The sequence below is a fragment of the Labrys sp. F242 genome, from assembly GCF_057813875.1.
In genome coordinates this window covers 1,468,569-1,921,466 of record NZ_JBVASG010000001.1, presented here as the reverse complement: position 1 = coordinate 1,921,466, position 452,898 = coordinate 1,468,569, and the positions used below count along the sequence as shown (strand labels likewise).

The 452,898-nt window shown below is 62.6% G+C and carries 412 protein-coding genes, 5 tRNA genes and 7 pseudogenes (1 of these 424 cut by a window edge); 166 read left to right on the top strand and 258 right to left on the bottom strand.

Annotated features, from left to right (window positions below; translation table 11 throughout):
- The 10 genes from ACZYTC_RS08990 to coaD all read right to left on the bottom strand — a co-directional run.
- Positions 1-764, bottom strand: the start of a protein-coding gene (locus ACZYTC_RS08990) for an ABC transporter ATP-binding protein (RefSeq protein ID WP_488989368.1). It extends 1,030 nt beyond the left edge of the window; only the first 764 of its 1,794 coding nucleotides appear in the window; the start codon lies at positions 762-764; its stop codon lies off the left edge, out of view.
- Positions 765-1,104: 340 nt separating this feature from the next.
- A complete protein-coding gene (gene msrQ, locus ACZYTC_RS08985) occupies positions 1,105-1,734 on the bottom strand; it encodes a protein-methionine-sulfoxide reductase heme-binding subunit MsrQ (protein ID WP_488989367.1) in 630 nt (209 codons plus the stop codon).
- Positions 1,734-2,675, bottom strand: a complete 942-nt coding sequence (msrP, locus tag ACZYTC_RS08980) for a protein-methionine-sulfoxide reductase catalytic subunit MsrP (protein ID WP_488989366.1) — start codon at positions 2,673-2,675, stop codon at positions 1,734-1,736. The genes msrQ and msrP overlap by 1 nt, the downstream gene beginning before the upstream one ends.
- Before the next feature lie 126 nt (positions 2,676-2,801).
- Positions 2,802-4,049 (bottom strand): CDF family Co(II)/Ni(II) efflux transporter DmeF, encoded by a 1,248-nt coding sequence (gene dmeF, locus ACZYTC_RS08975; protein ID WP_488989365.1) that lies wholly within the window; start codon positions 4,047-4,049, stop codon positions 2,802-2,804.
- The gene (locus ACZYTC_RS08970) at positions 4,046-4,321 is read right to left on the bottom strand and encodes a metal/formaldehyde-sensitive transcriptional repressor (RefSeq protein ID WP_434956418.1); all 276 of its coding nucleotides are present in this window, start codon (positions 4,319-4,321) and stop codon (positions 4,046-4,048) included. The genes dmeF and ACZYTC_RS08970 overlap by 4 nt, the downstream gene beginning before the upstream one ends.
- A gap of 184 nt (positions 4,322-4,505) precedes the next feature.
- A complete protein-coding gene (gene tgt, locus ACZYTC_RS08965) occupies positions 4,506-5,660 on the bottom strand; it encodes a tRNA guanosine(34) transglycosylase Tgt (protein ID WP_488989364.1) in 1,155 nt (384 codons plus the stop codon).
- Complete coding sequence (gene queA, locus ACZYTC_RS08960) at positions 5,654-6,712, bottom strand: tRNA preQ1(34) S-adenosylmethionine ribosyltransferase-isomerase QueA (RefSeq protein WP_441771715.1); 1,059 nt, start codon at positions 6,710-6,712, stop codon at positions 5,654-5,656. The genes tgt and queA overlap by 7 nt, the downstream gene beginning before the upstream one ends.
- Before the next feature lie 140 nt (positions 6,713-6,852).
- On the bottom strand, positions 6,853-7,323 hold the full coding sequence (locus ACZYTC_RS08955; RefSeq protein ID WP_434956421.1) for a peptidylprolyl isomerase: 471 nt from the start codon (positions 7,321-7,323) through the stop codon (positions 6,853-6,855).
- Between the two features lie 96 nt (positions 7,324-7,419).
- Complete coding sequence (locus ACZYTC_RS08950) at positions 7,420-7,962, bottom strand: peptidylprolyl isomerase (protein WP_434956422.1); 543 nt, start codon at positions 7,960-7,962, stop codon at positions 7,420-7,422.
- A 52-nt stretch (positions 7,963-8,014) separates the two neighbouring features.
- Entirely contained in the window at positions 8,015-8,533 is a 519-nt protein-coding gene (coaD, locus tag ACZYTC_RS08945) for a pantetheine-phosphate adenylyltransferase (protein ID WP_434956423.1), read from the bottom strand.
- Positions 8,534-9,105: 572 nt separating this feature from the next.
- Here coaD and ACZYTC_RS08940 point away from each other — a divergent pair.
- Positions 9,106-9,387, top strand: a complete 282-nt coding sequence (locus tag ACZYTC_RS08940) for a hypothetical protein (protein WP_434956424.1) — start codon at positions 9,106-9,108, stop codon at positions 9,385-9,387.
- Between the two features lie 143 nt (positions 9,388-9,530).
- On the opposite strand, the gene gyrA is transcribed toward ACZYTC_RS08940, so the two are convergent.
- On the bottom strand, positions 9,531-12,188 hold the full coding sequence (gene gyrA, locus ACZYTC_RS08935) for a DNA gyrase subunit A (RefSeq protein WP_441771912.1): 2,658 nt from the start codon (positions 12,186-12,188) through the stop codon (positions 9,531-9,533).
- Positions 12,189-12,634: 446 nt separating this feature from the next.
- Positions 12,635-13,357, bottom strand: coding sequence for a class I SAM-dependent methyltransferase (locus ACZYTC_RS08930; protein ID WP_488989363.1), 723 nt, complete (start codon positions 13,355-13,357; stop codon positions 12,635-12,637).
- A 218-nt stretch (positions 13,358-13,575) separates the two neighbouring features.
- Here ACZYTC_RS08930 and ACZYTC_RS08925 point away from each other — a divergent pair.
- Positions 13,576-14,533 (top strand): IS630 family transposase gene (locus ACZYTC_RS08925; protein ID WP_454817430.1). Its coding sequence is split into 2 segments (ribosomal slippage): positions 13,576-13,926 and positions 13,928-14,533, totalling 957 coding nucleotides; the frame shifts between segments, so codons are not numbered across the junction.
- 12 nt (positions 14,534-14,545) lie between these two features.
- On the opposite strand, the gene ACZYTC_RS08920 is transcribed toward ACZYTC_RS08925, so the two are convergent.
- Entirely contained in the window at positions 14,546-15,520 is a 975-nt protein-coding gene (locus tag ACZYTC_RS08920; RefSeq protein WP_488989362.1) for a quinone oxidoreductase family protein, read from the bottom strand.
- Between the two features lie 157 nt (positions 15,521-15,677).
- Positions 15,678-16,448, bottom strand: a complete 771-nt coding sequence (locus ACZYTC_RS08915) for a CDP-alcohol phosphatidyltransferase family protein (RefSeq protein WP_434956427.1) — start codon at positions 16,446-16,448, stop codon at positions 15,678-15,680.
- Between the two features lie 231 nt (positions 16,449-16,679).
- Between ACZYTC_RS08915 and ACZYTC_RS08910 the strand changes: the two genes are divergently transcribed.
- The 9 genes and pseudogenes from ACZYTC_RS08910 to ACZYTC_RS08870 all read left to right on the top strand — a co-directional run bounded on the left by ACZYTC_RS08910 (position 16,680) and on the right by ACZYTC_RS08870 (position 23,979).
- Positions 16,680-17,654 carry a TerC/Alx family metal homeostasis membrane protein gene (locus ACZYTC_RS08910; RefSeq protein WP_488989361.1) on the top strand — a complete coding sequence of 325 codons (975 nt, stop codon included), beginning with the start codon at positions 16,680-16,682 and terminating at the stop codon, positions 17,652-17,654.
- Between the two features lie 26 nt (positions 17,655-17,680).
- Positions 17,681-17,827 (top strand): hypothetical protein, encoded by a 147-nt coding sequence (locus ACZYTC_RS08905; RefSeq protein WP_434956429.1) that lies wholly within the window; start codon positions 17,681-17,683, stop codon positions 17,825-17,827.
- 226 nt (positions 17,828-18,053) lie between these two features.
- Positions 18,054-18,518, top strand: coding sequence for a 30S ribosomal protein S6 (gene rpsF, locus ACZYTC_RS08900; RefSeq protein WP_434956430.1), 465 nt, complete (start codon positions 18,054-18,056; stop codon positions 18,516-18,518).
- A gap of 2 nt (positions 18,519-18,520) precedes the next feature.
- The gene (gene rpsR, locus ACZYTC_RS08895) at positions 18,521-18,760 is read left to right on the top strand and encodes a 30S ribosomal protein S18 (RefSeq protein ID WP_434956431.1); all 240 of its coding nucleotides are present in this window, start codon (positions 18,521-18,523) and stop codon (positions 18,758-18,760) included.
- Positions 18,761-18,981: 221 nt separating this feature from the next.
- Positions 18,982-19,986: a DUF2232 domain-containing protein gene (locus ACZYTC_RS08890; protein WP_488989360.1), complete on the top strand. Its 1,005-nt coding sequence runs from the start codon at positions 18,982-18,984 to the stop codon at positions 19,984-19,986.
- 19 nt (positions 19,987-20,005) lie between these two features.
- Positions 20,006-20,500, top strand: a pseudogene (gene rplI / locus ACZYTC_RS08885) (50S ribosomal protein L9); the annotation flags it as partial.
- A 232-nt stretch (positions 20,501-20,732) separates the two neighbouring features.
- The gene (locus ACZYTC_RS08880) at positions 20,733-22,238 is read left to right on the top strand and encodes a replicative DNA helicase (RefSeq protein ID WP_441771721.1); all 1,506 of its coding nucleotides are present in this window, start codon (positions 20,733-20,735) and stop codon (positions 22,236-22,238) included.
- Between the two features lie 193 nt (positions 22,239-22,431).
- Positions 22,432-23,538, top strand: a complete 1,107-nt coding sequence (gene alr, locus ACZYTC_RS08875; RefSeq protein ID WP_434956434.1) for an alanine racemase — start codon at positions 22,432-22,434, stop codon at positions 23,536-23,538.
- A 54-nt stretch (positions 23,539-23,592) separates the two neighbouring features.
- Positions 23,593-23,979 carry a VOC family protein gene (locus ACZYTC_RS08870; protein WP_441771722.1) on the top strand — a complete coding sequence of 129 codons (387 nt, stop codon included), beginning with the start codon at positions 23,593-23,595 and terminating at the stop codon, positions 23,977-23,979.
- A 16-nt stretch (positions 23,980-23,995) separates the two neighbouring features.
- Here ACZYTC_RS08870 and ACZYTC_RS08865 read toward each other — a convergent pair whose 3' ends face one another.
- The gene (locus tag ACZYTC_RS08865; RefSeq protein WP_441771723.1) at positions 23,996-24,310 is read right to left on the bottom strand and encodes a polyhydroxyalkanoic acid system family protein; all 315 of its coding nucleotides are present in this window, start codon (positions 24,308-24,310) and stop codon (positions 23,996-23,998) included.
- 206 nt (positions 24,311-24,516) lie between these two features.
- Between ACZYTC_RS08865 and radA the strand changes: the two genes are divergently transcribed.
- The 5 genes from radA (at position 24,517) to ACZYTC_RS08840 (ending at position 29,443) form a co-directional block, all read left to right on the top strand.
- Positions 24,517-25,920 (top strand): DNA repair protein RadA, encoded by a 1,404-nt coding sequence (radA, locus tag ACZYTC_RS08860; RefSeq protein WP_488989359.1) that lies wholly within the window; start codon positions 24,517-24,519, stop codon positions 25,918-25,920.
- Between the two features lie 240 nt (positions 25,921-26,160).
- Positions 26,161-26,799 carry a CvpA family protein gene (locus ACZYTC_RS08855; RefSeq protein ID WP_488989358.1) on the top strand — a complete coding sequence of 213 codons (639 nt, stop codon included), beginning with the start codon at positions 26,161-26,163 and terminating at the stop codon, positions 26,797-26,799.
- An 83-nt stretch (positions 26,800-26,882) separates the two neighbouring features.
- Entirely contained in the window at positions 26,883-27,053 is a 171-nt protein-coding gene (locus ACZYTC_RS08850) for a hypothetical protein (protein ID WP_441771725.1), read from the top strand.
- Between the two features lie 14 nt (positions 27,054-27,067).
- Complete coding sequence (gene purF / locus ACZYTC_RS08845; RefSeq protein WP_488989357.1) at positions 27,068-28,540, top strand: amidophosphoribosyltransferase; 1,473 nt, start codon at positions 27,068-27,070, stop codon at positions 28,538-28,540.
- 162 nt (positions 28,541-28,702) lie between these two features.
- Positions 28,703-29,443 carry an SDR family NAD(P)-dependent oxidoreductase gene (locus ACZYTC_RS08840; protein ID WP_488989356.1) on the top strand — a complete coding sequence of 247 codons (741 nt, stop codon included), beginning with the start codon at positions 28,703-28,705 and terminating at the stop codon, positions 29,441-29,443.
- Between the two features lie 57 nt (positions 29,444-29,500).
- Here the strand turns inward: ACZYTC_RS08840 and der are convergent, their stop codons facing one another.
- The 3 genes from der to ACZYTC_RS08825 all read right to left on the bottom strand — a co-directional run bounded on the left by der (position 29,501) and on the right by ACZYTC_RS08825 (position 32,724).
- Positions 29,501-30,907 (bottom strand): ribosome biogenesis GTPase Der, encoded by a 1,407-nt coding sequence (gene der / locus ACZYTC_RS08835; RefSeq protein ID WP_434956443.1) that lies wholly within the window; start codon positions 30,905-30,907, stop codon positions 29,501-29,503.
- A 2-nt stretch (positions 30,908-30,909) separates the two neighbouring features.
- On the bottom strand, positions 30,910-31,569 hold the full coding sequence (locus tag ACZYTC_RS08830) for a tetratricopeptide repeat protein (RefSeq protein ID WP_488989355.1): 660 nt from the start codon (positions 31,567-31,569) through the stop codon (positions 30,910-30,912).
- A gap of 279 nt (positions 31,570-31,848) precedes the next feature.
- Positions 31,849-32,724 carry a DUF2167 domain-containing protein gene (locus tag ACZYTC_RS08825; protein ID WP_488989354.1) on the bottom strand — a complete coding sequence of 292 codons (876 nt, stop codon included), beginning with the start codon at positions 32,722-32,724 and terminating at the stop codon, positions 31,849-31,851.
- A gap of 179 nt (positions 32,725-32,903) precedes the next feature.
- Here ACZYTC_RS08825 and ACZYTC_RS08820 point away from each other — a divergent pair, with 179 nt between their 5' ends.
- Complete coding sequence (locus tag ACZYTC_RS08820) at positions 32,904-34,382, top strand: AMP nucleosidase (RefSeq protein ID WP_434956446.1); 1,479 nt, start codon at positions 32,904-32,906, stop codon at positions 34,380-34,382.
- A 55-nt stretch (positions 34,383-34,437) separates the two neighbouring features.
- On the opposite strand, the gene panB is transcribed toward ACZYTC_RS08820, so the two are convergent.
- Entirely contained in the window at positions 34,438-35,259 is an 822-nt protein-coding gene (gene panB, locus ACZYTC_RS08815; protein WP_441771728.1) for a 3-methyl-2-oxobutanoate hydroxymethyltransferase, read from the bottom strand.
- 586 nt (positions 35,260-35,845) lie between these two features.
- Between panB and ACZYTC_RS08810 the strand changes: the two genes are divergently transcribed.
- A complete protein-coding gene (locus ACZYTC_RS08810; RefSeq protein ID WP_441771729.1) occupies positions 35,846-37,267 on the top strand; it encodes a hypothetical protein in 1,422 nt (473 codons plus the stop codon).
- A 122-nt stretch (positions 37,268-37,389) separates the two neighbouring features.
- Here the strand turns inward: ACZYTC_RS08810 and ACZYTC_RS08805 are convergent, their stop codons facing one another.
- Positions 37,390-38,754, bottom strand: coding sequence for an Nramp family divalent metal transporter (locus ACZYTC_RS08805; RefSeq protein WP_441771730.1), 1,365 nt, complete (start codon positions 38,752-38,754; stop codon positions 37,390-37,392).
- A gap of 225 nt (positions 38,755-38,979) precedes the next feature.
- Between ACZYTC_RS08805 and mntR the strand changes: the two genes are divergently transcribed.
- The 3 genes from mntR to ACZYTC_RS08790 all read left to right on the top strand — a co-directional run bounded on the left by mntR (position 38,980) and on the right by ACZYTC_RS08790 (position 43,236).
- A complete protein-coding gene (gene mntR / locus ACZYTC_RS08800; RefSeq protein ID WP_434956450.1) occupies positions 38,980-39,435 on the top strand; it encodes a manganese-binding transcriptional regulator MntR in 456 nt (151 codons plus the stop codon).
- A gap of 4 nt (positions 39,436-39,439) precedes the next feature.
- Positions 39,440-40,216 carry a hydroxypyruvate isomerase gene (hyi, locus tag ACZYTC_RS08795; RefSeq protein ID WP_488989353.1) on the top strand — a complete coding sequence of 259 codons (777 nt, stop codon included), beginning with the start codon at positions 39,440-39,442 and terminating at the stop codon, positions 40,214-40,216.
- 161 nt (positions 40,217-40,377) lie between these two features.
- Positions 40,378-43,236 carry a phosphoenolpyruvate carboxylase gene (locus ACZYTC_RS08790; RefSeq protein WP_441771732.1) on the top strand — a complete coding sequence of 953 codons (2,859 nt, stop codon included), beginning with the start codon at positions 40,378-40,380 and terminating at the stop codon, positions 43,234-43,236.
- Positions 43,237-43,332: 96 nt separating this feature from the next.
- Here ACZYTC_RS08790 and ACZYTC_RS08785 read toward each other — a convergent pair whose 3' ends face one another.
- The 3 genes from ACZYTC_RS08785 to ACZYTC_RS08775 form a co-directional block, all read right to left on the bottom strand.
- Positions 43,333-43,536 (bottom strand): heavy-metal-associated domain-containing protein, encoded by a 204-nt coding sequence (locus ACZYTC_RS08785; RefSeq protein WP_441771733.1) that lies wholly within the window; start codon positions 43,534-43,536, stop codon positions 43,333-43,335.
- An 89-nt stretch (positions 43,537-43,625) separates the two neighbouring features.
- Positions 43,626-44,471 (bottom strand): protein-L-isoaspartate O-methyltransferase family protein, encoded by an 846-nt coding sequence (locus tag ACZYTC_RS08780; RefSeq protein ID WP_441771734.1) that lies wholly within the window; start codon positions 44,469-44,471, stop codon positions 43,626-43,628.
- 278 nt (positions 44,472-44,749) lie between these two features.
- Positions 44,750-44,825 (bottom strand) — tRNA-Lys (locus tag ACZYTC_RS08775).
- Between the two features lie 213 nt (positions 44,826-45,038).
- Between ACZYTC_RS08775 and gnd the strand changes: the two genes are divergently transcribed.
- The 5 genes from gnd to sseA all read left to right on the top strand — a co-directional run bounded on the left by gnd (position 45,039) and on the right by sseA (position 50,695).
- The gene (gene gnd / locus ACZYTC_RS08770) at positions 45,039-46,031 is read left to right on the top strand and encodes a phosphogluconate dehydrogenase (NAD(+)-dependent, decarboxylating) (protein ID WP_434956456.1); all 993 of its coding nucleotides are present in this window, start codon (positions 45,039-45,041) and stop codon (positions 46,029-46,031) included.
- 3 nt (positions 46,032-46,034) lie between these two features.
- Positions 46,035-47,555, top strand: a complete 1,521-nt coding sequence (zwf, locus tag ACZYTC_RS08765) for a glucose-6-phosphate dehydrogenase (RefSeq protein WP_434956457.1) — start codon at positions 46,035-46,037, stop codon at positions 47,553-47,555.
- Complete coding sequence (gene pgl, locus ACZYTC_RS08760) at positions 47,552-48,277, top strand: 6-phosphogluconolactonase (RefSeq protein WP_434956458.1); 726 nt, start codon at positions 47,552-47,554, stop codon at positions 48,275-48,277. Before zwf ends, pgl begins: the two co-directional genes overlap by 4 nt.
- 69 nt (positions 48,278-48,346) lie before the next feature.
- On the top strand, positions 48,347-49,840 hold the full coding sequence (locus ACZYTC_RS08755; protein WP_488989352.1) for a tetratricopeptide repeat protein: 1,494 nt from the start codon (positions 48,347-48,349) through the stop codon (positions 49,838-49,840).
- Positions 49,841-49,849: 9 nt separating this feature from the next.
- Complete coding sequence (sseA, locus tag ACZYTC_RS08750) at positions 49,850-50,695, top strand: 3-mercaptopyruvate sulfurtransferase (protein ID WP_488989351.1); 846 nt, start codon at positions 49,850-49,852, stop codon at positions 50,693-50,695.
- A gap of 104 nt (positions 50,696-50,799) precedes the next feature.
- Here sseA and ACZYTC_RS08745 read toward each other — a convergent pair whose 3' ends face one another.
- Positions 50,800-51,951: a septal ring lytic transglycosylase RlpA family protein gene (locus ACZYTC_RS08745; RefSeq protein WP_488989350.1), complete on the bottom strand. Its 1,152-nt coding sequence runs from the start codon at positions 51,949-51,951 to the stop codon at positions 50,800-50,802.
- Positions 51,952-52,747: 796 nt separating this feature from the next.
- Here ACZYTC_RS08745 and ACZYTC_RS08740 point away from each other — a divergent pair.
- Genes ACZYTC_RS08740 through ACZYTC_RS08725 form a run of 4 tightly spaced genes read left to right on the top strand, consistent with a single transcriptional unit; the run spans position 52,748 to position 61,865 of the window.
- The gene (locus tag ACZYTC_RS08740) at positions 52,748-54,133 is read left to right on the top strand and encodes an efflux transporter outer membrane subunit (RefSeq protein WP_434956462.1); all 1,386 of its coding nucleotides are present in this window, start codon (positions 52,748-52,750) and stop codon (positions 54,131-54,133) included.
- Between the two features lie 60 nt (positions 54,134-54,193).
- A complete protein-coding gene (locus ACZYTC_RS08735) occupies positions 54,194-55,576 on the top strand; it encodes an efflux RND transporter periplasmic adaptor subunit (protein ID WP_488989349.1) in 1,383 nt (460 codons plus the stop codon).
- Positions 55,573-58,761: an efflux RND transporter permease subunit gene (locus ACZYTC_RS08730; RefSeq protein ID WP_488989348.1), complete on the top strand. Its 3,189-nt coding sequence runs from the start codon at positions 55,573-55,575 to the stop codon at positions 58,759-58,761. The genes ACZYTC_RS08735 and ACZYTC_RS08730 overlap by 4 nt, the downstream gene beginning before the upstream one ends.
- The gene (locus ACZYTC_RS08725) at positions 58,758-61,865 is read left to right on the top strand and encodes an efflux RND transporter permease subunit (protein WP_488989347.1); all 3,108 of its coding nucleotides are present in this window, start codon (positions 58,758-58,760) and stop codon (positions 61,863-61,865) included. The genes ACZYTC_RS08730 and ACZYTC_RS08725 overlap by 4 nt, the downstream gene beginning before the upstream one ends.
- On the opposite strand, the gene ACZYTC_RS08720 is transcribed toward ACZYTC_RS08725, so the two are convergent.
- The 3 genes from ACZYTC_RS08720 to ACZYTC_RS08710 form a co-directional block, all read right to left on the bottom strand.
- Positions 61,862-62,542 (bottom strand): haloacid dehalogenase type II, encoded by a 681-nt coding sequence (locus tag ACZYTC_RS08720; protein WP_488989346.1) that lies wholly within the window; start codon positions 62,540-62,542, stop codon positions 61,862-61,864. The two genes, ACZYTC_RS08725 and ACZYTC_RS08720, sit on opposite strands and share 4 nt — an antisense overlap.
- An 82-nt stretch (positions 62,543-62,624) precedes the next feature.
- Positions 62,625-62,798, bottom strand: a complete 174-nt coding sequence (locus ACZYTC_RS08715) for a hypothetical protein (RefSeq protein ID WP_488989345.1) — start codon at positions 62,796-62,798, stop codon at positions 62,625-62,627.
- Positions 62,795-63,430: a class I SAM-dependent methyltransferase gene (locus ACZYTC_RS08710; protein ID WP_488989344.1), complete on the bottom strand. Its 636-nt coding sequence runs from the start codon at positions 63,428-63,430 to the stop codon at positions 62,795-62,797. The genes ACZYTC_RS08715 and ACZYTC_RS08710 overlap by 4 nt, the downstream gene beginning before the upstream one ends.
- A gap of 386 nt (positions 63,431-63,816) precedes the next feature.
- Between ACZYTC_RS08710 and ACZYTC_RS08705 the strand changes: the two genes are divergently transcribed.
- Positions 63,817-66,618 (top strand): aminotransferase class I/II-fold pyridoxal phosphate-dependent enzyme, encoded by a 2,802-nt coding sequence (locus ACZYTC_RS08705; protein WP_441771745.1) that lies wholly within the window; start codon positions 63,817-63,819, stop codon positions 66,616-66,618.
- 25 nt (positions 66,619-66,643) lie between these two features.
- Here the strand turns inward: ACZYTC_RS08705 and ACZYTC_RS08700 are convergent, their stop codons facing one another.
- From ACZYTC_RS08700 to ACZYTC_RS08675, 6 genes are all read right to left on the bottom strand, one after another.
- Positions 66,644-67,864, bottom strand: a complete 1,221-nt coding sequence (locus ACZYTC_RS08700; RefSeq protein ID WP_488989343.1) for an ROK family transcriptional regulator — start codon at positions 67,862-67,864, stop codon at positions 66,644-66,646.
- Positions 67,865-68,102: 238 nt separating this feature from the next.
- The gene (locus ACZYTC_RS08695; RefSeq protein ID WP_488989342.1) at positions 68,103-68,864 is read right to left on the bottom strand and encodes an SDR family NAD(P)-dependent oxidoreductase; all 762 of its coding nucleotides are present in this window, start codon (positions 68,862-68,864) and stop codon (positions 68,103-68,105) included.
- A gap of 22 nt (positions 68,865-68,886) precedes the next feature.
- Positions 68,887-69,831 carry an ABC transporter permease gene (locus ACZYTC_RS08690; RefSeq protein ID WP_488989341.1) on the bottom strand — a complete coding sequence of 315 codons (945 nt, stop codon included), beginning with the start codon at positions 69,829-69,831 and terminating at the stop codon, positions 68,887-68,889.
- Positions 69,832-69,834: 3 nt separating this feature from the next.
- Positions 69,835-71,337 (bottom strand): sugar ABC transporter ATP-binding protein, encoded by a 1,503-nt coding sequence (locus ACZYTC_RS08685; protein ID WP_488989340.1) that lies wholly within the window; start codon positions 71,335-71,337, stop codon positions 69,835-69,837.
- Between the two features lie 11 nt (positions 71,338-71,348).
- Complete coding sequence (locus tag ACZYTC_RS08680; RefSeq protein WP_434956473.1) at positions 71,349-72,308, bottom strand: ABC transporter permease; 960 nt, start codon at positions 72,306-72,308, stop codon at positions 71,349-71,351.
- 123 nt (positions 72,309-72,431) lie between these two features.
- Positions 72,432-73,523: a sugar ABC transporter substrate-binding protein gene (locus ACZYTC_RS08675; protein WP_488989339.1), complete on the bottom strand. Its 1,092-nt coding sequence runs from the start codon at positions 73,521-73,523 to the stop codon at positions 72,432-72,434.
- A gap of 194 nt (positions 73,524-73,717) precedes the next feature.
- Here ACZYTC_RS08675 and ACZYTC_RS08670 point away from each other — a divergent pair, with 194 nt between their 5' ends.
- Positions 73,718-74,011: a PqqD family protein gene (locus ACZYTC_RS08670; RefSeq protein WP_488989338.1), complete on the top strand. Its 294-nt coding sequence runs from the start codon at positions 73,718-73,720 to the stop codon at positions 74,009-74,011.
- Positions 74,012-74,115: 104 nt separating this feature from the next.
- Positions 74,116-74,205: transfer RNA gene (locus tag ACZYTC_RS08665), tRNA-Ser, on the top strand.
- 66 nt (positions 74,206-74,271) lie between these two features.
- Here ACZYTC_RS08665 and ACZYTC_RS08660 read toward each other — a convergent pair.
- The 4 genes from ACZYTC_RS08660 to ACZYTC_RS08645 form a co-directional block, all read right to left on the bottom strand.
- Positions 74,272-74,712, bottom strand: coding sequence for a lipid-binding SYLF domain-containing protein (locus ACZYTC_RS08660; RefSeq protein WP_434956476.1), 441 nt, complete (start codon positions 74,710-74,712; stop codon positions 74,272-74,274).
- 787 nt (positions 74,713-75,499) lie between these two features.
- Positions 75,500-75,997 carry a hypothetical protein gene (locus ACZYTC_RS08655; RefSeq protein WP_434956477.1) on the bottom strand — a complete coding sequence of 166 codons (498 nt, stop codon included), beginning with the start codon at positions 75,995-75,997 and terminating at the stop codon, positions 75,500-75,502.
- A 99-nt stretch (positions 75,998-76,096) separates the two neighbouring features.
- Entirely contained in the window at positions 76,097-76,684 is a 588-nt protein-coding gene (locus tag ACZYTC_RS08650; RefSeq protein WP_488989337.1) for a TetR/AcrR family transcriptional regulator, read from the bottom strand.
- A gap of 114 nt (positions 76,685-76,798) precedes the next feature.
- Entirely contained in the window at positions 76,799-77,440 is a 642-nt protein-coding gene (locus ACZYTC_RS08645; protein ID WP_488989336.1) for a TetR/AcrR family transcriptional regulator, read from the bottom strand.
- Positions 77,441-77,552: 112 nt separating this feature from the next.
- Between ACZYTC_RS08645 and ACZYTC_RS08640 the strand changes: the two genes are divergently transcribed.
- The 4 genes and pseudogenes from ACZYTC_RS08640 (at position 77,553) to ACZYTC_RS08625 (ending at position 79,738) form a co-directional block, all read left to right on the top strand.
- Entirely contained in the window at positions 77,553-78,392 is an 840-nt protein-coding gene (locus tag ACZYTC_RS08640) for an oxidoreductase (protein ID WP_434956480.1), read from the top strand.
- Positions 78,393-78,565: 173 nt separating this feature from the next.
- Complete coding sequence (locus tag ACZYTC_RS08635) at positions 78,566-78,898, top strand: Imm53 family immunity protein (RefSeq protein WP_488989335.1); 333 nt, start codon at positions 78,566-78,568, stop codon at positions 78,896-78,898.
- Positions 78,899-78,910: 12 nt separating this feature from the next.
- Positions 78,911-79,120, top strand: a pseudogene (locus tag ACZYTC_RS08630) (transposase); the annotation flags it as partial.
- A gap of 417 nt (positions 79,121-79,537) precedes the next feature.
- Entirely contained in the window at positions 79,538-79,738 is a 201-nt protein-coding gene (locus ACZYTC_RS08625; RefSeq protein WP_434956482.1) for a hypothetical protein, read from the top strand.
- Between the two features lie 208 nt (positions 79,739-79,946).
- Here the strand turns inward: ACZYTC_RS08625 and ACZYTC_RS08620 are convergent, their stop codons facing one another.
- The 3 genes from ACZYTC_RS08620 to ACZYTC_RS08610 all read right to left on the bottom strand — a co-directional run bounded on the left by ACZYTC_RS08620 (position 79,947) and on the right by ACZYTC_RS08610 (position 81,929).
- Positions 79,947-80,270, bottom strand: a complete 324-nt coding sequence (locus ACZYTC_RS08620) for a hypothetical protein (RefSeq protein WP_434956483.1) — start codon at positions 80,268-80,270, stop codon at positions 79,947-79,949.
- Positions 80,271-80,415: 145 nt separating this feature from the next.
- A complete protein-coding gene (locus ACZYTC_RS08615; RefSeq protein ID WP_488989334.1) occupies positions 80,416-81,246 on the bottom strand; it encodes a YggS family pyridoxal phosphate-dependent enzyme in 831 nt (276 codons plus the stop codon).
- A gap of 50 nt (positions 81,247-81,296) precedes the next feature.
- Positions 81,297-81,929 (bottom strand): FMN-binding negative transcriptional regulator, encoded by a 633-nt coding sequence (locus ACZYTC_RS08610; RefSeq protein WP_434956485.1) that lies wholly within the window; start codon positions 81,927-81,929, stop codon positions 81,297-81,299.
- A gap of 99 nt (positions 81,930-82,028) precedes the next feature.
- On the opposite strand from ACZYTC_RS08610, the gene pdxR reads away from it, so the two are divergent.
- The 3 genes from pdxR to ACZYTC_RS08595 all read left to right on the top strand — a co-directional run bounded on the left by pdxR (position 82,029) and on the right by ACZYTC_RS08595 (position 85,487).
- Positions 82,029-83,489, top strand: a complete 1,461-nt coding sequence (gene pdxR / locus ACZYTC_RS08605; RefSeq protein ID WP_488989333.1) for a MocR-like pyridoxine biosynthesis transcription factor PdxR — start codon at positions 82,029-82,031, stop codon at positions 83,487-83,489.
- 78 nt (positions 83,490-83,567) lie between these two features.
- Positions 83,568-84,296, top strand: coding sequence for a class I SAM-dependent methyltransferase (locus ACZYTC_RS08600; protein WP_434956487.1), 729 nt, complete (start codon positions 83,568-83,570; stop codon positions 84,294-84,296).
- Between the two features lie 102 nt (positions 84,297-84,398).
- On the top strand, positions 84,399-85,487 hold the full coding sequence (locus tag ACZYTC_RS08595; protein WP_488989332.1) for a PLP-dependent cysteine synthase family protein: 1,089 nt from the start codon (positions 84,399-84,401) through the stop codon (positions 85,485-85,487).
- Positions 85,488-85,624: 137 nt separating this feature from the next.
- Here ACZYTC_RS08595 and ACZYTC_RS08590 read toward each other — a convergent pair whose 3' ends face one another.
- From ACZYTC_RS08590 to ehuR, 11 genes are all read right to left on the bottom strand, one after another.
- Complete coding sequence (locus tag ACZYTC_RS08590; protein ID WP_488989331.1) at positions 85,625-87,010, bottom strand: aspartate aminotransferase family protein; 1,386 nt, start codon at positions 87,008-87,010, stop codon at positions 85,625-85,627.
- Between the two features lie 30 nt (positions 87,011-87,040).
- Positions 87,041-88,531 (bottom strand): NAD-dependent succinate-semialdehyde dehydrogenase, encoded by a 1,491-nt coding sequence (locus ACZYTC_RS08585; RefSeq protein WP_488989330.1) that lies wholly within the window; start codon positions 88,529-88,531, stop codon positions 87,041-87,043.
- A 127-nt stretch (positions 88,532-88,658) separates the two neighbouring features.
- Positions 88,659-89,435 (bottom strand): ectoine/hydroxyectoine ABC transporter ATP-binding protein EhuA, encoded by a 777-nt coding sequence (gene ehuA / locus ACZYTC_RS08580; protein WP_434956491.1) that lies wholly within the window; start codon positions 89,433-89,435, stop codon positions 88,659-88,661.
- Entirely contained in the window at positions 89,432-90,124 is a 693-nt protein-coding gene (gene ehuD / locus ACZYTC_RS08575) for an ectoine/hydroxyectoine ABC transporter permease subunit EhuD (protein ID WP_149255167.1), read from the bottom strand. The genes ehuA and ehuD overlap by 4 nt, the downstream gene beginning before the upstream one ends.
- Positions 90,121-90,786 (bottom strand): ectoine/hydroxyectoine ABC transporter permease subunit EhuC, encoded by a 666-nt coding sequence (gene ehuC / locus ACZYTC_RS08570; protein WP_434956492.1) that lies wholly within the window; start codon positions 90,784-90,786, stop codon positions 90,121-90,123. The genes ehuD and ehuC overlap by 4 nt, the downstream gene beginning before the upstream one ends.
- Positions 90,787-91,118: 332 nt before the next feature.
- Positions 91,119-91,970: an ectoine/hydroxyectoine ABC transporter substrate-binding protein EhuB gene (gene ehuB / locus ACZYTC_RS08565; protein WP_481274342.1), complete on the bottom strand. Its 852-nt coding sequence runs from the start codon at positions 91,968-91,970 to the stop codon at positions 91,119-91,121.
- 65 nt (positions 91,971-92,035) lie between these two features.
- Positions 92,036-93,052 carry a N(2)-acetyl-L-2,4-diaminobutanoate deacetylase DoeB gene (doeB, locus tag ACZYTC_RS08560; protein WP_488989329.1) on the bottom strand — a complete coding sequence of 339 codons (1,017 nt, stop codon included), beginning with the start codon at positions 93,050-93,052 and terminating at the stop codon, positions 92,036-92,038.
- The gene (doeA, locus tag ACZYTC_RS08555; RefSeq protein ID WP_488989989.1) at positions 93,049-94,227 is read right to left on the bottom strand and encodes an ectoine hydrolase DoeA; all 1,179 of its coding nucleotides are present in this window, start codon (positions 94,225-94,227) and stop codon (positions 93,049-93,051) included. The genes doeB and doeA overlap by 4 nt, the downstream gene beginning before the upstream one ends.
- A 7-nt stretch (positions 94,228-94,234) precedes the next feature.
- Positions 94,235-95,227: an ectoine utilization protein EutC gene (gene eutC / locus ACZYTC_RS08550; protein ID WP_488989328.1), complete on the bottom strand. Its 993-nt coding sequence runs from the start codon at positions 95,225-95,227 to the stop codon at positions 94,235-94,237.
- Entirely contained in the window at positions 95,224-96,204 is a 981-nt protein-coding gene (eutB, locus tag ACZYTC_RS08545) for a hydroxyectoine utilization dehydratase EutB (RefSeq protein ID WP_488989327.1), read from the bottom strand. The genes eutC and eutB overlap by 4 nt, the downstream gene beginning before the upstream one ends.
- An 86-nt stretch (positions 96,205-96,290) precedes the next feature.
- Positions 96,291-97,751, bottom strand: a complete 1,461-nt coding sequence (gene ehuR / locus ACZYTC_RS08540; protein ID WP_488989326.1) for a MocR-like ectoine utilization transcription factor EhuR — start codon at positions 97,749-97,751, stop codon at positions 96,291-96,293.
- Between the two features lie 64 nt (positions 97,752-97,815).
- On the opposite strand from ehuR, the gene ACZYTC_RS08535 reads away from it, so the two are divergent.
- The 4 genes from ACZYTC_RS08535 to ACZYTC_RS08520 all read left to right on the top strand — a co-directional run bounded on the left by ACZYTC_RS08535 (position 97,816) and on the right by ACZYTC_RS08520 (position 100,917).
- Positions 97,816-98,295, top strand: coding sequence for an Lrp/AsnC family transcriptional regulator (locus ACZYTC_RS08535; RefSeq protein WP_434959641.1), 480 nt, complete (start codon positions 97,816-97,818; stop codon positions 98,293-98,295).
- Between the two features lie 25 nt (positions 98,296-98,320).
- Positions 98,321-99,232, top strand: a complete 912-nt coding sequence (locus ACZYTC_RS08530; protein ID WP_441771764.1) for an agmatinase — start codon at positions 98,321-98,323, stop codon at positions 99,230-99,232.
- Positions 99,233-99,297: 65 nt separating this feature from the next.
- Positions 99,298-100,089, top strand: a complete 792-nt coding sequence (locus ACZYTC_RS08525; protein WP_488989325.1) for a dienelactone hydrolase family protein — start codon at positions 99,298-99,300, stop codon at positions 100,087-100,089.
- A 111-nt stretch (positions 100,090-100,200) separates the two neighbouring features.
- Entirely contained in the window at positions 100,201-100,917 is a 717-nt protein-coding gene (locus tag ACZYTC_RS08520; RefSeq protein WP_488989324.1) for an SAM-dependent methyltransferase, read from the top strand.
- Between the two features lie 57 nt (positions 100,918-100,974).
- Here the strand turns inward: ACZYTC_RS08520 and ACZYTC_RS08515 are convergent, their stop codons facing one another.
- Complete coding sequence (locus ACZYTC_RS08515; protein ID WP_441771766.1) at positions 100,975-101,622, bottom strand: TetR/AcrR family transcriptional regulator; 648 nt, start codon at positions 101,620-101,622, stop codon at positions 100,975-100,977.
- A 106-nt stretch (positions 101,623-101,728) separates the two neighbouring features.
- Between ACZYTC_RS08515 and ACZYTC_RS08510 the strand changes: the two are divergent.
- From ACZYTC_RS08510 to ACZYTC_RS08495, 4 genes and pseudogenes are all read left to right on the top strand, one after another.
- A pseudogene (locus ACZYTC_RS08510) lies at positions 101,729-101,836 on the top strand (GFA family protein); the annotation flags it as partial.
- A gap of 48 nt (positions 101,837-101,884) precedes the next feature.
- Positions 101,885-102,289, top strand: coding sequence for a hypothetical protein (locus tag ACZYTC_RS08505; RefSeq protein WP_488990019.1), 405 nt, complete (start codon positions 101,885-101,887; stop codon positions 102,287-102,289).
- Positions 102,279-102,575 (top strand): DUF6958 family protein, encoded by a 297-nt coding sequence (locus tag ACZYTC_RS08500; protein WP_441771767.1) that lies wholly within the window; start codon positions 102,279-102,281, stop codon positions 102,573-102,575. The genes ACZYTC_RS08505 and ACZYTC_RS08500 overlap by 11 nt, the downstream gene beginning before the upstream one ends.
- Positions 102,576-102,693: 118 nt before the next feature.
- The gene (locus tag ACZYTC_RS08495; RefSeq protein ID WP_434956502.1) at positions 102,694-103,008 is read left to right on the top strand and encodes a hypothetical protein; all 315 of its coding nucleotides are present in this window, start codon (positions 102,694-102,696) and stop codon (positions 103,006-103,008) included.
- On the opposite strand, the gene ACZYTC_RS08490 is transcribed toward ACZYTC_RS08495, so the two are convergent.
- Both ACZYTC_RS08490 and ACZYTC_RS08485 read right to left on the bottom strand, forming a co-directional pair.
- Entirely contained in the window at positions 102,962-103,888 is a 927-nt protein-coding gene (locus tag ACZYTC_RS08490; protein ID WP_434956503.1) for a DMT family transporter, read from the bottom strand. The genes ACZYTC_RS08495 and ACZYTC_RS08490 overlap by 47 nt on opposite strands.
- A 292-nt stretch (positions 103,889-104,180) precedes the next feature.
- On the bottom strand, positions 104,181-104,612 hold the full coding sequence (locus tag ACZYTC_RS08485) for a hypothetical protein (protein ID WP_434956504.1): 432 nt from the start codon (positions 104,610-104,612) through the stop codon (positions 104,181-104,183).
- Between the two features lie 294 nt (positions 104,613-104,906).
- On the opposite strand from ACZYTC_RS08485, the gene ACZYTC_RS08480 reads away from it, so the two are divergent.
- Entirely contained in the window at positions 104,907-105,797 is an 891-nt protein-coding gene (locus tag ACZYTC_RS08480; RefSeq protein WP_488989323.1) for a LysR family transcriptional regulator, read from the top strand.
- 6 nt (positions 105,798-105,803) lie between these two features.
- Here the strand turns inward: ACZYTC_RS08480 and ACZYTC_RS08475 are convergent, their stop codons facing one another.
- Entirely contained in the window at positions 105,804-106,781 is a 978-nt protein-coding gene (locus tag ACZYTC_RS08475) for a glutathione S-transferase family protein (protein WP_488989322.1), read from the bottom strand.
- 223 nt (positions 106,782-107,004) lie between these two features.
- Here ACZYTC_RS08475 and ACZYTC_RS08470 point away from each other — a divergent pair, with 223 nt between their 5' ends.
- A complete protein-coding gene (locus tag ACZYTC_RS08470) occupies positions 107,005-107,430 on the top strand; it encodes a DUF1801 domain-containing protein (RefSeq protein WP_488989321.1) in 426 nt (141 codons plus the stop codon).
- Positions 107,431-107,437: 7 nt separating this feature from the next.
- Here ACZYTC_RS08470 and ACZYTC_RS08465 read toward each other — a convergent pair whose 3' ends face one another.
- On the bottom strand, positions 107,438-108,067 hold the full coding sequence (locus tag ACZYTC_RS08465; RefSeq protein WP_434956508.1) for a LysE family translocator: 630 nt from the start codon (positions 108,065-108,067) through the stop codon (positions 107,438-107,440).
- 184 nt (positions 108,068-108,251) lie between these two features.
- Between ACZYTC_RS08465 and ACZYTC_RS08460 the strand changes: the two genes are divergently transcribed.
- Both ACZYTC_RS08460 and ACZYTC_RS08455 read left to right on the top strand, forming a co-directional pair.
- On the top strand, positions 108,252-108,557 hold the full coding sequence (locus ACZYTC_RS08460) for a hypothetical protein (RefSeq protein ID WP_488989320.1): 306 nt from the start codon (positions 108,252-108,254) through the stop codon (positions 108,555-108,557).
- Positions 108,558-108,590: 33 nt separating this feature from the next.
- The gene (locus tag ACZYTC_RS08455; protein WP_488989319.1) at positions 108,591-109,196 is read left to right on the top strand and encodes a histidine phosphatase family protein; all 606 of its coding nucleotides are present in this window, start codon (positions 108,591-108,593) and stop codon (positions 109,194-109,196) included.
- 244 nt (positions 109,197-109,440) lie between these two features.
- Here the strand turns inward: ACZYTC_RS08455 and ACZYTC_RS08450 are convergent, their stop codons facing one another.
- Positions 109,441-109,785 (bottom strand): RidA family protein, encoded by a 345-nt coding sequence (locus ACZYTC_RS08450; protein ID WP_434956511.1) that lies wholly within the window; start codon positions 109,783-109,785, stop codon positions 109,441-109,443.
- Between the two features lie 195 nt (positions 109,786-109,980).
- On the opposite strand from ACZYTC_RS08450, the gene ACZYTC_RS08445 reads away from it, so the two are divergent.
- Both ACZYTC_RS08445 and ACZYTC_RS08440 read left to right on the top strand, forming a co-directional pair.
- The gene (locus ACZYTC_RS08445) at positions 109,981-110,265 is read left to right on the top strand and encodes a hypothetical protein (RefSeq protein ID WP_441771774.1); all 285 of its coding nucleotides are present in this window, start codon (positions 109,981-109,983) and stop codon (positions 110,263-110,265) included.
- A gap of 139 nt (positions 110,266-110,404) precedes the next feature.
- Positions 110,405-110,848 (top strand): response regulator transcription factor, encoded by a 444-nt coding sequence (locus ACZYTC_RS08440; RefSeq protein WP_434956513.1) that lies wholly within the window; start codon positions 110,405-110,407, stop codon positions 110,846-110,848.
- A gap of 224 nt (positions 110,849-111,072) precedes the next feature.
- Here ACZYTC_RS08440 and ACZYTC_RS08435 read toward each other — a convergent pair whose 3' ends face one another.
- On the bottom strand, positions 111,073-111,444 hold the full coding sequence (locus ACZYTC_RS08435) for a hypothetical protein (protein ID WP_488989318.1): 372 nt from the start codon (positions 111,442-111,444) through the stop codon (positions 111,073-111,075).
- Positions 111,445-111,744: 300 nt separating this feature from the next.
- Between ACZYTC_RS08435 and ACZYTC_RS08430 the strand changes: the two genes are divergently transcribed.
- On the top strand, positions 111,745-112,512 hold the full coding sequence (locus tag ACZYTC_RS08430) for an SDR family oxidoreductase (RefSeq protein WP_488989317.1): 768 nt from the start codon (positions 111,745-111,747) through the stop codon (positions 112,510-112,512).
- A 66-nt stretch (positions 112,513-112,578) separates the two neighbouring features.
- Here the strand turns inward: ACZYTC_RS08430 and ACZYTC_RS08425 are convergent, their stop codons facing one another.
- On the bottom strand, positions 112,579-113,499 hold the full coding sequence (locus ACZYTC_RS08425) for a phosphotransferase family protein (RefSeq protein WP_488989316.1): 921 nt from the start codon (positions 113,497-113,499) through the stop codon (positions 112,579-112,581).
- 74 nt (positions 113,500-113,573) lie between these two features.
- Positions 113,574-114,482: a LysR family transcriptional regulator gene (locus ACZYTC_RS08420; RefSeq protein ID WP_488989315.1), complete on the bottom strand. Its 909-nt coding sequence runs from the start codon at positions 114,480-114,482 to the stop codon at positions 113,574-113,576.
- A gap of 176 nt (positions 114,483-114,658) precedes the next feature.
- On the opposite strand from ACZYTC_RS08420, the gene ACZYTC_RS08415 reads away from it, so the two are divergent.
- Both ACZYTC_RS08415 and ACZYTC_RS08410 read left to right on the top strand, forming a co-directional pair.
- On the top strand, positions 114,659-115,621 hold the full coding sequence (locus tag ACZYTC_RS08415) for a ring-cleaving dioxygenase (RefSeq protein WP_488989314.1): 963 nt from the start codon (positions 114,659-114,661) through the stop codon (positions 115,619-115,621).
- Between the two features lie 62 nt (positions 115,622-115,683).
- Entirely contained in the window at positions 115,684-116,304 is a 621-nt protein-coding gene (locus ACZYTC_RS08410; protein ID WP_488989313.1) for an alpha/beta hydrolase, read from the top strand.
- Positions 116,305-116,394: 90 nt separating this feature from the next.
- Here ACZYTC_RS08410 and ACZYTC_RS08405 read toward each other — a convergent pair whose 3' ends face one another.
- From ACZYTC_RS08405 to tetR, 3 genes are all read right to left on the bottom strand, one after another.
- A complete protein-coding gene (locus tag ACZYTC_RS08405; protein ID WP_488989312.1) occupies positions 116,395-117,381 on the bottom strand; it encodes an NAD-dependent epimerase/dehydratase family protein in 987 nt (328 codons plus the stop codon).
- Between the two features lie 87 nt (positions 117,382-117,468).
- Positions 117,469-118,011, bottom strand: a complete 543-nt coding sequence (locus ACZYTC_RS08400) for a helix-turn-helix domain-containing protein (RefSeq protein ID WP_441771779.1) — start codon at positions 118,009-118,011, stop codon at positions 117,469-117,471.
- Positions 118,008-118,622, bottom strand: a complete 615-nt coding sequence (tetR, locus tag ACZYTC_RS08395; protein ID WP_488989311.1) for a tetracycline resistance transcriptional repressor TetR — start codon at positions 118,620-118,622, stop codon at positions 118,008-118,010. Before tetR ends, ACZYTC_RS08400 begins: the two co-directional genes overlap by 4 nt.
- Positions 118,623-118,815: 193 nt before the next feature.
- On the opposite strand from tetR, the gene tet reads away from it, so the two are divergent.
- On the top strand, positions 118,816-119,997 hold the full coding sequence (gene tet / locus ACZYTC_RS08390; protein ID WP_441771781.1) for a Tet(A)/Tet(B)/Tet(C) family tetracycline efflux MFS transporter: 1,182 nt from the start codon (positions 118,816-118,818) through the stop codon (positions 119,995-119,997).
- Between the two features lie 7 nt (positions 119,998-120,004).
- Here tet and ACZYTC_RS08385 read toward each other — a convergent pair whose 3' ends face one another.
- The 9 genes from ACZYTC_RS08385 to ACZYTC_RS08345 form a co-directional block, all read right to left on the bottom strand.
- Positions 120,005-121,594, bottom strand: coding sequence for an N-acyl-D-amino-acid deacylase family protein (locus ACZYTC_RS08385; RefSeq protein WP_488989310.1), 1,590 nt, complete (start codon positions 121,592-121,594; stop codon positions 120,005-120,007).
- Positions 121,595-121,889: 295 nt separating this feature from the next.
- Entirely contained in the window at positions 121,890-122,900 is a 1,011-nt protein-coding gene (locus ACZYTC_RS08380; protein WP_488989309.1) for a succinylglutamate desuccinylase/aspartoacylase family protein, read from the bottom strand.
- Between the two features lie 20 nt (positions 122,901-122,920).
- A complete protein-coding gene (locus ACZYTC_RS08375) occupies positions 122,921-123,265 on the bottom strand; it encodes a RidA family protein (RefSeq protein ID WP_488989308.1) in 345 nt (114 codons plus the stop codon).
- A 49-nt stretch (positions 123,266-123,314) separates the two neighbouring features.
- Positions 123,315-124,619 (bottom strand): alanine racemase, encoded by a 1,305-nt coding sequence (locus ACZYTC_RS08370; protein WP_488989307.1) that lies wholly within the window; start codon positions 124,617-124,619, stop codon positions 123,315-123,317.
- Between the two features lie 2 nt (positions 124,620-124,621).
- Positions 124,622-125,566: an amidohydrolase family protein gene (locus ACZYTC_RS08365; protein WP_488989306.1), complete on the bottom strand. Its 945-nt coding sequence runs from the start codon at positions 125,564-125,566 to the stop codon at positions 124,622-124,624.
- Positions 125,563-126,516, bottom strand: a complete 954-nt coding sequence (locus ACZYTC_RS08360; protein WP_488989305.1) for an ABC transporter permease — start codon at positions 126,514-126,516, stop codon at positions 125,563-125,565. Before ACZYTC_RS08360 ends, ACZYTC_RS08365 begins: the two co-directional genes overlap by 4 nt.
- Positions 126,513-127,475 (bottom strand): ABC transporter permease, encoded by a 963-nt coding sequence (locus tag ACZYTC_RS08355; RefSeq protein ID WP_488989304.1) that lies wholly within the window; start codon positions 127,473-127,475, stop codon positions 126,513-126,515. The genes ACZYTC_RS08360 and ACZYTC_RS08355 overlap by 4 nt, the downstream gene beginning before the upstream one ends.
- The gene (locus ACZYTC_RS08350) at positions 127,472-128,980 is read right to left on the bottom strand and encodes a sugar ABC transporter ATP-binding protein (RefSeq protein WP_488989303.1); all 1,509 of its coding nucleotides are present in this window, start codon (positions 128,978-128,980) and stop codon (positions 127,472-127,474) included. Before ACZYTC_RS08350 ends, ACZYTC_RS08355 begins: the two co-directional genes overlap by 4 nt.
- Before the next feature lie 30 nt (positions 128,981-129,010).
- Positions 129,011-130,081: an ABC transporter substrate-binding protein gene (locus ACZYTC_RS08345; RefSeq protein WP_441771790.1), complete on the bottom strand. Its 1,071-nt coding sequence runs from the start codon at positions 130,079-130,081 to the stop codon at positions 129,011-129,013.
- 283 nt (positions 130,082-130,364) lie between these two features.
- On the opposite strand from ACZYTC_RS08345, the gene ACZYTC_RS08340 reads away from it, so the two are divergent.
- Positions 130,365-131,153, top strand: a complete 789-nt coding sequence (locus ACZYTC_RS08340; protein WP_488989302.1) for an IclR family transcriptional regulator — start codon at positions 130,365-130,367, stop codon at positions 131,151-131,153.
- A gap of 7 nt (positions 131,154-131,160) precedes the next feature.
- Here ACZYTC_RS08340 and ACZYTC_RS08335 read toward each other — a convergent pair whose 3' ends face one another.
- The 3 genes from ACZYTC_RS08335 to ACZYTC_RS08325 are packed head-to-tail and all read right to left on the bottom strand — an operon-like array spanning position 131,161 to position 133,610.
- Positions 131,161-132,033, bottom strand: a complete 873-nt coding sequence (locus ACZYTC_RS08335) for a LysR family transcriptional regulator (protein ID WP_488989301.1) — start codon at positions 132,031-132,033, stop codon at positions 131,161-131,163.
- 29 nt (positions 132,034-132,062) lie between these two features.
- Positions 132,063-132,578, bottom strand: a complete 516-nt coding sequence (locus ACZYTC_RS08330; RefSeq protein WP_441771792.1) for an AmiS/UreI family transporter — start codon at positions 132,576-132,578, stop codon at positions 132,063-132,065.
- 15 nt (positions 132,579-132,593) lie between these two features.
- Positions 132,594-133,610: an alpha/beta fold hydrolase gene (locus tag ACZYTC_RS08325; RefSeq protein WP_488989300.1), complete on the bottom strand. Its 1,017-nt coding sequence runs from the start codon at positions 133,608-133,610 to the stop codon at positions 132,594-132,596.
- Positions 133,611-133,891: 281 nt separating this feature from the next.
- Here ACZYTC_RS08325 and ACZYTC_RS08320 point away from each other — a divergent pair, with 281 nt between their 5' ends.
- A complete protein-coding gene (locus ACZYTC_RS08320) occupies positions 133,892-134,662 on the top strand; it encodes a helix-turn-helix domain-containing protein (RefSeq protein ID WP_488989299.1) in 771 nt (256 codons plus the stop codon).
- On the opposite strand, the gene cydC is transcribed toward ACZYTC_RS08320, so the two are convergent.
- On the bottom strand, positions 134,648-136,318 hold the full coding sequence (gene cydC, locus ACZYTC_RS08315) for a thiol reductant ABC exporter subunit CydC (protein ID WP_488989298.1): 1,671 nt from the start codon (positions 136,316-136,318) through the stop codon (positions 134,648-134,650). The genes ACZYTC_RS08320 and cydC overlap by 15 nt on opposite strands.
- A complete protein-coding gene (cydD, locus tag ACZYTC_RS08310) occupies positions 136,315-138,093 on the bottom strand; it encodes a thiol reductant ABC exporter subunit CydD (RefSeq protein WP_488989297.1) in 1,779 nt (592 codons plus the stop codon). Before cydD ends, cydC begins: the two co-directional genes overlap by 4 nt.
- A 266-nt stretch (positions 138,094-138,359) precedes the next feature.
- Here cydD and ACZYTC_RS08305 point away from each other — a divergent pair, with 266 nt between their 5' ends.
- From ACZYTC_RS08305 to cydX, 3 genes are read left to right on the top strand one after another with little or no spacing between them, the layout of a single operon-like run.
- Positions 138,360-139,943 carry a cytochrome ubiquinol oxidase subunit I gene (locus ACZYTC_RS08305; protein WP_481272254.1) on the top strand — a complete coding sequence of 528 codons (1,584 nt, stop codon included), beginning with the start codon at positions 138,360-138,362 and terminating at the stop codon, positions 139,941-139,943.
- A gap of 21 nt (positions 139,944-139,964) precedes the next feature.
- Positions 139,965-141,113 carry a cytochrome d ubiquinol oxidase subunit II gene (cydB, locus tag ACZYTC_RS08300; protein WP_434956541.1) on the top strand — a complete coding sequence of 383 codons (1,149 nt, stop codon included), beginning with the start codon at positions 139,965-139,967 and terminating at the stop codon, positions 141,111-141,113.
- A 12-nt stretch (positions 141,114-141,125) separates the two neighbouring features.
- The gene (gene cydX / locus ACZYTC_RS08295; RefSeq protein WP_434956542.1) at positions 141,126-141,269 is read left to right on the top strand and encodes a cytochrome bd-I oxidase subunit CydX; all 144 of its coding nucleotides are present in this window, start codon (positions 141,126-141,128) and stop codon (positions 141,267-141,269) included.
- Positions 141,270-141,289: 20 nt separating this feature from the next.
- Here cydX and ACZYTC_RS08290 read toward each other — a convergent pair whose 3' ends face one another.
- Positions 141,290-142,795, bottom strand: a complete 1,506-nt coding sequence (locus ACZYTC_RS08290) for an MFS transporter (RefSeq protein WP_488989296.1) — start codon at positions 142,793-142,795, stop codon at positions 141,290-141,292.
- Between the two features lie 108 nt (positions 142,796-142,903).
- Between ACZYTC_RS08290 and ACZYTC_RS08285 the strand changes: the two genes are divergently transcribed.
- Positions 142,904-143,452, top strand: coding sequence for a TetR/AcrR family transcriptional regulator (locus ACZYTC_RS08285; RefSeq protein WP_434956544.1), 549 nt, complete (start codon positions 142,904-142,906; stop codon positions 143,450-143,452).
- Between the two features lie 4 nt (positions 143,453-143,456).
- Here ACZYTC_RS08285 and ACZYTC_RS08280 read toward each other — a convergent pair whose 3' ends face one another.
- Positions 143,457-144,893, bottom strand: a complete 1,437-nt coding sequence (locus tag ACZYTC_RS08280) for an MFS transporter (protein ID WP_488989295.1) — start codon at positions 144,891-144,893, stop codon at positions 143,457-143,459.
- A gap of 520 nt (positions 144,894-145,413) precedes the next feature.
- On the opposite strand from ACZYTC_RS08280, the gene ACZYTC_RS08275 reads away from it, so the two are divergent.
- Genes ACZYTC_RS08275 through ACZYTC_RS08265 form a run of 3 tightly spaced genes read left to right on the top strand, consistent with a single transcriptional unit; the run spans position 145,414 to position 146,980 of the window.
- Positions 145,414-146,022 carry a superoxide dismutase gene (locus ACZYTC_RS08275; RefSeq protein ID WP_488989294.1) on the top strand — a complete coding sequence of 203 codons (609 nt, stop codon included), beginning with the start codon at positions 145,414-145,416 and terminating at the stop codon, positions 146,020-146,022.
- 41 nt (positions 146,023-146,063) lie between these two features.
- Positions 146,064-146,666, top strand: coding sequence for a flavin reductase family protein (locus tag ACZYTC_RS08270; RefSeq protein WP_488989293.1), 603 nt, complete (start codon positions 146,064-146,066; stop codon positions 146,664-146,666).
- Complete coding sequence (locus ACZYTC_RS08265; RefSeq protein WP_488989292.1) at positions 146,645-146,980, top strand: tetratricopeptide repeat protein; 336 nt, start codon at positions 146,645-146,647, stop codon at positions 146,978-146,980. The genes ACZYTC_RS08270 and ACZYTC_RS08265 overlap by 22 nt, the downstream gene beginning before the upstream one ends.
- Before the next feature lie 19 nt (positions 146,981-146,999).
- On the opposite strand, the gene ACZYTC_RS08260 is transcribed toward ACZYTC_RS08265, so the two are convergent.
- Positions 147,000-148,265, bottom strand: a complete 1,266-nt coding sequence (locus ACZYTC_RS08260; RefSeq protein WP_488989291.1) for an MFS transporter — start codon at positions 148,263-148,265, stop codon at positions 147,000-147,002.
- Positions 148,266-148,373: 108 nt separating this feature from the next.
- Here ACZYTC_RS08260 and ACZYTC_RS08255 point away from each other — a divergent pair, with 108 nt between their 5' ends.
- Together ACZYTC_RS08255 and ACZYTC_RS08250 are read left to right on the top strand one after the other, a co-directional pair.
- Positions 148,374-148,832: a winged helix-turn-helix transcriptional regulator gene (locus ACZYTC_RS08255; RefSeq protein WP_488989290.1), complete on the top strand. Its 459-nt coding sequence runs from the start codon at positions 148,374-148,376 to the stop codon at positions 148,830-148,832.
- Between the two features lie 75 nt (positions 148,833-148,907).
- Positions 148,908-149,954: a MerR family transcriptional regulator gene (locus ACZYTC_RS08250; RefSeq protein ID WP_488989289.1), complete on the top strand. Its 1,047-nt coding sequence runs from the start codon at positions 148,908-148,910 to the stop codon at positions 149,952-149,954.
- On the opposite strand, the gene ACZYTC_RS08245 is transcribed toward ACZYTC_RS08250, so the two are convergent.
- Complete coding sequence (locus tag ACZYTC_RS08245; protein ID WP_488989288.1) at positions 149,943-150,608, bottom strand: GntR family transcriptional regulator; 666 nt, start codon at positions 150,606-150,608, stop codon at positions 149,943-149,945. The genes ACZYTC_RS08250 and ACZYTC_RS08245 overlap by 12 nt on opposite strands.
- Positions 150,609-150,848: 240 nt before the next feature.
- On the opposite strand from ACZYTC_RS08245, the gene bioB reads away from it, so the two are divergent.
- Genes bioB through ACZYTC_RS08220 form a run of 5 tightly spaced genes read left to right on the top strand, consistent with a single transcriptional unit; the run spans position 150,849 to position 155,930 of the window.
- Positions 150,849-151,829, top strand: a complete 981-nt coding sequence (gene bioB / locus ACZYTC_RS08240; RefSeq protein ID WP_488989988.1) for a biotin synthase BioB — start codon at positions 150,849-150,851, stop codon at positions 151,827-151,829.
- The gene (locus ACZYTC_RS08235; protein ID WP_488989287.1) at positions 151,826-152,989 is read left to right on the top strand and encodes an 8-amino-7-oxononanoate synthase; all 1,164 of its coding nucleotides are present in this window, start codon (positions 151,826-151,828) and stop codon (positions 152,987-152,989) included. Before bioB ends, ACZYTC_RS08235 begins: the two co-directional genes overlap by 4 nt.
- Positions 152,990-153,013: 24 nt before the next feature.
- Positions 153,014-153,670, top strand: a complete 657-nt coding sequence (gene bioD / locus ACZYTC_RS08230; protein ID WP_441771808.1) for a dethiobiotin synthase — start codon at positions 153,014-153,016, stop codon at positions 153,668-153,670.
- Complete coding sequence (locus ACZYTC_RS08225; protein WP_488989286.1) at positions 153,664-154,941, top strand: adenosylmethionine--8-amino-7-oxononanoate transaminase; 1,278 nt, start codon at positions 153,664-153,666, stop codon at positions 154,939-154,941. The genes bioD and ACZYTC_RS08225 overlap by 7 nt, the downstream gene beginning before the upstream one ends.
- Positions 154,938-155,930, top strand: a complete 993-nt coding sequence (locus ACZYTC_RS08220) for a beta-ketoacyl-ACP synthase III (protein WP_488989285.1) — start codon at positions 154,938-154,940, stop codon at positions 155,928-155,930. The genes ACZYTC_RS08225 and ACZYTC_RS08220 overlap by 4 nt, the downstream gene beginning before the upstream one ends.
- A gap of 17 nt (positions 155,931-155,947) precedes the next feature.
- Here ACZYTC_RS08220 and ACZYTC_RS08215 read toward each other — a convergent pair whose 3' ends face one another.
- The 6 genes from ACZYTC_RS08215 to ACZYTC_RS08190 all read right to left on the bottom strand — a co-directional run bounded on the left by ACZYTC_RS08215 (position 155,948) and on the right by ACZYTC_RS08190 (position 161,609).
- The gene (locus ACZYTC_RS08215; RefSeq protein WP_488989284.1) at positions 155,948-156,424 is read right to left on the bottom strand and encodes a DUF4279 domain-containing protein; all 477 of its coding nucleotides are present in this window, start codon (positions 156,422-156,424) and stop codon (positions 155,948-155,950) included.
- Positions 156,425-156,441: 17 nt separating this feature from the next.
- The gene (locus ACZYTC_RS08210) at positions 156,442-157,152 is read right to left on the bottom strand and encodes a riboflavin synthase subunit alpha (RefSeq protein WP_488989283.1); all 711 of its coding nucleotides are present in this window, start codon (positions 157,150-157,152) and stop codon (positions 156,442-156,444) included.
- Positions 157,153-157,286: 134 nt separating this feature from the next.
- Positions 157,287-158,456 carry an ABC transporter ATP-binding protein gene (locus ACZYTC_RS08205; protein WP_488989282.1) on the bottom strand — a complete coding sequence of 390 codons (1,170 nt, stop codon included), beginning with the start codon at positions 158,454-158,456 and terminating at the stop codon, positions 157,287-157,289.
- A gap of 14 nt (positions 158,457-158,470) precedes the next feature.
- Entirely contained in the window at positions 158,471-159,295 is an 825-nt protein-coding gene (locus tag ACZYTC_RS08200) for a carbohydrate ABC transporter permease (protein ID WP_434956560.1), read from the bottom strand.
- A complete protein-coding gene (locus ACZYTC_RS08195; RefSeq protein WP_488989987.1) occupies positions 159,288-160,142 on the bottom strand; it encodes a carbohydrate ABC transporter permease in 855 nt (284 codons plus the stop codon). The genes ACZYTC_RS08200 and ACZYTC_RS08195 overlap by 8 nt, the downstream gene beginning before the upstream one ends.
- 192 nt (positions 160,143-160,334) lie before the next feature.
- Entirely contained in the window at positions 160,335-161,609 is a 1,275-nt protein-coding gene (locus tag ACZYTC_RS08190) for an ABC transporter substrate-binding protein (RefSeq protein ID WP_434956562.1), read from the bottom strand.
- Between the two features lie 289 nt (positions 161,610-161,898).
- Between ACZYTC_RS08190 and ACZYTC_RS08185 the strand changes: the two genes are divergently transcribed.
- From ACZYTC_RS08185 to ACZYTC_RS08175, 3 genes are all read left to right on the top strand, one after another.
- Positions 161,899-162,939: a questin oxidase family protein gene (locus ACZYTC_RS08185; RefSeq protein WP_488989281.1), complete on the top strand. Its 1,041-nt coding sequence runs from the start codon at positions 161,899-161,901 to the stop codon at positions 162,937-162,939.
- A complete protein-coding gene (locus tag ACZYTC_RS08180) occupies positions 162,939-164,129 on the top strand; it encodes an amidohydrolase (RefSeq protein WP_488989280.1) in 1,191 nt (396 codons plus the stop codon). The genes ACZYTC_RS08185 and ACZYTC_RS08180 overlap by 1 nt, the downstream gene beginning before the upstream one ends.
- 88 nt (positions 164,130-164,217) lie before the next feature.
- A complete protein-coding gene (locus ACZYTC_RS08175; protein WP_488989279.1) occupies positions 164,218-165,009 on the top strand; it encodes an APH(3') family aminoglycoside O-phosphotransferase in 792 nt (263 codons plus the stop codon).
- Positions 165,010-165,039: 30 nt separating this feature from the next.
- Here the strand turns inward: ACZYTC_RS08175 and ACZYTC_RS08170 are convergent, their stop codons facing one another.
- From ACZYTC_RS08170 to ACZYTC_RS08145, 6 genes are all read right to left on the bottom strand, one after another.
- Positions 165,040-165,639 (bottom strand): YdeI/OmpD-associated family protein, encoded by a 600-nt coding sequence (locus tag ACZYTC_RS08170; RefSeq protein WP_488989278.1) that lies wholly within the window; start codon positions 165,637-165,639, stop codon positions 165,040-165,042.
- Positions 165,640-165,658: 19 nt separating this feature from the next.
- Positions 165,659-166,267, bottom strand: coding sequence for a 2'-5' RNA ligase family protein (locus ACZYTC_RS08165; RefSeq protein ID WP_488989277.1), 609 nt, complete (start codon positions 166,265-166,267; stop codon positions 165,659-165,661).
- Between the two features lie 139 nt (positions 166,268-166,406).
- Positions 166,407-166,820: a GFA family protein gene (locus ACZYTC_RS08160; protein WP_441771818.1), complete on the bottom strand. Its 414-nt coding sequence runs from the start codon at positions 166,818-166,820 to the stop codon at positions 166,407-166,409.
- Between the two features lie 15 nt (positions 166,821-166,835).
- Complete coding sequence (locus ACZYTC_RS08155; protein WP_434956569.1) at positions 166,836-167,303, bottom strand: SRPBCC family protein; 468 nt, start codon at positions 167,301-167,303, stop codon at positions 166,836-166,838.
- A complete protein-coding gene (locus ACZYTC_RS08150; RefSeq protein WP_434956570.1) occupies positions 167,300-167,629 on the bottom strand; it encodes an ArsR/SmtB family transcription factor in 330 nt (109 codons plus the stop codon). The genes ACZYTC_RS08155 and ACZYTC_RS08150 overlap by 4 nt, the downstream gene beginning before the upstream one ends.
- 183 nt (positions 167,630-167,812) lie before the next feature.
- On the bottom strand, positions 167,813-168,562 hold the full coding sequence (locus tag ACZYTC_RS08145) for an SDR family oxidoreductase (RefSeq protein ID WP_488989276.1): 750 nt from the start codon (positions 168,560-168,562) through the stop codon (positions 167,813-167,815).
- 96 nt (positions 168,563-168,658) lie between these two features.
- Between ACZYTC_RS08145 and ACZYTC_RS08140 the strand changes: the two genes are divergently transcribed.
- Both ACZYTC_RS08140 and ACZYTC_RS08135 read left to right on the top strand, forming a co-directional pair.
- Positions 168,659-169,576 (top strand): AraC family transcriptional regulator, encoded by a 918-nt coding sequence (locus ACZYTC_RS08140; protein ID WP_488989275.1) that lies wholly within the window; start codon positions 168,659-168,661, stop codon positions 169,574-169,576.
- Positions 169,577-169,777: 201 nt separating this feature from the next.
- Positions 169,778-170,659: an AraC family transcriptional regulator gene (locus ACZYTC_RS08135; protein WP_488989274.1), complete on the top strand. Its 882-nt coding sequence runs from the start codon at positions 169,778-169,780 to the stop codon at positions 170,657-170,659.
- Positions 170,660-170,743: 84 nt separating this feature from the next.
- Here the strand turns inward: ACZYTC_RS08135 and ACZYTC_RS08130 are convergent, their stop codons facing one another.
- Entirely contained in the window at positions 170,744-171,154 is a 411-nt protein-coding gene (locus ACZYTC_RS08130) for a RidA family protein (RefSeq protein WP_488989273.1), read from the bottom strand.
- 139 nt (positions 171,155-171,293) lie between these two features.
- Positions 171,294-172,190 (bottom strand): LysR family transcriptional regulator, encoded by an 897-nt coding sequence (locus ACZYTC_RS08125; protein ID WP_488989272.1) that lies wholly within the window; start codon positions 172,188-172,190, stop codon positions 171,294-171,296.
- A 263-nt stretch (positions 172,191-172,453) separates the two neighbouring features.
- Here ACZYTC_RS08125 and ACZYTC_RS08120 point away from each other — a divergent pair.
- A pseudogene (locus ACZYTC_RS08120) lies at positions 172,454-172,615 on the top strand (SDR family NAD(P)-dependent oxidoreductase); the annotation flags it as partial.
- 364 nt (positions 172,616-172,979) lie between these two features.
- On the opposite strand, the gene ACZYTC_RS08115 reads toward ACZYTC_RS08120, so the two are convergent.
- A complete protein-coding gene (locus ACZYTC_RS08115) occupies positions 172,980-176,090 on the bottom strand; it encodes an efflux RND transporter permease subunit (RefSeq protein WP_488989271.1) in 3,111 nt (1,036 codons plus the stop codon).
- Positions 176,087-177,202, bottom strand: coding sequence for an efflux RND transporter periplasmic adaptor subunit (locus tag ACZYTC_RS08110; protein ID WP_488989270.1), 1,116 nt, complete (start codon positions 177,200-177,202; stop codon positions 176,087-176,089). The genes ACZYTC_RS08115 and ACZYTC_RS08110 overlap by 4 nt, the downstream gene beginning before the upstream one ends.
- A gap of 84 nt (positions 177,203-177,286) precedes the next feature.
- On the opposite strand from ACZYTC_RS08110, the gene ACZYTC_RS08105 reads away from it, so the two are divergent.
- Positions 177,287-177,892: a TetR/AcrR family transcriptional regulator gene (locus ACZYTC_RS08105; RefSeq protein WP_488989269.1), complete on the top strand. Its 606-nt coding sequence runs from the start codon at positions 177,287-177,289 to the stop codon at positions 177,890-177,892.
- 437 nt (positions 177,893-178,329) lie between these two features.
- Here the strand turns inward: ACZYTC_RS08105 and ACZYTC_RS08100 are convergent, their stop codons facing one another.
- From ACZYTC_RS08100 to ACZYTC_RS08085, 4 genes and pseudogenes are all read right to left on the bottom strand, one after another.
- Positions 178,330-178,803 (bottom strand): methyltransferase family protein, encoded by a 474-nt coding sequence (locus ACZYTC_RS08100; RefSeq protein WP_434956579.1) that lies wholly within the window; start codon positions 178,801-178,803, stop codon positions 178,330-178,332.
- Between the two features lie 82 nt (positions 178,804-178,885).
- Positions 178,886-179,291, bottom strand: a pseudogene (locus ACZYTC_RS08095) (antibiotic biosynthesis monooxygenase family protein).
- Between the two features lie 25 nt (positions 179,292-179,316).
- Complete coding sequence (locus ACZYTC_RS08090) at positions 179,317-180,210, bottom strand: NAD(P)/FAD-dependent oxidoreductase (protein ID WP_488989268.1); 894 nt, start codon at positions 180,208-180,210, stop codon at positions 179,317-179,319.
- A gap of 43 nt (positions 180,211-180,253) precedes the next feature.
- The gene (locus ACZYTC_RS08085; protein ID WP_434956581.1) at positions 180,254-180,406 is read right to left on the bottom strand and encodes a hypothetical protein; all 153 of its coding nucleotides are present in this window, start codon (positions 180,404-180,406) and stop codon (positions 180,254-180,256) included.
- An 81-nt stretch (positions 180,407-180,487) separates the two neighbouring features.
- Here ACZYTC_RS08085 and ACZYTC_RS08080 point away from each other — a divergent pair, with 81 nt between their 5' ends.
- Positions 180,488-181,135: a TetR/AcrR family transcriptional regulator gene (locus tag ACZYTC_RS08080; protein ID WP_488989267.1), complete on the top strand. Its 648-nt coding sequence runs from the start codon at positions 180,488-180,490 to the stop codon at positions 181,133-181,135.
- 995 nt (positions 181,136-182,130) lie between these two features.
- Here ACZYTC_RS08080 and ACZYTC_RS08075 read toward each other — a convergent pair.
- On the bottom strand, positions 182,131-182,907 hold the full coding sequence (locus ACZYTC_RS08075) for an SDR family oxidoreductase (RefSeq protein ID WP_434959642.1): 777 nt from the start codon (positions 182,905-182,907) through the stop codon (positions 182,131-182,133).
- Positions 182,908-182,945: 38 nt separating this feature from the next.
- Complete coding sequence (locus tag ACZYTC_RS08070) at positions 182,946-183,275, bottom strand: nuclear transport factor 2 family protein (protein WP_434956583.1); 330 nt, start codon at positions 183,273-183,275, stop codon at positions 182,946-182,948.
- A gap of 136 nt (positions 183,276-183,411) precedes the next feature.
- Between ACZYTC_RS08070 and ACZYTC_RS08065 the strand changes: the two genes are divergently transcribed.
- The gene (locus tag ACZYTC_RS08065; RefSeq protein ID WP_488989266.1) at positions 183,412-184,311 is read left to right on the top strand and encodes a LysR family transcriptional regulator; all 900 of its coding nucleotides are present in this window, start codon (positions 183,412-183,414) and stop codon (positions 184,309-184,311) included.
- A 120-nt stretch (positions 184,312-184,431) separates the two neighbouring features.
- Here the strand turns inward: ACZYTC_RS08065 and guaA are convergent, their stop codons facing one another.
- The 6 genes from guaA to ACZYTC_RS08035 form a co-directional block, all read right to left on the bottom strand.
- The gene (guaA, locus tag ACZYTC_RS08060; RefSeq protein ID WP_488989265.1) at positions 184,432-185,982 is read right to left on the bottom strand and encodes a glutamine-hydrolyzing GMP synthase; all 1,551 of its coding nucleotides are present in this window, start codon (positions 185,980-185,982) and stop codon (positions 184,432-184,434) included.
- A gap of 212 nt (positions 185,983-186,194) precedes the next feature.
- Positions 186,195-187,499, bottom strand: a complete 1,305-nt coding sequence (locus ACZYTC_RS08055; RefSeq protein ID WP_488989264.1) for an RsmB/NOP family class I SAM-dependent RNA methyltransferase — start codon at positions 187,497-187,499, stop codon at positions 186,195-186,197.
- Positions 187,500-187,502: 3 nt separating this feature from the next.
- Complete coding sequence (locus tag ACZYTC_RS08050) at positions 187,503-187,925, bottom strand: MAPEG family protein (RefSeq protein ID WP_488989263.1); 423 nt, start codon at positions 187,923-187,925, stop codon at positions 187,503-187,505.
- A complete protein-coding gene (guaB, locus tag ACZYTC_RS08045) occupies positions 187,925-189,421 on the bottom strand; it encodes an IMP dehydrogenase (RefSeq protein WP_441771832.1) in 1,497 nt (498 codons plus the stop codon). Before guaB ends, ACZYTC_RS08050 begins: the two co-directional genes overlap by 1 nt.
- 227 nt (positions 189,422-189,648) lie before the next feature.
- Positions 189,649-190,866: an LL-diaminopimelate aminotransferase gene (locus ACZYTC_RS08040; RefSeq protein ID WP_434956589.1), complete on the bottom strand. Its 1,218-nt coding sequence runs from the start codon at positions 190,864-190,866 to the stop codon at positions 189,649-189,651.
- 134 nt (positions 190,867-191,000) lie between these two features.
- On the bottom strand, positions 191,001-191,378 hold the full coding sequence (locus tag ACZYTC_RS08035) for a hypothetical protein (RefSeq protein WP_488989262.1): 378 nt from the start codon (positions 191,376-191,378) through the stop codon (positions 191,001-191,003).
- A 165-nt stretch (positions 191,379-191,543) separates the two neighbouring features.
- On the opposite strand from ACZYTC_RS08035, the gene ACZYTC_RS08030 reads away from it, so the two are divergent.
- Both ACZYTC_RS08030 and ACZYTC_RS08025 read left to right on the top strand, forming a co-directional pair.
- The gene (locus ACZYTC_RS08030) at positions 191,544-193,373 is read left to right on the top strand and encodes a PHA/PHB synthase family protein (protein WP_488989261.1); all 1,830 of its coding nucleotides are present in this window, start codon (positions 191,544-191,546) and stop codon (positions 193,371-193,373) included.
- A 139-nt stretch (positions 193,374-193,512) separates the two neighbouring features.
- A complete protein-coding gene (locus tag ACZYTC_RS08025; RefSeq protein WP_434956592.1) occupies positions 193,513-195,177 on the top strand; it encodes an L-lactate permease in 1,665 nt (554 codons plus the stop codon).
- Positions 195,178-195,219: 42 nt separating this feature from the next.
- Here ACZYTC_RS08025 and ACZYTC_RS08020 read toward each other — a convergent pair whose 3' ends face one another.
- The 4 genes from ACZYTC_RS08020 to ACZYTC_RS08005 form a co-directional block, all read right to left on the bottom strand.
- Entirely contained in the window at positions 195,220-196,005 is a 786-nt protein-coding gene (locus tag ACZYTC_RS08020; RefSeq protein WP_441771834.1) for an inositol monophosphatase family protein, read from the bottom strand.
- A gap of 53 nt (positions 196,006-196,058) precedes the next feature.
- Positions 196,059-197,190 (bottom strand): peptide chain release factor 2 gene (gene prfB / locus ACZYTC_RS08015; protein WP_441771835.1). Its coding sequence is split into 2 segments (ribosomal slippage): positions 196,059-197,120 and positions 197,122-197,190, totalling 1,131 coding nucleotides; the frame shifts between segments, so codons are not numbered across the junction.
- A 195-nt stretch (positions 197,191-197,385) separates the two neighbouring features.
- The gene (locus ACZYTC_RS08010) at positions 197,386-199,800 is read right to left on the bottom strand and encodes a penicillin-binding protein 1A (protein ID WP_434956595.1); all 2,415 of its coding nucleotides are present in this window, start codon (positions 199,798-199,800) and stop codon (positions 197,386-197,388) included.
- 258 nt (positions 199,801-200,058) lie between these two features.
- Positions 200,059-201,369 carry an N-acetylmuramoyl-L-alanine amidase gene (locus tag ACZYTC_RS08005; RefSeq protein WP_441771837.1) on the bottom strand — a complete coding sequence of 437 codons (1,311 nt, stop codon included), beginning with the start codon at positions 201,367-201,369 and terminating at the stop codon, positions 200,059-200,061.
- A gap of 811 nt (positions 201,370-202,180) precedes the next feature.
- Between ACZYTC_RS08005 and ACZYTC_RS08000 the strand changes: the two genes are divergently transcribed.
- The 5 genes from ACZYTC_RS08000 (at position 202,181) to ACZYTC_RS07980 (ending at position 208,523) form a co-directional block, all read left to right on the top strand.
- Positions 202,181-204,889, top strand: coding sequence for an Rne/Rng family ribonuclease (locus ACZYTC_RS08000; protein ID WP_488989260.1), 2,709 nt, complete (start codon positions 202,181-202,183; stop codon positions 204,887-204,889).
- Positions 204,890-205,141: 252 nt separating this feature from the next.
- Positions 205,142-205,921, top strand: coding sequence for an NAD kinase (locus ACZYTC_RS07995; RefSeq protein WP_434956598.1), 780 nt, complete (start codon positions 205,142-205,144; stop codon positions 205,919-205,921).
- 5 nt (positions 205,922-205,926) lie between these two features.
- Positions 205,927-206,529, top strand: coding sequence for a hypothetical protein (locus ACZYTC_RS07990; protein ID WP_488989259.1), 603 nt, complete (start codon positions 205,927-205,929; stop codon positions 206,527-206,529).
- 30 nt (positions 206,530-206,559) lie between these two features.
- Positions 206,560-207,081 carry a CoA-binding protein gene (locus ACZYTC_RS07985; protein ID WP_488989258.1) on the top strand — a complete coding sequence of 174 codons (522 nt, stop codon included), beginning with the start codon at positions 206,560-206,562 and terminating at the stop codon, positions 207,079-207,081.
- A 155-nt stretch (positions 207,082-207,236) separates the two neighbouring features.
- On the top strand, positions 207,237-208,523 hold the full coding sequence (locus ACZYTC_RS07980; protein WP_434959643.1) for an O-acetylhomoserine aminocarboxypropyltransferase: 1,287 nt from the start codon (positions 207,237-207,239) through the stop codon (positions 208,521-208,523).
- Here the strand turns inward: ACZYTC_RS07980 and ACZYTC_RS07975 are convergent.
- On the bottom strand, positions 208,502-209,593 hold the full coding sequence (locus ACZYTC_RS07975; RefSeq protein WP_488989257.1) for a COX15/CtaA family protein: 1,092 nt from the start codon (positions 209,591-209,593) through the stop codon (positions 208,502-208,504). The genes ACZYTC_RS07980 and ACZYTC_RS07975 overlap by 22 nt on opposite strands.
- Positions 209,594-209,904: 311 nt before the next feature.
- Here ACZYTC_RS07975 and ACZYTC_RS07970 point away from each other — a divergent pair, with 311 nt between their 5' ends.
- Positions 209,905-210,195: a DUF2842 domain-containing protein gene (locus ACZYTC_RS07970; RefSeq protein WP_488989256.1), complete on the top strand. Its 291-nt coding sequence runs from the start codon at positions 209,905-209,907 to the stop codon at positions 210,193-210,195.
- Positions 210,196-210,211: 16 nt separating this feature from the next.
- Here the strand turns inward: ACZYTC_RS07970 and ACZYTC_RS07965 are convergent, their stop codons facing one another.
- On the bottom strand, positions 210,212-211,078 hold the full coding sequence (locus ACZYTC_RS07965) for a LysR family transcriptional regulator (protein ID WP_434956603.1): 867 nt from the start codon (positions 211,076-211,078) through the stop codon (positions 210,212-210,214).
- Between the two features lie 94 nt (positions 211,079-211,172).
- Between ACZYTC_RS07965 and ACZYTC_RS07960 the strand changes: the two genes are divergently transcribed.
- On the top strand, positions 211,173-212,183 hold the full coding sequence (locus ACZYTC_RS07960) for a zinc-dependent alcohol dehydrogenase family protein (RefSeq protein ID WP_441771844.1): 1,011 nt from the start codon (positions 211,173-211,175) through the stop codon (positions 212,181-212,183).
- 26 nt (positions 212,184-212,209) lie between these two features.
- Here ACZYTC_RS07960 and ACZYTC_RS07955 read toward each other — a convergent pair whose 3' ends face one another.
- The 11 genes from ACZYTC_RS07955 to ACZYTC_RS07905 all read right to left on the bottom strand — a co-directional run bounded on the left by ACZYTC_RS07955 (position 212,210) and on the right by ACZYTC_RS07905 (position 220,862).
- Positions 212,210-212,740: a DsbA family protein gene (locus tag ACZYTC_RS07955; protein ID WP_441771845.1), complete on the bottom strand. Its 531-nt coding sequence runs from the start codon at positions 212,738-212,740 to the stop codon at positions 212,210-212,212.
- Positions 212,740-213,009, bottom strand: a complete 270-nt coding sequence (locus ACZYTC_RS07950) for a DUF1467 family protein (RefSeq protein ID WP_434956606.1) — start codon at positions 213,007-213,009, stop codon at positions 212,740-212,742. The genes ACZYTC_RS07955 and ACZYTC_RS07950 overlap by 1 nt, the downstream gene beginning before the upstream one ends.
- Before the next feature lie 33 nt (positions 213,010-213,042).
- Positions 213,043-213,408, bottom strand: coding sequence for a TfoX/Sxy family protein (locus ACZYTC_RS07945; RefSeq protein WP_441771847.1), 366 nt, complete (start codon positions 213,406-213,408; stop codon positions 213,043-213,045).
- A 24-nt stretch (positions 213,409-213,432) separates the two neighbouring features.
- On the bottom strand, positions 213,433-213,807 hold the full coding sequence (gene sufA / locus ACZYTC_RS07940; protein ID WP_441771848.1) for a Fe-S cluster assembly scaffold SufA: 375 nt from the start codon (positions 213,805-213,807) through the stop codon (positions 213,433-213,435).
- A 121-nt stretch (positions 213,808-213,928) separates the two neighbouring features.
- Positions 213,929-214,195 carry a hypothetical protein gene (locus tag ACZYTC_RS07935; protein ID WP_441771849.1) on the bottom strand — a complete coding sequence of 89 codons (267 nt, stop codon included), beginning with the start codon at positions 214,193-214,195 and terminating at the stop codon, positions 213,929-213,931.
- A gap of 82 nt (positions 214,196-214,277) precedes the next feature.
- Entirely contained in the window at positions 214,278-214,661 is a 384-nt protein-coding gene (locus tag ACZYTC_RS07930) for an SUF system Fe-S cluster assembly protein (protein ID WP_434956608.1), read from the bottom strand.
- A gap of 11 nt (positions 214,662-214,672) precedes the next feature.
- Entirely contained in the window at positions 214,673-215,917 is a 1,245-nt protein-coding gene (locus ACZYTC_RS07925) for a cysteine desulfurase (protein WP_434956609.1), read from the bottom strand.
- Between the two features lie 116 nt (positions 215,918-216,033).
- Positions 216,034-217,356 carry a Fe-S cluster assembly protein SufD gene (sufD, locus tag ACZYTC_RS07920; RefSeq protein WP_488989255.1) on the bottom strand — a complete coding sequence of 441 codons (1,323 nt, stop codon included), beginning with the start codon at positions 217,354-217,356 and terminating at the stop codon, positions 216,034-216,036.
- 2 nt (positions 217,357-217,358) lie between these two features.
- Positions 217,359-218,105 (bottom strand): Fe-S cluster assembly ATPase SufC, encoded by a 747-nt coding sequence (sufC, locus tag ACZYTC_RS07915; RefSeq protein WP_434956611.1) that lies wholly within the window; start codon positions 218,103-218,105, stop codon positions 217,359-217,361.
- 54 nt (positions 218,106-218,159) lie between these two features.
- A complete protein-coding gene (gene sufB / locus ACZYTC_RS07910; protein WP_488989254.1) occupies positions 218,160-219,632 on the bottom strand; it encodes a Fe-S cluster assembly protein SufB in 1,473 nt (490 codons plus the stop codon).
- A gap of 54 nt (positions 219,633-219,686) precedes the next feature.
- Positions 219,687-220,862 carry a cysteine desulfurase family protein gene (locus ACZYTC_RS07905; protein WP_488989253.1) on the bottom strand — a complete coding sequence of 392 codons (1,176 nt, stop codon included), beginning with the start codon at positions 220,860-220,862 and terminating at the stop codon, positions 219,687-219,689.
- Positions 220,863-221,212: 350 nt separating this feature from the next.
- Here ACZYTC_RS07905 and ACZYTC_RS07900 point away from each other — a divergent pair, with 350 nt between their 5' ends.
- Together ACZYTC_RS07900 and ACZYTC_RS07895 are read left to right on the top strand one after the other, a co-directional pair.
- On the top strand, positions 221,213-221,872 hold the full coding sequence (locus tag ACZYTC_RS07900; protein ID WP_149255056.1) for an alpha/beta hydrolase: 660 nt from the start codon (positions 221,213-221,215) through the stop codon (positions 221,870-221,872).
- A 77-nt stretch (positions 221,873-221,949) separates the two neighbouring features.
- Positions 221,950-222,432, top strand: a complete 483-nt coding sequence (locus ACZYTC_RS07895) for a GNAT family N-acetyltransferase (RefSeq protein WP_488989252.1) — start codon at positions 221,950-221,952, stop codon at positions 222,430-222,432.
- A 243-nt stretch (positions 222,433-222,675) separates the two neighbouring features.
- On the opposite strand, the gene ilvD is transcribed toward ACZYTC_RS07895, so the two are convergent.
- The 23 genes and pseudogenes from ilvD to ACZYTC_RS07780 all read right to left on the bottom strand — a co-directional run bounded on the left by ilvD (position 222,676) and on the right by ACZYTC_RS07780 (position 247,715).
- Positions 222,676-224,517: a dihydroxy-acid dehydratase gene (gene ilvD / locus ACZYTC_RS07890; protein WP_434956615.1), complete on the bottom strand. Its 1,842-nt coding sequence runs from the start codon at positions 224,515-224,517 to the stop codon at positions 222,676-222,678.
- 132 nt (positions 224,518-224,649) lie between these two features.
- Positions 224,650-225,846, bottom strand: coding sequence for a patatin-like phospholipase family protein (locus tag ACZYTC_RS07885; protein WP_488989251.1), 1,197 nt, complete (start codon positions 225,844-225,846; stop codon positions 224,650-224,652).
- Between the two features lie 36 nt (positions 225,847-225,882).
- Positions 225,883-227,553: a ribonuclease J gene (locus ACZYTC_RS07880; RefSeq protein ID WP_441771856.1), complete on the bottom strand. Its 1,671-nt coding sequence runs from the start codon at positions 227,551-227,553 to the stop codon at positions 225,883-225,885.
- A 287-nt stretch (positions 227,554-227,840) separates the two neighbouring features.
- Positions 227,841-228,596 carry a biotin--[acetyl-CoA-carboxylase] ligase gene (locus ACZYTC_RS07875; protein WP_149255050.1) on the bottom strand — a complete coding sequence of 252 codons (756 nt, stop codon included), beginning with the start codon at positions 228,594-228,596 and terminating at the stop codon, positions 227,841-227,843.
- A 13-nt stretch (positions 228,597-228,609) separates the two neighbouring features.
- On the bottom strand, positions 228,610-230,040 hold the full coding sequence (gene nuoN, locus ACZYTC_RS07870) for an NADH-quinone oxidoreductase subunit NuoN (RefSeq protein ID WP_434956619.1): 1,431 nt from the start codon (positions 230,038-230,040) through the stop codon (positions 228,610-228,612).
- Between the two features lie 14 nt (positions 230,041-230,054).
- Positions 230,055-231,554, bottom strand: coding sequence for an NADH-quinone oxidoreductase subunit M (locus tag ACZYTC_RS07865; RefSeq protein WP_434956620.1), 1,500 nt, complete (start codon positions 231,552-231,554; stop codon positions 230,055-230,057).
- Positions 231,554-233,677 (bottom strand): NADH-quinone oxidoreductase subunit L, encoded by a 2,124-nt coding sequence (gene nuoL / locus ACZYTC_RS07860; protein ID WP_488989250.1) that lies wholly within the window; start codon positions 233,675-233,677, stop codon positions 231,554-231,556. The genes ACZYTC_RS07865 and nuoL overlap by 1 nt, the downstream gene beginning before the upstream one ends.
- A 4-nt stretch (positions 233,678-233,681) precedes the next feature.
- Positions 233,682-233,990, bottom strand: a complete 309-nt coding sequence (gene nuoK, locus ACZYTC_RS07855; protein ID WP_068282543.1) for an NADH-quinone oxidoreductase subunit NuoK — start codon at positions 233,988-233,990, stop codon at positions 233,682-233,684.
- A gap of 3 nt (positions 233,991-233,993) precedes the next feature.
- Positions 233,994-234,602, bottom strand: coding sequence for an NADH-quinone oxidoreductase subunit J (locus ACZYTC_RS07850; RefSeq protein WP_434956622.1), 609 nt, complete (start codon positions 234,600-234,602; stop codon positions 233,994-233,996).
- A 103-nt stretch (positions 234,603-234,705) separates the two neighbouring features.
- A complete protein-coding gene (gene nuoI, locus ACZYTC_RS07845; protein ID WP_068282998.1) occupies positions 234,706-235,224 on the bottom strand; it encodes an NADH-quinone oxidoreductase subunit NuoI in 519 nt (172 codons plus the stop codon).
- Positions 235,221-236,270 (bottom strand): NADH-quinone oxidoreductase subunit NuoH, encoded by a 1,050-nt coding sequence (gene nuoH / locus ACZYTC_RS07840; protein ID WP_434956623.1) that lies wholly within the window; start codon positions 236,268-236,270, stop codon positions 235,221-235,223. Before nuoH ends, nuoI begins: the two co-directional genes overlap by 4 nt.
- Before the next feature lie 9 nt (positions 236,271-236,279).
- Positions 236,280-238,358, bottom strand: coding sequence for an NADH-quinone oxidoreductase subunit NuoG (gene nuoG, locus ACZYTC_RS07835; protein WP_488989249.1), 2,079 nt, complete (start codon positions 238,356-238,358; stop codon positions 236,280-236,282).
- Between the two features lie 276 nt (positions 238,359-238,634).
- Entirely contained in the window at positions 238,635-239,936 is a 1,302-nt protein-coding gene (nuoF, locus tag ACZYTC_RS07830) for an NADH-quinone oxidoreductase subunit NuoF (RefSeq protein WP_441771858.1), read from the bottom strand.
- A 123-nt stretch (positions 239,937-240,059) separates the two neighbouring features.
- Positions 240,060-240,770 (bottom strand): annotated as a pseudogene (nuoE, locus tag ACZYTC_RS07825) (NADH-quinone oxidoreductase subunit NuoE); the annotation flags it as partial.
- A 155-nt stretch (positions 240,771-240,925) separates the two neighbouring features.
- Complete coding sequence (locus tag ACZYTC_RS07820; RefSeq protein ID WP_434956626.1) at positions 240,926-242,113, bottom strand: NADH-quinone oxidoreductase subunit D; 1,188 nt, start codon at positions 242,111-242,113, stop codon at positions 240,926-240,928.
- A gap of 86 nt (positions 242,114-242,199) precedes the next feature.
- Entirely contained in the window at positions 242,200-242,811 is a 612-nt protein-coding gene (locus ACZYTC_RS07815; protein ID WP_441771859.1) for an NADH-quinone oxidoreductase subunit C, read from the bottom strand.
- A gap of 11 nt (positions 242,812-242,822) precedes the next feature.
- A complete protein-coding gene (locus tag ACZYTC_RS07810; RefSeq protein WP_149255038.1) occupies positions 242,823-243,410 on the bottom strand; it encodes a NuoB/complex I 20 kDa subunit family protein in 588 nt (195 codons plus the stop codon).
- Positions 243,401-243,766 carry an NADH-quinone oxidoreductase subunit A gene (locus tag ACZYTC_RS07805; protein WP_441771860.1) on the bottom strand — a complete coding sequence of 122 codons (366 nt, stop codon included), beginning with the start codon at positions 243,764-243,766 and terminating at the stop codon, positions 243,401-243,403. The genes ACZYTC_RS07810 and ACZYTC_RS07805 overlap by 10 nt, the downstream gene beginning before the upstream one ends.
- Positions 243,767-244,246: 480 nt before the next feature.
- A tRNA-Asp gene (locus ACZYTC_RS07800) sits at positions 244,247-244,323 on the bottom strand.
- Positions 244,324-244,418: 95 nt separating this feature from the next.
- On the bottom strand, positions 244,419-245,096 hold the full coding sequence (locus ACZYTC_RS07795; protein ID WP_441771861.1) for a COG3904 family protein: 678 nt from the start codon (positions 245,094-245,096) through the stop codon (positions 244,419-244,421).
- Between the two features lie 130 nt (positions 245,097-245,226).
- Positions 245,227-246,645 carry an AtzE family amidohydrolase gene (locus tag ACZYTC_RS07790; RefSeq protein WP_488989248.1) on the bottom strand — a complete coding sequence of 473 codons (1,419 nt, stop codon included), beginning with the start codon at positions 246,643-246,645 and terminating at the stop codon, positions 245,227-245,229.
- Positions 246,642-246,833, bottom strand: coding sequence for a DUF4089 domain-containing protein (locus ACZYTC_RS07785; RefSeq protein WP_434956631.1), 192 nt, complete (start codon positions 246,831-246,833; stop codon positions 246,642-246,644). The genes ACZYTC_RS07790 and ACZYTC_RS07785 overlap by 4 nt, the downstream gene beginning before the upstream one ends.
- Before the next feature lie 75 nt (positions 246,834-246,908).
- Positions 246,909-247,715 carry a glycosyltransferase family 2 protein gene (locus ACZYTC_RS07780; protein WP_441771862.1) on the bottom strand — a complete coding sequence of 269 codons (807 nt, stop codon included), beginning with the start codon at positions 247,713-247,715 and terminating at the stop codon, positions 246,909-246,911.
- 410 nt (positions 247,716-248,125) lie between these two features.
- Here ACZYTC_RS07780 and ACZYTC_RS07775 point away from each other — a divergent pair, with 410 nt between their 5' ends.
- Positions 248,126-249,199, top strand: a complete 1,074-nt coding sequence (locus tag ACZYTC_RS07775) for a class I SAM-dependent methyltransferase (RefSeq protein WP_434956633.1) — start codon at positions 248,126-248,128, stop codon at positions 249,197-249,199.
- A gap of 28 nt (positions 249,200-249,227) precedes the next feature.
- On the opposite strand, the gene ACZYTC_RS07770 is transcribed toward ACZYTC_RS07775, so the two are convergent.
- The 7 genes from ACZYTC_RS07770 to ACZYTC_RS07740 form a co-directional block, all read right to left on the bottom strand.
- Positions 249,228-249,671 carry a GNAT family N-acetyltransferase gene (locus ACZYTC_RS07770; RefSeq protein ID WP_434956634.1) on the bottom strand — a complete coding sequence of 148 codons (444 nt, stop codon included), beginning with the start codon at positions 249,669-249,671 and terminating at the stop codon, positions 249,228-249,230.
- On the bottom strand, positions 249,671-250,669 hold the full coding sequence (gene glpX / locus ACZYTC_RS07765) for a class II fructose-bisphosphatase (RefSeq protein ID WP_488989247.1): 999 nt from the start codon (positions 250,667-250,669) through the stop codon (positions 249,671-249,673). The genes ACZYTC_RS07770 and glpX overlap by 1 nt, the downstream gene beginning before the upstream one ends.
- 89 nt (positions 250,670-250,758) lie before the next feature.
- A complete protein-coding gene (locus ACZYTC_RS07760) occupies positions 250,759-252,084 on the bottom strand; it encodes a homoserine dehydrogenase (protein ID WP_488989986.1) in 1,326 nt (441 codons plus the stop codon).
- Between the two features lie 124 nt (positions 252,085-252,208).
- On the bottom strand, positions 252,209-252,352 hold the full coding sequence (locus tag ACZYTC_RS07755; protein WP_488989246.1) for a hypothetical protein: 144 nt from the start codon (positions 252,350-252,352) through the stop codon (positions 252,209-252,211).
- Positions 252,349-253,266, bottom strand: a complete 918-nt coding sequence (locus tag ACZYTC_RS07750) for an alpha/beta hydrolase family protein (protein WP_488989245.1) — start codon at positions 253,264-253,266, stop codon at positions 252,349-252,351. Before ACZYTC_RS07750 ends, ACZYTC_RS07755 begins: the two co-directional genes overlap by 4 nt.
- Before the next feature lie 86 nt (positions 253,267-253,352).
- The gene (locus tag ACZYTC_RS07745) at positions 253,353-254,117 is read right to left on the bottom strand and encodes an RlmE family RNA methyltransferase (protein WP_434956638.1); all 765 of its coding nucleotides are present in this window, start codon (positions 254,115-254,117) and stop codon (positions 253,353-253,355) included.
- Positions 254,114-255,307, bottom strand: coding sequence for a Ppx/GppA phosphatase family protein (locus ACZYTC_RS07740; protein ID WP_441771865.1), 1,194 nt, complete (start codon positions 255,305-255,307; stop codon positions 254,114-254,116). Before ACZYTC_RS07740 ends, ACZYTC_RS07745 begins: the two co-directional genes overlap by 4 nt.
- Before the next feature lie 22 nt (positions 255,308-255,329).
- On the opposite strand from ACZYTC_RS07740, the gene ACZYTC_RS07735 reads away from it, so the two are divergent.
- Positions 255,330-256,523 carry a bifunctional 2-C-methyl-D-erythritol 4-phosphate cytidylyltransferase/2-C-methyl-D-erythritol 2,4-cyclodiphosphate synthase gene (locus tag ACZYTC_RS07735; protein WP_434956640.1) on the top strand — a complete coding sequence of 398 codons (1,194 nt, stop codon included), beginning with the start codon at positions 255,330-255,332 and terminating at the stop codon, positions 256,521-256,523.
- Positions 256,524-256,550: 27 nt separating this feature from the next.
- Entirely contained in the window at positions 256,551-257,060 is a 510-nt protein-coding gene (locus tag ACZYTC_RS07730; RefSeq protein WP_441771866.1) for a CinA family protein, read from the top strand.
- Here ACZYTC_RS07730 and ACZYTC_RS07725 read toward each other — a convergent pair.
- Positions 257,057-257,527, bottom strand: coding sequence for a type II toxin-antitoxin system RatA family toxin (locus tag ACZYTC_RS07725; protein WP_441771867.1), 471 nt, complete (start codon positions 257,525-257,527; stop codon positions 257,057-257,059). The genes ACZYTC_RS07730 and ACZYTC_RS07725 overlap by 4 nt on opposite strands.
- 157 nt (positions 257,528-257,684) lie before the next feature.
- Here ACZYTC_RS07725 and ACZYTC_RS07720 point away from each other — a divergent pair, with 157 nt between their 5' ends.
- Entirely contained in the window at positions 257,685-258,599 is a 915-nt protein-coding gene (locus ACZYTC_RS07720) for a bifunctional helix-turn-helix transcriptional regulator/GNAT family N-acetyltransferase (RefSeq protein ID WP_488989244.1), read from the top strand.
- Between the two features lie 39 nt (positions 258,600-258,638).
- Here the strand turns inward: ACZYTC_RS07720 and lipA are convergent, their stop codons facing one another.
- The 9 genes from lipA to ACZYTC_RS07675 form a co-directional block, all read right to left on the bottom strand.
- A complete protein-coding gene (gene lipA / locus ACZYTC_RS07715; RefSeq protein WP_434956644.1) occupies positions 258,639-259,598 on the bottom strand; it encodes a lipoyl synthase in 960 nt (319 codons plus the stop codon).
- A gap of 129 nt (positions 259,599-259,727) precedes the next feature.
- A complete protein-coding gene (gene lpdA / locus ACZYTC_RS07710; protein WP_441771869.1) occupies positions 259,728-261,167 on the bottom strand; it encodes a dihydrolipoyl dehydrogenase in 1,440 nt (479 codons plus the stop codon).
- Between the two features lie 79 nt (positions 261,168-261,246).
- Complete coding sequence (locus tag ACZYTC_RS07705) at positions 261,247-261,792, bottom strand: hypothetical protein (RefSeq protein WP_488989243.1); 546 nt, start codon at positions 261,790-261,792, stop codon at positions 261,247-261,249.
- Positions 261,789-263,153: a pyruvate dehydrogenase complex dihydrolipoamide acetyltransferase gene (locus ACZYTC_RS07700; RefSeq protein ID WP_488989242.1), complete on the bottom strand. Its 1,365-nt coding sequence runs from the start codon at positions 263,151-263,153 to the stop codon at positions 261,789-261,791. The genes ACZYTC_RS07705 and ACZYTC_RS07700 overlap by 4 nt, the downstream gene beginning before the upstream one ends.
- 10 nt (positions 263,154-263,163) lie before the next feature.
- Positions 263,164-264,540, bottom strand: coding sequence for a pyruvate dehydrogenase complex E1 component subunit beta (locus ACZYTC_RS07695; RefSeq protein WP_434956648.1), 1,377 nt, complete (start codon positions 264,538-264,540; stop codon positions 263,164-263,166).
- A gap of 56 nt (positions 264,541-264,596) precedes the next feature.
- On the bottom strand, positions 264,597-265,655 hold the full coding sequence (pdhA, locus tag ACZYTC_RS07690; RefSeq protein WP_434956649.1) for a pyruvate dehydrogenase (acetyl-transferring) E1 component subunit alpha: 1,059 nt from the start codon (positions 265,653-265,655) through the stop codon (positions 264,597-264,599).
- A 264-nt stretch (positions 265,656-265,919) separates the two neighbouring features.
- Positions 265,920-266,234, bottom strand: coding sequence for an FtsB family cell division protein (locus ACZYTC_RS07685; RefSeq protein WP_434956650.1), 315 nt, complete (start codon positions 266,232-266,234; stop codon positions 265,920-265,922).
- Between the two features lie 186 nt (positions 266,235-266,420).
- On the bottom strand, positions 266,421-267,701 hold the full coding sequence (gene eno, locus ACZYTC_RS07680) for a phosphopyruvate hydratase (RefSeq protein WP_434956651.1): 1,281 nt from the start codon (positions 267,699-267,701) through the stop codon (positions 266,421-266,423).
- 97 nt (positions 267,702-267,798) lie between these two features.
- On the bottom strand, positions 267,799-268,329 hold the full coding sequence (locus tag ACZYTC_RS07675; RefSeq protein WP_434956652.1) for a hypothetical protein: 531 nt from the start codon (positions 268,327-268,329) through the stop codon (positions 267,799-267,801).
- A gap of 141 nt (positions 268,330-268,470) precedes the next feature.
- Between ACZYTC_RS07675 and queF the strand changes: the two genes are divergently transcribed.
- Complete coding sequence (gene queF, locus ACZYTC_RS07670) at positions 268,471-268,932, top strand: preQ(1) synthase (protein ID WP_441771873.1); 462 nt, start codon at positions 268,471-268,473, stop codon at positions 268,930-268,932.
- A gap of 166 nt (positions 268,933-269,098) precedes the next feature.
- Here queF and kdsA read toward each other — a convergent pair whose 3' ends face one another.
- The 5 genes from kdsA to ACZYTC_RS07645 all read right to left on the bottom strand — a co-directional run bounded on the left by kdsA (position 269,099) and on the right by ACZYTC_RS07645 (position 275,055).
- Positions 269,099-269,932 carry a 3-deoxy-8-phosphooctulonate synthase gene (gene kdsA, locus ACZYTC_RS07665; protein ID WP_434956654.1) on the bottom strand — a complete coding sequence of 278 codons (834 nt, stop codon included), beginning with the start codon at positions 269,930-269,932 and terminating at the stop codon, positions 269,099-269,101.
- A gap of 176 nt (positions 269,933-270,108) precedes the next feature.
- Entirely contained in the window at positions 270,109-270,984 is an 876-nt protein-coding gene (locus ACZYTC_RS07660; protein ID WP_434956655.1) for a VOC family protein, read from the bottom strand.
- Between the two features lie 94 nt (positions 270,985-271,078).
- Positions 271,079-272,707, bottom strand: coding sequence for a CTP synthase (gene pyrG / locus ACZYTC_RS07655; protein WP_441771875.1), 1,629 nt, complete (start codon positions 272,705-272,707; stop codon positions 271,079-271,081).
- A 125-nt stretch (positions 272,708-272,832) separates the two neighbouring features.
- Positions 272,833-273,237 (bottom strand): preprotein translocase subunit SecG, encoded by a 405-nt coding sequence (secG, locus tag ACZYTC_RS07650; protein WP_434956657.1) that lies wholly within the window; start codon positions 273,235-273,237, stop codon positions 272,833-272,835.
- A 111-nt stretch (positions 273,238-273,348) separates the two neighbouring features.
- The gene (locus ACZYTC_RS07645) at positions 273,349-275,055 is read right to left on the bottom strand and encodes a lysine--tRNA ligase (RefSeq protein WP_488989241.1); all 1,707 of its coding nucleotides are present in this window, start codon (positions 275,053-275,055) and stop codon (positions 273,349-273,351) included.
- A 156-nt stretch (positions 275,056-275,211) separates the two neighbouring features.
- Here ACZYTC_RS07645 and ACZYTC_RS07640 point away from each other — a divergent pair, with 156 nt between their 5' ends.
- Positions 275,212-275,847 carry a MarC family protein gene (locus ACZYTC_RS07640; RefSeq protein WP_441771877.1) on the top strand — a complete coding sequence of 212 codons (636 nt, stop codon included), beginning with the start codon at positions 275,212-275,214 and terminating at the stop codon, positions 275,845-275,847.
- 139 nt (positions 275,848-275,986) lie between these two features.
- Here ACZYTC_RS07640 and ssb read toward each other — a convergent pair whose 3' ends face one another.
- Positions 275,987-276,478, bottom strand: a complete 492-nt coding sequence (gene ssb, locus ACZYTC_RS07635) for a single-stranded DNA-binding protein (RefSeq protein ID WP_149255008.1) — start codon at positions 276,476-276,478, stop codon at positions 275,987-275,989.
- 419 nt (positions 276,479-276,897) lie between these two features.
- On the opposite strand from ssb, the gene ACZYTC_RS07630 reads away from it, so the two are divergent.
- On the top strand, positions 276,898-277,338 hold the full coding sequence (locus ACZYTC_RS07630; protein ID WP_434956661.1) for a hypothetical protein: 441 nt from the start codon (positions 276,898-276,900) through the stop codon (positions 277,336-277,338).
- A gap of 263 nt (positions 277,339-277,601) precedes the next feature.
- On the opposite strand, the gene ACZYTC_RS07625 is transcribed toward ACZYTC_RS07630, so the two are convergent.
- Positions 277,602-279,143: a hypothetical protein gene (locus tag ACZYTC_RS07625; protein WP_434956662.1), complete on the bottom strand. Its 1,542-nt coding sequence runs from the start codon at positions 279,141-279,143 to the stop codon at positions 277,602-277,604.
- Positions 279,144-279,676: 533 nt separating this feature from the next.
- Here ACZYTC_RS07625 and ACZYTC_RS07620 point away from each other — a divergent pair.
- Positions 279,677-279,805: a YgdI/YgdR family lipoprotein gene (locus ACZYTC_RS07620; protein ID WP_245197435.1), complete on the top strand. Its 129-nt coding sequence runs from the start codon at positions 279,677-279,679 to the stop codon at positions 279,803-279,805.
- An 841-nt stretch (positions 279,806-280,646) separates the two neighbouring features.
- Here the strand turns inward: ACZYTC_RS07620 and ACZYTC_RS07615 are convergent.
- Both ACZYTC_RS07615 and ACZYTC_RS07610 read right to left on the bottom strand, forming a co-directional pair.
- Positions 280,647-281,594, bottom strand: a pseudogene (locus ACZYTC_RS07615) (helix-turn-helix domain-containing protein); the annotation flags it as partial.
- A 327-nt stretch (positions 281,595-281,921) separates the two neighbouring features.
- Complete coding sequence (locus tag ACZYTC_RS07610; RefSeq protein ID WP_488989240.1) at positions 281,922-282,290, bottom strand: helix-turn-helix domain-containing protein; 369 nt, start codon at positions 282,288-282,290, stop codon at positions 281,922-281,924.
- A 547-nt stretch (positions 282,291-282,837) separates the two neighbouring features.
- Between ACZYTC_RS07610 and ACZYTC_RS07605 the strand changes: the two genes are divergently transcribed.
- The gene (locus ACZYTC_RS07605; RefSeq protein ID WP_488989239.1) at positions 282,838-283,602 is read left to right on the top strand and encodes an outer membrane protein; all 765 of its coding nucleotides are present in this window, start codon (positions 282,838-282,840) and stop codon (positions 283,600-283,602) included.
- Between the two features lie 5 nt (positions 283,603-283,607).
- Here the strand turns inward: ACZYTC_RS07605 and ACZYTC_RS07600 are convergent, their stop codons facing one another.
- Both ACZYTC_RS07600 and ACZYTC_RS07595 read right to left on the bottom strand, forming a co-directional pair.
- The gene (locus ACZYTC_RS07600) at positions 283,608-283,889 is read right to left on the bottom strand and encodes a hypothetical protein (RefSeq protein ID WP_488989238.1); all 282 of its coding nucleotides are present in this window, start codon (positions 283,887-283,889) and stop codon (positions 283,608-283,610) included.
- Positions 283,890-284,011: 122 nt separating this feature from the next.
- Positions 284,012-284,102 (bottom strand) — tRNA-Ser (locus ACZYTC_RS07595).
- A gap of 355 nt (positions 284,103-284,457) precedes the next feature.
- Between ACZYTC_RS07595 and mazG the strand changes: the two genes are divergently transcribed.
- From mazG to ACZYTC_RS07555, 8 genes are all read left to right on the top strand, one after another.
- A complete protein-coding gene (gene mazG, locus ACZYTC_RS07590; protein WP_434956665.1) occupies positions 284,458-285,300 on the top strand; it encodes a nucleoside triphosphate pyrophosphohydrolase in 843 nt (280 codons plus the stop codon).
- 143 nt (positions 285,301-285,443) lie between these two features.
- Complete coding sequence (locus ACZYTC_RS07585; protein ID WP_441771881.1) at positions 285,444-286,247, top strand: DeoR/GlpR family DNA-binding transcription regulator; 804 nt, start codon at positions 285,444-285,446, stop codon at positions 286,245-286,247.
- Positions 286,248-286,758: 511 nt separating this feature from the next.
- The gene (gene glpD / locus ACZYTC_RS07580) at positions 286,759-288,288 is read left to right on the top strand and encodes a glycerol-3-phosphate dehydrogenase (RefSeq protein ID WP_488989237.1); all 1,530 of its coding nucleotides are present in this window, start codon (positions 286,759-286,761) and stop codon (positions 288,286-288,288) included.
- A gap of 50 nt (positions 288,289-288,338) precedes the next feature.
- A complete protein-coding gene (gene glpK / locus ACZYTC_RS07575) occupies positions 288,339-289,835 on the top strand; it encodes a glycerol kinase GlpK (protein WP_488989236.1) in 1,497 nt (498 codons plus the stop codon).
- 60 nt (positions 289,836-289,895) lie between these two features.
- On the top strand, positions 289,896-290,615 hold the full coding sequence (locus tag ACZYTC_RS07570) for an MIP/aquaporin family protein (RefSeq protein ID WP_488989235.1): 720 nt from the start codon (positions 289,896-289,898) through the stop codon (positions 290,613-290,615).
- Between the two features lie 511 nt (positions 290,616-291,126).
- Positions 291,127-293,073 (top strand): SGNH/GDSL hydrolase family protein, encoded by a 1,947-nt coding sequence (locus ACZYTC_RS07565; RefSeq protein WP_488989234.1) that lies wholly within the window; start codon positions 291,127-291,129, stop codon positions 293,071-293,073.
- Positions 293,074-293,338: 265 nt separating this feature from the next.
- Positions 293,339-293,587 (top strand): YMGG-like glycine zipper-containing protein, encoded by a 249-nt coding sequence (locus tag ACZYTC_RS07560; protein ID WP_105862915.1) that lies wholly within the window; start codon positions 293,339-293,341, stop codon positions 293,585-293,587.
- 197 nt (positions 293,588-293,784) lie between these two features.
- Positions 293,785-294,303, top strand: coding sequence for a hypothetical protein (locus ACZYTC_RS07555; protein WP_488989233.1), 519 nt, complete (start codon positions 293,785-293,787; stop codon positions 294,301-294,303).
- A 13-nt stretch (positions 294,304-294,316) separates the two neighbouring features.
- Here ACZYTC_RS07555 and ACZYTC_RS07550 read toward each other — a convergent pair whose 3' ends face one another.
- From ACZYTC_RS07550 to ACZYTC_RS07525, 6 genes are all read right to left on the bottom strand, one after another.
- Positions 294,317-295,039 carry a class I SAM-dependent methyltransferase gene (locus ACZYTC_RS07550; RefSeq protein WP_434956673.1) on the bottom strand — a complete coding sequence of 241 codons (723 nt, stop codon included), beginning with the start codon at positions 295,037-295,039 and terminating at the stop codon, positions 294,317-294,319.
- The gene (gene hflX, locus ACZYTC_RS07545; RefSeq protein ID WP_441771886.1) at positions 295,032-296,393 is read right to left on the bottom strand and encodes a GTPase HflX; all 1,362 of its coding nucleotides are present in this window, start codon (positions 296,391-296,393) and stop codon (positions 295,032-295,034) included. Before hflX ends, ACZYTC_RS07550 begins: the two co-directional genes overlap by 8 nt.
- Positions 296,394-296,443: 50 nt before the next feature.
- A complete protein-coding gene (gene hfq, locus ACZYTC_RS07540; protein WP_068290859.1) occupies positions 296,444-296,701 on the bottom strand; it encodes an RNA chaperone Hfq in 258 nt (85 codons plus the stop codon).
- Between the two features lie 229 nt (positions 296,702-296,930).
- Positions 296,931-297,791, bottom strand: coding sequence for a D-amino-acid transaminase (locus ACZYTC_RS07535; protein WP_488989232.1), 861 nt, complete (start codon positions 297,789-297,791; stop codon positions 296,931-296,933).
- Between the two features lie 123 nt (positions 297,792-297,914).
- Positions 297,915-299,510: a CYTH and CHAD domain-containing protein gene (locus ACZYTC_RS07530; protein WP_434956676.1), complete on the bottom strand. Its 1,596-nt coding sequence runs from the start codon at positions 299,508-299,510 to the stop codon at positions 297,915-297,917.
- Positions 299,511-299,679: 169 nt separating this feature from the next.
- Entirely contained in the window at positions 299,680-300,417 is a 738-nt protein-coding gene (locus tag ACZYTC_RS07525) for an SDR family oxidoreductase (RefSeq protein WP_441771887.1), read from the bottom strand.
- Positions 300,418-300,816: 399 nt separating this feature from the next.
- Here ACZYTC_RS07525 and ACZYTC_RS07520 point away from each other — a divergent pair, with 399 nt between their 5' ends.
- From ACZYTC_RS07520 to ACZYTC_RS07500, 5 genes are all read left to right on the top strand, one after another.
- Positions 300,817-301,935 carry a lactonase family protein gene (locus ACZYTC_RS07520; protein ID WP_488989231.1) on the top strand — a complete coding sequence of 373 codons (1,119 nt, stop codon included), beginning with the start codon at positions 300,817-300,819 and terminating at the stop codon, positions 301,933-301,935.
- Between the two features lie 164 nt (positions 301,936-302,099).
- Positions 302,100-303,551, top strand: a complete 1,452-nt coding sequence (locus ACZYTC_RS07515) for a xylulokinase (protein ID WP_488989230.1) — start codon at positions 302,100-302,102, stop codon at positions 303,549-303,551.
- Positions 303,552-303,612: 61 nt separating this feature from the next.
- Positions 303,613-304,530, top strand: a complete 918-nt coding sequence (locus tag ACZYTC_RS07510; protein ID WP_488989229.1) for a sugar ABC transporter substrate-binding protein — start codon at positions 303,613-303,615, stop codon at positions 304,528-304,530.
- The gene (locus tag ACZYTC_RS07505) at positions 304,527-306,080 is read left to right on the top strand and encodes a sugar ABC transporter ATP-binding protein (RefSeq protein WP_441771891.1); all 1,554 of its coding nucleotides are present in this window, start codon (positions 304,527-304,529) and stop codon (positions 306,078-306,080) included. Before ACZYTC_RS07510 ends, ACZYTC_RS07505 begins: the two co-directional genes overlap by 4 nt.
- Positions 306,077-307,006 (top strand): ABC transporter permease, encoded by a 930-nt coding sequence (locus tag ACZYTC_RS07500; protein ID WP_441771892.1) that lies wholly within the window; start codon positions 306,077-306,079, stop codon positions 307,004-307,006. Before ACZYTC_RS07505 ends, ACZYTC_RS07500 begins: the two co-directional genes overlap by 4 nt.
- 146 nt (positions 307,007-307,152) lie before the next feature.
- Here the strand turns inward: ACZYTC_RS07500 and ACZYTC_RS07495 are convergent, their stop codons facing one another.
- Together ACZYTC_RS07495 and ACZYTC_RS07490 are read right to left on the bottom strand one after the other, a co-directional pair.
- A complete protein-coding gene (locus ACZYTC_RS07495; RefSeq protein WP_488989228.1) occupies positions 307,153-308,529 on the bottom strand; it encodes a glucoamylase family protein in 1,377 nt (458 codons plus the stop codon).
- Between the two features lie 102 nt (positions 308,530-308,631).
- Positions 308,632-310,467, bottom strand: a complete 1,836-nt coding sequence (locus ACZYTC_RS07490; protein ID WP_441771894.1) for an ABC transporter ATP-binding protein/permease — start codon at positions 310,465-310,467, stop codon at positions 308,632-308,634.
- A gap of 188 nt (positions 310,468-310,655) precedes the next feature.
- Between ACZYTC_RS07490 and ACZYTC_RS07485 the strand changes: the two genes are divergently transcribed.
- Both ACZYTC_RS07485 and ACZYTC_RS07480 read left to right on the top strand, forming a co-directional pair.
- Positions 310,656-311,441 carry a DeoR/GlpR family DNA-binding transcription regulator gene (locus ACZYTC_RS07485; RefSeq protein WP_441771895.1) on the top strand — a complete coding sequence of 262 codons (786 nt, stop codon included), beginning with the start codon at positions 310,656-310,658 and terminating at the stop codon, positions 311,439-311,441.
- Positions 311,434-312,618 (top strand): MFS transporter, encoded by a 1,185-nt coding sequence (locus ACZYTC_RS07480; protein ID WP_434956686.1) that lies wholly within the window; start codon positions 311,434-311,436, stop codon positions 312,616-312,618. The genes ACZYTC_RS07485 and ACZYTC_RS07480 overlap by 8 nt, the downstream gene beginning before the upstream one ends.
- Here ACZYTC_RS07480 and cls read toward each other — a convergent pair.
- A complete protein-coding gene (cls, locus tag ACZYTC_RS07475; protein WP_434956687.1) occupies positions 312,613-314,064 on the bottom strand; it encodes a cardiolipin synthase in 1,452 nt (483 codons plus the stop codon). The genes ACZYTC_RS07480 and cls overlap by 6 nt on opposite strands.
- Before the next feature lie 188 nt (positions 314,065-314,252).
- Positions 314,253-314,534, bottom strand: a complete 282-nt coding sequence (locus tag ACZYTC_RS07470) for a YMGG-like glycine zipper-containing protein (protein WP_105862901.1) — start codon at positions 314,532-314,534, stop codon at positions 314,253-314,255.
- A gap of 375 nt (positions 314,535-314,909) precedes the next feature.
- On the opposite strand from ACZYTC_RS07470, the gene ACZYTC_RS07465 reads away from it, so the two are divergent.
- Together ACZYTC_RS07465 and ACZYTC_RS07460 are read left to right on the top strand one after the other, a co-directional pair.
- Positions 314,910-315,809: a sugar kinase gene (locus tag ACZYTC_RS07465; protein ID WP_434956688.1), complete on the top strand. Its 900-nt coding sequence runs from the start codon at positions 314,910-314,912 to the stop codon at positions 315,807-315,809.
- Positions 315,810-315,884: 75 nt separating this feature from the next.
- Positions 315,885-316,424: a DUF1697 domain-containing protein gene (locus tag ACZYTC_RS07460; RefSeq protein ID WP_434956689.1), complete on the top strand. Its 540-nt coding sequence runs from the start codon at positions 315,885-315,887 to the stop codon at positions 316,422-316,424.
- Between the two features lie 41 nt (positions 316,425-316,465).
- Here the strand turns inward: ACZYTC_RS07460 and ACZYTC_RS07455 are convergent, their stop codons facing one another.
- The gene (locus ACZYTC_RS07455) at positions 316,466-318,787 is read right to left on the bottom strand and encodes an NADP-dependent malic enzyme (protein WP_434956690.1); all 2,322 of its coding nucleotides are present in this window, start codon (positions 318,785-318,787) and stop codon (positions 316,466-316,468) included.
- Positions 318,788-319,006: 219 nt separating this feature from the next.
- On the bottom strand, positions 319,007-320,824 hold the full coding sequence (gene aspS, locus ACZYTC_RS07450; protein WP_488989227.1) for an aspartate--tRNA ligase: 1,818 nt from the start codon (positions 320,822-320,824) through the stop codon (positions 319,007-319,009).
- 257 nt (positions 320,825-321,081) lie between these two features.
- On the opposite strand from aspS, the gene rnd reads away from it, so the two are divergent.
- From rnd to ACZYTC_RS07435, 3 genes are all read left to right on the top strand, one after another.
- Positions 321,082-322,254 carry a ribonuclease D gene (gene rnd, locus ACZYTC_RS07445; RefSeq protein WP_488989226.1) on the top strand — a complete coding sequence of 391 codons (1,173 nt, stop codon included), beginning with the start codon at positions 321,082-321,084 and terminating at the stop codon, positions 322,252-322,254.
- A gap of 100 nt (positions 322,255-322,354) precedes the next feature.
- Positions 322,355-323,608 (top strand): D-amino acid dehydrogenase, encoded by a 1,254-nt coding sequence (locus ACZYTC_RS07440; RefSeq protein WP_441771897.1) that lies wholly within the window; start codon positions 322,355-322,357, stop codon positions 323,606-323,608.
- Positions 323,609-323,798: 190 nt separating this feature from the next.
- Positions 323,799-324,326 (top strand): transglycosylase domain-containing protein, encoded by a 528-nt coding sequence (locus ACZYTC_RS07435; protein WP_488989225.1) that lies wholly within the window; start codon positions 323,799-323,801, stop codon positions 324,324-324,326.
- A gap of 28 nt (positions 324,327-324,354) precedes the next feature.
- Here ACZYTC_RS07435 and ACZYTC_RS07430 read toward each other — a convergent pair whose 3' ends face one another.
- The 6 genes from ACZYTC_RS07430 to ACZYTC_RS07405 form a co-directional block, all read right to left on the bottom strand.
- Positions 324,355-325,917 carry a Ppx/GppA family phosphatase gene (locus ACZYTC_RS07430; RefSeq protein WP_441771917.1) on the bottom strand — a complete coding sequence of 521 codons (1,563 nt, stop codon included), beginning with the start codon at positions 325,915-325,917 and terminating at the stop codon, positions 324,355-324,357.
- A gap of 28 nt (positions 325,918-325,945) precedes the next feature.
- Positions 325,946-328,120: an RNA degradosome polyphosphate kinase gene (locus ACZYTC_RS07425; protein WP_441771918.1), complete on the bottom strand. Its 2,175-nt coding sequence runs from the start codon at positions 328,118-328,120 to the stop codon at positions 325,946-325,948.
- A 623-nt stretch (positions 328,121-328,743) separates the two neighbouring features.
- Positions 328,744-329,433 (bottom strand): P-loop NTPase family protein, encoded by a 690-nt coding sequence (locus tag ACZYTC_RS07420; protein WP_434956696.1) that lies wholly within the window; start codon positions 329,431-329,433, stop codon positions 328,744-328,746.
- On the bottom strand, positions 329,430-330,527 hold the full coding sequence (locus ACZYTC_RS07415; protein WP_434956697.1) for an AI-2E family transporter: 1,098 nt from the start codon (positions 330,525-330,527) through the stop codon (positions 329,430-329,432). The genes ACZYTC_RS07420 and ACZYTC_RS07415 overlap by 4 nt, the downstream gene beginning before the upstream one ends.
- 99 nt (positions 330,528-330,626) lie before the next feature.
- A complete protein-coding gene (locus ACZYTC_RS07410; protein WP_488989224.1) occupies positions 330,627-331,157 on the bottom strand; it encodes a CDP-alcohol phosphatidyltransferase family protein in 531 nt (176 codons plus the stop codon).
- Positions 331,158-331,312: 155 nt separating this feature from the next.
- Complete coding sequence (locus tag ACZYTC_RS07405) at positions 331,313-332,095, bottom strand: L,D-transpeptidase (protein WP_454814137.1); 783 nt, start codon at positions 332,093-332,095, stop codon at positions 331,313-331,315.
- Between the two features lie 253 nt (positions 332,096-332,348).
- On the opposite strand from ACZYTC_RS07405, the gene ACZYTC_RS07400 reads away from it, so the two are divergent.
- The gene (locus ACZYTC_RS07400; RefSeq protein WP_441771900.1) at positions 332,349-333,470 is read left to right on the top strand and encodes a glycosyltransferase family 61 protein; all 1,122 of its coding nucleotides are present in this window, start codon (positions 332,349-332,351) and stop codon (positions 333,468-333,470) included.
- Positions 333,471-333,529: 59 nt separating this feature from the next.
- Here the strand turns inward: ACZYTC_RS07400 and parC are convergent, their stop codons facing one another.
- Positions 333,530-335,779: a DNA topoisomerase IV subunit A gene (gene parC / locus ACZYTC_RS07395; protein ID WP_481272331.1), complete on the bottom strand. Its 2,250-nt coding sequence runs from the start codon at positions 335,777-335,779 to the stop codon at positions 333,530-333,532.
- A 179-nt stretch (positions 335,780-335,958) separates the two neighbouring features.
- Here parC and ACZYTC_RS07390 point away from each other — a divergent pair, with 179 nt between their 5' ends.
- Positions 335,959-336,969 (top strand): patatin-like phospholipase family protein, encoded by a 1,011-nt coding sequence (locus ACZYTC_RS07390; protein ID WP_434956702.1) that lies wholly within the window; start codon positions 335,959-335,961, stop codon positions 336,967-336,969.
- Positions 336,970-337,032: 63 nt separating this feature from the next.
- Here ACZYTC_RS07390 and ACZYTC_RS07385 read toward each other — a convergent pair whose 3' ends face one another.
- The 3 genes from ACZYTC_RS07385 to ACZYTC_RS07375 are packed head-to-tail and all read right to left on the bottom strand — an operon-like array spanning position 337,033 to position 338,415.
- Positions 337,033-337,614 (bottom strand): DUF4865 family protein, encoded by a 582-nt coding sequence (locus ACZYTC_RS07385; RefSeq protein ID WP_488989223.1) that lies wholly within the window; start codon positions 337,612-337,614, stop codon positions 337,033-337,035.
- A gap of 10 nt (positions 337,615-337,624) precedes the next feature.
- Positions 337,625-337,996 (bottom strand): cupin domain-containing protein, encoded by a 372-nt coding sequence (locus tag ACZYTC_RS07380; protein WP_488989985.1) that lies wholly within the window; start codon positions 337,994-337,996, stop codon positions 337,625-337,627.
- Positions 337,997-338,019: 23 nt separating this feature from the next.
- Positions 338,020-338,415: a tautomerase family protein gene (locus ACZYTC_RS07375; protein ID WP_488989222.1), complete on the bottom strand. Its 396-nt coding sequence runs from the start codon at positions 338,413-338,415 to the stop codon at positions 338,020-338,022.
- Positions 338,416-338,532: 117 nt separating this feature from the next.
- On the opposite strand from ACZYTC_RS07375, the gene ACZYTC_RS07370 reads away from it, so the two are divergent.
- Positions 338,533-339,459 (top strand): LysR substrate-binding domain-containing protein, encoded by a 927-nt coding sequence (locus ACZYTC_RS07370; protein ID WP_488989221.1) that lies wholly within the window; start codon positions 338,533-338,535, stop codon positions 339,457-339,459.
- Positions 339,460-339,700: 241 nt separating this feature from the next.
- Here the strand turns inward: ACZYTC_RS07370 and ACZYTC_RS07365 are convergent, their stop codons facing one another.
- The 9 genes from ACZYTC_RS07365 to ACZYTC_RS07325 all read right to left on the bottom strand — a co-directional run bounded on the left by ACZYTC_RS07365 (position 339,701) and on the right by ACZYTC_RS07325 (position 346,382).
- Complete coding sequence (locus ACZYTC_RS07365) at positions 339,701-340,129, bottom strand: CBS domain-containing protein (protein WP_434956707.1); 429 nt, start codon at positions 340,127-340,129, stop codon at positions 339,701-339,703.
- Positions 340,130-340,295: 166 nt separating this feature from the next.
- Positions 340,296-340,742 carry a c-type cytochrome gene (locus ACZYTC_RS07360; protein ID WP_434956708.1) on the bottom strand — a complete coding sequence of 149 codons (447 nt, stop codon included), beginning with the start codon at positions 340,740-340,742 and terminating at the stop codon, positions 340,296-340,298.
- Positions 340,739-341,335 (bottom strand): SCO family protein, encoded by a 597-nt coding sequence (locus tag ACZYTC_RS07355; protein WP_149254955.1) that lies wholly within the window; start codon positions 341,333-341,335, stop codon positions 340,739-340,741. The genes ACZYTC_RS07360 and ACZYTC_RS07355 overlap by 4 nt, the downstream gene beginning before the upstream one ends.
- 14 nt (positions 341,336-341,349) lie before the next feature.
- Positions 341,350-341,850: a copper chaperone PCu(A)C gene (locus ACZYTC_RS07350; RefSeq protein ID WP_434956709.1), complete on the bottom strand. Its 501-nt coding sequence runs from the start codon at positions 341,848-341,850 to the stop codon at positions 341,350-341,352.
- A 69-nt stretch (positions 341,851-341,919) separates the two neighbouring features.
- Positions 341,920-342,294 carry a hypothetical protein gene (locus tag ACZYTC_RS07345; protein WP_488989220.1) on the bottom strand — a complete coding sequence of 125 codons (375 nt, stop codon included), beginning with the start codon at positions 342,292-342,294 and terminating at the stop codon, positions 341,920-341,922.
- A 316-nt stretch (positions 342,295-342,610) separates the two neighbouring features.
- On the bottom strand, positions 342,611-343,030 hold the full coding sequence (gene dksA / locus ACZYTC_RS07340; protein ID WP_068290966.1) for an RNA polymerase-binding protein DksA: 420 nt from the start codon (positions 343,028-343,030) through the stop codon (positions 342,611-342,613).
- 115 nt (positions 343,031-343,145) lie between these two features.
- Entirely contained in the window at positions 343,146-344,168 is a 1,023-nt protein-coding gene (locus ACZYTC_RS07335) for a YcjF family protein (RefSeq protein ID WP_488989219.1), read from the bottom strand.
- Between the two features lie 7 nt (positions 344,169-344,175).
- Positions 344,176-345,651, bottom strand: a complete 1,476-nt coding sequence (locus ACZYTC_RS07330; protein ID WP_488989218.1) for a YcjX family GTP-binding protein — start codon at positions 345,649-345,651, stop codon at positions 344,176-344,178.
- Between the two features lie 188 nt (positions 345,652-345,839).
- Positions 345,840-346,382 (bottom strand): helix-turn-helix domain-containing protein, encoded by a 543-nt coding sequence (locus tag ACZYTC_RS07325; RefSeq protein WP_488989217.1) that lies wholly within the window; start codon positions 346,380-346,382, stop codon positions 345,840-345,842.
- Between the two features lie 98 nt (positions 346,383-346,480).
- Here ACZYTC_RS07325 and ACZYTC_RS07320 point away from each other — a divergent pair, with 98 nt between their 5' ends.
- Positions 346,481-347,602 carry an aminotransferase gene (locus tag ACZYTC_RS07320; protein WP_434956714.1) on the top strand — a complete coding sequence of 374 codons (1,122 nt, stop codon included), beginning with the start codon at positions 346,481-346,483 and terminating at the stop codon, positions 347,600-347,602.
- Between the two features lie 36 nt (positions 347,603-347,638).
- Here the strand turns inward: ACZYTC_RS07320 and ACZYTC_RS07315 are convergent, their stop codons facing one another.
- The 4 genes from ACZYTC_RS07315 to ACZYTC_RS07300 are packed head-to-tail and all read right to left on the bottom strand — an operon-like array spanning position 347,639 to position 350,611.
- Positions 347,639-348,097 (bottom strand): YccF domain-containing protein, encoded by a 459-nt coding sequence (locus tag ACZYTC_RS07315; RefSeq protein WP_434956715.1) that lies wholly within the window; start codon positions 348,095-348,097, stop codon positions 347,639-347,641.
- A 56-nt stretch (positions 348,098-348,153) separates the two neighbouring features.
- Complete coding sequence (locus ACZYTC_RS07310) at positions 348,154-348,663, bottom strand: SixA phosphatase family protein (RefSeq protein ID WP_441771909.1); 510 nt, start codon at positions 348,661-348,663, stop codon at positions 348,154-348,156.
- 11 nt (positions 348,664-348,674) lie between these two features.
- A complete protein-coding gene (locus ACZYTC_RS07305; protein WP_434956717.1) occupies positions 348,675-349,448 on the bottom strand; it encodes a M15 family metallopeptidase in 774 nt (257 codons plus the stop codon).
- A gap of 8 nt (positions 349,449-349,456) precedes the next feature.
- Complete coding sequence (locus ACZYTC_RS07300) at positions 349,457-350,611, bottom strand: caspase family protein (protein WP_488989216.1); 1,155 nt, start codon at positions 350,609-350,611, stop codon at positions 349,457-349,459.
- A gap of 284 nt (positions 350,612-350,895) precedes the next feature.
- On the opposite strand from ACZYTC_RS07300, the gene ACZYTC_RS07295 reads away from it, so the two are divergent.
- Positions 350,896-352,191, top strand: coding sequence for a hypothetical protein (locus tag ACZYTC_RS07295; protein WP_488989215.1), 1,296 nt, complete (start codon positions 350,896-350,898; stop codon positions 352,189-352,191).
- 72 nt (positions 352,192-352,263) lie between these two features.
- Here the strand turns inward: ACZYTC_RS07295 and ACZYTC_RS07290 are convergent, their stop codons facing one another.
- Both ACZYTC_RS07290 and ACZYTC_RS07285 read right to left on the bottom strand, forming a co-directional pair.
- Positions 352,264-352,797 carry a universal stress protein gene (locus tag ACZYTC_RS07290; protein ID WP_441773969.1) on the bottom strand — a complete coding sequence of 178 codons (534 nt, stop codon included), beginning with the start codon at positions 352,795-352,797 and terminating at the stop codon, positions 352,264-352,266.
- Positions 352,798-353,059: 262 nt separating this feature from the next.
- Positions 353,060-354,091: an NAD(P)/FAD-dependent oxidoreductase gene (locus ACZYTC_RS07285; RefSeq protein ID WP_441773968.1), complete on the bottom strand. Its 1,032-nt coding sequence runs from the start codon at positions 354,089-354,091 to the stop codon at positions 353,060-353,062.
- 135 nt (positions 354,092-354,226) lie between these two features.
- On the opposite strand from ACZYTC_RS07285, the gene ACZYTC_RS07280 reads away from it, so the two are divergent.
- Entirely contained in the window at positions 354,227-355,108 is an 882-nt protein-coding gene (locus tag ACZYTC_RS07280; protein ID WP_441773967.1) for an AraC family transcriptional regulator, read from the top strand.
- Between the two features lie 12 nt (positions 355,109-355,120).
- Here ACZYTC_RS07280 and ACZYTC_RS07275 read toward each other — a convergent pair whose 3' ends face one another.
- The 3 genes from ACZYTC_RS07275 to dgcN all read right to left on the bottom strand — a co-directional run bounded on the left by ACZYTC_RS07275 (position 355,121) and on the right by dgcN (position 357,565).
- A complete protein-coding gene (locus tag ACZYTC_RS07275) occupies positions 355,121-355,615 on the bottom strand; it encodes a DUF3237 domain-containing protein (protein ID WP_441773966.1) in 495 nt (164 codons plus the stop codon).
- 197 nt (positions 355,616-355,812) lie between these two features.
- Positions 355,813-356,499, bottom strand: coding sequence for a fumarylacetoacetate hydrolase family protein (locus ACZYTC_RS07270; protein WP_441773965.1), 687 nt, complete (start codon positions 356,497-356,499; stop codon positions 355,813-355,815).
- A gap of 58 nt (positions 356,500-356,557) precedes the next feature.
- Positions 356,558-357,565 carry an N-acetyltransferase DgcN gene (dgcN, locus tag ACZYTC_RS07265; protein ID WP_434956725.1) on the bottom strand — a complete coding sequence of 336 codons (1,008 nt, stop codon included), beginning with the start codon at positions 357,563-357,565 and terminating at the stop codon, positions 356,558-356,560.
- Positions 357,566-357,739: 174 nt separating this feature from the next.
- Here dgcN and ACZYTC_RS07260 point away from each other — a divergent pair, with 174 nt between their 5' ends.
- Genes ACZYTC_RS07260 through ACZYTC_RS07245 form a run of 4 tightly spaced genes read left to right on the top strand, consistent with a single transcriptional unit; the run spans position 357,740 to position 361,914 of the window.
- Positions 357,740-358,882, top strand: a complete 1,143-nt coding sequence (locus ACZYTC_RS07260; RefSeq protein ID WP_441773964.1) for an MlaE family ABC transporter permease — start codon at positions 357,740-357,742, stop codon at positions 358,880-358,882.
- Between the two features lie 2 nt (positions 358,883-358,884).
- The gene (locus tag ACZYTC_RS07255; protein ID WP_441773963.1) at positions 358,885-359,691 is read left to right on the top strand and encodes an ABC transporter ATP-binding protein; all 807 of its coding nucleotides are present in this window, start codon (positions 358,885-358,887) and stop codon (positions 359,689-359,691) included.
- 2 nt (positions 359,692-359,693) lie between these two features.
- Positions 359,694-361,271 (top strand): MlaD family protein, encoded by a 1,578-nt coding sequence (locus ACZYTC_RS07250; RefSeq protein ID WP_441773962.1) that lies wholly within the window; start codon positions 359,694-359,696, stop codon positions 361,269-361,271.
- Between the two features lies 1 nt (position 361,272).
- The gene (locus ACZYTC_RS07245) at positions 361,273-361,914 is read left to right on the top strand and encodes an ABC-type transport auxiliary lipoprotein family protein (protein WP_434956729.1); all 642 of its coding nucleotides are present in this window, start codon (positions 361,273-361,275) and stop codon (positions 361,912-361,914) included.
- A 97-nt stretch (positions 361,915-362,011) separates the two neighbouring features.
- Here the strand turns inward: ACZYTC_RS07245 and ACZYTC_RS07240 are convergent, their stop codons facing one another.
- A complete protein-coding gene (locus ACZYTC_RS07240; protein ID WP_441773961.1) occupies positions 362,012-363,421 on the bottom strand; it encodes a hypothetical protein in 1,410 nt (469 codons plus the stop codon).
- Positions 363,422-363,547: 126 nt separating this feature from the next.
- On the opposite strand from ACZYTC_RS07240, the gene ACZYTC_RS07235 reads away from it, so the two are divergent.
- Positions 363,548-364,762: an MFS transporter gene (locus tag ACZYTC_RS07235; protein ID WP_441773960.1), complete on the top strand. Its 1,215-nt coding sequence runs from the start codon at positions 363,548-363,550 to the stop codon at positions 364,760-364,762.
- Here the strand turns inward: ACZYTC_RS07235 and dgcA are convergent.
- Both dgcA and ACZYTC_RS07225 read right to left on the bottom strand, forming a co-directional pair.
- Positions 364,732-365,715, bottom strand: a complete 984-nt coding sequence (gene dgcA / locus ACZYTC_RS07230) for an N-acetyl-D-Glu racemase DgcA (protein ID WP_441773959.1) — start codon at positions 365,713-365,715, stop codon at positions 364,732-364,734. The genes ACZYTC_RS07235 and dgcA overlap by 31 nt on opposite strands.
- Before the next feature lie 8 nt (positions 365,716-365,723).
- Positions 365,724-366,044: a 2Fe-2S iron-sulfur cluster-binding protein gene (locus tag ACZYTC_RS07225; protein WP_434956733.1), complete on the bottom strand. Its 321-nt coding sequence runs from the start codon at positions 366,042-366,044 to the stop codon at positions 365,724-365,726.
- A gap of 400 nt (positions 366,045-366,444) precedes the next feature.
- Here ACZYTC_RS07225 and ACZYTC_RS07220 point away from each other — a divergent pair, with 400 nt between their 5' ends.
- Together ACZYTC_RS07220 and ACZYTC_RS07215 are read left to right on the top strand one after the other, a co-directional pair.
- Positions 366,445-373,431, top strand: coding sequence for an apolipoprotein A-IV repeat region-like domain-containing protein (locus tag ACZYTC_RS07220; protein ID WP_488989214.1), 6,987 nt, complete (start codon positions 366,445-366,447; stop codon positions 373,429-373,431).
- Positions 373,432-373,627: 196 nt separating this feature from the next.
- Complete coding sequence (locus ACZYTC_RS07215) at positions 373,628-374,269, top strand: LysE family translocator (RefSeq protein ID WP_488989213.1); 642 nt, start codon at positions 373,628-373,630, stop codon at positions 374,267-374,269.
- Between the two features lie 107 nt (positions 374,270-374,376).
- Here the strand turns inward: ACZYTC_RS07215 and ACZYTC_RS07210 are convergent, their stop codons facing one another.
- The 3 genes from ACZYTC_RS07210 to ACZYTC_RS07200 all read right to left on the bottom strand — a co-directional run bounded on the left by ACZYTC_RS07210 (position 374,377) and on the right by ACZYTC_RS07200 (position 377,425).
- Positions 374,377-375,441, bottom strand: a complete 1,065-nt coding sequence (locus ACZYTC_RS07210) for a glycosyltransferase family 4 protein (RefSeq protein WP_488989212.1) — start codon at positions 375,439-375,441, stop codon at positions 374,377-374,379.
- A gap of 9 nt (positions 375,442-375,450) precedes the next feature.
- Positions 375,451-376,266, bottom strand: a complete 816-nt coding sequence (locus tag ACZYTC_RS07205; RefSeq protein ID WP_488989211.1) for a UDP-2,3-diacylglucosamine diphosphatase — start codon at positions 376,264-376,266, stop codon at positions 375,451-375,453.
- Between the two features lie 298 nt (positions 376,267-376,564).
- Positions 376,565-377,425, bottom strand: coding sequence for an undecaprenyl-diphosphate phosphatase (locus ACZYTC_RS07200; protein ID WP_441773955.1), 861 nt, complete (start codon positions 377,423-377,425; stop codon positions 376,565-376,567).
- A 238-nt stretch (positions 377,426-377,663) separates the two neighbouring features.
- Between ACZYTC_RS07200 and ACZYTC_RS07195 the strand changes: the two genes are divergently transcribed.
- Positions 377,664-378,089: a DUF2852 domain-containing protein gene (locus ACZYTC_RS07195; protein WP_434956739.1), complete on the top strand. Its 426-nt coding sequence runs from the start codon at positions 377,664-377,666 to the stop codon at positions 378,087-378,089.
- Positions 378,090-378,600: 511 nt separating this feature from the next.
- Positions 378,601-379,449, top strand: coding sequence for a fumarylacetoacetate hydrolase family protein (locus ACZYTC_RS07190; protein ID WP_441773954.1), 849 nt, complete (start codon positions 378,601-378,603; stop codon positions 379,447-379,449).
- A 157-nt stretch (positions 379,450-379,606) separates the two neighbouring features.
- On the opposite strand, the gene ACZYTC_RS07185 is transcribed toward ACZYTC_RS07190, so the two are convergent.
- The gene (locus ACZYTC_RS07185; protein ID WP_488989210.1) at positions 379,607-380,908 is read right to left on the bottom strand and encodes an OmpP1/FadL family transporter; all 1,302 of its coding nucleotides are present in this window, start codon (positions 380,906-380,908) and stop codon (positions 379,607-379,609) included.
- 433 nt (positions 380,909-381,341) lie between these two features.
- Here ACZYTC_RS07185 and ACZYTC_RS07180 point away from each other — a divergent pair, with 433 nt between their 5' ends.
- Complete coding sequence (locus ACZYTC_RS07180; protein WP_488989209.1) at positions 381,342-382,400, top strand: Ntn hydrolase family protein; 1,059 nt, start codon at positions 381,342-381,344, stop codon at positions 382,398-382,400.
- A gap of 96 nt (positions 382,401-382,496) precedes the next feature.
- Here the strand turns inward: ACZYTC_RS07180 and ACZYTC_RS07175 are convergent, their stop codons facing one another.
- On the bottom strand, positions 382,497-383,819 hold the full coding sequence (locus ACZYTC_RS07175; RefSeq protein WP_434956743.1) for a dicarboxylate/amino acid:cation symporter: 1,323 nt from the start codon (positions 383,817-383,819) through the stop codon (positions 382,497-382,499).
- Between the two features lie 247 nt (positions 383,820-384,066).
- Here ACZYTC_RS07175 and ACZYTC_RS07170 point away from each other — a divergent pair, with 247 nt between their 5' ends.
- From ACZYTC_RS07170 to ACZYTC_RS07155, 4 genes are all read left to right on the top strand, one after another.
- On the top strand, positions 384,067-385,896 hold the full coding sequence (locus tag ACZYTC_RS07170) for a sensor histidine kinase (RefSeq protein WP_488989208.1): 1,830 nt from the start codon (positions 384,067-384,069) through the stop codon (positions 385,894-385,896).
- 85 nt (positions 385,897-385,981) lie between these two features.
- A complete protein-coding gene (locus ACZYTC_RS07165) occupies positions 385,982-387,352 on the top strand; it encodes a sigma-54-dependent transcriptional regulator (RefSeq protein WP_488989207.1) in 1,371 nt (456 codons plus the stop codon).
- 239 nt (positions 387,353-387,591) lie between these two features.
- Complete coding sequence (locus ACZYTC_RS07160) at positions 387,592-387,870, top strand: hypothetical protein (protein WP_488989206.1); 279 nt, start codon at positions 387,592-387,594, stop codon at positions 387,868-387,870.
- A gap of 9 nt (positions 387,871-387,879) precedes the next feature.
- On the top strand, positions 387,880-388,530 hold the full coding sequence (locus tag ACZYTC_RS07155; protein ID WP_488989205.1) for an Ntn hydrolase family protein: 651 nt from the start codon (positions 387,880-387,882) through the stop codon (positions 388,528-388,530).
- Positions 388,531-388,652: 122 nt separating this feature from the next.
- Here ACZYTC_RS07155 and aceA read toward each other — a convergent pair whose 3' ends face one another.
- Positions 388,653-389,951: an isocitrate lyase gene (gene aceA / locus ACZYTC_RS07150; protein WP_488989204.1), complete on the bottom strand. Its 1,299-nt coding sequence runs from the start codon at positions 389,949-389,951 to the stop codon at positions 388,653-388,655.
- A gap of 149 nt (positions 389,952-390,100) precedes the next feature.
- Positions 390,101-390,334 (bottom strand): hypothetical protein, encoded by a 234-nt coding sequence (locus ACZYTC_RS07145; RefSeq protein ID WP_149254922.1) that lies wholly within the window; start codon positions 390,332-390,334, stop codon positions 390,101-390,103.
- A 172-nt stretch (positions 390,335-390,506) separates the two neighbouring features.
- Here ACZYTC_RS07145 and ACZYTC_RS07140 point away from each other — a divergent pair, with 172 nt between their 5' ends.
- The gene (locus tag ACZYTC_RS07140) at positions 390,507-391,916 is read left to right on the top strand and encodes a helix-turn-helix domain-containing protein (RefSeq protein WP_434956747.1); all 1,410 of its coding nucleotides are present in this window, start codon (positions 390,507-390,509) and stop codon (positions 391,914-391,916) included.
- 72 nt (positions 391,917-391,988) lie between these two features.
- Here the strand turns inward: ACZYTC_RS07140 and ACZYTC_RS07135 are convergent, their stop codons facing one another.
- Positions 391,989-393,518, bottom strand: coding sequence for an FAD-dependent monooxygenase (locus ACZYTC_RS07135; protein ID WP_488989203.1), 1,530 nt, complete (start codon positions 393,516-393,518; stop codon positions 391,989-391,991).
- A 186-nt stretch (positions 393,519-393,704) separates the two neighbouring features.
- Here ACZYTC_RS07135 and ACZYTC_RS07130 point away from each other — a divergent pair, with 186 nt between their 5' ends.
- From ACZYTC_RS07130 to ACZYTC_RS07115, 4 genes are all read left to right on the top strand, one after another.
- Complete coding sequence (locus tag ACZYTC_RS07130) at positions 393,705-394,301, top strand: TetR/AcrR family transcriptional regulator (protein WP_441773946.1); 597 nt, start codon at positions 393,705-393,707, stop codon at positions 394,299-394,301.
- 92 nt (positions 394,302-394,393) lie between these two features.
- Positions 394,394-395,476 (top strand): DNA polymerase IV, encoded by a 1,083-nt coding sequence (gene dinB, locus ACZYTC_RS07125; protein WP_488989202.1) that lies wholly within the window; start codon positions 394,394-394,396, stop codon positions 395,474-395,476.
- Between the two features lie 156 nt (positions 395,477-395,632).
- Complete coding sequence (locus ACZYTC_RS07120) at positions 395,633-396,352, top strand: SDR family NAD(P)-dependent oxidoreductase (protein WP_488989201.1); 720 nt, start codon at positions 395,633-395,635, stop codon at positions 396,350-396,352.
- Positions 396,349-397,452 carry an S-adenosylmethionine:tRNA ribosyltransferase-isomerase gene (locus ACZYTC_RS07115; RefSeq protein ID WP_488989200.1) on the top strand — a complete coding sequence of 368 codons (1,104 nt, stop codon included), beginning with the start codon at positions 396,349-396,351 and terminating at the stop codon, positions 397,450-397,452. The genes ACZYTC_RS07120 and ACZYTC_RS07115 overlap by 4 nt, the downstream gene beginning before the upstream one ends.
- Here the strand turns inward: ACZYTC_RS07115 and ACZYTC_RS07110 are convergent.
- Positions 397,442-398,053 carry a helix-turn-helix domain-containing protein gene (locus ACZYTC_RS07110; RefSeq protein ID WP_434956753.1) on the bottom strand — a complete coding sequence of 204 codons (612 nt, stop codon included), beginning with the start codon at positions 398,051-398,053 and terminating at the stop codon, positions 397,442-397,444. The genes ACZYTC_RS07115 and ACZYTC_RS07110 overlap by 11 nt on opposite strands.
- A 269-nt stretch (positions 398,054-398,322) precedes the next feature.
- Here ACZYTC_RS07110 and ACZYTC_RS07105 point away from each other — a divergent pair, with 269 nt between their 5' ends.
- The 3 genes from ACZYTC_RS07105 to ACZYTC_RS07095 all read left to right on the top strand — a co-directional run bounded on the left by ACZYTC_RS07105 (position 398,323) and on the right by ACZYTC_RS07095 (position 400,106).
- Positions 398,323-399,135, top strand: a complete 813-nt coding sequence (locus ACZYTC_RS07105) for an AraC family transcriptional regulator (protein WP_488989199.1) — start codon at positions 398,323-398,325, stop codon at positions 399,133-399,135.
- A 189-nt stretch (positions 399,136-399,324) separates the two neighbouring features.
- Entirely contained in the window at positions 399,325-399,753 is a 429-nt protein-coding gene (locus ACZYTC_RS07100; protein ID WP_434956755.1) for a VOC family protein, read from the top strand.
- A 176-nt stretch (positions 399,754-399,929) separates the two neighbouring features.
- Positions 399,930-400,106, top strand: coding sequence for a hypothetical protein (locus tag ACZYTC_RS07095; RefSeq protein WP_441773941.1), 177 nt, complete (start codon positions 399,930-399,932; stop codon positions 400,104-400,106).
- 88 nt (positions 400,107-400,194) lie between these two features.
- On the opposite strand, the gene ACZYTC_RS07090 is transcribed toward ACZYTC_RS07095, so the two are convergent.
- Positions 400,195-402,510 (bottom strand): xanthine dehydrogenase family protein molybdopterin-binding subunit, encoded by a 2,316-nt coding sequence (locus ACZYTC_RS07090; RefSeq protein ID WP_488989198.1) that lies wholly within the window; start codon positions 402,508-402,510, stop codon positions 400,195-400,197.
- 178 nt (positions 402,511-402,688) lie between these two features.
- Between ACZYTC_RS07090 and ACZYTC_RS07085 the strand changes: the two genes are divergently transcribed.
- Positions 402,689-402,764, top strand: a tRNA-Lys gene (locus tag ACZYTC_RS07085).
- A gap of 631 nt (positions 402,765-403,395) precedes the next feature.
- Positions 403,396-404,400 carry a cupin-like domain-containing protein gene (locus ACZYTC_RS07080; protein ID WP_488989197.1) on the top strand — a complete coding sequence of 335 codons (1,005 nt, stop codon included), beginning with the start codon at positions 403,396-403,398 and terminating at the stop codon, positions 404,398-404,400.
- 501 nt (positions 404,401-404,901) lie between these two features.
- On the opposite strand, the gene ACZYTC_RS07075 is transcribed toward ACZYTC_RS07080, so the two are convergent.
- The 3 genes from ACZYTC_RS07075 to ACZYTC_RS07065 all read right to left on the bottom strand — a co-directional run bounded on the left by ACZYTC_RS07075 (position 404,902) and on the right by ACZYTC_RS07065 (position 408,295).
- Complete coding sequence (locus ACZYTC_RS07075; protein WP_434956759.1) at positions 404,902-405,150, bottom strand: hypothetical protein; 249 nt, start codon at positions 405,148-405,150, stop codon at positions 404,902-404,904.
- A 191-nt stretch (positions 405,151-405,341) separates the two neighbouring features.
- A complete protein-coding gene (locus ACZYTC_RS07070) occupies positions 405,342-405,845 on the bottom strand; it encodes an ABZJ_00895 family protein (RefSeq protein ID WP_434956760.1) in 504 nt (167 codons plus the stop codon).
- Between the two features lie 1,169 nt (positions 405,846-407,014).
- On the bottom strand, positions 407,015-408,295 hold the full coding sequence (locus tag ACZYTC_RS07065) for a DUF3422 family protein (protein WP_488989196.1): 1,281 nt from the start codon (positions 408,293-408,295) through the stop codon (positions 407,015-407,017).
- A gap of 240 nt (positions 408,296-408,535) precedes the next feature.
- Between ACZYTC_RS07065 and galE the strand changes: the two genes are divergently transcribed.
- The gene (gene galE, locus ACZYTC_RS07060; RefSeq protein WP_488989195.1) at positions 408,536-409,513 is read left to right on the top strand and encodes a UDP-glucose 4-epimerase GalE; all 978 of its coding nucleotides are present in this window, start codon (positions 408,536-408,538) and stop codon (positions 409,511-409,513) included.
- Between the two features lie 14 nt (positions 409,514-409,527).
- Here the strand turns inward: galE and pip are convergent, their stop codons facing one another.
- The 7 genes from pip to ACZYTC_RS07025 form a co-directional block, all read right to left on the bottom strand.
- Positions 409,528-410,529 (bottom strand): prolyl aminopeptidase, encoded by a 1,002-nt coding sequence (pip, locus tag ACZYTC_RS07055; protein ID WP_488989194.1) that lies wholly within the window; start codon positions 410,527-410,529, stop codon positions 409,528-409,530.
- A 167-nt stretch (positions 410,530-410,696) separates the two neighbouring features.
- Positions 410,697-411,467, bottom strand: a complete 771-nt coding sequence (locus ACZYTC_RS07050; RefSeq protein WP_434956764.1) for an amino acid ABC transporter ATP-binding protein — start codon at positions 411,465-411,467, stop codon at positions 410,697-410,699.
- A gap of 8 nt (positions 411,468-411,475) precedes the next feature.
- Positions 411,476-412,633 carry an amino acid ABC transporter permease gene (locus ACZYTC_RS07045; protein ID WP_434956765.1) on the bottom strand — a complete coding sequence of 386 codons (1,158 nt, stop codon included), beginning with the start codon at positions 412,631-412,633 and terminating at the stop codon, positions 411,476-411,478.
- A 4-nt stretch (positions 412,634-412,637) separates the two neighbouring features.
- Positions 412,638-413,828: an amino acid ABC transporter permease gene (locus ACZYTC_RS07040; RefSeq protein ID WP_434956766.1), complete on the bottom strand. Its 1,191-nt coding sequence runs from the start codon at positions 413,826-413,828 to the stop codon at positions 412,638-412,640.
- A gap of 216 nt (positions 413,829-414,044) precedes the next feature.
- On the bottom strand, positions 414,045-415,058 hold the full coding sequence (locus ACZYTC_RS07035) for an amino acid ABC transporter substrate-binding protein (RefSeq protein ID WP_488989193.1): 1,014 nt from the start codon (positions 415,056-415,058) through the stop codon (positions 414,045-414,047).
- 129 nt (positions 415,059-415,187) lie between these two features.
- A complete protein-coding gene (locus ACZYTC_RS07030; protein ID WP_434956768.1) occupies positions 415,188-416,201 on the bottom strand; it encodes an amino acid ABC transporter substrate-binding protein in 1,014 nt (337 codons plus the stop codon).
- Between the two features lie 116 nt (positions 416,202-416,317).
- The gene (locus ACZYTC_RS07025; RefSeq protein ID WP_434956769.1) at positions 416,318-417,331 is read right to left on the bottom strand and encodes an amino acid ABC transporter substrate-binding protein; all 1,014 of its coding nucleotides are present in this window, start codon (positions 417,329-417,331) and stop codon (positions 416,318-416,320) included.
- 744 nt (positions 417,332-418,075) lie between these two features.
- Here ACZYTC_RS07025 and metC point away from each other — a divergent pair.
- A complete protein-coding gene (gene metC, locus ACZYTC_RS07020) occupies positions 418,076-419,266 on the top strand; it encodes a cystathionine beta-lyase (protein WP_488989192.1) in 1,191 nt (396 codons plus the stop codon).
- A gap of 121 nt (positions 419,267-419,387) precedes the next feature.
- Here metC and ACZYTC_RS07015 read toward each other — a convergent pair whose 3' ends face one another.
- From ACZYTC_RS07015 to ACZYTC_RS07000, 4 genes are all read right to left on the bottom strand, one after another.
- The gene (locus ACZYTC_RS07015; RefSeq protein ID WP_441773933.1) at positions 419,388-419,741 is read right to left on the bottom strand and encodes a lipid-A-disaccharide synthase N-terminal domain-containing protein; all 354 of its coding nucleotides are present in this window, start codon (positions 419,739-419,741) and stop codon (positions 419,388-419,390) included.
- Positions 419,731-420,480 (bottom strand): glycosyltransferase family 2 protein, encoded by a 750-nt coding sequence (locus ACZYTC_RS07010; RefSeq protein WP_488989191.1) that lies wholly within the window; start codon positions 420,478-420,480, stop codon positions 419,731-419,733. Before ACZYTC_RS07010 ends, ACZYTC_RS07015 begins: the two co-directional genes overlap by 11 nt.
- 13 nt (positions 420,481-420,493) lie before the next feature.
- Positions 420,494-421,306 carry a phosphatase PAP2 family protein gene (locus tag ACZYTC_RS07005; RefSeq protein WP_488989190.1) on the bottom strand — a complete coding sequence of 271 codons (813 nt, stop codon included), beginning with the start codon at positions 421,304-421,306 and terminating at the stop codon, positions 420,494-420,496.
- 118 nt (positions 421,307-421,424) lie between these two features.
- Positions 421,425-422,327, bottom strand: coding sequence for a cell envelope integrity EipB family protein (locus ACZYTC_RS07000; RefSeq protein WP_488989189.1), 903 nt, complete (start codon positions 422,325-422,327; stop codon positions 421,425-421,427).
- Between the two features lie 228 nt (positions 422,328-422,555).
- Between ACZYTC_RS07000 and parE the strand changes: the two genes are divergently transcribed.
- On the top strand, positions 422,556-424,655 hold the full coding sequence (parE, locus tag ACZYTC_RS06995; protein WP_441773929.1) for a DNA topoisomerase IV subunit B: 2,100 nt from the start codon (positions 422,556-422,558) through the stop codon (positions 424,653-424,655).
- Positions 424,656-424,795: 140 nt separating this feature from the next.
- Here parE and ACZYTC_RS06990 read toward each other — a convergent pair whose 3' ends face one another.
- The gene (locus ACZYTC_RS06990) at positions 424,796-425,650 is read right to left on the bottom strand and encodes a MurR/RpiR family transcriptional regulator (RefSeq protein WP_488989188.1); all 855 of its coding nucleotides are present in this window, start codon (positions 425,648-425,650) and stop codon (positions 424,796-424,798) included.
- 28 nt (positions 425,651-425,678) lie between these two features.
- Positions 425,679-426,755 (bottom strand): polyamine ABC transporter substrate-binding protein, encoded by a 1,077-nt coding sequence (locus ACZYTC_RS06985; protein ID WP_488989187.1) that lies wholly within the window; start codon positions 426,753-426,755, stop codon positions 425,679-425,681.
- 167 nt (positions 426,756-426,922) lie between these two features.
- Between ACZYTC_RS06985 and ACZYTC_RS06980 the strand changes: the two genes are divergently transcribed.
- Genes ACZYTC_RS06980 through ACZYTC_RS06965 form a run of 4 tightly spaced genes read left to right on the top strand, consistent with a single transcriptional unit; the run spans position 426,923 to position 430,884 of the window.
- Positions 426,923-428,014: an ABC transporter ATP-binding protein gene (locus ACZYTC_RS06980; RefSeq protein ID WP_488989186.1), complete on the top strand. Its 1,092-nt coding sequence runs from the start codon at positions 426,923-426,925 to the stop codon at positions 428,012-428,014.
- 1 nt (position 428,015) lies between these two features.
- Positions 428,016-428,921, top strand: coding sequence for an ABC transporter permease (locus ACZYTC_RS06975; protein ID WP_488989185.1), 906 nt, complete (start codon positions 428,016-428,018; stop codon positions 428,919-428,921).
- Positions 428,918-429,748 carry an ABC transporter permease gene (locus tag ACZYTC_RS06970; protein WP_434956780.1) on the top strand — a complete coding sequence of 277 codons (831 nt, stop codon included), beginning with the start codon at positions 428,918-428,920 and terminating at the stop codon, positions 429,746-429,748. The genes ACZYTC_RS06975 and ACZYTC_RS06970 overlap by 4 nt, the downstream gene beginning before the upstream one ends.
- A 5-nt stretch (positions 429,749-429,753) precedes the next feature.
- The gene (locus ACZYTC_RS06965; protein ID WP_434956781.1) at positions 429,754-430,884 is read left to right on the top strand and encodes a DmpA family aminopeptidase; all 1,131 of its coding nucleotides are present in this window, start codon (positions 429,754-429,756) and stop codon (positions 430,882-430,884) included.
- A 12-nt stretch (positions 430,885-430,896) separates the two neighbouring features.
- Here the strand turns inward: ACZYTC_RS06965 and ACZYTC_RS06960 are convergent, their stop codons facing one another.
- From ACZYTC_RS06960 to ACZYTC_RS06930, 7 genes are all read right to left on the bottom strand, one after another.
- Positions 430,897-432,078 (bottom strand): mandelate racemase/muconate lactonizing enzyme family protein, encoded by a 1,182-nt coding sequence (locus ACZYTC_RS06960; RefSeq protein WP_488989184.1) that lies wholly within the window; start codon positions 432,076-432,078, stop codon positions 430,897-430,899.
- A gap of 147 nt (positions 432,079-432,225) precedes the next feature.
- Positions 432,226-433,338: an ABC transporter permease gene (locus ACZYTC_RS06955; RefSeq protein WP_441773925.1), complete on the bottom strand. Its 1,113-nt coding sequence runs from the start codon at positions 433,336-433,338 to the stop codon at positions 432,226-432,228.
- Position 433,339: 1 nt separating this feature from the next.
- Positions 433,340-434,527 carry an ABC transporter permease gene (locus ACZYTC_RS06950; protein WP_488989183.1) on the bottom strand — a complete coding sequence of 396 codons (1,188 nt, stop codon included), beginning with the start codon at positions 434,525-434,527 and terminating at the stop codon, positions 433,340-433,342.
- A complete protein-coding gene (locus ACZYTC_RS06945; RefSeq protein ID WP_488989182.1) occupies positions 434,524-436,251 on the bottom strand; it encodes an ATP-binding cassette domain-containing protein in 1,728 nt (575 codons plus the stop codon). Before ACZYTC_RS06945 ends, ACZYTC_RS06950 begins: the two co-directional genes overlap by 4 nt.
- 11 nt (positions 436,252-436,262) lie before the next feature.
- Positions 436,263-437,288, bottom strand: a complete 1,026-nt coding sequence (hlyD, locus tag ACZYTC_RS06940) for a secretion protein HlyD (protein WP_488989181.1) — start codon at positions 437,286-437,288, stop codon at positions 436,263-436,265.
- Positions 437,285-437,983, bottom strand: coding sequence for a CerR family C-terminal domain-containing protein (locus ACZYTC_RS06935; protein ID WP_434956787.1), 699 nt, complete (start codon positions 437,981-437,983; stop codon positions 437,285-437,287). Before ACZYTC_RS06935 ends, hlyD begins: the two co-directional genes overlap by 4 nt.
- A gap of 163 nt (positions 437,984-438,146) precedes the next feature.
- A complete protein-coding gene (locus ACZYTC_RS06930) occupies positions 438,147-441,554 on the bottom strand; it encodes an autotransporter domain-containing protein (RefSeq protein WP_488989180.1) in 3,408 nt (1,135 codons plus the stop codon).
- Positions 441,555-441,677: 123 nt separating this feature from the next.
- Between ACZYTC_RS06930 and ACZYTC_RS06925 the strand changes: the two genes are divergently transcribed.
- Both ACZYTC_RS06925 and ACZYTC_RS06920 read left to right on the top strand, forming a co-directional pair.
- Entirely contained in the window at positions 441,678-441,845 is a 168-nt protein-coding gene (locus ACZYTC_RS06925; protein ID WP_488989179.1) for a hypothetical protein, read from the top strand.
- Between the two features lie 266 nt (positions 441,846-442,111).
- Positions 442,112-442,936, top strand: a complete 825-nt coding sequence (locus ACZYTC_RS06920) for a DeoR/GlpR family DNA-binding transcription regulator (protein WP_434956789.1) — start codon at positions 442,112-442,114, stop codon at positions 442,934-442,936.
- A gap of 232 nt (positions 442,937-443,168) precedes the next feature.
- Here ACZYTC_RS06920 and clpA read toward each other — a convergent pair whose 3' ends face one another.
- Both clpA and clpS read right to left on the bottom strand, forming a co-directional pair.
- Positions 443,169-445,589 (bottom strand): ATP-dependent Clp protease ATP-binding subunit ClpA, encoded by a 2,421-nt coding sequence (gene clpA / locus ACZYTC_RS06915; protein WP_434956790.1) that lies wholly within the window; start codon positions 445,587-445,589, stop codon positions 443,169-443,171.
- Positions 445,590-445,599: 10 nt separating this feature from the next.
- The gene (gene clpS / locus ACZYTC_RS06910) at positions 445,600-445,932 is read right to left on the bottom strand and encodes an ATP-dependent Clp protease adapter ClpS (protein ID WP_082980075.1); all 333 of its coding nucleotides are present in this window, start codon (positions 445,930-445,932) and stop codon (positions 445,600-445,602) included.
- A gap of 465 nt (positions 445,933-446,397) precedes the next feature.
- Here clpS and ACZYTC_RS06905 point away from each other — a divergent pair, with 465 nt between their 5' ends.
- Complete coding sequence (locus tag ACZYTC_RS06905; RefSeq protein WP_434956791.1) at positions 446,398-448,026, top strand: SPOR domain-containing protein; 1,629 nt, start codon at positions 446,398-446,400, stop codon at positions 448,024-448,026.
- Between the two features lie 345 nt (positions 448,027-448,371).
- Here the strand turns inward: ACZYTC_RS06905 and ACZYTC_RS06900 are convergent, their stop codons facing one another.
- Positions 448,372-449,172 carry a DnaJ domain-containing protein gene (locus ACZYTC_RS06900; protein WP_488989178.1) on the bottom strand — a complete coding sequence of 267 codons (801 nt, stop codon included), beginning with the start codon at positions 449,170-449,172 and terminating at the stop codon, positions 448,372-448,374.
- A 132-nt stretch (positions 449,173-449,304) separates the two neighbouring features.
- Here ACZYTC_RS06900 and panC point away from each other — a divergent pair, with 132 nt between their 5' ends.
- The gene (panC, locus tag ACZYTC_RS06895; RefSeq protein ID WP_434956793.1) at positions 449,305-450,171 is read left to right on the top strand and encodes a pantoate--beta-alanine ligase; all 867 of its coding nucleotides are present in this window, start codon (positions 449,305-449,307) and stop codon (positions 450,169-450,171) included.
- Positions 450,172-450,492: 321 nt separating this feature from the next.
- On the top strand, positions 450,493-451,116 hold the full coding sequence (locus ACZYTC_RS06890; protein ID WP_434956794.1) for a transglutaminase-like cysteine peptidase: 624 nt from the start codon (positions 450,493-450,495) through the stop codon (positions 451,114-451,116).
- A gap of 70 nt (positions 451,117-451,186) precedes the next feature.
- On the opposite strand, the gene ACZYTC_RS06885 is transcribed toward ACZYTC_RS06890, so the two are convergent.
- Complete coding sequence (locus ACZYTC_RS06885) at positions 451,187-451,717, bottom strand: gamma carbonic anhydrase family protein (RefSeq protein WP_441773916.1); 531 nt, start codon at positions 451,715-451,717, stop codon at positions 451,187-451,189.
- A gap of 165 nt (positions 451,718-451,882) precedes the next feature.
- Positions 451,883-452,095, bottom strand: coding sequence for a DUF3126 family protein (locus tag ACZYTC_RS06880; protein WP_434956796.1), 213 nt, complete (start codon positions 452,093-452,095; stop codon positions 451,883-451,885).
- 253 nt (positions 452,096-452,348) lie between these two features.
- Here ACZYTC_RS06880 and ACZYTC_RS06875 point away from each other — a divergent pair, with 253 nt between their 5' ends.
- Positions 452,349-452,762: a GFA family protein gene (locus ACZYTC_RS06875; RefSeq protein ID WP_488989177.1), complete on the top strand. Its 414-nt coding sequence runs from the start codon at positions 452,349-452,351 to the stop codon at positions 452,760-452,762.
- Positions 452,763-452,898 lie beyond the last annotated feature (136 nt).

The following is a 452,898-nucleotide window of genomic DNA, read 5'->3' as shown; positions in this document are numbered from 1 at the left end:
GTGCCGCGCATCCAGGTGCGATTGGTGCGCGAGCGCCATTTGGCCAGCACCGCCGTCAGGCGGGCATCCTCACGCGTCTCGCCACCGAAGGCCTTCACCACCGCGTTGCAGGTGACGGCATCGGCGAGCGCACCGCCGACGCGCGTATCCCAGCTATTGGCGAGGCGCGCGGCCGGCGCGACATAGTTCACCGACAGCACCACCGTCATCGCCACAAAGGCGACGGAGCCGATGAGCACCACCAGGCCGAGGGTCGGCCAGACCGTCGCCAAAACCACCGTCGAGCCGAGCAGGACGAGGATGGAGGGAAGGATGGCCACCAACAGCGTATCGTTGAGCATGTCGAGCGCCCACATGCCGCGGGTGACGCGCCGCACCGTCGAGCCCGCGAAATTATTGGCGTGCCAATCGGTGGAGAAGCGCTGCACGCGCGCGAAGGCCTCGCGGGCGACCGTGCTCATCATCCGTGTCGTCAGGATGGTGATGCAGTAGAAGAACAACTGCCGGCACCCGACGGCGACCGCGCCGAGGACCAGCATCGCGCCGAGCGCCCACCAGGCCTGGTTTGCGCTGCCTAAGCCGGCAGTGACGGCGTCAACCATCTGGCCGGCATAGATAGGCACGACCACTTCGGCCACCGTTGCCACGCCGACGGCTATCACGATCAAAGCGACGAGATCGGCCTGGCTGCGCCAGTGATCAAATGTGAATCCAAGCACAGCCGCCATCGGGTTGCGGCCGGGCTCTTTGCGAGAAAGAGTCATCGGGGTATCCGGCGCAGCCCCGCGCCGTCTCCAAAATGTAGGGCGCGCACAAGCGTGCGGCGCAAAATATGTTCAGGAAAAAAGACCCGGAGGGTGTTCGGGAGAAAAGACGCGATCTAACGCGTCAAGATCTCATACGGCCGAGCGTTCGACACGTGAGCGAGAATCAGAAATGTGGTCATGCAATTCTCCCTCATGCTGAGTGTGAACCGGGAAGCGCAACCTAGGTGCAGATTCGCGCCAAGGCAACCGATATTTTCATCAAAACAGTGAGCAAGCCGCGGTCGTTGGCGCTCCCCGAGGCTGGGGAGCTCTTTTTTGAAGAAACGAGGCGCTCCGGCTATGTCGATGCCACGCGCCGTGGGCTGGGGCCACGCTTGCCGATCAGCGGCCATAACAGCCGCCAGGCCAGCAGTACGAGCACGATCGCAGCATAGATCAGCGGTTCGATCAGCCAGACCTTCTTGATCATGATGAAATGCAGCGCTCCGAGCGCGATGGCAGGGTAAACGAGCTTGTGCAATTTCGACCAGACCTTCCCGCCGAGCTTGCGGATCGACCAGTTCGTCGACGTCAGTGCCAGGGGCACGAGCAGGGTAAAGGCGGCCATGCCGATGGTAATGTAGGGGCGGCGTAGTATGTCCTGGATGGCGGCATGGAGATCGAGGCCACGGTCGAGCCAGAGCCACACGCTCAGATGCAGCAGCGCATAATAGAAAGCCACCAGGCCGAGGGCACGCCGATAGCGCAGGAGATTGATGCGCAGAAGCTGGCGTAGCGGCGTGATGCAGAGGCAGGCGATCAGGAAACGCAGAGCCCACAGGCCCAGCCCCCATTCGAGCTGGGCGATGGGATCTGCACCGATGCGTCCGGTGAAGGCAAGATAGAACAGCCAGACGGCCGGCAGCATGCCGATGACATAGACGAGCCATTTGAGCACGGGTTGCAGGCTGGCGCGTATGAGCTGCATCAGTAATAAGCCTTCAGATCCATGCCGGAATACATCGCGGCCACCTGCTCGCCGTAACCGTTGAACATCAAGGTCGGCTGCCGGCCGGCCAGCAGGCCGGCGCCGATGCGCCGCTCGCTCGCCTGGCTCCAGCGCGGATGATCGACCTCTGGATTGACGTTGGAATAGAAGCCATACTCGCTCGAATTTTCCAGGTTCCAGGACGTGGGCGGCTGCTTCTCGACCAGGCTGATGCGCACGATCGACTTGATGCCCTTGAAGCCATATTTCCAGGGCACGACCAGGCGTAGCGGCGCGCCGTTCTGGTTCGGCAGCGTCTCGCCATAGAGGCCTACAGCGAGGATGGTGAGCGGATTGAGCGCTTCATCCAGACGCAGCCCCTCGACATAGGGCCATTTCAAAGCCGGAAAGAAGGCCGATTGACCCGGCATCTCCGTGGGGCGAACCAACGTCTCGAAGGCGACGTATTTGGCGCTTCCCTGGGGCTCGGCCTTCTTGATCACGTCGGCGAGAGCAAAGCCGAGCCAGGGGATGACCATCGACCAGGCCTCGACGCAGCGATGGCGGTAGATGCGCTCTTCGAGACGATAGGGCTTGATGAAGTCTTCAAGCGCATAGGTCGCCGGCTTGTTGACGAGCCCGTCGACCTTGATGCTCCAGGGCGTGGTGGTAAGCTTGCCGGCATAGGCGGCCGGATCGGACTTGTCGGTGCCGAACTCGTAGAAATTGTTGTAGCTGGTGATGTCTTCCAGGCTGGTCTGCTTCTCGTCGGTGGAATAGGCGCTCTTGGCGCCCGACAGTTTGGCCGCTTCGGCGGAGAACGGCAGAAGAGCCGCCCCAGCCGCCGCGCCTATGCCAGCGAGGAAACGTCGCCGGTCGACATAGGCTTGCTGGGGCGTGACATGGGCCTCGGTGAGGTCGGGGGTGTGGCGGATCAGCATGATATCCCCTGGTCGGTGGACGTGAACTTACTACCCCTTATACGCCCCTGCGGGGACCGATGTTTCTCACGATCACGTAAGGCCAATGGTAAAATCGATGTGCGCGATCGTGATCAGCGCGTTACTTCAAGCCGCCCGCCCCTTGGGCTGAACCTCGATCGTCACATGCGATAGCGAAGGAAACATCGCCAACTTGCCGCGATAGAAGTCCGGCTCGCGGGGATGGGCCGAGGCGATGGACAGGATGGCCCCGAGATGGCCGGGACCGAGCCGCCACAGATGCAGGTCGGCAACCTTGTCGCCCTCCTCCTCGATGGTCCTGCGCATGGCGTCTGCAAGTCGGCGGTCGGGCAGCATGTCGACCAGGATACCGCCGGTGTCGCGGATCAGCGTATAGGACCAACTGAGGATGACGGCGGCGCCGACCAAGCCGGCGACCGGGTCCATCCAGCTCCAGCCGGCCACGAGACCAAGCAGGAGGCCAGCGATCACCAGCACGGACACGGCCGCGTCGGCCATGACATGAGCAACCGCCGAGCGCATGTTGTTGTCGTGATGCCCGCCATGGGAATGAGATTCGGCGAAGGCCGTCGTCAGACGTTCATCGCCGAATTCGAGCCTGATGCCGAAGGCATGGGGTTCCGGGATCTCCTCACGCGATTCCAGATAGGTGCCGTGGTTCGTGAAGGTGAAGCGCTGTCGGGTGCCATCCTCCCGCTTGGTCTCAAGGCTGACCATACCCGCATCGGGCATGGAGCCATGTGGAGGGTGCAGGCGGAAACGCGGCGGAACGCCGTCCTCGAATATGCTGAGTTCGAGCGGGCCGGCAGCCGTTGAAAATCGACGCTCTTCCTCGTGATGGTGATGGGAGCCGTGATCGTGCTCATGGCCGTGTGCGTGATGATGATGGTGACCGCTCCCGTTGAGCAGCCATACGCTGGCAATATTCACGGCCAAGCCCAGCACCGCGATGACGATCGCCTGACCATAGTCGATCGGAACCGGAGCCAGCAGGCGCATCACGGCCTCATAGGCAATCAGCAATGCGATCATCGCCAGGATGACGGCGCTGGTATAGCCGGCCAGGTCGCCGACCTTGCCGGTGCCGAAGGTGAAGCGCCGATCGAAGGCATGCCGGCGCGCGTAACGATAAGCCAGTGCCGTCAACAGCAGGGCGCCGGCATGGGTCGACATGTGCAGGCCATCCGCCATCAACGCGATCGAGCCGTAGATGGCGCCGCCCATGATCTCCACCCCCATCATCGCCACGCAGAGGATGATGACTGCCCAGGTCCGGCGTTCGTTCGAATCGTGGTCCGCTCCGAGGAAGACGTGGCTGTGCTCGAAGGGGGCATTGGCGGTCGGCATGGTCATTTCAGATAACTCCTGACGACATCGATCAGATGCTCGGCGGCTTCCCTGCGGGCCGCTTCGTCGAGGCCGGGCGTCATGATGTGGTCGCGGACATGGTCCTCGATGACCTCGGCCATCATGCCGGCGATCGAACCCCTCACCCCGGCCAGCATGTGCATGATGGGATCGCAGCCCAGCTCACTCTCGAGCGCCCGTTCGATGGCCTCCACCTGCCCCTTGATGCGGCGAACCCGCGCCAGAAGCTTGGCCTTTTCCTGGATCGTATGGCTCATGATACCCTCTATAGCATAGGGGGGTAGGCTATATGGAGTAAAGCTAGACGGCAAGGACGTGGATAAGGCGCTGGAAGACATTTCGGTGTGCAGGTCTCCAGACCGGCAATATTCAGGAAAGCGCGGTGGTTTCATGCCGGTCCCGCTCCATCTCTTGATGGAGCGGGACCGGCACACCTAGAGCCTACAGCTTGGCGATGTCGCCCCGGGCCCAGTTTTCCTTGGTCTCGGCCTTGAAGTCGGCAAAGCGCCCTTCGGCGATGGCGGCGCGAATGCCGGCCATCAGGTCCTGATAATAGGCCAGGTTGATCCAGGTCAGCAGCATCATGCCAAGGATCTCGTTGGCCTTGGTGAGGTGATGCAGATAGGCGCGGCTATAGTCGCGGGCGGCCGGACAGGTGGACGCTTCGTCGAGCGGACGGGGATCCTCGGCGTGGCGAGCGTTCTTGAGATTGACCTTGCCGAAGCGCGAATAAGCCAGGCCATGGCGCCCCGCACGCGTCGGCATCACGCAATCGAACATGTCGATGCCGCGCGACACGCTCTCGATCAGGTCGTCCGGCGTGCCGACGCCCATCAGATAGCGCGGTTTTTCATGCGGCAGATGCGGCTCCACGGTCTCGATCATCTTCAGCATCACGGCTTGCGGTTCGCCGACGGCGAGTCCGCCGATGGCGTAGCCGGGGAAGTCCATGCTCGACAGTGCTTGTGCAGACGCAATACGCAGATCGGGGATGTCGCCGCCCTGCACGATGCCGAAAATCGCCTTGCCGAGCTGGGTTCCGAAGGCGCGCTTGGAGCGCTCGGCCCAGTCGAGTGACAGCCGCATGGCCCGCTCGATGTCCTTGCGGGTCGACGGCAGGCGCACGCATTCGTCGAGCTGCATGATGATGTCGGAATCGAGCAGGGTCTGGATCTCGACCGAACGTTCCGGCGTGAGGCGATGGTGGGAGCCGTCGATATGGCTCCTGAAGGTGACGCCGTTCTTGTCGAGCTTGCGTAGCCCCGCCAGCGACATCACCTGGAACCCCCCAGAATCGGTAAGGATCGGGCCCTGCCAGCGCGAGAAGTCATGCAGGCCGCCGAGGGCTGCCACCCTCTCCGCGCCAGGACGCAGCATGAGGTGATAGGTATTGCCGAGGATGATGTCGGCGCCCAGGTCCTTGACCTGGTCTATATACATCGCCTTGACCGTGCCGGCCGTACCAACCGGCATGAAGGCCGGCGTGCGTACGCTACCGCGCCCTAGATGCAGGGCGCCGGTGCGGGCGGCGCCCTCGGTGGCATGAATGGCGAAGGAGACCTCGCCGGCGGTCGTCTGTGTCGAAGTATTCAGCATGGCGCCCGCCATAGCAGACTGGCATCGCCATAGGAATAGAAGCGGTAGCCCTCGGCGATGGCATGCGCATAGGCCGCCTTCATGGTGTCGTAGCCGGCGAAGGCCGAGACCAGCATCATCAGGGTCGAGCGCGGCAAGTGGAAATTGGTCATCAGGGCGTCAGCCGTGCGGAAGCGATAGCCAGGCGTGATGAAGATCGAGGTCTCGTCGGCGAAAGGCTTGATAGTGCCGTCTGCCGCAGCCGCGCTTTCGAGCAGGCGCAGCGAGGTGGTGCCGACGGCGACGATACGTCCTCCCCTGGCCTTGCAGGCGTTGAGCGCTTGCGCCGTCTCAGGGGTAACAACCCCGAACTCGGCATGCATCTTGTGTTCGGATAGATCCTCGCCCTTCACCGGCAGGAACGTGCCGGCGCCGACATGCAGCGTGACGAAATGGCGGGCAATTCCGGCCGCATCCAGCCTGTCAAACAGGTCGGGCGTGAAATGCAGCCCGGCCGTGGGAGCGGCGACCGCACCATCGGCCTTGGCATAGATAGTCTGGTAGTCCTCGCGGTCCCGCGCATCTTCGGCACGCTTGGAAGCGATATAGGGCGGCAAAGGAATATGGCCGACCGTCGCGATCGCAACGTCCAGCGCCGCACTCTCCAGCGAAAAGCGCAGAACAACCTCCCCGCCCTCGCCCTTTTCTTCGACAGCCGCCCTCAGGTTCTCACCGAATTCGATGGTGTCCCCGACCGCTAGGCGCTTGCCGGGGCGAGCGAAGGCCTTCCATTGCGCCGGGCCGAGGCGCTGGTGCAGCATGGCCTCGATCGCGGCCCCTGCCCCACCCGGGCGACGACGCAGGCCGTCGAGGCGGGCCGGGATGACCTTGGTGTCGTTGAAGACGAGCATGTCGCCTGCCCTCAGCATGGCCGGCAGATCGAATACGATACGATCGGTGAGCGCGGCATGGGCCTGATCGACTTCGAGCAAACGCGCACGGTCGCGGGGCTCGGCGGGGCGGAGCGCGATATTCTCGGCGGGAAGATGAAAGTCGAAATCGGAAACGCGCATGTCCAGCGATCCATACGGCCGGCACGCCGGTCGAACCTGTGATGGCCGCCACTGCCAGCGTGGCTGAGCAGGGACGCTAAATTGCAAAGGGCATCACCGGATCTCTCCGATGATGCCCGATTTTTTGCCTCAGGGCGTATTTAGGCGACGTCGGCCTGAACGCGCATGGAGACGATCTTGTCGGGGTTCACCACCGGCTCGCCACGCTTGATCTTGTCGATATTCTCCATGCCCTCGACGACCTTGCCCCAGACCGTGTACTGGCGGTCGAGGAACTTGGCATTGTCGAACACGATGAAGAACTGCGAATTGGCGGAGTTCGGCATCGAGGAGCGGGCCATCGAGCAGATGCCGCGCACATGCGACTCGTCGTTGAATTCGGCCGGGAGGTTCGGATGCTTCGAGCCGCCGGTGCCACGGCCATCGGGGCAACCGGCCTGCGCCATGAAGCCATCGATCACGCGATGGAAGACGATGCCGTCATAGAACTTCTCGCGGGCGAGCAGCTTGATGCGCTCGACGTGCTGGGGGGCGAGGTCCGGACGCAATTCGATGACGACACGGCCCTGCGTGGTTTCCATGACGATCGTGTTTTCGGGATCAGCGGCCATCGGCACGCTCCTTTCTGTCGGAAAGCGGAGTGGAATGACGGCTAGATAGTCTCTGGCCGCCCGTCTTGCAATTGGCGATTGCGATAGATATCGGCCTTACTTGGCCATCTGCATCTTGATGATCTTGTCGGGATTGCTGACCATGCCGTTGTCGCTGGCATCACCCTTCTTGATCTTGTCGATGGCGTCCATGCCCGATACCACCTCGCCGACGATGGTGTACTGGCCATCGAGGCTGGCCTGTGGCGCATACATGATGAAGAACTGAGAATTGGCCGAATTCGGGTCGGAGGAGCGGGCCATGCCGACGACACCGCGCACGAACTTGGCTTTGTTGGTGAACTCGGCCTTGAGGTCGGGCAGGTCAGAACCGCCGGTGCCGGTGCCGGTGGGATCGCCGGTCTGCGCCATGAAGCCCTCGATCACGCGATGGAAGACGACGCCGTTGTAGAAGCCGCGCTTCACCAGCGTCTTGATCTGCTCGACATGCTTGGGCGCGAGGTCAGGCCGCAGCTTGATGGTGGCGCGGCCATGCTGGGTGTCGAGATAGACGGTGTTGGCATCGGCCTGGGCAGCTTGGGCGGGAGCGACGGCGAAGAGGCCGATCACGACGGCCAGGGCGGAAAGAATACGAAGCAAGGATTGTCTCCCTCGAAGACGGAATGAATTGCGGGTCTTGTCCGCAGGTGGATCAGGAGGTCGGCTTGGCGAACCGGACCTTCAGGCGGCGCAGCACGCCTGCCGGCACGAATCCGGAGACATCGCCGCCCATGGCCGCGATCTGGCGCACAAGCGTGGCGGTGATAGGGCGTACGATCGGCGAGGACGGCAGGAAGATGGTCTGCACGCCCGGCGCCAGGGCGGCGTTCATGCCGGCCATCTGCATCTCATAATCGAGATCGGTTCCGTCACGCAGGCCGCGGATCAGCAATGTCGCTCCCACGCGGCGGGCCGCATCGACGGCAAGATCGGCAAAGGTGACGACTTCCAGACGGCCAGGGCCCAGCAAGGGACCGCAATCCTCGCGGATCATGTCCATGCGCTCCTCCGCCGTGAACAGAGGGGCCTTGCCGGGATGCACGCCGATGGCGACCACCAGCCGATCCGCCACGGCCGCGGCATGCCTGATGACGTCGACATGGCCGTTGGTCAGGGGATCGAAGGAGCCGGCGTAGAAGGCCGTCCTTGGCGTCGTGCTGGCTGAGGTCATGGCACTCTCATTGTTAGGGCGTGTCGTCAGTTATGGTTTCGGGCTGGACGGGAGCGATTTTGGCCATCTGCAGCGTTGCTTCGCTTGCCAAGAGGCAAGTCTTGGCAGCGCTCGCTCCTCCCATCTCGCCATTTTTGACCTCATCTAGCTCCAAACCATAGCTTACGACACGACCTAAGGCTTAAGCCGAATATCCAGGCAGCCGAAATGTTTCATTTTGATACACTTGCTGCCGATCATGGTGGCGAGGCCGGCTTGCCGGAACTTTGAAAAATCATCGTCATGGTCGTTCGCCCAGGGAACTTTCTGGCTGGCCGCGCATTGACTGAGGCACGAACTACGTCAAGCGAAATGCCTCGGAATTTGCAGTCTAGCGGGCAAATCTAGCCCAAAAACGGTTGATGCTCATGGCTCTCGCTCTTGTCATTTCCTTCGCACCCTCCCCCGCACTGCCGGGGCCGCAAGGACGGCGTGTGCGAAAGCGCACGGCGAGTCACGGCCGCATCATGGTTAATAGGTCATAAGTGATCAAACAAGGTTGAGACATACCTGAGCTGATAGGATGCATGGCTATGACAACCCTTCGCCCGGCCCTGGCAATCGGTGCAAGCCTCTTCGCCCTCGCTGCCGCTTCTCTTCTGGACGTGGCCCGCATGCAGCCCCAACAGGTTGCTGCGAGCCGTGGTGACCGGTTGAACGTCGCGTCTCTCGCCGCCAATTGCGGCAAGAATTCGGTGATCGCCGCCTGCGCTGGCAATGCCGCTATCGAGCAGGCAATGCCGCCGGTGACACTGGTCCAGGTTTTCGAGGGCGCCAACCAGACCACACTGGTCAAGGTCAAGCTCTCCCACTGATATCGAATTCGCTGTCGCGCCCCTGCTTTCGGCGTGGGATACGACAGCTTCCCTCCTCCAAGACCGCCGGTTCGGCCGATCGCAAGGCCTTATCGGAACTTACAAACGGCACCCTCACGGGTGCCGCTTTTTTTGGTGAGGCCTTATTCCTCGCCGCCTTCCTCTTCCTCGTCGCCGCCTTCGTCACTGACGCGCTCGACCGAGACGACCTTCTCGCCCTCGGCCGTATTGAAGACGATGACGCCCTGCGAGCCACGCCCAACGATGCGGATACCCTCGACCGGGCAGCGGATGAGCTGCCCGCCATCGGTCACCAGCATGATCTGGTCGCTGTGTTCGATGGCATAAGAGGACACCAGCTTGCCGTTGCGCTGGTTGACGGCCATGGCCACGATACCTTTGCCGCCGCGGCCGGTGATGCGATATTCATAGGATGAGCTGCGCTTGCCATAGCCATTCTCGGAAATGGTGAGAATGAACTGCTCTTCGGCCGAGAGCTGGGCGTAACGCTCGGTGGAGATCTCCACCGAGGCTTCGCCCGTTTCCTCCGCATCCTCGACGCCATTGTCGCCGTTTTCGGTTTCTCCGGCCACGGCACGTCGCATCTTGAAATAGGCGGACCGTTCTTCGGGGGAAATCTCGCGATGGGCGATGATGTCCATGGCGATGACGGTGTCCTCGCCCTCCAGCCTAATGCCGCGCACGCCCATGGAGTCACGTCCCTTGAACACGCGTACATCAGGCACAGGGAAGCGGATGCACTGGCCCAGTGCTGTGGTGAGCAGCACGTCGTTGGCCTCGGTGCAGATCGAGACGTCCCGGATCTGCTCACCCTCCTCCAGCTTCATCGCGATCTTGCCGGCGCGGTTGACCTGGACGAAGTCCGAAAGGTCGTTGCGGCGCACCGTGCCGGATGAGGTGGCGAACATGATGTGCAGCGTCGCCCACTGGTTCTCGTCTTCGGGCAGCGGCATGATCGAGGTGATGCGCTCGTCCGCCTCAATCGGCAGCAGGTTGATGAAGGCCTTGCCGCGTGCCTGGGGCGCTGCCAAGGGCAGGCGCCAGACCTTCTCCTTATAGACGCGACCTTTGGAGGAGAAGAACAGCACCGGCGTATGGGTATTCGCCACGAACAGATAGGTGACGAAATCTTCTTCCTTGGTCTGCATGCCGGAGCGGCCCTTGCCGCCGCGATGCTGCGCTCGATAGGTGGAGAGCGGCACGCGCTTGACATAGCCGGCATGGGACACGGTCACCACCATGTCCTCGCGCTGGATCAGGTCCTCGTCCTCGAAATCGGCATCCGAATCGAGAATCTCTGTCCTGCGCGGCGTGGCGTGGGCCGTCCTGATTTCCTCGAGCTCCGTGCGGGCGATCGTCATGATACGCTCGCGCGAACGCAGGATATCGAGATAATCGCGGATCTCGTTGGCCAGCGACTGCAGCCTGTCGCCGATCTCGTCGCGCCCGAGAGCCGTCAGGCGTGCAAGGCGCAGTTCGAGGATGGCACGAGCCTGTGCATCCGACAGGCGATAGCTCCCATCCGGGTTCATCGGATGCTTGGGATCGTCGACCAGCAGGATCAGGGGAGCGATGTCGCCCGTCGGCCAGTCACGCCCCATCAGGGCTTCCCGGGCCGAGTTCGGGTCCGGACTGGTGCGGATGATACGGATGACCTCGTCGATATTGGCGACCGCGGTGGCAAGGCCGCACAGGATATGGGCACTGTCGCGCGCCTTGTTCAGCAGATATTTGGTGCGGCGACTGATCACGACTTCGCGGAAATCGACGAAGGCCGAGATCATGTCCTTGAGGTTGAGCAGTTCGGGCCGGCCGCCATTCAGCGCCACCATGTTCGCCCCGAAGCTGGTCTGCAGCGAGGTGAAACGATAGAGCTGGTTCAACACCACCTCGCCGACGGCGTCGCGCTTGAGTTCGACCACCAGGCGCATGCCCTGGCGGTCGGACTCGTCGCGCACCTCGGCGATACCCTCGATCCGCTTCTCGCGCACGAGTTCAGCGATACGCTCCTGCAGGGTCGCCTTGTTCACCTGATAGGGAATGGCGGTGACGATGATGGCGTCGCGATCCTTGCGGATTTCCTCGATCGTGGCGCTGGCGCGCATGATGATCGAGCCGCGCCCGGTGTTGTAGGCCGAGCGGATGCCCGAACGGCCGACGATGTTGGCGGCGGTCGGGAAGTCCGGCCCCGGGATCAACTCCATCAACTCGTCGATGGTGATGGCCGGATTCTCGATATAGGCCAGACAGCCGTCGATCACCTCGCCGAGATTGTGGGGCGGAATGTTGGTGGCCATGCCGACGGCGATGCCGCCGGCGCCATTAACCAGAAGATTGGGAAAGCGCGCCGGCAGGACCGTCGGCTCCGATTTAGTGCCGTCATAGTTTTCCTGGAAGTCGACCGTGTCCTTGTCGATGTCGTCGATCATCGCCACGGCGGCTTTCGACATACGCGACTCGGTGTAGCGCATGGCCGCCGGCGGATCGCCGTCCACCGAGCCGAAATTGCCCTGCCCGTCCACCAGCATCAGGCGCATCGAGAAGGGCTGGGCCATGCGGACCAGGGCGTCGTAGATCGATTGGTCGCCATGTGGATGGTACTGACCCATCACGGCGCCGACGATATTGGCCGACTTGACGTATTTGCGATCGGGCGTGTGGTTGTTCTCGTACATCGAATGCACGATGCGCCGATGGACCGGCTTCAGGCCGTCACGCACGTCCGGCAAGGCACGGCTCACGATCACGCTCATGGCGTAATCGAGATAGCTGCGCCTCATCTCGTCGGTGATGGAAGTCGAGCGGATGTCGGACGGTTCCCCGTCTTCCGGCCTCTTGTCGTTTTCGTCAGTCAATGCACGGCCTCAAACCGATTCTGCGGCGTCCTCGTGAGCACGACGCGTATTGGGAATACGCTCCTTGCTCACGCTTTTCGTTCTCGACGCGTCCTAGAGCAAAGTGCGTTCAAGCGTGAACGCCAATTCGCTCCAGCTCTTTGTTTCAACGCATCTTTGCGATTTGAAGTGATCCATTCAAATCACAAAACGCTACGGCGATTCTCAGTGATTCCATTAAATCGCAAAACGCTTTAGCCCATTCCGCCCCCCGGCACCACCCTGGCGCTTCGGGTGCCAACAGCATTCTTCGATTTGTCTTTCAAAGGGTTATTCGTGACTCTTACCCAATGCTGTGGAGCCGAAAAACATGGCAGGCGTGAGGCACCCGCTCATGTAGGCCTTCGCCCGCACACCCCGGTCGCGCATCCATAGAAGAATTTCCGATACTCCACCTGCAGGCCTTCCGCTTCCAGCATGCGGGCGAAGGCGGAGGCATCTCCGAAATTGGCACTGTAGGTTCCGATCATCGCAAAATCCTGAGCCCCTTTCAGAAGGAAGCGTTCGATCATGGGCAGCACGGCTCTCAAATGAAACCGATAGAGCGGGCGTAGCCACCATCCCTTGGGATCGGAAGCCTCGATCAGCGAGAAACTGCCTCCCGGCTTGAGACAGCGGGCGATCAAGGCCGCGAGCTTGCGATGCTGGACCGGGTTGAACGTCTTCAGCCCGAAGGTTGAAATCACGAAATCGGCGCTGCCATCGGGCAAGTTGCTGGAGAGGACGTCGTCCTCGATGAAGGAGATCTTATGGGCTCGATGCGCATGGAGACGGGTCATGGCGCGCTGGTGCATGCCCGTGGAAATGTCGACGGCAACGATGCCGCCGATGGCGGGGTGGCGCTTCAGAAGATGGGGCCAGACCTCTCCAGTGCCGGCCATGAGGTCGTAGCCCGTCGCGGCGGATGCCGCCGGTGCCGGCAGCGCCTCGACGCATTGCCGGCGCCAGCGTTCGGTAAAGCCGAGCGAACACCAAGTGCTGAACGCGATATATTTATCGGAACAGCGATCGAAGACGCCTTTTACGAATTGCGGGTCGTAGATGTCCTCAGCCATTCGCTACCGCTATGGGAGTTGCGTGACAAATTTACCGGCTAGAGCGCCTTGCGATTTGACGAAAGCCGCGGGAATCGCAAAGACACGTTGAAACAAAGGCTTAGCCCAGGCGAGCGGTTACACTTAAACGTGCTTTGCTCTAGAGCGTCGGATCTGAAACTGGAATCGGCGATTCCCTTGGAGGGCAATTTGTGATTCACCGTTATTGGAGGTGGATCATGGGCAGGAGCTATTCTCAGGATCTTCGCGATCGGATTGTCAGCTTTGTTGAGAACGGCCATTCGCGCCGAGCTGCGGCTCGTCATTTTGAAGTGAGCGAGAGCTTCGCTGTGAAGCTGCTGCAGCGTGTGGTTGCCTATGGATCAGGGGCACCCGCGCGTCAGGGGCGTCCTCCTGGTGGAGGTAAACTGGCTGGAGTTGCCGGTTTCCTGATCGGTGTTGTGGAAGCAAGACCCGACATCACCATGCCGGAACTGGCCGCACGGCTCGGAGAAGTCCACAATTTGCGGGCTGCTCCTGCTGTGCTGTCGCGCTTTTTGTGCCGAAACGGCTTCACATATAAAAAAAGCGCTGATGGCGTCGGAACGCGCACGCGCACACATCCAGGCCGAACGTCATCTGTGGATTGACTATCGCCAGCCGCGCATGCGGCTGGAACCGCATCGGCTGGTGTTCGTGGACGAGACGAGCGTGAACACCAAAATGGTGCGGTTACGCGGCCGCTGCCCGCGCGGCGAACGGCTCCATGCCCAAGCACCGTTCGGCCATTGGCAAACCCAGACCTTCATCGCGGGCTTGCGCTGTCATGGGCTGACCGCACCCTGGGTGGTCGACAAGGCGATGGACCGGCAAGCCTTCGACGTCTGGATTGAAACCCAACTGGCGCCCACACTCTCCAGGGGCGATGTCGTCATTCTCGACAATCTCGCCGTCCACAAAAGCACCAATGCCGCACAATGCCTGAAGCAGGCCGGCGCCTGGTTCCTCTTCCTGCCGCCCTACTCCCCCGACCTCAATCCCATCGAGATGGCCTTTGCCAAACTCAAAGCCCATCTGAGGGCGGCTGCCGCTCGAACTTTCGAACAACTCTGGAACGCAATCGGCGATATCTGCGATCTCTTCACCCCAAAAGAATGCTGGAACTATCTTAACGCCGCTGGATATGCGTACGATTAAATGTCCGATGCTCTAGGGCAACAGGATCGACGATCCCGTCGTCCCCCGCCCTTCCAGGTCCTCATGCGCCTTGCGGGCATCCTTGAGTGCATAACGCTGGTTGACCGGGATGTTCACCTTGCCGGAGGCGACCGTCTCGAACAGGTCATGGGCCGTGGCCAGAAGATCGGCGCGTTCGGCGACATAAGTTCCCAGCGTCGGGCGGGTGGCGAAGAGCGAGCCCTTCTGGGACAGGACCAGCATGGGAACCGGCTCGACCGGGCCGGAGGCATTACCGAATGAAACCCACATGCCGAGCGGCTTCAGGCAGTCGAGCGAGCCGGGATAGGTATCCTTGCCCACGCCGTCGTAGACCACGTCGCATTTGTGGCCATCGGTGATTTCGGCGACACGCTTCACCCAATCCTCGTCGCGGTAGAGAATTGTGTGGTCTGCGCCATTGGCGCGGGCCAGGGCGGCCTTTTCTTCCGAGCCAACGGTGCCGATCACGGTGGCGCCTAGCGCCTTGGCCCATTGGCACAGGATCAGCCCGACGCCGCCCGCGGCCGCATGCACCAGCACGGTCTGGCCGGTCGCAACCTTGAAGGTACGCCGGATCAGATATTGCGCTGTCATGCCCTTGAGCATCATGCCGGCTGCCTGCTCATAGGAAATCGCCTCTGGCAGCGGGACGAGCCTATCGGCCGGATAGGTGCGTTCCGATGCATAGCTGCCATTGGCGCCGGCATAGGCCACGCGGTCACCAGGCTTGAATTCGGTCACCCCGTCGCCGACCGCGACCACCTCTCCGGCGCCCTCTGCGCCAAGAGTGAAGGGCAGAGACGGCGCCTTATAGAGGCCCGAGCGATAATAGGTGTCGATATAGTTCACGCCGCAGGCATGCTGACGGATCAGGACCTCGCCGGCTGCGGGCAGCGGTGTGGCGATCTCCTCATAGGTGAGAACCTCGGGGCCGCCGGTCTGATGAACGCGAATGGCTGCGGGCATGGCAAATACCTATCGTTGAAATCAAGTCATGAAACGGTGGGTCGCCTTTCGGGCGCTTGCAACTGTAATCCGGTGTGAGCACGCCTGACGATGTTGCCGATGTCGGGGATGATGTCCAGGGCCGTCCGCGTTGACAAGGGCGCCCCTGCTGCGGGCATTACTCCGCCCTGCGATCATGAACCGGTGCCGTGCGGAAATATCCGAGGATCAGGAAATAAACACCGATGATGCAAAGCGCCCAGGTGACCCAGTGTGCCGGGTCGACATTTTCCCAGATCGCCACAATCGCCAGCACCGACCATGCCACCAGCAAGGCCAGCGTGGGCAAACGAAGCTTGGTCACGCGCAGTGGATGCACGAACACGAAGGATGCGAAGGTCATCAGACCGAGCGCCAGCACCGCCAGGAAGATGAGGGTCATGGACAGGATCGTCGGCTGGGCCGGGCTGAGCAGGAAGAAATAGAATACGATCAGGTTCCATACGGCCGGGAAGCCTTTGAACCAGGCATCCTCCGTCTTCATCTCGTTGTCGGCGAAATACATCGCGCTGGTGAGAAGAATCACCGCCATGGCGATGAGGTTGAGCACATTGTTCGAACCGCCGAGCATGCCCGAACTGTAGAGGGCATAGGCCGGGACGATGACATAGGTAAGATAGTCGATGATCAGATCGAGAGCGACGCCCGACCAGCGGGGCGAAGCTTCGGTGATGTTGATCTTGCGGGCAATCGTGCCGTCGATGCCATCCACGAACAAGGCGAGCGCCAGCCAGGCGAACATCGTGCGCCAATCATGTTGGACAGCCGCTATGAGGGCAAGAAACCCCCACAGCACACCGCTGGCCGTAAACAGGTGCACACCGAAGGCCAGCCGCTTCTGCTGCGGGGTGATCGGATTGCCGGAAGATATAGGAGGTGATGAAGCCAACGCTGCTCGGATTCTCTACTGAAGGAGTGTCATCATATCGCCACATACCATCGGCGCTAGAATATTTTCTCTCTCCGGTTCGGGTGCCCACAAGAACTTCCAGGTCGGCACGCTGGATGCCGCACGCTCCCGATGAGGGCGTTTGGCGGTTGACAGGTCCCCTCACGGGCACCAACACTGCTCGAACCACCCACATCGCCGAGCCGGAAGTCGAAAACGAGCGCGCGATCCATGGAATGGTCGGCACTATCTCTGGCGTCCGGTGACATGCTGGGAGCGCCGCCGTGGTTCTGGGCGATCTTCGCATCGTCCATTACCGCCATTCTCATCTTCGACCTGGGTTATCTCAATCGCCGCATTCCGGTCCTGTCGCTTGGCCAATCGGTCGCCTTGACGACGGCCTATGCCGTCCTTGCCGCCCTGTTCGGCTGCGGCGCATGGCTGTATTTCGGGCCGGAGAAAGGCTCGCTGTTCTTTACGGCTTACGCGCTGGAACAATCACTTTCGATCGACAATGTCTTCGTAATGTCGGTGATCTTCGCCTTTTTCGGCGTACCTCGCCAATATCAGCATCGGGTGCTTTTCTGGGGAATCGTCGTCGCCATTGTCCTGCGGGCCATCTTCGTCGGCCTCGGCGCGGCGATCGTGGCGCGATTTGCCTGGGTGCTCTATCTGTTCGGCCTCTTTCTGATCGTGACCGGGCTGCGCATGCTTCGCAGCATGGACGAACAGGTCGGTCTCGACCAGAATCGGGCGATTGCATGGTTCATGCGTCATCTGCGCATGACGACGAAGATCTCCGGCGAGCATTTCTTCGTTCGTCTGCTAAAGCCTGGCGGCGAAAGGCCCGTCCTGCATGCGACGCCCCTGTTCGCGGCCTTTGCGGTGATCAATGTGGCGGACATCGTCTTCGCCGTGGACAGCGTGCCGGCAGTCCTGTCGCAGACCCAGGACCCCTTCATCGTCTACACTTCCAACATCTTCGCCATTCTCGGCCTGCGGGCGCTATACTTCGTCATTGACGCGCTTATCGCCACGTTTCGCTATCTGAAGGTCGCCCTGGCGATATTGCTGATTTTTATCGGCGCTGTGATTTTCTATGAACGTCTCGTCGGCGAGTTCGACAATGTGCTGACCATGACGATTACCTTTGCGACATTGGCGATCGCCGTACTCGCCTCGATCTTGAAACCCGAGCGGACCTGATTGCATCAAGCGGTTCGAGCCGCGTCTTGTCCGTAGAGGCGCTCGAATTGGGAAATCAGCCGGGCAAGACCGGCATCGGTATCGCCGATACCCCTGCCGTTCAATTCCTGGTCGAGAACGGTTACGTCACTGGCCCCGTGATCGAATGCGACGGCGGCCTGCGTCTGGTATAGACAACTTATTCCTTGCGCTGATGCGGCAAACTCTGTATGCACCCGGCTTCGCTTCGGCCGGAGGCTGAACGGATGACTGCGCTTGCGCAGTGGAGCCCCAGGGTTCCTGCATCCCGTGTCTTCGCCCTCTTAAGACATTCCTCGACGGCCTGCCGGGTCACGAGGGGCTTCGCGCCAGGCGAACGTGACAACCACGACGCGTTGTAACCAAAAGACAGGCCATCTCATGCCGAATTACGAGCATGTCTTCCTGGCTCGCCAAGACGTGACCTCCCAGCAGGTCGAAGCGCTGACCGCCCAGTTCAAGGGTGTGATCGAAGCGCATGGCGGCACCGTAGGCAAGACCGAATATTGGGGCGTCAAGTCCCTGCAGTATCGCATCAAGAAGAACCGCAAGGCTCACTTCACGCTGCTGAACATCACCGCGCCGCATGCGGCCGTGGCGGAAGTCGAGCGTCAGATGTCGATCTCCGAAGACATCCTGCGCTTCCTGACCCTTTCCGTCGACGAACTCGAGGAAGGCCAGTCGGCCATGCTGCGCAAGTCCGACCGCGACGAGCGTCGTGACGACGACCGTGGCTTCGGCTTCGGTGGCGGCCGTGGCGGCCCCCGCTCTGGCGGCAATGATCGCCCTCCGCGCCGTGAGCGCTTCGAAGGCGCTTCTGAAGAGCAGCCGCAGGGAGAAGAATGATCATGGCTACCACACCTGGACGCCGGCCCTTCTTCCGCCGCCGCAAGACCTGCCCGTTCTCGGGCCCGAATGCGCCGAAGATCGACTACAAGGACGTCAAGCTCCTGCAGCGCTACATTTCCGAGCGCGGCAAGATCGTGCCTTCCCGTATCACGGCCGTTTCGGCCAAGAAGCAGCGTGAATTGGCTCAGGCCATCAAGCGCGCCCGCTTCCTGGGCCTGCTGCCCTACGTGATCGGCTGATGCGTTTGCGGCGAGGCGCTCTTAAAGTATTTTCCAGAAAAGTTGATAGACTTTTCGATTAAGAAAATGCGTCAAAAGATACAGAGAAAGTGCGATTTATCTAAATTGCACTTTCTCTCGTGCCTCGCCGCCTATCTCCAACGACAGTCAGCCGGATGATCCGGCCATGGCTGGGGTCTTCACCGCAAGGCCTCTAACCGCGACAGCGGGACAGCTCGACAATGCAACGCGATATCCTCATAGGCCTAGGTGCCGGCCTTGCCGCAGCCATTCTGGTGCTTGCACCCGCGAGCGGCTCGGGCTTCGGCATTTTGCTGTCCGTATTCGCCGCGCTGCCCATTACCTTGGTCACGTTGTGCTGGGGGTCTCGCGCCGGCCTTGCTGCGGCCATCTCCGCGATGGTGCTGCTTGTGATTGCCGCCTCGGCCCTCCCCTCGAATGCACCTGAATTCTCCCCCTTCCGATTGGCTCTGCAATTTGGCGTCTCTCGGGCACTGCCTGCCTGGGGCCTTGCCTACCTCGCTATTGCCGGGTTCGGCGACGCCACGGCGGAGCGGCGCCATATTTCGCTCGGCAGTCTGGCCATTGTCGCCGCCGTGCTGAGCATGACGGGCACGTTGTTTGCGATGCTCGCGCTGGGCTCCACCCACGAACAGGCGCTCGCCAATCTCCGCAATGAAATCACGCAGGCCTATCGCATCATGATGGGGCTGGCGAAGGATCAGCCCATCCCCGCACAGGATGGCATGGACCCGGAAGCTTTCCTGCGGGTCTTCAGCGTTGTGCTTCTTCCGTTCACGGCCCTGGTCACCACGGTTTCCAATCTCGGCGGTCTGTGGCTGTCGGCCCGCATCGCCCGGATCTCGGGCCGGCTGCCGCGGCCCTGGCCCGACATCGCCGCGCAACTGCACCTTCCGATCTGGTCGATGGGCCTTCTGGCTGTGTCCTGTGCGCTGTCACTGTTCCCGGGCGCAGTCGGCTTTGCCGGGCAGTTGCTGTTGGCGGCGCTGCTCGGCGCCTTCCTGATCCAGGGTTTCTCCGCGGTGCATTTCCTTACCCGCGGCGGCGCCATGCGGCCGCTGATCCTGGCCCTGGCCTATCTGCTGTGCGTATTCCTGTCCTGGATCGCGCTGCCGCTGATAATCGTGCTCGGCCTCGTCGAGACTTTCTTCAATCTGCGCGGTCGCTTTGGCGGCCGCTCCAATACCCCCAGTACCCCTCAATAGACGAACAAAGGAGACAAACATGGAAGTCATTTTGCTGGAGCGCGTTTCCAAGCTCGGCCAGATGGGCGAGACGGTCAAGGTGAAGGACGGCTATGCCCGCAACTTCCTCCTGCCGAACAACAAGGCCCTGCGCGCCACCAAGGCCAACAAGGAGCGCTTCGAGAAGGAGCGCGTGCAGCTCGAAGCCCGCAATCTCGAGCTCAAGAAGGAAGCCGAGGCCGTTGCTGCCAAGCTCGATGGCCAGACCTTCACCCTGATCCGCCAGGCTGGCGAAACCGGTCAGCTCTACGGTTCGGTCACTGCCCGCGACCTTGCCGAGGCCTCAACCGCCGGCGGCTTCACCGTCGAGCGTTCGCAGTTCGTGCTGAACACGCCGATCAAGACCATCGGCCTGCACAAGGTGCTCGTCCATCTGCACCCGGAAGTCGAAGTCACCGTCACCACCAACATCGCGCGCTCGCCTCAGGAAGCCGAGCGCCAGATTCGTGGCGAGGACGTGCTCGTCCAGCAGGACGACGAGGAGACCTTCGAGAATCCCGAGGATATCGAGATCCCCGGCGTTCCCGGCACCGGCGAGCAGCCCGAGGTCTGAGTCTCGGTTACTCGATACGATCAAGAGCCGGGCGCCCGTCGCCCGGCTTTTATTTTGTGCGACTGTGAATCATTGTGAATTGCCGATCGGAGGCCAAGCGGACGAGTGGGCGTGCTAAGCTTGCCCCCCGACGAATCATGATCCGCAGAGCCTGATGTCCACACCTGTCGAAGCCACCGTACACAAGCTCGAGACCGGCCAAGCCGCAACCTTTCGGCAAGCCCCCAGCAATGTCGAGGCCGAACAGGCCCTGCTGGGCGCGATCCTGGTCAACAACGAAGCGTTCTACCGGGTCTCCGACTTCCTGCTGCCGGAGCATTTCTTCGACCCCTTCCATCGCAAGATCTACGAGCTCGCCTCAAGCCTCGTGCGTGCCGGCAAGATGGCAACGCCCATCACGCTGAAGACCTTCCTCGGGCCGGACCAGGACATTGGCGGGCTCACCACCCAGCAATATCTCATCCGCTTGGCGACTGAGGCCACCACGGTCATCAATGCGGCCGATTATGGCCAGATCATCTATGATCTCGCGCTTCGGCGGTCCCTGATCCAGGTCGGCGAGGAATTGGTCAACGTCGCCTATGACGCCCCTGTGGACATGACGCCGGGCGACCAGATCGAGGAGGCGGAACGCCGGCTGTTCGCCTTGGCCGAGACGGGACGCAACGAAGGTGGGTTCTCGACCTTCTCGGATGCGTTGAAGGATGCCATCGACATGGCCTCCGCTGCCTATCAGCGCGACGGCCAATTGTCGGGCCTTGCCTCCGGGCTTGACGATCTCGACAGGATGATGGGCGGCCTGCAGCCGTCCGACCTCATCGTTCTTGCCGGTCGTCCCGGCATGGGCAAGACCTCGCTTGCCACCAATATCGCCTACAACATCGCCAAGAACTATCAGTTCGAGATTCTGCCTGACGGTTCACGCAAGACCATCGATGGCGGTTCGGTCGGCTTCTTCTCGCTGGAAATGTCCGCCGAACAGCTCGCCACCCGTGTCGTGGCCGAGCAGGCCAACGTGCCTTCCTACAAGATCCGCCGCGGCGATCTTTCGGAGGACGAGTTCAGCCGCCTGGTCACCGCCAGCCAGGACATGCAGGCGACGCCTCTCTATATCGACGACAGCGGCGGCATTTCCATCGCCCAGCTCGTGGCGCGCGCACGCCGCTTGAAGCGCCAGCGCGGCCTCGACCTCCTGATCGTCGACTACATCCAGCTCCTCACCGGTTCGGGCAAGAAGGGCAGCGAGAACCGCGTGCAGGAAATCACCGAGATCACGACGGGCCTCAAGGCGCTGGCCAAGGAGCTGAATGTGCCGCTCATTGGCCTGTCTCAGCTCTCGCGTCAGGTGGAATCGCGTGACGACAAGCGCCCGCAGCTCTCGGATCTGCGTGAATCCGGCTCGATCGAGCAGGACGCCGACGTGGTGATGTTCGTGTTCCGTGAGGAATATTACGTGAAGAACAAGATGCCCAAGGAAGGCACCGAGGAGTTCTTCAAATGGCAGGCGGAGATGGAAAGCCTGGCCGGTGTCGCTGAAGTGATCATCGGCAAGCAGCGTCATGGCCCGACCGGTACGGTCAAGGTGCAATTCGACGCCGACGTCACGCGTTTCGGCAATCTCGCCCGCACCGATCATCTGCCGATCCAGACCGGCGAATAGGCCACAACCTTTTGGTCGGCGGCAATCTTTGCCACAAGCAGAATTTTCTGGTGAGGCCCGCCGATGGGCGTCGCCAGAAAATTCTGCAAATGTTTGGTCTCTTGCCGCTTCCTCCTGGTCGTTCCCGTGGCTCGACCAGGAGGAAGCTGCTCAGGGCCTTCCGTCGAATTCAAGTCAGCCTTATGGTCCGCGCATGACCGATTCCCTGCCTCCCGTCTATGCCCGCCTGACCATCGATACCGACGCCCTCGCCGCCAATTGGCGGCGCTGCGGGCAGCAACGGCCGAAGGCCGAATGTGCGGCCGTGGTGAAAGCCGATGGCTACGGCCTGGGTATCGACAATGTCGTGCCGGCGTTCAGCCGGGCCGGATGCCGCACCTTCTTCGTGGCCCAGATCGACGAGGGCATTCGTGTGCGCAGGCTGGCCCCGGAGGCGACGATCTATGTCCTGAGCGGCCTTGCGCCCGGCCATGGCGACAGGTTCGCCGAGAATGGTCTGAGGCCGGCCTTGGGATCGCGCGAGGAATTGCGCGAATGGTCCGCATTCGCCTCCGCCACCGGCTGGCAGGGAGGCGCTGCCCTGCACGTGGATACGGGCATGTCCCGGCTCGGACTGCGCGTGGACGAGGCCCATGCCCTGGTGGCGGAGGGAGAGCTGTTCAGGCCCTCCTTGCTGATGAGCCACCTTGCCTGCGCCGATACGCCCGAGCACCCGCTCAATGCCAGGCAGTTCGAGGCCTTTGCCGAGGTCAAATCGCTTTATCCGGATGTACCCGCCTCGCTCTGCAACTCCTACGGCACCTTCCTGCCGGCGGATATCGGTTATGATCTGCTGCGCCCAGGCGTCGCACTGTATGGTTCCAATCCCCAGCCAGGTCAGTCCAATCCGATGCGGCCGGTGATCACCCTCTCCGCCCAGGTCCTGCAAGTTCGTGACGTCCTGCCGGGCGAACATGTCGGATATGGCGCAACCTGGACGAGCCGGCAGCCCGCCCGCATCGCCATGGTGGCAATCGGTTATGCCGATGGCTATCTGCGCTCGGGGTCCTCCTCCGACGATTTCGACACGGCCGTGGCTGCTGTCGCCGGCAAATACTGCCTGATCGCCGGACGCATCTCGATGGACATGACGGCGATCGATGTAACGGAGCTGCCATCAGGGGCGGTGAAACGAGGCGATTGGGTCGAACTGATCGGGCCTCACCTACCGGTCGACGAGGTGGCTCGCCGCGCAGGTACCATCGGCTATGAGATACTCACCAGCCTCGGTACGCGCTATGATCGCCATCTGGCGACCTAGCCGATAGCGTGTCTGCGCCGCCAGTCATCAGAGGCTTGCTTGGGAAGAGCTGCAATGATCGACCATCTCGGTTTTCCGGTACGCGACTATCAGCGCTCCCGCGCCTTCTACGACCAGGCTCTCACGCCGCTCGGCTATTCGGTGCAAAAGGAAGTCACCCGGGAAATGACCGGCGGCAGCGCCCATTGCGGCTATGGCGCGGATGGACGGCCCCAGTTCTGGATCGGCGATGGCCAGGCCAGGGAAGGCAGCTTCCACATTGCCTTTGTCGCGAAAAGCAGGAAGGCCGTCGATGCCTTTCATGCCGCCGCGCTGGCAGCCGGGGCGCGCGAAAACGGTGCGCCGGGAATTCGCGCCCATTACCATCCGAACTACTATGCAGCCTTCGTGCTCGATCCCGACGGGCATAATATCGAGGCAGTCTGCCACCTCCCCGACTGACGGCACGCCCTAGGCCTTACCCCTTGTGCTCCAACAGCCCTTGGCCGCGCTGCTGTATCAGCGTGGTCACCTTGTCCGCGAGCATGGACAGGAAGATCGGCAGCAGGATGCTCACCGTCACCGCATCGTCGCCAATATCGACGCTGCCTGAAATGGTCTGCTTGAACACACTCAGGCGACAATCGAACCTGTCGCCGTTCCAGTTTTCCTCGAGCGAAGTGAATTGCCCGGCATAGCTGTTGCGCAACTGCGCAATACCTTCCTCGACGCGCTTGCGTGCGGCTGCGCGGCCGAGAGTGTGGGGAATGGTGACGGTCAGCGGGCGTGACATGGACTGTTCCAGGATGCGGCGCGTTTATGAAGATATAGGTTGTGGTTCGGCTTGCCTGCAAGGGGCGGTCGTTCCTGGCGCGTCGACTGAACCCGTAAACCCGACCTTTCCTTGCTGCCTTGAGTTTGATGGCCCGGGTCTTACGACGGCGACCAGCCTGGGCCGTTGGATTTGATCAGACTCGACCCGCCCGCTAGAAGGGCGTCATGGCCAAGCGAACTCCCTCCTATGTCTGCCAGAACTGCGGTGCCGCCTATAATCGCTGGCAGGGCAAATGTGATGCCTGCGGCGAGTGGAACTCGATCGCCGAGGAGACCAGCGCCATCGCGGCCGTTCCTGCCTCACAGCGTTCCAGAGGACGGGGACGGGTCTTTGCGCTCGAAAGCCTGACGGGATCGACCGACGAGGCGCCACGCCTGGTCTCTGGGATCGATGAACTGGACAGGGTGACCGGCGGAGGCTTCGTGCGCGGCTCCGTCCTTTTGCTGGGCGGTGACCCCGGTATCGGCAAATCGACGCTGCTGATCCAGGCCTGCGCCGCGCTTGCCAACCGCAACGCCCGGGTCATCTATATTTCAGGTGAAGAGGCTGCTGCGCAGGTGCGCTTGCGGGCTGAGCGGCTGGGGCTTGCCAGCGCACCGGTGGAACTGGCCTCGGAGACTTCGGTCGAGGACATCCTGGCGACCTTTGAGCACGGCTCGCCGCCACGCCTGGCGGTGATCGATTCGATCCAGACCATGTGGACGGATACGGTGGAATCGGCGCCCGGCACCGTCACGCAGGTACGCGGCTCGGCGCAGGCGCTGATCCGTTATGCCAAGCGTTCGGGCACCACCGTCATTCTCGTCGGCCACGTCACCAAGGATGGGCAGATCGCCGGCCCGCGCGTCGTCGAGCATATGGTCGACGCCGTGCTGTCGTTCGAGGGCGACGGCGGGCGTGATTTCCGCATCCTGCGCGGGGTGAAGAACCGCTTCGGCCCGACCGATGAGATCGGCGTGTTCGAGATGACCGGCCTCGGCTTGCGCGAAGTGACCAACCCCTCCGCCTTGTTTCTGTCGGAGCGTGATCTCGGGTCGCCGGGTACGGCCGTGTTCGGCGGCATGGAGGGCACAAGGCCGCTTCTGGTCGAGATGCAGGCCCTGGTGGCGCCGACAAGCCTGGGCACCCCCCGGCGCGCCGTGGTGGGGTGGGATACCAGCCGCCTGTCCATGGTGCTTGCCGTGCTTGAGGCCCATTGCGGCGTCAAGCTGGGCGGGCATGACGTCTATCTCAATGTGGCCGGCGGCTTGCGCATCCAGGAGCCCGCAGCCGATCTTGCCGTGGCGGCCGCTTTGATCTCCTCCCTCACGGGTGCTCCCCTGCCCGCGGATGCCGTGTATTTCGGCGAAGTCTCCCTGTCTGGATCGGTCCGGCCGGTGGCTCACATGGGCCCCCGTTTGAAGGAGGCAGCCAAGCTCGGTTTCCATCGCGCCGTCTGCCCTGTACCGGGAAACGAGTCGGGCTCGGATAGCGGCATGCGGGTGAATGGCGTTGCCTCACTTGCGACACTTGTTGCGGATATTGCCGCTTCCAAGCAGAACCCTCGCACCTCATCCACGCGTGGATGAGGTGCGAGGGTTCTGCGGACGTTTGAAGCATTGTCGATTCTCCGAGGGGGACCCACCAAGCCACTCTCGGAGAATCGACTTGTGAGAGCCAAAGGCGGAAATCCACTAAAGTTTCGCCATGAAGCGGGTATTTCCGTCGATTGCGCTGCAGCAAATGGATGACGTCGTGTCGAACCGTCGTTATAGAAAGGCGCGGCGCTGCCTGTCGTGCCGCCTAGTTCAAATCAGGATAGACCGCCAATGCCCGTAACGCTGCTGGATCTGATCGTCATCGGCGTCATGCTGATTTCGGCCCTTCTCGCAATGGTACGAGGCTTCACCCGGGAAGTTCTGGCCATCGCGGCCTGGGCCGCCGCCGCCGTGGCGACCTTGTTGCTATTCTCGCGTGTGCTGCCGCTGATTACGCCCTACATCAAGAACGATACGCTGGCCCGTATCGCGACGGGGGCCGGCATCTTCCTGCTCGTTCTCCTGATTGCATCCTTCATCACGATCCGTATCTCCGACATGATCCTAGACAGCCGGATCGGGGCGATCGATCGAACGTTTGGCTTCCTGTTCGGTGCGGCCCGTGGCCTCCTGCTTGCCATCGTCGCCTTCATCTTCTTCAGTTATCTGGTGCCGCCGAAGTCGGAGCCGGCCTGGGTGCAGGATGCCAAATCCCGCCAGCTTCTGGTGTCCGGGCGCGACTGGATCCTCACCTTGCTGCCGAGCGATCCTGAAAACGTGATCCTGAAGCAGTTGCGGGCCAATGAAGTGATCGGACCTGGCGCCGACACCAACACCAATACGCAAGAGCCCGATCCGGATGCCGCCGGCGCTCCCGCCGCACCCCAGACCCAGCCGGCAACCCCTGCCCCGGCGGCGCCCGCGCAATGATGCAATTGCATTGCCACAGGAAACTTCCCAAGCAGAGTTTTCCGGTGGGGCCCGTGGGCGGGTCTCGCCGGGAAACTCTGCAAATGTTTGATATCTTGCAAATTCTTCTTGATCGAGCCCATGGCTCGATCAAGAAGAATTTGCTTGGCAGGCATGCTGGAAAAGTCGATCGGTGGTACTATCTCAATGTCGAACGGAGCGGCGAAGCCTTGTTTCGGGCCGCTCAGCCCCTTTTGGAGAAGAAATCCAAGTGAGCGGAAAAGTCCAAATGAGCGCCATGACCCGTGAAAACGACGATCTGGATCTCGACGCCGACCGCCTGCGTGAGGAATGCGGTGTGTTCGGTATCTTCGGACACAGCGAGGCCGCGGCCATTACCACCCTCGGCCTCCATGCCTTGCAGCATCGTGGGCAGGAAGCTTGCGGTATCGTCACCTTCGACGGGGCGCGCTACAATTCGGAGCGGCGGCTCGGACTGGTCGGAGATACCTTCTCCAAGCGCGATGTGATCGAACGCCTGCCGGGCTCGCAGGCTATCGGCCACACCCGCTACTCCACCACAGGCGGCACCATTCTGCGCAATGTGCAGCCGCTGTTCGCCGAACTTGAGGGCGGCGGCTTCGCCGTGGCCCATAACGGCAATCTCACCAACGGGCTGACGCTGCGGCGCGAATTGATCGCTCGCGGCTCGATCTTCCAGGCCACGTCGGATAGCGAGGTGATTCTGCATCTGGTCGCGCGCTCGACGCGGGAAAAGTTCATCGATCGCTTCATCGACGCTCTGTTCCAGATCGAGGGTGCCTATGCCTTTGTCGGCCTGACCAATCATATGCTGGTCGGCGCCCGCGATCCTCTCGGCATTCGCCCCCTGGTGCTGGGTGAACTCGATGGCTGCTACATTCTTGCCTCGGAGACGTGCGCCCTCGACATCATCGGCGCCCGCTTCGTGCGCGACATCGAGAATGGCGAGGTCGTCGTCATCACCAAGGAAGGCGTGGAATCGCTGAAGCCATTTCCGCGCGTGCCGCCCCGCCCCTGCATATTCGAATATATCTATTTCGCCCGACCGGACTCCATCGTTCACGGTCGCAGCGTCTATGCCGTGCGCAAGAGCTTCGGTGCCCAGCTGGCGGCCGAAGCCGGCGTCGAGGCCGATGTGGTGGTGCCGGTGCCGGATTCCGGCGTACCCGCGGCGATCGGCTATGCCCAGGCCGCCGGTCTGCCTTATGAGCTCGGCATCATCCGCAATCACTATGTCGGACGCACCTTCATTCAGCCGACCCAGGCCATCCGCGAAATGGGCGTGCGCATGAAGCACAGTGCCAACCGTTCGGTGATCGAAGGCAAGCGTGTCGTGCTGATCGACGATTCCATCGTGCGCGGCACCACTTCGGTGAAGATCGTGCGCATGATGCGCGATGCCGGTGCAAAGGAGGTGCATTTCCGCATCTCCAGTCCGCCGATCACCCATCCCGACTATTACGGCATCGATACGCCCGACAAGGAGAACCTGCTGGCGGCGCGGATGGATCTGGAAGCGATGCGCGCCTATATGGGCGCCGACTCGCTGGCCTTCCTGTCGGTTAATGGTGTCTACAAGGCGTGCGGCTACGACCAGCGCGACCCAGTCCGTCCGCAATTTACCGATCACTGCTTCACCGGCGACTATCCCACCTTCCTCACCGATGTGGTTGGCGAAGGAGCCAAGCAGCAATTCGCATTGCTCGCGGAAGCAAGCTGATCTGTCTCCACCCCGGCTCAGGGGTGGACGAGCTTTCCGCTGGCCCCGGTGTCGAGCGCGTTTTGGCGAAAGCGCACTCTGGCTCCGGCTTGTTTTGACACGTCTTTGCGGGTCCTGGTGATTCCGTCTGATCGCAAGACGCCTTATCTCGTGAGTTTTCCGATGTCTGATCTTCTCAAAGGCCGCCTGGCGCTCGTCACCGGCGCATCGCGCGGCATCGGCCGTGCCACGGCCCTGGCGCTGGCCGAGGCGGGTGCCCATGTCATCGCCGTGGCCCGTACCGTTGGCGCGCTTGAGGATCTAGACGACGAAATCCGCGAGAAGGGTGGAGCGGCGACCCTTGTTCCTCTCGACATCAAGGATGGCGACGGCATCGACCGGCTCGGCTACACGCTGTTCGAGCGTTATGGCAAGCTCGACATCCTGATCGGCAATGCCGGCGCGCTCGGCGCGATCTCCCCCCTCGGCCATCTTGAGCCCAAGGACTGGGACAATGTTTTTGCGGTGAACGTCACCGCCAATTGGCGCCTGATCCGATCCTTCGACCCCTTGTTACGCAAATCCGATGCCGGCCGAGCCGTCTTCATCACCTCGGGGGCTGCCTGGAAGTCGACCGCCTATTGGGGGCTTTATGCTGCCACGAAGGCGGCGCTCAACTCCATGGTGGCGACTTACGCGGCCGAAACGGTAAATTCGCCGATCCGGGCCAACCTGCTCTCTCCCGGTCCCGTCCGCACCCATATGCGTGCGGCGGCCATGCCCGGCGAGGACGCCGATACCCTGCCCCACCCATCCAGCATAGCGCCGTCCATCCTGAAACTCGCGAGCCCCGACCTGACGGAAACCGGCAAGGTCTACGAGGTGCGGGAAGGACGATTCCTGAGCTTCAGAGCGCCAGAATAATTCCCCATGAGCGAACGGGGACGTTCGCTCATGGAAACGCCACGCTCCGCGGCTCGCCTATTTCTTCCGGTCGAACGGGTTCTTCGGTGAACGCAGGCTGAGCCGGATCGGCACGCCGGGCATGTCGAAGGTCTCGCGCAGGCCATTGACCAGATAACGCTTGAAGCTGTCCGGCAGAGCGTCGAGCTGGTTGCCGAAGAGAGCGAAGTGCGGCGGGCGCGTCTTCACCTGCGTCATATAACGGATCTTGATGCGACGCCCCGACACGGCCGGCGGCGGATGATGTTCAAGTACGCCTCCGAGCCAACGATTCAGGCGCGCCGTCGGTACGCGACGGTTCCAGGTGGCGAAGGCCCGGAAAGCGGCATCCATCAGGCGGTCCAGGCCTTGTTCCGACAGGCTGGACAAGGTCACCACCGGTGCGCCACGCAGTTGAGGCAGCAGGCGCTCGAACATTTCACGGGCACTGGCCAGCGCCTTGTGACGATCCTCGACCAGGTCCCACTTGTTGAGACCGATGACGATAGCCCTGCCCTCGCGTTCCACGAGATCGGCAATCTGCAGATCCTGCTTTTCGAAAGGCGTAGCGCTGTCGAGCAGCAGCACCACCACCTCGGCGAAACGCACGGCGCGCAGGCCATCCGAAACGGAAAGCTTTTCGAGCTTATCCTCGATTCGGGCTTTCTTGCGCATGCCGGCAGTGTCGAACAGCTTGATGCGCTTGTCGCGCCAGGTCCAGTCCACCGAGATGGTGTCGCGAGTAATGCCGGCCTCGGGGCCGGTAAGCATGCGATCCTGGCCGATCAGGGCGTTGACCAGCGTCGATTTGCCGGCATTCGGCCGGCCGATGATGGCCACGCGCAGCGGACGGATCACGCCCGCGCCGAGATCGATTGCCTCCTCCTCGCCCTCCTCGCCGCTGACGACGGCGTCGGTTTCGGCGACATCTTCCTCGGGTTCATAGCCGGTGGCCGGCGCGATCGCGACGATCGCTTCGGCAAGATCCGCCATGCCCTCGCCATGCTCGGCCGAGATCGGCACGGGATCGCCAAGCCCGAGGGAATAGGCTTCATAGGCGCCCTGGAATCCGGTGCGGCTCTCGGTCTTGTTGGCGACCGGAATCACAGGCTTGCCCGAGCGCCGCGCCACTTCGGCGAAATGTTCGTCGGCGGGGGTGACACCGATGCGGGCGTCGAACATGAAGAGGATCAGGTCACACTCGGCGATTGCCGCTTCCGTCTGCGCACGCATGCGCCCGGCAAGCGAAGCGTTTTCGGCGACCTCGAGGCCGGCCGTATCGATCACTTTGAAAGTGAGGTTGCCGAGCCTGGCGTCACCCTCGCGCCGGTCGCGCGTCACGCCCGGGCGATCGTCGACGATGGCGAGCTTGCGGCCGACCAGACGGTTGAACAATGTCGACTTGCCGACATTGGGCCTGCCGACGATGGCGATTGAAACGGCCATGGTCAGGCCTTGGCAGGCTGGTCGGAGGCGATGAGCTGCAACATCAGTTCAGCTCGCTGACGCAGCGCCTGCGGCACATCCTTGTCGGTGATCACGGCCTGATACCATTTGGAGGCATTGGTGAGATCCTTGGCCTTCCAGGCCGCAAGGCCGAGCACTTCGCGCGCCGAATGCCGCCAGGGTTCGTTTGCAGCAGTCAGCGGCTCGATCTTGCCGGCGAGATCCGCGTAGGAGGCGGTATCGACCATGAGATAGCCGCCGCGCACCTTGGCAAGGCTCTGCAGCACCGGGCCGAGCGAAGAATCGGCAGCCAGCGCGTCATAGGCCTTGATGCCATCCTCGACCTTGTCGTTGGCGGTCTCCGCCGCCAGACGGAAACGAGCAAGGGTCTGATAGCCGGCGCTTCCGTCCTTCACCAGGGTGCTGAGGGCGGCTGCGGCTTCCTTGGTCTTGCCGCTCTGGGCCAGGGAGATCGCCTGCTGGAAACGGGCTCCGGTGGCTTCCGCCTGCTGCTTTTGGTAATGCTGGTAGGCGACGTAACCCGATACGCCCACGACCACGGCAAGAGCGGCGCCGAGCACGTAGTTGCCATATTTCGACCAGAGCTTCTGCGCCTTTTCGCGGCGCATGTCCTCGCTGACTTCCTGGAAAATATCGGTCATAGACCCGGCTCGTATCCTCTAGAGCAAAGCGCGTCGTGGCAAAAACGCCTTTTGCCCTGAACTCTTTGGTTGGATGCGTCTTTGCGATTCGAGGAGATTCCATCAAATCGCAAAACGCTGTGGTTCGCGCTGGCGCGAGATGTGATTTCGGCGTAGAGGAGCAACCCCCTGCCGTCAAGCAAACAGCGCTCTTAGCCGGCCAAACCGAGATTAAATCTCGGTATTCTGGGCCTATCAAGCTCAATGATCCTAATCATCGTGCATGACCGGCCCCGGTGGCTATTGTCGCCGCAGCGCTCTCAGCCCGCTGCCGGCGAGAATGGTCAGTACCAGGAGCGCCGCCAGGAGCCACAGCCAGTTCGCCTTGAGATAGGCAAGAACCTTGGCCCAGAGGTCGGGGGAAACAGCGGTTATCAGGTTCGCGAGCGGTCGCGTTTCAACCTGCCCCTTAACCGGGTCCTGGTAACGATTGCCAGCGGAAAACTGCACACTGGTGAGGATCGACTGTGCGATCGGCACATAAGAGGGCACCTCGGCGGCCGGCGAAACCAGCGTCAGCTCGAAATAACCTTCATTGCCGAGCACGTAACCATGAATATTGGCCGTGCCTTCATCCGCTTCGCCGCCTTTTTCCGGGCTGATCGCACCCCAGATCAGCGTATGCTGCATCTCGTCATAACGCGGCTTGACCAGCCAATCCCGGACCTCGATCTGAGGCTCACCGCGTTTCTGGCGGGCTGCATTGCCTTCTTCCGTGGCTGTCTTGAGGCTCGCCAGCAGATCGTCGGCGTTCCAGCCACGGGCGTCGGCATCGTCGAAGCGCGCACCGGAGCGATAATCGATGAAGACGACCCAATTCTGTTCGCTGGTCGGCACCAGCATGCCAAGAAGTTTGGGATCGACGGGGTAGCCCGAAGCGGAGGCCCAGGCACCTGCCTCGGGCTGGCGCACGAAACCGGTGCCTTGCGGGAGCTTCAGCGTCGCCCGGTTATCCAGATTTGCCACGGAAGGACCTGATAGCAGCACTTTCTGCATCGCCTCGACCGCCTGCTGCAAGACCTGTGCCTTGCGAAGCCCTTCAGCCTCCTGCGCCACGCCGTAGCCGGGCAGCAGGAAGGCCAAAGTGGCGATAGCGAGCAGATATCTGGCAAACATGGGCAGTCTCCGTTCGACGATGACGCCCTATAGCGCCAAATTCTTTGCAGTCCATGCCTTTACGATCCATGTCACGGCCGGAAATTTCATCGGCGATGCCTTGCGATGTCGTTGCGATGTCACTTGGGCTGAACTAGAAGATTGAAAAGGGAGAGCCGCATTGCGGCTTCGAAATTGGAATGACCACTAAGCCCCGCCGCTTCGACAATGCGAGAGCGGCCGTAGCGGCGATCACGCAGCTTTATGACGCGAACACCACACGCCTGCGGGAAGCCTTCACGGCTTTTACCCGAGGCAAGGATTTTGATCACCGCATTCGCGCCTTTTACCCCTATGTCAGCGTCGACACCCAGAGCCTTCCCACGCTTGATGCGCGCACGCCGTTCGGATTCGTGGCCGATACCGGCGCCTATGCGACGACGCTGACGCGACCGGACATCTTCAGCCGCTATCTGGAGGAGCAGATCGCGCTCCTGCTGCGCAATACCGGTGTCGATGTCGAGGTCGGCGAGAGTTCCACGCCCATCCCGATCCATTTTGCGCTGGGCGAGGACTTTCACGCCGAAAGCGGCCTCGACTATGGGCGCCTTGCCCTGCTGCCGCAGATATTCGATGTGCCCGATCTCACCATCATGGACGATCGGATCGCCAACGGCATCGACGTACGCTCGCCAGACGGTGCCAAGCCGCTGGCGCTATTCACGGCGCCGCGCATCGATCTCTCACTGATGCGCCTGAAGCACTATACGGGCACCTCGGCCCGACATTTCCAGAATTTCGTGATCTTCACCAATTACCAATTCTACATCGATGAGTTCGTGCGGTTGGCCCAGGCCATTCTGGCCAAAGGCGAAGGCGGTTCGCTCGGTTCGGGCTACACCGCCTTCGTCGAACCAGGCAATGTCGTCACCGAACTCGGGGAAGAAAACCAGCAACTCGACGTCACGGGCCACCATCCGCCGCGACTGCCGCAAATGCCGGCCTATCATCTCAAGCGCGCCGACGATTCCGGCATCACCATGATCAATATCGGGGTTGGGCCGTCCAACGCCAAGAACATCTCCGACCATGTCGCGGTGCTCAGGCCGCATGCCTGGCTGATGCTTGGCCATTGCGCGGGCCTGCGCAATTCACAGATGCTGGGCGATTACGTGCTCGCCCATGCCTATCTGCGCCAGGATCAGGTGCTGGACGCGGATTTGCCACGCGAAGTGCCCGTGCCTGCTCTCGCCGAGATCCAGATCGCGATCGAGCGCGCTGTCGGAAGGGTTACGGGTTTGACCGGTTATGACCTCAAGCGGGTCATGCGGACGGGAACGGTTGCCACCGTCGACGACCGCAATTGGGAGCTGCGTCCCTCGACAGTGCAGAATCTGCCCTTCATCCAGAGCCGGGCCATCGCTCTCGACATGGAATCGAGCACCATCGCGGCCAATGGCTTCCGGTTTCGCGTGCCCTACGGCACGCTTCTATGTGTTTCCGACAAGCCGCTGCACGGCCAGCTGAAATTGCCTGGCATGGCGGATTCCTTCTATCGCGAGCGGGTCTCCCAGCACCTGGCTGTCGGCCTGGAGACCATGGCGCTGCTGCGTGAGACGGATAAGCGTCAATTGCATTCCCGCAAGCTGCGCAGCTTCAACGAGGTCGCGTTCCAATGATGGCTTCGTCTGCGCGCTCTTCCGACGAGGAGGGCGCAGACGGGGCCGTCATGCGCTATTTCTTCTTCATGCCATAGGTATGCTCGGCCGCCGGGAAGCTGCGGTCGCGCACGGCATCGGCGTAGCCCTGCACGGCTTCGCGGATCTGATCGCCGAGCGAGCCGAAGCGCTTGACGAATTTCGGAACGCGGTCCGATAGCCCCAGCATGTCCTCGAGCACCAGTACCTGTCCATCGCAGGTCGGGGAAGCCCCGATGCCGATGGTTGGGATCGGGATACTGGCGGAGATCTTGGCGGCGAGCGGCTCGGCGATCGCTTCGAGCACCACCGCAAAGGCGCCCGCGTCGGCGACCAGTTGGGCATCCCGCTCGATCGGGCCCCAGTCCGCCTCTTCGCGGCCCTGCGTCTTGAAGGAGCCGAGGGCCATGATCGATTGCGGGGTCAGTCCGACATGCGCCATCACCGGTACGCCCCGCCCGGTCAGGAAGCGGATGGTCTCGGCCATGCGTTCGCCACCTTCGAGCTTGACGGCACCGCACCCGGTTTCCTTGATGATGCGCACGGCACTGCGAAAGGCCTGTTCCGGTGTTTCCTCATAGGAGCCGAAGGGCATATCGACCACCACCAGCGCATGCGAGGAGCCGCGCATCACCGCCCTGCCCTGAAGGATCATCATCTCCAGCGTCACCGGCAGCGTGGTTTCCATGCCATGCATCACCATGCCCAAACTGTCGCCGACCAGGATGCAGTCGACATAAGGATCGATGATCCGTGTCGTGTGCGTATGGTAGGAGGTCAGCATGACGATCGGCTCTCCTCCCTTCCGCAGGCGAATCTGTGGAGCGGTGACGCGTTGTGACTGATTTTGAACGGACACGAATATTCCTCCTGGGTGTCTGAGGGGACGATGCTGCGGCTCGCCGGCTTGTGTAACTCGCAGGTTGGAAGACCGCGTCGACTCCCTGACAAAACAAGGGCGCAAAACAAAAGCGATTGTCTGAAACTACGCAGATGCAGCATCGCCTGGAGTAAAGCGCGTTTAGACGCAAACGCCTGTTTGCTCCAACTCTTTGGTTCGATGCGTCTTTGCGATTCCTGGCGATTTCACCAAATCGCAAAACGCTTTAGCCAAAGGGCGACATAGCAATTGTCCAAAAGCGTCCGCGCGTAAAGCGGCGGAGAAAAATATTCCAACGCCTGTCCGTGCCCTGTTGTCGCAGCGCAGCATGGCGTTATCTTTCAGCAACCCCGGGGTATCGGCTGGCACCGCATTGCGGCGTCTTAACCATATTCGTGAACTTTTCAGGGCGTTCCATGGCCTCGGGCTGCATCTTCGTTAACAAATGGTTAAAGAATTTGTTTGCGCAGGCACTCTTCCGGAAGCTATCCTTGCCGCTCTCGCGGCTGGATGGCCTTTTTTCACTTCACAGTGGGTGCCCGTGTAGCGTTTGGGTGGGAACGATATGGCTGAACCCCTGAAGAAAGACGAGGCTCTCGCGGCCGCTGTGCGCGAAGCATTTCAGCGCCATATGGAAAATGCGCGCTTGGCTGCCGATGCTTTGAAAGAAAAGCAGGCCACGGCGCAGCGTGCTGCCCCGATACCTGGCCGCGATCCACGGCTGACGGTGCCAACACCGGCCAATGAGGCGGGCGCGGCCGAGGCAAGCATAGTTGCCGAGCCGACCGAAGCCAGACAGACCGAAGCCAGGAAGACCGAGGCTAGGCAGACGGAAGTCAGGCCGGCTGAAGTAAAATTGGCTTCCCCTTCCCTCGATCGCCTGGTGGCGCTGGCGTCACCGCCGAAGGAGCCTGTGCCGCGCCTTGCCGAGGTGCCTCTTCCCGAAGCCGAAGCAAAACCTGCACCGGCGCCCGAGCCTTCTCCTTCTCCTGCTGTCCCGCCAGCGGATCCCGCGCCGGTAATGGACGAAAGCACAGACGATAACGGATTCGATTTCGGCGAAGCGCTTTTCATCGAAATTGCGCCCGAAGCGGAGAAGAAGGAGCAGGCCGAAGCGCCGAAGATGCCGCGCGCGGCGTCCCTGGACACGCCTCCTCCCGAGCGGCCGAATCCCGAGACCGACGAGGCCTTCGAGTTCCGTGGTCCGCCTTCGCGCGAAAGGCCGCGTATGTCGACGGTGAACGTCACGGCCGGACCGCCTCAGGATCTGGACCAGCGGAACAGGGATGGCGCATCCGCGGTACATGCCGCCGCCCCAGCCTCTCTTGCGCCTGCGGTCAAGGAAGAAAACCTGGTGGCGCCCTCATCGGCGCGGAAAACCACACGCTTTGGTGTCAATCCGGCGGCCAATGCCAATGAGACTCGCCTTTCGCGACTGAGCTGGCCAAAGATCAAGGTTCCACCCGCCCTGATAGCTTCTGTGCTGCTGGCCGCGGGTATCGCCGCAGTCGGTGCTTACTTCTGGGCCAATCCGGACAAGCTGCAGTCCCTGGGCAATCTGGTCGCGCCGCCGGCCTCGGCTCCGTCGGAGACGAAAGTTGCCGCGGCGCCAGCCCCGGCTTCGACGCCGGCACCGAGCGCCCCCTCGCCGGCTTCGGTGCCCGCTCCCGCATTGCCCGGCGCGACGCGCAGCGTCAGTACCATCGCCATTACCGTGGATGAGGTCGACCAGGCCGTGCAGTCGGCGCGTGAATTGCTGGCCAGCGGCGACGTGGCTGGTGCCAGGGAAGCTCTCGAGTCCTATCGAAGCGGTACCGATCCGCGGGCATTGTTCGCCTTGGCCGAGACGTATGACCCCGCCATCGTCAAGGATCCCTCGCAGGTGAATGCGGCCCAGGCGAAAGCTTTTTACGAGGCTGCAGCGAAAGCTGGCTCCCGGGACTCGGCCGAGCGTCTCGCTCGCCTCGCCCTGGTTCATGCGAATTGATCTGCTGCTCCAAAAGAGCCTGGCACGTGTCGGCGCAAACAATTACAGCGCCGAGCCCGATTTCGATACCGGGTCCAACGCTGTGGATGCAACTGTAGCAATCCTAGTGCCCTGCGCCGAGCTCAAGTGCCCGTGAAGGTGTCGACCAGCAGCTTGATGTCCAGCACCAGGATCACGCCGGCAATCACCCAGGACAAGGTCGTCAGCCAGACCGGTGTGACGAAGACCCCCATCTTGCGCTTGTCCGAGACGAAGCGAACCAGCGGGATGATCGCGAAGGGCAATTGCATCGACAAGACAACCTGGCTGAGCACCAGCAGCTTGTTGGTGCCCTGATTGCCGTAGAGAGCGGTGACGGCAACCACCGGCACAATGGCGATGCCGCGCGTGATCAGCCGGCGCGCCCAATCGGGAATGCGCAGGTGGAGAAAGCCCTCCATCACGATCTGACCGGCGAGCGTCGCGGTCACCGTCGAATTGACACCGGATGCCAGCAAGGCGACGGCCAGCAGCGTGGAGGCGATGCCGACGCCGAGCATCGGCGACAGCAATTGATAGGCTTGCTCGATCTCCTCGACATCCGTACGGCCATTCTGATGGAACACGGTGGCAGCCGTGATCAGGATGGCCGCATTCACGAACAGGGCCAGCATCAGGGCAATTGTGCTGTCGGTCACCGCCCAGCGAATGGCCGAGCGCTTGCCCTCCTCCGTGCGCTCATAGGCGCGGGTCTGCACGATCGAGGAATGCAGATAGAGATTATGCGGCATCACCGTGGCACCAATGATGCCGATGGCGATGTAGAGGGCTTCAGGATTGGTGACGACCTTGGCCTGCGGCAGGAACCCGCCGAGGATATCGTGGATCGCCGGGGCCGCGAGGATGATCTGGATGACGAAACAGCCGAAGATCACGACCAGCAGCGCGATCACGAAGGCTTCCAACGTCCTGAAGCCGCGCTGCATCAGCATGAGCACCAGGAACACGTCGACGGCCGTGATGATGGCGCCGTAAACCAGGGGAATGCCGAACAGCAGGTTGAGAGCGATGGCCGTGCCGATGACCTCAGCCAGATCGCAGGCGATGATCGCCAGCTCGCAGGCGAGCCAGAGCATGAGATTCACCGGCCGGGAATAGTGATCGCGGCAGGCCTGGGCGAGGTCGCGCCCGGTGACGATGCCGAGTCGCGCCGCCAGGGCCTGCAGCACGATGGCCATCAGATTCGACAGCAGGATCACGCTCAGGAGCGTGTAGCCGAATTTCGAACCACCGGCGATGTCGGTCGCCCAATTGCCTGGGTCCATGTAGCCGACGGACACCATGTAACCCGGGCCGAGAAAGGCCAGAAAGCGACGAAACCACAAACCCGTCTTCGGCACGGGAACGCTGGCGTTCATCGCACCAAGGCTCGGCCGCCTTTCTTCCCCGGGAACCACGCGCCACGCGCCGTTGTCGGCCGGGGCCGTTCCCGCAGCATCCGCACTCATGCCCTTCTCCACCACGAAATTCCATTCTGCATCGCTTCCATGAATATAGCATATGCTATACTCTGAAGATCGGTCAATGGATAAACGCCAAGGCTGTATTTCATCGCTGGCATTGATAAGGCCACGCGGATCGGGCATACCCGCATTTGCAATGCCGCAAACCCGGTCGGCGCCGATTGTTCGATGCCCTGGGACGCACAAAGGAATCAGCTTAGGAGAGCCGGCATGAAACGTTCCGCTGCGCTTTCACCCCCCGAGCCGGGCCTGGTCGACGCCGTCGTGCATGTCGAGAGTTTTAGGCAGGCACGCGAGGCACGCCGCCTCGAACTGATCGAGGACTATGTCGAGCTGATCGCCGACCTGATCAGCGATGGCGGCGAAGCAAGACAGGTCGATATCGCCGCTCGCCTGGGCGTGGCCCAGCCGACCGTCGCCAAAATGCTGAAACGGTTGGCGGACGAAGGTTTCGTGGCTCAGCGCCCCTATCGCGGCGTCTTCCTCACCGAGGCTGGCCAGGCGCTGGCCGAGGCCAGCCGCGAGCGCCATCATATCGTCGAGGCTTTCCTGCTGGCCCTGGGTATCGATGCCGATACCGCCCGGCGCGATGCCGAGGGGATCGAGCACCACGTCAGCAAGGCTACGCTCGACGCCTTTTCGCGTTTCGTCAAAGCCAAAAGCTGAACAAATGCCGCGTTTTTCCGCCAATATCTCGATGCTGTTCAGCGAACTCGATTTCTATGATCGCTTCGAAGCGGCTGCACGGGCAGGTTTTACCGGCGTGGAGTTCCCGTTTCCCTATGATTTCGACAGGCATGAGTTGCGTCGGAGGCTTGACGATAGCGGCCTCGCGCTGGTGCTGCACAATCTGCCGCCTGGGCGCTGGGAAGACGGCGAACGAGGGCTAGCCTGCCTGCCAAACCGCAAGGCGGAGTTTCGCGAGAGCGTTGCCCTGGCTCTGGATCACGCCACGATGCTTGGCTGTGCGCAGGTGAACTGCCTGTCGGGCATCCCGCCGAAGGGAGCCGATCCCGAACTCATCCATGAAACGTTGCTGGACAATCTGCGCTTCGCCGCCGACGAGGCCAGGCGTACGGGCGTCCGCCTGTTGATCGAGGCGATCAACACGATCGATATGCCGGGCTTCTATCTCAAACGGTCACGCCAGGCCCTGGCCATCATCGAGGAGGTCGGTTCGGACAACCTCTATTTTCAGTATGATATCTATCATATGCAGGTGATGGAGGGGGATCTGGCCCGCAACATCGAAAGCCAGCTTCCTCGCATTGCCCATATGCAACTGGCCGACAATCCCGGGCGGCACGAGCCGGGAACAGGCGAGATCAATTATCCCTTCCTGTTCGAACATATCGACCGGATCGGTTATCGGGGGTGGATCGGTGCCGAATACCGGCCGCTGCACGGAACGGTCGAGGGATTGAGCTGGCTGCCGACGCACGCCTGAATGTCGTCTTACCCGGGCAATCGCGACGCAATCGGCATGGTCTCGCCACTGCCGTTGATCGTTTCTTTCATTTTTGCTGTGCCGTCGGCACGATTTTTGCTCGTTTCGAACGCACGGGTGGTTTATGGGACCGCCTGAAAACCTGTCGACCGAGAACCCAGATGGATGCACCTTTGCCGGAGCCTGGACCTGACGACCGTATCGTCGAGCTCGAACGTTTCTGCCGCGACAAGCTCGATAGCGCCCGCGCCAAACTGGTTGACGAGCCTCGTTACAATCCGGTGGCCCAACTGGCCTTCGAGTTGTCTCGCGAGCTCGAAGCCGGGCGGCTGACGAGGGAGGATTTCGAGGCCCTCGCCTTGCGGCTGAGCCAGGAGACCTTCGCTGCGCGCGCGCAAACATTGCGGGATTATGTCGGCCCGCTCGACATGGCAGGCAACCGCGAGAGCCTGCGGCGCGTCGCCGAACATTTGCTCGCAAACGGGCGCCGCGGTGTTTCGAGCGCCTCCCCGCTGGCACGCACCCAGCTTGGTATCGTCTTCACCGGGCATCCGACGTTCCTGCTTTCCAGTGCCAATCGGGCACGTCTGGCGCGAATGGCGTGCGATGGCAAGGCGGCGCTGCCGGATGTACTGATGGCACCGGACAATCCGATCACCTTGCAGGTCGAGCATGGTGCCGCGATGGTCGCCCTGGATGCCGCCAAGACGGCGATCGGCACGTTTGCCCGCATCGCCGCCGAGGTCCTGCGTGAGCGGCGTTCGCCCGAATGGCGTTCGGTTACGGTGGCCTATGCCGGCCTCGGCACGTGGATCGGCTACGATCTCGATGGCCGTACCGATATCCAGTGGATCGATTCCTTCCGTTTCCGGCTCGCCGAAAAGCAGCACCAGATCGATCGTTATCTCAGCGAGGTCCTTCGCATTGCCACCCAGGTTAGTCCGGATTCGCAGACCGCGCAGCGTCTCGAAGAGCTGACTGCGCGGATCGAGCGAACGCGTGCCTGGAACGCTGGCATTCTGGGAGCTTTCAACCAGACGCCGCTCGATCGTCCCGCACTCAGGCATGCGGCCGATCTCCTCACCGCGCGCCATCCGGATGCGGCCACGAGCGTGCGCCCCTATATCGCGTTGATCGACATCGCGATCGCCGACTCACAGCCCGAGATCGCGCTCGACCTCGTCGCTCTGCGCAGCGAAATGCTGACCCTCGGCTTCGGCGTCGGCGAAGTACATATGCGCATCAATGCCACGCAATTGCACAATGCGATGCGCCAGCATCTCGACATCGATTCGGAGGAGAACATCACCTCCCGTTCGATGCTGGAACGCCTGGCGACATTCATTCGCGAGGCCCAGCCGGTTTCCGTCAATTTCGGTTCGCTCGATATCGAGCAGAAGACCGCCCTGCGCCAATTCGTGCTGGCGGCGCAGATCCTCAAGCATGTCGACCGGGATTCGACTATCCGCCTGCTTATCGCCGAATGCGAAGCACCGGCGACGGTGATGGCCGCAGTCTATTTCGCCCGCCTGTTCGGCGTCGAGGACAAGCTCGATGTTTCGCCCTTGTTCGAGACCCCGACGGCGCTGGAAGGCGCGTCGCGCTTCTTCGATGTGCTGTTCGGCATCGAGGAATATCGCCAGGCTGTGCGCCAACGCGGCCGGCTTGCGATCCAGACCGGCTTTTCAGATTCGGGCCGCTTCATGGGCCAGATCACCGCGGCCCTCGCGATCGAGCGCTTGCATGGGCAATTGGCCAGGGCCTGCGAACGCCATCGGCTGACGGATGTCGAGGTTCTGATCTTCGACACGCACGGCGAGTCGGCAGGGCGTGGCGCCCATCAGGGCAATTTCGAGGACCGCGCCTTCTATGTGCTGAGCCCTTGGGCTCGCCGCGAATTCGAGAGCCGGGGCATTGCCCTCAAGCACGAGGTCAGCTTCCAGGGCGGCGACGGCTTCATCTATTTCGAAACACCCGAACTTGCCCTTGCTTCGCTGACTCGCATGCTGGAGGCGGAAGTGGCTTGGCGGGAGCAGCCGGCCAGCGACGATCCCTTCTATTCAAACACGACCTTCTCCTTCGATTTCTTCCGCCGGCTTGCCTCATTTCATAGCAAGTTGCTCGATGATCATGCATATCACCGGGCGCTCGGCTCCTTTGCCCAGGGCCTGCTGAACGATACCGGCTCGCGCAAGTCACGGCGCCAGTTCGACGTGTCAGGCGGCGAGGTGCATCAGGTCCGCCGCATCCGCGCCATTCCCCACAATGCCATCCTGCAGCAACTCGGCCATCCTGCCACGGTGATCGCGGGGTTCGGTACGGCGTTGCGAGGTGACGAGGATCGCTTCATCGACACCTTCGCCAAATCGGACCGGCTGCGCCGTTTGACCTCGCACGTGGTGCATATGAAGCGGCGCTCCAGCATCAAGGCGCTCGCGGCATTCTCGACCTTGTTCGACCGCTCCTTCTGGTCGACGCGTCCCTATGCCGGCGCCGAACCGCATCTGGCCGAGCCCTGCCTGTTCATTACCCAATTGCTGGAAGAGGATGATCGGGCCGCTTCGCTCAATGAGTTGGCGGTGAAGCTGCGGCTCGATGCCATCTCGCTTCATCGCTTGCTCGACCTCGCGGGACAGGATCTGGGCAAGTCGATCTCCGAAAACCGGGAGAGGCTCGACATGCTGCAGGCGGTGCGGCTGGCCCTGCTCCAGCATATCCTGCTGATGGCGGCCCGGGTGCCGAAATTCTCCACGCGCAACGATGTCTCGCGTGAAGACATCATGGAGTTGATCTTCAGCCTGCGCATTCCCGAGGCGGTGACGCTGCTGCGCGACGCCTATCCGGTGAATGGGCTGACCATGGAGGGGTATAGCCTCGCCGAGCCCTTCACCTATCCCGGCGATTCACCCTCGAACTATGCGGCGCTGACGCGCAATCTCATCGATCCGATCGACAGAACCTATCGGACGATTCTCGCTATCGGCACCGCCATTGCCCTTGAGTTCGGGGCTCACGGTTAAATTGCGGAACAAATACGATTCAGTTGGATCGCATTTTCTAGCGTATGGATAAAGGGGCCGGCCATTCCTGGCCGGCCCCTTCTCTGCCCCTGGCAATCAGGCTGGCAACTTCTCGTTCTCGTAACCGGCCTCGGCGATCGCGGCGCGCAATTTCCCTTCGTCGGCGGCACTCGCCACCGTGACTGTCTGCGAGCCTATGTCGATGTCGACGGCTGCGCCGGGGTCGACAGCCTTCAGCGCGCCCGTGATCGTCTTGGCGCAGTGGCCGCAGCTCATTTCCGGTACTTTCAACGTGATCATGTGAGGTCTCCAATCGATGAAGACCTTGTAGGGCTTCCCATCATTGTAAGGTCAAGCACCTTTTTGGAGCTGACATTCACCTCGGGGGATCAGGCGTCGAGCGCGTCCGACGAGAACCAAAGATCGGGGTAGATGGCGATTGCGCTCTCATCCGGCACCCTGACCGAGATCGGCCAAAGCGAGCGCACGGCCAAGGCCTCACGAGGAGACCTCGGCGCACGAATCGTGCGGATCTCGCGCGATGCGCCGACGCAGGGAATGAACCAGGATGGCATCAGCGCCTTGACGGCAAAGCCGGCGGCTTCGGCATCCATCCGCACAGCGAGGCCGATATCCTCGCGCGGACGCCACGGGAAGATCATCCGCCCGCCGGGTTGTAGAGCGGTGAGCCAGGCAAGTGGCGGCGCGACCACGCCCGCATTGACATAGATGAGGTCGGAGGGAGGCACGGCAACACGTGTGGCATCGGCTCGAACCACGTTGACGCCGTCGAATGGCTTAAGGTTGCGCCTTGCCTGTTCGGCGAGGTCCTCCTCGATCTCGAAGGCTGTCACGCGGCCATTGGGCAAGGTCAGCACCGACAGCATGGCCGTATAATAGCCCAACCCTGCCCCGATATGGCTGACTTTCTCTCCTGCCTTGGGAGCCACCGCCCCCAGCCATGCAGCATGCAAAGCGGGTTCGCCGGTATTGATTTGCTTGTCCGCCTTCAGCGCAATCAGCCGATTCTTGTAGAGATGGATCGGGTCCGCACTCGGCGTCTCGACATAGTTCCCATGGCTGGCCATCAGCCAGGGACCGGGCGGCAGGAAGGCTTCGCGTGGCACGAGTTCGAAAGCCCTCTCGATGCGCGGGTCCCCCGATCCGCTCTCCTTCAGCATCGATCTGGCAAAATCGCGGCGTGCCTGTCCTAGCGCCGCCTTCTCATCGGTCATGCTCTGTCCGCCTGCACCATTGCCTGCCGGCGAATCTAGCATTCTTTGAACAGGCCGGCTCGGCCCAGGGCGCGCGCATGCTGAAGATCCGGCGAAACGCGCCTAAACACAGGAAAGTGTCGGAGTGTTACTCATCGGCAGAGCAAAAGAGCCGCACTTGCAGGCGCAACAGGACTGGCTACGGCCACGCCTGACCACGTGATACATGAGCAACAATGCCTACCGTTGACACAGGCTCTCAGCGAAGCAGGCCGCCGACAGGATTTTCAGGGAATTGATGGTGAGCTCGGTGGGATTCGAACCCACGACCCCATGATTAAAAGTCACGTGCTCTACCGACTGAGCTACGAGCTCTCACCAAGCGGGGCATTGCCCCGCAATTGCGGTGTCTCTAAGCGTCATGAGCGGATGGGTCAAGCTGCCATTGTCGCGTGCCATGCAAAAATGGCGCGTCATCCCCTCGTCATGCTCATGAAGTGATGAATACATGCGCTTGCGAGAGCTGAAAACGGTGCTAAGCACGTAACGGACGATAAGCTGCCGGGGGCGGCAAAAGGAGATCAGCCAATGCAATTGGGAATCATCGGTCTGGGCCGCATGGGCGGCAACATCGCCCGCCGCCTGATGAAGAACGGCCACACCACCGTCGTCTATGATCGCGCTCCGCCGGCGGTTCAGGCTTTGGTGGCCGATGGCTCGGTCGCCGCCACCGACCTTGCCGACCTCGTTTCGAAGCTGACGACGCCACGCGCCGTCTGGGTGATGCTGCCGGCGGGTGCCATCACCCAGGGCACCATCGACCAGCTCTCGCGCCTGCTGTCTCCCGGTGACGTGATCATCGACGGCGGCAACACCAATTGGAAGGACGACGTCCGTCGCGGCAAGGAACTGGCGGCCAAGGGGCTCGATTACGTCGATGTCGGCACCTCCGGCGGCGTCTGGGGCCTGGAGCGCGGCTACTGCATGATGATCGGCGGCAAGACCGAAACGATCACGCGTCTTGATCCGATCTTTGCCACGCTGGCGCCTGGCATCGGCAATGTTCCCCGTACGCCCGGCCGCGACAAGCACGATCCGCGGGCGGAGCAAGGCTATATCCATGCCGGCCCCTGCGGCGCCGGGCATTTCGTCAAGATGATCCACAACGGCATCGAATATGGCCTGATGCAGGCTTATGCGGAAGGTTTCGACATCCTGCGTTCGGCTGCCAATGAAGGCAGGGCAGAGGGCGAGACGTTCGACTTCAACATGGCCGATATCGCCGAAGTCTGGCGCCGCGGCAGCGTCGTCACCTCCTGGCTGCTGGACCTGACGGCAACCGCCCTCGCTGCCGACGAGGAGTTGAGTGAATATTCCGGCTTCGTAGAGGATTCGGGCGAAGGACGCTGGACGATCGAGGCTGCCATCGACCAGGCGGTGCCCGCCGAAGTGCTCACCGCTGCTCTCTACACCCGTTTCCGCTCCCGTCAGGAGCACACCTATGCGGAGAAGATCCTCTCCGCCATGCGTAAGGGGTTCGGCGGTCACGTCGAGCCGAAGAATCCCGCGTCCAAGGCTTGAGTTATGAATGCCCACCACATCAACAAGGGCGGCGCTGCCGGCCCTTGCTGCTTCGTCGTTTTTGGTGCCAATGGCGACCTGACCAAGCGCCTGCTCGTCCCTGCTCTCTATAATCTTGCGGCCACCGGCCTGCTGCCGGAGAATTTCGCGATCGTCGGCGTGGTGCGTCGTCCGATGGAGGATGATGCCTTCCGCCAGTCCCTGGTGGATGGGCTCAAGCAGTTTGCCACGAGGCCGGTCGATCAGGCAGTCGCCGACAAATTGTTCGCCTGCGTTACCAGCGTGGTTGCCGAAGTCGACAATCCCGATAGTTTCCGGGATCTGGCCCGGCATCTGGAAAAGGTCGAGAGCGGACGCAACACCGGCGGTAATCGCCTGTTCTACCTGGCGACGCCGCCGTCGGGCTTTGCGCCGATCACCCGGCTTCTCCAGGAAGTCGGCCTCAGCCAGGAAGTGGAAGGCGGGCCCTGGCGGCGCGTCATCGTCGAAAAGCCTTTCGGCACCGACCTTGCCTCGGCCCAGGCCCTCAATCGCCAGCTCCTGAGCGTGCTGAACGAGGACCAGATCTACCGGATGGATCATTATCTGGGCAAGGAGACGGTCCAGAACATCATGATCCTGCGCTTTGCCAACGGCCTGTTCGAGCCGATCTGGAACCGCGACCATATCGACCATGTCCAGATCAGCGTGGCGGAAACCGTCACGGTCGAGCGCCGTGGCGCCTTCTACGACGCGACAGGCGCCTTGCGCGACATGGTGCCCAACCATCTGTGCCAGTTGCTGTCACTGATTGCCATGGAACCCCCTGCCCGCTATTCGGCCAATTCCGTGCGTTCGGAGAAGGCCGAGGCCCTGGCGGCCATCACGCAATACACGCCCGAACAGGCGATCTTGAACTCGGTGCGGGCCCAATATGGTCCCGGCATCATCAAGGACACGCCGATCACCGCGTACCGCGCCTCGCAGGACGTCAATCCCAAGAGCGTCACGCCGACCTACACCGCCATCAAGTTCGCCATCGACAATTGGCGCTGGGCCGGCGTGCCCTTCTATCTGCGCACCGGCAAGGCCCTCGCCAAGCGCAAGACGGAAGTGGCGATCCGCTTCAAGGACGCGCCGATCGCTATGTTTCGCGATACGGCGCTGTCCGGCATGGGGCCGAACACGCTGGTGCTCGATATCCAGCCGGAAGAAGGCATCACGCTGCATTTCAACGCCAAGGTGCCGGGACCCAAGATCGACCTTGCGGGTGTCGGCATGGACTTCAAATACAAGGACTATTTCGAGGCGGCCGCGAGCACCGGCTACGAAACGCTGATCTATGACTGCATGATCGGTGATGCCATGCTGTTCCAGCGTGCCGACGGGGTCGAGGCAGGCTGGGCCGCGGTGCAGCCCTTCCTCGATGCCTGGGCCAATGCCGGCGATCGGGGGCTTGCCAACTATGCCGCCGGTTCCGAGGGCCCGGCTGCCGCCGAGGTCATGCTTGCCCGTGACGGGCGCGGCTGGCGGCCTATCGCATGAGCAGCGAGCGCATCATCGATATCTCGGCCGATGCCGACGCCTTGGCCGACCGTGCAGCCGACTGGTTCGTCGCCGAATTGGTGGGGCGTCCGGGGCCGATCGCGGTGGCCCTGTCGGGCGGCTCCACGCCCAAGCGCCTTTACGAGCGTCTGGCGCGGGATCCCTGGCGTTCCGCCCTGCCCTTCGAACGCATTCATTGGTTCTGGGGGGATGAACGTATCGTTGCCGCCGACGATGCCAGGCGCAACACGCTGATGGCAAAGGCGGCTTTGCTCGACCATGTCCCGGTGCCTCAGCAGAACATTCATGAGATCGCCGCAACGCCGGTCTCGCCCGAGGCCGCAGCGCAGGCCTATGAGCAGGCGCTCAAGGCTTATTACGGCGCGGACGTGCTTGATCCGGATCGGCCGCTGTTCGACATCATGCTGCTCGGCGTTGGGTCCGACGGACATACGGCCTCCCTCTTTCCGGGCAAGCCAGCCCTGGCTGTAAGGGATCGCTGGGCTGTTCATTCAGATCCGGGTTTGGATCCCTTCGTGCCGCGGGTAACCCTGACCTTCCCGGCCATCGCCTCGAGCCGGGCCGTTGCCTTCCTTGCCGCCGGGGCGGACAAGCGCGAGACGCTCGCCAAGGTCTTCGCCGGCGCCGATCTGCCATCGGCCCATGTCGAGGCTGCGGGCCCGATCCATTGGTTCCTCGACGAAGCGGCTGCACCGGCATGATCGGCCAGCTATTTCGTTTGCGGAACTGACGGCTTGTTTTTTGGGGGAATGATGGCGGGAAGAATGGGCGTGGCCGCGCTGGTGGCCATGCTGGTGACGGGGGGCGCCGGGCAGGCCTCGGCGGAGATGTTTCCAATCTATCGGTTCGACGACTATTGTCTGGATACGATCGGCCGGCCGCCGAAGGTGATGCTGGATAGCCCCGAAATGGTCTCCTGTTTCAACCGGGAGTCGACGGCCTATGTCGAATTGAACGACATCTGGGTCACGGTTCCGGGGGATATTCAGAGCGCCTGCTATTCGGAGGGCCGAACCAAGGTCGAAACGGGAGCTGGCTCCTATGCCAGGCACCTGGCTTGCACCCAGCGTAAGATCGCCGATAGGTCTCGCCCCAGTACCAGCGTGCCGGCGACCGATTGCGACCGCATGGCTTCGCGCGGGGGCGACCCGCTTTCCCTCGCTCCCGGTCTCAGCATGGCGGACATCGACCACGCCAAGGCAATCCCGGCTTGTGAGCAAGCCCTGGCCGAACACCCCAAGGAAGGGCGCTTTGCCTATATGCTCGGCCGCGCGCAGGAGGGAGCGGAGCAATATGACAAGGCGCGCCTATCCTATCTCAGGGCCGTCGATCTCGGCGAGAAGCGGGCTTTCCTCAATTTGGGCGGCCTCTACGCGGATGGTCGGGGCGTGGAGCCTGATTCCGCGGCGGCAGTTACCTGGTACAGGAAAGGTGCCGATGCCGGCGAGAGCGGCTGCGAGAACAATCTCGCCGGCCTCCATCTGAGAGGGAATGGCGTCGAACAGAGCATTGAGCAGGCTCTGGCCCTCTATCGCAAGGCGTTCCAGCATGGCGATGGCGAGGCCGCCTATAATTTGGGAGTCCTGTACGAACAGGGCAATGGCGTCGAAGTCGATCTCGCCGCTGCCCTCGACTATTATCGCAAGGCTGCTGCCGCCGGCAGCGCCAATGCGCAATACGAACTCGCCCAACGCTACGCCAAGGGTGACGGGGTCGAGAAGAACGCAAGCCTTGCCGTGGTCTGGTACAGCAAGGCTGCAGAACAAGGTCTGGGCTCAGCGCAGATGGATCTCGGCTATGCCTATGACGAGGGGTTGGGCCTGTCCCCCGAGCCAGCCGAGGCGGCCAATTGGTACGCCAAAGCCGCGGACCAGGGCTACGACGCGGCTCGGCACAATTTGGCTTTATTCTATGCCGAGGGCAAAGGTGTGCCCAAGGATCCTGTCAAGGCGGTTTCGCTGTATCGACAGGCGGCCGAGGATGGTTATATCCCCTCGCAGACCAATCTTGCCGTGCAACTTGCAGGTGGCATTGGCGTGCCCAAGGACGAGGCTGAAGCCTTGAAATGGTTCCGGCTGGCCGCCGAGCAGGACGAACCGGTTGCCCAGTTCAATCTCGGCATTTTCTATGAGCACGGGCGTGGTACCCGCGCCAGCAAGAAGGACGCCATTGCCTGGTATCGCAAGGCTGCCGCCCAGGGGCATGAGAACGCCAAGGCGGCTCTCGACCGGCTTACCGGCAAGAAAACCCGCAAGAAGGCATAGGAACACATCATGACCTCTTCTCCTCATCTGGTTTCCACCGCCTGGCTGGCCGCTCACCTTGGCGACGAGAATCTGGCTGTCGTCGATGGGTCGTGGCATCTGCCGGCGGTCAATCGCGACGGTCACGCCGAATATCTGGCTGCCCATATTCCTGGCGCTGTCTTTTTCGACATCGACAAGATCGTCGATGCCAGCAGCGGGTTGCCTCATATGCTGCCGAACCCCGAAGTTTTCTTAGAGGCTGTCGGTGCGCTCGGCCTCACCGAGAACAAGCATATCGTCGTCTATGACGGTGCCGGCTTGTTCTCGGCCCCGCGCGTCTGGTGGACCTTCCGGATCTTCGGAGCGGCCAAAGTTTCCATCCTCGACGGCGGCTTCCCGCTTTGGCAGGCCGAGAACCGCCCTGTCGAGGGCGGGGCACCGCACCCAGTGCCGGCTCGCTTCACGGCGCGTTTCGACGGTGACCAGGTGAAGAGCGTCGGCCAGGTCCAGGCCGCCCTGATGGATGGCAGTGCAGAAATCATCGATGCCCGGCCGGCTGAGCGCTTCCGCGGCGAGGCGCCGGAGCCTCGGCCGGGCGTGCGCCCGGGACATATGCCGGGCGCCCGTAATCTGCCCTATGCAGCCATTGTCGAGAACGGCCGCCTGGCCTCGCCGGAGACGATCAGGGCCGCGATGAACGCTGCCGGCATCGATACCCGAAAACCGGTGGTGACGACTTGTGGTTCGGGCGTATCGGCTGCCATTCTGGCTCTGGCCTTCGATACGGTCGGCAAGCCGGTCGAGGGTATCTATGACGGATCCTGGGCCGAATGGGGCGCCCGGCCGGATCTGCCTTTGGCAACGGGCGATTAACGCCTCGCTCTACGTTGGCGGAAATCACCTCACCTGCACAAAAATAAAGCTCGCACAAAGAGATGTGCGAGCTTTTTGATTTTCTGGCTGATTGGCAATCCGATCTATTGGCCCGCCATCGAAGCCGTGACCGGCGAGGTCGGCACCAGAACCGCAGGTGCGCGGGCCGGTGTCGCGGCAAAGGCTTGTGCCGTCGGTTGTACGGCCATGGCCGGCTCCACCGATGCGTCGGGAGCCTTGGCCTTCGCCAGATTGACCTGTCCGATCGAACCGGTCGGCACCTTGCCCAGAACACCATCCGAGCTGCGCGGACGGGAAGGCGGCAACGGCGTGAATGCCATATTGCTGAGACCAGCCACCTCTGTCGTGGCAACGGGCGGATCCATCGGCTCGGCCTGGGCGATCATCGGCGGCACCACTACCGGCTTGATCTCGGGGGCCGCGAGCCTGGAAGGCTTGACTTCGGTCGCCGAAGCGACCTGCGTCACGGCTGCGACGGGCAAGATCGGTGTCGTGGTCGGACGCGTCGGCGGCGCCGCGTCGGCAACCATGGTGTTCGAAACGCCAGTCGGCAGCGGCGCGGGTGTGCCATCGGTCCGCAAGGTCGCCATCAGCATCTTGTTGTCAGAGCCGGATTCTGGAGCGCGGCCGACATATTCGACCTTCACCCGCCCGACACCGGCGCCCTTGAATTGCAGCAGGTCGGCGGCACGGCTCGACAGGTCGATCAGGCGGCCATGCACATAGGGGCCGCGATCGTTCACGCGAACGACGATCGAGGTGCCGTTGCTCAGATTGGTGACGCGCGCATAGCTCGGCAGCGGCATGGTCTTGTGCGCGGCCGAAAGACCCGTCATGTCGAAACGCTCGCCCACAGCCGTCTTGCGGCCATTGAAGCCCGGCCCGTACCAGGATGCCAGGCCGACGGCGGTGTATTTGGAATCATGGCCCGCGGGCACATAGCGCTTGCCGCCGATCGCATAGGGCTTTTCAGTGCCGTTCTTGCTGCGGACAGGCGGGGTGACCACACGCGTACCTGCTGGCGGCACGACCGTCGTGCTGGTGGCGGCCGCAACCTGGGTGGTTGCGGGTTTGGGAGCATAGGCTTGATTGGGTGCGGCGCAACTCGCCAAAGCGGCACAGCCAGCGAGAGCGACGGCCGCCTTGACGACGGCTCCCGATACCCGGGAAGGAGATGAAGTGTCGGAAATACGCAACTCGACGCGATTTGGAACAGCCGAGAGGTTTTCCGCCATCTCAGAATCCTTCTTATGGAGCGAAGAGGCGTCGTGGTCTGCGTGCGGCCATGGCGTGTCCAACACGACATGGCGGGGCGCAGTACGAGCGCATCCAGCTGTTTCATTTCGAAGCACGAAGCCGTTCTGCACTTCGTGTCCGGTGGTGGATTTCCCCGGATTTCCGCCATAAAGACGCCCTGACATTGCGCCTAAATTGCGGCAAGGTTTCCAAACCGTAAACAGCCGATAGCGCAAGATCCGACAAATTGAAAGCCCCGCAACAGGCTCCTGCGGCACCAGGACACCCGCCCACTGGTCGCGCCGGCCGCGGAAGGGTTAATATTTCCTGAGCAAAATCAGTAAGAAAAGGGAGATTAACCAGTGCAGCCGAGCGTTGTTCGATTGCCGGCAAAAAAGTTCACTTCACACAACTTTACAGAGCAGAACGACCCCCGCAAACACGGTCCTGCCATAGTCGCCGGGCCAGTTTGGGGCAGGCAGGATCGCGGAAAGGAATCGAGGAATGACGCTCACCAGCAGACAAGTGCTTCCGGACCGCTCGCACAATGCCGTTAACTTGGCTATGTGCTTGGCATGTTGGCGATTCCTGCCTCAGGCAGGTTCTCTCGTCCAAGCCGGCGAATAGGCTTGGACGAGAGAACCTGCAAATGCCTGATATCTTGCAATTTCCTTGTGACCGTGCCCATGGCTCGATCGCAAGGAACTGCTTAGGTTCGCTGGAATGCCCTTTTTCGAAGGCCCCATCGTGAAGCTTTCTCTTCGTCAGATGCGTACTTCAGCAACGGCAGTCGGTATGTTGACCGCGTTTGCGACGATCCTGGCCGGTTGCGCCGATGTTCGCCCGCTCAATCTCGCGATTGCGGTGCCGAGCGCTTACGACCAGGCCTCGAAGGCGAAGCCGGCAGAGCCGGTGCGCACGGATTGGTGGCGTAGCTTCGGATCCCCCGAACTGACGGCGCTGGTCCAGCAGGCGCAGATGGGCAATCTCGATATCGCGACCGCGATTGCCAATATCGAGCAGGCACAGGCGGGCATCACCATTGCCAGGGCCCCGCTGTTTCCGCAGATCGATGGCGACATCTCGGCCCAGCGCGCCCGCGCCGCCTCGTCGACGGGACGGGTCGGGCGTGGGCGGGCCACCTATGGCCTGTCGGCGAGCGCAAGCTACGAGATCGATTTCTGGGGCAAGAACAGCCAGGCGCTGGCGAGTGCCAGGTCCAGCGAGGCTGCAAGCCGCTTCGATCGCGACACGGTCGAACTGACGGCGATCGCCAATGTGGCGGATGCCTATTTCGCCATCCTCGGCGCCCAGGACAGGCTGCGCATTGCGCGCGATAACGTCGCCAGTGCCACACGAATCATGACGCTGATCAACAATCAGCTCAAGGCCGGGACGGCGACATCTCTTCAGGTCGCCCAGCAGCAGAGCCTGCTCGACCAGCAACGCGCCAGCATCCCGCCGCTGGAACTGTCGGTCGCGCAAAACAAGGCCGCTGTTGCCCTGCTGGTCGGCAGTCCCCCTGCCCTGGTGAGTATCAAGGGCGGGGGGCTGGGACGTTTGCGCGTACCGACCGTCGCGGCAGGGCTCCCCTCGCAATTGTTGACTCGCCGGCCCGACATCGCCGCCGCCCAAGCCACTCTGATTGCTTCCCACCAGGATGCGCTGTCTGCGAGGGCTGCCCAATTCCCCTCGATCTCCCTGACCGGGCAAGGCGGCGTGCAGAGCGCCGCACTCAAGAGCCTGTTCGATCCCGCAGCGGGTTTCTATTCGATCGCTGCGGGCCTGACGCAGCCGATCTTCGACGGCGGTACCTTGCGCGGCAATGTCGAGCGGGCCAATGGCGTGCAGAGCGCCCAAGTGGCTGCCTATCGCAAGACCGTGGTGCAGGCCTTCGTCGACGTCGAGAACGCCTTGGCTGCCGTGCGCCAATATGCCCGCCAGGAGGTGTTACAGCAGGCCGTGGTGGTGAGTTCGCGCAAGGCCTACACCATCTCGGAGCAGCAATTGCGCGAGGGCACCGTCGATCTGGTGACCGTGCTGCAAACTGAGCAAACTCTCTTCAACGCCCAGGACACGCTGATACAGGTCAAGCTGCTGCGTCTGCAGGCGTTGATCAGCCTGCATCAGGCGTTGGGCGGTGGCTGGACGACGTCCGCCGCGCAAACGCCGCAAAACTAGAAACTGTTATGGGCGATGCGAAACCCGACTCGCGCCCGTTCCCGATTCGAGTGAGTTGAAATGCCCAGACTTTCGCGCAGCCTCGTGACATTGGCCGTTCTGCTGGCTGCTGGAGCCGGGGCGGCCTATCTGACGCGTGATCGCTGGCGCGCCTCAGCTCCGCCATGGTTGCAGGCCTATCTGCCGCCGGCCGAGACCGCCGACCAGAGCAAGCCCGCGCCAGCAAGGGCGGGCGGCGGCCGGCGCAGCCGCCGCGGCAGTTTCGATAGCGGCCCCCTGCCCGTGCTGATCGCTGAAGCCAAGACAGCCGACGTGCCTGTTTATCTCTACGGTGTCGGTACCGTGAAGGCGTACAATACCGTGACGATCACCCCGCAGGTGGGCGGGCAGATCGTCGAAATGCCGTTTCGGGAGGGCCAGGACGTCAAGAAGGGCGACGTGATCGCCCGTATCGACGATTCGACCTACAAGGCCACGCTGGACCAGGCCATTGCCAAGAAAGCCCAGGATCAGGCCCTGCTCGACAATGCCAAGCGCGACCTCCAGCGCTATATGGGCCTGGTCGCCAGCAATTCGGTAACCCGGCAGACGGCCGATACGCAGCGCTCCACCGTGGCGCAATACGAGGCCCAACTCAAATCGGACGATGCGGCCATCGCCAGCGCACAGGCGACCCTGGCTTACACCATCATTACGGCGCCGATCGACGGACGCGCCGGCATCCGCAACGTGGATGTGGGCAATGTCGTCCAGGCTTCCAGCAGCACGGGCCTCGTCACGCTGACGCAGATCAAGCCCATCGCGGTCCTGTTCTCGGTGCCGCAACAGGCCTTGGCCGAGATCGCGCCGGCCGGTGGCAAGGAACCGTTGCAGGTCGAGGCCGTTCGCGGCGACAACAAAATCGTGATCGATACCGGCAAGCTCGAAGTCATCAACAACGAGGTGGATGCCAGCACCGGCACGATTCAGCTCAAGGCGATCTTTCCCAACGCCTCGCTGGGTCTGTGGCCCGGGGCCTTCGTGAATGCCAAGCTCAAGGTGAGAACACTGGCAGGTGTCGTCGTTGCGCCCACCGCGGCGATCCAGCGCGGGCCCAACGGCACTTTCGTCTATGTGCTTGGTGATGACGGTACCGCCAAGATGCGCCCGGTCACCGTCAGCCAGCAAGGCGATGAGCAGGTTGTCGTCGATAGCGGCCTGAAAAACGGCGAGAAGATCATCACCACTGGCTTTGCAAGGCTGAGCGACGGTGCCAAGGTCGAGGTTTCCAAGTCGGGGGCCGTTCCGGCCGAAGACGACGAGGAGGGCCTGGAGGCGCCGGCGCCCGCCGCGCAGCCCGAGAGCGGCGGCAAGGCGGAGGGAGGAGACGGCCAGCCTCAACGCAAAGGGCATCGTCGCCAACAGGGTGGCGGCGCTACGCCTGCGCCAGCACCAGCGCCATGAACGGGGTCTCCGCCCCCTTCATTCTCCGGCCGATCGCCACCTCACTGCTCGGCATCGCCGTGCTGCTGGGCGGTCTGCTCGGCTATTTTGCCTTGCCGATCGCCCCCCTGCCCCAGGTCGATTTCCCGACCATCCAGATCACCACCCAGTTGCCGGGGGCCGAACCGGAAACCATGGCGAAACTGGTGACGGCCCCCCTGGAGCGCAATCTCGGCCAGATCCCGTCGATTGCGACCATGGTTTCGTCGTCGGCTTTCGGCATCAGCCAGATCACGCTGCAGTTCAATCTGGATCGCGACATCGACGGTGCCGCTCAGGACGTGCAGGCGGCCATCAACGCCTCAGCTTCCACCTTGCCCTCAGGCCTGCCCTACCCGCCGAGCTATGCCAAGGTGAACCCGGCCGACACGCCGATCCTGACCCTGGCGCTGCGTTCGAAGACGCAGACCATCCGAAACCTGTCCGACATGGCCGATACCCTGCTGGCTCAGCGCTTCGCCGAGGTCAGCGGCGTCGGCCATGTCGACGTGCAAGGCGGCGTGCGCCCGGCCCTAAGGGTGCAGGTCAATCTTGCCCGGGCCGCGGCTTATGGTCTGGGCCTGGAGGATATAAGGCTCGCCATCACCACCTCGACGGTTGCCGGCGCCAAGGGCTCCCTCAACGGCGCGGCCCAGTCCTACACGATCGCGGCCAATGACCAGATCAGCGCGGCCGATGCTTTCGCCGACGTGGTGATCGCCTACCGCAACAGCGCTCCCGTGCGACTCAAGGACATCGCCGATGTGGTCGAGGGCCTGGAAAACGCACGGGTGGGTGCCTATTACAACGGCCAGCCGGCCGTGGTGATCGACATCATGCGCCAGCCGGGCGCCAATGTGATCGCCACGGTCAACAGCGTGCTGGCGGCGTTGCCGGAGCTCCGCCGCAGCCTGCCGGCCGACATCTCGCTCGAAGTCGTCAACGATCGCACGCAAACCATCAAGGCCTCGATCGACGAAGTGGAGATGACCCTGGCTCTCAGCGTCGGCCTGGTGATTCTAGTCGTCTTCGTCTTCCTCAGAACCTTACGCGCGACCATCATCGCGGGCGTCGCCCTGCCGCTCTCGTTGATCGCGGCTTTTGGCGTCATGTGGTTCTGCGGCTTCAGCCTCGACAATCTCTCGCTGATGGCGCTCACCATCGGCGCCGGCTTCGTGGTCGACGACGCCATCGTGATGATCGAGAACATCGTGCGCCATATCGAGGATGGCGAGAATCCGTTCGATGCCGCGCTCAAGGGTGCCAAGGAAATCGGCTTCACCATCATTTCGCTGACGGTATCGCTGATCGCGGTGTTCATTCCGCTCCTGTTCATGACCGGCATCGTCGGGCGCATGTTCCGCGAATTCGCCCTGACCCTGACCATCGCCGTGGTCGTTTCGGCCGTGATCTCGCTGACACTGACGCCAATGATGTGCGCGCGCCTGCTCAAATCAGGCCATAGTGAGCGCAAGGGGCTGCTGGACTGGGTCGATCGCGGCTTCGATGCCGTCATCCGCGGTTATCGGGCCAGCTTGGTATGGACCTTGCGCCACGGCTTTTTGATGTTGCTCCTCACGCTCGGCACGCTGGCCACCACAGTCTGGCTCTATATCGCCATGCCCAAGGGCTTCCTGCCCCAGCAGGATACCGGGCTGATCACGGCCGTGATCCAGGCCGAGCCGACGGCCTCCTTCGATGCCATGAAGAAGGCGCAGGCCACCATTGCCGACATTGCCCGCAAGGACCCCGATATCCTCTCCGCCGTGGCCAGCATCGGCGTCTCGGGGAGCAATCTCACCTCCAATACCGGCTCGCTCTCCCTGGTGCTCAAGCCGCGCAACGAGCGCAAGGCAGGCGCCACCGATATCATTCCGCGCCTGCAGGCCGAGACCAACCGGCTGCCGGGCCTGCGCGTGACCTATCAGAGCGTGCAGGACATCCGCATTACCGCGCGAGCCGGCCGCGCGCCCTACCAATATACGCTGACCGGCACCGATGCGAACGACGTCGACCGCTGGGCCGACCAGTTGGCCGCCGAACTCGAACGCTCCGGCGTGATGCGCGACGTCACCTCGGAAGTGCAGAATGGCGGTGCCAGGCTCTTCGTGGATGTCGACCGCGACACCGCATCCCGCCTTGGTGTGTCCATGCAGGACATCTCCAACGCCCTGAACAATGCTTTCGGCCAACGCCAGGTCGCTACCATCTATGCCCAGGCCAACCAATATCGCGTCATCCTGGAGGCGGCGCTCGACGATCAGGTGGGACCGAGCGTGCTCAGCCGGATCTATGTTCCCAGCTCAGCCAGCACCTCCGGGCTTGCCACCACCACCAATCCCACGGCGGGGACAGTCGGCGCCAGCGGTACTGCGACCAACATACCGACCGCATCGGGCGCCGCCGACAATCAGGTGCCCCTGAGCGCCTTCACCAGCATCCGTCACGAGACGGCGCCGCTGGTGGTCGAGCACGACGATCAATTCCCCTCGGCAACCATCAGTTTCGATGTCGCCCACGGAGCCTCGCTCAGCGATGCCGTTGCCGCGATCCGCCAGGCGCAGGCCGCGATCGGCATGCCGGCGTCGATCTCCACCCGTTTCACCGGCGATGCGGCGGAGTTTTCTTCCTCCCTCGCCAACCAGCCCTGGCTGATCCTGGCGGCCGTGATCACCATCTATATCGTGCTGGGCGTGCTCTATGAGAGCGCCATCCATCCGGTGACGATCCTCTCGACCTTGCCATCGGCTGGCGTCGGCGCCTTGCTTGCGCTCGAATATACCGGCCATGAACTGTCCCTCATCGCGCTGATCGGCATCGTGCTCTTGATGGGTATCGTCAAGAAGAACGCCATCATGATGATCGACTTTGCCATCGAGGCGCAGCGCGAACGAGGCATGGATCCGCATGAAGCCATCGTCACCGCTTCGGCCCTGCGCTTCCGGCCTATCATGATGACCACGCTGGCGGCACTGTTCGGCGCCCTGCCGCTGGCGCTCGGCCACGGCATGGGATCGGAACTGCGGATACCGCTCGGCATCACCATCATCGGCGGCCTGCTGCTGAGCCAGTTGCTGACGCTCTACACCACCCCCGTGATCTATCTCGGCTTCGAGCGGCTGCGCGAGCGCTTTGCCCGCAAGCCGCAGGCGATACCGCAGGCATGAACATCTCGGAGCCCTTCATCCGCAGGCCGATCGGCACCATCCTCCTGGCGATGGGGCTGTTGCTGGTGGGGCTCGCCGCCTATCGGCAATTGCCGGTCTCCAGCTTGCCCGCCATCGATCTGCCGACCATCGTGGTAACAGCCAGCCGTCCCGGCGCCGATCCGTCGACCATGGCTGCCAGCGTCGCGGCGCCGCTTGAACGCAAGCTCGGGTCGATTGCCGGCGTGACCGAGATCACGTCGCGCTCATCCCTGGGCTCGACCCTCATCATCATCCAGTTCGACATCGCCCGCGACGTCGACAGCGCGGCACAGGACGTGCAGGCCGCCATCAATGCCGCGGCATCCGACCTGCCGTCGGATCTGTCCACCGCGCCCTCCTTCCGCAAGTTCAACCCGAATGCCCGTCCGATCCTGATCCTGGCGATGACCTCCGATACGGTTGGCGCCAGCGACATGTTCGATGCCGCCGACAGCGTGATCGTGCAGCGTATTTCGCAGGTCGAGGGTGTCGGCGAAGTCGCCGTCAGCGGCGCGGATCAGCCGGCCATCCGGGTCACGCTCAATCCTGATCGCATTGCGGCCATGGGCCTGTCGATGGAAGCGGTGCGCCAGGCGATCGTGGCGGCCAACGCCATCAGTCCGCTCGGCTCCCTGGACGGCCCCGACATCGTCATGGCGCTCGACACCGGCGGCCAGATGTCGGCGCCGGAGGATTATGCATCCATCATCATCCGTTCGGGCAATGGCACCGCGGTACGCCTGGGCGATATCGCCACCGTGGAGCGCGGCGTTCGCAACCTCAATTCCAGCGCGAGCTATAACGGCAAGCCGGCCATCCTTCTCAACATCACCAAGGAAGCCAATGGCAACGTCATCGAAACCGTCAATGCCATCAAGGCATTATTGCCAGTTCTGAAGGCGCGCATTCCGGCCGGAATCGACATCGACATCCTTACCGACCGCACCACCACGATCCGCGCCAGCGTCGACGACATGCAATGGACGTTGATGGCGTCCGTCATCCTGGTCGTGCTGGTCGTCTTCGTATTTCTTCGCCGCTCGACGCCGGTCCTGGCGGCCGGTGTCACCGTGCCGCTTTCGCTGGCTGCCACCTTCGGGGCGATGTGGCTCGCCGATTTTTCCATCGACAATCTCTCCCTGATGGCGCTGGTCGTCTCGGTCGGTTTCGTCGTCGACGACGCCATCGTCATGGTCGAAAACGTGCATGCCAAGCGTGAGGCCGGCCTGCCGCCCCTGCAGGCCGCGATTGAGGGTGCCCGGCAAATCGGCTTCACCGTGGTGTCGATCAGCCTGTCGCTCCTGGCCGTCTTCATCCCCTTGCTCTTTGCTGGAGGGATTACCGGCAAGTTCCTGTTCGAATTCGCGATGACGCTGGCTTTTGCGGTGATCGCCTCGACCGTGATCTCCCTCACCCTGACACCGATGATCCTGGCCCATCGTGGCCATGAGAGTGCTGGTATGCGACAAGGGCTATTCGATCGCCTGGTCGAGGGAACTCTGCAGCGGGTCGTGAACCTCTATGGTGCCAGCCTGCGCGGCGTGCTCAATCACGGCTTCCTGACGCTGCTGGTTATCTTCGCCACGGTTTTCGGCACCGGCTGGCTCTACTATGCCTTGCCGAAATCGCTGGTGCCTCAGGATGATGGCGGCTTTATTCAAGGTTTTTCTCAAGCTTCTTCGGATGCATCCTACGACGCCGTGGTGGTCTGGCAACGTCAGGTCGCGGCGATCATTCAACGCAACCCCTATGTCACCGGGGTCGGTTCCTCCATCGGCTCAAGCCCTTTCGGCGGCACCAATTCCGGTCAGCTCAGCATTTCCTTGCTTCCCCCGGACCAGCGTCCTCCCACTGAGGATGTCATCGCGCAATTACGCAAGAGCGTGCGTACGGTTGCCGGGCTCAACGTGTTCATGTTCTCGCCGCAGGATGTTTCCGCGGGCGGGCGCCAGTCCCAGTCGCAATACCAGTATACGCTATGGTCTGGCGACTCCGACCTCCTGGTCGAATGGGCGCCGAAGGTGATGGAGAGGCTGAAGACCGTGCCGGGATTGACCGATGTCAATTCCGACAGGCAGCGCAACGGCTTGCAGGCCAAACTTGTCATCGATCGCGAGGCGGCTGCGCGTCTCGGGGTGGCCATTACGTCGATCGATAGCGCCCTCAACAATGCTTTTTCGCAACGGCAGATCTCCACGATCTACACCCAGCGCAATCAATATCGCGTGGTGCTCGCCGCATCCCCTGAGCAGAGCCGCGATCCCAGCGACATGACAGGCCTCTACGTGCCCGGCAGGTCGGGCCTGGTGCCGCTCTCGGCGGTTGCTTATGTGGAACGAGGGCTCGCGCCACAGCAGGTCAATCATCAGGGGCAATATCCCGCCATTACCCTCTCCTACAATCTTGCGCCGGGCACCAAGATCCAGGACGCCTCGGATGCCATCGAGGCCGCGGTGGCCGGCATGCACCTTCCCGCCGATATCAGGGGGGAATTTGCCGGCGACGCCAAGCAGGCGGCTCAATCCGGTTCTAGCCAGCCTCTGCTGATCCTGGCGGCCTTGCTGGCCGTCTACATCGTGCTCGGTGTTCTCTATGAAAGCCTGGCGCACCCGCTCACGATTCTCTCGACCCTGCCTTCGGCGGGACTGGGCGGCCTGCTCGCCCTCCATTTCGCCAATATGGAACTGACTATCGTCGCCTTCATCGGCATCATCCTGCTGATCGGTATCGTCAAGAAGAATGGCATCATGCTGGTGGATTTCGCCTTGGAAGCCGAGCGTGAGCGCAATCTGAGCTCCAGTGAGGCCATCTTCGAGGCATGCCTGGTGCGGTTCCGGCCGATCCTGATGACCACGCTCGCCGCTATCTTGGGAGCGCTGCCCCTGATCCTGGCGACCGGCCCCGGCACGGAATTGCGGCGCCCGCTCGGCGTCACCATCGTGGGAGGCTTGATCGTGAGCCAGATCCTCACGCTCTACACCACGCCGGTGATCTATCTCATGCTGTCGCGCCTTCACCGCCGCTGGAGTGTCAAGCCGCAGCGGCCGGGGCAAGCGACCGTGCAGGCGCCAAGCTCCGGTTAGGCGAACAGGGTGGCGAGATCCTTCAGGGTCTCACCGCTGGCGTGAGGAGAAGTGCCCAACCTTTCAGGAGGATGCTTGCCGCGGTTCACCCAGTAGGTGTGATAGCCGAACCAGGTTGCGCCGCTGATATCCCAGCTATTCGACGAGACGAACAGAATGCGCCCGGGCGGCATGCCGAGCCGGTCCGGCCCCAGCTGATAGGCCGCCCTCGCGGTCTTGTAGCAGCCGGCGGCGTCGACACTGAGGACATCGTCGAAGAGGCCGGCGAGCCCAGATGATTGCAATGCAGCCTCCAGCATGGCCGGCGTGCCGTTCGAGAGGATGCCGAGCCGCACCCCTTTGTTCCGAAGATCCAGCAGCGCGGCAGGTACTTCCGGAAAGCTCGGCAAGGACCAGTAGGCGGCCAGCAGGTCGTCCCGCTTTTGCCGGGGCGCGGTCAGGCCAAGCCGCTCGATGGAATAGTCCAGTGCATCAGCCGTCACTGTCGCGAAATCCGCATAGTTTCCGCTGATCGTGCGCAGCCATGTGTAGTTGAGTTGCTTGTCCCGCCAGAGCGCGGAGAGCTCGGTGCCGCGGCCAGGAAAGGCCTGTTCTGCCTTCTCGGTGATGAAGCCAAGGTCGAGCAATGTGCCGTAAGCATCGAACAACACCGCTGAAAAAGGAACGAGCGTATTCATCGAGGAACTCCTGCAGCAATCTGTCAAGACACCGGATAGGCGGCCTGCCGCAACGATCATACGGCAACAGGTGAAGCGCCTTTCAAGGTCGCCTCGCGGTGTAGATGGCCGTCATGAAATGCCGCATAACCCTGCCCCCGAACTCCTCGTCGACAATGGCTCCGATGCGGTCGAGGAACGCCTGGCGTTCAATTTCCGGCAGTCGGGCGACGGGAGAAAAGGTGGCTGTCAGCCCAAGGATTTGCTGCTTGTTCAAAACGGGCCGCCAGCGCACCTCCTCGGCAATGATGGACTCAAACCCGCTTGTTCGAGCTCGGCAATACGGTGCTTCCTGTCGAGGCCGAAATGCCCTTTCGGCCCGTCGCCATGCGAGGGACTTTTCTGCAATCGCTCGAACAGCGCGTGCGTGCGTTGATGGAACGCGTCGGCTTCATCCGGGTCTCCGAAGATGTTCCACCACATCGCCCAATGCCCGCCGGGACGCAGAAGGTGGAATGCTTTAGCCAGGGCCTGGCCGGGCTCGATCCAGTGGAGGGAGGTTGCGGCAATGCCAAGATCGAAGGAGGCGGCCGGCATAATAGCCTCTTCGAACGTAACAGTCTGCACGTTCAGCCTGTCTGCATGCGCGTTCTGGCTATCGACGAGAAACGCTGCCAGCCTAGCATCCGGCTCGACAGCCGTCACTCGGCAGCCCATGGCGAGCAATGGAACGGTCGCCAGACCGGTTCCTGGCCCAATCTCGAACACGCTCTTGCCCTCACCCACCCGGCAACGGGTCTCGAGGATCTCAAAGATGCGATCGGGATAGTCAGGCCTGAAAGCAGCATAGGCGCGCGCATTCTCTCCGAAGAGAGTTCTGCCGGCAGTTCGGGCAATCGTCGCTGGCATGGAGATACCCGTTTTCCTTCCTTTTACCGCATGGTCGGGTGCCGGCCTTTATCCCGCCGTCCTATGGTACCTGCCTGTGCGGAAGATGAATGAATAGCCCATCATCTCTGGCGAAATAGCTCGGCTCCGCACTGAAATCCGCTTGTGCGACATCCCGGTGACTGTAAGCTACCTGCCAGTATCAAGAGATCCGGGGAGGATTGGCCGTCAGAATCGAAATCGAGCCGATCAGTATCTTCGACGATGCGTGACGGGCGCGGCGGTTGATGAAGGGATGTGCTTGGGCGAAGTCCAAAGCATATCTCTCAAAAACCAACCTACGATGTCCGCTACCACCTCTCGCGGAAGAAATCACAAAGTATAACGATAATGCGTTGGAGGAACATATGAATGCCGGGGCCTCGTTCGACAAAAGCAAGAACGCGCTAAGCCGTCATCGCAGCGTCTGGGAAATGCGCTCTGAAAGCTGGATCGGCCTCGTCGACGATCTGAGCCGACTGGTAGCCCTCCCTCCCGACCATCCCGAACGCCAGTCCCGCCTGACCCATATCAGCGAGCTGATTGCCGCCCTCTCCCCGATCGAAAGCTATTGGGCCTTTCCGGGGGGCCGGGTCTTCGCCGATCTGTGTAACTGGATTGAACGGGGCGAGTTGGCGCGTGCGCATCAAACGGCACGCCGCATCCATCGCGTGCTGGTAGCCCGGACCTATCGGCATGAGGCAAGCTCGCTCGAAGGCGATGGCGAACTGCCCTCGCAGATCGAGACCGAAAGCGAACGTCAGGCACAGTTGTCGCGCCCCTATTTCGAAGTGCTCATCGTCGACGAGATGTCGGCCAGCGAAGAGGCGGCGCTACGCCGGCGCGTTCAGCGCAAGCGCCATGCCGAGGATGAGTTCATCTTCGACATCGTCATCGTGCCCAGTTTCGAAGACGCCCTGATCGCCACGCTGGTGAACTTCAACCTGCAGGCGGTGGTGATCCGCCACGGCTTTCCTTTCCGTTCGATCTACAGCGACGATATGCTGCGCCGCTTCCTCGACGGTGTTCAGGACGGCATCGAAACCATACCCGAATTCGAGCGGGGCCCTTTGCTTGGCCGCCAGATCGCTCGATTGCGTCCGGAGCTCGACCTCTATCTGGTCACGGACATGAAGGTGGAGGATATCGCGGCGACCGCCGGCGAAGTGTTCAAGCGCATCTTCTTCGGCGAAGAGGACCATGTCGAACTCTATGGCGCCATCATGCAGGGAGTCGGAGAGCGCTACCACACCCCCTTCTTTGACGCGCTGCGGGATTATGCCAAGCAGCCGACCGGCGTGTTCCACGCCTTGCCCCTTGCCCGTGGCAAGGCGATCCTCAATTCGAGCTGGATCGGGGACCTCTTGCAATTCTACGGCATGAACCTGTTCATGGCCGAGACGTCGGCGACCTCGGGTGGCCTCGATTCCCTGCTCGATCCGGTCGGTCCCCTCAAGATTGCCCAGGAACATGCCGCGCGGGCCTTCGGCGCCCGCCGTACCTATTTCGCCACCAACGGCACCTCGACTTGCAACAAGATCGTGGTGCAAGCCCTGGTGCGGCCCGACGATATCGTGCTGGTCGATCGCAACTGCCACAAATCGCACCATTACGGCCTGGTGCTGGCGGGGGCACAGGTCGCCTATCTCGACTCCTACCCGCTCGACCAATATTCGATGTATGGCGCCGTGCCGATCCGCCACATCAAGGAAACGCTGCTGAGCTTCAAGCGCGCCGGTACGCTGGACCGGGTGCGCATGGTGCTTTTGACCAACTGCACCTTCGACGGCATCGTCTACGATGTCGAACGCGTGATGCTGGAATGCCTGGCGATCAAGCCGGATCTGGTCTTCTTGTGGGACGAGGCCTGGTTTGCCTTCGCGCGCTGCCATCCGGTCTATCGCCCGCGCACTGCCATGGCCACGGCGGCGCGCCTTACCGAGATGTTCAAGGATCCGGCCTATGCCAAGCGCTACGAGGAGTTCGCCGCCAGCGTCAATTGGGATGACGAGGAGGCGTTGCTCGAACGGCAGCTGATCCCCGATCCCGACAAGGTGCGCATACGTACCTACGCCACCCACTCGACCCACAAGACCCTAACGGCCTTGCGCCAGGGCTCGATGATCCATGTCTGGGACCAGGATTTCCGGGACAAGGCGGAGGAGGCCTTCCACGAAGCCTATATGACCCATACCTCTACTTCGCCGAACTACCAGATCCTCGCCTCGCTCGATGTCGGCCGGCGACAGGTGGAGCTCGAGGGCTATGAACTGGTGCAGCGCCAGCTCGAACTGGCGATGAACCTGCGCGACCAGGTGCAGGCGCATCCCCTGCTCAAGCGCTATTTCCGCTTCCTGGCGGTCGGCGACCTCGTGCCGCTGCAGCACCGGGAATCCGGCGTCGAGAGCTATTTCAACGAGGAGACGGGCTGGAACAATTTCGAGCTGGCCTGGCGCACCGACGAGTTCGCGCTCGATCCGACCCGGGCGACACTGGCGATCGGCGCCACCGGCCTCGACGGCGACACCTTCAAGAACAAGGAGTTGATGGACAAATACGGCATCCAGATCAACAAGACCTCGCGCAACACGGTCCTGTTCATGACCAATATCGGCTCGACGCGCTCGGCGGTGGCCTATCTGATCGAGGTACTGGTCAAGATCGCGCGCGATCTCGACCGCAGCGCCGCGGACATGAGCAGTATCGAGCGGCGCATCCACGCCAAGAAGGTGCGATCCTTGACGCTCGAACATCCGCCCTTGCCGGATTTCTCCAGCTTCCACCGGGCTTTCCGCGGCGACAATCTCGCCAGCAACACGCAGACCCGCAATGGCGACATCCGCAGCGCCTTCTTCCTGTCCTATGACGACAGCAATTGCGAGTATGTGAACATGATGGAGGCCTCCCGGGCGATCCAGGCGGGACGCGAACTCGTCTCGGCTTTGTTCGTGATCCCCTACCCGCCCGGTTTCCCAATCCTGGTGCCCGGCCAGGTCATCAGCATGGAGATCCTCCAGTTCATGTCGGCCCTCGACGTGCACGAGATCCATGGCTACCGCCCGGATCTCGGCTTCCGCATCTTCAGCGAAGAGGCCCTGGCCCGCACCCAGGAGCGGGCGCTGGCCAAGACCACCGTGATCCAGGCCCAGCAGGAGGCCATGCAGAACTAGAATGGTGAGCCTGGCGCCGGAAGCGTCAGAACAGATTGCCGTAAAGTGGCATGGCAGCAGCACCGAGGGCAGCGACAAGGTCGCTCGGTGCCTGCGCCCGCTCCAACACGATGGGTTTGGGCCGCGCATTCATCTGATAGGCGGCGACTGTGCGGCGCGTGCGCTCGACGAGGCGTCCCAGCACGGGTTCAGGCAGCAGGCCGCTTATCAGGATACTGGAGATGTCGGTGATATTGGACACGCTGGTCAAGGCGCGGCCGAGATCGGTGCCCGCCTGCTCGACCCAGCGGCCGAGATCGGGATCGTCGCAAAAGCCCGGCGCGGAAAAATCCAGGGACTCGACATTGGGCTTGCCCAGGAAACGCGCCAGCCCGCGCAACGACACTACGGTTTCCAGGCAACCGCGGGCACCGCAATAGCAGATCTCGCCGTTCGGATAGGTATGGATATGGCCGATCTCGCCGGCATTGCCGTAGGAGCCGCGTACGGCCCGCCGGTTGAAGATCAGGGCGCCGCCCAGGCCATAGCCGACAAAGGCATAGATATAGCTGGGCAGATGATGGCCGCCGCCGAACCAATATTCCCCCAGGCCGGCCGCCGCCCCGTTGATCGCGATGAAGACATCGTGTCCGATCAGCTCAGACAGCGCCTTTTCGAAGGGATAGTTGCGCCAGGCGGGGTATTGGCTCGATTGCCCGACTGCCCCCCTGTCGTGATCGACCGGCCCCATGACCGAGACGCCGACGCCAAGCAGCTTTTTGGGGCGCATCGGATGGGCATCGAGGCGGGAGAACAGCGTAGCGAGCAGATGCGTGGACGGTTCGGGTTCCTCGATGCGCAACTGCTCTTTCTCATGCGCGATGATGTTGCCGGCAACATCGACGAGCACGGCCCGGGCAAACTCGTGATCGAAGTGCAGGCCGATCGTGGCGGCGTAACCCGAGATGAGGCGCAATCCACGGATAGGCTGACCCAGGCGTGGACGCCCGGCACGATCCGCCGCCGGTGTGGCTGCAACCTCCGCCACCAGCCCCTCTTCCATCAACGCAGCGACGATCTGGGTGATGGCCGAAGGCGTCAGGCCCGTCTCAGTGGCAAGATGCGTGCGCCCGATCCCGGGCGACTGCCGAATGCCCTCAATGACCAGGCCCCGATTGAGGTCGCCGACCCGCGAGGCATTGTAGCCTCGCGGCCTGCGTCGCCCGGCGGACGATGGGACCGGTCTTTCCCGGTTGGACTCATTCATGACGCGACCAATGCCGACAGGACTTCAGCCCTGCCCAACGAGACATGCCTTGTTTAGACCCTAAAGCGCTTTGCGACTCGGCGGAATCGCCCAGAATCGCAAAGACGCTCATGCCAATCCATTGGATTGGCTTGGAAACAATGAACTAGAGCAAAGAGGTGTTTGCGTTCAAGCGCGCTTTGCTCTGGATGTCGCCTCGATGGTCCAGTCCTTTCCATGGCCGAGAAGACGAGCGGGGTCAGCGGGTCAGATAGCCGCCGTCCACGACCAGAACCTCACCGGTGACATAGCTCGAAGCCGGCGCGCACAGGAACAGCACGCAAGCGGCAACTTCGTCGGGCGTCCCAACCCTGGCCATCGGGGTCATATCGCGCCAGATCGGGAACCAGTCGGGGTTTTCGATGCCGCCGCGTGACATGTTGGTATCGATATAGCCGGGCGCAACCGCGTTGATGCGGATGTTCTCGGCGGCGAACTCGCTGGCCAGGCTCTTCGTCATCATGTGAACCGCAGCCTTGGAGGCGTTATAGGCAACCTGGTTCTGCGGCACATTGGAAATAAACCCGGAAATCGAGCCTACATTCACGATCGCGCCGCTGCCTTGCTTGCGCATCGGTACGAGAGCCGCGCGGCAGCCGCGAAAGACGGCATCGACATTGGTGTCCATCACCTGGCGCCAGCGCTCCTCGTCGAAATCGGGGGTATCGCCATGGCTGGCAACGCCGGCATTGTTGACGAGAATGTCGAGCTGGCCCCAGCGTGTGAGAGCCGCATCGACGAGGCGCTGCGGCGCGGCCGGGTCGCGAATGTCGGCTTGGACAAAGGCAACATCATAGCCGGCATCGGCCAGACCCTGCTCGGCCTGCTCGACCTTGCTTCGCCCTGAAATCAGGAGCTTTGCTCCGGCCTCACCCAAGGCGTGTGCGATGGCGAGCCCAATGCCGCGATTGCCCCCAGTGATAAGTGCGGTCTTGCCGTCCAGACGAAATTTCTCGAGCATCGTTTTTCCTATGTAGTGGTGGCTATTTCATCACGCCCTTGGGCGCATGACCGCTGTTGAGGCAGACGGCCAGGATCAGGATCGTGCCGAAGACGATCTGTTGCGCGAGAGCATTGACCCCGACGAAGGTCATGCCCGTGCGAAACACGGCGATCAGCATGGTCCCCGCCAGCGTTCGCAGAACCCCGCCATTACCGCCGGTCAGCGAGGTGCCGCCCAGCACGACCGCGGCAATGGCAGGGAGCAGGAATTCATTGGCGATGGTGGGTGTTCCGCTTGACAGACGAGCCGCGAGCATGACGCCGGACATGGCGGCAAAGGCGCCAGCCAGGGCAAAGACGGCCAATTTGATCCTGACGACACGGATGCCGGAGACGGTTGCGGCGGGTTCGCTGCAGCCGACGGCCTTCATCCTCTTTCCGAAGGGCGTTGCCTGCTCCAGCACAAAGGCCAGGACAAAGATAACGAGACTGACCCAGATTTCGTTGGGCAGGCCGAGCGTGGAGCCAATGATCCAGCTGAGGGCGTCGCCGCGGATTTCGCCGGGGATGCCGATCGCCCGCTGGCCCGAAATCCAAAGAGCCGTCGTCGCCGCTATACCTCCAGTGGCGAGGGTGGCGACGAAGCTGGGAATGCGCAGCTTGCCATGCACGAACCCCGAGAGCAGGCCGAACACCCCCCCGATGAGGATGGCGGCCGGAATGGCGATCAGGCCGTGTCCCGGCAGTAGCAGAGCGAGCACGATGGAGGCGATGGCGGCCACCGATTGCATCGACAGATCGACCGATCCGACATAGATCACGAAGGTCATGCCGAGAGCCATCACGAACAGGGTGGCATTGTCCGCCATCAGGCCGATCAGCGTCATGGGATCGAGAAAGCGTGCGTCGAACGCACCCACGACGAGGATGGCGAGGATCAGGGCGATCCAGGGCAGATAGGGCGCGAGGAAACGCAGGCGTATCATGCTTCACACCATGTGCCGGATGAGGTCGAGCGGTTCAGGCGGCGGAACCGCCATCGTGTCGAAGTGTGCCGTCCGGCGCCCGTCCTTCATCACGATGATGGTGTGAGCGAGCCCGAGCGCCTCCTCCAGGGTGTCGCCGATCAGGATGACCGAACAGCCATTGGCGCAAAGCTCCCGGATCAGGCCGTAGACATCCTCCTTGGCGCCCACATCGAGGCCGCGTGTGGGATGGTCTAGCAGGAAGATGCGAGCACCGGCATTGTACCATTTCGCCAGCACGACCTTCTGCTGATTGCCTCCCGACAAATTGGCGCAAAGCGTATCGCCGCTCGGCGTCTTGATCCGCATGCGGTCGATGAGGCTGCGCGTTGCGCGGCCGATCTCGCCGAATTTCAAGATACCGAAGCGGCTCATGCCCCTGAGATGAGCGAGGCTGATGTTCTCCTCGACCGACATTTCCTCGACGATGCCCTCGAACTTGCGCTCGCGCGGGACATAGCCGAGCCCCAGAGACACCGCCTGGCTGGGGGAGACGAAACGCAGATTGCGTCCGCGATAATGGGCGCTGCCGAGATGGATCTTCTCCAGTCCGAACAGGCTGCGGATCAGGGCCTCGCTGCCGGCCCCCTCGGTGCCGACCAGGGCGAGGACCTCCCCGACATGAAGGTCGAGATCGATGTCGGCATAGGCCCGCGCACGCGCCAGGCCCCTGGCCTGCAGGGCTATTTCCGTCTGGAACGGCGCCCGTCCTTCCTCCTTGTAGTAGGAGCCCGTGGCAGCGCGCCCGACCATGAGGTGGTGAATGCGTTCCGGGCTCGCCTCGTCCTTGGTCATCTGGCTGACGGTGACGCCGTCCTTGAGAACATAGATCCGGTCGGAAATGCCGATGACCTCGTCGAGCCGATGCGAGACGAAGATGATGCCGGCCCGCTGCTTCAACTTGCGGATGACATTGAAAAGGATGTCGATCTCCGCCTGTTCCAGCACGGAAGTCGGCTCGTCGAGCAGGATGCACAGGCTTCCCTCAACCGCCTCCTCCAAGGTCAGCACCTTGGCGAGCTCAACCATCTGGCGCTGCACGAAGCTGAGTTCCGAGGTGACGGTCAGGGGATCGACGTCCAGGCCGACCTTGGCGAGTTGGCGTGTGGCGGCTGCGGCCATGCGTCGCCAGTCGATGCGGCCGAAACGGACGAACGGGGTTTCGTTGCCCAGGAAGATGTTCTCCGCCACTGATAAATTGGTGATCAGGGACTGCTCCTGGAACACCATGCCGATGCCCCGGGCAGCAGCATCCTTCGGGCCGGCGATCGCCGTCACCTTGTCGTGAATGCGGATCTCGCCCGCATCGGGTTGGTTGATGCCGTTGAGCACCTTCATCAGCGTCGATTTGCCGGCCCCGTTCTCGCCGACCAGGCCGACGACCTCGCCGGCCTTCACGGTGATCGAGACATTCTTGAGGGCCTCGACCTTGCCGAAGCGCTTGGTGATGCCGATAAGTTCGAGCATGGCTTCGGCCCTCACTTCACCACGGAGAGCGCGCGCAGGGGCGTATTCAAGAGCACTGCCCCGATGATCACCACGCCGAGCACACCCTGCTGCACGAAGGTCGGCAGGCCGATGATGATCATGCCATTGTTGAGCACCATCACGATCAAGACGCCGATAAGCGTATTGAATACCCCACCCTTGCCGCCGGTCAGCGCGGTTCCGCCCACCACGACGGCACTGACCGCCGTGAAAAGTTGGCCGCTGCCGATCAAGGCGCTGCCGGCCCCGAGCCGCGCGCAGGCCAGGACGGCCCCGACACCGAAGAAGACGCCGGCCAAGGTGAAGGCCAGGATGCGAACCCGTCCTGCATTGACGCCGGAAGCTCTGGCAAGGTCCTCGCCACCTCCCAAAGCCATGATATGGCGGCCAAGACGCGTATGATCCTGCACATACCAGGCGATGAGCAGCATGACGGCGGCGATATAGACGGCCAGGGGAATGCCACCCAGACGGAAGAGCGCCAAGGCGCGGATCGATGGGTCGAGGATCTGCACCCTCTCGCCGCCGAGCAGGACCGTGGCCAGGCCCGTGCCGACGAAGCCCATGCCGAGGCTGACCATGAAGGACGGCACCTTCATCACCACATGGATGACCCCGAGGATGCAGCCGAAGGCTGCCGCTGTCGCGAGCGCCAAGGGCAGTGCCAACAGGCCGAGATTGAAACCGGTGCCGGTGGAATTGGCCACGAAGGCGCAAAGGGTCGCGGCCGTCACAGCCATCGATCCCTCGATGGACAGGTCAATCGATCCCATCAGGATGATGAAGGTCACACCCAGGGCGAGCGTCAGGGGCGCTGCCGCCGATGCGGTCACCCGAATGAGATTGCCGAGCGTGAGAAACTGCGCATCCAGCAGCGAGATGCCGAGGCATAGGCCGAGCAGGACGAGGACAGGCGCGGCACGCGCAAGGGATTGTCTGGAAATCGCCATTTCGACTGTCTCTGTTCGAGAGTTCCGCTCTGCCCCTGCAAGAGGGGCGATGCGCGAACACTAGCGAGGAAAAGTTGGGAGGGACTTTGCCTTGCCTGTCGCGCATCGCCGACGGGCGAGATCTCAATAAGTGATCTGGCCCGTAACCTTGCCCCACAGGTCGTTCCAGTCGACCTTGGGGGTTTCGTCGATATTGGTCTTCCAATAGGCCTCGACATCGGCCTGCGTGATCAGGACGCCGGTGCCGTAGAATTCGCGATGGTCCTTGGGCTCCTTGGAGGGAGAGAACGCACCGGTGGCGGCATGATAGCCGAGGGAAAGAGCTATGCCGCCGATCCAATAGGGGTTCCAGTCGACGGTGGCGGCCATCTCCTTGTTGCGGATTGCCGTGACCGCATCCTTGGTGCCGTCGATGCCGGTGACGAGAACCTTGCCGGCAAGGCCTTCGGCGCGCAGCGCCTCAAGGGCGCCGACCGCCATGCCGTCATTGGCGGCCCATATGCCCTTGATCTTGTCGCCAAAGCGCGTGATCCAGGCGGCCACCACGTTGTTGGCCTTGGTGGAGTCCCAGTCAGCATCCTGGAAATCGAGCAATTCCACCTTGCCGTTGGCCTTGATGGCATTCATCAGGCCCTGCTTGCGCTGAATGGCCGGCGCGTTGGAGGCAATGCCGCCAAGAGCGACGATGCCGCCCTCGCCGCCGAAACTGTCGAACAGGGCCTTGGCTGTCTGCTCACCGGCCGGCACGCCATTGAACGACATGTGGGCGACATAGTTATCACCGAAATCCCAGGGGTGAAGGTCGTCCGGCTTGTTCCAAACTGTTACGACATGGCCTCCAGCCTTGGCGACGGCCTCCACGATCGGTCTGGCATCGGGAACATCGTTGGGATCGACACCAAGCACCAGCTTGTTGCCGACCTTGGCCAGCATGGCCTTGATGTCGGCTATTCCCTTTTCGCTGTTGCCTTCCGTCACCAGGGCCGCATAGGGCGCACTCACCGTATCCGCATAGGCTTTCGACCCCTTGTCCCAGGCGACATGAAAGGCATTCGACAGCGAACGGATCGAGCTGGCGAACTGAAGGTCGGACGCCGCGAATGCACGCCTCGCCCCGGCAGGCAGCAACAGCGATCCGGCCGCAAGGGCCGAACCGATCAGGAAGCGGCGGCGTTCGATCAAGGCCGCCTCAATGAAATCATGGCCAGAAGCCATCGGACAGTTCCTCCTCGGATCTCGTTGTTCGAGAGGCGGCTTTTCATGCTTATGGTTCATTCCGCCTTTCTTTAATTAAATTGATGAATTTAAGTGAGTCAAGTGTGTTTCTTCCCTGGACGATGCAAAGGCCCGTCTATCGGATTTCGCTGGAATTGGGATAGGGTACCGCCGAACAACCGCCGGGACTTGCCATGAATAGAGCCGTCACGACCTATCGCCGCGCTTCGGACATGGCCTGCAACGAGGTGCCCGACGGCTATGTCGTCTACGATCCCCGACGCGAGGAAGTGCACTATCTCAATCTGACCGCCGCGGCGGTGTTCGAACTGTGCGACGGCGAAGCCACGAGCGCCTCGATCGCGCAATCGCTGCAGGTCGTTTTCGGCTTGGAACACGCCCCTGGCGACGATGTCGATGGCTGTTTGAAAGCCCTGGTGGCGCAGGGGCTGATCACGCCGGTTGCGCATCCCTCACCGGCGACGTGAGTGATCAAAGCGGCTTTCTCGGCGCAGAAGACCTTGACGAAGCCCCCTACTCTGCTAGACCGCGCATATTCGCACGCGACCTCATTGCAGCGGCGCGAATATGCGGAAGGGTGGCCGAGTGGTTTAAGGCAACGGTCTTGAAAACCGTCGTAGGCGCAAGTCTACCGTGGGTTCGAATCCCACCCCTTCCGCCAGTTCTCTTGTCTATGGTTTGATATTCCAGTGCCGGCGGCCGTGGCCGACCGCCGACACAACGGCTCTTACTTCACCGTGATGGCGAGACCGGTGATATCGGCGTTGACCTGGAGGCCCACCTGTCTCCCCGACAGTTCAAGTCGGGCGCCCTTGCCGTTGGTCATGACGATCACCTGGGCACCTTTGCCGATCGCACCGCCGCCGCCTGCCGCGCCGTAGACCCCCGTCGCGTCCCGGACGCGCTGAATATTGCGCACTCTGCCTTGGAAATAGGTCTTGGAAGCTCCGAAAGCGAGGCCGCCCGAGATGCCGCCGACGGAGATGGGATAGCGCCGACCATGGAAGGTCAACGTACCCTCGCCTCCAGAGCCACCCACGAAGAAGGCAGCCTTGTAGACGTAAAAGCGGATCGTACCGCTGTCGGCATGGGCGGAGCCGGCGAGGCCGACTCCTGCCGTTGCCACAGCCGCTGCCACGATCGTACGAAATCTGGACGAAATATTCATGATGCAAGTCTCTCAAGATCGCCGGTTGCCCGGCCAGAAGGGCACGTTAGCGTCGCGTCAAAGCTACAGCTAAACACTCTGGCCCGTCGTTAGTTCCAGGCATGCGACCTCGTCCCGGCTGTGAACGGGCCGGCGCCATACCAAGGTATGGATTGTTGGGAGGCGAGCGGGTCCGTACGATCAGGATGCTTCTTTGGAAATGGAAGCTTGGAGGCCCGGGTCTTTAATCAGACAGCCCCCCAGCCCTAAGCCGGGCCTCCTGTTTTCCCATTCGACCTAGAGTTGCGGTGGCGCGTTTACCCCTCTGGCCTGCAGACCGGAGGGGTTTTTGCGTCTGAGGCGTTCGCAGGTGCCCCTATCGACAGACGCGCCGCGTCGCCCATACCGGCCGGCCATGCTTGAAGGTCTTCGTCTTCACGACCTTGCAGACGGGACGATGATGGTGGCGATCAAAACCCGGATGCCGCCAATCATGCCGAGGGGCAGCCGAAGCAGCAAGACTTGTCCCGCCAAGTGCCGCAATGGAAAGGACGACGGCGCAAATAAGCTTCTTCATAATGGTCTCCTGGAAAAGCCGCCCCAGCTATGCGGGCATAATTAGCGAGACAAAAATGAACGGTGTCTGAAAAATGATATTGCCAATCGCGGTATGATGGACGCTGTGGAATGATGGTTAATGGGCGCACCGATGAAACACCCCGCCTCTATCTTGCCCGCCCACCCGTTGATTTGACGATAGGGTCGCCACAGCGTTCTGCTGGGTTGCACCCCTGCGATATCAGCCATGTCAATAATGCTGCCCCGCCGCAATCTTCCCCTGCCTGCTGAGATAGATGATCTGGGCTGTCAGGCCGATGACGAGAATGACGAGCAGGCTGGCCTGGGCCCCAAGGAGGAGTGGTGATTTCAAGTCGGTGACGAAAGGATGGCCGTCTGGAACACGACGCAGGGTCTCGGTAACGGTTGGCACCATCAACAGGAATACGGTCAGGCTCAGGCAGACCGTCTCGATCAATCTCCCGGCACGTCCCAACCATTGAAGTCGCCCAACGCCATAACCCGCGACCAGCAATATGATGGTTGTCGCACCGATGATGTAGCTCACCGGCTGATGTGCGACGAGGAATGCCGTTGCCGCGCCGATCAGCATCGAGACGAAATAAACGATGCCGGCTGTCGACCTGGGCACGATTCGTCCGTAGCGAACGAACATGTACAGGGCCAGTGGAATGGCGGGCAAGCTGCCGAGCGTATGGACCCAGCCAATGGGAGAAATTCCAAACATTTCAGTCTCCTTTGAAATTCAAATACTAACTTCCAACTAGTAGGTAGTTTCGACAAACCCTGCAGGCTCAAGGATCTGATCCAGATTGCGGGAGGGCGCTCAGCCCGCCCGCGAGGCGAGACGCTCGAGGAGCGGGCCTGTCACGACACCAAATATCTTCGGATCTCCATAGGCCCGCGCCGAGAGCATCGCGCCGTGAACCGTTGCCATGAATATTTCGGCCTCGGCACGAGGGGTACTCGTTAGCCGCAGTTGGCCCTGCCGCGCGCCGCGCTCCAGCACGGATTCCAGCCAATTGGAGAGGGAACGGAAATGCGCCCGGACCTCCAGGCCAACTTCCTCGGGCAGGACCGGGAGTTGGCTTGCCAGCAGCGCACAGACACAGAACGGAGCGCTGGCGTCCGCGATGCAGGCTTCCCAATAGCCGGTGTAGGAGCGAAGCTGTTCGAGCGGATCGGATGCGTGAGTTTCGAGATTTGCCATCCCCGTGTCGGCTTCTTGCCGATAGCGAGCAACCAGCGTTCGGACCAAATCGACCTTGCTTGGGAAATGGTGGTGGATGCTTGCCTTGCGAATCCCGACCACGACCGCGATATCGGCATAGCTGAAACCGTTGTAGCCACCAGCGACGATCAGTGACCGTGCGCATGCCAGGATCTCGTCAGAGGTGGTCGACAAATTGCTCATGAGACCTATCTACCTTCTGGTAGGATGGTCGTCAAGTCCCCCAGGCCGGGCCGCAACGGGGCCGGCGCGAATTCAACGGGCCGGCGAGGAAGAAATACCTGCTTCCATGGGGCGCTAGAGACGTTTGATCTGCTCGATTAGGTCGATGCGGCGCGCCGGGTCGGCAAAGCCGAGAAGGAGCGTGGAGGCACCTGTCCGGAAAGCGGCATCGAGATCCTCGTCCTGAAGTTCTCCCGCGATCCAGAACGAGACGCAGCCCCGGAAGCTGAAGGCAAGCTGGTCCGCGAGCATCGCCTGGGCGATCCCCTTCAGCTCAACTGCCACGCCGGCGAAGTCCCCCAATGCCAACGACCAGAGCTCCCGCGAGTTTTGCCGGACCGGACCGGGCTCGGAATTGGCGATGCCAAGTGATCCCACCACCGCCTTGTGGACATCCGGCTTTTCCAGCAAGAGCGCGACGCTGATCCGTCCCATCGTCAACACATGGTCGATCGCATCGCCGCCGGGGGCTTCATCGCGAAACTGCGCCGCCATCCGCTGGATCAGGCGAGCCGAAAGCGCTTGCATGATCGAATTCTTGCTGCCGAAGTGATTGAACGGCGTGGCGAAACCGACGCCAGCCTCCTCCGCCAGAGCCCGCATCGAAAAGTCCGCTGTCTCTCCTCTCTCGAGCAGGCGCTCGGCCGCGTCGAGCACGACCTCGCGGGCAAGCTGCCGGTTTCTTTCCCTTAGAGGCTGCCGTTTTGTTTCCGCCATGGTCGATTCAGTTCCTTGTTTTCCATGTCTCTTGAAAATTTATATCATGATATATAATTAAGGTCACGATATAAGTAGGCGAGTCGAACGGCACGCCGCGAAAGGAGTTGGCATGAGCATCATCAAGACCTTCATGATTACCGGCGTCAGTTCGGGACTGGGCAAGGCCTTTGCCGAAGGCGCGCTCTCGGCGGGACACCGTGTGATCGGCACGGTTCGCAATGCGGACGCGGCAGGCGCGTTCGAGGCACTCGCACCTGGCCGCTCGCATGCCGTGCTTCTCGATGTGACGAATTTTGAGGCCGTTCCGAACGCTATCGCCCAGGCGGAGAGCGAGGTCGGCCCTATCGATGTTCTCGTCAACAACGCCGGCTACGGCCACGAGGGCATCCTGGAGGAATCGTCTCTGGACGACATGCGCCGCCAGTTCGATGCCAACGTGTTCGGTGCAGTCGCGATGATCAAGGCGGTGCTGCCGGGCATGCGCGCGCGGCGCTCCGGCCACATCGTCAACGTCACCTCAATGGGCGGTTTCATCACCATGCCGGGCATCACCTATTACTGCGGCAGCAAGTTTGCTCTCGAAGGCATTTCAGAAGCTCTCGGCAAGGAAGTGAAGCCGCTTGGCATCCATGTGACGGCGTTGGCACCGGGGCAGTTCCGGACCGACTGGGCCGGACGTTCGATGGTGCGTGCCGAGCGCAGCCTGGCCGACTACGACGCGGTCATGGATCCGATCCGTGCCGCCCGGCAGGCAAAAAACGGCAACCAGCCCGGTGATCCCGCCAAGGCGGCGCAGGCACTCCTCAAGCTGGTCTCGGCCAAGAATCCGCCGGTGCGGCTCTATCTCGGGGGCGACGCACTCAAGCTCGTCCAGGACAAGATCGAAACGATGAAGACGGAGATGGCTGTCTGGGAGGAGGTCTCCCGCTCGACGGATTTCGCCCAGTAAGTTGACTGGAGATTCTGTTGTTGGGCCGGCGGGGAATTTCACCCCGCTCGGCGCCAGCCTGCTTTCCTGCCAGATACCAGGCCGTGAACCCATAAATTTGGGGACGGCGAGTTTGTGAGAGCGGTCCGTTCTTTCTACTCCGGTACGATTCGGATTTCGGATAGTGTAGCCGGATGGACGTTCTGGATTGGTTTGCCCGCTGGTATGAAGCCCAGTGTGACGGAGATTGGGAGCACGGGTTCGGCCCCTCGATCAGCACCCTTGATAATCCGGGCTGGTCGCTGGAGATCAACCTTGCAGGCACGGACTGCGACGGCCGGACGCTTGATCGGATCGCGCACAACTATGAGCATGAAACCGATTGGTGGACGTGCTGGACGGAGGGCAACGTGTTTCACGGCACTGGCGGCCCCTCCACCTTCGGTCGCTCCTCGAGACATTCCGAGACTGGGCAACGAACATCAATTAGCTGCGGACAGGCTCTTCCATGTTGCAGCAAATTCTGATTCACACTCGGGATGAGCCGACATGACCTTACCGACTTTGAATGGCGCTTGATCGAGCTGCTGTTGACCAAGGGCCGCTAAGGGGCCGCGCGTTGACGGCAGGCGTGTGCTGAGCGGTTTCTTTTGGGCATTGGGTCCGGTGCGGCATGGTGTGACTTGCCGGATCGTTACAGCCCCCGAACCACCTGCAACAACCGCTTCATCCGATGCCGCACAGCAGGGGCATTGCACATGGCGGGGGAAAACGGCGCGTGAATCAACATGTTGAAGGCTCTCGCACTTGCGGATTGGATCCGTAAGCGCGGGGTTGATCCGGCCTGATGGACACGTCGCCTGGTTCGGGCGTAACGTGTCTCCCGGACGGAAATCTACAGACATCTTCGGGTCTATCCTCCCCCTCGCCCGTCCGACGATCCGAGAAAATCTGTTTCGAATAATGAAACCATTCAGCATTCATTCATATGACGTAACGGAATATAAGACCTGTCAAATCCGACTGGAGATTTTGCATGAAAAAAATTCTTCTCGCGACTCTCATTGCCGTCGGCGCGCTGTCTGCCAGCGTTGCTCCGTCGTCAGCCCTTGCTCCGATTCATTTGGGTACTCCCGCCGCAACACAAGTCGACCAGATCGGCTGGCATGGCTGGGGCAAGCATGGCTGGCGCCGGCACCACGACAATGGCCTGCATCGCGGCTGGGGTCGTGGTCGTCATGAAGGCTGGCGCCGACATGGCGGAAGGCACGGGCATGACGGATGGCGCAGGCATGGTGGCCGGCATCATCGCTGGTGATAGTCCGCCCTCGGCGCCGCTATGCGGGTTGAACCGATCCGGCGCATGAATGATCCGGGATGCAGCACGCACACCCGCTAAGCTTCCTGACACAAAAAAGCCCGACGCTCCATGCGCCGGGCGAGTTCTATTGGGGTACTATCGTCAGCCGACCTCTCCTACGGTAGTGGCCGTTGACTGGCGCGAGTGTGTCGACCGCCTGTGACTTCAGCGTGATTCCGAGATGCCTCTACGGCATATCCGCGAATTTGGTTCTATCATACCACCCTGTAGAAAGTCGTCTCACCGATGCGGGCACTTTGCTCGGTGATTTCGCCCACGGCCTGCCCCTGCAGCAACCAGATCAGCCCCATCGCGTCATAACGCGCAAGCGGCGCGGTCGGATGCAGGCCGAACAGATCGCTGGCGCTCCAGCCGAGTTCGGCCACCTGGTCGCCCCAATCGGTCAGGAATTCCATCGCATCATGCTTGGCCTGTTCCCAGCGTTTGGGGTCGGCAACCGGGTTAGTTTTCTGGAGCCTGGCCAATTCTTCAGCAAAGGGGCCCGAATAGGTTTGGGCAATGGCGAGCGCTGCAGGCATGTTCGAACTCCGTCTTGAGGTAGACGGATTCACGGCCCAAACAGTGTAGATTCGGTTGCTTCCCTTGCCATTGGCCGCGCAAATCCTCAGGAGGCCACGTGGACCGGCGCCTCCCGGTCATGCCGTTTTGGCTTCAGACCCGTCTCTAACCCGGGGCAAAGCCGGGCCAATAATGCCCATCCGGTGTCGGGCGCTTGCCGAAGATGGCCTGACCGACGCGAACCACGTCTGCCCCCTCCTCGATCGCAGCTTCAAAATCCCCCGACATGCCCATCGAGAGTTCGGTCAAGGCCGCATTGCGCTTCACTGCCCGATCGCGCAGGGTACGCAGCAGACGAAAACAGGGGCGCACGCGCGCCATGTCGTCGCTGAAAAGAGCCAATGTCATCAGCCCACGGGGGCGCAAGCGCGGAAAGTCGCCGAGCCGATCGACGAAATCGAACAGGGCGTCGGGATGCAGGCCGAACTTGCTGTCCTCTCCCGACGTGTTGACCTGGACGTAGACGTCGAGGAAGCGATCCTCGATGGTCAGGCGCCTGTCCAGCATCTCGGCGACCCTCAGGCTGTCCAGAGCGTGAAACTCCCGGGCGAAGCGGGCGAGATATTTCACCTTGTTGGTCTGCAGATGCCCCACGATGCTCCAGGCGATCGGCAAGTCGGCGAGGGCGTCGCGCTTGCTCTGTGCCTCCTGGATCTTGTTCTCGCCGAAGTCGTGGATTCCTGCTGCGAAGGCGAGCCGTAGAACCGGAGCAGGCACGGTCTTGGTGATGGGAAGAAGCCGCACCGCGGCCGGTTCCCGGCCGGCGCGCAGGCTGGCCGCTGCGATCCTGCGTTCCACGTCGGCGAGATTGGCGGCAAAGCTCGCCTTTGGATCGGGCCCGAAGCGGGCGATGTCCTTTTCGTCGAGGCCAGCCGTCTCGGCGGTGTCGACAACCCGCTCGCGATCGGCGGCAGTTTCCAGATATTGTTCATTCATGGCGGTGCCGTTCATCCATAGGAGCGCCCAGTCTCATATCGAGGCACCGTTCAGGTGGGATCGAGGGGAATGAGCGAGGCGATCCGGCGATCAGCGGGATTGGGGCTGTCGGCGAGTGCGCGCGCGACACCGGCGCGATCGGCAGCCGGCCGGTTCTGGCTCAGCTTGCGCTTGCCTTCCAGGCGCCGGACCGTCAGGCGCACGCCGACGATGCCACGCAACTGCGCTTCCACGAATGCCGGTGGCGCATCGCTGACCTGCCAGGGCTTGGACATCGTCCCCTCATGCAGGTTGGTGATGCGGGTGACGGCCTCGAGCAGGCGCCGGGGATCATCGAAGAACTCGACCGGCCCATAGGCATGGATCGCTTCGTAATTCCAGGTTGGTACGACCTTGTGGTGCTCCTGCTTGGCGGCATACCAGTTGGGCGAGACATAGGCGTCCGCGCCCATGAAGATAGCCATGGCGTCGCCGATCGGCTCGGCCTGCCAGTGCGGATTGGCCCGAGCTAGATGGCCATAGAGGGTGCCATGCTCTCCCTCGGCGGGGTCGAAGAACAGAGGCAAGGGCGTGCCGATCGGGCCGGCTGCCGTTGCGGTCACCAGGGTACTCAGGCGCGTATCCCGCATCAGGCGATGGAGGATGGCAGGATCGTCTTCGCGGAAGGCGGGCGGAACATACATTGTGAGGGCTCGTGAAAACTCGACTTGGTTTCCTGTCAGGATAGGGCCAAACTGGCTTAACAAGAACGTCCAGTTTGGATAATTTTAGCTAGGCCAGTTATGATGACGCGGAACGGGTGGACGCAAGGTCCCGGGGCCAGGCAGATCTATGAGGTGCTTCGGGCCCAGATCCTGGCAGGGGCTTATGGGGATGATGGCGCCTTGCCCTCCTCGCGCGCCCTGGCATCCGAACTCGGTGTGGCGCGAGCGACCGTCACCTCGGCCTATGAGCAGTTGTCGGCGGAAGGTTTCATCCACAGCCGGCAGGGCGCCAGGCCGAAGGTGGCCGCGGTTCTCGACCGCACGCCGCCGGCGTCGCCCCTGCTGACGGGTCCGGCTCCCCTGCCCCTTTCGTGCTATGGCGAGCGCCTCGCCCTTCAGCCGGTCTCCCTCGCGCCCGCGGTAAGGCCGGGCATCGATTTTCGTTATGGCGATCTTGCTGCGTCGGACTTTCCCACGCCGATCTGGCGGCGCGCCATTCTGGGCGTGCTGGCGCAGAGGCAGGATCGCCTTTCCTATGGCCACCCGGCTGGTTCTCATCGGCTTCGGCGTGCCCTCCAGGGTTATCTCTGGCGGGCACGCACGCTGCGCTGCGAAGCCGAGCAAATCATCATCGTCAACGGTTCCCAGCAGGGATTGGATCTTTGTGCCCGCCTGCTGCTCGACCCCGGCCAAGGCGTGGTCGTCGAGAACCCTTGCTATCCGATGGCGAGGGATATTTTTGCCGCGGCCGGCGGCAAGGTCACACCGGTTGCGGCCGATCAGGATGGGCTGGACACGTCGCGGCTTGCCCACGTCGAGGCGCGGCTCGCCTATGTCACGCCTTCCCATCAATTTCCTCTCGGCAGCGTACTGTCGATAGCAAGGCGTCACCGCCTGCTCGCATGGGCCGGGACACGCGAGGCCTATCTGATCGAGGACGATTACGACAGCGAATATCGCTATGATATCAATCCTGTGCCGCCGCTGTACGGCCTGGGCAATGGCCAGAACGTTCTCTATCTCGGCACGGTTTCGAAGACCCTGTCGCCCACCTTGCGGATCGGCTATCTGGTGGTCCCTTCCAATCTGGCCGCCATTTTCACGCGCGCCAAGCAGATCATGGACAGGCACAGCCCGGCCTTGGAGCAGGAGGCTCTCGCCACTCTCCTGGAAAACGGCGCCTATGAACGTCATATCCGCCGCATTCGCCGGCGCATGGCCGAGCGCCGCAATACCCTGCTCGAGGGATTGCGATATCGTTTCGGCGACAGGCTCGCCGTCGGGGGAGCAAAGGCGGGCCTTCACATCATCGCATGGTTCCGTCATATTCCGGCGGCGCTGGAGACGGAACTGATCCGGAAAGCCACCCAGGCCGGGCTAGGTCTCCATCCTCTGTCGCCGCTCTATGCCGCGGGCAGCTCGACGAAACCGGATCGGGCCGGCCTGGTGATGGGCTATGGCAGCCTGGATATGCGCCAGATCAAGCGGGGCGTCGAGTTGCTGGCCGATTGCGTGGCCGAGGTCGAGAGTGGCGGTTGAATCTGCCCCGCCTCCGCCCCTTTCCCAATCGGAATGGAGCAGCGGCATCTCATTGGAATATTGAAGGAAGAGATTTCGATGGCGCAGAATATTTACGACCGCCCGGCGTTTTTCGACGGCTACAGCCAATTGCCTCGCTCGGTCCACGGTTTGGAAGGAGCCCCGGAATGGCCGGACATTCGGGCCTTGATTCCCGATCTCGGCGGCAAGCGCGTGCTCGATCTCGGCTGCGGGTTCGGCTGGTTCAGCCGATGGGCTGTGGAACATGGGGCAGCAAGCACGCTTGGCTTCGACCTGTCCGAGAAAATGCTCGCACGGGCCCGGGACATGACGACGAGTTCCAAGGCGGACTATCGGATTGCCGATCTCGAAACGCTCGAACTGCCGACGGCCGGTTTCGATTTCGCCTATAGCTCGCTCGCTTTCCACTATGTCGCTGATTTCGAGCGCCTGGCCAGGGTTGTTCATGACAGCTTGCGGCCGGGCTCCGGCTTCGTCTTCTCCATTGAGCACCCGATCTATATGGCTCCGAGCAATCCGGGTTGGCAGAACGACAAGGAGGGGCGGAGGATTTGGCCTGTCGATCGCTATTCCGTGGAGGGCGAGCGCACCACCGACTGGCTGGCCAAGGGCGTCGTTAAATACCATCGGACCCTGGGTACGACCCTGAACAGCTTGATCGATGTCGGCTTCGTGATCAGGCGCGTGGAGGAATGGAGCCCGACGGAAGAACAACTGGCGCAGCACTCCGCGCTTGCGGAAGAGCGGGATCGGCCGATGATGGTGATCATATCCGCCTGGCGCTGAGCAGGTTCCAAACCTTGCTCGACCTCTTCACGAGCGGCTCACGCCTCGATGCTATCACGCGGTTGCAAAAAGCGACGAACCGAAAGCCAAGGAGCAGGTGAGATGACACGACAGCCCGAATCCAGAACGACATCCGGCCGCGGCCGCCTTTTCGAGAGCATCCTGGAGACGGTGGGCGATACACCCGTCATCAAGATCAACAACCTCGCTCCCGCCAATGCCACGATCTACGTCAAGGCGGAGTTCTTCAACCCGGCCGCCTCGGTGAAGGACAGGCTGGCGCTCAGCATCATCGAGCATGGCGAACGCACCGGCGCGCTCAAGCCGGGCATGACCGTGGTCGAGGCGACCAGCGGCAATACCGGCATCGGCCTTGCCATGGTGTGTGCGCAGAAAGGCTATCCGCTGGTCGTCACCATGGCGGACAGTTTCTCGATCGAGCGCCGCAAGCTCATGCGCATGCTCGGCGCCAAGGTGGTGCTGACGCCGCGCGCCCAGAAGGGTTTCGGCATGTATTGCAAGGCGGTGGAACTGGCCGAGGCGAATGGCTGGTTCCTGGCCCATCAGTTCGAAACCGAGGCCAATGCCGCCATTCACGAGGCGACCACCGCGCGCGAAATCATCAATGATTTCGCCGGCAAGCGGCTCGACGTCTTCGTCACCGGCTACGGAACGGGTGGCACGGCGGTTGGTGTTGGACGGGTCCTGCGCCGCGAACGCCCCGACACCCGTATCGTGCTGTGCGAACCCGCCAATGCCCAGTTGGTCGGCAGTGGCCAGAAACAGGAGCGGACGGCGGATGGCTCGCCGGCTGTCGGCCATTCGGCCTTTGAACCGCATCCGATCCAGGGCTGGACGCCGGACTTCATTCCCAAGGTGCTGCAGGAAGCGATCGACAATAATCTCTACGACGAACTCGTTCCCATAGCCGGTGCCGAGGGTGTGAAATGGGCCAAGGCTTTGGCCCAGAAGGAAGGCATCTTTGTCGGTATTTCGGCTGGCGCCACCTTCGCGGTTGCCCGTCAGATCGCCGAGACGGCGCCTGCCGGCTCCGTCATCCTATGCATGCTGCCGGATACGGGTGAGCGCTATATGACCACGCCTTTGTTCGATGGCATCGAGGCGGAGATGGACGCCGAGGAGATCGCGCTGTCGAAGTCGACGCCGGGCTACCAGTTTCCGCCCGAATAAGCTCGAGTGCAGAGCTGCTCCTGGGATCGCAGGCTTCCAGCCCGCATTTTCCTCTCCTACAAGTGGAGCGTTTCCAAGAACAGGCTGGAAGCCTGCGATCCCAGGAAACGCTCCCTGTCGTACAGTCTGTTACCCGACTACGCGCCGAGCACCGATTTCACCGCCTTGGCTGCTGCCGACACCACGATGTCAGCTTCCTCGCGGGTGAGGCAAAGTGGGGGAGCAAAGCCCATGATGTCGCCCTGCGGCATGGCCCGGCCGATCACGCCATTCTCCAGCATGGCGGCAACCACGCGGGGCCCGACCTTTTCGGAGACGTCGAAGAAGGCGCGGTCGTCGCGATCCCGGACGAGTTCGACGGCTGCCATCAATCCCTCGCCGCGCACTTCGCCGACATGGACGTGCGCACCGAGCGCATCCGTCAGCGCCTGCTTGAAATAGGCGCCGACACTGCCGGCATTGGCGACCAGATCGAGTTCGTCGACGAGTTCGAGATTGGCCACGCCCGCAGCCGCGCAGAGCGGATGGGAAGAATAGGTCCAGCCATGCCCGATGGCGCCGAACTCGTCCGAGCCCTTTTCGAGGATGCGCCAGACCTTTTCGGACACGATCACGCCGGAGAGCGGCGCATAGGCCGAGGTCAGCCCCTTGGCGATGGTGATCAGGTCGGGCTTGATGCCGTAATGATCCGAGCCGAACATCGAACCGAGCCGCCCGAATCCGGTGATGACCTCGTCGGCAATCAAGAGAATGTCGTATTTGGTGAGAACGGCCTGGATCTTCTCCCAATAGGTCCGGGGCGGCGGCACGATGCCCCCCGTGCCGAGCACGGGTTCGCCGATGAAGGCGGCAATCGTATCAGGCCCCTCGGCCTGGATGAGTTCCTCGAGCTTGGCGGCGCAATGATCGGCGAATTGCTCCTCGGTCTGCGAACGATCTTCCCGGCGGAAATAATACGGGGCCTCGGTGTGCAGGACAGGCGGCTTGGGCAGGTCGAACAGATTGTGGAAGGCGGCAAGGCCGGTGAGGCTGCCGGACATCAGGCCGGAACCATGGTAGCCGCGCCAGCGCGAGATGATCTTCTTCTTCTCGGGGCGGCCCAGCACATTGTTTATGTACCAGACCAGCTTGATGTTGGTCTCGTTGGCGTCCGAACCCGACAGGCCGAAAAAGACCCGGCTCATCCCTTCCGGCGCCCGGTCGATGATCATCTTGGCCAGGGTGATCGAGGGCTGGGAGCCATGCCCGACATAGGCATGGTAATAGGGCAACTGCGCTGCCTGTTCGGCGATCGCCTCGGCGATCTTGGTACGGCCATAGCCAACATTGACGCAGTAAAGCCCGGCGAAGGCGTCGAGACTGCTCTTGCCATTGCGATCGGTGATGTAGACCCCCTCCGCGCCGGTGATGATGCGGTTGGGCGTCTCGCCGCGGGCATGCTGGGCCATATGGGTCGAGGGATGGAAGAAGTGATCGCGATCCCAGGCGGTGAGTTCATTGTCGGAAACGGCGCGGTCGAGCATGTCGGCTCCTTTCAGGCGAGGTCGAAACAGTCAAGCGAGGTCGAGACAGGTATATTTGAGATCGGTGAAGGCTTCGAGGCCGTGGCGCGAGCCTTCGCGCCCCATGCCGGATTGCTTGACACCGCCGAAGGGGATGGGCGCACCGGTCAGCTTCACGCGGTTGACGGCCACCATGCCGTATTCCAGTGCGCGGCTCATGCGCAGCGCCCGGCCGGTGTTCTCGGTGACGACATAGGCGACAAGGCCGTACTCCGTGGCATTGGCGCGCGCCACCACTTCCTGCTCGTCGTCGAAGGGCGTGACGCTTGCAACCGGTGCAAAGACCTCTTCCCGCATGATCAGGGCATCATCGGGGACGTCGGCGAGGACGGTCGGTGGCACGAAGAGCGATCCGGATTCAATGTCGCCACCCGTCAACTTGCGGGCGCCTCGCTGCAAGGCATCGGCGATGCGCTCTTTGGTGCGGGCGACGGCCCGTTCATGCATGAGCGGACCGATGTCGGTTTCTTCTTCCAGGCCATGCCCGAGCTTGAGCCCGGCGACGCGCCGGCTGAATTCCTCACAGAAGGCTGGGTAGAGCGAGCGCTGGACGAAGATGCGATTGGCCGCCAGACAATCCTGCCCCGAGGTCGCGAATTTCGCATCGAGCGCGATCTTGACTGCACGATCCAGATTCGCGTCACCGAAGACGATGAGCGGTGCATTGCCGCCGAGTTCCATCACGAGGCGCTTGACGCTGGGTGCGCATTGGGCGGCGATCAGGCGCCCGATCTCGGTTGAACCGGTGAAGCTGACCACCCGCACGCGGGTATCTTCGCACAGGCGCCTGGCGATCGGAGCAGCCTCGCCGGTGACGACGTTGAAGACGCCTGCGGGCAAGCCGGCGCGTTCTGCCAGCTCAGCCAGGGCAAGGGCAGAGAGTGGCGTATAGGACGACGGATGAAGCACGACCGTGCAGCCGGCCGCGAGTGCGGCGGCCGCCTTGCGGGTTACCATGGCCGAAGGGAAATTCCAGGGCGTCAGCAGGGCAGCCACGCCGAGCGGCTCGCGAGAAACCTGCATATGCGCGCCGGGAAGATGGCTGGTCACGCTCTCGGCATTCACGCGCTTGGCTTCTTCCGCATACCATTCGACGAAGGAGGCGCCATAGTCGATCTCGCCGCGGCTTTCGGCCAGAGGCTTGCCCTGCTCCAGTGTCATCAGCAAGGCAAGATCCTCGCGGGCGGCAAGGATGAGCTGATGCCAGGCGCGCAGGCGGGCGCCCCGCTCCTGAGGTGGCAATGCCTTCCAGGCTGGAAAGGCTCTCGCCGCGGCATCGACCGCCCTGCCCGCCTCGTCGTCGCCCAGGCTGGCGATATGGGCAAGAATGGCGCCAGACCCAGGATCTCGCAGTTCGAAGCTCGCGGCTTGCCGTCCCTGGACCCAGCGGCCGTCGATATAGGCGAGTTCCCTGAACAGTCGTCGGTCGTTCAGCCGGCCGAGCGCGGGATGGCCGATTTGTTTCAGAGCTGTGGCGATCATCGAAGAAACTCCGGTGGCGTCATGTCTGCAAGGCTAGCCCGAGCCGCCGTGAGAATGTCTCGCTTCGCCCCCTCCCTCACCGTCAAAGCCTCGGTATTTGCCGGGCGGCGCCGACAGATTATCGGCCTCACAACACCGACTGCAGGAACTCGCGCGTCCGCGCCTGTTCGGGATTGGAGAAGATGCGATCGGGCTCGCCCTGCTCGACGATCCTGCCCTTGTCGAAGAAGCAGACGCGATCGGAAACCTCGCGGGCAAACCGCATTTCATGGGTGACCAGCAGCATGGTGAGATCATGCTCGCTGGCCAGGGAGCGGATTACGCCGAGAACCTCGCCGACGAGCTGGGGATCGAGGGCCGATGTCGGTTCGTCGAACAGCAGCACGCGCGGCCGCATGGCGAGGGCGCGGGCAATGGCCACACGCTGCTGCTGGCCACCGGAAAGCTGGCTTGGGAAGTGATCCTTCTTGTCGACCATGCCGACCATGCCGAGCAAATCGAGGGCCCGGCATTCCGCTTCCTCTCGCTTCAGGCCGAGAACGGCGATGGGCGCCTCCACCACATTGCGCAATACGGTCATGTGCGGAAACAGGTTGAAGCTCTGGAACACCATGCCGACCTGGGTGCGGATCTGGCGCAGATGCCGCTCGCTGGCCTTGAAGGGGCCGTGGCCACCGGGTTCGTGATAGCCGATGCCGCCAAGTTCCAGCGTGCCGTCCTGAAAGGGTTCGAGCGTCATCAGGATACGCAGCACCGTGGTCTTGCCTGATCCCGAAGGACCGATCAGCGAAACCTTCTCTCCCGGCGCGACGGTGAAGTCGAAATCCTGCAGGACCGTCAGCGTGCCGAAGCGCTTGCTTACATTGGAAAAGCGGATGATGTCGGATTGGGCGTTTGCGGTCATCGCATCGGTATCCCTGCTTTCGGCAAGGCCCTTTCCAGCCGATGGACGCCGGCGGAACAGACCAGGGTAAGGATGAGGAAGAGGACGCCGACCATGCTCAGCGGCACCAGATATTCGAAGGTGTTCTCGCCGATCATGTTGGCGAGGCCGAGCATTTCCAGCACGGTCACCACCGAGAGCACCGGCGTTTCCTTCAGCATGGCGATCAGGTAATTGCCCATGGTGGGGAGGATGCGCGGCACCATCTGGGGAATGATGACGTTTCGGTAGAGTTGCCAGCGCGACATGTTGAGGGCAGTGGCGGCCTCCCACTGGCCGCGCGGCACCGCTTCGATGCCGCCGCGATAGACCTCCGACGTGTAGGCCGAATATTGCAGGCCGAGTGCGATGGCACCCGTCAGGAAGGCCGGCAAGGCAATGCCGTAATCGGGCAGAACATAATAGAGGAAGAAGAGCTGCACCAGGAGTGGCGTGTCGCGCAGGAACTCGACGACGAAGGCGGTCCCCCAGCTCACCACGGCAAAGCGGCTACGCCGCATCAAGGCGAAGACGAGGCCCAGGACCAGGGCGATGGCGAACCCCGCGGCGGCGGCCTGCAGCGTCACGGTGAGGCCGATGAGCAGGATCGGCAGGATCGACTGCGCATAGGTCAACGGCGTCGAGGGATCCCATTCGAAACCGTACATCATGATTGCACCGCCTTCGGAAAGGCGCCGCCGCGTCGCGCCAAGCGTTCCAGGAAGCGCATGGCCAGCATGATCACCAGCGACATCAGGAAGTAGCCGACGAGAGTGAGGGTGTAGATCGTCGTGCTGTCCTGCGTAAGGTTGCGCAAGGTCTGCGCGCGGAAGGTCATGTCCGCGATCGAGATGAAGGACACCAGCGAGGAGAGCTTCAAGGTCTCGATGGCGAGGTTGCCGAAGGCCGGCATCATCTCGACGATGGCTTGGGGCAGCGTGATGTGCAGCAATTTGTGTACCGGGCCGAAATTCAGGGCCCGCGCCGCCTCATGCTGCTGTTGCGGCACCGCTTTGAGGCCGGCCCGCACGATCTCCGAACCATAGGCACCGACATGCATCGAGAGCACGAGAATGCCCGTCGACACCGGCGAGAAGGAAAAACCGACGAGAGGCAGGGCGTAATAGAACCAGAACAACTGCACCAGGAGCGAGGTGCCGCGGAAGATCTCGGTATAGCAAAGTGCGATGAGGGACAGGATGCGGCCCCCCTCGACCCTGACGATCCCAGCCAGAAAGGCCAGGAAAGCGCCAATGGCCAGCGAGGCCAGGGTAATCTCGGCGGTAATCAGCGCGCCCCTGCCAAGGGCGGGCAGATAAGAGATCCAGTGCATGAGGCTCCCTCGTCGTTTTTTTTGTACGCCCGGACTCATGGGCTTTGCCATTGCCTCCACGGGCCAGCGTGCGCGCAAAGGCTCAGCTATCAAGATAGAGCACGAGAATCCTTCCCCGAATTCGGGGAAGGTGGACCGGCAAAGCCGGGCCGGATGGGGGCGGGTGGCGCTACCTTATGGGTTTATGGCCCTATTGGCGCCACTCTCCCCCTTCCGTCGCTGCTGCGCAGCGACACCTTCCCCGAAACCGGGGAAGGACTACGCGCCTCATTTGGCCCGATCATTCCACGCGTATACGCGAAGTTCTGGAGATGGGTCGGAAGGGTCCGTTGTCATTTGCCTGCGCAAAGATCGGCGACCTTCTTTTCGGCAGCGGCCTTGATGCTGACCTCGCTCAGCCCGTAATTGGTGAGGATCGCCTTGTATTCATCGCTCTTGCGGAACTCCACGAGCGCAGCGTTGTAGGCCTCGCGCAGGTCCTTGTCTTCCGGGCGGAAGGCAAAGCCGCCATAGTTGCGCACCGGCTTGCCGTTGACGACCGGATCGGTGAAAGGCTTGACCTGTTCGACCTCCGTCTGCCCCTTGGCGAGGCTGGCGACCGTGAGTTCGGTGGCCGCATAGGCATCGGCCCGGCTCTTCACCGTGGCGATGGCATCGGCATTGGCCTGGATGAAGACGACCTGGCTATCCTTGACACCGACAGCGCGCAGGAAGTCGATATTGTTGGCGCCCGAAACCACCGCGACCTTGAGCGTGGGGTCCTTGGCGATATCGGCATAGGTCGTCAGTTTCTTGGGATTGCCGGCCTTGACCAGCAGGCCTTCGCCATAGCTGGAATTGGGTTCGGTAAAGGAAACCTGCTTGCAGCGGTCGGGCGAGATATTCTGCTCGGCCGCGACGAAATCATAGCGCCGCGCCTTGAGGCCGGGGATCAAGGTACCGAAGGGTGCGACCGTCCAGGCAATCTCGCTGACACCCATCTTCTTGAGGACGGCGATAGCCACTTCCGGACCGATGCCGGCGGCCGTGCCGTCTTCCTTGGTGAAACCATAGGGTACTTCGTTGGCCGTGACGGCGCGGACGAAGCCGTTGCTCTTGACCTCTTCGAGCGTCGTGGCCTGGGCACTGGCCACGCTCATGGCGAGAGCCAATCCGGCGAGGCCGGCAAGTCGGGGCAGTTTCATCATCTCATTCTCCTGTCTGGTGAAGGTGCCTACCCGGTTGGTTCCGGCAGGTCGATTGTCGGTTGTCAGGCATGTTCCTCGGTCGTTGCGATGACCGAGAGGCAGTCGCCGGCCTTGACGAGGCCGGGGAAATGGCGGGCCGCCAGCAGGCCATCCAGCGCTGCCCGATGCTCATGGGGCGCGCGGCCGGTATGGCCGAGCGGATATATACGGGCGAAGACTTCTCCCTTGACGACGGGTTCGCCAAGATCCTTGAGGAACTCGACCAGTCCCTCTTCCGGGCTGAAGCCGAAACAGTCAGACGAAGGCATGTCGAGCCAGCGCGTCTCGCCGACAACAGGCTGCCCGGCCAGGATGCCGGCATGCCTGAGGAAATTGGCGACTCCGCGCTTGGCGATGCCGGCCGAGCGCGCCGTGGCGGTGCCGCCACCGCCGAGCTCGGTGGTGACGAAGACCTTGCCCGCTGTCTCGGCAATGGTGTCGAACATGCCGACGGCATCGATCTCGATCATGCGCATCGACCAGGGAGCGGAGAAAGCCGCCACGGCGGCAAAGCAGCGATCTTGCTGCGCCTTGTCAGGCAATTCGTGCGCCGCGGCATAGGGAAGGAAATCGAGAGTCCGCCCGCCGGAATGGAAATCGAGCACGATGTCGGCCAGAGGCAGCAGGCAGCGCGTGACATAATCGGCGATCTTCTCGGTGACGCTGCCGTTCGGGCGTCCGGGAAAGCTACGATTGAGATTGCCCTTGTCGATCGGCGAGGTGCGCCTGGCAGCCCGAAAGGCCGGGTAGTTCAGGGCAGGCACGATGATGACGCGCCCGTTCACTGCCTCCGCCGTAAGCGTGCGGGCGAGGTCGAACAAGGCGATCGGCCCCTCATATTCGTCGCCATGATTGGCGCCGGTCAAAAGGGCCGTCGGCCCCTCGCCACGCTTCACCACGGTGACCGGGATCATCACCGATCCCCAGGCAGAATCGTCCCGGCTCCAGGGCAGGCGCAGATGGCCATGCTGGATGCCGTCAGCGTCGAAATCGACGCTGGCGCTGATAGGTGACGGGCGCAGGATCGGATCGGCGTTCATGCTTTCACGAAGAGTTGGCGCGGCACATTGGCGAGGCATTCCACGCCGTTTTCGGTGATCAGGATGCTCTCGGTAATCTCCAGGCCCATGGTCTCAAGCCAGATTCCGGTCATGAAATGGAAGGTCATGCCGGGCCGCAGCTCGGTGCGATCGCCCGGCCGCAGGCTCATGGTGCGCTCGCCCCAGTCCGGCGGATAGCTCAGGCCGATCGGATAGCCGGTGCGGTTGTCCTTGACGATGCCGTACTTCTTCAGCACCGCGAAGAAGGCGTTGGCGATATCCTCGCAGGTATTGCCGGGCTTGGCTGCCGCAAGCCCGGCCTCCATTCCCTCCACGGTCGCCTTTTCGGCCTCGACGAAGGCCTGGGTCGGCTTGCCGAGGAAGACGGTGCGCGATAGCGGACAATGATAGCGCCTGTAGCAGCCCGCGATCTCGAAGAACGTTCCCTCCCCGCTTTTCATCGGCAGGTCGTTCCAGGTCAGGTGCGGCGCGGAGGCTTCCTCGCCCGACGGCAACAGGGGCACGATGGCGGCATAGTCGCCGCCGAAACCGTCGACGCCCCGAATGGCGGCATCATAGATCTCGGCGACGAGATCGCTCTTGCGCATGCCGGGCTCAATCTTGTCGAGGATGCGCTGGTGCATCGCTTCGACGATGCGGCCCGCCTTGCGCATATAGTCGATTTCGGTTTGGCTCTTGATCGCCCGCTGCCAGTTGACCAGCGACAGGCAGTCCTTGAAGCGGGCATTGGGCAAATGCCGGACCAGCGAGGCATAGGCGGCGGCGCTGAACCAGTAATTGTCCATTTCGACGCCGATCGTACCCTTGGCCCAGCCGCGCTGCTCGATGATGCCCGAGAGGTAATCCATCGGATGGCGTTCGGTGGACTGCACATAGTGATCGGGATAGCCGACGATATTGTCGTGGGCGAGCCAGGCCGTGCGCTTGGCGCCGTTGGCGTCCTGTCCCCGGCCGAACCACACGGGCTCTCCCTCGCCGGCGACGAGAACACATTGATGGACATAGAAGGACCAGCCATCATAGCCGGTAAGCCAGTGCATGTTCGAAGGGTCGGTGACAACAAGCAGATCGATATCCGCCTTGGCCATGGCCGCTCGCGTCTTGGCCAGGCGCTCCGCATATTCCTCGCGGCTAAAATTGAGCGTGGGCACAATCATTCCGTCATTTTCCCTTGATTGTCTCGAAAGTCTGGCCGGCTCCGGCGGCGGCGGCCCGCTGAAAAGCGAGCGTGGCGATGGCGGTATCCTGCACGCCGGTGCCGGTCAGGTCGCAAAGCGTGATGTCGGCATCGCTCCGACGCCCCTTGGCCGTGCCGGCGATCACCTGTCCCAGTTCGGCAAACACCGCATCGGCTCCGACGGTTCCCGCCTTGATGGCATGGGCGAGTTCGCCAAGCCGCCTTGTCTGCGCGAGACTGTCGGCGACATAAACAGCCTTGCGGAAGACGGCTGGATCCACCTCGTTCTTGTGCTCGGAATCCGAGCCCATCGCCGTGACATGCTGCCCGGGCGAGAGCCATTCGGCCTTGAGGATCGGGGTTTCGGCCGGTGTGGTGGTGACGATGACATCGGCCCCGGCGCAGGCACCCTCGACGCTGCTGGCAGGCACGACCGGGATACCGAGGCGCTGCGACAGGTCTTGGGCGGCAGTCGCGGCCTTGGCGGCGTTGCGAGCCCAGAGCCGGGCCTCGCTGATCGGACGCACCCAGCTGAGCGCCTCGAGTTGCAGCAGGGCCTGTTCGCCCGCACCGATGATGGCGGCTATGCGGGCATCGGCCCGTGCGAGATGACGGGCGGCGACGGCGCCTGCCGCAGCTGTGCGGATCTGCGTGAGATAGCCATTGTCGAGCAGCAGGGCTTCGACCAGACCGGTCCGGCTGCTCAGCAGCACCATCAGGCCATTGAGGCTGGGAAGGCCGAGTTGGGGATTGTCGAAGAAACCCGGGCTGATCTTGATGGCAAAACCCTCGACGCCTGGAATATAGGCCGTCTTGACGTCTACCTCGCCGCGATATTCGGGGATATCGAGCCTGAGGATCGGCGGCATCGCCACCGCTTGCGTGGCGAGAGCCAGGAAAGCCCGCTCGACGCAATCGACGGCATCCGCATCCAGCGCCACGCAGCGGCGCAATTCGGCTTCGGTCAGCACGATCATGCCGCCACTCCCTGTTCGACGATGCGACGATGAAGGCCCGGGTCGATATTGCGGCCGGACACCACGATCGCCGTCGGTCCCGACGGCCTGACCTTGTCGGCCAGCAAAGCGGCGATACCGACGCCCGCGGCTCCTTCGACGATTTCGCCCTCGGCGGCGAAGGCATGCCGGATCCCAGCCGCCACTTCCTCTTCGCTCAGCAGGATGACTTCATCGAGGAAATCGCGGCATAGGCCGAAGCTGTAGCGATTGGCGAGCCCGATGCCCCCACCGAGGGAATCCGCCAGTGTCGGCAATTCCTCGACCTCAACCGGCTTGCCCGCCAGCAGGCTGGCATGCATGGCGGCGCCCCGTTCCATCGAAATGCCGATGACCTTGGCCCGAGACCGGAGCGTCTTGACGGCTGCGGCGATCCCGCCTGCCAGCCCACCGCCCGACAGCGGCACCAGCACCAGTTCGACCTCCGGCAGGTCCTCGATGATTTCGAACCCGATCGTTCCCTGCCCGGCGATCACGGCCGGGTGGTCGAAGGGTGGGATTTCAGCAAGGCCTTCCTCGGCCACCAGCCGGTTGACCTCTTCCTGCGCGTCATCCTGGGAATGGCCGACGATACGCACCTCAGCGCCGAGCGAGCGGACGGCCTCGACCTTGTTTGCCGGCACCAGTTGCGACATGCACACCACCGCCCGGATGCCCTGCACCTTGGCAGCGTGGGCGACCGCGCGGCCATGATTTCCGGTCGAGGCGGTGACGATCCCCGCGGCACCCTTTGGGGCAAACGCGTCGAGGGAGAGGACGGCATTGGTCGCGCCGCGCAGCTTGAAGGAACCGGTGGTCTGGCGCGTCTCCAGTTTGAGATGAACCGGCGAACCGTCTTGCGACAGGGAGGGGGCATGAAGCAGCGGCGTGCGGACCACATGCCCGGCGATCCTCGCACGGGCGCTCTTGATCTCGTCGATGGTGACCGCGACTGGCATCGAACCCACCCCTCCTGGCTTGGACGGGATGGTGTTACGATACAAAAATCATGTCAATTACTATATTGTAATGATACAGATCTGCCTCAGCCGATCAACCGTGCGTCGAACACGGGCGGCAACTGTTCGAAAGTGGCCCGCACCGAGGCGAGCGTCTCCGCCAGCGCGGCATGCGACAACCGTCCGCCGAGGCAGACGCGGATGCCGCCGGCGCCAAGCTCGCCGGCAACGAAGGGGTCGGAAGGCGTGACCGCGATGGCGCGCTGGGCAAGAGCGCGCACCAACCCTTCCTCCGTCCAACGGGGCGGCACCTTCAGCCAGGCGCAAAGCGAGAGTGGGTGACTGGAAGCAACGATGTCTCCGAGCACCTGGGTCACGATGGCCTGGCGCGCACGTGCTTCCTGGCGCTGCAGGCCGACAAGGGCCTGGGCGGTGCCGTCCTCGATCCAGAGCGAGGCTATTTCGGCCGGCAGGTTGGTGGCGCTCCAGCTCGTCACCCGCATGATGCTGCCGACACGGATCGAATAGGCCGGCGGCACCACGAGATAGCCGACGCGCAGTCCGGTCATCACGGACTTGGTCATCGACGTCGCGAAGAAGCCGAGTTCCGGCAGCATCTGGGCGATCGAGGGCAAGGGCTCATCGAGCAGGGGTTTGTAGACCTCGTCCTCGATCACGAAGATGCCATAGCGGGCAGCGATGTCGGCAATCTCCCGCCGGCGTCCGGCGCCGGCCACGTGACTGGTCGGGTTTCCCAGTGAGGGAATGAGGACCATCGCCTTGACGCCCCCGGATGCGCAGGCGGCCTCAAGGGCCTCGGGCAGTATGCCTTCGGCATCCGTTGGCAATCCACGCAGGGTGAAGCCCAGCAACGTGGCCAGCCCAATGATGCCGTGATCCGTCAGGTTTTCGGTGAGCACGAGGTCACCGGGATGGACCACCGATGCCACGGCCAGGAAGAGGCCGTGGGCCGCGCCATTGGTGATCAGGATGCGATCGGCTTCCGCCTCCACGCCGAGCCCGCGCAGCCAGATCCTGGCCGCGCCCCGGTGACGGTCGAGCCCGGCAATTGGGCGGCAGGTGCGCATGAAGGCGCTGTTGTCTCCGTCGCTCAGGCGCGCCATCACCTGCCGCGAGGCGCGCTCATGCGCTTCGGTGTAGACGGCGCGGATGATGGAGAGGTCGGCTGTCTGGCCGGGGGAGCGGTCGAGCATGAAGCGCTCGGCGCGCTCGGTAACCCGGTCCCGCACGAAGGTGCCCCGCCCGACTTCGCCCCGCAGAACCCCGCGCCTTTCCGCTTCCTTGTAGCTGATGCTGACCGTCTGCACCGAAACCTTGAGGGCGTGAGCAAGATCGCGATGGGTCGGCATGCGCGTTCCCGGCTTGAGTATCTCGGCCTCGACATCCGCGATGATCAGGTCGGTCAGCAGCTTGTGCTTGGTCACGCCCTTGCGGCGCGGTAGGACTGGTCGCCATTCTGCCGCCGCCGCAAGAGGCGCGCGCGATTCGACAAATCGTCCGAACCGGTCAGAATTGGAGAGCGACATGAAATTGTCCTGACACAATACCCAAGCCTATCCGTATTATACCAATCCATTCGCCGGCGCCATGTTGAAACTCGACAAGATCGATCTGAAGATCCTCGCGGCCCTGCAGCGCGATGGCCGCATCACCAAGTTGAACCTCGCCACCGAGGCCGGCCTGTCGGCCGCCGCGTGCTGGGAGCGGCTGCGCCGTCTGGAAAAAGCCGGTGCGATCGCACGCTACGGCGCTGTCATCGACGCCGCGCGGTTGGGTCGCTTTGCCACCGTGCTGGTCGAGATCACGCTCAAGAGCCATCGCCAGGCGGATTTCCAGCGATTCGAAGCCACCGTCATGCGCGAGCCGGCCATAGTCGCTTGCGACGCCGTGGGCGGCGGCATCGACTATCTCCTGCGCGTGGTGACCACCGATATCGATTCCTACCAGCGCCTGATCGACGGCTTGCTCGAGGCTGAGATCGGTATCGACCGCTATTTCACCTATATCGTCACCAAAACCATCAAGCAGACGGGATTCCCGCTCGAGATCATCGAGGGCACCATCTCTTGAACTGCCGTCGCAGGATTGGACCCCAATGACCGCCATGCCCACCTTCCTGGATTTTCCCGCCCGCCTTGCCGGCGACCGCAAGCCCCGAATGGTGATCTTCGGGGCCGGCCATGGCAGCACCTATCCCGTCAAGGACAGTGCTCCCTATGCCCTGGCGCCGGACGCCATCCGCGCCGCCAGCCAGGAGGATGCCGGTCTGGTCGAGCATTGGGATTTCGACCTCGGCGGGCCGCTCTTCGATGGCAAACCCGCTTCATGCGTCGATGTCGGCAATATCGAGACCGTCATGCGCGACAATGCCGCGAACCGGGACCGGATCGAGGCGAAGACGCGCGAGATCCTTGCGGCAGGCGCCATCCCCCTCCTGCTTGGCGGCGATGATTCCATCCCCATTCCCTTTCTTGCCGGCTTTGCCGATCGCGGCCCGATCTGGATCCTGCAGATCGATGCGCATATCGACTGGCGCGACGAATTGCATGGCGAGCGCCATGGCTATTCCAGCCCGATGCGCCGCGCGAGCGAGATGGGGCACGTCGCCGGCATCGTGCAGGTGGGCATGCGCGGCGTCGGCAGTGCCCGCCTGGCGGAAATCGAGGCAGCCCGAAGCTATGGCAGCCATCTGGTGACTGTTCGCGAGATTCACGCCCGAGGCATCGAGGCTGCGCTTCGGCACATTCCTGCTGGAGCGCAGGTCGTCGTCACCCTCGATTGCGATGGCCTCGATCCGGGTATCTTGCCCGGGGTGGCGGCCCGCACGCCGGGCGGCCTCAGCTATACCCAGGTGATCGACCTGATCGCCGGCCTCGGCAAGCGAGCCAGGATCGCCGGCTTCGATCTCGTCGAGCTCTATCCGCCCGCCGATGAAAGCGGCCTGTCGGCGCTCACGGCGGCACGGCTTCTCGTCAATGTGATCGGGACCATCGCCAGGCAGGTTTGAAAGCCGGCTTGCTCTGATAGCATGATGGCCCGACAAGGTTTCATCCGCCGTCGAGAGGACATCCCATGCGCTTTACCCGTCTCGTTCTGCCCTTGCTTGCGCTTTTCGTTGTCACGCCCGCCTTCGCCAAGATGGTGGTCAAGCCGGTCGACTGGACCTTGGATGGCACGACCTTCAAGAGCCTGCTGATCTATGACGATGCCCCCAAGGCCAAGCGCCCCGGCCTGGTCATGGTGCCCAACTGGTATGGCGTGGGTGACACCGCCATCGAGAAGGCCAAGAAGATTGCGGGCAAGGACTATGTCATCCTGCTCACCGACATGTATGGCGAGGGTGTCCGCCCCAAGAATGACACGGAAGCGAAGGCTGCCATCGCCCCGCTCTATGGCGACCGCGCCTTGATGCGCAAACGCATCGACAAGGCTTTCGAGCAGTTGAAGGTCAACACCACTAATGCACCGATCGACCAGTCCCGGTTGGCGGCGATCGGCTTTTGCTTCGGCGGCAGTGCCGTGCTCGACTTGGCGCGCAGTGGCGCCGACGCGAAGGCGGTGATCTCCTTCCATGGCGGCCTCGGCACCGACGACCCGGCGCTGGCCAAGACCATCAAGGCACGCGTGCTCGCCATCAACGGGGCCGACGATACCGCCACCATTCCGGACGTGCCCAAATTCACCGAAGAGATGCGGGGCAGCCCGGCCGACTGGCAATTTGTCGAGATCGGCCATGCCGTGCATTGCTTCACGGAAACCGAGGCAACCGGCAAGACCGGCAATTGCCGCTACGATGCCAAGGCCGCCGCGAGATCCTATGCGATGATGCGGTCCTGGCTGGCCGAGAGCTTTGCTAAGAATTGAAGGCAATCGACTGACGTGGGCCGGCCGCTGTCAGCTTTTATACCAGCATAAGAAGCGGCCTTCCCGGCATCGCTTCTCCCAAGCAAAGGAGCGTTGTTCAGGGAGAAGATCATGATCGAGACCGGAAACACGGCAGCCGCAAAATTCGATACCGGCCGGGCCGCCGAATATGCGGTCCAAAGCCGTATCGCCCTTGCGGGCTACGATGCGTGCCACGAACTCGGCGCCTGCCTGCTCGCCGCCGATCTGGGCCCTGGCCGCGCCGCACGGGTTCTGGTGGCTGGAGCCGGCGGCACCGCCCAGGAAATCATCTCGGCGGCCCGCCTCGAGCCCCTCTGGCACTTTACCGCCGTGGATCCTTCGGCTCCCATGCTCGAACTCGCGATGGCCGCTGTCGGCGAGGCCGGCCTCACGGCGCGAGCGACGCCCATGCTGGGTGAGCTTGCGGCTCTGCCGGAGGAGGCCGTCTATGACGCCGCGAGTTTGATCGGCGTTCTGCACCACTTGCGCGGCCTTTCCGCCAAGCAAGACATCCTCAAGGCGTTGGCGGCCCGTCTCAAGCCTGGGGCACCTCTCATCCTGGCCGGCAACCGGCATGCCTACGCGAGCAGGCCGCTGTTCCTGGCGGCCTGGGGCGAGCGCTGGCGTATGCATGGAGCATCGGCCGACGAGATCGAGGCAAAGCTGGGCAAGATCCGGCAAGGGGCCGATCCGCCTGCTTCCGACCAAGATGTGGCTGAGATGTTGACGCAGGCCGGCTTCGAGGAGCCGACCTTGTTCTTCTCGAGCCTGTTCTGGGGCGGCTGGATCACGCATCGGCGCGGTTGAGGCACGACTAGGGCTGTCGGTCGAGCTTCGCGGCATAACCGGGGCGGCGCCCCGGGCTCACCCCTTGGCGTCGACCTGATAGGCAGCCAGGAAGATGCGAACCGCCTCTCCGGCATGGGCTCGCAGCACGTTCGGCTTCGGTATAGCTCCATTGCCCAGGAGCATGACATCGTTGACCGGTCCCCCCATCACCAGCCAGTTGAAGAAGGCGGCGGCGGCTCGAACGTCCGATGTACGGATGAGGCCCCTTTCGACATAGCGTGCGAATATCGTCGCCAGCCGGTTGATCGAGCGCATCGGGCCGCGCTCGTAAAGCACCTTGCCGAGGTCGGGAAAACGCTCGGCCTCGGCGATCGCCAGGCGCCGCAATTGCAGCAGGCGCGGTGTCATCACCAATGCGAGCTGAAGTTCGGCGAATTCGAGCAGGAATTTCTCGATCGGGAGATCGTCGGGCGGATCGGCGACCTGTTCCTGCAACTCGTCGCCGGCCTGCCCCGTCATGCCGCTCGCTATTTCGAGGAACAGCGTCTCCTTGCTCTGGAAATGGGCATAGACGGTCTGCTTCGACACATCGGCCGTCGCCGCGATCTCATCCATGTTGGTGGCCAGGAAGCCGTGCTTGAGGAAGAGGTCGGTTGCCGCCGCAACGATGCTTTTGCGTGTACGCTCGACCCGAATTCTTGCGCCGTTGCTCATGGTCGCCATGCCCCCTGTCCCTGGATAGCACCGGTTCGCGAATAGACCATCTGGATTGACAAATCAAACTGGACGGTACAGTCTAGTTAATGAAGCGACCCGGGGGGACAAGGTTATGGCGCACCTGCATGGAAGGGCTCTCCCTCTCACCTGTCTGTGCGGACAGGTCGTGCTCGAAGCGGCCGACGCCCCCATCGTCACCGCTGTCTGCCATTGCACGAGTTGCCGTACCGCTAGGGAACGCATTGAGGCCCTGCCAGGGGCGCCTGGGATGGCGGAGGACGACGGTGGCACAGCCTTCGCGCTCTACCGAAAGGACAGAGTTCGTTGCATCGCGGGAGCCGAGTTGCTGCGTGAATACCGGCTGACGCCTACCGCCAAGACCCGGCGTGTCCTGGCGCATTGTTGCAACGCTCCCATGTTTCTCGAATTCGAAAAAGGGCACTGGCTGAGCCTCTACAGGCAGCGCTTTGCCGCCAGCGATCGACCCGCCCTGGAAATGCGGGTGATGACCGGGGATCGGAGAGCCGGCTTCGAACGCAAAGACGACATGCCCAGCTACGCCTCGCATTCGGGACGTTTCATGTGGAAGCTGCTTTCGGCCTGGATCGCTATGGGTTTTCGGGCGCCGAAGATCGATTATGTGAAAGGCGGGGTTGGTCACTATGCCGGTTGAGAAGATTGCGATCCAGAACGTGGTGTCACCCGGGCATGTCGTTCGTGTCGACAAGGCCAAGTATGAGGCGATGAAAACGGCGCTCCTTGCCGTCTTGCCCGAAACCTCGCCTGGCCTGACGGTAGCCGAAGCCAAGCAGCATTTGTTGCCCTTGCTGTCGCAGGCTCTCTTTCCGGGCGGCGCGAAGGCCGGCTGGTGGCTGAAAGCCGTTCAACTCGATCTCGAGGCGAAGGGCACCGTGGTGCGCGAAGCAACCAAGCCTCTGCGCCTCCATCGCAAAGTCTGAGGATATTGCGAGGGCATGTTGGCAGTCTCCTCGGGGCCTCTCATGCGAGTGTGATCTTCATTCGGTCGCATTCTTCTGTAGATTTTGCGACCAACCAGCCGAATTGCCGGAGACGACCATGAAGACCCTTGCCATCGCTACTGGCGCCCTGCTGCTGTTTGCCGGTTCTGCCTTCGCCGATGGATTTGCTCTCAAGGAGAACAAATTCGCTCCGCCGCCCTTGGATTCCAAGAAGGCGTCAGGCCCCTATGATTGGACGGGGTTTTATGCCGGCGGTCATGCCGGCCTGTCCCAGGGCAGGTCGAAATTGAGCACGGATGGCAACAGCCGATCCTCCTCGGACCTCGGTTCCAGTTTCGGGGCTCATGCGGGTTATAATTACCAGTTCAATCGCGGGGTCGTGTTCGGAGGCGAGACCGACGTTTCTCGCTGAATGGCCGTTCCGGCCGCAAACCGGACTTGGTCGCGGCGATGACGATGCCGAGGCAGACCAGGCCAAGACCTGCTGCGAAGTTCCAGCCAAGCCTTTCTCCGAGGAATAGGTCTCCCGCCAGACTGGCGGTGATCGGATTGACCGCCACCGCGATCGCCACCAGCGTCGGCGTCGTATGGGTGACTGCGAAAGACCATAGGAAGAAGACCAGCGCGCTGCCGACAATGCCGAGATAGCCGGCGGCAAGCCAGGCTTCCGACGGGAGCCAGCGAAGATTGGTCAATCCTCCGCCGATTGCCGCGACCGAGACGAGGCAGAGCGCGCCGATACCCATCGCTGTCAACGTGAAACGAACGGGTCCCGAACGAGCGATGAAAGACCGGGACCAGATCGTATAAAGAGCCATGACAAGCGCCGCCCCGAGCATCAGGAGGTCGCCCCGCCAGGCCCCCGGCGGTGCTGTGGAGAGGCCCGAGAGCAGCGCGAGCGTCACCCCGGACATGGTCACCAGGACACCCAGGACCTTGCGGGCATTCATGGTCTCGGCGCGCAGAGCCGAGGCCGCCAGCATGGTCAAGACCGGTAACGCCGACAAGGCAATGGCGCCGCGCGCTGCCGTGGTGAAATAGAGCGCCGCATTGAACAGGATCGGGAACAGTCCAAAGAACAAGAGGCCCAGCCCGACCACGCCCGGCCAGTCGCGACGCGGCGGCCAGGCTTCGCGGCGCAGGCATGCAACGGGCAGGAGAAAGAGGAAGCCGAGGCCGAAACGCAGTGCGCCAAGCGTGATCGGGTCGATCGTCCTCGAGAGCGACCGCGTGGCGACCACGGCGGTACCCCCGATGCCGCTCGACAGGATGGCCGCCAGAACACCCCACATTACCCCTGCTCCCGCTGCGTGGTCACGAGCACGGATAGCGCAGGCACACCGTTCGAGAGAATTGCATTTGTCTGATGAATATCATCACGGAATGTGATGACCACTCGATTGCGGTATGTTGAGTTGCCTTCCGCATCCGTGGCACTGCGAATCAGATGCCCGCACCATCCTTGCGGTTGTCCCATGGGCTTTCGACGCCTGGCGGTTCGGCGGAGCTCGCAAATCGACCTGCTCAACGCTGGGCCAAGAAGCCACGAGCTGACGGAGGCCATTCCTGCCTGCTATTTTCCGATTAATAGCGAACGATTTCCTTCCGGCACGCTTCTGTAAAACCATACAAAAGGTCGTATTCCGGGAGCTTCTTGGCGTCCAGATGAGAAAAATCGACCTTCTCTGAAGAATATCTGTTGACGATGGTTTCCAGAACTTCATCGGCCCTGGCGATCACCTCGTCTCCCGAAAATAACTTCATTCTATTTTTAATGGAGTAAAGTTTAACCAATTTCCCCGAGTCGGTTAAATTATTCTCCATAGCATCGCCGTATACTTTCGATGCCTCGTCAATAAATTCTCCAAATATTCTTTCTCGCCGTGACATTTCGTTGGAAAGACGCTGAACTCTTTGCTGATAACTCTGATTGAGCCACGTCGTTGCAAAGGATGCGAATGCGCCGATACTCGATCCGGCAAGGGCCGCCAAAGCCGATAAATATGCTCCGTCCATGGCTTCCCTTTCCGGAAGTTCACCTGTCTCGACGAGTTTATCCCGGGTTCCGAACGAATTATCAAGGAGCCTTCCCCACCTATGGAAAGCGAGCGGGAAGAGCAGAGCTGTCTAGAGCACGCAGGATGCCCTGCCTGGTCGCTGCCATCCTGCCTTGTGCATAGGCCCGAAGGAACGGGTCTCTGACAGGCAACCTTCCAGGCCCACCATCACGAAGCACAATGCTGCTTGGAGTGCCAGGAGGGTACTCACAAGGAAATTGCATTTCTCGCATAGGCATCATCATGATGTGTGATGACATTGCCGTTGCTCGATCCTGATCTCTTGAGAGCCTTTCTGGCCGTGGCCGACCATAGCTCCTTCACGCGGGCGGCCGCGCGGCTCAATCGCACGCAATCAGCCGTGAGCATGCAGATTCGGCGTCTCGAAATGCGGGTCGCCGCGGAGTTGTTCCGTCGCAACACCACCACGGTCGAGTTGACCCAGGCCGGTGAAAGCCTGCTCACCTATGCGCGGCGCATCCTCGCCCTGAACGAGGAGGCGGTCGGCAGGCTTCGCGAACATCGGCTCGAGGGCCGCGTGCGGCTGGGTGTAATGGATGATTACGGAAGCCACGTTCTGCCCGCCTTGCTGGCGCGCTTCCTCACCCTCTATCCGCGTATTCATGTCGAGATGGAAACCGGCCTGACCAGCACCATGCTCGGCCGCCTCGGCGAAAGCTATGATCTCGTCATCGCCATGCATGCCCGGGGGCATGAGGACGGCGAATTGCTGCGGCTGGAGCAGCCGGTCTGGGCAGCCAGCACGGCGCACCGGGCCTGGCTCATCGATCCTCTCCCGGTGGCACTCTATCCGATGGGCTGTCTCTTCCGTAAATGGGCAATCGAGGCCCTTGATGCCGCGCAGCGGCCGTGGCGGCTGGCTTTCGTGTCCCATAATCTGGCGACAGTAGAAGCGATTGCGGCCCGGGGACTGGCGGTCACGGTGGTGAAATCGAGCTTCCTGCCGCGCAGCTTGCAAAGCCTGTCGCCGGAAGAAGGCCTACCCGCCCTGCCCGGCGCCGAGATCAGGCTCCATGCCGGCCCCGGCCTGACGCGGGCGGCGGGGCTGCTCGCCGATCATTTGCGCGAAGCCTTCGCCAGGATGCCGGACGAACCGGCGGTAAAGAGCAATCGAGCCCGTTGAGGGACATTACGCGGCCCGGGCCGCCGAGGCGCGCAAACCGGAGATGGGGACATCATAGTCGAGATCGGGGCCGAGAGGCACGATACGGCTCGGATTGATCCAGGGGTGGCTGGCATAATAGTGCCTCTTGATGTGATCCATGGCGATGGTCGGCCGAATAAGCGGATGCTGATGAAACGCCCGCGTATAGTCCCAAAGTGCAGGGTAGTCGGTGATCATGCGCCGGTTGCATTTGAAGTGGCCATGATAGACCGGGTCGAAGCGCAGCAATGTCGTAAACAGGCGGATGTCGGCCTCGGTGATGCGTTCGCCCAGCAGGAATGCCTGGCGTTCAAGCCGGTGCTCCAGCCAGTCCAAGGTTTCGAAGACGGCTTTCGCCGCCTCCTCATAGGCGGCCTGCGTGGTGGCGAAGCCCGCCTTGTAGACACCATTGTTGAGGCTTTCATAGACGCGTTCGTTGACGGCATCGATCTCCGCGCGCAGCTCGGCCGGATAGTAGTCGCCGGGGCTGGCACCAATGCCATCGAAAGCCGAATTGAACATGCGGATGATCTCGGCCGATTCGTTGGAGACGATGCGCCGGCTTGCCTTGTCCCAAAGCACGGGGACGGTGACGCGCGTGGTGGCGCCGGGATCCCCCAGCGTATAGAGCTCGTGAAGCTTGGTGACAGCGTTCACATTATCCGCCACGACGCCGGGCCCGGGATCGAAGCTCCAGCCGTCCTCTCCCATCAACCAGTTGACCACGGAGATGCCGATCAACCTCTCCAGCCCCTTGAGGCTGCGCATGATCAGGGTGCGATGGGCCCAGGGGCAGGCCAGTGAGACATAGAGATGATAGCGCCCAGCCTCGGCCTTGAAGGCCGCGTCCGCCTGGGACGAAATCCAGTTCCGATACACCGAGGGCGGCCGCTTCAACCTGCCGTCGGCCATCAGCTTGGCCGGGGCGGTGCGATGCCATTGCCCGTCGATCAACTCGCCCATGATGCAGCCTCGCGCTTACTCAATCCGTCTTGACGCCACGGTAGACAACGTGCCGAAGGCCGGAATGCTGTCATGGGATGACGCGCACGAATAGTCGCCATCTCTAGAACCTATCCATCGACGAAATCGATAAGAGGCCGCCTCGATGCGCGCGACGGCCCTGTTTTGGCAAGCCGGATCAAGGCCGATATCCTACCATGCCGGTCTCTGAGCGGAGACGACCTTGCCCATACTGCCTTTCGCCGATGCCACCATATCGTCGGCCTTCGCGGCCCTGCCGCAGCGCCTTTGCCAGCCCGTGCTCGGGCTGCGCGAGATGATCCTCGAGGTCGGTTCCAGTTTGCCCGAGCTCGGCGGCATGGTGGAAACCTTGAAATGGGGCGAGCCCGCCTACCATCCCGTACGCAAACGGGTCGGCACCACCATTCGGATCAACGCCCACCGGCGATCGGAAAATTGCTATGCGCTCTACGTGCCCTGCCAGACCCGGCTCGTCGAGCTTTACCGCTCGCATTACCCCGATATATTCACCTATGAAGGCCGGCGCGCCTTGTTGTTCGATCCCGCGACGCCGCCGCCCGATGCGCCCCTCCGGCACTGTATCGCCATGGCGCTGACCTGCCATCTCCGGGGCCATGGCGCCCGCTAGGGCATTCCTACTTGCGTGAAACGAGCGCCGCCGTCACGCCCAGGCCGATGAAGGACAGGCCGGCAAACCAGCGCTGGAACCGCAGGAAGCGGCGGCTGCGGCGCAGGAAATCCCCGGCCGCGCCGGCTGCCAGGGCGAACATGGCATCGCTCAGCATGCCAAGCCCCATGAAGGTGAAGCCGAGCACGAGGACCTGCCAATGCAAGCCGCCGCGCGCCGGGTCGACGAACTGCGGCAGGAAGGCCAGGAAGAAGATCGCCGTCTTCGGATTGAACAGATTGACGATGAAGCCTTCCTGAAACAGCCGATGCAGCGGCTTGGTCGACTTGGCAGAGATCTCCAGAGGCAGATCCGGCGCCATCAGCGTACGGATGCCGATCCAGATCAGATAGGCCGCGCCCAGATACTTGACCACGGAAAAGGCAAGGGTCGAGGAAACGATCAGGGCAGACAGCCCGACCGCGGCAGCGACGATGTGGACGATGGTGCCGAGATGGATGCCGAGGACCGAGACCAGGCCCGCGACCTTGCCTCGTTCGACCGAGCGCGCCACGATGAAGAGCACTGCCGGTCCTGGGGTCAGCAGCAGCGTGATCGATGCGAGAACGAAAAGTCCCCATAGTGTCGGATCAGGCATAGGTCGCTCCTTGTCATTTCTTGCGGCGGAGCAAGCCACAAGGCCGGGGACAAGGCAAGAACCTCGTCACAGGAGCCCCTTGGCGAGAGCCTCTATCCCCTTGTCGAGGGCATGCTATGCTAAAATATTGCCATCGACTCGTCCGACCTTGTCGTGCCGGCAATGCCTGACGTTGGGGCTCCTCATGAAGCTGTCCGCCTGCACCGCGCTCCTCCTCCTGCCACTGCTGGGCACCTCCGTCCTGGCAGAGGAATTCGCGCCGCCTGATCTGACGGTGGAGCAGCCCAAACATAAGAAGCCGGCCGCCATGGCCGGCAAGGCTCCTGCGTTGGGAAATTCCGCCTCGCAATGGACACCGGATGCGAAAGACAAGGCGTCCAAGGCTTTCACGGCTCGCCCGGACATTTGCGGTGGCTGTGAACTCAAGCTCAACGCCCGCCAGGTCAACCGGGAAGATCGGCTTCGACGTCCATTTGAAGTGTTCGAGTGAGATCCGTTCCGTTGCGGGTTGCCTGGAGGCGGCATGGCGCGTGAACTCTGGCTGATCCGCCACGGCGAAAGCACCGCCAATGCCGGGGCTGCCAGCAAGGACGCCTCTTCGGCGCCGCTTACCGAAACCGGCTGGCAACAGGCGCGCGTGATAGCGGCCAAATTCGAACGAGCCCCGGAACTGATTGTCGTGTCACCCTATCTGCGAGCGCGTCAAACGGCGGCGCCGACGGCCGAGCGTTTTGCGGCGGTGCCGATCGAAACCTGGCCGGTGCAGGAATTCACCTATCTGTCGCCCGTTCGCTGCGCGAACACCACGATGGAGCAGCGGCGCCCGCTGGTGGACGCCTATTGGCATCTTGCCGATCCCAAACGGGTTGACGGTCCGGGCGCCGAATCCTTTGCCCAGATGCTGGAGCGCGTACGAACCACCGCCCGCCGCATCGAAGCGCTCGGCCTCGAACGCATCGCCATTTTCACACATGGCCACGTCATGCAGGCTTGGCGCATGCTGGCCGAACATCCCGAGGCGAGCGACAGGGTAGACATGAAACGCTATTTCAGCGCCTTCCTTGGCCGCCCGATCGAGAATGGCGAATGGATGTCCGCGAATGCCTATGCCAGGGTGGCACGGAGCTAGGGCCGAAAAGTCGGAGCAGCTTTCGCCAGTGCATTGTCCGGAAGTGGCTGGAACGCCGCCTTTGTCATGCCCGGGCTTGTCCCGGGCATCCAGCGGCCCCGCCTTCGACGCCTGGAAGGGAGCTGGATTGCCGGTTCAAGCCCGGCAATGACAAAGGTCGAGCCAGTTCGTTCCTTTATTGACGGACTTGCCTGGAACCGCAAAGGCGCGGTCTTCCCTGCACGGTACGCCTTGACCAGGACGATCAGGCCGTCGCGGTAACCTGGATTTCGACCAGCAGTTCCGGCAGGGCCAGGCGCGCTTCCACGGTCGCGCGGACAGGCAGGTTGTTCATGTCGACCCACTTGTCCCAGACCGCGTTCATCTGGCCGAAATGAGCGATGTCGCGCAGCCAGATGCTGGCCGTGAGCAGGTTCGCCTTGGAGCTGCCGGCTTCGGCCAGCAGGGCATCGATCTGCGCCAGGATGTCGGCGGTCTGCGCCGAGGTGTCGCCGCTGGTATCGGCTGCGGTGATGCCGGCCGTGGTGACGACGCCATTGGCGACGACCGCCTTGCAGAAACGCGGGCCGGGATGAAGACGCTTGACCATGGGAGTGTCCTTCCTTGAAAAGTCAGGGCCCTCCTCTACAGCATCGAATCCGATTCAGAAATCACATCAGGCACGGAAACTCTTTCCTGCGATGTTGGGGGATGAACTGGCCGAACGTCTCACAGATTCCTACATCTGGTGTTAAGGCCGGTTGTTGCCAAATATAGGCCTGTTCATCCGTATGAGGCGTTTACAATGTCCCTCACCCCTTCCCTCAGCCGCGCCGCCCGCGCCCTCCTGGATTTCGAAATTGCCGATCTGGTGAAGCGGTCCGGCGTGCCGAAAGTTATCATCGCCGAGTTCGAAAAGGGCGGTCGGGTACCGCAGAGACAGGATCTGGCGGCCATGCGCCTCGCCTTCGAGGAAGCCGGCATCCAGTTCCTCGAGGACGATGGCAACGGCCCGGGCCTGCGCCTGCGTCGCGGGGCGCGCCAATCCGGCCTTCGGCCGGAAGAACTCACCGCAGAAAACGACGATTGAGCCATTGGTTGACCGCCTGTTCCGGAGTCACGCGCGGAACAGACAGTCAAAGGCAGGCATGAAAGAAGGAGAGCAAGCAAGGTTGCAGGTCCGGCAGCCGCCAGGAAATCACCGCACTGCGATGGCTAGGACATTTCGATTGAGACAGATTGCTTTGACGTCTTCCTCCTCCGCCCCTCCCATCGAAAGCCGCCGCGCCGTGATGGCGATCATTGAAATGGATGGCGAGGACACGCTGGCGCAAGTGCGCCGGCACTTTCCCAATGCCACGGTTTTCTTGCTGACGGCTCAGCCAGGTGATTCTGACGGCAAGCTGGTTTCGGCCGAACAAGTCGTCTCGGCGCTCGAAACCTGGGCCGGCCCGGACCAGGCCCCGTATCTGATGCCGATACTCACCCCTCGCCAGCAGGATATTCTGGATCTGATCGTTCAGGGCAAGTCGAACAAGGAGATCGCCAGGGCTCTGGCCATCTCTCCCTTCACGGTGCGCAACCACGTCTCGCTGCTGCTACGCGTTCTCAATGTCGCATCGCGAGAGGAAGCCGCGAGCAAGGCAGCCGAAGGCGCCATCTTGCGGCAGTGAGGGGCAAACCTCGCTTTGGCCGAGGCGCAGTTCCTACCGAGCGTTGAAATGATTGGCTCTCGATGCCTACGGCTGTTGGTGTGCCGGTCTTCGGACCGGCAGTTCTACCCCGAAAGATGCCGGTCCGAAGACCGGCACACCAACAGCCGCCGTCGCAGCCTCGATATTCCTGCAGCTTGGTATTACTCGAATGGGGTCAAGCTACCTCATTGCTTGGATGAGAATCACTGCGCCTTGGTCGCATCGGGCAGTTGTTCCATGCCTGGCAGCATGTAGCCCGAGGTCACGCTTCCCGTCAGCTCGCCACCCTGGCATTCGAGGGCGGTTTCTTCATAGCTGAAGGTCGTGACGATCACGCCCTTCTGGCGATCGGTGACGCGGAACTGATTACCGACGCGGGCCTGGTAGCGAGCGGCCTGCGAACCGACACGCATGATGCCCTCGCCGTCGACCAGTTTCTGGCGTGTGCGGTTTTCGCCATCGGCAACGGCTCCTTCGGCCACGCCGGCCATATGGGAGCGCTGCACCGCCTTCAGATGTTCGAGACAGGCCTCGAAATTGGCGAAGTGCTGGGCTGGAACCGGAAGCGGCGGCAAGCGCCCGCTCGCGAGCACCGACGTGGTGGGAAATCCGCTTACAAGACCCGCAAGCAGGATAGCCGCAATCCGTCTGCGACAGGAGGGAGGTGAGGCCATGGGTTCATTCTCGTGTTTGATCACATCACGGCGGTTATGCCGATGGATGGACAGATGGAAGCACTCTTGGCGCGAGATCTCCCGCTTGGCGATTTCCCAGGAAACAGAGAGTGCCGTGCTCGGCAAGATCATAGGAAACGGGTCGCGACTTGGTCACGCCTGGGGAACAAGGACCTCCCAATCGAATTGGAGGTTCAGGATATGAAGTCTGCGCTCGAAAACAAGGTCGCGATCGTCACCGGCGCCAGTTCCGGCATCGGCGAAGCCTCGGCCCGTTTGTTTGCCGCCGAAGGCGCCGCAATCGTCCTGTCAGGTCGGCGTCGAGATGCACTCGAAAGGGTCGTCGCCGAAATTGCGAATGCCGGCGGAAAGGCCGTCTCGGTGGCCGGCAACATCCAGGACGAGGATCACCAGATCGCTCTGGTCGAGGCCGCCCAGCAGCATTTCGGCGGGCTCGACGTCGCCTTCAACAATGCGGGCACCACCGGAGAGATGGCGCCGCTGACCGAGCTTTCTCTGGAAAGCTGGCGCGATACGCTCGACGTCAATCTGACCAGTGCCTTCCTCGCGGCCCGGCACCAGATCCCCGCCATGCTGGCGCGTGGCGGCGGCGCCCTGGTGTTCACCTCGACCTTCGTCGGTTATACCGTCGGTTTTCCCGATATGGCCGCCTATGCCGCCAGCAAGGCTGGCCTGATCGGCCTCACCCAGGTGATCGCCACCGAATACAGCCCCAGGGGTATCCGGGCCAATGCCCTGCTGCCGGGCGGCACCGATACACCGATGGGACGAAGCGTCTCCAACACGCCGGAGGCACGCGCCTTCGTGGAGGGGCTGCATGCCCTCAAGCGTCTGGCCTCGCCCGAGGAGATCGCCCGTTCCGCTCTCTATCTCGTTTCGGACCTGTCGAGCTTCGTGACCGGAACGGCCCACTTGGCGGATGGCGGTGTCTCGATCATGAAAACCTGAAGCATTTCCGATCGAACAAGCGATCAAGAACAGGCCCCTGGGGGCGAGATTGCGCGTCACGCGCAATCAGCCTCTGGTAGCCAGCCCAGCTTCTCTCGCGATGCCCTGGCAGCGGGCCAGTGCCCAGGCGAGATCTGCTGCTTCCTGCGCCAGGGCAGCCTGGTAGACATTCTCCAGGCCGATGCGCAACTGGTAGCCTGCAAGCAGGCGCCCCTCCCGCAGGCGCCAGGGCTGGGTGGTTTCGAAAAACCTGGCCTGGGCCTCCATGCAGTCCAGCCAGGGGCGCCAGAACAGGATATTGGCAATGTCATAACGGGGATCGCCAACCATGGCCTCTGACCAGTCGATCACGCCGGTGATCCGATCCTCGGATGTCAGCACGTTGTTCGACCCGAAGTCGCCGTGAACGAGGCCGCGGCGATCCGGGCAGACGGCGGCAAAGGCCTCGATCTCGGCCAGAAGGGGTTGGATGATTGCCAGATCCGCTCGCTGCCCCACCCCCTGCCAGTCATAATGGCGGGGATCGGCGACAGCGCTGATAAAGGCAGGCCAATCGGCAAAACCGCTCCGCCCGGATCCATCCGATCCCGGCGCATGGAAGGGGCCACAGCCCGCGATCATCGAGACGTCGACGGCTGCCATCGCATCGAGCACCGAGGCGACGGGCTGAACGATGAGCTCAAGTCTCCATGCGTCGACGTCCTGCAGCGTAATGCCGGCTGCGCGTTTGGAGACGCAAAGAAAGACGCCATCATGCTTGGTGATCGAAAGAACTGGAGGAATCGGCAGCGCCGGGCTCGCAAAGTATCGGAACGCAAAATCGTCCTTGGCAAAGCCGGCGTCGTCGCGATTGACCCGCACGACCCATTCCTGCCTCTTGGCCGAGAAGCCGAAGGCCTGCGACTCCAATCCTTCCGACAAAGGATGCAGATCGATCGATTTGCCGAATTCTGCCCGAAGCACTGCGGTGATTTCTTCGGGCCGCAATTGGGTCTTCCGGGAAGATCTACCGTCTCTGTCTTCATCCGATGTCGTGGTCGTCATTCGATGTCTCGGCGGAGCTAGGCGCCTTCGATGAAGGCCTGCCGCCGCACGATCTCGGCGGCGAGGAAATCGAGGAAGGCCCGTATGCGCGGAGCGTCGCGCAGATCGGGATGGGTGAGCAGCCAGAGATCGGCCCCGAAATCCGGATTGACCGGTCCAATACGACGCAAGCTCGGCCTGGTTCCAGCGATGAAACAGGGCAGATGACCGATGCCGATGCCGGCCTCGACGGCTTCGGCGAGGCCGAGCACCGAGTTGACGCGATAGACGATGCGTTCCGGCGCGACGTGCGTCTTGACGTAGCGCACGGCCTTGAGCGCGGCGAGATTGTCGCCGAGTGCCACCCAGCGCCGCCCATGCAACGCTTCAAGATCCGGCAGGTCGGGATCGGAGAAATCGTCTGCCCTGCCATAAAGTGCCCAGCCGATGCGGGCGACGCGTCGACCCACGAGCGTGTCTGGCGGGGTATCGGAAGCACGGATGGCGATATCGGCATCCCGCTTGGACAGGTTCAGCGCTGCATTCGACAGGATCACGTCGAGCCGCATGCTCGGATAGGCCTCGCCGAACCTGGCAAGCAGCGGTGTCAGCAGTTCGACCAGTAATGTGTCGTTGGTGGTTATGCGCAATTCACCGGCAAGGTCGAGTTCGCCACCGGAAAGCCTGCGCAGGACCGAGACGATATCCTCGTCGACACGGCTCGCCAATCCGGCCACTTCCTCACCGGCCGATGTCAGCGTGTAGCCTGTACGATGCTTTTCGAACAGAGTGACGCCGAGCGCCTGTTCGATCAGGCGCAGCCGCCGGAACGCGGTCGAATGATCGATGCCGATGCGTGCGGCCGCCGCGGGCAGGTTCCTGGCGTCGGCGACGGCCTTTACCAGACGCAGGTCGTCCCAGGCCAAATTCGGAAAACCGTCCCCCACGGCAAAGTCCCCCAGCGGCGCCTAGGCGCATGGCACACCAATAGTATCTTTCAGATCGACAATTCAATACCTTTCACCCCAACCAATTCATTGCGCCGACGCAATGGCAATTCCTGGCATATCGGGCCTATCTCACTCATCGAGGGACAGGAATCCCGACCGAAAGGAATTTCGCCATGAGCGGCAAAGGCATCCATCACGTCACGGCCATCGCGGGTCCTGCCCAGCGCAATCTCGATTTCTACACCCGCATACTTGGCCTGCGACTGGTCAAGAAGACCGTGAATTTCGACGATCCCGGCACCTATCACCTCTATTACGGCGATGAGGCCGGCCATCCCGGCAGCATCCTGACCTACTTTCCCTGGGAACATGTTGCGCCGGGCCGTGTCGGCCTTGGTGAAACGCAGGAAACCATGCTGCGGGTGCCGGAAGGCTCGCTTGGCTATTGGACGCATCGCTTCGTCGAGAATGGCGTCGCCCATCAGCCGCTGACCAAGCGTTTTGGCGAGCCCCTGCTGTCCTTCCAGGACCCGGACGGCATGCGCCTCGCTCTCGTCTCCGTGCCGGGCATCGAGAACGAACCTGGCTGGAACGGCGCCGGCATCCCCGCCGATGCTGCCATCCGCGGTTTCCACAGCGTCAATCTCCTGCTCGCGGAAGCGGCGCCGACTGGTGCCATCCTCACCGATGTTTTCGGCTTCGGCGAGGTCGGGCGTGAAGGCAGCCTGGTGCGCTATCGGGTGGCTGACGGCGGGGCAGGCAGCATCGTCGACATCCACGAGGCGAGCGGCCTCCTGCCGGCCCGTCTCGGAGGTGGCTCGGTGCATCACATCGCCTTTCGTGCCGCCGATGATGCCGAGGAGGCCGCGATGGTGCGCAGGCTCGCCGAGAACCATGGCATCCGCACCACGGAGCAGAAGGACCGCAATTATTTCCGTTCCGTCTATTTCCGGGAACCCGGACATGTCCTGTTCGAGATCGCGACCGATATTCCTGGCTTTGCCGTGGACGAGCCGGCATCGACGCTCGGCGAAACCCTGAAACTGCCGGTGTTCCTGGAAGCCCGCCGTTCGGGTCTGGAAGCCACCCTGCCCCGCCTGGAGCAAAGCGCGTCCGAGAAGCGCTCCTTGTTCTAGCTGCCCTGTCCGGCATGGCCGGCCAAACGTCCCCATCCCCCCGAACCGAGGAGGCAATAGTCATGACCACGACATCGCAATTATCGTATATTCACCGCTTCGTTCCCGGACGGGATATGAAGAGGCCCCCTCTCCTGCTCCTGCACGGGACGGGTGGTGACGAAAACGATCTCATCGGCCTGGGCGAATTGGTTGGGCCCGGCAGTGCTCTGCTCTCCCCGCGCGGCAACGTGCTGGAGCACGGCATGCCCCGGTTTTTCCGACGCCTGAGCGAAGGCGTGTTCGATGAAGAGGATCTGCGCCGGCGGGCCGCCGAATTGGCAGGCTTCATTGCGCAGGCGCGCGAGGCGTACGGCCTCGATGCTCCCATCGCCTTAGGCTTTTCCAACGGCGCCAATATCGCCGCCGCGCTCTTGCTGCTGCATCCGCAGGCGCTTGCCGGCGCCGCACTGCTCCGACCGATGACGCCCTTGCGAACGGCGCCTTCGGCGGAGTTAGGCGCCAAGCCGGTGCTGATGCTTTCCGGGGCCGCCGATCCGATCGTGCCGGCAGCGAATGCTGGCAGGCTGGCCGATCTCCTGAAGGAACGCGGCGCCGCCGTGCGCCACGAGACGCTCCCGACCGGCCATGGCCTGACGCAGGCCGATGTCGCGCAGACCAAGGCTTGGCTTGCCGGCCTGTAGATCCTTGGCAAGCAAGGCGCCATCTCTCGGACAAGGAGCCATCTCTCGGAAGCGCGATCATCCGTGCTTCCGAGAGATCCTGCCTGCCTCTCAATCGTGAACCGGATAGGGGCCTTCCGAGAAGACCCTGTCGTGATAGCCCTTGCTGCCGACTTCGCCTGTGAGTGGGCTGCGGAAATTCTGTCCCTCGCGCAGGCAGTCGAGCATGTGCCGGAAATCGTAGCGCGGGCACCAGCCGAGTTCGGCCCGTGCCCGCGCATTGACATAGATGCGATCCACCTGTGGAAACAGGCTCCATCCCCTGGCGGCATAAAGCTCGGCGCAATCGGGAAACAGCCGGTGTACGAGCGTCGGCGCGTCGGCCCGCAGTGCCGGGCCGTCGTCCGGGCCGAACGGCGTGGTTGCGGAGATGATATAGCGGCCGAAACCCAGCGTCGGCGCCCTGTCCGCCGCCGCCAGATGGGCACCGACCACATCCTCGATGTCGCAGCGGCGGTTGAGCAACTCGTTGGCCTGGGCGTTGTCGGCGCTGTAGCGTTGCCTCATCTGCGCATCATCATCGGCTTCCGGGAAGAAGCGCGAGGTGCGCAGCACGATGACGGGCAGGCGGTGGCGACGGGCAAAGAGTTCGCACAGGGTCTCCGCCGCGATCTTGCTCGCGCCATAGATGTTCTTCGGGATCGGGACCACGTCCTCGGTGATCCAGGCCGCCGGTTCGCCCGCTGCCGGCGTCAAGGCCGAGCCGAAGGTGCTTGTCGTGCTGGTGAAGACGAAGGATTCCACGCCGGAGGTTAAGGCCGCCTCGAGGAGCACGAGAGTCCCCTGGATGTTCACGTCGAGAAAATCCCGATAGCCATGGGTGGCCACATGCGGCTTGTGCAGCGTGGCTGCGTGTAGAATCGTGCGCACGCCCGGCAGATGACGTTGGACGAAATCGCGATCGCCGATCGATCCTATGGAATCGGTGAAGGGCGAGGCCTTGATGTCGAGCCCGATGGCAGGCCGCCCCTCTGCCCGCAAGGTGCGCATCAGCGCCTCGCCCAGATGTCCGGCACTGCCCGTTACCAAAATCGTCATGGTGACCAATCCGTCATTCGCAATCCGGCACCGACGATTAGCGATCGCAGGCGGTGCCGGCGACGCATAAAATATGCATGAGTATGATCAGCCGACGGTGGTGACCAGCCGCCCGGCGCTGCCGTCGGCCAGCGTCACGCGCTCCCACAGCGCCCGGCTCGGCGCGATCGGCAAGACGGGATCGTAATTGGTGCCCGTCTCCAGCGTCAGCGAGACCAGAAAACCTTCGTGCCAACCGTGGGCAGCGAGCCTCTCCTCCGCCGCCAGGATTTCATCCGTGGCGTAGGGAAGCAGCGAGCTGCCGAGCAGTTCGGGCAGATCGGCGTGCCACTCGGCCTGCCGTGGCAGGGAAGCCGCCAGCAGACGATGGCTATGGTCGCAAATGAGGTGAACCTTGGCGTTCGAAGACGTCACCAGACGCTTCAATGCGGCATCCTCGGCAGGTAGCGGTGATGCGGCAAGAAGATCCAGGACGGCCCGCCAGCGTTCCTCCCCGAGTGGCACGGTTCCTCTTTCCCAGCGGGAAATGCTGGCCTGGTCCACGCCGAGCAATTCACCAAGATGACTTTGCTTGATGCCCTTGAGCATCCGCAGCCGGCGCAAGGCGCGGCCCTGCTCGATCACATTCATCGCTGCAATCTCTCCCTCAGACCGGCAATGATGAAGCCCAGCCCCTGCTCGAACGCCACGTCGGGGCCATCCCGGTCGAAAGCTTCCATGGCCTCGGCCAGCAAGGGTGATGTCGGGGCGGGGTGAGGTATGTCACCGCGCTCGGCCTTGTCCGCTTGCGCCGATTGCTGCTCCATGACCGAGCCGACCACGAAATAGCTGATGGTCATCAGTGCGTAGGTGGTGTCGGCCGTGGTGAACCCGGCCTCGGTCATGCAACGCAATTGCGCCTCGGCATTCGCGGTCTCCGCACCGTTGGGCCTGGTCCCGGCATGGATGCGCGCACCGTCACGGTAGGAAAGCAGGGCTCTCCTGAAACTGCGGGCATTACCGGTGATGAAAGAACACCAATCTTCACCGGGCTTCGGCACCGCATGCGTATGCCGTTCGGCAAGCATGGCATGGGCCAGGGCATCGAGCAGAGCCCGCTTGTTCTTGAAATGCCAATAGAGCGCCGGCTGCTGCACGCCGAGATGGTCGGCCAGCTTGCGGGTGGTCAGGCCGTCGACACCGACCTCGTTCAAGAGATCAAGGCCAGCCCGGATGACCTTCTCGCGCTGCAGTTTCGCCATGACACCCTTCCCACGCATCGCCTCCAGGAGGCGTCGGCTCTCGGCACGGCGATGCAGCCGTGAAGAATTACCCCATCGATCCCGATTCAGTAAGCCGCGTCTATCAGGATCAGGCTTGACTATTTATCGATGATAAGTTTTATGACATCACTTATCAACGATAAATTATCGATCAAACGAACCGTGTGCGCCGATGACAACCAAATTTGCTCTCCCTCTCATACTGGGTGTCGTAGCCCTCGATGCCATCGGCATCGGACTGGTCATGCCTGTCTTGCCGGAACTCTTGCGCAATCTCGTTCACACCGATGCGGTGGCCGGGCATTATGGCGTGCTGCTGGCGATCTATGCGCTGATGCAGTTCCTGTGCGCGCCGGCCCTCGGCGCCCTGTCGGACCGTTTTGGCCGTCGTCCCGTGCTGCTCGCTTCGCTGGCGGGCGCAACCATCGACTATGCCATCATGGCGACGGCGCCGGTCCTGTGGGTGCTCTATGTCGGGCGCGCCATTGCCGGCATCACCGGCGCGACGGCGGCCGTGGCCGGTGCGGCAATTGCCGACATCACACCGGAAGAACAGCGTGCGCGGCGTTTCGGTCTGATGAGTGCATTCTTCGGCCTCGGCCTGGTCGGCGGCCCCGCTCTTGGCGGCTTGCTGGGGGGCCTTTCTCCGCACGCCCCTTTTCTGATGGCTGCCGTCCTGAATGGCCTGAATGGCCTGCTCGCCGTCTTGCTCCTGCCGGAAACCCATCGGGGCGAGCGCCGGCCGCTCTCACGCACCGCTTTCAATCCCATCGCCTCCTTCCACTGGGTTCGCGGCCTGCCGGCGGTGATGGCACTGATGGCGGTGTTCTTCGTCATGCAACTGGTCGGCCAGGTGCCTGGGTCGATTTGGGTCCTGTTCGGCGAAAACCGTTTTCATTGGGATACCGGCACCGTCGGGCTTTCCCTCGCCGCCTTCGGCATCCTCCACGCCATCGCCCAGGGTGTTGTGACCGGTCCCTTGACGCTGCGGCTCGGGGAAGACCGGGCCGTCATCCTCGGCATGTCCGCCGACGCACTCGGTTATGTGCTGTTGGCCTTCGCCTCGCAAAGCTGGATGGCTTTCGCCATCATGGTCCCGCTGGCGGCGGGAGGCATCGGAGCTCCCGCCCTGCAGGCGATGTTGTCGCGAGAGGTCGGCGAAGGCCAGCAAGGCCAGTTGCAGGGATCGCTTTCCGCCCTCACCAGCCTGACTTCCATCATCGGCCCGCTGTTCTTTACCGCGATCTACACCGCTTCCCTGACCGGTTGGAATGGCTGGGTCTGGCTAGCGGGCGCCCTGCTCTATCTCTTGTGTCCGCCATTCCTGAAACGATCCGTTCAGAACAACGCTTGATCCCGGATTAGAGCACCCTGCCCGGCCGTTCGCCGGTCTGGCGCCCCTCGGCCACCACGGTTCCGCCATTCACCCAGACATGGGAGATGCCGGTCGGCAATTGGGTCGAGTTCTCGAAGGTCGCCCGATCGGTGATGGCGTCCTCGAACAGCACGAGGTCGGCGGCAAGCCCCGGGCGGACCAGGCCGCGATCCGAGAGCTGGAAGCGCTGCGCGGCCACCGAGGTCATGCGGCGCACGGCATCTTCCAGGCTGAACCAGTTCTTCTCTCGCCGGAGCGGCCCGGCAATGCGCGGGAAGGTGCCGAAGGCACGCGGATGCGGCTTGGAACCCGGCCGCGGCAGGCCGTCGGAGCCCGCCATATAAAGCCGGTTGCAGCAGGCCGCGTGCAGATCGTCTTCGTCGAGCTGGAATAGGATGATGCCGGTCTGGCCGTCGTCCTCCTCGATGAAGCGCAACATCAGGTCGAAAGGCTGGACGCCGAGCTGGGCTGCCGCCTTCTTCATGTCGAGACCTTCCAGATGCTTGAGTTCGGCGCTGCCGACGGCCGACAGACGGACATTGCCCCAGCCGATCAGTGACACCTTGCTCTGGCCATGGAAGGCCGGGCCGCCATGTTCGACCCAGTCTCGCAAGGTCGCAAGCTTTTCGGGATCGCGCAGACGGGCCTTGAGGCCGTCGAGCCCGCCATCCATGGCGGCGGGTGGCAGCAATTGCAGCAGCCAGGTGCTGCCGGCCGGATAGGGATACATGTCGAAGCTGATGTCGATGCCTTCGCAGCGCATGCCTTCGAGCAATTCGATCGCCGCCGGGATCTGGCCCCAGTTCGGCCGCCCGGCCGATTGCAGATGCGAGAGCAGGCCCGCCGAGCCGGAATGCCTGAGAATGCCGCCGAATTCCTGGATGGCATCCATCAGGCCGGCTTCGTAGGAGCGAACATGGGCCGCCAGCACCTTGCCGCGGCTGCGCACGGTGTTCCCCAGCGCGAAGAGTTCGTCCTCTTCGGCAAAAGCGCTCGGCGGATAGACGAGACCGAGCGAGAGGCCCGCAGCTCCCTGGTCGAGCTGGGTGGCGAGCAGCGCACACATGGCCTCGATCTCGGCCGCATTGGCCGGGCGACGGTCATGTCCCATCACGGCGAGACGCAGCGCCGCGTGGCCGACGAGCGACACCAGATTGAGCGCGATGCCCTCCCCGGTCAGCGCCTGGCGATAGCCGTCCAAATCCGCAAAGATCTCGCTGTCCAGGGTCTCGCCGAGCAGACCAGAGAAATGCAGCCGCAGATTCTCGCGCGAAGCCGGCACGGCCGGATAGAGCGAGAAGGAACAATTGCCGACCACGATGCTGGTGACGCCCTGCAATGCCTTTTCCGGTCGGTTCCGTTCCCGCAGGAAGATGAGATCGTCATGGCAATGGGCGTCGATGAAGCCCGGTGCCAGATAACGTTCCGCGGCATCGACGACGGTGGCATCCTTGTCGGCCTTGAGGTCCTGGCCGATGCGGGCGATGGTGCCGCCCGAAACCAGCACGTCCCCCCGATACCAGGGTGCTCCCGTGCCGTCGATGATGCGCGCGCCCCGGATAAGTGTATCGGCCATGACGCCTGATCCTTTCTGGCGCAAAGTCGCTTTCCAAGGAAACGCGTCTCTGCTCCGCAATGAAATTCACATGAGAGGAAAACAATTGGATTTGTCATAGCCGGGCTTGACCCGCCTATCCAGAAGCCACGTGAGAACCGGGCAAAGGAGCTGGATTGCCGGGTCGAGCCCGGCAATGACAAAGGTTGTTGCAGCTCGAATAAAGCTCAGCTGAACGGCATTGCTCCTTGCTTCGACCCATTGCCTCGACGTGTCTTTACGCCTCTTGGCGATTCCGCCAAATCGCAAAAATAGCTCAATCCTCGATCGGCTCGGCTACCTGAATGAGACAGTCCCCGGCCTGGCTGTCGCAATGCAGCCGATGCGAGATCACGATACCGCCCTCGGTGAAGCACAGGGCTTCCTCGGGCTGCTCCAGACGTTCAAGATCATGATACCAGCCGGCAAGGTCGCCGGCCGCAACCCGGGCACCGAGTTCGACGGCCGGTTCGAACCAGCCCCGGCGCGTGGCATAGATGCCCTGGCTGTGGCGCGCGAGCGAGAGCAGCTGCAGAGCAGGCTTCGCCGTGACATCGCCGCCCAGCAAGGGGCGGTCGACGATGCCGAGCGCCAGCATCAGATTGTCGATCGACCGTGCCGTAAAGGCCATACTGGCCGGCGTCACCGTTCCCCCGCCGCCGAACTCGCCACTGAGGCCGATGATACCCGCCCGCATTGCCGCGCCCATGGATGTCGGCGAGCGAGAACCATTATCGGCGATGAAGGCGTGGCCGGGCGCCATCGCCCTGAGCAGGGCCTTGGCGCGGGTGGAGCGCTCCTCGTCCGGCTGGCGCTCGATCAGGGCGCAGTGGAAATGCGCCATGGAAGTGCCGCCGGAATGAATGTCGAGCAGCACCTCGTGGCGCGGGAACAGCTCATGTTCAAGGAAATGGGCCAGCCGGGCGGTCGGCGTTCCCACAGGATCGCCGGGAAAGGCCCGGTTGAGATTACCACCGTCAAAAGGCGAGCAGCGCCTGGCTGCCATCACGGCCGGAAGATTGGCGGCTGGCAGGACGGTGACGCTGCCGCGGATCGCCGCCGGATCGAGGCGGCGCATCAAGCGTGCCAGCTGCAATTCGCCCTCATATTCATCGCCATGATTGCCGGCCATCAGCATGAGGCTCGGCCCCGGCCCGTTTCGCACCCGCAGGATCGGTATCCTGATCTGGTAATAGGGCGAGCGATCGACGGAATAGGGAATACTCAGATAACCGCTCTGGCGGCCATCGGCGTCGAAATCGAGGGTATGGACGAGGCCGCTATGCATGGCAGGCTGCTTTCGTGTTTCTACAAGGCCGCGATGGCCGTCATCTCGACGCGCAGATCCGGATCGGCGAGCCGGGCCTCGACGCAGGCGCGCGCCGGCGGATTGGCTGGGTCGATCCAGGCATCATAGACACCGTTCATGGCGTCGAAGTCCACGATGGCGGGCAGGAAGACATTAACGGCGAGAAGGCGCGAGCGGTCCGTGCCGGCTTCCTTGAGCAGAGCATCGATCTTGGAAAGCACGTCCAGAGTCTGGGCCTCGATACCGGCCTTGCGATCATCGGCGACCTGGCCGGCGACATGGATGAGCCCGCCATAACTGACTGCCTGGCTCATACGCGAACCCTTCTGGTAACGCATGATCATTGTCTAATACTCCATTGTAAAATATTGAAAATTTGAAACTTCCTAAGTTTCATCCGAAGGAGGTGGCGAAAGCGTCGATCACCGTGTTGTCGCCATCGAGCCCATAGACCAGGGCATGCCGGTCGAGGCAGGTGCAGGGGTGCGACAGGCCGAATTCGACGACATCGCCGATCCGAAGGTCGCAACCGCCGGTGACGAGGAAGGCGTGCTGGTCGTTGAGCCGGGCAATCGAGGCCGAAGCATCGAGTTCGCCGATGCGACGTCCCTCGCGATAGAGAGCGAGCGGGCGCGGCAGCCCCTGATCGATGGCGACATCGCGCAAGCCCATGCCGCAGATCGCCAGATCGGGTTCGGGGCGCGACAGCACCTCGGCCCAGATACGAAGAACCGGCTTGAAGCCTCTGGAAGCGCTGACAGTTTCGCCCGAGAGCTCGAAACCGGAACGAGCATCCAGAGCCGCGAGACCGCGCTCATAGACGCCATGGTCGTGAAAGAAGATCGCGCCACTGCGCAGGACCAGGGTCGTGGCGGCATCCAGGGCGCTAATCGGCCGAAGGCCCGCGATGACCCGGTCGAAGAACACCGAACCGCCAGCCGTCAGGATCAGCGGCCGTTCTGTTCCGATACGGTCCCGGACGAGGTGGTGCGTCTCGACCGCCAGGGCCATCAATTCGTCGATGCGGCGGATGCTCTCTTCCGGATCGGCGGTGGCGGCGGCGCCCTCATAGGCACCGATGCCGCTCAGGCTGATCCCGGTACCCTCGCCGGCCAGGATCGTGTCGAGAATGATCCGTGCGGCCTCGATCGTCCGGGCCCCGGCCCGCCCGGCTCCGACCTCCAGCAACAGCCCGAGGGGTGGCAGGTCGCTCCGTGCCTGCCAGGTCGACAGCAGGCTGGCAGCCAGTTCCGGCGAGTCGACGAAAACATGCACCTGCGCCTCCGGATGCCCGGCGAGCAGCGCCGCCAGACGCCCAGCGGCAGCCCGGCCGCCGATCTCATTGGCCAGGATCAGCCGATCGAACCCGGCCTTGAGCAGAACCGAGGCCTGCCGGATATCGGCGACGGTGGTGCCCCAGGCCCCGGCATCGATCAGCCCCTTGGCGAGAGCTGTCGACATCGGCGTCTTGGCATGTGGCGCGATGGCCACGCCATGCGCGCGGACATAGCGCATCATCAGGGCGACATTGCCGTCGAAGGCCGACCTGTCGAGCGACATCAACGGCAGCGACATGGTGCCGTCATAGGGTTTCCAGCCCTGCCGGCCGATTTCAGTGAGCGGCAGGGCGGCGTGGCCTGAGGGAAAACCGCGCACGCGGTCGTCGATGGCATGGAGGGAAAGATGAAGGTCGGACATGATCAGGTTCCGCAGGTGGCGGCTTTATCGAGACCGAGCCGATAGGCCCGGTTGGCGGTGGCAAAGAACAGATCCCGCTGCTCGCTCGCGCTGAGTTCGGCGGCCACGATGCGGAAGGCGTCATAGACTTCTGCGAAGCTCGCATGCAGCCCGGCAACCGGAAAATCGCTGGCGAACATCGCGCGCCGCGGCCCGAAACAGGCGATGCAATGCTCGATCACCGGCCTCAGGCTGTCGAGGCTCCAGTGATTGTCATAGGCGACGAGGTCGGAGATCTTGATGAGGAGGTTGTCGGCCCGCCCTAGCGCCTCTAGGCCCTGCCGCCACAGCGCCATGCCCTCCGGACTTCGGTCGGCCGGGCTGCCGCAATGGTTGAGCACGAACAGCGTGTCCGGGAAATCCGCGACGAGGCGGAGGGCTTGCGCCATCTGCCAGGGGAACAGCATGAGGTCGAAGACGAAGCCGAGCCGTGTCGCCGCCCGCAAGCCATTGCGCCATTGCGGATCGCCCATCAGGTCCCTCGAGCGCGCGAAGCTCTTGGCTGGCTCCGGGTGCCAGCTGACGATATCCCGGATGCCGACGACGAGAGGGTTTGCCGCTTCCGCCTCGAGCAGCGCCGCGGCATCGGGACGGTCGAGCGGCACGCGGGCGACGATGCGCCGCGCCACACCCGACGTCCTGTCGAGGCTTTCGAGCCAGCGGCTTTCCTCAAAAGGATGTTCGGAAGACCAGCCCGCTTCGACATGCACGGTGGCGACGATGTTCTGGCCAACGGCATCGGCAAGATAGTCGGCGACACCGTAATTGCGCCGGATCGGCGCCAGGCTGCCGAACACCATTTCCCTCTCCTCGCCCTCGGGCGGGCGCAACCAGGGGTGGCGTCCCAGCGAAAGGTCCCAGAGATGATGATGCGGGTCGATGACCGGCCCGCCATAGACAGCGGTCATCGGCGCGCCTCACGCCCCGAGATCAGCAGCAGGGTCAGGATGAGCGAGCCGAACATGATCGAGCGCCAGCCCGGCGAGGCGTTGACCACCGTGATCAGGGCCGTGGTGGTCACCAGCAAAATGGCCCCCGGAATAGTGCCGGCATAGCTGCCCTTGCCGCCGAGAATGGAGGTGCCGCCAAGCACCACCGCAGCGATCGACATCAGGAGATAGGGATCGCCGATGCCGACATAGCCCTGGCGGTTCATGCCGAGGATGAGCGTGCCGGCAAGGCCCGCAAAGAAGCCGGACAGGGCGTAGAGCAGCAGCGTATTGCGGGTGACGCTCACGCCCGACAGCCGTGCCGCCACTGGGTTGGCGCCCAGTGCCAGGAAGCGCACGCCCATCGGCATGCGATGCAGCAGGACGAGCACAGCAAGGGAGACAACGGCCCACAGGATGATGCCGGCGGGAACGCCGAGCGGCCGCGCCGAACCCAGCCAGATCACGGCCTTGTTGGTCACGGACACAGCGCTGCCGCCGGCGACGATCACCAGCAGGCCCTGCAAGAAGGTCGCCATCGCCAGGGTCATGATGATGGGTGGTACGCGCAGGAAGGCGGCGCCGGCCCCGTTCAGCAAGCCGATCGAGGTGGCGATCGCTAGGGCCCCGACGATGCCGATCAGCCCCGAGGCGTCCCAGCCCGGCGAAATCAGCGGAATCATGATCGCGGTGACGGTGATCACGGCTCCGACCGAAAGATCGATGCCGCCCATGATGATCACCAGCGTCTGCCCCGCTGCCACGATGCCGATCACGGCGGCCAATTCCAGGAGGTAGCGCAGATGACCATAGGCGCCGAAGCCGCGCAGACTGAGGCTGGCGACGAGCCAGACCAGCGCCACCAGGATCAAAGTGAGCAGCGCCGGGTTCCTGAAAAGCCCCCTGACGGCGGTGGACAGGCTGCTCATTTCTTCCTCCAGCGCGCGGAGAGTTCGGGAATGGCCACGGCCCCGACGATGATCAGGCCCTGGGCGACATATTGAGCGACCGGCGGGAAACCGAGGAAGAACATCACATTGATCATCACCGAGAGCAGCAGGCTGCCGCAGATCGCGCCGCGCATGGTGCCCTTGCCGCCAAGGAAGCCAACGCCGCCCAATACTGCCCCGGCGATCGAGTTCAGCGTGAAGGGGTTGCCAATGACGGGATCGCCCGATCCGGTCTGCGCCGCCACGAAGAGGCCGGCGAGGACGGCGAGCAGGCCGGAGATGGCAAAGGCGATCACCTTCACCTTTTCTACCGGCACGCCCGAGCGGTAGGCACCGACCGGATTGTCGCCGGCCGCATAGATGCCGAGCCCTGTCGGCGTGGCCAGGAACAGTTTCCAGGCAACCAGCACGGTCAGCAGCAGGATGAAGGCCGTCGGCCCGTCACCCGCCAGGAACTCGGAGAACCAGGGCGGCACGAAGCCGCCCGGCCGTGGCAGGATCAGCAAGGCGACGCCTGTGATGATGAAGGAACCGGCCAGCGTGACGATGATGGCCGGCAGGCGCAGATAGGCGACGATCACGCCGATCAGGCTGCCGATCGCCAGTCCGGCCAAGGCTACCAGCAGGATGCCGCCGACCGAGCCGGCCGGGCCGCCCATCGTCGTTGCGGCGATCACGGCGCCGAGACTCACCATCGGCCCGACCGCCAAGGTGATGCCGCCATTGAGCATCAGCAGGGCCTGCGCCATGGTGACCAAAGCGAGCGGAAACCAGTTCTGGGTGAATTTCGAAAAACCGCCGAGGCTCAGAATGCCGGGAAAGAGCCAGGCATAGAGCAGCAGGAAGCCGGCGACGACGAGATAGAGGCCGCCGAGGCCGCGATTGCGACGGCGCTGTACCGCCAGATAGAGGCTGGCCGAGGAGATAGTGCCGCTCATGCCGCGGCCTCCCGGCCGGAGATGCCCATGGCGGAGCCGACGATGGCTTCCTCGGAAATCGCATCCCTGTCGAGCGTGGACACGGCCCGGCCCTCGCTGAACACCACGACCCTGTCGCACAGATGCACGAGTTCGGGCGTATCCGAGCTCAGCAGGATCACCAGCTTGCCATCGGCGGCAAAGCCCTGGAGCATCAGATAGATCTCTCTCTTGGTTTCGATGTCGACGCCGCGCGTCGGGTCGTTGAGCAGCAGGACCGAGGGATCAAGCGGCAGCCATTTGGCCAGCGCCACCTTCTGCTGGTTGCCGCCGGACAAAGCCTGCACCGGCCGGGCCGTATCGCCCTTGATGGTGAGGCGCTTGGCAAGCTCAGCCACCATCGAACGCTCCCGCCCTGCGTCACGCAGCCAGCGCCGCGCCTGCAGGTCGAGGGAGGGCAGCAGAAGGTTGGAGGCAATGGAGTGGGGCAGGATCAGCCCCTCCTTCTTGCGGTCAGCCGGCACATAGGCGAGGCCGGCCGCATTGGCGGCGCCCACCGTGGAGAACAGGCCTGACTCGCCGCATAGCCTGGCGCTCTGCGCCGAGGCGGGAATGGCGCCGTAGAGCCCGAGCAGGAAATCCTCCTGCCCCTGCCCCACTAGGCCGCCGATGCCGACGATCTCGCCGGAGCGGGCGATGAAGTCGACGTCGCGCACCATGCCGGCAGAAAAGCCCTGGAGATGGATGCGTTCCTCGCCGATGGTCCGCGGCGTCCAGGCCGGAAACAAGTCGCCGGCATCGCGCCCCACCATCAGGCGTACCAACCCCTCGGCGTCGACGCCGGCGAGCGGCTGGTCGGCCGTGACAACGCCGTCCTTCAGCACCGTGACATGCGAGCACAGCGCCCGCACCTCGTTGAGGCGATGCGAAATATAGAGAATCGCCAGCCCCTCATCGCACAGCCTGCCGATCAATCCCGCCAGGACGCCGGCCTCGTGACCCGATAGCGAGGAGGTCGGCTCGTCGAGGATCAGCACGCGCGGACGGCGAAACAGCGCCTTGGCGATCTCCACCATCTGCCTTCGGCCGAGGGCGAGGTCGCCGACCAGCACATCAGGCGCTTCCGTCAGGCCGACCAGAGCGCAGACCTCCGCGACGCGGCGCTGGAGGTCGCGATAATCCACCAGGCCGAAACGGCGGGGATAGGCACCCAGGCCGATATTCTCGGCGATGGAAAGCTCGGGCGTGAGGCTGAGCTCCTGCTGGACCACGGCAATGCCGGCCTTGCGGGCGAGATCCGGGTTGAAACGCGTGACGGGCTTGCCGTCGAGCACGATCTCGCCACCATCCGGCGCCAAGGCGCCGGACAGCAGGTTGATCAGCGTCGACTTGCCGGCCCCGTTCTCGCCCAGCAGGGCATGCACCCGGCCCGGGCGCAACGCGATGCTGACGCCCTTCAGCACCGGGTTGCCGAAAAAACCCTTCAGGACCTGACGGGCTTCCAGCAAGGGTGGACGATCGGTCATGAGACAAACTCTCTATGCAAACCCTGACGCTTACTGCGCCAGCAGCTTGTCGAAGAGCGCCTTGTCATAGTCAGAGTAGATGTAGCCATCCGCCGGGAACTTGTCGGCACGTGCCAGATAGGAGTCGATATTGCTGTCGTCGATCACCGGCAGCGGCACCTTGACCTTGGTCGGGATGGTCTTGCCCTGTAATGCCTGGACCGCCGCATAGACGGAGAAGGCGCCGAGCCAATTGGGCTGCATGGTGCCCCAGCCCTTCAGCTTCTTTTCCTTCCACAGTTCCAGGAACTGACGGGCGTTCTCACCCGTGGTCGGCACCTGGTCGCGTCCCTGTCGGTCGAAGGCCAGCACCGAACCGGCCGACAGGGCGCCGCCGAGCGACAGCACGCCGTCGATCTGGGGATTGGCGAAAAGCAGACTGGTCATCGCTTCCTGGGCGGGAGCGACATTGTATTCGGTGTTGGTCTCGGTGATGATCTCCAGGCCCTTATTGGCGTCGAGCACCGGCTGGGCACCCTTGCGGCGATCATCGCTGACCGAGACGCCGGCCGGGCCGTTCATGATGATGATCTTGCCCTTGCCACCAAGCTGCTTGACCATCCACTCGGCGGCCTGCTTGCCCCATTCGAGCGAATCCGTGTTGATCTTGGCCGTGAGATTGTTGGTGTCGACCAGGCTGTCGAAATTCATCACGGCGATGCCTTTGGCGCAGGCGTCGGAGATGACGCGGTCGAGCGCCGTGGACGAGCCGGCCTCGACGATGATGGCATCGAGATTGGCGTCGATCATCGACTGGATCTGCTGGATCTGGGTCTGCGCGTTGCCCTGCGCGTCGGTGATCATCAGGTCCTTGACCAGCCCTTCCTTCTTGAGGCCGTCGACTTCGCTGACGATGGTGCCCTCCGTCTGCTTCATCCAGGTCGGCACGGAATAGATGTTGGCCCAGCCGATACGATAGGGCGCTTTGCGGTCGCCCTTCACGCAGTTCGAAGCGGCCTGAGCCGCGCCGGCCGTGGCCGCGAAGGCGAACACGGCGAGACCGACACCCGCCATCAAGGCGCGCCGATCGGTGAGCTTCCTCAGCAATGAAGTCTTGATCATGTCGTTCCCCTCTTGTGAGCCAGCGGGCCTTGTTTGCAGCCTTGGCTCTTGCATAATGTACAATATACTGTACATATGGTCACAATATCGGACATCGCGAACTATAGGCGATTTTTCGGGGCTGACAAGCGGGCGGCGAAATTTTTGAAGGCATCACCCACCCAAGCCGAAATATCATTGCGGAAAGGATCGGTTTGCGGCTTGCGTTGATGCGTGCCGTAACGTTCATCAGTGAAACAACAGCAGGGGGGCACCCCGCTCGAGCGGGTCAGGTAGGACAGGAATGGATTCAATCAGCGACGAAGGTGTTGCCAGGCGCACGCGTGGCCTCGACCGTGCCTTCGAGATCCTCGATTTCCTGCGCATGAAGCGCGAGCCGACCAAGCCAAACGAGATCGCCTCTCGTATCGGGGCTCCGCGCTCATCCGTCTATGAACTGGTCAATCTGCTGCTGCGCAATGGCATTCTCGAATATGCCGATGGCGAGGGGCGAGTCTATCTCGGCCGCAAGCTCTATTTCCTTGGCGCGGCTTATGAGGACCATTTCGACTTCATGCGCGAATGCGACAAGGTCCTTGCCCAGATTGCCGCGGAGACGCGCGAGACCGCCCAATTCTGCATGCTGGACGGCAACAAATATACTGTCGTGCGCATGAAGGAGGGTGTGAGGCCGTTTCGGATTTCCTCGGATGTCGGGCGTGCGGTGCCAATCCCCTGGACGGCCTCCGGGCGCCTCCTGCTCTCGCATCTGAGTGACGAGGAGATCCTGGCTTTCATTCCCGCCGGTGATTTCCGCCTGCCCAACGGCAATATGCTGGATCCCAGCCACTTCATCGCCGAAGTCCGCCAGGCCGCCGCAGCGGGCGAGTTCACCTTCAACAGCATCGTCGACAGCTTCACCCACTGTTTCGCCGTGCCGGTCTTCGACGGCCAGGATCGCTGCACCGCCACGCTCTGCCTGGTGACGCCACGCGAGGACGGCATCCGCAACCGCCAGCATTATCTCGACTGCCTGAAGATGGCGGCGCTTTCGCTTCATGGCAAGGCCGTCGGTCCGCGCGAGGCGGCATAGCTTCTTCCTACCTTCCACTCGTCAGGCTGAGATGGTTGAGCAGGTAGCGATGAAGCGTTTCTACAGCCGGCGAGCCCTGCTCAGTGGCCGAGCGGTAAAGCAGCAGGTCGACGCTCGGCAAGGATGGAAAGCCCGCCTGCATGGGCGGCTGGCGCAGCCCCGGCACCAGGGCGCTCTCGATCAACACGGTAACGGCGATACCCGACAGCACGGCCGTCTGCAGCCCGCTGATGCTGTCACTGACGCAGGCGATGCGCCAGCTCCGCCCGGCCCTGTCGAGCGCCTCGATGGCGTAGTCGCGATAGATATTGCCGGGTGGAAGCAGAGCCATCGGCACGGGATCTTCCAGATGGGCCGATGAGGTTGCTCCCGTCAGCCAGACCAGTTGCTCGCGCCCGACCACCTGGCCGCCGGTGAAGCCGTCCATCCGCGTCACCAAGGCGATGTCGACGCTGCCCTCGCGCACTCGCGCCACCAGCGGTCTCGACAGGGCGCAGCGCAGTTCGATGCGAATATGCGGATAGTCCCGACGAAAGGCGCTGAGGATCGGCGGCAAGAGGAAAGTGGCGTAGAGATCGGGCACACCGAAAACCACCTTCTCTTCGGCTGTCTTCGGAGTAAAGCGCGCCAGGCACTCGTCGTGGCTGCTCAGAATCTGACGGGCATGGGAAAGGAACACCGTGCCGGTCTCGCTCAGTTCCAGCGCCCGCCTGGTGTCATCGAACAGGGGACGTCCGATGATCTGTTCCAATTTTTGGATCTGCTGGGTCACGGCCGACTGCGTGCGTCCCATGCGGCGGGAAGCCTCGGTAAGGCTTCCCGTTTCGACCGTCAGGACGAAGGCGCGCAACGAACGAATATCGAGATAGGTCGACGACATGGCTTCCTCTGCCCGGCCAGGCAAGATGACTATGCCAGATGACCTCCGAGCAAGAGATAGCCGGGGAGAAGGCCGGTGACCACACTGTTGAACAAAGCCATCCAGCCTGTCGGGCGGCCAATCCGCATGCCCTTTACCAGCAAAAGGAAGAACATCGCATAGAGGGTGGCCCAAAGTAGCCAGCACAGCGCAAACCAATGGTCCCAGATAGTGGCCGCCGCCCGGAAGCTCTCGATGGTGATCGGCAGGAGAATGGCGACCACGGAAAGGCAATACCAGCCCAGTCCGCGTCCGTCATTCCCGTTGAGTTGGTTGAAGCCGACCCAGAGGAAGGTGATGCCGAACAGGAGAATCAGCGCGGCCGATTTGACCGCCCCGAGTGTGAGCGTACCTCCCATCACCAGGTCGAGGCTGACGAGGGCCAGCACGGCCCCTGAAAAGAAGTTCGGCAAGGCGACTTCCCTGTCCCCGATCCGGCCGAGCAGCCATAGACCATTCTGGAACAGCACCATGCCGACATAGAGCAGAACCAAGCCGACCAGCATGAAAGCCTCCCGCGCTCAACTGGCCAGCAGTTCTTTGAGCAGATTGTCGAGCGTCTTCACATCGGCGGGACTGGTGCCCGGCCCCCCGGCAAAGTGGCCCCAGATGCTGTCGATCTGACGCAATTCGGCGTTGGGCATGTGCTTGACCTCATGGATATTGTCTTCCGGCGGGAAATAGAGGTCCGTTGACGCCGGCACGACGAAGGCCTTGGCTTTAATGGCGCCCAGTGCCTTTTCGAAATCTCCGTGGAAAAGCTCGTTCTTGCTGATATCGCCATGCTGCCAGCACCACAGCATGGTCAGAAGGTTATTGGCATCGCGGGGCAGGAAGATGCCTTCCCAGAAGCCGACAAGGAAATCCTCCAGACTGGCATAGCCCATGACTTCGAGGTCGAGCTTTTCCCGATAAAAGGCCTGGCTGAAGCCCCAACCGGCATAGACCCGGGCCATGGCTCGCAGTCCCCGCGTGGGGGATGTGTCATACCAACCTTCCTGGAAGGCCGTGTCGGCGGTGAGCGCTGCCTTCACGCCTTCAAGGAAGACGAAATTATGCCGCGAGCAGCGTGCCGCGCCCTGGAAGGGCAGAATGCGCTGCACCATATCGGGATAGAGAGCCGCCCAGTGATAGGTCTGCCCCGCGCCCATGGACCAGCCCGTCACCAATGGTAGCGTTTCGATGCCGAACTTCTCCGTCACGAGCCTGTGCTGCAGGCGCACGTTGTCATAGGGCGTCACCTTGGGAAAGCGCGCCTTGTTCCACGGTTCGGGCGTGTTACTCGGTGAACTCGACAGGCCGTTGCCGAGCATGTTGGGCACGATGATGAAGTAGCGGTTGGGGTCGAGGGCCATCCCATCCCCAATCAGCCACTCGTTTTCATAGTGTTGGCCGGAATACCAGGTCGGGTAGACGATGGCATTGTCCCGCTTGGCATTGAGATTGCCATAGGTTTTGTAGGCCAACTTCGTCGCGCGCAACGTAGATCCAGACTGCAATACGACGTCACCAAGATCAAAAATGCTGTAATCTGCCATATCGCCTCCCGAATTTTCTCTTTCCGAGAACCAAATTCATCGATTTCGGATAGAACTAATTAAGGGCTGCATCATCTATGTTGGCAAATTAGAAGTACTTATCTCCTGTATTAGAATTGCATTCTCAACCCACTCGCGAAGCTGCTCGCCCTTTGGTCGCAGTTTGCTGCCCACCTCGCCTCGCCGTCGCCAGACGGTCCGACTGGACGAAATGTCCAGTCGCGGGCTCTGCCCCCACCTGCTACCCCATAGACTTCGTCGCAACGCGATTGGTTCTCATCATGGGCGCAGCAGCCGGATTCCGCTCTCCTCTCACGCTAGTCCGCAAGGCTTGCGGAGCCTGCAGCGACTGTGACGTTCGGCACCAGGCTCTTTGCGCAGCCATGGCCGATGAGGATCTTCATCGTCTCGAAAGCATTGTCAGCCCGATCGCGCTCCAGCCCAACCAGACGCTGCTGCGCCAGGGCGATCCCCGCCGCAAGGTCTACAGCCTGACATCCGGCATGCTCAGGCTCTTCACCGATCTGCCCGATGGCCGGCGGCAAATCGCCGGGTTTCTGTTGCCGGGCGACTATCTCGGCCTGGTCGACGACGACGTCCATTCCCAATCGGCCGAAGCCGTCATCGCCTCCAATCTGTGCGCCTTCCCCATCCGCGAGATGGAGTTGCTGATGAGCGAGTTTCCGAGCCTCAGGGACAGGCTGCATCGCATGACCAGAGCGGCCTTGCGCCAGGCCCAAGACAATCAGCTCATGCTCGGCCGGTTGGCGCCGCTCGAAAAGCTGGCAAGCTTCCTGCTCACGCTCGATGCCCGGGCCAATGGCCAGCCCCATCATCGACATGTGTTGCAGCTGATGATGTCGCGGACCGATATCGCCGATTATCTTGGCCTGACCATTGAGACCGTCAGTCGCTGTTTCACCCGGCTGAAGACGCAGGGACTGATCCGCCTGCCCGAAGCCCATCTGGTGGAGATACTGCGCGAGGACCGGCTCACCGACATCGCCGGCATCAGCATTCCGCCCGAACATCGGCGTTCAGCCGCCTGTTAGCTCTGCCGGTATCAAGCGACCGTCGACGAGGGCAAGCATCTTGTCGACTGCTCCCGCCGGGATGTCGGCGTGGGTTGCGAGGATGACGCTGCGCCCCTTGGTAGCGGCTGCGAGATCGGCCAGGAAATCCACCTCCATGGCTCGATCGAGGCCAGTGGTCGGTTCATCGAAAACCAGAATTTCGGCTGGTGACAGCAGGACGCGGGCAAGACAGAGCCGCCGCACCTGCCCGACGGACAAAGTGCGTCCCGCTTCTCCGACAAAGGCATCGAGCCCCTCGGGGAGGCTCCGCACGAAATTCGCGATCCGTGCCGCGTCGAGCGCAGACCAGAGTTCGGCATCGCTCGCCTCGGCTCGGCCGATCAACAGATTGTCGCGCACCGAGCCGAGAAAGACAGGCGCATTCTGGCCCAATAGGGCGACCCGTGCATGGAGATCGGCCTGGCGCACGGTGCGGATATCGGTGCCGCCCACTGCAATCGAGCCGGCCTGGGGATCGTGCAGCCTGAGCAGCAGGGCAAGCAAGGTCGACTTGCCACTGCCGCTCTCGCCGATGATTGCCACGCGCTCGCCTGCCGAAATCGCAAGGCTGAGGTTGCGCAGCACCGGACGCGCCGGGTCGAAGCCGAAAGTCACCTGGTTCACGGCAAGGTCGCCATCCGGCAGCGCCACGGGGCGTTGGGGATCGCCGATTGCGGGAGCCATCTGCGCAATCGCACGCACCCTCTGGGCGGCCGTCAGGGCAGCACCGAATTCGGCGACACTGCGCACCAGCACGGCCGTTGCTTCGAAGCTCGCGAGTACCGCGAGCAGCAGGCCGACGAGCAGAGGGCCGCCGATCTCGTCCTGCCGCAAAGCCTGGACGCCGCACCAGAGCACGCCGATGAGGGCGAGTCCCGCCAGCGCCTGTACAGCCGCCCCGGCCAGCAGGCCGGCGCGTGCTGAGCGTCTGCGGGCCTGCGCGAGCCGCTTTGCTGCCTGGTCGAATTCCTGACCTGCCGCAGCGACCGCGCCGAAGGCAACCAGATCGGCGTGGCCATCGATGCGATCCAGCATGGCGATGCGCAAGGCGGCGGAGGCCTCCACCAGTTCCGCACCCAGCCGGCGCGAGAATAGGGTCAGCACGGCCGGAACGCCGACAAGCGCGAGGATCAGGACCGCAGCATAGATCGGAGCGGCGGCCGGCAGCAGAAAGAACAGCCCGGCCGTCATGCCGGTCCCGATCAACAAGGCCGTCAGGAAGGGGCCGAACGCCGTGAGGAAGACGGTGTCGAGCGTATCGACGTCGGCCGTGAGCCGGCTGACGAGGTCACCATGCCTGAGATCGCGTGACGGCAAGGGAACGCGCGGAAACAGGCGCGCGAACAACCAGCCTCTGAGAGCCGAGAGGAGGCGCAAGGTGGCGTCGTGTCCGACCAGCTTTTCGCCATAGCGCGAGAGGATCCGCACCAAGGACAGGCCCCGGATCAGCGAGGACGGACCGAACAGGTTGAAGCTCGCCGCCGCCGTGGTGAGAGCCGCCGCCGTCAGGAACCAGCCCGAGATCCAGAGCAGTGCGACACCGGCGGCCAAGGTCAGCACGGCCAACATCAGCGCCAGCCCCATGCGGCCGATATGCTGGCGGAACAGCGGCCAGAAGGACAACAAGGCGATCATGCGGTCCACCTCGGCTGTTTGTGTGCCTTGCCGGCGGGAAAATGCGGAATCGGCAGCAGCTTGCCGCCGGCCAGCCGCCAGGCCTCATCCAGCCGGGCGGCTACGGCGAGCGAATGGGTCGCGACGATCATGGTTCGACCGGCGGCAAAATCGACCAAGGCATCGAGTACACGGGCCTGCGTGGCGGCATCCAGATGTGCCGTCGGCTCATCCAGGAGAATCAGGCCGGGTTCTCGCAAGAACAGGCGCGCCAGGGCGACCCGATGCCCTTCACCGCCCGACAGGCCGACGCCGCCTTCTCCGATCAGGGTATCTAGCCCATCGGGCAGCTTCGAGGCAAAATCCAGGACACATGCCCGTTCTGCCGCGCGCGCAATCTCCTCCGCCGAGGCGGAAGGCTTGCCCAGCCTGATATTCTCGGCGATCGAGCCATGAAACAGGCGCGCGCGCTGGCTGATGAAGGCGACGCCCGCCCGCAGGCTGGCTTCGTCGATCGCAGCAAGCTCAAGCCCTGCGACATGGATGCCGTCGCCCGGCCTCAGGCGGGCTATCGTTTCCAAAAGGCTCGACTTGCCGATCCCGCTTTCACCGAAAAGTGCGAGGTGCCGGCCTGCTGCGATCTCCAGCGAGATGTCGTCGAGCAGGACGCGATCGCTGTCGGGTACCCGGATGGTCAGGTGCTCGATACGGAGCGGCAATCCGCCGGACGAAGCCGGAAGACGCGCTGCGCGCTCCGAAGCGGTGCCGGCCTCCGGCAGTCCGGCGAAGCGTGCCTCGATCTCGGCAATCGCTGCCTTGGCTGAAGCCCTGTCGTGATAGTGGGCGGCAAGCAGGCGCAAGGGCTGATAGACTTCCGGAGCCATCAGCAAGCAGAACAGGCCTGCCTGCAATGTGAGGGCGGAGCCGCGCAGGTCCACGAGCCCGAGATAGGTCAGGCCCACATAGAGCGCCACGCCGGCAACGCCGAGGGCGGCGAAGAATTCCAGCACGGCGGAGGACAGGAAGGCGATGCGCAGCACGCGCAAGGTCCTGCGGCGCAGATCCTCGCTCGCTCGTTCGACATCGCGGGTCTCGAACTCGGCACGACCGAAGAGTTTCAGTGTGGTCATGCCGCGCAGGCGATCGGCGAAATGCCCGGCCAGCCGCACAAGCGCATTGGCCTGGGCCTTGGTCGCCGCCTCCGCCCCCCAGCCCACCAGCGCCATGAACAGCGGGATGAGTGGCGCCGTCAGCAGGAAGAGCAGACCGACCACCCAGTCGACCGGCAGCACCGCCGCGGCAAAAGCCAGCGGGAGCACGGCCGCCTGTATGCTCGCCGGCAGGAAGCGGGCAAAGAAGCCGTCGAGTGCTTCGACCTGGTCCACCACCGCCGCACTCAATGCACCGGAGGAGCGTGAGGCCGACCATTCGAGCGAACTGGCGGCCAGGCGCGAGGCCAGGCGCCCGCGTAACTCGAACTTGATGCGCTCGGCTGCGGCAATACCCGCCTGCTCGCCCAGCGCTGCCAGTACGAGCCTCGAGGCGATCAGGACAGCGATCCAGACGATCAGGCTGCCCAGGGTGGCGACGCTTTCTCCTCCCACCACGGCCCGATGCAGCACCGAAGCCAGCAGATAGGCCTGGACGACGAGGAGCCCCCCCGAGACGAGCGGCAGGATCGTTGCGATCGCCAGCCCCTGTCGGGCATTGCGGGCTAGAGCGACGAGAGCGGCGCCGTCTCGCCCGTTTGGCCTTCCTGCGATCTGAACGCCGACCTTCTCGCTTGCTTGCTCCACATCGACCTCATCTGCAATTTCTACGCAACACAAGCCCAGATAGTTCACCAATGGCGCCAGTATATCCACCGCTCTTCTTACGAAGCAAAGTGTTGCCTAATTTAGAATTTGTCTTGCAAAAGCAAAACCAACCGAAGCACAATCCCCGCATCTTTAGCCGCCGCGGGCTGCTGGGGCATTGATTTCGATCAATGCCCGCCACGGGTTGCCCGTTTAGGGAAACTTGAGACTGGTGCAATGCCAGTATTGGAGCAGGTTGGGCGTCTATGATCGATTTCACCATCGTTGACCTGTCGCGGCTGCAATTTGCGGCGACAGCCATGTATCACTTCATCTTCGTGCCCTTGACGCTTGGTCTTTCCGTCCTGATCGCCATCATGGAAAGCGTCTATGTGATGAGCGGCAACCCGGTCTGGCGTCGCATGACGCTATTCTGGGGTACGCTGTTCGGCATCAACTTCGCCATGGGTGTCGCCACCGGCATCGTGATGGAATTCCAGTTCGGCATGAACTGGAGCTATTACAGCCACTATGTCGGCGATGTCTTCGGGGCCCCCCTCGCGATTGAAGGATTGATGGCCTTCTTCATGGAGGCCACCTTCATCGGCCTGTTCTTCTTCGGCTGGGACCGCTTGTCGAAGGTGGCGCATCTGGCCGTGACCTGGCTGGTGGCACTGGGCGCGAATTTCTCTGCCCTGTGGATCCTGATCGCCAATGGCTGGATGCAGAACCCGGTCGGCTCGGCCTTCAATCCCGACACGATGCGCATGGAGATCACCGATTTCATCGCGGTCATCTTCAATCCGGTCGCCCAGGCCAAGTTCGTGCACACGGTCAGCGCCGGCTATGTCGCCGGTTCGATGTTCGTGATGGCGATCAGCGCCTTTTTCCTGTTGCGCGGACGCCATCGCGATCTTGCGCGGCGCTCCATGGTGGTGGCTGCGAGCTTCGGCCTTGCCTCGGCGCTATCCGTCGTCGTGCTGGGGGACGAGAGCGGCTATGTCGCCACCGAACACCAGAAGATGAAGATCGCCGCCATCGAGGCCATGTGGGAGACCGAGCCAGCGCCGGCCGGCCTCACGGTCTTCGCCCTTCCGGGCAAGGACGGCAATCGCTTCGAAGTCAAGGTTCCCTGGGTCTTGGGCCTGATCACAACCCGCAGCCTGAACAAGGAATTGCCAGGCATCCGGCCGCTTGTCGAGCATGCGGAAGTCCGTATCCGTAACGGCATCCAGGCCTCGGCCAGTCTCGACGCCATCCGCAAGGACCCGAACGACAAGGCCGCTCGCGAGGCTTTCGCCAGGCAATGGCCGGATCTTGGCTATGCGCTGCTGCTCAAGCGCTATCGCCCCGACATTCAGAATGCCACGCAGGAGGAGATCCAGCGTGCCGCCCAGGATACGGTACCCGGCGTGGCGCCGCTGTTCTGGAGCTTCCGCGTCATGGTGGCCCTGGGCTTCTACTTCATCGCCTTCTTCGGCCTCGCCTTCCTGATGAGTTGCCGCCACCGTCTTGGCGAGAACCGCGCTTTCCTGCGCGTGGCCCTGTGGAGCCTGCCACTGCCGTGGGTGGCGATCGAGGCCGGCTGGCTGGTCGCCGAATATGGCCGCCAGCCCTGGGCGATCGAGGGCGTGCTGCCGACCTTCTATGCCGCTTCCGGCCTCACCCTTACCGATCTCGTCATCAGCCTGGGCTTCTTCCTGGCGCTCTATACCAGCCTGCTCATCGTCATGATCTTCCTGATGGTGAAAACCATCCGGAAGGGACCATCCGAGCACAGCGTGCTCGATGAAGCACCGGCTGGCGCAGGCCCCCTGCCCGAGCCCGCCCTTGCGCGCGCGCCGCGCTGAGCCAGATCTGGATATGCACTCATGAACACGATACCCCTCGACTATGAAACCTTGCGCCTGATCTGGTGGGCCCTGCTCGGCGTACTCCTGATCGGCTTTGCCATCATGGATGGCTACGATCTCGGCATCGGCGCGCTGCTGCCCTTTGCCGCGCGTACCGATGAGGAACGCCGTATCCTCATCAACCTGATGGGGCCGACCTGGGAAGGCAACCAAGTCTGGCTGATCCTGGGCGGCGGCGCGATCTTCGCGGCCTGGCCAGCACTCTATGCGACATCCTTCTCGGGATTCTACCTGGCGATGATTGCCATCCTGCTCGCTTTGATCCTGCGTCCCGTCGGCTTCAAGTTCCGCGGCAAGCTCCAGGATCAACGCTGGCGCAATCTGTGGGACGGGGCGCTTTTCCTAGGAGGCTTCGTGCCCGCCCTGATCTTCGGCGTCGCCGTCGGCAACGTGCTGCTGGGCGTACCGTTCGGCCTGGATGCCACCTTGCGGCCTTCCTATGCCGGCAACTTCTTCGGCCTGCTGCGCCCCTTCCCGCTGCTCGCCGGCCTGGTCAGCCTTGCCATGCTGGTAACCCATGGCGCAGCGGTGATTTCGGCCCGCACCCAGGGGCCGATGACGGAGCGCGCGCGTGGCTATGGCCGACTTGCCGCTCTGGCAACCCTGGTGTTGTTCGCCCTTGGCGGCGTGTGGATCGCCTATGGCATCGACGGCTATGTCGTCACCAGCCCGCAGGATCCGCTCGGGCCTTCCAATCCGCTCGGCAAGACCGTCGCTCTCGAAGTCGGCCGCTGGCTCGCCAATTTCCATACCCATGGCTGGATGTGGACGGCGCCGACCCTTGGCCTGCTCGGGCCACTGGTGGCCTTTGCTGGTCTCTCGGCCCGTTCGGGCAAGCTTGCGATTGCCGGCAGCAGCCTCGCCATCATCGGCATCATCGCCACCGCAGGCCTGGCGCTGTTTCCCTTCCTGCTGCCGAGTTCACTCGACCCCAAGGTCAGCCTGACTGTATGGGACGCTTCCTCCAGCCACATGACGCTCTTCGTCATGCTGCTGGTGACGGCTTTCTTCCTGCCGTTGATCCTGGCCTACACCACCTGGGTCTTCCGCGTGATGCGTGGCCCCGTCACCGCCGACTCGATCGGCCGCAACCCCAACGCCTACTGAAGGAGCCCGACCATGTGGTATTTTTCCTGGATCCTCGGCCTTGGCCTCGCCTGCTCCTTCGCCATCCTCAACGCGATGTGGTTCGAACTGCGCGAGCAGAAAGTGCCTGCCGCGAAGGTGGCGAACAAACCGGATCGGGCGACGGCCGGCAACTGACGACAGCTCTTCCGTGATCGTCAACCGATCGGTTGACGATCACTCAGGCGGTCCTGGCGGCGCCCCATCAGGCCGACGACAAGCGCCGTCAGCAAGAAGAGCAGCGAGCAGACGGCGATCACACCGAGAAAGGCCTGCTCGAAAGCCGAGCGCGCCAACCGAACCAGCATGTCGGCCGAGGACGAGGGCAACCCTTCAGCCGCGAGCAGGGCCTCGTCCAGGCTGTCGCGCACCGTGCCGGCTACGGGCAGGTCGGGCGGCAGCACCAGCATCGCCGTGTAGATCGCCGACATGATGGTGCCCATCACAGCCACGCCGAGCGCCCCACCGAGCTCGTAGGAAACCTCCTCGATCGAGGCGGCCATGCCGGCCCGCTCCTCCGGCGCATTGACCATGATCGCACTGGAAGCAGCCGACATCGACGCTCCCACGCCGAACCCCATGGCGCTGAGGGCCGTCAACCAGAGAGCCGCCGTTCGGTCATGCGTCGGCAGGAAGAAGGCAAGACCTGTACCGGCAACCGCAAGCGACATCCAAAGCACGTGACGGGCGCCGAGCCGCGGCAAGGCAAGCCCGGCAAGTGGCCCGGCCACGATAGAGGCCAGAGGGATGGGCAATAGAAGCAGGCCAGCCTGCAAGGGGGACAAGTTCCGCACCAATTGCAGATGCTGGCTGAAGACCAGTTCCACGCCGATCAGGGTTGCCGAGGAGACCGTGGCCACGATGACGCCCGCGGCGAATTCGGGGTTGCGGAACAAGCCGAAATCGATCAGCGGCGTCTCGCTCCGGCGCTGGCGCCGCCTGAACATGAGGAATGCCAGGGCGCCAATGAGCCCGGCGGCAAGGGCGGCCTCCCAACTCGGCGAACGCTTGCCCAATTCCTTGATGGCATAGGCCGTGGCAATCAGCCCGACCATGATCTGGAGCGAACCGACGAAGTCCCACGGATGGGTAGCCCGGCCCGGCCGATTTTCCAGCACCAGTCCGGCCGCCACCCAGGCGAGGATCACCACCGGAACGTTGATCAGGAAGACAGATCCCCACCAGAAGAATTCGAGCAGCAGACCGCCGAGCACCGGGCCGAAAGCCGCGCCGCTCGAAGCCACTGCCGCCCAGACGCCGATGGCGAAGGCCCTCTCCTTCTCGTCGGCGAAGGTGACACGGATGATGGCGAGGGTCGCGGGCATCATCATGGCGGCGCCGACGGCTAGCAAAGCGCGGGCAGCGATCAATATGACCGAGCTCGGCGCGAAGGCCGCCAGCAGAGAGGCCGCTCCGAAGCCGAGCAGGCCCGCCATGAACATCCGCTTGGAGCCGATGCGATCGCCCAGCGTGCCGCAGCCCGGCAGCAAGCCGGCGACGACGAGAGGATAGGCATTGAGGATCCAGAGTTTTTCAGAGGCCGTTGCGGCCAGATCATGGGTCAGGCGTGGCAGCGCCGTGTAAAGCACGGTCAGGTCGACGACGATGAGGAACAAGGCACTCGAAACGATTGCGAGAACCAGCCAGCGATTGTGATATGCCATTGGTCAAGTGTCAGTGTTGAAAGGAATCTTCCGCGCAAAGCGGACAGCTTGCCCACCGCACTCGCCGAATATAAATACATTCGTATTGAAACAAAAGAGAGAAGTGGTTTGGGCCGCCCCCGTAGCATTGATCGCAATCTGGTTCTTGATGCGGCAGAGGCCGTGGTGGCACGCATCGGACCTGCAGGGCTGAGCATCGACGCCGTCGCCAAGGAGGCCGGAATCACCAAAGGTGGGGTGCAATATTGCTTCGGCACCAAGGATGGCCTGCTGAAGGCCATGCTCGAGCGCTGGGCCGAGAGTTTCGACGCCGAGGTCGCCAGGATCGCGGCGAAACAGCCAGGCCCTCATGCCTTGGTACGGGCCTATGTCGAGGCCAATCGCCATGTCGACGACAAGGATGCCTCCCGTTCGGCCGCCATGCTGGCAACCCTGATCCAGAGCCCGGATCAACTGGCTGATACCCGCGCCTGGTACCGCCGCTATCTGACGGCGATCGACCCCTCTTCACCCGAGGGGCGCAAGGCTCGCTTGGCCTTTCTCGCCTCCGAAGGCATCTTCTTCCTGCACAGCTTTCAATTCGTGCAGATGACCGAAGCCGAATGGCAGGAGATTTTCGAAGACATACTGCGCCTGCTGCCGGACAAACCCGAATGATTCCTCAGGGCGACGGCACGGCAAGCCGCGCTTTGTCGGCCGCGCCGCGCACGCTTCGCCCTGCTGTAACCAAGGCGAGGGCCGGCGCAGCGGAGAAGACGGCAAGCAGCCAGAACGCCGCGCTCGAGGTGCCGGCGATGCCGCCGGGGTCGGAGAGACCGGCCAGATTGGCCACCATGCCCGCCAGGGCCGCACCGATGGCCGTCGCGAAAAGCTGAGTGGTGGTGATGGCGGCCGAGGCGATGTCGCGATCTTCTTCCGGCGCCAATTGCAGCACCCGTGTCAGCATATGCGGCCAGCCAAGGCCGACGCCGATGCCGACGACGGCGAGAGCCAGGCACAACAGGGCGATCGTCGGCCCCTCCCCGCCGCCGGCGGTTGGGATCAGCCAAACCAGGGCGAGCATGCCGGCGAACGCCACCAGGGGCGAGGCCATGATGGTGCGTGCAGCGTTGCGCCCCCGCTGCCCGGAACTGCCGATCGAGCCCACGGTCCAGCCGGCTGCCATCACGGCGGCAAGATAGCCGGCAATCAGGGGAGACTGGCCGTGCAGCACCTGGAGGAAGAGCGGGATGAACATCTCGCCTGTCGTTACCGCAATGGTGAGCAGCGACATGGTCGCGAAGGTCAGCGCCAGCGGTGTCGACAGACGGAAGGATCCGCGGGGCAGCAGCCGCTGCCCTGCCTGCGTTTCCACGGCAACCAAGGCGGCAAGCCCGACCAGGGCAATGACGATGCCGCCAAGATTCCAGGCCAGATCGGCCCGTACGCTGCCGGCGGAAACGGCCAGCACCGAAAGGCTCAGCAGAACCAACTGGGCCAGGGGCGTGCGAGAGCCCTTGCTTTCTTCTCCCGATCGCGACGGCAGGACAGCCACGGCGAGGCCGCCGAACAGGCCCACCACCAGGATCATCGACCAGAAGGCGGCACGCCAGGCGCCGATCTCGGCGAAGATGCCTCCGATGGCCGGGCCGACCAGCGTGGCGATGCCCCACATGCCCGAAATCAACCCCATGGCCCGAGGCCATAGGTTTTCTGGAAAGACGATGCGGATCATGCCGTAGGACAAGGCGAACAGGAAACCGCCGCCGAAGCCCTGGATCGATCGGCCGATCAGCATCACCGGCATGCTGGGCGCCAGGGCGCAGCCGAGCGTTCCGAAGGCGAACAGCAGAGCGGCCCAGCCATAGGCGCCCCGTGGACCACGGCTTCGCAGCAATCCGGGCGACAGTGCCGAGCCGATGATGGAGGCGACCACGAACAAGGTGGTGTTCCAGGCATAGTAGTCCAGCCCGCCAATATCGGAGACCACCGAAGGCAGGATAGTGGTAGCGACATAAACATTGATGGCATGCAGCCCGACACCGCCGGCCAGTGCGACCGACCGTATAGCGTTGCGGCCGGAGAACAACGCTCCCCACCCACCTTCCTGAGCCGACATTGAAAAACTCCTTCCCACGCAGCGCCGGGGACGGACGGGCAAGCCGCTCCCTTGGCCTAGGCGCGTTGGGCTTCACAATAAAACAAGCAATAACTTTGATTATTGACACCTCAATGATATGTCAAGGCCGGCCTTGGAAAACAGAACCTTGCCTCTCGGCCGTCGTTATCGCCGGCATCCCGATTGTGCGCGACGATGCGAAGATCACCACTGTCACGCGCAATGGCAAGACTCCGAATCGATTTGGCTCAAGCGCTGCACTTGCCATATCGAGCGGCTGCAAGGCTTGGCCTTCTCTTCCCGGTGCCGGCGACAGCAACACCGTCACAGGCATCGCCGGGACCAGATAAGATGGTAAGCCGAATACCTCGCCACGGTCTTTATGCGGCGAGCGAAGAGCGTCGATTTTCCAACTTATGAATTGACATATGGTGCAATTCGTTTTTCAAAGATAGGACTTTGAAAACGGATTGCGCCGCCCGCGATGGCAAGCGTGGTCCTCCGATCCCGGAGAAACATCATGGCCTTCACGCTTCCAACCCTGCCCTATGGCATCAACGCCCTCGCCGCACGCGGCATGAGCCAGGAAACGCTCGAGCTCCATCACGGCAAGCACCACCAGGCCTATGTCACCGCCCTCAACGGCTTCGTGGAAAAGGACGCCGCGCTGGCGGGCAAGACGCTCGAAGAGATCATCGCCCTGTTAAAGGACCGGCCCGAGGTGGCACCGGTATTCAACAATGCCGGGCAGCATTGGAACCACATCCACTTCTGGCAGGCGCTCAGCCCGGATGGCGGCGGCATCCCCGGCAAGCTGCAGGCCAGGATCGATGCTGATCTCGGCGGCACCGATGCCTTCAAGGAAGCCTTCAAGACGGCAGCGACCACGCAGTTCGGCTCGGGCTGGGCCTGGCTGGTCGTGGGCAAGGACGGCAAGCTGAAGGTGACGAAGACGCCGAACGGCTCCAATCCGCTGGCCACCGGCGAAGGCACGCCCCTGCTCGGCCTCGACGTCTGGGAGCACAGCTATTATGTCGATTTTCGTAACCGCCGCCCCGATTATGTCGTGAACTTCCTCGACAAGTTGGCCAATTACGAGTTTGCGGAAGCCAATTTGACCGCACTTTGACGGCAGGTCGCGGCAGGTCGGGCGGACCGGGAGAAAGTGCCATGCATGAGATCGACCGCTCTGCCACCGTTATCCCCATGCCATTGACACCGCCCAGCCGACCTCCCGTCGAACGATCGGAGTTCGCCGAGGCTATGTCGAGCCTGGCGGCGACGGTGTGCATCGTCGCCGGTCATTGGCAGGGCGAACGCCAGGGGCGCACGGCAACGGCCGTGCTCTCCCTTTCGGCCGAACCGCCTTCCCTTCTGGTTTCGATCGACCGGACATGCCGCCTGGCCGAGCTTATCCTTGCCTCGGGGCGTTTTTCCGTGACGATGCTGGCGAGCGGCCAGGAGAACATCGCCGATGCCTTCGCCGGCAGGCTTGGCGGCATAGACCGCTTCGGTGTCGGTGAGTGGCAGAGTTGGGCGTCCGGCACCCCGCGTCTCTCCGCGGCCGCCGCCGCCCTCGACTGTGACTTGATCGGCAGCATGTCGATCCCCACCCATCTCGTCGTCGCCGGCGCGATCGTCGGAACACAACTGGCGCAGACGTCGGCCCCGCTACTCTGGCACCGGCGGCAATATCATCGACCGGCACCGCTTTCGGAGGCACCGCCACTCTTCGCCGAGGAGCCCCAGCCATGGCCGACGCCGGCGGATTGATCGCTCGCCTGGAACAGCAGATCGCCTCTGGCCGCGACAATGCCCTCGCACGCTTCACGCTGGGGCGCGCCCGGCTGGAACAGGGCGACCCGGCCGGGGCCATCCTGCACCTCGCGCGAGCCATAGCCCTGAAACCCGATTACGCCGCCGCCTACAAGCAGCTCGGCGCCGCCCATGCCAAAGCAGGGGATGCCCCGGCCGCCATCGCCGTCTGGAACAGAGGCTGTGCCGTTGCCCGGGAAAGCGGCGAGCTGCAGGCCTTGCGGGAAATGACGTCCCTGCTCGGCAAGTTGATGAGACGCCAGTCGGCCTGAACCTTTCCATATCTCATCGCTACTTGGTGGCGGCGATCGCCTGCGTCGCCTCCTTGGGCGTGGCCCGCAAGGTGGCTGCCCAGAAGACCAGGGCGATCGCCGCGATGGTGGCGCCGAGCAGGCTGACGCCGGTCCAGCCGGCATAGGCATAGACCATGGTCGAGGATGACGATCCGATCGCGCTGCCGATCGAATAGAACACCATGTAGGCCGCAGTCAGCCGGCTCTGTGCCTCCGGCCGGACACGGTAGATCATGCCCTGATTGGTGACATGCACGGCCTGGAGGCCGAAATCGATGACGAGAATGCCGAGAACCAGCCACAGGATCGAGTGAGGCAGCAACCCGATCGGTAACCAGGACAGCAGCATCAGGCCGAGCGCGATACCGGTCACGCGCTGCCCGAAACCCTTGTCGGTCCAGCGTCCTGCTCTGGAAGCTCCCAGGGCTCCGGCCGCGCCCGCCAGGCCGAACAGGCCGATCACGCTATGCGACATGGAAAAGGGCGGTGCGCTCAACGGCATCACCAGTGGCGCCAGCAGCGTGGTGATATCGGCAAAGATCAGCATGGCGATGATGGCACGGATCCGCAGCACCGGTTCCTGCAGGAACAAGGTGAAGAGAGAGCCGATGAGCCGGGGATAGGTCAGGCGCTGCGCCGGACGCGGCTGCGGGGGCAGCATCTTCCACAAGGCCAGGACGATGACGAGCGTCGTCACGGCCGAGACGACATAGACCGTACGCCAGCCGGAGAGATCGGTGAGTAAGCCGGCAATGGCGCGGGCGAGCAGGATGCCGAGCACGATGCCGCTGGTGACGATGCCGACCACCTCCCCCCGTGCCGATGGCCGCGCCAGACTGGCGGCATAGGCGACGAAGGCCTGGGTGACCACGGCCAGCAGGCCCATCGCGGCCATCGAGACGAGCAGCATGGCGCCGCTGGAGGCAAAGGCGATCGAGACGAGAGCAAGGACGGAAAGCAGCGACTGGGCGATGACCAGCTTGCGTCGATCGACCAGATCCCCGATCGGCACGAGCAGGATGAGGCCGATGCCGTAACCGAGCTGGGTCGCGCCGACGATCAGGCCCGCGGTGGCCCGCGACAGGCCGAGATCGTCGGCCATGACGTCGAGCAAGGGGTGGGCGAAATAGGCATTGGCGACCGCAAGGCCGCTTGCCACGGCAAAAAGCAGAATGAGCGAGCGGGATAGCAGCACTGAGGGCTGCCTCGCCCCGGCATCCAGTGTCGCAGTGCCGGAGGGACCCAATTCCACGTCCGAAGGCATGGCAAACTCCATCTGAAATAAGTTTAATAATGAAACCATTTGCCTCATAGGCGATAGGGTTTTATAATGCAACCGAAATTGCAGAGGCGCCCGGACACGGGTGAAACCATGGTCAAGCGCAAGAGCCTTACCGAGGATTATTGTCCAAGCGCACGATCGCTCGACGTGGTCGGTGACTGGTGGTCGCTGCTGATCGTGCGTGACGCCTTCGACGGGCTCACGCGCTTCGGCGAGTTTCAAAAGAGCCTCGGCATCGCCAAGAACATCCTGTCCGAGCGCCTGAAGACCCTGATCGCCCGGGGCATTCTTAAGTCCGCGCCGGCAGCGGATGGCGGCGCGCACCAGGAATATCACCTCACCGAGATGGGGCGGGATCTCTTCCCGGTGATGGTGGCCTTGCGCAAATTTGGCGAGGCCCATCTGTTCGCGCCCGGTGAGCCACATTCACGGCTGGTGGAGCGCGAGACCGGACAAACCATCCAGCTCGAGATCCGCACCAGCGACGGGCGTGCCGTCGACGCCAAGGATGCCGTCATCCTCAAGGTTCAGGAGGACGACACGGCGTGATGAGCAACCAGCGCGCTTGACCTTGCCCCTGGGGCCGCCTCGATAAGAGGATGGTCAGCCACCGAGGGGTGATTCATGCCGGCATCAGTCCGTTTCCTCAATCCGTCCGAGGCCGCTAGGCGGCTGGGCGTCTCGACCAAGGCCCTGCGGCTCTATGAGGACAAGGGCTTGCTTGCCCCGCCGCGCACCGCAGCGGGCTGGCGTGTCTACGGGCCCGAGGAGATCGACAAGGCGGGGGAGATTGCCGCGTTGCGCAGGCTCGGCTTCACGCTTGCCGAGATCGCGCGGATCCTGAAGGGCGATAGCCGCGAGCGGATAGCAGCGCTCTCGGCGCGTCGAGGGGCCGTGCAGGATCGACTCAAAGGGCTTGCCGCAACGGCCACGACACTTGAAGCCCTCCAAAGCGACCTCGCCCATACTCCTGCGCTGGAGGTCGGGGATCTCATGCGGCGCTCTTCCCCTACCCGAGCTCCGGCCATTGCCTTCGACCTGCCCTGGCCCTGGGGCGGCGAACGCTTCGAGATGCAGGACGTCAGGTCGCTGACCTACATCATCGGCCCGCTCGGCAGCGGCAAGACCCGACTGGCACTGCGCTTGGCCGAAACCCTGCCGAATGCCGCCTTTCTCGGCCTGGAGCGCGTATCCGACACGGCTCCATTGCGGGAAGGTTTGGCAACCGATCGGGCTCTTCGCGATCGCGTCGAGCCGATCCTCGCGCACCTCGCTCACCATGGCGCCGGGATGTCCGATGCCCTTACGGCACTGGTCATCGGCCTGGCAGAAGAAGGCCCCGCCTTTCTTGTCATCGACATGATCGAGCAGGGATTGGACGAGCCGACCCAGCGCGCGGTAAGTGCCTATCTGCGAGCGCGCCCTCCTGGCACCCGCCCGCTCTTCGTGCTGACCCGGTCACATGCCATTCTGGACCTGGCAACGGCCGGCGAGGAGGCGGCCATCATCCTGTGTCCCGCCAATCACAGCCCTCCCTCGCTGGTCGTTCCCGTTCCAGGTTTTCCCGGTTACGAAGCGGTTGCGACATGCCTCGCTTCGCCGATGGTGCGGGCGCGCGCGGAGGGCGTCATCGCCTGGAGGCCCGGTGCAAGCGGTCCTTCACCGGCCTAAACCGATCCAGGAAGCGGAAGGCGGCGATGACGGAAAGTCGCCGCTCTTTACCTGCTCGAGCCCGTGGATATGTGACCGCAGCAAGGTCGCCGCGCGGTTGGCATCCCGCTGCCTCAGGGCATCGAGAATCTGCCGATGGGCATGGCTCGTACCGGGGCGCCATCCCGCCGTCCGCGTCGCGGCGAAGATGATGCGAGAATTGGCGAGTTGCAACCCATCCAGCATGGCAAGCAGCCGGGGCATGCGGCAGGGTGCCACGATCTCGCGGTGAAAGGCCCGGTTGGCGAGTTCCCATTCCTCAATGGTCTCAGCCCGGTCGCCGGCCTGAAGGGCCTGCTCCATCCGTTCGAAACTCGTCGCATTCAGCCAGGGAATGGCATGGCTGAGTGCCAGGACCTCGAGACTCGCCCGAATCTCGACGACTTCCTGCGCCGCCTTGCGATCGAGCGGCGCCACCCGCATACCGCGCCGCGGCTCGTTGATCGCCAGACCCTGGGCGCGCAGCAGCTGGAAGGCCTCGCGGGCGGGTACATGGCTCGCTTCGAACTCCGCCGCGATCTTGTCCTGCCTGAGCGGTATTCCCGGCGCCAGTTCCCCGCGCACAATGCGCTCGGCCAGGGTGCGCGCTATGCGCTCGGCAACGGTTTCGGCCATGGCAGCTCCATAGATTATCTATGATAAAATCAGATGCATCCTCTCCTCGCAACTTTATGATGATTCCAGATAGATAGATTGAGAATTTTATCTATAATTTTGAGGCGCCGATGTTTGGCTGCCTCTCCTTCCCAAGCTCGTGACTTCCCATGGGATCCGCGAGTGGTCATGCGAGGAGACGACATGCACGATCAGGTATCGACAGTTCAGAGCCGTGAAGCCACAGCCGGTATCGTTGATTTGGGCGCTGATGGCGCTGACAGTGCTACCCCCTTGCCCTGGAGCCACGCCGATGCCCGCGCGATCTATGACCTGCCGTTCAACGACCTGCTGTTTCGCGCCCAGACCGTTCATCGCCGGTTTTTCGATCCCAATCGCATTCAGCTCAGCAAGCTGCTCAGCATCAAGACGGGGGGCTGCCCTGAAGATTGCGGCTATTGCAGCCAGTCTGCCCATCACGACAGTGGCCTGAGGGCCTCCAAACTCCTTGAGGTGCAGCGGGTGATCGAGGAGGCGCGCCAGGCCAAGGAGGGCGGCGCCACGCGCTATTGCATGGGCGCGGCCTGGCGCAGTCCCAAGCAGCGCGACATGGCCATGCTCGTCGCCATGGTCGAAGGCGTGAAGTCGCTCGGCATGGAGACCTGCATGACGCTCGGCATGCTGTCGCCCCAGCAGGCCGGAACGCTCGCCGAGACCGGGCTCGATTATTACAACCACAATATCGATACCTCCGAGCGCTTCTACCCCGAGGTGATCACCACCCGCAGCTTTTCCGAGCGGCTGGATACACTCGCCAATGTGCGCGAGGCCGGCATCAAGGTCTGCTCCGGCGGTATTCTCGGCCTCGGCGAGGCGGTGGATGACCGCATCGACATGCTGGTGACGCTCGCCAACCTGCCCGAGGCGCCGGAAAGCGTGCCGATCAACATGCTCATCCCCGTGCCCGGCACCCGGCTGGTGGATACCCCGCCGGTCGATTCCATCGAGTTCATTCGCATCATCGCGCTCGCCCGCATCCTGATGCCGACCTCTCATGTACGTCTCACCGCGGGACGCACTGCGATGAGCGACGAGATGCAGGCGCTGTGTTTTTTCGCAGGCGCCAATTCCATCTTCGTCGGCGACACGCTGCTCACCGCCGCCAATCCGGGCGACGACAAGGACACCAGCCTGATGCGCCGCCTTGGCCTCACGGCCGCGCGCATGGAGGACGCCCCGTGAGCGTTGCATTGCCGGGCGAACGGCCCCAGCTGGCGCGCTATACGGCGAGGCTCGGCCAGTTCGAACGCAAGGGGCGCCGCCGGGTCCTGGCGCCCCAGAGCGGCATCGATTTCACCTCCAATGACTATCTGGGGCTGGCGTCGTCATCGCGTTTGCGCGAGGCGCTCATCTCCGCCGTCGATCGTGGTGTGCCCGCCGGTGCCGGCGGCTCGCGCCTCCTGCGCGGCAATCATCCCGAGCATGAGGCCCTGGAGATCGAAGCCGCCGATTTTTTCGGCTCTGAGCGCATGCTCTATTTCAATGGCGGCTACATCGCCAATCTCGCGGCGCTCTCCACTTTGCCCCACCGCAACGACCTCGTCGTCCACGATGCCCTCATTCATGCCAGTGCCCATGCCGGCATCGCGGCCGGCCGCGCATCGGCTGTCGCCGTGCGGCATAACGACGTTGCTGCCTTCGAGCAGGCCATCCGCGCCTGGCGGGCGGCTGGCGGCAGCGGCCATCCCTGGATCGTAGTCGAGAGCCTCTATTCCATGGATGGCGACGCCGCCCCTCTGGCGGAACTGATGGCACTGGCCGATACGCATGACGGCTTCCTCTATGTCGACGAGGCCCATGCCACCGGGGTGCATGGGCCAGGCGGGCGCGGTTTCGCCGCCGCTCTGGAAGGCCGGGAAAATGTCGTGGTGCTGCATACCTGCGGCAAGGCGCTCGGCTCCTCGGGTGCGCTCGTCGGTGCCAGTGCCGTGCTCTGCGACGTCCTGGTCAACCATGCCGCCCCCTTCATCTATGCCACCGCGCCTTCCCCGCTTCAGGCCGCGCTGGTGCGCGAAGCACTCCGCGCGCTGGCCGACGAACCGGAGCGGCGCAGCCGGGAATTGTCGCTGATCGATTTCGCCAACAGGCTTGTGGCGGAACGGCTCGGCATCGAGACCAGCAGCTCGCAGATCCTGCCTGTGGTCATCGGCGACAATGAGCGCTGCCTTGCCATCGCCGAGCGGGTGCAGGCTGCCGGCTTCGATGTCCGCGCCATCCGCCCCCCGACGGTTCCGGCCGGCACGGCGCGCCTACGCATTTCCATCACGCCCAATGTCGACGAGGAGGCCATCATGCAAATGGTCGAACGGCTCGCCGTGGTGATGGCGGAGGACGATCGATGAAACGAAGGTCCCAAGGGCCGTGCCATGATCGGTGAAGCTCATCCACGCGTCGTCGTCACCGGCACGGATACTGGCATCGGCAAAACGGTGTTCTCGGCCGCCCTCGCATATGCCCTCGAGGCCAGCTATTGGAAGCCGGTGCAATCGGGCCTGGACGAAGAGACCGACAGCCAGACTGTGGAGCGGCTGGGCGGCCTTCCCTCGGACCGCATCCTGCCCGAGGCCTACCGCCTCACCACGCCGGCCTCGCCGCATCTTTCTGCAGCCATCGACGGGGCGGAACTCGATCCTGATACACTCGATCCCCCACCGTTCTCCGGGCCTCTCGTCATCGAGGGTGCCGGCGGACTCCTGGTCCCGCTGACACGCCGGACCCTGTTCGCCGATGTGTTTGCCCGCTGGCGCTATCCGACCATCCTCTGTGCGCGTACCGGATTGGGCACCATCAATCACACGCTGCTGTCGCTCGAAGCCATGCGCCGGCGGGCCATTCCCATCCTCGGCGTCGTCTTCATCGGCGACGAGCAGGCGGACACCCGATCCATCATTACCGAAATCGGCGATATCAACGACCTCGGCTGGCTGCCGAAATTCGATCCGCTGACCGCCGATAACTTACACACTGGCTTCCGAAACTGGATCGACCTGTCCATTATCAAGAAGAGGCTTGCCTCATGCTGAAATCCCTGCCCTCGCCGGTCTGGCATCCCTTCACACAACATCAGTTGGACCCGGTGACCCGCCGGATCGCCCGCACCGAAGGCGCCTTCCTCTATGAGGAGGACGGACAGGCCGTGCTCGATGCGATCTCCTCCTGGTGGGTGATCACCCACGGCCACCGGCATCCTGCCATCATGCAGGCAATCCGGGACGCTAGCGAACGCTTCGACCAGATCATCTTCGCCGACTACACGCATGAACCAGCCGAGACGCTCGCCAGGGGACTTATCGAGCTCGCGCCATCAGGTCTCGCCCATGTCTTCTACTCCGACAGCGGCTCGACCGCGGTCGAAGTCGCCCTGAAGATGGCGCTCGGCTTCTTCCACAATCGCGGCACGCCGCGCTCGCGCATCGTGGTGATGGAGCACAGCTATCACGGCGACACCATCGGCACGATGTCGGCCGGGGAACGCGGCGTCTTCAATGCGGCGTATGGCCCCCTGCTGTTCTCGGTCGACAGCCTGCCCTTTCCTGCCGCCGGGCAGGAACAGCGCACGCTCGATGCGTTCGAACGTCTCTGTCGGCACGGCGATATTGCCGCCTTGCTGATCGAGCCTCTGGTGCTGGGTGCCGGCGGCATGCGCATCTATGCCCCCTGGGTTCTCAGCGAACTGAAGCGGATCGCCGAAACCCATGGCGTCCTCTTGATCGCCGACGAGGTAATGACCGGCTGGGGGCGCACCGGCTCCCTCTTCGCCTGCCAGCAAGCCGACATCACGCCCGACATAATGTGCCTGTCCAAGGGGCTCACCGGCGGCGCCGTGCCGCTCGCAGCAACCTTGTGCACGGCGGAGATCTTCGAGACGCATCTGTCTGATGACCGCAGCCGAACCTTCTTTCATTCCAGTTCCTATACCGCCAATCCCATCGCCTGCGCGGCGGCCTGCGCCAATCTCGACATCTGGCGCGCCGAACCGGTCACGGAGCGCATCGCAAGCATGGCTACCGAACACAGCCGTCGCCTCGACCATTTCCGGCGCGATCCGCGTTTCTCCGATATCCGGCAATGCGGTACCATCGCGGTCATGGAGATCGCCGTGCCTTCGGGCGGCTATCTTTCCGATGCGGGGCCACGGCTGCGCGCCTTCTTCAAGGCCCGCGGCCTGCTCATCCGTCCACTCGGCAATGTGATCTATCTGATGACGCCCTATTGCGTCACGCCGGATGATCTCGACCGTGCCTATGCAGCCATAGACGAGGCGGTGGACCTGGTCGCCGGCATCAGTTCGTGACCCGTTGCCGTTCGAGCCGCGTACTCGGCTTCGGCCACAGCGTGCCGGAACGCCGGGTCGGCAATGCCGAGATTGAGGCAAGACTCGGGCTCGAGGCGGGCTGGATCGAGCGGCGGACCGGCATCCACCATCGCCATTGGGCGGGCCCCGCGGACACGCTGAGCGGACTTGCTGCCGAGGCCGCCGCCGCAGCCCTGGCCGATGCCTGTATTACGGCCAACGAAGTGGGGTTGGTCCTGCTGGCGACCTCGACCCCCGACCATTTGCTGCCGCCCTCGGCACCTTTGCTGGCACATCGCCTCGGACTGGCCAAAGCCGGGGCCGTCGATCTTGCCGGCGCCTGTTCGGGCTTCCTCTATGCCCTCACGCTTGCCGATGGCTTCGTACGCACCCAGGAGAAGGCCGTGCTGGTGGTTGCTGCCAATATCCTGAGCCGCCGCATCAACCCTCAGGAGCGTGCCAGTGCCGTGGTGTTCGCAGACGCCGCCGGCGCCCTCCTGCTCGGCCCCTCGCCCGACGAGGAGACCGGCCTCATCGGCGTCGACCTTGCCTCGGACGGTAGCCAATACGACCTGATTTCCATTCCGGCCGGCGGCAGCAATCGCCCCTTCGCCCCCGAGATCGCCGCCCAGGACTTCCTGATGACCATGCGCGACGGCAAGGCGGTGTTCTCGCAGGCCGTGCGCATGATGAGCCATTGCGCCGAAAAGGCCATGGCTCGGGCAGAGATGACGGCGGTGGACATCGATCGCTTTGTGCCCCATCAGGCCAATGCGCGGATCTTCGATGCGGTCTCGGCCGAACTCGGGCTGGACACAGCCAAGACCGTGCGCAGCATCGAGGACTACGGCAATTCCTCGGCGGCCACGATTGCGCTGTCGCTGTCGCTCGCCAACCAGGTCCAGCCGTTCAGGTCGGGTGAGAAACTGCTGCTTGCCGCGGCCGGTGCCGGCATGACCGGGGGCGCCGTGGTGCTTCGGATTGGGTGATAGCGCTTCCGAGAACTTCAGTTTTGCGGAACATCAAAGACTTCGATTCCAAAATCCAACCCAAGCTCGACCAATTTCGCCAATGTCCGAAGCGGAATTTCGTCACCGAAGTAGCCATCGCCAAGAAATTCAACGATGATCCAAGTCTTGCCGCCACTTTTCCTGAGGCCAAGCAGAAAATCTTTGTGTGGCAGGAGGCGATCCACAAGTTTATCGATACAACTGGCGAACCATTGCTTTTCGACATGATGTCGCTCGCAATAGCGCCAGCTCGTATCCGGGTAGACGCCCGGCAGAGGCGCACCTTTCGAAGTCCTGCGAGCATCTCCGCCCCGATGCTGATTTTTTGGCTCAAGTCCGACCGCAGTCGTGATTTCAGCTGGATCGATGCTTGGATGTTTGATGAACAGTTGGACCTCGAACCGCCTATATGAGCTTGCCTCGGAATCCCCGCCGTCCTGTTCTTTCCGACCGAACGGAACAACGTTCGACATCGCACATCCCCTCAGCGTCAGTTCTTGCCGATCCGGCGCGGAACCTGCACGAAATCCTCGAGATTGAGTCCCTTTTCCGCCAGCAGGGCTTCCAGCACGGGCTGCAGCCGCCCAAGGCTTTCCCGGACCGCATCGCGCACGGTATCGACAACCACCTGGGTATCGCGCTCGATCTCGATATTGAGCCGATCGCCGGCGCGCTTATCCTCGAACACAGTCATGCGGCGGGTTTCGGGGATGAGCCAGACCTCGAACCAGCCCTCCTTCTTGTCGACCTCCGACACCGTCAGGCTGGCGCCGTTGATGGCGATATAGCCCTTGGCGAAGACGTAGCGCGCGAAATCCGGCGGGATGGCAATGCGGATGACCTTGTTGCCTTCCGAGGTCCCGACGGAATCGATCGCGGTGGAGAAATCTACATGGCCCGAAATCGGATGGCCGCCGATTTCGGCGCCATCCTTGGCGGCCCGCTCGACATTCACGCGATCGCCGGCGACATAGTCGGCCAAAGTGGTGATCTTCAGGCTCTGCAGCATGATGTCGAAGGTCGCCGTCCGCGCTGAGACGAGTTCGGTCACCGTCAGGCAGACGCCGTCCACCGAGACGCTGGCGCCGATGGCGAGATCTTCGCTGAATCCTTCGGGAAAGCGCAGCGTGAAGGTGCGCAAGCCGTCATGGTCCTTGACGGCGTCGATATCGGCGACGCCCTGAATGATGCCTGTGAACAAAGGAGAAGTCCTGTCAATGAAGCCAAAGGCCTAGTAATGCACCGGCGCCTCGCGATGGTGCCTTTAATCATAAATAGGCATGGTTGGGAAAGCCGCCAAGCGCGAGCACCTTGCGAAGATGGCTTCAGATGCCTTCAGCGTATCGCCAGTTGGCTTGCCGGATCGAAGAAATGCAGGCTGTCGGCCTGCAGCCCCACCTTGACAGTGTCGCCGGCCTTCCGCCTCGCACTGACAGGGGCGCTGATGCGCATGCGGGTGGAGACTGCAGCCGGCGCGCTTTCGTCCAATTCGTCCAGCCCAGCCCGTTTCTGTTCGGCCTTCGTCGCGGGGTCGACAAGGTCGACATGGAGAAGCAGGCTCGCGCCCAGATCCTCCTGAAAGGCGATACGGGCGGGAAGTGCCTCGGCATCGCCATCGGCCAGGAACAGGTTCTCGGGCCGGATGCCGACCACCACCTCGTGATCGCCTGCAGCGGCAAGCCCGGGCCTTTCCTGCACGAAAGCGGCCGGCAAGGGCAGGACGAGGCCTGGCAAGACGACTTCCAGCCCCTGCCCGCTCCGGCGCAGGCGGCCGGGCAGCAGATTGATCGGCGGCGCCCCGATGAAGGTCGCGACGAACAGATTGACCGGCCGGTCGTAGAGCTCGCGGGGCGGCGCCAATTGCTGCAGCACGCCGCCATTCATCACGGCTACCCGGTCACCCATGGTCATCGCCTCGACCTGGTCATGCGTCACATAAACCGTGGTCACCCCGCTCGCCCGCTGCAGGCGGGCGATCTCGGCGCGCATCTGGCCGCGCAGGCGGGCATCGAGATTGGACAGCGGTTCGTCCATCAGGAAGGCGGCCGGCTCGCGCACGATCGCCCGTCCCATGGCGACGCGCTGGCGCTGGCCGCCCGACAACTGCCCGGGACGACGGGTAAGCAGCTTGTCCAACTCCAGCATCGCGGCGGCGGCCTTCACCTTCTCCTCGATCGCCTCGCGTTTTTCGCCGCGCACCTTGAGGGCGAAGCCGACATTGTCGGCGACGGAAAGATGCGGGTAAAGCGCGTAGCTCTGGAAGATCATCGCCACATTGCGCTCGCGCGGCGACAGGTCGTTGGCCACCTCCGCGCCGATCGAGAGCGTGCCGCCGGTGATGGTCTCCAACCCCGCGATCATGCGCAGGGCCGTGGACTTGCCGCAGCCCGACGGGCCGACCAGCACCAGGAACTCGCCATCCGCGATGTCGAGATCCAGTTTGTTCACAGCCAGTTGCCCATCGGCATAGGCCTTGCTGACCTGGGAAAAGCTGATTGCGGCCATAGCGGAACCTTCGACTAATGGGCCGACTTGGTCAGGCCCTGCACGAAATAGCGATTGAGCAGGATCATCATCAAGACGATGGGAAGGGTGGAAAAATGGGCCAGTGCGCCGAGCGTGCCCCAGGAAATGTCCTTGGTGCCATAGGCCGAGAGCAGCGCCACCGAGATGGGCTTGCTGTCGGCCCGCGTCAGGAACATCGAATAGAGAAAGTCGTTCCAGGAGAACATGATGCAGAAGATGGCGCTGGCGATGATGCCGGGCACCACGGACGGCAGGGCCGTGAACAGGAAGGTGTTCCAGTCATTGCTGCCGTCGGTCAGGGCAGCCTCCTCGATCGACACTGGTGAGGCGCGGAAATAAGAGAACATCATCCACACCACGAAGGCGCTGTTCAGGGCCGTGTTGAGCAGGATCACCGCCCACCAGGTGCCGAGCAGGCCGATGTCGCGCATCATCAGATAGAAGGGGATCAAGGTTGCCACCGGCGGCACGGTGCGAATGGCCAGGAAGAAATAGGCGAGCCACACGGCCTTCGGATTCTTGGAGCGGGCCAGGGCGTAGCCGGCGGGAACGCCGAGCAGCAGCGACAACAAGGTCGAGCCGATCGAGATAATCAGGCTCGATTTCACCAGGGACCACAGGTCGAAAAGCCGGAATACATTCTCGAAATTCGCAAAGGTCGGTTCAAAGAAGAGCTGCGGCGGCGTGGTGAAGATGTCCCTCGCAGGCTTGTAGGCCGTGGAGAACAGCCACAGGATCGGAAAGAGCGCGATGGCGAGGATGACGATCAGGGCAGCGCGCCGTGCCCACAATCCCCTGTCGGCGGCGGTCCTAAGCATTGCGGTTCCTCGCCGGCCTGACCACGAAGATGAACAGGGCCGCCATCACACCGATACACACGGTGATCAGATTGCTCACGGCCGAAGCCCTGCCGATATTGAAGAATTCCAGCCCCTGCTTGACGCCGTGGATCATCAGCGTGGTGGTGGCATCGCCCGGCCCGCCGCTGGTGCTGACATAGATGATGTCGAAGACACGGAAGGCATCCATCATCCTGAGGACGAGCGCCAGGAAGGCTGCCGGCAGCAGGAGCGGCAGGATGATCAGGATGAAACGCTGCGCGCTGGTGGCGCCGTCGACCCGCGCCGCCTCAAGGATATCCGTCGGCAGGGATTTGAGCCCCGCCAGCAGGATCAGCGCCATCAGCGGCGTCCATTCCCAGACGTCGACGGCGATCAGGGTCGGCAAAGCAAAAGTCGGATCGGCAAGCAGGCCCCGTGGGCCCGAAATACCGGCCTCGGCCAGGAAATAGCCGAGCACGCCATAGTCGGCGTTGAGCATGGCCTTGAAGATAAGGCCAACGACCAGTGGCGTGACAGTTGCCGGGATCAGCAGCAGGCCAAGCGCGATGCGGTTGAACAGATCGTCGCGCCAGAGCAGCAAGGCGATGCCAAGGCCGAAGACAAACTCGAGGGTGACAGCGCCAATGGTAAAGATGAAGGTATTGATCAGTGCCTGGCGTGCGGTCTTGTCGCTCCATAGGGCGACGTAATTATCCAAGCCGACGAAATGGCGGCCCGCCGGGCGGACCAGGCTATACTCCTCGAAGGAGTACAGAATTCCCTGCGCCATCGGCCAGACCGCGATGGCTAGAACATAAAGTATGGCGGGAGCCGCCAGCAGCATCAGGAAAAGCTGGCGCTTGCGCGCATAGGACAGGCGGCGAGGCCCCGCTTTAGCCGAGCGAGTGCTTCCGGCGAGGCTCGATGAGGGACTTTCCAAGTTCAAGCTCTCCGGAATCGTCGGCGAGAAGACAGGCACCGGCATGGTCGCGCAGCCATGGGGGACAGCGCAACCTTGCTTTGGCGACCTGCAGGCTCAGAACAGCTTTTCAGCCTGGGCCTGGGCATCGTCCAAGGCCGCCTTGGGATCGGCATTGCCGACCAGCACGCCATTGACCGCGGAGCCGATCAGATCCTGCAATTCCGGATATTGCGGAATACGCGGCCGGAAATCGACATTGCCATGCTCGAAGGAGGTAGCCAATACGGGCAGGAACGGGAACTTCGCCAGAAGGTCCTTGTCCGTCATCTCGCTCTTGCGCAGATAGCTGCCGGCACCGCGCAGATTGAACTCCTTGTGCACCGCCGGACTGGTGATCCACTTGATGAAGGCCCAGGCCGCCTCCTGCTTGCGCTTGTCGATATCGGCATTGATGCCGAGCCCCCAGCCTCCGATGCCGTATTCCGGCTCCTTGCCTGCGCGGGCCGGCGTCAGCATGATGCCGACCTTGCCGACAACCTTGGAGATTTCCGGGTTGTCATAGCCGGCGGCGCCGATCGACCATGTCTGCATATTGGCGGCCATGCCCTGGCGGAAGCTCTCCTCGCGCGCTCCCCAGTCATAGTCGGCCGCGCCGGGAGGAGCCGCCTTGTCGAACAGCTTCTTGTAGTCGACGACGCTCTGGATATTCGCCGCCGAATTGAGCGCCGGCTTGCCGTCGGGGCCAAGGATCGAACCGCCGAGCTGGAAGTTGTACTGCATCCAGTCCTGCGCCACCGCCGGTCCTTTCTGGCCATTGGCCACGAAACCGAAGGTCTTCTTGGCCGGATCGGTCAGTTTGATCGCGTCGGCGATGTAGTCTTCCATCGTCGCCGGCGGCTTCAGGCCGGCAGCCTCGTAGAGGTCTTTGCGATAGGCCAGCACATTGGCATAGCCGGCGAAAGGAAAGGCAACCTGCTTGCCCTTGTAGCCGCCGAGCCCCTTCATCAGGCTGGGATAGATGTCGTCGACCTTGATCTCGGCGGCATCGCGCTTGATCCATTCGGTCAGGTCGACGGTGTAGCCGGCTTCTGCGAACTGCCCCGACCAGACGATGTCGGTGGTGGCGATGTCGTAGCCCTTGGTGTGGCCAACGTAATCGGCCGTGATCTTGGTCAAGAGTTCTGGATAGCTCAGGATCTCGACATTGACCTTGGCGCCGGTCGCCTTCTCGAAATCCGGCGCCATTGCAGCCAGTATCACCGCAAACTGGTCGTTCTGCGATGCCAGGCTGAGCGTGACGCCGTCGAAGCGCTCCTGGGCCTGCGCCGCGCCCGCAAACACTAGAAATCCCGCCAGCAAAAGAGAGCGGCATTTTGCCGTCATGTTCATCGTGGGTCCCCTCCGTTACACCCTCGCAACCGGGAGGCTATCATTGCATTTTCTGCGCGCAATCAGAATGTGAGAAATTCGACCACACTCAAACATTTTTTTGCAACCTAGCAAAAGGACAATCACCATTTCTCGCAACTTCGGACAAAATCTTTCATAATTTTGTTTGGTTTGTTGCGCATGGTGCTTTTCTGGTCGGCAAGGACAAGGTAGATTCCCCCGCAAGCATCAGGGAACGCACAGCCGGCCTCGTCGGCAAAGCAAGCATGTTCGGATTGGGGAGGATTCGATGTCGGCACCACACAGAGCAGCCGGGACAAGCGATACGCTCGTGCGCTGCATCGGCTGGTCGCAGCAATGGAGCGCCGAGTTTCCGTATATGCTCGCCAACCACCTGCCTATGATCCTGGTGGCGATGCAGCGGATGGGCGCCAATGACCGGCGGCTGGAAGAGTTCTGCGAGATCTATCGCGTGCAGAACGGCCTCGTGCCGGTGCCCGTTGCCAAGGAGACGATCAGCCGGGAAAACTGGCGAGACGCTCTCGGCGATCGCGAAAGGGAGGGCGATTATCGCACCTTCTTCCAGGTGGAAGTCAGGCGGCTCGGCGCTACGCCGGCGGCCCGGCTCTATCTGCCGCTCCTGTTCGACGGCTTTGCCGCCAGTGCCATGCATGCCTTCATGCGCATGGCCTATGCGACCTGGACAGACAATGACGAGGAGACCGCCATCGCGCTGGCCTACTGGGCAGCTACCTATCTCGACCTCGGCACAGGCCGGGGCGAAGCCGGTACAACCGGCGATCCGCTCGACGTGCTGGCCTATATGTATGGGCCTGCCTCCTTCCGCCATATCGTCACCGAATGCGACCTGCTCTGGCACACTATGCGAGCGGTCGCCGCCAAGCCCGAATTCGCCCACGTACACGACATGCTGGCCATCGGTCCCGACACCATGGACCGCTTCGCCCGCCTGTCGCTCGCGCTCTTCGCTGCGACCGGCGACTTTTCTCTCCTGCACGCCCTAACCGGCACCCATTGGTTGCGCATGATGGCGCCCCGCTCGCCCGATCCGGCCGTGCCGATGCGCCGCTTCTGGCAGGCCATCGCCTCGCTTATTCCCAAGATCGGCTTTCCCGACATTCCGGCTGCCGAACAAGTGGAAGAATGGCGTCGGCAGAAGGTGCCGGACTGGCCGGAGATCTTCGCCGAGGCCGTCAAGCATGACGACGAGCACGATCTCAGCCTCAGCTTCTCGGCCTCCGAGGAGTTCAAGCTTTATCGCGATCCGCTCTACAACTACGTTGCCGCCAAACGTCTCGGACTCATCTGATGCTGCTTGCCAATGCCACCCTGCCCGACAGACGCCGGGCAGATGTACAAATCGTCGACGGCCGGATAGCCTCGATCACGGCGCCTGGCCTCCCGGCTACCGATCCGGATCGGCGCGATCTCGCCGGTGCCTTGCTGCTTCCGGCCTTCATCGACGGCCATATCCATCTCGACAAGACCCATATGGGGGCGCCGTTAGTCCCGCATGTGCCGGGGGAAAGCGTGCGTGAGCGCATCGCCGCCGAGCGTGTCGCCCGTCATGCCGTGCCTCTGCCCGTCGAAGCCCGCGCCACCAATCTCCTGCGCCGCCTCGTCGCCAACGGCACCACGAGGGTGCGCAGCCATGTCGACATCGACAATGACGTGAAGCTCGCCAATCTGGAGGCGTTGCTCGCCGTGCGGGAACGCTGGAGACCTTGGGTCGACATCGAGATCGTCGCCTTTCCCCAGAGCGGCGTCGTGAGCGAGCCCGGCGCCCCCGACCTGCTCGATGCAGCCCTCGCCGCCGGTGCGGACCTGATCGGTGGGCTCGATCCCGAGGGCTTCGACCATGACGTCCCGGGCCAGCTCGACATCGTCTTCGCTCTCGCTGAAAAGCATGGCAAGGCTGTCGATATCCATCTGCATGACGGTGGCGAAACCGGCGGCGCCGAGTTGCGCGACATCGCCAGGCGTACCGAAGCTCTCGGCCTGCAGGGGCGAGTGGTGGTGAGCCATGCCTTTTCCCTTGGCGACCAGTCTCCCGAGAGCTTCGCCAGAACGGCAGACGCCCTGGCGCGCGCCGGCGTGGCGATCATGACCTCGAGCCCGGCCGCCGTGCCGGTGCCGCCGGTGAAAGCACTGCGCAGCCACGGCGTCACCCTTTTCGCCGCTTCCGACAATATTCGTGATTGCTGGTCCCCCTTCGGCAATGGCGACATGCTCGATCGTGCCGCCATCGTCGCTGCCAGGCAGGAATTCTATGCCAATGACGATTTGCGCCTGGCCCTCGACCTCGCCACCATCGAACCGGCCAAGGCGCTCGGCATCGCGGGCTATGGCCTGGCACTGGGCGCCCCGGCCGATCTCGTCGTCATCGACACGCCGAGCGTCGAGGAAGCCGTGATCAATCGCCCGCGCCGCAAGCTGGTGCTGCGGGGTGGCGTGGTCGTTGCCGAAAACGGGGTCGTTTCCGAGGTTCTGCCCGCCTGAGCACTCATCCAGTCGCCATCTTTCCGTCCAGGGAATCGGGCCAGAGTGACGAGAGTCGGCCTGCCGGGCCCCACATAGGGACTGGACGATGTCGTCGATGAAATCAGCACCGGATATGCCAATCGCCTGGCGCCGCGATCTAGCGGGCTATGGCTGGAAGGCCCAGGCGATTGGAGCCTCCGACGCCAGCGTCTTTCGCCTCGAAGCTCCGGGCAGGCCGGATCTGTTCGTCAAGACAGAGGAGCTTTCATCCCTCGGCGAACTACCTGACGAAGGGGCGCGTCTGGAATGGCTGAGCGCATGCGGCATACTCTGCCCAAAGCCCCTGGCGGAGGCCCGGCATGGTGGGCGGTACTGGCTGCTGATGAGCGCCATTCCCGGCGCCGTCCTGTCATCTCAAACCGGTCTCACCCCGGAGCAGGTGGTCGATATCGCCGCCGATGCCCTGCGGCACCTGCACGCCCTCGATATTGCCGATTGTCCGTTCGACCACTGCGCCAACAGCCGCATCGCCCTCGCCGAGGCGCGGGTCAGGGCCGGTCTCGTCGACGAGGAAGACTTCGACGAGGAGCGCACCGGTCAGACCGCGGCCGACGTCTTCGCAGAATTGCAGTTCCAACGCCCCCGGCTGGAAGAGCTCGTCGTCACGCATGGCGATGCGACGCTGGAAAACCTGCTGGCGCACCGAGGTGCCTTCTCCGGTTTCATCGACTGCGCCCGGGCCGGCCTTGCCGACCGCCACCAGGACCTAGCACTGGCGACGCGCAGCATTCGCGATCGTTTTGGCGAGGTTCTGGTCGAGCGCTTCTTCGCCCGCTACGGCATCACGCCGGATCCGGACCGCATGGCCTTCTATCTGCTGCTCGACGAGTTCTTCTGAGCCGGCGCAGTGCACGAGGAGGCTGTCGCCTCATTTCCTCGATTGCGGATAGATCGTCTCGCCGCGCTTGAGCATGGCGACGAAGGCCTCGATCTTCTTCCTCCGCCCTGCCTCGGTCTTCACATTGTGCATGCGAAAGGCCAGTGCGAAACGGTTCTGTGCGCTGAGCGCACCCAGCATCTTCAGCGCTTCCGGCTCGGCCTCGATCGCAGCCTGGAGGTCGTCGGGGATCTTGAGATCCTTGCCGCTCTCATAGGCCCGGTCCCAGCGGCCATCCGCCTTGGCGGCCTCGACCTGTTTCAGCCCGTGTTCGGTCATGCGGCCTTCGGCGATCAGCCGGGCGACATTGTCGACATTGATCCGGCTCCAGATGCTCTTGCGCCCGCGCGGCGTGTAGCGCTGCAGGAAACTGCGCTCATCGAGCCCCTTGCGCACCGCGTCGATCCAACCCCAGCAGAGCACGACGTCGATCGCCTGCTTGGGGGTGATCGAGGCGAGACCCGAGCCCACCTTGTGGATCTTGATCCAAACTTCGCTTTGGCTGTCGTGGTGGTCGCGGAGCCAGGCATAGAAGCTCGCGTCATCGACGAATTCACGGACCTTGGCGGGATCGACGGTGACGGGCGGCATCAGGGTTCCTCGAGATGAATCAATGCAGGAGCGGCCTGGATTCGATCAGGGGCCAGCGCTTGATGATCCGATATTCCGTCTTCGACAACCTGCTGTGGATCAGGCAAAAACTCGTGATCCGAAGATGGATCGGCTCGATCTGTTGCTCCACGATTGGTCGTTCACCATAAGACAGGGTGAGATGAGGCGTAAAATCGGGAAAGGCGCGCATGCCAAACTTCGTCATGGCCGCGCCCAGTGTTTCATGGAGTTTCGATAGTCCCGCCCCCCTGCCAAGCAGGACGAGCGGAAAACGGATTGCCCTGCCCGGCTTCGGGATCGCACCAAAACTCTTGATTGCATAAAGCGTGATATCGAAAGCAGGTAGACCGACGAGATCGCCCGCCAATTCCGCTGCATAGATACGTGGTGATCTCAGGCGCTTGAAGTCGCCGACATGGTGAAGCGAGACATGGAAACGGTCCGTCCGCAACATGTTACCGCGAACAGGGGTCGCTTCGAGAAAGCTGCGCCTGAATCGTTCGATCGCACCGGCATCTTCCGCATCGGGAAACACGGCAAAGAATATTCTCTCGCCACGTTCCGGCCCGCGGGGGAGTTGGCCATAGAAGTCGAACGCCAATTGCATGGTGACCTCGCGTTCTCACTTGGCACCGCAAGCCTAGAACAAAAAGAGAACCGCAGTCAATCACGTCCCGTTCACTCGGTATTGTTCTCGTCGTCGGGATAGCGGCCGATCACCGCAGCGCAGCAATCGGCCAGCTTCCTCACCTGGGCGGCATCCCCTCGAATTTCGGCAGAGCCGGATCGAGATAGTCCCACGCATAACCGACGCCGGTATAGGTCACCACCTGCGGCTTGTATCGGCTCGGTTCATCGAGGCTCGCGGCACGCACTGCGAAAAATTGCGGCATGGCCGAGAAGGTCAGATAGACCGGCGATCCGCAGGTGGGGCAGAAATAGCGGGTCTTCCTGTCGCCGCTATCGGCCACCATGTCCCAGGGCCGCCCCTCCCCGGTAAGCGTCACGCCTTCCCGCGGGAAGGTCAGGTGGGACTGATGGCCCGTGCCGCTCTCGCGCTGGCAGTCGCGGCACTGGCAATCATTGCTGAACACCGGTTCGGCCGTGATCTCGTAGCGGACAGCCCCGCAGGCGCATCCGCCGGTATAGGCCTTGCTCATCTCGTCCTCCTCGCCTCAATCCTTGCTGCCGGCCACGACGGTGCCGAGATTGCGCAGCACCTTCTTCCAGCCATCGCTCATATTCTTGTAGGCCGTATCGTTTTTCGGCGTGACGAAGCCGGCATGGACGAGGCGCACCCGCGTACCGCCTTCTGCCTCGCTCAGCGTCCAGGTCACCACCGTGTCGAGGCGGGAGCCATAGCCGGGATTGCTGTCATGCCCGCCCCTCCAGGCATAGGCGAGCCGCTCATTCGGTTGCACGTCGAGCACCTGACAGTGGATGACGCCGTCCCATTCGCCGGCCGGCGCGGTGGTGAAGGTGAAACGCTGCCCTTCAATCGCTGCGAAATCGGCCGGCGCCATCATCCAGCGCGCGATCAGATCGCCCGAGGTCAACGCTTTCCAGATGGTTTCGGGTGCATGCGGGAAGACCTCGTCGACGACGATCTCCTGCGTGTGCGGCTTCAAGGCCAGATCATTCATGGATCGATCTCCTTCAAGAGAGTTCTGAGATTGGCGAAGCGCTGGCGCCAGAACAGGCTGTAATGGCTCATCCAATCAGCCAGCGGTTCGAGGCCGCCGGGTTCGGCGCGATAGTAGACTTTGCGCCCTTCCGGCCGTTCGGCGACGAGGCCGGCCAGTTTCAGCGCCTTGAGGTGCTGGGAAATCGCACCCTGGGTCACGCCGCTGCCCTGCGTCAGCTCGGCTACCGTGATCTCGCCGGATCCGGCGATGCGCTCGAACACGGCCCGCCTAGTGGGGTCTGCAAGGGCGCGCATGACGGCATCGATGGCAACTGTCTCAGTCATGAGAATCAATTAGCAACTACTAATCAATTAGTCAATGCTAATGATTTAGATGTCTGAGAAGCCAACATGCCAGCGTCGCGGAAAGCGGGCTGGCCTCCTTAAGGGCTCAACGCGTCGGAGCAGGTGATATCGACGAGGAAGGCGATTGCCCGTCCCGGCCGGTGAGCCCGGGACGGAGCCATGTCAGCGTGCTTGTGCCAGAGCTACGGCATCGGGCCCCGCGGGGAAGCGGAGCTGGCCGGAAGCGTCATGGACGGCAGCCCACACAGCCTGGGCGACATCGCTTTCTCGCGTGGTCATTGCCGGCCTCACGAAGGCGTCAAGAATCGGCCGCGCAAACTCAGCATAGTCTCCCGGGAGCAGCTCCTCGACCGGCACGATGGCATTGGCGCCGAACCGGGTGGTTGGCGCATAACCCGGCTCGACGAGCTTCACCTGCATTCCGAAGTAACCAAGCTCATGAGCGAGCGAACCGGAGAACCCCTCGACCGCCTGCTTGGATGCGGTGTAGGCGGCAGCGAGTGGGAACTCCCCAAGCGTTACGCTCGACGTCACGTTGACGATTGTGCCGGTACGACGTGTCCGCATTTGTGGGATTATCGCGCGGCACATGGCCATGACGCCAATCGTATTGGTCTCGATGAGCTGACGGATCAACGACATCGGCATGACTTCGAAGGCGCCCACACCGCCCACGCCTGCATTGTTCACAAGCGCATCGATCGGGCCCGCAGCGTCGATCAGTGCAGCTATGCTCTCTTCGTTCGTGACGTCCAGCGGCAGCACTCGCAGCCGGCCGGTTACGCCGCCAAGCACATTCGGGTCGGGGCGTCGCATCGCGGCGACGACATGCCAGCCATTCTGAAGGAAATACTCGGCGGTCGCCTTGCCGTAACCCGAGGACGTGCCGGTGATGAGGATCGTCTTGCCCATATTGTCTGTCTCCTTGAGTTTGATGTTCCCAAGATAGACAGGCACGACTGGACGATATATAATTCATAATCCAGTATCTATTATTAATCGTCCAGAATGGATCCTCTCAGCGATATCATCGGTTTGCTCCGGCCGACTGCCGCAGTCGCGAAGCCGATCACGGCGCGCGGACGCTGGGGCGTGCGCTATCGAGCGCATGACGCGCCCGGGTTCACGATCATCTTGGAGGGGCAAGCCTGGCTGAGCCTCGACGGCGAAAAGCCGCTCCGGCTTGCACAGGGCGATTTCGTGCTCCTTCCGACGACGCCCGCATTCTCCTTGTCCAGCGAGCCGGGTCTCGAATGCGTCCCGGTGGAACCGCGAAACGAAGCGGTCCGGCATGGCGAACGGGAAGGCACTCCGGACCTGATCGCCCTCGGCGGCAGCTTCGCATTCGCTCGGGTGAATGCACCGCTCCTGCTGGCTCTGTTGCCCGGCCTCATCCACATCCCGGCTTCCGAGGGACGAGCGACACGCTTCGGCCGCCTGATCGATCTGCTCGCTGAAGAATGCGCTACCGACTATCCGGGCAAGGAACTGATTGTCCATCGTATGCTCGAGGCACTGCTGGTCGAAGCCCTTCGCTGGCGTAGCATCGGCAACCGGGCGATGCCTGCGAGTCTTCTCGGCGGCATGCAGGACCCGGCACTCGCCCGGGCGCTGCAAGCGATGCATGCCGATGTTCGCGCGAACTGGACGGTTGCCGATCTTGCCAGGATGGCCGGCATGTCGCGGTCAGGTTTCGCGGCACGGTTCGGGGAGGTCTTGGGATGTGGGCCAATCGAATATCTGGTGCGTTGGCGCATGGCGATCGCGAAGGACGCTCTCACGCATGGGGCGAAGTCCCTGGATCGGATCGCCGATGAAATTGGCTATGAATCAGCCAGCGCATTCAGCACCGCTTTTCGCAAACGTCTCGGTTGCCCTCCAGGCAAGTTCGCGCGCGACATGGCCGAACAGAACCGCATCCGCTAATGCCCGATGAGACGGGACGGATAAAAGCACGCGGCGATGCGCCATGGCGCGGGGTGCAGTCATTACGCCCATTCATTCGTGAATCAGACCGCCGGCAAGCGGTCGTTGGAAGTTTTCGGCGGATCCCCCAAACCGCAAGATCGGTCGAGCGCTGGGTTGCCTGGGGGATCTAGTTTGGGCTGCCACGGAGACCAGGACGAAATGACCGCAACGCTTCGGAACTATCGAGGGCGGATGCAGCGAGTGTTGGACTATATCGACCAGCACCTCGGTGACGATCTCGATCTTGAGGTTCTGAGTGGTGCCGCAGCCTTCTCGAAGTTTCATTTCCACCGGCAATTTACGGCGACCTTCGGGTTATCCGTGCATCGCTATGTTCAGCTTGCCCGCATGAAGCGCGCCTCATACCGGCTGGCCTACAGAGACGACGAGCGCGTCACGGAGATCGCGATGGATGCCGGATACGATGCACCGGAGGCTTTCGCCCGCGCCTTTCGGCAACGGTTCGGGCAATCGCCTTCCTCGTTCAGGAAGTCTCCCGACTGGGAGCCGTGGCTTGCGGCCTTCGGGCCTTTCGACAATGCCAGGAGCAAGTTCATGCAGAAGACCTTTAGCCACGACGACGTGACGATCCGCGATGTGTCACCGACCCCGGTGGCAATCATGGAGCATCGGGGTGACCCGGCGACGCTCAGCGCCACCATCCAGCGCTTCATCACGTGGCGAAAGGCCACCGGCCTGCATCCTAAGACGAGTCCGACCTTCACTGTCTGGCGTTCGGAGCGGCGTCCCGCCTCGCCTGCCGATTATAGCGTGGACCTATGCGCCGGGACCGGCCAACCGATCGCGGCGCATGGCGAGGCAATCAAGGCAGGCGAGATCCCCGGCGGGCGCTGCGCAGTGTTGCGCGTGGTCGGCAACACCGACAATCTGGAGCCCGCCGCACTCTACCTCTATCGCGACTGGCTTCCGGCCAGCGGCGAGGAAGCACGCGACTTTCCGATCTATTGCCAGCGCTTGAACTTCTTCCCGGAGGTACCGGAGCATGAGGTGGTGGCGGAACTTTTTCTGCCGCTGAAATAGGCTCTCTGACGGCGGCCTGTCCATTCCAATGGCTGAAGGCGGGCAGGTCGTTGTCCAATGAGCAGCGAAGATTTTCCACGGCGCCTAGCTTCTAACGACCTCGTCAATGACCGCAATCGCGTCAACCTCTATGAGGTAACCTGGAGACATTATCGCTACCCCGACCACCACATTCGCTGGTTTGTGATCTCCAAACAACGAAATCTGCACTTCTTCGATGATCGGAACGTGTTCATCGCGGTTATAATCGACGATGTAGATTGTGATCTTGCAGACGTGCTCGGGCCGAGCACCCGCTGCCGTGAGCGCTCGGCCGAGATTGCCGAATGCCAGGCGCGCCTGCGCCGCGAAGTCGCCATGACCAACGAGCTTGCCATGTATGTCTTCGGGCTGCTGACCTGAGATGAATACCAGCTTGGATCCCGTCGCGACGACAACCTGCGTGTACATTTCTGGAACTGGCAGATCATCCGGGTTGATGAGTTCGAGTGCCATTCAATAATCTCCTGCTTCGTTCGACTGAAATCGACATTGGAGATCACCGCGTGCTGGCGCATGGGCCGATGGCAACGCGTCGGCGAACTCCCGTCGGATATCGAGCATTTTACATCGATATGCCTCTGGCGAGCGGGCGTCAGTCGCGCGATAGGGACAGCCCCGCGAGAAGCGGCGCGTACGAGGCGAGCCTGCGGGATACGAACTCGGTGAAGAGCCGCACGCGCTTCGTCTTGCGTGTCTCGCCCTGTGTGAGAAGCCAGAGCGTTCCGTACATGTGCAGGTCGGAACCCGGCACCCTCACCAGCAAGGAGTCGGCATCTCCGACGAAGCACGGCAGTGTCGTGATCCCGAGCCCTTGCCGTACAGCAACGATCTGCGCCTCGCCGTCCGTGGTCCTGAATGGAACACCCGTGGTACGAACCTCACCTTCGCTGGCCCAATCCGGAATGCCATGACTGCTTATGACGATCCACCGGATGAGATCGGCCGCACCCGCACGCCACGCGGTTAGTCGATCCCGGGACATGTAGACGGCGCCGAATAGCTCCGGTCCCTTCAGGCCGTGAAGATTGAGCGGCAGGGTTTTGCGGTCGTAGACGACGCGGATCGCCACGTCGGCCTCTCGGTTGGCCAGATTTGCCAGCTCGCCGGACGACAAGATATCCATCTCGATGTCCGGATGCAGACGCGCGAAATCGGCGAAGTCCGGCATGAGCAGGTGTGTCGCGAGGGTCGGTGCCAGTGTTACCCGCAGAAGCCCGCGCACGCTCTGGTCGCGCCCGAAGACGCGCGTCTCCAGCTGGTGCGACGACGCTTCCATCTGATTCGCGAGCTCGAGGACCTCCTCGCCCGCAGCCGTCAGGCGGTAGCCCGAAGGCAACTTTTCAAACATCTGTGCCCCGAGGCGTTCCTCGAGCTGTGCGATGCGTCGCAGCACGGTCGAGTGATACACCCCGGTGCTCTCGGCGGCAGCGCGCACCGAGCCTCCGCGCGCCACGGCAAGAAAGTAGCGAATGTCATCCCAGTCGATCATGGTGCAATCCGGCACCGCGCGGTGCGCCTTCCAAAGCCCGTATCTCATGCGCCATACAGCAGTACGGGCGGTCATCATAGCTCATGTCGACGAGCGCGGCCAAATTCTGAACGGGCGATACCGATCGTCGCGACTGGCGTCAGCCGCCCAACCGGATCGTTTTTGCACCACCAATGTGCACGCTTCCGCACTCAACGCCTGACTGCGGTGGACCCATGCTGCGGTTCTCCGGGGCGTCCCCGAACGACCAAAGGGTGCATGACATGAACAGATTGAATGGAAAGACCGCCGTGATCACCGGTGGCGCCACCGGCATCGGCAGCGCCGCAGCGAAACGCTTCATCGAAGAGGGCGCCTTCGTCTTCATCTTCGGCCGCCGACAGGAAGCGCTCGACGCCGCCGTGGCCGACCTCGGGTCCAATGCTATCCAATACTACTCAGCAGTACACCCCCCATCATTCCCACTCGATTGTTTGATCGCCCAGCAATCTTGATCCGTCGACCTACTGCTCCAAGGGACACGATCGAAAAGTTCACTTGAGCAATATGCCGGCGATCCGCCAGAGAGGCTGCCAGCAGTCAAGCTCAATGCGCCGATAATTCTCTACCCGCAGCAGGTAGGATTCATATTACGGGAGCGTGCTGATAGCGTTCGCAGACGCCGACGGAAGCGAGGTCACACTCCTGATCCGCACGCAAACTTCCATCGCGACGGAAGATTGCTTCGCGACAAAGGTGGTACCGCCCTCAACCTCTTCATCTGCGACCCGTCTCCTCCGACGACAGAGCCTACTCGGCGGCCATTGCTGCTCGCAGTTGCGGTTCCTCCTTCGAACCCTCATGGACTTCATCCGCAGGCGGCCTGATCCGGAACCACGCGGCATAGAGCGCTGGAAGGAACAGCAGGATTAACACGGTGCCGGCCGCCGTGCCGCCGATCAGCGTATAGGCCATCGATCCCCAGAACACTGAGTGTGTAAGTGGAATGAACGCAAGAACAGCAGCCAGTGCAGTCAGAATCACGGGGCGCGTCCGCTGAACCGTCGCCTCGATGACGGCATGATAATCGTCAAGCCCGGCCGCTTGATTCTCCTTGATCTGCTCAGTCAGGATCAAGGTGTTACGCATCAGGATTCCGGCCAGTCCTATCAGTCCGAGGATAGCATTGAAGCCGAAGGGCTGATTGAACATAAGCAACGTCGGAACCACGCCAGCAAGACCGAGTGGTGCCGTCAACATGACCATGGTCATCGTCGAGAGGCTGCGAACCTGCACGATAATCACGATCAACATGGCAGCGATCATAGCTGGGAATATCTTGACAAGCGCGACATTGGCCTTGAGCGATTCCTCGATATTTCCACCCATCTCGATGCGATAACCCACTGGAAGCGAAGCGATCAGAGGCTGAACTGCCTTCATGACCTGTTGTGAGACCTCGGGGGGCTGCGTCGCCTCGTTGATGTCGGACCGGATCGTGATGACCGGCGTTCGATCGCGGCGTTTCAGAATCGGTTCCTCAAACCGGATTTCGGAATGGCCAATCTGATCGAGCGGAACCTGGCGGCCATCCCGGCTCATCAGCGAAAAATCGACCAGGCGTGCCGGATCAAGGCGATTTTCGCCGGCGCTGCACGCCACCACCGGCACGTTGCGAATGTTCTCGCGAACCTGCGTGATCGGAATACCCGTCAGCAGCAATTGCATCTGCTGGGCTGCCTCGGCCGGCGAAAGGCCAATCAGGTTAAGCCGATCCTGGTCAGGGATAAAGCGAAGCACAGGCGTACGATTGCCCCAGTCGCGGTTTGCCTGCCGCACGTCCGCGACGCCCCGCATGATGTTGAGGGCTTTCTCGGAAATCTGATACAATTGTGCAGGATCCGGTCCCGTGATGCGGAACTCGACGGGAAACGCCGTGTAGGGACCGAATACGAGCTGTGTGACGCGAACAAAGGCTTCGGGCGCCAGCCCTTGTGCAACCGCATCGCGGAGCCGCTGCTTCAACGTCTCACGCGCAGCCGCATCGGGGGTTAGAACAACGATCTTGGCGAAGGCGGGGTCCGGCAATTCCGGCGCCATGGCAAAGAAGAAGCGCGGAGCACCCTGCCCGATGTAGCTCGTGACTATCTTCGCCTCGGGCTCGTCCTTCAGCCAGCCTTCGAGCTTTTCGACCGCGGCCGTCGTTGCCTCGATACTCGTGCCTTCCGGCATGCGCACTTCCACCAGCACCTCGGGACGATCCGACGTCGGGAAGAACTGCTGTTTCACCGCTCCCATTCCAACGACAGAGAGAACCATGGCGACGCCAACGACGGCGCAGGTTACGAACTTGTGGCGCACGGTGAATTTGATCACGCCGCGTAGGCGCCGGTAATTCGGCGTGTCGTAGATGGCGTGATGGCCACCCTCGACTGGCTTGATCGCAGGTAGCAACTTGACGCCGAGGTAAGGGGTGAAGATCACCGCCACGATCCAGGAAACAATCAGCGCGAAACCGACGACCCAGAAGATGTTACCCGCGTACTCGCCGGCGCTCGAACTGGCAAAGCCAACCGGCATCAGCCCGATGATTGTCACGAGCGTGCCCGAGAGCATCGGTGCTGCCGTATGGCTCCAGGCATAGGCGGCCGCCTTGATGCGGTCCATGCCCTCTTCCATCTTCACCACCATCACCTCAATGGCGATAATAGCGTCGTCGACGAGAAGGCCGAGCGCCAGAATGAGCGCACCGAGCGTAATGCGGTCGAAGAACCGGCCGGTTTCCAGCATAATGAGGAACACGACGGCAAGCGTTAGCGGGACGGCCAGCGCCACGACGATACCGACCCGCCAGCCGAGTGCGACCAGACTGACGAACAGCACGACGCCGAGCGCCATCACGAATTTCAGCATAAACTCGCCAACCGCTTCTTCGATGTTCACCGCCTGGTCGCTGACCTTGGCGAGCGTCATTCCGAGAGGCAGTGTCTGTGCGATGGCCGCCGATCTCTCATCCAGGGCTTTGCCGAGCTCCAAGCCGTTCCACCCCTGCTGCATCACCGCCCCGAGCATGACGGTGGGCTCACCCTCATGGCGGATGATGTAAGTCGCAGGATCTTCATAACCGCGCCGCACATCTGCGATGTCGGAGAGCTTCAACGTGCGTCCGCCAGCGACGATCGGGGTATCGGCGATCGCCTGGACGCTGTCATAGGCGCCATCGAACCGGATGAAGACCTGCGGGCCACGTGTATCGATCGAACCCGCCGGCGTGACGGTGTTCTGCCGCTGCAGGGCAGAGGCTATGTCCTGCGCCGATACTCCAAGCGTGGCGAGCTTAGCGTAGGAGAACTCGACGAAGATCTGTTCGGGGCGCTCGCCGAGGATATTGATCTTCTTGACGCCGGGCACATGCAGAAGATCCTGGCGGATCACCTCGGCCTGCCGCACAAGCTCGCGCATCGGCATGCCCTTGGCCTTTAGCGCGTAGAGGCCGAAGCTCACATCGGAATATTCGTCGTTGACGAACGGGCCGAGGACTCCAGGCGGCAGATTCCGCGCTTCGTCTCCGAGCTTCTTGCGGGCCTGGTAGAACTCTTCCTCAACCGCGGAGGGTGGCGTGCTGTCCTTCAGCGTGACCGTCAGAAAGGCATAGCCTGGCCGTGTCGTCGTCTCGACCCGGTCGTAATACGTCAGCTCCTGGATACGCTTTTCAAGTGGCTCGGCGACGAGATCCTGCATCTCACGCGCGGTCGCGCCTGGCCATACGGTCGTGACCGTCAGCGTCTTGATAGTAAAGGATGGATCCTCCGCCCGCCCCAACTTGACGAAAGCATAGACGCCGGCGGCAGCTAGAAGCACGATGAAGAATAGGGTGACGGCGCGTTCGCGAACCGCAAGCGCGGACAGATTGAGGCTCATCGGTTGCTCCCGCTTCCAGAAGCAGTCCGGACGCGAGCGCCCTCCTGCAGAAGATGAGCTCCGAGCGAAACAACCGGTGCCCCTGACCTCAGTCCTGAAATCACCGCGGTTTCGCTGGTCACGCGCACTAGCTTGACGGGCTGAAATTCTACCGTCGAGGTGGCGCCATTCAGAACCCAGACGCCAGTGCTCTGGCCATTATCCAGCACGGCTCCGAGTGGCACCTCCACCTCAGGCTGGCTCGCCTGATTGACCAGTCGAATGGTTACAGTTGCTCCCAGCGGTGCTGCCGCGGCCTCGCCGTCGAGCACATAGCGGGCTTCATAAGTGCGGGTCTGGGCGTCGGCGGAATCCGATAGCTGTCGGAGATGTGCCATGTAGCGACGTTCATCGCTCCCATACACGCTGGCCTCTGCCAGCGAGCCGATCGCCGGTCGGATCGTTTCAGGAAGCGCAACCACCGCTTCGCGTGGGCCCAGTTGGGCAAGCCGAACCACGGTCTGGCCGGCAGAAACCACTTGGCCCGGCTCGCCGAGCGTGTCGACCACGGTGCCGTCTGTGTCCGCAGCCAGGACCGAATAGGTCGCCTCATTTTCCGCGACCCTCGCATCGGCTTCAGCGGCAGCAAGCTGTGCCGTCGCGGTATCGAACGCCGCCTTCGCCTGCTCATAACGCTGCGGTGTTGCCGCCAATCCGTCCTTAACCAGAACAGCATAGCGCCTCTCGTCCGCGCTCGCCTGAGCCAGGACAGCGCGTGCTGCCGCCACAGCATTGAGCTTCGCCGTCAGCGCAAGGCGCAGGTCCGTTTCGTCGATGCGCATCAATGGCCGACCGGCCTCGACCCGTTGACCGACATTCACCAGCCGTTCCACGATCTTGCCGGGAACTCGAAAACCAAGATTGCTCTGCACCCTGGCCCCGACGATGCCCGTGAAGCCGCGTTCAAAAGCAGTCACCCGCGTGGCCGTCACCAGTCTGACGATCGGAGCTTCCTGTCTCGGGTCGCCCCCGACGGCAGCCTCCTGTGCGAGAAGGGAATGCGTGACGAATGCCACCACCCCCAGCCCTGCGATCAGGGCGCCGGCCAACACAATTGCGGGTCTCTTTTTCATGCCCGTCGCCTCGCCAAATTAGATTGCATTCACACTCTATATTGAATATAGATGCTGAACGCAATCTAATTTTGGAGATGGGCAATGCGTGTGAGTCGCGCTCAGGCTGAGAAAAACCGGCAGACTGTGATCGATGTTGCCAGCCGTCTCTTTCGGGAACGCGGCTTTGACGGCATTGGCCTCAAGGATCTGATGGAGAGCGCCGGGCTGACACAGGGCGCGTTTTACAAGCAGTTCGCGTCCAAGGACGACTTGGCTGCCCAAGCGTCCAGGCGGGCATTGGAGAGTGCCTTTCTCCGATGGTCAGCCGCGGCCGCCGCCGATCCGCAAGACCCGCTTGCTGCGGTGATCGCGTTCTATCTCAGCATGGACCATCGCGGGGAAAAGATGGAGGGCTGCCCGGTCGTTGCGCTCGGCTCGGATGCCGCCAGGCAGGGCGCGGAGGTGAAGGCATCGTTCGAAGCCGGCATCGAGGATTACCTTAAAATGCTCGGCCCATGGGTTGGCGAGGCCCACGGCAAGGAAGCCAGCGACAAGGCCATGGCAATTCTCTCGACCATGGTCGGTGCGATGGTCCTCTCGAGGGCCGTCAACGACGAGGAACTGTCGAAGCGATTCCTGCAAGCAGCCGCCGAGAACATTCTTACGGGGTCGTCTGCAGGCGATGCCCAGCAAGGACCGCGCCAATGACGATGGGTTCTCCAACCCGCGCGAGCGCTGCAGGCACAACATTGAAGCGTTGCCTCTGACCGTTCCCGTTTTCCAGCTGCGAAGTCGAAGGGCTCCGAGGTCGGCAAGGAAGGGCTTCGCGGTCGGCGGCTGGTCCGGGAAGCCGTGCAAGACGATCGTCGGTTGGCCATCGGGATCACCACCCTGCAAAGCGTGAAAGGTGACGTGTTCGAACTCCATGTGTGTCAGCCTTTTCCAAGAATGGTCGGACGAGAATTGCTGATGCGCGCTTCGGTGTTTCTGGTCTTGGACATGTGCGCCTCCTCCCGCGCGGGGTGTACTGAGAGGTCAGTCGGCCAGTCGGTTGGTCGTGATACAGGCCCGCAACCTTCAGGGTGGCCCGCGGCCATGCCGGGTATGCTGGTTTCGCGGTCCCGCAGTCGGCAGCGGCGGAATAGTCAGAGCCATCGGCGAACCTCGGCCTTGTAGCGGCGGTAGTCGTCGCCGAACTTCGCTTCGAGATAGCGCTCCTCGCGGGCAATAACCTGCGTCTGGATCCCGATAAGCACCAACGGGAGCAAGGCGAAGGCGATCGGCCCGTCGAAGCCGATTGCAAGGCCGGCATAGTTAAGCGCCATGCCGAGATACATGGGATTGCGGGTCCACCGATAAGGACCGGTCGTTGCGATGAGGGTCGTTGGCTGCGACGGCGGAACGTTGGTGCCCAGCCGCCGAAACAGCCCCGCCGCCGCAAGCATCATCGCCGCGCCGGCAACGAACAGCAGCGCGCCCGTCGCGACCAGCAACTGCCAGTCGATACCGAAAGAGCGGATGGTGACGAACCGCTCCGCCGCCAGCCCCAACAACAGCGCTCCCAGATAGACGAAAGGCGGAGGGAAGCGCACACCAGCGCTGTCCGCTTCGACGGCCATGCTCATCTCCAATCAGTGCTCTCAAACCAGCATCGACTGCTGGCGAAGATACCCGCCATCGCGCCTTGCCATATTTCCGGAGTCAAGCCGTGCAAAAGCCGGGGACGGCGACCTTCTGGAACAGGTGCGGGCTCGCTACAACGGATGACGGATATGTTGGAAGTTTCGCGACGAATTCGGGATGGGTGAAGGCGGCGTGGACCGTCTTGGTGGATTCCCACACCACATAGTTCAGGTAAGTCGGGCTATCGCCGATCGCTCGATGCAGTTGCATGGAAATGAAGCCCGGTTGCTTCGTAATGATCTCGGCAGCCGCCTTGAAAGCGTCCAGGAAGCCCGCTTCGTCGGCGGGATCGACCGTGAAGAGGTTGATGAGCGACAGGCGCGGCCGCGATACCGAGTTGGCGCTCAAACGGAAACTTCTCGTCTAGAGGTTTGAATGTTTTATGGCGGCCCTGGTGGCACTCCTGTCCATTGTGAAATTGCAACTGGGGTGATCGAAGCTGCTTGCACTCAAGCGAGCATCGACTGCTGGGCAGAGATACCGGCCGTCGCGCCCTGCGATATTGCCGTGGTGACCGACGCCATGGCCGGGTTTGCAAGATCGCCGGCGGCGTAGATGCCGGGCGTGCTGGTTTCGCGGCGCTCGTCGACCTTGAGGGCGATGCCGAGGGGCGTATTGACCGTGGCGAGTTCCAGTGATTCATGCAGGCTTGCGGACGGCTTGTTGCGCGGATGCGCGAACAAGATATCGACTGCGACATCGGGAGCGGTATCGACCTTGACGGTGGCATTATGGCCCCCGTGACGGGCGATTTCGGTGATCCGGCCATCAACGACAGGTATGTTGCGGCGCGCCAGATCGGCCCGGATATCGGGTGCAATGTCGTAACCATCGGCGAAGACCGTCAACGTGTCGGTCCAATCGTGGTACAGCCTGACATAATTGTGCGACGGCGGGCCGGACCAGACGAGGCCCCAATGCTGGTCGGCGACTTCAAAGCCATCGCAATAGGGGCAGGGCACGATGGATGTGCCCCAGCTTTCGGCAAAGCCCGGAACATCAGGCATCTGATCGGCAACGCCATAGCTCAGGATCAGGCGGCGCCCCCCCAGGCTTTCGCCATCGCCAGTGAGGACGGAGAAGTCGTCGATGGCGCCGGAGACGCTGTCGGCCCGGGCATTGACCAGCCTGACCGTGGGATAACGCGCCAGCTGCTGCCGCGCCTCGGCCAGGATGTCCAGCGGTGGCTTGTGATCGTGGCCGAGCAGGCCATGCGAGTGGCCAGCGAAGCGGTTGCGCGGCAGGCCGGTATCGAGAACGGTGACCTTGCGGCGGGCACGGCAGAGCTGCAGGGCGCCGGCGAGACCGGCAAAGCTGCCGCCGATGATGATGACGTCATCCATGGTGATGGGCTCCGTGTTGTGGATGGAGGGGGTTGGGCTGGGCCTAGCGCGAAATAGCGTCCAGCGATACGCGCTCGAGACGGGCAGCGAGAGCTTCGACAGCGACGAGAAAGCCGCCCATCACTGTGTTGACCGGCCGGACGATGCCGCATTCGATATCGCCGGGCGGCCCGGGGAAACTTGATTTGGAGGACACCTATGCATTCGCTTGCATCTTTTAGATACTATATGGTATCATAAATCATGAATTAGGATACTGTCAAGGACTGGAATTGTTGTGACCGAAAACAGCCAGGGCCGGCGCGGCCGGCCCGCCAACGAGGCGCTTGGCCAAACGATAGTCGACGCCGCGAGCGAACTCTTTGTGGAATTGGGTTTTCAAGCGACGACATTGGACAAGGTCGCCCAGCGAGCGAGGATATCCAAGCTCAGCATCTATCGGCACTTCGAGAACAAGGAGGCGCTGTTCAGCGCGGCCATCGCGGCCCACTGCCATCAGTTTGCACCACAGGCCCTTATTGAGGGCGTCGACGGTTCGGCCGAAGATCAGCTCATGGCAGTGGGAACATCCCTGCTTCGCACGCTGTTGAGCCCGGACGTCCGCAGTGTCGAAGCCCTGATTATGGCCGACAAGACGCAGCAAAAGTCGTTAAGCAAGCTCCATTACGAAGCCGGCTCCGCCTATGTCATCGCCCAAATCGAGGCCCTGTTGCGTCAGTTGCACGCGAAGGCGGCTCTGAACGTGCCCCATCCTCTCCGATCCGCCCGCTTGTTTGCCGCGCTTATCAAAGGATCCGATCTCTTGATTATCGCACGCTTCGATCAGGCGAGAGCAGAGGACGACAACGAAATCGAATCCTTTTGCCGGTCCGCCGTCGCCATGTTCATCGCCGCGCACGGTGGCAACGACCACGCGGGAGGATAAGCATTTGATTGCTCCGGGCAGCTTGCCTGGGACCGTCGTCCATGCGCTTCGTCATGCTGGGCCGGCGCGCGCTGCCGAGCTTGCACAGATCGCAGCACCTCATCTTTCTTCCAACGATAAAAGGACGCCGGCATCCACCGCAGTCCAAGCTCCCGCCTGGATGCGGTCGACGCTTCTCTCCATCGCAGATCCAGCAGCAGTCGGAACAACATCTGATATGTGATGCGACGGCGCCATCCGACGACATGCGATCGGGTCCGGAACATCGACCGGCACCGCAGCCAAAGCTGGAACTATGTATGTCGACAACTAAAGTGCCGTCAGCGCGGAAATGTCATGCTCCGGGCAATTTTCCTTATATATTTCAAAGCATTGACGCGCAGGAAAGTACCGTCAGCGTGATCTGCTACAAGCTGCGAGCCGCGCCAGGCGCTCCGATAAATTTAACGATTTCAATGACTTGATTGGTTTGTCAATTCCATTGATGATGTGCCCCGCGCTATCAGTCTACCCTGCCCGCAAATCATTACATCTTCTGCGAAATTCTACGCCAGGGCCACCTATCATAAATAGTTGATTTCCTTGGTCAAAGTATTTTTCGTGTTTTGGGATGCCGTTGCGTGTGCCGTCAAAATTTCGAGCTATTGATTTCATTGACGATTTTGCAACCTTCCTTGAAGTCGGCGCTTCGAGATCAATCGCTATAATTCGTCCCGTTGGTCGAAGTTTGGCAATTCTTAGGATGGCTACTAGCCCCACAAACTGTGCTTCAGAAATACCTTCAAAACTGCACTTTTGCTAACAAAAATCACGCCAGCAAATACCGTGAGCACATCGCTCGTCCTAAAAATACCGTCGGATTATCGCGCATCTGAAATGCGTGATAATCTAGACCACTTACCTATCTGCCCACCAAGAATGTTCCCCCGCTAATCGCGACAAGCGCCGATCCGCGCCTGCGTAAGACGGTCTTGTCTAGGCCGCCAATTGGGTTTTCAAACTGTCGGCACGGTTCCGCCGTCGATTACATATTCGGTCCCAGTGATGGTGCCTGCACGATCGGACACCAGGAAAGCGATCAGGCTTGCGACTTCCTCCGGTTTCGAGGGCCGACCTATCGGTATCCCGCCGAGCGATTCCATGATCATCTTCTTGCCTTGCTCGACGTCCCCGCCATGGTCCGCGACCAGCCGCGTCGCCAACTGAATGGATGCCTCGGTTTCGATCCAGCCGGGGGACACCCGAACGACGCGGACGCCGTGGGGGGATACCTGCTTTGAAAGGCTCTTGCTGTAAGTCGACAGAGCCGCCTTTGCCGCCGCGTATGCCGTCGTTGCTTCCGGCAGAGGCAGTTCACGTTGGATGGATGTCACGTGGATGACGACGCCGGTGTTGCGCGACACCATGTCTGGAACGAATTCGCGATCCAGGCGAACCGCCGGCATGAGATTTAGATCAAGTTCCTTGCGCCAAATCTCATCGGTCAAAGCCTCGAAACCACCGCTGGGAGCAGAAGAGCCGCCCAACATATGGACGATGATGTCCAAGCCTCCCATTCGCTCCCGTACGGCGGCAGCCAATGCGGCGCAGCCATCGGCGCTGGTCAGATCGGCAGCGACGAATAGCGAGTCAGGCAAGTCCGCGGGCTGGGTGCGTGCCGTCGTCAGCACCTGAGCGCTGAGTTCACGAAAGAGCGCGACTGTCGCCGCACCGGCACCGCGCGTGCCGGACGTGATCAACGCCCGTTTCCCCTTCAAGGTAAGAAATGGGATGCCGCTCGTGTCCTTCCTCGGGCTCTGGGCATCTGCGCTCACGGCACAATCTCCAACGCCGCGATCTTTTCGCCCTCCAGAACGAAGAAGTAGCGCAGGTCGACCGGGCTGCCGGGGAAATCGCCGACGAGATGGGCCGTAACGACCGTCCGATCGCCTTCGCGCCCAATCGAGAAAGGTTCGACGATGTAAGTGTATTTTTGGGAAGCACCTGCCTTCCACTGCCGGATCGCACCGCGACCGGCATAGGTATTCCCCTCGTCTCGGACCACCGCATTTTCGGTGAAGCATTGCAAGAGAGCTCCTGCGGCTTGTGCTCGGTCCGCGGCAAAATATTCGGCAATTGTTTTGGGGAGTTCGACAGCCATTGTTCTTCTCCGTCGTGAGTTTGGTCGGGTGGCGGGTCGTTAGCAATCTGCGCTCGACCCTGACGCCAATTTAGAGATGGACGTTGGCGTTGATAATCAGGATAAAGTGTGATGCGACGTTGCGAAAAGCAGGACAATGGCCGGACGTAGTTTGATCCAGTTCGATTCCGTTCTCGTCATTGCTCGCCGGGGTTCGTTCCGGGCGGCGGCGCTGGATCTTGACATGTCGACGACTGCGCTCAGCAACGCCATTGGCAAGCTGGAACGCCAGCTAGGGGTCCGCTTGTTCAACCGAACGACGCGAAGCGTCTCCCTTACCGATGCCGGGCGTAACTTCGTCGATAAGATCGGTCCTGCGCTAAAAGACCTGCACGACGCAATTGAAGGTGCGCGATCACAGCAGGAGACGCCATCGGGAACGCTGCGGATAAATGCCTACGCAACCGCCGCGCGCGAAATCCTGTCGCCGCTGCTTCTGCAGTTCCTTCGCCGCTATCCTCAGGTGCATATCGATCTCGTCACGGAGGGCAGACTTGTCGATATCGTCGCCGATGGCTTCGACATCGGCATCCGGAACGCGGATCTCGTTCCCAGTGACATGATCGCAATCCCGCTGGGACCTCCCCGTCGCTATGCGGTGGTCGCCTCGCCTGCTTACTTCCAGAACAAAGGGAGACCGGATGTTCCTCCCGACCTCGCTGCTCATTCCTGTATACGCGTCCGGCTACCCAATGGGGCGCTTTACAGGTGGCACTTCGAGAAAGATGGGCAACCGGTCTTGATGGACGTTCACGGCCCGATTACGCTCGATGAGGCGAGCCTTTCGCGGATTGCCGTGTTGGAAGATTTCGGCATTGGCTTCTTCATGGAATCGGACGTTCGCGACGACGTTGCGAGGGGGCGTCTTGTCCGCGTCCTGGAAGATTGGACGCCACCACTTGCGCCACTGTGCCTATACTACCCAAGTCGACGCAATCCCTCGGCAGCGTTCAGAGCGTTCATTGAACTTGCTCGCGAAGTCGCTAATCAAGGATAGCGAATGGAACCATGCCCCGGGGCGACTGTCCGGATCGCCTGTTTTCTTTCGCCTTCTATCAGCAGCAGAGCGATTTCGAAACCGCCGTTTACCGCCGAACACCGCCGTTTCTACTACCCCTCACTCCCACTCGATCGTGCCGGGGGGCTTGCTCGTCACGTCGTAGACCACGCGGTTGATGCCCTTCACCTCGTTGATGATGCGGGTCGCGGCCCGGCCGAGGAAGTTCATGTCGAAGGGGAAGAAATCGGCGGTCATGCCGTCGACCGAGGTCACGGCGCGCAGGCCGCAGACGCTGTCATAGGTGCGCCCGTCGCCCATCACGCCCACGGTGCGCACCGGCAGCAGCACGGCGAAGGCCTGCCAGATCTTGTCGTAGAGGCCGGCCTTGCGGATCTCGTCGAGATAGATGGCATCGGCCGCACGCAGCGTGTCGAGCTTTTCCCGCGTAATTTCGCCGGGGATGCGGATGGCCAGGCCCGGGCCCGGGAAGGGATGGCGGGCGACGAAGGCTTCCGTGAGGCCGAGTTCACGGCCGAGCGCCCTCACCTCGTCCTTGAAGAGTTCGCGCAGCGGCTCCACCAGCTTTATGTTCATGCGCTCGGGCAGGCCGCCGACATTGTGGTGCGACTTGATCGTCACCGAGGGGCCGCCGGAGAAGGAGACGCTCTCGATCACATCGGGATAGAGCGTGCCCTGGGCCAGGAATTCGGCGCCACCGATCTTGCGCGCCTCCTCCTCGAAGACCTCGATGAAGAGACGGCCGATGGTCTTGCGCTTCACTTCCGGATCGGTGACGCCGGCAAGCTCGCCGAGGAAGCGCTCGGACGCGTCCACATGCACCAGGGGGATGTTGTAGTGCTCGCGGAAGAGGCCGACGACCTGATCGGCTTCCCCGGCCCGCAGCAGGCCGTGGTCGACGAAGACGCAGGTAAGCTGGTCACCGATCGCCTCATGGATGAGCACAGCCGCAACGGAGGAATCGACCCCACCCGACAGGCCGCAGAGCACCCTGCCCTTGCCGACCTGCTTGCGGATCTTCTCGATCATCTCGGCGCGATAGGCCGCCATGGTCCAATCCGACTCGATACCGACGATCTTCTGCACGAAGTTCTTCAGGAGATTGCCACCATCGGGCGTATGCACCACTTCGGGATGGAACATGGTGGTGTAGTAGCGCCGCTCCTCGTTCACCGCGATGGCGAAGGGGGCGTTCTCGGAGGTGCCGACCACCCTGAAACCGGCCGGCAACTGGGTAACGCGGTCGCCATGGCTCATCCACACCGGATAGCGCTTGCCCGGCTCCCAGAAGCCTTCGAACAGCGGGCTCGCCTCGAGGATCTCGACATCGGCGCGGCCGAACTCGGCGGCGTGCCCACCCTCGACCTTGCCCCCGAGTTGGGTTGCCAAAGTCTGCTGGCCATAGCAGATCGCCAGGATCGGCACGCCGGCGTCGAACACAGCCTGCGGTGCGCGGGGGCTGCCCGCCGTCGTCACCGAGGCCGGGCCGCCGGAAAAGATCACGCCCTTCGGCTTCAGCTTCTCGAAAGCCTCGGCGGCGCTCTGGAAGGGATGGATCTCGCAATAGACACCGACTTCGCGCACGCGGCGTGCGATCAGCTGGGTGACTTGCGAACCGAAATCGATGATGAGGATGGCGTTGTGTGTCATGGCAGGGAGGTAGTCGACCTAGGTTTTTGATGCAACCGAAGGAAGGCCAAAATCTTGCAACGTCGCATAGTATTCAGCAAGATTTTGCATAAGATCTTGCGCTGGCGCCAATTCGCGGCGATGAGCGTGAATTGGTGTGCCGGTCTTCAGACCGGCAATATAACTCAGGCAAGCACCGCAGTTCCATGCCGGTCTGAAGACCGGCACACCATCTACTTCCTGTGCAGCAGGGCGATAAAAAAACCATCCGTGCCGGAACGATGGGGCGAAAGCTGCAAGCCGGTGCCGCCCGACGAGCTGAAACGCGCGAAAGCCGAGAGCCCCGCGCCCTTGGCCAGTTCCGGCAAGGAGGCAGCGGTGAAATCGGCATGGTCGGCCAGGAAGGCCTTCACCGAGGCATCGTTCTCTTCGGGCAGCACGGAGCAGGTGACGAAGACCAGCCGCCCGCCCGGCTTCACCGCGCGGGCACCGGCCCTGAGCACGGCGGCCTGGTCTTTCTGGCGATCGGCCAGGCTGGAGGGGCGCATGCGCCATTTGGTGTCGGGGCTGCGGCGCCAGGTGCCGCTTCCCGAGCAGGGCGCGTCCACCAGCACCAGATCCATGCGGCCGTCGAGATCGTCGATCGCCAAGGCGCCACCAGATACACGTCCTCTTGGCGTACGGACCTGAACGTTGCGCACACCCGCCCTGGCGAGCCTGTCGTGGATCGGTGCCAGGCGGCGCTTGTCGCTGTCGGTGGCGAAGACCTGGCCCTTGTTCTCCATCGCGGCCGCGAATTCCAGCGTCTTGCCGCCGCCGCCGGCACACAGGTCGAGCACCTGCTCGCCGGGTTTCGCCGCCGCGACGAGGCCGGCCAATTGCGAACCCTCGTCCTGGATCTCGAACCAGCCCTTCTGGAAGCTCTCCTCGGCCTGGACAGCCGGGCTGCGGCCGTCGGCGCCGAGCGGCACGCGCACGCCCCAGCGTGATAGCGGCGTGGCGCTGGCGCCAAGAGGCTCCAGTTCGGCGAGCAGCTTGTCCCGCGAAGTCTTCAGCGCGTTGACGCGCAGATCCACCGGCGCGCGTTCGGCCAGGGCCCGCCCCTCCGCGATCGCATCCTCCCCGAAAGCCGCCTCGAAGGAAGGCCAGAGCCAGCGTGGCACGTCCGCCTGGATGTCCGGCTCGGCATCGGCCAGCTTGCGTCCGGCCAGCGCTTTGCGCTCGTCATCGGTCAACGGCTCTGGCGCGAAGCGCTCGCCGGTGAACAGCGCGTCGAGCGTTTCGATCGTCTCTCCGCGCTGCAAGACCAGCATGCCTATCAGCGAGGCGCGTGGTGTCTCGTTGTCCATCAGCCAGCGCGCCGAGGCGCGGCGGCGCAAGGTGTCATAGACCAGCCCCGCCAGCGCGGCACGGTCGCCGGAGCCGGCGAAGCGATGCGAGAGCCCCCAGTCCTTGAGCACATCAGCAGCAGGACGGCGGCGGGCCTCGATATCGGCGAGAATTTCGAAGGCGGCGGAAATGCGGGCAGCAGGGATCATCGATCAGGCGCCTGTGTAAACTTTGAAGGCAAAAAGCAACCAGGCAAGGATCAGCGCCGCCACACCGACGGAATAAGCCCGGAAACGAAACTTTACGCGATTGGACGTGATGTGAATGCCCGCATGCACATAGCGCGAAACCACGAAGATCCAGGCGAGCACGACGAAGAAGATATCCGTGGCATGCGTGATCAATTCCAGGGCGGTGATCGCATAGAACAGCACCGGGATCTGGAACTGATTGTCGAAGCTGCTGCTCACCTGCAGTGGCAGCTTGGGCCAAACGCGCCCGTTGAGCCGCACATCATCAAGGTCGATACCTCCTTGACGCAAGGCCGCAGCCCGCACCATGCCGAGGCGAAACAACAATGCGAACGTCAGCAGGACCTGCAGGAAGACGGGCGTGAGAACGGCTGCAATCGACATCAGTTGCGGCCGGGATAGTTCGGGCTCTCGCGGGTGATGGTCACGTCATGCACATGGCTCTCGCGCAGGCCGGCATTCGAGATGCGTACGAAGCGCGCGCGCTCCTGGAAATCGGCGATCGTCTCGGCGCCGACATACCCCATCGAGGCGCGCAAGCCCCCGGCGAGCTGGTGCAGCACGGCCGAGACCGGCCCCTTGTAAGCAACCTGGCCTTCGATTCCTTCCGGCACCAGCTTCATCGAATCCTTGATGTCGGCCTGGAAATAGCGGTCTGCCGAGCCGGCGGACATGGCGCCGATCGAGCCCATGCCGCGATAGGATTTGTAGGAGCGGCCCTGATAGAGATAGACCTCGCCGGGCGTCTCGTCCGTACCGGCCAGCATCGAACCGACCATGGCGACCGAAGCGCCGGCCGCGATCGCCTTGGCGAAATCGCCGGAGGTCTTGATGCCGCCGTCGGCGATCACCGGTACGTCATGCTCGCGCGCCGCATTGGCCGAGTCGATGATGGCGGTGAGCTGCGGCACGCCGACGCCCGCCACGATGCGGGTGGTGCAGATCGAGCCGGGACCGATGCCCACCTTGATGGAATCGGCACCCGCACCGATCAGGGCGCGGGTCGCCTCGCCGGTGGCGACATTACCGGCAACCACCTGCACCGAATTGGACTGGCGCTTGATGCGCGCGACCGCGTCGAGCACCTTCTGCGAATGGCCATGGGCGGTATCGACCACGATCATGTCGACGCCGGCATCGATCAGCATTTCGGAGCGGGCATGGCCGCCGTCGCCGACAGTGGAAGCCGCCGCGACGCGCAGGCGCCCCTCGCCGTCCTTGCAGGCATTGGGATGGAGCGTCGCCTTCTCGATGTCCTTGACGGTCATCAGGCCGACGCAGCGATAATCCTCGTCGACCACCACCAGTTTCTCGATGCGGAACTGATGCAGCAGGCGCTTGGCCTCTTCCTGCTCCACGCCCGTCTTCACCGTGATGAGGCGTTCCTTGGTCATCAGTTCGGCCACGGGCTGGTCGAGCTTGTCGGCAAAGCGCACGTCGCGATTGGTGAGGATACCGACCAGGATGCCCGGTACGCCCGGCGCTGCGCCGGTGACAATCGGGATGCCGGAGATGCGATGGCGCTTCATCAGGGCCAGCGCATCGGCCAGTGTCGCTTCCGGCGGGATGGTGATCGGGTTCACCACCATACCGCTCTCGAAACGCTTGACCTGGCGGACCTGCTCGGCCTGCTCTTCGGGGGTAAGGTTGCGGTGGATCACGCCGATGCCGCCATTCTGCGCCATGGCGATCGCCATGTTCGCCTCGGTTACCGTGTCCATGGCCGAAGCCAGCAACGGCAGATTGACCGAGATGGAACGGGTGACGCGCGAACGGATGTCGGCCTGAGCCGGCAACACTTCGGAATGTCCGGGTGTCAGCAGCACGTCGTCAAAGGTAAGCGCTTCAGGAAAAAGCGATGAATCAACGATGCGTGTCATTGCCAACTCTCAATCAGGAAAAGCAGAATCGATCCGGCTTCGGGGGGCAGGAATTCGTGCCGCCGGAGCTGGGTTGGCGCGATCGTTTACCATTTGAAATCGACAAGGGAAAGACGGGCAGCCGTCTTTTTACTGCCTGTCAGCCATGCATTTTTCGTCGTGAGGGGAAATTTCGGTGTGCAGGTCTTCTCAGCTCCCTCGAGGTGGAGCGGGACCGGCACACCGCATCACGCTGATTTCGTCAGAGGCAGCACATTGTGCAGGGTCTGGTCGGCGCCATCCATGAACTTGCGGATATTGCGCGCCGCCTGGCGGATGCGCTGCTCGTTCTCCACGAAGGCGATGCGCACGAAATCGTCGCCATGCTCGCCGAAGCCGATACCGGGCGCGACCGCAACGGACGCCTTCTCGATCAGGAGCTTGGAGAACTCGACCGAGCCCAATTCCTTGAACTTGGGCGGAATCGGCGCCCACGCAAACATCGAAGCCGGCGGGATCGGCACTTCCCAGCCGGCGCGGGCGAAGCTTTCGACCAGGGCATCGCGACGCTTGCGATAGGTCTCGCGCATCTCGGCGATGCAATCTTCCGGACCGTTCAGCGCCGCGGCCGCCGCGACCTGGATCGGCGTATAGGCGCCGTAGTCGAGATAGGATTTCACACGGGCGAGCGCGGCGCAGAGCCGCTCATTGCCGACGGCAAAGCCCATGCGCCATCCCGCCATCGAGAAGGTCTTGGACAGGGTGGTGAATTCGACCGCGACATCCATCGCGCCCGGGATCTGCAGCACGGAGGGTGTCGGCTCCGAGCCGAAATAGATTTCCGAATAGGCAAGATCCGAGAGCACGAACAATTCATGCGTCTTGGCGAAGGCGATCAGGTCCCGATAGAAATCGAGGCTGGCGACGCAGGCTGTGGGATTGGCGGGATAGGAGACGATCACCGCGATCGGCTTGGGAATCGAGTGCTTCACCGCCCGCTCGGCCGAGCGGAAGAAATCCTCGTTCGGCTCGGCCGGAACCGAGCGGATGACGCCACCCGCCATCAGGAAGCCGAAAGCGTGGATCGGGTAGGACGGATTGGGGCAGAGCACCACGTCGCCGGGCGCGGTGATGGCGGTCGCCATATTGGCGAAGCCTTCCTTGGACCCCAGCGTGGCGACGACCTGGGTATCGGGATTGAGCTTCACGCCGAAGCGGCGGGCATAGTAGTTGGCCTGGGCCTTGCGCAGGCCCGGAATGCCCTTGGAGGCCGAATAGCGATTGGTGCGCGGCTTCTGGGCCGTTTCGATCAGCTTGTCAGTGATGAATTTCGGCGTGGGCAGATCGGGGTTGCCCATGCCCAGGTCGATGATATCTGCCCCCTGCCCGCGTGCTGCCGCCTTTACCCGGTTGACCTGCTCGAAGACATAGGGCGGCAAACGGCGGGTTGAGTAAAAGTCGGACATGACGATGCTTTCGCGCGACGGCGCATTCAGGGTTACGGGAGCGAACCTCTAAATCATTTCGATGAATGATGGCAAAAGAAATGCCAAAAATCTGCGCCAATCGTGAAAATCGATCTACGGCAGCACGATATCGATCATTGCGGTGGGAAGAAGCCGACATGCTTGCGCTGCGACGGGGGAACACGCTTTGAGGCTACCTTGCGGTTGGCCTGTGAACGCGCCTTGAGTTCCTCAGGACTGGGCTGCCGCCCCGGTGTCGCCAGCAGGCTGGCTTCCAGTGCCTTGCGCTCGCTCATGGACAGGATCTGGTCGCCGCGGGGCGGCGGCAGCGCGCCGATCCTGGGATAGGCGTTGGGTTGGCTCACGCGGGACTGAGTGACGAAAGGCTGGGGCGTCGGCAACGGACCCGAGGTCAGCCCGAAGCGCTTGCTGGTCTGGCCAGAGCCTCCGGCACAGCTTGCAAGCCCGATGCCGGCCAAGACGGCGACGACGAGGAAGGAAAGGATCCGCATGACGTTCTCGCAATTTCTCCCCCCTCTTATAGAGCGCCGGCCGATCGGCAAACAGGGAAAATCGATGAAATCAACGTCATGGTTCACAAAGCCATGCGAAGAAGCATTCACAGGAAGGAAAAACATGTTCTAATGAGGGGCCGTGAGAAGCCAAGAAGGGACGCGATGAAGAACGACAAAACCGCCAATCCGCCCCCCTCAGCCGAGACCGTGGCAGCTTTCGGACCGGTCGATATCGAGGTGCTCGCCCGCAATATGGGCCGAGCCGTGGAAGAAGGCGGCAAGGCTCTGGCGGCCTATCTGCGCCCGCGGGAGGATGGCAGGGTCAAGAGCGACATCACCGAGGAAGTCACCGACGCCGTCAATTCCATCGGCCATCTCGCCCAATATTGGCTGTCCGATCCGCAGCGCGCGATGCAGGCCCAGACCAGCCTCGCCAGCGGCTTCATGTCCCTCTGGACCTCCTCGTTGCAGCGCATGGCCGGCGAGGAAGCCAAGCCTGTGGCGGAGCCTGACCCGAAGGATGCACGCTTTCGCGATCCCGAATGGAGCCAGAACCAATATTTCGACCTGCTCAAGCAGGCTTATCTGATCACCAGCCGCTGGGCGGAAAAATTGGTGCACGAGGCCGACGGGCTCGAGCCTCGCATGCGCCACAAGGCCGATTTCTATGTCCGGCAGGTCTCGGCCGCGATCTCGCCGAGCAATTTCATCGCCACCAATCCTGCGCTCATCCGCGACACGCTGGCCGAGAACGGCGAAAACCTGGTGCGCGGCCTGGAGATGTTGAAGGAGGATATCGACGCCGGCGAGGGCGAGCTGAAGATCCGTCAATCCGACACCTCGAAATTCGAGGTGGGCGTCAATCTCGCCACCACACCGGGCAAGGTGGTGTTCCGCAATGCCACCATGGAGTTGCTGCAATATACGCCGACCACGGCCGACGTGTTGAAGCGACCCATCCTGATCTGTCCGCCCTGGATCAACAAATTCTACGTCCTCGACCTGACGCCCGAAAAGAGCTTCATCAAATGGTGCGTCGACCAGGGCCTGACCGTCTTCGTGATCTCCTGGGTGAACCCGGACGAGAAGCAGCGCAACAAGGGCTTCCTCGAATATATGAAGGAAGGTCCGGTCACCGCCCTCGACGAGATCGGTAAGATCACTGGTGAGAAGGAAGTTTCCGCCATCGGCTACTGCGTCGGCGGCACCTTGCTGTCGGTGACGCTGGCCTGGCTGGCCGCCAAGGGCGACAGACGCATCGCATCCGCCACCTTGTTCGCTACGCAGGTCGATTTTGACAAGGCTGGAGATCTCAAGGTCTTCGCCGATGAGGACCATATCCAATGGATCGAGAAAACCATGGCCGAGCACGGCTATTTTCCCGGTTCCAAGATGGCGGCCGCTTTCAACATGCTGCGCAGCCAGGAATTGATCTGGCCCTATCTCGTCAACAATTACATGCGCGGCAAGCAACCTACCCCGTTCGACCTGCTCTACTGGAATGCGGATGCCACCCGCATGCCCGAAAAGAACCACTCCTTCTATCTGCGTAATTGCTATCTGGAGAACAACCTCACGCGCGGGCGCATGACGGTGGGTGACGAGACCCTCGACCTCAAGAAGGTCAAGATCCCGATCTACGAACTGGCCACGCGCGAAGACCACATCGCCCCGCCCAATTCCGTGTTCATCGGCGCGCAGGCCTTTGGCGGGCCGGTGCGCTATGTCCTGTCCGGCTCTGGCCACATCGCCGGCGTGGTGAACCCGCCGGCCCGCAAGAAGTACCAATACTGGCTGGGCGGCCCCACCACGGGCAGCTATGAGGACTGGCTGGAGGGAGCCACCGAACACCCCGGCTCCTGGTGGCCGGACTGGCTGACCTGGCTGAAGAAGCAGGCGCCCGAGGAAGTCCCCGCCGACAAGCGCAAGCCTGGCGGACGTCGCAGGCCACTCGGCGATGCCCCCGGCAGCTATGTGCGTGTGAAGTCTTAAGGCGAACCGAGACGGATCATGCGGCCCCGCGCATGTAGCAGGGCCGCATCTGAATACCTGTCTTGATTTTACGGTCAAATCGTCCGACGTTCCACATGGCATACCCCAACGATACAAGTCGTAATCGGGAAGCCCTGACATGTGGAATCAGACTTACAACCCCCTCGGCAACGAAGTACTTTCCACCATAGCGGCCGCCATCCCCGCGGTAACCTTGCTAGTTCTGATCGCCAGCGGCAAGGTCAAAGCCCATATCGCGGCGGTGGTCGCCCTCATCGCCGCAAATCTCATCACGGTCTTCATCTTTACCATGCCCGCGGGCCTGTCGATCCGTGCCTCCCTGCTCGGCGTCGTCACCGGGTTCTTCCCGATCGGGTGGATCGTTCTCAACGTGATCTACCTCTACCGCATCACCGTCGAAAGCGGCCGGTTCGAACTCCTGCAGCGGGCCATCGGTGGTGTCACCGAAGACCGCCGCCTGCAATTGCTGCTGATCGCCTTCTCCTTCGGTGCCTTTTTCGAAGGGGCATCCGGCTTCGGCACGCCCGTTGCCATCACCGGCGCGATCCTGATCGGCCTCGGCTTCTCGCCTCTGGCGGCTTCCGGCCTGTCATTGATCGCCAACACCGCACCGGTCGCCTACGGCGCCTTGGGCACGCCGATCCAGGGACTGGCATCGGTGACCGGGCTCGATCCCTATATGCTGGGCGCCATGGTCGGCCGGCAATTGCCCCTGTTCTCCCTGATCGTGCCCTTCTGGGTCATCGGAGCCTTCGCCGGGTGGCGCGGCATGATCGGCGTATGGCCGGCGATCCTGGTCACCGGCATCTCTTTCGCCGTGCCGCAATTCCTGATCTCCAACTACATCAATCCCTGGATCGTCGACATCGGCGCCTCGCTGATTTCGATGGGCTGCCTGATCCTCTTCCTCAAGGTCTGGCAGCCGAAAGAGCTCTGGCTCTCGCCGGCCCTGCGCAGCAACGACCCCTCGGCAAATCTGGCAAGGCCTCGCACGGAGGCCGATCGCGCCGCCTTGACCCAGAAGCAGCTCTGGGGTGCCCTGCTTCCCTGGATCCTGGTTTGCATCTTCATGCTGATCTGGGGCACCGGGGCCTTCAAGACCTGGGCCAACGCCATCTTCTCCTGGAACTACCAGGTGCCTGACCTTCACAATCAGATCAGCAGGGTGGCGCCCGTCGTCCCCAAACCCACGCCGGAAAGCGCGATCTTCTCCTTCACCTATCTGTCCTTCACGGGCACGGGCATGCTCCTGGCAGCCCTCGTGTCCGGCCTGCTGATGGGTTTTTCGCCCGCCAAGCTCATCGTCGAATATGGCCGCACCATCAAGGTGTGCGCGATCTCGCTGATCACTATCTCGGCCATGCTCGCGATCGGCACGCTGACACGCCTGTCCGGCGTCGACGCCACCCTTGGTCTCGCCTTTGCGGCGACGGGCGTGTTCTATCCCTTCTTTGGAACGTTGCTCGGCTGGCTCGGTGTCGCACTGACCGGCTCGGACACCTCCTCCAACGTGCTGTTCGGCAACCTGCAGAAGATCACCTCGCAGCAATTGGGCCTGTCACCGGTGCTGATGGCAGCCGCCAATTCCTCCGGCGGCGTGATGGGCAAGATGATCGATGCACAATCGATCGTCGTGGCCTCCACCGCGACCAATTGGTATGGGCATGAAGGCACGATCCTGCGCTACGTCTTCCTGCACTCGATCATTCTGGCCTGCCTCGTCGGCCTGTTCGTGACCCTGCAAGCCTATGTCTATCCCTTCACCGCCATGGTGCTGGGATGACATATTCCTCAGGCCGGGATGACAGCCGGCCTGAATCTCGCTTCAGCCGAGCACTTCCACGAGCGCCGGATAGATCGCCGGCCCTCCCGCGATGATGGCGTTGCCCTGCACCAGGCCGTCACCGGCAAGGAAATCGTTGGTCTGGCCGCCGCCGGCGCGGATGATGGCGATGGCGCCGAGGCAATCCCAGGAGTTGATGTGGGATTCGACATAGCCGAGCAGGCGGCCGCAGGCGACATAACACAGGCACAGCGCGCCCGAACCGTTGCGCTGATACATGCCGCCCGCTTCGAGCAACCGCGCCAGCACGGCCAGAACTTCGCTCGGCTTGATGCGGTTGTTGTAGCCGACGCTGACCACGCCTTCGCTGAGAGCACTACCCTTGTGAGGAGCGATCGGCCGGCCATTGAGCGTGGCCGGCGCGATCAGCCCGCCGGCGAACAGTTCATCGTCCTTGGGCGCGTAGACGAGACCGAACTGCAATGCGCCATCATAGACGAATGCGATCGACACGCACCAGGAAGACAGGCCGCTCAGGAAAGGCTGGGTGCCGTCGATAGGATCGACGACCCAGATGCCGCGCCTGTCCCCAATGCCGCTCGGCCCGGTTTCCTCGCCGAAGAAGCCATCGTCCGGATAGGATTCGGCGATACGCTTCTTGATCAGCAGCTCGGTCTGCAGGTCGGCCTCGCTGACCACGTCCTGCAATCCCTTGCTCTTCACCGTCAGGCTGCCTAGCTCGTTGAAATAGCCGAGCGCCAGGGCACCGGCCTCCTTGATCAGGCCGTGGGCAAAGGAGTAGCGCTGATAGATCGGATCGGAACTCATCTCTAACGTGCTCTATTCAAAAGAAAAAGCCGGAGCGCAGCTCCGGCTTCTCACTAGTCGATGTCTTCGACCGCGTCGGGCCCGCCGCCATAGACGCGCTGGGCCAGGGCGGACTTCATGAAATCGTCGAGGTCGCCGTCCAGCACGTCGCCGGGCGTACCCGAGGTGTAGCCCGTGCGGGTGTCCTTCACCATCTGATAGGGCTGCAGGACATAGGAACGGATCTGGTGGCCCCAGCCGATGTCGGTCTTGCCGGCATGGGTCGCCATTGCCGCTTCCTCGCGCTTCTTGAGCTCCGCCTCGTAGAGGCGCGCCTTCAGCATAGCCCAGGCCGTCGCACGGTTCTTGTGCTGCGAACGATCCTGCTGGCAGGCTACCACGATGCCCGAGGGATTGTGGGTGATGCGTACCGCCGAATCCGTCCGGTTGACGTGCTGACCACCGGCGCCGGAGGCGCGGTAGGTATCGATGCGGCAATCGGACTCGTTGATCTCGATGTTGATCGAGTCGTCGATCACCGGATAGACCCAGACGCTGGCGAAAGACGTATGCCGGCGTGCGTTGGAATCATAGGGCGAAATGCGCACGAGGCGATGCACGCCCGACTCCACCTTGGCCCAGCCATAAGCCTTGGTGCCCTTCACCAGGATGGTGGCCGATTTGATACCGGCGGTTTCCCCGTCCGTGAAGTCCATCAACTCGACCTTGAAGCGGTGCCGCTCGCCCCAGCGCGTATACATGCGCAGGAGCATATTGGCCCAGTCCTGGCTCTCGGTGCCGCCGGCCCCGGAGTTGATTTCGATATAGGTATCGTTGTTGTCGGCTTCACCGGAGAACAAAGCCTCGAACTGGCGTTCGACGACCTCTTTCTTGAGCGCGGTCAGGGCGCTCTCCGCCTCGTCGACGATCGACTCGTCGCCATCGGCCTCGCCGAGCTCGGCGAGCTCGAGCGTCTCATCCAGATCCTTCTCGATGCGCACGAGAGCAGACAGCCGATCATCGAGATCGGTGCGCTCACGCATCAGCTTCTGTGCCTTCTCGGCGTCGTTCCAGAAGTCAGGTTGTTCGGAGAGGTGGTTCAGTTCTTGCAGGCGGGCGTAGGAGGTATCCCAGTCAAAGATGCCTCCTCAGCAGTCCAGCAGACTGCTTGATTTCGTCCGCCAAGGACAGGATTTCAGCGCGCATGAATGAACCGCTCGTTCGGGATTGCTAGAGTAAAGCGCGTTCAAGTGTGAACGCTTATTTGCTCTAATTCTTTGTTTCCAAGCCAATCCAACGGATTGGCTAGAGCGTCTTTGTGATTCTAGATGATTCCGTCAAATCGCAAAACGCTCTAGTCGGGCTTCATATAGGCAAGCTACCGGGTGAGGGAAAGGACAATCAGTAGAGATCGCCCGTCCCCATCGAGACGGGCCCGCCACCACCGCCCTCCGAGCCACCGCCGGAGCCGATGACGGTGTAGTTGTCGGGCGGCGCCGTGCCGGGTTTGAAGGCTTCCAGAATGGCACCGCCGCCATCGGAGCGCATGCCGGTCTTGCGGTCGATGCGGATCAGCTTGATGCCGGGCGGCACGCGGAAGGGCACCGGCGCCTTGTCCGCCAGGGCGGCCTTCATGAAGGAGCCGAAGATCGGCCCGGAGAGACTGCCGCCGGTGACACCATTGCCGATATGGCGCGGTGTGTCGTAGCCGACATAAAGACCGCAGACCAAATCGGGCGAATAGCCCATGAACCAGGCATCCTTCTCATCGTTGGTGGTGCCTGTCTTGCCGGCGATCGGGCGATTGAGCGAACGCAGCGACTGGGCCGTGCCGTGCTGAATAACGCCTTCCAGCATGGAAGTGACCTGATAGGCCGTCATCGGATCGAGCACCTGTTCGCGCGGATCGAGCAGATGCGGTTCGTCCTGGTTGCTCCAGGCATCGGCATTGCAGCCCTGGCAGATGCGCTCGTCATGCCTGTAGATGGTCTTGCCCCAGCGGTCCTGGATGCGGTCGATCAGGGTCGGCTTGATCAGGCGCCCGCCATTTTCGAGCATGCCATAGCCGGCGACCATGCGCATCACCGTGGTGTTGCCAGCCCCAAGCGCGCCAGACAGGTAAGGCGGAAGATCGTCATAGACGCCGAAGCGTCGCGCATATTCAGCGATCAGTGGCATGCCCACGTCCTGGGCGAGACGCACCGTCATGACGTTTCGCGAATATTCGATGCCGAAGCGCAGCGTCTGGGGGCCGTAGAACCTGTTGCTGTAATTGGAGGGGCGCCAGGTCTCGCCATTGCCCTGGTTGATCTCGATCGGCGCGTCCATGACCACCGAGGCCGGCGTGTAGCCATTGTCGATGGCGGTGGCATAGACGAAGGGCTTGAAGGAAGAACCGGGCTGGCGCTGCGCCTGGGTGGCGCGATTGAACTCGCTCTGATCGAAGGAGAAGCCGCCGACCATCGCGAGCACGCGGCCGGTATAGGGGTCCATTACCACCATGGCGCCGGAGATTTCCGGGATCTGCCGCAAGCGATAGGTGCCATCGGTCTTGGGTTCGACATAGACGATGTCGCCCACCTTCAGGACCTGGCTCACCTTGTTGGCGGCCCGGCCGCGCTGACGTGCCCACTTCACGCCGTCCAAATTGATCGAGCCGGTCGGTCGGTCGGCGGAAATCGAGCCGAACCGGTCCAGTGGCGGCTGCAGGCCGATACGGGCCGAGTTGTCGCCGGCATCCAGAACGATGGCGAGTTGCCAGGGCTTGATATCGCTTAGACGCTTCTCCGCCCCCAGCGTCACGCCCCAATCCTCGCCGAGGTCGACATTCTTGACCGGGCCGCGGAAGCCGCCACGCTCGTCGAAGCGCACCAGCCCCGCCACCATGGCATCACGAGCCAGGCGCTGGAGCTTCGGATCGAGCGTAGTGCGCACGGACAAGCCGCCTTCATAGAGCTTGTCCTCACCATAGCGCTCGGCGATTTCGCGCCGGACCTCCTCGGTGAAATAATTGGCCGCGTAGCTCTGGGCGCCTTCGAAGGAACGCGGCGTCACCGCAAGAGGCTCGGCCTGCGCCTTGCGTCCCTCTTCCTTGGAGATGTAGCCATTGGAAACCATCTGGTCGATCACCCAATTGCGTCGACCGACGGCCGCGTCGTGGTTGCGGATCGGATTGTAGTTGTTCGGCCCCTTCGGAAGAGCGGCGAGATAGGCGACCTGGGCGATGCCGAGTTCGTCGACTGATTTGCCGAAATAATTGAGGGCGGCGGCGGCCACGCCGTAATTGCCCATGCCCAGGTAGATTTCGTTCAAATAAAGCTCGAGGATCTTGTCCTTCGAATAGGTCTGCTCCATCCGCAGGGCCAGGATGGCTTCCTTGATCTTGCGCACGATGTTCTGGTCGGGTGCGAGGAAGAAATTCTTGGCAACCTGTTGCGTGATGGTGGATGCACCCTGCTGGCGGCGGCCCTTATGCGTGACGTTCGCGATCATCGCGCGCAGCACGCCCTTGGGATCGATGCCGACATGATTGTAGAAATCATTGTCCTCCGCCGACATGAAGGCGTGGGTCAGGAGCGGCGGCATCACTTCGATCGGCAGATAAAGGCGGCGCTGGCGCGCATATTCAGCCAGGAGCGCACCATCACCCGCATGCACGCGGGTCATCACCGGCGGTTCGTAATCCTTGAGCGCTGCAGTATCGGGCAGGTCGCGTGTGTTGGCCCAGACATAGAGGGCCACGAACGATCCCCCGACAAGGAACAACATCGATGCCGTTGTGAACAAAAATCCAAGGAACCGAACGAAAAGTCTCATCACAACGCTTTCATCGGCACTATCTTCCCTGCCCTGCCATTGCCGGGTTTGGGCCGAAGCCGTTCGTTTTCACACCGGCAGCCCCGGCACATTCCACTGACGTCTAACATGCCGGGCCAGCCGAACCCAAGGGCGGCGTCCGCACCTGCATGCTTTTGCAGGGCTTTTGTGGAGAAACTGCGGCTCTCCGGCAACATGCCTGTGCACGGAGCTTACAAGAAGGCCTTTTGAACCCTGCCAAGCAGATCGCAAAACGCTTCAAGGCGTCGCGGGCGCAGAGCCGCTCGATGCCGCGGGCTGGTTGGCGCGGCGCTGCTGGAAAAAGCCGTCGATCGCCGTCACCACGGCATCGGCAGCGCGGTTGCGCCAGTCATCCGATGTCAGCAGTTTCACGTCGTCCCGGCTCGACAAATAGCCCAGTTCCAACAGCACCGAGGGGATGTCGGGCGCAGTCAGCACCTTGAAGCCAGCCGAGCGGTGCGGATTCTTGTTGAGCGTGGCGGCCGCCTGAAACTGATCGATGAGGACCTTGGCAAATCCGTTGGAGAAGGACTTGGTCTCGCGCCGCGTGAGATCGATCAGAATATCGGCCACATCGCCAGGCTCGGATGCCAGGTCAACGCCCGCGATCGCGTCGGCCTTGTTCTCCTGCTCGGCATAGCGCGCCGATTCGGCGTCGGATGCCCGGTCCGAGAGAGTGTAGATCGTCGCGCCCCTGACACCGAAGGGGTCGTGCAGGGTATCGGCATGCACGGAAATGAATAGCGATGCCCGGTTGGCCCGGGCGAACTGAACGCGGCCGGCGAGTGTGATGAAAGTGTCGCTGTCTCGGGTCAGGACCGCCCGATAACGGCCGGAACCGTTGATCTTGTCGGCGAGCCTCCTGGCAAATTCGAGCACGATGGTCTTTTCCTGCTCACCCGATTTGGATGTCGCCCCCATGTCGATGCCACCATGACCGGGATCGACCACGACTACGGGCAGGCCCGGCTGGTTTTCCGGCAGCAGAGGGGGCGAGGGTTGCGGCGTTTGCGGATGCACACTCATATCCGAGTTCTTCTGGCTCGCCGCCGTGCGCAGGAAGGCAGCCCGCTCCGTCTTGACCAGATCGATGACCAGCCTGGCGGGTTGATCGTCCAGTGCATCAAGGAGGAAGGACTTGTCCACCGCCGCCGGTCCGGTCAGATCCAGAACGATACGCGACTTTCCGGGCGCGATCAGACCGAACCGATAGGCGCTGACCACGCCGCGTCCGTGCTTGCCTGTCTCAGGAGGTATGCCGAACTCGATCTGCGGCAGATCGACCACCACGCGATAGGGATCGGGCAGCACGAAGACGCGAAAATTCAGACCGCTCACGGGACCGTGAAGATCGACGATCAGACGCGTGCGCCTGTCGTCGCCAGCCAGCCGTGCGTCGCTGGCCGTCAGGGCGGACGGCGTGGGAGCAGCAGGTGCTTGGGCGGCGGGTGGCTGCGTCGCTGCCGGCTCGGCCGTAGCCGGAGGGGCAACGGGGCCTTGGGCGGCGCGAGCCCCCTGGACCAGCCCCACCCCCAACAAGACGAGCATGCCTATCGCGGCGAGCCTCATTCCGCCCATCATCTCCAAATTGCGTCGAACAGGCCTGCCGCACAGGCAGGCCCGGCAGATCGAAAAGCCACGCAGGACACTCGGTCACGCCCCCTGTCGCTGCAAGGCGGAATCCCACACGGAATTCAGCCCCGCCAATATCCGCTTGGAAGTGGCGAAACAATGATGCTGGCGCCGAAGGGTATCCCCAACGTTAACGCAGCCCCCACATTGTCCGTGTCCTTCTTGCAACAGCCAACGGAAATCCTTGCCAAATCGAACAATAACTCGATAAAACAATTCTGCTCTCGAATGGTTCTCCGACCATGCCGAATTCGAGCATCAGAATGGTCCCTGCAGACCGGTTGCGCCGTGAAAGCGTGACGATCGTATGCGGTGCCGGCCAAGCCGAGATTATTCGGCTACTGATGTGTCCTTAGAGGATAAGGAGAATCACGGGTGGCGTGCGGATCGCCTAGCGATCCGGATCGGCGCGAGCGCCGGTCGGATATCCTGTCCCGCCCATCGACCGAGAGCGCCGTCGCGGGATTCGTCCCGCGACCCGAACCCGGTGATGGAGCGATGCAAACAATAGCATCCCCCGGACGTCGTGAAGTGAAGCAGCGTGCACTCCCCGAGCGGATTGCACGAACACTGCCGCTTTCGCTTTCGGGACATACCATTCGCCCCTCATCGAGCCTTGTCCCAGCCAACAGAGCAAGCGCCTGCCGCCTTGGCAGGGCTGTATCGGCGTTCGTCGCCTGCAGCCCCGTGCATGATCCCGGCCGCGCTTGCCAGAGAGAAAATAATAATGGCCAACAAAATGTTGATCGACGCCGCCCACCCGGAGGAAACCCGGGTCGTGGTGGTCCGCGGCAATCGCGTCGAGGAGTTTGACTTCGAAGCAGCCAATCGCAAGCAACTGCGCGGCAATATCTATCTCGCCAAGGTCACCCGCGTCGAACCGTCCCTTCAGGCGGCCTTCGTGGAATATGGCGGCAACCGCCATGGCTTCCTGGCCTTCTCGGAAATCCATCCCGATTACTATCAGATTCCGGTCGCCGACCGTCTCGCGCTCCTGGCCGAGGAGCAGCGCTCGCATCGGGACGAGGATGACGAAGACGAAAACGGCAACGGCGGTGGCGGCGAAGGCGGCCGGCGCGGCGGACGTGATCGTCGTCGTGGTCGCAACCGCGGCCCGCAGCGCGCCGAGGCGGCCGAAGCCACCGACGCGGATGCTACCGTTTCCACGCCTGCGCCCGAAGCCGAAACCTCCGACGAGGAAGGCGGCTCAGGCGGCATCGTCGAGGTCGGTTCCGGCAGCGACGAGGAGCATGTCGAGGCGCTCGGCGGGGGCGATGTCGCCGACGATATCCCCGAGCGCGTGGTGCGCACCCGCAAGCAGTACAAGATTCAGGAAGTGATCAAGCGCCGCCAGGTGCTGCTGGTCCAGGTGGTCAAGGAAGAGCGTGGCAACAAGGGTGCGGCGCTGACCACCTATCTGTCGCTGGCGGGCCGGTACTCGGTGCTGATGCCCAATACCGCCCGTGGCGGCGGCATTTCCCGCAAGATCACCAATGCCGTCGACCGCAAGCGCCTCAAGGCCGTGGCCGGTGAGCTCGACGTGCCAGATGGCATGGGCGTGATCCTGCGCACAGCCGGTGCCTCGCGCACCAAGGTCGAGATCAAGCGCGACTTCGAATATCTGCTGCGCCTGTGGGAGAATGTCCGCGACCTCACCCTGAAGTCGGCTGCCCCGACTCTGGTCTATGAGGAGGGTTCGCTGATCAAGCGCTCGATCCGCGACCTCTACAACAAGGACATCGACGAGGTGATCGTTGCCGGCGACGATGGCTATCGCGAGGCCAAGGACTTCATGCGCATGCTCATGCCGAGCCATGCCAAGAACGTCCAGGCCTATCGCGAGGCGGCGCCGCTGTTCCAGCGCTTTGGGGTGGAAGCCCAGCTCGATGCGATGTTCTCGCCTTCGGTCAACCTGAAATCGGGCGGCTATATCGTCATCAACCAGACCGAGGCGCTGGTTTCGATCGACGTCAACTCGGGCCGCGCCACGCGCGAACACAATATCGAGGACACCGCCCTCAAGACCAATCTGGAAGCGTCCGAGGAAATCTCCCGGCAGCTGCGCCTGCGCGACCTTGCCGGCCTGATCGTCATCGACTTCATCGACATGGACGAGAGCCGCAACAACCGGGCCGTCGAGCGCAAGCTCAAGGATTGCCTGAAGAATGACCGGGCGCGCATCCAGGTCGGCCGCATCTCGCATTTCGGCCTGATGGAAATGTCGCGCCAGCGCATCCGCACCGGCGTGCTGGAATCCTCCACCGAAGTGTGCGCCCATTGCGGCGGCAGCGGCCATGTCCGCTCGGTCACCTCGGTGGCGCTGCATATCCTGCGCGCGCTCGAGGATCAGCTTCTCAAGAGCGCCACGCATAATCTGGTGCTGCGCACCCGGACGGCCACCGCACTCTATGTGCTCAACCACAAGCGCGGCCATCTCTACGCGCTGGAAGCCCGGTTCGGCGTTTTGATCACCGTCAGTGCCGATGAAACCATAGTGGGCAGCCAGAACTACCTGATCGAGCGCGGCGATATCGCGACGCCGCTGGAAGTGCGTCCCGTCGCGACCACGGTTCAGGTCGACTCCTTCCCGCCGGCCGAGGAAATTGCCGAGGTCGAAAGCGAGGCCGAGGAGGAAGACGAGAAGGAAAAGGAAACCGAGGGTGGCCGCAAGCCGCGCCAGCAAGTCGCGGATGGCGAAGCCGAATCCGGGGAAGGCAACCGCAACCGCAAGCGTCGCCGTCGTCGTCGGCGTCGGGGCAATGGTGTCGGCGCCGAGGCGGATACGCAGAACGCCGCGGCCGGTGAGAACGACAACGACGGTGAAGATGAGGGCGAGGAAACCGTGTCTGCCGGTGAGCCAATCGTCGCCGAGCCCCCTGTCGCGGCGGACGTGACGCCGCCGCCCGCGGCCGAAGCTGTGGCGCCGAGCGAGGATGACGGAGCCGAAGCCGGCAAGCGCAGGCGCCGTGGACGGCGCGGCGGCCGTCGCGAGGCCGAGGCCGAAACGGCGACTGTTGCCCAAGCCGAAACGGCGGCTGTTGCCGAAGCCGAGGCACCCGCAGCAGCGCCCCCCGCAGCCGTCGAGGCCGTGGCAGCGGAAGCCGTCGAGGCCCCTGCCGTCGCCGAAGTCGTGCCAGAGGCGGTTGCCGAGGAAAAGCCGAAGCCCAAGCGCCGGGGTCGCAAGCAGGTGGCGATCAAGACCGAAGCAGACAGTGAACCGGCACCGGCCCCCGCTCAGGAAGCCGCACCCGTCCAGGCCGAAAAGGCTCAGGCGCCGGCTCCCGTTGTCGTCGAGCCCATCCCCGAGCCGGCACCGGAAGAGGTTGTGGCCACCGCCGTGCGCGAAGTCGTGGTGTCCAACCCTTCGGCCTATGTCTATGTCGACGCCGTCGACCCGGCCAAGCCGAAGAAGGCCGGATGGTGGTCGAAGAAATGACATGATCCCCCAGGATCATTGGAGGCGCCGCACTGATCTTCAGTGCGGCGTTTTCTTATGCCGGGCCTATCAACCGCAGGTCATTCTTTCCTCACCCAGTGTTTCCGCCAGATCGTCAAACGCTTTGAGCATTGGCAGCCGGCATTCTTTCGCGATAGGCTGGCGCCGGGCTTACGTCGCCTGCCTCACTCATCGGATCCGGGCGCGCGTCTGTCCCCTGGTCCAGCGAACATTCCCAATGCGATTTCATTCGTGACCAGCAAACATCATTTCGAGAAGATTACCTTCGTAGCCACCGCGACAACGTCGGCACGCAAGGCGCTCAAATCGCTCACCGCTCGCTATGGCGACGTTCCGATCGAGGAGGCCGAGGTTGTCGTCGCTCTCGGCGGCGACGGCCTCATGCTGCAGACGCTGCACAAATTGATGGGGCGCAAACTTCCCATCTACGGCATGAATCGCGGTTCTGTCGGCTTCCTGATGAACGAGTTCCGCGAGAACGATCTGCATGACCGCCTGGCCAAGGCCCGGCGCAGCGTGGTGCATCCGCTCGCAATGTGCGCGGTCGACACGCACGGCCAGAAGTCGAAATCCTATGCCATCAACGAGGTTTCGTTGCTGCGTGCGCGCTTCCAGGCCGCCAAGCTCAAAATCTCGATCGATGAACATGTGCGGCTGGAAAGCCTGATCTGCGATGGCCTGATCTTGGCGACTCCGGCCGGGTCGACCGCCTATAACCTGTCGGCCAACGGCCCGATCCTGCCGCTGGAGGCGCCCTTGCTGGCGCTCACCCCGATCTCGGCCTTCCGCCCCCGCCGTTGGCGTGGAGCCATACTGCCGCAGCGCGCCCGCGTCACCATCGACGTTCTGGAGGCAGGCAAGCGGCCCGTCAATGCGGTCGGCGACAATGTCGAGGTCAAGGACGTGCAGCGCGTCGAGATAGCCATGGATTTGTCGCAAGACCTCATCATGCTGCACGATCCCGGGCACTCACTCGACGAACGCATTCTGCGCGAACAATTCGATTGGTAGCCACCATGCACGCCTCTCCCGTCAGGCAATTTGCCCATCGTTTATGTCTCGCTGCCGGCCTTGCTCTATCGGCGTGTTTCCTGGCCGGCTCTGCGGGTGCGAGTGACGATCAAATCAGGCTGACCCCGTCGATGGTGGAGAAATTCATCGCAGCCCGTGGTGAATTGACGGTCCTTGCTGCCGATCTTGCCAAGAAGTATGGCGACCGTTCCGACACGCCCGGCGATGATCCGGTCGCTTCCCTGCCCGCGTTCCAGGATATCGCCGAAGCCAAGACGCGCATCGACGCCATCTTGGCCAAATATGAATTCAAGGATCTCGACACGCTCGATGTCGTTACCAATTCGGTGATGCTCGCCTATCAGGCCGACGTCCCCGACAACAACGGCACGGCCGACAACGCCCCGAACGATCCCGAAGCCGACAAGGCCAAGGCCAGGGCCGAGATCGAGGCGGATCAGAGCCTCACCCCCGAAAAGAAGAAGGAAGCGTTGCAACAACTCGACGAGCAATTTGCTTCGCTGCAAGCCTTGACGCCGCTTCCCGGCAATGCCGAAGTAGTGAAACCCTTCCTCGACAAACTCAAACCGATAGCCGAAGCCAATTGATTGTGCGGTCGACGACCGGCGGATTTGTAAATGAACCACGACAGCTATTCTGGCGATTATATCGGCGACATCCTGCGCAAGGTTCACAGCATCGCCATGGTCGGCGCCTCGGCCAATGAGGTCAGGCCGAGCTATTTCGTGCTGAAATATCTCAACCTGCGCGGCTATCAGATGTTCCCGATCAACCCGGGCCTCGCCGGCAAGACCATCCTGGACCTGCCGGTTTACGCCAGCCTGGCGACCCTGCCCGGTCCCGTGGACATGGTCGACATCTTCCGCAATTCCGAGGCAGCCGGTGCGGTCGTCGACGAAGTTCTCGCTCTGCCTGTCCTGCCCAAGGTGATCTGGATGCAGCTGACCGTGCGCAATGATGCCGCAGCCGCGAAAGCCGAAGCCGCCGGCATCGAGGTGGTGATGAACCGCTGCCCCAAGATCGAATATGGCCGGCTTTCCGGCGAGATCGGCTGGGCCGGTGTCAATTCCGGAGCGATTTCCTCCAAACGCGCCACCCGCGATCCGCGTGGCTTCCAGCGCCTCGGCCTGCGCCGGTAGGCTGTTGATACTGCCTGTCATTGCGAGCACAGCGAAGCAATCCGGAGCCCTCCTGCAAAAACTGGATTGCTTCGCTGCGCTCGCAATGACACCAATTCACCAACGCCGTGTCATTACGGCCAAATATCCTGCAAGAACATCCAAGGAGGATCATGATGTCGGCTGAGCAACAACCAGGGTTTTCAACGCTTGCGGTGCACGCGGGCGCACAGCCCGATCCGACCACCGGCGCCCGCGCCACCCCGATCTATCAGACGACATCCTTCGTCTTCGACGATGTCGACCATGCTGCCTCGCTCTTTGGGTTGCAGGCCTTCGGCAACATCTATTCGCGTATCACCAATCCCACGAATGCCGTGCTGGAAGAGCGCGTCGCCGCGCTGGAAGGCGGCACTGCCGCCCTCGCGGTCGCCTCCGGGCACGCCGCCCAGATGCTGGTATTCCACACCTTGCTGCAGCCGGGCGACGAGTTCATCGCCTCCAACAAGCTCTATGGCGGCTCGATCAACCAGTTCAACCATTCCTTCCGCTCGTTCGATTGGAACGTGCGCTGGGCCGATGCCAACGATCCCTCCAGCTTCGCCGCCGCGGTGACGCCCAAGACCAAAGCGATCTTCATCGAATCCATCGCCAATCCTGGCGGCATCATCACCGATATCGCCGCGATCGCGGCCATTGCCAAGAAGGCCGGCGTCCCCCTGATCGTCGACAACACGCTCGCTTCGCCCTATCTCACCCGTCCGATCGACTTCGGCGCCGACATCGTGGTGCATTCGGCCACCAAATTCCTGGGTGGACACGGCAATTCGATCGGTGGCGTCATCGTCGACGGCGGCAAGTTCGATTGGCTGGCTTCCGGCCGCTACCCGTTCCTGTCGGCGCCGCGCCCCGAATATAACGGCATCGTCATCGGCGAGACTTTCGGCAATTTCGCCTTTGCCATCGCCACGCGCGTGCTTGGCCTGCGCGATCTCGGCCCGGCGCTGTCGCCCTTCAACGCCTTCCTGATCCTGACGGGTATCGAGACGCTGCCGCTGCGCATGCAAAAGCACTCGGACAACGCCCTGGCGGTGGCACACTATCTTGCCGAGCATCCAAGCGTGGCCTGGGTGTCCTATCCCGGCCTCGACAGCGATCGCTACAACGCCCTCGCCCGCAAATACTGCCCCAAGGGCGCCGGGGCCGTGTTCACCTTCGGACTGAAGGGTGGCAATGACGCCGGCATCCAGCTGGTGTCGAACGTCAAGCTATTCTCGCATCTCGCCAATGTCGGCGACACCCGCTCGCTGATCATTCATCCGGCTTCCACCACCCACCGGCAATTGTCCGATGAGCAGAAGAAAGCAGCGGGCGCCGGTCCGGACGTGGTGCGCATCTCCGTGGGCATCGAGGATGTCAAGGACATCATCGCCGACCTCGATCAGGCCCTCGCCGGAAACTGAGCAGCAGATCCTGCGACCAACCGCTGCGCGTGCACCGTCGCAGCGGTCAGGAGGAGGACACCGCCAAGCTGGTGCAGGATGCCTGCCCATAGCGGCACGACCAGCACAAGCGTGACGATGCCGATGGCGGCCTGGCCAAGCGCCGCGGCCGCGACCAGCAGGGCCCGGCTCCGCGCCGGGCCGTTGCCTCCTCGAACCGCCAGCCAGGCCTGCAGCAGGGCCAGCGCCACGATAAGATAGGCCACCATGCGGTGCTGGAACTGCACGGTCAGCGCATTCTCGAAATGATTCACCCAGGTCGGCGCCATGATGTAGAGATTGTTCAGGGCCGGGATGAAATAGCCGTCCATCAGCGGCCAAGTGTTGTAGGCAAGCCCTGCCCGCAAACCAGCCACCAACCCGCCCATGAAGATCTGCACCAGGATGAGCGGCACCAACAGATAGGCAATCGCCTTCGCCACACCCGGAATGGCCCCGCTGTTTCGTTCATTCCTGAGCGAGGATGCAACCCAGACGATGGCTGTGAGAATGAGACAGGCCAGGCTGAGATGCATCGCCAGGCGGTATTCCGAGACCTCGGTACGGTCGGCCAGGCCCGACTTCACCATCCACCAACCCAGCAACCCCTGGCTGCCCCCGAGCGCCAGCAAGCCGACCAGCTTCACGGTGAGCCTTGGCGTCAGCCAGCCACGCAGCCAGAAGATCAGGAACGGCACGGCAAAGACGATGCCGATCAGGCGCCCGAGCAGGCGGTGGCTCCATTCCCACCAATAGATGAACTTGAATTCCTCCAGCGACATGCCGAGGTTCAGCTTCACATATTGCGGGATCTGTTTGTATTTTTCGAATTCGGCTGCCCATTCGCCGTCCGACAGCGGTGGAATCGTTCCCTTGATCGGCCGCCATTCGGTGATCGAAAGCCCGGATTCGGTCAGGCGTGTGGCGCCGCCGACCACCACCATCGCAATCACCAACACGGCCACGATGACGAGCCAGGCTCGGACAGCGGCGAGATGGCCGCGGCTCATGCCAATGATGGCGGGATTGTCTGCGATGGCGGCCACGCGCATGCCTTTCCTGATCGACCGGCTGACAGCGTTTTGCGATCTGACGGGACCGCCAGGACGGGCAATAACGCACGAGTCAATCCAGCGGATTGGCTCGGAAACAGAGAGTTGGAGCAAATAAGCGTTCACAATTAAACGCGCTTTGCTCTAAAGCGTTTTGTGATTATAGGAAATCACCTAGAATCGCAAAGACGCGTCGAAACAAAGAGTTAGGGCAAACAAGCGTTCGGTCACGAACGCGCTTTGCTCTAGGGCGCACAGATATAGAAATCGCCGGCCAGGGGCAACGCGCGCTCGCGTCGCACTCCGACGGCATGTCGGCTTACGCCGTTCCAGCTGGCGAAGAGACGCCGACCACGGAGTTCGAGATCATGGCCCAGGACTACAAGCGCCCGTCCCTGCGCAAACTGGTCGGTTCATTGGCGATGCTGGTCCTGGTGGTGGTCTACGCCCTCCTCGCCATGGCGCTGGCGGAAGGTCGTATCACCGACGCGCCAGCCTGGCTACAGCCCATCCTCTACGCCATTCTGGGCCTTGCCTGGGTCTTCCCGGCCATGCTCATCATCAAGTGGATGGAAAAGCCCAGGGGCAAGCCCAAGGGGTAAGAGCAGCACTCTCGCGTCACCGCAATTGGGCACTGACGGCCTGCGCAAAGATATCGACGACCGGATCCAGCAGGCGAAGATGCGGTGAACGCTGCATCTGCACATCGAGAACCAGGTTGAAATCGCCTGTCTCTTCCGGCACGGCAATGCCCGCATTGGCGGTCCGTTCCAGGATCCGGCGCGGCAACAGGCTGAGGCCGAGCCCCTCTCGCACCAGGGCCAGTTGCAGGCTGGAATCCTGGACTTCCGCAACCACCTGCAGCGCCCGCCCCCGCCGAGCCATTTCGAAAGCCAGGCGTTTGCGGGCATCGCATGGTTCGGGACTGAGAATCCAGCCAGCCTCGTCTATCGAAACGCCGCCCTTCCCGGCAGCATCGGCGCTGGCGGTGATGATTGCTAGATGCTCTTTTCCGAGAATGGTCAGGCGCTCGGCGACTATCTCGGCCGAAAGCAACACGGCGGCGTCGAGAGTGCCGCGCGCAAGCTGCTCGGACAAAGGCTGGCTCCACCCGGTGGTCAAGCGCAGCATCACGCCCGGAAACCTTAACCGCAGATCGTGAATGATCGGCGCCAGGGCTCCACTGGCGATGCCGTGCGCAATGCCGAGTCGCAGCACGCCCTCCGGCTCACGCCGCCTTGCCATCCGGGTCAACTCGTCATAGGCAGCCAGGACTTTCCGACACCGCGCTAGTGCCTCGACACCCAGGGGTGCCAAAGTGGGTGGTTTCAGGCGACGATCGAGTAATTCGAAACCAAGGATCTGTTCGAGCCGCTGGATCTGGCGAGTGACCGCCGGCTGGGTCAGGGGCAGGCGTTCAGCCACCCGCTGGATCGATCCTTCCTCGGCGAACAGGACGAAGGTACGCATCTCGCTCAGCATCATACATTTCCTGCATATTAATTCTTACTATTATGAATTTGAATATTATGTGCCGCATGCGCATCCTTGCCAAGCAGAGTGAGGCAAGGAGAGCCCAATGAAGGCAATCATCGTCGACGGCGAGCCGGGCATCGGCAATCTGCGCCTGGTCGACAGACCGATACCGGCACCGCGGCGCCAGGAAGTCGTGGTCCGAGTCCGCGCAACCGCGCTGAACTACCGGGATCTCGAAATCGTCCGAGGCAGCTACCATACGCGTTTTCCGCTTCCGCTCATCCCGATCTCCGACGGGGTCGGCGAAGTCGTCGCGATCGGCGAGGACGTCACCCGCGTGGCGGTCGGCGACCGGGTCTGCAGCACCTTCTGGCAGCGCTGGGTCGGCGGCAGCTTCGACATGGCGGAACCGAGCTATCAGCGCGGTGGTCCGCTCGACGGGCTGTTGGCGGAATACGCGGCTCTCGATGAACAGGCTGTCGTGCCCGCCCCCGCCGACCTCACCGACCTCGAAGCAGCCACCCTGCCCTGCGCCGGTGTAACGGCATGGCACGCCCTGGTCACGGCGGGACACCTCAAAGCCGGGGACACCGTTCTCGTGCTCGGCACTGGTGGGGTTTCGATCTTCGCCCTGCAATTTGCCGTCAATGCCGGCGCCGGCGTGATCGTCACGTCCAGCAGCGACGAGAAGATCGAGCGCGCCAAGGCGCTGGGGGCGACGGCCGGGGTGAACTACAGGAAGCGTCTGCACTGGGGCGAGGCCGTGCTCGAACTAACGGGCGGGCGCGGTGTCGACCATATCCTGGAAGTCGGCGGCCCCGAAAGCTTTGCCCAGTCGCTGAAGGCGGTGCGTCGAGGCGGCCAGATCAGCGTGATCGGCTATCTGGGTGGCACCGAGGGGGCGATCAATCCACTCGATATCTTCCGGCGCCAGGTGACGGTTCGGGGCATTCCGGTCGGTTCACGTGCCTCCTTCGAGGCCATGAATCGGGCAATCCACACCAGCAAGCTCCGACCGGTGATCGATCGCTGCTATCCCTGGACCGACATCGCCCAAGCCTTGCGTCATCTCGAAGAAGGATCGCATTTCGGCAAGATCGTGCTTCGGCATTGAGGCAACAGCCACAGCCCGCAATGATTTCAGCCCCGCTGCTCCGCCGCGGCCAGCAAGGCCGCATGCAGGCCCCTGAGGTCGCGGCGACCATCGTGGCGAACGCCGTTGATGAACAAAGTGGGCGTGGCATTCACGCCGCTGGCGATGCCGCTCTGGAAATCGAGTTCGATCCTGCCCGCATAGTGACCAGCCAGGGCAGCCTCGACGGTGTCCGTGCCGAGACCGAGCCTGCGACCGTAAGTGCGCAGGGCGCGATCGTCCAGCGCGTGCTGATTGTCATAGAGAATGCGGTGGGCTTCCCAGAACCGGCCAATTTCGCTCGCGGCCTCGGCAAGCCCGGCGGCGTGCAGGGCATGGGGATGTGGTTCGATCAGTGGAAAATGCCGGAAGACATAGCGAAGCCGTTCACCCATCAGGCGTTGGACCCCGTCGATGACGCCCACGGTCTCCCCGCAATAGGGGCATTCGAAATCGCCATACTCGACCAGGGTGACCGGCGCGTCGGCCAGCCCCTTCACATGGTCGTCTGCACTGATATCTCGCGAGAGTACGGCCATTACTGCTTGAGATCCGGCACCACGTCGAAGATCTGGTGCGGCATCCAGTGCTTGGACACGATGAGATAGACGCAGGTGAATATCGTGACGGCGATGGCCGTCGTGATTCCCGCCTTCATCAACAGCATCGGCTTTTGAGGCGCCCCGGCTTCGGTGCCCGGCACCACCTCCCCGCCCTCGACCTGGCTCTTCACGCCAAGCGGCAGCACCGCGAACAGGGTCATCCACCAGATGACAAAGAAAAGAGCGATCGAGAGCACGATGGACATGGCAATGATCCAATATCGACGAGGCGAGCACGCTCACGATGGCTGCGGCGGGCTCTTCCTGGAACGCTTTGCTTTAGACGCCTGTCTTGGCGCGCGCAAGGACGCAGCCAAACCCAGACGAGCCCATTTCAGGGCCTCGTCCGGATCGTCGAGCGCCTTATCAGGCAGGCTCCAATAGGGCAGTTGCACCGTCCGGTTCTTGCCTTGATAGCGAAACGGGCGGGAACCTGCTTCCTCGAACAGAGGCTGCGTCTGCGCATCCGCCTTGATCCAGATCTGGTCGGCTCCGCCAAGGGCGAAGACCATACCATCGGAATAAAGTCCGATCCCGCCGAACAGGCGGCGGATGGAAAGGCGCGGCATGCCGGCGAAGAGATCGCGCAGATGCTCGTGATCCATCCGGCAAAAGCCTCAATTCGTCGCTTAAAGGGTGCCGTTCGCGGCCGGTGTGATCGCCACCGACTCGCCGCAGCCACAGGCCGAGGTTTGGTTGGGATTGTTGAATACGAACTGCGCCGCGAGCTTGTCCGTCTTGTAGTCCATCTCGGTGCCAAGCAGGAACAGCACTGCCTTGGGATCGATCAGAACCTTGACGCCCTTGTCCTCGACCACTTCGTCGAGCGGATTGGCAGCTTCAGCATATTCCATCGTGTAGGACATGCCGGCGCAACCACCATTCTTGACACCGACGCGCACGCCCTCATAGGCCTGCTCGGCATTTGCCATGATGGCCTTGATCTTCTCGGCCGCCGCATCTGTCAGCGAAACGACCTTGAACTTGGGACGGACCTTGTTCACTGAAACACTCCAAGAACACCGGGTTCAAGGCCCGGTGCTTCATCACGCCATGAATATAGGCTTGCCCCGTTGGAAATGCGAGTGCGTGAGCGATCAAAAAGCCTGCCCGGTCAGGGCACGGTCAACGCCTCGTTGCGACCAGCTTGAAAAGCCCGAAAAGCACGACGGCACCGCCCAGGATGGATTGTAGAATGACGGACGGCACGAGACCGAAATTGTCGTAGGACCATTCCAGGATGCGAGGCATCCGAATCACGGTTCCAATCTGGGCGTTGGATACTTTGAGATAATTATCGACGGCGAAATATACGATCACGCCACCGATAAGCATCAGGGCGGCACCCTTGATCCTTTCGCCGATCGAAATCACCCTGCTCGCAGTCCCCATACCCAATTGCCCCCACCTACAAACAACCAATGGCTGTCCTTAGTCGGAGGCATGTGCATTTGGCCAGCGGAAATAGCTGCTCTCACCACATATCCAGCGCAACCCGCGCTTCATCGGACATGCGTGACTGATCCCACGGCGGGTCGAACACCATCTTCACCTGGACCTCGGCGACACCCGGCACGCTCGCCACGGCATTTTCCACCCAGCCGGGCATTTCGCCCGCGACCGGACAGCCAGGCGCGGTCAGCGTCATGTCGATGCTCACCTTGCGGTCATCGGCAATCTCGACGCGGTAGATCAGGCCAAGTTCGTAGATATCGGCCGGGATTTCTGGATCGTAAACGGTCTTGAGCGCCGCCACGATCGCATCGGTCAACCGATCGATCTCTTCCGGCGGCAAGGCAGTCGCCCCTGCGACCGCCGGTTCATTGGGCCGCGTCTCGGCCAGATTTCCGTCGGCCATCACTGCCTCCGTCATGCAAAAAAGCTCTGCGCCTTGATCAGCGCCTCGACCAGTGCATCTACCTCGTCGAGCGTATTGTAAAGCCCGAAGGATGCGCGGCAGGTCGAGGTTACGCCATATCGCGCCAAAAGCGGCTGAGCGCAATGTGTTCCCGCGCGCACAGCAATACCATAACGATCCAGCACGGTCGCGACGTCATGCGCATGGGCATTCTTCAGTTCGAAGGACACGATAGCGCCCTTGCCCGGCGCTTCACCGAAGATCCGGATCGAATTGAGCTTGGAAAGGCGCTCCTGGGCATAATGTTGGAGCTTTTCCTCGTGAGCCCGGATGTTATCACGGCCGAGGGCCATCATGTAGTCCAGCGCCGCGCCCAGGCCGATCGCCTGCACGATCGGCGGCGTGCCGGCCTCGAAACGGTGCGGCGGCGTGGCATAGGTGATGCGGTCCTCCGTCACCTCGCCGATCATCTCGCCGCCACCGTTGAAGGGAGGCATCTTCTCCAGCCAATCCTTCTTGCCGTAGAGCACGCCGATACCGGTGGGCCCATAGACCTTGTGGCCGGTAAAAGCGTAGAAATCGACGTCGAGATCCTGAACGTCGACGTCGAGATGCACGGCGCCCTGGCTGCCATCGGCCAGCACCGGAATGCCGCGGGCATGGGCCAGCGCGACGATTTCCTTAAGCGGCGTCACAGTGCCGAGCACGTTCGACATATGGGTTACAGCCACCATCTTGGTGCGCGGACCCAGCAGCTTTTCAAAGGCTTCCAGATCGAAGGAACCGTCGTCCCGGATCGGCGCCCATTTCAATACGGCGCCGGCGCGCTCGCGATGGAAGTGCCACGGCACGATGTTGGAATGGTGCTCCATGATGGAAAGCACGATCTCGTCGCCCTCACCGATCTCGAGCAGGCGCCCCATGGAGGCGGCTACGAGGTTGAGCGATTCCGTTGCCGAGCGCGAGAAGATGATCTGCTCGATCGAAGGAGCGTTGAGGAACTTGCGTACGCTCTCACGACCGGCCTCGTACGCCTCGGTCGCCGCATTCGCAAGATAGTGCAAACCTCTGTGAACATTCGCATATTCATGCGTGTAAGCATGCATCATACGATCGAGCACCGCCTGAGGCTTCTGCGCGGAGGCACCGTTGTCGAGATAGACCAGCGGCTTGCCGTGGACCTGCAGGGACAGGGCCGGAAAGTCGGCGCGGACCTTGGTCAGGTCATAAGGAAGTGCGGCGACGGGCTTGTTCACATTCCCATTCCTTCGCTCGGAGTGGCGGTCTCAAGCCAATTCGGCATGCCGAGATGGCGGGACCACCAACCCCATCAATCGCAATTCTGGGATGGCGGCCAGAGGCCGCCACTCCCTCAGACCCGCTTTTCGAGCCAGGCCAGCGTGAGGGCGTTGAGCCGCTCGCGCAGTTCCTCGTTCTCCACTGTCTCGATGGCCTCGCCGACGAAAGCCTGCACCAGGATGGCCTCGGCCTCCTTCTGCGGGATGCCACGGGCCTTGCAGTAGAACAGCAGATCCTCGTCGAGGGCGCCGCAGGTCGCGCCGTGGGCGCATACGACGTCGTCGGCGAAGATCTCGAGTTCCGGCTTGGCATCGGCCTCGGCCGTTTCCGACAGTAGCAGCGAGCGGCTCATCATGCGCCCGTCGGTCTTCTGCGCACCGGGGCGGACCACGATCTTGCCCTGGAACACCGAACGAGCCTCGTCGTCGATCACGGCGTGGAAGAGCTCACGGCTCTCGCCACCCAGCGCGGTATGATCCACCACCAAAGTGGTGTCGGCATGGCGGCTGCCGGCCAGCAGCGTTGCGCCCGACAGCAGAATTTTGGCATTATCGCCTTCATAAGTGACGAAGAGCTGGTTGCGCGCCACGGCAGCCCCCGCCTCCAGCGCAAAGCTCTGCAGCAGGGCTTCCTTGCCAAGAGAGGCTAGAACCGTGGAAATATGCTGTGCTTCAAGGCTTTGCACCTGGAAGCTGATGCGTTGCAACTGCGCGCCATCGCCCAACTTCACGGCGAGGGCGGCATTGGTCTGATGGGCGACGCCCTCGGGCCCCTCGTAGCTGTCGATCAGCGTCAGCCTGGCGCCGGCTCCCAGAGCCACGAGGGAACGGGTGAAGGTCGCCTGAGGAACCGTTCCGGTGTGACGGGTTTCGATCGCAACGGGCAAGCCGATCTCGATACCCGCTTCGACGCTGACCACCACGCCGTCGCTCATGAAGGCGGTGTTGAGGTCGAGCACGGCGTTATTGGGCGCGCCGGCACTGAGATCGGCGACGAGTTTCTCGTCCGTCGAGGCCAGTGCCTCGGCCAGAGAAATCACCCTCAGTCCGGCCGGCAGCGCCGCAATGTTCGACAGCGCCGGCGAAAAGGCACCATCCACCACAACCAGGCGAATATGATCGAGCCCGGCGAGGAAATCCTCGGCCTTGCCGCCCGCGTTGGGCATTCCTTGCGGACTGGTCGCGACAGGGTTGGCGTCGCGCATCAGGGTACGCAGGTCGGTATATTTCCATTCCTCGACCCGGCGGTGCGGCAGGCCGCTTTCGCGAAAGCGGGCAATCGCCCCTTCGCGCAGGCCGCGCACGGCGCCGGCGCCCGGCAGCGCCTCGCGCAGGCCGCCGAACGCCTCGTCCAGAGCCGTCTCGGCCGAAGTCTTCACAGCAACGATATTGGCCATGGTTACGCAGCTTCCTCGTAGTCGCGATAGCCGTTGGCTTCGAGCTCGAGCGCCAATTCCTTGCCGCCTGACTTCACGATGCGGCCCTTGGAGAGGACGTGGACGCTGTCGGGAACGATGTGGTTGAGCAGGCGCTGATAATGGGTGATGACGATGAAGGAACGCTTGGGCGAACGCAGCGCGTTCACACCATCGGCCACGATGCGCAGCGCGTCGATGTCCAGGCCGGAATCGGTCTCGTCGAGCACGGCAAGGCTGGGCTGCAGCAATGCCATCTGCAGGATCTCCATGCGCTTCTTCTCACCACCGGAGAAGCCGACATTGAAGGCACGACGCAGCATTTCCTTCGCAATCTTAAGCTCATCGGCAGCGCTGTTCACCCGTTTGATGAAATCGGGCGTGGTGAGCTCGGCTTCGCCGCGCGCCTTACGCTGGGCGTTCAAGGCCGCCTTCAGGAAGGTCATGGTGGCGACGCCGGGAATTTCGAGCGGATACTGAAAGGCCAGGAAGACGCCGCGAGCCGCGCGCTCCTCGACCGGAACTTCGAGAATGTTCTCGCCGTCGAGCAGAATCTCACCCGCGGTGACCTCGTAATCCTCCTTGCCGGCCAGAATATAGGACAGTGTCGACTTGCCTGAGCCGTTCGGACCCATGATGGCCGCGACTTCGCCGTCTGCCACCTTGAGGCTCAGGCCCTGGATAATCGGCTTGCCGTCGATTTCGGCATGGAGGTTCTTGATTTCGAGCATCGTAAAGTTCCTAGAAATAGTAACGCCGGAGCGTGAAAAGACTGGCGCGCCGGATCAGCCGACGCTGCCTTCGAGGCTGATGGAGATGAGCTTCTGCGCTTCGACCGCGAATTCCATCGGCAGATGCTGCAGCACGTCCTTGACGAAGCCGTTGACGATCAGCGCCGTCGCCTCTTCGGCCGACAGGCCGCGCTGGAGGCAGTAGAACAGCTGGTCGTCCGAGATCTTCGAGGTGGTGGCCTCATGCTCGAACACCGCCGTCGAGTTCTTCGACTCGATATAGGGCACGGTATGCGCCCCGCAGTGCTCCCCGATCAGCAGCGAGTCGCAATTGGTGAAGTTGCGGGCGCCGGTTGCCTTGCGATGGGCCGAGACCAGGCCGCGATAGGTGTTGTTGGAGTGGCCGGCCGAAATGCCCTTGGAGATGATCCGGCTTTTGGTGTTCTTGCCCAGATGAATCATCTTGGTGCCGCTGTCGACCTGCTGGCGGCCATTCGACACCGCAATCGAGTAGAACTCGCCCTGGGAACCTTCGCCGCGCAGGATGCAGGACGGATATTTCCAGGTGATGGCCGAACCGGTCTCGACCTGAGTCCACGAGATCTTCGAGCGCGCGCCGCGGCAATCGCCACGCTTGGTAACGAAATTGTAGATGCCGCCCTTGCCCTCGGAGTCGCCCGGATACCAGTTCTGCACCGTGGAATATTTGATCTCGGCGTCATCGAGCGCGATCAGTTCGACCACGGCGGCATGGAGCTGGTTCTCGTCGCGACGGGGCGCCGTGCAGCCTTCGAGATAGGAAACATAGGCGCCCTTGTCGGCAATGATCAGGGTGCGCTCGAACTGGCCGGTCTTTTCCTCGTTGATACGGAAATAGGTCGACAGTTCCATCGGACAGCGCACGCCCGGCGGCACATAGACGAAGGAACCGTCCGAGAACACGGCCGAGTTGAGCGTCGCGTAGAAGTTGTCGGTGGTCGGCACCACGGTACCGAGATACTTCCTCACCAGATCCGGATGCTCACGTAGCGCCTCGGAGATCGAGCAGAAGATCACGCCGGCCTTCTTCAATTCGTCCTTGAAGGTGGTGACGACGGAGACAGAGTCGAACACCGCGTCGACGGCGATGCGGTTGGCCGGCGCCACGCCTTCGAGGATCTCGACTTCGCGCAGGGGAATGCCGAGCTTCTCATAGGTCTTGAGAATGGCCGGATCGATCTCGTCGAGCGAGGTCAGCGCGGCGTTCTTCTTGGGTGCCGCGTAATAATAGAGATCCTGGAAATCGATCGGCTGATATTCCACGCGCGCCCAGGTCGGCTCCTGCATGGTGATCCAGCGCCTGTAGGCGTCGAGACGCCATTCGGTCATCCAATCCGGCTCGCCCTTCTTGGCCGAGATGTAGCGCACGATCTCTTCGGACAGGCCCTTGGGTGCAAGCTCCATCTCGATGTCCGTGACGAAGCCATATTTATACTGGTCGACGTCGATCGCCCGGACCTGTTCGACGGTTTCCTGGACTGCAGGCATGTTGGTCTCCTGGTGCCGCCCGAAAGCGACAAATTTTACAGATCGAACAGGGCTTTATGCGGCCCGATGCTTTCTGTCATGTAAGTTCTTGCGCAGCCTTTTCCAGGCCGCGATGAAAAACTCGATCTCTTGGACTGTGGTTTCCCGTCCCAGCGACACGCGCAAGGCGCAACCGGCCAGCGCCGGCGCCACGCCCATCGCGGTCAGCACATGGCTGACCTTCACCTTGCCCGATGAACAGGCAGATCCCGAGGAGACGGAAATACCCTCAAGATCCAATGCGATCAATGACGTTTCCGCCGCCATCCCCGGCTCGGCCACATTGAGCGTGTTGGGCAGGCGCGGTACTCCCTCGCCAAACACGACCACGTCCGGCGACGCTTCGCGCAATGCCGTCTCCAGCATCGAGCGCAGAGCGAGGCTTCTCTCGGCATAGGCCGCAAGATCCCGTGCGGCGGCACGTGCCGCCGCGCCGAAACCGGCCAGCGCCGGCACGTTCTCGGTGCCGGCCCGCAGTCCCTTTTCCTGGCCACCGCCACGGATAAGGGGGTTAGGCTGATGCAGGCCATCGCTACCCAGAACCAGAGCGCCAGCACCGAGCGGCCCACCGAGCTTGTGGCTCGAAATCGTTAGAAGGTCGGCTCCAATCTCATTGATCAGACACGATATCTTCCCCGCTGCCTGCGCAGCGTCGCAATGAAACAGGCTGCCGGCCGCGTGAACGCGCGCTGCGATCTCCTCCACCGGCTGCACCACACCGGTTTCATTGTTGGCCAGCATCACCGAAACAAGACCGGTCTCTCCCCTCGCGCGCCATTCGTTCAACAGGGCATCGAGGGCATCGAGGTCGAGCACCCCGTTTCCATCCACTGGCAACAAGGCGATATCGGCATTCTGCGGATGGGCGCCATTGGTCACGCTGGCATGCTCCACGTTGGACACAGCCATGCGTCGAAGAGAGGGCTGACCGGGCCGCTGCCAGTCGAGATTGAGGGCCAGATTGTTGGCTTCGGTGGCGGAGGCGCAAAAAACCACGTTCTTGGCCAAGGCACCGATGAGATCGGCAACCTCATGCCGGGCCGACTCGACCAGCTTGCGTGCCGCACGGCCATCCGCGTGAACGGAAGACGGCGCACCGCAAAGCTCCAGTGCCGACAGCAAGGCGACGCGAGCCTCCTGCCGCAACGGCGTGGTTGCATTGTGGTCCAGATAGGTGCGCGACCTGGTCAAACCCCAAAAATCCGTTGTTCTACCGCTCCACCAATGCGGAAAAGCTTGCAAAACGCCCTGCTCTTCGTGTTAAGAAGCGCTACCCGAACGCGGGCTGGGTGCAATGCGTCCTTATCGGCGCATGGATCGGAGCGCATCGCGTAGCAGCGACGAGCTACTTTAGAATTATTCTAAGTCATTAGAATTATTCTAAAGTTCTACTCCTGCCGACCTCAGCCGTCAAGGCCAGTCATCGGAGCCGGAGCGCGGGTCCCGAGCAGGGTTTGAAAGTTCTAGCAGAATTTGATTGGCCGGAAGCCGTTCCGATCAACCAAATTCTGCTCTGGCACACGAAAAAGGCAACTCAATATATGCCCGAAGTTACGTTCACCGGCCCGGCAGGCCGCATCGAAGGCCGCTTCCAGCCGTCCAAGCAACGCGGAGCCCCCATTGCGATCGTCCTGCATCCGCATCCGCAGTTCGGCGGGACGATGAACAACAAGATCGTCTACGATCTGTTCTACGCCTTCGTGCAGCGGGGTTTTTCGGCCTTGCGCTTCAACTTCCGCGGCGTCGGCCGTAGCCAGGGCTCCTTCGATCATGGCGCGGGCGAACTCTCCGATGCAGCTTCCGCCCTCGACTGGGTCCAGGCGGTGACGCCGGAAGCCAAATCCTGCTGGATCGCCGGCGTCTCCTTCGGCGCCTGGATCGGCATGCAGCTCCTGATGCGCCGCCCGGAGATCGAGGGCTTCATCTCGGTGGCACCACCGGCCAACCGCTTCGACTTCTCCTTTCTCGCCCCCTGCCCGTCCTCCGGTCTGATCGTCCATGGCGACGCCGATCGCGTCGCGCCGCTCAAGGATGTCGAGACACTGGTCTCCAAGCTGAAGACGCAGAAGGGCATCGTCATCGAACAATCGGTCATTGCCGGCGCCAATCACTTCTTCGACAACAAGACGGACGAGTTGATCGCTTCCTGCTCGTCCTATCTCGATAAGCGCCTCGGGCTGAACGACATCGACGCGGCCTGATCCGCGTCGAAATCTTGGTTCCAGGCAACACAGCCAGCCCGCCTTCCATGGCGGGCTTTTTTTGTTGGAGCACGACAATGTCCCTGATCACCCGCCGCGCCGAACCGGCCGATACCGCAACAGTGTTGGATCTGATCCGCGGCTTGGCGCTCTATGAGAAGCTCGAACACGAGGCGATCGCCACCGAAGCCGACATCCAGGCCAGTCTATTCGCCACCAATCCACGCGTCTTCTGCGAGATCGCGGAATGGCAGGGCGAGACGGCCGGCTTCGCCCTGTGGTTCTACAGTTACTCGACCTTCCTCGGCCGCCACGGCATCTATCTCGAAGATTTGTTCGTCCGTGATGCCTATCGCGGCCACGGCATCGGCCAGGCCCTGCTCGGCCATCTCGCCAAGCGTTGCGTCAGCGAGGAGTTAGGCCGCCTCGAATGGTCTGTGCTCGACTGGAACGAGCCTGCCATCGGCTTTTATGAAAGACAGGGCGCCGTGCTGCGCAAGGAATGGATCGGCTGCCGGTTGACCGGCGAAGCGCTGGAAGCGCTGGCGAAACAGGGCTGACAACAGCCTCTTCTTGAGATGCCTGCGATTCCCAGAATATGCCGGTCATTAAGAATCGGACCGACGAGTCGCGGGAACCTCAACTTTTGTCATCACCGGGCTTGTCCCGGTGATCTAGGGGCCATCAATCTCGATAAGATGCGGTGTCTGGATACCCGGGACAAGCCCGGGTATGACAAAAGTGGAGTTCTTCTCGGTCTCGTTGTGAATTTTGAGTCAGGCTCTAAGACCAGCAGACCGGCGTCAATCGAAATCGGGCACCTGCCTGACAGCGCCCTTGGCGGCGCTGGTGGCCATGGCGGCGTAGGCGCGCAGCGCTGTGGTGACCTTGCGCTTGCGCGGCGCGGCCGGACGCCAGGGCGCGGCTCCCTTGGCGGCGCGCCGACGATCGAGCTCGTCATCCGGCACGGCCAGCACGATGGTGCGGTTGGGAATGTCGATCTCGATGCGATCGCCCGGCTCGACGAGGCCGATAGTGCCGCCCTCTTCCGCTTCCGGAGAGGCATGCCCGATCGACAGGCCCGAGGTGCCGCCCGAGAAGCGCCCATCGGTGATCAGGGCGCAGGCCTTGCCCAGGCCCTTCGACTTCAGATAGCTGGTCGGATACAGCATCTCCTGCATGCCCGGGCCGCCGCGCGGCCCCTCATAACGGATGACGACGACATCGCCGGCCTTGACCTTGCCGTTGAGAATGCCGTCGACCGCCGCGTCCTGGCTTTCGAACACCACGGCTGGCCCGGCGAATTTCAGGATGGATTCGTCGACGCCGGCGGTCTTCACGATGCAGCCGTCGAGAGCGAGATTGCCCTTCAGCACGGCCAGGCCGCCATCCTTGGAATAGGCATGCTCGGCCGAGCGGATCACGCCCTTCTCGCGGTCAAGATCGACATCGTCCCAGCGCCGGTCCTGGCTGAAGGCGACCTGGGTCGGCACGCCGCCCGGCGCGGCCTTGAAGAACTCGCGCACGCTCTCGCTCTTGGTGCGCACGACGTCCCAACGGTCCAAGGCTTCCGCCAGGCTGGCCGAATGCACGGTCGGCAGGTCGCGGTTGATCAGGCCGGCGCGGTCGAGCTCGCCGAGAATGCCCATGATGCCGCCGGCACGGTGAACGTCCTCCATATGAACGTGGCTGACGGCCGGGGCGACCTTGCAGAGCACCGGCACATGGCGCGACAGCCGGTCGATATCGTCCATGGTGAAGGCAATCTCGCCTTCATGGGCGGCAGCCAGAATATGCAGCACCGTGTTGGTCGAGCCACCCATGGCTATATCGAGCGTCATGGCATTCTCGAAAGCGCCGAAACTGGCGACCTGGCGCGGCAGCACGCTTTCGTCGTTCTGCTCATAGTAGCGACGCGCGAGATCGACAATGAGATGGCCTGCCTCGACGAAGAGACGTTTGCGGTCAGCGTGGGTGGCCAGGGTCGAGCCGTTGCCGGGCAGCGACAGGCCAAGGGCTTCGGTGAGACAGTTCATCGAATTGGCGGTGAACATGCCCGAGCAGGAGCCGCAGGTCGGGCAGGCCGAGCGCTCGATTGCCTTCACATCCTCGTCGGAGACCTTGTCGTCGGCCGCAGCGACCATGGCGTCGACGAGATCGAGCGCCTTGGTCTTGCCGCCCAGGACGACCTTGCCGGCTTCCATCGGGCCGCCCGACACGAAGACCGTGGGAATGTTGAGGCGCAGCGAGGCCATCAGCATGCCGGGCGTGATCTTGTCGCAATTGGAGATGCACACCATCGCGTCGGCGCAATGGGCATTGACCATATATTCCACGCTGTCGGCGATCAGTTCGCGCGAAGGCAGACTGTAAAGCATGCCGTCATGGCCCATGGCGATGCCGTCATCCACCGCGATGGTGTTGAACTCCTTGGCAACGCCGCCGGCCTGCTCGATCTCGCGCGCCACCAATTGGCCGAGGTCCTTGAGATGGACATGGCCGGGCACGAATTGGGTGAAGGAGTTGACGACCGCGATGATCGGCTTGCCAAAATCCCCGTCCTTCATGCCGGTGGCGCGCCAGAGGCCACGGGCACCGGCCATGTTGCGGCCATGGGTAGTGGTACGGGAACGATAGGCGGGCATCGGCGTCTCTGTGCGTTCGTTAAATCAGGCGGGGAAGCGATCGTATATGAGCCGCCGAACCGATAATGGCAAGCCGCAGTTCATGGACCGACGGAATTCCTGCTGGCTGCCATGGCGATCTGAGGAAGGGCTTCACGCTCCCCGGCCGAAATCGTAGCTGGCAAAAGCTTCGGCATTGCGGGCTTTGCGAAAGATCACCGGGTGGGCAAGCGCCCGCCTGGCATCCTCATAGCCCGCAGCCCAGTGCTCCTCCATCATCAGGCGCGAGAAATCGTAATCCTTGCTGGCCCCTTCATATTTCTGGGCGCGATAGATCAGTTGCACCACGTTGCAGCTCTTGCGCTCGACGGCCTTGCTCAGCAACCCGACGTCCTCCTCCTGGCCGAAATCCTCCGGCAGCTTTGCCAGGATGCGCTTGAGGGCGCCGCGCAGGCGCTGATAGTCGCGAGCACGGGTCGTGGCTGCACGGGTGCGGCTGGAATACTGGATCTCCTTTTGCCGGACCTCGACCTCGGCCATGTCCGTGGGAATGTCGCCGCGGGCGTTCCATAGATCGACCTGGAACGCGAGCGTATCGAGGTCCTGCCGCTCCAGGATCCATTGCAGCGGCGTGTTCGAGACCAATCCGCCATCCCAATAAAACTGCCCGTCGATCTCGATCGGGGGAAAGCCGGGCGGCAGCGCCCCGCTTGCCATGATATGTTCCGGCGTGAGGCGGGCGGTGCCGTTGCCATTGTCGAAATAGGCGAAGTTGCCGCTGGCGATGTTGACGGCGCCGACCGCAAAGCGGGTCTCGCCGCTGTTGAGCCGCTCGAAATCGATCAGCTCCAGCAAAGTCTGCTTCAAAGGCGCGGTGTCATAGAAGCTGGTGGCGCCGGCCGAGCCGGGTGGCATCAGGTAAGGCGGCGGAAAGCGAGGCTCGAAGAATTTCGGCGCCCCCTTCAGCAGAACCTGGCCGGCCTGGAACTGGTTCACCAGCTTGTGCTGGCGGTCACCCTCCCGGGCGAACAGGCGGATCCATTCGAGGGCCGGCTCGAAGGGCGGATCGCTCACCATCTCCCAAAAGCGGCGCAATTGGGCGACACGCTTGCCGGGGGCATTGCCCGCGATAAGGGCCGCGTTGATAGCGCCGATGGAAATGCCGGCGATCCAGTTGGGCTGAACGCCCCCTTCTTCGAGAGCCTGGTAGGCGCCGGCCTGATAGGCCCCGAGCGCACCGCCGCCTTGCAGCAGCAGCGCGACACGCTCGAAACCGTTATGGCCTTCTTCCGGCTCCTCCGGCTTGCGGGTACGGCGTGTCTTGCTGCTGCTTCGGTCTGTAGCGGTCACGGGGCAAGGTCCATTCTGTGGCTGCCAAGCCGCCTATCAGACCACCAGCACGATCACATGACAGACGGGCTTCTTGCCCCATACCCCGTTCACGGCCGAACGCACGGCGCGCTCGACCGCCAGTTCCACCGCGTCCGGATCACGCCGCTTCGGCTTGGGCAGGCTCTCGAGCACCTGCAGGGCCGCCTCGGCAATGACCTCGTCCATCAAGCGCCCATCGCCGATGCGCAGCGGCAGACCCGAAAACTTCACATCGGGCTCGTTGACGATCTCGCCCTTCTCCGACAGCGCCAGGGCGATCGAGACGGCGCCGGACCAGGACAGACGCCGCCGCTGGGGGATGGTTTCCTCCGCCGCATTGATCAGCACATCACCATCGAGGCAGATGCGGCCGGTCGGTGCCTCGTCCACCACCTGGGTGCCGCCCTCCCGCAGCGCGATGATCTGGCCGTCACCGGCGGCAACGACCTCGGGCACCCCGAGCGAGCGGGCAAGGTCGGCGTGCTCGGCGAGGTGCCAGGCCTCGCCATGGACGGGGATGGCGATCTTCGGCCGGGTCCATTGATACATGTCCGTGAGTTCGCCACGGCGGGGATGGCCCGAGACATGCACGAGTTGGTTGCGATCGGTCACGATTTCCGCGCCCTGCCGTACCAAGCCATTGATGATGTTGCCGACAGCCTTCTCATTGCCCGGAATGGTGCGCGAGGAGAAAATTACCGTATCGCCCTTGGCCAGGGTGACCTCGGGGTGTTCGCTGCGGGCGATACGCGCCAGCGCGGCGCGCGGTTCACCCTGACTGCCGGTCAGCACGGCCACCACCTTCTCGCGCGGCAGGAAGCCATAGCTTTCCGGGCTGAGGAAATCGGGAATGCCGTCGAGCAAGCCACATTCGCGTGCAACCTGGCAGACCCGTTCCATCGCCCGGCCGACAAGCACCACGCTGCGGTCATTCTGCATGGCGGCTTCGGCGATCGAGCGGATGCGCCCGACATTGGAGGCGAAGGTGGTCACCGCCACCCTGCCCTTCTTGGCGGCGATGATTTCCCCAAGGCTCTTGGCGACGTCACGCTCGGAAGGCGAGCGTCCCTCGCGGATCGCATTGGTGGAATCGCAGATCAGTGCCAGCACGCCCTCGTCGCCCAGCGCCTTCAGGCGTTCGGAATCGGTGCGGGGCGGGATCACCGGCGTCTCGTCGATCTTCCAGTCGCCGGTATGGATGACCATGCCCGCCGGCGTGCGGATGGCCAGCGCGTTCGATTCCGGAATGGAATGAGCGACATTGATCAATTCGATGTCGAACGGACCCAAGGTGAAACGGGCCTGGGACGGGATGATGCGCACGTCGAGCTTGGGGGCATCCGGATCATGCAGGCGCTTGGCTTCCAGCAGGGCTGCCGTGAACCTGGTGGCGTAGATCGGCACCTGCAGCTTGGGTGCCAGGTGAATGAGCGCGCCGAAATGGTCCTCATGCGCATGGGTGATCACAATGCCAGTCAGGTTCTTGCGCTGGCCTTCGATAAAGCGCGTGTCGGGCATGACGAGATCGACGCCGGGCAAATTGTCATCGGCAAACGATACGCCGCAATCGACCATCAGCCATTGGCGTTTGTTGGCCGGTCCATAGCCATAGAGAGCCATGTTCATGCCGATCTCGCCGATGCCGCCCAGGGCGCAGAAGACAAGATCGGTGGTGTCGCGTGCCATATCAGGTTCCTTACGGGCGCGAACGCGCCACTGTTTCATAACCGGCTACAAGCGTGGCAACCGACATGTTCATGAATCGGATGAATTAAAGCGTTTTGCAGCTTGGCGGAATCGCCAAGAATCGCAAAAACGCGTCGAACCAGGGAGTTCGAGCAAAAGAGGGTTTCCGTTTACAGCATCGGACCCGATGTCGGAAGCGCTCCTGATGCTGCTGGTCGTTGTCGCCGCATCGTTTTCGCCGAAGACCGGCGCCCACCTTTCGGCACGATGCTCCAGACGCGCTTTGCTCAAGAAAGCAGGCCCGGAAAGAAGATCTCGCCTGCGGAAATTTCCCGACGCGCGCCGGAATCGTCGCGCAGGATCAGGACCCCTTCCGCATCCAAGGCCTCGAATACGCCGTCTATGTCACCAGAGGGCAGCCGCACCACGATCCTGCGCCCGAGACCTGCGGCACGTTCCAGCCATGCTTCCCGTATCGTCGCAAAGCCGAGGCCCCGCTGCCATTGCTCCAGGCGTCGGGCGAAGCCATCCGTCAAGGCAGCAAAGAAATTCACCACATTGACGGTCGCATCGGTCATGGCCAGATGCGTGGCAGGATAAGGCGTGCCATCCGGATGGCTGGCGATATTGACGCCGCAGCCGATGACCGCCGAAAAGCCGCCGCCGGCATGGGCACCTTCGACCAGGATGCCGGACACCTTGGCCCCGCCGATCAGTACGTCATTGGGCCATTTCAACGCCAGGGCCGGAGCCGCCCGAGGGGCCGTTGACAACACGGCATCACTCAGCGCCAGCGCGGCGACGAAGCACAGATCCGCCGCCCGCCTCGGTTCAGCCGGATCGACCAGCAGGAGCGAAGCATAAAGATTGCCTCTTGGCGAACTCCAGGGGCGGCCGCGCCGCCCCTTGCCTGCTACCTGCTCGCCGGCAGTCACCCACAGACGGTCCTGGCCACGTTCCAGCGCTTCGGCATTGGTTGAGCCAATGCTGTCGAAGTGTAGATGACGGAAGCCTGCCGCCTGTGCTCCTGCCCCGAGTTTCATCGCCTCGAAAGCATCAGCCCGCAGCCGCGACGAGGGCTGCGGCCGTCGCGGCCGGGCCGGTGATCAACGTCGGCCAGACGATGAAGAATACGGTCACGATGGTGGCGAGCACCAACACGGCACGCAGTGTCACCGGCATCGGCTCGAAGGCCTCGGCTGGCTCGTCGAAGAACATCAGCTTGATGACGCGCAGATAATAGAACGCGCCGACCACGCTGCAGAGCACGCCGAGGATCGCCAGAGGCCACAGTCCCTGATGCACGGCGGCGACAAAGACGTACCACTTGGCCCAGAAGCCAGAGAGCGGCGGGATGCCGGCCAGGGAGAACATCAGGGCCGCCAAGGCATAGGCCGTTAAGGTATCCGTCCGCGACAGGCCGGCAAGATCGCTGATGCTCTCGACATAGACGCCCTTGCGCTTCATCGACAGGATCACCGCGAAAGTGCCGAGGGTCATGGCAAGATAGAGCGCCAGATAGATCAGCACGCCCTGAACGCCCTCGGAAGTGCCCGCCGCCAGGCCGACCAGGGCAAAGCCCATATGGCCGATGGAGGAATAGGCCATCAGTCGCTTGATATTGCTCTGGCCGATGGCGGCGAAGGAACCAAGCGCCATCGAGGCGATCGCGATAAACACCACGATCTGCTGCCACTGCGCCAGCGCCGAGGGGAAAGACGTGATGATCACGCGGACCATCAAGCCCATGGCCGCGATCTTCGGCGCGCCGGCGAACAGCGTCGTCACAGGCGTGGGAGCGCCCTCATAGACGTCGGGCGTCCACATGTGGAAGGGCACGGCGGAGATCTTGAAGGCCAGCCCGGCAAGCAGGAAGACAATGCCGAAGACCAGACCGAGGCCGACATGCCCCTGCACGGCGGTGGCGATACCGGTGAACGACACCGTACCGGCAAAGCCATAAATCAGCGAGGCGCCATAGAGCAGCATGCCCGAGGAAAGGGCGCCGAGGACGAAATATTTGAGGCCCGCTTCGGTCGACTTCAGATCGTCGCGATGGATCGAGGCAATCACATAGAGGGCGAGCGACTGCAGTTCGAGCCCGATATAGAGGGCGATGAGGTCGTTGGCCGAGAGCATCATCAACATGCCGGTGGTGGCCAGCAGGATCATCACCGGATATTCGAACTTCTCGATGCCTCTCGAGCGCAGGAAGTCGCCCGACATCAGGATGGCCGCCCCCGATCCGATCAGCACCAGGATCTTGGTGAAGCGCGCGAAGGCGTCGACGGTGAAGGACCCGTTGAAGGCCTTGCCGTCATGGCTGATTGCCACCAGCACCACGACCACCGCCAGCAGCAGCACCGAGAGCGTGGTGACGAGGCCGTAGCCGCGGGGCGCCGAGAAGACGCCGATCATCAACAATGCGATAGCGCCGAGAACCAGAACGATCTCCGGAAGCGCCGTTGCAATTTCAGAAGCAGACATGGCTCGCCTTCGGATCAGTTAAGCGCAACGCTGGCAGCTTTCGCCGCCTGGATGAGATGGGTGACGGCAGCCTCGCTCATGTTCAGGATCGGCTTAGGATAGACACCGAAATAGATCGTGAGGAGAACCAGGGGCGCCAGGATGATGAATTCCCGGCCCGTCAGGTCGGCGATGCCGGCCAGGCTCGGCTTCTCCAGCGCCCCATAGACGACCCGGCGATAGAGCCAGAGCGCATAGGCCGCCGACAGGATCACGCCCAGCGTGGCGAAGAAGGCCACCCAGGTGTTGGCCGAGAAGGCGCCCACCAGCGTGAGGAATTCGCCGACGAAGCCTGAGGTGCCGGGCAAGCCGACATTGGCCATGGTGAAGACCATCAGCGCCAGCGCATACCAGGGCATGCGATTGACCAAGCCGCCATAGGCCGCGATCTCGCGGGTATGCATGCGATCATAGACCACGCCGACGCAGAGGAAGAGCGCGCCCGAGACGATGCCATGCGAGATCATCTGGAAGATCGCCCCCTGCACGCCCTGCTCGTTCATCGAGAACAGGCCCATGGTGACGAAGCCCATATGGGCGACCGACGAATAGGCGATCAGCTTCTTGATGTCCTCCTGCATCAGCGCCACCAGGGAGGTGTAGACGATGGCGATGACGGAGAGGGTGAACACCAGCGGCGCGAAATATTCGGAGGCCGCAGGGAACATCGGCAGCGAGAAGCGGATGAAGCCGTAGCCACCCATCTTCAGAAGGATGCCGGCCAGGATCACCGAGCCCGCCGTCGGCGCTTCAACATGCGCGTCAGGCAGCCAGGTATGCACCGGCCACATCGGCATCTTCACCGCGAAGGAGGCAAAGAAGGCCAGCCATAGATAGGTCTGCATATGGGCCGGGAACTGGTGCTTGAGCAGCACGGCGATGTCCGACGAGCCCGCGTTCCAATACATCGCCATGATGGCGATCAGCATCAGCACCGAGCCGAGCAGCGTGTAGAGGAAGAACTTAAAGCTGGCATAGATGCGCCGCTGCCCGCCCCAGACGCCGATGATCAGGAACATCGGGATCAGGCCGCCTTCGAAGAACAGGTAGAACAGCACGATGTCCTGCGCACAGAACACGCCGATCATCAGCGTTTCCAGCACGAGGAAGGCGATCATGTATTCGCGCACGCGGTTCTGGATCGAACGCCAGGAGGCGAGGATGCAGAATGGCATCAGGAAGGTCGTCAGGATGACGAAGGGCAACGAGATGCCATCGACGCCCATGCGGTAGTTGATGGCGCCACCCGTGGTGCCGCCGAGCCAGTTGGTGTTCTCGACGAATTGGAAGCTAGTATTCGCCGGATCGAAGGCGAACAGCGGCAGCAACGAGACGACGAAGGTCGCGATGGTGGTCCACAGCGAGATGATGCGCGAATTGCGTTTCACGCCTTCGGGATCGCCCCGAAGCACGAGCATCAGCACCACCCCGACCAGTGGCAGAAAGGTCGTAACGGAAAGAACCGGCCAGGACATCAGTGCGTGCCTCCGAGCATGGACCAGGTGAACAAGGCCGCAATGCCGATCAGCATGGCGAAGGCATAGTGATAGAGATAGCCGGTCTGCAGCTTGACGACGCCGCGGGTGACGTCGACGACGCGGGCGGAAACACCATCCGGGCCGAGGCCGTCGATGGTGGCGCCGTCGCCTTTCTTCCACAGGAAGCGGCCGAGCCACTTGGCCGGGCGAACGAAGGCCCAGTCATAGAGCTCGTCGAAATACCACTTGTTGAGCAGGAAGTTGTAGAGCAGCGGATTGCGGGCGGCGATCGCCGCCGGCACCGTCGGCTTGACGATGTACATGTAGTAGGCCGTCAGGAAGCCGATCAGCATCATGGTGAAGGGCGCCAGATGCACGAACGCCGGAACGTGCTCCATGCCCTCCAGGATCTTGGTGCCCTCGCCCAGCGAGACCGCCTCGCGCCAGAAATGCTCCAGCCCTTCCTCGGTGATGAAGGCATGGTGGAAGGCCATGCCGGCGATCACCGCGCCGACAGACAGCACCGCGAGGGGGATCATCATCGGCAGCGGCGATTCATGCGCATGATCATAGGTGTGCGCATCAGCCCTGGTCTGCCCGTGGAACGTCATGAAGATCAGGCGCCAGGAATAGAAGGAGGTCATCAGCGCGGCGACGATCGTCATCCAGAAGGCATAGAGCGGGATCAGGCGGCCGCTTTCGGCATAGCTGGCCCAGGCCGCCTCGATGACGGCATCCTTGGAATTGAAGCCGGCGAAGCCGATCTGGGTGAAGGGCAGGCCGACACCGGTGAGCGCCAGCGTGCCGATGATCATGGCCGCGTAGGTCCATGGAATCTTCGACTTGAGGCCGCCCATCTTGCGCATGTCCTGCTCGTGATGCATCGCCACGATCACCGAACCGGCACCGAGGAAGAGCAAGGCCTTGAAGAAGGCGTGCGTGAACAGGTGGAACACGCCGACATTGTAGGCGCCGACACCCAGAGCCACGAACATGTAGCCGAGCTGCGAACAGGTCGAATAGGCGATGACGCGCTTGATGTCGTTCTGGACGAGGCCCACGGTAGCGGCGAAGAAGGCCGTGGTAGCGCCGATAAAGGTGACGAAGGCCAGCGCATTAGGGGCATGCTGGAACAGGGGCGACAAGCGCGCCACCATCACGATGCCGGCCGTGACCATGGTCGCGGCGTGGATGAGCGCGGAGACCGGCGTCGGGCCTTCCATGGCGTCCGGCAGCCAGGTGTGCAGCAGGAACTGCGCCGACTTGCCCATGGCGCCCATGAACAACAGGAAGCAGGCGACTTCCAGAGCCGGCAGGGTATAGCCGAGGAAGTGGATGGTGGTAGCAGCCTTGCCGGCGGCTTCCTTGAAGATACCCTCGAAGCCGACCTGCCCGAAGATGACGAACACCGCGAAGATGCCGAGCGAGAAGCCGAAGTCGCCGACGCGGTTGACCACGAAGGCCTTGATGGCGGCTGCATTGGCCGAGGGCTTCTTGTACCAGAAGCCGATCAGCAGATAGGAGGCCAGACCGACGCCTTCCCAACCGAAGAACATCTGCACCAGATTGTCGGAGGTCACCAGCATCAGCATGGCGAAGGTGAACAGCGACAGATAGGCGAAGAAGCGCGGCCGCGAGGGATCCTCTTCCATATAGCCGATGGAATAGAGGTGGACGAGCGAGGACACGGTGGTGACCACCACCAGCATGACCGCCGTCAGCGTATCGATGCGCAGGGCCCAGTCGATCTGCAGCTTGCCGACATGGATCCAGTCGAGCACCGGCACCGTGGTGGTGGCGCCGTTGAAGCCGACATTGATGAAAGCGACCCAGGACAAAATGCAGGACAGGAAGAGCAGGCCCGTCGTCAGATACTCGGCGAAGCGGATCTTGCCTGGGGAGTGGGGAGATTCCTCGACGGCGTGATGATCGTCATGACCGTGCGCATCATGGCCATGGTCATCGTGTCCATGCGCAGCATGAGAGCCATGGCCGTGGTCGTCATGACCATGTCCGGAGGTCTCGGCGGCATCGGCCGGCGCCAGGCGCCAGGTCAGCATGTTGGCGATGCCGGCAATCAGGAAGCCGAGGAGCGGCAGGAAGACAATTGCGTTATACACGCCCTCAGCCCTTCATCACGTTGATATCTTCGACGGCGATCGAACCGCGGTTGCGGTAGAACGCCACCAGAATGGCAAGACCGATCGCAGCCTCGGCGGCGGCGACCGTCAGGATCAGCAGGGTGAAGACCTGGCCCGTAATGTCATGCAGCGCCGCGGAGAAGGCGACCATATTGATGTTCACCGCAAGCAGGATGAGTTCCACCGACATCAGGATGACGATGACGTTCTTGCGGTTGATGAAAATCCCAAGCACGCCGATGGTGAAGAGAACGGCGGCAACGGCGAGAAAATGGGAAAGATCGACGGCCATGTGTCAGATCCCCTGCCCTGGCTGAACTTTGACGACCTCTACCGACTGCGCCTTGGTGCGCGCCGATTGCAAGGCCGGATTCTGGCGCTTGACGCCTTCCTTGTGGCGCAGCGTCAGCACGATGGCGCCGATCATGGCCACCAGCAGCACCAGCCCGGCGCCCTGGAAGAAGAAGACATAGTGCGTGTAGAGCACGCGTCCGAGCGCCTCGGTGTTGGTGACGGAGGTGTCGATCTGCGTCTGCGGATTGACGACGATGCCGGGGGAGATCGCCCAGCCGACCACCACCATCAGGAGTTCGATCAGCACGATCAGGCCGACCAGGAAACCGATCGGCAGATATTGCAGGAAGCCCTGCCGCAATTCGGTGAAATCGACGTCAAGCATCATCACCACGAAGAGGAAGAGCACGGCGACGGCGCCGACATAGACCACGATCAGGATCAGCGCGAGGAACTCGGCCCCGGTGAGCATGAACAGGCCGGCCGCGTTGACGAAGGCCAGGATCAGATAGAGCACCGAATGCACAGGGTTGCGCGACAGGATGACCATCAAGGCCGATGCCACGCAAACAAAGGCGAACAGGTAGAAGAAGGCTGTCGCCACATTCATGTTCAAACCCCTCTCCGGCTCGTTTCCGTGCCGTCTAGTCTCAACCGCTTCAGCGTGGCTGAAGCACTACAAACAAACTCGGCCCCGCAGGTCCGCTCGGTGCCTAGCGATAAGGCGCGTCCTTGGCGATATTCTTGGCGATTTCCCGCTCCCAGCGGTCACCATTGGCCAGAAGACGATCCTTGTCATAGAACAGCTCTTCGCGCGTCTCGACGGCGAACTCGAAGTTCGGCCCCTCGACGATGGCATCCACCGGGCAGGCTTCCTGGCAGAAGCCGCAATAGATGCATTTGACCATGTCGATGTCGTAGCGGGTGGTCCGCCGCGTACCGTCATTGCCGCGCGGGCCGGCCTCGATGGTGATGGCCTGGGCCGGGCAGATCGCCTCGCACAATTTGCAGGCGATGCAGCGTTCCTCGCCGTTGGGATAACGGCGCAGGGCGTGCTCACCCCGGAAGCGCGGCGACAACCGTCCCTTTTCGAAAGGATAGTTCAGCGTCGCCTTCGGCTTGAAGAAATAGCGCATCGACAGGAAGAAGGCCGAAACGAATTCCTTCAGGAACAGGGCCTTGGCGGCCTGATCGAGACCGACACGCGGCCGGCTGGGATTGGCGGCGGTCATGGTGCCCATCCGGTGATCTGGAGGAAGCCAGCAACGATCACGACCATGGCGATCGACAGCGGCAGGAAGACTTTCCAGCCGAGACGCATCAGCTGGTCATAGCGGTAGCGCGGCACGAAAGCCTTTACCATCGCGAACATGAAGAATACGAAGGTCACCTTGACCAGGAACCAGATGAAGCCCGGGATCCAGGTGAAGGGCGGCAGATCGATCGGCGCGCTCCAGCCACCCATGAACAGGATGGTGGTCAGGGCGCACATGGTCATGATCGCCACATACTCGCCCAGCATGAACAGCAGGTAAGGCGTCGAGGCGTATTCGACCATGAAGCCGGCCACGAGTTCGGACTCGGCTTCGGCCAGGTCGAAGGGCGGCCGGTTCGTCTCGGCCAGGGCCGAGATGAAGAAGATGATGAACATCGGGAAGAGCGGCAGCCAGTACCAGTTCAGGAAGGTCAGCCAGGGCAGACCGATCAGGCTGGCGAGGCCGCGGCTCTGCTGAGCGTCGACGATGGCCGTCAGGTTCAGCGAACCGGCGCAAAGCAGCACGGTGATGATGACGAAGCCGATGGAGACTTCATAGGACACCATCTGGGCGGCGGCGCGCAGGGCTGAAAGGAAGGGATATTTCGAGTTCGAGGCCCAGCCCGCCATGATGGTGCCGTAGACGCCGAGCGAGGAGATGGCGAAGACGTAGAGGACGCCGACATTGATGTCGGCGATCATGGTGCCGGCCGCCACCGGCAGCACCGCCCAGCCCGCCAGGGCGAGCACGCAGGTCACGAAGGGGGCAAGCAGGAAGACGCCCTTGTTCGCGCCTGCCGGGATCACCGGCTCCTTGAGCACGAATTTGAGCAGGTCGGCGAAGGACTGGAACAGCCCCCACGGACCCACCACGTTGGGCCCGCGTCGCAGCTGCACGGCCGCCCAGACCTTGCGGTCGGCCAGCAGATAATAGGCGATGAAGACAAGCAGGCAGACCAGCAGCACCAGGCTTTGCACCAGCGGCAGGCCGACCTTCCAGAGCAGTGTTTCCCAGATCGTCATGGCCCGTCCTTATTCCGCCGCCAGCGGCAGCGCGCCCGAGGCGAACTGCGAACACTGCGCCATCACGGCCGAAGCGCGCGCGATGGGGTTGGTCAAATAGAAATCGCTGATCGCTGCCGCGAAGGCCGACTTGTCGACGTCTCCCCCAAGTCCCGCCAGGGCCGTCACGCCGGAGGCATCGCCGGCGGCGACTTCGCCGATCCGGCCGAGATGGGGAATGGCCGCGAACAAGGTCTTGCGCAAGGCACCGAGCGAGTCGTAGCCGAGTTTGGCGCCGAGCGCTTCAGAGAGCGCCCGCAGGATCGCCCAGTCCTCGCGCGCCTCACCCGGCGGGAACGCCGCGCGGTTGGCAAGCTGGACCCGCCCTTCGGTGTTGACGAACAGGCCCGAGCGTTCCGGATAGGCTGCCGCCGGCAGGATCACATCGGCACGATGCGCGCCGCGGTCACCGTGGCTGCCCTGATAGACCACGAAGGCGCCCGGTTCGATGGTGACCTCGTCGGCGCCGAGCAGGAAGAGCACGTCGAGTGCCCCGTCCCTAGCCATGCCGGCTGCATCGAGACCGCCCTCCCCCGGCACGAAGCCGACATCGAGCGCTCCCACGCGCGAGGCTGCATTGTGCAGCACGCCGAAGCCGTTCCAGCCGTCCTTGACCACGCCGAGGGCCTGGGCTGCCTTCGCGGCCAGCGAAAGCAGGGCCGCACCGTCGGCGCGCGCATAGACGCCGCCGCCCACGATGATGACGGGCTTGGCCGCCCCCTTCAGCAGGTCGGCGAACGAGCCCTTGCCGGCAGCCAGCTCGGCCAGGGTATCGGGGCCGGCTCCGACATAATCATAGCCATAGGTCAGATCGGCCTGTTCACCGATCAGGCCAACCTTGACGCCGCGCAACCAGCGCTTGCGGATGCGGGCATTGAGGACCGACGCTTCCTTGCGCGGATTGGTGCCGACCAGCAGGATCGCGTCCGCCTCTTCGAGACCAGCGATCGTCGGGTTGAAAAGGTAGCTGGTCCGGCCCAAAGCGGGATCAATCTTGGCGCCGTCCTGGCGGGCATCGAGGTTCCTGGAACCGAGCTTGCCGATGAGATCCTTCAACGCGAACAGCTCTTCCACCGCGGCGAGATCGCCGGCGATGGCGCCGATGCGCTCAGGCTTGGCTGCCTTCACCTTGGTCGCGATGGCGGCAAAGGCCTCCTGCCAACTCACAGGCTTCAGGCGACCGTCGACACGCAGATAGGGTCGGTCGAGGCGCTGGGTGCGCAGGCCGTCCCAGATGAAGCGGGTCTTGTCGGAGATCCACTCCTCGTTCACCAGTTCATTGGTGCGCGGCACGATGCGCAGCACTTCCCGCCCGCGCGCATCGATGCGGATGGCGGAGCCCACCGCATCCATCACGTCGACGGATTCGGTCTTGGAAAGCTCCCAGGGACGGGCATGGAATTCATAGGGCTTGGAGGTCAGGGCGCCGACCGGGCAGAGATCGATGACATTGCCCTGCAGTTCGGAACTCATCGCCTTTTCGAGATAGGTGGTGATCTCCATATCTTCGCCACGGCCGATGGCGCCGAGTTCGGAGACGCCGGCCACCTCAGTGGTAAAGCGGACGCAACGCGTGCAATGGATGCAGCGGTTCATCACCGTCTTGACCAGCGGGCCGATATATTTGTCCTCGACCGCACGCTTGTTCTCGGCATAGCGGTTCTTGTCGACGCCGTAGGCCATGGCCTGGTCCTGCAGGTCGCACTCACCGCCCTGATCGCAGATCGGGCAGTCCAGCGGATGGTTGATGAGCAGGAACTCCATCACCCCTTCGCGAGCCTTCTTGACCATAGGGCTCTTGGTGAGCACCACCGGCGGCTCGCCATTCGGGCCAGGACGGAGGTCTCGTACCGCCATGGCGCAGGAGGCCGTGGGCTTGGGCGGACCGCCCTTCACCTCGACCAGACACATGCGGCAATTGCCGGCAATCGACAGGCGCTCGTGGAAGCAGAAACGCGGGATCTCTGCACCCGCGACCTCACAGGCCTGGAGGAGTGTGTACTCCGCCGGGACCTCGATTTCCTGTCCGTCGACGATCAACTTGGCCATGGATAACCTTGACGATCAGGCCTGGAATGCAAGACGCAGTCCAGACTCTTTCCAAACTCGACTTCGCAAAATTCAGTGCCGCGATCAACATCGCGAAACGAAAATTCAGCGCTGTGACAGGCCGGAAACGGGAGACGATTCCGGCCCAAAGTGTGTTGCGATTTGGTGAAGTCACCTAGAATCGCAAAACGCGTTCGATCAACGAGCCAGAGCAAAGTGCGTTTTCGCTAAAACGCTTTTTGCCTTGGTAGATTGTAACCGGCGGAAGCCGGCCTGTTATTCCGCCGCCTGCAGGACAGGATCGGAATGGGGGTTGGCGGCATACTGATCGATGCGCGCTTCGATCTCATGACGGAAATGGGTGATCAGGCCCTGGATGGGCCAGGCCGCCGCATCGCCGAGCGCACAGATCGTATGCCCTTCGACCTGCTTGGTGACGTCGAGCAGCATGTCGATCTCGCGCTTCTGGGCGCGGCCATCGGCCATGCGGGTGAGCACGCGCCACATCCAGCCCGTGCCCTCGCGGCAAGGGGTGCACTGGCCGCAGCTCTCATGCTTGTAGAAATAGGCAAGCCGCGCGATCGTCCGCACCACGTCGGTGGACTTGTCCATCACGATGACTGCGGCGGTGCCCAGGCCAGAGCGCAGCTTCGACAGCGAGTCGAAGTCCATCGGAGTATCGATGATCTGCTCGGCCGGCACCATGCGCACCGACGAACCACCCGGGATCACGGCCTTCAGATTGTCCCAGCCGCCACGGATGCCGCCGCAATGGCGCTCGATCAGTTCGCGGAACGGAATGCCCATCGCCTCTTCGACATTACAGGGCTTGTTCACATGCCCCGACACGCAAAAGAGCTTGGTGCCGACATTGTTGGGATTGCCGATGCCAGCGAACCAGCCTGCGCCGCGGCGCAGGATCGTCGGGGCGACGGCAATCGACTCGACATTGTTCACCGTGGTCGGGCAGCCATAGAGGCCCATATTCGCCGGGAAGGGCGGCTTCATGCGCGGCATGCCCTTCTTGCCTTCGAGGCTTTCGAGCAGCGCGGTCTCTTCGCCGCAGATATAGGCGCCGGCACCGTGATGAACGTAGAGGTCGAAATCCCAGCCGTTCTTGTTGTTCTTGCCGATCAGGCCGGCCTCATAGGCCTCGTCCACGGCGCGCTGCAGAGCCTCGCGCTCGCGGATATATTCGCCGCGAATATAGATGTAGCAGGCATGCGCATTCATGGCGAAGGAGGCGATCAGGCAGCCTTCGACCAGATGCTGCGGATCATGCCGCATGATCTCGCGGTCCTTGCAGGTGCCGGGCTCGGACTCGTCGGCATTGACGACGAGATAGTTCGGCCGCCCATCGGACTTCTTGGGCATGAACGACCATTTCAGGCCGGTCGGAAAGCCTGCGCCGCCGCGGCCCCTGAGCCCCGAGGCCTTCATCTCGTTGATGATCCAGTCCTGCCCCATCTCGAGGATTTGCTTGGTGCCATCCCACGAGCCACGCTTGATGGCCGCCTGCAGTCCGGGCGACTGGAGGCCGTAGAGATTGGTGAAGATGCGGTCGCGATCAGCAAGCATGGCGGATCCGGATATCTGAGAACGGGGATCGTCCTGTCGCCGATGCAAGGCTTGCGGCAGAACACGTCGTCGGAAAGGAGCCGGTCATCCCAGCCCCTGCCCTGTTAAAAGTCACGATTTGGCCGGCGCCGCCGCGGCGGCCTCGACCGCCGCTGCCTTGGCAGCTTCCAGCTTGGTCTTTTCCTCGGCCAGGCGTTGCTTCCAGGAACCGATCATCGAGCCGTCATAGAGCGACGGGTCTGTCAGGGTCTGGGCGCCGCCTTCCGGCTCGGACGAGAAGCGGCCATTCTGCGGCCCGGGCTTCACTTCCTTGCCGGCGGCAAGATCGTCGATGATGCGTTCCATGATCTCGGGGGTGAGATCCTCGTAGAAATCGGCATTGATCTGCACCATTGGTGCATTGCAGCAGGCGCCCAGGCATTCGACCTCGAGCCAAGAGAACTTGCCGTCATCCGTCACATGACGCTCGGGACCGATGCGCTTCTTGACCACGTCCCGGATGGCTCCGGCGCCACGCAATTGGCAGGGCGTCGTGCCGCAGAGCTGGATGAAATGTTTGCCGACCGGCTCCAGCGCGAACATGGTGTAGAAGGTCGCGACTTCCAGAACGCGGATCTTGGGCATGTCGAGACGGGCTGCGACCACCTCGATCGCCGCCTGGGATACCCAGCCACCGGCCTGCTCCTGCGCCTTCCACAACAGCGGAATCACCGCCGAAGCCTGGCGGCCGGGCGGATATTTGGCGATCTGCTTGTCCACCCACGCCTCGTTTTCGGGCGTGAAGGCAAAGCTTGCCGGCTGGAGTTCCTGGGGCGCGAGCCTGCGGACGGACATGCGCATTCCTCTTTAACTGCTAGAGCAAAGCGCGTTTTGGCAAACGCCCTTCTACTCTCACTTCTGGTTTCGACGCGTCTTTGCGATTCGTGGTGATCCCCTCAAATCACAAGACGCTTTTGCAGCCGGTTCAAGGCCGGCTGCAACCTAAGAAATCAACGATCGACTTCGCCGAACACGATGTCGAGAGAACCCAGAATGGCGGAGACGTCGGCCAGCATGTAGCCACGGCACAGCCAGTCCATCGACTGTAGATGCGCAAACCCTGGTGCGCGGATCTTGCAGCGATAGGGCTTGTTGCCGCCGTCGGAGACTAGATAGACGCCAAATTCGCCCTTGGGCGCTTCGACGGCCGCGTAAACCTCGCCGGCAGGCACGTGATAGCCCTCGGTGTAGAGCTTGAAATGATGGATGAGCGCTTCCATCGAACGCTTCATCTCGCCGCGCTTGGGCGGCACGACCTTGTTGTCGGCGGCAGAAACCGGCCCGCTCGTCGTACGCAAAAGCGCGCAGCATTGCTTCATGATGCGGACCGACTGGCGCATCTCTTCCATGCGGATGCAGTAGCGATCGTAATTGTCGCCGTTCTTGCCGATCGGAATGTCGAAATCGAGCTCGGAATAGCATTCATAGGGTTGCGACTTGCGCAGATCCCAGGCGGCGCCCGAGCCACGCACCATCACACCCGAATAGCCCCATGCCCAGGCGTCATCCAAAGCGATGATGCCGATATCGACATTACGCTGCTTGAAGATGCGGTTGTCGGTGAGCAGCCCCTCAAGGTCGTCGCAAACCTTGAGGAAGGGATCGCAGAAGGCCTCGATGTCGTCGATCAGTTCCGGCGGCAGGTCCTGGTGGACGCCGCCCGCGCGGAAATAGGCGGCATGCATGCGGCTGCCCGAGGCACGCTCGTAAAAGATCATCAGCTTCTCGCGCTCTTCGAAGCCCCACAGTGGCGGGGTCAGCGCACCACAATCCATGGCTTGCGTAGTGACGTTGAGCAGATGCGAGAGGATGCGGCCGATCTCGGAATAAAGGACGCGGACAAGCTGGCCACGCCTGGGCACTTCCAAGCCAAGCAGGCGTTCGATGGCCAGGCAATAGGCATGCTCCTGATTCATCGGCGCGACGTAATCGAGCCGATCGAAATAGGGAATGGCCTGCATGAAGGTCTTGGCTTCGATCAACTTCTCGGTACCGCGATGCAGCAGGCCGATATGGGGATCGACACGCTCGACCACCTCGCCGTCCAGCTCCATGACCAGACGCAACACGCCGTGCGCCGCCGGATGCTGCGGGCCGAAATTGATCGCGAAATTGCGCAGATGCGGTTGGTCGTTCATGTCGTTTCCAAACTTTCCGAGTTGGCCAGCTTGTTCGGAGCCATTTCGAGAGTCTTGCTAGTCCTGATCCGGCGCGCGGGAACGCGTCAGCTCGCCTTCGCCTTCTCGTCGCCGGGCAGCACGTAATCGGTGCCTTCCCATGGCGACAGGAAATCGAAGTTGCGGAATTCCTGGTTGAGCCTGACGGGCTCGTAGACCACGCGCTTGGCTTCGTCGTCCCAGCGCACCTCGACAAACCCGGTCATCGGGAAGTCCTTGCGCAGGGGGTGGCCGTCAAAGCCGTAGTCGGTCAGGAGCCGGCGCAGGTCGGGATGGCCGGTGAACAGGATGCCGTAGAGATCGTAGGCTTCGCGCTCGAACCAGAGCACGCCGGGGAACAGCTCGATAGCCGAGGGCACCGGGGTCGCCTCGTCCGTCTCCAGCTTCACGCGAATGCGCACGTTCTTGGTCGGCGAAAGCAGATGATAGACCACATCGAAGCGCTTCTCGCGAGCCGGATAGTCGGCTCCACAAACATCGATGATCGACACGAAGCGCGAGCCGGCATCATCACGCAGATGCTTGAGAACAGCCAGGATGTTGTCTGCATCCGTGCTGACGGTCAGTTCGCCGAAGGCGTGGACCAGGCCAGACACGGCTTGCGGAAAGGCAACTTGAAGCGCCTCGCCGATCTCCTGCAGGGTTTGCGAATTTGCCATGTCAGCTCCGCTCAACGCTCGATAGTGCCGGTACGGCGGATCTTCTTCTGCAGCAGCAGCACGCCATAGAGCAGCGCTTCCGCAGTGGGCGGGCAGCCGGGCACGTAGATGTCAACGGGCACGATGCGATCGCAGCCACGCACGACCGCATAAGAGTAGTGGTAGTAGCCCCCGCCATTGGCGCAGGAACCCATCGAGATCACGTAACGCGGCTCTGGCATCTGGTCATAGACCTTGCGCAGGGCCGGCGCCATCTTGTTGGTCAGGGTGCCCGCCACGATCATCACGTCGGACTGCCGAGGCGAGGCGCGCGGCGCGAAGCCGAAGCGCTCGACGTCGTAACGGGGCATCGAGACCTGCATCATCTCGACCGCGCAGCAGGCAAGGCCGAAGGTCATCCACATCAGCGAGCCGGTGCGGGCCCAGTTGATCAGGTTGTCGGCCGAGGTGACGAGGAAGCCGCGATCGGCCAGCTCAGCGTTGATGTCCACGAAAAACGGATCGGTCGAACCGACCGGCTTGCCGGTGTTCGGGTCGATGATGCCCTTGGGCGCCGGCGCCACCAGCGTGCCGCCGGCTGTGTCCAGGTTCAATCCCATTCGAGCGCGCCCTTCTTCCACTCATAAACGAAGCCGATGGTCAGCACGGCCAGGAAAATCATCATCGAGGTGAAGCCGAACAGGCCAACCTCCTTGAAACTGATCGCCCAGGGGAACAGGAATGCCACTTCGAGGTCGAAGATGATGAACAGGATCGACACCAGATAGAAGCGCACGTCGAACTTCATACGCGCGTCGTCGAAGGCGTTGAACCCGCACTCATAGGCGGAAAGTTTTTCCGGGTCCGGGCGCTGATACGCCACGAGGAAGGGCGCCACCAGAAGCGCCAGGCCAATGACGGCCGAGACCCCGATGAAGATGATAAGCGGCAGATAGCCGGCGAGAAGGTTGTCCATCAGCACGAACCCTAAAGCGGCTTGCGATTTGGTGGGCTCACCAGGAATCGCAAAGACGCGTCGAGACAAAGAGTTGGAGCAATGCGGCGTTTTCGCTGAGACGCACGTTGCTCCAGCTGTGATCGACCGGGAGCGCTTGAACTCGGGGCCACCACGTTTGGACGATACGAGTATGGGCGCGCTTCGACAGCGGCGCTCACACCGGTCATCCCTCTACAGCGCTTTGGAAAACCACCATCATGCTGCGTCGTGAACGACCTGCAGCGAGCCTTAAACCACGGCTATGGGAGGCGCAAGCTTGGAAGCGTTCCAGCCAAGAGATTCCTACCGCACTGCGGCAGAATATCGGGCGATTCTGGCATGATCTTGGCGCATAGCCGATATGAGTTGCAAGGAGCCATATGCCTGCAACCGACCGCCTTGCGTATTGTCGGGCTGAAAATGCAAAAGCCAGCCCGAAGGCTGGCTTTTTGTCACAAATGGCGAGAGAGACGGGACTTGAACCCGCGACCTTCGGCGTGACAGGCCGACGCTCTAACCAACTGAGCTACTCCCCCGTCTCCGCCAGCGGCGGCGAACCGTGCTGGCGTGGCGCGGTGATTAGAGGGCCACCCGCGCAGTGTCAAGCGACATTTCGCAACGCACTGCAAATTCAGTTCGCAATGCGCGCCAGCCGAAAGCGCTTGATGTCCTCCGGCGTCAGAATCCGGATGCTTCCGACGCCATATCGCTCCGCGAGATCGATCAAAGCGGGGTTCACGCCCATTCTTTTCGAGTAGTCGCGCAGCATCTGCGTCACTTCCGGGAATCGCCTCGTGCTGCGCAGGACCGAGAGCGGATCGCTGCCGGAACTGTTGGGCAGATATTCGCGATGCACGCCGACTCGCGATCCGGCCGTGACGAATCGCTTATTGCCGCCCATCAGCGCATAGACACAGGCCGACATGCAGGAGCCGTTGACCGCAATTGTCTGCCCGCCCAGCGTGATCACGCGTCCAACGAACACGCTCGTGCGCAATTTCCGCAGCACATGGCCCAGATTGACGCCTTCGACCAGATGGCCACCGGGCGAATCGATGATCAGCACATTGCTGGTGCCGAGTTTCGAGGCCTGTTGAGCGAAGGCGATGAAACGCTGCACCGTGCCGCTCGTCATCTCGCCATTGGCGACCATCAGGCTGGGACAGCGCTTGCCGCATTTGGAGCCGAAGGACAGGCTCACCACCTTGAAGTCCATGGCGGCGGCGGATGCCGACTGCGACAGGGCGGCCCAGCATAGCCCCATCGCAAGTGCCCCCAACCCGATGGCACGCAACAAAGAACCAATCATTATGTCTGCTTTTCCTTCGAGCAAAGCGCGTTTGGACGGAAACGTTTGTTTGCTCTCACTCTGTAGGTCCTACGCGTCTTTGCGTTTCCTGGCGATTCCGCCAAAACGCCATAGCCTAGCGGATCGGACTCTATTCGATATCGGCGACCGGTGCCCGCACGACCCCTGCCGTTTCCAGCGCCCAGGCAGCCCGCAAGGCCAGATCCTCCCGCCAGGCGGGAGCGATGATCTGAACGCCAATCGGGAGTCTCTCGCCCTCGCTCCAGAGCGGCACCGTAACCACGGGCAATCCAATAAAGGAAATCGGTTGGGTAAACAGCCCGAGATTCGCACGAAGCGGCATAGTCTGGTCACCGATCTCGATAGTGGTCGCATCGATTCTGGGGGCTCGGCAGGGCGTGGCCGGTGCCAGGATCAGATCGATTCGTTCGAAGATGCGATGCATCTCCGCTTGGAACCAATGCCGAAAGTGATGCGCCGCTGTTACCCAGGTCGCTGGCACCATGTTGCCCGCGATCAAGCGGTCCCGCACGGCCGGCGCAAAATCCTTGGCGCGCACGCGCAGCCTTTCGCGATGCAGTCCTCCACTCTCGGTAATGGTGATCAGGAAGGCGGCAGCGCGGGCTATCGCTGCCTGGGGGATCTCGACGGTCTCGCTGGCGTCGAGCGCTTTGGCGCAGCGCCGTACGGCCTCGATAGCATCGCGATTGCCTTCTGGATGAAAGTAACCGTCGGCCACGGCGATACGCAGCCCCTCGATCCCCCGGCCGAGTTCGAACAGGGCCGGCTGCGCCGGGCGTTGAGCACAGCTTGGATCGTCGGGATCGGGCCCCTGCATGGCATCATAGGCGAAGGCGAGGTCGCGGGCCGAGCGTGCCAGCGGGCCCATGTGATCGAGGCTGGCGACGAAAGGAAAACTGCGTGCGCGGCTAAGTCGACCATAGGTCGGCTTCAGGCTGAACAGCCCACACAGAGAGGCCGGCACACGGATCGCTCCATTGGTGTCGCTGCCCAGGGCCAGGGGTACGAAGCCTGCCGCCACCGCGCTGGCCGGGCCGCTGGAGGATCCGCCGGCCAGATGATCGAGTGCGTGGGGATTTCGGGAAGGCGCCCCATGCGGGTTCTGGCCGGTGAAATCATAGGCGTATTCGCTCATGTTGAGCGCGCCCACGCAGATCGCCCCCTGCCCTTCCAGGCGCTCGATCAGCGTCGCATCCCGGGTGGCCGGCCGATTGTCCCGGTTGATCCTGGAACCCGCGAGTGTGACGATACCGGCGATGTCGTAGAGGTTCTTCACGGCGAAGGGGACGCCTGCCAGGGCCCCGACCGGCTTGCCGGCGGAATGGCGGGCATCGATGGCATCGGCCCGTGCCAGTGCGCGCTCGGTGAGCACAGCGGTAAAGGCCCCCACTTTGCCATCCAGGCGTTCGATTCGCGCGAGGCTGTGTTCGATCGCCGCGCGGGCAGTGAAGCGGCCGCTGCGGATGCCGGAGGAGATTTCCAGAACGCCCAGTTGCGGCGAGCAGCCCTGATCGAGCAGGCTTGTCATGCTTCGAAAACCGCAGCGGGCTGATTGCTGTCCTCGATCGGGAAAGACAGCACCAGTTGCGCCAATTCGGCAGTCAATTTCAGATTGGCGGCGACGCCTTCACGAAAATCAGGATCGACTTCGATTCCGATCATCGGTGCCATCGCATCGATGACCGCCTGCGCATCGAATTCGGGTTTGTCGCTCATCGCATCGCCCCTCGAGAAGGATGTAGGCGGACTGTCCCTCCTTCATCTCGCGAAGACAAGCCAAATGATAGGGCATCACCGAAGTTTGCGCAGGCGACGCCTCTCCATATGCTTGGCCAGGCGAAGAAACCGGAAATAGGCATAGTTCGTCGCCGTCGCGATGCCGTAGAGGCCGCGTACGAAATGACGGCGTACAATATAGGCCTTCAGGAAGTTGAGGGGGAACTCGGTCAGAATCCGCCAACTGCCGAGTGTCTTTCCTCTCTTGTCGAGATCTTCGGCCTGTTGCTCGGTATAGGCATTCAACTTGGCAATTTCGTCGCCGAGCGAGCGAATCGAATAATGATGAATGCGCCCCTTGAGCCGTGCGATTCTCGGCTGATCGTTGAAATGCACGCGATCGTGCACGGTCGAATCGGCATAGCGGCCGCGATCGAATCGATAGAGCCGCACCGGCGCCAACGTGTATCCCCAGCGATGAGGCTCCCTTTCCCCCGGAAAGACCTCCGCGATGTTGATCTCGTACCCATCGGCCTGAGGGCCGCTGCCCGAGAACAGGGTGCGGATCTCGGCCGCAAGCTGCGAGGACACAACCTCGTCCGCGTCGATATTGAGGATCCAGTTGTGGCGGCATTGCGTTTCGGCGAAGCGCTTTTGCGGACCATAGCCGGGCCAGGCATTGTGGATCACCTTGGCGCCGAGCTTCTCGGCGATCGCCTGCGTGCCGTCGGTCGATCCTGAATCGACCACGACGAGATCATCCGTCAGGGCGCGCACCGCTTCAATCGTCGCGCCGATGCGATCGGCCTCGTTGAAGGCGATGATGAAGACGGACAATGGCGGCGGGCCCGGCAGCCCGGATGGTGATGCGGGTGGCGACATGGCGGTGATCTAATCGATGCCTCGAAAAATGACCAGCCCGTCGACCGGAACCCCGGGATTTTGTCCATCCCGACGTTGCGGCATCCGCCTAATGGCCAAGAGCAGCGCTCATCTTGCTGTGGTATTATTCATCGCGCACAAGGTATGGTTGTAACGAAAGATCCCGCAAGGACGAAGATGTCATCGTCGCCGGCTTGGGTTCCCGGCGCAGGCGTCATGCAAGCCTTCGCTCTCGTCTCGTGATCGAGCCAGTTCAGGCGTCGCCAATTTCACGGTTCAAGTCGCAGATCGCTGTCACCCGGCAGTGATGCCTCATGCCTGCCTCGAAACGAAACACGCAAGGACCGCATCGCCGAGGGAATCCGATTGGAATGCCGACGACGGCCGCATCCAACGACAGGAGAGCAGCGATGGCCGTACAGAATAGAACGATAGACCCCGACAAGCTCAACGCCTTCATGGGCAAGATGCTCGGCGATGTCGGCGCCGCGATAAATGCGTCGCTGCTCCTCATCGGCGACAAGCTCGGCCTCTACAAGGCCCTCGCAGAGGCCGGGCCGATGACATCTCAGGAACTCGCCGAGAAGACCGGGACCTCCGAGCGTTACATACGCGAATGGCTCGCCGCGCAAGCCGCATCCGACTATGTGGACTATGATCCCGGGACCGGCCGCTTTTCCATGCAGCCGGAGCAGGCCGCGGTCTTTGCCGATGAAGACAGCCCCGTCTTTCTGGGTGCTGTCGGCGATCTTGTCGCCGCGACCTTGCGAGACGAACCGGCCATCTCCGATGCGTTCCGGACTGGCAAGGGGGTCGGCTGGGACAAGCGGAACAAATGCCTGTTCTGCGGCACGGCCCGTTTTTTCCGCACCGCCTATCGCCACCATCTCGTGCAGGAATGGCTGCCCGCCTTGGACGGCGTGGTTGAAAAACTGGAGCAAGGCGCGAGCGTTGCCGATATCGGCTGCGGACACGGCGTCTCGACCATGATCATGGCTCGCGCCTTCCCCAATTCGCGCTTCCACGGCTTCGACTATCACCCCGGCTCGATCGAAGACGCCAGAAGTGCCGCCGCAGCCGCGGGAATGGCCGACCGTGTCACCTTTGAGGTGAGCACGGCCAAGACGGTGCCGGCGCACGGCTACGATCTCGTCTGTTTCTTCGATTGCCTGCACGACATGGGTGATCCTGTCGGAGCCTTGCGCCACGTCAGGACGACGATGGCCCCTGAAGGCACCTGCATGCTGGTGGAACCCTTCGCCAATGACAGGCTCGAGGACAATTTCAATCCGGTCGGGCGTATCTACTACGCCGCTTCCACCGTGATCTGCACGCCGGCCTCACTCGACCAGGAAGTCGGCCTGGCGCTCGGCGCGCAAGCCGGGGAGGCTCGGCTGCGCAAGGTGGCGGCGGAAGCCGGTTTCACCCGCTTCCGCCGTGCAACGGAAACACCGTTCAATCTCATCCTCGAAGCGAGGCCGTAACCAGAGCGGGATGAAGCCGGCCGGCCGTTCAGGCCGGCAGCATCTTGCGGTACTGGATGAAGCCCGATCGGGATGCCACCTGGTCATAGACGGCTTGCGCTTCCACATTGGTTTCGTGCGTCAGCCAATAGACGCGGCTGGCACCCCAGCGCGTGGCTTCCTGATAGGACCATTCGATCAATCCGCGGGCGACGCCTTGGCGGCGCGCCCATTCGGCGGTGAACAGGTCCTGCAGATAGCAATAGGGGCCCGGCGTCCAGGTCGAGCGATGCAGGATCAGGTGCACGATGCCGGCAAGCCGGCCGTCGATGAAGGCGCCATAGACGGACATCGGCTCGGCGGGATCGTGGAATCGTGCCCAGGTCAGTGCCGTCGTCTCCTCGGGCACCGACGCCTTGTAGAAAGTGAGGTAACCCTGCCAGAGCGGTTCCCAGGCAGGGCGTTCCTCGGCCGTGAGCGCACGAATATCCATCAGTCGAGATTGAATTTCGACATCTGGCGATGTTCGCCATGGATGCGGCGCACCGTGCCGTTGAGCGAACGGTAGATCACCGTCTCGGTGGTGATCACGGGCCCGCGGAACTTCACGCCCTGGAGCAGAGCCCCGTCGGTCACGCCGGTCGCGGCAACGATGACGTCCCCGGAGGCGAGTTCCTCCATCTTGTATTTGCGGGCCGGATCGGTGACGCCCATCTTCAGGGCGCGCTCACGCTTGGCCTCGGTGTCGAGGATGAGACGGGCCTGCATCTGGCCGCCGACGCAGCGCAGTGCCGCAGCCGCCAGCACGCCTTCCGGAGCACCGCCGATGCCCAGATAGATGTCGATGCCGGTCTCGTGGGCATTGGTGGTGAAGATGACTCCCGCGACGTCGCCGTCGGTGATGACGCGAATCGAAGCGCCGACCTTGCGGATCGCCTCGATGATCGGGGCGTGGCGCGGACGATCGAGCACCAGCGCGGTCAGTTCGCGCGGCTTGACGCCCTTGGCCCTGGCCAGGGCATGCAGATTGTCTTCCACGCTGGCGTCGAGATCGACGATGCCTTCGGCATAACCGGGCCCGATGGCGATCTTGTCCATATAGACGTCCGGCGCGTTGAGGAGCGAACCGGCCGAGGCCATCGCCATCACGGCGATCGAACCCGGCATGTCCTTGGCGCAGAGCGTGGTGCCTTCCAGCGGATCGACGGCGATGTCGACCTTGGGGCCAAGGCCATTGCCGACCTTTTCGCCGATGAACAGCATCGGCGCCTCGTCGCGCTCACCCTCGCCGATGACGACGGTACCGTCGATCGGCATCTTGTTGAGCTCGCGCCGCATGGCGTCGACAGCCGCCTTGTCTGCGGCCTTTTCATCCCCTCTTCCACGCAGCAATGCCGAGGCAACGGCGGCGCGTTCGGTCACACGAACCAGTTCAAGGGAAAGGATGCGCTCAATGACATCCGTCGGGTTGACCTGAATAATCTCCGACATGGCTTCCTCCGTTGTTAGGCGTGTCGTCAGTTATGGTTTGGCGTTTGACGAGGTCAAACCATAACTGACGACACGCCCTGAGATGTTGCTTATTCGCGCTCGATGCGGATCAATTGCGGCGTTTCCACGATGTAGCCATCGGAAACCATGGCGTCGACGGCGCCGCGAATATCCGCCTCGGTCGTGGCGTAGGTAATGAGGATGACGGGCACCGCGCCGGCGACCTTGCTCGGGTCGTCGCCGCCATAGACCCTGCCGCCCCGGTGTTTCTGCACGATCGATTCCAGCGAAATCCCGCGTTCGGCCATGCGGGTGGCGATGCCCGCCGCCGCGCCCGGCCTGTCCGCCACCGAAAGGCGGACATAATAACCGCCCTTGTGGGCCTGCATGGCGGCCGCCGGCAGCGGCTCGAGATCACCGGTCTTGCGTCCGAACGGTGCTACGGCCTGTCCTCGCGCGATATCGGCAATATCGCCGACCACCGCAGAGGCCGTAGCCTCGCCGCCCGCGCCGGGGCCGACCAGGGTCAGTTCCGGAACGGCATCGGCATCAACAGCCACCGCATTGGTGACGCCGTTGACCTGCGCGATCGGGGTCGACTTCGGCACCATGGTGGGGTGAACACGCTGCTCCACACCTGCTTCGGAACGGGTGGCGACTCCGAGTAGCTTGACGCGATAGCCAAGTTCGTCGGCGGCCAGCAGATCCTCGGTGGTGATGCGCTCGATACCCTCGACATGGATGGCATCGGCATTCACCTGCGTGCCGAAGGCCAGGCTGGTGAGCAGAGCCAGCTTATGGGCGGTATCGAAGCCGCCAATATCGAAGGTGGGGTCGGCTTCGGCATAGCCCAGGCGCTGAGCCTCCTTCAGGCAGGCGTCGAAAGACAGGCCCTCGGCCTCCATCTTGGTCAGGATGTAGTTGCAGGTGCCGTTCAGGATGCCGTAGACGCGATCGATATTGTTGCCGATAAGCGCCTCGCGCAGCGTCTTGATGATCGGCACGCCGCCGGCAACGGCTGCTTCGAAATTAAGAGCGACGCCGGCCTCCTCTGCCCGCCTGGCGAGATCAAAGCCATGGCGCGCCAGCAGAGCCTTGTTGGCCGTTACCACCGACTTGCCGGCATCGAGGGCCGCCTTCACCGCCTCATGCGCTGCTCCCTCCTCGCCGCCCATCAATTCGACGAAGACATCGATGCCGGGATCGCGAGCCAGCTCGACCGGATTGTCGAACCAGCGAAAGCGCTCCATCGGCAAGCCGCGGTCGCGCGTTCGCGAACGGGCGGAAACGGCGGTGACCGTCACGCCCCGGCCGCAACTGGCGGCAAGCGCATTGGCACGACGATCGAGAAGGCGAATGGTGGAGGCACCGACGGTGCCAAGGCCGGCAATACCGATTTTAAGAGGATCAGCCATCATCAGTCCGAACTAGAGATTGCGCACTTGTGCAATGGCACGCTGCCGGGATCAAGTCATCCAGACAGGGATTTCTCGCGATGAACTTTCCAACTTTGGTGGATAGAGCACCAAAAGGCAGCCTTCAGGCACCGGCATCGAAATGGCGCGCAGCCTCATTGCGCAGGTCGCGATCATCGCTGAGCCGGCAGCATGCCTTGAGCAGGCTGGCGTTGGAAAAGGCATTGTTACGCGCCATATCGCGATAGTGATTGATCAGGCCGCTCATCCGGCGCGCCCGCTTCCCAACCTGGCGAAGAAGGCCAGGCTGCGCATCGTCTCTTCCGGCAGCGCCGAGAAATGGTCGCCGCGAACGGCGGCGTGCTCGACCGGCAGCCCGGCAGCCTTTGCGCGCCGCTCCGTCAGCACCGACATGTCCTGAATGTGCACCTCTGCCGTGCCGTGCTGGATGAGAACCGGGCATTTGAAGCTCGGGGCATAACAGACCGCCGAACGCATCTCGAATTCACGCGAGTCGTCCGTATCGAAGCGGATATCCTCGGGAAAACGCTTGAAAAAGGCAAAAGCACTGGGATTGCCCGAGAAGGAGGAGGCACCGCGAAAGCCGCCGCTGCTGAGGGCGGCAAGCAGCGTCAGTGTGCCGCCGACGCTGTGGCCGCAAACGAAGAGCCGCGAAGGATCGACGTCGGATTGGGCCACCAGCACCTCGGCGGCCGCCAATACGTCGGCGCTCTCATCGTAAAAGCCCGAAAAGGCTCCCCTCTGCCCATTCTCCGCCCGGAAGGCCGGTACCATCACCACATAGCCGGCCTGGAGGTAAGGCCTGGCCAGTTCCCAGTGGCCGAGCCCCAGCGCATTGCCGCCATGAAGGAAGAGGACCGCCGGTTTCCTGCCGCCCTTTCCGTCTGGTCGAGATCGCCAGGCCAGCAGGTCGAGGGAGCCCGATCGATAAGGTAGAATCTGGGCTCCGCGTGGGGGTTCCGTCAAAACATCGCCGTGATCAGGCGCCGGACCTGACTTGAGGAGATGGCTGCGGAAACTCTGGCGATCCAGCGCGTAATCACGCGTGACCAGCGGCGGCAGTGCCGGAGAGGTGGACACCGCCTTCGCCTCGAAGGGCAGGAACGAGGCCGCAGAGGCTGCAAGGAATGATCGGCGCGTCAGTCGTGGGCGGCAAGCCATGCCAGCGATTCCGAAGATACCGTTTCCGTGCCTTGATAGCGGCAATCATGGCGATTCTTTCGCGAAGAGATAGAGAGAACTTCCGCTCAGGCGTTGCCGGTCTCTCGATCGGCCGAAGGGCCCCTCCCCCGAAACCCGGTCGCCAGCACATACATCTCGCTCGAACCCGCGCGGCTCGCCGCCGGTTTCAGGTGTTTCACCACCGCGAAGTCGCGCTTGAGAAGGGTCAGGACATCGCCTTCGGTACCGCCCTGGAAGACCTTGGCGAGGAAAGCCCCGCCTGGGGCCAGTACCTCTACGGCGAAATACGCCGCCGCTTCCACCAGCGCAATGATGCGCAGATGATCCGTGGCACGATGGCCGACCGTATTGGCGGCCATGTCGGACAGGACGAGATCGGCGGGGCCGCCGAGCATCGCCTTCAACCGGTCGGGCGCGGCATCGTCCATGAAGTCCATCTGCTCGAAATCGACGCCTGGAATGGGATCGATGGGCAGGAGGTCGATCGCCACCACCTTGCCGCGGCCATTGACGGAATCGGTGATCTCCGCCGCCAGTTGGGACCACCCGCCAGGGGCCGCGCCGAGATCGAGCACACGCTGGCCGGGCTTGAGGAGCTTGGCCTTGTCGTTGATCTCGATCAGCTTGTAGATCGCGCGCGAACGCCGTCCCTCCCGCTTGGCGCGGGCGACATAGGGGTCGTTGAGCTGGCGCTCGAGCCAGAGTTGCGAGGAATGTGTCCGTCCCCGTGCCGTCTTCAGCCGAACGCCCAGTTCACGCGCGCCACTGCCCCGGCCGGAACTGTTCTTGCCTTTGCCGGGACCACCGCCCTTGCCTGCTCCACCACTCACGGGTTGCGCCCCGCACCGTTGTGACGCCAGACGCGATCCTCCTGCATCATCTGCACCAATAATCCTTCGCGCAGGCCCCGATCGGCCACGCGCAATCGTTCACAGGGAAAAGCCCGCCGAATGGCCTCGAAAATGGCGCATCCGGCCATCACCAGATCGGCCCGCTCCGGGCCGATACAGGCATTGGCGACGCGCTCCTCATAGGTCATATCCAGCAGGCGTTCGAGCACGTCGTCGATCTCGCCGCGCGACATCCACAAGCCATCCACCCGACGCCGATCATAGCGCGGCAGTTCGAGATGAATGCCGGCCATGGTAGTCACCGTGCCCGAGGTGCCCAGCAAATGCAGGCGCTTGACCCGCTTGGCGATGGCCTCCCGGTGCGAGAATGAGGCCAGCATGGTCGAAACATCGTCCACCATGCGCTCGAAACTCTCGCGCGTCACCCTGACGCCGCCATGGCGTTCGGAGAGCGTCACCACCCCGACGGGGAGCGACGTCCAGCCACGCACCTTGGGCTGCCGGTTCCGATCGGCCGGATCGATGTCGAGCCAGACGATCTCGGAGGAGCCGCCGCCAATATCGAAAAGCACCACACCGTCGAGATTGCGATCGATCAAGGGAATGCAGCCTGCGGCTGCGAGCCTGGCCTCGGTCTCCCGGTCGACGATTTCGAGGTCGAGCCCGGTTTCCTTCAGCACGCGCTCGACAAACAGCAGGCCGTTATCGGCCGCACGGCAGGCCTCGGTGGCGATCAACCTTGCCCGGTCAACGCGGCGATCCCGCATCTTCTGGGCACAGACAGCCAAGGCATCGACAGCCCGGCCCATGGCGTTGATATGCAGGCTGCCACTGGCTCCCAGCCCCTCGCCTAGCCGCACGATGCGAGAGAAGGCGTCGATGACGCGAAATCCTTCTCCCGTCGGGCGCGCAACCAGAAGGCGGCAATTATTGGTGCCAAGATCAAGCGCGGCATAGGTGTGGTGACGGCGCGGCTGTTCTCCTTGCCGGAATTGCGGCACGGGCAGATGTGCACCCTCACTCGACCGAGGCGCTTGTGCCTCCAAACTTCGATCCACCAAAATACTACCTTGACCCTGCCCGGTCGCAATTTTCCTGCGCCACAGGCATTTCGCCACTTCGTCTACGAGTGTAACAAGTTCCGCGCCGGTGGCGAGAAAGAATTCCATCTATGTTCGTGTTATCAAGATCATGAAGGCTCCAGCCAAGTTGCGCGTAGCAGCGCTGATCGTCGCAGCGGGACGCGGATCGCGTGTCGGCGGCGCCGTTCCCAAGCAGTATCGCCTGTTGGGCGGACGAACCGTCCTCGCCCGCACCCTCGCCCTTTTCGAGCAGCATCCTGCCATCGACAGCATCGTCACGGTGATCGGCGCGGGAGACGAGGCGTTCTTTACGGCAAGCTCTGCGGGAATCAGCAAGCAGGCCGGCTGGGTTCTCGGCGGCAGCACCCGGCAGGCGTCCTGTCTGGCGGGCCTGAAGGCACTTATCGGCGACAGGCCCGACATCGTGCTGCTGCACGACGCGGCACGCCCCTTCGCCAGCCCCGCCTTGATCGACCGGGCCATCGAGGCGGCCCGAGCGCACGGGGCAGCCGTGCCGGGGCTGGCGGTCACCGATACCATCAAACAGATCGACCTGGACGGCAGGGTCAAGGCGACGCCGGAACGCAGCCTGCTGCGGGCTGTACAGACACCGCAGGCCTTCGGCTTCGACCTGATCCTGTCGTCCCATCTCGCGGCAGCGGAAGCCGGCATCGAGACACTGACCGACGATGGCGCGGTCGCCGAGTGGGCCGGCCATCCTCTCCATATCTTCGAAGGCGAAGCAACCAACATGAAACTGACGACCGAAAGCGACTTCCAGCGCGCGGAACGGGCAGCCAACGAATTGGCAGCCCTCGGCGATGTCCGAACGGGAACAGGCTTCGACGTCCATGCTTTCGCCGAAGGCGACCATGTCTGGCTCAATGGCGTGAAGATCGCCCACGACCGCAAGCTCAAGGGGCATTCGGATGCCGATGTCGGCCTCCACGCCCTGACCGACGCCATTCTGGGTGCCATCGGAGACGGCGATATCGGCTCGCATTTCCCTCCTTCCGATCCGCAATGGAAGGGAGCCTCGTCCGATCGTTTCCTGGCTCATGCCGTTGGCCTGGTACGGGCGCGCGGTGGTGCCATCGCCCATCTCGACGTCACGCTGCTGTGCGAGGCACCGAAGATCGGCCCGCACCGAGACGCCATGCGGGCGCGCATCGCCGAGATCGCCGGAATTGCCGTCGACCGGGTGGGAGTCAAGGCGACCACCACCGAGGGCCTGGGCTTTACCGGCCGACGCGAAGGCATCGCCGCCATGGCGTCGGCGACCGTAAGGCTCCCCTGGGGATGATCGGGAGCATCATAAGGAGAGCGCATCATGAATGACGAGATCTTCTTCGAGCGTGCCGCAAAGGTGCTCGCTGCCTGCCGCGCCAAGGGCCTCATGGTGGCAACGGCGGAATCCTGCACGGGCGGTCTCGTGGCCGGCGCCCTCACCGCCATCCCCGGCTCGTCCGACGTGGTGGATCGCGGCTTCGTCACCTATTCCAACGAGGCAAAAGCGCAGATGCTCGGCGTATCGCCGGCCCTGATCGAGCGTGACGGCGCGGTGAGCGAAAGCGTCGCCTTCGCCATGGCCGAGGGAGCGGTGCTGCATTCCCGGGCGGGACTGGCGGTTGCGGTCACGGGGGTCGCCGGCCCTGGTGGCGGCACGGCCGCCAAGCCGGTGGGCCTGGTGCATTTCGCGGCCTGGAGCCAGCAGGGACCACGCCTGCATGTGGAGCGCCGCTTCGGTGAGCTGTCGCGTTCGGAAATCCGCAAGCAAGCCGTAGAGCAGGCCCTCGACCTCCTATTGAAACTTGCTGGCGAGATCAGGATTGCCGTCTAGGACGCCGCGGTCACCTTGCGCCCATAGACGACGTCAGCCCGTTTCTCGAAGGCTTCGGCGAAACGGCGGAACGCGGCCTCGAACATGGCGCCCATCAGCATGCCGAGGGTGCGGGAGCGGAAGCTGTAGTCGATGAAGAACTCGACGACGCAGCCTCCTGCCCCGTCATCCAAAAAGGACCAGCGGTTCTCCAGATGGCTGAAGGGGCCATCGAGATATTCGACGAGGATCTGCAGCTTGTCCCTGTCCATGGTCACGCGGCTGGCGAAGGTTTCGCGGATCAACTTGTAGGCCACCGTCATGTCGGCGACCATGACAAGCCGGCCGTCGTCCTGAGGCTGACGGCTGCGAACCCGCAGCGCCGAGCAGAGCGGCACGAAGAGCGGGTATTTTTCGACATCGGCCACCAGATCGAACATGTCGGCTGGCGAATGCTTGACGCGGCGCGTGGTGCGGAAAGAAGGCATGATCAAACTCCGATGCCTTCATATAGGCAAGGGACGGCATGCAAAACAGTTTAATCGAGGCGTTCCGGCTTGAGATGGCGAGACCAACTCGCGATTTCGTTTGACAAATCGTCGAGGGATTACAATGTTGACTTAGTCAACATTCAATGGCTCCCCCATGTCCGTCATCGACGATATCCGCGATTTCAACCGCTTCTATACCCATAAGCTTCGCCTGCTCGATCGGCACATGCCAGCCAGTTCCTTCCCCTTGCCGGAGGCGCGCGTGCTTTACGAACTCGCTGCCGGCGGGGAGCAAACTGCCGCCGACATCGGCCGGCGCCTCGACATGGACAAGGCGCATCTCAGCCGGATCGTCGCGCGCCTGAAGGCCGACGGCCTGCTGGAAAGCCGCACCGATCCCGCGCATGCCCGCCGCGATCTCCTGTCGCTATCTCCTGCCGGCCGCCATGCGTTCGCCGAGCTCGAAGCCGGCACCACGGCGCAGCTCGACAGGTTGCTCTCCCCTCTCGGCGAGGGAGATCGCGGTCAACTCGTCGGCGCCATGCAGGAGATCAAGAAGCTGCTCGACGTGAAAGAGCCTTCGCCGCAGCCGGTCATTCTCCGCAAGCCCAGGCCCGGGGATCTTGGCTGGGTCATCCATCGCCAGACCCAGCTCTATCACCAGGAATATGACTGGGACTGGACCTATGAAGGGCTGGTTGCCACGATCCTGGGTGATTTTGTCGCCAATTTCGATCCGGCCCGCGAGGATGCCTGGATCGCCGAGCTCGACGGGCGCATCGTCGGCTCGATCTTCCTGATGAAGAGCGACAGCGCCCCCATCGGCAAGCTGCGCCTGCTCTATGTCGACCCCAGCGCCCGCGGGCATGGGCTCGGCAAGAGGCTGGTACGCGCCTGCATCGAGCGTGCCCGGGCGCTCGGCTATGCCTCGCTCACACTGTGGACCAACGACATCCTGATAGCGGCAAGGAAGATCTATCAGGCAGAAGGCTTCCAGCTGGCGGCGGAGAACCGCCACCATTCCTTCGGCAAGGACCTCGTCGGCCAGACCTGGACGCTGGATCTATAGAGCGTGGTGCCGAAGAGCGGACGCCGGTATTGTTGACGATTACCGCCCCAGCTTAGCAGACCGATTGGCCTTCAGCCGGGCGAAATCGTCGCCGGCATGATGGGAGGAACGCGTCAGCGGCGAGGAGGAGACCATCAGGAAGCCCTTGGTGTAGGCCACCGTCTCATAGCTCTTGAATTCGTCCGGCGTGATATAGGCGACCACCGGGTGGTGCTTGCGGGACGGCGCCAGATACTGACCGATGGTGATGAAATCGACATTGGCCGAGCGCAGATCGTCCATCAGCTGCAGAACCTCGTTCCGCTTCTCGCCAAGGCCGACCATGATGCCCGACTTGGTGAAGATGGTGGGGTCGATCTCCTTCACCCGCTGCAGCAGCCGCATCGAATGGAAATAGCGCGCGCCGGGACGAACGGTGAGGTAATTGGAAGCGACCGTTTCCATATTGTGATTGAACACGTCCGGCTTGGCCGCCACCACGATCTCGAGCGCGCCTTCCTTGCGCAGGAAGTCGGGCGTCAGGATCTCGATGGTCGTCCCGGGCGAATGGTGGCGGATCGCCTTGATCACTTCAGCGAAATGCTGGGCACCGCCATCCTTGAGATCGTCGCGATCGACCGAGGTGATCACCACGTGGCTGAGGCCGAGCTTGGCCACGGCAATGCCGGTGTGCTCGGGCTCCTTGGGGTCGAGCGCCCCGGGCATGCCTGTCTTGACGTTGCAGAAGGCGCAGGCCCGCGTGCAGGTGTCGCCCATGATCATGAAGGTGGCGTGCTTCTTGTCCCAGCACTCGCCGATATTGGGGCAGCCCGCCTCCTCGCAGACGGTGACGAGCTTGTTCTCCTTGACGATCGCCTGGGTGTCGCGCCACCCCGGTGAACCGGGCGCCTTGACGCGGATCCAGTCCGGCTTGCGCAGCATGGGCTGATCCGGCCGGTGCGCCTTCTCGGGATGGCGGGGCCGGTTGTCGTTGTTGAGGAGGTCGAGGACGACAGCCATGACAAGCCTTTCGGTTCACTGCGGCCGGTATATCAGGAACGCCCGCGCTGCACCATTGCCGGACAAGCCCGGCAACCTTCTCCTGATCGCATGCCTCGCGCGATCGCAGGCATGCGATCAAGTTGATCATTACATATGGATGGCGCGCCCATAAGCGTCCAGGACGCTCTCATGCATCATTTCCGACAGGGTCGGATGCGGGAACACCGCATGCATGAGGTCTTCCTCGGTGGTCTCCAGATTCATGGCGATCACGAAGCCCTGGACCAGTTCGGTCACCTCGGCGCCGACCATGTGTGCACCCAGGAGCTTGCCGGTCTTGGCGTCGAACACCGTCTTGACCAGGCCTTCCGGCTCGCCGAGGGCAATGGCCTTGCCGTTGCCGATGAAGGGGAAGCGGCCGACTTTCACGGTGAAGCCCGCCTCCTTGGCCTTCTTCTCGGTCAGGCCGACGCTGGCGATCTGCGGCGTGCAATAGGTACAGCCGGGAATCTTGTCCTTCTCGAAGGCATGCGGGTTCTTGCCGGCGATCGCCTCGACACAGACCACGCCCTCATGCTCGGCCTTGTGCGCCAGCATCGGTGGCCCGGCAACGTCGCCGATGGCGAAAATCCCCGGCACATTGGTCTTGCCGAAGCCGTCGACCACCACGCAGCCGCGATCGGTCTTCACGCCAAGCTTCTCCAGGCCGAGATTCTCGATATTGCCGACCACGCCGACGGCTGAAATCATGCGGTCGGCCTCGATTACCTGCGACTTGCCGTCAGCCGTCTCCACCGTCGCCTTGACCGAATTGGCCGTCTTTTCGACCTTGGTCACCTTGGCGCTGGAGAGGATCTTCATGCCCGCCTTCTCGAAGCGCTTGCGCGCATGGGCGGCGATTTCCTCGTCCTCCACCGGCAGGATCTGCGGCAGCACCTCGACAACCGTGACCTCGGCGCCGAGCGTGCGATAGAAGGACGCGAATTCGATGCCGATGGCGCCCGAGCCGACCACGATCAGCGATTTGGGCATGTCCGGCGGCACCATGGCGTCGAAATAGGTCCAGATCAGCTTTTTGTCCGGCTCCAGGCCCGGCAGGACGCGTGGGCGGGCGCCAGTGGCGACGATGATGTTCTTGGCCTGGTAGGTTCCGGGGGCCTGCGCGCCCTTGGGCGCCGGGATGGCCGGCCCCTGCACCGACTTGGTCGAAGCCTTGACCACGATCTCGCCGGGCTTGGTGATCTCGGCTTCGCCCCAGATCACGTCAACCTTGTTCTTCTTCAGGAGGAAGCCGACGCCGGTGGCGAGCTGGGCGGAAACCCCGCGCGAGCGCTTGACCACGGCGCCGACATCGGCGCTGATCGAGCCACTGAGCACGAGACCGAAATCCTTAGCGTGCTGGGAATTATGCAGAACCTCGGCCGAGCGCAGCAGCGCCTTGGTGGGGATGCAACCCCAATTGAGGCAGATACCGCCCAGATGCTCGCGCTCGACCACGGCCGTCTTCAGGCCGAGCTGGGCGGCACGAATGGCGGTGACATAGCCGCCGGGGCCGGAACCGATCACGATGACGTCGTAGGAACTCATTTGAGGTCTCCTCTTGGGCGCTACACCGAGGGCTCGCCCTCCGTCACAGCGCCGAATTCAGATCGGGAATGGTTCGGCGCTATCCGGCAGTCGCCGGAGCGGCCGGTGCCGGCACGGTGCTCGATTGCGTTTTCCAGTCCCGGGCGAAAATGCAGCGTTTCCGACCAGAGGTGAGCCCGAGGGTCACCGGCAGTTCGACGCAGATTTGATAGATTGGCGGCAATCCGCGCTGGCGGCGCTCCTGGGCTGCCTGCCCGTCCTTCTGGATCTGCTGCTCTATAGTCGCAGGTGTCGTAGAAGGATCTCTAGCCCGCTTTGCCCGGTCGATTGCGACCTGATCGGTATCGACGACCGTCCAGGCTACTGGGAAAACGCCTTGCGCGCCGGTGCGCCAACCATGCCCCGATCCGTCGCCCTGGAGCTTCACCAGGATGCCGTCGCCAATGGACGCCGTGCCGGACATGGCAAGTTCGCGTGCCTGATCCATGGTCGGCTCGGGCTTGGGTGGGGCCGCAACGATAGGCTTGCCGGCTAGGCCCGGGGTGTTGCACCCGGCAAGCCCGGCCGCCAGCGCCAGGATCACGATACCCGGCGCGAAAGTCCGTCCTGCGGCCCCGCCGCTCACACCAGCATCCCCATGGGTTTTTCGATATAGCCCTTGAAGGCTTGCATCAGCTCGGCACCGAGTGCGCCGTCGACGGCGCGGTGGTCGGTCGACAGGGTCAGCGACATGATCGTCGCCACCTTGATCTCACCGCCATGCACCACCGGCTGCTTGATGCCGGCTCCAACCGCCAGAATGGTGGCGTGCGGCGGGTTGACGATCGCCGCGAACGACTTCACCCCGAACATGCCGAGATTGGAGACCGAACCGGTACCGCCCTGATATTCCTCCGGCTTGAGCTTGCGGCCCTTGGCCCGCGCGGCCAGGTCCTTCATCTCGTTGGAGATGGCGGAAAGCGTCTTGGACTCGGCATTGCGGATGATCGGGGTGATCAGGCCGCCCGGGATGGAGACGGCGACGCCGACATCGGCATGCTTGTGCTTGAGCATGGCGCCATCGGTCCAGGATACGTTCGCATCCGGCACGGCTTTGAGCGCCAGCGCATAGGCCTTGATCACCATGTCGTTGACCGAGACCTTGAAGGTGGGCTTGCCTTCCTTGGTCAGCGGGGCGCCGTGGTTGATCTGCTCGCGCAGGGCGAGCAGGGCGTCGATCTCGACTTCCACCGTCAGGTAGAAATGCGGGATGGTCGACTTGGCCTCGGTCAGGCGGCGCGCAATGGTCTTGCGCATGCCGTCATGCGGAATCTCCTCGAAGGAACCAGGAGCGAAGAGCTTCTTGGTGACGTCGTCCGAAGCGCCGGCCGGCGCGGCCAGAGCTGGCGCCCCCTGGGGAGCAGCCGCGGCCTGGGCAGGAGCCGCCGCGGGGGCGGCCTTGGCGCCGCCGCCGGCGATGGCCGCCTTGACGTCCTTCTCGACGATGCGGCCATGCGGGCCGGAGCCCTGGATGGCGCCGAGGTCGAGGCCGGCCTCCTTGGCGAGACGCTTGGCCAGAGGCGATGCGAAGATACGCGTACCGGCCTGGGCTGGAGCAGGCGCCGACGCGGCGGCAGGCGCTGCGGCCGGAGCAGTTGCTGGTGCGGCCTGAGCCGGTGCAGCAGCAGCCGGAGCCGCGGCGGCCGGAGCAGCAGCCTTCGGGGTTGGAGCCCCGCCGCTGGCGGCGACGGCCTTGACATCCTCGCCCTCGCTGGCGATCACGGCGATGAGGTCGTTGACCGGCACGTCGGCGGTGCCTTCCGGCACCACGATCTTGGCCAGAACGCCCTCGTCGATGGCTTCGACTTCCATCGTAGCCTTGTCGGTCTCGATCTCCGCCAGCACGTCACCGGACTTGATGGTGTCGCCTTCCTTCTTCAGCCATTTGGCCAGGTTGCCCTTCTCCATCGTGGGAGACAGAGCCGGCATCAGCACATTCACAGGCATCGGCAACTCCTCAGCGATAGAGGACGGCTTTGGCCGCCCCGACGACGTCAGCCACGCTCGGCAGAGCCAGTTTCTCGAGGTTCGCCGCATAGGGCATCGGCACATCCTTGCCGGACACACGAGCCACCGGCGCATCGAGATAGTCGAAGGCCTGCTCGTTGACGCGGGCAGCGATTTCCGAGCCGACGCCGGACTGTTGCCAGCCCTCCTCGATCACCACGCAACGACTGGTCTTGCGCACCGATGCGATGACCGTGTCGGTGTCGAGCGGGCGCAGCGAGCGCATGTCGATGATCTCGGCATCGATCCCCTCGCCTGCCAGGGCCTCCGCCGCCTTCAGGGCATAGGTCATGCCAATCGACCAGGCGACCAAAGTGACATCCTTGCCCGGCTTGACCACCTTGGCCTTGCCGATCGGCAAGACGAAATCGTCGAGCTTGGGCACGGGATGGCTGTGGCCATAGAGGATTTCATTCTCCAGGAAGACCACCGGATTGGGATCGCGAATGGCTGCCTTGAGCAGGCCCTTGGCGTCGGCCGCCGAATAGGGTGCCACCACCTTCAGGCCCGGCACATGCGAGTACCAGGAACCATAGTCCTGGCTGTGCTGGGCACCCACGCGCGCCGCCGCGCCGTTGGGGCCGCGGAACACGATCGGGCAGCCCATCTGGCCGCCGGACATATAGAGGGTCTTGGCCGCGGAATTGATGATGTGGTCGATCGCCTGCATGGCGAAATTGAAGGTCATGAACTCCACGACCGGGCGCAAGCCCGTCATGGCAGCGCCGGTGGCGATACCGGCGAAGCCATGCTCGGTGATCGGCGTATCGACGACGCGCCGTGCCCCGAATTCCTGCAACAGCCCTTGAGTGATCTTGTAGGCGCCCTGGTACTCGGCAACTTCCTCGCCGATGACGAAGACGTTGGCGTCGAGGCGCATTTCCTCCGCCATGGCATCGCGCAGGGCTTCGCGGACGGTCTGGGTGACGAACTCGGTGCCGGCCGGAATCTCGCCAGAGGCATCATGGGCTTCAGCCGGCGCCGGCGCCGACTGCACCACGGCGGGAGCGGCAACGCTGGGAGCCGGAGCCGCGGCGGGAGCAGCGGCCGGCTGGGCCGGTGCCGACGTTGCCGGCGCGGCTGCCTCGCCCTCACCCTGGATGAAGGCGATCTTGGTATTCACCGCGACATTGTCGGTACCCTCGGGCACCAGGATCTGCGTGAGCACACCTTCGTCGATGGCTTCGACTTCCATCGTCGCCTTGTCGGTCTCGATTTCGGCGATCACGTCGCCGGACTTGATGGTGTCGCCTTCCTTTTTAAGCCATTTGGAGAGTTTGCCCTGCTCCATGGTGGGAGAGAGGGCCGGCATCAGGATATCAGGCATGGGTGCCTCGAAGTCTGGAGAATGGAATTACGCGAGCAGGCTGGAACTGCCGACCATCACTTCAGGATGTCGGTCCACAGCTCCGAGGGATCGGGCTCGGAATCGCTGGTGGCGAAATCGGCGGAATCGTTGACGATGTCGCGGATTTCGGAATCGATCTTCTTCAGCTCCTCCTCGCTCGCCCCATGCTCTTCCAGCAGGCGTGCGCGGCTCTGTTCGATCGGATCGTGCTCGGTCCGCATCTTCTGGACTTCGTCCTTCGAACGGTACTTCGCCGGATCCGACATCGAGTGGCCGCGATAGCGGTAGGTCAGCATCTCCAGGATGTAGGGGCCCTTGCCGGAACGAGCATGTTCGATCGCCTTCTGGCCCGCCGCGTAGATGGCGCGCACATCCATGCCGTCCACCTGTTCGCCGGGAATGTTGAAGGAGAGGCCACGGCGGGAGAAGTCGGTCTGGGCCGAGGCACGATTCACCGACGTGCCCATGGCGTATTTGTTGTTCTCGATCACATAGACGACGGGAAGCTTCCACAGCGCCGCCATGTTGAAGCTTTCATAGACCTGGCCCTGGTTGGCGGCGCCGTCGCCGAAATAGGTCAGGCTCACCTTGCCGTCGGAGCGATAGGCATTGGCAAAAGCCAGGCCGGTGCCGAGCGATACCTGCGCGCCCACGATGCCGTGGCCGCCATAGAAAGCCTTCTCCACCGAGAACATGTGCATGGAGCCGCCCTTGCCGTGCGAATAACCGCCCTGGCGTCCGGTCAGCTCGGCCATGACGCCGCGAGGGGCCATGCCCGCCGCGATCATATGGCCGTGGTCACGATAGCCAGTGATGACCTGATCGCCTTCACGCGAAGCCATCTGCAGCCCGACCACGACGGCTTCCTGCCCGATATAGAGATGGCAGAAACCGCCGATCAGGCCCATGCCGTACATCTGTCCGGCCTTCTCCTCGAAGCGGCGGATCAGCAACATCTCGCGATAAGCCTTGAGCTCCTGGTCGCGGGAGAACGACGATGCCGTCCTGGTTGCCCCCGCTGCCTTGCCCGAGCGGGCGGCAGTCTTCGAAGCCTTGCTAGCGGTAGCAGCGGCCTTTGCGGCTGTAGCGGCCATGAACCCTCCGATTATTGGTGGCTAAGCTGAGGAAGTGCTAGCGCATCCAATATCAAAAAGCGAGAGCCACACCCAAATGCTGCACTGCAACATATTGAACATGCAACACAATTATGAATAAACTCAATTTCAGTTCATTTAGCAATGAACTCAATTCCCGTTATTCTTCGACACATTTTTGTCAAACTTCGACACTGCCCTGGAACGTCGTCGAAATAGAATCGATTTAACGGGAGAGAAGTCGCAACAAGTGGAAAGCCGATCCTACTTGGTCAGCAACACTACTTCGTCATTGGGATGAACGAGGCCCAGCACGTCACGCGCCTTCTCATCCAGCATGTCCGGATCGATCGCCTGTGACCTGAGCAGGTTCACACGCCGATCGAGAGCGGCATGCTCCTTCTGCAGCAGGACCAATTCACTGCCCAGATCCTGCTTCTGCTGGTCGAATTGGTGCTGTGCCTGGATGCCATGCTCGCCATTGAAGGCCTGATAGGAGAAATAAGCGATGGCTGCGGCCGCTCCCGCCAGAAGCGCGAGCTGGTTCAAGATGGCGCGGATGCGTGTGCGAATGACCATGCGGCCATGGTTAACCCTGGATGGTTGATATTCCGTTGACGCCGCTTGCTGCAGCGCAAAATCCACGACGTTTCAGCCCCTCCCGCATGCCGGTCCGGCAGGACCGCCATGCAAAAATGCGGCCCAAATAAAAAACCGGGGAGCAGAAGCTCCCCGGCTTTGGTCTTCAACCCAAGTGAATCAGGCTCAGGCGAGCGCCTTCAGCGCGGCGCGGCCGCCATAGAGAGACTGCGTGCCGAGCGCCTCTTCGATGCGCAGAAGCTGGTTGTACTTGGCCGTGCGGTCGGAGCGCGCCAGCGAGCCCGTCTTGATCTGCCCGCAATTGGTGGCCACGGCGAGATCGGCGATGGTGGAGTCCTCGGTCTCACCCGAACGATGGGACATCACGGCGCGATAGCCTGCCTTGTGAGCCATTTCCACGGCCGCGAGCGTCTCGGTCAAGGTGCCGATCTGGTTGACCTTAACCAAAATCGCGTTACCCAGCCCCTTCTTGATACCCATCGACAGACGTTCGGTGTTGGTGACGAACAGGTCGTCGCCGACGAGTTGCACCTTGCTGCCAACCTTGTCGGTGAGCAGCTTCCAGCCCTCGAAATCATCCTCGGACAGGCCGTCCTCGATCGAGACGATCGGATAGTCCGCCGTGAGCTGGGCGAGATAATCGGCCTGTTCGGCGATCGAGCGCTTCACGCCCTCGCCGCTATAGTCATAGACGCCATCCTTAAAGAACTCGGTGGCGGCGCAGTCGAGCGCCAGCATGACATCCTCGCCTGGCTTGTAGCCGGCCTTCTCGATGGCGCTCATCACGAAATCGAGCGCAGCCTTGGCGGATGGCAAGTTGGGAGCAAAGCCGCCCTCGTCACCGACATTGGTGTTGTGGCCAGCATCCTTCAGCCCCTTCTTCAGGGTATGGAAGATCTCGGCGCCCATGCGCAGGCCTTCGGCGAAGGTCGGCGCGCCGACCGGCATCACCATGAATTCCTGGAAGTCGATGGGGTTATCGGCATGCATGCCACCATTGACGATGTTCATCATCGGTACCGGCAGGACGCGAGCGGCAGGGCCGCCGATATAGCGCCACAGCGGCAGGCCGGCTGACTGCGCAGCAGCCTTGGCGACGGCGAGGGAAACGCCGAGGATGGCATTGGCGCCCAGACGGGACTTATTCGGGGTGCCGTCGAGGTCGATCATGGTCTGGTCGATCTGGATCTGGTCCTCGGCGTCCAGGCCGCCAAGCGCCTCATAGATCTCGCCATTGACGGCTTCCACCGCCTTCTCGACGCCCTTGCCGCCATAGCGCTTGCCGCCATCACGTAATTCGACAGCCTCATGCGCGCCAGTGGAAGCGCCTGATGGCACCGCAGCCCTTCCCGTGGATCCGTCTTCCAGCAGGACATCGACCTCGACCGTCGGATTGCCGCGGCTGTCCAGAATTTCGCGGGCGATGATGTCGCTGATAGCGGTCATGGGGCTGCTCCTGTTTGTGATGACGGATTGTTCGTCGCGCTCATAGCGGATGAACGGCCATGGCGGAAGAGTAAAACAACGTCACCAAACCGCCATCTCAGACGCGCGCCGCCTTGGGAGGCAACAAACGAGCCTGTACTTCGTCGAGCATTTCCCGGCGCGCCGGTGTCATGCCACCAGCAGCTTCAGCCACCTTGTGCATGAGATCGATCAGGTCCTTGCGCTCTCCCGCCGCGAGCTGCTTGTCGAACAGCGGCGCCAATTCACGGAACAGCACCGAAAAGCTCGGCGTATTGCGGGCGACATATTCGGCGAAGGTCCGATGTTCGACCAGTTTGTCGCCATAGCCGAACACGGTGCGGGCAGCCTCGTCGATCAGGCTTTCCGCAGCCGGCAGCACGGCGTGGTCGACACTGCCGAGCTTGATCAACAGGGCAAGCGCGCCATCGCGCGCTTCCGTCACCGAGCGCACAGCCGCCTTGACCTCCGCGTCTCGAGCCCGCTGCATGCGCCGCTGGCGCGCTGCCGCACTGAAATAAGAGGCGATGACCTCATGGCCATCAAAACGGATCAGCCAAAAGACGACCCAGCCCATCAGGGCACTCAGGATCAAAGCGATGACCGGCATGGCATTCCCCAGCGTTAGCACGAGAGATCTGCCACGAAATAGTCACATTGTCACGACAGGCGACGTTCCCTCCGAAACAGCTTGCATGGGTGCAAGAAATCACCGATTGCCGAGCAGATGAACCATGCATGGGAGCCAAACATGACCAGTTTCGACCCCTCCTCTCTTCAACTCGGCAGCGACAGCAAGATCCCCGCTACTCCCGAGGAAGCCAGGCTCGACCGCGTTCCCAATCCGCAGGCCGATACGCTCTATCTCGCGCGCTTTACCTGCCCGGAATTCACGTCGCTCTGTCCGGTGACAGGGCAGCCCGATTTCGCCCATCTCGTCATCGATTATGCGCCGAAGGACTGGCTGGTCGAATCCAAGTCGCTCAAGCTCTACCTCACCAGCTTCCGCAATCACGGTGCCTTCCATGAGGACTGCACGGTGGCCGTTGGCCGCCGCCTGGCCGACCTCCTGGAACCGCACTGGCTGCGTATCGGCGGCTATTGGTATCCGCGCGGCGGCATCCCGATCGATGTGTTCTGGCAGACCGGCAAGCCGCCCGAGGCCCTATGGCTGCCCGATCAGGGCGTCCCGAGCTATCGCGGACGGGGCTGAGCTCCGCGGAGTGTCAGCCTCACAGCTCCATCACCTGATGGAGCGGGGCTGACATCTTTCTTGGCTGGGAATGCCGCGTATCCAGGCTTGTCGATCTCGTTCCATCACTTGATGGAGCTGAGGAGATCGGCGCTCCAAAAGTTGCTCGCAAACCGCAACCGTGACGCTAGCTCTTGGCGATGGCGTCGAACTGCTTCAGGCGCGTGAGCAGCGCCTCGAGTTGATTGAGGGGCACCATGTTCGGGCCATCGGAGGGGGCGTGATCAGGATCCTGATGCGTCTCGATGAAGACGGCGGCCACGCCCACCGCCACGGCAGCGCGGGCCAGCACCGGCACGAATTCGCGCTGGCCACCGCTCGACGTCCCCTGTCCGCCCGGCTGCTGCACCGAATGGGTGGCGTCGAACACCACGGGCGCGCCAATCTGCTCGGCCATGATCGGCAGCGCACGCATGTCGGTCACCAGCGTATTATAGCCGAAGGAGGCGCCACGCTCGGTCACCAGCACATTGGGATTGCCCGCCTCGGTGATCTTGGCGACGACATTCTTCATGTCCCAGGGCGCCAGGAACTGCCCCTTCTTGACGTTGACGACCCGCCCGGTGCGGGCAGCGGCCACCAGGAGATCGGTCTGGCGCGAAAGAAAAGCGGGAATCTGCAGCACGTCGACGACCTGAGCGACCTTGGCGCATTGATCGTTTTCATGGACGTCCGTGATCACCGGCAGGCCGAACTTCTCGCGGATCTCGGCGAAGATCGGCAGTGCGTTGTCGAGGCCGACGCCGCGGGCTCCTTTGGCGGAGGTGCGGTTGGCCTTGTCGAAGGAGCTCTTGTAGATCAGACCCAATCCAAGCTTGTCCGTGATCTCCTTGATGGCCGAAGCCATTTCCATGGCATGCTCGCGGCTCTCCATCTGGCAGGGGCCGGCGATCACGGTGAGCGGGAGCGCATTGCCGATGCGAAGCTTGCCGAGGGAGACGACGGGATTGGCGGCGGTCATGAGCGCTCCTGAGGTTGATCGATATCGCGGAGATAAGGCTGGCGGCAGTCGAAGGCAAGCTTGGCGCATGCTACGGGGCATCAGGCGTCTCGCCCCTAATGCGCTGATTTTAACGAGATAGATGCGCGATTGCGTCAGGCGAGGCGTCTACGATCCTGGAAATCGTACCCCTCCGATCAAGTCTTGGGCTCTTCGAAAATCAGGGCGGTGCCGAAATTGTCGGCGGCCGCGATGGCCAGATGCTTGCGGTGGCGGATGAAGGGAATGCCTGCCTCATCCAGGCGGGCAGCGACGGCTTCGAGCGGTGCCGTCACCTTGAAGGCAGCCAGACGCGGTCCGTGGGCCAGCGACAAATCGGGCTCCAGGCCCAGCACGTCGCGATAGCAATCCGGCGACATCGCCTCGACCGTCCCGCGTGGCGTGACGATCGCCATGTTGCGGGCGCTGGCGCAGACCGCCCTTGCCCCCGTGAAGGCCTCGAAGAAAGGCACCGTTGCCGCCGGCTCAGCGGCCAGTATGACGATGCCGCCGACTTTGACCGCCCCGTTCGCGTGACGCTGGAAGTCGGGATTCCAGAAATTCTGCGGCTCGTGCTGCTGTGTGGCGAAAAAGCCTGCAGCCGGCATGGCGGTGTCGGCGGCAAAGGCGAGCGTGAAGGCGACACGAACCACCGAACCATCCGGCCGCGTGGCCTGGCGTTCGAAGAAGAACGGCTCAAAGCCGCCAATATCGGCCTCGTCGAAACTGAGTTTGTCGGCGGCGGCATCCTGCGCTTCCACCACCAGCATCGCGAAGCCGTCCCCGAAGCGGGCCAGATAGTCGCGGGAGAAAGAGGCGAAGCGGGAGCGATCGGCCCAGGCGGCATCCGTGATGCCGTCAGCCCCCACCGTGATCAATTCCAGGAAGATGCCCGGAAATTGCACCACGTGGTTCTCGGTACCCCAGGGATGGCTGTTGCGAGCGCCGACCGTGAAGCCGAGTGCCCGGTAATGCGCAGCGGCGGCATCGAGGTCGCGAACGGCAAGAACGAGATGATCGAGACCGCGGGACATGAGGCCGCTCCAGTCGGAATCGGGGGGCGGGTCTTCTAACCCGCCTGAAACAGGGTCTTGTCAGGAAGGGCGGGTCTGAAGACCCGCCCCCCCGTCAAACCAACCGGCTTTGCTCGACGGCGGCCGCGATGAAGCTAGAGAACAGGGGATGCGGCTCGAAGGGACGCGACTTCAGTTCGGGATGATACTGCACGCCGATAAACCAGGGATGGTCGGCATATTCGATGGTCTCCGGAAGCAGGCCATCCGGCGAAGTGCCGCAGAACACCATGCCCTTGTCTTCGAGGCGCTCGCGATAGCTCATATTCACTTCATAGCGATGGCGATGGCGCTCGGAGATCGAGGTCGAGTTGTAGATATCGGCAATCTTGGAATCCCGCTTCAGCGTGGCTTGATAGGCGCCGAGGCGCATGGTGCCACCGAGATCGCCGCCCTGGGCGCGCTGCTCGAGCTCGTTGCCCTTCATCCATTCGGTCATCAGGCCGACGACCGGCTCCTTGGTCGCGCCAAACTCGGTCGAGTTGGCGCCCTTGATACCAGCGAGCGAACGGGCGCCCTCGATCACCGCCATCTGCATGCCGAAACAGATTCCGAAATACGGCACCTTGCGCTCGCGGGCGAAAGTCACCGCCTTGATCTTGCCCTCGGCGCCGCGCTGGCCGAAGCCGCCGGGAACCAGGATGCCGTGAACATGCTCCAGATGCGGAGCCGGATCGTCCTGTTCGAAGATCTCGCTCTCGATCCAGTCCAGCTTGACCTTGACGCCATTGGCGATGCCACCATGGGTCAGCGCCTCGGTCAGCGACTTATAGGCATCCTTAAGGCCGGTATATTTGCCGACGATGGCAATAGTGACCTCGCCCTCGGGATTGTGGACGGTCTGGGAGATCTTGCGCCAGCGCGACAGATCCGGCTTGGGCGCGTCATCGATGCCGAAAGCCGCCAGCACCTCGGTGTCCAGGCCCTGCTCGTGATAGGCGATCGGCACGTCATAGATCGAAGCGACGTCGCGCGCCTCGATCACCGCGGTTTCGCGCACATTGCAGAACAGAGCGAGCTTGCGGCGCTCTTCCTTGGGAATCTCCCGGTCGGAACGACAGAGCAGGATGTCGGGCTGGATACCGATCGAGCGCAGTTCGGCGACCGAATGCTGCGTCGGCTTGGTCTTGAGCTCGCCCGCCGAGGGAATGAAGGGCAGCAGCGTCAGATGGGTGTAGATGCAGGCACCGCGCGGCAGGTCGCTCTTGATCTGGCGGATCGCCTCGAAGAAGGGCAGGCCTTCGATGTCGCCGACGGTGCCGCCGATCTCGACCAGTACGAAATCCACGCCGTCATTGCCCTTGAGGACGAAATCCTTGATGGCGTTGGTGACGTGGGGAATGACCTGGATGGTGGCGCCGAGATAGTCCCCGCGCCGCTCCTTGGTGATGATGTCGAGATAGATCCGGCCCGTGGTGATGTTGTCGTCCCTGGAGGCCGGACGCCCGGTGAAGCGCTCGTAATGGCCGAGGTCGAGGTCGGTCTCGGCCCCATCGTCGGTGACGAAGACCTCGCCATGCTCATACGGGCTCATGGTGCCCGGATCGACATTGAGATAGGGATCGAGCTTGCGAAGGCGGACTTTGTAGCCGCGCGCCTGAAGAAGCGCGCCGAGGGCGGCTGAGGCCAGCCCTTTACCAAGCGAGGAGACCACGCCGCCGGTGATGAAAATGTACCGCGTCATGGAGCCCCACTTAGACAAAAACACAATGATTCGACGAGCGGACAATCGCTGCCCGCAGGATTATTTTCAGTTCACGCAAAGACGCGACAGTCCTCAGCCCGACAAATGACCGCCGGGCTACACAGTTACGGCTTGGCCGGCGCAGCCGGTTCGCCACCGCCCTGCAACTGGTCGAACACCGAACCGCCATTGGACGGGGCCGGAGCCGCCGGTGCCGGCTGAGCGGGAGCCGATGGCGAAGATTGGGCCGGCTGGCTGGCCGGCGCGGCCGGACGATACTGGTCGAGCAGCGAACCACCCGGGCGGCTCTGCTGATTGGCGAGAATCGTCAGCAGCAGGCTGGTAATGAAGAAGGCAGCTGCCAGACCGGCCGTCGTCCGCGTCAGCAGATTCGCCTGGCCGCGTCCGGTCATGAAACCGCCCGTTCCGCCGCCGATGCCGAGCCCCCCACCTTCGGAGCGCTGCAACAGCACCACAACAACAAGGGCCAGCACCACCATCAGGTGGATCGAGATGAGAACGGTTTGCATGAACTGATCCGGAAAGAATTCGGGCGCGTTCCTACACGAAGCGAGGCCCGCTGACTACCCCTGTCATATGGGAAGCTGGCATGAACTGCGCCAGCCCCCCGTTTTTGAAGATCAACCAGGCTGCCGGGAGGCAACAAAAGCCTCGTGCTCACGCACGAGATCACCCGACAATGCCTTGGCGATCAGTGCCCTCGTCTCCGGGATGCCGTAGATCGCCGCGAAAGAGCCGAAGCGAGGGCCGCGCTGCTCGCCCAGGAGGATGCGATAGAGGGTGTTGAACCACTCCAGCGAGACGCCGGGGCGCTCGGGCGTGGCGCCCTTGGCCTTGAAGTCCTGATAGGGCGGCAGAGCGCGGCCGACATCGTAGACCGCCTCCTGGATCGCCGCGGCGTCCGCATCGTCAGGCAGGGCACCGAGGGCGTCGGACAATTTCTGCAGTGCCCCCCTCTCCTCCTCGGTCGGCACGGCATAGCTCTTGGCGGGCTTCACGAAATCCTGGAAATAGCGGATCGCGTAGCCGACCAGCCTGTCGAGCTGCGGATGGGTCTGCGGCGATGCGTCCGGAGCATGGCGACGCAGGAAGCCCCACAGCACGTCCTTGTTCTCCGCATTGGCAACGGCAACCAGATTGAGCAGCAGCGCGAAATTGATCGTGGTGCGCGCCCCTTCCTGGCCGATCGTCTCCGGCGCCGGCGGATTTCCGCCATGAATATGCCAGACCGGGTTGCCAAGCTGGTTCTTTGCATCCTGCCGCCCGAAGCCGCCCAGAAACTGCAGATACTCGTCGACGGCTCGTGGAATGGCGTCGAAATGCAGTTTCTTGGCCGAGCGGGGCGACTGGTACATGTACAACGCCAGGCTCTCCGGCGTGGCATAGGTCAACCATTCGTCGATGGTCAGGCCGTTGCCCTTCGACTTCGAGATCTTCTGACCGTGCTGGTCGAGGAAGAGTTCGTAGACATAGTGCTCCGGGGCCGTGCCGCCGAGGATCTCGCAAATGGCGTCATAAACAGGCGCGTTGGTCTGGTGGTCCTTGCCGAACATCTCGAAGTCGACATCCAGCGCCGCCCAGCGCGCGCCGAAATCCGGCTTCCATTGCAGCTTCACCTTGCCGCCGGTGACCGGTAGCGTCTTGTCGACACCGTCCTCGTCGGTGAAGGTGATGGTCCCTGCCTTGGCATTCACGTCCTTGAGAGGCACATAGAGCACCCGCCCGCTGCTCGGAGAGATCGGCAGGAACGGCGAATAGGTCGCCTGCCGCTCCTCGCCGAGGGTCGGCAGCATGACGGCCATGATCTCGTCGTACTTTTCGGCGGCCTTCAGCAGCACGGCATCGAGCTTGCCGGATGTGTAGTATTCCGTCGCGCTGGCGAATTCGTAATCGAACCCGAACGTATCGAGGAACCGGCGGAGCATGGCGTTGTTATGATCGCCGAAGCTCTTGTAGGTGCCGCCAAACGGATTGGGAACACGGGTCAGCGGCATCTGCAAATAAGGCTTGAGCGCTTCGGGATCCGGCACATTGTCCGGGATCTTGCGCATGCCATCCATATCGTCGGAGAAGCAAATCAGCCGGGTCGGGATACGATCTTCCGTCAGCAGGCGAAACGCATTGCGCACCATGGTGGTACGCGCGACCTCGCCGAAGGTGCCGATATGCGGCAGGCCCGAGGGACCGTAGCCGGTCTCGAACAGGATCTCTTTTTTGTCGCCGGCGCGCTTCTGCAGACGGGCAACGAGCTTCCTCGCCTCCTCGAATGGCCAGGCGGCAGAGACATTGGCGGCCGCGACGAGCTCGGCCGGATAGAGATTTGACATGTTCGATCCGATTTCTTTCTGCTGCTTGTGGATGGGAAGCCAAGCGGAGTGCGAAGCGGCTTGATTTTTCTCGACCGCAAGCGGAAGGCACAGCCATATTCAGGCTGGGCCGCAGCGTCAATCTTGGCGCGTGCAAATGATCGGTCGAGGGGCGTGATGACGTCGATTCTGGACTATCTGACCGCCGCTCTCGTCACTTTGCTGGTGGTGGTCGACCCGCCCGGCCTCGGCCCGATCTTCCTGGGCGTCACCCGCGGCATGAACAAGGAGCAGCAGCACTCGGTCGGCTGGCGCGCCAGCGTGATCGGCTTCGGCGTGCTCGCCTTCTTTGCCATCGCCGGGGAACCCTTTCTCAGGCTGCTCGGCATCACCACGCCGGCCTTCCGTATCGCCGGCGGCCTGCTGCTCTTCGCCATCGCCTATGAAATGGTGTTCGACCGCTCCACCATGCGTAAGAACGAGACTGCGGAGACCGCCATCACCAAGGACTTCATCTCCAATGTCGCTGCCTTCCCGCTCGCCATCCCTTTGATTGCCGGTCCCGGCGCCATCACGGCCGTCATGTTGCTATCGGCCCAGACCCATGGCGAGCCGGCCAAATTCGCATCCCTGTTCCTCGTCATCGCCTTCGTGACGGCCTGCTGCTACGTCTCCTTCCGCCTTGCCGGCGTGATCAACAAGCTTCTGGGGATCACCGGCAATGTCGTGCTGACCCGACTTCTCGGCATCGTCCTGTCGGCCCTGGCGGTGCAGTTCATCGTCGATGGCGTCAGGGCGATCGTGACCGGATAAGGGCCCGCACTGCGTTCGACACCATTTCTCCGTCTCGGCAGGGCGATGATCGAGCCTTCGATCGCGCACAAAAAGCAAGACGCCGGCCACGAGACGTGACCGGCGCTTCAGGCACCTTGTCGACAGGTCTGTTCCGACGTCAGAACGGGATGTCGTCGTCCATGTCGGCCGAGGAGAACTTGCTCGAACCGGCCGGTGCCGGACGGCGCTCCATCGGGCTCGACGAGCCGAAATCATTGCCCTGATAGTCCCGGGCGCCCTCACCCTGCCCACCGCCGCCGCGCGAGTCCAGCAGTGTCATTTCACCGCGATAGCGCTGCAGCACGATCTCGGTGGAATATTTTTCCACGCCCGAAGCGTCATTGTATTTGCGGGTCTGCAGCTGGCCCTCGAGGTAAACCTTGGCACCCTTCTTCAGATATTGCTCGGCGATGCGTGCCAGCCCCTCGTTGAAGATGACCACGCTGTGCCACTCGGTCTTCTCCTTGCGTTCGCCGGTGGCCTTGTCGCGCCAGCTTTCCGTCGTGGCGATACGGAGGTTGACGACCGGCTCGCCCGAATTGAGCCGCCGCACTTCAGGATCGCGGCCGAGATTACCGACCAGAATGACCTTGTTCACCGAGCCCGACATCGAGGCTTCCTTCCTTCGCTTCACAGCGTGCCGGCCGAACCGCCCTGCACGCCCCATGGCCCCCCGAAAGGCGCCTCCATCATTTCTGCTCTAGCATGCTCCCGGCGCCACGCCTGCAAGGGAATTGGCTTCGTGCACAATTAGTTTTGTTCCACATTTGTTCGCGGAATGCAAGCACCCGCCTTAACGATCCGCTTACCAAACCGCCCCAAAGACCACACCACACCGCAGTCTGTCGTTCCGCCTCGAATCATGTGGGAATCTGCGCCATCTGGCCAAGAAAACCTTGCCTTTGCCCGATAACTTGCCCAACAAGCAGGTCGAAAATCAGAACCGCGCTTTCCGTCATCGCTCTTTCGCCACATTGGGCGTGCAGGGGAGCCGCACACTCATTCTTAGTTCCATACGAGGGCAGCAAAATGGCAGGACCAGGACAACAGCGCGAAGCGACCGACGGAGCCAACACGGTAGCGGCTCTGGGTTTGCGGCGCGCCGCTTTGCGCGGCATGCTCGCTTCCCCGATCATCGATGCGGATGACCAGAAGGGGCTGCGCGACGAACTGGTCTCCGAGCTGCGCTCCATCGCCAATTCGATCTCCCGCGCCCCCGCCAAGAACGCCGTCGAGCTCTGCGCCAAGCTGGACGTGCTCGGCGAGGAATATCGTCCCGACGGCGACAGCGGCTCCATCCGCGAGTTGATCGCCTCGATCCGCCGTGACGTCGTCAGCCTGACCGGCCGTCCGGCAGTTCAGGAGCGCGCCTCCTTCCAGACGATCCGCCCGATGCACAATGCGCGCGCCGCCGAACCGACCCAGCAGCCGGCTTCGGCCGAAGCGGCTGGTGAAGCCAAGGCCGACTAAGCCTTTCCTTCGAGGCCGAAATCATCACCCCCGTGGAGCGATCCGCGGGGGTTTTTCTTTGGCTCTCGATCTCTCCCTTTGGCGTTGGCCGCGAGCAAAGCGTGTTCACATGCTAACGCTTGTCCCAACGCTGCGTTCCGGCACGTCTCTACAAGTCCAGGCGATTCCGTCTCGTTGGCGAAAAGCCGTTGGTTCCAAACGAAAGGGGCAGGCTCGCGCCTGCCCCCATTCATTGCATCGACCTTGGGATCGACAATCGCTCCTTATTGAGCGTTGTCGCCCTCGCCTTCATCGTCGCCGCCTTCGTCACCGCCGCCGGCACCAGGTGCGGCTCCACCGCCGTTGCCGGCGCTGAGCACCTGGCCATTGACGCTCACGGCCTTGGTTGCCGCGTCGAAGTCGACGTCCCAGACGGCCTTGCCGTCAGCACCGGTCTTGGCCAGCCCCTTGATCAGGGCGATGCCCATCAGGGCCGATTCCTTGTTGGGAACCTGGGCGTTGTTCACGGCCGCAATGATCTGGTCGAGATTGGTGGCCGAAATCGTCACCTTGCCCTTCTGGCTCGGCATGACGCTCATCTTGCCTTCCGCGCTCACCGCTCCGGCCGGGGCGGTGAAGGTGCTGGGCGCCAGGGTCACATGCGGCTGTCCGGCCATGAAGAGAGCCAGGAATTGCGGCGTCAGTTCGTTGGGGATCGGCGGATCCTTGCTCGCATCGAAATTCTCGATCGCCAGCTTGGCGATGGCCTCGAGGTCGACGCCCTCGAACTTCACGTCGATATTGCCCTCGCCCGGAACCAGCGGAGCCACCCAACCCGGAATGGCCGGGGACTGCGGCAACGCCAAGCCATCATATTTGATGTCAATGCCATAGGAGGCATCCTTGACCGCGCCGGTCATGCCGACGCCGTAGCTCAGGCTTCCGAGCTTGACCGGACCCAACGGCGTCTCGACGGTGACCTCATTCAGCTTGGTCGTGCCGGACAGGTTGTTCCACAGTGGCAGGGCTGCAGTCAGCTTCTGCTTGATCTCGGCCTGCTTGCCGATCAATTCCTTGGGATCCTTGGAATTGGCGGCCATGCCAATGAATTCCAGCACTGTCGTAAGCTGGAGATTGTCGACCTTTCCATCAGAGGCCAGCGACTTGGCCGAAACCTTGATGGTAAGGGGCTTGGTCTTGCCGACGATGTTCTCGACGAAATCGGTGGCCGAGCCGGTGGTGCTGATGTTGACGCCCCCACCACTGCCGGCGGTTCCGGTCAGCTTGGAGGTGATCGCGCCCATGCTCGCGGTCACGGTGCTCTCGGGATCCTCCATGTCCATCGCCATCGAGGCGCAGGTCACTTCATAGGTCGAGAAGGTCGAGATCTTCGGATCGAACACGCCTGCCGACTTGCAAGGCGCCGCAACCTTCATGGCGAAAGGCTTGTCGCCCTGTGTGCCGCTGAAATTGTAGTTGATCGGCGAATCGCTGGTCACCGCATAGGTGCCGTCCGAATTGGGTGTGGCCAGATAGGTGATCGGATCGAAGCTCGCAGTGACGCCGGCTCCCTTGAGCTGGGCCAGGGTGGAGGCCAGATCAAGCTTCACGGCATAGGCGCTGCCCTGCGGGGTGATGGACAGGATGCCCTTCTCGAAAAGGCCGCTGCCGAACGTCTTGGCCAGGCTGTCTTGCAGTTGCTTGGCGCCATCCGCCGATACGCCCTGCGCAAAGGCGGGAGCGCTCAGCAGCGTCGCGGCCAGTAGCGTGCTCCGAAAGGCCAGCCTGGCGGCGGGACTGCGGCGTTTCATGCGAAGAAGTTGCATGGAGTTTCCTTCAGTGGGTGGGAAGCCGTTTCGCGGCGCACTCTTAACGCAAAATCATGAGGTGCGCACGCTTGGGTCGATGAAAGAGCGGTGGACGTTCAGGACCGGCTGTGAACCGGCACAGCGGCACTAGGCCCCGTCAGGATCGGAAACGAGGTGCCGAAACGCACATGACACATTCAATAGTCTCCGTGACGGGAGCGTTTATCACGCTGCAGGCGAGCCATCCTGATGGCTGTTATGGATCATGGATGGGGCAGCGGACAGTTCCGTGCGTCACAAACCTTCCTGGATAGAGAATTGCGGCAAGAGCGTCGCGATGGCAGTCGAGCGGCTACCACTACTCAGTGGTAGCACCCTAGCACCAGCCTTCAATCGATACATGACAAGAGGTCAAAAAAACGGCAAGAACCGGGATTGCCAGCATGAAACGTTTACGGTTTCGCAGCATTATGCGATGAAAACAAAAGTGCCCTCGGTAATGGTTCGGTGTTAGACCTACATCGCTGCTGTCCGAAAAAATGGAAGCGACAATGACAATTCTCAAGATCCTCACCGCCGTTTTCGTCCTGGCTGGCTTGGCAGCCTGCGCCAGTGACTACGGCCAGGCCGACCGCCGTCCGGCTTACGTCGTCGGGCCGGATACGCCGTTCCCGCGCTGAGCCCGGCACACTGCTCGTAAGCGTTTAGCCCAACACCCGAGCGCCCGAGGTGGCATTTGCGCGGTGTAGCAGGGCATGAGCAGCCTCCATCAGGTTTTAGCCTGCACGAACACCCTGCCATCCGGTGGGGTTTTCTTTTGTCCAGACGTCCACGGGCGCCGATTCGCTACCCTGCTGCCGACTGGCCCGCATTACGGCATCCGTCTCCCGCCCCGCGGATGCACTGGGATGAATTGCCTATTTAAAAGAAATACGGGGAAAGAGAGCGCACTCTCCTTCCCCAAAAAAGTTCTGTTTTCCGTTAAGCTTTCGCGAGATAAGTCTGCGCCTGGACACTAGCCTTGCTATCGTCGCCCGGCAGAAATAACACCCGTAAACTCTTGAACGGCATTGTTAGCATAACGATGCTACATGGAAAATCTACCTGTCCATAGCCCAAACTCCCTTTAGGAAGTGAAGGTCGAATTATATCGATTTACGCCAGGCTGGACGCATCATAATACCACAAAGCAAATACGCCTCTCACGATCAAGCGACGACGATCGGGTGAACAGGGGGCCATCACGCCCCCACGATACCGATCGGCCCAAGACAAAGTCAGAACATGTCGAGCAGATATCTGAATGAACGGGGGGGTGGCGGAGACGCAGCGCCTAAAAATTCTTCTATTGATTTGTTTGTATTGATATATTTTATTACCATTAAACCGCTTCCCTACTTTCTTCCCCACTGAAAACTCGGGTTTTAGGGACGATATGGACTCCAAATTTGTGTGGATTCCCCCTGCCCGCGAATCGGCGACGATGGCAGCCACGCACGGAATCGAATCCGGATCGGCAGCTTATACCAACCTGCGCTGATCAGAACCCATAGGCCCTTTGCGACGTCCGATGGTCATGATGTGCCAAGGCTGGTCGATGAGCTTGTTCCAGGCCTGGCAGCAATGGTCGACGATATTGTCGTGGGATGTGAAGACGCGGTTGGAGAGCCAGTTTTCGCGCATGAACTGCCAGATGTTCTCGACCCCTCGGGCGACAGCGAAGCGCCTTCGCTTCGCGAAAGCCGGGTTCAGCTCGGGCCATTTGGCAAGCAGCGAGATGATGCTGATGTTGCCGGGCATCCCAAGCTTGTTGGTTGTGTGCCAGCCAGCCTGATCCACCAGCACGACCGCGTGAGCGCCGGGCGCGACAGCCAACGATACTTCGGCCAGATGCAGCGACATGGTTTGGGTATTGCAGAAGGGCAGGACCAGGCCGGTGCCCTTGCCCAGTTCAGGGCAGATCGCGCCGAAGACGTAGGCCGATTTGGTCCTCTGATCCTTCGGCGCAGACGGTCGGGTTCCGCGCCGCGCCCAGCGCCAAGTGATCTTGTTCTTCTGACCGATGCGCGCTTCGTCCTGATCCGGAGGACGCGCAGCGAAACCATATCTCTATGGGCGTGCCCTTCGGAAGGGTTGCCCTGACCTTTGCCAACTCGGCGGCAAAGCCTCGCCATGGATCGCTGGGATCGGGCCACTTTCCACAATCTCGACCAGCGCCTGGCGCTGGGCATCGTTGAGCCGGGATCGAGGGCCGGAGGCCTTGCCATCCAGGAGGCCGCCCGGGCCACGGTCATTGGACCGAACCACCCAGTCACGCACGATCTGCAAGCCCACGCCGCCGATCCGTGCTGCCGCGCTCCGGCTCCCGCCGTCGTAAATCGCGGCCAAGGCCAGCAGGCGCCGCGCTCGGTTCCCACTTCTCGACGTCCGTGCCAATCGCCGCAACGCCGCTCCGTCATAATCCGCTCGCCAAGCCGATCGCCAAGCCCATGCTCACCCCCTCCATTCAAGGGCCCATAGATTCAGACTTTCGACTGCTTGGGAATCCCCAACGTGAGTCAGTGGTCACGCAGGCTGCGTATAAGTGAAGCTAGCGCAGTTGAAGAAAATGAAACCAGAGACCAAATAGCAAAACAGATGCAGAAGAGCCCCAAAATCCATGCGATAGAGACTATCGCACAGAACAGATCTTTGAATTTAGTTCCCAATATTCTCTCTATAATTAAATAGTATCGGTGTATTTGCTAAATAACTTTCATATTTTTTCCAAAATAAACATACATATAGGAGTATATTTTAATATTTATGTCGATCGTATTTGAATTGATCGACGCTTACATTAAGTATTTCGGCCAGCTTAAGGTATATTGAAAGCGGCAGACCTGTGTCACCGTATTCAATTCGGGAAATATCGGCGACAGATACACCCGCCAAACTGGCTAGCTTCTCACGCGAGAGCCCCATATCCTCTCTCATGGACAAAAGAGATCTTTCGGCCGCGTCTTGTGAGCGGGCTCTGGCTGGCGGGGACTTGCTGTCCGACAATTGTTGCCGCTTCAGCGATCTTTGCGTATCTGCTCTCATTCTATAGTAAAGGTCTGATGTTACCGTAAGGGCGCTCTTCGGTGGGCCGCCATCAGTTCCCTTGCCTTTTGATTTTTTCATTCAGAAATCCTCATCAAAGAGGATCCGATAACTGTTCGATAAGATGAATGTTCCCGAAAATGTACAAACGCGACACGACATCACGTGGATACATTGAGGCGATGACACTTTGTGCGCATCGCGAGCGTCACCTAAAGGGAGCAACCGCCCCGGCCGGCGTAACCGGGGACTCCGAGCGGCCAGCCCGCGCCCGGCCGATGTTTGACGTATCTTGAAGGTATGTCGTGCCGTTGCGCTCTACCTAGTGCTGAGTTGGCATCTGGGGAATTTCCCCAGATGCGCGAAGGGAGGACGCCGTCTTGTGATCAACCCCGCTCGCCGTTTCTTAATAGGAGGAAAAAACTGGCCCCATCAGGGCTCTTCGCCTTTGTTATTCCAACTATGCCCACGAACACGGCAAAACATACTATAAATATTGTATTTTTCTCTACGACATAGGAATTTTCAAATATTAATACACATAATTTTTTCGAAATGTTGCCAATCGGCAACAGATTTTATCTCCTCTTAAAGTTATTGATGGGGAGTACTCTCTTGGATTGTAGCCATGCGCAAGTTTCTCTTCGCCGCTTCTGCTCTGGTGTGCCTCTCGGTTTCGGCTATGGCTGCGGATCTCGCGCCAGCAGCCATTGAGCCAACTTCACCGGTAGCGGCGCCCTTCAGTTGGACGGGCTTTTATGCTGGCGTGAACGCCGGGTATGCCATGATCAAGTCTGAAGAAGGGTGGCGGCACACCAGCGGAGGCGATGACCCTGACGCTATTGCGCTACGGCAGTCGCTCACCAACCACTCTTACGACCTTGACGGTTTCCTTGGCGGCGCTCAGATCGGCTACAATTGGCAGCAAGGGCATTTCGTAGTCGGTGCAGAAGCTGATGCCGACTTCTACCAGAAATCATTCTCCAAAACCCGCAGCCTTCTCCCCGATTTCCCTAGCAATTCGGTTACCCAGACTGGAAAAGCGACGGGATTATATACCGCCCGCGTTCGCCTTGGTTATGCATTTGATCAGACACTCATCTATGCCACCGGCGGTTGGGCGGGAACACAGTTGGATTTTCGTGACTCGTCAGTTTATCCGGGTAGTTTCCAGGGTGTGTCAAAATCGGAATTCAAATCCGGTTGGACCATTGGGGCCGGCGTCGAGCAAGCAATTAACGATCATTGGTCAGTGAAGCTTGAATACCTCTATGCCGACTTTGGAAGCACAAAATCATCTTCGTGCAACAACTTCGCTACCGATCTTTGCTATTCGCATAAGCACGACGTCACAACAAACGTCGTACGCCTCGGCGTCAACTACAAATTCTGATCGCCTTAGCTAAGTGCTCCTGTCGGCGCAGTCACCGGCAGGGCCGCCGCTCCACCCGATCGGGCGGCCGGGCCACTCCGCACCTGAATTTCTATGTTCAGCCCCAGCGCAGCAAACGCCGCATCGATCTGATCAAGCTTTGACGCATGATCAAGCCGGAATAGGCGGTCCACGGACTCCCGCTGCCAGCCAAGCCGGCGCGCCAGTTCCGCGCGGGTGATGCCGGCCGCACGAAGAGCCGTGTAAAGCTGCACTTTCAGCTGTATCCCCAGGTAGGGTCGAACCATGTGACGCTCCGGGGCTCCACACGATCGGCTGGCGGGATATCTTCGCCGTCAGCGATGCGCGACGCTATGGCCTCTTCGATTGCATCCCTTGCGTGGCAATATGGATGTCATGGGAAGGGGGGTGGCGGAGACGCAGGGATTCGAACCCTGGATACCCTTGTGGGGTATGCTCATTTAGCAAACGAGTGCCTTCAGCCTCTCGGCCACGTCTCCAATGCCCTCCGGATAGACAATCCCGTTCCGGCAATCAAGGTAAAATCGCAACGAGCCCCAAGCTTTGTGACGGGTACTGTCATCTGCGCGATCTCTTCGGTCTCAGTCGCAGCCGATCGGAGCGTGAAAATCACCGATCTGACACGCAAAAGCCCGCTCAAGCCCGGCAGAGATGTCGAGGAAGACACAAGCGCGGCGAAACGAGGCACCGGCACGACGAGCATTCCGTTCGAACCCCGTTTGCTTTAGAGGACAGTGCGCTCTAGCAAAACGCTCTTTGTTTCGATGCGCCTTTGCGGTTCCAGGTGATTCCGTCCAATCGCAAGGCGCTTTCGGAAGCCGTGGGAGGACCTGGATGAACAGCACCGCCAAATCGAGTACTGCCGTTGCTCCCAGTCGGGACATCGAGCGCCTGCTCGATATCATGGCCGCCTTGCGCACTCCCGGCACCGGCTGCCCCTGGGATCTTGAACAGGATTTTGACAGCATCGCCCCCTATACGATCGAAGAAGCCTATGAGGTCGCTGATGCGATCCAGCGCGGCGACATGGCTGATCTCACTGACGAGCTTGGCGATCTCCTGCTGCAGGTGGTGTTTCACGCCCAGATGGCACGCGAGGAAGGTCTTTTCGATTTCGGCAATGTCGTCGAGGCGATCACCACCAAGCTGATCCGTCGCCATCCGCATGTTTTCGGCGAGGCCCGGAACCTGCCGCCGGCGGAGGTGAAGAAACTATGGGCGGAGATCAAGGCGCAGGAAAAGGCCGAACGCGCGCACCGCCATCCGCCGGTTGGCCCGACGAGTGCCCTCGAAGGCGTTCCCGCCGCCATGCCGGCCCTGACGCGGGCGGTCAAGCTGCAGGAGAAGGCGGGCAAGGTCGGATTCGACTGGAACGACATTCGCATGGTGCTCGCCAAAGTGCGCGAAGAGGCTGACGAGATCGAGGCCGCCCTCGACGAGGGAGCCGGCAAAGACGCGTTGGCGGCTGAAATCGGCGATCTGCTTTTTGCTGTCGCCAATATTGCCCGCCATGCTCATGTCGACGCAGAAGGTGCGCTGCGCGGCGCCAATGCTAAATTCGAGAAGCGCTTTCATTTCATCGAGGCTCGCCTGAGCGAGAAGGGCACGGCTCCGGCCCAGTCGAGCCTGGAAGAAATGGACGGATTGTGGAACGAGGCCAAACGAGCGGGCCTATAAGCCCCGCTCCTTCTGCCGAGAAGCGTGCCGCCCCACCGAGGCAGGCCTGCATAGCCGGCGCCCGCATGGGCTCACTGGCCGCAAACGGCATTCCATGCGACAAACCAGGCTCACCTGCATTCCTCGTCTTCGCGTGATCCGCCATGTCGTCCAGCCCGCCGCCCGCCGATGTATCCGCAGCTCTTAGCGTTGAGGAACGACGCGAAGCCATCGTCAATCTGGTGCGTCAGCACGGCTTCGTCGGCGTTGAAATGCTGGCGGGCCGGTTCAATGTCACCGTTCAGACGATCCGGCGCGATCTCAACGATTTGAGTGACGAGGGGCGGCTGGCGCGCTATCGCGGCGGCGGCGGCCTACCCTCCAGCGTCGCCAATATCGACTACAGTGCCCGCCAGATCATGAACCAGGCGGAGAAGGAGCAGATCGCCAAGCTGGTGGCGCGCCACGTACCCGATCATGTCTCCATCTTCATGAATATCGGCACCACCACCGAGGCGGTGGCCGCCGCGCTGATCCATCACCAGGATCTGCGGGTGATCACCAACAATCTCAACGTGGCGACGATTCTCTCGCGGCACACCGATTTCGAGATCACCATCACTGGCGGCTCGGTGCGCAACCGCGACGGCGGCGTGCTCGGCCCGGCCTGCGTGGACATGATCAGTCAATTTCGTGTCGATATCGGCATCATCGGCATCAGTGGCATCGATACCGACGGCACGTTGCTCGATTTCGACTATGACGAGATCCGCGCCGCCCAGACCATCTTGCACAATGCGCGCAAGACCTATCTCGTCACCGACCACACCAAGTTCCAGCGCAGACCACTCCTGCGCATGGCGTCGATCACCGAAGTCAGCGCCGTCTTCGTCGACAAGGCGCCGCCTCGGGCGCTCACCGAATTGCTGGCGACCAGCGGCACGGAGCTTCATATCGCCAGCGCCTGACCGGCATCGCTGTGTTGGGCCGTCCTCGAAGAGGGCCGGCTTGATTTGTGACACAGTTTGTCATGAAAAAAACAGCCCGCGGCTCCTTTCGAATTGGAGCATTGCGAAAATAACAGTCACGCGACGATTCAAATTTCAACACCCATTGATTGTGATTTAAAATTCGAAGGAACATTCGAGTCCCTATTATTTTACCTAAACTATCCACGATGCGACGTGTGCGGGCCAAATCCGCAGCCTAAACCAAGAAATCTCTCATATGCTGTCGGTATCTTATTATTGACGCCTCAAAGAGGTTTCACTTTTGGAACAGTTTGTCATTTTCGTTTTCCGGGAAACGAAAGGTAAAATTTTCTATTGCGAAAATACCAAACCGCGCCAACATGCCTCCCGAATATGACGCCCTCGCCGATGAGGGGCGAAATGCAGGGAGACGGAACGCAATGGTTCAAGCCATCTCGCCACGCCCGATCGACATCCTGACTGCCGTCACGATCCGCGGTGTCGCCCGATGAGCGAGCAGGCATCCTCCAACGACATCTTCGACGTCTTCGTCATCGGTGGGGGCGTCAATGGCTGCGGCATTGCCCGCGACGCCGTCGGGCGGGGTTATTCAGTCTATCTGGCCGAGATGAACGATCTGGCCAGCGGCACGTCCTCCAAGGCTACCAAGCTGATTCATGGCGGCTTGCGCTATCTCGAATATTACGAGTTCCGCCTGGTGCGGGAGGCTCTCACCGAACGCGAGATCGTCTGGCACAACGCCCCACACCTCGTCCACCCGCTGCGTTTCGTGCTGCCCTATTTCAAAGGCCTGCGCCCGGCCTGGATGCTGCGGATCGGCCTTTTCCTCTACGACTATATCGGCGGCCGTAAGAAGCTGCCACCCACCCGGACGCTGGACCTTCGGCGCGACGAGGCCGGCAAGTCGTTGAAGCCGATCTTCTCCAAGGCCTTCGAATATTCCGACTGCTGGGTGAATGACGCCCGTTTCGTGGCCCTCAATGCCCGCGATGCCGCCGACCGCGGCGCCGTCGTCCGCACTCGCTGCAAGGTCGTCGCTGCGCGTCGCGACAGCGGCCTATGGCGCCTCCGGCTGCTGGATCAGACCAATGGTGCGGAGAACGAGGTCACCGCCCGCCTTGTCGTCAATGCGGCTGGTCCCTGGGTCGACAAGGTGCTGGCGGACGTGGTCGCGCACAAGGAGCCGAACCAGGTGCGCCTGGTCCAGGGCAGCCATATCATCGTACCCAAGCTCTTCGACCACGACCGCTGCTACATCTTCCAGAACCCCGATGGCCGTATCATCTTCGCCATTCCCTATGAGGACGAGTTCACCCTGATCGGCACCACCGACCAGGATTACAAGGACGACCCGGCCAAGGTCGCGATCACGCCCAGCGAGACGGACTATCTGTGCAAGGCGGCGAGCGAGTATTTCGCCAAGGAAATCACGCCCGCCGATATCGTCTGGACCTATTCGGGCGTGCGCCCCCTCTATGACGATCACGCCACGGCCGCCCAGGCAGCCACCCGCGACTATGTGATCAAGGAGGAAATGATCGACGGTGCGCCGCTGATCAATATCTTCGGCGGCAAGATCACCACCTATCGCCGCCTGTCGGAATCGATCCTCGAACATATCGAGAAGACGCTTGGCGCCAGGGGCAAGCCCTGGACCGCGGACGCGCCCCTGCCAGGCGGCGACATGCCCAACGCCGATCTCGACGCCTTCATCCGCTCGCTGATGGCGCGCAAGCCCTTCCTGTCCCCTGCCCTCGCCCGGCGTCTTGCCAAGGCATACGGCACGCGCGTCCTCAAATTCCTGGAAGGCGCCAACAGCATGGCCGATCTCGGCCGCGATTTCGGCAAGGGCCTTACGGCCGCCGAGATCGACTATCTCGCCGACCAGGAATGGGCCGTGACCGCCGAGGACATTCTCTGGCGCCGTTCCAAGCTCGGCCTGCATCTGCCGCCCGAGGTGGCCGGTGACATCTCCGCCTATCTCGCCGCCAGGCAGAAGGCGCCCGTTCCCCACTGAACTCGTTCTGAGACCAAACCGGACTGCAAGAACATATCGAGGAGGAAAGCATGACCAAATATGTCGGGTCCATCGATCAAGGCACGACCAGTACTCGCTTCATCATCTTCGACCGTCGCGGCGAGATCATCTCCGTCGACCAGAAGGAACATGAGCAGATCTATCCCAAGCCCGGCTGGGTCGAGCATGATCCGGCAGAGATCTGGCGCAACACCCAGAGCGTGATTGCCGGAGCCCTGAAAAAGAAGGGACTGACCACGGCCAACCTCACATCGGTAGGTATCACCAACCAGCGCGAGACGGCGGTCCTGTGGAATCGCAAGACCGGCGCGGCGGTGCACAACGCCCTTGTCTGGATGGACACCCGCACCGATAAGCTCGTGGGCAAATTCGCCAAGGATGGCGGCCAGGATCGCCTGCGCGCCAAGACCGGCCTGCCGCTGGCAACCTATTTCTCAGGCCTGAAGCTGCGCTGGCTGCTGGACAACGTGCCCGGCGCCCAGAAGGCGGCAGAAGCGGGCGACCTCCTCTTCGGCAACCTCGACACCTGGCTGGTGTGGAACCTCACCGGCGGCACCAAGGGTGGCTTGCACCTGACCGACGTCACCAATGCCTCGCGTACCCAGATGATGAACCTGGAGACGCTGGACTGGGATGCCGATATTCTCAACCTGTTCGACATCCCGCGGGCCTGCCTGCCGCAGATCCGCTCCTCCAGCGAAGTCTACGGCAAATGCACCGGCGTGCTGGCCGACATCCCGGTGGCAGGCATCCTCGGTGACCAGCAAGCCGCCCTGTTCGGCCAGGCCTGCCTGCAGCCGGGCGAGGCGAAGAACACCTATGGCACCGGCTGCTTCATGCTGATGAACACCGGCGACAAGCCCTTCCACTCGACGGCCGGCCTGCTGACCACGCTTGGCTACAAGCTCGGCGACAACAAGCCCGTCTATGCCCTGGAAGGCTCGATCGCCATCGCCGGCGCTCTGGTGCAGTGGCTGCGCGACAACCTCAACCTGGTGAAAACCGCACCAGAGATCGAGTCTCTCGCCAATACCGTGAAGGACAATGGCGACGTCTATTTCGTGCCGGCCTTCTCCGGCCTCTACGCGCCGCACTGGAAGGAGAGCGCCCGCGGCGTGATCGCCGGCCTGACACGCTTTGCCAATAGGGGCCATATCGCGCGCGCCGCACTGGAGGCGACCGCCTATCAGACCCGCGAAGTGCTCGACGCCATGACCAAGGATTCGGGCGTTCAGATCAAGGAGCTGCGGACCGATGGCGGCATGGTCGTCAATGAACTCCTGATGCAGTTCCAGTCCGACATCCTCAATGTTCCGGTGGTGCGTCCCAAGGTCATCGAGACGACTGCATTGGGTTCGGCCTACGCGGCCGGCCTGGCGACGGGCTATTGGAACTCCACCAAGGACATCTCGGAAAACTGGGGCGTCGACAAGCGCTGGCATCCAATGATGAAGGAAGAGCAGCGCAGCAAGCTCTTCAGCGCCTGGAACAAGGCCGTCAGCCGCTCGCTCGACTGGGTCGACTGATCAACACCGGCAAAAGGGCCGCACCGGGGGGTGCCGCCCCATAACAAGAGGAAACATACCATGGCAGTTGGGTTTATTGGCGAGCTCATGGGCACCGCTACGCTCGTCCTGTTCGGTGACGGCGTGGTCGCCAATGTGCTGCTGGCCAAGAACAAGGGCCAGAACTCCGGCTGGATCGTCATCACCGCCGGCTGGGCCTTCGCCGTGCTCTGCGGCGTGCTCGTCGCCGTTGCGGCGGGTGCCCCGGGCCACCTCAATCCGGCGGTGACCCTCGCTTTCGCCACTGCGACCGGCGATTGGAACAATGTCGTCCCGTTCATCGCGGCCCAGTTCATCGGCGCCTTCATCGGTGCGATCCTGGTCTGGCTCGCCCATCTGCTGCATTGGGGCGAAACCGAAGACCAGGGTCTCAAGCTCGCCGTTTTCTGCACCGGTCCCGCCATTCGTAACTATGGCGCCAATCTGGTGACGGAAATCATCGGCGGCTTCGCCCTGCTGTTCGTGGTCGCGGCCATCGGCTCCAAGGCCGTGGCAACGCCGGGTTATCTCGCCCCCTTCATCGTCGGCATGGTGGTCTGGGGCATCGGCGTCTCGCTTGGCGGTCCCACCGGCTATGCCATCAATCCGGCCCGCGACCTCGGTCCGCGCATCGCCCACGCCGTGTTGCCGATCCCCGGCAAGGGCGGTTCGGACTGGGGCTATTCCTGGGTGCCTGTCGTCGGCCCGGTGATCGGCGGCATCGTCGCCCTTATGCTCGCCAAGGCGACCGGCATGATGTAACGGGCGCGCCTGCAAGAGGCCAAGCGTCTTACTCGTGAAAATGGCCGGTTCATCCGGCCATTTTTATTGCCGCGACCGCGCCGGCCACCGTAGCGGCACCGCAGATCCGTCGATTTCGCGGCCCCCTGGGCATAGCCGGTTGAGGCTATCCTCGAAACAACTCTCGGTGCCGCCGGCCTTCCCAAAATATCATCGTCCGCAACAGCCGCTGGAGCCAAGATCGATGACGTTGCGTATCACGACAGCGTCACGCGCCTTCGCGAAAATTCGCCGGTCATACCAGCTTGCATAATGTTTGACCTGTGTATGCAAACTGTCGGGCTGTCATTCTCAGCCCCGACTTGCGATGCAAGTCGGGGCGACGGCGCCGCCGAAGGCGGTGGGAAGGGAATCCAGGGGCGTCAAGGCTCGACTTTGGCCCCTGGATTCCCTTCCCTCGCTGCGCTCGGCCGGGAATGACAGGGCAAACATTATGCAAGCTGGTATCAGCTCTTGAAGGTCGGGGGACTTCATGTCGAACATGGTTGCCCATAGCCGGCCAACGCCGATTGCACTTGTACGCTTGCTTGCCGTGATCGTCCTGCCGGTCATCAGCGCAATCCCCCTCTCATCTTCCGCCGTCGCCGCCGCCTCAATCGAGTGGGAAATCGTCAACCGTTTTCCATTCTTCAAGGACGAGTTCTTCTTCACTACTCTTGCGGACATCTATGCGCAATTACCCGAAGCCCAACGCCGTGATGAACCCGTCATAGCGTTGGAGCGCCAGATGGAGGATTTGGCGGCCCGCCGAGAGTTGCCGGATATCTTCGGTCCCAAGGATCTAGTCGAGCATAGCGGCTGGACTTCCAGCCTTGTCGAGCACACTTGCTTCGACGAAGCAAAATCTGGCCACCGCGGTTGCATGCTGAACAATGACGAGAACTTCATCGATCAGCGTAAAACGACCGCCATCGCCTGGTTGAAGGAGGCCCCCAAGGGGCAGAGCTGCGAATGGCTCGTGAATGGCAATACGATTGGTAGCGGCGCTTGCGAGGGCAAGATGAAATTGCCCCCTATCGAATTCGAACAAAACTTCGCACTTTCCGTGAAGGCAAATGGCCAGGAGATCGCACGCTCCGACGCTCAGAAAGCGCACCGCGCCGTCATCGTCGGCATGGGCGATTCATTTGCCGCAGGCGAAGGCAATCCAGATCGCCCGGTACAGTTTGTCGACAAGCACAACAACTACAACGGCTCCTCTCCCAAGCGTTCAGGGTATCGTCTATATCCGCTGAGTGAGGGCACGGTTCCCGGGCGCGGCGGCAGCCTCGGCGTCAAGGCAAAATGGCTCAATGAACAATGTCATCGCTCGCTCTACTCGCATCAGCTTCGCGCGGCGCTGCAGATCGCATTGGAACAGCCCCAGGTCAGCGTGACCTATCTTGGCTATGCTTGTACGGGCGCGGCCGTGCAGGAAGGTTTGGTCGGCCAGTGGGGTGCCCGCAGCGATCCAGCCGTCGGCAGGGATGACTCATCCCAGATCGTGAAAGCATTACGCGACCTTTGCGCCGACAGAACGAACGCCTATGACTGGCCGAACAGAACGAACGCAGCGGCGGAAATCAGGCGATGCCAGCGCCTGCGCCACCCCATCAATGTCCTGCTAGTGAGTGTAGGCGGCAACGATGTCGGGTTTGCCAGCGTAATCGCCCGCGAAGCCATCAATTCCTCGGGAGTTCCCTGGTATTACATCTTTCGAAAGGCCCGGTACGATCTTTGGCTCAAAGCCGTGGGACCGATTTCCTTCGAGACGGCTATCGCCAGACAGGGCAACCTGCCCCGCCTCTACCGCCTCTTTCGAAAAACCTTGCAAACGAGCGGTTTGAAACCCGGCCAGATAATTCAGACAGGCTATCCACAGCTCATGAAAACCGCCGCCGGCTCCTGTGCAAAGAGCAATGCCGGCATGGATGTCCATGCCATTCTCGGCACCCGTTCACGCACAGGAGAACGCGCCGTTTCGTTCGTCTCGGATTTCAACCAGCGGATCGAGAAATCAACCCCCGCTATCGCGGGCACTCCCCCCGTGACTGTGGTGCATGACTTCGCCGAAGGTTTCGCTGGACATTCGCTCTGCGACGGTGACGGACGGCCAGGCGACAACATGGTCTTTCCCGACTATGATTTGGTGCGGCACGCTTGGTCGCCCTACGCTCCCTGGACGTGGCGCGCCTATCGGCCGCGCCAACGTTGGTTCGTGACACCGAACGATGCTTTCCTGACGGGGCATTACATGCGGACGAAAGCAGGCAGTGGCGGTGACCCCGACACGGTCGGCATCGCCCAACCTCTCCTCGCCGCTACACTATCGGGTGCTTTCCATCCCAATGCGCTTGGTCAGGCAGCCATCGGCGATGGGCTAATGAAAGCATTGCGCGACAAGTTGGACTTGCATCTTCCTGCTACGGCGCCGCAGTGACTGAGCGCCCGCGATAATTAACCATCTTCAGCGAATGTCTGAACTCCCTCTTCACCGCAACCAAACAGCAAATTGAAGCTATTCGACGCCGTGCCCGGGGTATATTTGCCAATAAACCCGATCGATCTAACCATCCGGACCACGACCATTAACACATTGGGCTGAATCTTGTCTGACGGAGCCTTGGTTCTGTCCGATTCGAGATCAACAGTTAATATTCAGTAAATGAGCTATTCATCGTAGCGTAGCGTAAGGATGCTCAAGGATGAAGAGACTTCCGGGTTTGATCCTGATCACCGGTCTTGCCGTCAGCACGGCTTCCTGCAGTTCCAGCCCGGCTGGGCGGGCCTTCAATGGGGCCCTGATCGGTGGCACCAGCGGGGCCATCGTCGGCAGCCTGGTCGCTCGTCAGCCGACCACCGGTGCGTTGGTCGGCGGCGCCATCGGGGCAACCACAGGCGCCGTCGTCGGTCTCGTCACGACGCCCGAGCCGGCGAGGACCAGTTGGTTCTGAAGCCAGCGCTCAAAGCTCGCCCTGGAGCGTTTTGCGATTTGACGGCGCGCTTTGCTCTGGGAAGCAGAGTCCGTGGCGCCAGCCGGACAGCCAGAGGCAACGCGGACTGGTACCAGTTCCGCCCCTCCAATTGACGTTCGCGCCCACCGAGCGCCATAGTCCGGCTGTCGTTTTACGGCATGTGCGGAGTGGCCTCGATGTCGAGACCGGTCATGGGCCTGGCGGGGACCGTCATTCTGACGATCGGCACGGCGCTGCCGGCATTCTCGTCGGAACAGACGCCGTGGCCACCTCGCGATCCCGGGCAGCCCGATGCGAGCGTGGCCATCACGAGCGCCTGGGCCGCCGTGCTGCGAGACATTCACGACTTCGCAGGCCTGCAGAAGGCGGCCGGCGCCGGCGGCAAGCTTCTTTCCGTCGATGCCGATCTGGAAACGCCCAGAGCGATCTATAGCTGGCGGGGATTGCATGGCCGCGGGCGGATGAGGGTTTTTCTCTATCGCACCGGGGATTTTGGCGTAGCGATCACGCCCGCGGACGGAGCGGGCGAAATCACCATGAACAATGCGGGGGCCTTCGTTTGCCCGACCTGCTCGCCCCCGGTCGATGCCTGCGGCCGGCGACCGTCATGGGTGTCGCACAGTGTGCATTGGGATGGCTCGGACTGCCATTGCACCATCACCGGCCCGCAGACACTTCGGCCCGGCCCGTGTTGAAGGCAGGTTCGGCCTAGTCGAAACCGGCAACCAGGATCAGCTCTCGGCTATCCGGCCTGACTGGCTGATAATCCCAATCCCCGTACCATGTCTGCCGCGAAAACCCGGCTTTCGCGGCGAGCGCCGATATCGCGGCCTGTGACGCGAAGCGCAATGTGCTGTGGCTGCAGACTTCCGTTCCATCTTCAAAACGATAGATGGAGCGGAACGATACCAGTTCGCCCCTCTTCTCGACATTGACATGAGCCGTGCCGGCACCTGTCGAGGGGCCCGACATCGATTGGCCGGCCCATTGTTTCCAGATCTGCGCGTCCGGATTGCGCGTCTCGAAAGCGAAACGCCCTCCTGGCACGAGTCTTTGCTTCACGGCCTGGAAGAAGGCCAGCGACGTCTCGTCGTCGAGCAAAACCTGGAAAGCATGCCCAGTCATCACCGCGAGATCGAAAGGCCCCTGGACGTCGCTGACCAATCCGTGAACCCAGCGCACCAGATGCCCATGCGGACGCAAGCGAGCGATGTCCAGCATGGCTGCGGCAGGATCGACGGCCGTGACGTCATGCCCCTGCCTGGCAAAGGCTGCTGCCATCATCCCCGTCCCGCATCCGATGTCGAGGATGGCCTGGGCCTGCCTCCCCGCCAAGGCGAGGTAGAACTCGCTGTCCGCCCCCCAGGGGTTCTGCACGTCGTAGAGAGCCGCAAGACGTGGGTCCGTGTAATGCGCGCTCAGCTCATTCAACAGCCACGATCCCGAACCGCCGCCTGACCTGTTCGGCTCTTTCCGGAGCCACGCGGACGGAAACATGGGTGACGCCATCCTCATCGGTCTCGCGAGCCAGCACGTCGGTATTGGCATGGAGCCAGGCAAGGCCTGCACCGTCCGCCGGCGGGATGTCGATGGCAAGCGTCAGGCGCCCGGCAGCAACCACCGCCTCGACCCGATCAAGCAGCACCGGCAGTCCTTCCCCGGTCACGGCCGAGACGACGATCGGTCGATTTTCGCCATCACGCCGTGAAGCCGTCAACAACGCTTCGCGCGCCGGCTCTTCGATGAGATCGACCTTGTTCCAGACCTCGATCACCGACTGCCCGGCGCCCTCCTCGATACCGAGGCTGGCCAGGATGGAGCGCACATCGCCAGCCTGGGCTTCGGTATCACCATGAGAGATATCGCGCACATGCAGGATGACATTCGCTTCCAGCACCTCTTCCAGCGTGGCACGGAAGGCCGCGACCAGCATGGTCGGCAATTCGGAAATGAACCCCACCGTATCCGACAGGATTGCCTTGGTGCCGTGCGGCAGCTTGAGCGCGCGCAGCGTCGGATCCAGCGTGGCGAACAACATGTCTTCCGCCAGTACCTCGGCTCGGGTCAGGCGATTGAATAGTGTCGACTTGCCGGCATTGGTATAGCCGACCAGCGCCACGATCGGATAAGGCACCTTGCGCCGGCTGGCGCGGTGCAAGGAACGGGTGCGTTTCACCTGCTCCAGTTCACGCTCCAGCTTGACGATGCGATCCTGCAGAAGGCGCCGGTCCGACTCGATCTGGGTTTCGCCGGGACCGCCGAGGAAGCCGCCGCCGCCGCGCTGGCGTTCGAGATGGGTCCAGGACCGGACGAGGCGTCCCTTCTGATAGTTGAGATGGGCGAGCTCGACCTGCAGCGTGCCTTCCTTGGTGCGCGCACGCCGGCCGAAGATTTCCAGAATCAAGCCGGTGCGATCGATCACCTTGGCGCCCCAGGCTTTCTCGAGATTGCGCTGCTGCACGGGCGACAGGGCGCAATCCATCAGCACGAGGGTGATCTCCTCGGCCTCGACGACCGCCTTGATCTCCTCGACCTTGCCCTTGCCGATATAGGTCGAGGGGCGGATTTCCCCGAGCGTGACCACGACGGCGCCGACCACGTTGAGATCGATGGCACCGGCGAGGCCGACGGCCTCCTCGAGCTTGGCTTCGGGTGATCGAACCAAATCGCTTTCGCTCCGGCGCGAAAGCACCGGAGCGACGACGTAGGTTCTTGTGCCGGAAGCAACTTCCAGCTCATGCGCATCGATGCGGTGCGCCGGATCCTTGAGAGTATTTGCTGTCAAACGTCAACTTTCGGGCGGGGTTGCCCCCACCACCGCCGGTACGGCAAGAATCAAAGCTTGTCCGCGCCTTCGATCTCACCGCCTTCGAAGAGCTGGACGGGGTGGCCCGGCATGATCGTCGAAATCGCGTGCTTGTAGACCAACTGGGAATGACCGTCGCGGCGCAAAAGCACGCAAAAATTGTCAAACCAGGTCACAACGCCTTGCAACTTCACACCATTCACCAGGAAGATCGTGAGCGGGATCTTGTTCTTGCGGACATTGTTGAGAAACGTGTCCTGTAGATTTTGGGTGCGCTCCGCCGCCATAATACCCCCGAAACTCCTTGACCGCGGTTGGTCCGCGGACATTCACAAGCAAAATCAGCCAACGCTGACGCGCCTGCCTTTCATGCAATCATCCTACATAGTCGACGGGGATGCTGCGTCGCGCAAGCAAAAGTTTGCAATCCCAACGCGTCATTCCGCCCAATCTGTCGGAATGATCGCAGATGGAGGTCAAGCCGTCATCTGTCAAGCAGCAATGGTATGCCCGCCACTAAAGTGAACGCTCGGCCACCTCGTGAAAGCGTGCCCGTAACCGCACCGTGATGGCCCCCGGCTTGCCATCACCGATGGTCGTATCGTCGATGCGCACCACCGGCATGATCAGCGCCGTCGCCGCCGTCACGAAGGCCTCTTTGGCCGCCTTGGCCTCAGCCAGTGTGAAAGGCCGTTCGCCGACCAGCAGATTGTCACGCCGGGCAAGGTCCAGCAGTGTGGTGCGGGTGACACCGCGCAGAATGCCGCTCTCGGCCGGGCGCGTCAGCAGGGTATTTTCCCGGGTGATGATCCAGGCATTGCTGGCCGCCCCTTCGGTGACGTAGCCGTCCTTGTCGACGAACCAGGCCTCCTTGGCGCCGCGCTCCTTGGCCCGTTGCCGCGCCAGTGCATTGGGCAAAAGCCCCGTGGATTTGATATCGACCCGCTCCCAGCGATTATCCGGCAGGCTAATCACCGAAATACCGCTCGCAGCGCCGGCCTCCGCCTTGCTGCGATCGACGGAGCGGGCGGTCACCACCAAGGTAGGCGGCGTATCTGCCGCCGGAAACACGAAATCGCGCCGGGCCGCTCCGCGCGTCACCTGAAGATAAACCAGGCCGTCGCGGACGCGGTTGCGCCGGACGGTCTCACGCACGATCACCCTGAGAGCCCCCTCCCCGGCCGGCATGGCGATGCCCAGTTCCGAAAGCGAGCGCTTGAGCCGGTCCAGATGACGGGTTTCGTCGATGAGCCGACCGCCGAAAACCTCGCAGACCTCATAAACCCCGTCGGCAAACTGGAAACCGCGGTCCTCGACATGCACGCAGGCATCACGCAGCGGCACATAGACCCCGTTCACATAGGCAATACGGCTCATCACGGCCTCGGGCAAGCTTCGGCCGGCACCAGACAGCAAAGCTCACCGCCCAGACTCGGCCAAGATTTGGCAACCCTCACGGTGTGCCGCAGATTCAGGTCAGTGACAACCTGCGATCGGCCGTCATGGCAGCCAGAAAGGCGAGCCCTGGGCAAAACGCTTCCACAGCTTGTGCAACGAGCCGGCGGCGACTTCCTTGTCGCGGGCCTGCCAGCCACTGATCAAGCCAGCACCACGATGCAGGGCGGCATCCGGCGATTCGTCAGTGAGCACCGTCAGCAGACCACCCGTCGTCGCCGCGTCATTGGCGAGGCCAAGCCCTTCCTGGAGGTCCGCGAGCCGGGCGAGATAACGCTGCGCCTCTTCCTTGGTATCATAGACGCTGCGGAAGAATTCGGCACCATAACGCAGCTTCTTCAGCACGAGCCGCAATTCGTGCTGGGCCACAGGCTCCAGCCGCCTGAAATGCTTTCCCCCTTTCAGGGCACGGCGATGCAGCCGTTCGAGCGCCTGGCGGGCGAACAGGTCGGCCGTCTCCGCCAGGATGCCGAGCGAGCCGCTGGCGATGTCGTTGCGCCAGGCACGCCTTTCGACGGTGCGGCCGAGCGTCAGCAGGAAACGATTATAGCGGGCGCCGGCGAACAGCTCGCGCAAATGCTGATAGCCATGCAGCCGTCGCGGCTCGACATGAGCCCGCATCGCGGCAAAGGCCTTCTCGTCAGGGCAATGGGCTTCGATGCCGGGAATCGTATCCACCACCAGCACATCCCAATTGCGCACGGGGCCCAGCGTGGATGCCAGCCATTTGGCCTCGACCGCCAGCAGCGCGAGGGTCGGTGAGCCGATCTGGCGCTGGAGGATCGAAATCGCGGTGCGCATGCGTCGCAGCGCCACTCGCATCTGGTGCACGCCCTCGGGCGTCCTGCCCTCCTCCACCACGGCCTGATTGGCCGCCATATGGCGGTGGCAGTCGCCGAGCAGCTTGGCGACGATCTCGTCGACATTGTCGCCGGCACCGATGCTGCCCTTGCTGGCCCGCACGCCCTCGGCGGGCGGATCATAGGCGAGCCTGTAGCCGCGATCGGCTTTCGCCAGCGTGCCGACGCGAAGAGGGGCGGCATCGAGCAGGGCCAGGGCAACATCGTAAAGGGCGCCGGCGTCGCCGCCCTTGAGCTCGAGCTCGAGCTCGCAGATGGCCTCGCGGCGCTCTCCGACCCGTATCTCCCCCTGGTCGAAGGCGAGCTCCAGATTGGCGGCCGGCAGGTCGAGTGCCTGGATGCGCCTGCGAAACTTGGTGACGAAGACCGCCTCGAGCACGCCGTTGCCGACGCCGTCCATACCGATTTCCAGCGCCTCGGGCGGCAGCAGCGCCAGATCCGGCTCCAGGCTCGGCACGGGCACTTCCCATTCATGGCGAGCCAGGGGATTGGTGCCGCTGGTCGGGCGTTTCAGGGTCTGAATGAAGGTCTTGCCGCTCTTGCGCACCCTGAGGGCGATCTTGTTGCGGTAGAGCTGGCGATCGGGCGTGTCGTAATAGGCGTTCTCGAAATTGCGAAAGACGCCGCGATTGCGCGCATGCTGGGCAATGACCGGAACTGCAGCCAGAGAATCGAAGCTGCCGGCGGGGGCCAGCAGCTTGAGCTCGATTTCCCGATTGGCAGCCGGGACCGGCAATGTCGGTGCTGGCATTGCCGGTGCGGGTCTACTGCCTGTTTCCACGTCTTTACTCCGAGCGACGCCACCTCTTGGGCCGACCAGGCCGCTCGATGACAATTTCATGACGGAACGGACCTATGGCAGATCAGAATGTCACATACTACCGAGCGCCGGGGCTAAATTTTACCTTCAACACAAAGCTATGGCTGCGGAAAATCTCGATCGACCGCCTTCAGCCGGTCCAGCCGCCGTCGATGATATGGATCTGTCCCGTCGTATAGGTAGCGCCGGCGAGATAGACGACGAGGTCGGCAATTTCCTCGGGCTGGCCAATTCGCCCGATCGGCTGGCGCGCGACGAAAGCGGCGCGTGCCGCCTCATAATCGCCGGTCGCCTCCAGTCTTTCGCGCAGGGAGGGACTTTCGACAGTGCCGGGCGCGATGGCGTTGCAGCGTATGCCCTTGCTCACATAATCGGCCGCAACTGATTTGGTGATGCCGACCACGGCCGACTTCGAGGCCTGATACGCAAAACGGTTGGGGATTCCCTTCACCGACGACGCCACCGAAGACATGTTGATGATGCTGCCGTCGCCGCGCTCCAGCATATGCGGCAGGAAAGCCCGGATCATGCGGAACATCGCGGTGACGTTGAGATCGAAGGCGAAATTCCAGTCCTTCTCCGTACAGTCGAGAATCGTGCCGGCATGGACGACGCCGGCGCAGTTGAAGAGAATGTCGGCCTGGGGTCCATGACGTTCGGCGAAGGCGGCGATCGCCTCCGGCGACAGCACGTCCAGCCGTTCGATGACGATGCCTTCAACCCCGGCAAGATCTGCCAGCTTGTCCTCGGCAATGTCGGTGGCGACCACGCGCGCGCCGGCGCGGGCCAACGCGATCGCGGAAGCGCGGCCGATCCCTTGGGCTGCCGCGGTGACAAGGGCTGTCTTGCCCTGCAAGGATTGGGACATTTCACTCTCCGTCGTCGATCTCCGGCTCAGCCGGCTCTTTGCTCAAGGCTTGGCAAGTGGCTTCTTCTTGATCGTGCCCTTGGCTCGACCAGGAAGAAGCAGCAAGTTATCAAACATTTGCAGAGTTTCCTGGCGAAGCCCATCCACGAGCCTCACCAGGAAATTCTGCGTAGTGCGGCGGGCAGGACAATTTCAGGCGTGCCCGCCCGCTCCCCCGATTGATAGCTGCATTTGTATGATATATTCAAATAGCAATCGTTGCAGAGTGCGAGCGGCAGCCCGCCAACCAGGGTCCCGCCCCGGAAAGGCACGAACTTACCCCTGGCCCGGTTGCCCGGGCCATCCCTGTCCCATATGGTCGGCGCCGCATCGAGTTTCTGAGTCTGACAAGGCGGTATTATGTCCGGACAGCGCACCTATCTTTATGTCGGCGGCCCCACGCGGCCCACGCCGTATTATCCAACCAACAACGCCAAGGGCATTTCCACCTTCTCCTTCGACCAGGCAACCGGTGCCATCGCACCGGTCGGTTTGATCGAGGGTATCGACAATCCCACCTGGATCGGCGTCGACGCCAAACGCAAAGTCCTGCACGTCAACAGCGAAGTGTTCGGCTGGAACGAGGGTACGGTCTCGGCCTATGCGGTCGATCCTGCCGACGGCACGCTGAGCTACATCAACAAACAGCCGACCCTGGGCAGCATCGCGGCCTTCAACAGCCATGACCGCAACGCCAACTTCCTGCTCGTCGCCAATTACAGCCTGACCCCGGAAGGCGAGTTGCCCAACAAGGCGATCGCAGTATTGCCGATCCGCGAGGATGGCGGCCTGAAGGCCGCGGTCAGCGATGCCACCCATGCGGGCACGGGACCGGATCCGGAGCGTCAGGAACGCCCGCATCCCCACTGCGTACGCGTCACGCCGGATAACCGCCACATCGTGGTTGCCGACCTCGGGCTCGACCTTCTGGTCGTTTACCGCTTCGATGCCCAGACCGGGGCGATCGCCCGTGCCGGAGCCGCTTCTGTTCCTGCCGGCGCAGGCCCTCGCCATTTCGTCTTCCACCCACGCGGCAATCTGCTCTATGTCGCCAACGAACTCGATTCCACCGTGACCTCCTTCGTTTTCGAGGCGGACCAGGCCAAGCTCACATCGGTCAGCACGATTTCCGCACTGCCCGAATCGGCCGGGTCGGGCAGCTTCTGCTCGGAGATCGCGATTTCGGCCGACGGTGCCTATCTCTACGTCGCCAATCGCGGCCATGACAGCATCGGCGTCATCGCCCTCGACAGTGAAGGCGGCATGGTGCTGGAGCACAGCGTACCCTGCGGCGGGCAGTTTCCCCGCCATTTCGCCATCGATCCCTCGGGCAATTTCCTGGTCGCCGCCAGCCAGAACAGCGACAAGCTCGCCGTCTTTGCCATCAACAAGGAGAGCGGCGAGCTGACCCCGACCGGTACGGAAATCCAGATCGGTACGCCGACCTGCGTGGCCTTCCTTCAGATCGACGAAGCGTAAGGCTTCTTCCAGAAAGGCCGGCGGCCTTTTCGCTTAAGAAAATGCGTTGAAACAAGAGGTTGAAGCAAAGTGCGATTTGTCCAAATCGCACTTTGCTTCAAGATCTGGCATTGCGAAGGGCGCCGCTGCCGGCCGCCGCCTTCGGAGCTCCCTGGAAGCAAGATTTGGGTGACAAGCTTCTCATTCTCGATGTGGGCTCCACCGCACTCAAGGCGGTGTTGTATGACCGCGCCGGCGCGGCCGTGGCCTCGGCAACGCGCCCCCTGACCACGCAGACCCGCACCGATGGTTCCGTCGAGCAGGATGCACGGCAATGGTGGACGGCAACGCAGGCTGCGGTGAGCGAATTGCCGTTCCGCGCCGATGTCTGCGCGCTCGGTCTGGCGGGTTCGATGCAGAACCTCATCGCCCTCTCCGCCGAGGGCGAACCCGTCGGCCCGGCGATACTCTATTCCGACCGCCGCCTCGAGCAAGACGAAGTGGCGGAGCTGCGTGGTCGACTTCCCGGCGATTACGGCCAGCGCACCGGCAATCATCTCGATCCCGCCCATCCCATCCTCAAGCTGATGCGGCTCGATCGCTTCCTTCCCGGCTTGCCGCTCGACACCGTCGCCGGTTTTCTCTTCGGGGCCAAAGATGCCGTGATCAAGCGGCTCACCGGGCGCAGCGTGATCGATCCCACCACCGCGACCACGACCGGGCTCTACAACATCGTGAGTGGCGCCTGGGACGAAGCCTTGCTGGCGGTTGCCGGCGTCGGGCCTGGGCAAATGCCGCAAATCCTGGCCGCGGATGCCGTCGCCGGCCCGCTTGCCGATGAAGCCGCCGCCGCTCTCGGACTGCCACGCGGCATCCCCGTCCACAACGGAGCGGGCGATGGCGCGGCCGCAACCTGGGGCGCCTTCGCAGATGCGCCCAACACTGCCTATGCCTATGTCGGCACCACCGGCTGGGTCGCCGGCACCATGGACCTTGCCGATGCCCGCCCCCCTCGTGACAGCTATACCCTGGCCGATCCCGTCAAGGGCAGCCGCGCGATCGTCATTACGCCGTTCCTTTGCGCCGGAGCGGCGCTCGACTGGTTGAGCGAGATCACGTCCCTGCCGGTAGAAATGCTGCTGGATCACGCCACTGCTGATGGCGATGGCCCTCATCCCCTGTTCCTGCCCTATCTCTTCGGCGAACGTTCTCCCTTCGAGGATCGCGCGGTTCGCGGCGCTTTCCTCGGCCTCGATCGCGGTCACGGGCCGGGCGCGCTGTGCCGCGCCGTGCTCGAGGGTATCGCCTTTGCCATTCGCCACAATCTGGAAGCCGCCGGCCTGCCACGCCAGCCGCTGACTGTGATCGGCGGCGGCGCCCGTAGCCCGTTACAGCAACGCTTCCTGGCCGAAGCGCTGAACCGGCCCGTGATCGCTCCGGCCGCAAGCCAGGAGATGCCGGCGCTCGGCATTTATCGCATGCTTGCGCCCAGGCTCGGTTTCGAGCCAGTGCAGCAATTGGCGGGCAGCGTCACGGTCGAGCCGAATCCAGCCCGGGCGGAGGTGGCGGATCGGCGCTATCACAGCTATCGCGCTGCGTCGGATTTCGCGCGCGAACTGCCGCGGACTATGCCATAGCAACGCAAAGAACCCGCCCCGGGAGTTCGGATCCGGGTTGAGCGGTATCGGGGGGATCCACGTGAAGACCGGTGTTTCAATCTTGGCCATGGCTCTGGCTGGCCTCATCTCAAGTGCGGCCCAGGCCGAGGATATCGCCGTGCTGACGCCCTATATCAGTTCGGTCGCCACCAACGAGATCGTCGAGACCTTCAAGAAGGATGCTGCCGGCAAGGGCTGGAACGTCAATGTCGTCGATACGCGCGGCGACCTTCAGCAATTGGCGAGCCGCGTCGAAGACGTCACCAATGCCGGCGTCACGGCCATCGTCCTGGTCAGTGTCGATCCCAAGCAGATCGCCGACCAGGTCGCCGCCGCGGCCGCCAAGAAGATCCCTGTCTTTGCTCTCGATGGCGCCCTCGCGCCTGGCGTGACCGCCAGCATCGCCACCGACAATTTCGCCCTCGGCACCATCCTGTCGGACAAGCTGTTCAAGCAACTGGGCGGCAAGGGCAACATCGTCAAATTCTTTTATTCGGCCCATCCCGGCGTGCATCAGCGCGAACTCGCCCTCGACAAGGCGCTCGCCGCCAATCCCGGCATCAAGGTGATCGCCGAGCATTATGTGAAGGTCCCCGGCCCGATCGACGATTCCCGTCTCGCCATGGAGACCTTCATCCGCCAGCATGGCACCAAGATCGACGGCGTCTGGGCCGCCTGGGACGAGCCGGCGATCGGCGCCCTCCTCGCCCAGCAGAGCGACGAGCCCGATTCCAAGATGGTGATCGCTGGCATCGACGGCAATCCGCAAGCCGTCGACCTGATCAAGCAGTGCACCGACCTGATCGCCACCGTGCGCCAGGACTTTCCGGGGATCGCGCATAGCGCCGTGACGGAAATCGCTAATGTGCTGGAGGGCAAGCCCGTCAGCAAACAGGAGATCCAGGTCGAGGCCAAGGTGGTCGACCGCGCGAGTCTGGGCGTGACTTGTCCTCAATGAGCCAGCCTTCCGGTCGCCCCGTTCCGCGGCTTGAGATCACCGGCCTGAAGAAGCATTTCGGCGGCGTGCACGCCCTTGATGGCGTGAACCTCACGGTCGCGCCGGGCCGGGTCCACGCCTTGCTGGGCGAGAATGGCGCCGGCAAGTCGAGCCTGCTCAAATGCCTGTCGGGCGTATATCAGCCCGATGGCGGCGCCATGCAGCTCGACGGTGCTCTCTACGCTCCCCGCGATCCCAGGGCAGCCGAGGCCGCGGGCCTGCGCTTCGTGCACCAGGAGCTCAACCTGGTCCCGGGTTTTACGGCGGCCGAGAACGCCTTCGTCGGTCGGCGCTATCCGCACCGTTTCGGCCTGATCGATCGCCAGGCCATGCAACGACGCCTGACGGCTGTCAGCGACAGGCTCGGCATCGCCCTGCCGCTGGACGTGCCGGTGCGCCATCTCTCGGTGGGCCAATGCCAGTTGGTCGAGATCCTGCGGGCGCTGATGGACGAAGCGCGCATCCTGGTGCTGGACGAGCCGACGGCCTCCCTGAGCGAAAGCGAGGCCTGCATCCTGCGCAAGGTGGTCACCAATCTCGCACTGGCGGGATGTGCCGTGATCTTCGTCTCGCATCGCATGGAGGAAGTGTTCGAACTCGCGCAGGACTACACGGTGCTGCGCAATGGCGTCACGGTCGGCCAGGGCCTGATCGCCGAAACCACCCCCGATGCCGCCGTGACGATGATGGCGGGGGACGCCCAGTTGCGCGATGCTGTTCCGCTTCCGCCCAGGCGAGCCGAACGACTGCTCGAGCTCGACGGTTTTTCTCCCTCGCCGCGCCACGGCTCCCTGCAATTGAGCGCTCATGGCGGCGAAATCATCGGCCTCTACGGCATCGTCGGCAGCGGCCGCTCAAGCCTTCTGAAAGCGCTCTGGGGGGCCATGCCGCAGGCGCGCGGCGGGTTGTCATTGGCAGGACGGTCCCTGCCGGCCTCCGGCATCCCCTCCCGCATCCGGGCAGGGGTCGCATTTGCACCGGAAGACCGCCGTGGCAGCGGCCTGGTGGTCGGCCATTCCATCCTCGACAACGCCACCCTACCCCGCCTTTCCGACGGGCGGCTCCTGGTGGGCCTGCCCTTCCTGTCCCAGCCCTCCTTGCGGCGCAATGCCGGCACGATGCTGCAGCGGCTCGCCGTCCGCTACGGCCGCCTCGCCGACCGCATAGCCACCCTGTCCGGCGGCAATCAGCAAAAGGTGCTGATCGGACGCTGGTTCAGGCCTGGGTTGCGCCTCTTCTTGCTGGACGAGCCGACGCGGGGTGTCGACGTCCGCTCCAAGGCCGAAATCCACGCGCTTTGCCGCCAGCTCGCGGGCGACGGCACGCTGATCCTCTTTGCCACCAGCGACATCGAGGAGCTCTTCGCCCTGGCCGGGCGCATTGTGGTGATGGCCAAGGGCGAGATCGCGCTGGACGCTCCCACCGACGGCCTATCCCGCCTGCAGGTACTTGCGGCAACCTTTCGCACGGCAAAACCGCATCGGGCCGATCACTCCCGGAGGACAGCTTGAACTTCACCGCCCGCTACGGCACGCTTCTGGGCCTTTTCGTCATAGTCGGGGTTTTCTCGGCTCTTTCACCGGGTTCCTTCGCCCAGCTTTCCAATCTGATCAACATCACCCAGCAATCCTCGCTGCTCGCCATCGTGGCCCTCGGTGCGACCTGCGTGATGGTGCTGTCGGAATTCGACCTCTCGGTCGGTGCAGTGGTGTCCTGGGCTGGAATCCTGGCCGTCAGCCTGTTCGCGCAAGGCTGGGGCATTCCGGCCACCATTCTCACCACGCTGGTGTCCTGCGCGATCGTCGGCTGCATCAGCGGCTATCTTGTATCGCGCCTGAGTGTGCCGAGCTTCATCGCCACCCTGGCTATCGGCACGGTGGTCGGTGGCTTCACCTTCTGGATCAGCGACGGCGCGACGCTGTTCGGCAATATTCCGCCCGCATTCCGCGACCTCGGGCGTGGCACGCTGGCCGGCGTGCCGGTGCTGACGCTGTGGGCCGTCGCAATGACGGCGATCTGCGTCGTCCTGCTGGACTACACCGAGCCCGGCCGGCGCATGGCGGCCATTGGCGGCAATCGCGAGGCAGCCCGCCTCACCGGTGTTCCGATCGTGCGCAGCACGGTGCTCGGCTTTGCGATCTGCACCCTGTTCGCTGGACTTGTCGGCCTCCTGCTGGTGGCGAGGCTGGGCAGCGCTCACCCGACCGGCGGCAACGGCTTCCTGTTGCAGGCCTATGCCGCCGCCTTTCTCGGCATGACGGCTTTTCGCGGCGGCGACGCCAACGCCCTCGGCACCTTACTGGGCGCGGTGATCATCGCCGTGGTGGCAAACGGCCTCACTATCGTCGGCGTGCCCAACTACATGCAGGACATCCTCACCGGTCTGATCATCCTGGCGGCGGTGCTGGTGCGCAATGTCGGGCGGCTGCGAGATTAAAGCGACGTCCAACCTGTCATCTCGCCCCACGGTTGAGCGAGATGAGGCCGCTCCCTCATAAGTCGCGTCATAGAGGTCCCCTTCTCCCCATTCTTACGGGGAGAAGGTAAGGGGAAGGGGCCGCACGGGGCCTCGCGAATCCCCTCTCAGGCCGCAGCTTCTGCCGTGAGATGGGGGCTCTCGAAGCCAAGCTTGCGCAAACCTGCCTGGATCTCGGGAATGCGCATGAACAGGTTCCAGATCAGGCCGGTGCGATAATTCTCGATCATCACGATGATGGGGCCCTGGTCGATCGACAGAAAGGTCTCGGCGAACCAGTCCTGCTCTTCGCTGAAGGCATCAACGAAGCCGAAGCGCCCCCAGAGCTTGTCGCCATGCTTGGTGAGGAAATGGCGCAGCGCCGCCATGGCTTCCTTGGGCGCATAGGGAAAACTCGACAAGGCCGCCGTCGGGCTGATTACGCCATTGTCCTCGCTCGGTTGATGGGCAGCGTACCCATCCGGATCATCGCTCGCCGTCAGCCCCCAGCAATCGGGGCCATAGCCCTTGTGGCCATGCGGATTGAGCACGCAATGGCGATGATTGATCATCGTATGGGCCACGTTCTGCTGCCAATAATCGGCGTAGCGGTCCTTCAATCCCCGGGGGTCGAGGCCCAGGAAGGAGTAGTGCGCCCAGAACAGCGGCCCACCCCGATCGGGGCCGAGCGGCAATTCGATGTCGTAATAGCTGCGCGGCGCCCCGAAATCCTTGCTGGCGGCGAAGCCACGATGATAGGCGGCGGGATCGATGGGATAGCGCGGCGCCGACACCGCCATCACATAGGCGATCAGGCATTCGTTCCAGCCATGGATGTCATGGTCGAGCACGAAGCCGTTATTCGGGCTCCAATGCCAATAGAGCGCATGGCGTCCCTGTGTATACCAGTTCCACTCGATCTCACCCCACAAACCGGTGATGCGCTTTCGCAGCTTTGTCTCGGCAAGGGAATCGGCATCGAAATATTCGCGGGCGCAAAGCAGGCCCTGGAACAGGAACGCGGTTTCGATGAGATCGCCACCGTCGTCCTTGCGGCTGAAGGGCCAGACCTTGCCGGTCTCGCCATGCATGAAATGCGAATAGGCGCCATGGAAACACGTCGTCGGCTCGATGACGTCGATGATCCTCGTCAACCGCTCCAAGCCTTCGGCATGGGTGATCCAACCCCGCTCCATCGCCACGATCATGGCCATGATGCCAAAGCCCGTCCCGCCTATGGCCACTAGGTCGTTGGGTGTATCCACCGTGCGAGTGCTACGGTCGCGGGCCATGCCGCTGGCCGGCTCCGCCCCCTCCCAGAAGAAGCGGAAGGTCTGGCGCTGCACGGCTTCCAGCAATTCCTCGTCGGGCAGCTCAATGAGATCGGCGGCCTTGTAGAGTTGCCCAGCCAAGCCGGCTTTCGTCATGCCCTCGCCGACCTTCTCCACTGCGATTTTCTTGTCACCCTTGGAGGGCTTCTTCTTGCCGGCCTTGTCCTTTGCCATCGTCCCGTCTTTCACCCGTTGCAAGCTTTGCTGACTTGCGTGACCGATCTTTAGATAAACGCTTCAACAAAATTACGTATTTATCTGAAAAATAAATTCTTTTTATACATCATCCTTGGTTTCACTCCCCTCGCCTCGCTCCGTCTTGTCCGCCGTATGACCGGCTTGCGTCCGTTCGTTGAGAAGCCGAAGGGTGCGCGGAAAGAAGCTGGCCTTGGAGCCAGGCCGGCCGATATGGACGATGGCGGACTGGCCAAGATCCTTTTCGAAGATGGCGAAAACCTTATCCCGGGTGCCCTCGTCCAGCCCTTCGAGGGCTTCGTCGATGACGATCCAGGCCGGCTTCTGCAAGGCGACGCGGGCGAAAGCCACGGTCTGTTGCTCTTCGTCGGCCAGATCCTTGTCCCAACGCACATTGCGGTCGAGGTCGTCGGCCAGATGACCGAGCCCCACCGCAGATAAGGCATGCTCGAAATCGGCCTGCTCGAATTGCGCCACGGGCTGGGGATAGGACAGAACCTGCCTGAGCGTTCCCTGAGGCAGATAAGGGCGGCGCGGCATGAAGGTGACGTGCCCATCCTTGGGAAGGCCGACCTGGCCGGAACCGAAAGGCCACAGGCCGGCAATGGTCCGAAACAGCAGCGTCTTGTTGGCACCAGCGTCGCTGACGACCAGAACCCGCTCTCCGGATTTGATCTCTACCTTGCTTTCATTGAGCCGGCTGCGCCCGCTTGGGGCTTCGACCACCAGATCATCGAGACGGATCACCTCATCTTCGGTCTCAGTGAACTCGATATGGCTCGCCTCGGCCTGCTGGCTGTCAATCTGGGTGACAGCATAGCGAAAGTTCGCGACACGCAACAAGGTCGCGCGCCAGTCTGCGATGGTGCCGAAATTGTCGACAAACCAGCGCAATTGCGCCTGCACCAGATTGAAGGCGCCCACCGCCACCATCAGCCCGCCAAAGGTCAGATTGCCCGCAAAATAGATTGGCGCCGCCACCAGGAAGGGCGCCACCTGAGTGAACCAGCCATAGCCCGAACTCACCCAGGCGAGCCTGGCCGTCGCCGTCACCAGCCGTCGCATGGCCTGCAGCACGGCCTTGAGGTCGAGATTGAGCTGACGCTCCTCGTCCTTCTCGCCATTGTTCAGTGCGATGGCGTCGACATGCTCGCTGACCCGGACGAGTGAAAAACGAAACTCGGCCTCCCGGGCATAACGATCGGCATTCAAGCCGATCAGCGGACCACCGACATGCCAGGAAAGCAGGGAGGCGGTGACGGCATAAAAAAGCGCCGCCCAGACCATATAACCGGGAATAGCGAAGCTGTAGCCACCGACATTGAAGACGAATCCGCTTGAGAGATTCCACAGCACCGTGATGAAACTGGCCAGATAGATCGACGCCGACAAGAGCCCGATACCGAGATCAGTCGACAGTTCGGTCAGATGGCGGGCGTCCTCATGCAATCTTTGGTCCGGATTGACACCGAACTTGCTGGAATTGGCGAGGCGGAACGCGCGGCGAGGTTTCATCCATTGGCTGATGAGATCCTCGACCAACCCCTGCCGCAACTTCAGCTTCACCATCCAGCTCAGCCAGGTCTGAGTGACGTTGAGGGTCAACAGGCCGCCGGCAATGGCGACGAACACCAGGAGCTGTTGCAGAAATTCAGCGAGGTCCTTACGGGCCAAAGCATCGTAGAAAGGCTGGTTCCAGGCGTTCAGCAGAACCTGGAAATAGCTGGTGACCAGGATTACCAGGACGACGCCGACGAGCAGCAGCAGCAATTGGTTGCGATGCGGCGAAGTGACGAAGGCGCGGGCCATCATGTTGAGCTGCAGCAGCAGCCCACCCATCGACTGCTCAGACTGCCCGGACTTGTCCGGCTCGTTGCTCGGCGCGTCGGCAGGCTTCCCGCCGGATTGTGCAACCATGAATCACTCTCCGCCTCGACTATAGCCGGTCATCTGGCAGAGTCATCCTCAAGGGTAAGCCGGTAATGAGCATGGCGGCTGAAGCAATGCACGAATGCGCGCGTTTATGCGTCTTTCTGCATTTTCATACTTGCATTGCTCCCGCTTAAGCGACATAAGCAGCCTGCTCATCGGATCCCGCGCCCACCATGGAAATCTCCAACCTTCTCGACGCCAGCCTCATACCTGCCGAGCGGCAGCGCCTGCTCCTGCAGCGTATCGAAGAGGATGGTCGCATCGCTTCCGTCCAGGCGGCGCTGGATTTCGCGGTGTCGGAGGACACCATCCGCCGCGACCTCAAGGAACTCGCCGACGCCGGCCTGATCGAGCGCGTGCATGGCGGCGCCTTGCGCAAGTCCCGTACTTCACATCGATTTGATCGGCGCCTGATCAGCAGCGAGGCGCAGAAGAAACAGCTGGCGGGCTACGCCTTGCGTTTCGTCGAACGGGGCATGGTCGTCCTGCTCGACCAGAGCACCAGCAATTTGATGCTGGCGCACCAGCTTCCGGTCGAGGCCGGCCTCACCGTGATTACCCCCTCGCCCGATATCGCAGTCGCCGTACTCGACCGCGGCGTCGGCAAATTGGTGCTGATCGGCGGGCAGGTCGATACCCAGTCCCGCAGCGCCAGCGGTGCCGGGGCGCTCGAACAGGTTGCCTTCCTCAAGCCCGATCTATGCTTCCTTGGCGCCTGCGCCGTCGATCGGGTCGAGGGCGTAACCGTGGTCGACCACGACGATGCCTGTCTCAAGCGCGCCATGGTCGCCGCCTCCCGCTCGACGGTGGCCTTGATCACCGCCGAGAAGCTCGACACACGCTCGGCCTATCAGGTGATGCCATTCGATCGCCTCGATCACATGGTCACCGAGAATGCGAGCTCGAACACAATCCTGCAGCGCTACAGCGAAAGCGGCGTGGAGATCCACCTTGTCTGAAACGTCCCTTTATCGGCCTGGCTGGCAGGTCTGGCACCCGACCGCCGCAAGCTTCTACGTCAATGGCGCGCTCTATGGCGTCTGGGCCACGCAGATCCCTCTCGCCAAGGAACGGCTGGGGCTCGACCCCATCGTGCTGAGCATCGTCCTGCTGATGCTCGGCGCCGGAGCCGTGCTCGCCATGGCCGGCAGCGGCTGGATCATCCAGCGTATCGGCACGGCGGCACTCATCCGGCTGAGTGGCGTGATTTTCGCGGCCCTGCTGCCGATCATTCCCCTCATGCCAGACGTCTGGCTTCTCTCCGCCGTCGTCTTCCTGTTCGGTGCCAGTGGCGGCTGCATGGATGTGGCGATGAATGCCGATGCAGCCAGGATCGAGAAGCAGGTCGGGCGCCCCTATATGTCTTCGTTCCACGGCATGTGGAGCCTCGGAGGGTTGACCGGAGCCGGTATCGCCACCCTGTTGCTGCGCTGGACCGATGGCGCTTCCCAGGCGTTGATCATCACGGTGGGGTTGGTCGCGATCTTCGCCTGGGGACAGAGAGGCCTTGCCCCCGGCAAGGTCGAGGCTGCTGTCGGCGGCGGTAAATCACCCTCCTTGCGTCCGGCCCTCCTTGCCGTCGTGGTCGGCCTGATGGCTGCCCTCGCCTTCAGCGGAGAAGGTGTCGTGCTGGATTGGGCGGCCGTCTTCCTGCGCGAGCAATTGGGAGCGGGCCAGGAACTTGCCAATGTCGGCTATGCCGCTTTCGCGGGAGCGATGGCAAGCGTGCGCTTTCTGGGTGATCCCATCCGCCGCCATGTCGACGGCGTCTATCTGGTCCGGGGCGGCTGCCTGCTCGCCGTGATCGGGCTTTTGATGGGGCCTCTCTCCGGCAATGTCTATGTCGCCATCGTCGGCTATGGCTTGACCGGCATCGGCTTTGCCAATGTGGTGCCTGTCCTGTTCAGCACGGCCGGCGCCATGCCCCGCCCGGAGGTGCAGATCGCAACGGTATCGACCATGGGCTACGCCGGCCTGCTGGTGGCTCCGCCGCTGCTTGGAACCGTCGCCCATGTGACCTCGTTCGCCGGTATCTTCTACGTGGCCGCCATCTTCACCGTGATCATAGCGCTGCTGGCCCAGGTCTGTGCGCCCCGGTCCGCGCGCTCCCTGGCCGTTGGCGACGCTCCGCTATAGAAGCGGGCTGACGAGCCGCGCGAGATTCTCGGCGACCTTGCGGATCCAGGGACGCCGGCGCCATTCTCCAAGGTCGAGCCTGTCGCTGCCCGCGAAATAGTCGTCCTGCATGCGCCGCAATCGCAGCGTGACCTCGCGATCGTAGATCACGACCGTAACCTCCGAGTTCAGGACGAAGGAGCGCATGTCCATGTTGCTCGAGCCGATCAGGGCAATTTCGGTATCGATCGACACGTTCTTGGCATGCAGGAACTTGTCCCGGAACAGGTGGATGTTCACGCCTGCCGCAAGCAGTCCCCCATAATAGGACTGCTGGGCGAAACGCACGATGCGATGGTCCGAAACCTTGGGCACGACCAGATGCACGGCCACGCCGCGCAGCACGGCAATCTGCATCGCCTTGTGGACGGCCTCGCTCGGAATGAAATAAGGCGTGACGATCACCACCCGCTGCAGAGCCGAATGAATGGCGGTGACCATCAGGCTCTCGATGCCCCCGATCCGATAATCCGGCCCGCTCGGCAACACCTGCATGGCCAGCGTGCCACAGGCCGATGTCGGCGACATCACGCTGTCGAGTGGCAGCGCCTCCTCCGTCTCCAGAAACCAGTCGGCGATGAAGACGGCTTGCAGTTCCAACACCACTGGCCCTTCCAGGCGCAGCATCAACTCCTGGTTGGAGATGTCGAGGACTGTCCGGGCCGCGATGATGTTTTGAGAACCGACATAGCCCACGCGCCCGTCCATCACCGCAATCTTGCGATGATTGCGCAGGTCTGCCCGCGCCGACTTGCGCCGGAAGAAGGTGACCGGAAGTATGGGATGGCCTTCGACGCCATATTCGGCAAGCGTCGTCAGTACGCTGCGTGCCCATTGCCTGGAACCGACGGCATCGATGAGGACACGGCACTTCACGCCACGGGCCTGGGCGCGGCCAAGGGCCTGCATCACCGTCTGTCCGACCTCGTCGTCGGAAAAGATGTAGAATAGTAGATGGACATGATGCTGGGCGGCGTCGATGTCGGACACCAGCCGATCGACCATCCGCGAATAGTCGGCCAGGAAATCCACCCTCGCCCCATCGACGACCGGTAGCTTGCCCACTCTTTCGATCAGCACCGCGGCACGCGTGAAGCGCCGGGGCAGCCGCTCGCGCGCGACTTCGGTGAGTTCGCGAACCTTGTCCGCGGACAGGCTCAGGATATCCGGCAGGCGCTCGAAACGCTTACGCCGCCAGCGCGGATAGGTGGCGCGCCCGATCAGGAGATAAAGCACCAGCGCCGGCCAGGGCAGGAACATCACCAGCAGCAGCCAGCTTCGCGCCGCGTCCGAATTGCGACGGAACGGCACCACCACGATCATGACGAGGCGCACGGCCCATTCGGAATAGAAATAGGCCCACGCCAACACGCCCAAACCCGGCAAGGTCAGATCGGAGAACGACAAGGCTGGCCTTTCCATAGAAAAACCCACGCAGTGGACTGCGTGGGTGCGACTTGCGTCAGATGAAAAATCCTCAAAGCGTTTTGCAATCCGACGAAATCGCCAAGTATCGCAAAGACGCGTCCAAACAAGGAGTTAGAGCAAAAGTACGTTTTTTCAAAAACGCGCTTTGCTCTAAGGGATCTCACCCCTTACGGGCACTGCACGCGGCGATACCGCACGTTGCCGTAGTAGTCATAGTAACGACGGGTGCAAGCACGCGGCGTGGTTTCGGCACCGACGATGGCACCGGCAGCACCGCCGAGCACACCACCGACGATGGCGCCGCCGGCCGAACGCGTGGCCAGGCCACCGATCAGCGCGCCGCCACCAGCACCGATGGCAGCGCCACCGAGCGCGCGGTCACCGCGCGAATATTCCGAGCAGCCCGCGAGCAAAAGCCCTGCAGCTGCTACGATCAAAAGCTTCTTCATGGGAGATCCTCCGTGGATGCCGATCCGTATCGATCATATACAGATACAACCGAGTGCAAAGCCCGATTCTTACATCATGCACACCATGAACCGGAGATGAATGACTAGGTAAGGATAGCTCGTGCTTCAGATGCCATCGCTTTCAGCCCGGGCCGGAGCATTTCACTACCGACTCAACCGAAATGACGCATCTTACCGACATACTAACTTCTACGGCGAAGACAAGTTCCCCTTCGTGTACCAGTGCCTTTCTAGGGTCGGAAAGTAGCCTTGAACAGCGCTTCTCTCGCAACTGCGAAAAGGCCGCTTGCACCAGCGCGCCATGACGATTAAGCGGGAATGTACGGAAATCTAGATAGTTTGGAGCGACAAGCGATGGAAGCGCTCTTCATCGGCCATGCCTATATCGACGTGACCTTCGTGGCGGATGACATGCCGCGCGGCGATGAAAAGTCGGTAGCCAAGGACTATGCCGTAGCATTCGGCGGCAACGCCACGACGGCCGCTTTCTGCTGCGCCAAGCTTGGTGTGATACCCGATCTGATCACCACCAACTCGAACGACTGGCTCGGCCGCATGTTCATGGACATGGCGGCGAAGTACGGCATCTCCGTCCATCCTCGCAAGGTCAAGCGTTCCTCGCTCTCCTTCATCATGCCCAAGGACGGCAAGCGCGCCATCGTTCGCGCCCGCGACGATGACTATCTGCATCCCTATCCGCATCTCAATCTCGGCAATTGCCGCGCCCTGCATCTCGACGGCCATCTGGCGGATGCCGCGCTCTACTATGCCAAGGAATTCCGCAAGCTCGGCCGGTTGGTTTCGCTCGATGGCGGTGGCATGCGCTCCAACACCGACGAATTGCTCAACTATGTCGATGTCGCCGTGGTGGCCGAGCGCCTGTGCGAGCAAATGAACCTGTCCGAGACCGAGATGCTCGATTATCTTAAGGGCAAGGGCTGCAAGATCGCCGGCGTGACTGCCGGCGAGCGTGGCATGCTGTGGTATGACGAGAGCGGCAAGGTGCAGCGCCTGCCCGCGCTTAACGTGCCCAAGGCCGCGGTGGTCGATACCAACGGCGCCGGCGACATCTTCCATGGCGCCTATATGTATTCCTATCTCAGCCGCCCCCTGTCGCGCTGGGAGGAGCATTTCCGTTTCGCGCGCGGTGCATCTACCCACGCGATCCAGTTTCTCGGCAACGAAGCCAAGCTGCCCACCCGGGGTGATGTGGAATCCATCGAAACGCGGTTCCAGCCGGTGGCCTCTTCCTGATTTTCTTGCCGGCCGGCGGGCCCTCAAGACCTGCCGGACAATTTCGACGAACCCTTTGCCGACGAACCCCTTGCCATGGCCGGCTATGTCGCCCTCCTCTACAGCATCGTGCTGACGCCGCAGCGGCGGGTGGTGATGGACGAATTGCGCGCGATCGCCACTGGCTGCGGGTTTGAGCATCCCCGTACCCTGGCCTCGACCGGCAATCTCGTCTTCGAAGCGCCCGAACAAGACATCACGACCCTCGAAACCCGGCTGGAGGCCGGCTTCCTGAGCCATTACGGCAAGCATGTCGACATCATCATACGCAGCACGGAGGACTGGCTGCGCACGGTTGCCGGCAACCCGTTTCCGGTCGAGTCCGAGCGTGACGGCAGCCTCGTCATTGCCCGTTTGATGCGCGCACCGCTCGGCCAGGACGTTCTGGTCAACAAGCTGGAGCGCTATCTCGACAAGGGCGAACGCCTTGCCCTGGTCGAAGGCGATCTATGGATCGCCTTCGCGGGACGCCCGAGCGAAAGCCGCCTGGCCGGCGCCCTCTCCACCAAACGGCTCGGCATCGGCACCGCGCGCAATTGGAACACCATACGCGGCCTCGGCCAGATGCTGTCCTGAGGTGAAACGCCGGGAACGCTTGCGACCCCGGCGTTTCGGCATCACCCCTGCGTGGCCTGCGCCTCGGCCACGGCCACGGCCGTCATGTTGACCACGCCGCGCACCGTGACGGCACGATTGAGGATGTGGGCCGGCTTGGCGGCACCGATCAGGATCGGGCCGACGGGCAGGGCATCCGCCAGCATGCGGGTGAGCTGGAAAGCGATGTTGGCGGCATCCAGATTAGGCATGACCAGCACATTCGCCTCGCCCCGCAGCCGCGATGAACTCAGCTTGAGGTCGCGCAGGCTTTCATCCAGCGCCGTATCCGCCTGCATCTCGCCATCGGCCTCCAGATCGGGGCGCTGCTCGACCAGGAGTTCCAGAGCCCTGCGCATCTTGCGGGCCGCCTCGGTGTCATAGGAGCCGAAATCGGAATGCGACAGCAGGGCAATCTTCGGGTCGATGCCGAAGCGGCGGACATGCTCGGCCGCCAGGATCGCCATCTCGGCGATCTCCTCCGCACAGGGGTCGGGCTTGACCTGGGTGTCGCAGATGAAGAATGCGCCCTTGGCCGTCAGCACCAGGGACAGGGCTGAATAATCGCGTACGCCGGGTGCCAGGCCGATGATCTGACGCACATAGCGCAGATGGCGCATATAGGCCCCTTCCAGCCCGCAGATCATGGCATCGGCATCGCCGCGATGCAGGGCCAGCGCCGCAATTACCGAAGTGTTCGAGCGCACGATGGTACGCGCCGTGTCCGGCGTAACACCACCGCGCCCGGCCAGATGGTGGTAGAGCGACCAGTAATCCTTGTAGCGCGGATCATCCGCTGGATCGATCACCTCGAAATCCTGCCCCGGCTTGATCGTCAGGCCGAAGCGCTGGATGCGGGTTTCGATCACGGAAGGGCGACCGATCAGGATCGGGCGGGCGAGCCCCTCCTCCAACAAGACTTGGGCCGCGCGCAGCACGCGCTCGTCCTCGCCTTCGGCATAGACCACGCGTTTGGGATCAGCCTTGGCGGCGGTGAACAGCGGCTTCATCACGAAGCCGGAGCGGAAGACGAAACGCGTCAGGCTCTCGGCATAGGCTTCCAGATCGGTGATCGGACGGGTCGCCACGCCGGTTTCCTGGGCAGCCCGCGCCACGGCCGGGGCAATACGCAGGATCAGGCGCGGATCGAAGGGCGAAGGAATGAGGGAATCGGCGCCGAAGCGACGGCTCTCGCCGCCATAGGCGCGCGCCACCACATCCGACGGTGTCTCGCGGGCGAGGGCCGCGATCGCCTCGACGGCCGCGTGCTTCATCTCCTCGTTGATGGTGGTGGCCCCGCAGTCGAGGGCGCCGCGGAAGATGTAGGGGAAGCACAGGACGTTGTTGACCTGGTTCGGGAAATCCGAGCGCCCCGTGCAGATCATGGCATCCGGGCGGGTCGCCTTGGCGAGTTCGGGCATGATCTCCGGAAACGGATTGGCGAGCGCCATGATCAGCGGATTATGCGCCATGCGCGCGATCATCTCGGGCTTGAGCACGCCGCCGGCAGAGAGGCCGAGGAACACGTCGGCTCCCTCGATGATGTCGTTGAGGGTGCGCGCCTCGGTTTCCTGGGCGTAGACGTCCTTCCAGGGATCCATCAGTTCGGCGCGGCCCTTATAGACCACACCCTTGATGTCGGAGATGAAGATATTCTCGCGCTTCGCACCGAGCGAGACCAGGAGATTGAGACAGGCCAGGGCCGCCGCGCCGGCCCCCGACGCCACGATCTTGACCTCGCTGATCGCCTTGCCGGCGAGTTCCAGGCCGTTGCGCACGGCGGCACCGACGATGATGGCGGTGCCATGCTGGTCGTCATGGAAGACCGGGATCGCCATGCGCTCACGCAGGAGGCGCTCGACCTCGAAGCATTCGGGCGCCTTGATGTCCTCGAGGTTGATGCCGCCGAAGGTCGGCTCCAGCGCCGCGACAACGGTGACGATCTCCTCGATCGACCTGGAGGCGATCTCGATGTCGAAGACATCAATGCCGGCAAACTTCTTGAACAGGACCGCCTTGCCCTCCATCACGGGCTTGGAGGCGAGCGGGCCGATGTCGCCGAGGCCGAGCACGGCGGTGCCGTTGGAGACGACGGCGACAAGATTGGCGCGCGCGGTCAGGTTGGCGGCCTCGAGCGGATCGGCGTGGATGGCCTCGCAGGCGGCGGCCACACCAGGCGAGTAGGCCAGAGCAAGGTCGCGCTGGTTGCCGAGCGGCTTGGTCGCCTGGATCTCCAGTTTCCCCGGCTTGGGATAGCGATGATAGATCAGCGCCCCAGTTCGCAGATCCTCGGACATGGTCGAGGAATTCGTGGGAGGTGCCGAGCCGGGCTGGACATCTGACATTGCGTTTCCCGTCCTGTTGGCTGGAGCAAAATGCGCTCATGACAGAACGCTGCCTTACTCCAGCTCTTTGTTTCCAAGCCAATCCGACGGATTGACTGAAGCGTCTTTGCGATTCTCGGTGACTTCCTCAAATCGCTAGACGCTCTGGGCCGCGGGCCTACTCGGCCCTGGCCTTGTTCGTTTTAGCGCATGACGTCGCGGCCGCCAGCCCTAAGGCTGCTATTTTTCCTGGACGTTCAGACGAATATGCAGCTCACGCAGCTGCTTGGGCGTCGCCTCGGAGGGAGCGCCCATCAGGATATCCTCGGCGCGCTGGTTCATCGGGAACAGTGAGATCTCCCTTAGATTTTGCTCACCCGCGAGCAGCATGACGATGCGGTCGACACCCGCTGCCATGCCGCCATGCGGCGGCGCGCCGTACTGGAAGGCCCGGTACATGCCGCCGAAGCGCTCGATCACCGTCTCCTCGCTGTGACCGGCGATCTCGAAGGCTTTCACCATCGCTTCCGGCTTGTGGTTTCGAATGCCGCCCGAGGCGATCTCGAAGCCGTTGCAGGCGATGTCATACTGATAGGCCTTCAGCGACAGCGGATCCTGAGTGGTGAGCGCTTCGAGGCCTCCTTGCGGCATGGAGAAGGGATTGTGCGCGAAATCGACCTGCTTCTCGTCCTCGTTCCACTCGAACATCGGGAAGTCGACGATCCAGGCGAGCTCGAAGCGGCTCTCGTCCACCAGCTTGAGATCGGTGCCGACCTTGGTGCGGGCGGCGCCGGCGAACTTGTAGAACTTGTTCGGATCGCCTGCGACGAAGAAGGCGGCGTCGCCGGCCTTCAGGCCGAGCTGCAGCCGGATCGCCTCCGCCCTTTCAGGTCCGATATTGTTGGCGATCGGCCCGCGGGCGCCGACACCTTCGGCATTCGGATCCGCCTGCTTGCTGGTCTCGTCTGTCGCCTTGTCGAAGAAGAGGATATAGCCAAGGCCCGGCTGCCCCTCGCTTTGCGCCCAGGAGTTCATGCGGTCGGCGAAGGTGCGCTGGCCACCGCCAGGCCCAGGAATGGCCCAAACCTGATTGGCAGGATCTTCGAGCATGCGCGCGAAGACCTTGAAGTTCGAGCCACGGAAATGCTCGGAGACCTCCTGCATGATCAACGGATTGCGCAGATCCGGCTTGTCCGAACCATATTTGCGCAGCGCCTCCGCATAAGGAATGCGGGGCCACCCCTTGGTGACGCTTTTACCACCGGCGAATTCTTCGAAGATGCCGGTGATCACCGGCTCGATCGTGGCGAAGACGTCTTCCTGGGTGACGAAGCTCATTTCGAGGTCGAGCTGGTAGAACTCGCCCGGCAAGCGGTCGGCTCGCGGATCCTCATCGCGGAAGCAGGGAGCGATCTGGAAGTAGCGGTCGAAGCCTGCCATCATCAAAAGCTGCTTATATTGCTGGGGCGCCTGCGGCAAAGCGTAGAACTTGCCGGGATGGATGCGCGAGGGCACCAGGAAGTCGCGCGCGCCTTCCGGCGAGGAGGCCGTCAGAATTGGCGTCTGGAATTCGTTGAAGCCAGCGGCCTTCATGCGGGTGCGCATGCCATCGACCACCTTGCCGCGCAGCATGATGTTGTTGTGGATGCGTTCGCGCCTGAGATCGAGGAAGCGATATTTGAGGCGCGTCTCTTCTGGATAGTCCTGGTCGCCGAACACGGGCAGCGGCAATTCCGCCGCTTGGCCGAGCACCTCGATCTCGGTGACGTAGATTTCCACCAGACCGGTCGGCATTTCATGGTTTTCAGTGCCTTCGGGGCGCTTGCGCAGCTTGCCGTCCACCCGCACGACCCATTCCGAGCGCAGGGTCTCGGCCACCTTGAAGGCAGGTGAATCCGGATCGACCACGCATTGGGTCAGGCCGTAATGATCGCGCAGGTCGATGAACAGCAGGCCGCCATGGTCGCGGATGCGGTGGCACCAGCCGGAAAGCCGCACGTCCTGCCCAACGTGGTCGAGGCGAAGATCGGCGCAGGTGTGAGAACGGTAACGGTGCATAAGGGTGTCTTTCCGGACAAAGTGTTTTGCGATTGGACGGTACCACCGAGAATCGCAAAGACGCGTCAAATTATGGTGCCAGAGTATAAGTGCGTTTTCGCCGAAACGCGCTTCGCTCTGGAGTTTGAGGTCATAGACCCCAACGCCACGGTCGCCGTCAAGGTTGAGCTTGCCTTCTCCGGTATCGGACGGCCCTGAACGTGCATTCAGGGCCTAAAACCTTGCCATGTGACGCTGCGTGCCCGATAAGCATATTCATGCCACAATCTTCCGCCCACCCCGCCGTCATCATCACCACAACCCAGGATCTGGAAGCCGCCTGCGCCCGTCTCGCCGCCCATGCGTTCGTGACCGTCGACACGGAGTTCCTGCGTGAAACCACCTTCTGGCCCAAGCTCTGCGTCGTCCAGGTCGCCAGCCCCGAGGAAGCCGTGGTCATCGATGCCCTGGCCGAGGGGCTCGACCTTGCCCCCCTGTTCGAGCTCTTGCGCGACGAGAAGGTGCTGAAGGTCTTCCACGCCGCCCGGCAGGACATCGAGATCGTCTGGCACCTGGCCGGCTTCATTCCCGCACCGCTGTTCGACACGCAGGTCGCCGCCATGGTGCTCGGCTATGGCGACTCCATTGCCTATGATCAACTGGTCCAGCGCATCACCACCGCCCATATCGACAAGTCCTCTCGTTTCACGGACTGGTCGAAGCGCCCCCTCACCCCCGCGCAGATCAATTACGCCGTTTCCGATGTCACCCATTTGCGCGACGTTTATCTCAAGCTTGCGGCATCGCTTGAGAAAAGAAAGAGAAGCCATTGGGTTGGCGACGAAATGTCTATCCTGACATCGCCCGATACCTACCGGCAGGCCCCCGAAGATGCCTGGCGCCGGGTCAGTGGGCGCGTGCGCAAGCCGCGTGATCTCGCCGTTCTGATCGAAGTGGCGGCATGGCGCGAGCGCGAGGCCCAGTCCAAGAATGTACCGCGCTCGCGCGTGCTCAAGGATGACGCCATCACCGAAGTCGCGCTGCAGGCCCCTGACACGCCGGAGAAACTCGCCGGCATTCGCATGATCCCCAAAGGCTGGGAGCGCTCCCGTCCTGGCCTGGAATTGATCGAGGCAGTCAAGGCGGGCCTCGCGCGTGATCCCGCCAGCCTGCCGCGCCAGGCTCCCCCGCGCATTGCGAGCAACGGAGCCGGCGCCACCGTCGAACTGCTTAAGGTGCTGCTGAAAATGGTAGCCGAAAGCCAGGGCGTTGCCGCCAAGGTCATCGCCACCACCGATGACCTCGACATGATCGCGGACAGCGACACCGCCGACGTTCCGGCGCTGCATGGCTGGCGCCGGGAATTGTTCGGCGAGAAGGCGCTCGCCCTCAAGCATGGCAAGCTCGCGCTGGCGATCGAGCGCGGCAAGGTCGCGGCAATTAGCCGATAGCCGCCTGTAATTGACTTGCGCTATCAGCCAAGCGAAAGCTGGGCGAATCGTTGGATTCGCTGACCGTATTGGCGCGGCGCAAGCAGGAGTGTGGGCATAAATGAAGGTCGCGGTTCTCGGCAGCGGCGTGATCGGGGTGACCTCCGCCTATTATCTGGCGAAGGCGGGACATGAGGTCGTCGTGCTGGATCGCCAGTCCGGCCCGGCTCTCGAGACCAGCTTCGCCAATGCCGGCGAGGTTTCCCCCGGCTATGCTTCGCCCTGGGCGGCTCCAGGCATCCCGCAAAAGGCGATCAAGTGGCTGTTGATGAAACACGCTCCACTGATCCTGCGCCCCCGCCCCGATGCGGCGATGGTCGCCTGGGTCTGGCGCATGCTGCTCAACTGCACCTCAGAGCGCTATGCGATCAACAAGAGCCGCATGGTTCGCCTTGCCGAATACAGCCGTGACAAGTTGATCGAGCTGAGGGCCGCCACCGGCATCAGCTATGACGAGCGCATGCAGGGCACGCTGCAGCTCTTCCGTACCCAAAAGCAGCTCGACGGCATCGGCAAGGATGTCGAGGTGCTCAAGCGCGACGGTGTTCCCTTCGAGGTCCTCGACGCGGATGGCTGCATCGCCGCCGAACCCGCTCTCGCCCATGTTCGCTCCCTGATCCGCGGCGGCCTGCGGCTGCCCAATGACGAGACCGGTGATTGCTACAAATTCACTGGAGCGCTGGCACAGCTCGCCGAAACGCTCGGCGTGCGCTTCCGTTACGGTGTCGAGGTCAAGCGGCTGTTGTTCGCGGGCGACAAGATCGAGGGTGTCGAGACCGGCGCCGGCGTCGAGAAGGCCGATGCCTATATCGCAGCTTTCGGCAGCTATACGCCCGATTTCGTCGCGCCTCTCGGCCTCAAGGTGCCGGTCTATCCGATCAAGGGCTATTCCCTCACCATTCCGATCGTCGATGAGAGCCGCGCGCCGGTCTCCACCATCATGGACGAGACCTACAAGATCGCGATCACCCGGCTGGGTGACCGCATCCGCGTCGGCGGCATGGCCGAGATCTCGGGCTTCAGCAAGGACCTGCCGCCGGCCCGCCGCGACACGCTGGCCCAGTCGGTGACCGATCTTTTCGGCGGCTCGGGCGATCTCGCCGCCGCGAGCTTCTGGTCGGGCCTGCGTCCGATGACGCCGGACGGTACCCCGGTGATCGGCCGCACCCGCTACAAGAACCTGCTGCTCAACACCGGCCACGGCACGCTGGGCTGGACCATGGCCTGCGGTTCCGGCCGGGTGATGGCCGATATCGTCGGCGGCAAGAAGCCGGAGATCGACGTCTCGGATCTGGGGCTGAGTCGGTATGGCTGAAACCTGAAAACGCCACCGCGCGAGCCAGTCGCGCCTCAATTCGCCGGCAGCGTGGGCGCAAAGCAACGATCACACGTCAGGTATCGGCACGCGCCGCCTGTTTATCGTCATCCTGATCCCCCTCGCCCTTCTCAGCGGGACGGCGTTTTGCCTCGGCTGGTATCTGGTTCGAGATCTGCCGGCGATCAGCTTGAACGATCTCCGCCCTCTCGCGGCCTGCCCCGTCGCTGGAACCGAAGGCTCGGCGGATCTCACCGACAAAGTGGCGCGCTTCGTTCTCGCCATCGAAAGGGGCGATCCGTCGGATCGTTTCTGGTCATTATCGCTAGACATGCCAGTCGGCTATGTCGCGGATCAGACATTTCCGCCGGATGCTTCCGAAGGCCGGAACCACCTGTTGCGCTGGGTGAGGGCCTTGCAACTACGTCTGACCCACGCCCGGACTGAAATCGACCGCGCGTTTTTGGAGCGGGTCTATTTCGGTATGGGGGCCTATGGTTATCGCTGCGCCGCCATGGTCTATTTTGGCAAGGCCGCGAGCCAACTTAACGACCAAGACGTAGCCTTTCTCGCCGGCCTGATCAAAGCACCAAGCATCTATGGTCGCGATCAGACCGCCAGCGCGAAACGTCGCGAACAAGTTCTCGACACTTTGCGCCGTCGCGGCCCCATTGGCGAGATGGCGAGCAAAATCCCTTCGAACAGTGGGAAGACCTGAAAACGGTGGATGCCCCGCCTAACGCCCCCTACTCCGCCGCGACCGTAACGTTGTCAGCGGGATCGATGATGCGGATCGTCGCCTCACGGCCGATCAGGCGGCCGAGCGCCTTCATGCGGGCGTTGAGCCGCTCGCCCGCCAGCCCCTCCAGGTCCCGCGGAACGTCCAGCAACAATTTGCCGTGGCTGACATAGAGCGGGGCGCGCGGCAGCACGCCCGGCATCGAGGCAGACAGGATATACCCCACCCGCATCAACCCGCCGAGGATGCGCGCCCGGTCGAGAATGCGCGCGGTAGCGATCTCGCGGATACGGGGAGACAGCTCCTCCTCGTTCAGGCCGACATGGCGGAAATAGTTCGCCACCGCCATATAGGCACGGCCGCGATGGTCGACGCCGACAAAGGCGGCGTTGGCGATGATATTGAGGCTCTGCTCGCCACGATAATCGGGATGGGCGCGCCAGCCGATATCGGCCACCAGGCAGGCCGCATGGCGCTGGCGCTTTTCATCCGGGGTTTCGTCGATATGGGTCGATGCCATGAAACGGTCGCCCCAGCGCACCAGTTCCTCACCGTGCTGGGGCGAGCGCGAGCGCAGGATATTGAGTTCGCTCGCCGCGCTGATCAGCGGATCGAGCTTACGGCTCTCCTCGTCCAGCAACGAATAGAGCAGCCCTTCGCGCACGCCCTGGGCCGAGATCACCACATCGCGCGGCTTGCCGGCCTTGATGACCTCGCTCATCACCGCCGCGCCATAGGCGAGCAGCGGCAGGCGCCCGGTCGAGACGGTGTCCTTGCCGATCAAGGTGGTGTTGTCGACCCGCATGATCAGCTTGCAGAAGTCGAGCATCTCGCGCGCCGGCACGCTGTAGCCATGCATGATGTGCAGGGGATAGCCGAGCTGCATCATGTGCAGCTTGGCGAGCGACCGCCAGGTCCCGCCGACGGCGTAGAAGGTGCGGTCCTTCAGATGTTTCAGTGGGTCCGCCTTGGCGAGCTTTTCCTGCGCAATCTTCGCCGCCTTGCGTACAGACTGGCCAGAGGTGTCCTGCAAGGCGAGCCCACCGAGAGGCGTCGTCATGCCCGCGCCGGCGCGATGACCATGCACCTCGATCAGTTCGAGGGAGCCGCCACCCATGTCGCCCACGACACCATCCGGCATGTGGAAGCCCGAGATCACCCCATAAGCCGACAGGCGCGCCTCGCGCTTGCCCGACAGCACTTCGATCTCAGCACGGCAGATCGCCGTGGCGCGAGCGATGAATTCCTCGCCATCCTCGGCATCGCGCGCAGCAGCCGTCGCCAGCACATAGAGGTCCTTCACGCCCATGGTGTCGCACAAGGCACGGAAGCGTACCAGAGCGGCATAGGCCTTGGCGACAGCGCTTGGATCAAGGCGCTTGGTGGTCATCACGCCGCGGCCGAGGCCGCACAGCACCTTCTCGTTGAAGACGGCCGTCGGGCTGCGCGTCAGCCCTTCATAGACCACGAGACGAACCGAGTTGGAGCCGATGTCGATGGTTGCGATCGGCGGGCCCTGGCAGATGCGGCCCTGTGCGAATCCGGGCTGCCACGGCCTCGGACCCGCGATATCGGCGGCCTGGACGTGAGGAACGGTATCAGCGTCTGCGGCTGAGGAGCGTTCTGGGAGAATTGTGTTCAAGAGATTTGCCTCGTCCCGATAGGCTGGGATTGGTCATGAAATATTTATGGGCGTTGAAGGGCTCTTCATCAGGCTGCGGGACTATGCGTTCGGCGGTCCCGTCGGGCAAGATGCTCCAGCTCTGTTGGTTGTCGATAAGGTTGGCGATCATGATCTGATCGAGGACCTGCTCGTGCACCGTTGGATTGAGGATCGGGCAGAGCGCTTCGACGCGGCGGTCGAGGTTGCGTTCCATCAGATCGGCCGAGGAAATGTAGAGGGCCGCCTTCTGGTGCGGCAGGCCATGCCCGTTGCCGAAGGCGTAGATGCGGCCATGCTCCAGGAAACGGCCGACGATCGACTTGACGCGGATGTTCTCCGACAGGCCCGGCACTCCCGGCCGCAGGCAGCAGATGCCGCGCACCACCAGATCCACCTGCACTCCCGCCTGGCTGGCGGCATAAAGCGCATCAATGATCATGGTATCGACCAGCGAATTGCACTTGGCCCAGATCGCCGCTGGCCTGCCGGCCTTGGCGTGCTCGATCTCGGCGTTGATGTGATCGAGGATGCGTTGCTTCAGCGAGACGGGCGAGACCGCCATGCGTTCCAGCGCCGCCGGCTCGGCATAGCCGGTGATGAAGTTGAAGATACGCGAGACGTCGCGCGCGATCACAGGATCGGCGGTAAAGAAGGACAGGTCCGTGTAGATGCGTGCGGTGATCGGGTGGTAGTTGCCGGTGCCGACATGGCAATAGGATACGAGCTGGCCCATCTCGCGCCGCACCACCAGCGAGAGCTTGGCGTGGGTTTTCAGCTCGATGAAGCCGAACACCACCTGCACACCTGCACGCTCGAGGTCGCGCGCCCAGCGTATGTTGGCTTCCTCGTCGAAGCGCGCCTTCAGTTCCACCAGCGCCGTCACCGATTTGCCGGCCTCGGCCGCCTCGGCGAGTGCCTTGACGATCGGGCTGTTGGAGGAAGTGCGGTAAAGCGTCTGCTTGATGGCGACCACGTTCGGATCGCGCGCCGCCTGGTTGAGAAACTGCACCACGACGTCAAAGGATTCGTAGGGATGGTGCACCAGGATGTCCTTCTGCCGGATGGCGGCGAAGGCATCAGCCCCATGATCGCGGATACGTTCGGGCGAACGCGGCGAATAGGGCTTGAATTTGAGGTCCGGACGGTCGAGCCCGACGAGTTGCGACAATTCGTTGAGGGCGAGCATACCCTCGACGCGAAAGACCGCGTCGTCGGCGACATCGAGTTCCTCGGTGACGAATTGGCGGATGCTGTCGGGCATGCCGGCTTCGATCTCGAGGCGGATCACCACGCCGCGCCGGCGCTGTTTCAATGCCGTCTCGAACAGCAGCACCAGGTCTTCGGCCTCTTCCTCGACTTCCAGATCCGAGTCGCGGATGACGCGGAAGGAGCCCTGCCCTTTCACTGTATAGCCGGGAAACAGCTTGGCGATGAACAGCACCGCCAGATTTTCGAGCGTGATGTAGCGGGCCGCCCCTGTCTCGGCGAAATCCGGCAGGCGGATGAAGCGCTCCACCTTGTGCGGCGCGCGGATCAGGGCATTCAACATGCGCCCGTCGCTGACGCGTTTGAGCTGCAGGGCGATGGTGAAGCCGAGATTGGGGATGAAGGGGAATGGATGGGCCGGATCCACCGCCAGCGGGGTGAGGATCGGAAAGATGTAGCTGAGGAAATAATCGTCCAGCCAGGCGCGCTCCGCCTTGGAAAGGTCACGCGGCTCGGTGATCACGATGCCTTCGAGCAACAGGTCGTCGCGCAACTCGGTCCAGCGTTTCTGCTGGTCGCTGGCAAGCTTGGATACGGCCTCGCCGATCTTGACGAGCTGTTCGGCCGGCGACAGGCCGTCGGGGCTGCGCGCCGTGACGTCCTCTCGCACCTGGCCGATCAGGCCGGCGACGCGCACCATGAAGAACTCGTCGAGATTGCTGGCCGAGATCGATAGGAAGCGCAACTGCTCAAGCAGAGGATGGCTCTTGTTGGACGCCTCCTCCAGCACGCGGCGATTGAATTGCAGCCAGGAAATTTCGCGGTTGATGAAGCGATCCGGGCTGACGCGCAGTGCGATCGGGTCCTGAGCAGGAGCCGCCTCGCGCGCCGTCTCGCCTCGCATCACACTCTCTTCCGCCGTCTGTGCCGTGCTGGTCATGGTCAATGGCGCTCGCTATGTCCCGGAGCAAAGCGCGTTTAGACGGAAACGCTTGTTTGCTCTCGCTCTCTGGTTCGACGCGTCTTTGCGATTCTTGACGATGCCGTCAAATCGTAAAACGCTTTAGGCCGGCGTTACAGGTCCCGCCGGTCGGAATCGCCGCCCGTCATGGGGAAATCTGCTTAGGCCGCCTATATGACAATGCTGTCACATAAAATGACCACCATGGGGAAAATTCGCAAAACTCCTCCCCATCGCCTGTAGAACCGCCCGGCCAGGAACAACAAAATCGAGTGCCGGAACCTGTCGACCTCGGCGGCGATGATCGTCAAGATCGCCGGTACCAACGGGTCGTCCCTGGACTAGGCATGTTCATGGAAACCGGCGAATGGTCGGGCGGGGAGATCCGGAGCATCGGTCCATTCGTGTTCGAACTTCACCATGAAAACGCAAAGTTCCCCTGTCCATATCGTCGGAGCGGCGTCTTTCGCTGGCGGCCAACTCTAGATGAACACCGTGGGCCAGTGCGTCCGTCTGCGATAGAGCTCGCACAATGACGGGCGGACCGCGACGAGGCGCCATCGACCTCACTCATCGTCCAGCGGAGAGGCAAGCACTTCCTTGAGCAGTTCAGCGGCCAGTGCCCGCGTGATGCGGCGGCCGCGCGAAAGACCTTCGCGATCGAGCACGGCGACGACCTGGCGCGCTGCGGCAAAGGAGCGCTCGATGCGCCGGACGAGGAAGTCGACCAGGCTCGAATCGACGATGAGCTGGCGATCGAGGAAGAGCTTTACCAGCAGCATGCGGAAGAGATCATCGTCGGGCGTGGCGATGGTCAACGCCGTCATGGCCCTGAGGCGCGAGATGAGGTCGGGAAGCGTCAGGCCCCAGCGTTCGGGCGGCTCATGGGCGGTGATCAGCAGCGAGGCGCCGGCCTCGCCGGTGAGGTTGAGCAGATGGAAAAGCGCCGTCTCGTCGACGCCGCGTCCTGCATCCTCGATCACCACCGCCTTGTGCGAAACCAGTTCGGGAACGCTTTCTTCCCCGAGCGCCTCGCCTGCCAGGGTGACCGCACCCGCCAGCTTGGACCAGATTGCCGCCAGATGGCTCTTGCCCGAGCCGCTCGGGCCGATCAGCAGAGCACGGCGGGAAGGCCAGTCCGGCCAGCGTTCCATGAAGGCATAGGCCGCCTCGTTGGAGGGCGAGACCAGGAAATCCTCACGGGCGAACGAGACCTGCAAAGGCAGATCGAGTGCCAATTGGCGGGGTGTCGTCACGACGAATGGTCCGAAGAGAGAGAGCCATCGTGGTTGACATGACCGGTGTAGTATTGGCTGGCGAGGTAGCTCGATAGGGCAAAGCGCACCAGGACACCGATCGCCGCCGCCACCGGCACGGCGACCAGCAGGCCGATGAAGCCGAACAGGCTGCCGGCTGCCAGCAGGGCAAACATCAGCCAGACAGGATGCAGGCCTACCGAGCCGCCGACCAGCCGGGGCGAGAGAACATAGCCTTCGAGGATCTGCCCCGCCGCGAAGAGGAGGGCGACATAAACAGGCAGATGCCAGTCGGGCCAGACCTGGACCAGTGCCACGCTGACGGTGACGACGAAGCCCAGAATCGAACCGACATAGGGAATGAAGGAAGCAAGGCCGGTGCACAGTCCGATCAGGAAGCCGAAACTGACGCCGAGCAGCGTGAGGCCGGAACCGTAGAACAGGCCGAGCAGGAGGCAGACCGTTGCCTGGCCCCGCACGAAGCCTGCGATGGCGGCGTCGATATCACGGAAGATGCCGCGGATGGCCTCGACATGGTCGCGCGGCAGCCAACTGTCGACGCGCGCCACCATGTTGTCCCAGTCGAGCAGAATGTAGAAGGCCACCACCGGCGTGACGATGAGAACGCTGATCACCCCGATGACCGCCTGGCTGCCCGACCAGATCGAGGAGACGAAGGTGCCGAGAAGCTGGGCGCCCTGCCCGACATAGTCACCGAGCGATTTCTGGATGTTCTGCAGCCTCTCGGCGAAGATCCCGCCAAGCCAGCCCTGGTTGAGCTCACCGAGAATGCGCTGCATGGACGCGACGATGCTCGGCAGCCGCTCGCGCAAGCCGTTGAACTGCTCGCCGAGCATCGGCACCACCAGGAGGATGGCCAGCACGATGACGAAGATGAAGCCGAGCAGAATGACGGAGGCGGCGGCCCAGCGCGGCAAGCCGAGGCTCTCCAGCCTGTCGGCGACGGGGTCGAGGAAATAGGCGATCGCGAGGCCGCCAATAAAGGGCAGCAACATGCCCTGAAGCAGCCAGACCAGCGCGACGAACAAGGCCAGCGCGCCGAGCCAGAAGAACACCTGCCTTTGAAGGCTCATCCACACGCTCCTGAAGCTCGATCCAAACCGTTCTCCTCCGGCCAAACAAGCGTCGTCCGAGACGGCTGAGGTGGCGGATGGCCTCCTCGGTCGGAATTTTCATCCGGCCATATGGTTGAGCCACTGGCGCAGATAGGCGGCAGCCGATGCAATGGTCAAGAGCATGACCAGAATGGACCCCACTTCGATCAGGAAAGGAAACGGCCATCCGGTGCCCTTGGCGAACAGCACGAGGGCGACGAAAGCGATCTGCACCGCGGTGTTGAGCTTGGAGAGCATCAGCGGCGCGATCTGTATCGGCTGGCTCATGACCCAGGAAACCAGCACGGCGCCAATGATCATGAAATCACGGAACACGGTCAGGATCACCAGCCAGGCGGGCACCACGCCGACGATCCCCAGCGTGACGAAGATGGAGACCAGCAAGGCCTTGTCGGCCAGCGGATCGAGCATGGCTCCCAACTCGCTGCGCATGTCGAAGCGCTTGGCGATGAACCCGTCGACACCGTCGGAAATACCCGCCGTCAGAAAGATGGCGAAAGCCCAGCCCCACGCTCCCGAGGCGATGCACCATACCGCCAGCGGCACCAGACAAAAGCGCAGGATGGTGATCAGATTCGGTATCGTCATGATCGGATCGTAGCAAACCCCGAAGAAACCGGCATCTCTGCGATCGCCAGACCAAAGAGCGTTCATGCCTGAACGCTTATTTGCGCTAGTTCCTTGCTTCGACGCGCCGTTGCGATTCCAGGCGACTTCCTCAAATGGCAAAACGTTTTAGGAATTCAGAGCACCACGACCTTGGCACCCACCCCGACGCGCTCATAGAGATCCATGACATCCGGATTGGCCATGCGAATGCAGCCGGAGGACACCGCCCGGCCGATAGTGTTCGGCTCGTTGGTGCCGTGGATGCGATAGAGCGTGGAACCGAGATAGAGCGCCCGCGCGCCCAGAGGATTGTTGAGGCCCCCTTCCATGCGATCGGGCAGTTCGGGGCGCCGGGCGATCATTTCCTTGGGGGGTGTCCAGCTCGGCCATTCGGCCTTGCGGCTGATGGTTTCGGTGCCCTTCCAGGTGAAGCCCTGCTTGCCGACGCCAATGCCATATCTGAGCGCCGTGCCATCCTCCTGCACCAGATAGAGCCGCTTCTCCTTGGTCGAGATCACGATGGTGCCGGGGCTGTAGCCTGAGAAAGGCACCACCGTGCGAGGGATCGGCGAGCTGGCCAGCATCGCCTGGCCGTCGTCCTTGATGCCGGAATCGAGATTGGGCGAGATGCTGTTCGGATCGATCGAGGCCTGACGCTGGGGGCGCCGGCCCGGCGTCACATCGCCTTCCTGATCGCCATAATAGCCATTGGGATCGTCCTGGTAGTCATAGGGTTCCTCGAAACGCCGATCAGCCCGATAGGTCGGTTGGGGTTCCCGCCACTGGCGCGGACGGGAGAAGCCATCGTCCTGATAATAGCCGTCGTCCGGAGGATCGCCCCACTCTTGGGCATGGGCCGTCCCTGCAATCATCAGGAGGGCCAGGGCGGGCAAAAGCGCTTTTCTTGCAATCGTCATGTCGAGAACCACACGTCCCGGAAGAACGCCCGGGGTTGCGCCCTGCAGAGCGATGCAAGGCAAGATGGCTGTGACAATCCCGGAAACGACGGGCGTAATTGTGGCAATAGCAGCGGCAGAAAGTCGCTATTTTTTAACCATTTGTTCAGCATGCGTTCAGATGGGATCGGTCGTCCTTGCGGAAAGGCATCTTATATCCTTCGCCGTGAGTTCGTCATCAAAGGCATCTCCCACCCCTTGAGGGCAGCGCGCCATGAGCTTTGTCACGCTTCCAATATCCGCCCTGGCCACGCCGGATCCTGGCGGGGCCGCAGCGCAGGAATGGCGCGGCTTTCTCCAATTTCGCCCCTCCCAGGAAGCCGCCAAGGCTTGTCCCGCGCATATGTTGGGCGAAGGCGGGACGGCCGGCTGGGCGTACGGCCTGCATTGGAAGAAGCCGCGAGCCACGGTCGATGCGATAGGCTGTTTTCTGCTGCGCGACATCGAGGTTTGGCGTCCCGGCATCCTCGTCCACGGCGGTCAGGTCGTCGACGATGCCAATCTGTCGACCAATGTCGCCTTGTCCGTGGCGCGCGCCGATGCGGGTTTTCCCTCGCGTTTCGGTGAGCAGGCAGCGGCAAGGCGAGTCGACCGCCCTGCCCTCGTCGTGGCCGGCCCTGGATACGGCATCTGGGGCCATTGGCTCGCCGAATTCCTGCCGCGGGTCTCCATTGCCAGCCAGTTGCTCGCATCACTGCGTGACGAGTGGATCATCCCGCTGCCCCAAGACACACCTTCCTGGGTCGAGGACCTGCTGCTGTCGGCCTGCAACGTCCCGCGGCATGCAATCCTGCGCTATGCACCGGGACAGGAGAGATTGCTGTTCGCGCGCGCGGTGATACCGACATTCTGCTTTTCCGGCGAATACACCTTCCACCCCTATATGCGTGAGTTCTACAGGTCGCTGGCCCCGGCTGCGGGGGAGGCTCGCCGACGCCTCTGTCTTTCACGAGGAGGGCCCGGCCCCTCGGCCAACAGGCCTTTCAGGCAGCGGGATTTCTTTGAGCACAACGCCAGGCGGCGCGGTTTCGAGGTCATCCGCCCCGAAGAATTGAGCCTGCCCGATCAGATCGCAATGCTCTCGCAGGCCTGCGCTCTCATCGGCGAATATGGCTCGGCAATGCATGGCTCCGTCTTTGCCGGGCCAGGAACCGTGATCGGCTGCATCGGGCACTGGAACGCGGTCCAGATGCGACTGGGCGAGGTTTTCGAGCAGCCGGGAGTCTACCTGACCCGCGGATGCCTTTGGCCTAACGCCGACAGGCCGATATCCATCGACGCGAGCCCCGATGACATCGAGAGCTTTCTCGATCGCGTGACATCGCTGCTCGACTGAGGCATCCGGGCCGAGAGACCGATTCCGTCCAAGACGGTCCAGAGGCTGTGGTACAGCCCCTATTTGCCCGTGAACCGGTTGTTCTTGGGGAAGCCCTTAGGCGGCAGGCGCCCGGCATCGGCACGATTTCCGGTCCATTCGACGAGGTCGGTGACGGTCCAGGTCCGATCGGAGGAATCGCTCCAGGTCAACCCCTGCGCCTTGTCGAAGACACGCACGTCGGAGAGCCCGCCGTCCTTGTACTTCTGCAGCCGCACGCCCCTACCCCGCGACATCTCGGTGATCTGGTGCAGCGGGAAGACCAGCATCTTGCGGTTCTCGCCGATCACGGCGACCGTGTCACCGATGACGGGCACGATCAGCTTGGCTTCCGACGGCGCATCGACATTCAGCACCGACTTGCCCTTGCGGGTATTGGCCAGAATATCGTCTTCGGGCACCAGGAAACCGCGTCCGTCGGTCGCCGCGATCAGTAGCCGGCGTCCGCCCTGATAGGCGAATACGTCGACGACATCGGCGCCCTCGTCGATATCGACCATCAGGCGGATAGGCTCGCCCATGCTGCGCCCCCCCGGGAGCTTCGATGCCTCCAGCGTATAGACCTTGCCATTGGTGGCGAGGATGAGGAGCTTGGCCGTCGTCTCGGACTGGAATCCGAGCTTGAGCCGGTCGTCGGCCTTGAAGCTCAGCCCCGAGAGATCGCTGAGATGACCCTTCTGGGCCCGGATCCAGCCCTTTTCCGAGACGATCACGGTGATCGGCTCACGCTCGACCATCGCCTCGGTCACCGTCGACAGATCGATGGTGCCCGCCTTGGAGGCATCGATCTCGGTGCGGCGCTTGCCGAGCAGCGTGTCAGGGCCGAACTTCTTGGCGACTTCGCTGACCTGCCAGCCCACCGTCTTCCATTGCAGCTCCTCGGAGGCCAGCAGCTTCTCGATGCCGGTCTTTTCCTTGGCGAGATCGTCATGCTCGCGCCGAAGTTCCATCTCCTCGAGCTTACGCAGATTGCGAAGGCGCATATTGAGGATCGCCTCGGCCTGCACATCCGTCAGGTCGAACGCCTTGATCAGTTCGTCCTTCGGCTCATCCTCGTAGCGGATGATGCGGATGACCTCGTCGAGATTGAGATAGGCGACGATATAGCCGGCCAGCACCTCCATGCGCTTCTCGACAGCGGCCAGGCGGTACTTGGAGCGGCGGACCAACACGACACGGCGATGGCTGAGCCATTGCTGCAGTGCCTCGCCGAGCGAGAGCACACGCGGCACCTGGCCGTCGACCAGCACGTTCATGTTGAGCGGAATGCGGCTTTCGAGCTCCGAGAGCTTGAACAGCGATTCCATCAGCACGGCCTCGTCGACATTGCGCGATTTCGGCTCGATGACGATGCGGACATCCTCCGCCGATTCATCGCGCACGTCGCCGACCAGTGGCAGCTTGCGCTCTTCGAGAAGCTCGGCCAGCTTCTCGATCAGGCGGCCTTTCTGCACTGCCCATGGAATCTCGGTGATCACGATCACCCAGGTGCCACGCCCGAGATCTTCCTTATGCCAGCGCGCGCGCACCCGAAAACCGCCACGACCGGTGCGGTAGCTTTCCTGGATCGAGCCGGCGCTCTCCACGCAGATGCCGCCGGTGGGAAAATCGGGTCCCTTGACGAACTGCAGGAGGTCGGCGGTGGAAGCGTTGGGATTGTCGATCAGGTGCAGCGCCGCCTGGCACAATTCATGGGCGTTGTGCGGAGGAATCGAGGTGGCCATGCCAACGGCGATGCCCTGCACGCCATTGGCGAGCAGGTTGGGGAAGGCGCCGGGCATCACCACCGGTTCCTCATCCTCGCCATTATAGGTCGGGCGGAAATCAACGGCATCCTCGTTGATCCCTTCCAGGATCAGCGTGGCGACTTCGGTCAACCGTGCCTCGGTGTAGCGGTAGGCAGCGGCATTATCGCCGTCGATGTTGCCGAAATTGCCCTGCCCGTCCACCAGTGGATAGCGCTGGGCAAAATCCTGCGCCAGACGGACCAGCGCGTCGTAGACGGCCTGGTCGCCATGGGGGTGGAATTTACCGATGACGTCGCCCACCACGCGGGCGCATTTCTTGAAGGCCTGGTCGGGATCGAGGCGCAGCAGGCGCATGGCATGCAAGATGCGCCGATGCACCGGCTTCAAGCCATCGCGCGCATCGGGCAAGGCACGTTGCGTGATCGTCGAGAGCGCATAGGCAAGGTAGCGCTGCTCGAGCTCCGAGCGCAGATTGACCGTCCTGACTCCATCGCCTTCCGGCGGATCGTCCATCTCATCCATGCGGTTGACTTACCGAAAATGCCTGATTCGGGGCAAGTCGTAGACCTTATGATACAGGGCAAATCGCCCGATCACGTGCTATTGTAGCGCCATTAAGGGTGCCATCCCTGTTCTATCCGGATGGATTGCCCATATCCTTATCGGTTTCAGTGGCGTATTTCTCGGGTCAGGAATGCATCATGTTTCAGAGTTTGCCGTGGCGAGGTCAGGGTAACGTGGCGGAATTGCCTCCGCCTCCGAAGAACGAAATCGTCAAGCCGCCGCGCCCTGTTCTGGGTCTTGCCCTCGGCGGCGGCGCTGCACGGGGATTTGCCCATATCGGCGTGATCCGTGTGCTGGTCGAGGCGGGCTATGACGTCGACGTGATAGCTGGCACCTCGATCGGAGCCGTGGTTGGCGGCTGCTATATAGCCGGCAGGCTCGACGACATCGAAGATTGGGCTCGCAGTCTCACCAAGCGCCGGGTTCTCAATTTTCTCGATCTCAATTTCGGTGGCAGCGGCCTGATGTCCGGCACCAAGCTGGCCCTTCTCCTGCAGAACGGGCTCGATGGTGTGCAGATCGAAAACCTGCGCATTCCCTTCGTCGCGATCGCCACCGAGATCGGCCCAGGCCATGAAATCTGGCTGACGCGCGGCAATCTGGTCACCGCCATGCGGGCCTCCTATGCCCTGCCCGGCATTTTCGAGCCCGTGCGCGTCGGTGGGCGCTGGCTGATGGACGGCGCGTTGGTCAACCCCGTGCCCGTCTCCGCCGCACGCGCTCTTGGCGCCCGGGCAGTGATCGCGGTCAATCTCAATGGCGAGCTGACCGGCCGCGGCGGCGTCATCCATACCTTCGGCGCCACCTCATCCGAAATGGACGATCCTCCCGTGCCCAAACGCAACGGCTTCGGCGCTGCCACGTCGATGGTCCGCCGCAGATTCGGCTTCGCCAGACAGCGCGAGGAGCGTCAGCGCCGCACCTCCCCCGGCATCCACACGGTGATGATGGAGGCCTTCAACATCACCCAGGATCGCATCTCGCGCTCACGGCTCGCCGGCGACCCGCCCGATGTTTCGATCGGACCGCGCCTTGGACGCATCTCGCCCTTCGACTTCCATCGCGCCGCGGAGGCCATCGACATGGGTGCCGAGGCCACCTTGAAGTCCCTCGACGACATCAAGGAAACCATGGAAGCCTTGGCGTAGATCATCGGCGGGAGGGTGATCGCCCCAAACCTGCCCTGATGGACAGCAGCATGGTCCGTGGCCTCATTCGGTTGCGGTCAGTTCGCCAACACCGGGTCGTGACAGATGCAGCACTTGAAAGGCCGTTCCTGCTTCCTCAGGCGGCTCGCCGGCCCATAGCTGAAAGACCACCAGCTTCCACTCGGTGGGATCGACCGCCAGGGCCGACAGACAGCTTCCATCCCGCGCGGCTTCGATGGTCAACCGCTCGCGTGCCTCGGCAATGGCGCCGGCCGGATCAATCTCCGCCGCGATCATCTGTTCCCTTAGCGTTGCAAAGCGTGCCTCCGACAGAGACGACGGGCCAGACAGGCATGAGATGCCTTCCCAGCGCCGCACCGACGGCCGGCCGAAGGCAGCGACAAGGCCGGCAAAGCCGCCGCCGTCCCACAGGAACCGGCTCATGCCTTCCGGCGAGGCCCACAGATAGAAGGGCGCATATTGGTTGACGGCAGAGCCGCGCACGCCCTTTTCCCGGATCAGATAGGCCTTGATCCCCAGTCCCGGAAAATCGTCGAGCAAGGGGCCCTTGCTGGCTACGCGGGCACGGATGATCCCCATGTCGTAATCGGCCGGCAACGTGATGACATAGTGCATGGCTTCCATTTGAGCCTCCTCACACCGGCTCGTGCCATTGCACGGCACGGCCATCCTGCAGCGCCTGGACGCTGACATAGATGAAGGCATCGGCCTCTCCAGCTCCATGCCAATGCAATTCACCGGGCGCGAACCAGACCGCGTCGCCCGGGCTGAGTTCGACGAGCGGGCCGTCGCGCCGTTGCGCCAGGCCGCTGCCGCTCACCGCCAGCAGCAATTGCCCCCGAGGATGCCTGTGCCAATGCGTACGCACGCCAGCGTCCAGCATGGCGCGCATCGCGGTAGGCTCGCCGTCCTGCTCGCCCGCGATCAGATGCTCCACCCGGAAGGGGGCGGATGCGATGTTATCCGGCGCGTTCTCTATCGCCTCGCCTGCCCGGATTACGGTCATCTCATTGGGTATGCCCGGCGGGTTCACGCGGGTACCTCTTCCACCATCTGCGTGAGGCCGTTGCTGAAGGACCAGCCGTCTCGCTCGGTGGTAGTGATGACGATCATGACGTCGTCGGGCCGCAGGTCCGGCGCCTGCGTGAGCAACTGCACCGCACGCCGGTAGAATTGCTGCTTCACCGCCGTGCTGCGCGGGCGCCCCGCCGTGATGGCGATGAGCACGAAATCATCGGAACGCTCGCCGCTGAAATAGCCGCGATCATAGATCAGCGCTTCCGGATCGAGTTGCTCGATGATCTGGAAACGGTCGGCCTGCGGAACCTCAAAGGCTTCGACCAAGGCGCGATGCAGATTGTCCGACAGAGTGCGGAGATAATCGGGGGATTTTCCCTTGCGGAGCGAGATGCGGGCGAAAGGCATGACGAATGTCCTCAACTGCAAGGCCTGCTGCCTTGACCCGCACATCATGTCATCGCATATTCATCCTGAAAATCAGGAAATATTTGATATTTAATCCTGAAAAATAGGACGATTATCGTGCGCCTGGTCAATTTCGACATCGACGTGCTGCGCAGCTTCGTCACCGGCATGGAACTGGGCAGCTATGCCCGCGCGGCCGAGCATCTCGGCCGTTCCACCTCCGCTGTCAGCGCCCAGCTCAAGAAATTGGAGGAACAGGCGGGAACGGCCCTGTTCCGCAAGTCCGGCCGCGGCCTAGCGCTGACCGAGGCAGGCGAGACGCTGCTGACCTATGCACGCCGGCTGCTCGTCCTCAACGACGAGGCGGTATCGGCTCTGGGCGGTGCCGATCTTGCCGGCCATGTCCGCTTCGGTGTGCAGGAGGATCTCGGAGAGACATTGCTGCCGCAAATTCTCGGCCGTTTCGCACGAGCTCACCCCAAAACGCGCATCGAAACCCGGCTTGCCCGCAATGCCGACCTGTTGAAACGCATCGCCAGCGCCGAACTCGACCTCGCCATCGCCTGGGGCGATCAGACGAGGGAGGCTCCGGCCGCCATGGCCGGCGAGCATCTCGCCGACATCGCGATGCGGTGGATCGGCCATCGAGACGGACTGTCCGGGTGGCGGCCCGGCGATCGACAGGCAGGGCCGGATGAACCTTTGCCGCTGGTAATGTTCGAGGCTCCCTGCCTGTTTCGCAGCGTTGCGACCGAGACGCTCGACCGCGCCGGCATTGCCTGGCGCATCGCGGTGACCAGCACCAGCCTCGCCGGTCTATGGGCGGCGATCTCGAGTGGACTGGGCGTAACCTTGCGTACCGAGATCGGCCTGCCGAGCCATCTTGCCACGCTCGGCGAGGAAAGTGGGTTGCCGTTGCGATTGCCGACATTACCGCTGCTATTGCATCGCACGCAGGCACAGCACAATGCTGCCACCGACCGGCTGAGCGAGATCATGCGGGAGAGCCTGAGCCAGCCTCTACTGCCCAAAAAAGTCGCCTGACGATCCCGGAGCAAATCGCGCTGACGTCTGCTCCTTCAAGGCATCCCTGCGTTTGGGGACGATTGCGCCGGCTCGCAAACGCGAAGGCCCAATGCGGTTCACTTTGGGGGAAGGCGCTCCGATTTGTCATAGCCGGGCTTGATCCGGCTATTCAGAAGCCACGGAACCGGATTGCCGGATCAGGCCCGGCAATGACAAAGGTGGTGCAAGCGTGACGACGCCTGCGTGAACCCCATTGGCTTTAGGCCGTAATATATTCGCGCATCGCCTTGGCTTCCGCTTCCATTTCGGCCAGGCGGAACTTCACCACGTCGCCGATCGAGACGATGCCGACCGGCAAGCCATTTTCGACCACCGGCATGTGACGGAACTTGCCGGCCGTCATCCTCTCCATGATGTGGGGAATGGTGTCCTGCTCGTGAACGGTTTCGACCTTGGCCGTCATATGCTTGGATACGGGATGTTCGAACCCCTCGGCCGAGGCCTTGGCCAATGCGCGCACGACATCGCGCTCCGACAGGATTCCGGCGATGCTGCCATTTTTGTGGGTGATCAACACTGCGCCGATGCGCTTTTCGGCGAGCGTCCGCGAAGCTTCGGCAATGGTGGCGTCCGGCGACAGAGCGACGATGTCGCGGCCCTTGCCCTTCAGGATCTGTGCAACAGTCATAGATACTCTCCTCAGACTGAACGTGCGCCTGCAGCGTCTTGATCTTGGGGGAGAATCCCGACGAGGGACGACCAGCCCCATCTAAGATGATGGCGTCTGCTCGCCCATCGCGCAAGGGGTTGGTTCAAATGCAACCAAGCAGTGAATCGATTTACGGTCTCTGCCCTCAGGAACCTGAACCCGCCCTCAGAATGAACTCGACGAGGGCCTTGCGCCGTTCGACATCATCCATCCCGGCATAGATCATGCGTGTGCCGGGTACCACGGCCTGCGGCGCCGCGATGAAGCGATCGAGCGTGGCGGCGTCCCAGGTCAGCCCGCTTGCCTGCATCGCCGGCGAGAAGGGATAGCCGGGCAGTGTGCCGGCCTTGCGGTTCGCAAGGCCCTGCAGGATCGGTCCCGTCGCGGAGCGCGCCCCGCGTCCGATCTGATGGCAGTGCGCGCAGGGTTCGAACACCGGGTCGAACGTCGCCTCTGGCGGGCGGATGTCGGCCACGACCTGGGCAGACGGCGGAGGCGCCGCGACCTCGCCGGCCGAGCGCAAGGCAATGAAGGTCCCGACCGCGACACCACCAAGCGCCGCGGCCAGGCCGAACCAGACAGTCCTGTTCACGAGGTGAGCGCGCGGCGCATCTTTTCCAGCGCCTCCTCACGGGGGGCCTGGTAGTCGATCAGCGTCACCAATTCACCCTTGGCGTTCATCAGATAGACCGCCGTGGAATGGTCGAAGGTGTAGCCGTCCCCCTCCCCGACCTTCTTGGCGTAGACACGGAACTTCTTGATGATGTCGGCCACCTGCTCGGGGGTGCCGGTGGCGGCGGTGATGCGCGGATCGAAGCTCTCCAGATAGGTCTTGAGCAGTTGGGGTGTATCCCGCGCCGGGTCCACCGAGACGAACACCACGTTGAACTTGTCTCCGTCCGGTCCGAGCGCCTTGAGGCGATCGGTCATGTCGGTCAGCGTGGTCGGGCAGGCATCAGGGCAATTGGTGTAGCCGAAGAAATAAGCGGTCGGCTTACCCAGGAAGTTGGCCTGGGTCACCGGCTTGCCGTCCTGATTGGTCAGGCTGAAATCACCACCGATGAAGCTGGACTGGGCTGTCGGCTTGCCACCCATGCTCTGCAGCGCCAGCACCCCGGCTGCCGCCAGCACGGCGAGCAGCGCGACGAGAACCACCAACTGGAGACGATTGGATTTGAGAGTCATGAACGCCTCCCGTCTCAATGGTTGCTGTGGTCGGCCTCGGCCGGCTGCTTGGCACCGATGGCTTCGACCTTGAACTTCACGGACACCGTACCGGCTTTCTCGAACACCAGCGTGCCGTCGATGGACTGGTTGGGCTTGAGCTGCTGCTTGAGCCCGGTGAACATCAGATGGAAGGATGACGGGCTGAGTTCAACCTTGCCGTGAGCGGGAATTTCGAGCCCGCCTTGAACGGGCGCCATCTTCATGACGCCATCCTGGTTCGACATCTGGTGGATCGAAAAGCCGGAGGATGCCGAGAAACTGCCGCCGATCAGCCTGTCGGGCTGATCGCCCGTATTCTCGATAGCGGTGTAGCCGCCTGCGACCGGCGCCCCCTGCGGGGTGGCTCGAGTCCAGGGATGGGCGATCTGGAGCGTGCCAGCCTTGTAGTCATGGGCGAGGGCCGCGGAGGCGAGCGTGGAGGTGAGCACCAGAACACTGAGTATCCGGGCGCCAGCAAATGAAACGAGCTTCATGGAAAAACCTGAACGGTATCGAACAGCCTTGCAGGCTGTGGGGAAGGACTGGCGAAAATGGTGAACCGTTCAGCTCAATGGCGGCCCGCGTGGCCAGGCCTGTCGGCGGTCCTGCGGGACCAGCGCCAGGAATGCCCGTGTCGGGAGGAATTTGAAGGCCTGTGGGAAGCGGACGATGCTGGCAACCGCCAGGATCGTCGGCAAGGTCGGAGCCAGACGCAGGGCACACTGGTCACAGGAATGGCCGCCATGCGCCCTGTCACCGGCATCGCCGTCGCCAAACTGGCAGATGGTAACGACGGTGCCCGCGATGATGACGGTCGCGGCGCCGTCCCGGCCGCCCTCCAGCGCGAGGGCGCCACCCATGCCGTTGAGCAGCAGCCCAAGAGCAAGCAGTGCTGCAAGACATTGCCGCAGCAACGGGGCGAGGCGGGACGGAACCATGGCGGCATATGCAGCCGAGCGGCGCTTGAAAGTCAAGGCGGCGCCGTGGCGCATGAGCCGCCGCAGGGCAATTCGCGGCACGGGCGCTCAGAAATGAGCGTCCCTACCGTGCGATCAAGGCGCGCGCCGGCTTATATGGGTCCCGAAAAACAAAAATGCCGGTCTTCTCAGCTCCATCTCTTGATGGCACCGAGAAGACCGGCAGTCGTCAAAGTTCCAGAGCAAAGCGCGCATTTTAACGGTAGCGCTTCCTTGCTCTATCTCCTCGTTTCGACAGCTTCTGTGATCCAGGTCAGTTCCCGGATCGCAGAACGCTCTAGTCGTCGCGATAGACACGCTCACGACGCTCATGCCGTTCCTGGGCTTCCAGCGACAAGGTCGCGATTGGCCTGGCATCGAGGCGCTTGAGCGAGATCGGTTCACCCGTTTCCTCGCAAAAGCCGTAGGATCCGTCCTCGATGCGGGCAAGTGCCGCCTCGATCTTGGAGATCAGCTTGCGCTGACGATCCCGGGCCCGCAATTCGATGGCGCGATCCGTTTCCGAAGAGGCACGATCGGCTAGATCGGGGTGGTTCTCGTTTTCGGCCTGCAGATTGGCGATGGTATCCTGCGCCTCGCGCAGGATGTCGAGCTTCCAGGCATTGAGCTTGCGCCGGAAATAGTCCCGCTGACGCTCGTTCATGAAAGGCTCGTCGTCAGTCGGCCGATAATTGGTATCTACACTCAATGAAGTCATGTAAGAATCCCAACACTCCGCTACTGGGCGAGAGGTCTATAGTCTCAGTGACGCGCCACGACAATGATCTTCGTTGTCACCGATTCGTTGAAAACGATAAAGTTGTGCACATGGCTTAGGGGGTGGCGTCCTCCTTGCTCTTTAGAATGAGGCCGCCGGCGACATCCGTCACGCCCGGCCTCGGCAGGGCATCGAAGGGCATCGGCCGTGTCGCCAGCATTGCCGCCAGTCCGAGGCGCGCCGTAAGGATACCGTTCAGGACCCCCTCGCCCAGCTTGGCCGATATCCGCGAGGCCAAGCCGTGGCCAAGCGCCTGGCTGATCAGGGAATCACCGGCGGCCATTCCGCCGGTGACAGCGAGATTGCCGAGGGCATGGCGCAGGAGCCGCATCATGCCGAGGCCACCCGGCCGGCCGCCATAGAGCGTCGCCAGCCGCCGGATCACGCGCAGCGTCTCCGCGCTCACGAAAAACATGTCGACCAGAGCACGCGGGCTCACAGCGGTGACCAGCGACACCCGCTTGGCCGCATCGGCGATGATCTGCCGGGCCTCGGCATCGAGCGGCCCCATCAGCTCACGCTCGGTGACCCTGATCAAATCGGCGCCATCGACGATATCGCCCGCCGCCGCCTCCACCGCCGCACGGGCCCGGGCCATGCGGGGACTGGCGGCATAGAGCTTGACGAGATCACGCGACAGGCCGCGCGCCGCCTCGCGATCATCCTTGGCAATGGCCAGCATCGCCCGATCGTGCAGATGCTCGATGCGCGACAGGCGCATCAGGCCGGTCAGTTCCCGAATGGCGATGACCGCGAAAGCCAACGCCGCAAGCCCGGTCAAGGCAGCGCCGAGCCAGCCGAGCCAGTTTGCATAGGAGAAGAGATCGTCGACCAACTTGGCGAGCGACAGACCGACGGTGAGCGAGACCAGTCCGCCCACGGCCGACCAGAACAAGGTGCCCCAACGCGAACGGCGAGGCCGTTGCGGCGCGGGTTCGGCAACTTCCTCCTCGAACGCCTCCGGTTCGGGCGTCACCACCACGTGGCCGCGCCGCATCGCCGCCGCCACTGGCGTATCGGCCATCACCACATTGGGATCGTCGAGGCGGAAGGCACGCGGCTTGCGGGGTTCCGTCATTATTCACTCACGCCAGTTTATCGCCGACCAGGAATTCGAGCGCCCGATCCAGGCGAATATGGGGAAAGATCTGTCCTTCTTCCAGTCTGGGCGGGCGGAAGCGGATGAAACGATAGTCGACCCCGCCTTCCCGCAGGTTTTCGAGGCCGTTGAAGCCAGTACCCGAGAAGACCGCGTCGGGGTCCTCGGGCAATTCACCCGGAAACACCGCGATCTCGGCCTCACCGTCAAAGACCTCGTCGGCCGAGCGTTCGCCGGCCATGGGCGTGCCAATGATGCAGGGCAGGTTTTCGCGGCCCTGCTTGACGCTGGCTTCCCGCGTCGCACGGATGGAGGCGAGCGCCACCACATCTACGCTGGCGCCCGAAAAGGCGGCCCGGCCGATCGCGCCATCTGCCATCTTGCGCAGGATCGCCTCGATACGGTCATGGCTGGTGTGATGCAGATGGTCTGCCTTGGTCGCCGCGAACAGGATCTTCTGGATGCGCGGCCGGAAGATCGCCGACCACCAGCTATTGGCCCCGACCCGAAAGGCCGACAGCACCGATGTCAGGGCGGTTTCGAGATCGTGCACCGCCTGGGGACCGGCATTGAGCGCAGAAAGCGCGTCGACCAGCACGATCTGACGATCGAGCCGGGCGAAGTGATGCGTGAAGAAGGGCCGCACGATCTTGTGCTTATAGGCCTCGAAACGCCGCTCCATCATGGCATGGAGGGAGCCCGATTGTGCTTCCCCGGCCTTGGAAAGATCGAGCGGTGCAAAGGTCAGGGCCGGCGAACCTTCGAGATCGCCCGGCAGCAGGAAGCGGCCCGGCGGCAGAGTCGAGAGCGCGAAGCGCTCGTCGCGCCCAGCCTTGAGATAGGCCGTGAAGAGCGCCGCCGCCTCGCGCGCCAGGGTCTCGTTCTCCGCGGCAGCAGGATCGAGCCTGGCCAGCATGTCATGCCAGGGACCGGCGATGGCGAGACGCGATCCCTCGCGGCTGGCGGCAATCGTCTGCGCCGACCATTCGGCGTAGCTCATATTCAGCAGCGGCAGGTCGAGCAGCCATTCGCCGGGATAATCGACGATATCAAGGGTCAGCCGCGACATGCCCGTGGCAAAGCGCCGGTTCGACTGGAAATCGATGACCAGGCGCAGTTCCGAGATCTGGCGTGTAGAATCGGGCCAATGCCGCCCCGGCCCGGTGAGATCGGCGAGATGGGCCTCATAGTCAAAACGAGGCACCGTATCGTCCGGCTGTGGCGACAGCGAGGAATTGGCGATGCGACCCTCGGCCTGGGCGCGAAACACCGGCAGGCGTCCGCCCTCGACAAGGGCCTGCACCAAAGCCGTGATGAACACGGTCTTGCCGGCACGCGAAAGGCCGGTGACGCCGAGGCGGACGGTGGGATTGAAACTCGACGCGGCGAAGCCCGCCAGGCTCTTGGCCGCGATCAGCGCTTCGTCGAACACGGACATCCAGGAGGGAGCTTGTGGCGGCATGGTCCGCATCACTTAGGGGCAAGTGCGGCAAAATTCCAGCATGACAGTCGAAACGCTACAATCATGGCTGTCGCCCAGCCTGGGCATTGCCCCGCAAACCGAGGAAGGCTCGCGCCCAAAAACACCGCGGCCGGGACCGCGGACATCTTGTCCGCTCGTGGAGACAGGCGCGTGCAGGCTGGGGACTGTCAAGACACCACGTTGCGCACGAAACGCACGACGATCTCCCCGGCGTTCACATAGCTGTAGGACTGCGCGCTGTCGAAGATGAGGAAATCCCCGGCCGGGACGACGTGGTTCCCTCCTCCGGTCTCGACCGTCAGCGTCCCCTCGGTGACATAGAGCATCTCGCGCCACCCATCGGCGTCCGGCAGCGCATTGTAGCGGTCTCCCGGGCCGAGGCTCCAAATCCAGAGCTCGGCCGCCTGCCGCGCCGGAGCGGCGCCCAAGAAGGCAGCCCTGCTGCCGGGATGCGCCCCACGCCAGCCGAGTTGATCGACACGCTGATTGCCGGCCTGGCCAGGATCGCGGACGATTGCCCCGAAGTCCACGCCCAGGACTCCGGCCAGCCGGTCGAGATTGGCCAGCGAGATATTGGCGTCCCCCGCCTCCACCGCGACGATCAGCCGCCGGCTGAGGCCGCTGGTCTCGGCAAGGGCCGCCTGGCTCAACCCCGCCGCGGCGCGCAGGCGCCTGACATTGGCTCCGACATGGACGAGCACGTCCGTCATTCCACCCTCATCCCTGCCATCTTCGTCCCTTGACTGCGCAATATAATGCACATATGAATGAGCAATATAATGCGCAACAGGCAAGGCGGCAATCGGTCATGAAGATTCGCAATTTCGGCGTCGAGATCTGGATGAATGGGTATGAGAACCATTGTTCGCACAATCTGGCGGAGACTTGCGTCGAATCCCTGACGATCGCGCAATTGCTGGAGATCGCCGGCAAGCCCCAGAGCGCGCTCGACGACCTCTTGGCCATGAAGATGACCTATGGTGCCATCGAGGGCAGCGAGAGGCTGCGCGCCAGCATTGCGGCGACCTATGCCAGGCAGAAAATCGAGAATATCGTGGTGGCCCACGGCGCGATCGGCGCCAACGCCCTCGTGCACGAAACCTTGGTCGAGCCGGGCGACCGCGTGATCTCGGTGCTGCCGACCTATCAGCAGCATTATTCGATTCCTGCCAGCTATGGCGCCGACGTGCAGATCCTGAAACTGCGCGAGGAGAACGGCTTCCTGCCCGATCTCGAAGAACTGCGTCGCCTCGCCCTGCCCGGCACCAAGCTGATCGCCATCAACAATCCCAACAATCCCACGGGCGCGCTGATGGACGAGGCCTTCCTGACCGAGATCGCCGCCATCGCCCGTGCTTGCGGCGCCTATGTGCTATGTGACGAGGTCTATCGCGGCATCGACCAGGAGGGCGACGGCTTCACCGCCTCCATGGCTGATCTCTATGAGAAGGGCATCAGCACCGCCAGCATGTCCAAGGCCTATTCGCTGGCGGGCCTGCGCCTCGGCTGGATCGCTGGCCCCGTCGACCTCATCCACGCCGTCTCCATCCACCGCGACTACAACACCATCAGTGTCGGCATGATCGACGATCATTTCGCTACCATGGCGCTGGAGAACCGTGACAAGGTCCTGGCGCGCAGCCGTTCGATCGTGCGCGGCAACCTCGCCATCCTCGATGCCTGGGTCGCGGAGCAGCCGCGGATCAGCTATCTCAAGCCGCGCTCGGGCACCACGGCCCTCTTGAAATACGACCTTCCCGTCGCCTCGGAAGCCTTCTGCATCCGCCTACTGGAACGCACCGGTGTGTTGTTCACGCCCGGCAGCGCCATGGACATGGAGGGATATCTGCGCATCGGCTACGCCAATGGCAGCGCGGTCCTGCGGGAGGGCCTCACTCGCGTGAGCGAGTTTCTGAAAGAGTTCGACTAAAGCCCTGCCATAGCGAACATTATCGGCATTTCCAGCCTACCGTCGCCTCAGCACCTCCACCCGCGCGTGCGCGCTGCTGCGCCGGGCGGCCTCGGCCACCTCCCTGGAGACGATGGTCTGCCCGATCGGTGCGATAGCGATGCCGGCAAGCTTGAGGTGCTGGATGCCGAAGGGAATGCCGATGACGGTGATGAAGCAGAACAGCGCCGAGCAGACATGGCCGATCGCCAGCCAGAGGCCGGCGAAGACGAACCAGATCACGTTCCCGATCAAGCCAAAGCCGCCGGTGCCGATATCGTCCTTCTGGTAGAGCTCCCGCCGGCTGATCGCCTCGCGCCCGAACGGAAAGAAGCAGAAGTTCGAAATCGTCAGGCAGGCCCGCCCCCAAGGAATGCCGACAATGGTGATGAAGGCGAGCAGGCCGAGCAGAAACCAGGCGATACCCAGGAAGATACCACCAAAGACGAACCAGATCAGGTTTCCGATCAATCGCATCAGCCTATCCTTCCAATCCACTGAACTTGCTGCTAAATTACTCGACCTAAAACGCTCTAGCGATCCAGCGCTTTGGGCGTGAGAAACAGGGCTAGAGAGCCCTGATGACCGGCAATTTCGTTCCAGTCGTCGATCTCGAAGTCGAGAACGGCAAGGGCAGCGGTAGGAAATTTGCCGCTGAGCGGATCGGCCACAGTCCCCGCTCCTCTCGTCAGGAAAGCCGCGACCTGCTCCAGGCCGGGATTATGTCCGACGACCAGCAGGGTCCCTATCTCGGGCGCCACCGTCCGGATGACGCGCAATATCGCTTCCGGCGGCGCCTCATAGATCGCCCGCTCGAAATGCAGCGTGTGTGGGCCCAGGCTGCCCTCGATCAGGGTCAGCGTCTCGCGCGTGCGGCGCGCGGTCGAGGCGATCACATGATCAGGCAACAGGCTGCGCCGTGCGATCTCCCGCCCCATGCGCGGCGCATCACGCTGCCCCCGCGGCGCGAGCGGACGCTCATGGTCGGAAACGCCGGCGGGATAATCGGATTTCGCATGCCGCAGCAACATCAGGCGTTTCATTGATCATTCACTTAAGATTTCTTCGACAATGCAATGATTTCAGGCCGATATTCGAAATGCATGGTATCGTAATGGTACCACTTTCCGCCCCAGATAAAGCCGTGCTTTTCGAAAACCTCGACAATCTCCATCGGGATGCGGTTCTTGTAGGAGACCTTGTCCGTTTCCTTCTTGGCACCGCCCCAGCGCCAATAATCGGTGAACTTCACATTGATGTCGATCGCCGCGGCATAGGCGTGCATGCTCATGCGCGAGGTGCCGGCGATCACGCGGCAGTTGAAGGTTCCCGCCGAAGGCTTGAGATAGACGTGGAATTTGGCCGGCAGGGCCTCGAGATCACGCGAGACGGCCTCGAGCCGATCGGCAACGCCATTGGCTGTGGCCACGCGCAGCGTGCCGCCTCCCAAGCCGGGCAGCCACTGGATTGTCTTGAGCTTGACCTGCCCTTTCGTGCAGTCTCCATACATGGCATCGAACAGTGCCTGGTTGCGGGCGCGGCCGGGATCGTCGGCCGGCGTGGCCGGCTGCTTGTAATGCACCCCAAGCGTATAGGGCATGGCGAACATGTCGCGGATATCGGCCTTTTCAATGCGCTGTTCCGGCGTCTTGCTGGCGAGACCGTTCGAAAGTGCAATGTGCTGGCCGTTCTTCAGGATGAGATCCTTGGCGTCATAGCCGGCGATGAAATCGGGATAGGCCGCCACCAGGGCATCCAAGTCGGTATCGGCCAGCGCCGCCGACGCAAAGGCCGTCGAGATCACGAAAGCCAGCATTCCGGTCCGCATGACACGTCTCATTGGCCAGCCTCGGCGCGCTGGATCAGAGCGACATTGGCTTTCTCGACGGCGCTGAGTTCGATATCCCAGGTCCAGGGACGGTACCAGGAGAATTGGGAGAAATAGGCGCGCAATTGCGTGTCCTTCATATAGCGCCCACGGCGCGCATAGATCTCGTTGCGGGCTAGGCGCAATTGCTGCCCCGACAGGCCCGAAATATCGTTCCAGTTCAATCGCCTGGTCCCTGATTCCGGCAAAATGAATTCAACCTGACTGTTGCGGGGTGCAGGTGCGGGGTCAACCGGCTCCACCGCAGCCTGCTGCTGGAATTCCGGCTGCGCCTGAGGCTGAGGTTGAGGCTCGACAGCGGGTTGCGTTACAGGCTGAGAATTCGCCTGAGGTTCGACCGTTATCGCCTTGACAGGCTGAGGCGTCTCCATCTTTCCGGACATGGCGAAGGAACCGATGATGGCCTCGTTCACCCAGGGGGTCTGACTGCCCTGGGTCGACTGGTCGACATCGGCCCTGACCTGGCCGAACATCTGGCGGATGTCGAGGCCGGGCGTCTCCATATGGGCAAGCAGCGCGGTGGTGAAGGGCGAGTTGCGCCCGCTGCCATCCTGAGCCACCGAGCCCGGCGCCGTCGAAAAGGCGATCAGCGTGCCCTTGGCGGAGGAGGCGTCGAGATCGATGCGCGCCAGCCCGCGTGTACCAGCCCCCCGCGTCAGCTGGCGCGTCAGGGGATTGTCCCGGCACGAATCCAGGATCACGATCTTCACCTTCGGCGCCGCGCTGTCGACCAGTTCCAGAAGCTTGTCCAAGGACAGGGTCTGGGTATCCAGATCGAGCTCGTCCGAGATCTTGGCCGAGACCGGGACGAGGTAATTGCGCCCCTTCACCTGCACGCCATGGCCCGAATAGAACACCACCACGCTGTCGGCATGATCGGCATCGCGCAGGAACGCCCTGAGCCCGTCATTCATCGCCGACAGGTCGCCATCCTTGACCAGGGTCACCGCATAGCCGATCCGCCCCAGCGACGCCGCCATGTCGTTGGCGTCATTGGCCGGATTCACCAGCGGCGTCACCGAGCGATAGGCACTGTTGCCGATCACCAAGGCCGCCTTCTGGGCCGCCAGAGCCTCGCCCCCAACGAGCAAGCCGGCGAGCAAAAAAAGACTCCACATAAAACGTCGCATCATCATGGTCCGACCGGTCCTGCCCCACCTTGGCAGAGTATCACTTTTTGTTAACACATCGAACGCGCGAAAAGGCACATCGAGATGTGCCGGTTCCCGCCGCACAATTTTTCGGACAGATGCCTGTGGCAGGATTGTCACGCCCTCCAACCGTCTCATGATTCAAGGCAATTTCGCCGATTTCATCCTTGCAACGAAGCAGCGCTTGCGGCCATGAAGGCTGCCACCCAAGTGTTGTGTACGGGATCGGAGAGGCCGTGGATTTGCGCCAGGCAGCCGCCATTGCGAAACAATTCATGCCACGGTCGGGCAAGCCGGCCAGCCTCGCGGTTCTCGCCCTGTTTGCAGCGACCGGCACGGTTCAGGCGGGCGATGAGTCCCAGCCCATGCAATTCAGCATCGTCGCTTCTGGCAAATCCTGCCCGGGATGCGTGGTGATCAACGCCTCGGGCCAGGTCGTTGACGAAACTTCGCGAAATTTCTCTGTCTTCCTCTCGCAGAACCGCCTGAGCGGCGTCCTGCCGGCGGAACCTGCGGACGGGCAATTGCCGCCCGCCGATGCGCCGAAGGTGGTCATTGCCTTCGAATCGATCGGCGGCAAGGTGCAGCCTGCCTTGATCATGGGACGCCGCATCCGCAAGGCCGGGTGGACGACCGTGATCGGCCAGGCACGCCTTCAGCGCGGTCAGGCTATCTTCAATCAGGCGGGCTGCTTCTCAGCCTGCACCATGGTGATGCTTGGCGGCACGGCGCGTTTCGTCGTGCCCGGCTCGAAGGTGGGCGTGCATCAATTCTCGCCGCAATTCACCGACGGCGAGAGCTTTGACGCCCGCGAAATGGGGCAGATCGTGCGCGACTATGGCCGAGAGGTCGTCAGCGTCTATGATTTCGTCAAGAATATGGGGGTGAACGAAGCCTTCTTCACCACCACCCTGCGCACCCCGTTCAACAGCCTCGACGTCCTGCCCGAAAGCCAGTGGATCCCGGTCGGGGTCGCCACGGCTCTGCTGCCGGCCTCCGATGAACCTGTCACGGCTTCCAGCCTGCTTGGTGGCGGCGGGACCGACCAGCCCATGGCCGCCGTCGCCAAGCCGAGCGTGGGGCTCAAGACCTCGCCCGGCACCCCGTCGGCCAACCATGGCCGCTGGACCCTCATCCAGGCCGTGGGCCTGCCGGCAACCGCGGAATTTGCCAGCGAGCAATTCCGTGTCGCCCTCGCCTGCCGCGACAACAAGACGGCACGTCTCGAACTCTCCTTCAAGGCGCTGGCGCCACTCGATCTCGAGCGCATGCGTGCCGCTGCCGTGTCGGCCCGCTCGCTGAGGATTGCCGGACGCCAGATTGCAATCGACAGCGTTGGGGCCGCCGGAAATGGCGAACAGAGCGTTGCCGCTCTGCTCGCCGCCAAGGATGTCAAGGATCTGCCTAGAAGCGGCAATCTCACCGTTGCCGTGCTCAACAAGGCCGGTGAGCCCGTCGGCCGTTCCGAGGCAGTCCCCACCGAGGGCGCCTCGAAGACGCTCGACGACGCCATGGCTGCCTGCGGCGCTTGAATAGCGATGCGCGGGCGCGTGGGCGCCCGCTATCTCAGGACGCCAAATCCTCTCTGAGCCTCGGCTCAAGCTTCAATGTAGCTTGTCGGCGTCCCAGGCTGCCCGCATGGCATCGTCAACCGAGGCGAAATGCGACGGTACGTCGGCAGTCTCCTGGGCGGTCTCCTCGGCATGCGGCTTCTCTTCGCGAATGACCAGCACCGAGCAACCGGAATGGCGGACGATGGCGCTCGCATTGCAGCCGAGCAGGTAGGTCGCCACACTGGGTTGATGCGAACCGACCACCACGAGATCGGCATGCTGCTCCTCGGCAATTGCCAGCACTTCGTGATAGATACCGCCGATCCGCACGACGCTCTGCACCTGGCCACCCGGCAGCAACACCGTGCGGGCCAGATCGGCGAGGGATCCCTTTGCCTTTTCGGCGACTTCGCCTTCAAAGCTCACGGGCACCGTATCCAGCATCATCAAGGGCATGATCGGCACGACATGGACCAGGGTCAGCGTCGCGCCGGCGGTATCGGCAAGTTTCACTGCACTGTCGATGGCGAGTCTGGCCAATTTCAGATCCGCAATATCGACAGGAACAACGATCGACTTGAACATCTTGTCTACTCCCGTTGGCCGAGCATGACGCACAGAACAGAATAGATGCTATGGCGTCACGCCTCAGTTGAAAGAGCACGCCCCGACCGTCATCGGACGGCTGTACCTAGAGCAAAGCGCGTTTTGGTAGAAACCCGCTTTTACTCCAGTTCTTTGGTTCGACGCGTCTTTGCGATTTGAAATGCCTCCGTCAAATAGCAAAACGCTATGAATCGATATAGCGCCCCCTGACGAAATGCAAACGCCTGGGATGCCGAAAAGTTCAGAGCACGCCGAGTTTTTTCTGCAGGGAAGAGGATGAGGTTGTGTATTGGAAGGTCAGGCGTTTCTCCGGGTAGATGTAGCGGAAGGCCTTCTGCGCCATCAACGCGCCTTCATGGAAGCCCGAGAGGATGAGCTTGAGCTTACCGGGATACCAGTTGATGTCGCCGATGGCGAAAATGCCCGGCTGCGAAGTCTCGAAGGTCTCGGTGGAGACCAGCACCAATTCCTCGTTGTGCAGGTCGAGCCCCCAATCCGACACCGGCCCGAGCTTCATGGTCAGGCCGAAGAAGGGCAGCATATGCTCGACCGGCAAGGTATAGAGGTTGCCGGTATCCTCCTTGACCACGGCGCCCGAGAGCTGGCCATCCGCCCCTTCCAGGCCAACGACCTGCCCGAATTTCAGGTCCATTGCACCGGCCGCCGCCAGGGCCCGCATCTTCTCCACCGAGTGGGGAGCGGCTCGGAAGGCGTCGCGGCGGTGCATCAGCGTCACGCGCTTGGCGATGGGCTGCAGGTTCAGCGTCCAGTCGAGGGCGGAATCGCCGCCGCCGACGATGAGCACGGAGCGGCCGCGCAAAGCCTCCATCTGCCGCACGGCATAGGAGACCGACTTGCCCTCATAGGCTTCGATGCCCTCGATCGGCGGCTTCTTGGGTTGGAAGGAGCCGCCACCGGCAGCGATCACCACGGTCTTGGTCTCGAAGACGTCGCCGGCATCGGTGGTGACCCGGAACAGCGGATCACCGATGCGCTCGATCGTCGAGATCATGCGCGAGAGATGGAAGACAGGCGAGAAAGGCTCGATCTGCTTGAGCAGATTGTCGACCAGTTCCTGTCCTGTGACGATCGGGAAGCCAGGAATGTCGTAGATCGGCTTTTCCGGATAGAGCTCGGCGCACTGGCCGCCGATCTTGTCGAGAATGTCGACCACATGCACCCTGATATCGAGCAGACCGAGTTCGAATACGGAGAACAGGCCGACAGGCCCGGCGCCGACAATGAGCACGTCGGTCTTGATAATCTCAGTCATGATCTGTCCGATGGGTGGTTTAGCGCCTGCTATGGGGCAGCAAGGCTGACCAAAGTCAACGAAGCGCATCGCCTCGTCAACTCCGCAATTGCGATCAAATCAGCGCAGCTAGGGTGAGGCCACCGGAGACAGATCATGACCCGACACGAAACCAGCCTCGCTTATGCCGCTCGTATCGAGCGGGTGATGAGCCATATCGCCGAGCATCTCGACGATCGGCTCGAACTCGACGATTTGAGCGATATTGCCTGCTTCTCGTCCTATCACTTCCACCGCATCTTCGTCGCGGTCACGGGAGAGACGGTGGCGGAGGCTGTGCGGCGGTTGCGCCTGCATCGTGCCGCCGTCGAGCTCAACCGCTCGCAGCATACGCTGGCGCGCATCGCCACGCGGGCCGGCTATGGCTCGGTGGCGGCGTTCACCCGCGCCTTCTCGACGGCCTATGGCTCGCCGCCAGCCGCCTATCGGCGTGACGGCCAGGATCTGCGCCCGGTCCTCCAGCAATCAGGATCTCAAGCCATGACCCGTGCCACCGCCTTGCGCGAAGCCCTGCATTACAACGTCGCCATCGAGGATATTCCGAAACTCAGGCTGGTCACCCTGCCCCATCGTGGCGACTATCAGAAGATCGGCGCAAGCTTCGAGCGCCTGTTCGCCTGGGCCGGCGGCAACGGCCTGCTGCGATCGGGAGCGCGGATGATCGGCATCTATTATGACGATCCCGACAGCAAGCCTCTCGCCGAATTGCGCTCCGAGGCCGGCTTGGCCGTGCCGGAAGACAGCCCGCTCGGCCCCGACATGGCCTGGCGCGAGGTCGGCGGCGGCCCGGTGGCACGGCTGGTGCACAAGGGGCCCTATGCCGATCTCGATGTCGCCTATGCCTATCTTTATCACAGCTGGCTGCCGCATTCCGGGCGTCAGCCGGGCGATGCGCCCTGCTTCGAGGAGTATCTCAACGATCCCCGCGGCGCACCGCCTTCCGAATGGCTGACGGCCGTGAACCTGCCCTTGAGATAGTGCCCTCCTGGCTCAGAGCAGCTCGAAAAGGCTGTAGACTGGCCCTCCCGGCCGCCGGTCGCCGACACCCACGGCAAGGATACGGTTGAGCCAATCGTAGTTCGGCGTAGCGGTTTCGAATGCCGCGCTGATGCGGAAATAGTAGTCGGCCGGGTCAACCCGGCCGCCCTTGGCCAGTTCAGCCATCAAGGCAGAAGGACCGTGCCGCAGCCCACGATAGGACATGCCGATCAGGGCTCCATCGGTGGTCTTGAGGATCAATCGCACGTCCAGTGTCGTGCAGCCGTCCTGCCGCATGATCTGCCAGTCGCTGCCGCCCTCGAGCACCTCACCGGACAATCGCTCGCCTTCGAAACGGCCGCCAGCGACGACACCGACACGCCGATCGCCGTTCGGCGTCGTCCCGAAACCGATCGGCTTTGCTACGTCGAGCTCGATCACGAAAAGGGGCTTGGTTCGGATGCCTTTCAGCGCATCGGGCAGTCCGTCGAAGGATGGAAAGGACATTTCGAACCACTCCTTGCCAAAGCGTCTTGCCACTTGCCGGAAGCACTTCAAATCGCAAAGACGCGTGAAAATATTGAGTTAGAGAAAAGTGGGGCTCGGAAAAACCGCGCCTCGCTCGTGGGAAGCAACGGATCGCCCGCCTTTGAGGCGTGGCCATTCTCAGGGGAGATGTCCGGCGGAAACAAGCCGTCGCCCGCTCACCCCTCGTAGCTCACGACGATCTCGCCGATCCCCTCGCAGCTGCCGCGCAGAGTGTCGCCGGGTTTCACCGAGCTGACGCCGGCGGGCGTGCCTGTCATCAGGAGGTCGCCGGGCGCCAGCGCCACATAGCGCGACAGATAGGCGATGGCCTCCGGCACCGACCAGATCATCTGCGACAGGTCTCCCGATTGCTGCACCTTGCCATTGACCGTCACCTCGATCCTGCCCTTGCCGGGGTGGCCGATGCGCGCAGCTGGCACGATGGCGCTGATCGGGCACGACTGGTCGAAGCCCTTGGCAAGTTCCCAGGGCCTGGACAGTTTCTTCGCCTCGGCCTGGATGTCCCGGCGGGTCATATCGAGGCCGACGGCATAGCCATAGACATGGTCGAGCGCCCATTCGACGGGAACGTCCCGTCCCGCCTGTCCGATGGCCACCACCAGTTCGATTTCGTGATGCAGGTCCGCGGTCTGGCTCGGAAACGGCAGCAGGCCGCCCGGATTGACGGTGTCGGCAGGCTTGGCGAAGAAGAAGGGCGGCTCGCGCGTGGGATCAGCGCCCATCTCGCGGGCATGGTCGGCGTAGTTACGCCCCACACACCAGATGCGGCGCACCGGAAAGACGGCGGTTTCACCGGAGACCGCAACGAAGGCCTGTGGTGGCGGTTCAATGACATAGTCCATTGCAAAATCTTCCTGGTTTAATGAGAAAGCTCCGGCTCATCGGGCGGACGAGCGAAAGTCAGTCGAACACTTCCCTCAACCGCTTGACGATATCGGCCACACCGAACCTGACGGGGTCCGTCGTGGGCAGCCCCTCGGCTTCGGCGATATCGGCCAGGCAGGACCTCGCAGCAGCCTCGTCCAGGGCCTGGGTGTTGACGGCGATGCCGATGCATTGAATGCCCGGATTGGTGAGGTGGCCATTGGCGATGGTAGCGTCGATGACGGCGCGAATGCTCGGCAAGGCGGCAGGCACGCCGCGCATGGTCCTGCGGGTCGGTTCATGGCAGACGACGAAGGCGTCGGGCTGGGCACCATGCAGCAGCCCAAGGGTCACACCGGCGAAGGAGGGGTGAAACAAGCTGCCCTGCCCTTCGATCACGTCCCAATGATGGGGATCGGCATCCGGACTGATCCATTCGGCGGCACCGGAGATGAAATCGGCCACCACCGCGTCCACGGCAACGCCGCGCCCTGAAATCAGGATACCGGTCTGGCCCGTAGCGCGGAAATCGGCGTCGAGCCCTTGGGCCCGCATCTCCCGCTCCAGCGCGAGGGCGGTGTACTTCTTACCCACCGAACAATCGGTACCGACGGTGAGCAGCCGCAGGCCGCTGCGCTTGGTGCCCTTGCCGGTGGCGAAACTCCGGCTCGGGATACGCACGTCGTGGAGCTGCCGGCCATGACGCCGGGCGGCTTCGGCAATCTGCGGAAACTCCTCCAGCCTGCGATGCAGGCCCGAGGCGACATCGAGCCCGGCCTCGAGCGCCTCGACGATCACGCTGATCCAGTGCTCCGGCAGGACGCCACCGGCATTGACCACGCCGATCACCAGGGTCTGGGCACCACGCCCGACGCCCTCGGCAATGCCGAGGTCCTCCAGTCCCAGATCCGCCCGGCACCCGGGCAGGCGCAACTGGCCGACACACCAATCCCGGCGCCAGTCGACGATACCCGCCGCAGTCTTGGCGGCAAGCTGATCGGCCACGTCGCCGACGAACATCAGATAGGGCTTTTCGATTTGCATGGGACGGCGACCTTCCTGAAGACCTGCGCGCAGTGGTTGCCGGGTCGCACTCTCACACGCTATCCTGTTGACTGCACAGAAATATTGGCAAAGCGACACGGGGCTTTTTGCGCATCATGCCTGAGAGATTAGTATGACCTGCAGTGATTCCCCCGCAAGAGCCCGTTTCCTAACTTGAAGCCCGAGTCGGACATAGACAACAGCGATCTGACCCAGGCGGGTCCTGCCAGGCTGGCCCCGACGGGCGCCTGGGTCGCGCGCAATTCGCGGCATCTGGAAAAGCTCTCCGCCATCATGATCAAGGCCGCGCCCGCCAATACGGTGGTGGAATTCGACCTGTCCGGCGTCTCCCAGCTCGACACGCTCGGCGGTGTCGTCATCGAGAATATCCGGGCAGCCTTCGGTGCGCGCAACTCCACACTCGAGATCACCAACGCCACTAAAGAGCAGGCGATCCTGCTGGCGGAGATCGCGGCCCAGAACATCACAGCGCTCCCCCAGCCGCCGGAAGCGCATCATCTCATCGAGCTCCTGGCCGATCTCGGCCAATCCATGCGCCGGATCATGCATGACGCCGTGAACATGAACGCGTTCCTCGGCGAGACCATGCGCGCGATCGGGCGCCTGATCGCGGCGCGTACGCGCTTTCGCGGGGCCGCGGTGGTGAACCAGATCGAGCTGATCGGCCTGCGCGGCGTGCCGATCATCGCCCTGATCTCCTTTCTGGTCGGTGCCATCCTGTCCCAGCAGATGATCCTGCAGCTGAGCTATTATGGCGCACAGCTCTACGTGGTCCCCGCCCTGGCCGCGTTGATGTTCCGCGAGGTCGGCCTGTTGCTCGCAGCCATCATGGTGGCGGGGCGCTCGGGTTCGGCGATCACGGCCGAACTCGGCTCCATGAAGATGCGCGAGGAGATCGACGCCATGCACGTCATGGGCATCGATCCCATGGAGGTCCTGGTCATTCCGCGCATCCTCGCCTTGATCATAGCCCTGCCGATGCTGACGTTTCTGGCGGCAATGGCGGGTACATTCGGCGGCGCGTTGGTGGCCTGGGGGTATGGCGGCATCACGCCGACCACCTTTCTGCAGAATTTGCGAGATTCGATGACCATGCACACTTTCCTGGTCGGCCTGATCAAGGCGCCCGTCATGGCCCTGATGATCGGCATCACCGCCTGCATCGAAGGCTTCAAGGTGCAAGGATCGGCGGAATCGCTGGGACGTCAGACCACTGCCTCGGTGGTCAAGTCGATGTTCATCGTCATCGTGGTCGACGGCATCTTCGCCATGTTCTTCACTTCGATCAACTTCTGACCATGGCCCCCCCCGATCCCCCCGGCCAGACCATCATCTCCGCCCGCGACGTGCGGGTGACCTTTGGCACCCGCTTCATCCTCGACGGCCTCAGCCTCGACGTCTATCGCGGCGAGATCCTCGGCGTCGTCGGCGCCTCGGGTACCGGCAAATCCGTGCTGATGCGCACCATCATCGGCCTGGCGCCACTCTATTCGGGCGAGATCGAGGTGTTCGGCCAGGACTATCTCGGCTTGCGCCCACGCGACCAGCAACGTATTGCCCGGCGCTGGGGGGTGCTGTTCCAGCAAGGCGCCCTGTTCTCCTCCCTGACAGTGAAGCAGAACATCCAGGTGCCGATGCGCGAATATCTCAAGCTCTCGCCCAAGCTCCTGGACGAGCTTGCCATGCTGAAGATCGCGCTGGTCGGGTTGAAGCCGGATGCCGCGGACAAAAGACCATCCGAACTATCCGGCGGCATGATCAAGCGCGCGGCGCTGGCGCGCGCCCTCGCTCTCGATCCCGATCTGGTTTTTCTCGACGAACCAACCTCCGGCCTTGATCCCATCGGCGCCGGTGAATTCGACGAATTGATCGCCACGCTCAGGCAGACACTCGGCCTCACCGTCTATATGGTGACGCACGACCTCGACAGCCTCCACACCATCTGCGATCGCATCGTGGCGGTTGGCGAGGGCCGCGTGTTGGCTCAAGGCCCGATGGAGACCATGCTCGCTTCCGACCACCCCTGGCTGCGTGCCTATTTTCATGGCCCCCGAGCCCGCGCAGCCCTGGCGACTGCCAGCAATGGCGCCAAGAATCCGAGCTGAACATGGAAACACGCGCTCACAATGCCCTGATCGGCCTGTTCACCCTGGCAGTCGTCGCCGCGGCACTCGGCTTCGTGATCTGGTTCGCCCGTATCAGCGAGAGCCAGACCGTCAGGCGTTTCCAGGTGGATTTCGCCGGCTCCGTCACCGGCCTCACCGTCGGGTCGAGCGTCACCTTCAATGGCATCCGGGTCGGACAGGTCGAAACGCTTGAGATCAACCCCAACAATCCCTCGGGTGTGATCGCCGTCATCAGCGTGCGCGACAAGACCCCGGTGAAAGTGGACACCTCGGCACGGCTGGAATTCACCGGCATCACTGGTGGCGCCAATATCCAGCTCTATGGTGGCAAGCCAGATACGGAGGATCTCAAGCCCAAGGAAGGTCAGCAATATGCCGTGATCCAGGCCCAGCGCTCGGAATTGCAGAATCTGGTGGACGGCGCGCGCGACACCATCACCCAGGCAGCTTCGACCATGAACCGGCTGGATGGCTGGATCAGCCAAAACGAGGCCAACGCCACGGCGACCATCCAGAACGTCCAGACCTTCACCAAGGCGCTTGCCGACAATTCGGCCAATGTTTCCGAATTCCTGCACAGCACCGGCGAAGCCGCCAAGAGCATCAAGCGCGTGGCTGACAATCTCAACGGCATGTCATCCGACCTGCAGGCCTTGATCAAGGCGGTCTCGCCCGAGAAGATCGATCATATCGTCACCAATATATCTCAGGCGTCCGACCAGCTGACCGCCTTCACGCGGGCCTTCGACGCCGCCAAGGCGCAGGCTGCCGTCGACAATATTACCGCCTTCACCAAGACGCTGGCCGACAGCCGCGAGCCGCTGCAGGCCTTCGCCACCAACGCCTCCTCGTTGACGGCGCAGCTCAATGCGATGGCACCCAAGCTCGATGCGGGCCTTGAGAACATCAACCGCATCACCGCTGCGGTCGACAGCGCGAAGGTCAACCAGGTGGTCGACAATGTCGCCGCCTTCACCGGCGCGCTCGGCCAGAACGCCGACGAAATCACGGCCTTCGTCAAGGATGCCCGCAGGATTTCCGGTGACCTCGCGGCGATGACACCCAAGCTCGCAGCCGCCTTCGACAGCTTCAACAGGGTCGCGACCGCTATCGATCCGGCCAAGATCGACGACGTCGTCACCAATGTGAACAAGTTTGCCGCCACTCTCGGCGATTCCAGCACCCAGGTCCGCCAGGTCGTCGCCGACGCCGGCGAGATCTCCAAGAAGCTCAACCGCGCGGCCGATCAACTCGACGGCATCATGAAGAACATCACCGCCATGACTTCGGGCCAGGGCGGCCAGGGCATGTTCGCCGAGATCACCGAAGCAGCCAAAGCCATTCGCCAATTTGCCACCAATCTCGACGCCCGTACCGCGGCATTGGCGAAGAATCTCGATCAGTTCACCGGCGCCGGCCTGCGGGATTATCGGCAATTGGCCGTTGACGGGCAGAAGACCCTGCAAAACCTGCAGCGGACCCTCAACGGCCTGCAGCGCAATCCACAACAGCTGATCTTCGGGCCGAAATCGAATATCCCTGATTACAAGGGTAAATGATATGCGTGGTGCCGGTATGCGTTCCCTCTTCGACTCACTGCCCGCTCATTCGGCGAAGGCCCTGGTCCTGTCAGCAGCCCTGCTCGCCGGAGGATGCTCCACGCTCGCTGGCTCGCCGCCGCCCGCAACCTATGACCTCAGTGCTCCCCGGGATGTCGAAGCGCGCGGCAACAGCCGTGCCCAGATCATGGTCGCCGAGCCCACCGCCCTTCAGGCCATCAACAGCGACCGCATCCTGGTGCATAGCGCCAACAGCCAGATCTCCTATCTGCCCGGGGCCCAGTGGGCCGATCGCCTGCCCCTTCTGGTTCAGGCCCGCCTGATCCAGACCTTCGAGAACGCCCACCGCATCGGCACGGTGGGACGGCCTGACGACAAGTTCACGCCGGATGCCCTGCTGGTTACGGAACTGCGTGATTTCCAGATCGATACCGGCGCTTCGCCTATTGCCGTGGTGACTGTTGCCGCTCGCGTGGTCAGCCAGAAATCGGGGCGCATCGTCGCCGCCAATCTGTTTTCCGCCCGCGTCCCCGCCGCCGGCCTGAGCGGTCAGCAGGCTTCCGGCACTCTCGATCAGGCGTTGCGCAAAGTGCTGGTCGAGATTGTGGCCTGGACGACGAGCAAGGCATCCTTGGCTTCATAATTTAAGTTAAACTTCAATCGCAACCGATTGAAATAAAAAACTTATCCAAAAATCACCCAATACTCTGCCCCCATCTCGCAACATGCGAGGGCAAGATTCAGCTGAACAGGGCCGCCTTCTTGATGAAAGGCATGGCCTCGATTTCGCCAAGGGTCACACGGGGCGCGAGTTCCCGTGGCTGCGCTGCGGCGGCGGGCTTGTGTGCGACGACCATGACTTCGTGGTCGATCGTCGCCTCCGGCTCGAGCCTGAGAGGAGCGGTGAAGATCGACTGTTCCTCCTCCACAGGTTCCTCATCGATGAAGGTCACCAGGCCAGAGGGAGGCGCCGGCTCGAGCGCTTCCTCCACTACGGCCACCATATCGAGTACCTTGTCCTGATCGCCTTCCCCTGTCGAGAAACCGGCTGCGATTTCGCTCTTGCCTGAGATCGCAGCCCATTTGTCGAGACGATGCCGGGCTGTCTCCTCCCCGGCCGCCAATTCCTTGTGCCAGCGCTGGGTGGCAAGGTGATTGGCCGGCAAGATCAGTTCCTGGCGCGGCACGTCCAGCGTCAGCAGCGCCTCGGTTGCCTCCTCGTCGAGCTCAAGGATCGGAAAGAGTTCGCCAGGCTCCGCCTCACCGACGCCGGACGCGAAAACAACCTCGCTTTGCATCGTGGCAGCGGTCGGGACCTCGGGCTCAACCTGCTCGTCGGTGACCTGCGCGAACGAGACATCCGTGCTGTCCTGGCTCGCCAGTTCCGGCGGCAGTCCCAACGCTGCGATCTCGGTCGCCGCGAGTTCGAGCCTTTCCCAACCCCGATCGATTCCGGCGACTTCAGGCTCGGCGGCATCAGACCCGACTTCGGAATCGGCTTCGATGCCGTCGTCTATTGTTGATGCATCATTCTTGCCGAAAATCGGCGTCGACATTTCGGAATGATGCTCCAGCCTCTCATCCGCCTCAATCGAACCCGGTTCGGTAGATGAAAATGCCACCGCCGCGGGGGCTGTTTCCTCGACTGTCAAGACAGGCTTGGAAGCGCCAATCCCCGGCTCACCTTGCACGGGCTCGGCAATCGTCCGGGGGGAAAGGTCGACCGCATCCGATCCGATTTGGGGCTCGGATACGTTGCCGTCGGTCATTATTGTCGCATCGTTTTCCCCGAAAATCGGGGCCCTCTTTTCGGCATGATGCTCCAGCGTTGTGGGCAAAGGTTGCGCTGACGCCGATGCCGCCTTGGAGGCGGCATCCACGGTCGCCGGTGCCGATTGGGCGGCCGCGATTGCCTGCGCGATGTCGGCCATACCACGTGTAACCTCGTCGCGCGCATCCAGAGCTACGGAGCTCTGGACAAGGCGTTCGAGACGGCGGATTGCCGTCAGCACGGCTTCGGTGTCGGCGTTGCGGTTGCGGCGAGCATATTCGGCCAGGAACCAGCGCCCCCGCGCTGTCTCCATCACGGCCGCTTCGATGGCGCCGTAATCCTCTTCGCTGAGCAGCGGTTCGGGCGAAAGCGATTGCATCAAATGGCCCTCGTCAACTGGCACAGGCGGGCGTAAGAGAATCAACGAATCGTCGTTCTCTTGATTCTTCCCCCATATAAGCCAAAGCGCCCGCCGGGAGCCAATCCTGAGCGGTGTTTTCCCCCGATGTCGCTGATTTCCTTCAAGGATTGGAGCGCCTCACGCAAATCTGCGATTGCAGCCAGCGTGACCTACGCTCTCTTGCTCGCCGGACCTGGCGTCTACACGCCCTTCTTTCCGCTCTGGCTGGTCGAGCGCGGCTTCAATGCCAGCGATATGGGCCTGCTTCTGGCCATCCCCATGCTGATGCGGGTGAGCTCGGCTCCCTTCGCCTGGATCGGCGATGGCCCGCTTGGCCCGCGCCGCACCTTTCTGTTCATGGTCTGCTGCGCGGCCTTCGGCTATGCCGGCCTCACCTTCGCCGAAAGCTTCACCGCGGTTGCCATCAATCTGGCCATCGCCTTTGCCTTCGTCGCCGCCACCACGCCTTTGCTCGACACCATCGTTCTCGGCGGCGTCAGCCTGCATGGCCATAAATATGGCCAGATCCGGCAATGGGGCTCACTCGCCTGGCTCGTCTCCGGCCTCACCGCCGGCCTAGTGCTGAAACATCTGCCGATCACTACCGTGCCGCCGATCCTGGCGATCCTGGCGGCGCTCACGGTTTTCGCGGGCCTGTCGCTACCGGACGACCGTAGCCGCGGTCGGCGGCTGATCATGCGCCCTGCGTCCGATGGGACATCGCCGCCGCTCCAGTTGATGATCGTCTTCGTCGCCGGCATCGCCTGCCTGCAGGGCGCTCACGCTTTTCTCTATAGCTTCGGCACGCTGATCTGGCAGGACCAGGGCTTTTCCTCCTTGCAGATCGGCGTGCTCTGGGCCATCGGCGTAGTGCTGGAGACCAGCATCTTCCTATTCGGGAGCAATATTGCCGGGCGGCTCGGTCCCTACCGGCTGATCCTGTTCGGTGGCGTCATCGGCATCATGCGCTGGATACTGCTGGGCCTTGCCCCCGCCAACGGCTTCGCCGTGGCGGGACTTCAGGCCCTGCACGGCTTTTCCTTCGCCTGCGTACATCTGGCCACCATGGGCTGGGTCGCACGCTTTACGCGCAATCCCTCGGCGCGCCAGGGCGTGGTCGCCTCGGTCATCGGCATCGGCCTCACCCTCGGCACCGTGCTGTCGGGCGAGCTATACGGGCTGTTCTCGGCCCATGGCTATTTTGCCATGGCCCTGATCGCCATGATCGGCACGGGCCTGGTGGTCTTCGCCGGCGCGATCGAGCGCAAAGGAACTGATCGCCAAGGCGCTCAGCCCCAGAGCCCGGCCTCGGGCGGATAGACGGTGCTGCCGTCATAGCGCAGACCGGGCTCCCGGTCGCCGGCGAGCAATAGCGGTCCGTCGAGATCAACGACAACAGCCTGGCCGGCGAGCAGCAGTGCCGGCGCCATGGCCAGGGACGTACCGACCATGCAGCCGATCATCAGGTCGAGGTCCAGGGAACGGGCCTGCTCGGCCAGCGCGATGGCTTCGGTGAGGCCGCCCGTCTTGTCGAGCTTGATGTTGATGGCGTCATAACGCCCCTTGAGCCCCGACAGCGATGCGCGATCATGCAAGGATTCATCGGCGCAAACGGGCACGATCCGCTCCACCTGCGCGAGGGCGCCGTCATCGCCGGCCGGCAAGGGTTGCTCGATCAGGGTGACGCCGGCTTGCGCACAGGCGCGCAGATTGGCAACCAGATTGTCGGCCCGCCAGCCTTCATTGGCATCGATGATCAATTGTGACCGCGGGGCATAGCGACGGACGGCGCCGATGCGCGCGGCGTCATCGGTGGTGCCGAGCTTGACCTTGAGCAAAGGCCGATGGGCTGCCTTGGCCGCGGCCTCCGCCATCGCCTCCGGCTCGCCCAGCGAAATCGTATAAGCCGTGGTCACCGGGCCGGGCTCGGTCAGGCCCGCCATGCGCCAGGCCGGCTTGCCGGCAAGCTTGGCCTCCAGATCCCACAAGGCGCAGTCAATGGCGTTGCGGGCGGCGCCGGCCGGAACGAGATCCTGGAGAGCGGCACGCGACAGTCCGGCCTCGATCGCCGGACGCTGTGCCTCGATGGCCTGAACCACGCCTTCCACCGTTTCGCCATAGCGTGCATAGGGCACGCATTCCCCGCGTCCTAACAGGCCATCACGGGCGATCTCCACGACGACCACAACGGCCTCGGTCTTGGATCCACGGGCGATGGTGAAGACATTGGCGAGCGGCCAGCGCTCGACGGCGAGGGAAAGACGCGTGGCCATGGTGAGCGTCAGGCCTGCTTCTCGGGGGTGTTCACGATCAAACCATCGAGATTGTCGCGAACGCGGATCTGGCAGGAAAGCCTGGAGGTCGGGCGCACGTCGAAGGCAAAGTCCAGCATGTCTTCCTCCATCGGCTCGGGTTCACCGACCAGAGGCATGAAGGCCTCGTCGACATAGACATGGCAGGTGGCACAGGCGCAGGCTCCGCCGCATTCGGCCACGATGCCCGGAATGCCGTTGCGGATCGCCGCTTCCATCACCGTCGAGCCCGGCTCGGCCTCAACTTCCCGGCCTGCACCGGTGTGATCTCGGAATATGATTTTGACCATCGTCCATCTCAGCTTTCTGACAAGCGTTCTATATAGAGCGCATTGGCAAGGTTCCAGTCCGACACTGTCCGGATCGCTCCCGAACCGCGCTTTCCGGACGCGCCACTTTTGGCTCGCGCCATCTCAATCCCGGTAAAATCTCGAATTTGCCTCATTTTCGCGCGATTTCGACGTGGTAAAAAAGTCGTTAACGATGCTGCTGGAAAGCGTGCCGAAGCGGTTCCCATTCCCCTCCGTGCAGGATAGGATTTCAAGCTGGCAGCATTGTCCTTCGCATAGGCGGACCGATGCGAAACCCATTTCGCCTGAAATGGGGGGCTGAAACAGGTGCAGCGAATTCTGCCTGGGGTCGTCCGGATCCCAGGCGGGCGGCGTTGAATTGAGTAGCGTGAGGCGGATTATGGCGAACAAATCGAAGATGCAGGATCCGGCGGACGCCGCCCTGTCTGCAATCGAGGAAGCACTCAATCTGAGCACAGCTGCTTCACAAACGCCCGACAAGGAACCCGCGCAGCTTCCCAAGGCCGACGAGGGCTTCAACTTCGAGGTGGAGCCCGAGCCACAGGAGCCGCCTGCCGCTGCGCCTCGCACCGAAGACAAGCCTGCCGACCGCCCGCTCGCCCGCGAACCTCGCTCGCCCGCCAATGATGACCGCGCCAATGTCGGCCAATTGCTGCAGGCTCTCCAGCGCCGCCCTTCGCGCATGCCTTATTGGACCGCTCTCGCCCTCTCCGCTGCCTGGCTCGCCGGTGGCGCCCTGCTGCTTAGCCTCCTCGGCAACCTCACGGCGTCAAACCTGTTCCAGACCTCGACCTATCAGGCCAACCCCGGCCTGGCTCTCGGCATTCTGGCCGTGGTGTTGCCGCCCTTCTTCTTCTTTGCCGTGGCGGGCCTGGTCTGGCGCGCTCAGGAAATGCGTTTCGTCACCCGGTCGATGACGCAGGTCGCCCTGCGCCTGGCGGAGCCTGAAGGTGCCGCAGCAGAGGCCGTCACCTCCGTCGGCCAGGCCATTCGCCGCGAGGTCGCGGCCATGGGCGACGGCATCGATCGCGCTCTTGCCCGCGCCAGCGAACTCGAGATCATGGTGCACAACGAGGTCTCGATGCTCGAGCGCTCCTATACGGAGAGCGAACAGCGCATTCGCTCGCTGGTGGAGGATCTCTCGACCCAGCGCGAAGCCATCGTCGGCAATGCCGACCGGGTGCGTTCGGCGATCGTCGTCGCGCATGACGACCTGACCCTGGCGCTCGGCTCGGTTGCCGGCCGCATCTCCTCAGAGGTCTCCGAGGCCGGCCTGCAGGTTATGCGCTCTTTCGGCGAGCGCGGCAGCCAGCTTACCTCGGAACTCGCCAAGGTTGGCGATCATATGGTCGGCGCCATGGCCGATCGCGGCAATTCGCTGATCGACCGCATGACGACGACCGCCCAGGACGTCAACAAGTCGCTGTCGAGCTCGTCCGAGCAGGTGACGGAACAGCTCAACCGCCGCGTCTCCGAGATCACCGAACACCTCACATCGACCTCCAACCAGGTCAACGAGAACTTCGCCACCCGCGCCAACGAGATCAGCAGCACGCTCTCCTCGCGCGCCCTGGAGCTCAACGAGACCCTGACCACCAGCAGCCAGCGCATCGTCGACGATATCGTCGAACGCGGCACCGCGGTGAACGACACGCTGGTGCGCACCGGGTCCGGCCTGACCAATGCCTTCGCCGAGGGCACCGACGTGGTGGTCAGTTCCATCCGTGACACCGGCGCCAAGATGGTCGAGCAGATCATCGGCTCCGTGGCCGACGTCAACAGCACGCTGCGCTCGACGGGCGACGCTATTCTCGGCGACCTGCAGAGCCGCGGCATGGATGTCGCCGGCAAGCTCGAGAACACGGCCACCCAGATCGCCGAGATCATCACGACGCGTGGCGGCGACCTTGCCGACCGGCTCACCCAGACCGGCGAGCGCATCCACGAATCCATCGTGGTCGGCGGCGGCGACATCGATCGCCGGCTGGCGGCGACGGGCCAGGCCATCGTGGCCAATATCGAAAAACGCAGCACCGAAACCGAGGTCGCGGTCGCCGCGTCCGCACAGCGCCTGCAGGCCGTGCTGGAAGAGGAAGGCACGCAGCTTTCCACCCGCATCAGCACAGCTGCTCGCGACGCCTCCGGCATTCTCGCCATTGGCGGCGACACGCTGACCCGCGTCATCGGCGAGCGCAGCGCCGCCGCCGTCTCGCAGATCAATTTCGGCGTATCGCGGCTCGAGAACACCGTCGAAACCCAGACCAATGCCTTCGGCAAGGCTCTGGCCGAACGTCTCGACAACCATGAGAAGCGCAGCCAGGAGATCGCCGACGGCCTGCATTCGCGCCTCGACGAGCGCCTGTCGGGCCTGGAGACGCGCAGCCTCGACCATGCCCAGAAGGTGCATTCGGCCCTCGACGACACGCTCAAGGGCTTCGACGCCCGCTTCGCCGAAAGCGCCGGCACCATCCATACCGGGCTCGACACCCGCATGTCCGAGTTCGAGCATCGTTTCAAATCGCTTTCCACCCTCGCCCATGCCGATCTCGACCGGCGTCTGGGCGAGTTCGAGGTGCGATTCGCCACCAATATCCAGAACAACCGTTCAGGCCTCGACGACACGCTCAAGGGCTTCGAGCAGCGCTTCAACGCCAATGCCGAGCAGGCGCATGGCGCCCTCAGCCAGCGCCTCGGCGATTTCGAGCAGCGCTTCGGCACCAATGCCGAAGATATCCACGCTTCGCTCAACCAGCGTCTCGGCGATTTCGAGAAGCGTTTCGGCTCGGGTGCCGACAGCATCCACGCCTCGCTCAGCCAGCGCCTCGGTGAGTTCGAGGAGCGTTTCAGCGCCGGTGCCGAGGATATCCACACCACGCTCAATCAGCGTCTGGGCGATTTCGAGAGGCGTTTCGGCTCGGGTGCCGACAGCATCCACGCTTCGCTCAGCCAACGCCTCGGCGAATTCGAGCAGCGCTTCAGCGCCGGTGCCGAGGATATCCACACCACGCTCAACCAGCGTCTGGGCGAGTTCGAGCAACGCTTCGGCGCCGGTGCCGACGACATCCATGCCGCCCTCAGCCAGCGCCTCGGCGATTTCGAGCAACGCTTCGTGTCGGGTGCGGGGGACATCCAGAGCACCCTTTCGCAGCGTCTGGGCGATTTCGAGCAGCGCTTCATGTCGGGCGCCGGCGATATCCAGACAGCCCTCGCCCAGCGCATGAGCGAGTTCGAGCTACGCTTCGGCTCTGGCGCCCAGGGGATCGAGACCACACTCAACCAGCATCTGGGCGAGTTCGAGAAGCGTTTCGGCTCCAGCGCACGCGACATCCAGGCAACGCTCAGCCGCGAACTGGGTGGCTTCGAACAGCGCTTCGGCGCCAGCACCGATCAGGCGCAGGCTGCGATCGAGCAGCGTATCGGCGAATTCGAGCAGCGTTTCGGCGCCAGCGCGGACCAGGTCCAGGCCTCGGTCGACAAGCGACTGGGCGAGTTCGAACTGCGTTTCGGCTCCAGTGCCAATGGTGCTCAGTCCGCTCTCGACAAGCGCCTCGGCGAATTCGAAGAACGCTTCGGCGCCAGCGCCGAGAATGCGCATGGCGTGATCGACAATCGCCTCAGCCAGTTCGAGCAGTATTTCGCCGGCAGCGCCAATGATGCCCATGCCTTGCTCGATACCCGCCTGAACGATTTCGAGCGTCGCTTCCAGTTGATGGCCTCGACGGCGGCCTCGAATTTCGAGAACCGGATCAGCGACTTCCAGGCCAGCTTCAGCGATACGCTACAAGCCAACCAGGCCGATCTCGCCGCCCGTCTCGGCGACTTCCAGAGCCGCTTCAACGGCGATGTGCAGAACACCCAGGCCGCGCTCGACGACAGTCTGGCCGCCTTCGAGATGCGCTTCGCCAGCAACACGGCCCTGGTGCGCTCCTCGCTCGACCAGCGCTTCGGCTCGTTCGAGACGCACTTCCTCAACAACTCCTCCGCCTTGCAGGATGCGCTCGACGAGCGCCTGGTTACGCTGCAGGCGCAGGTCGCGGCCAATACCGACGTCATCCATGGCGCGATTGCCGACAAGCTCAGCACCTTCGAGACCAAGTTCCAGTCGAACGCGACCATCATCCACGCCACGCTGGACAATCAGCTCAAGGTCTTCGAGCAAGGCATGAGCCAGCGCATCGGCGAGGTGAACCAGTCATTGGAACGCCAGATCGCCGAGCTCGACGATATCGTCAGCAACCGCGGCCATGCCCTCGCCGCCCGTATCGGCGACGATTCCCGGGCTCTCAGCGACGACCTCGCCCAGAAGCTGCTCGGCTTCGAGAGTTCTATCCGCCTGCACGGCACCCGCCTTACCGATCAAGTGCAGGGCCACACGGCCCATGCAGCCGAACTGCTCGGCGGCAAGCTCGAGGCTTTCGATGCGCGTTTCGGCACCCACACGGCCTCCGTCGCACATACGCTGGAAGAAAAGCTGGCGGCGCTCGATGGGCAACTGGCCGATTTGGATGACCGCCTGACCACCAAGGCGAGCGACGTCGCCCAGACTATCGAAGGCCGCCTCGCCCGGATCGATCAGGGCCTGGACAGCCGGGCCCGGTCGCTCAACGAGACCCTGGCGACCCGCACGCTCGAACTCGCCAAGCTGCTTGGCGAAGGCGGCAAGGAAGTCGGTCACACGCTGGAAGCCAAGGCCCGCGAGGCCAGCGACCTGCTCGACGGCCGCGCCGCCGCTATCGGCAGCGTGCTCGACAACCGTGCTTCCCAGATCAGCGATCTCCTGGATGGCCGAAGCAGTGCCATCGACGAGTTGCTGGGGGGCCGCGCCACGCAGATCAGCACCCTCATCGACGAGCGGACCCAGGCGATCGGCATCCTGCTCGACGGGCGGGCCCGCGAGATCACCTCGCTCATCGACGGCCGCAGCGCCACGATCACCGACACCCTGTCACGCCGCGCTGACGACATCGTCGTGGCGCTCGGCAACAAGGGTACCGATCTGACCGAAACACTTAGCGCTCGCGCAGAGGACCTGACCTCGCATATCGACAGCCGCTCTTCGCTGATGAGCAATGACCTGACGGTCAAGGCCGCCGAGATCGCAGCCCAGTTCGACAGCAAGACCACCGCCATCGCGGACACGCTGTCCAGCAAGGTCAGCGAAATCGATCGCGCACTCAGCACGCGTGCCGACGACATCGCGCATGCCCTCGACTCGCGGATCACCCGCTTCGAGCAGGACGTTCTCGGCCGCCTCGCCGATCTCTCGGACGCCCTCGACTCGCGCGGACTGCATATCGCCGACACGCTCAGCGAGAGAGTACAGAACGTCTCGGTCGATCTCCTGCAGAATGTCGCCTCCGTCGACGCGACGCTCAGCCGCCTGTCCGGCGACGTCAGCGCCAAGCTGGGCGAGCGTGCGGACGAGATCAATGCCTTGCTCGATACCCGCACCAACGCCATGGCAGGCCTGCTCAGCGAGCGTGGTCAGCAGTTGATCGACACGCTGAACCAGATCTCGGGCGATGTCAGCACCCAATTGCGTGACAAGACCAGCGCCCTCGCCAGCCTGCTGGGCGCCCGCTCCGGCGAGATCGCCAGGATTCTCGACGAGCGCGGCCAGTTCCTGGTCGAGACGCTGTCCACGCGCAGCACCAGCATGTCCAGCGAACTCGGCGATATCGCCCAGACGGTGGCCAAGGCGCTCGACGAGCGGGCAGGAGAGCTTGCCGACCTGATCGGCAAGAAGGGCGGCGACCTGGTCGAGGCCCTCTCGACCAAGCGTTCCGAACTGAGCCAGGCGCTGGAGGCCTCTTCGCTGGCCCTCTCCTCCTCCATCGAAACCAAGGCCAGCCAGGCGATCGGTGACCTCGGCTCGCTGCAGGCACGACTGCGTGAGGAAATCAGCGGACTGCTGGATCGGGTCGCCGGCACCAACACCGCCCTGCACGAGTCACTCGACAGTTCCACCAAGGCACTTGATGCCATCGAGGGAGGCCTGGCCGATCGCATGCGCGATTTCCAGTCGACCATGCTGAGCCTGGCCGATCAGACCAGCGGCGCGACCGATCGTGTCGGCGATCAGGTCTCGACGCTGCGCGACCTTGCCTCTCACGTCATCAGCGATGTCGGCACCATGGCCGACCGCCTGGAGGAACAAAGCAATCACCTCACCAGCGCCGCTGCAGTCCTGACCGATACGCAGACGCGTGTCGACCAGGCTCTCGATGAACGTCGCGCCACCCTGGAGGCCCTGGTCACCACTGTGGGCGGCAAGGTCGAGGCAATGGAAGCGATGATGAAATCCTTCGCCGAGGTGATCGAGGAAAAGCTCGCCAATGCCGAAAGCAAGGCGCGCCAGACCAGTGGCCTGCTCGCCGATAACGCCAACACCACGGCGCAGGCCATTGCGGATCAGTTCGAACTCATCCGTGCCACTACCGGCAAGGAGCGCGATCGCACCTCCACCGCCCTCAAGTCGACCTATGAGCAGGCAGTGCAGGAAATCTCCGGCCTGTTCGGCAACGCCACCGAGCGTTTTGCCGAAGTGGCCCAGGAGATGCGTGGCATGACCCAGACCGTGAAGCAGGAGCTGGAAGCCACCCGCTCCGAGCTCAAGCGCGGCCTGCTGGAGATCCCGAAGGAGACGTCGGACTCCACCGCCACCATGCGCCGCGTCGTGGCCGAGCAGATCCAGGCCCTGAACGACCTCGCCGATATCGTCAGCCGCTCCAGCCGCTCGCTCGATATAGCCGAGCCGACGGACCGGCCGATCCCTGCCCCGCTCCGGTTGCGCGAGCGCGCCGAGGTGACACCCGAAACCTCTGCCCGCCGGACGGAAATGCCGCGCGCCGGCACGCTGCCCCCGGTGCCCGACCTGAAGCCGGCTGCTCCGGCTCGCGGAACCGCCGTGGCAGCACCTGCCTCGCGAGGCGAGCGGCGCGGCACTGGCTGGCTCTCGGAAGTGCTGGCGCGCGCCTCGCGTGACGAACCCGAAGCGGCCCCCCAGGCCAACACGCCGGCGGTCATGGCATCCTCCCTCGACACGCTCTCGGTCGACATCGCCAAGATGGTCGAACATGACGCTGTCGCCGAGGTCTGGGATCGCTACCGCCGCGGCGAGCGCAACGCCTTCTCGCGCCGGCTCTACACACTGCAGGGCCAGCAGGCCTTCGAGGAAATTCGCCGGCGCTATCGCCGCGATGCGGAGTTCCAGGCGACGGTGGACCGCTATGTCCAGGAGTTCGAGCAGCTCATTGCCGAAGTGGACCGCGAGGACCGCAGCGGCAACATGGCAAGGACCTATCTCACCGCCGATTCCGGCAAGGTCTATACAATCCTGGCGCATGCGGCCGGCAAGCTCACCTGAGCACCGCCGGAAACAGGCAGTCCGCGACCGTTTGGTTGAGAATGAAAAAGGCCCCGAGTTTTCGGGGCCTTTTTCCTTGGGTCGACGACATTGCTGCCGCGCCGAACCCGCGCTTGCGCGGAAGCCTTGTACCGCTATTGTCAGTCAATTATTTGCCAACCCGCCAAAAGCCTGGCGTTTCAGTGAGACGTTCCCGATGGCTGACGCCCTGTTTCATCAATTCCATGCCTTGCTCGCCGTCTACATGGTCTACACCATCGCGGTAGCCAGCCCCGGTCCGAGCAACATGGCCATCATGGGCGTGGCCATGGGACAGGGGCGTCTGCCTGCGCTGGTGCTGGCGGCCGGCATCATGACGGGCTCGATGATCTGGGCCGTGCTGGCGGCCACCGGTGTTTCCACCCTTCTCGCCGCCTATGCCAATGCCCTCACCGCCATCAAGATCGGCGGCGGCCTCTATCTCCTCTATCTGGCGATCAAATCGGCTCGTTCCGCCCTCAAGGCCGGCCAGGACGAGGCAAGGCAAGAACGTGGCCCGATCGATTATCGCCAGCTCTATTGGCGTGGCCTGATGCTGCATCTGACCAATCCGAAGTCGATCCTTGCCTGGATCGCCATCATGTCGCTCGGCCTCAAGTCGGACGCCCCTGGGCATACAGCCTTGGCGATCATCGCCGGCTGTGCGGTGATCGGACTGACCACCTTCGGCGGTTATGCCCTGATCTTTTCCGCCCGGCCCATGGTTCGCCTCTATCAGAGGGCGCGGCGCTGGATCGAAGCCACGCTGGCGCTGTTCTTCGGCTTCGCCGGTATCCGCCTGCTGCTGTCGCGGGTATGAGCTGTTGCGATTCGGATGGGGTCGTGGCCGCGACCAATCTGCATTGAATTTGACTTGCTGGCCCATCATTGCGAGCTCAATGCTGGCCGTTATTACCGGCCTTGGGATCAGGCCGGCAGCCTGGTCTGCCCTTGCTTGACAGCTCCGGACGGCGCAGGCGTGGTCTTGGCCCGGCCGCAGGCCTCCACCACATTGGCGACGAATTGGCGGGCGCAAGCGTCCCAGGAATATTTCAGTGCCTCTGCACGCGCATCGGCGGGCTTGAGCTCGAGGCATGCCAGCGCCGCCCGAGCGAGGTCGTTGTCGAGGATACCCGTTTTGCTGGTGCTGATCACGTCGATCGGCCCCGTCACCGGAAAGGCTGCCACCGGCAGGCCGCTGGCCATCGCTTCGAGCAGGACGATGCCGAATGTGTCGGTCAGGCTCGGAAACACGAAGACATCCGCCGAAGCATAGGCCTTCGCCAGGTCCTCTCCCTCCAGCATGCCGGCGAAGTGCACGTCCGGATAGCGTGAGCGCAGCATCTCCAAGGCCGGGCCGCTCCCCACCACCACTTTCGAACCAGGCAGCTCGAGACCGAGAAAGGCCTCGATATTCTTCTCGACCGCAACCCGCCCGACATAGAGGAAGATGGGTCCGGGCAGGTCGAAAACGCGCACGGGCCTGGGCCTGTACAATTCCGCATCGACCCCTCGCGACCAGCGCATCAGCCGCTTGAAGCCGCGACCCGCCAGTTCACGCTCCAGGGCCGGGGTGGAAACCATGGTACCCGCTCCGGCATTGTGGAAACGCCGGATCCAACGATAGCTCCAGTCGAGCGGCACCGGGACACGTGCAGCGAGATATTCAGGAAAACGGGTGTGATAGCTGGTGGTGAAGGGGCGGCCCTTCTTCAGGCAGACCCGGCGGGTGAGCAGGCCGATCGGCCCCTCGGTGGCGATATGGACATAGTCCGGCTTCTCGGCCTCGATATGCCTTTCGATGGCGCCGAGCGGCGGCATGGCAAGCCGAATCTCCGGATAGGAGGGCATCGGCACCGACCAGAAGTGGTCCGGCGCCAGGAATTCTATCTCAACGCCCTGACGCGAGGCTGCCGCAGCCGTCTGTTCCAGGGACCGGACAACGCCGTTGACCTGCGGGCGCCAGGCGTCGGTGGCAATCAGGATCTTCACGGGACCGGCTCAGGCGGCACGCTGAGGGACCAGCGTCTCGCCTTGGAGTTCCGGCGGCTTGTTGGCCTGACGAACGAGTTCGCTCCAGCGCACCAGTTCGAAACGACCATCGAAATGCTCGACGATAGCCGTGCAGCTTTCGACCCAATCGCCGGAGTTGATGTAGGTGACGCCATCGAGATCGCGTAGCGTGGCGTGATGGATGTGGCCGCAGATGACCCCGTCGCAGTTCAGCCGCTTGGCTTCCTTGGCCAGGGTCTCTTCGAAATGGCCGATGAAACTGACGGCGTTCTTCACCTTGAGCTTGGCCCAGGCGGACAGCGACCAATAGGACAGGCCGAGGCGCCGGCGAATGGCGTTCAGCCAGGTATTGACACCCAAGGCCGTGACATAGGCCCAGTCGCCGAGCAAGGCCAGCCACTTGGCGTGGCGCACCACCACGTCGAAGGCATCGCCATGCATCACCAGATAGCGCTTGCTGTCAGCAGCCACGTGCACCGTCTGCTCGATCACCTCGATGCCACCGAAATGATGCCCGGGGAAATCACGCAGGAACTCGTCGTGATTACCGGGAATATAGACCATGCGCGCGCCCTTGCGGGCCTTGCGCAGCAGCTTCTGCACCACATCGTTATGCGCCTGCGGCCAGTACCAACCACTTTTCAGCTGCCAGGCGTCGACAATGTCGCCGACCAGATAGATCGTCTCGGCGTCATAGGCGCGCAGGAAGTCGAGCAGCATATCGGCCTGACAACCACGCGTCCCAAGATGCACATCCGAGATAAAGAGCGCTCGATAGCGCGTGCCTTCGCTTTCGCTGTTCATGGCACCATCCTCAACCGGCCCAAAACGTATCGTCGAAACAAGCAAGAGAGCATAGAGCGCTTGCTTTGATGCGCTTTGCTGCAGACATCAGCGAAATCGACGACGCATCCTGATTGTCACAAACACGATTCAGTTCATGGTTTTATGACAGGCGATATGTCCGATGGGACATCGATGCTCTTTCGTCCCCTTTTCTCTTACGGCGTCTTGCGCGGAGGCTGAATCACCTCAAATGGCATAGACGCTCCGAAACAAAGAACTAGAGCAAACAAGCGTTCACTCATGAACGCCCCCTACTCTAGTGATAGGCGACCCACAGCACGACGGCACCGAGCAAGATGCGGTAGATGGTGAAAGGCCAGGTCGAAAAGCGCTCGAGGATACGCATCAGCCCCCACAGGGCCGCGAAGGACGAAATCGTTCCGACCACTAGGCCGACCAGCAAGATCAGCCAGCCCTCCGTGGAGAGGTGAGCCCGCAAAAGCGTGGTGATTTCGTGCAGGCCGGCCAAGGCAATGGCGGGAATGCCGAGAAGGAAGGAAAAGCGCGCGGCCTCCTCCCGCGAGAAGCCGCGAAACAGCGAGGCGGTCAGGGTCGAGCCGGACCGGGACACACCGGGGATCAGCGCGCCGACCTGCGCAAGCCCGACGATCAGGGCATCGCGCAACCGCATGTCTTCGACCCTGCGCTCATGACGGGCCATGAGTTCCGCCGCGGCGAGCAGGCCGCCCATGACAAGGCAGGCAAAACCGATCACCGGCAGGGCGCGCAAGGGGCTGTCGCACCGGTTGAGAAGTGGTGCAAGCAGCAAGCCAGCCACCACGATCGGGATAGTGCCCAGCACCACGCCCACCGCCAGGCGAAATTTCGGCGACATCCAATCCCCTGTCCGCACGGCCGCCAGCGATCCGCTGGTGATCGATCGGATATCCCTCCAGAAATAGCTGACCACGGCGCACAAGGCCGCAAGTTGCATGGCCGCGGAGAAGGCTGATCCCGGATCCTGCCAACCAAGAAGGGCCGGCACCAGTCTCATATGGGCCGTCGAGGAAATCGGCATCAGCTCGGTGATACCCTGGACGACGCCGAGGAAAGCGACCTTTGCCACCCCCAAAGTCATAAAGCCTGTGTCGACGCCTTCGGTGCAAGCGCCACTCATTCCACACCTCAAGGATTGCGCCCGGCCCAGCACGCACTCCCACAGAGCTTTCGATCGCGGCAACTTTGCGGCAGACCATCGCCGCCAAATGAATTTGCCAGGCAATAAATGGGACGGGGCCGTCGCGGCTGCGACGATCGCCAAGATTAAATCGGACACAACTTCGGCTTGTACCCTTGAAGCCGCCCCTCGCCACCCCCAATTGCTCGATTGCTGGGTTGCAACATGGGAGAGGATAATGACCTCTTGTTCTACACGTGGCCGCTGGCATCCGCTGCATGTCGTGGCGGTGATCGCCGGGTTTCTGATCTGGTGGCCGCTCGGCCTGGCGGCGCTGGCCTATTTCATCTGGGGCGACCGTTTCCCTAGGGAAAAGGTACGTGAGGGCTTCGAGCGGGCCAAGGCCGAATTCGCCGGTTTCGGCCGCGATCAGCGTAGCTATGCCGGCCATGGCTGGTCAGCCACGGGCAATGCCGCTTTCGACGACTATCGCCGCGAGACGCTGCGACGCCTGGAAGAGGAACGTCGACGCCTCGAGGAAGAAGGCCGCGCCTTCGGCGAATTCGTCACCAATCTGCGCCGCGCCCGCGACAAGGAAGAGTTCGATCGCTTCATGGCCGAGCGCAACACCGCTCGCAACGGCGGCGACAGCCATTCCGCCTGATAGGCCAGGCGTCCTTTCCACGAATAATGACGAAGCCCGCGCAGCTCGATCTGCGCGGGCTTTCTTATTGCCGGGTGCGCAGGCATCTTGCCCATAGGCGCTAACTTTTGCGAATGGAGGCGCAGGTAGCGTGGAGGGTCGATCTCCACAGCTCCATCAATTGATGGAGCGAGATCGACCACCTTTGTCCTCTATCTGGCTCGACATTTCCAAGATGGTCGATCTGGAGATCGACCCTCCAATCTGGTGCCACCACCCAAAGTTAGCGCTCATAGGCTGGAAGCCTGCTCTTGGAAGGGCACCATTGGAAGAAGGAAGAGTGGGCAAGACGCCAGCGCACCCGTGAAACAATCACGCGCATTTCTCAGACAATACTTGCGATAGGTCCCCTCGTTCGGGCATGATCCGCCCCGGCCGGTCGAGGGTGCACGCCCGATACAGACCGGCCTTCATGATCGATGATTTCAAGGACAGCCCGAAGGGCTGCAGCTCTCGACCAAAGGACTCCACTATGAAGCTGGTACGGTATGGCAAGCCGGGCTCGGAAAAGCCCGGCCTGATCGATGCGGATGGCAAGATCAGGGACTTGTCGGCGCATATCGCCGATTGGAAGGGCGATGCCCTGTCTCCACAGTCTTTGGCCCGGATCGCCGCTCTCTCGCCAGCCTCGCTGCCGGAAGTCACCGGCAATCCTCGCCTGGGCTCCTGCGTCGGCCAGCCCGGCAACTTCATCGCAGTCGGCCTGAACTATGCCGACCACGCCGCCGAGAGCAACATGCCGATCCCCCAGGAGCCGGTGCTGTTCAACAAGGCACCGTCCTGCGTGGTCGGCCCCAATGACGATGTCGTCATTCCGCGCGGCTCGGAGAAGACGGACTGGGAAGTGGAGCTTGCCATCATCATCGGCAGCCGTGCTTCCTATGTCGAGGAGAAGGATGCCCTCTCCTACGTCGCCGGCTATGCCGTCTGCAACGACGTCTCCGAGCGCGCCTATCAGATCGAGCGCTCCGGCCAATGGATGAAGGGCAAGGGCTGCCCGACCTTCGGTCCGCTCGGCCCCTGGCTGGTCACGCCCGACGAGGTCGGCGACGTGCAGAACCTTTCGATGTGGCTCGATGTCGACGGCCAGCGTGTGCAGACCGGCTCGACCAAGACGATGATCTTCGGTGTCGCCCACATCGTGCACTACATTTCGCAGTTCCTGATCCTGGAACCCGGCGACGTCATCACCACCGGCACGCCTCCGGGCGTCGGCATGGGCATGAAGCCGCCACGCTACCTCAAGCCCGGTAATGTCATGACGCTCGGCATCGAGAAGCTCGGCGATCAGCGCCAAACCACCGTGGCCTGGAGCGCCTGAGACTTTTCAACCGGCTAGAAGAAATGCCCGGCGCCCTTCGCTGCCCGACAAGACGAAGGGCGCCGGGATGTCAAAGCCGTAAACTGCAGCACGACGCAAAAAAGCCTTCGCGCCGGTCGGACCCTGCGCGAAGGCTTTTTATTGACGTACCCGTGTCTTACTTGAAGATACCCGGCCGGTTGGGTTCGCTCGGATCATCCCAGCGATAGGTCAAGCTAGCCGAGACGATGTCGACCGAGGCGTCGACATTGCCAAAGAAGCGAACCGGTACCCGCGGGTTCCAATGCGTATTGTTGGGATCGAGCTTGATATCGCCGTTCACCGCAAACAGGTGCGAGTAGGCAAAATCGACCGATAGCTTGTTGTTGATCTTATAGCCAAGGCCAACCGACGCATGGATACGATCGCTGTCGGGCAGACGCACGTCGCGATTGCGATCCGAAATCGGAGACCACTCATAGCCGAGGCCCGCGCGCAGCGTCAGTTCCGGGCTCCAGGAATACTCCGCACCGATGGAAGCAAAATAGCCATCGTCATATTGAAACGGCAAGCTGGTGACCTGTTGGCCTGCCGCTACACTCGATTTTCCGATAACCGGAATTACGCCAAGATTGCTCCATTTCGTCCATTCAAAGCCCGCCGAGAGCGTAAGGTCAGGCGTCACGGTCTGCCGGATGCCGATTGTGATCTGGTCCGGTAGGGTCAGGTCGGCGTTTACCTTGTACCGGCCAGCCGGCAATCCGGTTCCCGCAGGAAGATCTATAGTGCCGTCCAAATCTTGCTTAACGGAAGAACGATAGCCAATGCCGATTACCGTTCCTTCCATAGGCGTGATCATGACGCCCGCCGTTAGGCCGTAGCCCCAACTATCACCTTTCAGGATGGCATTGGATGGGCCGGGAAACGGCGCCGAAGTAAGGCGTGTCTTGAAATACATTGCCTGAAAGCCGAGGCCAACTGAAAGCCAATCCGTCACTTTATAGGCGATGGTCGGATTGACGTCGAAAGACATGACCTTCGAACTACGCCCGTAAGTCTGGGCCGGCGACCCATAAGGATTCTTGGTAACCAAGCCGAAAGGCGTGTTGGTGGCAAGGCCGATCCACAGCCGATCGTTGACCTGATAAGAGGTATATCCCGCTGCGATTATGCCATCTTGGCCGATGTCGCCAAACGATGCCCTACCAGGCAAGGTCGTTCCGGTCGTCGGCGTGATGTCGACTTGAGGGAAAATGCCGCTCACCGACCACTGCGACTGCCAGCCGGGGATGGCGGTCATCGTGGCGGGGTTCCAATACATGGAGCTGAGACCGCCCGATCCTGCCGCGACACCTGCAAAGCCTTGGCCAAGACCAATAGTGCTCTGCTCGCGTAGGGCGAAAGAGCCGGCATAGGCCTGGCTCGCCGTAAGCGAAACGCCGGCCATGAGCAGGAATGCGAGTTGGGTCTTTCTTTGCATTCGTTCCCCCATATCATTACCCGCCGTTAGGGCAGGTCTGGCTGTGTAATCTCAGCCGCCTTTTGCTTTTGTCAGACCACGAGCAAGTAAGCACTGCTTGCGGATGGCTCATTAGAACTCATGATTCTTCGTACCAGAATATTGACCCCTTCGTAACGGCCAACGCCGCCGTTTCATCGCGATTCTGTCACGCCGATGTCTCAATTCAGCAAGGTTGTTGCGTTCCTGTAACAGTGGGTTTTTACGTCAACTCAAGATCGAGACATGGTTTACCAGGTACAAAACCTTGCCCATGCAAGATCCTCCCGACCGCCGCCTGGCGGCGACCGCTCTATTTGCGGTCGCGGGGCTCTGAAGCCCGGTAAACAAGATTGCCGGATGACAATGCCTGCGAAAGCCTGAATACTTTCGGCGATCGTTCTCAGGGGGACCCATGAGCGTCATCCCTTTCCCACGCGCCGGCCTGCCGGAAAGCAAGCGGGCAACGCTTGCACCCATTCCGATTTTCGACGCGCGCGAGGGCGGTCCCGTCGCCCATGCCCGGGCTCGCCCGGAAGCGATGCGGGGCTTGCTTCGATCCTGTCTGGTCTCGATCCCGGCCGCCGCCCATGGCGAGGTGGATCTGCTCGACCATGCGGCACGCGCTTGGCTGCTCGCCAGCCCCTCGCCCTATGTCGGCGAGATCGAGACGATCGCCGCGCTCCTGCCGATGCCCGGCGCTTTCTTGATCAACGCAGCCTATGAATGGGGCTGCACCACGCTGGCAGCGGCGGCGCCGGACGGACGCAGCGCCCGGCTGCTACGGACGCTCGATTGGGATTTTGACGGCCTCGGCAGTTTTGTCGAAGTCGTGCGGCAGCGTGGTCCCGCTGGTGAGTTCCTCAATGTGACCTGGCCGGGCGCCGTGGGCGTGCTGACGGCCTTGGCGCCAGGCCGCTTTGCCGCCTCGATCAACAAGGGCCCAGCGCCGGCCGGCGCGGCAAGCGCCAGCGGCGCCACCGTGCCGGATCTGTCCGGTGTGCGGCGTGGCCTGATGCCCGCCATGCACCTGCTCCGACGCACCTTCGAGGAGGCTCCCGATTTCGCCACCGCGCGGGACCTGCTGGAACGCATACCGATCGCCGCCGAGACAATCTTCACGCTGACCGGCCTTTCGCCTGCCGAGACTTGCGTGATCGAACGCAGACCAGAGGCTTTCGTCACCCAGTCCGGCCCAGTGGCGGCCGCCAATGATTGGGCCAACGCGCCCAGCTGGAACAATGGTGCGCTGTCCGAAAGCGACAGTCCCAGCCGCCGCCTGGCGATCGCTGCCCATGCCGGCCGGGCCATGGCGCCCTTTGCCTGGGTGGAGCCGCCCCTGCGCAACGCCATCACCCGCCTTGCCGTCGAAGCCGACGCTCGCCAGGGCAGCCTGCGTGTGCGCGGCTATGAAGCAACACTCGATCGCAGCGACGCCACCCCTGTCACGGCAGACCTGGAATTGCAGGTCTGAAGACCCATCCCGTGACGAACGAACGCGCAGCGTCTTCGTCATAAAAAAGGGCGGACCACAGGCCCGCCCCTTTCCTGTCTTGTCGATCGACCAATCTCAGGCCGCGGCGGCCACCGTTTGCGGTACGTCGTCGCCGCTCAGCGCAGCCGCGAGCTGGGCCTTGTCGAGTTCGCCCTCCCAGCGGGCCACCACGATGGTGGCGACGGCATTGCCGACCAGGTTGGTGAGCGCGCGGCATTCGGACATGAAGCGGTCGATGCCGAGGATGAGCGCCATGCCGGCAACCGGAACGGCGGGCACCACGGCCAGCGTCGCCGCCAGGGTAATGAAGCCGGCGCCGGTGATGCCGGCCGCGCCCTTCGAGCTCAGCATGGCAACGAGGAGCAGCAGGATCTGGTCGCCCCAGCTCAGCTGGATACCGGTGGCCTGCGCGATGAACAGCGCCGCCAGGGTCATGTAGATGTTGGTGCCGTCGAGGTTGAAAGAATAGCCGGTGGGAATGACGATGCCCACCACCGACTTGCGGCAGCCGGCCCGCTCCATCTTGTCCATCAAGCTGGGGAGAGCTGCTTCGGAAGAGGAAGTGCCGAGCACCAGCAGCAGTTCTTCCTTGATGTAGCGGATCAAGGCGAGGATCGAGAAGCCGTTATACCAGGCGACCGTACCCAACACGACCAGTACGAAAAGCAGCGAGGTCAGATAGAAGGTGCCGATCAGCATCAGGAGATTGGCGACCGAGCCGATGCCATACGCGCCGATGGTGAAGGCCATGGCGCCGAAGGCACCGATGGGCGCGGCCTTCATCAGGATGGCGACCAGCCGGAACATGCCCCGCGAGACCGAGTTCAGCACGACCATCAGCGGTTCGGCTGCACTGCCGATCTGGGCCAGCGCAATACCGAACACCACCGAGAAGAACAGCACCTGCAACACGTCCCCACCCGCCAGCGCGCTGATCGGGTTGTTGGGGATGATGTTCATCAGGAAGCCGGTGATGGTCTGGTCGTGCGCCTTGGCGGCATAATCCGCCACCGCCTTGGGATCCAGCGTGGCCGGATTGATGTTCAGACCCGCGCCCGGCTGCACGATATTGCCGACCAGCAGGCCGATGATCAGGGCCAGGGTGGAGAAGGTAAGAAAATAGATGAAGGCCTTGCCGACGACGCGGCCGAGCTTCTTGAGATCGCTCATGCCGGCAATGCCGGTGATCACGGTGAGAGCGATCACCGGGGTGATCACCATCTTCACCAGCTTGATGAAGGCGTCACCCAGCGGCTTCAGAGACTTGCCGAGATCGGGGTAGAAATGACCGAGCAGGATACCCAGCGCGATCGCGACAAGGACCTGGAAGTAGAGGTTTGCATAGAAAGGGCGCTTGCGCGGAGCTTCCGCCTTGGGCATCTCGCTGAGGGAGATCATCTGTTCCTCCGTGGGGCCTCGGCAAGCGGCCTGGCCCAAAGGTTTCCTCGACGCCGCATTCTGCTAGCGGCTGCTCAATAGAGGAGCAAGTCTCGTGCCAATATCTTATGCTATTGATATTGCTTGATTTCATAGTTCGCGTCCAGTGGCATCGCCAGAGCACCCTGAGCGGAGGTCCGCACAGCGGCCTTGCCCATGTGCGGATTTCCGCACATGCTTGACTGTGAACGATGGCAGCAGGAGACCGATGAGCGGAGCAACACACAGACGGCAGAGGCGACGGATCGAATGGCTGATTTTCGCCGGCCTGAGCCTGGTAAGCCTGGCGCTCGCCGTCTGGTTCGCCGGCAATTACGGCACGCGCCAGGCGGCCGAGGCGCTCAGGGCCCAGGCCGCCGGCAACGCTACGCTGGATATCGCCGTGCTGCGCAGCGAACTGGAAAAGCAGCGCACGCTCTCCCTGGTGCTGTCGCGTGATCCTGATGTGCTCGCCACCCTGAGCGCGCCGGATGCGTCCCATATTGGCGCCATGAATGCTAAGCTCGAAAGCCTGAATGCCGGCGCGCGCTCGGCCGTGATCTATCTGATCGACCGCACGGGCCTGGCGATCGCCTCTTCCAACTGGAAAGAGGACATCAGTTTCGTCGGAACCAATTACGCTTTCCGCCCCTATTTCACCGAGGCAGTGGCCAAGGGAGACACCGAGCACTTCGCTCTCGGCACGGTCAGTCAGCGCCCCGGCCTCTACATCGCCCGCCGCATCGAAGGGCCGGGCAGCATGCAGGGCGTGATCGTGGTCAAGGTGGAGTTCTTCTCGGTCGAGGAGGACTGGCATCGCTCAGGCGCCATCGTCTACGTCACCGACCCTCGCGGCATCGTGCTGCTGACCAGCCAACCGGAATGGCGTTTCATGGCGCAGGCTTCAATCCCCGCCGAGGAAGCAGCAAACATTCGCACTTCGCTGCAATTCGGCGACTCGCCACTGGCCGTACTGCCGATCCGGCGCGGCCAGGCCACGCCGGGCGCGGACTTCGTCTCCTTGCGCGGCAGCGGGCTGCATCTTGCCAGCGTAAGCGAGGTTCCTTCAACGAATTGGCAGCTGCACCTGCTCCAGCCGGCCGCGCGCGCCCTCGCCGCGGGTGCCGCGACCTTGCGCTCCATCACCTTCGCCTTGGTCGGCGCCACGCTGGTTCTGCTCGGTATTCTCCTGCACCGGCGCCAGCGCGCGATCGCGCGCACCGCCGAACTCACCGAGGCCCAGATCGAACTGGAGCATCGCGTCGAGGCGCGCACGCTCGACCTCAGCCAGAGCAACGCTCTCCTCTCCGCTGAGATCGACGAACGCCGCAAGGTCGAGGCTAAGCTGCAAACCGCGCGAGACGAACTCACGCAGGCCAACCGCCTCGCCTTGCTCGGCCAGATCACGGCCGGCCTGGCCCATGAGGTGAACCAGCCGGTCGCCGCCATACGCAGTTTCGCCGACAACGCCGCCATCTTTCTTGATCGCAGCGAACCGGTGCCGGCGCGCCAGAACCTTGCGACCATTGCCGGGCTGACCGAGAAGATCGCCGACATCATCGCGCAATTGCGCCGCTTCGCCCGCAAGGCCAGCGGTGATATCGGTCCCGTCGCCCTGCGCGACGTGCTCGATGGTGCGCTTTTGCTGGTCGGCATCCGGGCTCGGCGCCAGGGCACCGAGATCGAGGTCGATCCGGTTGTGGACGGTCTGCAGGTGGCAGCCAATCGCGTGCGGCTCGAGCAGGTGCTGGTCAATCTCCTCCAGAACGCCCTGGAAGCAATGGAAGAGCAACCTGACCAGGCTATCCATATCGGCATAACCGGCGAAGGGGAGCTGGTCCGGCTTTCCGTCTCCGACAACGGCCCCGGACTCGCACCAGAGGTGACGGCCGCCCTATTCACGCCCTTCACCACCACCAAGCCTGGCGGTCTTGGCCTCGGCCTGGTGATTTCCAAGGATATCGTGGAGGAATTCGGCGGCCGCCTCGAGGTCGAAAGCCAGCCTGGCCAGGGCTGCCGCTTCCTGGTGACACTGAAGCGCGCGGAGAAAGAAGGATGAACGGCATGGGCAACGCTTCGGTATTCCACTTCGTTCGGCCTCCGCCCCCCATCATTGCGGGCCTTCTCTCGGCGAGGCACGGGCCATGAGTGTCAGCTCGACCCCACCCGTTGCTTTCGTCGACGACGACGCCGTCCTGCGCGAAGCCAATGCGCAGACGCTGCGGCTTGCCGGTTTCGAGCCTTTCCTGTTCGAATCCGCCGTCGCAGCCCTCAAGGCCATCGACGAACGCTTTCCGGGTGTGGTGATCACCGATCTGCGCATGCCGCGTATCGACGGCATGGAGTTGTTCCGCACGCTGCGCGCCCGCGATCCCGACCTGCCCGTGATCATGATCACCGGCCATGGCGACATCGCCACCGCCGTCGAGGCGATGCGCGAGGGAGCCTATGATTTCCTGCCCAAGCCCTTCGCCTCCGACAGGTTGATCCAGAGCGTGAGGCGCGCCACCGAAAAGCGGGCGCTGGTGATGGAAAACCGGCGTCTGCGCCAGGCCGCGGAGGAGGCCCACGCTCCCTCTCCTCTGCTCGGCGATGCCCCCGCGATGGAGCGCCTGCGTGAAACGCTGAGGGCCGTGGCCGATGCCGATGTCGACGTGATGATCGTGGGCGAAACCGGCACCGGCAAGGAATTGGTGGCCGACCAGCTCCATCATCTCGGCCGCCGGCGTAGCGGGCGCCTGGTCGCCCTCAATTGCGGCGCCCTGCCCGAGACGGTGCTGGAAAGCGAGCTGTTCGGCCATGAGAGCGGCGCCTTCACCGGCGCGTTGAAGAAGCGCGTCGGCCTGATCGAGCATTCGAGCGGCGGCACCCTGTTCCTGGACGAGATCGAGAGCATGCCGCTCAGCGCCCAGGCCCGCCTGCTGCGCGTTTTGGAGCAGCGCGAGATCACCCCGCTCGGCTCCAACACGGCCCGGCAGGTCGACCTGCGCGTAGTCGCCGCGGCCAAGAGCGACCTCGGGTCCCCCGCGCACCGGGGAAGCTTCCGCGAGGACCTGTTCCATCGTCTCAATGTGGTGACCTTGCGCCTGCCGCCACTGCGCGAACGGCGCGAGGACGTCCCCCTGCTGTTCGCCGTCTATCTCGACCGGGCCTGCCGGCGCTTCCAGCGCGAGGCGCCGATGCTGACGCCGGCCATGCGCCAGCACCTCGCCAGCCATGACTGGCCGGGCAATGTGCGCGAGATCGTGCATTTCGCCGAAAGGGTGGCGCTGGGCCTGGCCGAAATCGATCTGGCCGCCAGCCGGCCCGCTATGCCGTCTCCGGCTGGCGAGACCACTTCCCTGCCCGAACGCCTCGATCGCTACGAGGCCGAGTTGATCCGCGAGGCTCTCGCCAAGCACAAAGGCGACGTGCGGACCACGCTGGAAACCCTCGGCATCCCGCGCAAGACCTTTTACGACAAGCTGCAGAAATACGGCATCAACCGCGCGAGTTTCGAGGCGGGAGATACTTAGGTTACGATAGGTGCAGGCGCCTGCTGTCCCACCTTTCTGTCCGGCGCTCGAAAAGGAAGTCGCCTCCACATGTCCCCGTTCCACCGCCGAGACGTTCTCAAAGCAGGATTTGGCATCGGGTGCGGCATCGCGGGTATTGCCGCCATGCCGGCGGAGGCAACCGAACGATTGCCCGACATCCCGCTTTTGATGCCCGCGACGGTGGGCCGGTCGAACATGCGCGGGCGCACGTCAAGACCATGCGCAAATTGTTGCAGACCTGTCTTGCCTCATTGCCCGTAACGGCGCGGTGGGGCGCCTCGGGGATCGATTCGGCCGCGCGCTCCTGGTTGCGCGCCAGCGGCTCTCCCTATGTCGGCGAGTTGGATGCCATTGCCGCACTCCTGAAGGAGAGTGGTGTCTATATGCTCAACACCTCCTATGAATGGGGCTGCACCACGCTGGCCGCTCCATCACCGGACGGGCGCCATGCTCATCTGCTGCGGACTCTCGACTGGAATCTCGATGGGCTAGGCTGACATGTCGAGGTGGTCCGGCAGCGCGGGCCCGCCGGCGAGTTCTACAACGTGACCTGGCCCGGCGCCGTCGGCGTTCTCACGGCCATGGCGCCGGGGCGCTTCGCCGCCTCCATCAACAAGGGCCCGTCGACGGATGGCTGGGGCGGCATGGGCCTACCGAATTTCGCTGCATTGGGCGGCGGCTTGCCGCCCCCGATGCATGTGCTGCGCCAAGTATTCGAAACGGCGGCGGATTTCGACACGGCGCGGCGCGAGCTGGAAAAGGCCCCCATCGCGGCCGAGACCATCTTCACCCTTGTCGGCCCGGCGGCCGGGCAGACCTGCGTGATCGAGCGCAAGCATCGCGACTTCGTCACCCATCTTGGCCCGAGCACCGCGGCCAATACCTGGAATTACGGCGCCACAGCCAAGAACTGGGGCGCAAACGAGGATGAGGATACGCGCCAGGACAGCACAGAGCGCCGCGCCTCGATCGCCTCCTTCGCTGGCGCGAGCACCGCTCCCTTCGCCTGGGTGAAGCCGCCGCTACGCTACGACATCACCCGTCTGGCCGTGGAGGCCAATCCGGCCATCGGGCTCCTGCGCGTGCGGGGCTACGAGGCGAGCCAGGATCGCGAGGACGCCGTGCCGGTCACCGCCGATTTCGAGTGGCAAGGCTGAGCCTTCTGCGCCGCAACTCCCGTTTCGGCCCACAGTCCGGGTGACCACGGCATTGCCAGTATCAACAACAGCAAAAAGCCTCGACCGATGGGATCGGCCGAGGCTTGTGCTTGTTTTCAGGCTTAGAACTGCGCCGTTTCGGTCGAATGCTCCATCGCGGTCGTCGAACTCTGGCCTTCGCCGAGGATGGTGGCGATGGCGTCGAAATAGGAGGTGCCGACTTCGCGCTGGTGGCGCGTCGCGGTGAAGCCTTGGGCCTCGGCGGCGAACTCGGCCTGCTGGAGCTGCGAATAGGCGGCCATGCCGTCCTGCTTGTAGCGGCGGGCGAGGTCGAAGGTGGTGAAGCTGGTGTTGTGGAAACCGGCCAGCGTGATGAATTGGTACTTGTAGCCCATCGCACCCAGCTCGCGCTGGAAGGCCTTCATCGCCGCCGGATCCATATGCTTGGCCCAGTTGAACGAGGGCGAGCAGTTATAGGCCAGCATCTGGTCCGGATGCTCCTTGCGCACGGCTTCGGCGAAACGCCTGGCGTCGGGCAGGCTCGGCGTCGAGGTCTCGCACCAGATCAGGTCGGCATAGGGCGCATAGGCAATGCCGCGGGCGATCGCCGCCTCGAAGCCGCCCTTGAGCACATAGAAGCCTTCCGGCGTGCGCTCTCCGGTGATGAAGGGCCGGTCGGCCTCGTCGACATCGGAGGTGATCAGGCGGGCGGCCTCGGCGTCGGTGCGGGCCATGATCAGGGTGGGCACACCCATCACGTCAGCCGCAAGGCGCGCCGCGTTCAGCGTCTTGATGAAGGTGCGCGTCGGCACCAGCACCTTGCCGCCGAGATGGCCGCACTTCTTCTCCGAGGCGAGTTGGTCCTCGAAATGCACCGCGGCGGCGCCGGCCTCGATCATCGCCTTCATCAATTCATAGGCGTTGAGCTGGCCGCCAAAGCCGGCTTCGGCATCGGCGATGACAGGCACGAAATAATCGAGCTGCTCGCCGCCCTTGCCATCGACGCGCTCCATGGTCTGGATCTGGTCGGCGCGCTGCAGGGCCTTGTTGATACGGCGCACCACCGAGGGCACGCTGTCGACCGGATAGAGGCTCTGGTCGGGATACATGTTGCCCGAGGTGTTGGCGTCAGCCGCCACCTGCCAGCCGGACAGGTAGATCGCCTCGAGGCCGGCCTTGACCTGCTGCACGGCCTGGTTGCCGGTGAAGGTGCCCAGTGTCGGCACATAGTCACGCTTATGCAGGAGTTCCCACAGGCGCCTGGCGCCATTTTCGGCCAGCGTGTTGCGGATCGGCAGGGACCCGGCGAGCCGCTCCACGTCGCGCGGCGTGTAGTTGCGGCGGACGTTGCGCCAGCGATCCGGCGCCCATTCGGGGGCGGGGAAGGTCTCGGCGGGGCGGTTCTTCTGGGTATCGAGCATCACAAAATTCCTAACGTGTAGACGTGTAAAGACATTGACGGCGGCAGCATCCTTGATTGCTGTGGTGCTGCCTCACCTGTTGGCAAGGAAAGTCCGGCTGTCGCTACGACCATCCGCGGGCGTGACTGCGATGCCGGCGATCCCACGGCTCAATTGCGCCGGCTGCGAGTGAAGGTGGCGGCGATCATCGACTGGCCGTCGAACATGTGTTCGGAAGCGCCGCCACCCACGCGGGTGAAGCGATGCCGGCCAATCTTGTGCACGATCGAAAAGTCCCGGTCCGCCAGGCCCTGAGCGTGGTACTCGGCGTTGATCTCGGCCATGCTGGCGCCGATGATGGTGATGAATTCGTCGTGATCGTTGCTTTGGCGCATCTGGTCCATAACACGTTCCTCCGTGCCGCGTTTCGTGTTAAGTCAATGATTGACACCGCGGCGCAATAAAGCAAGGCGTATCGCATTTCCGGGGCGTCAACCGGAAAAGCGCTGTAAAGAAAATTTTGTAATGCTGTAAATCGTGTAAAGATTTACAAAGCGACGAGACCGGAAACGAACCATGACAGGCGCCATGCAAGAGGCCGACCCGCGTATCGGCGGCAAGATTCAGAGGCTGCGCCGGCAGAGCCGGATTTCACAGGCGCAACTCGCCAGCTCGCTCGGCATTTCGGCGAGCTATCTCAACCTGATCGAGCACAATCGCAGGCGCATGACAGTGCCCCTGCTGTTGAAGACGGCCAGCTATTTCGGCGTCGACGCCACCGAGCTCGCCGAGAACGACGATTCGCGCCTGGCTGGCGACCTGATGGAATTGTTCGGCGACGATCTCTTTGCCGACAGCGACGTCACCAATCAGGACGTGCGCGATCTCGCCAGCTCCAACCCGCAGATCGGGCGCGCCATCGTGCATCTGTTCGATCGCTTCCGTTCGCTGCGCAATGCCAACCAGGGCGCCACGTCCGCCCAGGAGGCGGGCTATCACGTCGCCACCGATGCGGTCTCCGATTTCCTGCAGGCCAACGCCAACTACTTCCCGGCACTGGAGGCCCAGGCCGAGCGCATTCGCGGCGAGATCGACAATCTCTCCGATTCCTTCGAGCCCGGCCTCAAGCTCTACCTCTCCAACGTGTTCGGCGTGCAATGGCGGCTGGCTCCCCTGCCCCAGGGCCTGGCCGGGCGCCTCGGCAGGGACGAGGAAACCTTCGAGACCGCGGACGTACTTTCGCCCGAAAGCGCCACCTTCACGGCGGCCCACCGCCTCGGCCTGCTCGCCGCCTCGCGCGAGATCGAGCATCTTATCACCGAAGGCGCCTTGCCGGCCGATGCCCCGGCCCTGGCCCGCCATGCCCTGGCCGCCTATTTCGCCGGCGCAGTGATCATGCCCTATCAGCCTTTCCTCGCCGCCTGCCGCGAGACGCGCTATGACATCGACAGGATCGCCCGGCGCTTCAAGACCAGCTTCGAGCAGGTGTGTCACCGCATGACCACGCTGCAGCGCCCCGGCGCCAGCGGCATCCCGCTGCACCTAATCCGTACCGACATCGCCGGCAACATCTCCAAGCGTTTCTCGCTCTCGGGCATTCACATTCCGCGCCATTCCGGCGCCTGCCCGCGCTGGAACGTTTACGCCGCCTTCCTGCTGCCGGGCCAGATCAACATCCAGATCAGCCAGATGCCGGAAGGCACACGCTATTTCTGCATTGCAAAGTCATTGACAAAGGGTGGGCATCGGCACAATGCTCCACGACGCCATCTGTCGATCGGCCTGGGTTGCCACATCTCCCACGCCGCCGAGATGGTCTATTCCGATGGCATGGACGTTTCCAATGCCGGCCAGGCCGTAGCAATCGGCGTAGGCTGCCGCATCTGCCCGCGCCTCGACTGCGGGCAGCGCGCCCACCCCCCGGCTGAGCACAAGCTGGTGCTGAATGAACACGAACACGCCGAGAGCCTCTATTCTCGGATCTGAGAATAACCGTCGCGACTATCCCAGGCATGCCACCCGCCGCCCATGCGGGCGGCCGGCGACAATGGGCTATCGTCACGCAAGGGGTTCACCGAACCATCGCGCCATGGCCCTGGCAGCTTCCTCATGGTCCGAGGCGGCCTCGGTGGCCCAAGCGACGACGCCGTCGGGGCGCACCAGCACGGCGCTCAACCCGAGCCGGTCATTGGCGTCCCCAGCGACATAGGTGATCCGATCGCTCCAACGAGATGCAAGCGCTCGACGCTGCGGCTGGGAATCGAAGTCCAGGAATACGCCTTTGCCCATCCTGAGAAGCTCGGCGAGCTTTGTCGCGTCGGCCAATTCGAAGTCCGGAGCGCTAAGCCCCGCCAGCTGGTGGTTCTCGTCAAGATCGTAGCGCAGCGACACGCCCCACACCCGCTCGGCAAAATAGGTGGCACCGTCGCGGGTATCGATGAGATCACGGATGATGGCTTCGAGCGCGCGCGTACTGGCGGTCGGCCGCATGATCGCCACCTGGGCACGTGACCAGTCGAGGATCTGCGCGCCCACAGGATGCCGCTCGCTGAAATAGCTGTCGATCAGACCGGCCGGCGCGCTGCCCCGGATCGTGGACGCCAGCTTCCAGCCAAGATTCATCGCATCCCCAAACCCGAGATTGAGCCCCTGGCCGCCCAGCGGAGAATGGATATGCGCAGCATCACCCGCAAGCAGCACCCGCCCCTTGCGGTACGCGGTCGCCTGATAGGCGCGATCCGTCCAGGTCGCAGCAAGTTTGAGAGTGGTCAGGGTAACGTCCGTGCCGGAGATATGACGCAATACTGCCTGCACATGCTCGAGCGTGATCGCCTGGGTCCGATGAAAAGCGCCCCCGTCGAAATCGACCATCGCGATCGTCCCGGGGGACGAATAGGTATACATGCCCGTCGGCGTGTAGTGACGGCCCGGGCGGAGCTTGTGCGTATCGGCCATATCCGCTTCAACGGAATAGCCTGTGAACTCGGGATGGGTTCCGGCGAACCCGAAACCACCGGCCTTGCGCACCGTGCTGCGGCCGCCATCGCAACCGACGAGCCAGCGCCCGCGAAAAGTCGAGGTGCCGGCACGAATCGTCACGTCTTCGTCCGATTGCTCGAAACCCTCGACGCCGAGGCCCCGCCTGATTTCCACACCCATGGCCTGAGCGCGGGCGGCCAGGACCGATTCCAGATGCTCCATCGTGACCGGAATGCCGGCGACGGCGGAGCTCGGCAAGCGATAGGGCCACTTCGAAGGATCGACATTGTCGTGGAAGAACTGGATGCCGGCGAAATGACCGCCGGGGCGACGCGACTGTTGCATCCAGTGCGCAGCACTCGAGACACCACCACCCGAATCGTCTTTCGCGCGTTGCGGCGCCGCGATGTCATCCAGCAAGCCGCGACGATGGAAAGCCTCGACAGTGGGCACCAATAGGCCGCGCAAGCCGAAGGGAAGCCGCTTCAGGGGGGAATGCGGATCTTCGTTCTGCTCCAGCACCAACACGGATAGATCCGCAAGGCGCAGTTCACAAGCCAGGAACAGGCCGACCGGCCCTGCGCCGGCAATCACGACATCATACAGCAAAGGACAAATCCTCCATCGTCCTCGTCAACATCGGTGTCGGCGGCATCGTCGCCTTGCCGAAAGGCTCGGTAACGGGCCCAATCATCGCTTGAGGCATATTGCCAATCTCGTTATAAAATCGCACTGAGTGCGATTTATTATTACACCCAGTGTAATTTTGCAAGAGACGCCTATGGAACCGTCGGTATGAAGGACGTCTTGGAAAGGCCGCAAGGGCTGCGGGAACGCAAACGGCGTGAGACGTCCGAGCGGATCATCGATGAGGGTTTGAAACTGTTCGTGAAGCACGGCTACGAAGGCACGACGCTCGACGCGATCGCGCAGGCAGCCGGCATTTCACGTCGGACCTTCTTCTATTATTTCAAGTCCAAGGAGGATGTTTTGCTGTCCGCGCGTGACGGTGGCTTCCGGGAGGCATTGAAGCCGGCAATGCTCGAAGAGTCGCCTGACCAAGCCCCTCTCGCAGCCGTTCAAAACTGCCTGATCAAGCTTGCCTCACGGCGAGAGACCAAGGAGTCCATCGTTTTCGATCGCCTGATGCAATCGACCGAAGCCCTGCGGGCGCGCAAGGAGGCCGGTTTCGTCGAGACCGAGCGGATTCTGCTGGAAGCGATGTGTGAGCTTTGGCCATCGCCGGAGCGGCGGGACGGGCTTCGGCTGGTCGCGATGGTGGCGATGGGTACGCTGCGCCTGGCCCTGGAGCGATGGAAACAAAACGAGGCGGCACATCCCCTCGCCCACTATGTCGATGAGAGTTTCAGGCTCCTGGCGCAAGAGTTCTGAAGGTGTCCGCCTTTCCCTATTGTGCCGTCAGAGCCAGGCTTGCGCCTCAGCCAGCCTCCCCATAATCACCGCAGCTCTGCTAACCTAGATCCATGTCCGCCCCCATCCGCAAGATCATCCATATCGACATGGATGCCTTCTACGCCTCCGTCGAGCAGCGCGACGATCCCGGGTTGCGGGGACGGCCGCTGGCCGTAGGTTATTCGGAAAAACGCGGCGTGGTCGCCGCGGCGAGCTATGAGGCGCGAGCCTTCGGCGTGCGTTCGGCCATGCCCTCCTCGACTGCGCTGCGCAATTGTCCCGACCTCATCTTCGTCAGGCCGCGTTTCGAGGTTTATCGCGCCGTCTCCCGCCAGATTCATGCCGTCTTCACCGAGTTCACGCCGCTGATCGAGCCCCTGTCGCTGGACGAGGCCTATCTCGACGTCACCGCAAATTTACAGGGCCTGCCCTCGGCGGCGGCCACGGCCGAGGCCATTCGTGCCCGTATCCTCGAGGAGACCGGCCTTACCGCCTCGGCCGGCATCTCCTACAACAAATTCCTGGCCAAGCTCGCGTCCGACCATCGCAAGCCCAATGGCCAGTTCGTCATCACTCCAGCCATGGGACCGGCTTTTGTCGAGACGCTGGCGGTGGCCAAGTTCCACGGTGTCGGCCCGGTCACCGCGGAAAAGATGAATCGGCTCGGCATTTTCACAGGAGCCGACCTCAAGGCACGGCCGCTGGAGGATCTCATCCGCCATTTCGGCAAGGCCGGCGCCTGGTATCACACGATCGCGCGGGGCGAAGACGACCGGCCGGTGGAGCCGGACCGCCCGCGCAAATCCGCCGGCTCGGAGACGACGTTCTCCGACGACCTGACGAAGCCTGAGGATATCGAAACGGGTGTCCTCGCCATGGCGGACGAAGTCTGGGCCTGGTGCGAGAAAACCCAAGCCTTCGGCCGCACCGTGACGGTGAAGATCAAATATGCCGATTTCCAGCAGGCCACCCGCAGCCGTACCCTCACCGCGCCGGTCCATACCCAGGAAACCCTGCGGGCCGTCAGCCTGGAACTCATCCGCAGCGTGTTTCCGCCGGCAAAAGGCATCCGCCTGCTCGGTGTCACCATGTCCGGCTTCGCCTCGGAAGAGCCCTCGGACGGCGCACAGCTCGAACTCGGCCTGGACGGTTGATTCCTCGACAAATTTGCCTGGTCGAACCGCCCTTGCAGTTCGCCCGTGGTCATAATGTCCTGGGATCGATCCATCCCTATCTCGACATACCGCTTGACTTAAAGTTCACTTGAACTTGTATCAAAACTCCCTGAGTGATTCAGGGAGCTTCGATCGATGACGGTTCATACCGATCTCAAAGGCCTGCGTGCGGCGGTTACCGGCGGCACCTCCGGGCTTGGGCTGGCCCTCGTGCGGACGCTGGCCAAGCGGGGCGCTAAGGTGGCCTTCGTCGCCCGCACCAGCGATGCCGTGACGCGCGTGGCTGCCGAAACCGGTGCGCTCGGCATTGTCGGCGATGTCGGACGCAAGACCGACATCCATGCCATTGCCCTGCAGATTACCGGCAACCTTGGCGGTCTCGATCTCCTCGTCAACAATGCCTCCAGCCTTGGGCCTGTGCCTCTCGCCTTGCTGGCCGACACGCAATGCGAGGAGTTGGAGGCAGCCCTCGCCACCAACCTGGTCGGCCCCTTCCGCCTGACCAAGGCTCTGTACGGCGCCCTCGCTGCCTCGGCGCGGCAGGGACGTGAGGCCAGCGTGGTCAACATCAGCAGCGACGCAGCCGTCAACGCCTATGCCGGTTGGGGCGCCTATGGCGCCAGCAAGGCCGCGCTGCAGCATCTCACCGCTATCTGGGCCGAGGAAGCCCGAGAAGAAGGCATTCGCTTCCTCGCCGTCGACCCCGGCGACATGGACACCCCCCTGCATGCGCAAGCCATTCCGGAGGCCGACAGATCCTCGCTCAAGCGTCCCGAGGAAGCGGCATCCGAGATCATTCGCAGCCTGGGCCTGGATGAGCCGCGCCTCGCTCTGACCATGGAGGCCCGGCCATGATCGCCGCCGACAATCCGGAGCCTGGCGCCGCCCGGCTGCTCGCCGTCTCGGGCACGGGCAAAATCCGCCATCTGCCGCGCAGCGCTTTGTCTCTGCTATTCAGCCCCGGCGACCTCATCGTCGCCAATGACGCAGCTACCCTGCCCGCCAGCCTTGCCGGCATCCATGCCGAAAGCGGCAGGCCGATCGAAGTCAGGCTGGCCGCCTGGGTCGCGGCCGGTGATCCCCGTCACTTCATCGCCATCGTCTTCGGGGCGGGCGATCACCGCATGCGCACGGAAGACCGCCCCGCGCCACCGCAGCTTCTCGCCGGCGACAAGCTCGAACTTGGCCCACTCACGGCCATGGTCGAGCGCTTGCACGGCTATCCTCGCCTGGTATCGCTGCGTTTCCCCGGCCCCCCGGAACAGATCTTCGCCGGGCTGGCGCAGCATGGGCGGCCGATCCAATACGCTCACGTGCCCGAGCCTCTCACTCTTTGGGACATGTGGACGGCAATGGCGGCCGAGCCGCTCGCCTTCGAACCACCCTCGGCCGGTTTCGCGCTCGACTGGCGCACGATCGCCGCCTGGCGACGCCGCGGCGTGGGTTTTGCCAGCCTGACGCATGCCGCCGGAATTTCCTCGACGGGCGACGCGGTGATGGATCTGCGCCTTCCCTTCGACGAGCCCTACCGCATCCCGGCGGCGACGGCAGCTGGGATCACCCGCACCAAGGCGGTCGGGGGACGCGTGATCGCCATCGGCACCAGCGTAGTGCGGGCTCTCGAACACGCCGCCTCGCTCCCCGGTGGCCTCAAAGCCGGCGATGGCTTGGCACAGGGGCGAATCGGGCCGAAATCAAAGCTTCGTCTCGTCGATGCCGTTCTGAGCGGCGTCCATCTGCCGGGCGAGAGCCATTTCGAATTGCTGCGCGCCTTTGCCGGCGATCGCATTCTCGACCGGATCTCGCTCATGCTGGAAGCGTGGAACTACCGAGCCCACGAGTTCGGCGATTCCGTGCTGATCGAGCGCCAGGCACCAGCGCAGGAGGATTACATCGAACCACCGCCAGGCATCACGGCAACCTCCATATGGGCAGGGGCGGCCCCTACTCCATGAGGGCCGCCTTCATGAAGCAAACCATGGTGGCGTGAACGGGCTCGTCGCCGACCACGCGGATGGCGTGCTGGCGGTCGCAGCGATAGCGCAGCGTCTCGCCAGGCTCAGCCCGCTCGAGCACGCCGGCCACGTCGACCTCGACCACGCCGGCCAGGATCGACAGGCACTCGACCGAGCCGCGCTGATGGGCGTCGCTTTCAAGCACGCCGCCCGGCTCGGCCCGAAAATCATACCATTGCAACCATTCCACCGTCTTCAGCCAGCCGACCACCGCCAGACGGCACTTGCCGTCGTCGGAAATGATCACGGGCGTATCGACACGGGTGGTCTTTTCGATGAAGGCCTCGTCCTCGCTCGAACCCAGTACCCTTTCGATCGAAACGTCGAGGGCTTGGGACAGGCGCCAGATCGTCGCCAAGGTGGGGTTGGTTTCGTTACGCTCGATCTGGCTGATGATCGACTTGGCAACCCCGGATTGCTCGGCCAACTCCGACAATGAAAGATTATAGGCCTTGCGCAGACGCTGGACCGTCTTGCCGAGTTGCCCCGATAGCGCGACCGCGCCCGCATCGAGTTCACCCCGCCTTTCCAATCCGCTCATTACCAGCCTTCCGTTTGTTATGACGAACGATCGTTTGTTCTGGCGGACAATACGGCCAAGCTGAGCGAGAGAAAAGCCTTTTGATGGAAGCAAAGGCAGGATCGAACACATGTCCATCGCGTGATGGCCTTACATGACACCAGTACCATCGAAACCCGATGGCAAGACCTGGCACAAGACTCCCTCTGCACGGCAGATCGTCCTATGATCGCAGCCTCGACCGTGCCGACCGAACGCGGGCGGGCTATGGGATTTGACCGGGATTCGCGATGGGGCATGGACAAAAGAGTTCGAGCGAGCCGGTTTTCTGGTACCGGAGCCCGGCGCCGCGCTTGAACATGCTGGTCAGCGGGATCTACGGCTATCGGGAGAACGGCGCTGCCATGCAGGGCCTCACCGAGACCGCCTCGCTGACCGTGCCGCTGATCGTCAATTTCGGCAGCCCGTTCCGCATCGGCCTCGGCAGGACCCCAACCCTTGCAGACAGTTATGGCAGCTTTGCCGCTGGTCTGTTTGCCGGCCCGATCGTCATGGATTCGGATGGCGCGGCCGAGTGTATCCAGATCAATTTCACGCCGCTTGGCGGGCGGCTGTTCTTCGGGCTGCCGATGAGCGAGCTGGCCGACCGCATGGTTGCGCTGGATGACCTCGCCGACTGTGACATCGATCAATTCGCCCGGCGGCTCGCCGAACTGAACTCCTGGGAGTCCCGCCTCGATCTCGCCGAGCATTTCATCGCAATCCGCCTCGACCGCGCCCCGCAGGCCAATCCCTCGATCGGCTGGGCCTTCTCCCAGCTCATGCTCAAAGGCGGCGACGTGCGCATCGGCGCACTGGCGGAAAAACTCGACTGGAGCCGCAGGCGCCTGGTCGCAAGCTTCCGCGAAGAGATCGGCTTGCCTCCGAAATCCGTCTCCCGCATCATCCGCTTCAATGCCGCGCAGGCTCTCGCCGCCAAGGGCACGGCGGCAGGATGGGCCGATATCGCAGCGGCCTGCGGCTATGCCGATCAGGCGCATCTCACCCGCGAATTCACCTCGCTGGCAGGATGCGCACCGACCGCCTGGCGCCCAGCCAAGTAATCCCAGACCTCCTGGCGCATTTCAGGTTTGAGCACCCGGCAGTTTTCGACACCAAATCAAAGATTTGGCGAAAATCGCCAGAAGGAGCCGAGAGTCATGGAAAATGACTCTCGGTATAACATTTCTTCAAGACCACCCGCCGCCCTTGGAGCCACAGTCCACTCCGGTTCACAAACGGAGACATGTTCCATGGTACTATCGTCGACTGAAGCCCCCCGCCTCTACCCGGCCCTGCGCTATGCCAATGCGCGCGCCATGATCGACTGGCTGCAGGAAGCCTTCGGCTTCACCTTGCATGCCTGCTACGGCAATGGCGACGTCGTCGATCACGCCCAGCTCGCCCTCGGCTCTTCGATGATCATGCTCGGCTCGGCTCGCGACGACACTTTCTGCAAGATCGTCGGCTCGCCTGGATCAGGAGGTGGCAAGTCGATCTATATCGCCGTCGACGATGCCGATGCCGCCTATCAGCGCGCCAAGGCCGCCGGGGCGATAATCGAGCAAGAGCTCGTCGATCGCGACTATGGCAGCCGCGAATTCATCTGCCGTGATCCGGAAGGCAATATCTGGGCTTTCGGTACTTATTGGCCGAAGGCGGCCGAACCGTCGACGCCCTGAAAAGCTGTACGGCAATGGTGGCTCAAGCAACCGGAGCGTCGCTGCAAAACCGATACCGATCTTCGGGAAGAACGATGCGAAAGGACCTGCAGCATCTTGTTCCCATCGACACACCGGCGCCACGCCCTTGAGGCTACGGATACCCCCAGTAGAGACGGCGTGACGAGAATGAGCCCATGGTCAGCAGGTTCCTTGCAATCTTCACATGCATCGCCAAGAGCGAATGCTCCCGCAGGCATTCCGCCGGCACCTGGGAAAAGGAACTTGAGAGGCTCACGCCCGGCTGGCAGCTCGGCAAGCTCAGCCTCTCAGAACGCCGCTTCCTGTTCGAAGCCCTGTCTACCGGCAAATAGACTGGTGGGCCGCCAGACCAGGAGCAGGGGAATCAAGGCCTGGCTGCCCTCCCCCGACTGGTGAAGGCAGCCAGGCACCGCACTCTTGCTATTCGGCCGCCAGCTTTCTCGCCTGCGCGTCCTGGATGGTGCGCCACACCACCTCGGGGGTCGCAGGCATATCGAGCTTGGTGACGCCGACGCCGCGCCTGAGAGCATCGATCACCGCGTTCATCACCGCCGGGGCGGCGCCGATGGTGCCGGCCTCGCCGGCGCCCTTGACGCCGAGCGGATTGTTCTTGCAGGGGATGTTGCGCGTCTCGAAATGGATGAAGGGCAGATCGTCTGCACGCGGCAGCGCATAATCGGTGAGAGATGCCGTCAGCAACTGGCCGTCTTCCGAATAGACCGTACGCTCAAGCAAGGCCTGGCCGATGCCCTGGACTACACCGCCATGCACCTGGCCTTCCAGCAGCATCGGGTTCACCACCATGCCGAAATCGTCGACGATGGTGTAACCGAGGATGCCGGTGACCCCGGTCTGAGGATCGATCTCCACCTCGCAGATATGCGTGCCGTTCGGATAGGTCGCCTCGCCCGGCTGATAGTCGGTCTCGGCGCTGAGCAGTTCAGGCGTCGCCTTGGGCAGGCGGGCGAGCGCGGCAAAATCGATCGCCTTGTCGGTGCCGACTACGCGCACTCGGCCGTCCACGATTTCGAGATCGGCGATGCCGGCCTCGAGTTCGTCGGAAGCGAGCGTCTTGAGCTTCTCGGCCAGAGTCTGGCTGGCCCGGGCCACGGAAGCCCCGCCCACCGGGATCGAGCGCGAGCCGCCGGTGCCGCCTCCCGTCTTGATGCGATCGGAATCGCCCTGGATGACGTTGATGCGCTCGAGCGGCAGGTCGAGATATTGCGAGACGAACTGCGCATAGGCCGTCAGATGCCCCTGCCCGTTGGTCTGCGTGCCGATCAGCACGGTCGCGGTGCCATCTTTTTCGAGCGTGACGCTGGCCACTTCCTTGGGCCCGTCGGCGCAGGCCTCGATATAGGTGGACATGCCGATGCCGCGGAACTTGCCGGCCTTCTTGGAGGCCTGCCAACGGCCCTTGAAATCACCCCAGCCGGCGACATCCATGGCCTTGCGCATATGACCCTCGAACTCGCCGGAATCATAGGTCCGGCCGGTCGGCGCCTTGAACGGCATCTGCTCGGGCCTGACGAAATTGCGCGTGCGTACCGTGTCGACGGAAAGCCCGGTCTCGAAGGCGATGGCATCCATCAGCCGCTCGATGAGATAGGCGGCCTCCGGCCGGCCGGCGCCCCGATAGGCATCGACGGGCAGCGTGTTGGTGAAGACGCCGCGCACCCTGACATCCATGGCACCGATCGCATAGGCGCCAGTCGCCATCAACGCGCCGAGCCAGGGGATGAAGGGACCGAACTGCGACAGATAGGCGCCGAGATCGCCGATGATGTCGATCTTGACCGCCAGGATGCGCGAACGGCGATCGAGCGCCGCCTCGATACGACTGATATTGTCGCGTCCCTGGGTATCGGCCAGGAAATGCTCGGCCCGGTCGGCAAACCACTTCACCGGCTTGCCCAGACGGCGCGCCGCCTCCAGCGAGAGCGGATATTCACGATACATGAAGGCCTTGGTGCCGAAGCCGCCGCCGACATCGCCAGTCTTCACATGCACCCTGTCGGGCTCCACCTTGAAGACATGGTTGGCGAGCGTGTCGCGGATGGAATGCACGCCCTGGCTGCCGACAGTCAGGGTGAAACGCTTGCCGTCCCATTCGGCAAGGCAGCCGCGGGTTTCCAAATAGTTGGCAACCAGACGGTTGTTGACGACGTCCAGGGACACCACGCGGGCGGCCTTGTCGAAGGCCTTGGCCACTTTCTTGGCATCGCCGATCTGGGCATCAAAGGCGAGGTTCGAGCCATGCTCGGGCCAGACCAGCGGCGCGCCGGGTTCCAGGGCCGCCACGGAACCGACGATGGCGTCGAGCGATTCGTAGTCGACCGGGATCGCCTCGGCGGCGTCACGCGCCTCGATCAGCGAATCGGCGACCACGAAGGCGACCGCATCGCCGACATGGCGCACCACGTCGCGCGCCAGCAGCGGATAAGGCTGTGGGCGCTGCGGCGAGCCGTCGGCATTCTTCATCAAGGCGAGACAGGGAAGATCGCCGAGGTCATCGAGATCGGCAGCCGTCAGAATCAGCTTTACGCCCGGCATCGCTGCGGCATCGGTAAGATCGCCAATGCTGAAACGGGCATGGGCATAGGGAGAGCGCAGCACATAGGCCCGCAGCACGCCGGAACGCGATTCGTCATCGACATAACGGCCCGTGCCGGTGATGAAGGACTGGTCCTCCTTGCGACGCACAGCTTGGCCAACGCCAAATTTGGTAGGCGGCATCAGGAACCTCCGGCAATTTAATGAATGGCGCTTCTGAATATAGCCTTCGAATAGCACGGAGGAAGCCGATTTCAAAAAACCTGAAGAATTTTTCCGTCACACGCTGGACACACACAAAGAGCTTTGCTACATCGCGGCCATCGAACGCGGCACCGCGTCGCGCTTCGGTGGTTTCGATGGGCGCATAGCTCAGTTGGTAGAGCAGCTGACTCTTAATCAGCGGGTCCTAGGTTCGAGCCCTAGTGCGCCCACCATCGAAATCCCTGATATCGCTAAAGAAAAGCAAGGCGCCCTTCGAGGCGCCTTCTTTGTTTCAGGGCGAAGCGCCACCCTGTTGCCGATTTGAACACCTCCCTGCCATGCGAGACCGGCAGAGACTTGAGCAATGATCGCAACCCCCATGTGACTCGAACGAGCATCTTGGATGTAGAAGAGCCTATCGGCGAGCGCTGCCGTCTTGAGTTCATCCAGGTAGTGCCAGGCATCCCGCGCGAGACAGACGTCGTCACAGCCCTGGATATTTGCCTGAAAAGATCCCTCGCACATGGCGTGGCGCTTAGGGCACCCGCAGTTTTGGCTGAACCAATTCGCATCTAAATCTATGGGCGCCAGCAACGGCCATGCGGTGCCGTTTGGTTAGGTCTATCGATTGGGATTTGGCCAATGTCGATGCCTGAATTGTCGAAAACCTTTCATTCTTGAAATAACTTTCTCTCGAAAAAACAGTCACCAAACAATTCTCCTCAGATTTCGATATGAGTAGGACATACGCTCTCCTAAAGAGTTAGTATTTTCAACACTCATACTCCTTATAAAAATGTCTCCCGGTGATATCATCAGCATTAATGGACTGTGGGGCATTCCAGAGAGAGCGAGTTATTCGTCATGAACATCGCCTTCGCAAACAAAATAGAAAGAGAGTCGAATTTAAGTTCCAGAAAAATTGAAAACATACTCGATACGAACAAGCAAGTATTTAAAGAAAATTACAACGTTAGACCCTTCAAGCTTCACCATACACTTTGTCGAAGTGGCTTATTCGAGGTGCCTGAGATCGTTAAAACTGCTCGCAGCATAATCGCGAGCGGCAATGCCGCCGACTTTCTCGCTCTTGATTTGAAAAAGGTATCGATCAGCAGCAAATTCACCGAGGCCACGCAGCATGACCGGCCGACCGAGTTGATCGAGCGGCTTGGCGAGGGCGGCTCCTGGATCAGGCTTTCACGTACACAGAATTACAATCCCGATTACGCCCGGGTTCTCGCGATGCTCATCGATGAAATCGGGACATATGCCGATCGCCCATTCCGCCAGGAGGTGACTTGGGCAACCCTGACCGTGATTCTGTCTTCGCCCGGGATCTCCACCCCCTTCCATATCGACCACGAATCCAACTTCCTGTTCCAGATTCAGGGCGAGAAGGATGTCTGCCTGTTCGATCCCAAGGATCGCGAAGTCCTGCCAGAAATCGAACTCGAGCGCTTCTATGCCAGCAGCTACAATACACCGCGCTATAGGCCCGAATTACAGAGCCATGGCGAGATCTACAGACTGACACCCGGCGAAGCCGTGCACCATCCGCCCGTAGCGCCACACTGGGTCAAGAACGGCAGCGACATCTCGGTGAGCCTGAGCATTTCCTTCTGCATGCGCGCTCTGGAGCAACGGGCCAGGGTTTATCAGGCCAACTTCATGCTGCGCCAACTCAGGCTGAAACCGCGACCGCCCGGCTTTTCACCGGCGTGGGATGCTCTCAAGGCAAAACTGGTTTCCGCCCTCGAAATGCCCAATCCCAAGACCTTCCAGGATATCGTCTACTCGCCGATGATGCGGCTGAAATCACCAATGCAGTTCATCAGGAAGGTTTTCAGACATCGAGGCGTCACCTGAAAAGACGATATGCCTGCCGGTTGCGCGCGCGATGGGTGGCGCGATGGGTGGGATGAGAGTGAGACAGGTCCCCGCTTGTCGTCGCTGCCAGATCGCGGTCGAGCGCCGTTCGACCGAACGATCGGGCTGCAAAAGAAAACCCGGCGCTGTCGGAACGCCGGGCCAAGGAGGTTGCTGTCCCGCTGAATCGCTGGACGCCGTGATAAATTCCATATCACGTGATACGATCGTGACGTGTGAGCCATCTGAATGCTCCAGCTTCGATCTTGCCCCCTCGCGGACAAGAAAAAGCCCGGCGTTACGCAACGTGCCGGGCCAAGATCGGATGCGACGTATCGGGCCGGTATTGGGAACGGCCGACAACGCACGATGATTAGACCAAATGGTGTGACGGGGGCGTGATAAAACCCAGCTCACCATCGCATCGATATTCGCCACGTCCGAATCTCGATGCAGAACGCGGGCCTACGCCATCTCCATAGCAGTGCCCCCCAATGGCTGTCATGACTTCGACAGGCGTTTCACATTGGAACGAACCTTGCGTCGATAGTCTCGAACGACGGTGCCAGGCGCCGTGCCCGTCATGAGCTTGCCTGCGGCTTTCTGCGCGGCTGTGACTTTCTCGCTGATCATCAGCTTGGCCTCGCGCTCGGCGCGGCTTCCGCCCTGAGCCAGCCGAAGCGTACGCAGTAAAATGGCTTGCTGTGATTCAAAAGCGAGCATCGACATATCGTAAAATAATTTAAACATCCGGTCTCCTATACCGCAACGTAACATAGTCCGATGTTTGCGACATGGCTATGTCGTTCGAAAGAGCCCGGCCTCGTGCTCGCCGCTCAGCCTTAATTGCCCCCGTCCCTCCGTCAATCTCATCGACGAGGACCATCTTCACGCCTCCCCTGCAGCCACCGCACCGCAGGGGCATCGTGCGATCCCACTTTTCAGAACGCGCCGGTCGCGTCCTTGCGCATCTTCTTCACGACGGGGTTGGCTCCCATCCACAGGGACAGGCGGGTCAGCACGACGAAGAACAGGAACAACCCGCCGAGTACCAGCGGCACCAGCCATTGCTCCCCGCCGCGTAGGCGGAGAGATCCGAGACCACCCAACTCCTGCCACGAGTTGGTCAACGCGACGAAGCCAAAGATCACAGCCAGGTTAAAAATCAACGAGATGACGAAGCCGACGAGCGCTATCGACCATGCCTTGCCGCCTTTCGGCTTCATGCCGGTGCGGGAGGCATAGTATTTCCCGGTCCCCGTGCCTGCAGACAGCAAAGGCAGGACGCCCAGGAAGGAGTTCTTGCTCATGTCGATGTGTAAGAATGCCTCCAGCAGGAATGCAATGACCACGACGGCGATCGCGGTCAGAATATACAACCATGAAAAGCGGAAAATGGCCGCTCCGAATGAAACGGTGTTGGTCGTTGGAATGTAACTATCCACTTAGAAGCCCCCCAAAGGCTCAAACAAAATCGAGCAGGCCGCGCTCAACCAGCTTTCGATCGTCTCTCTAGCCGATTCCTTGCGCCATTATGAGTTGTACATCCGGACTATGCAGTTTCATGCGAGACTCATCATCATCATAGCGGCTGCTTCAAGAAGGAACGCTGCGCCGCGGCATTCCAAGAGCGTTTTGGAAGCCCTGCAACTGCGATCATGTATCCGGCAGCTCGCCGTACCTGCCATCTATGATCCGGTCGCGGATATATCGTGGCAGAAGAATTGAATCACGAATTGACGGCGGCCTGGCGGGAACACTCAGCCGGAATTTATCTGCATTCTGATGTTACCCAAAGTACACCGAGATCAAAGATACCAATTATACCAAAGTATGTATTGGTGACACCTATGTATAATCCTGTTACGCTGAACTTCTAATCCTCATCTAAGTTTCAGCAGTCTAAGTTCTGGGCGTTCCCGTCTGGGAACCCGGAGGCCCGGATGACAACCTCAGCAAGGCGTCCTTCCCGGGCCTCCCCCCTTATCAGCCAGCCATGATCGGTATGCTCCGGCTGAGATTGATCCGCATTTCGTGCAAGAACTGAGACCGCCTGTCGCCATCGGACGACAAGAGGCTGAGCAGGACGTTGCGCGCTCTGTGCAAAAACGCACAACCGTGCAGCGTGTCAAAGGCTAAGCCGCGCATGGATCATTTCGATGGTCCATGCAGTGCATCCTGACACATCGCCATCAGCCCCGAGCCCTTCCCATGATTGCAAGAGCCACCATCCTGCTGCCAGCCACGTTGATATGCCTGGTGGCGCTTACGCCTGCCAGGCTTGCCGCCCAGGAGACCGCCGCAAGAGACGCGACCGTGGCGACTGCCCCCGAATGCGCTCCGGGCTTCCATTTCAATCAATGGCGAAAATGCGTGCCCAATCGCACCATCAATGACGCCAGCCGAGATGCGTTCGATCCCCGGCACATGGCGTCGAATGCCTCGGTCGGCCGGCTATCGGAGCGTCGGAAGAACATCGACATGTGCCCGCCATCGCTTCGTCCCAATCACTCCGGCCAATGCGTTCCCCATAGCTGACGGACAGATACCAAAGCGGAAGCAATTCAAAGGGGTACCTCTCGGTGCCCCTTTTTGCATGTCCCGAACCTGCATCTCAGGCCGCGTGCCGTCGCAGGCGCTTGATGCCCTGCCAGACCAGGAACAGCACCACCGGTGCCGCGCACAGCATGGCGATGGCCTTGTCGACATGCCAGATGTGGCTGACGCCCTCGATCATGTAGCCCAGGATGGCGAGAGCATAGTAGGAGATCGCGATGATGGAGAGCCCCTCCACCGTCTCCTGCAGGCGATACTGGCTTTCCGACGTGCGCGAGATGGTGTCCAGAATCGTCTGGTTCTGCGTTTCCAGGCTGAGGCTGATATGGGCGTTCAGGAGTTCCGCCGAACGTTCCAGCTTCATCGCCACCGCCTGCAGGCGCTTCTCCGTTGCCAGGCAGGTGGCAACGGCCGGGTTGGTCCGGTTGGTCAGATAGCGGTCGATGGTGGTGAACTCGCCGATCGGCCGCTCGACGAGTTGCCCCAAGCGGGTGCCGAGCACCGCCGCATAGGCCTGGCTCGCCGCGAAACGGAAGCTGGTTTCCTCGATGCTGCGGCCGACATCGGCCGACAATGCATGGATGGCCTCCAGCGCCTCCCGGTTCTCCCCGGTTGAATGGGCGTGGCCGACCCGGCCCATCACCTGGCTCACGGCCCCCTCGAACTGGCGGATCGTCGAAGCGAGGGCCCGGGCCACCGGCAGGCCGAGCAGAACGAAATTGCTGTAGGTCTCGATCTCGAGGAGGCGGCGCACCAGCACGCCGCGACGCACGACGTTGCACTGCCCGGCCGCAAGCTCGTAGCGGGTGAACCCGTCGCGATCGCGATTGAAATCCGTCGCGACCTGGGCCCTGCCGTCATAGAGTTCGGAATAGCACAGGCTGATCGGGTTGAAGCCGACCAGCGCCGCTTCCGAAATGGCGTGGGTCTCGGTCAGGTCGATGCGTGTGGCACTGACCCGCTGCAGCCCCGCGAAACAGTCCAGGCCGATACCCTCGGGCCAGGGCTCGCGGTCGGTGAGGACGGATTGCCAGGTCAGCGTGGCAAATTCGTTGTGGAGTTCGAAAGTGGCCTTGCGTCCGCCTCTTTCCACCGTGATGTGGCGTGTGCGGGCATCTTCGAAGGGCAGAACGGGCTGGCCGGCGAAAAGGGCGAAGCCTCGCGCCACTTCTTCCAGCGAAGGTCCCTCGCCTCCCGGCATGAAGGCAACCCTGCGGATGCGCGCCGCAATGGCGATCGGCTCGGTCGGCCTGGCATGCAATTCGGCATAGACGGCCGCCCGCCCCGGATGGTCGGCAAACGGGGGCTCGCTCGCTTCCGAGGTGCCGATCGCCGTCATCGTGACTTCTCCAATTCCATTGCGCCGAGCCTTTTGAAGCAACTTCCGAGCCAAGGCCCGCTGGTTCATCCGTCCGTGCTCGCAGGAAATACACGTCAGCGTTGCAGTCCGAAAGTCTGAACAGGCGCCCGTGCCCGCATCCATTTGACGCGGCAAGCTTATTCTTTGATTCTCTTCGGCGGCGGCAACGCTCAAGACGGGGTCCGTCGCAATCGCCAGTCAGGGAGTACGAGAGCCATCATGAGTGTCGTCCTGGTCACCGGAGGGGCCGGCTATATCGGCAGCCATGTCTGCAAGGCATTGGCGTCATCCGGACACAGGCCCGTTGCCTGCGACGATCTTTCGAGCGGCCGAGGAGAACATGTCCGCTGGGGCCCCTTCGAACAGGGCGACATTGCCGATGCGGACTGGCTCGCCGGCGTCTTTGCCCGGCACCGGCCTGGCGCGATCATGCATCTTGCCGCCTATGCCGATGTGGGTTCGTCGGTCACCGATCCCGCCCCCTGCTACGCCGCCAATGTCGCAGGCACTCTGGCGGTGATCGAGGCGGCGCGGCACAACGGTAATTGCCCGATCGTCTTCTCCTCGACCTGCGCCGTTTATGGCGACGCCCCGGTTCTTCCGGTTACCGAAGCAACCCTCCCGGCCCCCGTCAGCCCCTATGGCACCACCAAGCTCATCGACGAGCAGGCGCTCCGACATTACGACGCGGCCTATGGCCTGCCCAGCGTGGTGCTACGCTATTTCAATGCGGCCGGCGCCGACCCTGACGGCGAGATCGGCGAACGGCATGCAACGACCAGCCTCGCCATACCCAAGGCGATCCGCGCCGCCCTGGGCCTCGGCCCCGTCTTCAAACTGTTCGGCACCGACTATCCCACCGCCGATGGCACGGCCATGCGCGATTATGTCCATGTCGTCGATATCGCCGATGCGCATCTGCGCGCCCTGGATCATCTGTTGGCGGGAGGCGGCAGCCTGACGCTCAACCTCGGCAGTGGCCGCAGCACCACCGTAAGGGAATTGCTGAAAACGGTCGAAGCCGTCACCGAGCGACCTGTACCCGTCCAGCCTTATCCTCGCCGCAGGGGCGATCCGGCAGCCCTTTATGCGAATATCGACAAGGCGGCCGACACGCTGGGCTGGTCGCCAGGCAACAGCGACCTCCGCAGCATCGTCGCCAGCGCCGCAGCCTGGATCGAGAAGTCACCGGGTTAAGACAAGAGCAGGCCTCAGGCCGCGGCCGTCCCCAGCAGGCGGGCATATTTGTCGGTGGCCTCGATCAGGCGATGCAGCGTACCCGGCTCGGAGAAGGAGTGGCCTGAGTCTTCCACCATCTGCAATTCGGCCTTCGGCCAGCGCTTGGCCAGTTCCCATGCCGTGACCGGCGGGCAGACCACGTCATAACGCCCCTGCACGATGGTGCCGGGGATGTCGGCGAGCTTGCCGGCATCGCGCAGCAATTGCCCCTCCTCCATCCAGCCGCCATGCACGAAATAATGGTTCTCGATGCGGGCGAAGGCCAGGGCGAATTGTTCCTGCGCGTGGCCCACGGCAGGCCCCTCCGGCATCAGCGTCGAAGTCTCCCCCTCCCAAACGCTCCAGGCACGGGCCGCCGCGAGGCGGGTCGCCGCATCATCGCCCGTCAGGCGCCGATGATAGGTCAGGATCGGATCGGCCCAGGCATCCTGCGGCAGATCCTTGCGGAAGGCTTCCCATTTGTCCGGGAAGAAATAGGAGGCTCCTTCCCGATAGTACCAGTCGAGCTCCATGCGGCGCAGCGTGAAGATGCCGCGCAACATGAGCGCCTGCACCGCCTGTGGGTGGGTCTGCGCATAGGCAAGCGCCAAGGTCGAGCCCCAGGATCCGCCAAACAGGCTCCAGCGATCGACTTTCAGCACTTCCTTGCGCAGCCGCTCCATGTCGGCCACCAGATGCCAGGTTGTGTTGGCCTCCAGATTGGCATGCGGGCGGGAGCGGCCGCAGCCGCGCTGGTCGAACAGCAGGATGTTCCAAGAGCGCGGATCGAACAGGCGCCGATGCTTGGCCGAACAGCCAGCCCCCGGGCCGCCATGCAGGAAGGCCACCGGCAGGCCCTCGGGATTGCCGGCGAGTTCCCAATAGATGGAATGACCGTCGCCGACATCGAGCATGCCGGAGCGATAAGCCTCGATTTCGGGATAGAGCCCGCGCCTCGGCGTGCCATCAGGCTCGCTCGAGCGATCAAACGCCATGATGAAATTCCTACGTACTGAACCGGTATCGGCAATGATGCGAGGCCACTCTCTAAGGCGGCATCTTCGCCGATTACCCAGAACGAGCCCGGGCATGAGAAATGGCGACTGCCCCTGAAAAGACAGCCAAAGCGACCGGCGACCTGCGCCGGCCGCGCTGTCCTGCCTCAGTGCAGGATCTGACTGAGGAAGAGCTTGGTGCGCTCGTGCTGGGGATTGGAGAAGAAGGCGTTGGGCTCGTTGCTCTCGACGATCTGGCCGGCATCCATGAAGATCACCCGGTCGGCGACCTGGCGGGCAAAGCCCATTTCATGGGTGACGCACAGCATGGTCATGCCATCATTGGCAAGGCCGACCATGGTATCGAGCACTTCCTTCACCATTTCCGGATCGAGAGCCGAGGTCGGCTCGTCGAACAGCATGATCTTCGGATTCATGCACAGGGCCCGGGCAATCGCCACGCGCTGCTGCTGGCCGCCCGAGAGCTGGCCCGGATATTTGTTGGCCTGCTCGGGGATCTTGACGCGCTTGAGGAAGTGCATCGCCTTCTCGGTGGCATCGGCCTTCGACATCTTGCGCACCCAGATCGGGGCGAGCGTGCAGTTCTCCAGCACGGTCAGATGCGGGAACAGGTTGAAGTGCTGGAACACCATGCCGACCTCACGTCGCACCTCGTCGATGCGCTTGAGATCATTGGTGAGCTCGATACCGTCAACCACGATCGTGCCCTTCTGGTGCTCCTCGAGGCGGTTGATGCAGCGGATCATCGTCGATTTGCCCGAGCCCGACGGCCCGCAGATCACGATGCGCTCGCCCCGCTTCACGGTGAGGTTGATGTTCTTGAGAACATTGAACTCGCCATACCACTTGTTCATCTCCGTGATCTGCACGGCGATCGGGCTCAGTTCTCCAGCAGTGTTTTGAACGGCGTTAGCCATTTTTCCCCTCAACGTTTGTAACCGGTATCGAGACGACGCTCCAAGGCCTGCGAGTAGCGCGACATCGAAAAACAGCAGATCCAGAAGAAGATAGCGGCGAATGCATAGCCCGTATAGTAGGTCACGGGCGTTGCCCAGTTCGGATCGGGAATGGACGCCTCGATCGTCTTCAGGAAGTCGAAGATACCCACGATGGCCACCAGAGTGGTGTCCTTGAACAGGGCGATGAAGGTGTTGACGATGCTCGGGATCACCAGCCGCAGCGCCTGCGGCAGGATGATGAAGATCAGCATCTTTGGAAAGCTGAGCCCCAGCGCCTGGGCGCCTTCATATTGGCCCTTGGGAATGGCCTGCAAGCCGCCGCGCACAACCTCGGCCATATAGGCCGACCAGAACAGCGCTACGCCGACGAGCACGCGCAGCAGCGAGTCGGGCCGCCAGCCTTCCGGCAGGAATAGCGGCAGCATGATATTGGCCATGAACAGCACGGTGATCAGCGGCACGCCGCGCCAGAACTCGATATACATGATCGAGATGGTCCGTGCGATCGGCATGCGCGAGCGACGTCCGAGCGCCAGGAACACGCCGAGCGGCAGGGAGGCCACGATGCCGACCACGGCGATCACCAGGGTTACGAGGATGCCGCCCCACAGATTGGTGGGGACATGTACCAGCCCGAAAAAACCCCCGACCAGCAGCCAGAAGGCCAGCAGCGGGAAGACCACGAAGAAGTAGAGGACACCCCAGCCCTTGGCGCCGATCTTCGGCCAGAGCAACCAGAGGATGCCGATGGCCGCCAGGATGCCGGTGAGGTTGACGCGCCAGCGCTCATCCACCGGATATTGGCCGTAGATGAAATATTGCAGGCGCGTTTCGATGAAGGGCCAGCAGGCACCAACATGCCGCCCCACATTGGCCTCGAGGCAGGCATTACGATCGGTGCCCGTCCAGACGGCGTCGAAGATCATGAAGCGCAGGATGCCCGGAAGCACCCAGATCACCAGCAGGATCGCCAGAACGGTGAGGATGGAGTTGGAGATGGAGGAAAACAGGTTCTTTTTCAGCCAGCCGAGCACACCGGTGGTCGCAGCCGGGGGCGGTTGCGGCTCGAAGGTCGTGGTCGAGACGAAGGCCGGGCTGCCGGCGGCGGAAGTTGCGTCGCTCATGGCCTTACCTCTCCACCAGCGCGACGCGCTGGTTGAACCAGTTCATGAAACCGGCGATCGACAGGCTGATGATCAGATAGACAGCCATGGTGATGCCGATGCATTCGATCGCCTGATTGGTGTTGTTGAGTACCGTGCCCGAGAACACCTGCACCAGATCGGGATAGCCGATGGCCACCGCCAGCGAAGAGTTCTTGGTCAGGTTGAGATATTGGCTGGCCAGCGGCGGCACGATGATGCGCATTGCCTGCGGGATCACCACCAGGCGCAGATTGTGCCCCTGCCTCAGGCCGAGAGCGCCGGAAGCTTCGGTCTGGCCATGCGACACGCCGCGGATGCCCGAACGCACGGTCTCGGCGATGAAGGCTGCGGTATAGATGGTCAGGCCGAGCAGCAGGGCCACGAATTCCGGCTGCAGGCGGAAGCCACCGGTGACGTTGAAGCCGCCGACCTTGGGATAATCCATGGTGAAGGGCATGCCAGTGGCGAGGAAGGCCAGCAGCGGCAGGCCGACGATCAGCGCCAGGTTGATGAGCCCCACCGGCGGGCGCTTGCCGGTTTCCATTTGCTTGCGCTTGCCCCAGAGGGCAACGCCGATGGCGCCGAGAATGCCGACCAGCAAAGCCCCGCCGACCAGGCCTGCACCAGCCTGAGGCATGGCAGCCGGAAAGAAGATGCCGCGATTGTTGAGAAAGATGCTCTCGCCGAAGGTGATCGACTGGCGCACGCCCGGCAGGGGCTTGAGCACGGCGCCGTACCAGAACAGCAACTGCAGCAACAGCGGAATGTTACGGACGACTTCGATATAAACCATCGCGAGCTTGGCGATGATCCAGTTGTTGGACAGCCGGGCCACGCCGATGATGAAACCCAGAATGGTCGCCAACACGATGCCAAGGGCGGCCACGATCAGCGTGTTTGCGATACCGACCAGCAAGGCGCGGCCATTGGTGGACAGCGAAGTATATTCGATCGGCGTCTGGCCGATATCGAAGCTCGCCGTTCGCCCCAGAAAATCAAGGCCAAGAGAGCGGCCCTGCCTGGCCAGGTTTTCGACGGCATTCCAAGCGCCCGTCAAGATAATGAGCAAGACGATTGCCAACAGCACGACCTGGAAGACAACAGCCCGTAATTTCGGATTGTTGAACCAGTAGGTACGCCCGCCGCCGTCTCCCCGGTCGACTGCCAACGTCATTGTCTCATTCTCCCCAACACGCAGATAGCCCTCACCCTTTTTCTACGGATTCCGCTGTAGCAAGGCGCGCTCATGGCCGAACGCATTTTGCTCCAACTCCTTGTTTCCAAGCCAATCCTATGGAGTGGCCAGAATGTCCTTGCGATTCCCGGCATCCCCACCGAATCGCAAAACGCCTTGAAAAAACACCCGGCAAATCGCCGGGGCCATTCATTCTCAACGTATCGGCGGCGCGTATTGCAAGCCCTTGTTCGTCCACAGGGCATTGAGCCCGCGCTCGATCTTGAGCGGGGACTTCGAGCCGAGATTGCGGTCGAAGATCTCGCCGTAATTGCCGACCTGCTTGACGATGCGATAGGCCCATTGATTGTCGAGGCCGAGCTGCTTGCCGAAATCACCCTCGCCGCCGAGCAGGCGCTTGATATCCGGCTTGTCCGACTTGAGCATCTCATCGGCATTGGCCTGGGTCACACCGGATTCCTCGGCCTGAACCAAAGCGAAATAGGTCCATCTGACCACGTTGAACCATTGATCGTCGCCCTGGCGCACGGCGATCCCCAATGGCTCCTTGGAGATGATCTCAGGCAGCACGACATGCTCGTCGGGGTTTTTCAGGGCCAGACGCACACCATAGAGCCCGGAGGCATCGGTCGTGAAGGTGTCGCAACGGCCCGACTCATAGGCGTTCTGCGCCTCGCCGATCGTGGCCAGCGTCAGGATCTGATAAGGCTTGCCGATGCTGCGAAAATAATCGGAAAGATTGAGTTCGTGCGAGGTACCCTGCTGGACGCAAACGGTCGCGCCATCGAGTTCCCTCGTCGATTTCACGCCCAGCGACTTCTTCACCATGAAACCCTGGCCGTCGTAGTAGTTGGTGGCGGCAAACAGGAAGCCACCAGTCTCGCGGGTCAGAGTCCAGGTGGTGTTGCGCGGCAGAACATCGATTTCGGAAGATTGCAGGGCGGTGAAGCGGTCTTTGGCGGATAAGGGCACAAACTTGGTCTTGTCGGCATCGCCCAGCACGGCCGCCGCAAGAGCACGGCAATAGTCGACATCAAAGCCGGCCCATTTGCCCTGTTCATTCGGGATGCTGAAACCTGCCAGGCCCTGATGGGCTCCACAGATCAGCTGACCGCGCTGCTTGACGGTGTCGAGCGTTCCAGCGCCCGCCATGGAAACACTCAAAGCGGCGAAGACACCAACGGCCGTCGCGCAGAGTTGTTGCCTCATCAACTCCCCCTTCTCGATATCGGTTCAGCTCGATCGTCTTGGCTCTCCTGCGCCTCGCCAAAGAGCCGTGGTGCCAATCCTGCGTACCTGCCCCGGAAGTCGTCCTTCCAGGGCAGGCACTCGCCAGCCTCAGCGAATGGGAGGCGCGTATTGCAGGCCCTTGTTGGTCCACAGGGCGTTGAGCCCGCGCTCGATCTTGAGCGGCGACTTCGAGCCGAGATTGCGGTCGAAGATCTCGCCGTAATTGCCGACCTGCTTGATCGCGCGATAGGCCCACTGATTGTCGAGGCCAAGTTGCTTACCGAAATCACCCTCGCCGCCGAGCAGGCGCTTGATATCGGGCTTGTCCGACTTGAGCATCTCGTCGACATTGGCCTGGGTCACGCCGGATTCCTCGGCCTGGACGAGGGCATAATAGACCCATTTGGTGATGTTGAACCATTGGTCGTCGCCCTGGCGGACCGCGATCGCCAGCGGCTCCTTCGAAATGATTTCAGGCAGAACCACGTGTTCGTCGGGGTTCTTCAGCCCAAGGCGCACGCCGTACAGCTGAGAAGCGTCCGAGGTGAACGTATCGCAGCGGCCGCCATCATAGGCGTTCTTGGCTTCGTCGATCGTCGCCAGGGTCAGAATTTGATACTTCTTTCCAATGCCGCGGAAGAAGTCGGACAGGTTGAGTTCGTGAGACGTTCCCTGCTGCACGCAGACGGTGGCGCCATCGAGGTCCTTGGCCGAGTTCACGCCCAGAGACTTCTTCACCATGAAGGCCTGGCCGTCATAATAATTGGTGGCGGCAAACAGGAAACCACCGGTCTCGCGCGTCAGCGTCCAGGTGGTGTTGCGCGGCAGCACGTCGATTTCGGACGACTGCAGCGCGGTGAAGCGGTCCTTGGCCGACAACGGCACATATTTGGTCTTGTCGGCCTCGCCCAGCACCGCCGCTGCGAGGGCGCGGCAGTAGTCGACGTCGAAGCCGGACCACTTGCCCTGCTCGTTCGGGATGCCGAAACCGGCAAGGCCGGCATTCGAGCCACAGATCAACTGTCCGCGCTGCTTGATGGTGTCGAGCGTCCCAGCGCTCGCCACCGAAACACCCAGGGCGACAAAAGCCCCGGCAATCGCCATGGAAAGTTGCTTTTTCATGGATAAAACCTTTTCATAAATGGCCGGTTTGAGGCGGGACGAACAAAGCCGCGACAAGCACAGGCTCTATCGGGCCCCGCCCCGGAACAGTCCTTCCAGGACAGGTCTTGCGATCGTCAGCGGATCGGCGGGGCGTATTGCAGGCCGCCCTTGGTCCACAGATTGTTCAGGCCGCGATCGATTTTCAGCACGGTCTTGGGGCCGAGATTGCGGTCGAAGCTCTCGCCGTAATTGCCCACCTGCTTGACGATACGATAGGCCCACTGATTGTCGAGACCGAGCTGCTTGCCGAAGTCACCCTCGGCGCCGAGCAAGCGCTTGATATCGGGCTTGTCCGACTTGACCATCTCGTCGACATTGGCCTGGGTCACGCCGGTCTCTTCTGCCGTCAGCATGGCATAGTGCACCCATTTGACCACGTTGAACCATTTGTCGTCGCCCTGGCGCACGCCTGCAGCCAACGGCTCCTTCGAGATGATCTCGGGGAGTACGACATGGTCGTCAGGATTGGCCATCTTGACGCGGATCGAATAGAGGCCGGAAGCATCGTCCGTATCGACGTCGCAACGCCCGCCTTCATAAGCCTTGGCGGCTTCATCCGCGGTATCGAAGCTGACGATGTTGTAGGGCAGATTGTGAGACCGCATGAAATCCGAGATGGTGAGCTGGCCGGTCGACCCCTGCTGGGCGCAGATCGAGGCCCCCGAGAGTTCGGTCGCCGATTTGACGCCGAGCGACTTCTTCACCAGGAAGCCCTGGCCGTCATAGTAGTTCACGCCAGCGAACAGCATGCCGGCGGTGTCGCGGCCGAGCGTCCAGGTCGAGTTGCGGTTGAGTACGTCGATTTCGCCGGATTGCAAGGCCGTGAAGCGATCTTTGGTGGAAACCGGCACGAATTTGGTCTTGGTGGCGTCGCCCAGCACCGCTGCGGCGATCGCGCGGCAATAGTCGACATCGAGGCCGGCCCACTCGCCCTTCTCATTGGGGGCGCTGAATCCCGGCAGGCCAGTATTGACGCCGCAGATCACCTGGCCGCGCTGCTTGATGGTGTCGAGCGTATCGGCATGCGCGCCGACCCCGCTCAACGCCAGCGCCGCGCCGGCTACAGCGGTAAGGAGTGTCTTTCTCATGGATGGAGGCCCCTGTTCACTTCATTGTCAGTGTAACGAGAATACCCTTTCACGGAGGGCCGCGGAGAGAACCGGGCCGCCCCGTCGGGCAGGTTCGACGTCCCCAGAGCAAAGTGCGTTCAAACGGGAGCGCTCTCTGGCTCTAGTTCTTGTTTCGACGCGCCAGTTCTTGTTTCGACGCATCTGGGCGATTTTCGGCGTATCCCGCCAATCCCTCAACGGTTTAGGGCAAAACACGTTTCTACGGAACGCATTTTGAACCAAATCTTTGTTATCGGCGCCAGTGCGAGGTCTGAAACCATCGCCAGACTGCTAAACGCCGTGTTTTTTATGAATTGCCGCCACCTCTTCCTACGTTCGCGAATGGATGTTTCGAGCGTCCCCGGTTCGATGGCCGGGAGGAACGGGCTGTTCCGTGGAGGAAGTATGATGACGAGCTCAACGATCCGGATAGGCCCCGCCGGAGATGAAGGGCGACCTGCCGGCCATGCGTGCTGAAGTGGTCATTGCAAGGTCCCCCGTATCGATCTGTCCCGCAGCAAAAGCGCCCAGCTTGTTTTCGCCAGTTGCGACCCGTGCCTTATCACCGATTGCAAGCGCTTTGGCCGCTCACGTCAAGCGGAATTCGTGAAATGCGGCGGAATATTCACAAAACCTGTCTGTGGAAGATGTCGCAGGGCCCGAGATTGACGCAGGGGCGCCCGCGGTCGAATGTAAGCGTTTCAGGACTCAATCGAATCTATCATGAAGAAGATCAGCAAAGACGAGATGGCCACCTTCGGCGAAAATACGCGCCTGGTCATCGGCGGCCGCGAGCCATCGGAATATCACGGCTTCGTCAATCCGCCCGTCTATCACGGCTCCACGGTCCTGGCACCGACGACCAAGGATCTCCTCAACCACACGCCGCGCTACAGTTATGGCCGTCGCGGCAACCCGACCAATGACGCTCTGGAGGAGGCGCTGAAGACGCTCGACGGCAGTGCCGGCGTGGTGCTCTGCCCTTCGGGTCTGGCTGCCGTCTCGACCGCCCTACTCTCCTGCCTTTCGGCCGGTGATCATCTCTTGATGGTCGACACCACCTATCAGCCCACCCGCCAGCTCTGCGACAAGGTCCTCAGCCGCTTCGGCATCGAGACGACCTATTACGATCCGCTGATCGGCGCCGGCATCGAAGCGCTCCTGCGCCCGAATACGAAAGCGGTCTATCTGGAAGCACCAGGCTCGCAGACCTTCGAGATGCAGGACGTGCCAGGGATCGCCGACATCGCACACCGGCACGGCGCCACCGTGCTGCTCGATAACACTTGGGCCACCCCGTTGTTCTTCGACGCCTTCGGGCACGGCGTCGACCTTTCGATCCAGGCCGGCACCAAATATATCGTCGGTCATTCCGATGCGATGTTCGGTGTGGTCTCGGCCTCGCGCAAGGCCTGGCCGGCCCTGAAGAGCTTCCATGGCGATGCCGGCCAATGCGTCGCACCAGACGACGTCTATCTGGCGATGCGCGGGCTCCGCACCATGGGCGTGCGCCTGCGCCAGCATCAGGAAAGCGCGCTGCGGGTGGCCAAATGGCTGGCCAAGCGGCCCGAGGTACAACGCGTCCTGCATCCCGCGCTGGAGGGCGATCCGGGACACACCATCTGGAAGCGCGATTTCAAGGGCTCTTCCGGCCTGTTCTCCATCGTGCTGCAGCCAGCGCCGATGGAAGCCGTCGCCGCTTTCCTGGACGATCTGAAATTCTTCGGGCTCGGCTATTCCTGGGGCGGCTATGAGAGCCTCGCCCTCCCCTTCGACTGCAAGACCTATCGCAGCGCCACGAGCTGGGACCCCGGCGGCCCCAGCGTGCGCATCCATGTCGGCCTGGAGGACGTGGCCGACCTGATCGGCGATCTCGACGCCGGCCTGGCACGGTTCAGGGCGGCGCGGGGGTAGCATCGGGCGACCCTGCCCCCCCCTTGCTATTTCGGCAGCAACTTCCAGGTCGTGCCGACATTCACTTCGATGGTCTGAATGCCTGGCCGAGACAGCCGCCGGGCCCGGCGTAGCCGCGGCATTAGCTTGAGGCGCCCTGCCCCTCTGCGGCTTCCTTCGCCTCGCGCTTCTCCTTGAGCACCAGGGAGACGTTGCGGACATAGATCGCCAGGCCCGAGCCCTGGCCGATGATGTAGACGAGGTCGGCCCGCACCAAAGCGTAGAGAAACAGCAGGCCGCCACCGCCGATCGACAGGATCCAGAAGCTGAAGGGAATGACGCTCTTACCGGCTCGTTCGCTCACCCACCACTGGATGACGAAGCGGGCGGTGAACAGGGCTTGGGCGAACAGGCCGAGGATCAGCCAGAAATCGAAATTGGTATAGAAGACGTTGTGAAGGTAGCCGCCGAGGGCGTTCGACAACTCAATCAGCATCCTGTCCCCCTCCGCTGACATCAGGCACGCGCTTGCGCCGCCGGATCAGCCACCACACGCCGACGAGATCGAGAATACCGACCCACAGCCTGTCGAAGAAACCATAATTGGAAACGCCCGTCAGTCGGGGCCGATCGACCACGTCGACATGGCCGACGTCGAAACCCTCGCGCTTGACCAGGGCTGGCATGAAGCGATGCAGCGCATCGAAATAGGGCAAGGCGAGATAGATCTCCCGGCGGACGGCCTTGAGGCCGCAGCCGGTGTCGCGCGTGCCGTCCTTGAGGACATAGGCCCGCACCTTGTTGGCGGTGCGCGACTGCCAGCGCTTGAAGCCGGTATCCTTGCGGCCGAGCCGCTGCCCGGCAATCATGCCGGTGGCAGGACCCGCCGCAATCAGAGCGTCGACGAGCGCGGGAATATAGGCCGGGTCATTCTGGCCGTCGCCATCGATGGTGACCATCAGGCGGCCGCGGGCATGGCGTATGCCCGTACGCACGGCGCAGGACTGCCCGCAGGAGGCCTCATGGCGCAGGCTGCGCAGGAAAGGCAGCTCCCCCTTGAGCCTGACAAGCTCGGCCGGTGTCGCATCGCTCGAGCCATCGTCGACATAGACGATCTCGAAGCTTCGGCCTGACAGGGCCGCCGCGATCTCCCGGATCAGCGGCTCGACATTGCCGGCTTCGTTGCGGACGGGAACGATGACGCTGATCTCGGGCGCATTGTCTTGTGATGGCATGTAAGCTCTGACCTCAGCGGCGCGCTCGCCACGCCTCGATCAGCGTCTTTGCCGCGTCTTGCCCCCGCAACGCAAGAGCACCGTCGTGGTTTTGCCGGAAAACAAGACCGCGGCGCCCCAGAAAGCCGGCGAACCAGAAGGTGGCGAACCAGCCGAACAGGGCACCGGCCACCACATCGGCGGGATAATGAGCGCCGAGGATCACGCGGCTGAGACAGACCAGCGCGCCCAAGGCGAACAGCCAGGGGCGCCAGCGCGGCCCGCACAGCAGGATGATCACCGCAACCACCGTCCAGGCCGTGGTGGCATGGCCGGAAGGGAAGCTGGCATTGGCGGCGCGCCAGGAAAACGGCTCGAAACTCCAGCTCGCACCCGCCTCGACATGAAGGGGCCTGACACGGCCGATGGCACGCTTGATGACGTTCACGGCAAGCCCGGTTCCAGCAATGGCGGCAAAGGCGAAGGCAAGCTGCAGCCAAAGCTGGCGCAAGGCGGCATCGAGCCGCGGCGGCAACTCCAGATCGACCACGGCGAGCAGGATGAGCGCCACGCCGAGCGGAATGAGATAAAGGCCGGAATCGCCAAGATAGGTGATGATACGGGCTACCCGAACCGCCAGATGCGGCCATTCAGGCAGGATGTGCAGGGACGCCGGGTCGGCAAGCGCCATCAAGGCGATGATCAGCACCCCGCCGAAGGCGATCGCAGCCAGTGTCGCCACCTGCCCGAACAGCGGTCGTGCCGGCAGGCGCGCCGGCGCCCGCAGGCGCTGGCCAAGCGCACGCCAGTTCTGGGTATGGGACCACCGACGGATCGCATTCCTCATGACGTGGTACACCCGCCAGGCGTAGCGGTCTTCTCAGCTCCATCAAGGAATGGAGCGAGATCGGCGTCTTTGGTATCATCCATGCCGATCCAGAGATCCGCATACCGAATCTTGCCGTTCACTTGCATTCGGTCTGGGGCAGGAAATCGAGCGAGACCATCGTCCCCTTCAGGCGGAAATCGCCATAGTCGAGGGTCAGATTGCCCGAAATGCCATCGGCATAGAGCTCGAAGGACATGGTGTAGACCGGGGTCTCCTCGCCGACGGCCTTCTTGCTCGGGTCGAAATAGGAGATTGTCACCGGCCAGCGATCGACGCCGTCGAGTTGCTTGGCCTTGGCCTCGACGCCTTCGCGCGGCTTGTCGGGGCCGATCTTGGCGCCGATCACCGCGAGCGTATTGTAGATCTTCTGGCCGCCATCGGATCCATCGTAGACCTGGCTCTCGAACACGCGCTCACCGGCCCGGGCAGCCGTGACGATCGCTTTCATCTGCCCGGTGGGGAAGAGAACCCGATCGGACAGATCGAATTTTGTGGATTTGGGTTTCTTCAGTGCAACACCGACCGTTCCGCTGTCCGCCCGGTTGGCCTGACCATCGACGCTGCCGTCCAGCTTCTGATTGGTGAAGTTCTGCGAATTGAAGCGAAAATTGCGCCCCTTCTCGTCCTCGAACGTGGTCGAGCGCAGATCCGAGGTGTTGACGCCGCCGCCGCTCAGGCCAATTTCTGTGACCTGCCGGAAATTGAGCGCATAGCCGCTGCAGGCATTGCCTGAAAAATCATACACGATACGGCCGCGCATGCTGTCGACGCTCGACTGGTCCTTGCGGCGGTCGAGATTGAGGTCGTAGATGGCCCGATGCGCAACGAAAGGGACGGGCGCCACCGCGGGAATCGCAGCCGTCGCCGCCGCCTTCTGGGGGGCAACGCTGTCCTGGGCCAGGGCCATGCCCGGCGCCATCAGGAAGAACACGGCCGGAAGAAGCACGACCCTCGGACGGGCCGGAAGTGTCATCCGCATGAAGCAAAATTCCGTTTCAGAAATCGGCATTACCATAAATAGCGAGGCACGTGCCACAATGCTCAAAGAGCCTGTCAATCGTGACGGAATTAGGCCCGACGGCCGTGCCATTCCACATTCATCAACAAAGCCGTTTACGATCCGTTCGCGGCCGCGATACGAACATGCCATAATGATCCGAAACGCGAATCGCGCTGGCGAGACGCATTCTCGCGAGATACCGACTGCATGAATGATACCTCCGATCTGTTCGGGAGTGACAAGCCCGCCCTCTCCAAATCCCGCTCCGACAAGGCCGGCGATGCAAAGCGACCGTCGACCCAGTCGATCGCGGCAGCCTTGAAGGCAGGCCTGACCTCCAAGCCCGCCGCGGCGAAGAGCGGCGAAGATGCCTATGGCGCCTCCTCCATCCGCGTGCTGGAAGGCATCGAAGCCATTCGCATGCGCCCTGGCATGTATATCGGCTCGACCGGGCCGGAAGGCGACGGCCTGCACCACCTGTTCGCCGAGGTGATCGACAATTCCATGGACGAGGCGGTGGCTGGCCACGCCAGCTTCATCGATGTCGAGCTGAGCGCCGACGGCTTCGTTTCGATCACCGACAATGGGCGCGGCATCCCAGTCGAGCCGCATCCGCAATTTCCGGACGAGTCGACCCTGCAGGTCGTGATGACCAGGCCGCATTCGGGCGGCAAGTTCAACTCGGACGCCTATCAGACCTCCGGCGGTCTCCACGGTATCGGCGTCACCGCAGTCACCGCCCTGTCGGAACTCATGGAGGTGGAAGTGGCGCGCGGGCGCGAACTCCACCGCCAGCGTTTTGCCCGCGGCGTGCCGCTCGGCCCCGTCGAGCATATTGGTGCCGCGCCAAACCGCCGCGGCACCAAGGTGCGCTTCAAGCCCGACGCCGAGATCTTCAAGCACGGCATCGTCTTCGACCCCAAGCGCCTGTTCAAAATGGCGCGCTCGAAGGCCTATCTCTACCGTGGTGTCGAAATCCGCTGGAAATGCGCGCCGGAACTACTGGTCGGCCACAGCGACGTGCCGGCGGAGGAGAACTTCAAATTCCCGCGCGGCCTGGAGGATTATCTGCGCTCGGCCAGCGAGGGCCTGGAACTCGTCACCGAGCAGATGTTCTCCGGCCGTGTGCCCAAGCCTGAGGGACATGGCTCGGTGGAATGGGCCATCGGCTGGTTCGCCGAGGACGAAGGCTATGTCTCCTCCTATTGCAACACGGTACCCACCCGCGAAGGTGGCGCCCATGAGGCGGGCCTGCGCATCGCCCTGCTGCGCGGCCTGAAGGATCACGCCGAGCGGATCGGCAACAAGCGCGCCAACCAACTCACCACCGAAGACGTGATGGCCTGCACGGCCGCCATGCTCTCGGTGTTCATCCGCGAGCCGGAGTTCTCGTCCCAGACCAAGGCCAAGCTGGTGACCACCGAGGCGAGCCGCATCGTCGAGCAGGCCCTGAAGGATGCCTTCGACCATTGGCTGGCCTCCATGCCCTCGCAGGCGGTCAAGCTGCTCGACTTCGTGGTTGAAAGGGCCGAGGAGCGCCTTCGCCGCCGCGCCGAGAAGGACGTGGCGCGCAAAACCGCCACGCGCAAGCTGCGCCTGCCCGGAAAGCTCGCAGATTGCTCGAACAATGCCGCACAAGGCTCTGAATTGTTTATCGTCGAAGGCGATTCCGCCGGCGGCTCGGCCAAGCAGGCACGCAACCGCACCAACCAGGCGGTGCTGCCTTTGCGCGGCAAGATCCTCAATGTCGCGGCCGCGGCCAAGGACAAGCTCGCCCAGAACCAGCAATTGCAGGATCTCGGCCAGGCGCTCGGCTGCGGCATGGGTTCGAACTATCGCGACGATGATCTGCGCTACGAGAAGGTCATCATCATGACGGACGCCGACGTCGACGGTGCCCATATCGCTTCGCTGCTGATCACCTTCTTCTGGCGCCAGATGCCGCGCCTGATCGAGCGCGGCCATCTCTATCTTGCCGCGCCGCCCCTCTACCGCCTGACCCAGGGTTCGAAATCGCTCTATGCCCGTGACGATGCCCATAAGGACGAGCTGGTAAAATCGGCCTTCAAAGCCAATCAGAAGATCGAGATCGGCCGCTTCAAGGGCCTGGGCGAGATGATGCCGGCGCAATTGAAGGAAACCACCATGGATCCCAAGAAGCGCACGCTTCTCAAGGTGATGGTGGTGGATGAGGAGCGCGCGGAAACTTCCAGCTCCGTGGAACGCCTGATGGGCAACAAGCCCGAAGCCCGTTTCGCCTTCATCCAGGAACAGGCCGCCTTCGCCAGCGAACTCGTCGATATCTGAAACCGAGCAACATTATCTGTGCTCTCGACAAGGGAGCACTTCTCCGGTGCGCGAACGTCTCGTCCGCTCTTGGAAACGCTTCGTTTGCAGAAAAAAGGCGGACGAGACGTCCGCGCACCCGGACATTCGCCCGTCAAGTTTCAGGTCTCGAAATCGCCAAAGATGTCCTGAAGCCGCGTCAGCTGTTCGACGCGCTCGCTGACCTCGTCGCCCAGCACGACGATGACATTGCTCAGCATCAGGTCGAGCACGGCCGTGATCGTCGCGGCTCCGTCCCAGAGCGGGCCGTGGGATCCCGGCACTACCAAACAGATATCCGAAACCTCGGCGCCCCAAGGGCAGAACTCGTCGGTGATCAGGACCACCTTTACGCCGGCACGGCGTGCCTCGATCGCCAAAGGCCGTGCCTTAGAGGCGAAGCGGCGGACATCATGCAGGAAGAGCAGCCTGCCGCTCACCGAGCCGTCGAGCAATTCGGCATAGGTTCCGTTCAGCCCGTCCACGAATTGCACGCGCGGCCGCGTATAGGAGAGCTGACTGGCGAAATATTGGGCGATGCCCCGTACATTCTGATAGGCGGCGACATAGACCTCGCTCGCGCCGACCAGGGCCTCGATGGTCTGCCGCCATTCAAGTGAGGTCGTCAGTCCGTAGATCTGGCCGAGATTGTCGATCTGCTGCTGGATCAGCCCCGCGAGAAGCTTGCCGCCACGAATGTCCTCGCGCAGGCGGTCGACCGGCCCCTTCACCTGCCAGGCCGGATTGGAGCTGCCGCGCCGCAATTCACGCTTGAGCTGGTCGAGACCGTCGAACCCCATGCGCCTGAGATAACGCCCCACCGTCATCGGCGAGAGTTCGAGCCGGGCGGCAATCGACTTGGCAGTCTCGAACGGAAGGTCGGCAATGTTCCGTTCGAGATAATTGGCAATCAGCTTGTCGGACTTCGACCGCCGCAATGCCTCGTCTTGCAGGAGCTTGAGGATACGCTGCGCCACATCACCTCCCCAGGGCGTGTCGTCGGCCTCACTGGGCCGTCTTGACCTTGGTCCAGACGCGGTCCAACTGGCGGATGCCCGGGCCGAGATCCTGGAAGATCTGCAGCCTCTGCATGGTTTCCTGCGGCGGATTGATCTCCTTGCTATTCTTGATGTTGTCGGGGGTCAATTGCCGGGCCGGCAGATTGGGCGTGCCGTTGGTCTGCTGCGAGACATTCAGCGCCGCGATCTCGGGCCGGGTGTAGAACTGCAGGAACTTGATGGCGTTCTGCTTGTTCGGGGCCGATTTGAGGACGCAGATATCCTCCTGATACATGGTGGCCCCCTCTTCCGGGATCACGAAGCCAAGATCCTTGGGGTTGCCGAAGACGTCGATCATGGCGCCGATGAAGAAATGCGCTGCCGCGACGTCGCCCGCCCCCACCATCGGGCGGGCGTCATAGGTGAAGGCGGCAACCTCAGGCTTCATGGCGATCACGGTCTCGGCCGCCTGCTGCAATTCGGCCGGATCGGTCGAATTGACCTTGTGACCGTTGAGGATCAATCCGACCGCGAGTACCTCGCGCATGTCGTCGAGCAAGGTGAATTTCAGCCCCTTCGCCTTCACCGTGGCGAGTAGATCCTTCCAGCCGGTGATATCCTTGCCCAGCACCTTGCGGTTATAGAGGATGCCGACCGAACCGAAGGCATAAGGCAGGCAATATTCGCCCTTCGGATCGCTCTTGGCCCTGAGGAAGCTGAGTTCGATGTTCTTGAAGCCCTCATAGGAACCGATATCGGTCTTCTCCAAAAGGCCGAGCTTGTCCATGATGTCCTGCATGTGCACCGACGGGAACACGATGTCGTAGCCGGTTGCGCCGCCCTGGATCTTGGCGAGCATTTCCTCATTGGAGGAATAGGTCGAGAGATTGACCTTGATCTTGGTCTCCTCCTCGAACTTCTTCAGAACTGCCGGATTGATATATTCGCCCCAATTATAGACGTTGAGTTCCTCCGCCCAAGCGCTGCCCGCCGCCAGCAGCGCCGCGAGTGACAAGGCCAGGCCCGCGCACCAGGCACGCCGCCTCGTCCGGCCTCGACCGGCCGTATCAATGGTCTTGGTCATCCAAATTCTCCTCTGATGGCAGCGCCCGGCACGGACCTCCCGGGCCCGGTTTCCCATCGCGCTTTGCTGGTCACGGCTTCTGCCGGCCGTTGACTTCACTCAATAAATGGTATCCAAATATCTTAACATAACAAGAGTTATTTTAATAACATTTCGAGGGAAGACAGATGCAGGATTCGATCGTCCGGCTAGAGGGAGCGGCCAAGGCCTTCCCCACGCCGGAGGGACGCAGCGTGACCGCATTGGACGCGATCGATCTCGATGTGCGCCGCAATGAGTTCCTTACGCTTCTCGGCCCCTCCGGCTGCGGCAAGACCACTTTGCTCCACGCCATCAGCGGTTTCGTCGAGCTCGACGCAGGGCGTATCCTCATCGACGGGGAGGACATCACCGATCGCCCACCCTATCGGCGCCCCGTCAACACAGTGTTCCAGAACTATGCTCTCTTCCCGCATATGACGGTGGGCGAGAATACCGGCTATGCCCTCGAAATCGCCGGCATCGGCAAGGCCGAGCGCCTGCAGCGCGTCACCGCCGCGCTGCGCATGGTCGGCCTGGAAGGCACCGAAAGCCGGCGGCCGCGCCAGCTATCCGGCGGGCAGCAGCAGCGGGTTGCCCTCGCCCGCGCCATCATCGCCCGGCCCAAGCTCGTCCTCCTGGACGAACCCTTGTCGGCGCTCGACAAGAACCTGCGCCAGGCCATGCAGATCGAGCTCAAGACGCTGCAGCACGAGCTCGGCATCTCCTTCATCTTCGTGACCCACGACCAGCAGGAAGCCCTGACCATGTCCGATCGCGTGGCCGTACTTTCGGGCGGCCGCATCCAGCAGCTCGACACGCCGCGCAACGTCTACGACCACCCCGCCAATATTTTCGTCGCCACCTTCGTGGGCGCCAGCAACCTGTTCGAGGGCAAGGTCCGGGGTGATGAACTGGTGACGGAGGACGGCACGACGATCCGCCATCGCACGGCACGGACGTCGGCATCCGGCAGCGCCACCGCCCTGATCCGGCCCGAGCAGTTCCTCCTGGCAGACAATGACGCCAGCCTGCCCGGCCTCGATATCGAACTCAGGCAAATCGTCTTCGTGGGCTCGTCCTTCGAATTGTTCGGGCACACGGGCCAGGGCCGGCCGATCGTGGTCGAAGTGCCCGCCACGCGCCGCGAGGCCGTCGGAGCCATCGAGCAAAGCCGCCGGGCGCGGATCTCCTACGATCCTGGCGCCGTCCACCTCATCGAGCCGGGAGCGAGCATCTGACATGTCCATTGCCAGCCGCCGCCGTGTCGAACTTTCCCTGCTCCTCGGACCTGTCAGCGCCTTCCTCGCCCTCTTCTTCCTGGTGCCGCTTGCCATCATGATGGTCACCAGCTTCCTCACCCCGGGCCTCTATGGCGGGGTGGAACGGAGCTTCTATCCCGATAATTTCGGGCGCATCCTCGGCTTTGCCAACCCGGCCTTCGAGGAATTCGATCCGATCTACATCGCGATCTTCCTGCGTTCCCTGAAGATCGCTGCTTTCACAGTGCTGACCGCCTTGATCGTGTGCTATCCGGCCGCCTTCTGCATCGCCAGCCTGCCAGCACGCTGGAAGAATTTCTGTCTCTTCCTGATCACCCTGCCCTTCTTCACCAGCCTGATCGTGCGCCTGTTCGTCTGGGTGCTGATCCTGCGCCAGACGGGCCTGGTCAACGAGGCGCTGCTGTCGACCGGGCTGATCGCCCGTCCGCTCGATCTCATCTACACCGACGGCGCCATTATCCTGGGCATGGTCTATGTCTACATTCCCTTCATGTTCATGCCTGTTTATGCCAGCGTGGAGAAGCTCGACTGGACGCTGGTACGCGCCTCGCTCGATCTCGGCGCCGGACCGATCCGCACCTTCCTGCGCATCATCCTGCCGCTGACCGCCCCCGGCATCGCCGGCGGCGCCATCATCGTCTTCATCCCGGCACTCGGCAATTTCGTGGTGCCGGCCATTCTCGGCGGCGCCAAGGTGATGATGCTCGGCAATCTGATCGAGCAGCAATTCCTGTCCGCCCGCAACTGGCCCTTCGGCTCGGCGCTGGCCATGATGGTGATGAGCGTGATGCTCGTGCTGTTGATGGTCTATGTCTTCACCTCCAACCGCCGCCCTGCGGCGGCAGGCCAGGGAGGCGGCGCATGAAAGCCGTTCGCTTCCTCGCCCGCGGTGGCCTCGTCGCCTATACGGCCCTGTTCTTCGCCTTCATCTATGTGCCGCTCGCGGTGATTGCGGTCTATTCGTTCAACGCCAATCCAGTGAACATGATGACCTGGAGCGGCTTCACCACCGAGTGGTACGCCCAGGTCCTCGGTTTCAAGACCGCGATCTCGGAGAGCGCCCTTTATATCGAATCGACCGACCAGCTCCTGCGCGCCGTCAGGAACAGCCTCGTCATCGCCGGGGCGACCACGGCGATCGCCACCATCTTCGGCACGGCGCTTGCCATCGCCCTGCACCGCTATGCCTTCTTCGGCGCCCGCTTCTATCGAGCCTCGCTCTTCATGCCCATGCTGATGCCGGACATCGTGCTCGGCATCGCGCTGCTGATCTTCTTCGTCAATGCCGGCATCGAGCTCGGGCTGAAGACGATCATCATCGGCCAGTGCACCTTCCTGATCTCCTACGTCTTCATCGTCGTCTCCGCCCGCCTTGCCGGCATGGACCGGACGCTGGAGCATGCTTCGGCCGATCTCGGCGCCAATGAATGGACGACATTCCGCAAGGTGGTGTTCCCGCAGCTTCTGCCCGGTATCGTCGGGGGTGCGCTGCTCGCCTTCATCATCTCGATGGACGATCTGGTGATCACCTATTTCATCGCCGGCGTCGACGTCACCACCCTGCCGATGTTCATCTTCTCCATGCTTCGCCGTGGCATCAAACCGGAGATCAACGCGATCGCCGTGATGATGCTTGCCTTCTCCTTCGTGGTCGCCTCGCTCGGCCTCTACCTCCGCTCTCGCCAGAATTGACCAGCATGACACAAGCCAATCCTCCCGGGCGCAAGCCCCGCGCCCGCGACCTCGGCCTGCCCTTTTCGGGCAAGACGGGTCTGCATAATGCCATTACCGATGTGGAAGGGGTCGGCGTCGGCTTCACCACCCTTCTCGAGAACGAACCTCGCCCCGGCCGCAAGAGGCCATTGCGCACCGGCGTCACCGCCATCCTGCCGCATTGGGCCTCGCCGACGCCGGTTCCTGTTTATGCCGGCGTCCACCGCTTCAACGGCAATGGCGAGATGACCGGCACCCATTGGATCGAGGATGGCGGCAGCTTCATCGGGCCGGTGGTGATCACCAACACCCACGCCATCGGCATGGCGCATCACGCCACGGTGAAATGGATGCTCGAGCGCTACGCCTCGACCTATGACAGCGACGATTTCCTCTGGATCATGCCCGTCATCGCCGAGACCTATGATGGGGTGCTGAACGACATCAACGCCCTTGCCGTGTCCGAGGCCGATGTTCGCGCCGCCCTCGACGCCGCCGCCCCCGGTCCCGTGCGCGAAGGCAATTGCGGTGGCGGCACCGGCATGATCACCTATGGCTTCAAGGGCGGTACCGGCACGGCGTCACGCATCGTCGAGCTCGACGGCATCTCCTACACCATCGGCACGCTGGTGCAGGCCAATCATGGCCAGCGCGACTGGCTGACCATCCGCGGCGTACCGGTCGGCGAGCACCTTCGCGACGGCACGCCGCAGAGCCAGTTGCAGGAGCGCGGCTCGATCATCGTCGTCATCGCCACCGACCTGCCGCTCGCCCCGCACCAGCTCCAGCGCCTGGCGCGCCGGGCCGCCATCGGCATCGGCCGCAACGGCACACCAGGCGGCAACAATTCCGGCGACATCTTCCTGGCCTTCTCCACCGCCAATGCAAGGCCGATGCTGCACCGTGCCCCGCCGCGTTTCGGCATCGAGATCCTCAACGACGAACGGCTCGATCCAGCCTATCTCGCCGTGGTCGACAGCGTCGAGGAGGCCGTGGTCAACGCCATGCTCGCCGCCGAGGATGCCGGCGGCACGCCGCATGATCGTTTCCTGATCAAGGCCCTGCCGCACGCGCCCTTGATGGAGCTGATGCGGCGCTATGGCCGGCTGGCCTGAGGGCTTGCGCTCTCAGCGCAAGGGCAACCTCTTGTAGCGGCCCGGCTCCTCCGGGTCATGATGCTGGCTGTAGGGGCCCTCCTCCAGGAACAGCTTGTGGCAGAAGGCGAGCTTGTCTTTCGACAAGGTGACGCCCAGTCCAGGCCCCTCCGGCACGGCGACGAGATTGTCGATCGGTGCGAAGACGCCTTCTTCCACCACGTCGTAGGGCTGCATGCGGAACAGCGACTGGCTGGGCTCGCGCAGATGGGAGAAGGCAGCGCTGAGATGCAGATAGACGGCGCTGCCGATGCCGGTATTGGCGCTGTAGCACCAGAAATCGATGCCCATCGCTTCGCAGGCACCGATGAAACGCACCGTGCGACCGATGCCGCCATGCACATTGACGTCGGTAACGATGGCATCGGGCACGCCGAGCGCCACCGCCTTCTGGATATCGACATTGTGTCCGGAGAACGGAATGGTGGTGTGCCGGCGCAAGCTCGCCATCTCCTCGAAGGTGGCGCAGGGCTCTTCCCAGTTGCGGATGTCGAGATCCTCGATACGGCTGGCAATGCGTTTGGCCTCGGTCACCGAATAGGCCATGTTGGAATCGATGCGGATGATCGCATCGGGTCCGAGCTGCCGGCGCATCAGCCGGAGCGCCTCGATGCTGGGCTCCGGATCGCGGGTGCAGAGCTTGCCCTCGAAGATGGTGGTGCCGAACCGCTCCTTCAGGCCAACGCAATATTCCGCCACGGCTTCCGGCGTGAGCTCGCCACCCCTGCCGTTCCTAGCCTGGCGGAAGCCGAAATAATCGGCGAAGGCGATCTTCTTGCGCACGGCTCCGCCGAGCAGGTCGTAGAGCGGGCGCCCCGCCGCCTTGCCCTTGATATCCCACAGCGCCGTCTCGATGGCGGCGAAAGCCCTGATCGAGGCGAAGTCGATAGTGGAGGTCACGCCGCGCCAGCTCGGCAGGCAGATGAGTTCGGCGCCGGCGATGTCGTGGGCGTCGCGCCCGATCAGGGCAGGCGCCATCCGCTCGACGATGGCGCAGGCGAGCCAGGAGGCCGCTTCGCCGAGCCCGGTGAGGCCCTCGTCCGTCTCCACCTCGACCACGCAGCGCGAGGACCCCGGCAGCCAGCCGAAAGACCACCAATAGGGTGCCTCGATCGGCAGGTTGATCGGCGTGGCACGGATGGCGGTGATCTTCATGGGATGGGGCCCTGGCGGTGGCGGGGGAAGAATCTGTGGCTTGGATGGGAGTGATTGGCAAGGGCATTGGAGCGCGGACATCCTGTCTGCTCTTGATCCTGTCTGCGAAGTGTTTCCAAGAGTGGGCTGGAAGTCCGCGCTCGCAGGTCACTCCAATCGCCGGCGGAACAGCCAGCTGGCCGCCGCCAGCGAAACGGCTGCGATGACAGCCATCGGCCAGGTGTTGGCCACCACCGCCTCCAGAGGCAGGTCGCGCAGGAACACGCCCTTCACGATCACCAGGAAATAGCGCAGCGGGTTGATGACCGTGATCGGCTGCAGCCAGGCCGGCATGTTCTCGATCGGCGTGGCAAAGCCGGAGAGCAGCATGGCCGGCACCAGGAAGAGAAAGGCTCCGAGGATGGCTTGCTGCTGGGTGGTCGACAGGGCCGAGATGAACAGGCCGATGCCAGCCACGGCGAGGAGATAGAAGACCGCGCTGCCATAGAGCAGCAGCAAGGAGCCCCGCAGCGGCACCCCGAAGATCATGACGGCAGCCACGATATAAACGGTCAGATGGAAGGTCCCGATCAGCATGGGCGGCAGCACCTTGCCCAACAGGATTTCGTGCGTGCGCAACGGCGAGACCATGAGTTGGTCGAAGGTGCCGAGTTCCCGCTCGCGCGCGATCGACAAGGCCGTGACGATCAGCCCGATCAAGAGCGCGATGGCGGCTACCAGATTGGGCACCATGAACCATTGGAAGGTCAGGTTCGAATTGAACCAGTTGCGCACGACCACGTCGATGGCCCGACCGCCGGCAGCCTTGCCAAGGGCGGTGTCGGCGCCGAGGCCGGAGGCGATCTGGTTGAGATAACCTGCCACGATCTGGGAGGCATTGGACTTGCGGCCATCGAGGACGAGGCCGAGATCGGCCGGCCGACGCGCCTCGATATCGCGGGAAAAGGTTGGGCCGATCTCGATGGCAGCAATGACCTCCTGCCTGTCGATGGCGGTGCGCAGCTCTAAGGGATCCTGCGTGCGGCGGACGGAGCGGAAGGTGGGCGAGCCCTCGACGCGTCGGATCAGCTCCTGGCTCCAGGCGCCGTTGTCGCGGTTGAGCACGAGAAGGTCGACATTCTTCACCTCCAGCGTGGCGGCGAAGGAAAACACCAGGAGCTGGAGGATGGGTGGCACCACCAGGATGATGCGGCTCTTGGGATCCCGCAGGATCCCCAGCAACTCCTTGATGATCAGGGCCCTGAGGCGCACCAGTCCCATCTCAGCCGATCCTCTTGCGGGTGCTGCGGGCCGCAGCCAGGAAGAAGACGAAGCCGATAAAGAGCATCACCGCGATGGCCTTGAGGAACATCGGCCAGATGTCACCGGCCAGGAATACCGATTGCAGGCTGGGGATCAGATAGCGCACGGGCAGGATCAAGGTGATCCACTGGATCACCCGAGGCATCGAATTGATCTCGAACAGGAAGCCCGACAGCAGGAAAGCCGGAAGGAAGGCCGAGATCAGCGCGAGCTGCGAAGCCAGGAACTGGTTCTTGGTGGCGGCCGAGATCAGGAGCCCCTGCCCCAGTGCCGGGATGAGGAAACTGGCCGACAAGGCATAGAGCGCCAGCAGCGAGCCCCGGAAAGGCACGCCGAACAGGAGGACCGCCACCAGCACGCACAGGGTCATAGAAGCCAGGCCAAGCAGGAAATAGGGTATGAGCTTGCCGGCCAGCAACTCGGCGGCACTGACGGGCGTCGCCATCATCGCTTCCATGGTGCCGCGCTCCCATTCACGGGCCACCACCAGCGAGGTCAGCAGCGTGCCGATCAGCGCCATGACGATGGCGATGGAACCGGGAACCAGGAAGTTGCGGCTGGTCAGCTCCGGGTTGAACCAGAAACGCTGTTGCACCTCGATCGCCGGCTGGCCGACACCTCGCTCGCCCCCTCGAATCGCCGCCCAGGTGGCGATGACGCCGCGGGCATAGTTCTGCACGAAATTCGCGTTGTTCGGATCCGAACCATCGACGAGAATCTGGATCGCTGGCCCGGTGGCGGAGGCAAAATCGGCAGCGAAGGTCGAGGGAATGACGATGATACCCCTGATCCGGCCCACGATCAGGTCCTCCTCGAATTCGCGCCGGTCATGCCCCTGCCTGACTTCGAAATAGCCCGAGGCCTGGAAGCTTGCGGCGATGTCGCGGGTCAGCGGCGATGGATCCTCGAGGACCAGCCCCACACGGGTGCGGGTGGCGTCCAGGGAAACGCCGTAGCCGAAGAGGAAGAGCAGGATCAGGGGCAGCACGAAGGCGATCAGGATGGAGCTGGGATCGCGGACGATCTGATAGCTTTCCTTGCGAACCAGGGCGGCGAAGCGCGACAGCCGGGCGGAGCGGTCCGCCGCGACGGATGGCCGCGCGGTTTCCCCGGCCGCAGTTGAGGGCGCTGGTTCGTGCTCGCTCATGCCGCCTTCGCCTCCGAACCCTGCACCAGCGCGACGAAGGCATCCTCCATGGTCGGATCGGGATTGGCGGCATCGGCAACCAGTGCCTTGAGTTCGTCAGGCGAACCCAGCGCAATCGAGCGCCCGCGATAGATCAGCGAAATCCGGTCGCAATATTCGGCCTCGTCCATGAAATGGGTGGTGACCAGCACGGTCACGCCCTTCTCGACGAGCGCGTTGATATGGGTCCAGAATTCGCGCCGCGTGATCGGGTCGACCCCCGATGTCGGCTCGTCGAGAAAGAGCGCTTCCGGCTCGTGCATGACGGCGCAGGCAAGCGCCAGGCGCTGCTTGAGGCCGAGCGGCAGATCCTTGGCGGACATGCCTCTTCGCGGGCCGAAATCGAAGATCTCGGTCATCAGTTCGATGCGTTCGCGCTTGCGAGCGCCGGTCAGGCCATAGACGCCAGCAAAAAAGGCGAGGTTCTGCGCCACGCTGAGATCGCCATAAAGCGAGAATTTCTGGGCCATGTAGCCCAGGCGATTGCGGGCCTCGGCCGAGTCGCGCCTGAGGTCGAAGCCGGCGACGCGCCCCTCGCCGCCCGTGGGCTTGAGCAAGCCGCACAGCATCTTGAAGGTGGTGGACTTGCCGGCACCGTTCGGCCCCAAGAGCCCGAAGATCTGGCCACGCGGGATCTCGAAGGAAATATCCTGCGCCGCAGCGAAATCGCCGAAATGCTTGGTCAACCCCCGCGCCTCGATCACGGGTTGCCCCTCCTCGACGGGCAGGGTCCGCGCCGCCTCGGCAAGCCGCGAGCGTCCGCCGGGGCCGCCCCCGAGCAGATCGACGAAGGCATCCTCGAAGCGCGGCTGTATCGGCTGCGGCTTTGCACGAGCACCCGCGGCGCGTGCAGCCTCCTCGGCAAAGCCCGCCCCGGCCGCCGTCACCAGCCGGATGGCCTGGCCCTGAATGACGCCATCGACGATCCCCGGCACCGCGAGCGCCCGCGACAGCGCCGGACGGCGTCGGCCCTCGATATCGCCGAGACGGAACACGCGGCCCTCGACCTTGCTGGTGAGTTCGGAGGGAACTCCGGCAAACAGCAGCTTGCCCCGATTCAATAGCAGCACGCGGTCGCAGGTCTGGGCCTCGTCGAGATAGGCGGTGGACCAGACCACGCCGATGCCCTCATGGGTCAGATCCTCCACCATCTTCCACAGATCGCGCCGCGAAATCGGGTCGACGCCCACCCCCGGCTCGTCGAGCAGCAGCAGGCGCGGCTTCTTGAGCAGCGCGCAGGCCAGTCCCAGCTTCTGCTTCATGCCGCCAGAGAGCCGACCGGCCAGGCGGCTGTTGAAGGGGCCGAGATCGGTGAAGGCCAGCAATTCCTCGAAGGTGGCGGCCCGCTCGCTCTTGGGCAGCCCGCGCAGATCGGCATAGAGATCGAGATTCTCCTGCACCGACAGGTCCTCATAGAGACCGAAGCGCTGGGGCATGTAGCCGATCGCCGCCTGGATCGAAGCCGCATCGCGGGCGGTGTCGAAGCCGAGCACCTGCAGGCGGCCCTCGTCAGGCAGCATCAGGCCCGTCATCAGGCGGATCAGCGTGGTTTTTCCGGCGCCGTCGGGGCCGACCAGCCCGGTGATCTCGCCCGGCCGGATCGAAGCCTCGATGCCGTCGAGCGCCTGGATCGTTCCGCCGAAGCGTTTGCTGACGCCGCAAATCTGGACGACTGCGTCGGTCATATCGGTGCCTTTCAGGGCTTGCCGCCTTGCTCGGCAGCCATATCGGCGAGGCGCACCGTCACCGGCATGCCCTGCAGGAGCGCACTGTCCGGCTCGTCGACCACGATGCGCAGGCGATAGACCAGATCAGTGCGCAGTTCCGGTGTCTCCACCGTCTTCGGCGTGAATTCGGCGACCGGCGAGACGAAGCCCACGCGCCCCTTGTAGCGCTTGGCCGGATCGGTATCCGAACGCACCTCCACCATCGTGCCGGTATGGACGCGGCCGAGATGGGTTTCCGCAATGAAGGCCCGGATCCAGACAGGCTTGGTGAGCGACAGCACGAAAGCGATGTCGTTGGGAGCCAGGATCGCTCCCTTCTCGCGGACACGAGAGAGAATGACGCCATCGGCCGGCGCGACCAGGATGGTGTCGGCGGTGGTCGTCCGGGCCGAAGCAAGGTTGGCCTCGGCCGCCTCCAGGCTGGCCTTGGCGGCGGCGATATCCTCGGCGCGCGTGCCCTCCTGCAACAGTGTCAGGGCTTCCCTGGCCGCGTTCACCCGGGCCAGCGCCGCATCGCGCGCCGCGATCGCCTGGTCAAGCCCGCCCTGCGAGACGGTGCCGCTCGGCCGGAGCTGGAAGGAGCGGGTGTAGCTCTGTTCGGCATTGATGAGATCGGCCTGGCGTTCGGCGAGGACGGCCCTTGCCTGCGCGATCTCGGAAACGCGAGGGCCTGCTTCCAGCTTGGCGAGCGTGGCGCGCTGGCCGGCCGCCTGCGCCTGCGCCACCTCGACCAGGTCCTGGTAAGGCCTGTTGTCCAGCCGGGCGAGCATATCGCCCGCCTTCACGCTATCGCCTTCGTCCACCAGGGTCTCGGCGAGCTTGCCGCTGACTCGAAAGCCGAGCTGCACCTGGCGGATATCGACATTGCCGTAGAGGACCAGCTCTTTCTCCGCGCGTTCGACCCAGCCCATGCGTTGGGGCAGATCGAACCACCAGGCAGCGAGCGCACCACCGGCGAGTGCCAGCAGAACGATGGGAACGGCAGCCTTCTTCATGAGCGGCCTCCTTCCGCAGCAAGGGCAGCGACGAGTTCACCGGCATGGCGCCGCACGGTTTCCACCTCGTCGGCACCGATGGTGTCCCAGGCGAGATGGCGCTTCACGGCCGCATGCGCGACCCGGAAAACCATCAGGCCGCCAAGCAGAGAAAGGGTGCGCAGCTTGACGTGACGAGTAAGCCCATTCTCGCCCAGCACGATGCCCACCAGCATGCTCGCCGCCTCGAGCATGGGCTTCATCACCTGCGCGAAGATACGTTCGAAAGCCTCGGTCGGCTCCATCTGCTCACGGATGAGGAAGCGCGCCAGCGGCTCGGAGATCGGCCCGATGAACAGGACTGCCATGGCCTGCGCCAGCTCGGTCAGAAAGGCCTGCGCCTCCTGCCGATCGATGGTCGTGCCCCCGCCCGTGGCTTCGGCGAGGCGCGCTCGGATGCGCCCTCCCAGGCCGCCAACATGGGATGAAATCAGGCTGGCGATATGATCGGCCGTCGCAACGTAGAGCCCTTCCTTGCTGCCGAAATAATAGGGAATCGCCTGCAGGTTGACGCTGGCGGCATCCGCCAGCATGCGCGTCGAAGCGCCGTCGAAGCCATAGCGACCGAACACGCCGATCGACGCATCGAGCAGCTTCTCGCGGGTTGCATCACCGCGGCCGCTCGGGGCCGGAGGAGCGGATTGTTTCTTGACCATGACGCAACTCATAGTCGAAATTCGATTTTCAGTCAATCGATTGAATTATACTATCCGATACAAATTGCGGCCTTCGAAAATGACACAATGAAGCCGCCGGATATCGATGCATCGATATCCGGCGGCGAACGTCTCAGAGATTGAGGCAGCCTGGTCTTGCCGGTCAGAACCGGAGGCTGAACTTGCCCGATACGTTCTGGTCGAAACTGCCCCGGCGGGCAAACTGGCCGCCATAGGCCACGCTCAGCGTCGCCGACTGGCTGAGGGCAAGATCGAGCCCGGCCCTGGCCACGAGAGCGTTTTCGGCAATCGGCACGCCCTCCACACCGAACGGCGTGCCGCCGTCGAACGCGAACGTTCCGTGCGGCGTGGTATCGCCGAAGGCGTGGCGCCAGCCGAGCGTGGCACTGACGCGCGCCGTCAGGCTGGCAAGTTCGAAGTCGGTGGAGGCCCGCAGCCCCAGCGTGCTGAAGGTGACGTCCGTATTGGAGGACGATGCCGCAAGCGCCGCATTGCCGCCGCGCTCATGGAAGCTATCTGCGCGCAGATCGAGGAAAGCGAGATTGGCGAAGGGTTCGAAACCAACGGCACCGAAGCGCAGATTATAGCCGGCCTCGCCAAAAACCTGTGCCGTGCCGGCCCGGTAGTCGGCATTGATGCCCTGCCCGGCCGCCACGCGGCTGGTGGAGATGTCGTGCCAGGTGTAGAAGGCGCCCGCACGCAGGGCGAGTTGACCCACCATCGTGCCGGCATAGAGGCCCAGGTGGTAGTTGTCGCTGTCGCCGCTGCCCAAGCCCCGGGTGCTGAAGCTGGTACGGCTATAGCCTGCCAGTGCACCGAGCCGCACATCCGTCTCGCCGAGCGATATGGGCGCATCGGCGCCAAACAGGAAACCGCCGCTGTTGCGCGTCATGCCGGCAGCGTTGCCGGTGCTGCCGGTACGCCCCCAGGAGCCGAAACCCTGCCCCCAGACAGAAAGCCCGTCTGCCGCAGGAGGCGCTACCGGTGAAGGCGAACCCGCAGGCGCAGTCGAATTGCCGAGCGAGGCAAACTGCATGGGCATGGCCGAAGCCGCGCCGCTCCCCGTCGTCGGCAGGCCCGCTGCCGCCGTCGTCTCGAAAGCCGAACGCAAGCGATCGGTTGCCATGGCGCCCAACTGGCTGTCACCTTCGATCAGGGCAGTCTGCGCTGTTACATTGACCTCCCCCGACAGCGAGGCCAGGTGCCCGCCAAGATCGGCGCCGGCATTGGCCACCAGGAAGTCATCGAAGAGGGCATTCCCCCTTCCCAGTGATTCCAAGCCGGCCGCGGCAGCCCGCTGATTGGCCGTCTGGCCGACGCTCGAAAAGCTGCGGCCATTGCGGCCGATGGTCATTGTCACCTGGGCGGGGTCATAGCCGAAGCTGGCCCCGAGGAAGGCGTAGTCCGGCAGAGCGCCCTCGAAGCGTCCGCTGACACCGCCTTCGGCGGTCAGGATGGTGTATTCCTTGCCATAAAGCGCGAGCAACTGCTCCTTGCTCAACAGGCCATTACCGCCCTGGGCACCGATCAGGACGGTGCCGCCGTCCAGCGTCGCCTTGCCGGTCACCGCGATCCGGTCCGCCCTGTCGCCGGCACCGACATCCACCTGGTAATAGCTGCCCTGCCCGAAGAGGGCATCGCCCTTCACCATCAGCACGCCGGCCCCGGTCGGGGTGACCAGGCCGCCCGACTTGGCGTCGAGGCCGCCGATGATGCCACCGCCGCCAAGCACCGCGCCCCGGTCGATGGTCACCGACGAGGTCAGCGAGCCATCGACCACCAGCGTTCCCTGCTTCACCTGGGTCGGCCCCGCATAGGTGCCCGTGCCGGTGAGGCGAAGCCCGCCCGCCCCGAGCTTGGTGAGGCCGCCCTCGCCCGTGATCGTCTGGCCCAAAGTTACGGCATTGCCCGCGCTGGCAATGTCGAGCGTCCCGCCGGCGCCCTCGAGCACCAGGGCCCGATCGAGACCGTGCATGTCGTTGCCGATGATGCGCAGCGTGCCATCGGCAAGCCGGAGCTTGGCCTGCGAAGTGCCGAGTGCCGCATCCTCTTCGACGATGAGAACGCCCTTGTCCTTGACCAGCGTCTCCCCGATGAAGGAATGGTCGTCGATGCAATACTCGCGGATCGCCTGCTGGAAGCGCGGATCCTTGCTTGCGCAATCCAGCAGGGTCTTCTTCTCCTCCAGTGTCAGCCCGGCGAGAATCGGATTGCCGTTCGCATCGGCGATCTGTCCGAGATAGACGTCCCTGCGCATATTGTTGCGGGTGAGGAAGAACGCCTTGCCGTCCTTGTCGAAGGTATTGGCCTCCTCGCCCCAAACCAGGCGTGTCTTGTCAGGCTGTGCGCCGCCAGCGGTCTCGGTGTAGGTCTGAAGGGCAGGACCGATCCATTTGATCTCATGGGCTACCGGCTCATGGTCGGATATCGGTGCTTTCGTGCCATCGGGCTTGGTTACATACACATCCTTGATGACCCCCAAATAGGGATCGTTCGGGTCGTCGGCGAGAACATACCATTTGCCAAAGGGACGTGAGGCCAGGAAGTGGTCGATCTTGGTGCGATCCCAGCTCTGCCAGGTGTTGGTATCGTCCTCCCCGGCAGAGGGCCAGGTCGAACTGCCGTCGTTGAAATCATGCGGCTTATAGCGCTCACGCTCGGCTTCCGTTTGAAGAAGCATATATTGCTTCTTGAGGACATTCATCGTCACCGGTTGATTGTCGGCGACCGGATGGGTCTCGTCCTTGAACGCGATGCCCTTGGTCTGGGCATCGAGTGCGATGATTTCCTCCCATTGCCGCCAGCTCATCTGGCTGATGCTGGTGATGCCCGGATATTTGCTCCTGTTGGCATCGAAATAGGCCTGGATGACGCTGCGATATTTCTCCTTGCCCTTGCCACCGGACCGCATGTCGTCGAAATATTCCTGGGCCTTGGCAAGCTGGTCCGAGCCCAGATATTCCTCCCTCAGCTTCTTGTAGAGCGCATTGTCTCCATAGGAGCCGACGACATATCCGGCAAACAGATAGGACTGTTGTGCCGCGCTGTGCAGCCCGCGCTCAGCGACGTCGCCCGCATTGAAATCACCCAGGAGGATGACAGGGCGCGAAGACGTCTTCGCCCAGTCATTGAGAGCCTGGGCTTCCTTGACGCGCCCCTGCGAGCCGTCGCTGTAGTCGAGATGGACGGTGCCGACCAACGTCTCCGGCCGCCCTCCCTGCTGACCGGTTACCGTGTAGCTGATGTTGCGGCCTTGCGTGGAAATGCCCGGCAGAACATAGGTGCCAAAGCTTCCCGGCAGCCGAGATATGACGCCGATATCCCCGATCTGGACCTTCCCATAGGTTCCCAGACCTGCCTCTTCGAGGAAGCCGGGAATATCGGAAACGTATCGGCTGCCGTTGACTTCCTGCATGCCAAGGATGTCGAAATTAGCCTTGGTCATGAAGTCGGCTACGACTTCTGGATTCTGCTTGAACTGATTCCAGATGTTCAGCGTCATGATCCGCAGCGTGCCGTCTTCCTGGGCCAGGCTCGGCGTCGACGCCAAGGCGCACAGCGCAACCCCGCACAACAAGCGCGTACCAATGCCGAAAAACCTGAACCGACATGTGCGCCCGCCATCCCCAATAGCCATTGGACTACCCCATAAAATCAATCATGCGGGGCGGCCATGACCGGATCTGCTCAGAGCATCCAGCTTGATCAAAGCAACATTTTGCCGCCCACATTGTCCGTGGTGGCACACGCAAATGTCATGTTTATTACAATTTATCGGACCTGCGATGCTAAAGGCACGCTCGGAGCTGTCACCGCATTGGAAGAGCAGCTCGAAAAATAGCCATAATTGGAAGAAAACAAATAAAAATCTCACGCTAGACTCGACCTGGACCCCTAGCTTCGCTGAAAGATGGGGTTAGGCAGGGAAGTAGAAATGTTGCTTTATTGACATTTTTGTCGCTCCCCTGCGTTGGCTGCAGAACGCAAAAGGCTCCACGACGTCGCATCGGGTAATGCCGGGGATCATCGACGTTTCCGGACGACATTTTCCTTGAAACATTTCCGCGGGGATGGACATTGGACCCAAGGCGAAACTAAGCAGGCCAGATGACGCAGCTCGACGAATATGCGCTTGGCGACGGCACCAAGAAATCGAACCGGCAAGCCGAACTGCTGCGGCTGCTCGAGCGCAGCCATTATCTTTCGATCGAGGAGATCGCCGAACGCTTTGCCGTGACAACCCAGACTGCCCGTCGGGATATCATCGCGCTGGAAGCCACCGGCCAGGTGCGTCGCCTGCATGGCGGGGCCACGATCGCCACACCGGTGGACGCCGTTACCCGCCGCCAGCGGCGTATCGAAAACGCCTCCCTGAAGGCCCGGGTGGCTGCTCTCGTCGCCCAGGTCGTCCCAGACGGGGCGGCGATCTTCATGGACACCGGAACAACCTGCGAAGCGATCGCCTACGCGCTGCTGCAGCGGCGAGACCTTAGGATCGTCACCTATAGCCTGCGTGTGGCCACCATTTTCAGCGAGAATTCCAATTTCGCCTTGGCGATTCCCGGCGGCTTCGTGCGGCCGGTGGATGGTGGCGTCTTCCGCGAGGATACGGCAGACTATATCCGCCGCTTCAAATTCGACTACGCCGTGATCTCGGTCAGCGGCATCGACCAGGCCGGCGACATCTGTGACGACGACTATGCCGAGGTCTCGGCCGTCACTGCCGCCTTGGCGCAAACCGAGCGCACCATCCTGGCCGTGGACAGCACGAAATTCGGCAAAAGGGCGCTGGTCAGGCTCGGCTCGCTTGAGGATGTCGACATCCTGGTCAGCGACGACATTCCCGCCGCTTTTCACGAGAGGGTGTACCGAAGCGGTGTCGAGACCCATGTCGCATCCGCTGCGGCACAGGATGCCGCCGTCGAGTCCTAGAGCATCGTAATGAGAAGATGGCGTCGGTCTTCGGCGTAACGATGCGAGAATGAAGACCTAGCTCACCGCATCACCAAGCAGACCAGCTCGCTGGATCTCGATCAGCTCGCCGAGGCGCTTGCTTTGGATTGGAGTGTCAATCTCCAGATTGACATCCTTCAACGAATAAGGGCGCGAAACGTTGCCCGCTTCGCGCCCAATCGATTTTCATCAGCCCCTTGCGGGAAAGAGCCTACTCCGCGCCAGCCGGTGCGTCGGGCTCGCGCTGCGGCGGTCCCTTCGGCTTGGCCTTCGGCTTCTTGGCCGAGGCCTGGCTGTTGTCCGCCACCACCGGTTCGGGCTTGGGCTTGGCCGGGCCTGCCGGATATTCGAAGCCCAGTTCCTGCTTGCCCTCTTCGTTGGTGACGACCGTCACGCGCACGGCACCGCCCGATTTCAGCCGGCCGAACAGCACCTCGTCGGCCAGCGGCGTCTTGATCGCCTGCTGGATCAGGCGAGCCATCGGCCGGGCGCCCATGAACTCGTCATAGCCATTGGCCACCAGCCAGGTGCGGGCATCGTTGGAGAGCTCCACCGCGACATGGCGATCGGCAAGCTGGACTTCGAGCTGCGCGATGAACTTGTCGACGACCTGGCTGACGATCTCCTGCGACAGATGGTCGAAAGCAATGGTCGCATCCAGGCGGTTGCGGAACTCCGGCGTGAACAGACGGTTGATCGCCTCGGTGTCGTCGCCCTCACGCTTGTTCTTGGTGAAGCCGAAGGCCGCCCTGGCCAGATCGGACGCACCGGCATTGGTCGTCATGATCAGGATCACGTTGCGGAAATCGACACTCTTGCCGTTGTGATCGGTAAGCTTGCCGTGATCCATCACCTGCAACAGGATGTTGAACAGGTCCGGATGGGCCTTCTCGATCTCGTCCAGCAGCAGCACGCAATGCGGGTTCTGGTCGATACCGTCGGTGAGCAGACCGCCCTGGTCGAAGCCGACATAGCCGGGAGGCGCACCGATCAGGCGCGACACCGTGTGGCGCTCCATATATTCGGACATGTCGAAGCGCAGCAGGTTGATGCCGAGCACCGAGGCGAGCTGGCGGGCGACTTCGGTCTTGCCGACGCCCGTCGGGCCCGAGAACAGGTAGTTGCCGATCGGCTTTTCCGGGTCGCGCAGGCCGGCACGGGCCAGCTTGATCGCCGCCGAAAGCTGCTTGATCGCCTTGTCCTGCCCGTAAACAACCCTTTTCAGGTTGGTCTCCAGGTTCCTCAGCGTCTCGGTATCGTCCTTCGACACGGTCTTGGGCGGGATGCGCGCCATGGTGGCGATGGTCGCCTCGATCTCCTTGACGCCGATCGTCTTCTTGCGCCGGCTTTCGGTCACCAGCATCTGCGAAGCACCGGTTTCATCGATGACGTCGATCGCCTTGTCCGGCAGCTTGCGGTCATTGATGTATTTGGCCGAGAGCTCCACCGCCGCCTTGATGGCGTCGTTGGTGTAGCGCAGCTTGTGATACTCCTCGTAATAGGGCTTGAGGCCCTTGAGGATCTCGATGGTGTCGGGGATGGAAGGCTCGGCCACGTCGATCTTCTGGAATCGGCGTACCAGGGCCCGGTCCTTTTCGAAATATTGGCGGTATTCCTTGTAGGTGGTCGAGCCGATGCAGCGCAGCAGGCCGGCGGCCAGGGCGGGCTTGAGCAGGTTGGAGGCATCCATGGCACCGCCCGAGGTGGCGCCGGCGCCGATCACCGTGTGGATCTCGTCGATGAACAGGATCGCGCCCGGATAGGCCTCGATCTCCTTCACCACCTGCTTGAGGCGTTCCTCGAAATCGCCGCGATAGCGCGTGCCGGCAAGCAGCGTGCCCATGTCGAGTGCGAACACGGTGGCGCCCAGCAGCACCTCCGGCACGTCGCCTTCGATGATGCGGCGCGCGAGGCCCTCGGCGATCGCCGTCTTGCCGACGCCGGGATCACCGACGAAGAGCGGATTGTTCTTCTGCCGCCGGCAGAGCACCTGGATGGTGCGCGTGATTTCGCTGTCGCGCCCGATCAGCGGGTCGATCTTGCCGTCCCGGGCCTTCTTGTTGAGGTTGACGCAATAGGCATCGATGGCGTCCTGCTTCTTCTTGGACGCCTCCTCGCCATTGGCCGTCGTCTTGGGGCTGTCGCCATCGGCCTCGTCGACGCCGCGCGGCGCCTTGGCTTCCGACAGGCCGGCGCGCTTGGCGATGCCGTGCGAGATGTAGTTCACGGCGTCATAGCGCGTCATGTCCTGCTCCTGCAGGAAATAGGCGGCATGGCTCTCGCGTTCGGCGAAGATCGCCACCAGCACGTTGGCGCCGGTGACTTCCTCGCGGCCCGAAGACTGCACGTGAATGACGGCGCGCTGGATGACGCGCTGGAAACCCGCGGTCGGCTTGGCGTCGTCCCGGCCGTCCGAAACCAGGTTCTCCAGTTCGGTATCGATATATTCGACCAGGTTGCGCCTGAGGATGTCGAGATCGACATTGCAGGCCCGCATCACAGCGGCCGCGTCCTGATCCTCGATCAGGGAGAGCAACAGATGTTCGAGAGTCGCATATTCGTGATGGCGCTGATTGGCGGCGGCCAGAGCGCGATGGAGGGACTGTTCGAGGTGTCTTGAAAAGGATGGCACGATCAGTTCCTCACTTTTCTTCCATGACGCATTGCAGCGGATGCTGATGCTTACGGGCAAAATCCATGACTTGAGTCACCTTGGTCTCCGCGACCTCATAGGTGTAGATGCCGCACTCTCCCACGCCATTGTGGTGAACATGCAGCATGATGTGGGTGGCACCGTCGCGATCCTTGTTGAAGAAGCGCTCCAGCACCTCAATGACGAACTCCATCGGAGTATAATCGTCATTCAGCAGCAGGACCCGGTAGAGTTTCGGGCGTTTGGTCGCCGGCCGCGTTTTGGTGATCACGGCCGCATTAGTACCCTCACCGCCACCTGGAGCTCGGGGCTCGCGGGCCATGCCGATCAAGGGAGACGGCCTGTGCGCGGCGCTCACTGCAATATCCAGAATCGTTGAATCTTCCATTTCGACAACTGCAATCGCCTGCAGCCTAACATGATCTCGACGAGGAAAAAGGCTTCCACGAACTGAATTTATGATCGCACCCGACTTTCCGCTAGTGCAACAACGCGCAATAATAGGATCCATGCTCTCAACGGCCGGTGAAGTGCCTCTTTTTCATTCATTCTCAACCAATCGGACAATCATGCGACCAAAATGCCGCGCCGGCTGGGCACTTAACCGATCCGTAACCGCGTCCGCCTAGGTTCGTTGACTGTGTCGTCCCTGCAGCGGCACGGTGAGACGGCCTCCTCCCCGCAAGGGGATGGGGTGAGCCCCGGACGAAGGGCGAAAGAGACCACCGGTCTCGCAGGGACATGTAATGGACGGTGCTGTCGCGCCGGTGAGTATTGGGGACTTTGCATGCTATCGCGTTGGATCGGGGGCGGACTGGCCCGGACCACCACAATGGTTGCAGCCGGTTTGGTAGTATTTACGACAACCCTGGCCTTCCATCCGGATGAAGCGGATGCGCGCCGCCGCGGCCATCATGCCGCTCCGGCGCAGAAGACTGTTAAACATGTGCGCAGCAAGCGCGTACGCGCGGAATCGGCTGCTTCGGCCATCCCCGCCGACATGCGCAACAATCCGCGCTACGCCGCCATCGTGGTCGACGTGAAGACCGGCCGCACGCTCTATGAGGCCGCCCCCGAAGCACTGAGGCATCCGGCCTCCATCACCAAAGTGATGACGCTCTATCTCCTGTTCGAACAATTGCAGGCCGGCCGGCTTTCGATGGCAACCGAACTTCCGGTTTCCGCCCACGCCGCCTCCCAGTCCCCGACCAAGCTCGGCCTGCGCCCGGGCCAGACCATTCGCGTCGACGATGCCATCAAGGGCATGGTGACGCGCTCGGCCAACGACGCCGCCGTGGTGGTGGCAGAAGCCCTCGCCGGCTCGGAAAGCAATTTCGCCGCCTATATGACCCGCAAGGCTCGCGCTCTCGGCATGGCGCGCAGCACCTTCGTGAACGCTTCCGGCCTGCCCGACAACCGGCAGATCACCAGCGCCCACGACCTCGCCATCCTGGGCATGGCCATCCAGAAGCGCTTCCCGCAATATTACCGCCTGTTCTCGACCCGCAGCTTCGTCTATCGCGGGCGGCCGATCCCGGGCCATAATCGCCTGCTCGGTTCGGTGGAAGGCGTCGACGGCATCAAGACGGGCTACACCAATGCCAGCGGCTTCAACCTCCTGACTTCCGTCAAGCGTAATGACCGGCAATTGGTCGCCGTGGTGATGGGCGGCCGCAGCGCTGCTTCGCGCGATGTCGTGATGCGCCGCCTGATCGATGCCTATCTGCCGGTCGCCTATGCAGGCAACGCCGTCGACCGCTCCGCTACACAGGTCGCCAGGGCAGAGCTCCCAAACGATGCCATGCCCGTGGCCGCGCCTCCGCGTCCGCCGGTTGTCCGCCCGGCCGTGGTCGCTGAGGCTCCGAAGGCCCGCCAGGCTGCCCCCGTGGCAGCACCGATGCCGCCAGAAATCGTCGGGGAAGCCTCTACTCCTGCTCCCCAGGGCCGCCCCCAGCCGGCTCCCGCCAGGCCGGTGATGGCCTTTGCCGCACCCAGCACCCCGAGCATGCGCTGGGTGCAGGGCCTCCAGCCGGTCACGACCGCGCCGGCCACGCCTCCCGTGCGGGCTGGTCAGAGCAGCGAAGCCAGCCCTGACACCACCGCGACGGTGCAGAATGTGCGCACCGTCGCCATCACCCGCGATTCGGTCGCCCTGGCTGCACCGCAGCGTAGCGGCTGGATCATCCAGATCGGCGCGACCGACAACGAAGGAGCGGCTCGGCAATTGCTGTCCAGCGCCAAGCTGGCCGGGAGCAAGGCGCTCTCTTCCGCCCGTCCCTTCACCGAGACGGTCAACCGCAATGGCTCGACCTTGTACCGGGCTCGCTTCGCCGGCTTCAGCGATCAGAACCAGGCCCAGTCGGCCTGCAGCACCCTCAAGGCTGCCTCTTTCGCCTGTGTCGCCGTGAAGCTCTGATCCTTTCGGCAAAGACCAGGCTTTGATCTCTTTCAGGCGCGGCCTCCCTCGGTAGGCCGCGCCTTTGCTTTGCGGGAATTGCGCTTTCACACACACAACGCGAGGAAAGCAACACGTCGATAAACAAAGCGTGTTGCGATTTCATGGCGTCACAAGAAGGCGCAAAGACGCGTCAAAACACAGGATTGGAACAGACAGGCGTTCAGTCACGAACGCTTTGCTTTCAAACAAAAGGGTGTTTTCGCTGGAACGCGCTTTGCTCCTGGAAAACGCTATAGCCTTAATCGTTGCGTAACCATGTTCTGCGACGCTCAAGCATCGTCGGAACCGCCCAGTTCGGTGGAGTTAGCGTCCATGGCCTTCAAGAAGCATATCCCTGGCCCGGTTGACACGAGCAGCCATCTGCGTCGTGCCCCCCTTGTCGGGATGGATTTTCTTCATGAGCACCCGGTGCGCTCGACGAATTTCCTGGGCGCTCGCCCCCGGCTGCACCCCAAGGATCTGGTAAGCTTCCTGCTGGGTCATCGCGTCGGACGCCGGCGCTCCGAAGCCCCTCGCGTACGCGTCATCCTTGAAGTGTTCACGCCATCCGGCAAGCCGGCGGTCCAGATAAGCTTCAAGGATTGAACGGCCGACGAAATCCGTGGCAATCTCCGCGCGCAGTTCCATCAGTTCCCCCGGCTGCATGGCCGAAAGGCGCCGGCCTGAAAAGCGCCCGCGAATGACCTGCCCATCCACCGGCTGTCTATTGCCATCCAGCATGATCACCAGATCCGCAGTGCGTACCGAACTCGGCCTCGCCGTCGATCCGGGAATGACACCTTCCGGCAATTGCGGCAGCCAGCCGCGCATGCCCGCGGCCAACAGCAGCAAGGGCAGCCCCATGCCCCAAACGCCGCGCGTCAGCAGATAAAGGCCGAAGGCAAAGGCGAGGAAACTTCCGCCGCGCCGCAACAAGCTGTCCAGAGCCGGGGTTTTCGACAACATGCCCGGCTTGAGGAACGGCCACAGGCAGAACAGCACCACGCATGCGAAAATAAGCTGGCCCACTTCTATCCGATCTGCGAAACAGCGATGAATCCGAATCTTGCCAGTTGAGCGTTCCGGGAGCAAAGCGCGTTTAAACGCAAACGTGGCTTTGCTCAAACTCTTTGGTTCCAGCCAATCCAACTGATTGGCTAAAAGCGTCTTTGCGATTCTCGGCGTAACCGCCAAATCGCAAGACGCTTTGGAGCCCTGGTCAAGCAAATGCGAAATGATGGATCTGCGGAGTAAGGGATGGCACGCCAAACTCTGGTCGTTCGAACCGTGGCGGAATTGCGCCTGGCCGTGAAGCGTTTTCGCGAAGCGGCTGAGACGGTCGCCCTGGTGCCGACCATGGGCGCCCTGCATGACGGCCATATCACCCTGGTGCGGCAGGCTCGCCAGCGGGCCAGCCGGGTGGTGACCACGATCTTCGTCAATCCCGCCCAGTTCGCACCGAGCGAGGATCTCGCCAAATATCCTCGCACGGAGGCGGCGGATCTCGCCCGGCTCAGGGATGTCGGCTGCGACCTCCTGTTCGCCCCCGATGTCAGCCAGGTCTATCCACAGGGCTTCGCCACCACTGTCTCGGTCGCCGGGCCGGCACAGGCCGGCCTGGAAGACCGCTTCCGCCCCGGCCATTTTGCCGGCGTGGCGACGGTCGTGGCCAAGCTGTTCTGTCAAAGCGGCGCCGACATCGCCATGTTCGGCGAAAAGGACTATCAACAGCTTTGCGTCGTCACCCAGATGGCTGCCGATCTCGATCTGCCGACCACGGTGGTCGGCGTGCCGACCGTGCGCGAAGCCGACGGATTGGCGATGTCGTCGCGCAACCGCTATCTCGCGCCGGAACAGCGCGCCAAGGCTCCCCTCCTGCATCGCACCCTCAGGCAGGTTGCCGACGCTCTCATCAAGGGCGCCGATCTCGAGACAGCCTTGGTATCCGGGCGCAGCGCCATCACGGCCGGCGGCTTCGAACTCGACTATCTGGAGGCGCGGCAGGCAGTGAGTCTTGCCCCGGTCACCGGACTCGCTCAAGGACCCGTGCGATTGCTGGTGGCAGCCCGGCTGGGAGCGACCCGCCTCATCGACAATATCGGCGTCGAAGCCACCCGACATTAACCAAATCTGCCCCGCCAAAGGTGACAAAACCGTGGCAATCGTGCCACGCATCCCCTCGTTGCCGACCGTCGGTGGAAAACGGGAAATCATGGTTAATCGAGCGTTAACATGAATATTTTCAATAGGTTATGACATCCCGTCCTTCGCGTTGATCTTGTTTTTTCTGCGGCAAGAGCGTTGTGCGGCCCCAGGCCTTGTGCGAAGTTGACGTCGGGAACGGGTAATTGGCCCTGCTCTCTGGGTAAACATCCGGTGGCGGGCAAAACAGGTCTGAAGATTGTGATGCGCTTCGGGATCAGGATCAGGTCGAATTTGAGCCGGATGGCGCCCAAAGCCGCCTTCGCAGCCATAGCGCTCGCAACGGCAGCGCTGCCGCAGTCGCAGGCTGCCGCCGCCGGCCATAGTGCCATGCCGATCTATGCTCCCGTGGGCGATGTCACCACGCCGCCGTCTGGTTATCTGCAGTTCTGCAAGGACAATCCGGGCGATTGCAAGTCGGGCTCGCAGGAAGCACGCGACATCGTGCTCTCGCGCCAGGCCTGGAAGGATCTGATCGCCTTGAACGACCAGGTCAACAAGTCGGTAAAGCCGGTTACCGATCTCGACAACTACGGCAAGGTTGAATGGTGGGCCTACCCCACCAATGGCAAGGGCGACTGCGAGGACTACGTCCTGCTCAAGCGCAAATTGCTGATCGATGCCGGCTGGCCACGCTCGGCCCTGCTGATCACCGTGGTGCGTGACAAGAAGAACGAAGGCCATGCCGTGCTGATGGTGAAGACCGACCGCGGCGAATTCGTTCTCGACAACCAGGAAACCAAGATCCTGTCCTGGCGCGCCACTGGCTATCGCTACGTCAAGCGCCAGTCGCAGTCCGACCAGAATGCCTGGGTCTCGCTCGGCGACACGCAGACCACGTCGATCGTGTCGGCAAAGGGCAATTGACGAATTCGGAATGTCGATCTGGAGATCGACACTCCAGCTAGCATCCCAAAACCGCAATTGCTTTGACGCCTTAATCGACCCTCTTCAGTCCCTTGGCGAAGCGCTTGGCGTTGGCGACATAATGCGCCGATGACTGCTTGAGCCTGGCGACGGTTTCCTTGTCGAGGGGACGGAGCACCCGCGCCGGCGAGCCGACGATCAGCGAATGATCCGGAAACTCCTTGCCCTCGGTGATCAGCGCGTTGGCGCCCACCAGGCAGCCCTCTCCGATACGCGCACCGTTCAGGATGGTGGCCCCCATGCCGATCAGGCTGCCGGCCCCGATGGTACAGCCATGCAGGATGGCGGAATGGCCGACCGTGCAATCCTCGCCGATGGTGAGGGGAAAGCCGGGATCGGAATGCAGCACGGCACCGTCCTGGACATTGGAGCGTGCACCGATGGTCATCGGCTCATTGTCGCCGCGCAAGACTGCGCCGAACCAGATATTGGCATCCTCTCCCAAAATGACCCGGCCGACGACCTGCGCGTCGGGAGCGAGCCAATAGCGACCGTCCGCCGGCACGGCTGGTGCAATATCGTCGAGCGCATAGAGGGGCATGGCAGGGCTCCAACTCAGATTTAGGAACGAGTGCACGCCTGTGGCCAAGCGAACGCCAAGGGATCGCGGGCACCCTCGCCTGCCCTTGGACACGCGGCCGCTGCGGCGTGGGAAGATGCAGGCGAGGACGCCTGCAATCCCCAAAATGCCAAATCCACCGGCCGATCAGTCCTCGAGATCGATATCGAGGATCGCCATGTGGAAATCGTAGGAAGTCTCGCCGTCTTCCTTGTCCTCGGAGACCAGGCCGACCGACTCCTCGCCGATATAGACTTCCGCGCTGTCGGTCTTGCGGGCGCGAGGCACGACGCGAATGGTGGCATTGCCGAAGGTGCGTCGAAGATAGGCTTCGACACGCTGCATATCTTTCTTGTCCACTAGACTTCCTCGGTTGGATGCGCCAGGCGGCATTGCCGCCCGCCATCAGGGGGCTTTGCCATGCCAACACGCGCTTCGCAAGAGAATGCGGGCCGAGGGCCTGTGTATGCCGGGGAAAGCAGCGTTTCATCCATTATGGTAAAGGGTCGAATGCAGAGCCGTGAGTGCTCTGGCGGCCATTCCGGATGGTCGGGCCAATCAAGGGTTCCGTGGCTACCTTTGCAGCACTTCGATCAAGTGCGATAGTCGCCCTATGAATAGAAAGATCACCGCCTCATGCCTCTGTGGATCAGTCGGCATTTCATGTGGAATGCCGGCCGGCCCAGCCGCCTATTGTCATTGCGAGGATTGCAGGAAGTGCACGGGGAGCGCCTTCAACGTCAGCGTGCCCTTCCAGGCCGAAACGTTTCGGGTGACGTCAGGCGAGATCGGATCGTTCGCCAAAACTGCAGATAGCGGCAACGGATTGACGCGGCATTTCTGCCGGAACTGCGGCTCTCCACTCTACACATCGTCCCTTAGGCATCCCGACGTGGTGTATGTGAAGGCTGGCATTCTGGATGATCCATCGAACGTTCAGCCTGCCTACCAAAGCTGGTGCCAGTCGAAGGTAGGCTGGGCAACCATACCGCCCGACCTTCGGAGCTATGAAAAGGATAGGCGATGAAAGCACGGCCGTCGTAGGTGCAACACCTTTTCCACATAGCCCCTGGCAACCTCGCAATTGCACACGTCAGCCCCTGCGGGCCATCGTGTCGCGCTATGATTGTATCGACCTTCGTGGCGTGCAGAAGATGGCCATC

Excerpts from the sequence above, each read along its gene's own strand:
- msrQ (WP_488989367.1), bottom strand. The coding sequence starts at position 1,734 with ATGCAGCTCATACGCGCCAGCCTGCAACCCGTGCTCAAATGGCTCGTC.
- msrP (WP_488989366.1), bottom strand. The coding sequence starts at position 2,675 with ATGCTGATCCGCCACACCCCCGACCTCACCGAGGCCCATGTCACGCCC.
- dmeF (WP_488989365.1), bottom strand. The coding sequence starts at position 4,049 with ATGACCATGCCGACCGCCAATGCCCCCTTCGAGCACAGCCACGTCTTC.
- ACZYTC_RS08970 (WP_434956418.1), bottom strand. The coding sequence starts at position 4,321 with ATGAGCCATACGATCCAGGAAAAGGCCAAGCTTCTGGCGCGGGTTCGC.
- tgt (WP_488989364.1), bottom strand. The coding sequence starts at position 5,660 with ATGCTGAATACTTCGACACAGACGACCGCCGGCGAGGTCTCCTTCGCC.
- queA (WP_441771715.1), bottom strand. The coding sequence starts at position 6,712 with ATGCGCGTTTCCGATTTCGACTTTCATCTTCCCGCCGAGAATATCGCG.
- ACZYTC_RS08955 (WP_434956421.1), bottom strand. The coding sequence starts at position 7,323 with ATGGCCGCTGATCCCGAAAACACGATCGTCATGGAAACCACGCAGGGC.
- coaD (WP_434956423.1), bottom strand. The coding sequence starts at position 8,533 with ATGACCTCAGCCAGCACGACGCCAAGGACGGCCTTCTACGCCGGCTCC.
- ACZYTC_RS08940 (WP_434956424.1), top strand. The coding sequence starts at position 9,106 with ATGACAACCCTTCGCCCGGCCCTGGCAATCGGTGCAAGCCTCTTCGCC.
- gyrA (WP_441771912.1), bottom strand. The coding sequence starts at position 12,188 with ATGAGGCGCAGCTATCTCGATTACGCCATGAGCGTGATCGTGAGCCGT.
- ACZYTC_RS08930 (WP_488989363.1), bottom strand. The coding sequence starts at position 13,357 with ATGGCTGAGGACATCTACGACCCGCAATTCGTAAAAGGCGTCTTCGAT.
- ACZYTC_RS08920 (WP_488989362.1), bottom strand. The coding sequence starts at position 15,520 with ATGCCCGCAGCCATTCGCGTTCATCAGACCGGCGGCCCCGAGGTTCTC.
- ACZYTC_RS08910 (WP_488989361.1), top strand. The coding sequence starts at position 16,680 with ATGGAATGGTCGGCACTATCTCTGGCGTCCGGTGACATGCTGGGAGCG.
- rpsF (WP_434956430.1), top strand. The coding sequence starts at position 18,054 with ATGCCGAATTACGAGCATGTCTTCCTGGCTCGCCAAGACGTGACCTCC.
- rpsR (WP_434956431.1), top strand. The coding sequence starts at position 18,521 with ATGGCTACCACACCTGGACGCCGGCCCTTCTTCCGCCGCCGCAAGACC.
- ACZYTC_RS08890 (WP_488989360.1), top strand. The coding sequence starts at position 18,982 with ATGCAACGCGATATCCTCATAGGCCTAGGTGCCGGCCTTGCCGCAGCC.
- ACZYTC_RS08880 (WP_441771721.1), top strand. The coding sequence starts at position 20,733 with ATGTCCACACCTGTCGAAGCCACCGTACACAAGCTCGAGACCGGCCAA.
- alr (WP_434956434.1), top strand. The coding sequence starts at position 22,432 with ATGACCGATTCCCTGCCTCCCGTCTATGCCCGCCTGACCATCGATACC.
- ACZYTC_RS08870 (WP_441771722.1), top strand. The coding sequence starts at position 23,593 with ATGATCGACCATCTCGGTTTTCCGGTACGCGACTATCAGCGCTCCCGC.
- ACZYTC_RS08865 (WP_441771723.1), bottom strand. The coding sequence starts at position 24,310 with ATGTCACGCCCGCTGACCGTCACCATTCCCCACACTCTCGGCCGCGCA.
- radA (WP_488989359.1), top strand. The coding sequence starts at position 24,517 with ATGGCCAAGCGAACTCCCTCCTATGTCTGCCAGAACTGCGGTGCCGCC.
- ACZYTC_RS08855 (WP_488989358.1), top strand. The coding sequence starts at position 26,161 with ATGCCCGTAACGCTGCTGGATCTGATCGTCATCGGCGTCATGCTGATT.
- ACZYTC_RS08850 (WP_441771725.1), top strand. The coding sequence starts at position 26,883 with ATGTTTGATATCTTGCAAATTCTTCTTGATCGAGCCCATGGCTCGATC.
- purF (WP_488989357.1), top strand. The coding sequence starts at position 27,068 with ATGAGCGCCATGACCCGTGAAAACGACGATCTGGATCTCGACGCCGAC.
- ACZYTC_RS08840 (WP_488989356.1), top strand. The coding sequence starts at position 28,703 with ATGTCTGATCTTCTCAAAGGCCGCCTGGCGCTCGTCACCGGCGCATCG.
- der (WP_434956443.1), bottom strand. The coding sequence starts at position 30,907 with ATGGCCGTTTCAATCGCCATCGTCGGCAGGCCCAATGTCGGCAAGTCG.
- ACZYTC_RS08830 (WP_488989355.1), bottom strand. The coding sequence starts at position 31,569 with ATGACCGATATTTTCCAGGAAGTCAGCGAGGACATGCGCCGCGAAAAG.
- ACZYTC_RS08825 (WP_488989354.1), bottom strand. The coding sequence starts at position 32,724 with ATGTTTGCCAGATATCTGCTCGCTATCGCCACTTTGGCCTTCCTGCTG.
- ACZYTC_RS08820 (WP_434956446.1), top strand. The coding sequence starts at position 32,904 with ATGACCACTAAGCCCCGCCGCTTCGACAATGCGAGAGCGGCCGTAGCG.
- ACZYTC_RS08810 (WP_441771729.1), top strand. The coding sequence starts at position 35,846 with ATGGCTGAACCCCTGAAGAAAGACGAGGCTCTCGCGGCCGCTGTGCGC.
- ACZYTC_RS08805 (WP_441771730.1), bottom strand. The coding sequence starts at position 38,754 with ATGAGTGCGGATGCTGCGGGAACGGCCCCGGCCGACAACGGCGCGTGG.
- mntR (WP_434956450.1), top strand. The coding sequence starts at position 38,980 with ATGAAACGTTCCGCTGCGCTTTCACCCCCCGAGCCGGGCCTGGTCGAC.
- hyi (WP_488989353.1), top strand. The coding sequence starts at position 39,440 with ATGCCGCGTTTTTCCGCCAATATCTCGATGCTGTTCAGCGAACTCGAT.
- ACZYTC_RS08790 (WP_441771732.1), top strand. The coding sequence starts at position 40,378 with ATGGATGCACCTTTGCCGGAGCCTGGACCTGACGACCGTATCGTCGAG.
- ACZYTC_RS08785 (WP_441771733.1), bottom strand. The coding sequence starts at position 43,536 with ATGATCACGTTGAAAGTACCGGAAATGAGCTGCGGCCACTGCGCCAAG.
- ACZYTC_RS08780 (WP_441771734.1), bottom strand. The coding sequence starts at position 44,471 with ATGACCGATGAGAAGGCGGCGCTAGGACAGGCACGCCGCGATTTTGCC.
- gnd (WP_434956456.1), top strand. The coding sequence starts at position 45,039 with ATGCAATTGGGAATCATCGGTCTGGGCCGCATGGGCGGCAACATCGCC.
- zwf (WP_434956457.1), top strand. The coding sequence starts at position 46,035 with ATGAATGCCCACCACATCAACAAGGGCGGCGCTGCCGGCCCTTGCTGC.
- pgl (WP_434956458.1), top strand. The coding sequence starts at position 47,552 with ATGAGCAGCGAGCGCATCATCGATATCTCGGCCGATGCCGACGCCTTG.
- sseA (WP_488989351.1), top strand. The coding sequence starts at position 49,850 with ATGACCTCTTCTCCTCATCTGGTTTCCACCGCCTGGCTGGCCGCTCAC.
- ACZYTC_RS08745 (WP_488989350.1), bottom strand. The coding sequence starts at position 51,951 with ATGGCGGAAAACCTCTCGGCTGTTCCAAATCGCGTCGAGTTGCGTATT.
- ACZYTC_RS08740 (WP_434956462.1), top strand. The coding sequence starts at position 52,748 with ATGTTGACCGCGTTTGCGACGATCCTGGCCGGTTGCGCCGATGTTCGC.
- ACZYTC_RS08735 (WP_488989349.1), top strand. The coding sequence starts at position 54,194 with ATGCCCAGACTTTCGCGCAGCCTCGTGACATTGGCCGTTCTGCTGGCT.
- ACZYTC_RS08730 (WP_488989348.1), top strand. The coding sequence starts at position 55,573 with ATGAACGGGGTCTCCGCCCCCTTCATTCTCCGGCCGATCGCCACCTCA.
- ACZYTC_RS08725 (WP_488989347.1), top strand. The coding sequence starts at position 58,758 with ATGAACATCTCGGAGCCCTTCATCCGCAGGCCGATCGGCACCATCCTC.
- ACZYTC_RS08720 (WP_488989346.1), bottom strand. The coding sequence starts at position 62,542 with ATGAATACGCTCGTTCCTTTTTCAGCGGTGTTGTTCGATGCTTACGGC.
- ACZYTC_RS08710 (WP_488989344.1), bottom strand. The coding sequence starts at position 63,430 with ATGCCAGCGACGATTGCCCGAACTGCCGGCAGAACTCTCTTCGGAGAG.
- ACZYTC_RS08705 (WP_441771745.1), top strand. The coding sequence starts at position 63,817 with ATGAATGCCGGGGCCTCGTTCGACAAAAGCAAGAACGCGCTAAGCCGT.
- ACZYTC_RS08700 (WP_488989343.1), bottom strand. The coding sequence starts at position 67,864 with ATGAATGAGTCCAACCGGGAAAGACCGGTCCCATCGTCCGCCGGGCGA.
- ACZYTC_RS08695 (WP_488989342.1), bottom strand. The coding sequence starts at position 68,864 with ATGCTCGAGAAATTTCGTCTGGACGGCAAGACCGCACTTATCACTGGG.
- ACZYTC_RS08690 (WP_488989341.1), bottom strand. The coding sequence starts at position 69,831 with ATGATACGCCTGCGTTTCCTCGCGCCCTATCTGCCCTGGATCGCCCTG.
- ACZYTC_RS08685 (WP_488989340.1), bottom strand. The coding sequence starts at position 71,337 with ATGCTCGAACTTATCGGCATCACCAAGCGCTTCGGCAAGGTCGAGGCC.
- ACZYTC_RS08680 (WP_434956473.1), bottom strand. The coding sequence starts at position 72,308 with ATGGCGATTTCCAGACAATCCCTTGCGCGTGCCGCGCCTGTCCTCGTC.
- ACZYTC_RS08675 (WP_488989339.1), bottom strand. The coding sequence starts at position 73,523 with ATGGCTTCTGGCCATGATTTCATTGAGGCGGCCTTGATCGAACGCCGC.
- ACZYTC_RS08670 (WP_488989338.1), top strand. The coding sequence starts at position 73,718 with ATGAATAGAGCCGTCACGACCTATCGCCGCGCTTCGGACATGGCCTGC.
- ACZYTC_RS08660 (WP_434956476.1), bottom strand. The coding sequence starts at position 74,712 with ATGAATATTTCGTCCAGATTTCGTACGATCGTGGCAGCGGCTGTGGCA.
- ACZYTC_RS08655 (WP_434956477.1), bottom strand. The coding sequence starts at position 75,997 with ATGTTTGGAATTTCTCCCATTGGCTGGGTCCATACGCTCGGCAGCTTG.
- ACZYTC_RS08650 (WP_488989337.1), bottom strand. The coding sequence starts at position 76,684 with ATGAGCAATTTGTCGACCACCTCTGACGAGATCCTGGCATGCGCACGG.
- ACZYTC_RS08645 (WP_488989336.1), bottom strand. The coding sequence starts at position 77,440 with ATGGCGGAAACAAAACGGCAGCCTCTAAGGGAAAGAAACCGGCAGCTT.
- ACZYTC_RS08640 (WP_434956480.1), top strand. The coding sequence starts at position 77,553 with ATGAGCATCATCAAGACCTTCATGATTACCGGCGTCAGTTCGGGACTG.
- ACZYTC_RS08635 (WP_488989335.1), top strand. The coding sequence starts at position 78,566 with ATGGACGTTCTGGATTGGTTTGCCCGCTGGTATGAAGCCCAGTGTGAC.
- ACZYTC_RS08625 (WP_434956482.1), top strand. The coding sequence starts at position 79,538 with ATGGCTGGGGCAAGCATGGCTGGCGCCGGCACCACGACAATGGCCTGC.
- ACZYTC_RS08620 (WP_434956483.1), bottom strand. The coding sequence starts at position 80,270 with ATGCCTGCAGCGCTCGCCATTGCCCAAACCTATTCGGGCCCCTTTGCT.
- ACZYTC_RS08615 (WP_488989334.1), bottom strand. The coding sequence starts at position 81,246 with ATGAATGAACAATATCTGGAAACTGCCGCCGATCGCGAGCGGGTTGTC.
- ACZYTC_RS08610 (WP_434956485.1), bottom strand. The coding sequence starts at position 81,929 with ATGTATGTTCCGCCCGCCTTCCGCGAAGACGATCCTGCCATCCTCCAT.
- pdxR (WP_488989333.1), top strand. The coding sequence starts at position 82,029 with ATGATGACGCGGAACGGGTGGACGCAAGGTCCCGGGGCCAGGCAGATC.
- ACZYTC_RS08600 (WP_434956487.1), top strand. The coding sequence starts at position 83,568 with ATGGCGCAGAATATTTACGACCGCCCGGCGTTTTTCGACGGCTACAGC.
- ACZYTC_RS08595 (WP_488989332.1), top strand. The coding sequence starts at position 84,399 with ATGACACGACAGCCCGAATCCAGAACGACATCCGGCCGCGGCCGCCTT.
- ACZYTC_RS08590 (WP_488989331.1), bottom strand. The coding sequence starts at position 87,010 with ATGCTCGACCGCGCCGTTTCCGACAATGAACTCACCGCCTGGGATCGC.
- ACZYTC_RS08585 (WP_488989330.1), bottom strand. The coding sequence starts at position 88,531 with ATGATCGCCACAGCTCTGAAACAAATCGGCCATCCCGCGCTCGGCCGG.
- ehuA (WP_434956491.1), bottom strand. The coding sequence starts at position 89,435 with ATGACCGCAAACGCCCAATCCGACATCATCCGCTTTTCCAATGTAAGC.
- ehuD (WP_149255167.1), bottom strand. The coding sequence starts at position 90,124 with ATGATGTACGGTTTCGAATGGGATCCCTCGACGCCGTTGACCTATGCG.
- ehuC (WP_434956492.1), bottom strand. The coding sequence starts at position 90,786 with ATGCACTGGATCTCTTATCTGCCCGCCCTTGGCAGGGGCGCGCTGATT.
- ehuB (WP_481274342.1), bottom strand. The coding sequence starts at position 91,970 with ATGAAACTGCCCCGACTTGCCGGCCTCGCCGGATTGGCTCTCGCCATG.
- doeB (WP_488989329.1), bottom strand. The coding sequence starts at position 93,052 with ATGAACGCCGATCCGATCCTGCGCCCGTCACCTATCAGCGCCAGCGTC.
- eutC (WP_488989328.1), bottom strand. The coding sequence starts at position 95,227 with ATGATCGTGCTGACCGAAGCCGAATTGCGCCGCTGCGTGGCGCTGGAT.
- eutB (WP_488989327.1), bottom strand. The coding sequence starts at position 96,204 with ATGCCAGTCGCGGTCACCATCGACGAGATCAAGAGCGCCCGTGCGAGG.
- ehuR (WP_488989326.1), bottom strand. The coding sequence starts at position 97,751 with ATGTCGCTCTCCAATTCTGACCGGTTCGGACGATTTGTCGAATCGCGC.
- ACZYTC_RS08530 (WP_441771764.1), top strand. The coding sequence starts at position 98,321 with ATGACCGCCATGCCCACCTTCCTGGATTTTCCCGCCCGCCTTGCCGGC.
- ACZYTC_RS08525 (WP_488989325.1), top strand. The coding sequence starts at position 99,298 with ATGCGCTTTACCCGTCTCGTTCTGCCCTTGCTTGCGCTTTTCGTTGTC.
- ACZYTC_RS08520 (WP_488989324.1), top strand. The coding sequence starts at position 100,201 with ATGATCGAGACCGGAAACACGGCAGCCGCAAAATTCGATACCGGCCGG.
- ACZYTC_RS08515 (WP_441771766.1), bottom strand. The coding sequence starts at position 101,622 with ATGGCGACCATGAGCAACGGCGCAAGAATTCGGGTCGAGCGTACACGC.
- ACZYTC_RS08505 (WP_488990019.1), top strand. The coding sequence starts at position 101,885 with ATGGCGGAGGACGACGGTGGCACAGCCTTCGCGCTCTACCGAAAGGAC.
- ACZYTC_RS08500 (WP_441771767.1), top strand. The coding sequence starts at position 102,279 with ATGCCGGTTGAGAAGATTGCGATCCAGAACGTGGTGTCACCCGGGCAT.
- ACZYTC_RS08495 (WP_434956502.1), top strand. The coding sequence starts at position 102,694 with ATGAAGACCCTTGCCATCGCTACTGGCGCCCTGCTGCTGTTTGCCGGT.
- ACZYTC_RS08490 (WP_434956503.1), bottom strand. The coding sequence starts at position 103,888 with ATGTGGGGTGTTCTGGCGGCCATCCTGTCGAGCGGCATCGGGGGTACC.
- ACZYTC_RS08485 (WP_434956504.1), bottom strand. The coding sequence starts at position 104,612 with ATGGACGGAGCATATTTATCGGCTTTGGCGGCCCTTGCCGGATCGAGT.
- ACZYTC_RS08480 (WP_488989323.1), top strand. The coding sequence starts at position 104,907 with ATGACATTGCCGTTGCTCGATCCTGATCTCTTGAGAGCCTTTCTGGCC.
- ACZYTC_RS08475 (WP_488989322.1), bottom strand. The coding sequence starts at position 106,781 with ATGGGCGAGTTGATCGACGGGCAATGGCATCGCACCGCCCCGGCCAAG.
- ACZYTC_RS08465 (WP_434956508.1), bottom strand. The coding sequence starts at position 108,067 with ATGCCTGATCCGACACTATGGGGACTTTTCGTTCTCGCATCGATCACG.
- ACZYTC_RS08460 (WP_488989320.1), top strand. The coding sequence starts at position 108,252 with ATGAAGCTGTCCGCCTGCACCGCGCTCCTCCTCCTGCCACTGCTGGGC.
- ACZYTC_RS08455 (WP_488989319.1), top strand. The coding sequence starts at position 108,591 with ATGGCGCGTGAACTCTGGCTGATCCGCCACGGCGAAAGCACCGCCAAT.
- ACZYTC_RS08450 (WP_434956511.1), bottom strand. The coding sequence starts at position 109,785 with ATGGTCAAGCGTCTTCATCCCGGCCCGCGTTTCTGCAAGGCGGTCGTC.
- ACZYTC_RS08445 (WP_441771774.1), top strand. The coding sequence starts at position 109,981 with ATGTCCCTCACCCCTTCCCTCAGCCGCGCCGCCCGCGCCCTCCTGGAT.
- ACZYTC_RS08430 (WP_488989317.1), top strand. The coding sequence starts at position 111,745 with ATGAAGTCTGCGCTCGAAAACAAGGTCGCGATCGTCACCGGCGCCAGT.
- ACZYTC_RS08415 (WP_488989314.1), top strand. The coding sequence starts at position 114,659 with ATGAGCGGCAAAGGCATCCATCACGTCACGGCCATCGCGGGTCCTGCC.
- ACZYTC_RS08410 (WP_488989313.1), top strand. The coding sequence starts at position 115,684 with ATGACCACGACATCGCAATTATCGTATATTCACCGCTTCGTTCCCGGA.
- ACZYTC_RS08405 (WP_488989312.1), bottom strand. The coding sequence starts at position 117,381 with ATGACGATTTTGGTAACGGGCAGTGCCGGACATCTGGGCGAGGCGCTG.
- ACZYTC_RS08400 (WP_441771779.1), bottom strand. The coding sequence starts at position 118,011 with ATGAATGTGATCGAGCAGGGCCGCGCCTTGCGCCGGCTGCGGATGCTC.
- tetR (WP_488989311.1), bottom strand. The coding sequence starts at position 118,622 with ATGGCGAAACTGCAGCGCGAGAAGGTCATCCGGGCTGGCCTTGATCTC.
- tet (WP_441771781.1), top strand. The coding sequence starts at position 118,816 with ATGACAACCAAATTTGCTCTCCCTCTCATACTGGGTGTCGTAGCCCTC.
- ACZYTC_RS08385 (WP_488989310.1), bottom strand. The coding sequence starts at position 121,594 with ATGGCCGATACACTTATCCGGGGCGCGCGCATCATCGACGGCACGGGA.
- ACZYTC_RS08380 (WP_488989309.1), bottom strand. The coding sequence starts at position 122,900 with ATGCATAGCGGCCTCGTCCATACCCTCGATTTCGACGCCGATGGCCGC.
- ACZYTC_RS08375 (WP_488989308.1), bottom strand. The coding sequence starts at position 123,265 with ATGATCATGCGTTACCAGAAGGGTTCGCGTATGAGCCAGGCAGTCAGT.
- ACZYTC_RS08370 (WP_488989307.1), bottom strand. The coding sequence starts at position 124,619 with ATGTCCGACCTTCATCTTTCCCTCCATGCCATCGACGACCGCGTGCGC.
- ACZYTC_RS08365 (WP_488989306.1), bottom strand. The coding sequence starts at position 125,566 with ATGACCGCTGTCTATGGCGGGCCGGTCATCGACCCGCATCATCATCTC.
- ACZYTC_RS08360 (WP_488989305.1), bottom strand. The coding sequence starts at position 126,516 with ATGAGCAGCCTGTCCACCGCCGTCAGGGGGCTTTTCAGGAACCCGGCG.
- ACZYTC_RS08355 (WP_488989304.1), bottom strand. The coding sequence starts at position 127,475 with ATGAGCGGCACTATCTCCTCGGCCAGCCTCTATCTGGCGGTACAGCGC.
- ACZYTC_RS08350 (WP_488989303.1), bottom strand. The coding sequence starts at position 128,980 with ATGACCGATCGTCCACCCTTGCTGGAAGCCCGTCAGGTCCTGAAGGGT.
- ACZYTC_RS08345 (WP_441771790.1), bottom strand. The coding sequence starts at position 130,081 with ATGATCAAGACTTCATTGCTGAGGAAGCTCACCGATCGGCGCGCCTTG.
- ACZYTC_RS08340 (WP_488989302.1), top strand. The coding sequence starts at position 130,365 with ATGGATTCAATCAGCGACGAAGGTGTTGCCAGGCGCACGCGTGGCCTC.
- ACZYTC_RS08335 (WP_488989301.1), bottom strand. The coding sequence starts at position 132,033 with ATGTCGTCGACCTATCTCGATATTCGTTCGTTGCGCGCCTTCGTCCTG.
- ACZYTC_RS08330 (WP_441771792.1), bottom strand. The coding sequence starts at position 132,578 with ATGCTGGTCGGCTTGGTTCTGCTCTATGTCGGCATGGTGCTGTTCCAG.
- ACZYTC_RS08325 (WP_488989300.1), bottom strand. The coding sequence starts at position 133,610 with ATGGCAGATTACAGCATTTTTGATCTTGGTGACGTCGTATTGCAGTCT.
- ACZYTC_RS08320 (WP_488989299.1), top strand. The coding sequence starts at position 133,892 with ATGGGCGCAGCAGCCGGATTCCGCTCTCCTCTCACGCTAGTCCGCAAG.
- cydC (WP_488989298.1), bottom strand. The coding sequence starts at position 136,318 with ATGATCGCCTTGTTGTCCTTCTGGCCGCTGTTCCGCCAGCATATCGGC.
- ACZYTC_RS08305 (WP_481272254.1), top strand. The coding sequence starts at position 138,360 with ATGATCGATTTCACCATCGTTGACCTGTCGCGGCTGCAATTTGCGGCG.
- cydB (WP_434956541.1), top strand. The coding sequence starts at position 139,965 with ATGAACACGATACCCCTCGACTATGAAACCTTGCGCCTGATCTGGTGG.
- cydX (WP_434956542.1), top strand. The coding sequence starts at position 141,126 with ATGTGGTATTTTTCCTGGATCCTCGGCCTTGGCCTCGCCTGCTCCTTC.
- ACZYTC_RS08290 (WP_488989296.1), bottom strand. The coding sequence starts at position 142,795 with ATGGCATATCACAATCGCTGGCTGGTTCTCGCAATCGTTTCGAGTGCC.
- ACZYTC_RS08280 (WP_488989295.1), bottom strand. The coding sequence starts at position 144,893 with ATGTCGGCTCAGGAAGGTGGGTGGGGAGCGTTGTTCTCCGGCCGCAAC.
- ACZYTC_RS08275 (WP_488989294.1), top strand. The coding sequence starts at position 145,414 with ATGGCCTTCACGCTTCCAACCCTGCCCTATGGCATCAACGCCCTCGCC.
- ACZYTC_RS08270 (WP_488989293.1), top strand. The coding sequence starts at position 146,064 with ATGCATGAGATCGACCGCTCTGCCACCGTTATCCCCATGCCATTGACA.
- ACZYTC_RS08265 (WP_488989292.1), top strand. The coding sequence starts at position 146,645 with ATGGCCGACGCCGGCGGATTGATCGCTCGCCTGGAACAGCAGATCGCC.
- ACZYTC_RS08260 (WP_488989291.1), bottom strand. The coding sequence starts at position 148,265 with ATGCCTTCGGACGTGGAATTGGGTCCCTCCGGCACTGCGACACTGGAT.
- ACZYTC_RS08255 (WP_488989290.1), top strand. The coding sequence starts at position 148,374 with ATGGTCAAGCGCAAGAGCCTTACCGAGGATTATTGTCCAAGCGCACGA.
- ACZYTC_RS08250 (WP_488989289.1), top strand. The coding sequence starts at position 148,908 with ATGCCGGCATCAGTCCGTTTCCTCAATCCGTCCGAGGCCGCTAGGCGG.
- ACZYTC_RS08245 (WP_488989288.1), bottom strand. The coding sequence starts at position 150,608 with ATGGCCGAAACCGTTGCCGAGCGCATAGCGCGCACCCTGGCCGAGCGC.
- bioD (WP_441771808.1), top strand. The coding sequence starts at position 153,014 with ATGATCGGTGAAGCTCATCCACGCGTCGTCGTCACCGGCACGGATACT.
- ACZYTC_RS08225 (WP_488989286.1), top strand. The coding sequence starts at position 153,664 with ATGCTGAAATCCCTGCCCTCGCCGGTCTGGCATCCCTTCACACAACAT.
- ACZYTC_RS08215 (WP_488989284.1), bottom strand. The coding sequence starts at position 156,424 with ATGTCGAACGTTGTTCCGTTCGGTCGGAAAGAACAGGACGGCGGGGAT.
- ACZYTC_RS08205 (WP_488989282.1), bottom strand. The coding sequence starts at position 158,456 with ATGGCCGCAATCAGCTTTTCCCAGGTCAGCAAGGCCTATGCCGATGGG.
- ACZYTC_RS08200 (WP_434956560.1), bottom strand. The coding sequence starts at position 159,295 with ATGCTTAGGACCGCCGCCGACAGGGGATTGTGGGCACGGCGCGCTGCC.
- ACZYTC_RS08195 (WP_488989987.1), bottom strand. The coding sequence starts at position 160,142 with ATGCTGCTGGCGGCTCCCGCCATACTTTATGTTCTAGCCATCGCGGTC.
- ACZYTC_RS08190 (WP_434956562.1), bottom strand. The coding sequence starts at position 161,609 with ATGAACATGACGGCAAAATGCCGCTCTCTTTTGCTGGCGGGATTTCTA.
- ACZYTC_RS08185 (WP_488989281.1), top strand. The coding sequence starts at position 161,899 with ATGTCGGCACCACACAGAGCAGCCGGGACAAGCGATACGCTCGTGCGC.
- ACZYTC_RS08180 (WP_488989280.1), top strand. The coding sequence starts at position 162,939 with ATGCTGCTTGCCAATGCCACCCTGCCCGACAGACGCCGGGCAGATGTA.
- ACZYTC_RS08175 (WP_488989279.1), top strand. The coding sequence starts at position 164,218 with ATGTCGTCGATGAAATCAGCACCGGATATGCCAATCGCCTGGCGCCGC.
- ACZYTC_RS08170 (WP_488989278.1), bottom strand. The coding sequence starts at position 165,639 with ATGCCGCCCGTCACCGTCGATCCCGCCAAGGTCCGTGAATTCGTCGAT.
- ACZYTC_RS08165 (WP_488989277.1), bottom strand. The coding sequence starts at position 166,267 with ATGCAATTGGCGTTCGACTTCTATGGCCAACTCCCCCGCGGGCCGGAA.
- ACZYTC_RS08160 (WP_441771818.1), bottom strand. The coding sequence starts at position 166,820 with ATGAGCAAGGCCTATACCGGCGGATGCGCCTGCGGGGCTGTCCGCTAC.
- ACZYTC_RS08155 (WP_434956569.1), bottom strand. The coding sequence starts at position 167,303 with ATGAATGATCTGGCCTTGAAGCCGCACACGCAGGAGATCGTCGTCGAC.
- ACZYTC_RS08150 (WP_434956570.1), bottom strand. The coding sequence starts at position 167,629 with ATGACTGAGACAGTTGCCATCGATGCCGTCATGCGCGCCCTTGCAGAC.
- ACZYTC_RS08145 (WP_488989276.1), bottom strand. The coding sequence starts at position 168,562 with ATGGGCAAGACGATCCTCATCACCGGCACGTCCTCGGGTTACGGCAAG.
- ACZYTC_RS08140 (WP_488989275.1), top strand. The coding sequence starts at position 168,659 with ATGGATCCTCTCAGCGATATCATCGGTTTGCTCCGGCCGACTGCCGCA.
- ACZYTC_RS08135 (WP_488989274.1), top strand. The coding sequence starts at position 169,778 with ATGACCGCAACGCTTCGGAACTATCGAGGGCGGATGCAGCGAGTGTTG.
- ACZYTC_RS08130 (WP_488989273.1), bottom strand. The coding sequence starts at position 171,154 with ATGGCACTCGAACTCATCAACCCGGATGATCTGCCAGTTCCAGAAATG.
- ACZYTC_RS08125 (WP_488989272.1), bottom strand. The coding sequence starts at position 172,190 with ATGATCGACTGGGATGACATTCGCTACTTTCTTGCCGTGGCGCGCGGA.
- ACZYTC_RS08115 (WP_488989271.1), bottom strand. The coding sequence starts at position 176,090 with ATGAGCCTCAATCTGTCCGCGCTTGCGGTTCGCGAACGCGCCGTCACC.
- ACZYTC_RS08110 (WP_488989270.1), bottom strand. The coding sequence starts at position 177,202 with ATGAAAAAGAGACCCGCAATTGTGTTGGCCGGCGCCCTGATCGCAGGG.
- ACZYTC_RS08105 (WP_488989269.1), top strand. The coding sequence starts at position 177,287 with ATGCGTGTGAGTCGCGCTCAGGCTGAGAAAAACCGGCAGACTGTGATC.
- ACZYTC_RS08100 (WP_434956579.1), bottom strand. The coding sequence starts at position 178,803 with ATGGCCGTCGAAGCGGACAGCGCTGGTGTGCGCTTCCCTCCGCCTTTC.
- ACZYTC_RS08090 (WP_488989268.1), bottom strand. The coding sequence starts at position 180,210 with ATGGATGACGTCATCATCATCGGCGGCAGCTTTGCCGGTCTCGCCGGC.
- ACZYTC_RS08070 (WP_434956583.1), bottom strand. The coding sequence starts at position 183,275 with ATGGCTGTCGAACTCCCCAAAACAATTGCCGAATATTTTGCCGCGGAC.
- ACZYTC_RS08065 (WP_488989266.1), top strand. The coding sequence starts at position 183,412 with ATGGCCGGACGTAGTTTGATCCAGTTCGATTCCGTTCTCGTCATTGCT.
- guaA (WP_488989265.1), bottom strand. The coding sequence starts at position 185,982 with ATGACACACAACGCCATCCTCATCATCGATTTCGGTTCGCAAGTCACC.
- ACZYTC_RS08055 (WP_488989264.1), bottom strand. The coding sequence starts at position 187,499 with ATGATCCCTGCTGCCCGCATTTCCGCCGCCTTCGAAATTCTCGCCGAT.
- ACZYTC_RS08050 (WP_488989263.1), bottom strand. The coding sequence starts at position 187,925 with ATGTCGATTGCAGCCGTTCTCACGCCCGTCTTCCTGCAGGTCCTGCTG.
- guaB (WP_441771832.1), bottom strand. The coding sequence starts at position 189,421 with ATGACACGCATCGTTGATTCATCGCTTTTTCCTGAAGCGCTTACCTTT.
- ACZYTC_RS08040 (WP_434956589.1), bottom strand. The coding sequence starts at position 190,866 with ATGTCCGACTTTTACTCAACCCGCCGTTTGCCGCCCTATGTCTTCGAG.
- ACZYTC_RS08035 (WP_488989262.1), bottom strand. The coding sequence starts at position 191,378 with ATGCGGATCCTTTCCTTCCTCGTCGTCGCCGTCTTGGCCGGCATCGGG.
- ACZYTC_RS08030 (WP_488989261.1), top strand. The coding sequence starts at position 191,544 with ATGAAGAACGACAAAACCGCCAATCCGCCCCCCTCAGCCGAGACCGTG.
- ACZYTC_RS08025 (WP_434956592.1), top strand. The coding sequence starts at position 193,513 with ATGTGGAATCAGACTTACAACCCCCTCGGCAACGAAGTACTTTCCACC.
- ACZYTC_RS08020 (WP_441771834.1), bottom strand. The coding sequence starts at position 196,005 with ATGAGTTCCGATCCGATCTATCAGCGCTACTCCTTTGCCCACGGCCTG.
- ACZYTC_RS08010 (WP_434956595.1), bottom strand. The coding sequence starts at position 199,800 with ATGAGACTTTTCGTTCGGTTCCTTGGATTTTTGTTCACAACGGCATCG.
- ACZYTC_RS08005 (WP_441771837.1), bottom strand. The coding sequence starts at position 201,369 with ATGCTCGTCTTGTTGGGGGTGGGGCTGGTCCAGGGGGCTCGCGCCGCC.
- ACZYTC_RS08000 (WP_488989260.1), top strand. The coding sequence starts at position 202,181 with ATGGCCAACAAAATGTTGATCGACGCCGCCCACCCGGAGGAAACCCGG.
- ACZYTC_RS07990 (WP_488989259.1), top strand. The coding sequence starts at position 205,927 with ATGCACGCCTCTCCCGTCAGGCAATTTGCCCATCGTTTATGTCTCGCT.
- ACZYTC_RS07985 (WP_488989258.1), top strand. The coding sequence starts at position 206,560 with ATGAACCACGACAGCTATTCTGGCGATTATATCGGCGACATCCTGCGC.
- ACZYTC_RS07980 (WP_434959643.1), top strand. The coding sequence starts at position 207,237 with ATGTCGGCTGAGCAACAACCAGGGTTTTCAACGCTTGCGGTGCACGCG.
- ACZYTC_RS07975 (WP_488989257.1), bottom strand. The coding sequence starts at position 209,593 with ATGCGCGTGGCCGCCATCGCAGACAATCCCGCCATCATTGGCATGAGC.
- ACZYTC_RS07970 (WP_488989256.1), top strand. The coding sequence starts at position 209,905 with ATGTCGGCTTACGCCGTTCCAGCTGGCGAAGAGACGCCGACCACGGAG.
- ACZYTC_RS07965 (WP_434956603.1), bottom strand. The coding sequence starts at position 211,078 with ATGATGCTGAGCGAGATGCGTACCTTCGTCCTGTTCGCCGAGGAAGGA.
- ACZYTC_RS07960 (WP_441771844.1), top strand. The coding sequence starts at position 211,173 with ATGAAGGCAATCATCGTCGACGGCGAGCCGGGCATCGGCAATCTGCGC.
- ACZYTC_RS07955 (WP_441771845.1), bottom strand. The coding sequence starts at position 212,740 with ATGGCCGTACTCTCGCGAGATATCAGTGCAGACGACCATGTGAAGGGG.
- ACZYTC_RS07950 (WP_434956606.1), bottom strand. The coding sequence starts at position 213,009 with ATGTCCATCGTGCTCTCGATCGCTCTTTTCTTTGTCATCTGGTGGATG.
- ACZYTC_RS07945 (WP_441771847.1), bottom strand. The coding sequence starts at position 213,408 with ATGGATCACGAGCATCTGCGCGATCTCTTCGCCGGCATGCCGCGCCTT.
- ACZYTC_RS07935 (WP_441771849.1), bottom strand. The coding sequence starts at position 214,195 with ATGGGGACTGCGAGCAGGGTGATTTCGATCGGCGAAAGGATCAAGGGT.
- ACZYTC_RS07930 (WP_434956608.1), bottom strand. The coding sequence starts at position 214,661 with ATGGCCGACGGAAATCTGGCCGAGACGCGGCCCAATGAACCGGCGGTC.
- sufD (WP_488989255.1), bottom strand. The coding sequence starts at position 217,356 with ATGGCCAATATCGTTGCTGTGAAGACTTCGGCCGAGACGGCTCTGGAC.
- sufC (WP_434956611.1), bottom strand. The coding sequence starts at position 218,105 with ATGCTCGAAATCAAGAACCTCCATGCCGAAATCGACGGCAAGCCGATT.
- sufB (WP_488989254.1), bottom strand. The coding sequence starts at position 219,632 with ATGCCTGCAGTCCAGGAAACCGTCGAACAGGTCCGGGCGATCGACGTC.
- ACZYTC_RS07900 (WP_149255056.1), top strand. The coding sequence starts at position 221,213 with ATGCCCGAAGTTACGTTCACCGGCCCGGCAGGCCGCATCGAAGGCCGC.
- ACZYTC_RS07895 (WP_488989252.1), top strand. The coding sequence starts at position 221,950 with ATGTCCCTGATCACCCGCCGCGCCGAACCGGCCGATACCGCAACAGTG.
- ilvD (WP_434956615.1), bottom strand. The coding sequence starts at position 224,517 with ATGCCCGCCTATCGTTCCCGTACCACTACCCATGGCCGCAACATGGCC.
- ACZYTC_RS07880 (WP_441771856.1), bottom strand. The coding sequence starts at position 227,553 with ATGGCACGCGACACCACCGATCTTGTCTTCTGCGCCCTGGGCGGCATC.
- ACZYTC_RS07875 (WP_149255050.1), bottom strand. The coding sequence starts at position 228,596 with ATGAAACTCGGGGCAGGAGCACAGGCGGCAGGCTTCCGTCATCTACAC.
- nuoN (WP_434956619.1), bottom strand. The coding sequence starts at position 230,040 with ATGTCTGCTTCTGAAATTGCAACGGCGCTTCCGGAGATCGTTCTGGTT.
- ACZYTC_RS07865 (WP_434956620.1), bottom strand. The coding sequence starts at position 231,554 with ATGTCCTGGCCGGTTCTTTCCGTTACGACCTTTCTGCCACTGGTCGGG.
- nuoK (WP_068282543.1), bottom strand. The coding sequence starts at position 233,990 with ATGGCCGTCGATCTTTCCCATTTTCTCGCCGTTGCCGCCGTTCTCTTC.
- ACZYTC_RS07850 (WP_434956622.1), bottom strand. The coding sequence starts at position 234,602 with ATGAATGTGGCGACAGCCTTCTTCTACCTGTTCGCCTTTGTTTGCGTG.
- nuoI (WP_068282998.1), bottom strand. The coding sequence starts at position 235,224 with ATGACCGCCGCCAATCCCAGCCGGCCGCGTGTCGGTCTCGATCAGGCC.
- nuoH (WP_434956623.1), bottom strand. The coding sequence starts at position 236,270 with ATGACGATCTGGGAAACACTGCTCTGGAAGGTCGGCCTGCCGCTGGTG.
- nuoG (WP_488989249.1), bottom strand. The coding sequence starts at position 238,358 with ATGGCCAAGTTGATCGTCGACGGACAGGAAATCGAGGTCCCGGCGGAG.
- nuoF (WP_441771858.1), bottom strand. The coding sequence starts at position 239,936 with ATGCTTGCTGATCGCGACCGCATCTTCACCAATCTCTACGGCCTCCAG.
- ACZYTC_RS07820 (WP_434956626.1), bottom strand. The coding sequence starts at position 242,113 with ATGAACGACCAACCGCATCTGCGCAATTTCGCGATCAATTTCGGCCCG.
- ACZYTC_RS07815 (WP_441771859.1), bottom strand. The coding sequence starts at position 242,811 with ATGGCAAATTCGCAAACCCTGCAGGAGATCGGCGAGGCGCTTCAAGTT.
- ACZYTC_RS07810 (WP_149255038.1), bottom strand. The coding sequence starts at position 243,410 with ATGGGATTGAACCTGGACACAGCCGGCGGCACGCTGGTGGCGCCGGCG.
- ACZYTC_RS07805 (WP_441771860.1), bottom strand. The coding sequence starts at position 243,766 with ATGGACAACCTTCTCGCCGGCTATCTGCCGCTTATCATCTTCATCGGG.
- ACZYTC_RS07795 (WP_441771861.1), bottom strand. The coding sequence starts at position 245,096 with ATGATTGGTTCTTTGTTGCGTGCCATCGGGTTGGGGGCACTTGCGATG.
- ACZYTC_RS07790 (WP_488989248.1), bottom strand. The coding sequence starts at position 246,645 with ATGACAAGCCTGCTCGATCAGGGCTGCTCGCCGCAACTGGGCGTTCTG.
- ACZYTC_RS07785 (WP_434956631.1), bottom strand. The coding sequence starts at position 246,833 with ATGAGCGACAAACCCGAATTCGATGCGCAGGCGGTCATCGATGCGATG.
- ACZYTC_RS07780 (WP_441771862.1), bottom strand. The coding sequence starts at position 247,715 with ATGTCGCCACCCGCATCACCATCCGGGCTGCCGGGCCCGCCGCCATTG.
- ACZYTC_RS07775 (WP_434956633.1), top strand. The coding sequence starts at position 248,126 with ATGGCCGTACAGAATAGAACGATAGACCCCGACAAGCTCAACGCCTTC.
- ACZYTC_RS07770 (WP_434956634.1), bottom strand. The coding sequence starts at position 249,671 with ATGGATATTCGTGCGCTCACGGCCGAGGAACGCCCTGCCTGGGAACCG.
- glpX (WP_488989247.1), bottom strand. The coding sequence starts at position 250,669 with ATGTCGGAGATTATTCAGGTCAACCCGACGGATGTCATTGAGCGCATC.
- ACZYTC_RS07760 (WP_488989986.1), bottom strand. The coding sequence starts at position 252,084 with ATGGCTGATCCTCTTAAAATCGGTATTGCCGGCCTTGGCACCGTCGGT.
- ACZYTC_RS07755 (WP_488989246.1), bottom strand. The coding sequence starts at position 252,352 with ATGAGCGGCCTGATCAATCACTATCGCGATATGGCGCGTAACAATGCC.
- ACZYTC_RS07750 (WP_488989245.1), bottom strand. The coding sequence starts at position 253,266 with ATGGCTTGCCGCCCACGACTGACGCGCCGATCATTCCTTGCAGCCTCT.
- ACZYTC_RS07740 (WP_441771865.1), bottom strand. The coding sequence starts at position 255,307 with ATGGAATTCTTTCTCGCCACCGGCGCGGAACTTGTTACACTCGTAGAC.
- ACZYTC_RS07735 (WP_434956640.1), top strand. The coding sequence starts at position 255,330 with ATGAAGGCTCCAGCCAAGTTGCGCGTAGCAGCGCTGATCGTCGCAGCG.
- ACZYTC_RS07730 (WP_441771866.1), top strand. The coding sequence starts at position 256,551 with ATGAATGACGAGATCTTCTTCGAGCGTGCCGCAAAGGTGCTCGCTGCC.
- ACZYTC_RS07725 (WP_441771867.1), bottom strand. The coding sequence starts at position 257,527 with ATGCCTTCTTTCCGCACCACGCGCCGCGTCAAGCATTCGCCAGCCGAC.
- ACZYTC_RS07720 (WP_488989244.1), top strand. The coding sequence starts at position 257,685 with ATGTCCGTCATCGACGATATCCGCGATTTCAACCGCTTCTATACCCAT.
- lipA (WP_434956644.1), bottom strand. The coding sequence starts at position 259,598 with ATGGCTGTCGTCCTCGACCTCCTCAACAACGACAACCGGCCCCGCCAT.
- lpdA (WP_441771869.1), bottom strand. The coding sequence starts at position 261,167 with ATGAGTTCCTACGACGTCATCGTGATCGGTTCCGGCCCCGGCGGCTAT.
- ACZYTC_RS07700 (WP_488989242.1), bottom strand. The coding sequence starts at position 263,153 with ATGCCTGTGAATGTGCTGATGCCGGCTCTGTCTCCCACGATGGAGAAG.
- ACZYTC_RS07695 (WP_434956648.1), bottom strand. The coding sequence starts at position 264,540 with ATGCCTGATATCCTGATGCCGGCCCTCTCTCCCACCATGGAGCAGGGC.
- pdhA (WP_434956649.1), bottom strand. The coding sequence starts at position 265,655 with ATGGCCGCTACAGCCGCAAAGGCCGCTGCTACCGCTAGCAAGGCTTCG.
- ACZYTC_RS07685 (WP_434956650.1), bottom strand. The coding sequence starts at position 266,234 with ATGGTCATTCGCACACGCATCCGCGCCATCTTGAACCAGCTCGCGCTT.
- eno (WP_434956651.1), bottom strand. The coding sequence starts at position 267,701 with ATGACCGCTATCAGCGACATCATCGCCCGCGAAATTCTGGACAGCCGC.
- ACZYTC_RS07675 (WP_434956652.1), bottom strand. The coding sequence starts at position 268,329 with ATGCCGGTCATCGCTTTGATCCTGAGTGCCCTGATGGGCTGGGTCGTC.
- queF (WP_441771873.1), top strand. The coding sequence starts at position 268,471 with ATGACCAGTTTCGACCCCTCCTCTCTTCAACTCGGCAGCGACAGCAAG.
- kdsA (WP_434956654.1), bottom strand. The coding sequence starts at position 269,932 with ATGACCGCCGCCAATCCCGTCGTCTCCCTCGGCAAGCTTCGCATCGGC.
- ACZYTC_RS07660 (WP_434956655.1), bottom strand. The coding sequence starts at position 270,984 with ATGTCCCGCGGTCTCGATCATCTCGTTCTTGCCGTTCGCGACCTCGAT.
- pyrG (WP_441771875.1), bottom strand. The coding sequence starts at position 272,707 with ATGACGCGGTACATTTTCATCACCGGCGGCGTGGTCTCCTCGCTTGGT.
- secG (WP_434956657.1), bottom strand. The coding sequence starts at position 273,237 with ATGCAAACCGTTCTCATCTCGATCCACCTGATGGTGGTGCTGGCCCTT.
- ACZYTC_RS07645 (WP_488989241.1), bottom strand. The coding sequence starts at position 275,055 with ATGTCAAATCTCTATCCGGCCGAGCTCGTCGCGGCCGCCAATGTCTCT.
- ACZYTC_RS07640 (WP_441771877.1), top strand. The coding sequence starts at position 275,212 with ATGACGTCGATTCTGGACTATCTGACCGCCGCTCTCGTCACTTTGCTG.
- ssb (WP_149255008.1), bottom strand. The coding sequence starts at position 276,478 with ATGTCGGGCTCGGTGAACAAGGTCATTCTGGTCGGTAATCTCGGCCGC.
- ACZYTC_RS07630 (WP_434956661.1), top strand. The coding sequence starts at position 276,898 with ATGGCAGGACCAGGACAACAGCGCGAAGCGACCGACGGAGCCAACACG.
- ACZYTC_RS07625 (WP_434956662.1), bottom strand. The coding sequence starts at position 279,143 with ATGCAACTTCTTCGCATGAAACGCCGCAGTCCCGCCGCCAGGCTGGCC.
- ACZYTC_RS07620 (WP_245197435.1), top strand. The coding sequence starts at position 279,677 with ATGACAATTCTCAAGATCCTCACCGCCGTTTTCGTCCTGGCTGGCTTG.
- ACZYTC_RS07610 (WP_488989240.1), bottom strand. The coding sequence starts at position 282,290 with ATGAAAAAATCAAAAGGCAAGGGAACTGATGGCGGCCCACCGAAGAGC.
- ACZYTC_RS07605 (WP_488989239.1), top strand. The coding sequence starts at position 282,838 with ATGCGCAAGTTTCTCTTCGCCGCTTCTGCTCTGGTGTGCCTCTCGGTT.
- ACZYTC_RS07600 (WP_488989238.1), bottom strand. The coding sequence starts at position 283,889 with ATGGTTCGACCCTACCTGGGGATACAGCTGAAAGTGCAGCTTTACACG.
- mazG (WP_434956665.1), top strand. The coding sequence starts at position 284,458 with ATGAACAGCACCGCCAAATCGAGTACTGCCGTTGCTCCCAGTCGGGAC.
- ACZYTC_RS07585 (WP_441771881.1), top strand. The coding sequence starts at position 285,444 with ATGTCGTCCAGCCCGCCGCCCGCCGATGTATCCGCAGCTCTTAGCGTT.
- glpD (WP_488989237.1), top strand. The coding sequence starts at position 286,759 with ATGAGCGAGCAGGCATCCTCCAACGACATCTTCGACGTCTTCGTCATC.
- glpK (WP_488989236.1), top strand. The coding sequence starts at position 288,339 with ATGACCAAATATGTCGGGTCCATCGATCAAGGCACGACCAGTACTCGC.
- ACZYTC_RS07570 (WP_488989235.1), top strand. The coding sequence starts at position 289,896 with ATGGCAGTTGGGTTTATTGGCGAGCTCATGGGCACCGCTACGCTCGTC.
- ACZYTC_RS07565 (WP_488989234.1), top strand. The coding sequence starts at position 291,127 with ATGTCGAACATGGTTGCCCATAGCCGGCCAACGCCGATTGCACTTGTA.
- ACZYTC_RS07560 (WP_105862915.1), top strand. The coding sequence starts at position 293,339 with ATGAAGAGACTTCCGGGTTTGATCCTGATCACCGGTCTTGCCGTCAGC.
- ACZYTC_RS07555 (WP_488989233.1), top strand. The coding sequence starts at position 293,785 with ATGTCGAGACCGGTCATGGGCCTGGCGGGGACCGTCATTCTGACGATC.
- hfq (WP_068290859.1), bottom strand. The coding sequence starts at position 296,701 with ATGGCGGCGGAGCGCACCCAAAATCTACAGGACACGTTTCTCAACAAT.
- ACZYTC_RS07535 (WP_488989232.1), bottom strand. The coding sequence starts at position 297,791 with ATGAGCCGTATTGCCTATGTGAACGGGGTCTATGTGCCGCTGCGTGAT.
- ACZYTC_RS07525 (WP_441771887.1), bottom strand. The coding sequence starts at position 300,417 with ATGTCCCAATCCTTGCAGGGCAAGACAGCCCTTGTCACCGCGGCAGCC.
- ACZYTC_RS07520 (WP_488989231.1), top strand. The coding sequence starts at position 300,817 with ATGTCCGGACAGCGCACCTATCTTTATGTCGGCGGCCCCACGCGGCCC.
- ACZYTC_RS07505 (WP_441771891.1), top strand. The coding sequence starts at position 304,527 with ATGAGCCAGCCTTCCGGTCGCCCCGTTCCGCGGCTTGAGATCACCGGC.
- ACZYTC_RS07495 (WP_488989228.1), bottom strand. The coding sequence starts at position 308,529 with ATGGCAAAGGACAAGGCCGGCAAGAAGAAGCCCTCCAAGGGTGACAAG.
- ACZYTC_RS07490 (WP_441771894.1), bottom strand. The coding sequence starts at position 310,467 with ATGGTTGCACAATCCGGCGGGAAGCCTGCCGACGCGCCGAGCAACGAG.
- ACZYTC_RS07485 (WP_441771895.1), top strand. The coding sequence starts at position 310,656 with ATGGAAATCTCCAACCTTCTCGACGCCAGCCTCATACCTGCCGAGCGG.
- ACZYTC_RS07470 (WP_105862901.1), bottom strand. The coding sequence starts at position 314,534 with ATGAAGAAGCTTTTGATCGTAGCAGCTGCAGGGCTTTTGCTCGCGGGC.
- ACZYTC_RS07465 (WP_434956688.1), top strand. The coding sequence starts at position 314,910 with ATGGAAGCGCTCTTCATCGGCCATGCCTATATCGACGTGACCTTCGTG.
- ACZYTC_RS07460 (WP_434956689.1), top strand. The coding sequence starts at position 315,885 with ATGGCCGGCTATGTCGCCCTCCTCTACAGCATCGTGCTGACGCCGCAG.
- ACZYTC_RS07455 (WP_434956690.1), bottom strand. The coding sequence starts at position 318,787 with ATGTCAGATGTCCAGCCCGGCTCGGCACCTCCCACGAATTCCTCGACC.
- aspS (WP_488989227.1), bottom strand. The coding sequence starts at position 320,824 with ATGCACCGTTACCGTTCTCACACCTGCGCCGATCTTCGCCTCGACCAC.
- rnd (WP_488989226.1), top strand. The coding sequence starts at position 321,082 with ATGCCACAATCTTCCGCCCACCCCGCCGTCATCATCACCACAACCCAG.
- ACZYTC_RS07440 (WP_441771897.1), top strand. The coding sequence starts at position 322,355 with ATGAAGGTCGCGGTTCTCGGCAGCGGCGTGATCGGGGTGACCTCCGCC.
- ACZYTC_RS07425 (WP_441771918.1), bottom strand. The coding sequence starts at position 328,120 with ATGCGAGGCGAGACGGCGCGCGAGGCGGCTCCTGCTCAGGACCCGATC.
- ACZYTC_RS07415 (WP_434956697.1), bottom strand. The coding sequence starts at position 330,527 with ATGAGCCTTCAAAGGCAGGTGTTCTTCTGGCTCGGCGCGCTGGCCTTG.
- ACZYTC_RS07410 (WP_488989224.1), bottom strand. The coding sequence starts at position 331,157 with ATGACGATACCGAATCTGATCACCATCCTGCGCTTTTGTCTGGTGCCG.
- ACZYTC_RS07405 (WP_454814137.1), bottom strand. The coding sequence starts at position 332,095 with ATGACGATTGCAAGAAAAGCGCTTTTGCCCGCCCTGGCCCTCCTGATG.
- ACZYTC_RS07400 (WP_441771900.1), top strand. The coding sequence starts at position 332,349 with ATGAGCTTTGTCACGCTTCCAATATCCGCCCTGGCCACGCCGGATCCT.
- parC (WP_481272331.1), bottom strand. The coding sequence starts at position 335,779 with ATGGATGAGATGGACGATCCGCCGGAAGGCGATGGAGTCAGGACGGTC.
- ACZYTC_RS07390 (WP_434956702.1), top strand. The coding sequence starts at position 335,959 with ATGTTTCAGAGTTTGCCGTGGCGAGGTCAGGGTAACGTGGCGGAATTG.
- ACZYTC_RS07385 (WP_488989223.1), bottom strand. The coding sequence starts at position 337,614 with ATGGAAGCCATGCACTATGTCATCACGTTGCCGGCCGATTACGACATG.
- ACZYTC_RS07380 (WP_488989985.1), bottom strand. The coding sequence starts at position 337,996 with ATGACCGTAATCCGGGCAGGCGAGGCGATAGAGAACGCGCCGGATAAC.
- ACZYTC_RS07375 (WP_488989222.1), bottom strand. The coding sequence starts at position 338,415 with ATGCCTTTCGCCCGCATCTCGCTCCGCAAGGGAAAATCCCCCGATTAT.
- ACZYTC_RS07365 (WP_434956707.1), bottom strand. The coding sequence starts at position 340,129 with ATGACTGTTGCACAGATCCTGAAGGGCAAGGGCCGCGACATCGTCGCT.
- ACZYTC_RS07355 (WP_149254955.1), bottom strand. The coding sequence starts at position 341,335 with ATGACTCTCAAATCCAATCGTCTCCAGTTGGTGGTTCTCGTCGCGCTG.
- ACZYTC_RS07350 (WP_434956709.1), bottom strand. The coding sequence starts at position 341,850 with ATGAAGCTCGTTTCATTTGCTGGCGCCCGGATACTCAGTGTTCTGGTG.
- ACZYTC_RS07345 (WP_488989220.1), bottom strand. The coding sequence starts at position 342,294 with ATGGTTCCGTCCCGCCTCGCCCCGTTGCTGCGGCAATGTCTTGCAGCA.
- dksA (WP_068290966.1), bottom strand. The coding sequence starts at position 343,030 with ATGACTTCATTGAGTGTAGATACCAATTATCGGCCGACTGACGACGAG.
- ACZYTC_RS07335 (WP_488989219.1), bottom strand. The coding sequence starts at position 344,168 with ATGACGGAACCCCGCAAGCCGCGTGCCTTCCGCCTCGACGATCCCAAT.
- ACZYTC_RS07330 (WP_488989218.1), bottom strand. The coding sequence starts at position 345,651 with ATGCCGCCACAAGCTCCCTCCTGGATGTCCGTGTTCGACGAAGCGCTG.
- ACZYTC_RS07325 (WP_488989217.1), bottom strand. The coding sequence starts at position 346,382 with ATGACGGACGTGCTCGTCCATGTCGGAGCCAATGTCAGGCGCCTGCGC.
- ACZYTC_RS07320 (WP_434956714.1), top strand. The coding sequence starts at position 346,481 with ATGAAGATTCGCAATTTCGGCGTCGAGATCTGGATGAATGGGTATGAG.
- ACZYTC_RS07315 (WP_434956715.1), bottom strand. The coding sequence starts at position 348,097 with ATGCGATTGATCGGAAACCTGATCTGGTTCGTCTTTGGTGGTATCTTC.
- ACZYTC_RS07310 (WP_441771909.1), bottom strand. The coding sequence starts at position 348,663 with ATGAAACGCCTGATGTTGCTGCGGCATGCGAAATCCGATTATCCCGCC.
- ACZYTC_RS07305 (WP_434956717.1), bottom strand. The coding sequence starts at position 349,448 with ATGCGGACCGGAATGCTGGCTTTCGTGATCTCGACGGCCTTTGCGTCG.
- ACZYTC_RS07290 (WP_441773969.1), bottom strand. The coding sequence starts at position 352,797 with ATGTTCAAGTCGATCGTTGTTCCTGTCGATATTGCGGATCTGAAATTG.
- ACZYTC_RS07285 (WP_441773968.1), bottom strand. The coding sequence starts at position 354,091 with ATGACTGAGATTATCAAGACCGACGTGCTCATTGTCGGCGCCGGGCCT.
- ACZYTC_RS07280 (WP_441773967.1), top strand. The coding sequence starts at position 354,227 with ATGACCCGACACGAAACCAGCCTCGCTTATGCCGCTCGTATCGAGCGG.
- ACZYTC_RS07275 (WP_441773966.1), bottom strand. The coding sequence starts at position 355,615 with ATGTCCTTTCCATCCTTCGACGGACTGCCCGATGCGCTGAAAGGCATC.
- ACZYTC_RS07270 (WP_441773965.1), bottom strand. The coding sequence starts at position 356,499 with ATGGACTATGTCATTGAACCGCCACCACAGGCCTTCGTTGCGGTCTCC.
- dgcN (WP_434956725.1), bottom strand. The coding sequence starts at position 357,565 with ATGCAAATCGAAAAGCCCTATCTGATGTTCGTCGGCGACGTGGCCGAT.
- ACZYTC_RS07255 (WP_441773963.1), top strand. The coding sequence starts at position 358,885 with ATGGCCCCCCCCGATCCCCCCGGCCAGACCATCATCTCCGCCCGCGAC.
- ACZYTC_RS07250 (WP_441773962.1), top strand. The coding sequence starts at position 359,694 with ATGGAAACACGCGCTCACAATGCCCTGATCGGCCTGTTCACCCTGGCA.
- ACZYTC_RS07245 (WP_434956729.1), top strand. The coding sequence starts at position 361,273 with ATGCGTGGTGCCGGTATGCGTTCCCTCTTCGACTCACTGCCCGCTCAT.
- ACZYTC_RS07240 (WP_441773961.1), bottom strand. The coding sequence starts at position 363,421 with ATGCAATCGCTTTCGCCCGAACCGCTGCTCAGCGAAGAGGATTACGGC.
- ACZYTC_RS07235 (WP_441773960.1), top strand. The coding sequence starts at position 363,548 with ATGTCGCTGATTTCCTTCAAGGATTGGAGCGCCTCACGCAAATCTGCG.
- dgcA (WP_441773959.1), bottom strand. The coding sequence starts at position 365,715 with ATGGCCACGCGTCTTTCCCTCGCCGTCGAGCGCTGGCCGCTCGCCAAT.
- ACZYTC_RS07225 (WP_434956733.1), bottom strand. The coding sequence starts at position 366,044 with ATGGTCAAAATCATATTCCGAGATCACACCGGTGCAGGCCGGGAAGTT.
- ACZYTC_RS07220 (WP_488989214.1), top strand. The coding sequence starts at position 366,445 with ATGGCGAACAAATCGAAGATGCAGGATCCGGCGGACGCCGCCCTGTCT.
- ACZYTC_RS07215 (WP_488989213.1), top strand. The coding sequence starts at position 373,628 with ATGGCTGACGCCCTGTTTCATCAATTCCATGCCTTGCTCGCCGTCTAC.
- ACZYTC_RS07205 (WP_488989211.1), bottom strand. The coding sequence starts at position 376,266 with ATGAACAGCGAAAGCGAAGGCACGCGCTATCGAGCGCTCTTTATCTCG.
- ACZYTC_RS07200 (WP_441773955.1), bottom strand. The coding sequence starts at position 377,425 with ATGAGTGGCGCTTGCACCGAAGGCGTCGACACAGGCTTTATGACTTTG.
- ACZYTC_RS07195 (WP_434956739.1), top strand. The coding sequence starts at position 377,664 with ATGACCTCTTGTTCTACACGTGGCCGCTGGCATCCGCTGCATGTCGTG.
- ACZYTC_RS07190 (WP_441773954.1), top strand. The coding sequence starts at position 378,601 with ATGAAGCTGGTACGGTATGGCAAGCCGGGCTCGGAAAAGCCCGGCCTG.
- ACZYTC_RS07185 (WP_488989210.1), bottom strand. The coding sequence starts at position 380,908 with ATGCAAAGAAAGACCCAACTCGCATTCCTGCTCATGGCCGGCGTTTCG.
- ACZYTC_RS07180 (WP_488989209.1), top strand. The coding sequence starts at position 381,342 with ATGAGCGTCATCCCTTTCCCACGCGCCGGCCTGCCGGAAAGCAAGCGG.
- ACZYTC_RS07175 (WP_434956743.1), bottom strand. The coding sequence starts at position 383,819 with ATGATCTCCCTCAGCGAGATGCCCAAGGCGGAAGCTCCGCGCAAGCGC.
- ACZYTC_RS07170 (WP_488989208.1), top strand. The coding sequence starts at position 384,067 with ATGAGCGGAGCAACACACAGACGGCAGAGGCGACGGATCGAATGGCTG.
- ACZYTC_RS07165 (WP_488989207.1), top strand. The coding sequence starts at position 385,982 with ATGAGTGTCAGCTCGACCCCACCCGTTGCTTTCGTCGACGACGACGCC.
- ACZYTC_RS07160 (WP_488989206.1), top strand. The coding sequence starts at position 387,592 with ATGCGCAAATTGTTGCAGACCTGTCTTGCCTCATTGCCCGTAACGGCG.
- aceA (WP_488989204.1), bottom strand. The coding sequence starts at position 389,951 with ATGCTCGATACCCAGAAGAACCGCCCCGCCGAGACCTTCCCCGCCCCC.
- ACZYTC_RS07145 (WP_149254922.1), bottom strand. The coding sequence starts at position 390,334 with ATGGACCAGATGCGCCAAAGCAACGATCACGACGAATTCATCACCATC.
- ACZYTC_RS07140 (WP_434956747.1), top strand. The coding sequence starts at position 390,507 with ATGACAGGCGCCATGCAAGAGGCCGACCCGCGTATCGGCGGCAAGATT.
- ACZYTC_RS07130 (WP_441773946.1), top strand. The coding sequence starts at position 393,705 with ATGAAGGACGTCTTGGAAAGGCCGCAAGGGCTGCGGGAACGCAAACGG.
- dinB (WP_488989202.1), top strand. The coding sequence starts at position 394,394 with ATGTCCGCCCCCATCCGCAAGATCATCCATATCGACATGGATGCCTTC.
- ACZYTC_RS07120 (WP_488989201.1), top strand. The coding sequence starts at position 395,633 with ATGACGGTTCATACCGATCTCAAAGGCCTGCGTGCGGCGGTTACCGGC.
- ACZYTC_RS07115 (WP_488989200.1), top strand. The coding sequence starts at position 396,349 with ATGATCGCCGCCGACAATCCGGAGCCTGGCGCCGCCCGGCTGCTCGCC.
- ACZYTC_RS07110 (WP_434956753.1), bottom strand. The coding sequence starts at position 398,053 with ATGAGCGGATTGGAAAGGCGGGGTGAACTCGATGCGGGCGCGGTCGCG.
- ACZYTC_RS07105 (WP_488989199.1), top strand. The coding sequence starts at position 398,323 with ATGGGGCATGGACAAAAGAGTTCGAGCGAGCCGGTTTTCTGGTACCGG.
- ACZYTC_RS07100 (WP_434956755.1), top strand. The coding sequence starts at position 399,325 with ATGGTACTATCGTCGACTGAAGCCCCCCGCCTCTACCCGGCCCTGCGC.
- ACZYTC_RS07095 (WP_441773941.1), top strand. The coding sequence starts at position 399,930 with ATGGTCAGCAGGTTCCTTGCAATCTTCACATGCATCGCCAAGAGCGAA.
- ACZYTC_RS07090 (WP_488989198.1), bottom strand. The coding sequence starts at position 402,510 with ATGCCGCCTACCAAATTTGGCGTTGGCCAAGCTGTGCGTCGCAAGGAG.
- ACZYTC_RS07080 (WP_488989197.1), top strand. The coding sequence starts at position 403,396 with ATGAACATCGCCTTCGCAAACAAAATAGAAAGAGAGTCGAATTTAAGT.
- ACZYTC_RS07075 (WP_434956759.1), bottom strand. The coding sequence starts at position 405,150 with ATGTTTAAATTATTTTACGATATGTCGATGCTCGCTTTTGAATCACAG.
- ACZYTC_RS07065 (WP_488989196.1), bottom strand. The coding sequence starts at position 408,295 with ATGACGGCGATCGGCACCTCGGAAGCGAGCGAGCCCCCGTTTGCCGAC.
- galE (WP_488989195.1), top strand. The coding sequence starts at position 408,536 with ATGAGTGTCGTCCTGGTCACCGGAGGGGCCGGCTATATCGGCAGCCAT.
- pip (WP_488989194.1), bottom strand. The coding sequence starts at position 410,529 with ATGGCGTTTGATCGCTCGAGCGAGCCTGATGGCACGCCGAGGCGCGGG.
- ACZYTC_RS07050 (WP_434956764.1), bottom strand. The coding sequence starts at position 411,467 with ATGGCTAACGCCGTTCAAAACACTGCTGGAGAACTGAGCCCGATCGCC.
- ACZYTC_RS07045 (WP_434956765.1), bottom strand. The coding sequence starts at position 412,633 with ATGAGCGACGCAACTTCCGCCGCCGGCAGCCCGGCCTTCGTCTCGACC.
- ACZYTC_RS07040 (WP_434956766.1), bottom strand. The coding sequence starts at position 413,828 with ATGACGTTGGCAGTCGACCGGGGAGACGGCGGCGGGCGTACCTACTGG.
- ACZYTC_RS07035 (WP_488989193.1), bottom strand. The coding sequence starts at position 415,058 with ATGAGGCAACAACTCTGCGCGACGGCCGTTGGTGTCTTCGCCGCTTTG.
- ACZYTC_RS07030 (WP_434956768.1), bottom strand. The coding sequence starts at position 416,201 with ATGAAAAAGCAACTTTCCATGGCGATTGCCGGGGCTTTTGTCGCCCTG.
- ACZYTC_RS07025 (WP_434956769.1), bottom strand. The coding sequence starts at position 417,331 with ATGAGAAAGACACTCCTTACCGCTGTAGCCGGCGCGGCGCTGGCGTTG.
- metC (WP_488989192.1), top strand. The coding sequence starts at position 418,076 with ATGAAGAAGATCAGCAAAGACGAGATGGCCACCTTCGGCGAAAATACG.
- ACZYTC_RS07015 (WP_441773933.1), bottom strand. The coding sequence starts at position 419,741 with ATGCTGATTGAGTTGTCGAACGCCCTCGGCGGCTACCTTCACAACGTC.
- ACZYTC_RS07010 (WP_488989191.1), bottom strand. The coding sequence starts at position 420,480 with ATGCCATCACAAGACAATGCGCCCGAGATCAGCGTCATCGTTCCCGTC.
- ACZYTC_RS07005 (WP_488989190.1), bottom strand. The coding sequence starts at position 421,306 with ATGAGGAATGCGATCCGTCGGTGGTCCCATACCCAGAACTGGCGTGCG.
- ACZYTC_RS07000 (WP_488989189.1), bottom strand. The coding sequence starts at position 422,327 with ATGCGGATGACACTTCCGGCCCGTCCGAGGGTCGTGCTTCTTCCGGCC.
- parE (WP_441773929.1), top strand. The coding sequence starts at position 422,556 with ATGAATGATACCTCCGATCTGTTCGGGAGTGACAAGCCCGCCCTCTCC.
- ACZYTC_RS06985 (WP_488989187.1), bottom strand. The coding sequence starts at position 426,755 with ATGACCAAGACCATTGATACGGCCGGTCGAGGCCGGACGAGGCGGCGT.
- ACZYTC_RS06980 (WP_488989186.1), top strand. The coding sequence starts at position 426,923 with ATGCAGGATTCGATCGTCCGGCTAGAGGGAGCGGCCAAGGCCTTCCCC.
- ACZYTC_RS06975 (WP_488989185.1), top strand. The coding sequence starts at position 428,016 with ATGTCCATTGCCAGCCGCCGCCGTGTCGAACTTTCCCTGCTCCTCGGA.
- ACZYTC_RS06970 (WP_434956780.1), top strand. The coding sequence starts at position 428,918 with ATGAAAGCCGTTCGCTTCCTCGCCCGCGGTGGCCTCGTCGCCTATACG.
- ACZYTC_RS06965 (WP_434956781.1), top strand. The coding sequence starts at position 429,754 with ATGACACAAGCCAATCCTCCCGGGCGCAAGCCCCGCGCCCGCGACCTC.
- ACZYTC_RS06960 (WP_488989184.1), bottom strand. The coding sequence starts at position 432,078 with ATGAAGATCACCGCCATCCGTGCCACGCCGATCAACCTGCCGATCGAG.
- ACZYTC_RS06955 (WP_441773925.1), bottom strand. The coding sequence starts at position 433,338 with ATGGGACTGGTGCGCCTCAGGGCCCTGATCATCAAGGAGTTGCTGGGG.
- ACZYTC_RS06950 (WP_488989183.1), bottom strand. The coding sequence starts at position 434,527 with ATGAGCGAGCACGAACCAGCGCCCTCAACTGCGGCCGGGGAAACCGCG.
- ACZYTC_RS06945 (WP_488989182.1), bottom strand. The coding sequence starts at position 436,251 with ATGACCGACGCAGTCGTCCAGATTTGCGGCGTCAGCAAACGCTTCGGC.
- hlyD (WP_488989181.1), bottom strand. The coding sequence starts at position 437,288 with ATGAAGAAGGCTGCCGTTCCCATCGTTCTGCTGGCACTCGCCGGTGGT.
- ACZYTC_RS06935 (WP_434956787.1), bottom strand. The coding sequence starts at position 437,983 with ATGGTCAAGAAACAATCCGCTCCTCCGGCCCCGAGCGGCCGCGGTGAT.
- ACZYTC_RS06925 (WP_488989179.1), top strand. The coding sequence starts at position 441,678 with ATGACCGGATCTGCTCAGAGCATCCAGCTTGATCAAAGCAACATTTTG.
- ACZYTC_RS06920 (WP_434956789.1), top strand. The coding sequence starts at position 442,112 with ATGACGCAGCTCGACGAATATGCGCTTGGCGACGGCACCAAGAAATCG.
- clpS (WP_082980075.1), bottom strand. The coding sequence starts at position 445,932 with ATGGCCCGCGAGCCCCGAGCTCCAGGTGGCGGTGAGGGTACTAATGCG.
- ACZYTC_RS06905 (WP_434956791.1), top strand. The coding sequence starts at position 446,398 with ATGCTATCGCGTTGGATCGGGGGCGGACTGGCCCGGACCACCACAATG.
- panC (WP_434956793.1), top strand. The coding sequence starts at position 449,305 with ATGGCACGCCAAACTCTGGTCGTTCGAACCGTGGCGGAATTGCGCCTG.
- ACZYTC_RS06890 (WP_434956794.1), top strand. The coding sequence starts at position 450,493 with ATGGCGCCCAAAGCCGCCTTCGCAGCCATAGCGCTCGCAACGGCAGCG.
- ACZYTC_RS06885 (WP_441773916.1), bottom strand. The coding sequence starts at position 451,717 with ATGCCCCTCTATGCGCTCGACGATATTGCACCAGCCGTGCCGGCGGAC.
- ACZYTC_RS06875 (WP_488989177.1), top strand. The coding sequence starts at position 452,349 with ATGAATAGAAAGATCACCGCCTCATGCCTCTGTGGATCAGTCGGCATT.